Raw genomic sequence first — 424543 nt, 5'->3', positions numbered from 1 at the left:
TTTTAGCGTTAGTTACTGACCCGTCAGCTATTTTAGTAGTAGTTACTGCACCATCTTTAATTTTATCTGTGGTGATTGCATCAGCACCAACTTTAGCGTTAGTTACCGCACCATCAGTTAATTTAGCTGTAGAGATACCACCATCAGCAACCTTCAGTTTTGAGTTTACCAGTGTTGCACCAGCTCCATCGGTTACTGCGATAGAACCATCTTCAGCGGTTAAATCTTTACCTGTTATATTAGTAGAAGATAAGGTTTGATATACAATCGTTCCGTCTGCCTGAACTACACCTACTTTATCTTTATCTGCAGGCTTTGCGATTAACTTATCAGCTGTAACTGTTTTATCAGCAATTTTATCTCCGGTTACGGCTTTATCTCCAAGATCAGCAGTTTTAACTTCGCCGTCTTTAATTTTATCTGTAGTGATTGCGTCAGCACCAACTTTAGCATTGGTCACTGCGCCGTCAGCAAGTTTAGCAGTAGCTACTGCACCATTTTTAATATCGATACTTACATCTTTTAATAGGGAAGTTGTTCCGTTTACAGAGATGGTTAAATCATTTGATGATAAGGCCTTTCCGGTAGAAATTGCCGACGCATCAACTGAAAGTGCCCCTGTTCCGTCTACCGCCAAACCAGCGCCTGGCTTAACTGCACCGGTTGTCGTTGCCGTAGCATTATTTACATTTACTTGGTAATCGGTAACATTTCCTGTTGTTGTGCCGTTAGCGGTGGTATTGCTACCATTAGACAATGTCGTGGTTTTCTGTGTAGCGACAACTGCAGTTGAAATATCCAGTGGTGTACTAGCTACGCCATTAATAGTACTGATCAGTTTATTGCCGGCATCTAAACTCGTTACATTGGTATTGATTATGTTTACTGCAGCGCCGGTTGTACCATTTACTGTCGTAGCAATGGTGTTTCCTGTTGAAGCATTACTAACTGAAGTTGCAGCTGATTTATCAACCCACTCTGTAGCTGTTCCAGCAGCATTGGTCACCAACATCTGGTTTGCTGTGCCTGTGGTGATCTGGTTAGTGGTTACTTTACCTCCAATATTAGATAAGGTTAGGTTTGCTTCATTAACATCGACCGAGAAGGCTTTTAACACAGCTGCTGTTGGGGTTCCTCCTAACGTTACTTTATTGCTGCCTGCGGTTACATTCTCACCCGTAATCGATCCAATTGGGATAGCATTGGAATAAGTTACAGCACCTGTTGCATCAGCAATGGCCAAACGACCTGCTGTTCCTGTTCCCGCATCTAGTTTTGCTGCAGTAATGTTTTTATCTGCAACATCAGCAGTTTTAACTTCACCGTCTTTAATTTTATCTGTAGTGATTGCATCAGCACCAACTTTAGCGTTAGTTACTGCACCCTCAGCAAGTTTAGCAGTAGAGATACCACCATCAGAAACCTTCAGTTTTGCATGTACAAGAGTTGCACCGGCTCCATCGGTTACTGCGATTGAACCATCTTCTGCAGTTAAATCTTTGCCAGATATGTTGGAGGAAGACAAAATCTGATAAACAATTGTTCCATCAGCCTGTACAACACCAACCTTTCCTTTATCAGTAGGGTTTGCGACAAGTTTGTCGGCACTAATGGCCTTAACTGCAACCTGATCACCCGTAACCGCGCTTTTGGCTATTTTATCCGTAGTAACAGACTCATTAGCTAACTTAATAGAAGTAATGGCACCATTCTTAACCTCAACTTTATAATTAGTATTATTCAGAACAGCGTTTGAAGTTACTTCAGTTGTTTCACTATTGGATAGTGAAGTTGTTAACTGATTTTTAGTGACCAGTTTAGCTATATCAATCGTATTAACAATTTTATTTTCATCTGAGTATGTTAAGGTATTCTTAACTACGTCGTAAACTAAACTGGTAACTGTTTCTTCTTTATCAATTAAATTTTTAATTGTGGTGTAAAGTGCCCCTTCGTTAACGATGTTGGTATTCACATCACCTATTACATTTACATTTACCTTATCATTTTTTTCATTGGTGTAGGTATATGTACCATCTGTATTTTTAATCAGGGTTGTTACCGTTTCTCCTCCCTTTACTATTTGTGAAAGATTGATTACCTGAGTTGTGCCGCTCTTATCTATATAAGTCAGAGTTGTACCATCGAACAGTACATTTCCGGCGGTATTTCTCACGATGTTTTCGATGATTTGTTTTACAGATGATGTATTTGCAATGGTTTGAAAATTGTTAATTACATCTGCAGGAACATTGATAGTTGTTTTGGCACCGTCCTCTGCAGTATAAACATAGGTTCCGTTTTCTTGTTTAACTAGCGATGTTAAGGTTTCATTTTTCTTTACCACATCACGGAGATCAACCAGCACAGAAGCGTTGCTTGAGGGATCAACAAAACTTAAAGTATAATTTGTAGGGTTATAAGATAGGTTTGTTGCCTGACCCTGACGGGCGAGTATCCATTTGGTTCCATCGTTGTAATAGATTCCAGGTATTACATCTGATACAGTTTGGGTATTGTAAACCATCATACCTGCAATATGTGCAGACAGTGGTGAGGCATCCCTGGAATCCTTAAGTGCTACTCTCGAGAACAGTAATCCTTTGTTTGTGCTTTCTAACTCAAGAATGGCGTCCTTATTGGGCAAATTACCATAAGTAACTGTGCCATCTTTCATTTTTTGTTGAGCCAGGGCTCCGAAAACACTTAATACAAGAACGAAACTGAGAGATAGTTGTTTTTTCATTTAAATTGTGATATAATGAGCATCAATTTCCAGTAGTTGAATACCCTTAAAGAATCGTCTGTTAAGTTTTTCTAAACCGCATTTGGTTTGAAGAGAACCTACACATCAAATAACAAGCTTATATCGAATCAGTTAACAACCACAGGTTAGAGAACGTTTCGGGTTCAGCGTTTTTAGATAGACGACTTCTTTAAGCTAAGCTCACTTCCTGATTCTAGAAAAAATTTCGAATCCGGGGACAAAAATGATACTTAAAGCTTTAAATACTGTATTATCAATACTACAAAGTAACTAAAAAACAACCTTACAATTTGTCATTGTAATTCAACTAAAGGTATATGAGTGAGATTATTTGATAATAATCAACAACATTTCTTTAACAAGTAGTATTAATAATACAAAATTAGGTCAAAAAAATAAATTTTGCCAAAACAATAGAGCCCTTTTTTTGTTGAGTTGAACTTACATACCCAAAAGGTATGATTCAAATTTATAGTTTAGCCCTGACGCGACTGAGAGTTTCGAGCCGAACGGCTAAGAATGATGCAATGTATTTGAGAGACACTCTGTTGATCAAATCGGGGAATGAAGCGAGAAATCGTTTGTATCTTTTCTCTGCCGATGAAATGCGGCATAAATATGCCCTTTCTTCAGCAGATCTATAGTATAGTTCCATCATTTTACGACCAACGATATTTGCTTCAGGGAAGTTTTCATACAAGTATTCTGAAAGCACATGTGGAATTGCAATTAAATCTACATCTTCAAGTGCCTGAAGGTATTCTTCTGAATCACCATCGATCCATAAATTGCGGATGGTTCCTACAACCTCATTCTCCTTTGCGATCCAGGTGGTAATTTCGGTTTTACCATCTTTAATAAACCCCCTAACTATTCCTTTGACAATTAGGAACAGATACTTGTTATGATCTACGGGTGATACCAGAAATTTACTTTTTTTATAACTGATTGGAAAGGTATGCTGATTAATTCGCTGTTCGATTTCATCGTTTAGGGGATGAAAGTTTTTAAATACAGCTATTAGTGGCGAGGAATTATTGTATTTCCTCCACCTGTCTTCATCAGGTAAATTAACTGCAATCATGTAGGTTTAGCTAAGCGATAGACACAAATTACATCAAATGTAAAATCAGTATGTAATGATAGGAAGTTTAAAAGAAAAAAAGAAGGTTTTTTATGTTATTTTCCAGCGCTGAAACAACATTATAAAACTTTCTCTACACCCAGACCAAACAATGCAAAATCATATTTAACAGGATCCAACTCATCAAATTGTTTAAGCTGTGTAGTTAATTCCACAGCGGTTAACCAATCGGTCTGCTTTCGGGTAATCAAACCGAGTAATCTGCCTACCCGATCAACGTGAACATCGCAAGGACACACCAGGTCCTTTGGTTGAATCTTATTCCAGAGGCCAAAATCCACCCCATGGTCATCTTTCCTTACCATCCATCGTAAAAACATATTCAGACGTTTGCAGGTTGATTTTTGCATGGGAGAAGAGATGTGTTTTCTGGTGCGATGAGGAAAATCTTCAAGCGAGAAAAAATAGCTTCTAAAATGATTTAATGCATCTTCAATACTAAACGCGCCATTTAATGGGATGAATGCCTGCTCAAATGTGTCAAAGTTGCTGTAGTGCATTTTGAAAAATGAGACAAAATAAAGAAGATCAGTGTCGTTAAATGTTCGGTGTTTGAAATGGAGAAGGCGTTTTAACTCGCCATCTGTATGATTCAACACAAAATCGTAAGGCGCATTATCCATACGATTTAATAACTCCTTACATTTATTGATGATTGTTTTACGCTGTCCCCAGGCGAGTACCGCAGCAAAAAATGCAGAAATTTCGATATCCTGTTTTTGCTGAAAAAGATGAGGAATGCAAACCGGATCATTTGCAATGAAATCTGGAGTATTGTATTGTTCTACCTTTCTATCAAGAAAATTCCTGAGTTCGAGAAATTCCATCTTGCTTGTAAATAAAATAAAAATAGCAGCTATTGCTGCTATTTAAAGTTGTTAAAATTGGTCAGGCAATTTGTAATTTACCTGACCGTTCTCATTATGAAAGTGCTTGTTCCAGATCCTCCAAAAGATCATCAATATCCTCTACGCCAACACTTAATCGAAGTAAGTTATCCGTAACACCTACTTTCTCTCTTTCTTCCTTTGGAATAGATCCATGAGTCATCGTTGCCGGATGGTTGATTAATGATTCCACCCCTCCCAACGACTCTGCCAGGGTGAATACTTTGAAGTTAGATGATATTCTGAAAGTTTCGGCAAGATCTGCACCCTTCAACGTAATGGAAATCATGCCTCCAAAGCCCCGCATTTGTTTCTTGGCAATGTCATGGTTCGGATGGTCTTCAAAACCAGGCCAGTAAATTTTGTCTACTTTAGGATGGGTTTTTAGGTAATGCGCGATGCGCTCTCCGTTTTCGCAGTGTGCCTTCATGCGCAAGTGCAGCGTTTTAATCCCTCTTAGCACGAGAAATGAATCCTGAGGACCCGGTGTAGCGCCACATGCATTATAGATAAACCAAAGTTCTTTATACAATTGCTCATCATTAGTGATCAGTGCACCCATCACCACATCAGAGTGCCCGCCAATATATTTCGTTACTGAGTGCATCACAATGTCAGCACCTAAGTCTATGGGGTTTTGCAAGTAAGGGGAGGCAAATGTATTGTCAACTGTTAGAATGAGGCCTTTTTCTTTGGTAATTTTAGCTACACCTTCAATGTCAATGATCTGCATGGTTGGATTGGTAGGTGTTTCGATCCACACCAACTTTGTTTTTTCATTGATATAGGGTAACATGTTTTCTGGCTTAGATAGATCCAGAAAATGGAATTTGATACCGTATTTCGTGAAAATTTTGGTAAAGATGCGATAGGAACCTCCGTAAAGATCATTGCCGGTGATTACCTCATCTCCCGGTTGAAGAAGTTTTAAAACGGCATCTGTAGCCCCCATTCCACTTGAAAAAGCTAAACCATAGCTGGCATTTTCTAATGCGGCCAAACAATCTTCAAGTGCTTTGCGCGTTGGATTCGTTCCCCTTGAATATTCATATCCCTTGTTATCGCCAGGAGATTTTTGCCAGTATGTGGAAGTTTGATATATGGGTGTCATCACCGCACCCGTTGTTGGATCGGGTTCCTGACCAGCATGTATTGCTTTTGTTGCGAATTTCATTTATTTATATTTTGAGGTGAGACGGGAGATAAGACCGGAGATAAATCCCAAATCCATTATCTCCGATCTTAAATCTGATTAATATGCCCTTGCGAACAATACCCTTTGTGTAGATGGTTTACCTGAATAAATACATACTCCATCTTCCAGTTTATTGTCTAAAGGAATACAACGAATTGTTGCTTTGGTTTCCTCTTTGATTTTCTGTTCTGTTTCTGAGGTTCCATCCCAGTGTGCTGAAATAAAGCCAGCCTTATCATCAAGTAAATCTTTAAACTCCTGATAAGTATTTGCCTCAGTGATGTGTTCGTCTCTGAAAGCCAATGCCTTATTGAACATGCTGGTCTGGATATCTTCCAACAATTTAACAATATAAATATCAAGGCCCTCCTGAGGCACAGTTTGCTTTACTTTTGTATCTCTGCGGGCAATCTCAACAGTTTTATTTTCCAGATCTCGTCCACCAATTGCAATACGAACCGGAACACCTTTTAGTTCGTAGTCGGCAAACTTAAAACCAGGACGTTGTGTATCGCGATCATCGTACTTAACCGAAATACCCATACCACGTAGGCGCATAGTCAGCTCATTTACGTAAGCAGAAATTCTTGCTAAATCTTCATCTCCCTTGTATATAGGAACGATGACTACCTGAATCGGAGCAAGTTTCGGAGGAATGATCAGACCTGAATCATCACTGTGTGCCATAATCAGTGCCCCCATTAAGCGTGTTGAAACACCCCATGAGGTTGCCCAAACATGGTCTAGCTTTCCATCTTTACCAGTAAATTTAACATCGAATGCTTTAGCAAAATTCTGACCCAAAAAGTGTGAAGTACCTGCCTGGAGTGCTTTACCATCCTGCATTAATGCTTCAATGCAATATGTATCAATTGCACCGGCGAACCTTTCGTTTGGAGACTTTCTCCCCCGGATCACGGGAACTGCCAACCAGTTTTCTGTAAAATCGGCATAGATATGAAGCATGCGTTCAGTTTCCTCAATTGCTTCGTCGGCAGTTGCATGTGCTGTATGACCTTCCTGCCATAAGAATTCAGCAGTGCGCAAGAATAACCGGGTACGCATTTCCCATCGCACCACGTTCGCCCACTGATTAATCAGGATAGGTAAATCACGATAGGACTGAATCCAACCCTTATAGGTATTCCAAATGATAGTTTCAGAAGTTGGGCGTACAATAAGTTCCTCTTCCAGCTTTGCGGTTTCATCAACGATAATATTTCCATTCCCGTCATTTTTTAGACGATAATGTGTAACAACGGCACACTCCGTTGCAAAACCCTCAACGTGAGAAGCTTCCTTGGAAAAAAATGACTTTGGAATGAATAAAGGAAAATAAGCATTTTGATGTCCGGTATCCTTAAACATTTTATCCAAAATTGCCTGCATTTTTTCCCATATAGCATAACCATTCGGCTTGATCACCATGCAGCCACGTACTGCAGAATGCTCAGCGAGGTCAGCTTTCAAAACAATATCGTTATACCATTGAGAATAATCGGCGTCTCTACTTGTAATTTCTTTGCTCATGTTATGTATTTGGAACGTAATTTGTGTGTTAAAAAGTGTAAAATTAGCGCACAAATTTATAAATTTATGCCTAACAAATGCCATTAACATTGACTAGCTGTAAAATTTATATGATTTTATTCACTTAACACATAGTTAGTAATACCTTTGATTTGTTTATTTATCAGTGAACACACACAACTAAATATAAACACAATGAAACCAATTAAATTTTTACCCGTATTCATGATTGCTGCCGCTGGGTTGGTAGCATCATGTTCTACATCAAAATTGGCTAGCAATAAGCCGGTTGATGATGTGTACAACTCTGTTGCAAAGGCACAAGAAGTTGAACGATATATTCCAACTCAAAATCAGGCTCAGGCCCAAACACAGCAGGGTCAGAATGATTACTATGATGAATACTATGGAACAAGTAATCCTTACTATGACATGGATTATTCATCAAGGATTAATCGTTTTTACAATGGTTACAGTTTCCAGGGCTACTATGATCCTTATTTCGACAACTATTACTATGGCAACAGCTATGGTGCAACCAACTATCTTGGATACGGAATAGGATGGGGTAACGGTTACGGACTAGGTGGCTGGGGTGGTAGTTACTATGGTAGCATTTGGAATAATCCATTCTACTATGGTAATTCTGGCTTTGGATGGAACAGCGGCTTATATGGCTGGAACTCATGGGGTCCTTATTCCTACTACGATCGTTTCGGTTGGGGTGGCGGCTGGTATGGCGGCGGCTGGGGTGTAGGTGGTGGTTACTACGGAGGTGGAGTTGCTACCAACCGCGGTAATTACAGACCAAGGCCCGGAAGCAATGACACCGGCGTTCCTAGAACATCTGTGGCAGGTACAAATCCAAATTATGGACGCCCAAGCAGATCTGGATATACCGGAAATGGCAATGGATCTATCAGTTCAACTAACCCTAATGGTAGTGGCAGACCAACAAGAAGTTATCAGCCACAAAACAATGGAAATACCTATACACCTAGTGAACGTCCGACACAAATGAGTCGTCCGACCAGAACGGAGAGTGCTCCAAGTTACTCGCCTCCAGCAAGCAGTGGATCAGGCTCTGGTTCAAGCGGCGGCGGTGGTGGCGGTGGCAGCAGACCATCAAGAGCAGGTAGAGGTTAATAAGCGAAACACATAACATGAAAAAATATATACTGGCTTCCATAGTAGCTACAGTAGCTACTATAGGAACATCATACGCTCAAAGTTACGCGCCCGATGCTTTCCGTTTTTCACAAACCAACTATGGTAGTTCAGCCCGTTTTAAAGGAATGGGTGGTGCACAAATTGGCGTAGGTGGCGATATGGGTTCTATCAACGCTAACCCTGCTGGATTGGGTTTGTTTACTAAATCTGAGTTTAGCTTAACCCCTGAATTCAATTCTGTTTCAAACAACAGTTCATTTCTTGGAACAGACACCAAGGCAATTAAGAACCAGATCAACCTGAATAACATTGGGGTTGTATTTTACAACCCTGCCTATAAAGTTAAAGGAAGCGATGTAAACAAGGGATTGGTAAGTACCGTTTTTGGTTTGAGCTACACCCGTAACAACGACTTTTTAAATAACATCAACTATGGTGGTGTAAATACCAATAGTTCAATCAGAGATGCATATGCTGAACAGGCAAATGCCTTTGGCATTGAAAATACAGTTGCTGGTGATGCCTATGACAGTTATTTAATCAACAGAAATGCTACTAATTTTCCTAACGGTTTCTCTGCAGAACCTTATACCGGTACAAGCTTTAATCAAAACTGGAATGAAGCGCGACTTGGTTCGACATCTGAATTCAACGTTGCGGGTGCCCTGAACTTTGGCAATAAGGTTTACATTGGCGCTACCGCTAGTTTTGTAAACGTTAGATATATCAGCGACGCTACATTTACTGAAAGTGGTTTGGTTAACACTTTCGATCCTGCTGACGGATATGCAGGTAATGAAAATTATAACCTTACACATTTCAGAAACCAGGAAACGAAAGGCGGCGGATTTAACCTGAAACTGGGAATGATCTTCAGACCGGTAAGCGAGTTTAGAATTGGTTTGAATTTTCAAACTCCGACGTGGATGAATATACAGGATAATACAAGCGAAACTGTAAACAGTCAATTATCTGGCTATTCTTCAAACAACCCAAGCAGAAATTACACCTTTACCTATAATCTGCGTACGCCTTTAAAAGCATCAGCGGGTTTAAGTTACGTTATTGCAGGAACTGCGTTAATCTCAGCAGATGTTGATTACATTGATTATGCTTCGATGCGATTCTCGTCAGACAATGGTTCAGATCCGGCAACAATCAATAGTTCGAACACCTTTATCAAAAATTCTTACAAAGAAGCTGTAAACTATCGTGTAGGCGCTGAAATTAAAGTGAGCCCTGAAGTGAGTGTTAGAGGTGGTTATGGTGTAAATGGAAACGGAGTTAAAGGTGGCGATAATTCCTTTTATCAGGGCCAATACTTTACAGGTGGTATTGGTTATCGTGTTGATAATTATTACTTCGACTTGGCTTATCAGAATTACAAAACCAACTTCAGTTCTGCTCCATATGAACTTAACGATTATTCTGAGCCTGTTGCTGACGTTAATAGCAAAAGAAATAATGTATTCCTAACCTTCGGTGTTAGGTTCTAATGGCGAAAATATAAAAGTGTAATATCTTTCTATTGCCCCCAAAAAGCTAACTGCTTATTGGGGGCATTTTTATCTGTGCTGAACTGTAATTATCTTTTCCCCGTAAATCAAACCATTATCTGTAACCCCCTGTACAACGATCCTGAATTTTCCGGTCAGATCTCCGGTATTGAATTTGATTATAGTCGGCTTATCCGCGGTTAATGGTAATTGATAATTCCAGTATACTGTTGCAAAATTTATCGGTTCATTTTTGTTGGCGATATCTGAAATATAAAAATCCTTTGGGAGTTTGACCCCAGTCAAAACATAGACATTCGGTTTTGATTCATAACCTGTGCATCCTACATACCGTATACTTCCTCCCCTACCTCCATTACCATATGTCTGTCCTTTCACTGGCGGACGGTTTCCAGAATCTCCAGGATGATTAGGGCAATTTAAAATATTGTATGTACATACATAATCGCCGCATTCATTGGCATGCTGATGAAAAAGGCTCTCATCTCTATTTGCGGTAATGATAACCTCCTTCAATCTGATACCACCGGTAAATAACTGAGATTCACTTCTATCATTTATTGAGATCATCTTCGAGCCTGCGTTTTCGTAACCTTGCGAACTAACGTTTGTCTCAATCTGACTTAGAGGATCCTTAAGAATGAGGTCATAAGCTGAGGAACTCTTCTCCTGCACGTTTAGCCACACCTTCCCCCTATCGTTTATAAGTAAATACTCAACTGGTATTGTAAATCGACCAGTGCTATCTGTTTTGACTGTATTCACATTATTTGCTGCAAGTGTGAAAAGGCTGACCGGCGCTTTCAGACCCTTCTTCCCTTTTTTCACCTGGCCGGTTACTTCCAGACTTGAAATGGAAGCATGATACTTTTGTTTTTCTGCTGGCCACTTATAGCGATTCCATCCTTTGATCATCAACAGCTCATTCAACAATTCCCGATCAGAAAACCTTGTTCCTGACATACCATTGGGAAGTATACCTAATTCTTTTTCCAGTAAGCAGTAATCAACAATATTTCTTTCGTTTGCAAGTGTTAACCGATTTGCATGAACACATGCAACTGAAACAAAACCGCTTTCCCATGGACGTTGAGACTGCAAATTGAGTCGTACCAGAACACTGTCACGGGTTGAATAAGTTTCTTTATCGCTTGCCACGCTGAGGTTATTCAAATGGTCATAATGTACGAAAATTATTTTCTCTGTTAATGGACGGTATAAACTATCCAGAACGGTTACGCTGTTAAGTCCAGCGGGTACTGAATCCAGTTCGAACCTGACTGGCTGTAGCATATTTGCCCTTAGATTCAAATCTGATTGAAGAAATATACTGGAATAGTTATGTAATAGCAGGTGGACTTTTGTATTGAAATTGCTTTTTAAATGAATGCGCAAAATATTATTACAGATATTTTCAGTAGCAGATATTGTGATGCCTGTTTTAAGGATCTCTGGCAAGGATATAGTTTTACCCGGACCATCAGCACTTAAAATCTTAACATAGTATTTTGAATTTAGATTAGGCTGAATATTGAAAAAGCCAAAACCAAGCGAATTGGTAGCAATAGTATCCAATACTTCATTATCACGGTATAATAATGCTTTTGCTTTGACTGAAGTACCATCAAATCCTTTAATTTCAAAACCGACTTTACTGGCTAATCCATTTACGAGATACCCCCCTTCAGGATAAAACTTAACCTGATAGGATTGTTGACCGCTATAAGGCAACTCATATTTAACATGACGGATATCGTTTCCCTTTTTAACAGTTATTGCGAGTAAATTGTTATCTGCCGTGATTTCGTCAGATGGGTAATCAATCATATACTCCCCAATCACACTGCTTTTAGCAATACCTTTTTTCAATATCTTGATCGTTCCAATGCTATAGCGAATCTCAGCGTCCTCCACAAATCGGTTATCACTTGTAAGCACTTTTAATAAAGCCGTTCCAGTGTTATTGTTCCCATTATTTCTTTTAAAAACAGAGACCTTTGCCGTTAGCGTATTCACTATCGTAGACTTTACTGTAATGGGTTGAATAAATTCTGCATCAGATTTATTATTGATCATTAGATTGGTATTCACTACAAAACGATAATTGCCACCTGGTAATGAGTCGGGTAGCATGAAATTACCGAAGCAAAGTCCTTTTTCAATGAGAAACTTATCCTGCATAATTACAGTGCTATCCTGGTTATTAACCAATAATATATACAGTGTGTGGTAATTAACTAAATCTGTTTTGCCTTTTAGTAAATACCCGGTAAACCAAACCTGATCATTATTGGTGTAAACATTCTTATCAAAATGAACGAATAAGGTTGATTGGGCATGATGTTTCCCATAATTTTGCAGGTTATCGGCTATGCTATCTAGCTTTTGGCCATACCCCTTTAAAGCGCTGGAAAGCACTGCAAATAAAATAACGAAACGAAAAAGCTGAGTTAACATCTCAATCTTCCGTTTAAAATCAATAAAGATTAAATTCTTGAAATCATATTATGCCTGACAGTGAACCACCCGGGCGTCCCATCTGGTCTACTTTTTTCTCAACATCAGCATCACGAATCAGTTCCGGGGCATGATGAGGTTTTCTCCTGGCATCGATTATCAAAGAACCTTTACATCCCCAGTGTTTGTTTATGGTAAAATCATTTACACCATAAATATCGGCAGCGGGATTGCTTCGGGTAAATGCAATCCAAACCAGATTATCAATATTTGAAGCAGTGAATTCCGCGTCGTCTGCTAAAATGAGTAAAGGAAATCCACTAAGATCCTGATCAATAAGGGAAATATTCAACCGTGCAATTTCAACAGCCGTTTTTTCGGCACTGACAAATTTATCACATTCCAGTATCATCACGCCCGCAATCGCAACTTCTGCTTTATAACAGCCGTCTCCCAACTTTAGGTTCTCGGGAAGGGTTTCCCACAATTCACGTTTTTTTTCACCGGCCGCTGCAATCACAACTTTCGATCCACTATTTAATCCATCTCCACTATAATCCAGTGTATCAATTGTGGTATTGGTGTAGAAATGTATATCTCTGGTTAAGTCGATACGCTCCAGTATATGAGAAATAAAGGCCTGAACATGATGGGTACTTAGTGTTTCATTATCTTCTTTCGCTGCAATGAAAACATATTTGGCTAAACTAAGTTGATTTTTCCCTAAGATATGATTAGCAATAGTCAATATTTCCTGTGGTCTTCTTTCTGTTAAATAAGGAGTATACCGTTCACTTCCTATGGCAAAAAGCAAGGGATGAACCCCGGCTGCATCAACAGCATGAACCTCTTTTAAGCCATGAATTTCCTGAGGAATGGCAGAACCAGTAATTTCATGGATAAGCGCGCCAAAGCTGGTGTCTTCCTGAGGAGGACGCCCGACTACGGTGAATGACCAGATGGCATCTTTTTTATGATACACATTGTGTACCTTCATTAAGGGAAAAGGGTGTGTTAAACTGTAATAGCCTAAGTGGTCACCAAATGGTCCTTCAGGTTTATTTTCATTTGGATAAACGGTTCCTGTAATGATGAAATCGGCATCTGCAGAAATGCAAAAACCTTCCTCATCATAAAAATACCTGAATCTTCTGTCGCCCAATGCACCGGCGAAAGTCATTTCAGATAATCCTTCAGGTAACGGCATAACCGCTGCCAGGGGGTGTGATGGAGGGCCGCCCACGAAAATACTCACCTTTAATGGCAAGCCAAGTTGGTTCGCTTTGGATTGGTGTACACCTATACCGCGATGAATCTGATAGTGTAATCCTATTTCTTTATCCGGAATATAATCGTTACCACTCAATTGGATACGGTACATACCTAAATTGGCATTGAGTACGCCTTTTTTTTCTACATCCTCCGTGTATACCTGCGGCATGGTGACAAACGGTCCACCATCCATTGGCCAATTTACGATTTGTGGTAGCTGACTGATACTTGTTTTTAGAAAGTTATGCCTTGCTGACGGCGTTTTTAACGGTAGGGCTGACAATGCCGACATTGCTGAACCTGCATATTTGAAAGGGCTTTTAAGGGCTTTCATCGGATCGTTTCGTAACGAAACCAATTGTTGCACTTTTGGCAAAGTATCTCTGAATATGAATTTAGATCTTTCTAGCGTTCCGAATAAATTTGACACTGCAGGAAAGGGGCTTCCTTTTATATTTTCAAAAAATATTGCAGGCCCCTGCTTTTCATAAACCCTTAAGTGGATGGCTGCCATTTCCAGGTAAGGGTCTACCTCTTCTTTAATACGAATTAAATGACCATGCTTTTCGAGGTCTGCAACACAGTCTGCCAAACTTTTATATGCCATGCACCAAAGATAGTTAATTACTTATGCTATAAAACAAAAAGCCCCGGATAAACAGATTTTAATATTCATCTATTCATCCGGGGCAGAGAATTTGTTTTCAACTTGCTATTTCTTACCTGCAAATGAGCGTAACATCCAGGTTGTTTTTTCTTTGAACTGCATGAATTTGTTTACCATGTCATTCGTGCCTTCGTCACCCGCCTGATCAGCAGCTTCCATCACTTCTCGTTCAATCTCAATTAGTTTGGACATATCATCGAGTAAAGCCTCTACCATATCCAGATCTTTCATTCCTATGGTATCGATTTCTTTAATTTGTGATTCACTGATGTAATCTGCAAAACGGCTATGCGGCGGCTTACCTAAAGTTAGCACACGCTCGGCAATTTCATCGATAGTAACCTGGGCATTTGTATATAATTCCTCGAATTTAATATGAAGGGTGAAAAAGTTCTGGCCTTTGATATTCCAATGACACCCTCTCAACTTCTGATAATGAATGTGATAATTAGCTAAGTAATCATTTAAAAGATCAACCACTGGTTTAACTTCTTTTTCGTTTAAGCTTATCTCTTTAGCGTCCATTTTTTTATTTATTTACATTGTTTTTAATGAGACAGTAACAAATTACAATGGCAAAAGTTTTAATGTATTTTTTAGTTTAAACAATACCATTATTATTCGGTCGTTTATATTTCAACATCAAAACAAACACCAATTTACAAATGATTAGAAATGAATAAAATATAGGTTGACAGAATATAATCGTGTCCGTATCCGGCATATCTTGTTCATCCCACATACCGCTTCATTTATAATATTATTCGTATAATTGCTTTCTTTGACTTAGAATTTACATAAAAATAAATGCACAAAATATATTTATCTGCTGTAGTTTTATTTGCTTTAAACATTGCAAATGCAAAGGCTAACTCAGCAAGAGACTCTATCGGCGTAGAAAACAATAATGGCAAAAAGCTTATCGTTCATCAGATTGTAGCAAAAGACACTTATTATTCGATAGGAAGAAGATACAATGTCGCTCCCAAAGACATTATGATCTATAATGATAACAAGTATCTTCAAATTGGCGTAGTGATTAAAGTACCTACAAATATTCCCTTTGGATCATCACCTTCTGTAGTTCAAACTCCGTCAAATGCAGAAGGGGGAATTATTGAGCATACGGTTAAAGCAAAAGAAAACCTGAATATGCTCGCAGAGAAATACAGCACAACCGTGAGCGAAATCAAAAGATTGAATAATTTATCGTCAAACAATCTCAGCATCGGTCAGATTTTAAAAATCTCTTCCAAAACTGCCGGACAATCCGTTCAACAAAGCGAAAATACGCCAAACAAAGAAATTGCGGCACAGCCTAAACAGGAAAATACGACTACCGATCAAACCATGATCGAGCATACGGTTGCACCAAGGGAGTTTTTGGGTAAAATTGCAGAGAAATATGGGACTACGATTGAAGAGGTCAAAAAAGCAAATAATTTGTCTGGTAACAATCTTAGAATCGGACAGAAGCTGAGGATTCCTGCCACAAAAAATGTTGACAAAAATAAAATTGTAAGTGTTGCTGAGCAACCTCAACCAGAATCAACAAAGACAGCTGATGTTGCAGGAAGCCATACAGTATTGCGAAACGAAACGATTTTCACCATCGCCAAGCAGTACGGGGTTACTGCATATCAACTCAGAAAACTGAATGATTTGCCTGATAATAATCTGAATATCGGCCAGGTGATAAAAGTTCCGGGAGGAATAGTAACCGAAGTTCAGGTACCGAAAGAAAAACAGGGAGAACAGGCCAAACAAATCCCTTCAACCACCTCCACCTCCAAAGAAGAAAGTTTTATTTATACGGTTGCTGACGGAGAGAACATTTTCAGCATTGCAAAAAAATACAACCTTACCGCTTATCAAATCCGGATTGCCAATAAAATGGACGACAATATTTTGAAAGTTGGCCAGAAACTTATTATTCCTAGTCCGCCCCAGCCTAAATCCGTAAATGACTTATCGAAAGAAGCCCAGGAAAATGAACCTGATAGTACTGTGATAAAAGATCCGAAACTGCGTCGCGACCCTAGTGTTTACGGTTTGAGTCAGATTGAGGAAAAAGGAACAGCAATCTGGATTGCTGATGCAGATTTGGATGGAACAAAAATGTTGGTTTTACACCGTACTGCGCCAGTTGGGCGCGTAATTAAGATTACCAATCCAATGACTAACAAAACGACTTTTGCAAAAGTTGTTGGTAAATTTACCGAGAATGAATCAACAAAAGATGTTATCATTGTAATGACTAAAGCCGTAGCCGACTCTTTGGGAGCTTTAGATAAGCGTTTTTTCTGCAATTTAACATATAGTGCTGCTCAATGAGTTCAAATAAAAAGCCTTTTATAATTGGTATTGCCGGGGGTAGTGGATCAGGTAAAACATTTTTCTTAAACTGCTTTCTACATCATTTTAAACAGGATGAAGTTACATTAGTTTCTCAGGATGATTATTATATCCCTGCGGGTGAAATGACCCAGGAAGAGAATAAACTTTACAACTTTGATCTTCCATCAACCATTGATAGTGAGCAGTTTTTAAGAGATATCAAACAGTTGATAAATGGTGAGGTCGTGTATAAGAAGGAATACAATTTTAATAACCCATTGGCGGTTGTCAAAATTCTTGAAATTAAATCAGCCCCTATTATTATTGTTGAAGGACTTTTTATTCTTCATTTTAATGAAATAGCTAACCTGCTTGACCATACCATATTTGTTGATTCGGATGAACAGGTAGCTCTCGATCGCCGGATTAAACGGGATGGCTTAGAAAGGGGCTACCCAGAAGAGGATGTGCTATACAAATGGCACAACCATGTTGTTCCGGCATATAAGGAATATCTTCTACCCTATCGGGAGCAATGCCACAAAGTAGTGATGAACAATACCAACGAGCCGGATGAAATTATTGCTATTACGGAAGACATTTCCAATAATCTGCGAAATAGTATTCTGATCGATATTTAAAACTTATTTTAAAAGTCAGGCTTAACCAGTCTGACTTTTTTATTTCAGTTCAGTTTCATTTCAGGGATTTCTCTTTCAATAAACAAACGGCCCGCAGTCGATTGCATAATAAAATCTATACTTACACCTGGTGCCCTTTCCAAAAGCTTGAACCCGCCTTCAGGCAACACATCTAAAACGGCAAGTTCGGTCACTATTTTTTTAATGCACCTCACACCAGTCAACGGTAGCGTACATTTCGGAAGTAGTTTACTTTCCCCAGCTTTATTTACATGCTGCATAGCTACAATAATATTCTTTGCAGAAGCGACCAGATCCATCGCTCCGCCCATTCCCTTGACCATTTTACCCGGAATTTTCCAGTTGGCGATATCACCAGTTTCAGAAACCTCCATTGCACCTAAAATGGTAAGATCTACCTTTTGGGCCCTGATCATTCCAAAACTCATGGCCGAATCAAATGTCGAGGAACCAGGTAAAGTGGTAATGGTTTGTTTACCTGCGTTAATTAAATCCGGATCCTCTTGTCCATCAAATGGAAAAGGCCCCATACCTAATAAGCCATTTTCAGATTGCAACACAATATTAATATCATAAGGAATATAGTTGGCCACCAGTGTTGGAATACCTATCCCCAGGTTAACATAGTATCCATCTTTTATTTCTTTTGCAATGCGTTGGGCTATTTCTTCTTTTGATAATGGCATATTAGATGAGTGGTTGATTGATTTACAAAATGATAAAACTAAAGAATTACCTTGTGGCCTGGTTAATGTTTCTAACTGTTCTTTGCTCAATTCGTTTTTCATAATCTTTCCCCTGAAAAATCCGGTGAACATAAATTCCAGGTGTGTGAATATGGTCGGGGTCGAGTTGCCCTGCATCTAAAAGCTCTTCAACTTCTGCAATGGTAATCTTCCCAGCCATTGCCATTAGTGGATTAAAATTTCTGCTTGTGGATCTAAATATCAGGTTACCTGCTGTATCTCCCTTCCACGCCTTTACTATCGCAAAATCGGCATCAAAGGCATACTCCATTAGATAATCTTTACCGTTAAAGTTTCTGATTTCCTTACCTTCTGCAACGTCAGTTCCTACCCCGGCCGGAGTAAAGATAGCAGGCATACCGTAGCCGGCCGCCAAGCATCGTGTAGCTAGCGTTCCCTGCGGAATTAAATCAACTTCAAGTTCTCCACTTAACAACTGCCGCTCAAACTCAGCATTCTCACCAACATACGAGGAGATCATCTTTTTAACCAAACGCTTTTTAAGCATCAATCCAATTCCGAAATCATCAACACCGGCATTGTTAGATATGCAAGTTAGTGATTTTACGCCTTTGGCTACCAGGGCGGTTATAGAGTTTTCAGGAATACCACATAAACCGAAGCCGCCTAAGAGGATGGTAGCACCGTCAAAAATGTCATTAGTGGCTTCCTCAGCACCAGATACAACTTTATTGATCATTTTTATGAACTTTGGTTAGAACTCTAAAGTAATAAATCTGAATCAATTTGCGTTATAAAAACAATCCAATTTTGTTTAGATTAAGTTTAAATTGGAAATAACAATAACATCTACTAACTTTGTACTGCAATGATTTACGATAGAGACGACAAAACATTTATTATTCCAACCGACCCTGAATTCCAAAAAGGAATGGGATTCATTTTAAGTTGTACCGCAGAACATAAGAAATGCTGTGAGAAATTTAAGAAAGGTAAACGCTGCAAAAAATGCCCGGGAGATAAGAAAAAGTAATTTATATATTTAGTAATTGTGGTCGGTTAAGAGATTAGCCGACCACAATTGTTTAATTTAATATTCTTAATTTAAATAAACATAGGTAATTCCGTCTCCACCCCTGTCTGCGTGTTCATCTTCCATTCTGTCCACCTGGCTATATTTCCTCAGGTACTCTCTGATCATCTTCCTTAAAATCCCATCACCTTTACCATGAATAATTTTAATGGATGGAAAGCCGAGCATGATTGCTTTGTCCAGGTATTTTTCAACTTCGAATAAGGCATCTTCCGTACGTTTTCCCCGTAGGTCAAGCTCCGCCCTGAAACCTGAAACTGCATCATTCATGCGCCCTGCAAAAGAACCTGCACTACTCTGGATGACCTTTTTGGCTTCTTTGTTACTAATTCTCTGTACCCGGGTTTTCTTAACCGTTGAACGTAAATCGCCAATCGCCAATATCAGTTCGTTACGGTTGATTTCCAATACCTGGCCAGTAGTTTCACTATCAGTAAATTTTACCCAGTCGCCCACTTCAACTTCACCACCAACCACCACCTGAACCGGTTTAGGACGTTCTTTTGGAACTGTATTATTAACCAGTTCACGCTGAAGATTTTGACGCAGGACTTTGGTAACCAACTTATCCGCCTGCTTTTCTTTAATTTCAGCAATTGTATTTTCAACCAGCTTGTTGGCATTTTTTATAATATTCTGCGCCTCTTGCTTTGCTTCTTTAATCAGCACTTTACGATTTTCTTCTAAAAATGCTTTTAGCTTTTCGTTTTCGGCAACCAGGTTTTTAGCCTTATTTTGCTGATTGGCTAAACTTACTTTGGCATCATAAACGTTTTTCTTTTCCCGTTCAAGATCAACCAACATCGTATCTACCCTGTTTTGATTGGAGCCAGTTTTTTCCTTTGCCAATGCGATAACCTCTTTTGGAAGTCCGATATTTTGAGCAATTTCAAAAGCATAGGAACTGCCTGGCTTGCCCATTTCCAATATATAAAGCGGTTTCATTCTCGCATTATCAAAGAGCATAGACGCATTTTCAAGGCCCGGGGTATTCCCTGCAAAAAGCTTTAGATTAGAATAGTGAGTGGTAATTACACCGCGTACCTTTTTATTATTTAATACCTCAAGTACGGCCTCGGCCATAGGTCCACCAAATTGCGGATCAGTACCCGTACCGAACTCGTCAATTAAAACCATTGTTTTCGGTGAGGCATGCTCCACGAAATACCTCATTTTTTTCAAGTGAGCGCTGTAGGTACTTAAATCACTTTCAATTGACTGATCGTCACCAATATCGGCAAATATATTTTCAAAAATTCCGACCTCACTATTTGCGTCAACCGGGATAAGTAGCCCGGTTTGTAACATAATCTGAAGCAGGCCTACCGTTTTCATACAAACAGATTTACCTCCGGCATTTGGGCCGGAAACTAACACAACACGGGTTTCAGCATCTATATGAATATTTAGCGGCGTTACCGTCTTCTTTTCGCTGGCAAAAGAAATGGACAAAAGCGGATGTCGGGCATTAATTAATTTTGTTTTCGGCTCTTTCAGCAATCCGGGCATTTCAGCTTCAATATCCAAAGCAAATAAAGCCTTCGCCCTTACAAAATCAAGCTTTGTCAAGAAGCCGTGATACGAAAGCAAAAGCGGAGAATATGGACGTAAATCATCGGTCAGGGCAATGAATATCTTGATAATTTCCCTGCGTCTATCAAATTCTAAATCGCGGAGCTTATTATTAAGTGTAAACACTTCTTCTGGTTCAATATATACCGTTTGGCCCGTTGCTGATTCATCATGTACAAAGCCTTTCAATTTACGTTTGTTTTCTGCCAGAACAGGGATACACATTCTGCCGTCGCGAATTGTTAAGCTGCCATCAGCTACCCAATTGTTGGCAATGGCTTGCTTGTATATGGAGTCCATCCGCTTGCGCACATCCTGCTCCGCCCTTGATATCGCAGAAGTAATCTCCTGCAGTTCTTTAGAAGCATTGGGTTTAATTTTTCCTTTTGGATCGATAACAGTCTCAATCTTCCTTAAAATACTTTTTTCGATCGGCAGATGCTCAAAAAGTGCTTCAAGAGTGGGATAAACTTCAGCTCGTTCCTCAAAAAATCGTAAAACAGAGAAAACGGTCTGTAAAGAGGTATAAACCTGGAACCATTCATCCTCCAGCAGGTACGTTCCTTCCACCCTTATTTTATCTACCAGGGATTTGATATCAAAAAAAGAATTGATCTGCAAAGGCTCATAGTTTTGCAAAATACTTTTAAACTCGTTTGTCTGTCGTAAAAATTTTTCAATCTGATCAAAACGGGTCATCACCTGCATCCTTTCCACCATGGCCTGCCCCATAGGGCTGAGACAATGTTTGCTGATCAGTTGCCTGATTTCAACAAATCCTAAACGTTCTAAGCAATTATCGGGATATAACATATTATCGTACTTGTGCCGGAACCATCGGAAGTTCGGTCGTCTTTTTTAAATTGATTAACGAGTCTGCCTGCTTCTTTTTCTTCGCAATCTGCCCCAGGGCTTTTACTTTTGATAGAGAATCCGGCTTCATCTTTTTTCTGATCTCCAACGAGTCAGCCTTAAATTTTTTGGCTATTTTAGTAGAGTCAGTTTTAAATTGTTTTCTTTTAATCATCGCATCTGCAATCTCCATAGCCTTTTTTTGCTTTGATAGTGAAGATTGTATTTTTTTATACACCGCTTCAAGCTCTGCCGGGTGATTGTTGTACCAGATCAAACTGGTATGGTATTCAGCAGAATCAGTGGAAAACTTCTTATATATTCCCTTATAATATCCTGAGGCTACTTTTTTTGCAGAGTCTGGGACGTAAATGGTAGAGAGATACCCATCAACTACATGTACATCAAACAGAATCTTTTCCATTCTATCTGGCTGGATAATATTAGCAGGCACTCCAGGCTTGCAACTGAGCCAGAATATACCACTCATCAATACCCATATTAGTTTCTTCATTGTTAATTAATCATTATTATTGCCCAAATTGCGGCAAGGTTATTAATTTTACCAAAAATAGTTATAAATGAGCATAGCTGATAATCTTAAAAAATATAAAAGTGAAGTAGAATCTGATGGGGTAAAGCTAATTGCAGTATCCAAAACTCAAGCAGCCGAACTGATGCAGGAAGCTTACGATGCGGGACAACGGGCATTTGGGGAGAACCATGTACAGGAAATGGTTGATAAGCAGGCACAACTCCCGAATGACGTCGAGTGGCACATGATTGGTCATTTGCAATCAAATAAAGTTAAATATATTGCTCCCTTTGTCAACCTTATCCATGGAGTCGACAGCCTGAAATTATTACAGGAAATCAACAAACAAGCATTAAAAAACAAGCGTGTTATTGACTGCCTCTTGCAAGTATATATTGCCGATGAAGATACCAAATTTGGATTGGGCTATGACGAAGTCATTGAGCTGCTGAGGTCAGAAGAGTACCAGGAGCTCAAAAATATTCGCATTGTTGGTTTAATGGCTATTGCAACCAATACTAAAAACGAGAAACAGATAACAATTGAGTTTAACGAATTAAAAGTATTTTTTGATGGACTCAAAGCCAGCTTTTTTAAAGACATCGAAACCTTCTCTGAAATATCTACTGGTATGAGTGCTGATTACAAAATTGCTATAGAAGAAGGAAGTACAATGGTAAGAATAGGCTCAAGTATTTTTGGAAAAAGAGCAATCAAACATTTTAAAAACATCTCTGCAAATTAAATGAATTTAAATATCAGAATTGCCGTAAAAGAAGATTGCCTCCGAATACTGGAACTCATTAATGAACTGGCAATATACGAAAATGCTCCTGATGAAGTAACGGTTGAGCTTAATCATTTTATTGATGCTGGTTTTGGCTCAAATCCAGTATGGAAAGCATTCGTTGCTGAAGTAGATGGTCTTGTGGTTGGATTTGCATTGTTCTATACCCGTTATTCCACGTGGAAAGGCAGCAGGTTATACCTTGAGGATTTTATTGTTACCGAAGATATGCGAGGAAAAGGAATAGGCAAAGTTCTTTTCGAGAAAGTTATTGAAGAATCTAAAAACGGAAACTATAATGGTATGGTGTGGCAGGTGTTAGACTGGAACGAACCTGCAATCAATTTTTACAATAAATACAATGCAAGCCTGGAAAGTGGATGGTTAAATGCTGCACTTTCAACTGAGCAGGTAAAAACTTTTTAGTGTATGGACATATTTAAGTTTGGAGGAGCATCAGTTAAAGATGCAGCTGGGGTAAGAAATATAGCTAACATCATAAGAAACTACAAAAAGGGAGGCTTACTTATTGTAATTTCTGCAATGGGCAAAATTACAAATCGGCTGGAAGACCTTAACTATGCATTTTTATCACAAAGTGAGGATACACACAGTATATTAGAAGAAATCAAACGTTTCCATTTTAGTTTAATTGAAGAACTTTTTGAAGGAAAGCAAAACGTGGTTTTAGACGATGTAGCAAACACCTTTGTTGAAATTGAATGGCTGATCGAGGACGAAGCAGATGAAAATGCTGACTACATTTACGATCAGATCGTATCCATTGGCGAAGTGGTTTCTACAAAAATTATTGCAGCCTGGCTCAACGAAACAGGTAATAAAGCACTATGGGTAGATGCCAGAAATTATATTCAAACCGATAATACCTATAAGGAAGGTAAGGTGGACTGGGTGAAAACCAATCAGATGATTCAAAAAGATCTTTTGCCTCTTCTAACTGATCAAATTGTCGTAACTCAAGGCTTCATTGGTGGTACCAGTGAAAATTACACCACAACTTTGGGTAGAGAGGGGTCGGATTATTCGGCCGCTATTTTTGCGTCTTGCCTTGATGCTGCTGCATTAACAATATGGAAAGACGTTCCCGGAGTTCTAAATGCTGATCCTAAGTGGTTCGATGAAACAGAAAAAATTGCCCAGCTATCCTACCATGATGCCATTGAGCTCACCTATTATGGGGCAACTGTCATTCATCCAAAAACCATTAAACCACTTCAAAATAAAGGAATTCCGCTGTTTGTAAGATCGTTTATCGAGCCAAAAGGTTCGGGCACAGCGATCACAAAAGACAGCAATCCGTTGCCAGTACCGTCGTTTATTTTTAAAGTAAACCAGGCGCTTATATCTATTTTTCCAAAAGATTATTCATTTATCATCGAAGAAAATCTGAGTAACATATTCGAACTATTCCACAAACATAAAATCAAAATTAACACCATGTTGAACTCTGCAATAAGTTTTTCAGTGAGTGTTGATGACCATGCGGGACAAATTGAAAAATTAATTAACGATTTATCAACTCAGTTTACCGTAAAGTACAATAAGGGACTTGAATTAGTAACGATTCGCTATTATAACCAGCAAACCATCGATCGGGTAACCATCGACAAAGATATATTGCTAGAAGTGAAGAGCAGGCATACTTGCCAGATGGTAATGAAAAATAGATCTCTGCTGTAGAAATGAATACGAAGATATTAGATGAAGCAGTTCAAAAGTACCTGCATACAAACCAAAATGCAGATCCAAATGACGTTGCCTTAGCTAAAAGTCCGTTTAAGGACATCACTGCAGCTGAACTGGCCGGCCAGATACAGGCCAGAAAAAAAGCCGAAAAAAAGCTACCAACATGGTTTAATACAAAGGGAATGTATTTCCCCTCTCCACTATCCATTGAACAAACTTCATCTGAAATTACAGCAGCATATAAAGCCAAATTAGCGATGGGCGCATCACTTATCGATGTAACTGGTGGTTTTGGAGTGGATGCGTATTATTTCTCGAAAAAAGTAGCTCAAGTTGTGCATTGCGAGATTGATACTTCATTATCAGAAATTGCAGAATATAACGGCCTATTACTGGATACTCGAAATCTTGACTTTAAAAATACGGATGGTATTGGGTATATTAGATCCGGCACAGCTGTTTATGACACCATCTATGTTGATCCTGCAAGGCGCGCAGAAAAGGGCAAGGTATTTATGCTGAAAGACTGTACTCCTGATATTGTAGACAGCTTGAGCGAGCTGCTTACCAAAACAAGCAGAATAATCATTAAAACAGCTCCTTTACTGGATCTTTCTGCTGGATTATCAGAATTGAAGCATGTCAGCCAGATTCATATCTTGAGTATTAAAAACGAATGTAAAGAGCTTTTATGGATCATTGATAATGGCTATTCAGGAGAAGTGGAAATTATTGTCACAACCTTGAATGAAATTGAAAAGTGCCTTGTTATCAATAAGTCCAATCAAAATAGTAAGATAAAATATGTCGATGACATATTGCCTGGAGAATATCTATATGAACCCGATGCTGCCCTTTTAAAGTCTGGGGCCTTCAATTTTATTGGCCAGCACTATGAGCTTCTAAAACTGCATCCACAAACGCAGTTATATGTTTCTAAAAATATAAACGAAAGTTTCCCTGGACGTATTTTTCTGGTTGACGAGGTGCTAACAACTACTGAACTAAAGAAGAGGAAAAATATCGAAGGCAACGTAATTGTGAGAAACTATCCCGCGAAAGCAGAAGAATTGGTTAAAAAATATAAGATTAAGTCGTCCGATTTGCAGTTTCTGATTTTCACGAAAATATTGAATGGGAATAACATTGTTTTAATCGGATCAATAAAACAGCATTATTAATGATAAAGGCTCTTTTGTAAAGAAGAGCCTTTATATTATTATACGTAGGTAATGAACGTTTAAACTTTTTTAACGTTTACGGCTTGCAAGCCTTTTCTGCCCTCAGCCACTTCAAACTCCACATTATCGTTTTCCTGCAAACTGTCTATCCCACCTAAAACATCTTTAAAATGAACAAACAAATCCTTGTTGTCTTCCTGAACAATAAATCCAAAGCCTTTTTGTATATTAAACCACTTTACTTTACCGGTTGCCATAAAAAAAATTAAAAAAGATATAAAATAATAAATTTTTAACGCTTTGATCAGCACTTAATTAAACCATTTTATTATTTAAATAAATTAAACAATCTAAATGACGCTAATATTGAAACAAAACTAACCAAATATAATAATTTGATTTTTCATTCCTAAATATCTACCTTAATTTCACAAAAAAGTTGCGATTAGAACGGAATTATTTGTTAGGTTGAGGTGTTGTTCTTAAATATGGTCTAATAACTTGGTGACCTTTTGGAAATCTGGCAGGAATATCTTCCGTTTTTATGCTATTCACCACAATAACGTCCTTTCCATCTTCCCAATCAGCCGGCGTAGCTACACTATAATTAGCCGTAAGCTGAAGTGAGTCAATAACCCTCAGTACCTCATTAAAATTTCTTCCGGTCGATGCAGGATAGGTAATGATCAGTTTAACCTTCTTGTCGGGACTGATGATAAAAAGCGACCTCACTGTTAAAGTTTCTGAAGCGTTCGGGTGAATCATATCATACAAATTTGCTACAGTACGTTCCGGATCAGCTATAATGGGGAACTCCACTGAAGTATTCTGAGTTTCATTAATATCGCTAATCCAGCCTTTATGTGATTCCGCAGAATCAACACTAAGCGCAAGAACTTTCACATTTCTTTTCGCAAACTCATCCTTCAAAGCAGCAGTACGTCCAAGCTCTGTGGTACAAACGGGTGTATAATCTGCAGGATGGGAAAACAAAACGCCCCAACTATCACCCAGATAGTCGTAAAAATCAATTTCACCTATTGAAGTAGTTGCCTGGAAGTTTGGTGCAACATCGCCTAGTCTGATACTCATAATAACATATTTTTAAAGTTGATTAGAGCAAATCTAAACAATACTACAGTAAATACATAGACATTATATCGATTAATACAATGAGATTATAATTCTATAAAAAAACCCTGCAGAAAGAATTCTACAGGGTCTCAAGAATATTAATTTATTTGGGAAATTAATTATACGCCTTGATCATAAATACATAATCTTGTATTTTTTCGATCTGTTTCGTACGCTTTAAACCAGAAAGCGTACTTCTTTTATTTGCTGATAGTTTGTTTTTGCCAAGTGAATCCTGAGGAATTGCCCTCATCGCTTCAAGGATATACTTTGATTTTACTGCAAAAGCTGCCCCCTCAGTTTGATCTGGTTTACTGCTGATGATACCGATCAAATTTCCGCTATCATCCAAAACGGGCCCTCCGCTATTGCCCGGATTAACCGAAATTGCCACCTGGTATTGAGTAGTATCTCCTACAAACCCATTTTTTGAACTTACATAGCCTTCACCCAAAACGGCGTCATCTTTAGGATAACCTAAAGTATAGACCATTTCTCCAATACTACTAGTGCTCTTTCTAATGGTGTAAGGGATAGAAGATAAGTTAGAGAAATTCTTATCGCTGATTTTTAATATTGCGATATCGTTTTGCGGATCTGTATACACCGACTTCACTTTAAAAGATTCACCTTTACTGTTTTGTACATAAAGTGAATCTGCTCCATTAATCACATGAAGATTGGTTAGTATATATCCATTGGTGGATACAGCAAATCCCGTCCCCCCTACACTGTTCTGTACCGCAGGTTTACCCGCAGCGGCAGACGTACTGTTTATCTTACGAATCAGACTGTTCTGGGTCTTAATGGCTTTGTTAACCTGAGTGCTCAACAAAATAAGTTGTTCTTTTTGGCGTGTATTGTGCTGGATAGAATAAACTGAGACAAGAGATAGCACCAGGAAAGAAGCCGCAACCGCAATGGCCGACTTATGCCTACGCCAAAGCTGTACCACCTTTGATGGGTGAGGTTTAAATGCATCCGCCAAAGTTTCTACATCGATCTCCGCATGGATGCTGTTTAACTGTTCTTCTAAACGCACTTGAGCTGCAAAGGCTTCCATAGACTCCAAAAAGAATTTATGTGAAACAACCTTATGATCAACGGCAGCATCATTCGCACGCAAAGCATCAAAAGCTGCTGTTTCCTGAGCATTCAACCTGCCCAAAAGGTAATCTTCAATAATTGCATCTAACTCTAAATCGTTTCTCATTTCACTTCTTATGGTTGAAAAAATATTTTCTTTAAACGTTGCAGACATTTATATTTCTGTGTTTTGGCATTGTCTGTATTGGTATAGCCAAACTTTTCACATATCTCTTGCATCGACAAGTTATGTATATAAAAATCCTGAATAATGGTTTTACAAGGCTCACCGAGGTGTTCCAGGGCTGATTGCATTTTAATAAAGGCAGCATCCTTGTCCTCATGTTGTTCAACATCTTCTTCAACTGCAAACACTTCCTCATAATCAGTAATGCTGCCAGCCTTTTTACTGTTCTGACTCAGCTTCTTCAACCAGGTGCGCCTGCAAACGGAATAGATATACGTTTTTAGTTTACTACTCAACTCAAAATCGCCACTCTTAATTTTATTGTACAAAACAATAATAGCTTCCTGATATACATCTTTTGCATCGTCTTCATCTCCATTATTATTGAGAATAAACTGCAAAGCCATCGGATAATATGCCTTATATAACTTATTAAGTATGTCTTCCGAGTTATTTAGAATACCTAAAATAACTTCTCTATCTGTTGGAACTGAACTCTTTAAACTGTTATTCACTAGTTAATACATTTTTCGATAAATAGTAACCCAATATTAGATAAAAAAATATTTACAGCTACTATGTTTGGTTAATACATTCCCGGGCCGTTCGGTAACCCAAGTTTGCTAATAAAAAATATTTTCACTTTTTGTAAAATTATCGGGTTACCTTTTTACCTTTGCGGCATTAACAAGAAAATTAATTACTTAAAAAATTCAAGAAAATGAAAAATGCATTCAAATTAGGCTTTTTAGCTTTAGCTTTATCTTTATCAGTTGTTGCTTGTAACTCAGAGAAAAAAGCTGAAGGTGCTGATACTACATTAACTGATTCTTCAACTATCGTTACTGATACTACTGCTGTTGATACTACAGTTAAAGATTCTACAGTTAAAGATACTACTGTAAAAGCGACTACAACTACTACAGAAGAAGTTAAACACTAGTCTAACTTTACTTATAAAGAATGGCCTTGATTTAATTATCAAGGCCATTTTTATTTATTTTATTTTTTTTTCGTTCTGCAGGGTTACCTTTTCACTTTTCCGGTATTAACAATAAATTAATTAATTACTTAAAAGAACTTCAAAATGAAAAATGCATTCAAATTAGGCTTTTTAGCTTTAGCTTTATCTCTATCAGTTGTTGCTTGTAACTCAGAAAAAAAAGCTGATGGCGCTGATACTACTTTAACTGATTCTTCAACTATCGTTACTGATACAACTGCTGTTGACACTACAGTTAAAGATTCTACAGTTAAAGATACTACTGTAAAAGCTACAACAACTACTACAGAAGAAGTTAAACACTAGTCTGACTTCACACATAAAAAATGGCCTTGATTTAATTATCAAGGCCATTTTTATTTATTTATTTTTTTTGTCCTGCAGGGTTACCTTTTAAGGTTTCCCGTATTAACAATAAATTAATTAATTACTTAAAGAAATCTCAAAATGAAAAATGCATTCAAATTAGGCTTTTTAGCTTTAGCTTTATCTCTATCAGTTGTTGCTTGTAACTCAGAAAAAAAAGCTGACGGCGCTGATACTACATTAACTGATTCTTCAGCTATTGTAACTGATACAACTGCTACAGATACTACTGTAAAAGACTCTACTGTTAAAGATACTACAGTTGCTGTAACTACAGAGAAAACTGAAGTTAAACACTAGTTTAACTTTAATATAAAAAAAGGGCTTTAGGTTTTACCTAAAGCCCTTTTTTTATGTTGAAATTTACTTAAATCTTGATAAAACCGTCAGTAACAGGAAGCTCCCATATTATTGACCTCGCTTAAACCTTTAAAACATAAATAAATCAAAATAACTGCCCATTTCATATATACAACCAATCCACTAATTCTATTTTTCACACAAAAAAGCTGATGGCGCATATTCTGCTACAACCGACAGCACTGTTATTGATACCACTGTAAAAGACACTAAAGTTGTAGATACAATGAAAGATTCTACGACAATTGATACAGCCACGAAAATGTAATCTTTTCAGCAATCGCAGAAAGGCTTTGGACAAAATCCAAAGCCTTTTTGTTTTTATACATCCGAAATGGATTATTAACCGATCAATTATAGTAAATTTGCGGCAAAATTATAAACCGCATAATGAATTTAACATCGCTGCAAGCAATCTCGCCTATTGATGGTCGTTACAGAAAGACAACCGAAAACCTGTCTGCCTATTTTTCGGAAGAAGCTTTAATTAAATACCGTGTTTTTGTAGAAATAGAGTACTTCATTGCCTTGTGCGAAATTAATTTAAATGGCTTAGAAAACTTCGATAAAAGCCTGTATGCCAATCTACGTGAAATTCATGAGAAATTTTCTGAAGCAGATGCATTGGAAATTAAAGAAACAGAAAAAGTAACCAATCACGATGTCAAAGCAGTGGAGTATTTTATCAAATCCAAATTTGATTCGTTGGCATTAGATAACTACAAAGAGTTCATTCATTTCGGCTTGACTTCACAAGATATCAACAATACAGCCATTCCATATTCTGTGAAGTTGGCATTGAATGAAACTTACCTCCCTGCTATTCAATCACTAATTGAAAAAATAAAGGAATTAGCTGTTGAGTGGGCACACATTCCAATGCTTGCACATACTCACGGACAACCGGCCTCTCCTACTAAACTCGGAAAAGAATTTCTGGTTTTCGCCGATCGTCTGACCATACAGCTTGAATCTTTGAAATTAATTCCTAACAGCGCAAAATTCGGGGGGGCAACAGGAAACTTTAACGCGCACCATATTGCCTACCCTGAAGTAAATTGGGTTGATTTTTCAAATCAGTTTGTAAATGAAACCTTAGGCTTAACCAGAGCACAACATACTACTCAAATCGAGCATTACGATCAATTTGCGGCACAGTGCGACGCATTGAAAAGAATTAATAACATTATCATTGATTTAGATCGGGACATCTGGACCTACATTTCAAAAAATTATTTTAAACAAAAAATTAAAGCTGGAGAAATCGGCTCATCAGCTATGCCACATAAGGTAAATCCAATTGACTTCGAAAATGCAGAGGGAAATGCAGGTATTGCGAATGCATTATTTGAATTTTTTGCCGCAAAGCTGCCCATCTCAAGATTGCAAAGGGATTTAACTGACTCAACGGTACTAAGAAATATTGGCGTTCCATTTGGTCACACTTTAATTGCAATTAATGCTACATTGAGAGGGCTTAACAAAATTCTACTTAATGAAGCTGCTTTAAACGCCGATTTAGAAGATAACTGGGCGGTGGTTGCCGAAGCTATTCAGACCGTATTGCGTAGACAAAACTTTCCAAATCCTTACGAAGCTTTGAAAGAGCTAACCAGAACAAATACTAAAATAAACGCAGCAAGTATTGCTGCATTTATCGAAGGTTTGGCTGTAACTGACGATGTAAAAAAGCAATTGAGAACGATTACCCCATTTAATTATACAGGAATCTTTTAAGCCCATTAAATTGACGCTAAACAGACAGCGTTAAAAAAGATAATTGATGACTAATTCTTAATTTTGTTTATTCAAATTGATTAAGACATGACGATTAACGTATATACAGAACAAACGCCGAATCCAGCTACCATGAAATTCATGGTGAACAAGCTGTTGATTAATGGAAGTGAGGATTTTGCAACTAAAGAAAGTGCTGAGCAATCTCCTTTCGCGAAAGAGTTATTCAAGTTCAACTTTGTTTCTGGTGTATTTTTCGCCAGCAATTTTGTAACCATCACCAAAACAGATGATGCAGACTGGTCAGATATCGAAGCGATTCTGAAAGAGTTCGTAAAGGGAGCAGTTGAATCTGAATTAAAAATCAAAGAAGCGACTGCTGAGGAAGCACCAGCTTTTGAAGGTTCTGAAACTGAAATTAAAATTCAGCAGATTCTTCACGATTATGTTCGGCCGGCTGTAGAGCAAGACGGTGGTGCGATTACCTATAAATCTTTTGATGAAGGCGTGGTAACAGTAGAATTACGCGGTTCATGCAGTGGGTGCCCTTCATCAACCATTACCTTGAAATCAGGTATTCAGAATCTGTTGCAGAGAATGGTTCCAGAAGTTACGGAGGTTGTTTCTGAGGCACTTTAATATCGCGCATTTTTCATAGTACATATCAGAATGGCCTGCTTAATGAGCAGGCCATTCCTCGTTTATATCTATTATATAATGAGCTATTTCTCCGGGATAGATTGGCGGTGGATGTTAACTAGATAAAATATCTTTTAATAGCTTCGAGCATCTCAGCGGTTAGTTTTCCATTGGTTGCCAATATCTCCCTTTTAACGAAATAATCATTACCTCCGGAAAAATCGAACACCTCACCTCCTGCCTGCTGCACGATGAAACACCCTGCAGCAAAATCCCACTGTTGGAGATTATACTCGAAGAATGCGTCAAAACGACCACAAGCGGTGTAAACAAGATCAATAGCAGCAGCACCAATACGTCGAACGCCATGACTTTTCTGCATCATCTCTTCAAGTAACTTTAAATACTGAGCTTGCTTATCGAACTGGTAATATGGAAATCCTGTTGCCAGAAGGCTCGATTTTATATCCGGGTTATTTGATACCTTGATTTCTTTCTTATTTAAATAGGCTAGTCCATCCTTGTAAGCATAAAACATTTCACCACGGTTCAATTCGCAAACCACGCCAATAACCGGTAGGCCATCTTCATAAAGCGCTACACTGATGCCATAAGCCGGAATACCATGTATAAAATTGGTAGTTCCATCCAGCGGATCAATAATCCAGGTGTAGGTTTTACCTGCCCGGTTAATTGTTTTCTCCTCAGTAATAAAGCCTGCATCAGGGATCAATTTTTCCAGGTTCTGAACTAGCTTTCGCTCTGCCGTTTTATCAACGTAAGAAACCATGTCATTTAAACCTTTGTATTCAATTTTATTGACGTCAAACTGCATAGACTCTTTACGGATGAAATTCCCGGTGAGTCGTACAATTGAGATCACTTTATTGCATAGTAATTCGTAATTCATAGCCGTTTAACAAATCCCCGGATGGGTTGTTGTCATTTTAATGAAATTATTGTGCGAAATTATTTTTATTTCTTAAAGCATAAGCACTTAATGCAATGCCTCCCACAACCAGAAAAGTAGATATCATTTCTGCCTGTGTGAAGGATAAACCAAGTACGTGGTATTTAGAATTTACTCTGATTAACTCGATACAGAAACGTTCAATACCATTTAAAATCATATAAATCCCAAACATCAGTCCCGGTGCTTTAATCTTGTCACGTATACTCCATAAGAATGCGAAAAGGATAAAGCATATGATTACTTCATAAATTGGAGTGGGATAAACTCCCTGAGCCAGTTCATTGCAGAACTTACCGGTACACCCAGCAATCGGAATTCCTTCGCCCACTACGTTATTTGGATATTGATACGACCATAACCAGTCAGGTAGCCACGAAAAAGGTTTTGGATTTGCGTTCACAATACCCCAGTCGCCATCCCCTGCCAGGTGACAACCAATTCTGCCGACTGCATATGCGAGCATCATTCCCGGTCCACCCACATCGAGCATGTGTAAGGGTTTAATCCCATTGCGTTTAGCTATAATCAGCACAGCAGCACCACCGCAGATTAACCCACCATAAAATGTTAATCCACTAAAAGACAACAGGCGCTCTATGGGATGCTGAACAAAATCATCCCAATATTCCAGGTTATCGAAAAACTTAGCACCCAAAAAACCCCAAACTGCTGCCCACACAATAAGGTTACTCATAATCTGGTACGGATGTACTGTAACCTCTTTTTCTTTTGGTTTATCTAGTTTATGTTTATCTTTCTCTTTATAATCCCAATAGGCAAAAAGTCCCGCAAAGAACAATCCTCCGAAAATATTCCCTTTTGCTGACATTAGAATAGCTTGCGCATCATTCACAAACATGGAATAATTTAACAAGGCATAAACCAGTTTATAACCGATGATAAACCCAAAAAGTCCATTCATGATCAGATCAGAAGTGGTTGCTTTTTGTCCTACTATAACGATCCTTTTAAATGGATGTAAAACGCCAAGACTTTCCTTACGCTTTAATTCCTTAGTAAAAGCCCAATAACCTGCAACAAAAGCAAGGGCAACAAAAACACCGAAAGTATTAAATGGCAAAGGCAGATTGATGCCCAGTAGGTATTCTAAAAAATGAGATACGGTAGGAAACATAATAATAATTTGCAACGAAGATAGGAAAGAAAGGTTAAAGTTTTGGTACCACAAACTGATAATTGCTACCAGATCATAACCTTCCTGATACTAACGATTAATGATGTGCATAAACCGTTTCAAGCTCTGCAACTTCAACTTCGCCATCTGCAGTCATTTCGAATAGCTTAACTGCTTTTAATTCATTAACCATTAAAGGATCATATTTGGCGCGAACCTTAACATAGTTTTTAGTAAAACCGTGCATGTAGCCCATTTTATGGTCAGCTTCAAATAATACCTCACCTTCTGTACCAATCTGCGATTGGTAAAATGCCCTTCGTTTCTTGTCAGAGAGAATATGCAGCATTTTACTACGTTCGTTGCGTTCGCTACCAGGCACAACGCCTTTCATTTCAGCAGCTACTGTTAACTCCCTTTCAGAATAAGTAAAAACATGCAGATATGAAATATCAAGCTCATTTAAAAACTGATAGGTATCAAGAAAATCCTCTTTGGTTTCACCAGGAAAACCAACGATTACATCAACACCTATACAGCAGTGTGGCATCACTTCCTTGATTCTTGCCACCCGTTCCACATACAAATCTGTACGGTAACGGCGGCGCATCAATCCTAATATCCTATCAGAACCCGATTGTAATGGGATATGAAAATGCGGGACAAATCGCTTTGAAGTGGAAACAAATTCAATGATCTCATTACTTAACAAGTTAGGCTCAATCGACGAAATACGAATTCTTTCAATACCTTCAACTTCATCCAGCGCTTTAACCAGATCAAAAAATTTATCCTCTCGCTGACCATTGCGAATACCAAAATCGCCAAGGTTTACTCCGGTTAATACGATTTCTTTAACACCACTCTCAGCTATCGATTTCGCACGATTAACCACATTTTCGATGGTATCGCTCCTGCTGGCGCCCCGGGCAAGCGGAATCGTGCAATAGGTACAAGGGTAATCACAACCATCCTGAACCTTTAAGAAAGTTCTGGTTCTATCGCCAATTGAATAAGAGGCAATGAAGTTGTGATTCACTTTTTCGATATTTTGCTGATGAACTACTGTTTTTGGATTTTTGGTCAGGTCGGTAATGTATTCAACAATTCTGAATTTTTCAGCTGCTCCCAAAACCATGTCCACACCTTCAATTTCGGCAATTTCCTGTGGTTTAAGTTGAGCATAGCAGCCCACAATGGTCACAAAGGCATTCGGGGAATATTTCAATGCCTCCTTAACAACCTTGCGGCACTTTCTATCTGCATGATCGGTAACAGAGCAGGTATTAATCACATACACATCGGCTTTATCCTGAAATTCTACTACGGCATAACCTGCGTCGGTAAATAAACGACCAATGGTAGAAGTTTCTGAAAAGTTTAACTTACAACCTAATGTATAAAATGCGACCTTTTTCATCTAGCGTGCAAAGATAGGAAATTAGATTTGAGTATTAAGACGCAGGATTCTACATTAGAGGTAAATTACAGTGAAATAACATTTCATTTAACGAAACCCTGACTATTGAATCCTATTTATCATTCCAACGATAACTTTCCTGCTCAAAGCCAGCCAAATCCAGTACACGGTTTACAACGGTACCTGCAACTTCTTCGATAGTTTTTGGTAAGCTGTAAAAAGAGGGATTTGCAGGACAAATGATTCCCCCGGCTTCCGTTACCATTTTCATATTGTTAATATGGATTAAACTAAAAGGGGTATCACGAACAACAGCAATCAGTTTTCTACGTTCCTTCAAAATTACATCAGCAGCTCTCGAAATCAAATCATTAGAGATTCCATGCGCTATCCTTCCAAGCGTCCCCATAGAACATGGAATAATAATCATCGTGTCGTACTTTGCAGAACCGGAAGCGAAAGGTGCATTGAAATCGTTTTTGCTATAAAAAGTAAAGTCATTGTAATCGTTAAAACGCTTGTTGCCCAGCTCAAATTCCCAGACTTCTTTGGCATTATCGCTCATTACTATACCAACTGAAGTAATCTGATCTTTCAAATCATTCAAATGATCAAATAAAACTTTTGCATAAATAGCCCCACTCGCACCAGTTACCGCAACAATTACTTTCTTTTTATTCATTATACAAAAGTAGCTAATCTAGGTCATAAAAAAAGGGCCAGAACATTGTTCTGACCCTACATCTACCTATGAAAAACATACCCTCGAAAGGGTAAGAACAAATATATATATTTTTTTAAAAAAAGATAATTGTGAAACGTTAAATAGTACTAATGATTACGATATTTTTTAAAATAAATACAAAATACTGAATATCAATAGATTAATTTAATAAAAAAAGACTTACGGAACATAAGTTCACAATTAAAATGATAAATACCCGAATGTAACGACATTCGTTTGTATAATAAATTAGCTATTTTTAAGAAGTAAAACAGACAATAATACCATCCTTTGCATGTAAATATTATGTAAGCAGTCCTATGACCGGCGAATACAGCCAAATTTATTGACTCAAAATGAAACAATGAAAATCCATTTCAGGAACAATAAAACAAAAATCAATCAACAATCTGAAAATAAACAGCGTAGATTTAAATTATAAATCAGCCGGTTTTATCCGCCGCAATGCCAGTCAACTTCGACCTGATTCTACTTAAGGTTTCCAGTCTCATACAAAGAAAAGAAGCAATGTGTTTTAGCGGTACCCTGTTCACTAATTCAGGATAAGATCTGGTAAATCGGAGATACCTTTTTTCAGCAGATTGCAGTCTGGAGATATATGCCCTTTCGCAGGCAGCCAGGTAGTGTATCTGCGTCATCTTCCTGCCTACATAATTTGCGATATCAAAATTTAAATAGAGCTGGCGCGACATACTATGCGGAACGGCAATGGCAATCACATCTTCAATGGCTTGTACGTATTCTTCAGTATCTATATCCTCTTCCCACAAATTGCGTATGTTACCAACAAGTTCATATTCGGACGCAATCCATGTGGTTATTTCCTTGTTTTCTTCTTTCATATATCCACGCGCAACCCCCTTAAGCAGAAGAAAAATATACTTATTACGATGCAACGGTGATGAAATAAATTTGTTCTTCTTATAAACTACGGGGAAAGTCTGGTTGTTGATAATAAATTCAATCTCTGGCGTTAAATCATGAAAATTCCTGAATACAGTGATCAATGGGGAAAATCCATTAAAATCAGCCCACTTATCTTTAGCAACTTTTCTTTCAGGATTCATACTTTTAATGTCCTCATTAATGGAAAAACAGATGAGAGTAATGAGGCAAATTTAAACTATAAGAGGGGATTTATTTTATTTTTATTAAACAATTTTGATTGAGTGAGTGAAGCCAAACAATTTAATAACAAAAAAGGTAGACCAAAATGGCCTACCTTTTATTCATATCCTGGTGCTACACTTTTACTTCTGCGCCCCTTCAGGTGCCTTACCAATTAAATCCATAAACTGATCTAATTTGGGTGTAATAATAATCTGGGTACGTCTGTTCTTCGCCTTACCAGCCGGTGTAGCGTTATCGGCTATCGGGTTATATTCTCCTCTACCGCCTGCAGTTAACCGTTTCGGATCAACTGCATATTTGGTTTGCAGAACTTGCACCACTGATGATGCACGCAATGCGCTTAAATCCCAATTATTTCGAATGTTAGGCTGCGTTATGGGAACATTGTCAGTGTTTCCTTCAATTAAAACATCATAAGTATTATAGTCCTTAATAATTTTTGCTATTTTATTCAGGGTCTCACCTGCCTTATCCGATACCTCGAAGCTTCCGGATTTGTAAAGCATGTTATCAGCCAGTGAAATGTAAACTACACCTTTTAACACCTGTACATCAACATCACTTAACTCTTCCCTGCTTAAAGAACGGGTAAGATTATTTGTCAACACCATGTTAAGTGAATCGCTTTTGTTTTTAGCGTTAACAAGCTGTTTAATATACTTATTTGAACTGTTAATCTCATCCACCAGTTTCGAGATGTTTACATTACCCTGATTACTGGAATTCAAACATTTATTCAGGGCATCCTGTAAGGCTGCTACATTGGCTTTTTCAGAAGAAATTTGTTCCTCTAAACTTTTTACCCTACTGGTTGAGCCCGATAGTTCTCTCTGGCTATCCTGATATTTATTACTTAGCTCCTGATTCCTTTCTCTCAGTTTAGCATAGGTATCTTGAAGTTCTGCGTATTTCTTGTTGCTTACACAACCCGAAATCAGAACTCCCGCTAACAACATCATGGGGATTGATCTGTAAAATTTCATAATCTTCTATTTTTTAAGATTATACCATAACAATTTCCTTGCCGCAATGTTTGCATACGCTACCCCCGCTTGCTAAAGCGAGTTAATTTTTAATGAATCGAAAGATGCCAATGCCTTATAAGTCCTTAACCCGATACATCCTGAGTGGTATTCGCCATCAGTTACCGAAGCCACAGAGCCAGCCATGTTATCTAAAAACACCTCGATTTTGGTTCCTTTAGCTACCACTTTAATCCGGTGATTGGTATTTAGCTTTATCGGATATTTCGCTGTTGCCAACGGAACCCATTTTTGATTAACAGCTTTACCTATTTGAATTTGACCGCTATTTGCATTCAAGCCAACATAATAGCCCTCATAAGCATCTGCCCCAATCGCGGGGTACGAAACCCTGAACATCAATCCAGCATCACCCTCTGTCGTAATTCTGATATCCGCCTCATAACTAAAATCTTTAAAATTAGTATTGTTAGCAACGTATTTTGATCCGTTCATGCCATACCCGCCCGAACCCGCGTTAGAAGCGCATTGTATTGTTCCATCTTTATAAAACCAACCTCCACCATAAAAAACCCAGTTATCAGGCATTCCCCTGTCGAAATTTTCAACAAGATTACCTGTTATTTTTTTTGGTTGACCAATGGTTGGAAAAAGACTCAAACGAATATTTTCTGAGCCATAAGGCACCAAAGTAACTTCTTCAGTTTTCTCGTTGGAGAAAACAGGACTAACAGGTACATCAAACGCAACGAGTTTATTTGGAGCCAAACTCCAGGAAGATATTTTTTTTGCCTGTGCCTTCAGCTTAACGGGCGAAGATTCAGCAATAAATGGATTTGCTGGCATAGCCCCCTTTTTTACCTGGATCGAATGCGCGAGATCATTTTTATCGAAAGTAAGCCCGTAGTTCCATGCCGATTTTGGATAGATTTCATAATCTGCAAAACCGGCTAATGCATGTGTTTTGGTAACCCTATTCTCGGCCATAATTTCCAATGCATACACTAAAGGTCCGCGCTCAATGCTAACAGAATTGTTAACCTGATTCTTCGTAGCAATGTGCATAGGGAAATTTAACACAAGTTGATCACCGTCTTTCCATTGGCGCTTAATTTTCAACAGTTTACCCTGTTTAACGCCTTTTACTGCTGCTCCGTTAATTTTTATCAAAGGAAGGTTACACCAGCTCGGGATTCTTAAAATCAAAGGAAATACAGCCGCACCTGTTATTGAAAATTTTAACCTGATCTGTTCTTCAAAAGGATAATTTGTGTCTTCCGCAATTTTGACTTTTTTAGCATTTTCAACGAAGGTTTCGATCTCCATAGGGCCGTAAGTAATTAAAGCCAAACCTTTATCAGGGGTAGCAGCAACAGCATTTTTAACGAAGTAAGGCCAACCCATATGCATATTATATCGGCAGCAACCATAGCCTGAATACGGACTTGAAACAATACCAGAGCTATAGTCCTGATTAAATCCCAGTTCTCCATGCGCACTCATGACCTGGTTAGGGAGTGTGTAGTAAGAGTGATTTTTAAAATCACTGCTAAATTGAGCGGGAAGTGCATTGAAGGCCACCTTTTCCAACTGATCGCCAATACTGGAGTCGTGGATAACCCTTGCTGCAGTTTCCAGACTTTGCATCCACTCCACTACAGTACAGGTCTCGACACCTGCCGTAGAGTTTCTGCCCGCAAGAAACTCAGTACCCGAACCTAAACCCTGAGGCTGTCCATGGTCGTTCATGATGTGCTCAATTCCTTTTGAAAACGCATCCATATTGTCTTTCGTTTCGTTTAGTTGAGCATAAATTACCGGATACTTGAGTGCCTGCGCCACATTTACCATATGTTTTGGCTGAAAGTCATCTCCAAAGAAATAAAATTGGTTGTTGCTGTAGATATCAATCCATGGATAAGCCTGTTGATTCAATTTTTCCACTAGCTTAAGTAAGTTTGGGTCGCCGGTCTTATTGTACAACCATAATGCAATTTCCATATTATCACCAGCCCTTGATTTGCCCCATTCCTTAAGTGGATCAGCATCCAGATTGGCAAGTTCATAATTAAAATAGCGGGTTAAAAAAGGGATTACCCTCTTATCTGCTGTGGCCTCAAAATAGCTTTGAAGTGCATACATCATGGGCATCCTTGGCCACCAGTCTTTCATTTTTTCTGGTCCGAATAAACCGCTTTGCTGTTGGCTGTTCAGTGTCCATTCAATATACTTTTGCGCTTTTGCCTTTAGGCTTGCATCATCAAGTGTGTAAGCCAGGGCAACTAAACCTTTTACGTAGTAAGGCACCCGCTCCCATCCATTGCCTTTGCCACCTAACCAATCTGTATTTTTACCCAGGTTATCATCTTCCGGATAAAGCGCTTCGGCAACCCCAGTAGCACCATCGCGTTGTTGTTCCAGTTGTTTCAATAACCAGCCCTTAGCCTTAATACTTCCTATTGGTAACTGAACATAAACATCCTGTTTCAAGGGGAGCCTGTTGAATTCGTTTAACTTTGATTGACCTTTTACCTCCAATACAGCCAAAAATATGATGGTAACGCAAAGCGATTTAAGAATTATGCTCATATAAGAAAACCCGGTTAGATATTTTTACTAAACTAACAATTCCATTTGAATTAATAAAACGTTTTAGCTTTCCTTCCGTTTAAAATAATCAAGTCTAGTACAGACTATGCCATCAACTCTTCAAATATTTTCTTTTGATAATAGCACATTTGGTCCACACCATTACGATCAAATTTCAGTAATAACTTCGCAATTGTAAAAAGAAGTTAAAAGCAATATATTTTTCTCAATTATTTTGACTGAGCGCAGCAATTTGCTTATTTTGCACCATTATAAACTGTCTGAATGCAAATACTTCAAATGGCGTTCATGTTGGTTTGTCCTAAAAACGCAAAGTTAAATGGTAAAGATTTTTATTGGCGGTCTGGCTGAGAATATTCAGGAAATGGATATTGCAATTTTTGTTAGTCTTCATGGAAAAATAGAAACGATTAAGGTAGTACGTGATCGCGCTACAAAAAAGTGTAAAGGATATGCATTCATTGAGCTTTTAAGTTTGGATGATGCTAAAAATATCATTTCTATGCTAGATGGCGAAACTTTTAAGGGCAATGTAATCACTGTTAAACTTTGCGCCGAAGAAGCTCCGAAAAAAGCTTTCAAACCAAAACCAACCGGACAAAGTACAGGTTTCAAAAGCAAAAGACCAAGGGTACAACGCTAGTTACCACTCAATTCGTTTACTTGAGCTCTTCTTCATTTAGAACTAATTCCTTTTAGTAAATATTTTCAATTTAGTCTAATCGATTTCCGCAGTTAATGCTGTGTAGTTTACCTCGGTCCGTCGCAAAACCCACACTGCACTCTCCGCTTTCCATCGTCAAATAACCGATTATGAAAAAGGGATAAAGCCTGAATGACTTTACCCCTAAATAATCATTTATTTTGCAAATACCTCTTACCAGTAAACGCTGTAAAGTGCTACGATTAAACCTAACACAAGCAATGCACCCACTGCAAATGCACTCGAGGTTTTAAACATCTTAACATCAATTTCAAGTCCTTTAGCTTCTGCTTTCGTTTTATCTGAGAAACTGCTAATGATGATCATCCCTAAGATACAGAATACGAACACGATACCCATTCTATCTAAAAACGGTATCTCATACACACCGGAAGCAGTTTTCACACTGAATCCGATTCCCGAAAGCCACGACAAATCGGTAAGACCTGGTAGGACCTTCAGCACAATCGACAATAAGAATCCACCAATGGTTGCAAATAATGCTGCCGCAGATGTTGTTCTCTTCCAGAAGAACCCTAAAATAAACATGGCAAAAATACCTGGAGAAACGAAACCAGTATATTCCTGAATGTACTGGAAACCGCCTTTTTTGTCGATACCCAGATGTGGTGCAATTAATACACCTAAAATCATGGCTACAACAATAGATACTTTCCCGGTGTTAACCAGATTCTTCTCAGTAGCATCAACTTTAAGCACTTTTTTATAGATATCTAAAGTAAAAATGGTAGCAATACTATTTGCCTTACCAGCTAAAGATGCCACAACAGCAGCGGTTAAGGCTGCAAATGACAATCCTTTTAATCCGGCAGGAAGTAAATTCAGCAGTACCGGGTAGGCCCGATCCGGATTTACCGCACCATCCTGAAGCATCTCCGTTTGGAAGGCGCCATCTTTATATAACACGTAAGCCGCGATACCAGGCAAAACAACAATAATTGGCATTAATAATTTCAATAACGCAGCAAACAATAAGCCTCCACGGGCAGTCTCTAAGTTAGCACCTAAAGCACGCTGAGTGATATACTGGTTACAGCCGAAATAGTTCAAATTAACAATCCACATACCCCCGATCAATACACTTAAACCAGGTAAGTCGATATAGTTTTCATTGTCTGGCTTAAATATCATGTGGAAATGCTCGGAAGCTTTAGTCGTCATTAGGCTATACCCTTCCAAAATCCCCGAAGTGCCATAATGTGTTGACACTAAATTAAGAGCTAAATAAGTAGTAGCAAGGCCACCAAGGATTAAAAAGAAAACCTGTATAACGTCAGTATAACCAATTACCTTCATACCGCCCAGGGTAATAATGATAGCAAAAACGGCAATGGCATACATACAGAATTCCAGATTGAAACCTGAGATACTACTTACTGCCAAAGCACCTAAATAAAGGATTGAGGTTAAATTTACCACTACATAAAGTAATAGCCAAAACACCGCCATAATCATGGCTACAGTACCATTATAACGTTCGTGGAGGAACTGTGGCATGGTTGCAATTTTATTCTTCAGGTAAACCGGCATAAAAAATACGGCTACTACAAGCAAGGTTACCGCACCCATCCATTCATATGATGCAATGGCAAGTCCCATTTTAAAACCCGAGCCGCTCATGCCGATAAACTGCTCAGCAGATATGTTCGATGCGATAAGTGACGCCCCGATAGCCCACCATGTTAAAGATCCTTCAGCTAAAAAATAATCTTTAGAACCTGTAGATTCTGATTTCTTTTTGTTGTAGATGTAAAGTCCGTAAGCGCCCACAATGATGAAATACACTGCAAAAACAATGTAATCCTTAGTGTCCAAGATGTTTTCTTTCATTTTATTTATTTGGTTATTTTAATTTATTTCTAGCTAATTACACTGGTTCCCTGATCTGTTGTTACCACATATGCTGCAAGGCTGAGACCGAATCTCTCTTCGTATCTCGAGCTGAGGTTTTCAATCAAATCATCAATCTTTTCATCCTTAACGATGTTAATGGTACAGCCTCCAAAACCGCCACCCATCATTCTGGCCCCCAAAACATAATCAAGCTCTTTTACTGAATCAACAAGAAAATCGAGCTCGGCACAGCTCACTTCGTAATCAACACTCAATCCGTGATGAGTTTGATACATCAGCTGACCAAGGCCATCAAGGTTGCCATTCTTAAGTTGTTCTGCAGCGGTAAGCAAGCGTTCAATCTCTTCAATCACGAAACGGCACTTATTGTAAACATCCAGGTCTTTGGGTTTCACATATTGTTCCAGCATCGCTAAATCAACATCGCGCAGGCTGTTTACACTTGTGTAAGCTTCTTTTACCCATGCCACCCCTTGCTCGCATGAGGCTCTTCTTTTATTGTAAGCCGAATCGGCTAAAGAGTGCTTAACGTTGGTGTTCAGCAATACCAGCTTATATCCATCCAGTTTTAAAGGAATATAAATGTACTTCATCGAACGGCAATCAAGCATAACCGCATGGTCTTTCTTTCCAAACACCGAAGCAAACTGATCCATAATTCCGCAGTTTACTCCTGCAAAGGTATGCTCAGCCTTTTGCCCGATGAGGGCAATATCCATTTTCGGAATCTCTAGATTAAACAATTGATCAAGCGCATAACCTGTTGCACACTCCACTGCGGCCGAAGAGGATAATCCGGCGCCCAGTGGCACATCTCCGTCAATATAGAAGTTAAATCCCCCAAGAATATATCCTCTCTTCTGGATTTCATCGGCAACGCCAAGGATGTAATTTGCCCAATCGTTATCCGATTTTTTAAGATCTTTAACTGAAGAAACATCAAGTTGCTGGTAGCCTTCAGAGAACAGATGAACTTCATGATCATCCCGCTTAGAAATCCCTACATAAATGGCCTTATCAATGGCTGCAGGCATTACAAAACCCTCATTGTAATCGGTGTGTTCTCCGATAATGTTAATTCTGCCAGGAGAACGTACTATTAATGGATCGGCATTAAAAATGCCTTTAAATATAGATTTAAGGTTTTCCAAATTCATATTTGAAATATTTAGTTTTCAGCTTTGCTGGTTTTATAATGAACTGTTGACATTTCTCTTAGTCGGTTTGCAGCAAATTCAGGTGTAATATCACGCTGAGGGTTTGCCAGCATCTCATAACCCACCATAAATTTCTTCACACTTGCCGAGCGTAAAAGTGGTGGATAGAAATGCATATGCCAGTGCCATTCAGGGTAGTCGCCATTATTTACGGGCGCCTGATGCATACCTGCTGAATAAGGAAATGAGGTTTCGAATAAATTGTCGTACTTAGTAGTCACCACTTTGATGGTTTCGGCCAACGCTCTCTTTTCAGTACTGGTAAAAAGTTTAATGCTATTGATATGGCGTTTACTGATGACCATCACCTCATATGGCCAAACAGCCCAAAATGGAACAAGTGCAACAAAATGATCGTTCTCAAATACAATCCGCTCAGCCTTTTTAAGCTCCAGTTTCAAATAATCGCCTAACAAGCTTCTGCGGTGAACAGCAAAATGGGTTTTCTGACGACCAGTTTCCTTCACAATTTCCAAAGGAATATCACTCTGCGACCAGATTTGACCATGCGGATGCGGATTGCTGCAACCCATAATCTCACCCTTGTTCTCAAAAATCTGAATATATTTAATCCACTCCTGTTCTGCTAGCTTATTGAATTCATTCTGCCACACTTCAACAACCGCCGTAATCCCGTCAATACTCATTTCAGGTAAGGTTAGGTTGTGCTTAGGACTGAAACTGATCACCCTGCATATACCTTTCTGGTTGTTGGCAACCAAAAGATTATCTTCATTTAGTCCACCATCAGGCGTATCAGATAACAATGCGGCGAAATCGTTGTTAAAAACAAAACTTTCCTTATAATCGGGATTGGTATCCCCATCAGCCCTGCCATTTCCCGGACATAAGTAGCACTTTAGGTCATACTCCGGACGGTTGTCTGGTGTTAAATCCTCAACTTTTCCTTGCCAGGGCCTTTTAGTGCGGTGTGGTGAAACCAAAACCCATTCGCCTGTTAAAATATTTAAACGGGTATGCGGATTGTTGTCTAATTCAAATGTAGAATTCATATTGTGTTTGTGCTGTCAGGATTTAGCCTCTTTTTTGGTTAAAATATCTATGGCGCAAATTATAAAATTATTATTAATTGTCAAGCAGACATTTAATAATAATTTTTATATTCGTAAAAAAATGAACATCTTAAAGCTTTCAAAATAGTATTGTTAAATGAAAGAGTATTCTAAGCAGCCACATTACCTTGTTGCTGTAGATTGCATTGTATTTGGATTTGATGGCGAACACCTCAAAATTCTATTGGTAAAAAGGGGGCTTGAACCTGAAATAAACAAATGGAGTTTAATGGGCGGATTTCTTGGTCCAGATGAAACTCCGGACGATGCGGCCAACAGGGTACTTAAAAAAACCACAGGTTTGGAAGGTGTTTATCTGGAACAGCTCCAGGTTTACGGAGCGCCAGACCGGGATCCAATCGAACGTACACTTTCAGTGGGTTACTTCGCACTGATTGATATTCATAAATATGAAGCGCAGCTGAACAATGACCATAAAGCGGAATGGTTTCTGATCAACGATCGTCCTAAACTAATTTTCGATCACGAACAGATGGTTTCCGATGCCCGTAAAAAACTCAGATACAAAGCCGCTCAACACCCTATCCTATTCGAAATGCTTCCCAAAAAGTTTACTATTCCACAGCTTCACATCCTGTTTGAAGAAGTAAACGATACCAAAATAGACACCCGAAATTTCAGTCGCAAAATTACCTCTACAGGCTTGCTCATCAAATTAGATGAAAAAGATAAGACAGGGTCAAAAAAAGGGGCTTACTATTTTAAACTTGATAAAAAGAAATATGCAGCAAATGCCCAGGCATATTTAAGCTTAATTCCAAACGCAAAAACTTAAAAAAGTGTTTCCTAATAACACTCACACTATTTAGAATCGATCTAAAATAAGACTCACCCCTGACAATAATGTAATAAATTTAGTTTTATAACAACTATCTTCGTCGTTGTTGGTTAATATCACTTACTATCAAATCATGACGAAGAACATCTTTATAGCATCAGCAGAACCCTATACCGGAAAATCGGTTATTGCATTTGGAATGATCAATATGCTCCTGGCTAAAACCCAGAAGGTTGGTTATTTCAAACCTATTATTGCACAGGAGGATCCAAATCAAAAGGATGAGCACGTTCAGGCTATGCTCGATTACTTCTCACTTCCCGTACCTTATGAAGATGCATTTGCCTTTACCCGTCAGGATATGCTACACCAGTCAGAAGATAGTGGCACCATTATTAATACCATCATCAGCAAATACAAAAAGCTGGAAGACAACTATGATTTCACTGTTATCGAGGGAAGCGACTTTTTAGGTGAAGGCAGCGCCTTTGAGTTTGAATCAAACGCATTAATGGCCAAAAACCTGGGGGCACCTGTTTTAATTGTGGTATCTGGAAAGAATAAAACTGCCAGCCAGCTGTTTAAATCTGCTATTAATATTTACCGTAATTTCTTACTTAGAGATGTGCAGGTATTGGGTGTAGTAGCCAACATGGTTAACCCTGAAGAAGCGGAAAGAATTAAACAAGCACTCACCAACCAGCTACCGCCAGAATTGCTAATTGCGGTGATTCCCATCGAAAGTGGACTTCAAAGTCCGACAATGAAAGAAATCGCTACCGCACTGGATGCCAACATTCTTTTTGGCGCGGATTTGCTAGATAACCAGGTAGATAATTTTGTTACCGGCGCCATGATGTTGCCAAACTTTTTAAGGCACATTAAAGATAATCTCCTTATTGTAACCCCGGGCGATCGTGGCGATATTATTATCGGATCACTCCAGGCTAATCTATCAGCCAATTATCCAAAAATTGCCGGGATTGTACTCACTGCAGGAAGTTTACCGGATGAACCCATGATTAAACTGATTGAAGGTCTGCAAACCATCATCCCGATTATCTCCGTGCAGAAGGGTACATTTGAAACTACTACAACCATTGGTAGTATTCATTCGAAAATCACCATTGATAATAAAAAGAAGATTGAGCTGGCCATAGATATTTTCGAAAGGCATGTCGACCTTAAAGCGCTCGATGATAAAATAATTACCTTCAGTTATCAGGGCATTACTCCACATATGTTCCAATATCAGCTGGTTAAATGGGCTAAGCGGGAGAAAAAACATATTGTTTTACCCGAAGGAAACGACGATCGCATTTTAAAAGCAACAGAAAAATTAATTGCTCAGGACATTGTAGACATAACCCTATTGGGTGATCCGGTCGAAATTGGCAACTCGATCAAAAGACTTGGCTTGAGTCTCGATATAAACGCCATTCAGATCCATCAGCCTACCCATTCGCCACACTATGATCAATATGTTGAAACGCTATACGAATTGCGCAAAGCAAAAAATGTAAACATGGAAATGGCCACAGATATGATGACCGATGTTTCATATTTCGGTACCATGATGGTTTACAAAGGGGATGCCGACGGAATGGTTTCCGGAGCAGTGCACACAACTCAACATACCATCAGGCCGGCCCTCCAATTTGTAAAAACCAAGCCAGGTGTATCAGTTGTATCATCGATCTTTTTTATGTGCCTTCCCGAACGGGTAGCCATATTCGGCGACTGCGCTGTAAATCCGAATCCAACAGCCCCGCAACTCGCAGAAATTGCCATTTCATCTGCAGAAAGTAGTGCCCGGTTCGGAATAGAGCCCCGGATTGCCATGCTCTCCTACTCTTCAGGAACATCTGGTGAAGGTGAGGATGTAGAAAGGGTTCGCGAAGCCACAGCAATTGTGCGCGAGCGTTTCCCGGATTTAAAAATTGAAGGCCCTATACAATACGATGCGGCTGTAGATCCCGCAATTGGCCGTCAGAAACTACCTGATTCTGAAGTTGCCGGACGCGCCAGTGTTTTAATATTTCCCGATCTGAATACCGGAAATAACACCTACAAGGCCGTTCAAAGGGAAACAGGGGCATTAGCCATTGGCCCTATGCTACAAGGATTAAACAAACCCATCAACGATTTAAGCCGCGGCTGTACAGTCGACGATATATTTAACACGGTTGTCATTACAGCCATTCAATGTCAGGAAATCTAATCAATGAATATTTTAGTTATCAACTCTGGAAGTAGTTCCCTCAAATATCAGCTCTTCAACATGCCCAACCAATCACCGGTTTGTAGCGGATTGGTAGAACGGATTGGCATTGACGGTTCCTATATCAAACACACCGTATTCAACGAAGGTGAAAAGTCAGCAAGCGAAAAGTCAGGCTTTATTAGCGATCATAACGATGCCCTTAGCCAGGTGTTATTCATGCTCATCGAGGGGGATCAGTCGGTAATTAGTAGTTCAGATGATATTGCTGCCGTAGGTCACCGCGTTGTGCATGGTGGTGAACAATTTTCAGGACCTACCTTAATTACAGCAGAGGTTAAGTCACTAATCAGAAAATTATTTTCCCTTGCACCATTGCATAATCCTGTAAATTTAACCTGTATTGAAGTAGCTGAACAAACTTTTCCAAAAGCTAAACAGATAGCTGTTTTTGATACTGCTTTTCACCAGACCATTCCGGTTGAAGCCTTCAGATATGCTATCCCTGAGAAATATTATAAGGAAGATGGGATTCGTGTTTATGGCTTTCATGGTACCAGCCATAAGTATGTTAGTGAACAAGCTATCAATTGGCTGGATAAAAAAGAGGGTAAAATCATCAGTATTCATTTAGGAAACGGATGCAGTATAACAGCAATCAGAAACGGAAAATCAATTGACACCAGCATGGGTTTCGGCCCTTTAAGCGGACTGGTAATGGGCACCAGATCGGGCGACATCGATCCTTCGGCAATATTTCACCTGATTGAACATGCCGGATATAGCCATGCACAGTTGAGTGCATTGTTTAACAAACAGTCGGGATTACTCGGCGTTGGGGGTTCAAGCGACATGCGCGACATCAGGAAGCTAGCTGCTGAAGGTAATGAAGAAGCCATTTTGGCTTTAGCACTTTACGCCTACCGAATTAAGAAATTTATTGGTACCTATACGGCTATCCTTAACGGCGTAGATGCATTGATTTTTACTGCTGGTGTTGGCGAAAACGATAAAGCCATGCGCGAAGCCGCTTGTGGCAAATTGGATTATCTGGGGATTGAGCTTGACGTAGCAAAGAACAATAGCTACTCAGGCGGCATTTTGGATGTAAGTTCGGTGGGTTCAAAAGCAAGAATCCTGGTTGTTCCTACGAATGAAGAATATGAAATTGCTCACCAAAGCTATAACTTACTGACTAAATAAATAGTTTTAATTTTTGCCGCAGTCTCCCAAGATCTGTGAATCTGCGGCTACTTTTTTTGACATCTTCCAGGCTTTTGCAGGCATTCTTTACCTACCATCCAACAGAATCATGGATAGCACTCCATCTTCCGGTGGACATGGATTGGGGCCTTGCTCCAGAAAATAATTTACCACTTTTTCGATCATGGGTTGCTCAACATGAGGAATAGAATCGAATACAATATGTTCTTCCTTTCCACCAACCGATAAGGTAACGGTATTCCCGAATACGGAAAAACTGATTTTTCCTTGTGAGCCATAGATTTCGCAAACATCTTTTTGATCTGCAGCTGCCACAGTAAAACACCAGGTTCCATTGAATACCACACCATTTTTAAATTTAATTTGCCGGGTTACAAAATCATCCGCAGCAGATAAGCGAGCCTGATTGAGTTCCAATCCATTAAATGACTCGATTTCTCCAAAGAAATAATACATTAGGTCTAGCTGATGCGGTGCAAGATCATGAAAAAGTCCGCCACCTGAAATTGCAGGATTCGTTCGCCAGTCTTCATCGCTCTTGGCAATCAGTTCATTACTGATACTTTGGAACATTTCCAACTTAGCAAAACGGATATCGCCTATTACAGCTTCATCAATAAATTGTTTGATTTTTAAAAACATGGGTTGCGCCCGCCTGTAATGTGCGATGCTAAGCTTGACCCCGCTTTGATTCGCAGCTTCTGTCATTCGTTTTGCAGATTCTGCATCAAGCGTCATTGGCTTTTCTACATAAACCGGCTTTCCGGCCGCAAGCGCTTTTAATGTATATTCTTCATGACTTCCTGGAGGCGTTGCAATGTAAATGGCATTTACTTTAGTATCATTAATCAGATCATCTGCATTAATATACCATTTCGGCACACCATGACGTTTAGCATAATCTTCCGCCTTTGCAGCATCTCTCCGCATCACTGCCACTAAGGAAGAATTTTCTATTTTATTGAAAGCGGGACCACTTTTAACTTCGGTCACATCGCCACAACCAATAATGCCCCACTTTATTTCTTTCAAACTCATAAAGGCAAGTTAATAAATGAAAGCCGCAGATTCATTTCTACTGCAAATAAAATAGCCACTGAAACACAGAAACCACGAAAAACTAACAAGCTCCGTGTATTCTGTGCTTCCGTGGCTAACCTAATCTGTGGATCACCAGCGATCAATTTAGCTATGACCCGGTTTTACACATATCAATCATCATGGTAAGCTCATCAACGGCAGCTTCATTACTTCCATCAAAACCGGTTAATTTAAACCTTACATTTCCATTGGCATCAATAACAAATTTGGCTGGGATTCCGTTAACCTTATAACTGCTTACTACCTTATTTACTTTAGTTTGCGCATCTTTTAAATCCATCAACACTTCAAAATTATATTTCATGCTTTTGATATAATCTCCGGCATCTTTAACAGGGTCGGCTACTTTTTCCCACGTATGAATAAATAAAAACTTCACGTTATCATCTGCTTTGTATTTATCAACAGCCATCTGCATTGCCGGGAAAGAGGCTTTACATGGCCCACACCAGGTTGCCCAGAAATCCAGAATCACTGTTTTACCTTTGTAGTCGGCTAAAGAAACCTGTTTACCATTTAAATCTGTTAGCGTAAAACCTACTGCCGTTTCGTTAACCATGTCTTTAGTCAGTTTTTTGCTTAAAGCTTCGAGATAACTTTTACGGGTTGCAGCAGCGTACTCTTCGTATCCTTTATCACTTCCTTTAACTTTCACATAAAGCTTTTTAAAGTCATCGGCCATTGCCGGAGTAGCTTTTCCTGCCTTTACCACTTCTTCCAGTTTATCATAAGCTTCCTGATTTCTGTTCAATCCCATCAAAATCTGAGCATAGCGATAATTTAAAGGTGGGTTTAAACCCTGCGATTTAGCATAGGCCATTTCAGAATATTTTAATGCCTCATCATACTTTTTCCTTTCGAACAAAATATTAGCATAAGTACTCGTTAATCCCGGATAACCCGAAGCAGAGAACTTTGCCCAGTTTTCATTTCCCTTTTTGCCATCAATATAAGAAAAAGCATTATCCATTGCTTTCTTCGCATAGATCTCTGCATTCGCAAGATCACCATTTTTATAAAAAGCAGTAGTGATGCCAGAGTAGGCATTGCCTTTCCAAAAGTCTACTTCAAGCATATTTGCATATTCATTTGCCTTGACAACATTTTTTTCTGCGGCAAATTTACCGGCTACATTTGCTCTTACATAATCATATGCCAAACGATCATCAACTTTTACATTGGGATAATTAGCCGGTGGAAATTTTTTAATCCAGCCTTTGTAGGCAGATTCTGCTTCATTAGCTGTTTTTAGCAGGTAAAAATCTTTGGATGCTGCACTTCTGGCCTGTGTGCCTAAAGGAAAACGCGTCACTACATCATTATATAACTGCTCTGATCTTTTCTGATCTCCAATCCGATAGTAGTAATTTGCTGCCATTAATACGGTAGCTTCTGTTTTGCCATCAGATAATTCGGCAAGTTTACTTCTCAGCTGTATTTTATCGGCTGTATCTTTTGATAAAACTAGTTTATCGAGGTACTGTGCTGTAGTATCCGTAGTTTTTTTATCCTGTGCATTCACTGAAATCAATACAGCATTTGCCAGTAGATACAAGCCGGTGGTTCTTAAGAGTTTCATATTATTTTTCATTTAGTGTTGATTTAAAAACCCGCCATTCAATCATTACAGAACGGCGGGAAGAATATTTAATATCCCGGGTTTTGGGTAAGGTTAGCGTTTAGCAATATCTGGTCTGATGGGATTGGGAATAATTGGGCGCTCGATTTATACGTGGTCTTTAACGAACCCAAAACAGCATCTGCTAATCCCATTCTTTTTAAATCAAACCATCTGTGACTATATTCACCGAATAATTCCAATTTTCTTTCCTTAGCCACTGCGGTAAGTAATCCTGCGGTAGTAGATGCGGTTGTATTACCTAAACCAGCTCTGGCTCTGATGATGTTAATATCAGCCTGTGCACCTGTGATATTCGATTGTTGCGCTCTGGCCTCTGCCCTGATTAAATATTGCTCTGCTAAACGCAATAACACAGTATATTCATTACCTAAAGTGGACGCCGTAGCCGTTTGAACCTTGTATTTATTAATTCTGTAATATTTTACCACGTTATAAGTGGTAGAGTCAACCCAGGTTGTTTTACGATTGTCATTCATTTCAAAATCTTTTGTGAACGCACCAGACAAAACAAAGATTGGAGGCACAATGTTGTTCGCAGAACTCGTAGTACGGTATGATGTAAACCCTGATGCACCGTATAACGAAGATAATTGTAAAATGGTCTCACTACTGGTATTTATAAAAGCATTTGCAGTTGTAGCCATAGTATAAGTACCTGCGCCAATTACTTTTGTCGCTTCAGCTTCCGCATTTACATAATCTTTATTGTAAAGATATGCCCTTGCAAGAAGTGCAGTTGCTGCCCATTTATTTACCCTCACCCTAAGCGCAGCAGTTCCCACGTAAGCTGTTGGAAGCAGATTTTGTGCATCCTTCAAATCACTAATCACCTGAGCATAAACCTCAGCTACAGAAGCCCTGGGTTTAGTGGCGTTGTTTAGCTCAACCGGATCTGTGGTTAATGGAACTCCTCCGTACAAATTAACGAGGTTAAGAAACATAAATGCACGGAAGAACTTAGCTTCACCAGTAAGCTGATTTTTCACAGTAGCACTCACACCGCTTGTCTTATCCAATCCGTCAATAATGAGATTAGCATACCTGATCACCTGATAAGAATAACCCCAAATATAGTTTGATGATGTTCCGTTTGTGGTTGAAACAACATTTTGTGTGAATTGAACATAATCAGAAACTGCTGTTGTATTCTGCAACTCATCAGCCGATAATCCCGAAGCCCATGTTTCGTACTGAATAGAATTAAGGAATGAGTAATTAGAGTAAAGAGACAATGTTGCACTGGTTGCAGAGTTATCACTGGCAAAAGCATCATCTTTTGAAATTAAGTTAGTAGCCAGCTTTGCCTCAACATATTTCTTGCACGATGAGAGAGACAACAATACAAGTGACAGTGAAGCAGCTATGATGTATAAATTAAATTTAATTTTCATGATTTCTTAAGATTAAAGTGAGCAATTTATACCGAAAACAATTGTTCTGACCTGAGGTATAGCGGTATATTGTCCTGTTCCTAAACCAGAACCTGTACCCGGAACCGTCGTATCCGGATCATAAACATACTTTTGTTTCGCCCAGGTATAAATATTTTGTCCCTGTACATAGACACTAAGGTTTGATAATTTAATCTTGCTCACAATTTGCTTTGGAAGCGTATAGTTTAAGCTCACAGTCTTTAATTTCCAGTAAGAAGCATCACCCCAGTTTAAATCTGATGAAGTTAAGTTATTATATGACGCATCAGAAGAAGTTGATGCCGCAGGATACAATGCCACATCACCAACGGCCGACCAGCGGTTCAATATTGCAGTACTTTGATTTACATAATTAATACCGGCAGGGCTTGAGGTTAAAGTTGGGTTAAGCACACCATAACGATGATTGTATTGAAACATAAAATCAAGCGTTAATCCTTTATAGCTAAAACTATTATTGATGCCACCAAAATAAGGATGTCCATATTTTACAATATACCGGTCACCTGCAAAAGTAATGGTACCATCACCATTTATGTCCTGATAAGTGGGCAAGCCAGTTTGAGGATTTACCCCATTGTATTGGTATCTTTTTGTTATATCTACCGGCAAACCAATTACATAACTGCTGGCATAAGATGTATTCGCCAGATTATCAAATTTCAGCAACTTGTTGCGCAACATGGTCATGTTGATATTGGTCGACCATCTGAAGTCGCCTGATGCAACATTTACGGTATTCAACTCAAACTCGAAGCCTTTATTCTGAACAGTTGCATCAAGATTTGCATAATATCCTGAGGTTCCAATTTGCAGAGGAGTACTGATATAGTTCAACATATTAGAAGTCCTGTTGCGATAATAATCGGCCTTAAGTAAAATTCTGTCCTTAAGAAATCCCAATTCGATAGCAATGTCAAGCTTTTTAGTGCTTTCCCATTTCAAGTCCTGATTTTCAATATTTGAAGCAACATACGTTGAGTTGCCATCATAATTGCTGCTTGTTCCTGATGTCGTATAAAGCGAATAATATAGGTAATTTGGAATCTGATCATTACCTGTTACACCGTAACTGGCTCTTAATTTACCAAAACTTAAAAAGGTTAAATCTTTCATAAAGTTTTCTTCAGTAAATATCCATGAAGCTCCTAAAGCACCAAAATTCCCGAATTTGTTATTATTACCAAAGCGTGAAGAACCATCTCTTCTGAAAGTGCCGTCAACGATATACTTCCCTTTCCAGTTATAGTTTAAACGACCAAAAAATGCATTGTATTTGTAAATGGAATTGGAATTTAGATTTGTAGTAACAGCAGAGGCACCTAAAAGGGAATTAATCAGAGCTTCGTTACTATAACCTGTACCAGTTAATGAAATCCCCTCGGTATTGGTTTGCTGAAATGTAGTACCTATTAACGCTTCAAAACTTCCTTCCCCTATTTTTTTATTATAAAGCAACTGAGGTTCTATGATATAGTTCGTATTGCTATTATCTGTATATCTTAGCGAACTTACCTGTGAAGCTGCAGGATTCTGAGAGCTGGCAGGATTAATTTGCTGCTGCCTCAATCTCGTGGTACTGTAGCCTAAATTAGCTTTTACTGTCAATTCATTAATAATCTTATACGAAAGATTAACGTTAGAGATCAGGTTACTGGTTTGTGCATCAGTAGTTTTAGGGTAATAAGATAGCGGGCTGGTTGAAGTCCAGTTTACCGATCCGTTTGCATTGTATAATGGATAATTTGGCGCTAATGTATAAATGGTACTTAAATCTGTATTCGGCATCAGGTTTTTCATGTAGGCATAGTTAACCGAGCCGTCAATATTGAACTTACCATCTGCACTTTTGTGTCCTGCACTCAACCTGCTTGAAAATGTCGTGGCACCAAAATCGCCTCCATATACTGTACCCTGTTTGCGATAGGTTGATGAGAACATAAAAGAGTTTTGCGCATTGCCACCAGTTACTGAACCCGTAGCATTGGTCAGGTGTCCTGTATGGCCAATAAAATATTTTTGCCAATCGGTATAGGCATTTTGATCCCAAACTGTCAGATCCAGTGCATTCGTTGCTGTTGGTGTTACACCTGTTCTTGCAAAGGCAGCTTTTCTCATGGCTAAATACTGTTCTGTATTCATCATGGGAATGTAGTTCGAAACATTGGAAATACCACTGTTTACATTAAAATTGTAAGCAGTTTTACCTTTCCCTCCTTTTTTTGTGGTAATCAAAATCACTCCGTTAGATCCACGTGATCCATAAATTGCTGTGGCATCTGCATCTTTCAGAATATCAATGCGTTCAATATCTTCAGGTGCAATCATACTGAATGGACTAACACCTCCGTTCGCAGCCGAAACTCCGTAAGCATTCAAATTGTCAGTGGCGGGTTGCGCAGCATTAAAAAGAGTAAACGGCACACCATCAATCACATACAACGGAATAAAACCCGCTCCTGAAAGTGCCGTTGCTGAACCGCGGATATTGACCCTCACTCCCGCTCCGGGTAGACCGTTATCCTGGGTAATCTGAACTCCGGAAATTCTTCCTTGCATAGCCAGTAAAGGATTCTCTATTGTTTGTTTACCAATATCAGCCGAAGTAATCGAACTTACCGACCCCGTATTCAAACGTTTTGTAGTACTCCCATAACCAATTACCTGCACCTGATCCAAAGCTGCTGCCGAAGGGTTTAATTTAATATCAAGTAAACTCGCGGTTCCACTCTGTAATAAACCGCCGGTAATTTTTAGCTCTTTCGTTTCGTAACCGATGTACGAAATTACCAGGATATCATTTTCATTAAGCTCCAGTACAAAAGAACCTGTCGAACCTGTCAAGGCATATTTTTTGGTTCCCTTAACCAATACGGTGGCGCCAATAAGCGGATTGTTATTTTCATCTACAATACGCCCGTTGAAACGCGAAGAGCTAAAGAAGGCGCCTATTTTATCAATAAATGATGACTCTTCCTTCTTGATCAATACCGTTTTAGCTTCAATTTTATAGCTTAACGACTTGTTTTTCAAACAATAATCAATTACTTCGGCTAACGGAGTGTTGTTAAACTCAACATTGATTTTAGTCGCATCGTTAAGTGTTTGAGTAGTATATAAAATTCGGTATTCGGTTTGTTTTTCTATTTCTTTAAATACACGTTCAATGCTGACATTTTTAGCCGAAAAGGTTAGTTTTTGAGAGAAACTGGCAGCACTTACATGCACCATAAAGGCAATCATGATGGCAATGGTAAGTTTCATGGTCAATAGTAATTTGGGAGGAAGGCACAGTCGTGGCTTCCCTTGAAATAAAGGATTAAAATTCATACTTTCGTTTGTTTGGGTTAATGCGTAATGGATCTCAGAAATTTGTTTTCAAGGGTTAACTCAGCTTATGGCCATGGAAGTGCTGGTAACACTTTCGTGGCTTTTTTGCTTAAAAACCTGCTCATGTTACGCCGCGGCTGGTAGTTTTCTTTTCATGTTTTGGTTTTTAGTTAGTTGTTTATTTTTATTATTTATAAAGGGTGGTTAATCCCTTAGGCAGTGTTTTATTTTACGGTAATTACTTTATTGTTGATATAAAAACGGATGTTGCCTGTTTCTTCGAGCATGGTAAGTACCGAAGAAATGTTATCAAAGCGGGATACAGAGCCTGTAAACGAAGGAGTGTTATTTTCATTCAGCTCACTTACAAAACGTACACCATACCAGCGTGACAATTTGCGTAGAATACTTTCAAGCGGTTCATCTTTGAAACGGAATTCCCCGTTTTTCCAGTCGGTAGCCAGTGCCGGATCGATTTCACTAACCTTTAAAGCATTGTTTTTAAATACAGATTGCTGGTTAGGTGATAAAACCTCATGTTGCCCGCTTGCCGAAACCTGAACTGAACCTTCGAGCAAAGTTGTTTTGATATCAGCTTCATTAGCATAAGCATTGATATTAAAATGGGTTCCCAATACTTCAACTTCCTGTTTTGCAGTCTCGACCAAAAACGGATGGGTCTTATCTTTTGCCACCTCAAAATAGGCCTCCCCAGTTAAACTAACTATACGTTTTTGTTGCCCACCAAACTCGCCCGGAAACGTTAAGGAACTGGCTGCATTCAACCATACCTTTGTTCCGTCGGCTAGTACCACCTGATACTTTCCGCCAGCAGGGGTTTCAATGGTGTTCTTTTGGTTCCTTGTGTCAGCATCACGATCGAGAATGGTGAACACAACAACACCGTTTGCAGCCTTTTCTATTTTAATTCCGTTCAGCGTATCAAGCGTACCATTTCTTTCATCAAGATTGATTTTCTGTCCATTGGCCAATTTAAGAACCGCTGTGTTTTTACCTGGAGCAACATCATTTGCATATCGGCGGGAAGCGTCTTCGTTTCTCATTCTCCAGAAAACAATGGTACCTAACAGCACAATCGCTATAGCTGCTGCAATGGCTGAGATCATTCGAAACCTCGTCACCTTAAGGGAATTCGTGCCGCTTGCTTCCTTTTCTGAACTTAGGTTAATTTGAGCATCTATTTTTAGTTTTAATGCGATACCAAAAGCTAACTTATCTTCTTCAGACTTATTCCAGCCAGTTTGTTCAAGCTCTTGTTCCACCCAATCGTTAACGGCATCGGCTTCCTTCACGCTTGCCTGTCCGTCATTATAACGCTTTAAAAGTTCTTTAACTTGTTCGGTTTTCATAGGTATTTAGGCAAGCTAGAGGACGCCTTACAATACTATATTCCGAAAAGAGGACTTTGGTAGTAGATTTATTTTAGAAAAAAATAAAATTATTTTAAAAGATGCGCAAAAAGCACTAGCATTGCCCCTGATAGATTCAATTTCAACGATTTTGCAATCAGTTTAAGTGCATTATTAATCTGTTTCTTAACAGTTAATTCCGATATCCCAAGTTTTTGAGCAATTTCCTTATGAGAAAGCTGTTCATCACGGCTCAAAACATAAACTTGCCGCATCTTTCCAGGTAGTTTCGAAACCGCTGTATCAATATTTTTCTGAAGTTCTTTTACAGAAATATCATCTTCAGTTTGCGCTGTGGTGTTTTCAAAATGATATCCGAGGCGCTCCATAAAATTTTCCTTATGGATATTCTTTTCGATGTACTTTAATGAAAGATTACGAACTGATTTAATCAGATAGGCTCCAAGCGGCCCTTTAACTTCCAATGACTCCTTACGGTTCCAGATGGATACAAAAATCTCCTGTACAATATCAGCGGCTTCATCTTCTGATTTGGTGAGTTTGACAGCGTAATTCATCATCTTTTCCCAAAAGCGGTTATAGATTTCTGTAAAGGCTGTGTGCTCCCCGTTTTTTAAACGCAGTAGCAAGTCATTATCCGATAATTCGTTTACAGACGCCATACAATGAGACGAATATAAGGATTTGAACAGAGTTTAAACACTATTTCAATGTCAAAACAAAAAAATAACTACAAAATTAATAGACATTATTTCGGCAAGACATTTATTTGTGGACTTAAATCGGTTTAGTTAAAAAATCTTTATCCACGAACTCTATTACTATGTTACCCGGAGATCTCCCAAATGCCGCAGATTGGATTTTATGAAGAACTCTCATGGCAATAAATCTAAAAGATCAGCGAAATCTGCGCGATCTGCGAGAAATTATTGTATAACAAGACGTCGCAATTCTAATAGTATATGGTAAATCAATCCTTAATTATTGTGCCCACATTTACAAACTTATATGTAGGTAACATGCCTGATATTGATTTCACCTTATTAAACTGAATATCCTCGGCATTTGTCACATGCACTTTTGCATTTTCCGGTAGTATAATATTACTGAACGATACGTTATTTAACCGATGCGAAACATCTTCAAAACCATTGATATCAATTATTACGCCGTTCGGAACAGCGATTGACATATCAATATTCCTGAATACAAAGTTTTCGAAAGTTGGGATTTCTGTTGCCGGCTCGCCATCATTATTATAATTTACTGCAGAGAATATGGTGATTTTCATCAGCTCACAATCGGCAACAGTTACATTCCTAACGTAACCTCCCCTATCTTTAGTCCCTTTAATCTGCATACCATGAAGGAGTTTCCCGGCTTTACAGTCTTGCACCAATACATCACTTACCCCGCCCGACATTTCACTGCCAATAGATATTCCGTGCCCATTTTTGAAATCACAATCAGTTATACGAACATTTTTCGTTGGCTTTGCTATTAAGAATCCTTCGGGGTTCTTGCCAGATTTGATGGCAATGCAATCATCCCCCGTATCAAAAGTAGAATTAAAAATATAGGAATCAGTTGAAGAATCAGGGTCTATACCATCGCCATTTCTGATGTTTTTAGTAATGATATTTAAATTATAGCAACTTATGTCATCACTATAGATGTAATGGATAGTCCAGCATGGCGGTTCGGTAACGGTAAGTCCTGAAATACTTACATTTTTGGCGTTCATTAAACAGATTAAACGCCCTCTGCTTCTGATCCCATTGGCTTTAGTCATGGCCTCACCAAGCTTTCGTCCACCACCTACAATTTTACCTTTTCCGGTAATGGTTAAATTTCTGACATTGTAACTCCCGTCACGGTTAAGCGTTCCTGCATTTAATAAGCTGGCGTAAGTTTTCATTTCCCAGCCTTCAAATCGGTTCAAAATCATTGGCAGGTAGTCTTCCGGAACCTGCGTCCCTTTTAATACTCCCCCCTCCTCAATTTTTAATGTCATGTTACTCTTTAAATGTAAAGCGCCGGATAAAAACGTGCCTCTCGGAATGAATACTGTACCTCCCGCTGAACAGGCGTCAATGGCAGCCTGAATGGATTTCGTATTGATCCTTGTGCTGTCTGCCAATGCACCGTAACTTAAAATATTAAAGATTTTTCCTGATACCATTGTTTTAAATCGAATACTATTGCTTAAGTAACTTGCCCTTGCTTTCCCTTTTATCAACACTTTCGCAATGTACCATGTATTAGGTTTTAATTCGGTAATTGTAAAATTGGTTTTGCCACAATAACTAACTCTCTTATTGTTCACCACAATCTCGTAACCCAATGACTTAGCTTCATCCTGCTTTTCCCATATCAGCGTAACCGATCGTTCAGATAATGTACCTGGTGCGATCAACAAATTAAATTTACTGGTATCAAACGCGTTAACTACGGCTGGCGATAAAAAAAGAGTAAACAGGAAAAATGTAATCGCAAGGAGGTATTGAATTTTTGGCATAATATATCTGGTTATGAAAATGATTGGCTATCAATTCCAACAAATATAGTGTACTCTCAGAATAATCCATCCTGCTATGTACTGCCCTGTAAATTCTTATAGTAACGCTGCCGTTTATTGTAGAATAGTGCTTTCAACTAATGGAGTTATTTAATGTTAAAACACATTATGCTGACAAACATTCGGGCTACAATCCCGTTTTTTACATAGAATTTAACACAAAACAATATGTCATTATTAGAAAATAAAGTAGCGGTTGTTTCTGGCGCAGGTTCAGGAATTGGTCGCTCCATTGCCATCACTTATGCACAGGAAGGTGCTAGAGTAGTTGTGTCCGACATCAACGAAGAACATGCAAATGAAACCGTAAAATTGATACAGGAAAATGGAGGCGAAGCTTTCGCAGTAAAATCTGACGCCTCAAAAGCGGAAGAAAATAAGTCGCTGGTCGAAGCAGTAGTAGCCAAATATGGCCGCCTTGACATTGCCTGTAATAATGCTGGAATTGGCGGGCCTGCAAAACCAACAGGTGATTATGAACCTGAAGAATGGGATCGCGTGATTGCACTTAATTTAAATGGCGTTTTCTATGCCTGTAAATATCAGTTACAACAAATGGAGAAGAACGGTGGTGGTTCAATCATCAATATCGCTTCTATTCACGGACAAGTTGCTGCACCGAATAGTCCGGCTTATACCGCCTCAAAACATGCTGTAGTTGGACTTACTAAAAATATTGCCGCCGAATATGGGCAGAAAAACATCAGGTGTAATGCTGTAGGCCCGGGTTATATTGAAACACCACTACTGGGTGCAAACCTTAGTCAGGAAATGCAAGACGCAATCGCAGCTAAAAGTCCGATCAACAGATTGGGTAAAGTGCAGGAAATTGCAGATCTGGTTGCCTTTTTAAGCTCAGATAAATCAACATTTACTACAGGAAGTTATATCATTGCCGATGGCGGATATACTGCAATCTAGCATTAAAGATATAGAACATAAAAAAAGCGCGATGAATATTTATTGCGCTTTTTTTTATCTTCTTTCGAGAAAACCCAACTATTCAGTCCTTCACTCAATTAATAACTTTCCCATGCTTGATAATCATTGATAACTTTTTTAACCCGTTGATATCTTCCAAAGGATTCTGCTCGGTAACCAGCAGATCAGCTTTTTTACCAACTTTAATACTACCGATATTTTTATCCTGACCAATCGTTTCAGCCGAAATCAAGGTCGCTGCCTTCAATGCTTCGGCAGGTGTAAAATCGCAGTCGTTTACAAAATAATTCAGTTCTTCAATTAAAAAAGGATCTGGATTGGTAAGCACGGTAATTTTATCGGTGCCTGCAGAAATTTTAACGCCCATTTGATGAAGCTTTTTAACCAGTTCAAATATCCATTGTTCCTTAACTTCCGAAACGGTTAGTGTGGCATCGAGAATTACATTTCTACGTTTCATTTCCCCGGCCAGTTCCGATACGTCTATGCGGCTTCCAACACTGTCCTTATAGGCTTGGGGAACTTTTCTATAATTCATTTTCGGATCATTTATCAATGCCGACAACATACTGGCATGCGATATAACTTGAACACCTGCCCTCACCACTTCCAAAGGCCTTCCAGGATACATCATGGCATGTCCCCAAACCAGCAAGCCGTTTCTTTTTGCAGCAGCGGCTACCTCCTTCAAAAAAGTACCATCAAAAGAATGATACAACTTTACCCCTGTTGCACCGCACTCCTTAGCAGCTTTCATAGCACTGTCGAGGTTTGTTCCCGGCACTATCAGTTGTTCCCATGGATGGTAAGGTTCTTTTCGGATATGCTGATCGCGGTTGTAGTACCAATCGCCCGCCATAAAGGCAGCATAATAAATATCGGCACCTGTTTTGATATCGTGATTTACATCGGCCTGAACCTTCTGCATAATTGCCCCGTTCCCTGCGGCATCGCGGATGGTGGTAATTCCGTGTTTGAGCAGGTAATCAAGTACCTTATACGATCTTTCGATGGGTGATCCGCTGATATTGGTTACGTGTGCATGCGAATCAACCAGACCAGGCACCAGGTATTTGTACTGAATATCTATTACCTCTCCTTTGGTTCTATTTCCCTTATAAACAGATGCTATGCGGTCATTTTTAATTAAAACCGTCATATCACTTATCACCCTGCCTTTTTCTATATCTATAATATTGGCATGTTTTAAAGTAAGATATACATCCTGTTTTTCCTGAGCCATGTTTACAGATGGATTATAGATTGAGAGAATTACAGTTAAAATCAGGTAAACAACAATATTTACTATTTTCATATTTATGGTATTAATGGGATATTAATCAAAAAATGCAGGAGACATCCATCATCCTGCATTGTCATCACTAACTATTAACTAAAAAACCGTTTCTACCCGGTTGTTAATTTTAAATATTCTACTTTCCGAAAATGGCAGACAATTGCTTTCCCAATGCATCACCGCGTAAATTTCTTGCGATAATCTTTCCCGAAGGGTCAACTAAAAAGTTAGCAGGAAGGCTTTTTACACCATATATTTCTGCTGTTTTGCCATTTGTTGTTTTAGGATCAGTTAACTGAAGCCAAAGTAACTTATCCTGCTCAACAGCTTTTAACCAGTTTTCTTTCGAACTGTCCATAGATAAACCAACAATCGTAAAGCCTTTATCATTAAATTTTTGGTAGGCTTTGATCAGGTTAGGGTTTTCCAGGCGGCATGGTCCGCACCAGCTTGCCCAAAAATCAATTAAAACATATTTGCCCCTGAAATTGGTCAATGAATAGAATTTGCCGTTTTGATCTGCCAAAGAAAACTCAGGAGCAATAGCCCCGTGGGAGGTATTACCCAATGCGTCTACAAAGGTTTTAATACGCCTTCCATAATCATTTCTCTGAATAGCCGGACTTAACAATTTATACAGTATATCTGCCTTGTTTCTATCCGGATAGGTGACGTAAGTATCATAAATGGCAATTGCTGACAGAACACTTCCTGGGTTTCTATTGACAAAGTCGGTTACAACACTATCTTTTAAAATCTTCATTGCAGCACCAAAGCTGGTACGCCTTTTTTTATCGATTACTTCGTCTCCCGTTAGTAGCGGTCGCTTGCCAATATTTAATCTCAGCGCTTGCCGATATTGGGCATACAATTCAGATTCCTTACCACCGATAACTTCCAAATCGTAAAACTTAGTGATCTGCCCTCTGAATTTGATAAGTGTAGGCTCTAAAATAAAAATTTTGATTTGTTGATTAACGCTATTCGATAGAGTACAAAGTGTTGATTCGACGACAGCCACTTTCTTTGTGAAAATATCAGACCTGGCTTGTACAGAGTCCTTATAAAGAATATTATTGATTTCATAAGAAAAAATAACATATCCACTGCCTAGATCTTCTATGTTCCCTATAGTATGCGCAAATTGTTGCGCATACACAGAAGAACATATCATCATTACTAATATTTGGAAAGTGATTTTTTTACTATTTTTCAGCATGATATATGGTTGTTAAGTCTTAGTAATTTAAACCCGGGATCGGCGATTCGTTTACTATTTTATCCAACATCTGCTTTAAGTACTGATAGTGGATTTTAGTATCATAATCACTGGTTTTTGATATTCCATTAGTAATGTCCTTACGCAGGTCTTTAAGATGCGCAAAAGCCAGCGACTTCACATTAGAATACAATAAAACATCTGTAGGTGTTACAGAAGCCAGAATATTATCTGTAGAGCCCTGCAATGCGAAGCGTTTATTGTACATGGTAATGATACTGCCTACATACATTTTCTGTAAAGCGCGGCGATATTCGTCTGTAGCTTTACCGCTGATTAGTTCGCTAAAAATACCCGCCTTAAGATCTTTTAACCACTCTCGCGGAGAATAGGCGCCCTTACCATAATCGCGTTGGTTAATCATCATTCTATACAAGCGGGTTTGTGAAGTTACCGATGCCACTACTCCCTGCTGTACTATCTGAACATCGTTGAAAGAAAAACCAGGATCTATTTTGTTCAGGATATCTTTATTGAGCAACCATTTTGGTGTAGTAAATACCTGCTCGTTATAGAACTTAATGGTTTCTTTCTGACGGGCAAGACTTACCGGCTGATAAACAGCACCGGGCTGGTCGTATGTTTTCTCGGTAACCATTACACCGCCAAGATTTTTAAGCACATGGAAAACATAGCGGCTATACTGACCAACTGCTTCTTTGTACATCTCCTTAAGGTCCGAATAATCTTCTCCATCTTCCCTGGTCCAGTTAATCAGTTGTGGAACTATTCTTTTCAGGTTCTTAATTCCATACAGACCGGCTTTGATGTTATCATCGCTTAAATCTTCGGATTGAGAACGCGGATCCTGATCTCTACCTTCCCCACCAAACCAAAGCCTTTTATTGGAAGCCAGACTATCTATGGTAATTTTGTTTAATATTTTCTTGTCATCTGCAGCATTTGCAGTTCCAAAAATCGGCTTGTAACCCCACTGAATTGCCCATTTGTCGTAATCGTTAATACGAGGAAAAATCCCGGCTTCGCTGATATGGTCTTCAGGCTGCGCTACGTAATTGAAACGGGCATAATCCATGATAGACGGCGTATGTCCATGAGCTTCTACCCATTTTTTATCTCTCAGTTTTTCAACCGGAACGGTACTGCTTGCGCCCATGTTATGACGTAGGCCTAAGGTATGACCAATTTCGTGAGAGGAAACAAAACGGATCAACTGGCCCATTAATTCATCATCGAATTTATTTTTGCGTGCCCTTGGATCGATGGCTCCTGCCTGGATCATGTACCAGCGGTGTACCAGGTTCATTACGTTATGGTACCATCCGATGTGGCTTTCAATGATTTCTCCGGTACGCGGATCGGCTATATTTGGCCCGTATGCATTTTGCTGAGGTGAAGCAAAGTAACGGATCACCGAGAAGCGTGCATCATCCAGGCTCATGGTGGTGTCTGCTTCCGGCCATTCTTTAGCAACAATGGCGTTTTTAAAACCTGCCTGTTCAAATGCTTTTTGCCAGTCGTTTACACCTGCAATTAAATAAGGTCTCCATTTTTTTGGGGTAGCCGGATCGATATAATAAACTATTTGTTTTTTAGGCTCTACCAGTTCGCCTTTTTTAAATTTTTCAATATCCTCCTCTTTAGGCTCTAACCTCCATCGGTGGATAAAGGCTTCCTGTTCTACCTTCTGCTGGTCGTCTTTATACCTGATATTGGCACTGGCAAAGAAACCTACCCGGGCATCGTACATTCTCTTGCGCATGGGTATTTCGGGAAGCATTACAAATGAGGTATTCATTCCCAAGGTAATGGCACCTGCCTCGCTTGTAGCTGGCAAACGTCCCGCAAATGAAGTGTAGGTCCTGATGGTTTTAACCTCTGTGTTAATGGGAAAACTTTTTACACTTTCAATGTAAGAACGGTCTGCCACCTGTGCGGCCAGATTGTAAGCTTTTTTATTTTCAGCGTCAAAAGACAATAACGGGGTTTCACTTAAAAGAAAGTCTGTTACATCAATAACAACAGATGAGGAATCTTTTCCCTTCGCTTTAATTGGGAAAGCCGCCATAATCGGGTTCATATTTGAGCTGGCCACGGCTTTTGAGATCATATCTGTAGAATCGGCTACACTTACCGTTGCCGATACTTTAAGGAATAGTTTATTTGACGGACCTAATTCCCAGTAAATTACCCTGGAGCTTACCTCTTCGCCACCGTAATTACCTGCTCCCGGAGTTGATTTACTCAACCTGTTTACAGCTAAAATTTCTTTATTAAGCAACTTATTGGGGATTTCAAAGAAATATTTATCCGCAATTTTATGAACGGTAAACAGTCCTTTCTGTGTTACCGCTTTTGAAGTAATTACTTCTGCATAAGGTTTTATCGGATTTTTAAGCGAATCGGCTTTAGGCTTGGGTGCAACAGCTGTTGCCACGGGTGCTTTCTTTTTCTTTTTTAGAATACTACACGATTGGGCGGTTGCACCAAGCATGCCGATGGCTAAGGCCAGGTAAAAATACCTGACCTTAAATTGGTTTCTTGTGTTCATTTGTGTGTTTAGTAACCTGGGTTTTGTGTTAAATTGTAATTGGCATCTATAGCTGCCTGTGGAATAGGTAAAAGTTTGGATTTAGGTGTATAGCTACTTTTCAAAGCACCAAGAACGGCATCGGCCTGGCCCGTACGTTTTAGATTGTTCCAGCGAAATGCCTGCTCTGTAAAAAATTCTTTGCGGTTTTCCAATGCAATATCATTAATCAGTGTAGCCGCATCTGTTGCTGTTGTTAAGGTTGCTCCTGCCCTGTTTTGAATGGCATTCAAATCGCTTAAAGCACCGGTCAAATTAGTACCAGTTCTTGCTCTCGCTTCTGCCCTGATCAGGTATTGTTCGGCTAAACGCATTACAATCTGATATTCAGTTATACCCGCGGCTACTGCCAACGTCTGAGTACGGTATTTGTATTTAAACGGATAAGTATATGTTTCACCGGAAAATGTTGTGCTAGCCATCCAGCTTATACGGCGCTGATCTGTAGTTAAAAATAACTGAATCAATCGTGGGTCTATTCTGTAATTATAAGTACTTAGAGTAGCTAATGTTGATGGAACGAAAGTTAAAGCTTCATTTGTGTACTGGTTCGTAGCCGCTACCGGTGGCGGTGTTTGCCAGATACTTTCGGCGCTGTTTTTAATAAATAAACCTGCTGCAATACCGGCTTTTGGTATTAAACTATACTGTGATGAAGCGATTACTTCTGATGCATTTGATTCTGCAGCAGCATAATTATTCGTAAACATATAAACCCGGGCCAAAAGTGCTGCTGCAGTAAATTTATTAACACCTATCCTGTCGCCCGATGTTGCCGAATAATCACTAAGTAAATTTGCCTTTGCATCGGTTAAATCGGCTATGATCTGATTATAAATATTTGCAGTAGTTTCTCTTGCCTGAAAAGCGGTGATGTTTGGGTCGGTTACTAAAACCAGGGGCACATCTCCAAATTCATTTACCAGGTTAAAATAACAGTAAGCCCTTACAAACTTAGCTTCTGCAGTATATTGCTTTTTAATGGCATCAGATGTCCCTGAAGTACCTTGCAGACCTAAAATAATGGAATTTGCACGGTAAATAACGGTATACCATTCTGAAAAAATTGTCGGATGTATGGTACTTACATTAGAATAGGTATTGTTGTTAAATTCCTGCACACCTGCGTTCGTTCCCAGATAAAGTAGATCGTCTGCCTGTAAAGAACTGTAAAGACTTAAACTTGCATTTTGCGTTGAAGTTTGTGAAAGCGTGCTGAACAATGCCGAACGGGCACTGGTCGCCAATTTATCAGATGCAAAAACCAGATCAGTAGTTACCTGGTTTACAGGAGGATCGATTTCAATAAGTTTTTCACATCCTGTATTAACCATTGCGGCTAAAGCCATCATTGTGGCCATTATTTTATATATCGATTTTGACATGATGTTTCAGATTAAAAAGTGAATTGTAAACCTCCGGTTATAGTACGCAATGGCGGTGTTACCACACTCTGCGATTCAGGATCGAAACCTTTGTAGCCGGTAATGGTGAACAGGTTTTGTGCCTGTACATAAACACGTAGCTGTGTACCTGTATCTTTCGACAGCCATTTAGCAGGAAGTGAGTAAGATATGTTTACGTTTTTCAACCGGATAAAAGAGGCATCAACAACCGAAGCATCAGAACCTGCATAGTAAGAATAAGCCAGGTAAGCTGCAGAACCTGCTGCACCACGTGTTCCTGCCGACACCAGATAGTCCTGAGATCCAAGTGCCAGATAGTCGTTTACTATACTTAATGCAGCATTGCTAAAGTATCCCGGAGGATAGAATGATGAAGTAAGTAAACTTCTGCCCTGCTGCTTAACAAACTGGAAGGTAAAATCTAATGTAAGCTTTTTGTAGGAAAGGCTATTGGTAATACCTCCGAAAAATTTAGGATAAGATGTGCCTGCAAAATAACGGTCGCCACGGCCTGTTGCAGCAAAACCTGTAGTAGGACTGTTAACTCCGCCAACGCCGTTAAAATCGGTAAACATTGGTAAATTAGTTGCCGGATTTATACCTGCATACTGGTAAACATAATATGAGCTGATCGGATTACCAACGATATAAGTTGTGTAGTAAGAAGATTTTTCAATGTCGGGAAACGAAAGTAATTTATTGCGGTTCGCACTGATATTGAAAGATGTAATCCAGTTAAAATCCTTGTTTTTGATGTTCGTACTTGTTAAGGTAATTTCCCATCCTGAGTTTTGTACCGTTGCAGGCAGATTACTCTGATAACCAGAAAATCCGGTTTGTGTACTTACAGTCTGATTAATTAACTGATTACTTGTTCTGTTACGGTAATATAATCCACTGATCGACAAACGGTCTTTAAAGAAAGCTAACTCTAAACCAACATCCAGTTTTTTAGTTTCTTCCCATTTATAATCAGGATTAGCCAGACGTGATGGATTTAAGCCTGTAGATCCGGCATAATTATAAGTTGATGCAGTATAAGAGTCAAAATATCCGTAGTCGCCAATATCATCACTACCCACAATACCGTAACTGCCACGGACTTTACCAAAGCTAAACCAGCTGAATTTATTTTTTAAGAAGTCTTCCTCAGAGAAAATCCAGGCGCCACCGACCGATCCAAAGTTTCCGAATTTGTTATTAGGACCAAATCTCGATGATCCGTCTCTTCTGTAATTTACATTCAGAATGTACTTATCCATTAAATTATAATTCACACGTCCAAACAGTGAAGTGTATTTATAATCTATAGAGCTACTTGTTGTACTTACAGTAGTTGCTGCTGTAGAGGTTCTTAAAAAATCATCTGACGAGAATCCTGATGCAGAAGTACTATATGGCATTTTTGATTGCTTAAACTGATAAGAACCACCTGCAAGTGCATTTAATGTACCTTTCCAGATTTTACGGGTGTACGTTAACTGCGGTTCCAGTATATAGTTATTGGTATAATTATACACATAGCTGGCAGTGCCCGATGTTGGTGTAAAATTTGGATTAAGTGAAGTTAGTGGCCTGATGGCTATCTGAGTCATATCAGTTTTACTATATCCCAAACTGGTTTTAAAATCCAGTCCTTTTGCAATATTGTATTTTAACAACAAATTAGTCAACAGGTTAGAGGTACGGTTATCATTGGTTTGGTTTAAATATGCCAATGGATTACTAATCCCCCCATCCCAGTTAAAACTTCCATCTGCCTTGTATAAAGGGAAGTTTGGAGGTAGTGCGTAAGCCCAGCTAGCTAAATCTGTTGTTGAAATATTGTTCTTATCTGTAGAATACATTGCAGATAAGGATAAACTGAAACGCTGATCAAGTGAACTGTGGTTCAGGTTGAATTTACCACCTCCTCTCTGATATCCCTGATCGCCAGGATACACATTACCTTCCTTATGGTATGTTCCGCTCAGGTAAAAATTAGTACGGTTATCTCCACCAGATAAACTTGCATTGACATCATGTGTTTTAGCAGTATTTCCAAGCATATACCTCTGAAAATCGGTATACCCGTTCTGGTCCCAAACCAATAGATCAGGAGCTGTGGTTACACTTGGAGTTGCCGGATTGGTGGTATTGTTTGCAAAGGCTTTTCTTCTCAAGGCAAGATATTGCTCAGTTCCCACAGTTTCTACAAAATGTGTAACTTCTGAAACTCCTGATGAAGCATTTACGTTAAATTTTGTTGCTCCAGCCTTTCCTTTTTTGGTTGTAATTAAAATTACACCATTGGCTCCTCTTGATCCGTAAATAGCAGTAGCATCGGCATCCTTTAACACTTCGATACTTTCGATATCAGAGGGATTAATTGTGTTCATCGGACTGGTATTTCCTTCTGCAGATGGCAAGGCAGATGTTGAAGTTGCAGTTGATATAAAAGAAGCTGTATTAATAGGTTCGGAAAGAAAAGGTACACCATCAATAATATACAGAGGACGATTTGCTTTTACACCATTTAATCCGATTGCATTTGCACCTCTAACCTGAATGTTAATACCTGCACCTGGTAAACCATTGGTTTGTGTTATGGTAACACCTGCAAGACGTCCTTGCAGCGCCTGTAAAACATTGGTAACCGGCTGATCAGCTATTTCGTCTGCACTGATTCCAACCTGCGAACCTGTATTAAGGCGACGTGTGGTTGTACCATAACCAATCACCATAATTTCATCCAGTTTTGCAGGATCTAAAACCATTTTTACAGTTAAGGTTTGTGTAGCAGTTACTTCTATAGTTTTATAACCAACATATGATAGAACAAGAGTGGGATTTTCATCAGTGGCAGCAATGTAAAACTTACCGCTGTTTCCCGATATTGTTGTTCTGTTTGTGCCTTTTACCTTAATCACCACACCAGGTAAGGGCGTGCCGGTTTCATCAAGCACAGTACCGTTAACAGTGATATTATCAAAATAACCGGTAACCTTATCCAGAAAGGTTTTTTCCTGAATAATTACGGTTTTATCTTTAATTGTATAGGTAAGAGATTGATTATCCAGACAGCGTTTCAGTGCTTCGCTCAGTTCTGTATTGGTGATATTGATATTTACGGGTACCGATTTAGAAATTAAATCCTGATCGTAAATAAAATCGTATCCTGTCTGGATCCTTATTGTTTTGAATATGTCAGTTAAATTTGCATTTTTTTGATTAATTGTAACCCTTTGCGCAAGCGTTGTTGCACTTACCTGCATCATTGCAGCCAATAACAGGAACGTAGTTACACGCATAATCAGCAGAATTTTTTGGATATGGACAGACGCCCCACCCAGTTTGTTTGGGTAAAATTTGTACATTTGTTTGGTTTTAAAGTTTATTAGTCAGTCGATTGATTTTGAGCTCTAAAAATCCTAAGCCGGAGGTGTTCCACCACTTCTGGCTTTCTTTTTAGAACCACGTTTTATTTTTATCTGGTTACCGTGATCCTCCTTCCTTCAATATTAAAATGAACTTTTCCAGTTTGCTCCATTACTCCTAAAATAGACGAAATATTCTTGGAGCGTGAAATCCATCCCCCCAGGTTGAGTTTCTGAGGCGCATCATCACTATATACAATTTCCACATCATACCAGCGAGCTATCTTACGCATAATGCTCCTGAAATCATTATTCTCTAAAATGAAATCACCATTTTTCCAGTCGATAAAATTCTGTGCATTCACACTCAATACTTTTATGTCCGATCCATTTCCCCGTGCCTGTTGATTAGGTTGAAGTAAAACATCATTATTAACCTTCACGCTACCTTCAAGTAAAGTGGTTTTGGTTGTACGCTCATCGCTGTAAGCATTTACATTGAAATGAGTACCCAGCACCTCAACTTTCTGATTTTGAGTCTCAACAACAAATGGAATTCTTTTTCCATCAACGGAAATCTTACTCACTTCGAAATAAGCTTCACCCTTAAGCTTTACCCTCCGTTCAACCTCAAATGAAGTCGTAAAGGTTACCGACGAAGAAGCATTAAGCCAAACTTTGGTTCCATCTGGTAAATTAACCTGATACTGCCCCCCGGCAGGCGTTTGAATGGTATTATATTCAGGCTTCTCAACTTGTTCAATCTGTTGAGGCATATTATATACAACTTGGCCGTCGGCAGTTTTCGATATTTTAACTCCTGTTTGATCGGCAAGATATCCGGTTCCGGTTTTATCCAGATCAATGCGTTTACCGTTTGCGAGTATCAAAACGGCTTTATCCCTGCCTGCTTTAATATCTTTGGCTGCAGGCAGATTCGTTAGATAAGATTTTGGATGACTTTGGTTATAAACCAAAACAGCTATCAGCGAAACAATAAGCAACGCGGCGGCGGCATATATCAATGGCATCAAGCCTGTCAACTTTTTCGGTGGCTGTGTAGCGTTGGCAACAACATGCCAAATCTGATCGGTTTGGGCATCGAGAAAACCGTCATCGTAAACAGAAAAGGATTTTTTGTTCAGGTTGATATAGGCAGACTCCAGCCAGGCCTGCTCCTCAGCATTGGCTGTACCTGAAATATACCGGTCTAAAATTTCACTGAATTGCTGTTCGTCCATTTAGTTGATTACGGAATGTTATATGTAATACAACTGTGAAATACAGATTGGGGATAGAGAATTAAAATTTATTTTACGTTAAGGTAATGTACAACCACTAAGATTAAGCCAATCCTCGTTTTTAATATCCTAAGTGCCTTTTTCATTTGATCAGCTGCCGTAGATTCTGTAATTCCTAAACGGGCTGCTACCTCTTTATTAGAAAGGTTCTCCATCCTTCTCAGCTCAAAAACTGCTCTCATACGTGGAGGCAAGCTGGCAATTTCAGCTTCTATCATGGCGGCAAACTGCTTCTCACGAATCAAAGTATCAGTGTAAACACCACTGTCAGCGTTAGCCTGTGAAAATTGATCTGCATAAGCACTAACCAGATTGTTATGTTTAATCAGATTAAAAATACCATTTCTCAAAGCCACAAATAAATATCCGGAAAGATTGTTGTCCATTTGGATGGACTCACGCTTCGTCCAGATTTTGATAAACATTTCTTGAACAACATCCCTGGCATCGCTTTCATTTCTCAGTTTATTAAAGGCATTGGAATACAACAGGGCACTGTATCGTCTAAAAATCTCAGTAAATGCCAGATGATCATCATTCTTTAGATGATACAACAACTCATTGTCAGTTAAACTAGAATATGAGATGCCATTATTGGTCATTTCAGCTTTAAATGTTTTTTTAGTTAGGGACAGGGAGATGCGCAACCAAAAATAGTATTATTTCTCACAAACATGCAACCAATTGTAACAGAAAATATACTTAAACCTGTAAATAACCAAAAAATCCAACATCATTCGCCCCAGCTCAAACTTCAAATCACAACTAGTGTCCCCCCTTTACCTCCGTTTGCTCGATTCCCTTGAGATGTTTACTACAATAAATACCAAAATAAAGAATAAATAAATAGCACAATAATGGCAGCACAAATGAATGATGGACTCCGATCTGATCTGCTACCGCCCCCTGAATAAGTGGCATTACTGCTCCGCCTAAAATCGCCATAACCAATAATGAAGACCCCTGACTGGTATAAGCACCTAGTTTTGCAATCGATAGCGTATAAATATTAGAAAACATGATAGAGTTAAATATTCCTATACCAAGGATGCTGTACATCGCAAAATCCCCTTTATTGATCATTGCCGAGATTAGTAAAAGTACATTGATGGTTGAAAAAATAGCAAGCGTTCTGGCCGGTGCCGATTTACCGACAAGAAAACCTAAAAAATTTAAGGCTATGAATATCAGAAAGAAACTCATCTGGGCAAATGTTAGATCTACAATCCCGTAAATGACAGCAAAAACAAGGATAGAAGTTCCAAGCATATACACCATCTTTTTCGATTGGCTTAAACCATGATTCAGAGAGATTGACCCTACGAAGCGACCAATCATGGCTCCTCCCCAATAAAGAGATAAATAATTCTTACTCACGGCCTCTTCTAAACCGGTAATTTCTGTTAAGTGTAAAAAGCTGATGATAAAACTGCCAACAGCAACCTCTGCACCCACATAACAAAAAAGCGCAATGATCCCACGCTTAAGATGTGGGAACTTCAATACGCCAAGGCCTTTGGTTTGCTCCGCTTCATCCGGTTTAAAAGAAGGTAACTTGACATAAAAAATCAATAATCCCACCAGCAATAAAATACCTGCAAACATCAAATAGGGAATGCGCGTTGCAGAAGCACTAAAACTTCCGTCAGCTTCCGAGAAAAACTCAAAGATTAAATGACCACCTAAAATCGGCGCTATGGTGGTTCCGAAAGCGTTAAATGCCTGCGTAAGGTTCAACCTGCTCGAAGCGCTATCCTCTGGCCCCAATAACGAAACGTACGCATTCGCAGTAATCTGAAGTACAGTAAATCCAAGTCCTAATACAAACAATGCACCCAGAAATAATGGATATACCGAATAGGTAGCTGCCGGAAAAAATAATACGCAGCCTATCGCAGCCAGCACGATTCCAAAAAGGATACCCTTTTTGTAACCCACTTTGTTAATAGGATCACCTTTAAAATAAGAAATTAAAAAGTAAATCGACGACCCGATGAAATATGCACCAAAAAAGCAAAACTGTACCAGCATAGATTCAAAAAAGCTTAATTTAAAAAGCTGCTTCAAATATGGAATAAGGATATCGTTCATGCAGGTGATGAAACCCCACATAAAAAACAAAAGGGTAATGGTAATTAAGGGAACGGCGTAATTTGATCTGGTCTGGCTTTCTGCAGTTTTGTTATTCATCGTATGTTAGAAGAATGATGTTAAAAAATTAAACCGCCATCAATAATGGCGGTTCATTGGTCTATTTATTTTTAAGTTCATTAACAGGACTTGTTAATGCAAATGCTTTATGAACTTTCTCAACAGCTAATTCCTTTGGCAATGAGAACTCAGCCGTTTGTTTCACATTTAGTGATGACGATCCTACCGATATTTTATAGATACCCGCTTCGGCAACCCATGCACTTTGGCTTTCCATAAACGAAGCTAAGTCTTTAGGCGACAACGCCAGCTGTAAAGTTTCCGATTGTCCTGACTTTAATAACTTGGTTTTTGCAAAGGCTTTTAGTTCCGCAACTGGCTTATCAATATTTTGGTGAGGCGCTGAGAGGTAAAGTTGGACAATCTCCTTACCCGTTGCTTTCCCGGTGTTTTTTATGGTAACCGTAGCAATTAAATTTCCGTTGAAAGTTTTATCGCTTAGTTTTACATCACTATATTCAAAACTGGTGTAAGATAAACCGTAGCCAAATTCGAACGAAGGTTTAACCTTGAAAGTGTTAAAATAACGATAGCCAACATATATACCCTCTTCGTAAGTTACATTCTCCGGGTTGTCTAACGGTGTACCTAACCAGTTTTTAGCTGATGGTGTATCTTCGTATTTAACAGGAAAAGTCATGGTTAACTTACCAGACGGGGTCACCTTGCCCGAGAAAATATCACTAACTGAATTTCCGCCCTCCTGGCCCGGCTGCCATGACAAAAGAATGGCGTCAACTTTGTCTTTCCAGCTGGCAGTTTCAATTACACCGCCAATATTTAATATTACCACAACTTTTTTGCCTTTGGCATGAAAAGCTTCCGCTACGTTGTTAATTAACAAAATTTCATCATTAGCAAGGTTAAAATCATTATTAACAGATCTGTCCCCTCCTTCACCTGAGTTTCTACCTAAAGTAATAATGGCTAATGAGTTGGTTTCAGCTTTTTTATTGATCAAATCTTTACTCAAATCCAGTTCAGGCAACCTTTCGGGTAAAGCCAGGATACCACGTTTTTTACGGCTTTCCAATTCAGCAGCTTTTTCCTTTGCCGCGAATGGGGTATACATGTCCTTTAAGTCACTATCCAGTTTATAAACAGATTTTTCAAGCCCTTCAATTAAAGAAACAGTATAAGATTCATTTACATCTCCACTACCTGTTCCACCGGCTATAAAATCGTAAGAAGTTACGCCAAAAACAGCAATCGGTTGCGCTTTCAAGGTGTAAGGTAAAACTGAATCATTATTTTTCAACAGCACCATGCCTTCTGCCGCAGCATTTCTCGTTACTTCAGCATTCTTCTTAAGGTCAGGCTTATTGCTGTACTTGTATTTTTGCATGGTGGGCGAGTTGAATACCAATGCTAAAATACGCTTCAAATTTACATCTACGGCTGTTTTCGATAGTTTGCCATTCTTAAGGTTTTCAAGTATGGCCGTTTTCTGAGCAGGCAGTCCGGGCATAAGGAGGTCGTTTCCGGCTTCCAGTTGCGCAACAACATTACTCGTTCCGCCCTTCAGTGAATTGAAGCCTGCATAGCCTCCAAACCAATCTGTCATCACAATCCCCTTAAATCCCCACTCATCCCGAAGAATATCAGTCAGTAAATCATGTCTTGCTGAAGTATAGGTTCCATTAATTAAGTTGTAGGATGACATCACCGTCCATGGATTTGACTCCTTCACAGTGATCTCAAAACCCTTCAGGTAAAGCTCACGCATGGTCCTTTCAGTGATGTGTTCGTTTATGGAAAGACGATTGGTTTCCTGGTTATTCGCAGCAAAATGCTTGATCGAAGTCCCTACCCCATTCGCCTGAATTCCGTTAACCATCGCAGCAGCGATCTTTCCCGCCACAAGTGGATCTTCAGAATAATACTCGAAATTACGGCCATTCAATGGGTTACGGTGAATGTTTAGCGCAGGTGCTAACAATACATCCACACCATATTCTTTTACCTCATTCCCCATTGCTTCTCCCACACTTTGAATGAGCTCAGGATTCCACGTAGAGGCCAAGGCCGTTCCCACTGGAAATGCGGTACAGTAATAGGTGTTTTTATCGTTATCCCGGATAGGTTTAATTCGCAAACCGGCAGGGCCATCAGCTACAATAATTTCCGGAATACCCAAACGTTTAATTTCGTAGGTACCACCAGCAGCGCCAGGAACACGGCCTTCTATTGCGCCAACTACCGGTGTTAAGCCGTCAAAACCAGGCATTCCTGTACCCATCAGCATTGATGCTTTTTCATCATCGGTCATTTTACTGATCAAATCATCTATCCGCTCGCCCAATGGTAATCTGTAATCCTCGTATTTATCCAACTTCCCGTTCTTGTTTAAATCTGCAAATGTGAAACCATTAATGGTAAGCGTAGCAACAGTATTTTTGTTTTTATCGCCGGCATTTTTCCACGAGATATTTGACAATACCATTGCCCCCAACAGCGAAAGCTTGAGCACCCTTTTTACGTCGTTCTTTTTCATGATTTATATATTATTATTATTCAATGTGATTGAAGTTTCAAGCTTCCTAACGAAGTCATCAGAATGGGTTAAATAATTCATCTACCTAAATTAAAAAATACGTTCTGAAGTGCTCATCATTAAACAAATAGTTAAGTATCTGATAATCTTAAATGCTAATAGTGCAATACAAACCTGATGAGAACTAAAGATTGGTCAGAAAAAATCTAAAGATTTTATTATTGCTTCATTAAGAAGCAATATTAGTTTGTTTAATCTGGAAAAACAAATTATTAATTTAGATCCCCTAAAAAATGTTACCTTAAGCTGATGATTAATAGAGAAATTCAGAAAGCAAGCGCCGATCTATGGGCAAAATCTTTACCTCACTTATCGATTGATAGCGTGGTATTTGGATTCATAAATAACACCTTGAATGTGTTAATTCTAAGAATGAGTGGCGACGATCAATGGATTCTCCCAGGTGGGTATATCAACAAAAACGAATCAATAGACGACGCAGCACAAAGGATATTATTCGAGCGAAGTGGCGCCGAAAAAATCTTTCTGAATAATTTTGGTGTCTTTGGCAACCTTAACCGTTCCGAAGATTATTTCGCAGATTATCCTGATGATTTATGGCATAAGCAAAGGTTTATCACCATTGGCTACTATGCCTTGGTAGATCATACCAAAGTTACGCCAGTTACCGATAGCTATTCCGACCGTTGTGAATGGATGCCCGTTTACAAATTGCCTAAAATGGTGATGGATCACGAACATATCATCGGAAAAGCATTGGAGTCGCTCAGAGAGCATATTAGCTACAAGCCTATTGGCTATAACCTGCTGCCAGAAACGTTTACCATGCCGGAGTTGCAGGCACTTTACGAAACGATATTGGGTCAGAAACTCAACCGCGGCAACTTCTACAGAAAAATACTTCGTTACAACATCCTTATTAAACTGGATGAACTACGGAAAGGCGGCGCACATAAAGCACCCAACCTGTATAAGTTCGATGAGGAAAACTATCAAAAAGCTTTAAATACCAATATATGGTAAGGTAAACTTTTCAAATGGAATGTTTTTTCTTAAACTTTCCCACAATGTGAAAGTATTATGGATATGTTAAGCAATAAACGGTTCTACACATATTTCAAAATGCTCATGCTGCTAAGCATAGGCATTGTATCTTCCCTACAGGTGAAAGCATCAAAAGCTCCTCCTCTACCTTCGTATACAATCATGCATTGGAAGGTAAACGATACCATCAGAGAGGCTTTGGTATACATCCCGGCGACAGCGAAAACGAAACCTACACCAGTCATCTTCGCGTTTCATGGCCATGGCGGAACAATGGAAAACATGGCAAATACAAGGCAATTTGAGAAATTATGACCCGAGGCCATTATTGTTTGCCCGCAAGGCCTTAACACCCCCGGCCAAATTACAGATCCAAAGGGCGCAAGAGCCGGATGGCAAAAAGCACCGGGCGATATGAACGACAGAGACCTGAAGTTTTTCGACAGCATGCTTACCAAATTCGAAACCGACTACAAAGTCGATAAAAAACGCATCTATGCAACCGGGCACTCAAACGGGGGTAGTTTCACTTACATTCTTTGGGCGGTAAGGGGCAATGTCTTTGCAGCATTTGCACCATCGTCCGCAGCCGCCCTGAAACTTATCGGCCAACTCAAACCAAAACCCGCCCTGCACATTATCGGCGATACTGACCCACTGGTAAAACCAGCCTGGCAGAAACTAATGTACAACAATGTAATGAGGATCAACAATTGCAGCAAAACCGGAGAGGCTTATGCAAAATATGCTACGCTTTATCCATCAACATCAGGAACACCATTTGTGCTATACGAGCATCCCGGAGGGCATGTTTACCCCCAGGAAGCAAATGAGGTTGTGATCCGGTTTTTCAAGAGCTGTACGCAAAAGTAGTATATTAATCAGGGCACTTATTTATCCGGCACAATCTTTTGCGACCGGTAAAGATGATCAGTAGCCTGCAAAATTTTACCTTTCAACTTAGGATTATAATCAGGATACTTCTTCAGAAAATCAGTTACAATCTGATAGGCCTCTTTTGATTGATAGCTACTGAAAATTGCGCCAAGCCACGATTGAGGAAAAAATATATCCCCTGTATTTTTGATTTCCTCGAGAATCTCCAGACTCTTTGGCAAATATTTTATAGAAGTCGACTGTCTTAATGGATGGTTTAGATAAGTTAATGCACTGCCTACCCATGCCTCTTTCTGCCTGTTTTTCCGTTCAGATAAACTCGCAAAAAAAGAATCCCGCTCTTTTACGTCAGTTGATAGCGCCGGCATTAAAAAACTTATCCTGTTTTTTCGCTCCTGATTGGTAATCCTGTCACGCTGTATCTTCAAATAACTCGAAACGGTATCACTCTTAAGAGCAAGAGTGAAGGCTATGCCGGTAAAATCATCTTCTGTCAACTTAATTCCTGTCGGCCCCTTTTGGGTTTTCCATATCTCATCAAGCTTCATCCCTCCATCTTTACTCATATAAACGCTCTGATAAGTTCCAAACAAAGCTTTCTTATTGTTCGAAAGCGGTGTAGATTGCATGGTCTCCCACAAAACGCTTTCCAGTTCTGGCGATTTCTCCAACCGCTGAACAGGCTTGAGGAACGACCAGTAAATACCCGAAATATAACCACCCAAAAGCCTGAGATTCATTTCGTCTTTTTCCTGTTTTATATTTTCGGCAAAAAGTTCAAGCAATTCAGCAGGCTTCACGTTACGTCCAGCCAGCATGTTTTCATAAGCATTGATGTAAGCAGAAGCACGCTCCAATGGGTTTTTTAAATCCGAAAACCGCTTAGCACTGTTTGGATCCAGTGGAAATAAACCATAGCCCATCGCATCACTGTTAAATAAGATGTACAAAGGCTTGCCCAGCCCCTTCGCTTCTTTTACCTCAACCTCAGGATGGTTCATGTTAATGGCAATTTGTTTTTTGCCATCAGGGTAAAATAACGTTATGCTAAAAACCTGTGGCCATACCGCATTTGCTCCAACCTCCGCGTGCTGCATAACTTTTAACTGATCAATCTGATTGTTCTTAAAACTGATACCGTAATCAAATACAGGTCTTCCTGCTGTGTTTACCCATACCCTATTCCATGCTTCAAGGTTTTCACTCGTATACATGCCCAGAATTTTAATCAGGTCATTCCATGTGGCATTGCGGTAAGCATATTTTTTAAGGTAAGTCCTGATACCCTGCTGAAACTTGTCTTTTCCCATTAAAAGCTCTAACTGACGCATCATGATAGGCGCTTTGTGATAGATAATGTTGCCATACATCGATCCTGCGTCCTGAAGGTTATCCAGCTGCTGCCTGATTGGATTTGCACCCAGCGTGCGGTCTACACCATAAGCTGCCGGATAATGATCCTGCAAAAACTTCAAATCAAAGGTCGCCTTTCCCATCAGTTTCTCCGTCACCTTGTCTGCCATGAAATTTGCAAAAACTTCTTTCATCCAAACATCGTTAAACCACTTCATAGTCACCAGATCGCCAAACCACATGTGGGCAGTTTCATGAGAGATCAGATTTGACCGGCTAATGAACTGATCCTTGGTCGCGCCCTCATCCAAAAATAAACTGGAAGCTTTATACTGTACTTCTCCAGGATGCTCCATCCCTCCAAACTGAAAATCAGGAACGGCAACGAAACCTATTTTTTGAAAAGGAAATGGAATCGCAGTCCAGTTTTCCAGAAAACTGATGGCATCAGAATGAGCTTTAAAAATAGAGTCAACACTTAATTTAATCTTCAAACTATCAGTTTCCCGGTGAAGAAAGGCATAATTGTACTTTTTAATATTCTTTTCCAGTGCGGTATATTTCCCTGCAGTAAATGAGAATAAATAGGTTGGCAAAATGTCCGTTTGTAAAAAATCATATCTTGTATTGCCGCTTCCGCTGCTGCTGCTTTTTAGCCTTCCGTTTGCCAGGGCCTTCCATCCTTCAGGAACGGTTAGGCTTAAATTAAATCTGGCTTTAAGATTAGGCTGATCGAAACAAGGAAAAGTATTCCTCGCATGATCTGGAACAAACAAGGCATACAGATATTCATTATTGCGGTTTAGGGATTCGTTCCCCGCAATGAAACTAATCTCAATTTCATTTTTTCCTTTTACAAGATATTTCGCAGCAATAATCAAATGCTCATTAACAAGTTGAACAGTCACCTGTTCATCATTCACCTTCAACATCTTAACATGTGTAGATGGCTGTTTGAAATCAATTTGCAAATCCTCCACATGATCTTTTAAAATGAAACTAAGCTGCTCTTCTCCGGATATGGCTGCATTCAGCTGTGGAGGGATAGTGAAATGAAGTTCATATCGGACATTGCTGATCAGCTCGCTCCTCCTCAACGCCAGTTGTTCCGACACGCCCGGTTTTATTTCAAGGCTTTTTTGAGCTGTACTGTCGAATGGAATGGAAAATAGTAATACTAGAGAAAAGGCAAAAAACTTAAACATGGTTACGAATTTACAGTTAACAGTTGGGCAATGGCTCCATAGCCCATCCAGATCATTGTGACAACAACAGCTGCACCGGTTATTGTCAGCCATAAAGGCTGCTTGTAGTTAGAAATTATTTTAGTACGGTAGGCACTAATGAGCATCACTCCTAATGCAATAGGTAAAATTAGCCCATTAATGGCGCCGACAGCAAGTAAGGTTTTAACCGGTTTACCTACAATCAGAAATATGATACACGAGCTGATGATAAAAACAATAATGATGACTTTGTGATATTTTAATATAAAAGGGTGGAAACTCTTAATGAAAGAAATTGAAGTATAAGCCGAACCAACCACTGAAGATATTCCTGCAGCCCATATAACCACACCAAAAACTTTATAACCAAACTGTCCGCTTGCCAGCTGGAATACCGATGCTGCCGGGTTCGCCGGATCTAATTTAGCGCCGGTAGAAATTACCCCTAAGGCAGCGATAAACAACAACAAACGCATTAATGAGGCTAGCCCAATAGCACTTAATGCCCCCTTGTTTACAGCTGAGAGGTTTTCTATCCCCGTTTGCCGGGCGTCTAATAAGCGATGAGCCCCTGAAAACGTAATGTAGCCTCCTACAGTACCACCAACAATGGTGAGCACCGCCCCAAAGCTGAACTGCGTAGGGTTCACTGAACGTATTGCTGCTTCAGACAGCGGTGGATTGCTGATATAGGCAATGAAAAGTGCCAGACAAATTTTAATCAAACCCATAGTCTTAGCAAACACGTCCATAGCCTTTCCCGCCTCTTTGTACACAAAAATTCCAACCGCCATTATAGCACTGATCACAGCACCTTGTTGTACACTTATCCCAAACAGCACGTTTAAGCCCAATCCTGCACCGGCAATATTACCAATATTAAAAGCAAGGCCTCCCAGGAAAACCAGAAAAGAAAGAAAATAACCCAGACCCGGAAAGACTTTATTCGCAATTTCCTGTGCAGGCTGATCCGCAACCGCAATAATCCGCCAGATGTTCAATTGTGCAATAGCATCCAGAACAATAGATAGTAAGATTACAAATGCAAAGCTGGCACCCAGCTGTTCGGTAAATACGGCTGTCTGGGTCAAAAACCCTGGTCCAATAGCCGAAGAAGCCATTAAAAAGGCGGCACCTAAAAGCACATTCCAGTTATATTTCTTTTTCATGAATGCGGCGCTTTTATGATGATGTTTTCCGCCTGTAAACTTGCCGATATTTCCCTGGCAAAATCAACTGCATGAAGCCCATCCCCATGCAAACAGATTGTTTCCGCCAAAAGGGAAATAGTTTTACCACTGGTAGTGTCCACCTGCCGCTCATTAACCATTTGCAAAACCTGACCCATGGCTAAATGATCATCTTTTATCACGGAATTTGGTTCCGACCTCGGTGTAAGTGAACCATCATCCTGATAGGTGCGGTCGGCAAAAACCTCAGATGCTGTTTTAAGCCCGGCGTTCCTTGCAGCATTGATCAGCTCACTACCTGCAAGCCCATAAACAATTAAATGCTCATCAAAATCTTTTACCGCACTGGCGATGGCCTCAGCCAAAGCATATTCTCTGACAGCCATGTTGTACAGGGCCCCGTGCGGTTTTACATGGTTAAGTCTGGCTCCAGCTGCTTTTACGAAAGCATATAACGCGCCAATTTGATATAAGGTAATCTGGTAAACTTCCCGCGGAGAACATTTAATTTCCCTGCGACCAAAACCCTGTAAATCCGGAAAACCCGGATGTGCACCAATAGCCACCTTTCTGGCTATTGCCAGTTTGATGGTTTCCTCCATTACATGGGCGTCGCCCGCATGAAAACCACAGGCAATATTGGCAGAAGAGATATAATCCATCAGCAAGCTGTCATTCGGCATCGGATAATTGCCAAAAGCCTCCCCCAGATCGCAGTTTAGATCAACAGTTTTTATCATTCAATCATAAATCTATAGGCAATTGTAGTATCGAGCTGCTTAAGATGCATTTCGCGTTCAAGATACAGCTCTTCTGCTTCATCGCTACTAATTTCTTTAAAAAAAATCTCTTTATTCGGCCTCATTTGTGCGCAAGCTACCAAATCAACCGAGGCTACCTGGGCAATTCGTGGATAACCACCGGTTGTTTGCGCATCAGCCATTAGTAAAACAAGATTTCCGTTTCCGGTAACCTGAATTGTACCCATAGTAACAGCAGTCGATAACAGCTCATCAGTCTTTCTTCTACTCATTAATGGACCATTAATAGGTATCCCCATACGGTTCCCCTGAGCATTTACCACAAAAGGTTTAGTAAGCAGGCTTATAATCGAAATTGCATCAAACCATAAAAACTCCTGTGCGGGCACTACCCTGACCTCATTTTTGAGATTAAAACGGGAATCCGAAATGCTCCATTTAGGAAAATTAATTTCACTGCTTTTTAAATGCTCTAAAATAGATTTAGACAATAAACTCATACCAGCCTCATTGATAAGCGAATCATTGGCTTCTAATGCTCGCCCCTCAAAACCGCCGAAGCCGCCAGAGAGATAGGTGCTTCTACTCCCCATGATCTCCGTTACCTTCCATCCCCCGGCTACGGCCAGGTAAGATCTCGAACCCTGCAGATTTTCCTTCAGTGTTATACTTGTACCCGCAGGTATGAAAAGAGGACGATTACAGGGTAAATCAACATCATTAACAGTAAATATGGCACCATATCCACTATAGGCAATAAGCAAGTCACACTCAACAAAAAATGAAGCTCCACCGTAATTAAATTCGATTAAGGCTGAACCATCCGGATTGCCAACTGCCTTATTGGCCAGCCGGGCTGAAAGTTGATCCATAGCACCTGAAGTAGGTACCGCCTGACCGCGAAACCTGGGCCGGCCCAAATCCTGTACCGTTGTTAAAACGCCCGCCCTAATGATCCTGATCGCCATCTTTAAGATTACTCAATTCATAATATCGCTGCTCATCAATAGCCTTAAACCGCACCTCATCACCAGCCTCTAAAAATGAAGGCCGCATTCGGTTGATATCGAATAAATGAATGGGTGTTCGCCCTAAAATCTGCCATCCACCCGGAATACTTAGCGGGTAAATGCCGGTTTGCTTTCCGGCAATTCCAACTGAACCTGCATGTACTGACTGTCTGGGTTGCGCCTTTCTTGGAGTAGCCAGCCGCTCGTCCATCCCCCCCATATAAGCAAATCCCGGAACAAAGCCAATCATATAAACTTTATAAACTGCACTGCTGTGCAAATGAATAACCTCCTCCTCCGATAACCGGTTAAAAAATGCTATTTCCTGTAAATCGGGACCGAAAATCCCCCCGTAGCAGGTAGGGATTTCTATCCGTTTTTGCCTCAAAGAATAGTGTTTCTTGCTATTCGCATTCAAGAGACGCAGATAAGCACAAACCTTTTCAAAACAAGTAGTTCCAGGAAATGCCGATTGCATCACTTCCATAGGTGAATAAAAAACACTAAGCGTGGTATAGGAAACAACTGTCGTCCTAAACCCTGTAAAAGGATTGTCGGTAAGCAGTGCATTAAATTCACTAATTCGTTTAAAGGTTACTTCATTAATCTCTTGACCAAAAACCACGCTTACTGCCTCCTCGCTCAAAAAATAGATCAGAATATCAGAATTTATAGCCGACTGTAATGAAATCATCAGGCTAAATATAATTATTATTAAAATATCGGAGCAATTATCTTCAAAAGAATCAATTTCCTGCAATAATTAACCAATTTTGGCAATATTTATTAACTGTCCCTCAACTATCCCACCACATATAGCACGCGCTAAAGATATTGCTTGCCCATCCACTACCCCTAAGCAGACCAGAAATATTGCCATCTACAGCCAACAATACCGAATTTCTTCTTACTGAATTAACATAACTCTGTCTTCTAATACCAATAAAGTAATTAAATTTGGCCTGATCGAATACATTTTATCCTCACTTTAAATCAAACACATGAAACAAGGATTGTTAATAGATATGGACGGAGTGATCTATAGCGGCGAAGCGATGATAACGGGTGCCGATAAATTTATAAAAAAACTGATCGACGAAGCTATACCTTTTGCATTTATGACCAATAACAGCCAACGCACCAGTCTGGAAGTGGTTCGCAAACTCAAAGGAATGGGCATTAAGGTAGAAGAAAGCCATGTGTATACCAGTGCAATGGCCACAGCCAAATTCCTGTCTGATCAAAGCCCCAATGGAACCGCATACGTACTGGGAGAAGGCGGCCTCCTGAGTAGTTTACATGCCCACGGAATTACCTTAGTCAATACCGATCCCGAATTTGTGGTACTTGGTGAAGGCAGAAACTTTACCCTCGAAATGGTTCAGCGCGCTGTAGATATGATCCTGGCTGGCGCAAAGTTCATCACCACAAACAGAGACCCATCTCCTAAGAAACCTGGATGGAATAATTTGGGCATAGCAGCAACCACAGCAATGATCGAAGAAGCTACAGGTCGTAAAGCATTTGTAACGGGTAAACCCAGCCCGGTGATGATGCGCTCGGCAAGGAAATTCCTCGGGCTAGAAACCAGTGAAACAACGGTAATCGGCGACACCATGGAGACTGATATACAGGGAGGTGTACAAATGGGATACAAAACCATCCTGGTATTATCAGGAATAGCAACCAAAGATACACTCGGTCATTATGCCTTCAAACCCGATATGATAGCCAGTTCAGTCGACGAAATCAAATTCCCCTTGGCCTGGTGGTAAAATACACTATATAGAAAAGATCAGGCGGGCGGATGTGGCGTAAACTATGGTTTTCATCCTTCGCCTGCCTTAAAAAGAATGAAATTGGTCGGGACGAGAAGATTCGAACTTCCGACCTCCAGCACCCCATGCTGGCGCGATACCTGGCTACGCTACGTCCCGATGAATCATTACAAATTCAACGCGAAGATAAAAACACGTCCGAAAAAATCAAATTTAAAGATGAAATTTATATAAATCATCCATTGGCGATTTAGAGATTTTTCCGCATGTCATACCGAATTCCCGGGCAACCTCTTCCAATACTTCATGAAAAACAAAAGCTATTGAACCTACACAGTTGATTCTAAACCGCCTATAATTAGGATAGCGGGAAATGATATTCACAAAAAAATCTGAGAAGCCGCTTTTAACGATATCATAAATGCAGGCATGTCCAATATACTTACTTAAAAACACCGTAAAACTTGCCGAAAATCTGTTTGGTAATTTCTGGGCATAAAACAAATCAAGCACATCATCAGGCATAATCTGATATTCCTGAAAAAACAAATCCATCACCTCCTGTGAAAGCGCATAGCGGGCATACAGTACAAGCAATCGCTTGCCAAGATAGGCGCCACTGCCCTCATCCCCCATTAAAAAACCAAGCGAATTTACCTGATGGGAAATCTTACCATCCTCAATCAAACAACTGTTCATTCCGGTACCCAATATACAAACCAGACCCGATCCATTCCCAACAAGCGACCTTGCCGCAGCCATCATATCCGAATCAACCTCAACCGACGAATTTAGAAACAACGATGAAAGGGCATTCGCCAATACCTGTTTCTTATCCCCGTCACATCCTGCACCATAAAAGAAAATCTGCTTTACCTCATCAAAAACAATACCTGTACCCATCCCCTGTTTTATCGCGTTTACAATGTAGGTTTCATCCATATAATAAGGGTTTAGACCCTCGGTTGCAAATACCTCGTTGTTTCCGCCTGGATACGTAATACTCCATGTTGTTTTTGTAGAACCGCTATCAGCAATGATTAACATATTATTTTTTGGGCTAAAGATCTAACCTGAATGATTTAAAAATTACACAATCATACCAAATAATTTTAATATCATTGTAATACTTTTTAATTTATTTTAATAAGTAATCAGATATCACTCATTCTGGTTACAATTCCTTCATCATTTTTATAAAAAGATATATCTTTGATTAATCACCCGCCCTCAGCATAAATGAAAAACAAAAAGCCCAAATACTCGGCAATACACCTGGATGTTATAAAAGAACTATTTTATATCAAATCAGCTACATCTGCAGAACTTTCATTGCGACTGGATAAAAGTATCCCCTCAATAAACAAAGTGATAGCTGATTTAATTGAAGATGGATATGTCGCCGAGAAGGGTCTTGCACCATCTAGCGGGGGAAGAAGGCCACTGATGTATGCATTGGTAGAAAACAAGAGCTATATTATTGTAATTGCAATGGATCAGCTTTCCACCAGAATCGGACTGGTTGACCTGCAAAATAATGAGGCATACACAGCTGTTTCGCTTGAAATTGATCTGATACATGATGATGAAGCATTAGCAAAACTCATCTCGGCCATTGAAAATTACATTAGCGATTCCAAAATCGCTAAATCCAAAATAATGGGCATCGGTATTGGTATGCCGGGCTTTGTCGACGCAAAGAAAGGCATAAATTTCACATACCTGAAACCTCAGGAAAAAAGCCTCGCAAACTACCTATCCGAAGAAATCGGTATTCCAACTTTTATTGACAACGACTCCAGTCTGGTGGCCTTAGCGGAACATAAATTAGGTAACGCTGCACAACAAAAAGAAGTGATGGTAATCAATCTTGGTTGGGGAATCGGACTGGGAATGATCGTGAAAGGAGAATTATACAGAGGATATAATGGTTTCGCAGGTGAATTCAGCCACATCCCAATCACCGAAAAGGAAATCCTTTGCAGCTGTGGCAAGCAAGGTTGCCTCGAAGCAGTAGCAAGTCTTTTGGCCGTTACGAACAAAGCAATCAGCGGACTGGAAGCCGGCAAACTGAGTAGCCTCCGCAACCCTAAGCACTACCACTCGAAGATCGACATGAGCAATGCCATCCTTGCCAAAGCTAACCAGGGCGATCAGTTTTCCATTAAACTCATATCTGAATCGGCTTATGATATCGGCAGAGCGCTCTCTATCCTCATCCATATCATGAACCCCCAAACCATCATATTAAGCGGGAGAATGGTACGGGCAGGAAGAATCATGTTGGCCCCCATTCAGCAGGCACTCAACAAATATTGCATCCCACGCCTGTTTGCCGGCACAGAAATTAAATTAAGCAACCTTGGCTTCGATGCTGAACTTATCGGAGCCTCAATTCTGGTAATTGAAAATCTGGAACACCTTATTTAGTATCATCATATAGAATTAGCATGATAAGGATTCACCATCAAAAGGTCGAGCGAAGGCAATAACATTTAATTTATTTTAATAAAGTAGCTAAACTTATTAAAATGTTTTATTAAGTTTGACATAAATTAATTCATATATGTCAAGGTTAAACTTTTTAGAAGAAACTCGTTTCGAAAAAATACCGGTTAATGTCTTCGCTACTCAGGCTGACGCTTCGGTACATATTGCAAAAAGAATAGCAACCCTCATCTGGAAAAAAGAGAAAAACGGACTTAAAACCGTTTTGGGATTGGCTACTGGTGCTTCTCCGATTTTAATTTACAAAGAGTTGGTTCGCCTGCATAAAGAAGAGGGATTGAGTTTTAAAAATGTAATCACCTTTAACCTTGATGAATATTATCCAATGAATCCGGATAGCCTGCAAAGCTATGTAAAGTTCATGGACATGAATCTGTTTAACCACATTGATATTCTTCGCGAAAACATTAACGTTCCCGACGGAACATTAAGTGAAGATGAAATACAGGCCTACTGCATAGCATATGAAAAAAAGATTGCCGAAAATGGTGGATTGGATTTCCAGCTTTTGGGAATAGGCAGAACAGGTCATATCGGCTTCAACGAGCCAGGCTCTGCTCCGAACTCCGGCACAAGACTGGTAACCTTAAACGACCTGACCAAAAGGGATGCTTCCAAAGATTTCGGTTCTAAACAAAATGTACCTACAAAAGCCATTACCATGGGCGTAGGAACAATTTTCAATGCCAAAGAAATTGTCTTGGTAGCATGGAACGAGAAAAAAGCCGATATCTTAAAAGCAGCAGTTGAAGGAGAGATCTCATCCGATGTACCTGCAACTTACCTTCAGCTTTCCAATAACGTAGAATTCATTATCGATCAGGACGCTGCTTCGCAACTCACCAGATTTGATAAACCCTGGTTGGTTAAAGATTGCGACTGGAACCCGCAATTGATTAAAAAAGCAGTAATCTGGCTGGCAGAGCACCTGCAAAAACCGGTATTAAAATTAACCGAAGACGATTACAACAACAATGGCATGGCACAGCTGGCTACAGAAAAAGGCCCTGTTTACAACATCAATATCTCGATATTTAACCAGTTACAGCATGCTATTACCGGCTGGCCGGGTGGCAAACCAAATGCCGATGATAGTCAGCGACCTGAAAGAGCAAAACCTGAAATCAAAAACAGCATTGTTTTCTCCCCGCACCCTGATGATGATGTAATTTCCATGGGTGGAACTTTTATACGCCTTGCCGAGCAGGGACATAACGTCCATGTAGCCTACCAGACTTCCGGCAACACAGCCATATGGGATGATGACGTGTTACGCTACCTGGAATTCTATATAGACCTTACTAAAAGTCAGGGAACAGATGCAACAACACTGGAAAAAGCTTACACTGAAACCCGTGAGTTTTTTGCCAATAAAGCACCAAACCAGGCTGATACCAAAGAAATTCAAAACATCAAAGGCCTGATCAGAAAAGGTGAGGCTGTTGCCGGAGCCAGATTCTCTGGTGTAAAAGACGAAAATATTCATTTTCAAAACCTTCCTTTCTACGATCGCGCGAAATACGATAAAAATGTTTCATATGAGGATGATATCATCGAAACGATGGAACTCCTTAAAAACGTAAAACCACATCAGGTATTTGCTGCAGGAGATTTTGCAGATCCTCATGGAACACATAAAATCTGTTTCAATATCATTCACGAAGCTTTAAAACGACTCAAAGCTACCGAAGATTGGGTAGCTGATTGTTGGCTATGGCTATACAGGGGAGCTTGGCACGAATTCGAAATACACGAAATTGAAATGGCTGTTCCACTTTCACCTCAGGAAGTAATACGGAAAAGACACGCCATCTTTAAACACCAGTCGCAAAAAGATATTCCGGTATTCCCCGGCGATGATGCCCGTGAATTCTGGGTTCGCGCAGAAGAACGTACCAGTGAAACAGCATTCAGATACAATAAGCTGGGTTTAGCTGAATATGAAGCAATTGAAGCTTTCGTACGGTTTAAATATTAGTTCCCGAGTCTGGGAAAATACAACGAAACTGTCTTGTTATTATCGTTGGCGATGTAGCAGACAGCCCAATGTTTGAGCGCATTAGGGTTATAGGCCGTCCGGGGGGACGGCCTTTTTTGTTAGCCAGATCCAAAAACTGAATGCACTAAAATGAAGTCTCATTCAATGCAGGCGTTCCACTGGCATTGATCTGTCGGGTTGATATTTTATCACCCTCTCCCACTTCTACAATCCGGAATCCCTTGTAAGCCGTTCCCCAGTTACCCCCAATGTGCGAATCAAAAAAGTGCGGTAATTTATCGGTATAAAAAACCGCATCTAAGCTATGGTCATGACCATGAAATACAGCCTTAACATTCGGGTAACTGTGCAGTAGCGAAACCGTATCCGGCGCATCAACAAAAGGATGCTGTGGCACCCAGATGTGGGGCGGAATATGCAATACAACAAATACAGTTTTTAAGTCCCTGAACTTGTCGAGCTCTGTCTTAATGAAATGGTTATCGGGGCTCAAATAAGCGCCCTTAATATTTGAAGTATTCGCCATAACGAAACCAATACCATTCTTTTCAAAGGCATAATTATCCTCATAACCAAATACCGACATCCAGTGTGCAGTATCTGCATGATCATGATTACCAGGAAGTGCATAAAATGGCACTTTCAATTTATCGTAATAATTGTGCTTTACCTCCTTCAAAAGTTCAGGTCGATCGTGTACCAGATCGCCATTGATAATCACCAGATCAAAAGGAGTTTTCTCGTGTGCCTGATTGAGCCACCCAATCATATTTTCATGATCCTTCTTATATTCCGTCCCGGGCTGTCCGTAATGCCCGTCAGAGGCAATAGCAAACCTTAACTTCACAGGCGCATTTACAGCTGCCTGATCCAGAATGAATGCATCAGCAGAGGTGCTGATCCCAGCTACTAACAAACTGGATACCGTTCCTTTTATGAAATTTCTTCTTGAAGATGACATGAGCAATAAATTACTGACAGAAATGAATAACCAGAACTTGTTCCGGTAAAATACAAATTTAAATCACAAATCTGTTCTAAATGCCCTTCGGTCAAAAACTTAACACAGATTTAATATGATCAAATATTTTGGCCGTAGAAATTCAAATATGATTTGTAAAATAGGATATTGACTAAACCTCATTAATATTTCCCATCCAAAAATGTTGAGTTTTTCCAACCTGCGATCCAATAATCAGCAACTGCTGTAAATAAATCATCTTTTGTTTTCAGTTTCAGTTGTTCCAGCGCATTAGCTACATCACTAAGCAGCCAGCCTCCACCGTCTAAGGTCAGCCAGGCTTCTTTAAGTTGATCATTGTTGACGTAGTTTTGAAACAGATCCATTCCAGATTGCTTACCTGTCAACCATGGCGCTCTTTCCTCAAGCTGATCTAACAATTCTATTGGGGCTATCTCTTTAAACGCTGCATTTTCCAGGTGCTTTTTTGTGTTCAAAATAAAAAGTGATGAAGGAAAGTCTCCCCGGTAACCATCAATAGTTTTCAAATATTTGAATGGTCTGTTACCCTTGAAATAAACAAGATGATCGAACTCTTCAGGATCATCACCATAATCAACCACAAATTCATCAATAGCTTTGTATTCTTCGAGATTATTAAGCTTACAAAATTCAATAATTTCATCTGTTAACTCGTCTTTGGTAATGATCATTCTCAATGCAATTAGCGTAAGAAACTGATCGGCATTTCGGGCTATTTCTGAAAGAAAACCTGATTCCAGAAAATATTCAACATAAGTATTTTCCCTGTCACAGAAAAAATGGTTAACGATCCCTTTATATGAAGCCCCATGTCCTAAAAAAAGTGGAATTAAACATGGCGGATGCGGATACCAATATTCTGAAACAGAATTCAGATCATCGATATAATCGGGTAAGGAAACTTCCTTTTTTATTAATTTAATGATCCGGTTATCGACATTCAATTTTCCCAAGAAATGCTTCAGATTTAAATCCTCAACCATATAATTTTAATTTCAATTGTCTGATCAGAAAATTGAGAATATTTATTATTCCTTATTTGTTCAATATTTCTTTTAACCAGGCTGGCGTGGCTTCAGCCTCACGCGGAAATTCTTCATTGTCGATCACAAATTCATCATCTTCGGGTTCCATTTCAAAATTTGGTCGGTTATCATAATCATATTTAATTTCGAAATCTCCGCTCTCAGTTACAATCATCTCAACATTATACCAAGCACCTTTGCCAGGACTAAGCTTATACATTTCGTTCCTTAACTGAATCAGCAGGTTATCCACTTCTTTTTCTTCCGGAGCATTTTCGTAGTTGGCATCAAAAGATTTCCCTATTTTTTCTTCCACATAGTAGGTTACGGTTAACTCAACATAAGTCGATAAAATAGAAGCCTCTAATAAAATCTTGCTCCAGTCGTCAACCGGAACATTGTCAAACACAGTTTGTCAAATTTCTTCGATTAAATGATTAGCCATTCCCATTATAATATGCGTATTGTAAACAATTTATAATAACTCTTATGTTCATTACCTTTCCATACCAATTTTAGTCCATTCATCTATAACAGGCCAGATTTCGATATTCAGTTTAGGTGCTTTGGTATGCCACCAAATGAATCCTGATTTTTTATTCTCAGCGGATAAATCCAGCGAGGCATAATCCCCCATTCCATTATCAAATAATCCTATACAATCTTCCAGTTTGAAAGGAAGACCTCTCAAGTCTATTTCCTCAAGAATCCCCCAGTCTTCGTCACCCAGAATAATGGTATCTTCAATTCTTAACAGCCCGTTGGCTTTTGAAGCATAGTATACCCATCCATTATGCAATTGGTCATATATTTCTCTAAAGCTTTGGGGTAATCGTTCGAAGTAGGCAGGTACGGATTTTGTATTGCTATTATAGCCGATGTAATAAACCTCCGAACCCTTAATATTTTTTATGCTGTAGAGCAACGCAATCTGACCATTTTCCCTCATGAGTTCAACCCCAACCAGATTATTTTGAAGATAACTAATGGTAGATTGAAATTGGTAAGGAAACTTTTCCCACTGAGACAAAACCGTTCCTATCCTGGATGAAACATCTTGATTCTTAAGTGCATCAATCCAGTATTCTGGCAATAATTTAATTTCCTCTTCAGTTAGCGAGTCAAATGCTATTAACTCTACTTTCGAGTTATATTTTTTCAGATATTCTATTTTGCTCATTGTTTTACGACGATAGTAATTTGTTATCCATTATTTAAACTTAGAAAATCATCAATTTGTTTTTGTAACTGACCTTCTAATATTTGTTCTCTCCTGATCATTTCCGCTCTAAATGAAGGTTCAACATCAATCCCCCTGCTGATATGCTGGGTCCATTCAGAAAAGGTTTTCGGCCCTTTTGAAGTATTCGCAGAAGGACTTAAGCCAACGAAATTATCAGGATTATTCAACACTTCTAATTTTTGAGATAAAGTCAACTGATCAAATCCTTCCATTCTGGTAATTCTATCCATTGGAACGATATGATCGGCATGCAACCTCTTTGTAATCTCCAGTCCCGGTAATACGGGGTCAGGCATTGGTAGTTGTATACCTTCATTCACCATATCGCGGATTTCTTGTGTAGGAGTTTGATCCCGCAGTTCACTATACAAATCATCTGATATTCTCCTGTCTCCTAATCTTGCCTCATAAGCCTCCCCTTCACCCTCTTTCTTAGCACTTTCTTCCCGAGCCGTATTGGCATCTTTCACCGTTTCCTCATCAGCCTTTTGCTGCTCACCATCTTTTGGCTGCTCACCATCCCTCGCTGTTTCCCCATCCCGTACAGGCTCACCGTTATTTCCTTTCAGTTCTTCGGGGGCCTTATGCACCGGCGACAATAACAACGCCATCCCCGCAACATCCTGCCAGCTTGCATTGCCACTTAAAATGTTCGAACCCGAGTGGTACATCCCCTCTTCCATTCCAAAAACACCACGTCCTGCAGCACCCCAACCCGATTCGCCTGTATTTCCGTAATGTGCCAAACCAGCCTGTGTAGCAGTTACCCCACGTAAACCAACTGCTGTGGTCGCAGTAGTAACTACAGTAGTGGTGCTGGCTCCTGCACCCGCATAACCAAAGGTAGCACCAATATTGCGAATTACATTCATCGGCGCGCTCCGGGCAAATTGCCAGGCCGCCTGACCAACACCCCGCATACCACCACTGGCAAATGCGCCCGCTCCACCACTCAATGCGGCACCGCCCATTCCAATAGCAGCTCCGGCCATCATTCCCTCCATTAAACCACTGATGTAGTTCGATGCACCAAGTGCAATAGCCTGACTCCAGTTCTTAATTTCAGGCGCAAACGTAACTACTCCTCCAACAGGACAGGTCATCGTTTGGTTACCCGTGATGGTTTCAACACCCTGAATAATATAATTGTTTTTGCTACCTACCCACTTCCGGGCCTTGGCTGCCAGCTGACCGCAAAGCATGGTGCCAATTACGGCTCCCCAGGCAGCTCCTGCCAATCCTGCCAAAGCACCCAACGCAATCAATGCCGCCCCACCTGTAGCCACCGTCATTGCAGCAATAACAACAACAGCCGCAGCAATAATAGCCATAATCAGCATCATTCGAGTACAGCCGAAATCTATCCAGCTACTGGTCGCCGTATCTTTAACGGTGATGAATTTTTCACCCGACTGTTTCTTTGTCGATTTCTGTATCGATTGAAATTGTGCAGGAACGGCACCACAACTACATTTCCAGAAATCTTTCTCTGTGATGATCTTGTTGCCCATTGTTAACTTTTTTCTAAAACCTGTTTACGTTTGATAAAACCCAACCTTACCCTGTTTCCCACCTCAATGCTTTTTATACCCAACGTTGTAATACTGAATCGATCTCCGGTATATAGTGCTTCTTTATTTTGAAAAGAGAAAAAATACGATCTGGAACGGTGTTTTCCTTCCAGATCCTCAGCCAAAGTGCCAAACCTCAAAACCGACTTACCAATGCGCCAGGTCTTTACCCACGTTTTTTCAGCCTTGCAATTTGATTTTTCAATTTCCATACCCTTCAATTTTATCGCTCCACTTAAAAAAAACTGAACTTGCTTTTTGAACTTTCTGTCTCTGTAGATACCGGTTGCGGCACATCACTAGCATTTACCCTGTGATCGCTGTTTAAAGTGTAGGCTAACTTATTATATAACCTTGTTTCATCAGCAACCTCAGTTTTCGAAACACTTGCCTCTTGTAAACGCCCTGTAACCGGATCGATCACCCTTTGTTCGTGTTGATTGAGTTCCGGTTTCAGGTTCGATAGCTCAATTTTTCCTTCGAATTGCCCATAAGCCGATTTGATAAAATCCTTATTTATAGCATTTGCAGGAAGAACAATAGTATCTACTTGTACCAAACCGTCACCACTTCCGGTAGCAACTGGTGTTATTTTTGTTTCTAAGGTCCAATCTAGTGATGTGGTATTAAAAATATTTGTCCCCTTTACCGTAGCTTTCATCAGCGTGTCACGGTTAAAAACCTGGCCAAAATAAAGTCTTAAAAATTCGTTGACCTGAACAGCAATTTTGATCTTCTCCGGGTTATTAAAAATCTCGTCATTGAGGATAATGGCATCCTTCAGGGCATCATTGCCGAAAATATATTTCTCCATCTCTGCCTTCGTTTGTTTCCACTTGGAAAGCAGGAGGCCGATATTCAAAACTTCTAAAACTTCTCCACCTGCACTAAGCAACAGGTGCAATTCGCTGTACATCCTTCCAAAAATCTGGCTCACCTGAGCTACTTCGGTCACCAAAGGGCTGTTGGCTTCAAGTACCACATTATCCAGCTGGATGAGCCGCACTTCCAGCTGATCAGAACTGGCCTGCAATACGCTAAAATCATAACGTAGCTGCACCTTCGAATGGATATGAACGTCAACACCTTTTACCTCCGATTCGATTATAATCGTGTACTGATCGTTAAATGGGCTTTTAACCCTTATTTTTGAGTCATCTAGCATATCATTAGTTTATAAATACATCGCCTCCATCTATTTTTGTATTTCCACCTGTAACATGATTGGTACCGGTAATGGTGTTATTTGAACCAGTTATCACATTAGTTGTAGAGGTTATTTTCATATCCTGGGTGTTCACATTAGTTGCCGTTCCGTTGATATCAATCTTACTTGATTTGGCACCACCCTTCTGCGCAATCTCTATCTTATCCGCGTGGATCGTGATCTGATCTTTCTCTAGAGTGATGGAAGACGAGCCATTCGTAAGCACCACAGTCTGACTGGAGGTAACCGTAACTTTATTCTGTCCGTCAACAATAATGTGGTTTCCGCCGGTCTTATCTTTAATCGTGATACCGCCACCATCATTCAATTGAACGGTATGCCCGCTTTTAGAAGTTAAGCTCTTACTGTTGTTACTTGCACTGCCACCACTTCCGCTTTTACCATGAAATACCGATCCCATAACAATGGGTCGTGCCACGTTTCCTTCTTCAAAGGTAACAGCCACCTGATCCCCAATTTCAGGGATAAAAACAAAACCACGGTTTTTACTCACTTTGTCCGAGCTTCCTGCATCAGGTGTAATTACCCTCAACCATTCCGTCACATCATTCGTTTGACATTCCCATTTAAATTTAACCTTTATACGTCCCTGTTCCTGTGGATCATTATTATCCACCACATCGGCTAATTGCATATCAGGGTACGGAGTATCGTAATTCTTCACCAGCAAACGCTCAGTTGTAGAAACCAGCCCTTCAAATGTATTGTGATATTTCCCAGTACCATCTATGTGATGGTAAATACTGGTAATCAAAAACTTCCCTAAACTCTCTGTACTAAATGAAAGTTCCTTACGCAAACTCATTGATACCTCGGCAATAGCGCCAATTGCCAGCTGTGCATTATCACCACTCGCATTCACTTTCAATAACTCACTGATATTAGCCTTCTCCTCATTTTCTACATAAGTTTTAATATCCGAACTACTGTCTACCCTGATCAGCGAGGGTTGGTTAAAGGTTTTACTGTAAATAGAGTTCGAAGCCTGAATGGCATGTGCCAGATCCGGATGCCCGTCTGCCTTGCCTGTGCTTTCGCTCGATAACATCTCATCCTGTTTGGGATTATACGAGAACCGTTTGTTTTTAATCGGAGCAACTTCCATCGCATATTGAAGGTTGTGCACATCCCGTCCATAAAAAAGAGAAATAGATTGCTGCTCATCTGGCTTACCAAAATTAAGCTGCTCCCCATCGTAGTAAAACCATTCATGATATTCACCCGATAAGCGGTTCAAAAAATCGAAGTCACTCTCCCTGTATTGAATAAGATAATCGATCGGAGCCGTCCGGCTGGCGTTTGCAACAATTTTAAGGTCGTTCGCCGGCGTATCGCTGGTAGCCAGTTTTACAATATCATTTAAACTTTTTGCCAGATAAGACCCCAGATCCGGACCCCGGTCTATTAATATTGTCGGACTATAACCACTCACAATAATCACTCCGTGGTAGCCATGGCTCTGTGCCAGTTCCACTTTCGTAACCAAACCAGCAAAATTCTGTAGTTGTTCCCCGGCATGCCCAAAAGAAGCCGTCAGCGTTTTGCCAACAAATCCACGGCTGTCATCCAATGATATCAAACCAGGAGCGCCCATCTGGTCATGGTTAAACCGCAACTCAAAATAATGATGGGCATTAAACTGTTGCTGTAAAGAAAAAGAAGCAAAGTGTGTAATCGCTTTACCCTCTATATTGATTTCTGTTATAAGCTTTTTTTCCATGATAATTTATTTTACCGGCCATTTCGCATAATATGCTACCACTTTATACTTTCCATTCACCCTGCCAAACACAAAAGCAAAATAATTCTCGGCCTGAGTATTGCTTTCCGCATATTGCACATACAGTTCATAAAGTTTACTGCCACTATCGGTAAGTTTCTTAACCGATAAATAATACGGATCATCAGTTTTATTATCTATCTCAGATAAGTTGTCATCCTTTGTGCCCGGCAATAGCCGCAACACATCACGGTGATAAATGGAACTTTTGTAAGTATTAAAATCCTGTAAACTAATCGGATCAGAAATGTTACCGGTGCCTCCGTCAGGCAATTGCTGCTGGCCGGTGTAAAAAGGAAAGTGCATGCATTGCGCCACCGCACCAATGTTTTTAACCGCTAACTCCTTCTTAAATAACCTGAGGGCAGCATAAAAGTCCTTTTCATCATTAACTTTCGACTGTGCAACCTTGGAGACAGCGTGTATTGGCGTACTGCTTTTTTTACCCGGCTGTTCACATCCCGATGCGAAAATCGGCAGCATGTATAAAAAATATATGATCGCTTTTTTTTTCATGAAGGAATATTGATTAATGTCTGGCAATTCCAATCAATGCCCGCTCTTCCATTCTTTTCAGGATAACTGCCGAGCCCAGTTGTTTTGAAACGGCTTCGGCATCAAACTTTCCGTCCGCTACATATTTTCCTTTGGTATAGTGGTTAGAATAGCTCCATAAATAAGGCGAATTAATACTATGGAACTTGAAATACCCGAAACCATTATAGGCTTCCAGCTTTCTCAAAATTGTAGGCAGGTTCCAGTTCTGTATCTGATCAAACCGCATAAACTTCAACGCATCAACCGCGCTCTCTTCAAAAGTAAAAGGCGGCTCATGCCCTACCTTCGGTCGGTTCGCAGGAACCCTTACCGTATAATTTGTCAAAGGATCACCATTGTGAAGGTGTTTTTTAAACGAGAAACTACACTCCAGATAGTGTGCACAGGCTATAAAGTACCAGGGGATATTTGAAGACCCCGAAGCAAAGTTTACAAGGGCAGTATCAAACGGATTTTTAAATTGAAATGGATTCTTAGGAATTCCCATCGAGAGCAAATCACTCTCCTCAGGCGATTTCAGACTAAAAAAATCACGTTGTGCACCTTCCAATTGAGGTGTAAATGAAAAGAAATTTACAGGTGGATTCAGATTCACCTTACCAGCAACAGCATCCGAAATTTTAGTGTAGATACTCTTATTGGCTACAACGTTATCATCAATTACCTTGTCTATATCGCCAATTTTAGTTGCATCAATAACGCAATCTTCAAAAAGCTTAATATATTCCAGGTCAGTAGGCTGTGATGGTTTTACCACAGGTCCTGCTTTCGATTTTACCGCTGGTTTGACATTTTTTTTCTTTCTCATAGGCTTGAGCGTAAATGAAAATCAAATCAACCGAAACAATTTACCAGAATGAAACGGAATCAAAAATGCATTTGAAGGGGCCCTTAGATAACAGGCGCCTTCAAATGTTTTTACTAATGATTATGCTTTTGGCCAGTCATTCTCATGCTCGGCGTTACCCAGCTTTAGCTTTCTGGCCGAAACCACAAAACTTAAGGTCATCGGCGTATTGTCATTAACCGCAATGCCTTCATTATATTGGATGATGTAGCCGTCTTCAAACGACAACTCTTTCATCTTCGCATCCTCTTCTCCTTTTTTAAAGATGATATTGCCTGATAGTGGCTTGTATTGGTTGTTCACCATCGATTCGATTACCGAAGTATCCTCAGTCGACTCGATTTCGATATTAATGGTTCCACCATAAACACCAGACGACGGACGGCCTTTTGCGTCAACATCTCTGCTTAAAGAAAAGCTGCACTGTAATACATCAAATTCTTTTGATCCTAAATTTAAACGGGTTTTAAATGCCATGATAAGTTTTTTTTAGTAATTGAAAGATAATAATTTTTGGACTTGAAGCTTATTAAGCTTTAGGCCAGTCGTTCAGATGCTCTGCATTACCAAGCTTAAGCTTGCGCGCAGAAATCTGAAATTTCAACGTCATCGGATGATCTCCCACAATGTTTATCCCTTCGGAATATTTAACAATGTAGCCATCCTCGAAGTTTACTTCTTTCATTTTGGCATCTTCCTCTGTCTTTTTGATCAGAAGAGTTCCCGTAATAGGTTTGTATTGGTTGTTTACCATTGCTTCGATAATTGAGGTGTCCTCTGTCGATTCGATCTCAATATCAATGGTTCCGCCATAGACTCCGGAAGAAGGTCTTCCCTTAGCATCTACATCGCGATTTAACGCATAGGCACAATGAAGCACATCGTACTCCTTGCCTGAAAAATTTAAGCTAGCTTTGAAAGCCATAGTTTTAAAATTTAAAGGTTAAAATAAAAATTGATTTAGCACAGCATCCGCCGGCATCAAAACACGTCCAAAGATCAGGCCAAACACCGACATATCACACTCATTATGAGCGACTAGTAACGGCAGTCATTAGTTTAATAAACGAAAAACCGCCATCAAATGCTTCTCACATTATGTTTCTGGTAATCTGGAGAAGGATTAATTTAATTCAGAAAAGTATTCCACAAATGTGAATACCAAACAGCTGATTAGAAACAGTGTAGCATTTCGCTACAGGGTGTGTATTTTTTATCCATACCTATCATACGATCACGATCTTAATAATAATAAAGATAGCTACCGCCTGAATAGTGCAACATAGTGAACAATCTCTTCCACCGATTTATCATAGCCCCCAATATAAACTTTGATAACTTTGCCGCGATAAATAAAATAGAGCTGAAATCAGTTCGTCCTCCAGGTATCCTCTGTCTGTTCTTTCCAAAATTGCTCTATTACAGGGTAATTCGCATAAAGAAGTATACCATATGTGATCTCCCTATTAGTGAACAGATAAATGATTTTTAACTTGATATGTAGCCTTTCTGCACCCCCAGAAAACTTGTAAACTAAGGTAAAAAAAAGCAAAATTAAATGACAGACAAAGAACCACCAACACATCAGGTTTCAAACCAAGAGCCATAGAGATCAAATAAATAATTAAACCAATCGGAATAATCAATGCCATAGTATATAAACCCTTGAACAAATTGTTCTTAGCATTTGCCGCTGCTTCACTCGTACTGTAATAAAGATCTAAAAAATTAAGTAGCAGGAAAAAAAGTGATATGAGTAATAAATAAGTATGATCTAAAATATACTGGTTTGTATCCATAACGTCAGCCAGTATATCATGAATAGCATTTTTAAACAGCAAGTATGGAATACCGAAAACAGCAAGCAAGACGCCAATGTATACGATCCGGAAAAATGTTTTTTTATCGAATTCTTTCGATTGCTCTGCTAAATAACTCCTCATAATCACGCCTCGAAAACGGGATGGCCTGAAGGCGAACAAAACAGCGACCAGACAATAGTATTCAATTTGAAATATCGTCAACTGAAAACCGTCATTTGTAGAGGCAATTGCATACGCACTCGATGACTTTAGAAAAAAAGAAGATATAAGGGAAATGATTATGTATGCCCGGAATGCTAAAGAATAATAAAATACGACCTGTAAAATATTTTTAATTCTCATTCCTCGATGATTACCTGATTAATGTGAGCTTTGCTCCCGGACTTTTTCTGTGAAAAAGAGCCATCTCCAAAACCGCATTTTTTTGATCTTCTGAAGAATAGAACAAAAAGCCGCATGGCTTCGATGGCAAGGATAATCCTACTACCTTTCCTGATCCGTGGAAAGATAAGTGATAATCCTGATAGGGTATCTTCATCAATAGGCCGGGTAAAGTTGGAATAAGCCGGCTCTGCCTTTTCTCATCCAATGGCCCCTTAAAGTAGAATGAATTAAATACTTCTTCCTGCCGTTCATGGCATAATGCAAGGTAACGGCTTAAGTCCCTGTTTCTAAATATGTCCAGCAGCTCATCATATATTAATCCAACCTCCTTGATTATTCTCTCTTTGTCTTCTTCTATCAATGGCACCGAAGATTGCCAACCCAATTGATGATATGGAACTGAAGCATCGAAATTACCGGCATAAACGTAAGTCTGACTCGGAGATTTAGTGGAAAAATCAACCTCCGGCATTTCTACCAGCAATGTTCTGGGCTTATCATTTACAAATGCATCACGAACATAAACCTTCAGTGATAAACTGGCACTCTTATGAATGTAATCATCGCCTTCGTAGGGTTTGCTTGTAATTGTGAATGATTGCCTTCCTGACGAAAGAATATTTGGATTTACAGGCCAGTCCACCGCCACCCCTCCCTGCTCATCACTCTTAAAGCAGGGCATATCATTAACAGTGAGTTCCACACGGCAATTTCTCGACCTGACTTCAATTTCGTATAAAGGATGCTGATAACTATGATACATAATTTACTCTTTACAGGATTTATCTAAACACAACTGGATAGGATTCGAAAAACGGGATATATCAAACTTACTATCAGCCCTTTTCTTTTCAGTAATCAACAGATAATAGAGATAGCCCTCACCTTCCATCTTATCTGAATAGGCTAGAGAAATGTATTTTTTCGGTGTATCCCACTGGTAATTATGAAGCGCATTTTTGATCTTAAGTTTTACTTCATATTTTCCATATTTCTGGTTAATCTTCGATAAAATATCCATAGGTTTCGCACTAACCAGGCTCAGCTTTACCGCAGCAAATTTCCCGGTCTGATCCGAAATAAACTGGCTTTTAACATCATTAAACTGTTCATCAATGAAATAAACTTTTAAACCCGGATTGTTTTTACTGTTTAAAAAATATTGGTGACCTACAATACCACCAGCTGACGAATTGCCTTTCTCACTCCGTTTAAAAGACCCTGTCGACTTTGAAAATAATGTGTCCAAATTCTCAGCAAACGTTACAGCATCCAAATTAAAGTTTCCAAATTTCGAACCCAGGTATTTTGGATTTTTTTTGATTTGAGCATCGCAGCCCGACAGGAAAAACAATGCAATAAAAGTGAATAATATACTATTTTTCATTTAATTCGATTTTACCAGATTTATAAAGCGTTTTATCGTCAAATAGTTTCATCTTGTTAGAATAACTTGGGTTATAGGTAACTTTTGATAGCAAAAGTTCATAACAGGTTATGGTAATGCTTGCTGGATTCCACACCACTGACGATTCTTTGTATTGTTTACCAGTATTCAGGTTATACCCTACTTCCTCAGTAAAAGTAAAGGTGGTGCTGGCAGCTCCCTCTACTTTCCATTTTTCCATTTCAGTAGTTTCTGTAACCCCTCCCCTGGTTACAGTCGGAATCATAATCACATCGTTACTCTTACAGCCTGCCTTTATAGTGATGGCTACTTCATACTCAACCTTTTGCTGTCCCTTATTCCTGAAACCGTCAATTTTATTATAAGATAAACTTAAATTTACCTTCACAGCTTGCGCAACTTCGAATGTGATGTAAATGTCCGAATCCGACAAATACTCAATAACACTGATAATTGCACGCACAATGGCACCTACATATGGGATCTTTCCGATCAACGGTACAAGGTCAACCGAAATAGTTAATCCGATTAGCGGGTCTGCCCTCAATCCGCCAGTATAGATTGGTACAATACTTTTGGTACTGGCTGCACCAAATTTCCAGCCTAAAGCAAAACCAAGATTCGGCGGATCTATAGCAAAATCAATTTCAATCACCCTTTTGCTCACCGCAGCGCTCTGTCCAACACCGCCCTGTGGATTTAATACCTGCAATCCTTCATGCACCATATCAAATGCATATACAGCAGTATCGATAGTCTTTTTTACGTTTTCAAGCCCCAGGGTATGTTCATTGCCATTTTCTACACATTTCCCCTTCAATGACCACCCCAGATTTGAAGTTTGAGTCGCTTCAACGTGCAAATCATCTTTCAGGTATTTAAAGTCGTATCCCCGGTGATGCCCCTCCATCCGTTCCCTTTCATATCTGATCTTGCCACTATAACCTCTTCCAACTGTAACCATAAACGCAATTTCCCATTCAACATCTGGGAATACCCTCACTTTAACCAGTTGGTTAGGATAACGACAGGTACTCACGGGAAGAAAATAACTTTGTGAAACCTGTTCGTTCAAAATAAAGTAATTGAATACCCAAAGTGAATTTAAAGCACTGTTATTTTGAGTTGAAACCTTACTCTGCAGGTTTTCCAGCACTGTTTTATTATAAACATACCGCAACATCAAAATCGCTTCATCATCCCCATTAAATTTATAATCGCGATTTAACTGCCAATCCTGGATTTCACTCACATCATTGGATAAACCCTTTGCAGTATCCGGCTGAACATCCTGATCATCTTTCTGACTAATATCAGGTTGTGTAATGTACACCCCACCGTTTAACCTCAATGCGGGTTGAACTTTATCCACTTGAAATAGATTCTTTTGATCCGCATGTTTTTGTCCGGCCTCCAACAGTAAACCATTACATAACACTCCTTTTGTAGTAAGCTTACCAACTTTAATACTAATTTCTTTCCTGGCATCCCCCGCAATAATATCGAAGGTCTGTGCAGTCCGGTCAATAACCTTATCTGCGGCGTCCTCATCAAATATAATCAATTCGGTATCGTCACTCTTTACCGTAATCGTCGAATACCCACAAGGATCAAATTCTTTATGGGTGTACCTGATATCACCAATAAACTGAAGCTGATTAGCTTTTTGGGCCTCCATGCGCTTCAGATATTGATCCATTAACTCCGAAGAAACGATAAACCTGCTCGACTCAGATGGTTTGTTATCAAGATCCCTTAATTGAAGTAATGACGGATCGTACTGCACCAGATCCATTGTAGGCTCCGCTGCAAAATTCTTCGTCTTAACCAGTGTCTGCCCGTTTTTATCTTTCCGGTAAACTTCTACAACAAGACTAAATTCTTTCTCCCGGTTCTCTCCCTTTTTCCAGGCAATGTCAATTGGAAAACTCCCGCTCATCCGCACATTAAAGTCATCACCCCCGCCAGTTCGGGGAATATCAAAAACTTTGATTTTTTCCCATACATTATGCGCTTCAAAATCTTTCGTTTCATGTAAACCAGCCCCTGTCGGCTTCTCTAAAAGATACATCTTTACGCTATAGTCTTTACCCTTCTCTAAATTATAACCGTGAAAGGCAATCTGGTAAGGTATGGTCTCTCCATATCGTCGTATCCGTTCACTTTCAGTAAAGTAAGCATATAAAATATTGGATTTGGTAACAGGTACAATGTAGAAATAAAAACCTGAGCCAGGCTCAAAACTGAAGACTTCGACTCTTTGCTTAAAACCGAAATAAAAATGATCTCCGGCCGGTGCAAACCTGATGCTGCTGCCGGTTTTGTATTTCGTACCCAACCCCCACTTATTCACCGGCGCAGTACCACCCGACAGGTTACCCCAAAGTGAGTTATCATTACTTTTCTGTACGGCAGAAAAAAAACCATTGTATATAAATGCCCATCTTGCGCCATCAACAGTAGCTTTTTTATTTTTACTACTATCATCGATACAGCTTTCATCAACATAAAATTCATTAAGCTCATCGGCATTCAACTGATATTCTCCACCCTCAGCTACAGTGTAGATCGTGCCGTTTGTCGTTTTCCAATAACACTTTTTTATTCCTCTCGCCATGTTACTTATTCGGCATTTAAAAATTCGTAAAACGATTGTTTATTCAGCTCCTTCATATTAACCAAAGGATTGATCTGCGACTGCTGATCCTCATCCGCATTATCTACATTTTGTTGTGAGGGCTGCCCCTTTTGTCCTGTTTTCGTGATCAAAATACATGGCGATCCGCTGATCGAACATACCCCTTTGCTATCTTCAACCAAAACCTGCCCGCTGTTAATCAGCACCATATCTTTATACTGCTCCTTCCATTCTGTGAGCGCCGGAACACAAGGATTATAACCGCCCCCATTTGGCTGCAGCTTACACTGCCCAAAAGTATTTTTCTCAAAGGTCATCCCGATATCAACGTGCGAGGCAATTAGTTTCTGCCCGCCATCCATATCGTTTACATAGTGCTTCTCCTGGGTCAGCACCTTCAATTTGTCAGGAGCCGTACCATATTTACACTGGCAGGTGGCTCCCTGAACAACTATTTCTTTCTGCGACATACCTTTTCTAGCTTAATTGTCAACTCATTAATCTTGCCCAAAAACCTTTTTTCTTTACCTCCCCCAACATCTCCTCGTCTTTCTCCTGCAAAAGCTGTCCATTCACGGGTTCTTGCATGGTTTCCATCTCATAAGCAGAGAAGAAAATCCGCTTCTCGCTTTCCCTGCCATTAAGCAGGCTCCAGTTTACCGTGGCATGCTTAAGCAAACCGCCGGCCTGGTCTAAATCCCACTGGGCCTCTAAAAGCATTTCATTAGCCACCTTCGCGCGCAGTTGAAAACGTAAATCCTCAGTCAGCATTTCCGTCGAACGGAAACCCACATGGTAGGTTCCATAATCGGTATATACTGGATCGATCCATTGCCGGCCTTCAAATACCAGATTCCGGTAAGCAACAGCAGGAAAACTAAATCTCATCTCCCGATCCAGGCCCGATCCGTATTTAAAATATTGTGGATGAAAAAACACACTCCAGAACATGTCTAACCGAAGCGCATATTCAAGCTCCACGCGGTTAGCCAGCTTTTGATCCATCTTTTTCAAATACAATTCTGTAATGTCACCCTCGAATTTATCGCTGATTCTTTCCTTAGTCTTCATCCACCGGTTTAAAATATCCGGATGGTTTACAATCCCCCTGAAAATCTCATTCTCTCTATTCACATCAACCTTCACCGGAAAAATAGCCCCCATTGCAAGGCTGGCCAGCTGCTCACTTACCAGGTCAGGCTCGTGCCTGTCAATGTATAATTCCACTTTATCAAAACACAATTGCCAGGTTTTGTGCTCGTTCTTAAACTGTTCTACACTCAACTCAATCTGATAATCAATCCGCTTAGATACCGCCTCACTACCCGATTCATAATACCTGACCGTAACCCCGTACCGCTTTCGGGACCGGGGCTTCGGTGAGAAATTTATCGCGTTCCCATCAATTAATGAAACCTTTAATGTAGCTGAAGTATTCAATTGATCAATCGTCTTATCCATCTCCTCAATTTAGTAAATCACACGTTTGCCGTCCGAATTTGGGTCCATGCCTATCCCCTCGCGCCTGGCCGACCAGTGCAAATATTTATTTCTCAGCACGCGTAAGTCTTCCTGCTTCTTCCGCTCCTGTTGATATTCGGCCAGGTTTTTTTCCGGTATCCTGGCACCGGCATATTTTTGATCCAGCTGAGCCAAAGATTTAAAACGATAAGGCGCTCCATTCCCCATCACATAGTCTTTTAAATAGCCCTTAACCCTAACCAGCAACGGATCATCAGAAATAATATATTTACTGTCTGTTAGTGCCTGCAGGTTAATTGGGGCACTATTATTTTTCCCATACTCCCCCATAAAATGTAGCGGGATATAACTATATTCTTTTTTGATAAAACGGGTGCCTTTTAGTGCCCAATACGCAAAACCTCCGGTAATTTCCAGTTCACTCTCTTTATACCAGGCCTGGTCTATTAAGTTTTTTTTAAAGGGATCAAGGTTAAACTTACTGGTCCAGGAGGTTTCCAGCTCTTCCTTTACTTCCTTACCAGTATCGTAACTTCCGCCAACATCGCTGTGCACACCGGGAAACGATTTCTCCTTACCTGTGTTTACCCGCGTAAGAGAGAAATTCTGCCTGTGCTCGTCTTCAGCGATAAAATGTACCACAGCCTGAGCCCTTCCAATCGCATTTAAATGCAGTTCCTCAACATCGTTGAAATTAGGCATCGGACTGATATATTTTGAATAAGATGATACCGTATCAAAAACCCCCAGAAACCGCACTTTGATCTGGTTAGCAGTAATTTTATATCCCGCTTGGCTCAGCGTCAATCCCAGATGACCGCAAGCTGGTAAAACATCCAGACCCGTTGGTTTTCCATCCGAATCGAATTTCGATATCGTCCCAGATCTCGGTTCAACAATAATACTGGCTCTGTATTCAGATTTCCCTATTTCGTACACAAAATTGCGGGCTGCAGCTGCACCCCTGCTAAAACCAAAAACGTCCAAAGTAATACTGCGGAGTTTCTTGGTTGCATTCGCTTTCAGAATCTTCACAATCTTTTCATTCACAATTTTTTCGCACCCAATGCGCACCTTACCCCTGATACCAGTATCACCCGAACCAAAAGCATAGCCAATGGTACTGTCTTCCTTTCGGTCTTCTGTACCAATACCTTCAATATAAAGGCTTTTGCTCTTATCATACTGATCCCACAAACGGGCTACGTTCGACCAGTCGTTCCAGTAACTGCTTTCATCATCATCCTTTCCGTATTTATTAAACGCAGCACTGTTTTTCTGGCGCTCTTCAGTATTTGTTTTACTGTTTTTAGTGCCATCAAAAAATATCCCCAGATTAATATCCAGATACTCAACAGTATTGTTTTTAGGGGTGTAGGCACCAAGTTGAACACTAGTCATATCAATCCAGATTTTTATTGATCCTAACCTTATTACTGTTCAATTTTACCTCCCGTTTAGCATTCTTTAATAAAAGCTGTGCATCCGTTGCGGTTTCATTCAACCTGATCACCAAATCTATCGGAGACTCATCACCCAAAGCCTCAAAAGCGCCGCTAATCTCCTTTTCATCAATCGGCTTAATCTCCACGCCGTTCCTTTGGCCTGCCTTATCCATCCAGTTTACAGATATATACTTTGGCAATGCACGTTTCGAATAGCTATTAAGCGCATCACCAAAAAGATTCTCTTCTTCCCCATTCAACAGGTTATAATAAACTAAAGAAACTTTCTCCCCTTCAGGAACTAAGACATTTACCTTCCACTCATATTTCTTTCTATAGCGCTCATAAACATCCATATCAGGCATGCCGTATTGGGCTACTTTCGCTTTGATTTCCGGTTTCATCACCATATCATTCCCCAACGTTTTTGCAATAAAATCCGGCCTGAACATGTATTTGGCATTATCATAGGCCTGTTCGGCAGTAATGGTGGTATCATGGGCCTGAAATGCACCAACCTCTGTCTGAAAACCCGCACCACTCAACCATACAACCACCTTCCCTTTCGGCGCTAAACCAACTTTAACCAGTTTGTAAGTTTCCTTCTGCTTCGTCCGGTCATCAATAAAACCCTGCGCAAATAAGGTCGCAATGCGGCTCTTGTCAAGCTTCCATTTGCCCGTATAAAATTTCTTTTCCATAAGTGATAACCAGGTAAAAGCCAGCGAGTCTGGTGCCTCCATTTGTTTTTCGGTTACCGACATAATACCTCCGTCATTTCCCCAACCCGTATTCTGTGTACCCCATATCGCATCGAAACCATAAGTAAAATCCTGTGCAATGATCGCGCCTTTATAAACCTCCATAGGATATTCTTCTGGTGCCGAAACAGTACCGGTCCACTCAAATTTTTCTTCCATTTTTTGTCCTTTACAACTTGTAATTGCCAGCAATACCAGCACTAGCAAGGCATACCTGTTTTGCTTAAAAATCATGATTTATTCCCGCTGGATACTATTTTTTTGTTGCTCGCCAGGGCGAGATTCCCCGATGTGGCCTCTACGTTCATTACCTGACTGATTTTCTCCAGCTTGACTCCAACACGCAACTCATAGTGCTGTGTAACTGCTATCGTAATATTTTTTGCCTGTCTGATGATCGCCATTTAGAATAGATTAGATTTTTCCGCACTGTTCAGTTCAACGATCTTTCCACTTTGCATGGTCATATTTTCTTTGGCACTAAACAGGCTGATTTCCGATGCAATCTCATTCGAAGTGTCCGATATCCTGTTAAAATCCTTGGTTACCAGCTCCGTCCGGTTGTTTGATGTTTCCGAAACATTACCAACCGCACTCAGCGAATAGTTATTTCCGGCAGTCGTGGCAATATCTTTACCCGCATTTGTCGACTGGTTTTGCCCCACCTGTATATCCATATTCTCCTGAACGTTGATCTGCATATTCTTACAGTTCAAACTCATATTCTCAAGCGCAGTGATCGTAATGTTATTGCCTTTCGTATCAATATGAATCACATTATTATGGATATCGGTAATTTTAATTCCTTGCGTATTGGCATTATCGTCAAACTCAATCAAATGTCCGCTCCGGGTAGTCAGGCTTTTTAAATGATTTTGTATCTGCGGTGCACTGTCCACATTACTGCGGTTATAAATACTTCCCATCACTATCGGGCGGGCAATATTCCCCTCCTCAAAAGCCACCATCACCTGGTCACCGATTTCAGGAATGGCAAAAAATCCACGGTTAGACCCACGCTCGCCTGTTCCGGCGTTCGGACTAACAACCCTCAGCCACTCCGTAGTATCATTCGTTAAACATTCCCATTTCAGCTTCACCTTGATTCGGCCAAGACCCTCCGGATCGTGATTGTCCACTACCCCCGCAATCTGCATATCTGCATAGGGCTTCCGGTAATTTTTTACCGTAATCCGCTCCGTGCTCGATACCAGACCTTCAAAAGTATTGTAATATTTACCTATCCCATCTACGTGATGATGGATACCCGTAATCAGAAACTTACCCAAACTTTCCGTAACAAAAGCCAGCTCTTTCCTTACACTCATCGTAATTTCCGCAATACTACCTATACTCAACTCCGCATTGTCTCCCTTAGCCGTGATCTTTAAAAGTCCCGAAATATTAGCCTTTTCCTCATTCTCCACATGGCTTTTTATATCCTCGCTATTATCAACACGGATCATTGTCGGCTGATTATACATTTTACTGTACATGCTATTCGATGCTTTTACCGCATGTGCCAAATCAGGGTGCCCGTCAGTTTTTCCGCTACTCTCACTTTGCAACACCTCGTCGGCTTTTGGATTGTAGGCAAAACGCTTATTTTTAATCGGCGCAACCTCCATCGCATACTGCAGATTCTGTACATCCCTGCCATAAAACAAGGCCACTTCTTTTTGCTCATCGGGCTTACCGAAATGCAACTGCTTTCCGTCGTAAAAAAACCATTCGTGGTATTCGCCCGAAAGCCTGTTCAGAAACTCAAAGTCACTCTCTTTATATTGAATGATGTAGTCGATATGCGATTTACGCGTGGCATTAGCAACAATCTTCAAATCGTTTGCAGGAGTATCCCGGGTAGCCAGCTTCACAATTTCATTTAAATCCTTATCCAGGTACGATCCCAGGTCTTCACCGCGATCAATCAATATAGTCGGGCTGTATCCGCTAACAATTAAAACGCCGTGGTAACCGTGGGTTTGCGACAATTCTACTTTAGTGACCAACCCCGAAAATCGCTGTAAACCTTCCTGACTAAAGCCGAAAGATGCGGTAAGGGTTTTCCCTACAAAATCCCGGCTGTCATCCAGATTAATCAGTCCGGGTGCCCCCATTTGATCATGGTTGAAACGCAGCTCAAAATAATGATGATGATTGAATTGTTGTTGTAATGTGAAGGAAGCAAAATGCGTAATTGCCTTATCTTCTATATTGATTTCTGTAAATAGTTTCTTTTCCATAGTATTCGATCCATTACGCCACAAACCCCCAAATGAAATACTTGCAAACATTAGATAGAAGTCCATTGTACAATGAACCACATTTGAGATATAGATACTGGTTAGGAAACCAGATGGGTGTCAGCAATGGAATGGTGAGATGATTTTGCATAGGTAGAGCATTTAAATATTTCAGTTTGCCGAAATTCCGGACCGGATGAAAACAGCCGGGAGCGCGTTTAAAAAATTAAAACTAATCAGAATGATGAGTAAAAATCTGTATAAAACAAAGCGACCAGTTTAACCGGTCGCTTTAAAATATTTTATTTGCCGGTTACGCTTTTGGCCAGTCATTCTCATGCTCGGCGTTACCCAGCTTCAGCTTTCTGGCCGAAACCACAAAACTTAAGGTCATCGGCGTATTGTCGTTAACCGCAATGCCCTCATTATATTGGATGATGTAGCCGTCTTCAAACGACAGCTCTTTCATCTTCGCATCCTCTTCTCCTTTTTTAAAGATGATATTGCCTGATAGTGGCTTGTATTGGTTGTTCACCATCGACTCAATCACTGAAGTATCTTCAGTCGACTCGATTTCGATATTAATGGTTCCACCATAAACACCAGACGACGGACGGCCTTTTGCGTCAACATCTCTGCTTAAAGAAAAGCTGCACTGTAATACATCAAATTCTTTTGATCCTAAATTTAAACGGGTTTTAAATGCCATGATAAGTTTTTTTTAATAATTGAAAGATAATAATTTTTGGACTTGAAGCTTATTAAGCTTTAGGCCAGTCGTTCAGATGCTCTGCATTACCAAGCTTAAGCTTGCGCGCAGAAATCTGAAATTTCAACGTCATCGGATGATCTCCCACAATGTTTATCCCTTCGGAATATTTAACAATGTAGCCATCCTCGAAGCTTACTTCTTTCATTTTGGCATCTTCCTCTGTCTTCTTGATCAGAAGGGTTCCCGTAATAGGTTTGTATTGGTTGTTTACCATTGCTTCGATAATTGAGGTGTCCTCTGTCGATTCGATCTCAATATCAATGGTTCCGCCATAGACTCCGGAAGAAGGTCTTCCCTTAGCATCTACATCGCGATTTAACGCATAGGCACAATGAAGCACATCGTACTCCTTGCCTGAAAAATTTAATCTAGCTTTGAAAGCCATAGTTTTAAAATTTAAAGGTTAAATAAAATTGAATATTTGCAGCCTCCGCCGCCATCCAATATTAACCAAAGATCAGGCCAAAAACACGCGATAGAATTTTCGCTAAATGGTTATATGTAGACGTTTTCAACTTTGAACAGACAAGAACAAGTCAGAATTGGGCTACAGTAGAAAGTCTGATAGAAATACAGGCTCCAGGAGATAGGTAAAAAAGAAATGTATTTTTTCTAATACAATCGCAAAATGATAAGTGATGTAGAAAAAGGCAACAACCTGTAGCTTTTTTCTACACTTCCGTATTTAAAAATCTTCATTAAATCAGTTGACTGCCAAACTTCTCCATTTTGACCAGCCATTTCTGACTATAATGGTTATCCAGTGAATGTAAAGCGCCGATCGTATTCGTCAAAACCGGACTCATTCGGCATTTTTCCAGTACCGGCTTCTTAATTGATAAATAAGTGGTTTTTTTATTCGCTTTCCATTCCTTAAAAGTAGCTTCATCCAGGATAGAAACAATGCGCGCTGAACGGCCACTGAAATTATTATTGATGTTTTGATGTGAGCTGAAAATCTGGTCAGGCATAAACAAACGATCGAAAAAACCTTTGATTTTTGCAGGAATATGATCTACATACACAGGGCAAAACAATACCACATGCTGACTCTGCCTGATGGCTTGAAGCGATTTCTGCAAATCTGGTTCCAGCTCAGCAATCTGCCGGTTGTTAAATAATTTGTTAGGATTGAAAATGAGATCTATTATGGCCAGTTCTTTTACTGTTGCACCTGCACTTTCAGCACCTTTCTTATAGGCATTAATCAGGAAATTTGTAGACTCGGTTTTTTCGATATCCCCGTTTAGGATAAGTACTTGCTTCATTTTTTGGATTAATCTGATCTGGCCGATGCGTTACAAAATTATAAAGAATTTGTTAACTCCAATAGATATGCCAATAAAAAACCCAGCTTTTTGGGCTGGGTTCTTTATATTTCAGATTAAATTCAGCTTATTGCTGGTCGTATGCGGTATTCCAGGTGGTACTTTCATCCTCACCTTTGTGGCCATCTAGTTTCACCACAAAACTCTTTGCAGGGAAGTATGGCGTAATGTGAATATCCAGATGAATCCTGTCTTTTTGTTGTTCATCACGCTCGAAACGCATAATCTTAAACCTTTCAATCAATCGGTCAGCACCCTGAATACCATCCAGAAACTTCACAATCTGGCCACGCAAATCCTGTTCGGTTTTCGATGTCCAGTTCTCAAATGCCCGTCTGTTAAGAAAATCGAATAAAACTTTCGTAATGTAGTCAAATACCCTCACCACTGAATACGTTTGTAGCCCGATATTGTCGCCGTTAAACAAAGTTTTTGCAGAAAAAGCCATCACCTTACCATATTCGTTTACCATAGGCACTAAACCAACGCGTTCCAGATGGGAGATCTCGCTTTTTTTCAAATCGAATTTTACCCCGTCAACTTCGTTCATTGCACCATGTTTCTTACCTGCTGTAACCTGCGACATTAATGTATAATACATCTTCCCGGCAAGTGCCGCCGATCCCGGAACCGTCAAATCATCTTCCTCTCCAACTTCTGCTACTTTACCCCTGCCCACTAACCAGTTACAGGTCATAATCACGTTCGAACGGAAGGCATCGCCCCCGGTCAGATTAGCAGCAGTAAATAAATCAAGAACATCATCCGGCTGATCCAGATCCGCAAAGTCAGTTACCAGCATGGCCTTGTTGTTGTGCGCAATTTTACCCCAGCGCTCTACCACTTTATTTGATCCCATATACCCCGGAACAACCACTAGAGAGTAATTTTTACGCAAATCAAGGCGGTCGTAATTCTGTTTCAGTTCATCATCAACATATTCAATGAAACGTGGATTATCCAGATCTTTGATCTGATCCATCGAAGCATTCAGCAACACCACATTCTTAAGTTTATCTGACTCGGTATTTTTATAAAACAAATGCACAGAACGGTAAGCCTGTTCCAGTTCTCTTGTCGTTTCAAGAGCAGTACCAATGTTTTTATTTAAATTTTCTTCCGCAGCAGCTAATTTTCCCGTGCTCTTTTCAACCATGTCAGCTACAGAGTTCGACGATTCCAGAACATCAATCCACAATTGAAGCTTCTTCTGCAATTCTGCCCGTTCTTTTTTCTTTTCATCACCCGTTAAAAAAATCTGCTTCCTGGCCTTACGTTCAGGGTTTAAATTCTGAAGCCCGTCTACGGTAGCTTCTAATAAATCGAAACCTCCCACCCTGGCCAGTTGTTCCAGGTTATCTTTTAATGGTGTTTTTTCTATGGTTCTCGTCTCAGCTGACCGGTATGCAGCCTGATCGTTATTTTGTTCGGTTTGTAATTCCTGAGGATTTGACATAACTAAAGTTTTAGATCGTTAACTATTTATTTTGCTCCAATTCGTCTACAAAATTCTTTAAGGCACTAATGAATGCAGTTTTTGTTTCCTCATCATCCAGTGTGGCCTTCAATGTTTTGTTCGACTTGAGTTGCTTAATTACATTAAGCGACATTTCACGTTCAATGTTTACGTCGCTTAGGTAACTGCTTTGATTGATAATATTTTTCACGCCAAAGTCGCCCAACTCATGAAAGTTCAGCGTCTCACCCACAGTAGAGCCATCTTGCTTTTCAAAGGCTACCTTTACACTCGGCTTATAATGATCAAATACTTCCTTCACGGTTTTCAATCCTTCAACTTTTTCTGGCTTTATAGGTTCATTATCGGTTAGTTTCTGTACAAAAAGCGTTTTGTTGTGGGCAATTTCAGCAAAGGCTTCCGACGTGTCCACCTTGCGCTCATTACCGCCAATTTCATAATTAAACATAGTATGTAGATTTTAGGGTTAATGGTTTTGTAAGTTATATGTACTTAACGTTTTAATTCAAATTTTGTTCCAATGCAACAGTCGCTGGCTCAACTATTTCCCATTCCAGCTTTTCCTCCTCAGGATGCTTGCTCACTTTAATGACCGAACCTTTCTTCAATTCACCTGAAATGATGTATTTCGAAATCGGCCGGCGCAGTAAATTCCTGATCACTGCCGATAACTGCCGCGCGCCATATTTAGGCGTAAAGCCATCCAGTGCAATCATTTTTTTGGCATCTTCAGCAATCTCGAAAGAGATGCCCTGTTTAGCCAGCGATTCAATCAGGCTCTTCAGTTGAATTTCGAAAATCCGCACCACATTACTTTCATTGATTGGCGCAAATGGTACAATTTCCGAAATACGGGCCAGAAACTCCGGACGGAAATGTCCGGCCATCACCTCCATCAGCTCGTTGGAAACAGGTACGTGACCCTGTGCAATCTGCTCTGCAATCCATTCACTGCCGATATTCGAAGTAAAAAGAATTAGTGAATTGCTGAAATCGCCTTCTTTACCTAAACGGTCATGCATGTGGCCTTCATCCAGAATCTGTAAAAAGGTATCAAACACCGAAGGGTGGGCTTTTTCAATCTCATCGAAAAGCAAAACAGAGTAAGGTTGCTGGCGGATTTTATTCACCAGTAAACCACCCTCCTCGTAGCCAACATAGCCCGGAGGCGCACCGTATAATAAGGCAGCACTATGCTCTTCTTTAAATTCCGACATATCAAACCGGATCATGGCTTTTTCATCGTTAAACAAAAACTCCGCAATAGATTTTGCAAGCTCAGTCTTACCGGTACCCGTTGGGCCCAGCAGAAAAAATGAACCAATAGGCTGGCCCTTTTTGTTTAAACCACTCCTCGATTCCAGAATTGCGTCAGAAACAGCTTTTAAAGCCTGATCCTGACCGACAACTCTTTTCTTTAAATACTGCTCCATATTCAGCAGCTTTTCTTTTTCGCCAGCCTGTAGTTTCCCCATCGGAATTCCGGTTTTGTACGACACAATCGAAGCAATGTCCTGTTTCGTGATCCTGTCGCGTTTATCGGCCGCATAAATTTTCAAATCATCTAAACTATGTTGCAGGTATCCTTCAAATTCTTCGGCAGTTTCAAAGGCATCGGTTTGGGTCTCATCCGTCAGTCGGCCCAATAAAACCGGACTAAGTTTATTCTGAAGCAAACTGTAAAGCCATTTATAGTCGGCAAACTTTGCAGCCTCATCCAAATTCTCGCCGGCCCGCAATGTTTCAAGTTCCGAAGTCAAACCCTCAATAGCACGGTCCGATGTATCATTCATCATCTTCATCGCAGCCATCGTCCGGTCCAGTAAATCGAATGCAGAATCAGGCAGCCTCCGGTCTTTCATATAGCGTTTAGCCAACCGTACGCATTCCGATAAGGCATCCCGGTCAATACTCAACACATGGTGCTCCTCATATTTTACAGTCAGTTTCTCCAGCATTTTGATGGTACTTTCTTCATTGGGTTCATTTACCTGTAAAACTTCAAACCTCCGGCTAAAAGCCTGCTCAGGTTCAATAATCTTCCTGTACTCATCAATCGTTGTTGCACCAATAACCGTTATTTCTCCTCTGGCAAGTTCCGGCTTCAGCAAATTACCAATACCCGCACCCACCGGGCCTTTACTGTCGAGTAGTGTATGTATCTCATCGATAAATAATACGGCTTTAGAAAATTGCTTAATCTCTTTGATAATGTTTTTTAAACGGTCCTCAATTTCACCTTTGTAAGATGCACCCGCAATGAGCGAACCTAAATCAAGTTCAAAAAGTTGCACGTGTTTTAAACTTTCAGGAACATTACCCTCTACTAAATCAAGTGCAAAGCCATCTACCAACGCTGTTTTTCCTACACCCGCGTCGCCGGTTAAAATCACATTCGGTTTGGTTCTCCGGCACAAAATCTCCATCATCATCCGCGTTTCTTTATCTCTTCCGATAATCGCGTCTGTTTTTCCGTCCCTCACCTGCTGCAACCGGTCAATACAAAATTTATAAAGGGCATTGCCCGTGGTTTTGGAATCCTTTACCACTCCCCCCTTTTCAGGCGATACGGCACGGCTGATCTCTTCGTCTTTAACATATAAATCCAGAATCTCTCTTTCCTTAATCGGAAACGACTTCAACTGATCGGCCTTAAAGCCCACACCAGCTTTACACAGTGCGGTTAAAACACAAACAGGGGTAACCAGGTCTAATCCAAGTTTAATCCGCACATTGTCGGCCTCTTCAAAAATCACAGCAATCTCCGGCCCGCCAATAACCTGTTCATTTACATTGGCCGTTTTCTCCAGTTCATCAATCCGAACTTCAGCCCATTCGCTGATGTATTCTTCATCCTTTCCAATCGAGCTTAAGAACGACCTCAATCCCACATCCTTATGCATCAGTCCCTTCAGCAGATGGGCAGCAGTGAAACGCTCATTCCGGTACTCCTTCGCCAGCGACTGTGCAATATGCAATGCCGTTTTAACCGACTCGCTTAAATTTGTAATGGCCATAGCTATTTGGTGTTCGGCGTTAAAGCCGGGTTAAAATTGTTTTCGGTAATGTAGTAATAGGTTTTTCCGTTCGATAAAAACTGCTGCTCCACCTGGGTGGCATGCTTTATTTGTTGCACCGACTGGCTCAATAACTTAATGTAAGCTTCAAATTGTGGCAAAGGCATTTTTGAGCTGTTTTTCAAATCCCCAACCGTATATTGGTTCAACATTTCGTTTGATACCGGTAAACCGGTTACCAGCTTAAGGTAGGCCGCAAGTGTCATGGATTTAACCGTACCAGATGAAACTTTCATGCCCAGAAGCTGCTTCGGAAGCTGCGTGTAGTTCTTCACCAGCTTGCTCCTGAAAGAAGACAGATCCTGCTGAAGATTCTCACCCAGCATGACCGAGAAAATATCTGTAATCTGCTTGTATTCCATATCATTTAATACAATGGCATACTGCAGCGAACCACGGTTGTTTTTCACCGCATCGCCCGAAAAATTGCCTGCACTAAAATATTTAAACGCATTATGCGGCATATGATCCGCAACTTCCGCACCAACGGGCTGATTCAACATACCCTCCACATCAGCCGATAGGTTCTTACGTGCAATACCGGTTAAACGGAAGGCACTGTCCAGTGAGCTGATCTGCGTATAAATATCCATATTCGTTTGCTTCACAAATCGCCTTAAAGCGATACCCATACTCTGATTTGAGTTTACCGATCCTTTAGTCGGGAAAACGACCCCGCCCTGAATCAGACTATTGGTAGGGTAATCAAGGTAATAGGAAATAGAATCCTGCAAACTCGTATTGTAGGGTTGAAACGTTTTCAGACCTTCTCCTTTAACCATAATACTTTTCCGGTAATCGGCTGCCCGGATCGCCGATTCTGAAACCAACTTACGCGACTGGATGACAAAATTGTTGAACGATTGATTAAAATCACTGTAAACCTGCAAAGCCAGTATTCTTGCGTCTGCCACGGCTACCTGCTCGCTCAGCTCATTAATCAGGTAATTGTTGGTGCCGCCCGAGTCACCGGTGCTGCCTACAAGAATAATCAGGTTGGTTTCATTCTTTTTATTTTTAAATAAGTTTAACCCTGCTTTAACCGCGGAGAATACCGGCTGATCGGTGATCTCACCGTTGCACCTGTCTGTATTTTTTGCCTGGTTAATCAGAAACGACATCAGTTCACGGTAATCGTTCTGGATGTTGTTTACAAAAATACCCGGAACCGAACAACCACCATTTCCCCTGTAAACCACACCACCATAACTTACCTTGGTACCATGGCCGAAATCATTCAATATATTTTCAAACGAAGAAATGGTATTGGTCATGCCCGAAAAATACTTTGTCATCGCACTCCCCCCGTCAACTACAAATACCACATTAACCTTATTCTTGTTTTTTCTTAAGTTAAGGTAATCCTGAAACGTTAATGATGAACCGTTGATCGTTAAAAGCCGATTATCCTTTTTATTATAAACATCATTTGCCAAACCAACAGAATAAGTACCGTCCTGATCGGCTAAAACCGGAACACTCCTCAATATCAGGTTCTCAGGCTGCAATAACGGATCAACCACAAACTTTCCGGCTCCGCTCAACCCGCTTTTAATCGCGGTCGATGCTGAATCGTCTACATCATAATTCCCAGGTTTGTTTGAGGTGATGTACAAACGGTCTCCCCAGCTGTGCACTGCCTCAGCCGATACCCATCCATAAATGCTCCTCAAAGCACTGTCGGCAACCAGCTGATCAGATGAACCAATCAGATACTTTTTACCGTCCTCACTCTTTTTATAGATATAGGCAATTTCATGCAAACGAACCTTGGTCCTCCGGTCTTTCAGTTCAGGTGTATTGTAAACCAGAATAGAATCGGTCGTATCATAATAAAACTTAGCCTCACTCAATGGTGTTTTACCATTGATGATACCAATTGCTTTCTCGGCATAACCATTTTTTTGGTTCGAAAAAGAACGTTGCCAAAGCAACAACTTCGATTTAGGAATCCATCCGTAACTAATCGCACTTTTTTTGTCATTAATCTTTCTTCCCCTGATCATCCCTGCTTTGTACTTAATTAGCTTCAGGTAGCCATTATCTTCTTTCGAAACATAAAATGGCTCCATAAAATTCAGCTTTTTCATAATTAAACTTCCACCGGGTGCAGTCGTGGTGTAGTTATCATCGCGATCAGAAAATACAATCCAGGGCAAACTGCTGCCGCTGGTACTTTCATTTACATTAATCGTTTCCGAAGGTTTTTCATATGATTTAGGCATGTACTTCACTTTCTTTCCGAAAGCAGCAGGCGATTGTGCCTGCACCGTAAACACAGCTAAAAGAAGTATCGAGAGTGCATAATATTTTTTCATAGTCAATACAATGATATTTGAGGTGAGGTGTAGAGTTAGGGTTAGTTTCTGGCCTGAATGTCTGCCGAATTAGTGGCTGGTGTGGGTTGTGCGGTAGCAGAGTGTTGCTTAATGCTTACCAGACTGGCACAAGACGAGTTAGGCTTGATGGTGAGCTGCGCCTCATCAACGGCAATCTCTCCACCGAAGGTTAAGCCCATACAATAAGAGTAAATATCAGTCTGTTTTTTCTTTCCGTTCATCTCCACATTTACCGTTACTTTTTCATTGCCACACATGTATTTGTTAACCAGGTAATAATAATTGTAATTGAAATCAGCACCGTTGGCAATAGCCTGTAACCGTGCCCGGATATCGTCGATGGTTTTGCGCTCGCCATCACCAGGCGCCACCAGATCCTGAACGATTTCAGAATTCGGATCGGTAATCAGAATGGTGTGGTAAATAGGTCTCGCACTTTTATCTGATCTTAAGCGTACCACATACTTCCCAGGTGCCCGGTAGGTATAAAGTGCCGTTTTACCTTTCACATCCACCCTTCCAGTTTCACCAAACGACCACTCGAAATTCTTACCCTCGCCATCCCCTTCCAGCCTTACTTCCTCGTTCACCACACCCGCTGTTGGGCCGCTGATCGTAAGTACACTATCCACAATGCTCCGTATGGTGTCGCGCACATTTACAGGAAACTGTTCTCTTAACTCGCCGTCAACAGTAAGCCGCACAATATATGAGCCGGGTTTTGCATAGTGATAAGAACCATTTTGCGTATTCGATTTCTCCCCGTTCCCAAATTCCCACTGCCATTTCGCAGCCTTTGGTGTATTATCGGTATATACTAAATCTTCATTTAAATAAATTTCGTCTTTTAAAATTCTTGCTTCAATTGATCTCTTTTCAAACAGAGAACTCTTAAAAAGGAAAATCAGGCCACTGAGCAGTAGTACAGCAAGAAGAATGTACAAAATCACGTAGCCCTGCGAATTCGAGTTGACCTGTTTGGTGTTTGTGTCAGACATATTAGCGTTTTTATAGGTTGATGTTTATTTTTTATTTTTGGGTAGATATGGTTTGCTGTAGTTGTCGCCGGGAGATCACACAATCATCAAGACTTCTTTTTAGCCCTTCAACATCTCTTAAATTGCCTTTCAATTCCTGTTTATCATAAAACAGAATGTCGTAAAGCTGAGAGGTCTGAATAAACGTTTTGTATCTCGAATCGGCCGCCCTCCTCTCATAAGCCGCCTTAATTGAATTAAGCTGATTCTGGATATCACTACGCAGAAAAACGGCCTGCACATTAGGATCAAAACGGATAATCTGCTTGTATGAAGAGTCAATTGCGGGCATGGTCTCTTTAACCATATCTTCAAAAGCCTGATTTTCACTGATTTTTACTTCAAGCTCCTGCTTCGATATCTCATAGCGCGACTTTGAAGTGTAGAATATGCCGAAACTCAACAGCCCGACGGCAATCACAAAAAGTGCACAGAAAAACAAAAACTGCTCTCTTCTCTCTTTTAAACTTAATTTTATCATGTTCGTAAATTAACGGCCAAAGCGGCCACTGCGAATTCGGGTAACGGCAGTACGGTTTGCTTTTAAACAGTGATCGAGCTGATCACGGTAACTTTCAATGCTGAAGCGGCTGTCTGACAGGGAATCCTGAAGACCTGCCATAGCACCCACATTATTATTGAGCTTATCATACAGGTCAAAACTGATACTGGAATACGGTTTTTTAGCGATCAGGTCTTTAATCCGGTAATTGGCATTCTGAATTTCGCCCAGCAAAATACCCTGTTTGCTCAATTCATCTGCATTGTAATTCCGGTATTTGGAAAGCTCTTTAAAACGTAACAGAATCAGATCAAAATTGGTATTGATTTCTTTCCGGAGCGAAGAAAGTTGCTCCGTTTCTTTTACTTTCTGCTCCAGCAAAACATACTCCTTATCTGATGCAGCAAAAAAAAGATAAATACAGCATAAAGAAAATGCCGTTAAAAAAGTAAAACTGAGAATGAAGCGCCAGTAAGAGCTTCGGATTTCGAGTGCATTAATAGGTCTCATAGAGAGTGGATATTAATTTATTACATTGTTGTAAAAGTAATCCGACGTCTCCCTTCGCTAAACCCCTCACTGAAATTTCGGATTAATTTTTGATCTATAACAAAATCAGGTTTTCGTTGTTTTAAACTAAAACGTTTTTTATTGTTAATGATTAATTTTACTTTTAACAAACACTAAGCCAAATTCCCAATGTCTGAAAATTTTTATGCTAAGCCTTTTCGTTTTAACAAACTTTTCCTCGATGCTGATCTTCAGACTACTGACCTCGGAAAGTCTATTTCGAACCACCTGGAGCTGATTATCTTTACTCGTTACGGAGAAAACCGTTATAACCACAATTTCGGTTGTGAGATATGGGATCTTGATTTCGAACTCATCGTGAGCGAAAGTATATGGGAAGAAAAATTCCGTAAATCTTTACAGAAGTCCATCAGTGAATACGAAACCCGCATTTACCAGATCGAGGTAGAGGTGCGGATTACCGAAGTCGAAAATGTATATCCCCTTCGTAAAATTACTGAGATCAAGAAAAAGGTGGATATTAGTGTCCGTGGTCTGATAAAGGCTACAGGAGAAAAATATTTTTTCAATATCGCACTTTTTTTAAGCCCACTCTCTACTTAATAAATTATCGCCCAAAATATTATACACATGAAACCAGGTTTTTATTCATCAAAGGAAGAAATCAGAAACAGAATCTTAAAAAATGCCGAAAATTTCTGGAACATCAAAGACAGTAACGACTTCGATCCCCTCATCAAACTGATCATCGACGCCTTAAGCAACGAACTTTTCAATGTAACCAATGATGTAAGGAACCTCGAAAACAGAATCTTTGATAAAATCAGCAGGATTCTCGCACCGGATCACCTCACCTCTGCCCTCCCTGCCCATGCTATTATCCAGGCCAGCCCGCTCGAAAATGAAGAACTCATTTCCCTGCATACGCAATTCTCCTTTAAAAAGAACATTCAAAGCCAGGAAGATGATAAAACGAAAAACAAAAAAACCGACATCTTCTTCAGTCCGCTCCATCAGGTAAAATTATTGAAAGGAGCCGTGAAATACGTAGCCACCGGCAGCCTCATCCATAAAATAGAACAAAATCAAAGAACACCCCTTGCAGGCAACTTTGCCAGCGCTACCCTCGAAAAAAACACGGTATACATCGGACTAAACGGCATCAAAGACTGGATGGAACTGGATAAATTAAATTTCTTTTTCGACTGGAAAAACTACGCAGTTCCCGACAATACCTATGATCTGCTCGCACTCGGAAAGTGGTTCTATCAGGATAATCCGGTCAGCGCCCACACAGAGCGTTTTATGGATGATCATTCTGCATCTAAAGTCAATGCGCCTTTCCACCATAAGCAATTACTGAATCTCATAAAAGCCGATGTACTCCATTTCTACAGCAACAGATTCATTACCCTGGCAGATTTAAATGACGTGGTGTCAACCGGCTCAGAAAAATGGCCTGCAGATTTTAATCAGGTCTTTCAGCCCGCAACATTACAGCAGCTGGAAAATGTACTCTGGTTAAAACTGGTGCTGCCCGCATCCATTACACAGGAAATGTTGAATGAACTGCATATCACCATCAACGCCTTCCCCGTAGTAAATAAAAAACTCCACCAGATTAAACACCGCCTCAAAACCATGAACAACGTCATTCCAATTAAAACGGAAGACCTGGAGCATATGCTGGCCGTGGAAAGCTTGAGAGATAATAAAGGAAAAAGTTATAATGAAATCCCTTATACCAACGAAAATGAAAAAGGAGATGGCTCTTTTTCTATACGATATGGAGGTACCGAACGTTTCGATACACGGAATGCCAAAGAATTGATGGATTATCTATTTGAACTCCTCCGCGACGAGAAGGCCGCTTTCTCTGCTTACGGACCAGATTTCTTAAGCACTACACTTAAAAACCTGGAACAGAATATCGCACTCATTGAGCAGAAAAGCCGTTCTGCGCTTCGCGCTGTGAAAGAGTTACCAAGCTACATCATCCTCAAACCTTTAGACGATGCCGATATCGTATTTCTTGATATCTGGGTTACACAGGCGGAAGAAGCCAATAAAATCAACGCCGGGAACAAACTTGCAGCTTATAACAATCCGAAACTAAATGCAGAAAGCATACAATTTCTTACCCAAACCAAAGGCGGCCGCTCAAAACTTACAGCAACCAACAGGGTGCAGGCCTATAAATATGGATTAACAACGGCCGACAGATTAATTACCCGCGCGGATATCATTAGCTTTTGCAAGTACGAACTCGCTGATAAAATTGTAGGGGTAACCCTGGCAAAAGGCTTAATACTCGATAATAAGCCCAATTCAGGCTTTATCAAAACCACCGATATCATCATCGAACCAGCCCCCTTTTCAGGCTTATCCACCGAAAGCTGGAATGAGCTGTTAGACCTCACACTGTCGAAAATAAAATTAAGAAGTACAATGAACATCCATTTCAGAATGATGCTGAAAACGCCCGGGTATAGCTTTGCCTGATGTACATCAGGCAATAACTTCGTTAGAGAAATACGGTGAATCCCAGATAGGCATTTTCACCGTCTTCACTTAAAGTTGTTTCCTGAAAATCGGGGTCGGTGAGTAAATCTACCTGCACCTCGGTTTCAAGGGGAACCAGATAACTTAAAGCCATATCCATAATCTCCCGGTTCTTTTTTCCAGGCATAAACCCAACCAGTTCGCCAGGTAAAGCAGGACCTATACTGATGTTCAGCAAATCATAATCAGGCATAAAATCATTGCCAATAATGGTATCAATCCCCAAATCACTTTTACCAAGCTCCATTTGCATATCATCAGCTACAGGTTCCGGTTTAACGTGACTGGAAATATCCGAAATCTGAATCGGGATATTAAAAAGTGCAGTCAGCACCTGAGAAACAAAAGGAATATCGTTCCTTCGGGTTTGTATTTCCGGAAGCAAATGCATCCAGATAATACTCTGCTCTTTATTAAGCAAACTAAACTCATCCCAGCTGTTTTCAAAAATCAGATTAAGGTGCGGATAGGTGGTTTTCTTATCCAGTTTATTCTCGTATAATTCAGCAATCAATCGGGCATGGTTCAGTTCGGCATCAAAAGGACTGAAAAATAAACGCGCTTCTTTTTCTTCTTCCCTCCGCTCCTTAATGTCTTTAATCATCCCCTCCTCATCCATCCCCGAAGAACCTCGCGGCGGACGATGAAACAGCCCTTCGGGCAACATATCATAAAGTCCTTCCCTGTTTACCGCTATGCGCACCCGGTCTTGCCGCCTGCGTTCACTGTAATACTGCTCCGTCTCTGCAATGTCTTTCGAAAAGGCCCGTTTATCGCCCCCAATGGGTAAAATTTCCAGCGCATCCGGATGGACTACCTCTCTTTCTATCAGGTCGGCAGCATGTACCACTGCTTTGTAATCGGTAAAAAGTTCGTTATTTACAATCTTTGCCTTTTTCATTTAAACATTCAGCTAGCTTCTTTGTTATTCGTTAAATTTATATTATCACTAAGACTAAGGATTAGAATCATTTCTTAAAGATACTATATTTGCAATACATCTTTACCTAATTTAACAATGGACGTTCAATCATTTTTTATACGTTATCTCTTATTTCCTTTAATTTTTTTAGTATCCGCAGCGGTACTTTCCATCATCAATAAGAAGAATCAGTTTCTCAATAACAAAAAACTGATCGTAAGTGTTCTGCTCACAGGCATCATTTTAGCATTGCCCGGCTTTTTAGGTTTCCTCAATTTTAATTTTATGCCCTGGGGATACATCATTTGCTGCATTTACTATGTTTTAACAGGTATTTTAATGGTTTACCTGCTCTCTAAATTTTATGCTGCACCACTCCTCGATCGCAAAGTATTTATTTTCTTTGCCGCATTTATCTCCGCATTATTAGCCGTATACCTGTATCAGCTTGCTTTCAACTGGCTCAGCGATGTCAATTTTGGCTGGTGGGGCGCAGGCAGTATCTCCTGGTTTTTCGTACCCCTCATTTTCTGGTGGGCCTATGTAGCCCTGCTCAATATCCCTTCAGAAATTTACAAAATCTGGAAGTATCCTGACGTTCCGCTGGATATCAATATGGATCACATCGATTTCAATAAACTCCTCGTTCTTGAACTGGAACTGTATAAAAAAAGCAGCGATCCTGAACCCCTTAAGGTGAAGGTAAAAGCACCGGCAAACATGAACTTCGGCGTTTGGTTCCATAAGTTTATCGACGATTACAACCTCAAGTTCGCCAAAAACCCTGTCGAATTCCGGGACGATCACCAGGATGGGTACCGCTGGATCTTTTTTGTGAAGACTTCTTTTTTCAAACGTAACCTCTTTATCGATCCCGATCTTGATATCGCTCAGAACGGCATCTCAGAGAAAATGACCATCTACGCCAAACGGGTATCTGAAAACGTTAACGTCGCTCACGAGACCGGAGAAAGTGCTATCTTTATTTAATCTCACCTATAAAAAACATTTACTATGATTAAGCCTTTGAGATATAAGCCGATTAACTGGATAAATGGAATGAAACTCTCCAGCGGGCATTTTACCAGGAGCGACCTCTACCTCCAGGATTTTGTGCGCGATGCGGCATCTCTGCACCTCAATAACAGTAATTACGGTTTTCTACCCCCTTTTGCGGGATACAACAGCTCCCATGAAATCGAGATTACAGAGAAAGCAACAAATCACATCGAAATCAGGGTTAAATATTGTAATGCCGTAACCCCTGAAGGTTGCCACATTGATATCCTCCAGAGCGATGCCATCGACAACCTGGTGCACAATCATTATTTCGGACAGTCTGAACCCCGCAATTATGTAATCCTCCTCGTCGTGAATCCCTTCAACCGGGTGCCCGCAGGAATTCCTGATCCTGAAGAAAGCCCCCTGAGATATCCCGAACTGGCAAAAGCTTATAGCATTGTGGTATTACCTGAAAGTGAAATCGCCAGTCAGTTACCCGACAACTACTTCCTTACCATAGGTCAGGTATACCATGAAAATGGCCGCCTGACCATCAACAGATCATATATTGCACCTAGTGCAACCATCACCAGTCACCCAGCTTTAATCCGATATTATGAAACGTTCAGTGTTTTGCTGAATGATCTGCAACTGGCCTCTTTCAAAATTATCGACAAAACCGGAGGGAGAGACAACATCACTCCCCTGGGCAAAAATATCCGCCTCATCTCCGAAAAAGTGGTCGACTATATTGCCGCTATTTTTTACGATTACCGCAATGTGGCACACCGCGAATCACCATCCATGCTGGTAGGTTATTTCTCCAGCCTGGCGCACATCTTCTTCACCGCGATCAAATTAATCGATCCGCGCGAAAGGGAAGAACTATTAAAATATTTCTACGAATGGAAAGATGTTACCCCCGGTAATTTTGAAGAACTGCTTGCTAAAACCATAGAGCTGGTGTACGACCATAAACAAATCAACCAGTCTATGGTAACTGTAAATGAGTTTTTATCGGTTCTGGTAGCCCTATGGAATAAGTTGAGCGGACTGGAATACATCGGTCAGCGCAAAGAAAACATTGTAGTTGCCGAACAACAGGTTGTACACCAAGTACAGGCCCGCAAAACATGGACCTTATTGGATTAATCTCATTTCTTTAAAGCAATAAAATATAAAGCAAATGGCACAAAACGATAGTTAGCTATGCCAATATCGTTTTGTGCCTTCCCTGCCGCTACTTCCAAATTGACTTCACTGAAAACACTTCCAGCGCCTTAACCTCAATATTGGTCCCCCAGAAACGAAAGCCCTCTTTATTCTGATCGTCTGTTTTACGCTGCATTGAATATGAATAAGCACCACCATCAATAAATACCTCTATTGATGTTTTGTCAATATAGATGTCAGCAGATAGCTCCATGCTCGTCCGGTCTTCCGGAGAATAAAACATCCCTTTTACCAGATTAAAATTCATATCATAATCCAGTATCTTTTGCCCGTTTAGGCTAATACCTGCACTCGTCGCATGCGATAATTTAATTTTAGCTTTGATACGAAGTGTGCCTGCATCTGCAAAGGGTTTTAAATGGCTGTTTGCCTCATCAGCACTTAAAGCCGACCATTTATCCACCGGAGTAAACAGCTGTTCAGTCTCTTTAACAGGCTCACTGAATAGACGTACACCTTCTTTTGTTGTTTTCAGTTTCAGTTCTGTAGGCAACAGCATCATACCATTAAAAGGCATGCCCGGGTGATTCACCCTGCCCCAGCCAATCTGAATACGGCGCCCATCTGATTCAGGAATATTGGTAAAGGTTTGAGCAGCATAAATCGTTCCGGTAACATAGTAGTATTTCCCCGCTTCCGGTGTAAACTTCTTGCCGTCAAACGACCCGATCATATAATTATTCGATGCCCCGTACATCACCCATTCCGTTTTGCTTTTATCCCCATCAACAGGCAACTCAAACAAATCCGGACACTCCCAGAAACCGGTTGTGTGGCTTTGATACGTCCAGTCTTTTAGGTTATCCGAAGTATAGATCGAATGCCCGTCGCGCTCATTTAAAACCATCACCCAATGCTTACCCGGTTTATACCAGAATATTCTGGGGTCCCGAGTATCGACGCTGTTCCATTTTGCCTTCGAATCAATAACCGGATTCCTGCTGTACTTCGTCCACGTCCTGCCTTTATCCAGACTGTAAGCAATACACTGCGTCTGTTTATCAGCTGTATTCGCCGTGTAAGCGGCTACCATTGCCGGGGTTTTTCCTTTGTTGAAACCAGCAGTATTCTGATAATCAATTACCGTCGAACCCGAAAACATCGTACCCAAATCATCCGGAAACAAAGCGGTAGGCAACTCCTGCCAGTGAATCATATCTTTACTCACCGCATGTCCCCACGACATATTTTCCCACTCTCTTTCATAAGGGTTATGCTGATAAAAAAGGTGGTACTCTCCTTCATAAAAAATCATTCCGTTAGGGTCGTTGATCCAGCCCCGTTTGGTGGTAAAGTGAAACTGTGGACGGTTTTTCTCTTCATATAAAACATCCTGTCCATCAATTTCGTCAGCCTGATAGATTTTAGTCAAGCCACTTCCATCGCCCTCATAACTGATTTTAATCGTTTTCCCTTTCAAAGCACTTACATCACAAAAAACCCAGTATTCGGGAGAGCCATTCGCTAAGCGAATTACAAACGACCGCTCTTCTTTACCATTCACCTCAAAAGTCATCTTTTTTCTTTCCTGCTGCTGCGAAATAGGCAAATTCAGGTATTGTTTTGTCACCTTGATGGTAAGTTCTGCCGCATTTATCTGGTTACATATACCGAGAATCAATACAGTAACGAGGAGTTTGACAGTATAGGTTATGTTTTTCATATCAACTAAGTTATCTTTTTTACAACAAAAAATCAGGATGTAATCTCCTCTTTTTTTGCTACTTTAGCATTATATTCCTCCAAAGGTTCCATCAATATCCCTGATGATCACCTGCTTCAAAACACATCGATTACTCTACCTTTTCTCTACCTCAAGTCTACCCCCTGTCCACCTCCGGTCTACCCCAACCTCGAAACAACTGCAACACAACTCCGGGTCTACCTCGGGAATGCTCCACTACGAAGGCTTTTAGCACCGCCGGGGACTGCACAAGGTTACCCCCTGCTGCCTCCAAAATCGTCAGCACACACCAAAACGTGGCCACAACAACACCCGTAAAATTCCCGAAATTGACCTTAACTTGCCTGGGAGTTAATACAGTAGATGGCTGAAGAGCTCTCAAACCTTGCCCGAAAACGAAAGAGGCGCCCCCAATGACTTGGGTAGCGCCAGAGAACGTGACTATAATTAAGATTAGTGGAAGACAGCGATGTCGTTAAAAAATATCTTGCTGAAATCTGCTACCACACCATCGCCTCCATACCTGATTTTCTTAACCAAGGCACCGGTTGAGGCGTTGTAGATCAGCAGGTAATTAACGGTTGAGGCAGCCCCATAGCCCTGAATGCCATTGACCACGATATAATCCTTATTCCGGTCGTAACGGATAGCACCATAAATCATAAAAGGAGTGTCAGTAATGGTAATGAATGGCTGACTTAAAGACGATGCATTACCATCAACATATTTATAGATAGAAGTTCCTGAATGGTAGAAAACTGCATTCTCCTTAGTCGATGCGGTGAGCCTGGTAGGTGCATCAAGACCAAACGTACCTACAGCTACCGGCAATGCCACACCCGCAGTATCAAGATTGTTATCAATCGCTATCAAACGCGAGCCGGTAGATCCCCATAGTTTGCCATTTGGAGTCTGCGCAAATCCCCTTGTAATATTTGAAAAGCTTTTTGCAAGCGAGTAATTGCCCGCAGATACAATTTTAGCGCCGTTAGATTGTAAAAGATAAATATAATCACCCTTCTTCCACATGTCGCCGGTATTCACTGCACCAACCGCAGCTAATTTGTTCTGGATCGCCAGGGTGTTCAGATCTATCTGGTAAACGCCATCGTTCGCACTCACCAAACCCCTTGTGCCATCTACCTGAATGATGCTTCTCCAATTACTGGATTCCTGTACATATCTGGCCTCCTCCTTTAAAGTGTATTCATTTACCTTTACAATAGGCCCGTTCACTTTACACAGTAGGTAAATGCTGCCATTAATTATCGATGCAAACTGAAGGGTAGAAGTTTTAGCCGTGTTAGACAATATCTTTCCAGGATTTTCTTTTTCGTAAGCGCGTATGGAAAGGGTATCATCTCCATAGCGGTAAAAACTTACCGCACCCGAATTCTGAGCATAAGAGCCCTCGCCAATGACAAAAAAACCATTTTCGTATTTACGTGCAGCGCTATCTGAAACCGGTTCGGCTACGTTGTCCTTTTTACAAGAGTAGAGCAGCGAACTCACCAATACAGCACCGATTAATAGTTTTTTTGTGTTAAATTGTTTCATCTATTTATTATTTTATTTTAAAAGCTTCAGATCTGCAGCGCCACCAAACTCCGTTGATATTTCGCCAATATACCTCGACCGCTCATTGCTCAGGTCCGGATGAAAAGGGTTTCCATTATTGTTTTGCGCAGTGTATACCTTCACAAAGTCGACCGCATTTAAGGTTACCCTTTTCCCTGAAGCATCTACCGCCCAGTCGATATCAAATGTATTGTAACCCCTGCCCAACTTTTCCTGTAAAGCCAGGTATTCGCTGGAGCCATTATCAGTATAACCATATGCCAATGGTTTATTACTAATGATTGCCCCGGCCACTAAAGTGTTTTTCACCAGGGTACCCGTGAATGAGATGGTGCTGTTAGTTGCCCAGGACGGGAAATAATCCTGGCTGTGGAACTGGTTTCTCAATACCAGCCCCTCCTTACCCTGGTTATCTGTCCACCGGATATCATCACTCAGTGTAGCAGGCTTGTGGTAGGTAATGGAATAACCTTTAATTGTTGTCGAGGCATTATATTCACTCCCCGCAAGCTCATACCAGGTATCATCAGGTAAACCGTTTTTATTTTCATCCTTCATCACACAAACAATTCCGGGCTCAGAGAATTCCATACCCGAAGCAATCAAGGGATTGCCATAAATTCCCAGATCTGCCCCCGAACCATTTTCAACCGGATGATCAAAACCAAAAACAATAAAACCACCGTAAGCCCCAAGTGAAACCAGGCCGTTGCCCGCGCTACCGATCAGAATATCTGTTTTAACCAGGTCGTTGGTAAACTGTCCGGGAGCCTGTTTGAATTCGTAAATCTTATTGATGTAGGGAGATGAATGAACAACCGGATTCTCTTCCTCCTTTACCTCGCTCACCTCTTTTTTACAGGAAATAAGCAACATAGTGGACAGAATCAAAATTCCGGGAAAGTTGATTTTCATAGTATAAGTATTTACGGCAGCTGAAAAATACACACGCGTAAAGCAGGGCATCATTCAAATGCTCAATCTCATCGGCAAAAACAGCGACAAAACCTGGTTAAAAAATGATTATTAAATTCAAAGTCTCATTGTTAGTCCCAATCCCCGAGGACTACAAATCATAATGCAATTAGGCAGGTCTCCTGACTTACGTCCGATTTTCTGCCTTCCCATCATGATTTGAAACACGAAAGTGGCGAGAATAGAAAATCGTTATGACGCTTACAGTTGCGGGACAGTTGCGGAGTTTCACCGCATTCCCTTTTAATCCCGAACAAAGCCGGGAACCAAAAGCGTGGCAAAGGTAAAATTTAATCTTTAATACACAAACGTAAAATGCGCAGGAATATCTCCGGTAACAACCGACCATTTCTTCTTGCCATTGGGATCGAAACAATAAAGTGTACCCGGCGTAACATAATCCTTTGCATCGCTTACATACACATCTTTGGTGTTGGGATCAACAATAATCCCGTAAGGAATTTTTATCTGCGAATCAGTCCCATCAGTAATAAATTTTCTACTCATAACCGTTTCATCCTTAACGTTTATCATCGAATAGCTAATGGTATTTTTTTGTTGAATATAGCTCCACTCAGTGGCATAAATGTAAGCGGTATCATCGTCAATCCACAGATTACTGGCTGCAATGTCAAAAGTCTTTTTCACCTGATCTGTCCGGGTGTCGATCACATATAACCTCGAAGGAATGTGATAATAGTCGCCCCGCGAAGTCACATATAAATCGCCATAGCGGTCTGCTTTTAACCTGCTTAAATTAATGGCTACGTCAATCCTTTTGATTTCGGTAAAGCTGTTCAGGTCGATTACGGAAATAGTCCGCTCATAATTCGGCGGACTATAGCCACCTGAATTGGCGATATAAAGTTTTTCTCCAACGATCGCCATTTCCTCTGGCTGCCGCCCAACGTCCACTTTACGTTTAATTTCAAGCGTACCAGTATCAATCTCCGAAATGTTACCATCCGGCGCATTCGGATCGCCCACTTTACCCAGATAAGCACTCACGTAGGCTTTGCCTTTATTGAAAGTAATGTACCTGCAGTTGGTAATGTCAATCTGCTTAATTTTCTTAGCTGTTTTAGCATCCAGAATCTCCAGCTTATTGGAAACATTAACCACAACATATAGCTTCGATCCATACACGCCAATATCATTCCCCACATCACCCAGACCTTTTACAACTTCAGGATTGGCTTGTCCGTAAATGTTTCGCCGGTATACACCAGTGCGCAAATCAACATAATCAAGCGATGCCTTATTCATGTTCATATTGCCTTCGTTCAGCACGTATAAACCCTTCACTACACTGAGTGGAGTTGCAGGAAAAGCCGTTTCATTCTGCTCGGGGGTAACGCCTGGGTCCTTCCTGCATGCCCCCAGCAACGCAACAAAAAGGACACTTAACACCAATGTTATTTGGTTTTTGATCATATCGTAAAGCTTATTTTGAACCGGTAAAACCGGCGTGGCATAGGGAAGTTTGCAATCATTTCCCGATCCTGGTTAAAAATATTATTGACTTCCAGGTTCATTTTTACCGGCCTCCCCGATATCTTAATGCCGTAGCCCAATCCAGCATCGTGGGTATACCAGGGCTGCATATAATTGTAAACAGCGTTGTTCGCCGTACTCAGCTGATTGTACCGGTAACCTGAATAAATATAACTGTAATTGAATTCCAGCCTCTTCCAGTCCAAACTGCATACAAATGAGCCACTATGAACCGGAACATAAGGAATATTGAACGGATAAATTTCCCCATCGGTAACATCCCTCGCCTGCTGAAAGGTGTAGCTGATGGATGCATTGACAACAAGATTCTGTGCGATTCTCCAAACCGTTTGAATATTCGTCTCAACGCCCTTTACCGCCACTTTACCAATGTTATACATCGTCCAACGATACAGATTGGCACTCGGCACCGCCACAATCTTATCCTTAACTTCATTGTAATAGGCATCTGCTTGCAGAGCGAATGAAACCAGCGCTACATTTGCAGGTTTTAAAGTGTAGGTAAAACCCAGATTATACTGATCGGTAAACTCAGGCCTGAGCAGTGCGTTTCCAATAAAGGTATAATACAGGTCATTAAAAGTAGGAAGTCTGAAAATGTTCTTGTAAAATGCGCGGAACATCAGCTTTTTGCTCCCAAAGGGATGATAGGTTGCCATCAGTGTCGGACTAAATTCCTGTTTATCTCCGGCGCTGCTATACACCTTCACCCGGTCGAAAACAAATGTACCCAGCAACGATGCCTGAAAACTAAAATCATTCAGCTTGAATTCTGAAGCCAATGCAGCCAGCACGGTGTGCCTGGTGGGATATGTAAAACGATACAGGTTTGCATCCAAACCATTCCACTGATAATCGGCAGATAAAGAAACACCCCATCCTGGTGAAATGAAATACCGGCTGGCACCTGATAAATAGATCTCCTGCTGTCTGAATCTATTATCCTGGAATCCATCGAGTGTTACAAAATCAGGATCCAGATAACGAAGATAATCGTTGGCATACTTTGCATTGACCATCCAGGCATAAGTCTTGTTTTCATTGCTTTGAAAATGTCCCTGAATAAAAAAATTCCTGTCCCACTGCCGCTGATGATAATCGAACCTGTTCGCTACAATTGCTCCCGGCAATCCCCTTTCAGATGAATAAGCGTAAACCTTTGCCGACCAGCTTGAACTATCCTTTAACACTCCGGCAAACCCAAGCTCTGCCCTAAAAGCATTAATATCCGTGTTATTACGGCGGGCAGTGGTATCATAAACACCATTCGTATATCGAAACCGGTATTCACCATTGGCCTTCACCCACTCGGTGCTCAAGGAAAGTGCCGTATGGTTTGTTATTTTCTGATCGTATAAAACCGAAGGATTGATAAGGCCGAAGGATCCTCCTTTCAGACTCCATCTCACCTGACTCATTTCATCACCGGCTAACTGCGGCTGCCGGCTGCGCATGTAAATCGAACTTGCCGATGAGAACGCCTTTGCAGGCTGAAGGATCTCACTTTTTTGTCCGTTATACAGCGATACTTCTTCCATGTTATCCAAAGAAAACCTGCCCAGATCTACCTGCCCGTTCTGGGCATTCCCCATTTGAACGCCATCATAAAAAACAGTGGTATGGTTACTCCCCAGGCTCCGTACGTTCACGGTTTTCAAACCACCAACGCCCCCATAATCTTTCAGTTGAATCCCGCTGAAATAACGCAGGGCATCTGCAACAGAAAAACTATTTAACCGCTGTAGCGCTTCGCCACCAATCACCTGGGCCGGACTGGCAGAACTATTGACAATACCTGTTTTTTTGCCCTGAACCCTAACTTCCTTAAGGTGGTTGACTTTTGCTGAATCTGCCTGCTGCGCGTAAATGTGGGTACATAACAAACTAAGGCCGGTAATTAAACAGCATTTCATTAAAACAGAAAGCGGCATCTCAGCTTTATTTCGCCGTGAATTACATGCCGGTTCCTTTATCACTTGAGTAATCGGGCTCGTAACGATAGGATTTAAAATATAATTGAATAACAGATTCTGTATCTAAACCCCAATTCCCGAGGGCATAAATAACCAATACAAGTGGCAGGTCTTCTGACTTATCTCCCGGTATTTCCAGCCTTCCCGCGCTGAAGACAGCACAGTGGCAAACTGAATAGAAATCCGTTATGGAGCTTACAGCTGCGGGACAGTTCCGGATTTACACCGGATTCCCTTTTAATCCAAAACATCAGTTGAGGAACCAAAAGCACGACAAAGGTAAAAATATCTGGCTGCTTACTAAACAAAGCCCGGATTTTTGAGTAAAAAAAAACGCAGCCTGGTTAGGGCTGCGTTTCAAAAGAAAGCAGTTAGTCTTTATGCTAATTTAACGTTTACCGCGTTAATACCTTTTTTACCATCTTTTACTTCGAATGTTACTGAATCATTTTCTTTAATCTGATCCTTTAAGCCTGTAACATGAACGAAGATTTCGTTCTTACTTTCATCATCAATGATGAAACCAAAGCCTTTCGACTCGTTGAAAAATTTTACTGTACCTGATGCCATAATAATGTTTTAATGTTTACTGTATAGGTTTGATTAGGAATGCAAGATAGAAATTAGTCAGATTGTTTAAAAGAAAAAATAAATGATTTTTTTGTGGATATTTCTCAAAACCACTTTGGGGAATACGTCGTATATGAAAACTATTAGTGTAATGATGTCGGATATCTTAATAAATCATATGCAAAAATCTACTTTTCTTGATCCTTTGTTCAGTTTTTTCGAGAACCTACACCCGGTACCAGAAACCTTAAAACTGGATTATCTGTTGAATTGCAGCTTGATTAACATCAAAAAAAACAAATTTATCATATCCCCAATCGATCATAACGAGTCACTTTTCTTTATTATCTCTGGCTGTGTACGCGGTTTTGTAAAAGACCGGAATAAAGACATTACTACCCGTTTTGCATTCGAAGGCGAACTGATCGGCGCCATCCGCCACCCTGATGGCATTGAAATCCATTCTAAAGAATACCTTCAGGCATTGGAAGACTGCACCCTGATCCGTATTCCCTACAGCGTGATTGAACTGGCTTATAGTAAATATCCCGAAGCCCACATTGTTGGTCGGAAAATATTTTCATTACATTATTACATGGCATCCGAGCGCGCAATACTAGCCCGGATTCCCATGGCTGCCGATCGCTATGAAACCTTCTTAAAATCCGGAGCATGCCAGATGGACCGCGTACCTTTGCGATGCCTGGCCAGCTATCTGGGCATGAGAATGGAGACGCTTAGCCGCATCCGTGCAGCAGAACAGGTGAAATAGCACCACAAAACCTATCGCAGACAATCTCTGTCCATAAAGATGACCTTAGTGCTTTGCGTCAGCAGGAGCATTTGTGGTTGAGTCAGCAAACATTGGAGTGGTATCTGTAGCAGTGCTATCCAACTTCGAGGTATCAGGATATTGATAAGTGCTGTCGGCATTTTCCTGATCAGCTTTCTTTCCGCTGCAAGAAGATAAAAACAGAATGGCAGCGGCAAATAATGTAAAAAGAAAATTTTTCATGGTTTAGAGTTTTTATGTAAAATCATGATGAAGGCATATTTGTTTTAAAATTCTGGATATTCATCCGGTTTTGTCATTTTTAAAGCTTCTTTTTACACCCACAGGGTGTGAAATTTCAATAAACCAAATGGCCTAACAGCCTGTTTACGATATATAAACGGTAATTATCGTTTAACTATTGCCATAATTAGTGAGTTGTAGCTGATGTGCTTTTTTTAATGCAATCTTTTTACCATTTTTGAACTTCACTGAAATGAACCTAACGCCAACACCTCTTGCCGAACGCTGGATACCCTTTGGGGGACAGTCACCAATGATTCCCGTTTTCAAAGCTTTTCATCCGCTAAATGCTGAAATCGAAAAAGTAATTAACACGCAAACCTTCCCGGTAGAGTTTGCTAAAAATAAACATATTGCGTCGCCCCTTAAACGCAATAAATACATTTTTTTTATTCTCAAAGGCGCAGTACATGGCTTTATCAAAGCAGAAAGCAAGAAAATAACCACCTGGATCGCAGTTGAGCAGGAGCTTGCTGGAACGATTAGCAATTTATGGCACGGTGGCGAATCCGAAGAATACATCGAAACGATAGAGCCTGTTCTGGCAATTGCCATTCCACATGAGATGTCGCTATACTTATATGAACACTTTCCAATAGCCAATTATGTTGGCAGGAAAATGACTGAGCTTTATTATCAAGGTGCATCTGAAAGGGCTTTCATTGCCCGCTTACCAACGGCAAAGCTTCGGTATCATCGCTTCCTGGTAAGTTATGGCCATCTTTTAGAGCGTGTGCCTCTTAAATATATTGCTTCCTTTCTGGGAATGAGGCTCGAAACGCTCAGCAGAATCCGATCGGAAATGGTAACAAGTGGAAAAAGCGGCAAATCGGCCTTTCAACTAGCTACCTAACTGCAGTAAGCAATCTTTAATCCGCCTGCTCCATGAATGGCTTCAATAGAATCATAAGTTTTGTAACAGGCCTGTTCACCGAATTAACGCCGGCAGGCATCAGGCGAATTGGCAAATCTGAACATCAGCAGGTACTCCGGCTTTGGGAAAAATCGGTAAGGGCCAGTCACGACTTTCTTCATGAGCAGGACATCATCGACTACCGCGTCCTGATGGAAGATCAATACCTAAAAAAAACCAGGCTTTATGCTCTGGAAGAAAATGGAATGATGAAAGGCTTCATCGGACTATCCGGCGACCAGATCCGTTTGCTTTTCATTTCCCCGGATAGCATGAGGATGGGTTTTGGAAAAAAACTGCTCCACTTTGCGATCAAAGATAAACAAATCAAAGAGGTGGATGTAAACGGACAAAATACTGCCGCTTATCAATTTTATCACCGGGCTGGTTTCAGGATCGTTAAGAAATATCCTTTTGATGGTGCAGGGAAACCCTATCCGGTATGGAGCTTAAAATTAGTAGAAACCGTCGGCTAAATGCGCCTTGAATTCATAAATAACAAAACTTAAGGGGCTCATCAGTGTTATAATTTAAAACACCGTTATGATGAATCTTCTTAAAATCAGCTTAATAGCCATTACCGCATCAGCATTATCTTCTTCAGCAGAGGTAAATATTAAAACAGGCGATATCGCTTTGGTTCAACGGGGCAGCCAACAAAATAGTGATGCTGCGTTGTTAAACGACCTGAACGCACTTTGTATCAAACAACTGCGGGCATCAGCACTTGCCAGTCAGCAGGGCGGTACCAAAGCGGGTGATTGGGGAAGCCGGCTGTCTGTTACCTTAAGCAAATTCAATGATGAAATCAGGATACTGGCAAAAAACAAAAAAATTGTGCTGAGCAGTGCACTCCCTGAAGGTGGACAACGGCCTGATGGACGCGTGGACTCATCTCCCGAAAACCTTCGCGACACCTCAAGAATTAAGAATGGCGGTGGAGAAGCCGGATATGAAGGGACAAAAAAAGTAGAATCTGTAGGCGGTATTAACGATGCCGCAAGCAATGCGCTTATCGAAAGTTTGAAGAAACTGAAAGGCGGGGCTTTCGATAAAGCTTACCAAAACCTGTTAATCAGCGATCGTGAGACCGCACAAACACTGCTTACAAAAGCAGCTCAGTCATCCGACCGCGATATAAAAACATTCGCTGGCAGGTACCTTCAAAAGCTTAATTCTGCAAAGTTATAGTTTGTATTCAGCGCAAAGAATACCTTATCTTTGGAAAATAATGCCTGTCCCTATGCCTGAAATACCTTTCCTTGATGCCGCAAAGATCATTGAGGTTTTTGCTCAAACCAAAACTGCAACAGCTATTCACGTTGGAGAAGATGCGCACATTCAGTTTGCAAATGATACCATGCTGAACATCTGGGGAAAGGATAAAAGTGTGCTCGGAAAGTCTTTGGCAGACGCGCTTCCCGAACTCGTTGGACAGCCATTCATCGAAATGTTCAGGAAAGTGTGGTTGGAAGGTTTAACCATTTCCGGTTCAGATACCCCGGCAGAACTCAACATTGATGGTAAAAACCAGATTTTTTATTTCGATTTCGAATATCGGGCTATCCTAGATGACAATGGCAAAACCATTTGTATTCTGCACAGTGCTGTCGACATTACGGAGCGTTATTTAAAACAACATGCCATTGAGGAAGCCAGACAGAATGCCGCCTATCTGGCACGGGAGCAGGCGCATAGTGAAGAGCTCGCTGGCAAAAATATCGATCTGGCCGCTGCACTGGAAGAACTCAGGCTCGCCAATCAGGAGCTTGAAACCACAAAAATAAGTCTCCAGCAGCTTAACGAACGTTTAGATAGCAAGGTGCGGGAAAGAACAGAAACCATCGCATTTCTCAATCAGGAACTCGAAGCGTCCAATGAAGAAATCAGGGCATCCAATGAGGAACTGGCTGCCTCGAACGAGGAGATGTATAAATTCACCCAGGAAATCACGGGTGTATATGAAAAATTAAAAATCAGTCAGGATGATATTGAATTAGCCATCAGCGCTGCCGGACTCGGGACTTTCGATCTGGATCCGGTTACCGGAAAATTTGCCGGTAATGATACCTTAAAATCCTGGTTTGGCCTTCAGCCTGAAGATCTGATTGAACTCGAAAAGGCAACTGATGTAATCTCCCCAACAGATAGAGAGCGTGTAACAAATGCTATAGCGCAGGCACTCGATTTCAATTCCGGAGGAAATTACGAGGTGCTTTACGCCATCAGCAATCCCGAAAATCCAATTCCTAAAATCGTTAAAGCAAAGGGTAAAACGCTCTTTGACAAAAATAAACAGGCCATCCGCCTTAGCGGTGTTTTGCAGGATGTTACCGAACAGGTAACCAGCGAAGAGCGGATGCAATTACTCATCAGCAATCTCGAAGCCAGCGAACAAAGGTTCCGCAGGCTTATTGAACAGGCTCCGGTAGCCATTACGGTATTTAAGGGACCCGAATTGATTATTGAAAGTGCAAATGAACGAATGCTTGAAATCTGGGGTAAAACTTCAGCTGTCGAAGGAAAAAGATTTGATGAAGTCTTACCCGAAATCGCCGATCAGCCTTTTATCAATATCCTGCAGAAGGTACTGGAATCCGGAGAGCCTTATCATGGTGTAGAGAGCAAAGCCATTATTTTGAAAGACAATGTACCGCAGGAACGTTATTTTAATTTTGTATACCAACCTATCGAAGAGGAGAACGGCAATATAGAACGGGTATTGCAGGTGGTCACAGAAGTCACAGAACAAGTCAATTCACGTCAGGAAATACTGGAAGTGAACAACAGGCTTAAAATTGCCATGGATGCCGGTTCTCTTGGCTCTACAGAGGTAGATCTCGCTACCGGAACCATGGTTTGTAATGACGAGTTTAAACGTGCTTTTGGCCGCAACGTTGATCAGGACTTTGTATATGCAGAAATGTTTGAGGCCATGTTACCTCAATACAGAGACCGGATCAGGTAACTGGTTACGGTAGCCAAAGAAAATCACAGCATTTACCGCGCTGAGTATGAGATCGCCTGGCCAGATGGATCCATCCACTGGATTAGTGCACATGGAAGGGCAAGGTATGACAGTGATGGAATTCCGGTAAAAATGGTTGGCGTGATATCAGACATTACTGAACACAAAGCCGATGAGCAGCGCAAAAATGATTTTATCGGAATGGTAAGCCACGAGCTCAAAACGCCCTTAACTTCACTTACAGGTTATGTGCAACTGCTTCAGGTTCGCGCAAAAAAGAATGACGACGCTTTTGCATCTGGTGCCTTGGAGAAAGCAAACAACCAGCTGAAGAAGATGGCGAACATGATTAATAGCTTTTTAAATGTATCGAGGCTTGAATCTGGAAAAATACATATTCATAAACAGCACTTTAATCTTGCCGAACTGATTAGCGAGGTCGAAAGCGAGTTTACCGTAACAGCAAACAGCCATAACATCATGATTGCAAAATGCGAACAGTTAACGGTAGATGCGGATAGAGATAAAATTGGCCACGTACTGAACAACCTCATCAGTAATGCAGTAAAGTATTCTCCTCCTGGAAGCACTATTGATATTTCCTGTAGACAACACGACAACTTCGCCGTGGTATCAGTAGCTGATGAGGGCAGTGGCATCAGGCAAGAGGATAAGCATAAGCTCTTCGAGCGCTATTATCGCGTAGCCGATCAGCACCTTACCATTGCCGGCTTTGGTATCGGGCTATATCTGTGCGCAGAAATTGTGAGCAGACACCATGGTGAAATATGGGTAGACAGCGAATTGGGTAAAGGCTCTACCTTCCACTTCAGTTTACCATTAACATAAGGGTTTAGTCGATCCAGCTGTCGTATATTTCCTTTTGTAATGCATTTGGCTCCTCCAGTTTGCTGATTTTGAATGTTTTCTCTTTCCGCTTTTGTAAAACAAGGCTGATCAGCTTTTTTTCTCCTGCATTCTCCACCAGTAATTTCACCGTATCTCCCGCAGTGGACGATTCCAGGGTTTTGTACCACAGCTCGGGCGTTGCCGCAATTCCGTTAACCTCAAGGAGATTGCCCCCGCTTTTAATCCCCAGATACCAGGCAGGCGATTGATAATCAATTGAAGCAACCTTAATGAAGTCACCTTGCTTACGGATATTCAACCCCGCCCATGAATCGTATTGAACCGTACTCACTGTATCAATTTTTAGTCCTCCCATTGCAAAATATTTTGGATAATCAGGCGCTTTTACCGTTGAGGCATATTCGAATATTTCAGGCATTGGAATACCTGCCATTACCTCACATTCCTTTCTGAATTCCTTTTCTGTAAAACCCCGGTTCAGCTTTTTGTAGTATTTGTAGTAAAGCAAGCGCATCAAATCGTCAAGTGACTTTTTATTTTTAGTGGCATTTCGAATATTAAAATCAAGCATTATTCCCAGAATGGGTCCTTTATCATAGTAAGAAATGGTTTTGTTGAAGGTGTCATTCACCCTTCCGTTCGGACCATCGCTCCAGGTATTATAGCTGGCTTGTGTAGCAGATTGATACAGATGGCCCGGTTGATTCTCATAATTCTTAATATTCTGCTGCAGGTCCTGAAAAAAGTCTTCCGGAGTGATGATGCCTGCTCTCCTGGTAATCAGGTATTCATAATAAACGGTAAATCCTTCCGATACCCAAAGCATATTAGTATGGTTCTCTTTGGAGTAATCAAACGGACCCAGCTCTATAGGGCGTATTCGTTTTACATTATAATGGTGAAAATATTCGTGGGCAATAAAGTTGTATAGTTTTTTTCTGGCTGCTGTTGTATTAAATCCTTCCCCGCCACTAAAACTCAATGAAGATGAATTAAGGTGTTCTATACCCCCACCCCCGGCGCCTATGGATAAAAAGCTGTAGTGGGTATAGGGAATTTCACCGATAATGGCGCTGCCGGTTTCCACGATTTTTTTAAGATCATTCATGAAGCCCTGACGGTCAAATTCAGGGAGTTTGTAACCAATAAAATGATGGGGTTTGTCCGCTACCTCAAAGGAAGGCAGTACCTCAAGTTCACCCATTAAAAACGGACTGTCATACAACACATCAAAATTATCGGCCAAAAAGGTATGCCTTTTACCCGGAATGGTATCCAGACCTGTTGCCACCAGCGAATTCCATTTTCTGTAGGGTTTCATCTCCACACTAACCGGGTTTCTCAGTTCCTGATCCAGGTATAAAAACAAACCTCCGGGGGTAATGTAACCTCTTGATTCGTCGAGATATACATTCCCAACAAATGGAACAACAGCCTTTACATCATAGCTGATGTGTACAGGTTTTCCATTGTTCTCAACATGCCACACTTCCGGTGCAGTTTTTTCCCATTTCAGGTTTTTCCCACTCGCATCAGTTGCGCTAAAATTCTGAACTGCTCCGGCAAAATCAATCAGTTGGTAATAGCCGGGTGTCCATGTACACATTTTAAAATCCAGCGTTTTACCCGGACTTGTACTCATGAGAGATACATGATAGAGGTGTTCAGCTGCTTTTTCCATAGAAACTGAATACTGCATGTGAATCGCTTTCTGCTGCGCGCCGGCTACGGATATTGAAGAAAAAACAATGCTAAATAGAAGTAGTTTATGTAGAAGTTTCATAATAAAGCGTAGAAACCAAATATAATAATTTCCAGAGATGCCCCTTGATTTGTTCGCCTTAAAGTTTGAAGTGTAGTTAATAAAGTGCGCTGGCGGTGAATTCAAGGAGATTTTATAACAAAAAAGTGGGTTTAAAGGGGTTTTGAATGGGTTTTACCTGCTTTTACCCAAGCATGACCCAAGGAATGTCCAAGGAAAGTACAAGGAAAATTCAAGCGAGTTACCTGCGACGGTACTACGAATATACTGGACAGGCCGAACTGCGGCAATGCTAATTGGACTTCGTTTTATAAATTAAAGTATCTCTTCAAGCTCCCTTAAAACCTCGTGTTTGCTAAAATTGGCTATGGCTTTACCATAAACAGATTCAATATAGTTTTCAGAAGCACGACCTTTTCTAAAAAGTCGAATGCTTTGTATGAGGTCCTCTATCATTAGCCAATCCTGGTCTATCATCTCAGACTTTTGTTCCGGCGTCCCAAGCCTGGCCCAACCATCAATATCGCCTTTATAATACTTGTAAATTCTTATTTTCTCTTCTGTTATCATTACTAAATTATCCCACTCTGAATTAGTTGACTCCAATCCGGTTCATATCATTAAGTTCTTTGATTATTGCTGATTCTAATCTGTTATAATTGATCTGATAAAATCAAAACTAAACTTATCTTCGTTCTGATACCTGTTTGCCACTTCAGGCTTATCTTTTAGCAGTGCAAAAAGTGCTTCGTCCCGTTCTTTCCGGCTAAAGGAAATTCTACTGGTTTTGATAGCTATGATTTCCTGCCCCTGTTTTTTAACATACCAGGTTACACTTGACGAACTTCTTCCATCATATGAAACTGAGGTTTCTATCAACTCGTACAAGGTAATCTTACCTGAAATTACCCTATGTGCGAACAGGATATTTTTTTTATCCGGTAATTTTACAGCCTCACAATCTGTTGGGTATTTTCTGGTTTTTTCAACATGAAAAGATTTTATTTCATTAGTACTATACTTTACTTTCTCACTGCCGCCCTCCGGAATAAATTTGACCAAATAATCAAAATAATTTTTGACTTCTCCTTTGATGGTATCGTTTTGGAGCGTCACAACATATTCGGATTGGGCCTTAATGGTTTGAGCAAAGCAAAGGGATAAAATGAAGAATATGAGCGTCAATTTAAATGTTTTCATGATACTTATCTAGTTTATTTTATCATAATTCAGATAAGTTCACGAAGGATTGATCATATTGGAAATATAGCCAACATCCATTAAATTCCTTACAAATTAGAAATCCAATTCAAGAATAACAGGAATAAGATTCCCAAATTGTAAAAAAAATATAACATCATGTGCCAATTCGAAAAATGGGGGCGGATTCAACTATATCATAATAAAGGTTTTGTGTATTCCATCCTGGTTATTATTTCCGGAGGAGGATCTCGCCTCAGAACGCCTTATTAAAATTAAAAAGATTTTATGTAGACGGAACTACCTTAAAATAGTTCGCTCGATTGATCAAAGTGGACAGTGTATAACCTTCGTAAAACTCTTATCAATTCACAAGTTACATTATGTTTGTGAATATAATGTAGATAAGCTTTACCCATTGGAGTATTGATTTCAAATATATCACCAATTTTTATTCTTGTCATCTAATAATAGCTGATTGACTTCACCAAACTATAGCCCCATTCTAATTGGGTGGGGATTTCAATTAACAGAAAATACTAACTAAATAAATAAGATTAAAGTATTTAAACCAAACAGAAAAAGCAAGTACTCGAATATAATGCCAGATTTTGAAACAAGTACAATCTCGCTCGGCACTTGCTTATTGTAAATTATCTTCACCTTACTACCAGTTCTCAACATAGACGCTGAAAATCCATAATCAACTCTAACAATGAATTTAACCCCATCAAAAGTTGTGAAGGTAATATCTAGATAAAAAGAAATTTTATTGTGTTTTATAATTTTTTCTATAGAGTCAACAAAACCTTCTGTCTCTAAACCATATTTGATTAGTTCCCTACGTTTTGAAATTTTCAATATTCCTATCTACATGATACCGGAACTGAAAATTATACCAACAATAAATTGAATATTTCCCATTTTACTTTTTATTTGTCACGTCATAGAAATAACTCTTGACCAACTCTTTTACGCGATGTTTACCGTTGACGAAATTTCACCTCTTATTAAGCGGTTAATCTTTCATATTAATTGTATCCTTTGAACACTTTATACTTTTTATGATCTATACCATCATTCCTGTAAACCCTTAACAAGAGGCTATTAGGGGCCTTCAGTATAGAATCGCCCACATGAAGTTGCTCATCTATATTAAATGTTTCACTGTAAAAGAAGTTATTATAGCCAAATGAAATATCTTCGGTAATTTTTAACTTAAAACCAGTGGTATTCTTCTGATAGTAATAAATTTTGTATCTAGCTCTATCTCTTATTACTTTAATAATATGAGAATTAATTTCCCTCTCTAAAATCCGTTTGTTATAGGAATAGTTATCATACATAAAATAGATAAGAAAAAAGGCCAGTATTAGTAGTACTATTGGTATCATTACTTTTTTCATAACTTAATTTATTAAATGTTCTCTATTTCTGCAAGGCATCAGACTTGATAAATCTTCCAGTACCTGTAATTGAAACAAATTATAATGTTGCAGAAGCTTTTATATTAGCGCCAGCGGCACGTAATTCAAGTCCTGCTCCAACACCGGCTGTCAGTTATTTCCATCAGATTTTCATCCTGATCTATCTGCCATACATTACACACACCGCCTCCATCAAAGTCGGCAACAGCCGTTGCTTTTGCAGTGAAGGTATTGTTCGTTGTGGCAGTAACCTCAATTTTATAATTAGCCTTACCATCTTTTCCATCACTGTTCAACTGTCCCTAAATCTTGTTGTACTCAGAGAATTTGTCCCTAATTTCCTTGTAACCTTACCAACAGGAGTACCTGTAGATTTCATAAGGGATACATCAGCAAGTTCAGAATAGCCATTTCTATGTCAATAATTACCATTTTGGAAATGTTGCAAAGCTAGTAGTGTGCAAATTAGGGCTTGGTATTTTTCATTATTGTTTTGCGAGATACATTGAAATCCTTCATCACTTCGTCGCCTATGACCACATCAATATTCATGTCTCAGCACAAAATTATCAACGCAAAGTTAAAGAGATGTACAAATATCACAAACATGTGATATATTTGCTTTATGGTTTAGTGATCAAGTATAGTCTTCATCAAGTTTTTAAAAATTATTTATAAAATGATCAAAATTAAAATCCTACCATTAGAAGGAATCGAGATTGAAAACATTGGAAAACTTTACCTGGGACAGGCTAAACCGGACATTGAAAAATTACTAGGCACTCCTTCTGCCAATTCAAATTTACAACAACTTTTTTATGACCACTACGAACTCCGTATCGACCTTGATCATAATGAAAATGCGGAGTTCATAGAATTCATCTATGGCCCGTTTCAGGAAAGAACGGAGCTTTCCATTTACGGGATCAATCCATTTCAGATTGGAGCGGATAAACTTATTGAAATCCTTAAAGAAAAAAATAAGGGAAAAATAGACGACAGTGAAGCTGGATATAGTTATGCGTTTTTAAATATCTCCGTAGGAATCTGGCGGCAGTCGACAGAAAAAGGCATTGATGAAAGCATCGCAGAAATGAAAGCTAACCAAGAGTATGAGGAAAACAAAGATTGGCTCAATGAAGATCTAAATAAGGCAAAAAATTTCTGGACAATCGGGATTGGCGTAAAAAACTATTATGAATAACCTTTTAACAAAATTCGCAGTAATACTAATTGTTTTAATTAACGGTTACTCTGCTGTCGCACAAACAAAATACCAAAAGGACTTGATCGAATTTTGGTCTGACATCAATGATAACTATGCATACCTCGACCAACAAAGCATTGATTGGAAAAAAGTTAAAGCAATCTACGAACCACAGGCCGAAAAAATTTCAAATGACAATGAATTTATTCGGTTGCTTGAAAATATGTTGAATGAACTTTACAATGGCCATTCATCATTAGGCACAAATCTAAAAACATCCAACAGGTTAATTCCGTCGGGTTCGGATCTATATATTGAAAAATCAGGAAGCCAGTATATTGTAAAAGATTTAAGAAAAGGTTTTGGGGCAGATTTAGCTGGATTAAAGATAGGAATGGAAATCACCCTGTTCAATGGAAAACCTATTGATGAACAGCTAAAAAAATTCCTGCCAAAATTCACCGACCAATACAATCAAAAAATGTATCAATATGCCATTGATATGCTTTTTGCGGGAACGCCCGATACAAACAGGGAAATTGTTGCCATGGAAAATGGAAAGCCAACAACTTTCCATCCTGTCAGCTATGGGAATAGGAATGAACTTTCCTACAATAAAATACTCAATAACAGCACCGCTTACATCAAAATAAACAACTCCCTGGGAAACAACAATCTTATTGCAGCATTCGATCAGGCACTCGATAGTCTATTTCATTATAAAAATCTGGTTATCGATTTAACGGAAACCCCGAGTGGCGGAAATTCTACCGTCGCCAGAGCCATAATGGGAAGATTTACGGGCAAGCTTTTACCCTTCCAGGTTCATGAATTTGATGAAAAAGAATACCAGACCAAAAGACATTGGCAAGAATATGTAACGCCGCGCAAAAAAATCTACACGGGTAAAGTTTATGTTTTGGTGGGTCATTGGACAGGAAGTATGGGAGAGGGAATGGCGATTGGTTTTGACGGTATGGGAAGGGCAAAAATTATCGGGACAAAAATGGCAGGTCTGCTGGGTGCAATTTCGAACTTTCGGATGTCGGGAACTAAAATCGGGTTTCAATTTCCAACAGAAAGACTTTACCACATTAACGGAACACCAAGAGAAGATTTTCTGCCGAAAATTTTAACCCAAAATATTGAAGAAACGATGCAGAAAGCCCGTGAAATAAAATGAAGTAAACACCCAAATCAGAACAAGCAATTATTACCCAAAAAAATTTCAATTGAATCCAAAGACTGAAAATTAAAAGATAAAAATGACTAGAAAGCTAATTTCCCTGGCCATGATTACGCTGCTGATTAATGCCTGCGCCACCACAAAAAACTTTAAAAGCACGCAGACCGGTCAGGAATGGAAAGCCACTTACGGTAGCTTTAATGCCATAGAAAAACTAAAATTCGGTGCGCAGAAGGATGCTGTTTTGTATTTAAGTTCCCAAATCAATACTGATAAGGGAACACTGGATTTACTGCTGAATAATCAAAAGTTAACAGAAAAGCATCAAGTAAACCATTACCGGATAAATCTTAATAAAAAGGCGGTCATCAATCTAGCGGGCAAAAATGCAGCAGGTTCATTCAGCCTGAGTTACCCAATTTACAAGAAAAAAGATACCCGGATCATTTACAGAACGAATATCGAACTCTTAGCACTGAGCTATCTTCTGGCTAATTACGAAGACTTTACAGACTTTTCTGGCAAAGCACCCGTTTTTAAGGATTTATATGCGTTGACTTCAAAAATAGCCTCCGATTTCAAACCCTTTTTAAGCTCCAAAAACCTTGAGGTAATCAAAACCTATCTCGAAAGGGATTTCTATCTGCATTATTCCAATTTTATACTGAGCCTGGATGACTTTCCAAACGCGAAGGTGACTAGTGCTGCCGATATCACGCATTTCAAATCAAGAGAAGATGCAGAAAGATTTGTAATCGCCTTCAACGGTTTTTTCAAAGAAGTTCAGTTCCAGGATTTCCTGACCAGATATGCTCCATACTACAAAAAGATGACTGAAGAGGTTTCTATAAACCTGCCCAAAGAAAATTTCATTTCAGAAATGGAAAACTACTTTGGCAAAAGTGTATCTCAGTATGTCCTCTACCCAAGTTTAACGCTCCCCTTCAGCTCTGGTTTTGCAGTTGGAGATAGAAATACAATCGGAAATATCTTTGCAAGCTTTAACCAGCCCGAGGAAATAAACGATGTGGCAAAGCTCAAGTTAGGTTATAGCAATGCTTTGTCGCTCCGAACAATTTGCATCCATGAGTTCGGCCACTCATTCGTCAACCCAGCGATAGACAAAGCAGATGAAAAAACGGTTGAGGAAAAGGCTTTTCTTTTCGACCCCATCAAAGATAAAATGAGCCAGCAAGGTTATAATCAGTGGAAAATCTGCCTTTACGAACATTTTAACCGGGCCAATGAAGTGATTATAGCGAGGCACCTGGGCGATGAAGCCCAGGCAAATGTGATTTTAAAAGACAATATCGAAAACCGTTCGTTTATCTATCTACCACAAATCATTGAAAAACTGGAGTTTTGGTACAATAATGAATTCCTCGATAAAACTTATGAAGGAAAAGTGGAAGAAATCATCTCAGAATTAAAATGACTGCCTAAAAGGATTGATGTATTCAATTGGTATGACAGGGAATGAATGCAAAAGTAACTGGCTCATTAGGTAATTCATGATTACTGGCTTAATTTACCTTAACTTCCATAATTTTTAACATGGTTCAACTTCCTTAAGTTTCATCCCTAGAATCAATTCATTTATTAAAGCATCAACATTAGAGATGTATATACCAAACGGAGAATTATGTTGATAATGAACCTTATCTCATCTCTTCTAATCATTGTCAGCTCTATAAAATATTTTTGATTTAATTGCATAACCTCATAATCTTCAGAATTGGACTCACTTTTCCAAGTATGAAAATGTCTATTTGTATCATTAATAATTGATTTTGAAAGTTTAATAATAACTTCTCAAAGCTCTTTTTCAGGTAGACTAACTCATCTGAAAATTCTACTCTCAAATAGTGATTATAAATAGATCAGATCGATAAATTGTCTGAGCGCCTTTTTGATCTCTTCCTCACCCGAAGGATGCTGCAGGTCAATACCACAGAACGGATTTTCCTGCATCTTGGCATGTAGCGTTAAATAATATACACCACCCATCAATATCGCATACAAGGCCCTGAAGTTTTTGTCACTAGCGTGAAAATGCTCATCGAACACCGCGCTTAATACCTCATCACCAATGTTTTCACGCTTAAGGTCCAGCTCCTTTAATATGGGCAACTTTTCGCTAAGCCCCCAGGTAATGATCCAACGCATTTCTTTGTTATTGATCAGACTGTCAAACTGATTCTCCAGCACACTATAGGCAAGGGCTTTTCCGGAATCTGCCTTACACGCTTCTACGATGTCCCCAATATCTTCAGGATTAATCTTCCAGTAATCATTGTTGTTGAGATATTCCTTAACCATTCCCTCAAATCCACCGAAATAGTCATAGATCAATCTCCTATCCACTTTAGCCTCCTCTGCAACCCTGGTAATACTCAGTCCGGAAAAACCATCTTTTTTCAGGATTTTTCCAAGCGCAGTTATCAGGTTCGCTTTCGTACGCTCCTTGTTCCTAACAGGTCCATCAGTAACTTTTCTTGCCATTCAATTTAACTTTGGTGCAATTTGCGATTTTTCGGGGCATCATCAAAGTTTTGCTATATTGACCAGGTTGGATAAATCTGAATACAGTGACCCCTTCTCACCAGAAATAAAATTGTTGTAAAGATTTATTTGTGTGTATTTTAGTAAATTGGCGGAAAGGGGTCAAACGAGTTGGTTTGTGCACAAAGGCCAGATATGGGTAGAAAGCGAAATAGGAGAAGGATCCACGTTCCACTTCAGCCTTCCATTGTAATAAAAAAACAGGGGATCCGGGAAAGGTAAGAGCATCGGGATAAAGTGCCTTACCAGGCATCCGCAAGAGCAGACCTGAATATAGCAGGTCGAATTCCAGCATCTTTGGACCAGCCGCTGGAATTAGCACTGAAAAAATTTCAGCCTAAAAACTGAAAAAAAATCAGAAAAAGTGAAAAAATTTCATAAAAAGGCCTCCGAAAAGCCTTCAAAATATGCTGGCACAACGCTTGATAAATACAAACAGGGACAGACAAATAAAAGTGCCCAAAGATAAAATTAATTAATTTATAGTCCATTTATTATTAAAACATTAAAAGGAGAACACACTATGACATTGGTTAAATTCAGTCCAGAAAAGAAAAACAGCGCATTATTGCCAGGCTTTAATGACATTTTCGAATCCGTTCTAGGCGACACATTTTTCTCAGATCGCCGTACAGCCAGCGTTCCTGCAGTGAACATTTCAGAATCAGCCGAAGAGTATCAGATTGAGCTGGCTGCACCGGGCCTCAAAAAAGAAGATTTTAAGGTTTCTGTAGAAAGGGACATGCTCAATATTTCTGCGCAAAGATCTCAGGAGCACAACTCGGAAGGCAAGGTCTACAATAGACGCGAATACAGCTATGCAGCTTTCACCAGATCATTCACCTTGCCCGAAAGCGCAGATACAGACAGGATTCAGGCCAGCTACACCGACGGGGTATTAAAGCTCAGCCTTCCAAAAAAAGAAGAATCCAAAGCAGTATCAAGACAGATCGAGATCAGCTAAGCGCTAATAAAAAAAATGCCGCCTAGGGCGGCATTTTTTTTATCATCCAAATGAAAACTGAAAGGCAGGAAGCTCAAAAGATAAAACCTATGGATACCACATTTTCGATCGCGGTCACACTCAATCTGAAGAAAAAAAAACTACCCTACGGAAAATTCAGCCTTGGCAGGGAGAAAGCCTCGTCAATGGAAATATTCTCGATGCTAAAAGGCAAGAATGAGAACGGACATTCCTGTGCCATACAAATGGAGCTTTCTCAGGAAATTGCAGGTCTTCCTGTTCCAATAAGCATGATCTATTGCAGCCTTGAAGAACTAAAGGAAAATGTCGCGGTAATTTCCAGAGAGATTTTCCGAATAGCCCAGCTTGAAGAGGGAGATATCATCCCCCTTCAATAAGATTTAGATAGCGTAGACCAAACCTAAAATCAAATGTTCCAGACCAGTTAGAGAGAGGAAAAATGGAAAAAAAGAAAATATTCATCGTAGAGGATGATCTAATGCTCCTGGAAACCATCCAGGATATCCTGCGAGAGCACGGCTATGACTGCCAGGGTTGCTACCATCCCGGAAATTCGGTCCGGATGATCGAAGAATATCGACCTGACTTGGTGATATTGGACTACATGCTACCGGAATGGAACGGAGGGGAACTCTGTAGCGCTATACGAGCGATTGATGATTTTGAATACATTCCGATCATTATCACATCCGCCTATGCAAAAATCATACTCTCACTTTCCGAATACGGCTGTGATGCAATACTGGAAAAGCCCTTCGGAATATCCGATCTGATAGGGCTTATCAAATCATTGCTCGCTACAAAGAGGAGCGACAGCGGATTGCTACCCAAAATCAAAACGGTATTAAAAAGTGCATTGCCGGAAATTTAGGTAAACTAAACCAATTATGTTTTTTTAAGTCTTGCCTAATCCAAGATCCTCCCTATTTTACATAATTATATTTTTGGCATACACCAAAAAATTAAGATTCATTTGTTTGTCGCCTTTATGTATCAAAAATTCCCCGTTTTGTATAAACCTAAGCAGATTATCGGGACTAGATTTGTATTATAAAATTTAGAAGATGAAAACAATTTTAATAACAGGGGCATCACGGGGTTTTGGAAAGCTGTGGGCAAAATCATTTTTAGAGCGTGGGGACAGAGTAGCCGCGACGGCAAGGAAACTTTCGGATCTTGATGACCTTAAGAATGAGTTCCCGCACTCATTTACACCTATAGAGCTGGATGTCAATGATCGTAAAGCCGTTTTTGAAGCGGTAGCACTGTCCAAGGAGGCTTTGGGCAGTATTGATGTATTGATCAACAATGCCGGTTTTGTTTTGTTCTGTGCTATAGAGGAAGCCAGCGAAGCGGAAGCCAGGCAACAATTCAATACTAATGTATTTGGTCTGCTTTGGGTAACCCAGGCCACCCTACCCGTGATGAGAAATCAGGGCCACGGCCATATCGTACAGGTATCAAGTGCGTTGGGACTAACGGCAATTCCAAACCTGGGAATTTACAGCGCTTCAAAATTCGCCGTAGAAGGGTTGAGTGAATCACTTGCCACCGAGGTCGCGGGATTCGGCATCAAAGTGACTCTTTTGGAACCAAATGGCTTTGCTACGGACTGGGCAGGTGCTTCAGCGGTACAGAGTTCACCTCTTGAAATCTATGAACCGATGCGTGAAGCGATGAAAGAAAATTCAAAACCCAGCGATTATGGAGATCCCCTTGCCACACCTGCGGCAGTCCTGCAGCTTATCGACAGTGAAAATCCGCCTTTAAGGTTATTTTTGGGAAATGTGGCATTTCCATGGATCAAATCAGTTTATCAAAACCGACTGGAGACGTGGGATGCGTGGAAAGAGATTTCTGCCGCGGCACATGGTGGCTAACAAATCGTTTAGATTTATATTTTACTGACAAACCTACGGCTGATAAAGCGTAGGTTTGTTTAAATTGCAAGCGATGAAACATTACAAAACGATCAGTGAGTTCCATAAAAGCAATGGCTTTGCCCAACCCGAGAACCCTTTGATCAGCCTGGTCAAATGTGGCGGAAGTTGCTCGACGGATTACCATCAGTTTACTACGGACTTTTACATGATCGGATTTAAGAAGCTGAAATCGGGCACTTTTGGATATGGTAAGACCAAATATGATCACCAGAACGGCTCGATGTCTTTTACAAGGCCCAGACAGATAATCGCCTTTCAGAATCTGGTGTTCGAGGAAGATGATTTTCTAATTTTTTTCCATGAAGATCTTCTTTTGGCCCATGCCCTGTATCAAGATATCAAAAAGTATACTTTTTTTGATTATGAAGTCAATGAAGCCCTTCACCTCTCACCGAGCGAAGAAAAAATAATATGGGAACTGCACGATAAGATCAAATCGGAATACCTAAACAACCAGGACGAGTATAGTCGGGAGATTATGATAGGCCACATAGAATCCATACTCAGGTATGCGCAGCGCTATTATAAAAGGCAATTTATCAACCGCAGGGAGGCCAGCGGTAAAACATTGTCCAGATTCAATCAGATGCTGTCAACATACGTAGCGGGTGGCGAACTAGGAGGCTTACCGTCAGTTACTTTTATTGCTCAGCAGCTCAATACTTCTCCACATTATCTGAGTGATCTGTTGAAGCAGGAAACGGGAAAGACGGCCCTTGAACTGATACATATTTTTTTGATTTCGGAGGCCAAAAATCTGTTGAAAGGCTCCGCTCAAAACATATCAGAAACCGCTTACATGCTGGGTTTTGAGAACCTCTCCTATTTTTCAAGGCTGTTTAAGAAGCAAACAGGCTTGAGTCCCAAGCAATATCAGAACCTCAATTAAGAAAAGCGCAGTTTGTTTATTGCTCAATTTATCCGGGCAGGCATTGTTGGTTGTTATGTTTTATTTATAACTATATATTTAAATTAAAATATCTTTTAACATCCAGAGAAATATCGTTCAACTGTTGCCTCTTTTTTAAGTCATTTAATAAATCATCTTCAGTATTTATACTTTCCATTTTTTTTACAAGTGCTTGTATCAATATGTCTTTTAGCCCTTGTGATCGATCGACATCTCCAATATTACTATCGAGATCTAATAAAAACAATATTCTACTTCTTTCGTCAGAATTAAGAGAAGTAACTCTGTTATAAATATGCATCATTCCATTTAATGGAATTGTTTTTATAATATAACCGTAGTTTATATAATATTGATTCCCATACTGAGATTTTTGTAAGTTAATCATCTTCGCTAACTGAGCTTCATTTAAAACCCAATAATTACCTTTTTTATTAAATCCATTTGCTATAAAAACCTCATTTAACACACCTATTAAATCTTTTTTTCCCATAAAATTTTAGTAAAAATCCAAAACAGTTTTCCAAACTCCCCCAAATTACTTTTCAAAAGCCAACTTACATTTAGCCAACTGCTTGGCTTCTAACTGCATTTGCTTTGGGTTATGCGGTTTAAGCTCCTAAATTGTTTTTGTTACAAAGTCTACAAAATCAGGACATATTCCTTTTATTTTTGTAAATTCTTTAAAAGTATTTAGATTATCCGCAAGCCCTGCTTTATACGCTGCATGCATTTCCCGTCCAAGCTGCAAACTCGACTTTGTATATGTTTTAATATTAGAAGATGCTCCAGCAATTGGGCCTGCTGCCGTAAGCATAGTGCTAATCCCGACCTCCATCCTATCATCATATGTTGCAGGGCTTTGGTCAAGATGCCTAGCATCCTTATCCATTGAAAAAGCCTGCGTAAACTAAACGTATGGAGCATCTATCAAATCATAAGTAAATTTAACAGAAAAATCATTACTACTGGCAAACCTATCCGAAAAGTTAAATTGTTTTGCACTTATTTGATCTCGAGAATAAATTCCGAATCCATCAGGATCTACACGATTTAAAGGATCATTCCCCATACCTAAATAGGGTGAAGCATACTGCCCCATCGGATCGGTACTCAGCCATCTTCCAATCTGGGCATCGTACATCCTGAAATCAAAGTTATTCCAGCTGGTTTCTTTATCTACTTCTGCATGCTGCCCCTGATAACCATAGCGATAATCGTTATTTGCCAATGTTAATGGCGAACCAAAAGGATAATAATCAGAGCAATAGGAAACATTGGCCTGGCCATTCACATTTTTGTTCCGGTTAATAACAACCCTTATATTACCTAAATGATCACTTAATTCGTATTGATAATTATTGACTAAGCGGCTAAAGATACCTATACGACCTATAGCGTACACTGGTAAATCTTTTTAATCCAAACCAGTACCGTTATTATCATATACCGCCAATACGTTACCAGCTGCGTCATAAACATAATAGGTGTTATTGTTTTGCAGGTGATCTGTTTTAAGAATGCGCATATCGGATTTATCGTAAACAAAACTTGCACGAAGCTGTGTTTTGGCGGCATCGGCATAAATGGCTGCCACTTTTCCGCTTGCAGTGTAGTATATATAAAAACCCTGTCCATTTACGCTTTGCTTTGCAATCACTTGACCCAGATCGTCATAGCTGTAAATGGCATAATTATCCACACTACTTAGTTTGTTACTATTGGCCTGATAACGATAATTAAGGCTTAACTGATTACCTGAGTTATTATTCCGTTCTTAAGTCTGTATGTTCCCGTTCGCATCATAATTCAGCCCATGTTCTTTACTAATGTTTACATTTTCGGTAAAGCCATTATTCGAAATGTTTTCCACTCTTGTTTGAGAGAAATATTGAAATCCATCATCACTTCCCACTTAAAACTAAAAGTCGAAAACAAAAAAAGCAGCTCTTTTCAGAACTGCTTTTAAAACTCGGGGTGGCTGATGGGGCTCGAACCCACGACCCTCGGCACCACAAACCAATACTCTAACCAACTGAGCTACAGCCACCGTGTTTTTTAGTGTCACAAAAGTACGATTTTTACTATTCCCTCCAAATATTTTTTTCAAAGATTTGGTAACAATTTTTTAATATGCTAAAATTCAATAGTTTGAAATGAAAATATTTTTTCTGGTACGGAGATCCTAACCGATTTTAATGCCAAAAACATACCTTTATGGCGTTTATGATCGAAATTTATACAGACGGAGCAGCCAGTGGAAACCCCGGACCAGGTGGTTATGGCACCATTTTGAGGGCCGGACAACATTATAAGGAACTGAGTGGTGGTTTCAGAATGACCACGAATAACCGTATGGAGTTGCTGGCAGTAATTAAAGGTCTAGAAGCATTGAAAAGCCTCAACCAACAGGTTACTGTATTTTCAGACTCTAAATATGTAGTCGATGCCGTAGAAAAGAAATGGGTATTCGGATGGCAGACCAAAAACTTCAAGGATAAAAAGAACAAAGACCTTTGGATCCGCTTTTTACAGCTCTATAAACTTCATCAGGTAAAGTTTGTTTGGATCAAAGGACATAATGACCATCCCGAGAATGAAAGGTGCGACCGTTTAGCTGTTGCGGCATCGCAAAACAAAGCCGAACAAGCCATAGATACCGCTTTTGAAGCAGAGCGCAAATTGTTGTAAAAGATCAGCAACCTCAGTCATTTTATCGTATAATTCCAAATTGCAAATCAGGCCAGTTATAATTTTGTTGCTATTTTGCATGTGAATAAAACCCCAGGGTTAAACCAACATTATGGAGAGCACAATAGGCTTACTGGAAAAAATCAGACACCACGATAAGGTAGCTGTTGCACTAAATGAAAATTGTAAAATCTCCCTGCCCCAGGAGGTGATGGAAATTTTGTCCAAACCCCACAAGCTTTCCTTCTATTATTTCCAATACATTGACGAAGGAAAATCTACCTTTAAAACGGATTTAACTGAGTTTAGCGCAGGAGATGGCGACCTGGTTTTTGGTTTACCTAATCAGATCTTCACCAAGCTCCCCTACGATAAAAGCAATCAGCAATATGCCTTATCGTTCGATGAACATACCCTATCGCTCTTACCGGGATCTTATCCCTTCCTTGCCAACACCACAAATATCCATTCCATATCATTTGATGAGGCCTCACGACAACGCATAAGAAACCTGTTAAAAGGACTTTTCCAGCTTCTTCACAACCCGGGGAAGCAACAAAAAGTAGAGGTGATACTGGCACATCTTCATACCCTGATGGTTGAATTTAATCATGCCTATTTCGAGCAGAACCCGAAACAGGAAATAGAAACCAACTTTAAACTATCCAAATACCAGGAATTCAGGCTTAGGGTGGAAGATAATCTGAGCAATCATCAGGATATTAAGGCCATCGCAGAACAGCTGTCCCTCCATTCCAGTACGCTATACAGCATTATTAAAGAACATACCGGCCTTTCCCCAAAAGAATGGATCACTAACCGACTGATACTGGAAGCGCAGCGGAAACTGGAGTACTCTAACCCATCGGTTAAAGAACTGGCCTATGAACTTGGCTTTACCGATCCCGGATATTTCTCCCGCGTGTTCAGGCGCAATACAGGCAAAAGCATCACACGCTACCTCGCTGAACGAGATTCGTCCCGCAACTAAAGAGATTTGTCCTCACGCCCCCTTTTTACCAGTCATATCTTTGCTGTATAATTTTTATAGACATGAAAACAGCATTAATAACAGGAGCAAATAAAGGAATAGGCTTCGAAACAGCAAAAATACTGGCAAAAAATGGTTTTTTCGTTTACCTGGGATGCCGCACATTAGAAAACGGACAATCAGCCGAACAACGACTTAAAAGTGCAGGATTTCAAAATATTGAAGCGCTTTTAATTGATGTTACAGATGATCAATCAGTCAAGACAGCCCGTAAAACACTTGGAGACAAGACAGCAACTTTGGATGTGCTTATTAATAACGCCGGTATCTCCGGTCCTTTTGAGCAATCTGCACTAAGCTCGGAAATTTCAGCTTACCAAACAGTGTTCAATACAAATGTTTTTGGCGTAGTCAGGGTAACCGAGGCCTTTATCGACTTGATGCAAAAATCCCCTGAACCGAGAATTGTGAATGTGAGTACAGCCATGGCTTCGCTCACAATGGCTGCAGACATATTTGGAAACAATTTTCCAAAAAGATATGTGATCTACCAATCTTCCAAATCAGCACTCAATATGTACACCATCAATTTAGCTTATGAGCTTCGTGATACCAAATTCAAAGTGAACGCTGTATGTCCGGGATACACCCAAACCGACTTTACCAATCACCAGGGTACCAGCACACCTGAGCAGGCAGGTCAGCGAATCGCCAAATATGCACTTATAGACCAGGATGGGCCAACAGGTAAATATTTTAGCGAAGAGTACTTTCCTGAACCGGCAAACTGCCCCTGGTAAATTGCCGCTATTAATGGCACTTCATATATAAAAACTGTGATTGGAGCATTTGGCTAGGATAAAAGCACCCAAAATCGGGCTTGCAGGCATTACGCTGGCACTTTTATAGGCCTTTTATCCTAGCATGTTCCCATCTGGTTCCTTTCTTGTTCCTTGCAGTATCCCAGCTGTTACCTGCGACGGTGCCGGGAAACTACTGGCAAACCCCTGCTGCTACTGGCAACCAAAGATGATTCAGAGGGAAAAACGCCTGTTATCTGGCTTCAATTTTTATCGTTCCGGTTTTCAGGTTTTTCCCTTTCACATTTAATTCAATTGCTCCAGCCTTTTGATCAGCCTGCAAGGTTACCACCAGTTTACCACTAAACAACTTCATTGTGGGTTTAACAAAAGATTCTAACGATGTGGCATCGCCATTGCAAACCGCTTTAAAATGTCCAGCCCCATTAACTTCGAAATTTAAAGCGTCAGTTGCCGTCGGACACGGATTCCCATTTTGATCGGTAACTGAAACCGTTACGTAACACAGGTCTTTGCCATCTGCATTGATACGCACCCGGTCTGCAGATAATTTAATCTGATAAGGTTTTCCCGCAGTTACAACCTGTTCTTCTTTTACCGCTTTTCCGTTTTCATCCAATGCCACTACCTTTAATGTTCCCGGTTCGTATTTAACGTCCATCCACATCAGGCGGTACCGGTTCTGTGGCGAAGATTTATCTTTTTTTCGGATGCCCATACTTTTACCATTCAGAAAAAGTTCGGCACTGTCATAACTCGTATACACAAATACAGGTGTGGTTTGTCCTTCCCTGCCCTCCCAATTCCAGTGCGGCAAAAGGTGTAATGTAGGTTCTTTTTTGTTCCAGCGGCTTCTGTACAAATAATATCTGTCTTTCGGTAAACCGGCAAGATCAGAAATACCAAAATAAGAACTTCTGGAAGACCAGCTTTCATCATAAGGAGTAGGTTCTCCCAGATAATCAAAGCCTGTCCAAACGAACTCTCCGATTACCCAGGGTTTGTCGTCCTGCATCACAAAATCATCGTCGGGCAGGTTAGACCAGCTGCAATACTCCATATCATAGGAGGAGGACTGCAAATCAGGATACTGTTTATTAAAACCTTTCACAACCGGAAATTTATAAATCCCTCTTGAACTTACCGTTGACGCCGTTTCTGAGCCCAGAATAAATCCCTGAGGAAAAGCTTTATTCGCTTCTTCATATAAGTGTACACGATAGTTTAAACCCGGAATATCCAGTAAAGCACCAAAGCCCGATTGCATGGTCGCCTTCACCTGGTCCATGCCCACCGTTACCGGACGGGTTGGATCTTCGCGGTGGAAAATTTCCTGCAACCATTTAGCCCTTTTTACACCTTCAGCACCAAACTGATCGGGAACTTCGTTACCCGAACTCCACATCACAATACAGGGATGGTTTTTGGTTGCCTTTACCAGGTTTACGATGTCTTTTTCAGCATCGGTGTTGAAATATAAATGGTAGCCGTTTTCTACTTTCGCCTTTGCCCACTCATCAAAACTTTCGGCAAGAAACATAAAACCCATTTCATCACAAAGCTCCAGTTGTTCGGGCGAAGGCATATTGTGAGAGCTTCTGATGGCATCGCAACCCATTTCTTTGAGTATGGTGAGTTGTCTTCTCAATGCAGCAGTATTGATTGCCGTACCTAAAGGTCCGAGGTCGTGATGCAAGCAAACGCCTTTAAACTTTCTTACCTGTCCGTTAATGGTGAAACCTTTGGCCGCACTGTAGTTAATTTCCCGTACGCCGAACTTAGTTTTCACTACATCTTTAAGTTCGTTCCCCTCATAAACGCTCGATACTGCAGTGTATAAATAAGGCGTTTCAGGGCTCCAGAGATTCGGGTTGCTCAACTGAATGTTCTGATCAGCTTCATTTCCGAAAACCGATCTGGCCGTATCGATAGCTACCTGCTTTCCGGTTGCATCCAGTAGCTGCGTAACCAGGTGCAACCTGGCATCCGATAACTTTGTTTTGATGTTTACCTTCGCAAATTCTTTTTTTGCAACTGGTGTAGTGACGGTTATACCCCACTGATCAATACTTTTTTCATCCTTAATAATCAGGTGAACGTTGCGGTACAAACCTGCCCCGGGATACCACCTCGATGATTTAGCCTTGTTTTTTAGCTGTATAGCCAGTTGGTTCCCTTTTGCATTAATCTCTTTCGTAATATCTAAATAGAAATAGTTATAGCCATAATTCCACTCCCCTACCAGTTTTCCGTTCAGGTAAACCCGGGGTTCACTCATGGCGCCATCAATCTGCAATAGTACTTTCTGATTCGGTTTTATCACCGGCATATCCAGTTTCTTTCTGTACCAGCCTTCACCAACATAAGGAAGTGCTCCGGTCCTGCCGGTTTTTTCCGTTGGGTGGGTTTCCCCATTCTGGGTAATGGCCGTAACTTGTTTGTCGATCTCCTTATCAAAGGGGCCGCTAATGGCCCAGTCGTGAGGAACCGTTACATTTTCCCAGCGGCTATCGTTAAAGTCTGATTTAGATGCGCCGGGGAAAGCCCCTTTTGAAAACTTCCAGCCGGTTTCCAGCAAAATTTCTTTCCTTTGGGCAACGGCATTTACATAAGCACTACAGGCAACGACAAGTAAAAGGAACGTTTTTTTAAACTGATACATGAAGATAATTATTTGAGGTAAATGGATTCAACAACAATACTAAGTGGTAACTCACCTGAAGCATAGCCAAAGGTAAGCTCCAGTTTTTCGGCATTGCCTAACTTAAAAGGCGACTGGTTTGCGCCCTGGTAATAAAGCGGCTGAAAACCCGGATAAGGCCTGGGTAACAAAAGCTGATGGTCGGGCTTCAGCTGGTTTAATGGAACTTCTAATGACTGGAACTTATCTGAGGTCTGGATTTCAGCAGAGAAAAATTGCGCATCGCTGTCAATCAAACCAATCTTCACTTTTGTACCATCCGTGTTCGATTTTATTTTAACCACAAGGGTTTTAAAATGATCCAGTTCTGTTGCCCTTCCTGCCGTTTTATCGGCAAAAAAAGTTTGAAAACCCATCAATTGTCCGGCTTTGGGTTTATTCATTGCCAGCCCAAGATTTAATACGGTAGGGTTTTCGTCGGTGCTATAGTCTACCTTATTATTTTGCCAGTCGGCATTGTAAATATTGATTTGCTTCCCGTCATTTGCGGCATTAAAAATTTCCAGGTGTGCAGATGCCGCTGCAACATAAGATTGGTATTCCGGAGACTCCAGGCGGTCCCAGGCAGCTGGGTCACCCTTCACATTTCCTGGAAAACTGAGGTATCCACCACTGGCCTGACGGACGATAATCTGGTATTTAAGCAATCCATTCTTCACCAGCACAGCCGGTACTTCAGCGGAGTAATGGTAAGGTGTTTTGTTCTCCAAAGGAATCTTTTTCCAGCGACCCGCAGCATTTAACTGAACAAAAGCTGAATCACCCTTAGTCAAGCCAGCAATTTCGGCATCAATTACAAAAGCATGCTGTTCGGTCAAAGTACTGAAAGGCTGATGTTTCACCACAATGGTATTTACGGACGACTCAGGCGCCACAAACTCACCCAAACGAATATTTCCATAAACAGTTTGGGAATTTAATTTAGTGTTCAGCCCTCTTCTGGTAAGTAAATAAGTTCCAGGTGTAATGCTAAAATGCCGCCCCTCTGCATCAAACTTCATCGTATTACGGGCATTTAAACCATTGATCATAAACCCATTTCCCAGATCAGGTAAATTGATTTCCATTGGAACCTTAGCCCAGTTGATTAAGGTTACGGCTTTAGCGGGCGAAGCTTTTTCAAAAGGGTCTTTCACCTGAATAGCATCGGGCATCACTTCAAGGCGCCATACCCCATGTTCAATCTGGTCGAGAAAGTAAGCACCCCTCCCCTGGTAATTAACTACCGGCGAGCTTCCTACACCGGCTATATGCTGCAAGGTTTTTAACTGAACCGGAAGCGAAGGTGTGCTATTCGAATAGTATAATGCATTTGGACTATTCATTTCGCTCAATCCTTTTTTATAATCTATTCTAAAGGGCCCAAAGGCATTCGGGTTTTCGGCACCAGCCAGGCGCTGATTTTGGTGAAATACATTTGAGGCAATCAGCATGCTGATTGCTTTAGAAGGCGTATAGGCCAGGTTTAAATAATGGGTTTGATATTCGGTATTGGCATAAGCCGTGGCCATCGGATCGTAGGCAAACTGTGTAGCCCATTGAAAGCCTGCTGTTCTGAAACTTCGCGCTATAGCAGGATACATTACAGGAGCCATTACATCACCGGCATCGAATTCATAAACAACCTTAGCGCGACTGTTGAAAGCCGGAATCGTGTCGAATGGTATTTTATAAGAGGCTACATTGGGCAGATAGTTCCCCTGCAAGGTATGCCCGGCAACCAGCCCGGTTGGATACCATTGAAAACTATGCCCCTGAACGTTAGCCTTCACAATGGCATCAGCATACCATGGCGATTCACTGATATTGTAGAAGATGGGTTTAGTCCAGCCTGAACTTTTTATTGCAGCCACCATACGGTTTACATATTCTGTTGCCAGTGTTTTAGGGCCACTATGCTGAGGTTCATTATTGACCTCAGCGGCCAGAATATCTGTATCCTGCTGATAGGTTAAGCCGGTATAGGGATTTTTATGACTAAAAAACTGTTTGAGGTAATTCTCCTGCGCTTTAAAAGCAGCCTCATCTTTCAGTGCCCTTTGCTTACCATATACATTCGAAAAACTACCGGTAGCTTCATCTTTTTCCGGATAACCATTTCCCCAAAAAGCAATCGGCGTTACCAGTGTTTTGATGCGGCGTTTTTTTAATTCTGCAATCAGAAAATCAAACAGGCGTAAGTGCTCATTATTAAGCAGGTTACCATTTATATCAGTTATTTCCTGATCCCACACATGCACACGGAAAGCATCAAAGCCTAACCTCGAAAAGTGATAAACATCGTCTTGTATAGCCTGTTCTGCCGTTTTTCCGGTCTTCAGTATTGCCCGGTAACCATAAGCAAAAGGTGCGGTATAGTTTGTACCGAAAAATGCGGCTTCCTTATTGTCTTTTTCCCATCTGATTACGCCTTTTGCATCTACATAAATGCCTTGCCTGTTTTGTGCATTAACCGTAAGACACAAGCACGCAAAAAACAAAACCAGGGGAATTTTCTTCAATAAATCCATAAACGAATATAAGAGCCTTTAAGCTAAATCTTTTTTTTTATTCTAGGCGATATTAAGGTAAAAAACCATCCATGGCCACTGTCGGTTTACCCGAATCATCAAAAGCACCAAGCTTGTAACCGCTCCAGCTATTGTATGATTGTGGCTCCCAGTAGAAAACCCCTAAACCTTTATTATTCGGCAATGATTTATTTTTGGCGATCAGATCTTTGATAAACGCTTTGCAGGCCACCGCTTCTGATACCGGCATGCCCAGTTCGCAGATCATTACCTCTGAACCGTAACGGGATACCATATCTGTCATATTGGTTAAACATTGTGTGTTCTTCGCCGACCAGTCTGTAGCCGATGGATACATCGACATGCCAATCACATCCCATTTGGCACCATTATTTTTTAACCCATCGAAAATCCACCTGAATAAACTATTATCATAACCATTGGAAATATGCACCACTACTTTAGTGAAGGGATTTACTGCTTTCACACCATTATAACCTGATAGTACCAAGTCAGCAAAATTCTTCATATTTACCGAAGCCTTTCCTTCATTCCAAAGCATGCCGTTATTGGTTTCATTCCCTACCTGTACCCATTCAGGGACTATTTTATTGTTTTTTAAAACAGTCAATACTTCTACCGTATGGTTATAAACCGAGGTTTTTAATGTGGCAAAATCCTGGTTTGCCCAAGCCGCAGGTTTGTTCTGCTGCGCGGGATCGGCCCATGAATCGCTGTAGTGAAAATCAATTAACAGGCGCATATTGGCAGCCTGTGCCCTTTTAGCTTTCGCCAGTACATCAGCGGTATTGCAATAGCCCGATGCCGGATTTACCCAAACGCGCAAACGAATGGTATTGATCCCTTTATCTTTTAAAATACGGAGTAAGTCCTGCTGCTCTCCTGCAGCATTGTAGAATTTTTTTCCGTTTGCCTCCATTTCTGTTAGCCAGCTCACATCTGCACCCAGTGCATAAGTTCCAGCCGGATCCGGTAAAGGATAAATCTGTGTTTCGCCTTTAACTGATTTCTTACAGGCCGCCCCTGCAATCATAAGTAACAAAACAACTGCGAGCCATTTTGTGCGGTTTAATTTTATGTTCTTTAACATTGTTTCCTTATTTAACCGAATACGTATAATTTCCATCACCGGCACTTAAATCTAAAGTCACCGTGAATACTCCTGTTTTGGCTACTGGTATATTAATACCACCCCAGTTTGGTGCGCCGGCAAAAACCAAAGCACCTGATGCATCAACTTTATAACTGATATCGTAACCACCGTTAGCGGTAAATACAAAAGTTTTACCTGCAGTAAGTGCTACATTTGCAGCCACCCATTTCATGGTAGTTGCATTGTAAACCAATGGCGTTGCAGATGTACTCCAGCCGTTATCATCGCCCGAGATATAAAATTTAACCGGTGTATAGCTAATGGTCATGGCCGTTACATCTGCATTCACCTTCATATAGGCGGGTGCCGGCGTCAGGTATAAATTACCTCCGGTTAAACTCATAGTAGTGGCTGTTCCACCCCAGCCATAAACTTTTGTGGCATCAAGTGAAGATACCAGCTGAAAGGCATCACCTCCGTAACCATCGGCATTGGGTAGGTTCAAATACCCTTCGTATTTATTATTAAACTTAGCTGAAGTAAGTACAAATCCGTTCGATCTGATCGCTGGTGTTTTCCATGAGTTACCGCCTTTAGCGATTAATGCCGGATACTCGATGATTGCTTTATAAGGGTTAACACTTAATGTTAAGGTAGCAAAAACCGGCTTAATGGCAGATGCAACACCAGTATTCTGGTTAACCTCAGCTTTTAACCGGACTGCGAGGGTGCTTGCTGCACCTGTAGGTAACATCAGCTGGTTGGCCAGAAGGGAGTTGAAATCTGCACCAGTGTAAACTTTTGTCAGTGTTCCGGTCGGAAGTTTCACCGATACCGCATTTGCCCAGGCGTTTGCGCCAGTTGTATCTGCAGGCAAGTCAAATTCGAGCGAGTAGGTTGGCACCACGCTTGCCCCAAAATTTGCAGCATTGAAACTAAAGGTCACTACATTGCTGGCATCAGTAGCTGCCGATAAAACTACATTGGTAGCAGAGCTTTTAAAGGACAGCGAACCTGCAGCAGGAGGATTAATTACATTTGTATTGGCCTCTTTTTTACAGGCCTGAAAAAGGCCAATCAAAAGAAAGCTGTATATGATGGTGAGGAATATTTTTTTCATCGTTTTAATTTTATATTCATGAATGATGAAGCTGCCCTGGTCTTCATGTCCTGATGATGTGATCAGGGCAGCTTATCCTGCAAAAGATTAATAACCAGTATTCTGACGTAAGTTTGGATTAGCGGACAAATCTGTTGGTGGCAAGGGAAACAGATTGTATTTACTGTTTACAGCTGTTCCTCCTTTTACACCGCCTTTCCAGGCCCATAAATAAGCCGCTGTAGAAAATTTACCAAAGCGGATTAAATCAGTTCTGCGCGTAGCTTCATACCACAGTTCACGTCCACGCTCATCAAGAATAAAATCTGTTGTTAAGGCTGTTGCGTTGATGTTACCTGCCGTACTGCCATTATAAGCACGGGTACGTAACCTATTTACATAATCCAGGGCGGTGGCTAAACTACCGCCGGCACCTCCACGCAAAACGGCTTCTGCATAAGTGAGATAGGTTTCACCAAGGCGAAACAAAGGAAAATCGATATCAGAGAAATCCTTCGCTACATCCTGATGCGGAGCAGGCCCACCAGAACGGGTTTTGTTTCTAAATTTTGTACTTGAATAACCATCTGCTGATACATATAAATCATTTACCTCCAGGTTTTGTCCCGACATATAAAACTGTGCACGGGCGTCAGTTGCACCGGTTTTATCGGCGAACAGGTTTACAAACTGCTGCGTAATTCTTAACCCACCCCAGTTACCGCTTGAACCGGAAACATCAGCAGGTACACCTGCAGGCCCATGCATCAGATAGGTTGTACCTCCATAGTTCTGTGTGCTGGTACCATCGTAATTAATGGTGAATATATTCTCGTCTGTATTCAGATGATTATCAGCAATGGTTAACTCACGGTAATTGCCATGCAGGGTATAACCTGCAGCCGTAATTTTATTGCAGTAAGTAATTGCATCTGTGTACCTTGCTGTTCCGGTATACACTTCGGCATTTAAATAGATGCGTGAAAGTAAAGCCCAGGATGCCGCGCGGTCGGCCCGGCCATATTCGTTAGCCTTGGGTGCAGCCAAATCATTTTCAATAGCCTTCAGTTCTGATTCAACATAGCTGAACAAATCTTTCCTGGCAATTTGTTTTGGCAAATCCTTGCCTCCAATTTCAGTGGTTTCAGTTACCATAGGCGGGTTACCATAAATGTCCATCAGCACGGCATACTGATATGCCCTGATGAAACGGGCTTCAGCCCTGAAACGGCGCACCTGATCGGCATCAGCACCCACAATCCCTCTTTTACTTAAATTATCATCCGATGACTGATTGATAAAGTCGTTACAAAGCGTAATCTGAAAAAAGGATCGGTAATATAATCCGTTAATGATTGAATTGATTGAACCCCAGGTGAGTTCGTGCAAACCCTGGATACCTGCATCATTCTGCCACGACCAAACGGCCTCATCGGTGGTCAGCTCCTGTAAATTCCAGTATAAACGAAGAAAATCAGAGTTTCCTTCATCTTTAATTATTTCTGCAGGAATATCCGCCTGCCCTACAGAAGCGTTTCCGGTAAGTGCAAAAGCACCATAAACTTTTGCCAAGGCTTGTTTATAACCCGCCGCTGATGTGTAAACCTTATCGGCAGTGAGGTCATTGGTAGGTACCAGATCAAGTTTATTGCACGAGCTGTTTAAAACTGCGGCTGTGCAAAGCAGCATGAATAGTTGTAAAACACGTGGTTTCATATATTTATTGTTAAAGCTGTTCATCATCTTAAAAATTAACATTTAAGCCCAAAGAGAAAGTACGTGGACGTGGATAGATGTTGTTATCTACGCCTGATGCTACCTCAGGATCCAGTCCCTGATATTTGGTAATTACAAATACGTTTTGTACGCTCGCTGTGAGTTGCAGGTTGGCTTTAGTTTTCAAAATCTTGCCGAAAGCATAGCCCAGGTTAACATTATCCATCCTTAAGAATGAGGCATTCTGCACATAGTAATCACTCAGTAACTGCTGTGCTTTAAAGTTTGTAGTCAGGTAATTTGGTGAGGCATTTAGAATAACCGAGGTGCCCAGAATCTGATTCAGGTTACCGCTCTGACTATAATTGTTATTGTAAACATAGTTGCCCAGATTAGCCCTTAGCGTGAATGATAAATTCCATTTTTTATAGCTCAGGTTATTGCTGAAACCCAGAAATAATTTCGGATCGGCCTGTTTGCCTTTCTTGAAATCGTTTTCATTAATCACCCCGTCCCCATTCTGGTCTACATAAACCCCTTCAACCGGGTTTCCGTTCTGATCGTAAACTTGTTCGAACAGGTTAAAGGTACTTTTCGGACCGCCAACAGCATTTATGAAAGCATTTTGTCCGCCTATCCCACCGGCAATGGTTCCGCTTGGAAAACCAGCATAATTTGGATCATTCGGAAGTACCGTGAGGTTCGTGATTGTATTTTTATTATAAGTTGCATTAAAACTAAAATCCCAGTTGAAATCGTTTTCCCTCACCGGATTAAAACCTAAGGTCAGCTCTACCCCTTTGTTCTCCATATCACCAACATTTACAATGGCATTAGCTGCAAAGTTGGTACCTGCTGGCTGTGGGATCAGGTTGAGCAAATCGCTGGTTTTCTTTTTATAGAAGTCCACACTACCAGTAATGCGGTTATCCATCAATCCAAAGTCTAAACCAATATTCAGGGTTGCTGTTTCCTCCCATTTAATATTGGAGATATAGGCACTTGGTCGGTACATCTGATAAAAGGTATTTCCAAACTGATATTGTGCATTTAATGAACTTAAACCATAGGTAGACATATAGCTGTAGTTGCCAATGCCATCCTGCTGCCCGGTAATACCATAACTGGCACGCAATTTCATAGCAGATATGCTTTTAATATCTTTTAAAAAGGATTCGTTCTTTACCGTCCAGGCTAATGCTACCGATGGAAATACGCCATATTTAAAGGCCGGACCAAAACGTGATGAACCATCTCTCCGAATGGTTCCGGTAAGTAAGAAACGTTCGTCATAACTGTAATTCAACCTTCCGAAGTAAGATATTAACCTGTATTGCGGCTTATTGAAAGCAAAGGCCGGATCTGAATTGATCACCTTGTTTCCGTAAGCATCAAAGCTCGGGAAAAAATATTGTGTAGTTAAATAGTCATTATAAGAGTAACCTGCAGTTGCATCTACCCTGCTTTTGATTGATTTAAATTCTTTAACATAATTCAGGTAAAAATCGAGTACGGTATTTCTCCTGTTTTGTTTGTATTGATTACTAACGCCGTTGCTTAAGATAGATTCCGCAGCATTTGGATCTACGTAAACGGTACCCTTCCCTGATGCCACATCGTAAGCAGCATTCAGGTTGGCATGCAACTCAGGAAGGAAATGGAATTTATAATCCAGCTGGATATTTCCAATACTGCGCATCGGCTTTGCCCTGTCTTCACGTTGTTCCAGTAAACCTACGGGATTCCGGCCAACCAGATTCACCAATCCTGTTGGGGTGCTGGGATCGAGCCACTCCCAATAGCCGTTATAATCAGCACGGTTGGTATAAGTGGCCTGTGTGGGATCGAAACTCACTGCTCCGCCAATGGCCGAAGTATTTGCAAAACGTGTCTTTTGCATACTACCCTTCAAATTTACATCCAGCTTCAGGTGATTATCAAAGAACCTGGGATTAAATACAATGGCTGCAGAAGTTTTCTCCAGCTGATCGGTTCTTAACACGCCAGTCTGGTTTTGATAACCAACGGATAAACGATATGGCAGCTTTTTTATCCCCCCGCTGATGCTAATGTTATTATCGGTAGAAAAACCATCCTGATAAATCAGATCCTGCCAGTTGGTATTGAAAGTTCCAACCTGAGCCTTCTGTGCTGCTGTACCTTTTGCATTTACAATCGAACGGATCTCATCGGCGCTTAAAACATCAAGCTGTTTGGTTAAGGTGGAAACCGAGTTCACCGAATTGAAGCTTACTTTCAGTGCATCACCCAGACCTTTTTTGGTTGTGATGATAATTACACCATTGGCAGCTCTGGCACCATAAATTGCAGCTGCCGAAGCATCCTTCAATACAGTAAAAGTTTCAATATCATTTGGATTGATAAAACTTAGGGGATTTGATGCGCCGGATACGCCACCGTTTTCCAGCGGTACGCCGTCGATTACAAATAAAGGATCGTTACTCGCATTTAGCGATGAACCTCCGCGAATACGGATGGTACTACCGCTGCCCGGCTGTCCGCTATTGGATGTAATGGCCACCCCTGAAACTTTACCCGATAACATTTGTTCGGGCGTACTGATGCTTCCCTTCTGGAAATCTTTTACACTTACTACTGCTACAGAACCCGTCAGGTCTTGCTTTCTGGTTGTACCATACCCCACAACAACCACATCATTTAGTGTAGCAGCGTCTTCTGATAAGGTTACTGTAAGTGTTGTGGTGGTTGATACTGCAATTTCCTGTGTTTTAAAACCAATAGAAGAAAATTCCAGTACACCAGCCTTCGCCGGAACCCTGATGGTAAACTTACCGTTGGCATCCGTAGAAGTGGCAATTGTAGTACCCTTCAAACGAACACTCACACCCGGCATTCCCAGATTATCAGGAGCGGTTTTCACAATCCCGCTAATGGTAGCCTGCTGTGCAAATAGATATCCGTGGGTAAAAATCATGAGTAAAAGCATTAAAATCCGCTTGTTACTCCTGAGAAAAGATGTAAAAATGTGCATAGAAAATATGGTTAGAATTAGTAGCTACAAATCAAGTCTAATTCTCCATTTTCCATTTGTGCTATCGTTCTTTTATTTTGTGCTATCGAACATAATATGCGTTAACGCGATCGTTGAAAGCATTTTTCGCCTATTACTGAAATAAAACCTTAACTTTAACGTCCAGAAAAACCTGATGACTTCACTAACCAAAAACCTCTTATTTTTTTTGATTGTATTTTCTGCAGGACAAGCTTTTGCCCAGAATTTAAAGTTTAGCCACATCAGTGTGGAAGACGGTTTATCGAACAGTACCGTTGAATGCATCTTTCAGGATTACCGTGGATTTATGTGGTTTGGAACCCGGGATGGTTTAAACAAATATGACGGGAATCAGCTCACGGTTTTTAAAAACGATAAATCCAGAAATTCGCTAAGCGACAATTTCATCAGGTGCATCTCCGAAGATCAGCACCATAACCTCTGGGCAGGAACATCAGACGGGCTGAACAGGTTTAATGCCGAACAGAATAACTTTATTACTTATAAAACAAAAAGCAATAAAAATAGTGTCACCGCTATCCTGGAGATTGGGAAGATCATTTTTGTAAGCACCTACGGCGGCGGACTGAATATTGTTGATCAGCAAACACAAGGTCTTAAACCGTTTACATATCACACTGCCGGCCAGCTCAGCAAAAAAGATTTCATCAACGATCTGTTTAACGATGGACTTGGCAATATCTGGATGGCAACCGATCAGGGCATTCAAATCCTCAACCTGAAAACCAAAAGGGCTAAGGCAATTGCTGGTTTAGACAAATATGTTATCCGGAGTATCAAAAGATCGCCTGGCGGCGATTTTTGGTTTGCGACAGAAGAAAGCGGACTGATCCGTTATCAGTTAACTACAGGCAGCATTAAAATTTATCAGCATCAGGAAAAAAACAAGAACAGTATTGCCAGCGATCTGGTGAGAGCGATTGCTTTTGACCAACATCAGCGTTTATGGCTGGGCGGAATTAACGGTGGCCTGGATCTTTTCAATCCCGCTACAGAAACATTCCGGCATTACGAGAATGAGCCAGGCAATATTTCCAGCCTTTCGCAACGGACTGTATCTGCCTTATTTGCAGACCGGCAGGAAAATCTGTGGATTGGTACGCACCGTGGTGGTGTGAACCTCTACAGTCCAAAGGCAGAAAAATTCAGGCTTTTTCGGCAGGAACCGTATAAAAATAGTTTAAGCTATAACGACGTAAAAGCTTTCTGCGAAGATAAGCAGGGAAACATCTACATTGGTACAGATGGCGGAGGTCTTGATCTCTACCAGCCAGGCACAAATACTTTCAGGCATCACCGGTATAATCCTTTTGATCAGAAAAGTATTGGTGCCGATGCCGTACTTGATGTTACCCAAACCAGCAATGGCAACATCCTTGTAGGCACCTGGGCTGGTGGATTGAACCTCATGAACAGTGACGGGTCTTTTACCCGTTTTACCCACAACAGTAATCCGAATTCTATTTCTTCCGATTATGTGCAGAAAAGCTTTGAAGACAGCGAACATCAAATCTGGATAGGCACTTACTATGGTGGCTTAAATCTGTTCGATCCACAAACCAGGCAGTTCAGGCGCATCACTACCGGAAAAAACGGCGGCAAAATCATGGGAAACAATGTGGTGTCTATAGCCGAAGACCAGGATAAAAACATTTGGATAGGCACGGATGACGGAGGTTTGAACTGCTATAATCTGCGCACACAGCTAGTAACTCATTATTTTTTGGGTGGCAAACTACCCGATCTTAGGGTTATTTTTATCGACCGGAAAGGAACGGTGTGGGTTGGACAAACCGGATTGTACCGTTTGAATAAAGCCAGAAACAAGTTCGACCTCTATACCACAAAAGCGGGTTTGGGAACAGAATTTATCAAAGGAATTGCAGAAGACAGGCTGGGAAACTTCTGGATATCCACTTCAAAAGGATTAACGCAATTTAATCCCCAAAAGCAGACTTACAAAAAATACAATACCGGCGATGGCCTCCAGGGCCTAGAATTCGAGGCTAACGCTTACCTGCAAACCAGAAAAGGTGAAATCTTCTTCGGCGGCGTGAACGGATTTAATGCCTTCTTCCCCTCTGATATAGCAACCAATAAATTTGTCCCTCCGGTTTTCATCACCGAATTCCGGATTTTTAATCAGAAAATTATCCCCAATGCACCGGAAAGTGTTTTAGATCACGACATCAGCTTTACCGATGAGATTAAGCTCGACTACGATCAGGCATCAATTTCTTTCCGTTTTGCAGCGCTAAACTACGTATCGAGTGAAAATAACAACTATGCCTATAAACTAGAGGGTGAAGATAAGGACTGGATTAATATTGGAAACCTGACTCAGGCTTTCTATACCAACCTCGATCCCGGCACTTATACCTTTCGGGTGAAGGCATCAAATAACGACCATGTATGGAATGAAGCCGGCAAAACCATCAGGATTGTGATTGCTCCACCTTTCTGGTCCTCATGGTGGTTCAGACTTATTGCCATTTCACTTGCAGCCTACATTGCTTATGCTGCACTGAGCTTCAAGAGGCGATTAGAATTGAGAAAAATTGAGGAAGAGAAACGTGAGGAAATCCACCAGACGCAGTTACAGTTTTTCACTAATATTTCGCACGAATTCCGTACACCGCTTTCGTTAATCCTGGGACCGATAGAACGTCTGCTCAGGGAAGATACCAGCGAATCCTTTGTGAATTATTACAATACCATCCACCGGAATGCAAACCGTCTGCTTCGCTTAATTAACGAGTTGATGGACTTTAGAAAGGCCGCAACAGGTGCTCTCAAACTCAATGTGATTAACGGTAACCTCAATTTGTTTATCGATGAAGTGGCTGAAGAATTTTCGGAGATGGCCATGGAAAAACAGATCACCTTCGAGGTAGAAAAAGTTAGCATCCCTGCTGAGGTTTGGTTTGACAGGCAGGTTATCGAAAAGATTATCCTGAACCTGATCAACAATTCCATAAAATATACCCAAACAGGGGGAAAATTGAAACTTCAGATACTCCATTCATTAAATGGCATAGCGCCGGCCTTTGAGAATCAGCTGAGCATCAAAAGCAATTATGTTGGCCAGTCATACGTATACTTCAGGGTAATAGATAGCGGGATTGGCATATCAAAAGAATCGATCGGGCATTTGTTCGAACGTTACTACCGCATCACTGAAAGCCATTTGGGCTCAGGGGTTGGCTTAGCCTTTGTAAAAAGCCTGACACTGTTACATAAAGGTGTAATCCAGGTATCGAGCGAAAGAAATAAGGGTACGGAGATTATCATCGGTATTCCGGCAAATAAGGGAGATTATACCCTAGCCGAGCAATTTAATCCGAATCATGCGCCCGGAGGTACCCGTTTGGAAAGCATTACCTATCAACTGGAAAAAGCTTCGCAAACCGCATCTATTCCACAGACTGTAGAAAATGTAGATGTATCAATACTGATTGTAGATGATAACGAAGAACTCCGGACGTTTTTGACAGAGACATTGAATCCCTTTTACAGGATTATCGAAGCCAGCGATGGTGAAGCCGGATTGATTCAGGCACGGGCGGAAATGCCAAACCTCATCATCAGTGATGTAATGATGCCAGGCATGAACGGTACCGAGTTTTGCAGATTGCTCAAAGATGATATCAACACCAGTCATATCCCCTTTCTCATGCTTACGGCTAAAAACAGCATTGAAGCGGAAATTGAAGGGGCATCATCGGGTGCAGACCTTTATTTCACCAAACCCATCAACATAGACTTGTTACTCATTACGGTAAAAAACATTCTGGCGCAACGCGAGAAACTAAAAGACCATTACCTGAATAACAAGGAAACAGCACCTCAGGAACTTGTCCATTCAGAAAAAGATAAGGTTTTCATGTCGAAGCTACTCGCCATCATTGAAGAGCAGATGATTAATCCGGAAATGGACATTGATTACCTGTGCAGGGAAATCGGCATGAGCCGCACCAAGCTTTATCAGAAAATCAAAACCATTACCGGACAGTCGATAGGTGAATTTGTACGGTCGGCCAGGCTTAGAAAAGCCGTAGAAATTATGAAGACGGAAGATGTATTAATGACTGAGGTGATGTACCGCATCGGCATACAAACCCAGTCTTATTTCACAAAAGCCTTCAAGAAGGAATTCGGGCAAACGCCAACAGCGTACCTGCAGGCGATAAAGAAAAAAGTATCTTAGTCGTGAATAAGATTAGCTTCCACGGTAGCAATTTTACCATTTTCAAACACAAAATCAAAAGTCCCGCCTATTTCCTGTTCAGCGAAGCTCCCTTTAAATACAACTTCCAGGTGTGCAGTATTACCAGCGACGGTGAGATTCACCTGTCTGGTTTGGGTTTGATAGCCGATGAAATAGCTGTCAAAGTATGATTGGATTTGCTTTCGTCCACTGAAAACCCTGCCTACCGAGGGATCATCCAGAATGGCATCAGGTAAATAAAATTCAAGATACCTGTCGGTATCAAAAGAATTGCCCGCAGCAATCCACTCACTGATAAAATGTGTGATATTCATGTTAGATGTAATAAATAGTTCCTTTTAGCGGAACTTGGGTTAATTAAAAGAATGCCTGAATTCGAGCGGAGAAAGGTTGGTTTTATTTTTGAACAGTTTGTTGAACGACTGAGGGTATTCAAAACCGAGTTGATAGGCAATCTGGCTCACTGAAAGATTGGTTGTACTGAGAATTTCCTTGGCCCTGTCAATCAGTTTCTGGTGTATGTGTTGTTGTGCATTCATACCGGTGAGTTCCCTTAGCAGGTCGCTCAGGTAGTTGGGAGATACATTCAACTTTGCTGCCAGATCCTGTACCGTTGGCAATCCTTCCCCCAAAGTAGTTCCAAAATTGAAGTGTTCTTCCAACAGCAGGTCCATTTTTTCGAGCAGGGTATGGTGTTCCACTTTTCTAAATAAAAACTGGCGGTTATAAAAACGGTTGCTGTAGTTTAGCAATAGTTCAATCTGACTGATTATTACATCCTGACTGAAATGGTCCAGCCGCTGATTGAGCTCGTTTTCAATCTGCCTGAAAAGCGTAAAAATCATTTCCCGCTCCTCCGCCGTTAATTGAAGCGATTCATTGGTTCCATAGGAGAAGAAACCATATTTTTTGATGTTGGCAGCCAGCGAATAACCTTTTAGAAAGTCAGGATGAATCAATAAGGTCATACCCGAGCAATCAAGGGCACCGTCTGCCTCTGCAACGAGCTGGCGGGGTGAAAGAAAAGACAGTCCACCATTATTCAGATCATAGTGATCCTGTCCATATCTGATCCGTCCACTCGAAGGCTCTTTGTAGGAAATCTTATAGAAGTCCATCATAATGCCCCGGGTAAATTCCGTTACATCAACAGAGATATCCTTGTATTCATTCAGGCAAATGAGCGGATGCTTAGGTTCGGCCAGGCCCAGCGCACTATTCATGGCTGCGATGGAGTGAAATACTAAGGGGGTATGGATGGACTTTTTCATAAGGTGGTGCCACAAAGTTAAATAAATTTTGCTGTGGCTAAACCAATCCCACTGCTGGCGCCTGTAATGATGATTACTTTTCCTGAAATATTGTTCATTGTTTTATGTTTTTTGTATACCCCAAAGATGGGACAGTACAAAACATAAACTGTATCCAGACCCACGGAAGGTGTATCCATTTTGAGCGGGTGTGACTTATGTCACATTCGTCTGCAACATTTTTGAATGTGACCTACATCACCTGCTTTTCTTTTCTATAAGCCTCACTTTTGAACTGTCAACAAAACGAAGGCACCTCGCAGAGATTCATTGCTGTGTGTGCCCTCAAAACAACCGTATAAATTCAATATTAAAAGAAAAATAAAATGGAAAAAGAACTCATCGTAAAATGGAGAATCAAAGAGAGCGAAACTCCGGCAATTTTAAACCTGCTGGAAGAACTGGTTGAAAAAACCAGAAACGAGCCAGGTAATATTTCTTACCATATCTACCAGTCTGCAGAAAACAATAACGAACTCATCCTGCACGAGCGCTATGTAGATAGTGATGCTGTAGAGTTGCATAAAAGCTCAGATCACTATCAGCAAATTGTATTTCAAAAGATTATTCCACATCTGGAAGTCCGCGAGGTAAACATCTTAAAAAAACTTTTCTAACTCAAAATATCATGTCAAAAAGAATATTAATCATTGTTTCCAATGCAAAGTTAATTGGACCAAAAAACAGAAAAACAGGTGTATTTCTTGATGAAGTAGCCCACCCCTATGTAGCATTTGATGACGCCGGCTACCAGATCGACTTTGCCAGCATCACCGGTGCGGTACCAGCTCTTGATAATATGGAGGCAAAGGACGAAGAATCGAATGCCAGATTTCTGCAGGAAGGCGGCTGGGAAAAAATGCAGCACAACACCAGACTAGCTGATGTAGATGCCAGTATTTATGATGCGATTTTTGTTCCTGGTGGTTTAGCGCCGATGGTAGACATGCCCGAAGATGCGCTGTTGAAAAAAGTGATTGCAGAAACCTACGAAAGAGGCGCCGTAGTTGGCGCAGTATGTCACGGGCCGGTTTCATTATTAAATGTAACACTTAGCGATGGCACCTATCTGGTAAAGGACAAAAACATCACCTCTTTTACCGATGAAGAAGAAAATCACTATGCAAAAGAAGATGTTCCGTTCCTGCTGGAAAGTGCGCTTACTGAACAAGGTGGCAGGTTTCATGCGGCAAGCCCATGGTCGGATAACAGCATTGCAGATGGAAATCTGGTTACCGGTCAAAATCCGGCATCTGCACGTGGTACAGCGCTAAAGGTAATTGAAATTTTAGAAGCATAATATTAGTCACCAGATAAAAAGGCTGTATCACTAAATAAAAAATGATACAGCCTTTACCTGCAATCGGCAGCGTTTAATACAACCGGCTGAGTGTTTCCCTCGATACGCCAAGGTAGGCTGCAATCAGTTGTTTAGGGACAATATTATAAAGTTGCGGGTACATGGCCAGTAGCTCTTCATAACGGGTTTTGGCATCGTTATTCATGAACGATAACAATCTTTTCTGCGAGGCTACGTAACCTCTATTGGAACGCCATCGAAAGAAATATTCCAAAGGGTAAATTTCTTTGCACATCTTCTCCCTATCCTCACTGCTCAGGCATAATACCCGCGCATCAGTAACACAATCAAGGTTCACTGTTGCAGCCTCTCCATTATATAAAGCATTGTAATCCGAGGCCCACCATGTTTCCATCGCAAACTGCAGGATAAACATTTTCTGATCATCATTAATGTAAAAGGTCTTCAAACACCCATCCAGTACAAAATACTCACAATCCACCCTGTCGCCAACGTTGATAATTGTCTGGCCTTTTCTAAACGACAGTGGTTTAAAGTGTGAATAAAAGTAGTCAAACTCTACATCAGTAAGCTCAATGGTTTTGGTAAGGTGATTTTTCAAAATATCCTGTGAAGACATATAGTACGGGTTCTGATGGGCAAAGATAGCGAATTCAGGGGAGCCGTATCCAATTGCAATTTGACGAAAAAACTTAACAATAACTTAACAGGTTGTATCCGGAAAGTGAACTGATTTATGTGGTTATTTGATTGAGTCGCAATTCTTCTATTTAACGATTCCACATTTGATATGCATCCAGCTAATGTAGTGCTACCCTTTATCGGCGAAACCCACCTGAGTATTCCGCTTACCATCATTTTTTTAGTGTGCCTGCTGGCTGTAGTGGCCTTCGAATTTGTAAACGGCTTTCACGATACCGCTAATGCAGTAGCTACGGTGATCTACACCAAAGCCATGAAACCGGTTATTGCTATTCCCTGGTCGGGTTTCTGGAATTTCATTGGCGTTTTCACGGGAGGTATCGCTGTTGCGATGGGCATTCTGAAACTCGTACCACTTGATGCGCTAATGAACCTGCCGGTAGGTGTAGGGGCTAGCATGGTACTGGCTGTCTTGCTGGCCTCTATTGCATGGAACCTTGGAACCTGGTATCTGGGCATTCCCTGTTCCAGCTCCCATACCATGATCGGTGCCATGATCGGCGCCGGACTAGCTTTCACCTGGTATTATGGTGGCAATGGCGTGAATTGGGGTAAAGCGGAAGAAATTGGACTATCACTCATCCTTTCACCGATCATCGGATTCGGACTGGCTGTTTTACTGATGTATTTTTTAAAGCATATCATTAAATACCATGCGCTTTTTCACATCCCGCATGGCGAAAATGATCGTCCACCGCTGCTGATCAGAGGCTTATTAATCACCACCTGTACACTGGTGAGCTTTTTCCACGGCAGCAACGATGGGCAGAAGGGTGTTGGTCTTTTCATGCTCATCCTGATTGCTTTCCTGCCGGCCAGGTTTGCCGTAAATCACCACATTCAAGAGGATAAGGTTATGCGTGATTTGAACAGCACTGAACAGATTATCCAGAAAATAGCCGTTCTAAATCATGCTAAATCTGTCAATGTCGCCGCTTTCACTTCTAAGATAGAACAAACGAAAAAACATCTCCTGTTGAAGAGCGAGACAGATAAAGAAAACACCTATAAATTCAGAAAACAGATTGAAGCCGTAATAGCTGCAATCAAAATAGTTGAAGACGATAAAACACTTGTTATTTCTGCAGAAGATCACCGGAACCTCAGCAGCAATAAAGATGAGCTTTCGAAACTGGTAGATTTTTCCCCATTATGGGTAATCCTAACAATTTCCATTTCTCTTGGGCTCGGCACCATGATCGGTTGGAAACGAATTGTAGTTACCATTGGCGAGAAAATTGGCAATGAGCACCTGAATTATGCACAGGGGGCGACCTCTGAAATTGTAGCAGCCTCAACCATTGGCCTGAGTACAGCCTTCGGCTTACCTGTGAGTACTACCCACGTACTCTCAAGCGGCATTGCCGGTGCTATGGTGGCTTCGGGAGGAAAAGACAATCTAAACAATAATACTTTGAAAAATATTGGCCTCGCCTGGGTGCTTACGCTCCCTGTGTCCATCATTCTTGCTATCTTGTTATTTATGTTGTTCCATCTTTTTATCTAACCTGATTTTATAACAAACGAGCCATGAAACAAATACTTGTTGCCACCGACTTTTCGAAAAGTGCAGCCAATGCATTTGCCTATGCCCTTTCAATGGCCAGGGTATTGAGAATGGATGTTGCCGCTATCCATGCCATTCATCCGACAGAAGGCATCAATAACAGTACTTACAACGCCATTTTTATCGAATCATATTACCAGAATAAACGGAATGCGCTCGAAGCCTGGGCAAACCATATCCGTGAAGAACAAGAGCTCACAGAGATTAATATATCCACAAGCTGTGAGGTGGGTTTCCTGAGATCGGTGATACTTGAATATATGAAATCGAATCCGGTAGAATTGCTAATTATGGGTATAACAGGCGCCACAGGTATTGCCGGCATTGTTGGAAGTAATGCCAGTATGGTGGTTTCTAAAATGAGAATACCAACCCTAATTGTGCCGATAGAGAGTGTTTTTCCTTCCGAACCAGTAATTACACTTGCAACCGACTACGAAACCAGACTATCACACAAAGACGTGATTGCGCTCAACGAAATGCTCAAGGCTTCGGGCAGCAAAAGAATGCAGGTGCTTTATGTAGCAGAAAAATCTGACGAGCAACACATTCAAACCGGTGAGCACAGCATCCGGACACTCCTACCACACACCCAAATTGACTTCAATTATATCCGGCACAACAGTGCCCCTAACGGCATTATGGATTTTATTGAGCAGAACCATACCGACATTTTATGTCTGGTAAAACATCATCACAACATTATTTACAGGCTGTTTACCAGTAGTACAGTAAATAAGGTTTTAAACAAATCTGTCAAGGCCATCTTAGTGTTGCATGATTAGTATCAGCAAATCATTTAAAACGCGTGGAATATTTAATACTTTAAATGCGCTTCTATTTTAATGGAATAGTAAAAGTAAATACAGAACCTTCTCCTAATACACTTTCAGCCCATATTTTTCCACCATGAAGCTTAACGATTTCTGAAGATACATAAAGCCCTATTCCAAAACCGGAGATCAGGTTATTGTTATCTACGCGATAAAAGCGTTCAAATAATTTTGGAAGTTCTTCATTCCTGATACCGATTCCCTGATCCTTCACACTAACTTTTACCTCATCCTGATTAGAAATACACGAAACCTGAATCATCGAATCAGGTGCAGAGTATTTGACGGCATTCCCAATTAAATTTGCAATCACCTGCCCCAGTTTACCCTTGTCGGCATTAATCATGCGGCTTTCAACTGGCTCAAAAATAAACTTATGGGTGCTGTAAAGCATGGTTACTTCTTCCTGCGCATCCTTAATCAGATGGGCAATGTCGAAATCAGAACGGCTGACTTTAAGTTTAGCAGCTTCCAGTCTCGAAAAATCAAGGAAACCGTTGATCATATCAGTCATGCGTTTGGTTTGTTTTACCGACTGTGATATTGCCCGACGGCTAACCTGGTCCGTATTCTCCTGAGAACGCATATCAAGCAACTGCAGGTAGGCCGATAGTGAGGTTAACGGTGTTTTTAACTCATGGCTCACCATACCCATGAAATCATTTTTCCGGATATCCTCCATTTTTTGCTCTGTAATATCCATCACCACACCCGTAAAAGCTGAAAAAGCACCGGAGGGGTCGGCCTTGAGGTTGCCAATAGCCCGGAGCCAGCGTAATCTCTGATCATGTAAGCCTACAACGGTATAGGTAACGTCATAGTCGCCTTTATTATAAATGGCGTTTTCGAATTTTTGCGACACATAATCCCTGTATTCATCGGTAATTTGTGCGATAGCCTGCTCAATAGAAAGCGGTTCATCAGGATAATATCCAAGCAGCTCTTTTAAGCGCGCATCGGTTATAAATTCCCGGGTGACAGAGTGAATATACCAGGTTCCGAAATTCGCAGCATCAATAGCCAGGCGAAGAGCGTGTTTACTTTCCTCAATGGTATATTTTGCACCCAGAAGTGCTTCATTTGCAGCGGTGAGATCTTCGTTGGTTGCCAGAATCTGTTCATTGGATGAGGTGAGTTCCTCATTTATAGCAGCAAACTCTTCATTCATCGCCTGCAGTCTTTCTGCACCTTCCTTCAGCCGCTGCTCCCACTGGTCTCTTTCTGTAACATCCCTCGTGGTTCCGGATACGGCGATCACCTCTCCACTTTCATTAAATACAGGATTTAATATATAATCATAAAGCCTCCTGCCCAGGGTAGCATGCGGAAATGCAACTTCACCCCTTATACTAATACCTGTTTCCCTGATGCTGTCGATTTCACGCTCGTGCATTTCGGCATGCCAAGGCTCGTACCCATTTTCAATAAGTCCCTTTCCAATGGCCTCATCCCAGGTTTTTCCCCACATGTTGAGCAGGGCCGTATTGGCATACGTGAAGCGGTAGTTCAAATCAAAAACATACATTAAATCAGGGGTACCCGAAGTGATGGTTTCATAAGTGCGCTTTTGCTGCTCAAGAATTTCCCTTGATTGCGCAAGAGATTGTTCAGCTAATTTTCGTTCGGTAATATCCGACGCTAAACCAAACCACTCCGTAATCTCGCCTTCACTATCAAAAATGGGCACTGCACGGGAAAATGTCCAACCGATTCCTCCATCTGCACGGTTCACCCGATGCTCGAGCTGAAAAATACTTTTGTTTGCAATGGCGTATGCTATTGCAGCCTCTACCATCTCAAGGTCTTCATGGTAAACATTTCTGGTTTTCCATTCTGTTGTCGGCTTGTTTGCATACAGCAGAAAGCCCCTTCCATCCAGCTCATGCATGATGCTCCAGTCAGGATTCAGACTATACACGATGTCGGATGTCGCTTTTAGTAAAGCTTTAAAACGTTCATCGTTTGTAGAAGTTGAATGTGGCTTGCCAGATGGTTTACTCATAAGATCAATTCAGATATTATTTTTAAACGGAAAAGTAAGAAAAATATTGATGAGGAAGCCATTTTTCGAAGGATTAATCCGTCTCGACTTTAATAGAGCTATAACACACTAAATCAAAGCACCTTTCTGTCGCTGCGAGCGGTTCGTCAGATACTGCTGGGTTTTGATATTCTCCCACATAATCAGCTTGTCTTCAATTTTTGAGAATACCCTGATATCGCCATCCTGCGATATCACCAGGCCAAGACAATTCGGATGTTTCCAGCAATAGGCAATCATTGAGCGGTGCCTAGTGCCATAATGCTTTGGGTCATATGGTACAAGTGATTTTAGCGTAGCGGTAGCTGTTGAGGAAACATAGATTTTTTTGGGCATCCCTTTCGCACGCAGTACCGCGCCGAAGCCATTGGTAATCATATTGCGATCAAAAAGTACCACTCCATCCACACAGGTTTGCGAAGCAATAAAACTGATTGAACCTTTAATTTCATCTGCGGTTCCTTTCTTTTCGCTCAGAGCCTGCGACTCCCACTGGTAAAGTTTTCTGCTAATCGAACTTTTCCCCGACTGAAACTGGCCCTCAATGGTATTTTCTGAAACGAAGTTATCAATTGCCGATTTAGCATGGGCAATCATGGCAAGTGTAAGCCGCTCATAGCGAATCTGGTATTTAATATCCAGATCAGCACTATCATCCGCAATCAGGATGGCCCCACCGTGCTGATAATTCTGAATCTTCAGTAAAAGTCTGGAAAAGGTTTGGATCCATAGCCCATCCAGGTATTCTTCCCAGTCCTGATATTTTTCCTTAGGATGAAATTCATCCAGATATTGGTGTACAGCTACCTTCAAAAACTCCGCATTCCGTTTCAGCATCTTTGATATCGGCCCAATAGTTAAAACATCCAGATAGCGCTTTACCAGCACATTCTGCTTCAGGGTAGCCAGTAGTTCATAATCGAAAAATACGTGAAGTGTACCAATATCGCTCACCGCAACCTGAAAAAGGCCGGGTTGTTCAGAGTCGGTATCTGATTCATAATTAAGGAAATTCTGGTAGTGCATGGCCTGATCGATCATGCCCCAGATATACAGCCCCCCTTTTTCATTGTAATATACAGCCAGCGACGAGCTGGAAGGATCAGCAGCCTTCGAAAGCTTGGCGAGCGCTTTGGTATTCATTGCAATCGGCTTTTGAAAAGCCACACAGCTCCACCTTTCCGGAACAATAAAGCCCGGTGGTTTTGGATCAGGATTCTCCGGATCAATAAAAGTAACGGTTACTTTTATCAAATCACTTTCCTCCTTGCACATGCTCGAATAAAACAAACAATCAAACAGTGCCTCCAGAACACTCAGTTCAGGAACTGGCACCCTGCTTCTATTTAACCTCAGCTTATTTTGGACCAGTACAGCAAGGTCCTGTGGACGGGAATTTTCCAAATCGAATGAATTTAATGATAAACAACCAGCCAAAGCAAAGGTTTTGCTTTCGAAATAATTAAGTGATTACCAATTGTTACCTATCCCTTCCTCAATATTTATTTCAAAACCACCATTGTATTTACGTAGTCAACTACGTATATTTGAACATAAATTAATTGAGCGCATATGAACACTATGAATTTAACTGTTGCCCCTTTGCTGAATGAAGATTGCAAAACGATTATCGACCTGATCTTACCGATCCAACAAATTGAATTTAATGTGCCCATTACTATAGAAGGGCAGCCCGACCTGCTCGATATCGAATCGAACTACCACCAGGGAGGCGGTAATTTCTGGGGTGTAAAAATAAACGGCGAACTGGTGGGTACAATAGCCTTGCTCAACATCGGACACCAGGCAGGTGCGCTTCGCAAAATGTTTGTTAAAAAAGAATTCAGGGGTAAAGAATACAGCATTGCCCAGCTTTTGCTGGAAACGCTAGTGGCATTTTGTACTGAAAAAAATATCACAGACATTTACCTGGGTACAGTGGATATGCTCAAAGCAGCACACCGGTTTTACGAAAAAAACAGTTTTAATGAGATCGATGCAGCTGAGCTACCCAGCTATTTCCCAAGGATGATGGCGGATAATAAATTTTATCATTTACATTTGAGTGCTTAAAATAATTTCATGAATGTAATCGACGAATCAGGCCTGCTGGCGATTTCCACCAGGTTACAACGCCTGAGCGAACAGATTAGGAAGGATGGCTTTCTGATTTACAAAGCGAACGGGATCACCTTCGAGCCTAAGTGGTTCCCGGTAATTTATACACTGCACTTAAAACCGTTATTAGGCGTGGTAGAACTGGCTACAGAAATCGGTTATTCCCATCCCTCTACGATTACGTTGTTAAAAGAATTGGAAAAGGAAAAGCTAATCTCATCCAAAAAGGATAAAAATGATGAACGCAAACGATTGGTGCAATTGTCGGTTAAAGGGAAAAAACTGGTTGAACAGATGCAGCCCGTTTGGGGCATTATCACCTCTGCAATGACCGAACTCACAAACACACAAAACAACCTGATGAAAGCTATCGTTGAAGTGGAGCAACAATTAGCGGAAAAGAGTTTCTTTGAAAGGGCAAAGGGTCTGATGAAGTCCACCACTACTGCGCACTAACCAACTTTTGGTAAGGTAAACCAAAATGTAGTTCCATTACCCAACTCACTGTCGGCACCGATCTGCCCACCATGCCTGCGGATAATTTCTGCACTAATGTAAAGTCCTAATCCGAGCCCCTGCGAACTACGGGTCTTGTCTCCCGACTGCCAGAACCGGTCAAAGAGATGAAGTATTTTTTCAGGTGGTATACCTACACCCTGGTCGATTACAGAAACCCTCACCTCTTGCCCCAAATCCGCTACTTTCAACGTGATTTTTTCACTTTGTCCGGCATACTTGTAAGCATTATTGAGGAAATTAATGATTACCTGACAAATTCTTTTCTCATCGGCTTCGATGATGGCCTTTTCTGCCTCAACATTAAGTTTTATTCTCTGTTCAGCGGTAAGGTGTACATAACATTCCTCAAGGGTCTCGGCAAGATCAAAAGATGTTTTCTTAAGACTGAGGCCGCTTTCTGAATATTTCCCCGCTTCCAGAAGGTCGCCAACCATTCCATCCACCTTGTTCATACTCTTCAAAGAAGCATTTAATAGCTTCAATACGGCTTCATCCTTAATTCTGTCTCTCATCCGCTCCAGCATCTGCAGATTCCCTTTCAGTGCGGTGAGTGGCGTTTTAAGTTCATGACTGGCAACTGATAAGAATTCATCCTTACGAAGATCATAATTTTTCTTTTCGGTAATCAGCTGGGTAACCCCTACCATTCGGATCGCTGTGCCATTGGCATCGTATTTCGGACTACCATTAGCCTGAATCCAGTGAATACTGCCATCTGGGCGCTCGATCTGATATTGCGCATTATAAAGGGTGTTCTTTTCAATGGAATCTGCAACCTTCCTGCGCACCATTTCCCGGTACTCAGGCAAAATAGTCTCAAATAAATCTGAAAAATCGAAGCGCCTGTCAACCGGACGGCCGAAATTCAGTTTACATTGTTCACTGCATTCCATTCTTCCGCTACTCAGCTCAAGATCGTAAATCCCCAGATTGCCCGCCTCCAGTGCCAGTGACAGGGTGTGCTCATTCTCCTGAAGTCTCTCATTCATGGCATTAAGCTGCTCATTCACGGTACGGTACTCCTCATTCAGGGCGGCCACTTCTTCCATTGTCACCTGAAGCTCCTCATTGGTAGCCTGGTATTCTTCATTGATCGCCTGAAGGTCTTGATTGAGGATATTGATTTTGAGGCGCGCCTGCTCTTCCCCCCGGTGTTTTGCTTCCAGTTGTTTCTCAATCATTAAGCGCTCCGAAACATCGGTAGCAGAATTGATGATCGCTTTGGTATCTCGATCATCTCCCAAAACAGGATGATAAGCAAAATCAAATGGCGTTGGAGTCAAAACCCCATCAATATCGATGTTGGCTAAAACACCCTTGGCCTGATAGGTTTGGCCCGTTTGCCATACCTGATTAAGTATAGGAATAAATTCAGCAAATTCGGGTGCGGCATCAATCAGTTTCTGACCAACGATGCTAATATCTTTTCTCCATAACTTCAGCATGGCATCATTCACATAGCCAATGTGGAGTTCTGAAGATGTGTAAACCACAATTCCTTCTATCGAATGAAATAGTATTTTTAGAAGATCTTCAGCTGTTGAAGATGGATAGATTTTATCGTTATTCAAGCAATAATTATTTTTCGTAAAGATACCAAATTAAACAATCTTCAATAAAATATTCCATTCCTTACAGGCATAAAGACCATAAAGCTGATAGCGCCAAAGGAACTCAAGTTATACTGATTCACTTCAAACGGAAAAAAGCACACTCAACCCAGAAGATTTTAGAAACTTAAAAAGTATATTGAAACTAGTTAGCTGAAAGTGCCTCACTAACCCGCCCTAACAACTGATAGATATCAAAAGGTTTAGCAATGAAATCATCCGCTGTGCATTGGAGCTTCATCTGGTCGATCCGTTCATGCGCACTCATCATAATAATAGGAATATGCCCGGTCGTTTCACCAGCCCGCAGGAATTTACATACCTCAAGGCCGTTTCCGTCCGGAAGCCTGATATCAAGCAAATAAAGATCAGGTTCATTCACAATTTTACGGGCCATAAATGAAGAAACATCTGAAAAGGCATACACCTCATAATTCTCGCCTTCCAGCACCAGGGTAATCACTTCTCTTATATCGGCATCGTCTTCGAGAATACATATTTTTTTTGGCATGCTGATCTTAGTAAATCAATTTGGGTTGAGTGCATAACAACAACCTTAAGATATTGTTTAATTTTTTTAACAGATGATATAAATTTATCATTAAAATGAAGAATCTGCTCATCGCGACCTCAATAATCCCCCATCAATCGGAATATCAGCACCGGTAATGTAAGCTGCAAAATCTGAAGCCAGAAATGCAACCAGCTGACCATATTCTTCAGGTTTTCCAAATCGTTTCATCGGGATTGCATCGGCCCTTTGCCTGTACACTTCTTCAGTTGACAGACCTTTCGAATCAGCCTGATCGCCAATCATTTTCTCTATTCGTTGCGTATCAAAGTTTCCGGTCAAAATATTGTTTACAGTGATATTAAACTGTGCAAGTTCATTCGATAAAGTTTTAGCCCAGGCAGCGGTTGCACTTCTAATGGAATTGGATAATACCAGACTGGCAATAGGTTCCACAATTGAAGTGGAACTGATGTTAATAATCCTCCCGCTCTTTTGACTGACCATATGCGGAACAGCCAGCATAGTGGTTTCTACAACTGTTTTAAACAACAGATCGAATGCATTTTGATAAGATTCAACTTCTGCATCGGCAGCAGTCATTGATTGCGGACCATTGGTATTATTCACCAGAATATCAACCTCGTGTTCCGCAAAGAAATCATGTATAATGATTTTGTAGGCTGCATAATCAGAAAAATCTGCCACCAGATATCCATGCTGCTGCTGTGCATGATTTACAGGAAGCTTAGCAAGGACAATTTTCAGCATTTCTTCATTCCTGGCCATTAAAAAAACACTTGCGCCGCATTCGGCTAGCGAAACAGCGCTGGCAAATCCCAGGCCTTGTGAACTGGCACCAACCAGTGCTGTTTTACCTGTTAAATCTATTTTCATGATAGTTCTGATTTACTTCTTGTTTATTGCAATAACCCTTATAGCTTAACCAGTAACGCCAGCCTTTTTGAATAAATCTACATAGGCATTTATAGCAGTTTGGAGAAATTCCCTGGTTTTCCCCTCTTTCAGCTTCCCATCCTCATCAATAGATTCACCGATTTTTGCCAGGTAAACTTCAGGTTGCTGCATAATCGGCATATCTAAAAACACCAGACTTTGTCTTAAATGGTGATTGGCACCAAAAGCAGCAAGATTACCCGGCGAATTACTGAATATCGCTGCCGGCTTACCGCTCCAGATACTTTTTCCATAAGGACGAGAGCCGACATCAATAGCATTCTTCAATACGCCAGGTACCGATCTGTTATATTCCGGTGTGATGAAAATCACGCCATCAACAGTAGCCATCTTCTCCCTGAAGATCGTATAAGCTTCCGGCACATCGCCATCATCATCAAAATCCTGATTGTAAACAGGCAGATCGGCGATGTTAATTATCTCAAAATCGAAGCCCTCAGGGACCATTTCAACGACCGCTGCTGCGATTTTCTTTGAGAATGAAGCTTTATGCAAACTTCCTGCTATAATTCCAATTTTCTTACTCATATATTCCTTTTTTAATATGCCAATATACATCAATTCAGTGATGCTGAAATATTAAACCAGACAAGATGAACAATGTTTGCGGGCATTTTCCAATTTTTCAGTTAACCGCATCTGTAATTAATAAATTATTCAGCAACAAAAATTCCTTATAATTGTTAATACGGAAACTATGAGCAAAGTATTTACAATTACAGAAGGACTTGAGAATTTAGGAGCACTGCGTACCGGCGGACAAGGCTCTGTATATAAAGGAAAGCGTATTGGTGCAATTTACTCTGCCGTGAAGCTCATCCCTACACCCATTTACACGGAAGACCGCAACGATAAAAATTACCGGAATTTTGAAAATGAAGTATCAAAACTGCTCAAGGTAAATGAGAATCCGAGTCCCAATGTGGTGAAGATGCTGAGTTTCGGCATCACCGAGAGCGGGTCGTTCCCCTTTATCGAAATGGAATATATAGATGGTCCGGATCTTTGCGAACTGCTTCAGGAACCACATGAAAAGATCTTCACCATTCAGGAAACAATTAAGGTAGCCCATCAGCTGGCAGCAGCACTGGCACATTGCCATAACCTGGGTGTAAAACACGGGGACGTAAAGAGTAACAACGTTAAATACAATGTGCACACCGGCAACTATGTACTGCTCGATTTTGGTCTGGCTATACTGAGTGACGAGCAGCGCAGAAGCAGTATCAGGCATGCCGGTGCAGTTGAGTTTATGGCGCCCGAACAAAATGAAGGCAAAATGCTCCTGCAAAGTGACGTGTATAGCTACGGCATTATTTTATATGAATTACTGGGTGGCCAGGTACCCTTTCCACTCCCCGGCAACAGCGATACGGGGCGCAATAGTGTTATGATCGGGCATATGGAAAGTGAAGTACCCAACCTCCTCGATTTACGCAAAAACAACCTGCCAGCCAGCTGGAGCGAGGAACAGAAAAACCGGGAAATGCAAGTACCGGAGTGGTTGCTCACCCTGATCAGCAAATGCCTCCAGAAAGATCCGTTGATTAGATATGCAGACGGAATGGAGTTGCATGAGGCGGTGTTAAACGGAGGATTATCAGTACCGCCAGCTCCGGCAGCCACTGCAACTCCGGTAATTAACCCCGACCTGGAATTTCTTCGGACAGAAAACGAATCCCTTCGCCAGCAAATTGAAACGTTAGAGAAGACCGTTGCGCCCGAAGAAAGTGGTATACACCTATCGCATTTCGCATTTGCCTGCTTAATTATCGTGATTGTTGGCTTGATGGCTATTGTTGGCTATTCGCAATTCGGCAAAAAAGAAGAAATGCAGCAGGTGGAAAGTCCTGTAGATTCAATTCCGGAGGTTACCCCGGATACCTCTGATGCAGAGCGAATAAGACTGGCTAACGAACGCAGAGCAGCAGCGGCCGCAGCAACCAAACGCGTGGTAGATAGCGCCATTAAGGCCGAAATTAAAAAAGCGCAGCAGAAAGCTGCAGATAGTACAGAGGAAGTAAAACCAGACACATCGCTTAAACAATTACAGTTTTAGTGAAAATAATACAAGGCCGTTTTTGGCTTTTTAGGCATCGTAATTTATGGACACAAAATCAAATTTCTGGCAGCGCATTGGACTTCAGGATTGGTTTCTGACCGATGAAACCAAGCGCAAGATAGAAAAGCTACCCCAACTTACACCAGATACAATTTATAGCTTTATTGTCGATAAATTCCGCGACTCGATTAATGAAATGTCATTTGGCGACCGCGTAGTCTTTTATCACGAATTCATTATTACTTTTAATGCAGAAGATTACCAGGCCTTTACCGACAATAAACAAGGCCTTTTTGGTTTAATCGTACAGGAGTCGGTTAAAAAATTCTACGATATTCTGAAAGAACATCGTCAGGCAGGTAAAACGGTAGAGCCCTCAGGATCGAAATGGGTCTTCCGTCTGGTTTCCCATCCTGATTATGCCCGTGGCGACAAGGGCTTCATCGGAAAACTCCTTCCCGGAAACAACCATAAAGCCGAGAATCTTCGCGTCACTTTTATTCCCCGCCAAACCGGTATAGCCCAAACCTTCGATGTGAATAATGACATTTTAAAAGGCTTTACCTATTATAGCGATGGTTATATGGAAATTCCCTATGAGGCACAGCTGGAATATACAGAGGGAGCACCTAGTCCTGCAGAACAGCCTGTTATTGCCCGCCTGGAAACCATTATTCCTGACAAGCAATATTCAGGCAAGAAAATAGAGTTTCTGATAAAAACAACAGACACCATTGTTTCCGGGAATGAAGATGACCGGGATGACCCCAATATATTCAAAATTGATACTGAATGGGCCAATTCCCCACACCTGCATATCCGCTACAATAAAGCCGACGGCAATTTCTATCTGGCTTCTTTTGGCGAAGTCACTACGTTAAATGAGGTGCTGGTGCCACAAAGTGAAATCAATGCACCTCAATGGGTGCCATTGCCGCTCAATTCACGGATGCTGCTAAACGGCATTATTGGCCTAAACCTGTTTAAATCCTGAGTATATGTCGCAGTTATTATCGATAATTTTATTAACCCTCGTCACCGCGCTTCTGGTTGTACATTTCAAAGACATTAAAAATACCCGAAACTAATATGAATAAGTACTTTTTCGGAATTACAGATACTGGCAAAAGCAGAGACAACAATGAAGATAGCTTTGTTGCATCATCGCTTACTGATGATCAGCTGATTTTAGCTTCGGTGATTGATGGCGTTGGCGGCTATCATGGTGGCGAAGTGGCGGCTGCCATTGCTAAAGAAGAAATTTTAAAACAATTCAACGATCGTCCGGCAGATCCCATTGCAAAAATGATCAGCGCCTTCGCCAAAGCGAATGAGGTTATTGCTGCCCGTAAACAAGCAGAGAAAGAACTTTCGGAAATGGCTTGCGTAGCTACACTTGTGCTGGCAGATATTGAACATAATCAGTTTTACTACGCCCATGTTGGCGATACCAGATTGTATTTGCTGCGTGATGGTTCTTTAGTCAAGATCTCTAAAGACCATTCTTTTGTTGGTTTCCTGGAAGACTCCGGAAGACTGGATGAAACCGCAGCCATGGCGCATCCAAAACGTAACGAGATCAACAAGGCGATAGGTTTTAGTGACCAGATGACCAGCGATGAAAGTTACATCGAGACGGGGCAATCGCCTTTTCTTCCTGGCGATTTGTTATTGCTCTGCAGTGATGGACTTACCGATATGGTAAATAAACAGGACATCACTTCTCTGCTGCTTCAGGGAGATGACCTCGCTAAGAAGGCGGAAAACCTGGTAGCGATGGCCAATGAAAACGGAGGACGAGACAACATCACCGTGGTATTGGTGCAGAACAATAAAAAGCTTCAGCAAGCCGAGCCAACCAAACCACGCCCTGTGCAACAAAGCGCGGCAAATGCAGATTCAACTAAAACTGATTCTAACATTCAGCATGGGCACATTCCTTCAACCGCTTCAACACAACCAAAAAGAAATCACTGGTTCACTGTATTGATCCTTCTGTGCCTGGTTTTGCTCGGCACTACGATATTTTTGTTTTTGCTAACACAGCGCACAGCCGAACCGGCACCGGCAGTGGTTCAGCTACCAGAAAAAATCGTTAAAAACAGTCAGGAAAAATTATTGCAGGATGCATTTGATAATGCCGTAGGCGATACAGTCGTACTTTCCGACTCGATTTTCAAAAGTCCCGTATTGATTACTGATACTTTACGAATCCGCAAGGATACCTTATATGTTCTTGCCCGGGGCCTCGTATTGCAGGCGGACACCAGCTATAAGGGTGCAGCACTATCCATGCTTAGCCAGGCAAAGTTATTGGGTCTGGATAGCCTGCAGTTTAATGGCTTTGCTACTGCCGTTTCCATTTCGAACCAGGCATTGTTACTAAAAAATGTGCGCTTCACAGATTGCCTGTTACACGTAAAAAACAGCCTTAACTTTCCTGATCAGCAAATGGTAAGTGCCGGGTTCCCGAATATACTTTTATCAAACAGTGTATCCCCAAAAACCACAAACCCCAACAATGGAGCAAAATAAAGGGACTATTGCCGTGAGCCGTTCCCGGGAAAGAATATTTATCCTGGCCATAGGACTGGTACTTGCTTTGTTTTTTTATCAGCTTTACAGCGTTATTCAGACCAGGTTTGCAGAGGTGGCTCCACGTTTGAAAGCGGGCACCATGGTAAACCTGAATGCAGCAAACCCGGCCGCAAACATCAAAAGTTTGCTAAAAAAAGGGTATTATTTCGAAGACCCCAGGGATGTGGATCTGATTGAAAAAACAATCGCCAGTGCGACAGAAAGTAAGCAGGATCTTGATAACATTGGTGAGATAAATAAGCGCCGCTACTTTCTGCTGGCCGATGAAGCGTTCAGAAACGGCGGTCAGTCATTCAAGGCAAGGGTGCTGGCATCCCGGGCATTGCTCGGTTATACAGGTGATGATTCGCTAACCTTTGCCCGGGAACAACGAAACCCAGCACAGTATGCTGCGACAGTAAATGTGGGACTGGGAGCACATCGCATCAATGGAAAAATTAGAGAAAATGATCAGGCGGTTCAAGGCGTATTGGTTCGTCTGGAAATGGTGTTGCCACAAGACAGTATCTATAACGATGAACCCACTGAGGCGGTTGAAAACGTGGTGGAAAAAGCAAACGGCATTACTAAAGTTTTTACACCAGATAGTGCCGGCAAACGAAAACTGCAGCAACTAACGGCCTATGCCCGAACAAATGCCGATGGGGAATTCCATTTTGATGCGCTACCCGATAAAGCCTTTAAAATACTTCCATTAAAACCTGGCTTTCAGTATGGCGCCTCCAAAGGTGTGGAAAGCCTTACTGATGATGCTGATTTCTCTTTTGAGCAACGCCCGCATACCATAAAGCTTTTTTCTACCAGAGATTTCAATATCCTCAAAAAGGAAAAATCATTAATTATCCGAACGCCCGAAGAATTCAACAAATGGTTCTTCATCATCTGCGCCAGTCTGATTGGTGGATTTTTTCTCATTCACCTGGTTTTATCCTGGAAATTCAGCACCACCGACGAGGTCATATTACCGGCGGTCATGTTGCTCACCGGTATTTCTTTCCTCACCCTGCTAAGTTTGCAGGATCCCCTGCGCGATCGTTTTTTAGCCAAAGATTCACTTTTATATCTGCTCATGGGCTTTGGCAGTATCCTGCTCATGTTATGCGTCAAGTTGCGCCCGTTCAACACCGATACTGTAATTTACAGGCTGCTGTTTTTTAAAAATATTCGTTCTGCCGCCAACGGATGGCCCTGGGCTTTGGCTGCCATAGGATTATTGGCGCTTACTATTTTATTTGGAACCGGACCCGAGGGTAGTGGTGTAAAGGTTAACCTTTTTGGCTTCCAGCCAAGCGAGGTAGTTAAATACCTCATCATTTTCTTCCTGGCGGGATTCTTCGCCGTAAACGAAAAACTGATCAGTGAATACACCAGCTGGGACAAAAGGTGGTCATTCTTCTCCTTCGCGCTCCTGGCTATACTGCTCACCCTGATGTTCTTTCTGGTGCTCGGCGATCTGGGTCCGGCGATGGTGGTTTGTTTCACTTTTATTGTTTTATTCTCCTTCTCGCGAGGCGATTTTATGTTTATGGCCGGAGCGGTGGTGCTATACGTGCTGGCATCATGGATCTTTGATAACGTCTGGATCGCTACGGGAATAACCCTGGTTTTGGTTGGCATGTTGATGTTCTTCCAGCGCAGGCAGCTCAGCGAATCTGCCATCATGGTACTGGTCATTATGTCGGCCTTCTTAACCATCGACCAGATTCCATATCTCGATCGTGTGTTCCCCGGACCAGTACAACGCCTGGGCGACAGGAAAGCCATCTGGAATGATGCCTGGAACAACGAAGTTTATGGCGGCGACCAGGTAGCCAATGGTTTATGGGCCATGTCTACCGGCGGTGCAACAGGTCAGGGAATCGGAGAAGGCTTCGCGAAAACCATTCCGGAAGCCCATACTGATATGATTTTACCCTCCATAGGCGAAGAATTCGGACTCACCGGAATGTTGTGTATCTTTTTGCTTTTTCTGATATACCTGCACCGGTCGATCATCATTGGTCGCCGAACCGGATCTCCCTTTTTGTTTTATCTGAGTGCAGGAATCGGCGCTTCCACCTTTGTACAATTTTTATTGATTGCGGGTGGCTCAACCGGTGCACTACCTTTATCAGGGGTATCATTACCCTTTCAAAGTTATGGCGGGTCGTCGCTGGTACTCAACTTTCTGGCTGCCGGATTTTTAATGTCGGTTTCAAGGGTTAGAGGTACCGCACTACAAATGGAATACATAGCCAAACAACAGGATAGAAATCTTGTACCCGCATTAATAGCAGCCTGCCTGGGCATTATTTTATTGGGCATCAATGTAGCAGGCTATGTGCTTAACAACAAAAAGTGGGTAGTGCAGCCCGCACTGGTTGCCGATCGTAGCGGTGCGAGGATGTTCAGTTACAACCCAAGGATTGCCATACTGATGAACAGGTTGAAGGCTGGCAGCATTCACGACCGCAATGGCGTACTGCTGGCAACAAGCAATGCCGACAGTGTGAAAGCCCAGCATTTTAAACTTATCGGCGCAGGCATTCCCCACTACAACCTCGACTCTGCGGTTCATCAGCGTTTAGACCGTTTCTACCCCTTCGAAGAACAGTTATTCTTCTGGACAGGCGACGCGAATTCGGGGGTATTTAACGGAAGTATCAACGGATATTTCGCCGATTATGAACACGCAGCTGAACTTCGTGGTTTTCAACTGCCTGCTAAACGCTTTGAGGTACTTGCAAAACGATACACCGAGAACCGTTTTCTTGCCCGAGGTGTAAAAGAAATGACGGTAGTGAAAAAAGATTATGCAGCACTGTCGCCATTATTGCTTGCCGGGATCAGCAGCCAGGAAGTAGAAGCCTTTAGAAACAAAAACCGCGACATACAGCTTACGATAGATGCTGGATTACAAACAAAAATACAAAAGTCTATTGCCCGGGATACCTCACTAATGGATAACCGGGTTTCGGTAGTGATTATGGAAGCCAGCACCGGCGATGTACTCACTTCAGCAGTTTACCCCCTACCCCCTATCCATGATTGGGAAAGGTTAACCATGACCAATGCCGAGCAGAACCAGCTTGCCGGCTGGCTGACGACATCCGACCTGGGTTTTACCACCTTTACACAGCCTGGCTCAACAGCCAAACTCATCACCGCCATGGCATCGTTCAACAAGCTGGGTATGGCTGCTCCTGATAAAAAATATCAGGTGGAAGCCAGAGAACGTATCCGTACCAAAGGCATTGAACCTGATGAAACAGGCTGGATTAACCTCGAACGTGCCGTGGTAAAATCCAACAATGTGTATTTCATCAAACTGGCCAATCAGGAACAACTACAGGAAAACATGGGCGACCTGTACCTGAAAACAGGAATGTTTCTGCATGGAGCAGGAGGATATTATTACAATAAACCTGGTGAAAATGCCGTTCAGGAAGAAAAGTGGAAACAACTGTGGCGTAAAACAGAATTCAATACCAAACCAAAGTATGATCCTGCTAACATCCGTAGGACACGGGCTAAAGGAATATCAGGTATGTCATGGGGCCAGGGAGCGCTGATTGCCACACCGGCAGCAGTGGCACGGATGGCGGCCGGGATTGCCAACAACGGAGATATGATTGCCAGCAGGTTTGTGCTGAAGGTAAACGATCAGTCCCAGCCGCAAAAATATGGTACGAAATTAGTGAATGATCCAAGATATGCACAGCTATTAAAAGGCTACATGATTAAACAAAGTGAATATAAATCAGGTATCCTGGGCGTTAAGGTTGCAGGAAAAACAGGTACCCCTGAGCGGATATGGAAGAAAGCCCAGATTAATGATGGCTGGTATGTATTTTTCGCTCCCACCGCAAACGGCAAGGATAATGTTGTAGTCTGCGTACGTATAGAAGCCACGAAAGGCTCTTCAGATGCGGTAAAACTGGCGGGTAAACACGTAATACCATTCCTTAAAGAAGGTGGCTATATCAAAAACATCACACCATCTGACGAAGATTTAACTGCTACAGAAGCCCCTTAACCCTATTAACTCAAATGAAAATGATATTCGACCTATTTAAAATTAAAGGCGACAGCCAACCGGATGATGTTAAAGGAATCAGACATGAGTTACTTCAGTTTGTGAAACAGGAGCTACAGAAAGCCGAGGGTGGCGAGGGTGCAAACATTAAAGGACTCGCGCTTTATATCAACTGTTCATCGGCAGAGCGCCAGGTTTACGAAGCCGCTGTATATGCCGATGAACCTAAGCAGCTTAAAAATGAAATACAACGCATAAGCGATGACTACTCCCTGGATTTACCTGGGAATTGGTTGCTTACCATTCATTTCAATGAAACCATTCCCGATGAAGCCATAAGGATGTCGCAATTGCCGGTAGCACTTTTTGTGAAAACCAAAACCCATTTTGTTAAACTGCAGGCAACTGCCTACATCAAAGCACTTAGTGGCAAAACCTCCCGTCCAGGATATCTGATTAGTTCAGAGGGAGGTAAATATAATATCGGAAGAGATGAAAAAGCGCAGTCTGACGAAGGTTATTTCCGCACCAACCATATCGCATTTCCATCAGAAAGTGATGATGAACGGAATAAATACATCAGCCGCCAGCATGCCCACATTGAATGGAATAAGAATCTCGCTAAATTTGTAATCTATGCAGATGAGGGAGGAATACCACCACGAAATAAAGTAAAGCTCCGTTCAGCACTCACTGAGAAGATAGTGAAACTCCACGCCACACAAATAGGTCAGGAGCTTGAAGAAGGCGATCAGATCATCCTGGGGGAATCAGTTGTGCTGGAGTTTAGTTACGAAGTGCCAGATGCTACTCCCGAATCTTAATCCGAACTGGGCCTTTGATATGATCAACTTCGACAGGTATTCCCTTTTGTGTGATCACCACTTTACCCTGGCGATGCAATTCGATAGCCGTATCAAGAACAGCTTTCATTTGCTTACGCCAATCGTTGGGAAATAACATGCGGGCAATTTCCGACGGACAAGTACTTTTCTCAGGACCACGTTTTGCGGCAGTAGATAAGATTGTTGAGGAGATATCCATTTCTAGTTAGTAGGTGGGTGCTTTAATAATGATGTTGATGAAATCTCACCGTAATATTCAAACTTATCAGTATTTTAATTGTTTTACATTTTTTATGTATATTTGATTATGAGTAATACCAAAGATTTCGATCATATTATACACTCGGATAGTTCTGGAAAGCTTTACATCAAAAGTAATGATTTTTTCAGCCAGCCTAAAGTTAAACAGATGGTAAGTTCGATGATGGAATCAAACATCTTCAAAAAAATTACCAAGGAAAAAAATCTGAAGTAGTATGCCATTTAATCTCCTGCTTTTCCCCCTGGTAGGCGGTTATTACATTCTAATTCGTTTCGAACTCCTGCGCTATATTCAATATAGGCTTGAAAGTCAGCGCATTCTTTTAAATTCAGCTTTTGCAGGAATAATATTATTAGCTTGCTGTTTCGTACTGAGGGGTTTAGTCAACATCATATTACCTTCTGTGATCCAATACCTTGGAGAACATATGCCCATAAAGTCTCAATATTTCGGTACCACAAGTTTTTCATTAGTTGCAGCCGTTTTATTCACAGAGATCGCAAATCTTTTCGTCAACAGGAAAAATGCAATTAAACAATCCTTAAAAAAAGCTGGAAATGAACTCGAACTATTAATGAGTTCATCATTTTTTGATGCACATTTACTACAATTTACCATGGATAGTGGTAAGGTATACATTGGCTGGGTAAAAGAAATTCCTAAGCCATTTACCACCAATTATATTAGAATCACACCGGCCTTAAGTGGTTATCGAAATGAAAAAAAGGAATTGGTATTTACTACACAATACCTGAGCGTATATGCCTCCTATATCACAGATGGCTCTGTGTCAGATCAAAGCGAACTGATGACAGACCTTGTGCTCAAGGTCGACAAAATTAATACAGCATCTTTTTTTGATATGGAGATGTACAAGCGATTTAATCCTGAAGAAGAGGAAAACCCAACAGCGCATTAAATTTCATGATATCAAGCAATTTTATCTTGCCATTAATATCATATTTTACATCCCTAACTTCAAAAAATTCAGTAATACTGCCGTTGGAATAGCCAGACAGCTGGTTCTGCTATACCTGGCGATGGTTATACCCAGCAGATGTCCTTTACGGTCAAATAGCGGCCCTCCACATTCTTCAGGTTTAATCGCAATATCGTGAATAAATACCTTCTCAAAACCATCACGACGGACTGATTTGCCTCCTGCAAACTGCTCTGCCGGATGTTTGGATTGCGCTGATAAACGAGAAGCCAACAGGATTGGTTTGATGTAACTACCAGAATCATTTTTCCATTTAAGAACAACCTCATCACCGGGCCAGAAACTCATGAGAGCTGGTGCAAATTCATCCGCTTTCGTAATCGTCTTGCCATTAATACTCAGGAGTTCATCTCCGATTTTCAAACCTGCCTCACCCGCCGGACTATCTGGCTTGATCAGCGAAAACTGTGCAGGCTCGGAGTTGTACATTACCATTGCCCCAAGATAAGGCTGACTGCTTACCTTTGGCATACTTAAAAGGTTGCTGCTCACAATACCATCGCCCATTATTGCATAAATTAATTGACCAGGCCTTACCGCAGATGAATCGTCCATCAGACTTCCCACATCAATTCCACCAGGTATTGGATGCTGAACTTCAATCAGCACAAGATCATTTGCCTTATCCCTCGACAAAACTTTCAACTGGTTTTCCGGATAGCCTGTAAGTTTAGGATTTTCACCAAGCATGGAATTTTTGCTGATCAAAAACTGCCTCTTCGCCCCGCTAGCGCTGCTGGTAAATAAAGTAGCCTGAATATGCTGAGTTTGGTCGTTCAGCAAGCTGTTTAGTAAAAAAAACTGTTCTTTCAGTTTAGGTGCAGCGGCGGGCTGCCTCAACAAACCTTTGTTTAATGGTACCAAAGAACGGGAATTGCCGGTGATGGCATCCTCCTTTTCGGGAAAGGATGTATAAGTACGTGCTTCCGCTAATGCAGTCCAGTATTTGCGGTAAAGGTCTACCGGAATTTCAAAATTCTGATCTTCAGCAACATCTATTGCGCTATGGAGCCCAATCACCCGGCCAGATGCGTCAAACAGCGGGCCTCCGGAATCTCCGGGCTCCATCTTACAGGTCGACCTGATAAAACCGTATTGATTTTTTACTTCGGCCACTTTCCCAATCCTGATGGTCGGCAGGTTCTGGTTCAGACTTTCAGGGTAAGCAATACTAAGGCAAGGCTCATTCGGAACAAGCTTCCCCGAATACCCCATTTCTGCAAAGGGCCAAACACCTTTATCAGTTATTTTCATCAGCCCTACGTCGGGCATACCCGGCGTGGCCGGGTTATCAATCCTTCCTAACGCTAAAGCAATACATTCCCGACCGTCAGGAAAGAAAACTTTATAATTTGTTCCCGGAATGGTGGTATGTGCCGCAGTTAATATGTAGCCGTCAGCAGTGACCACTACCCCACTGAACTGGGCGCTCGTCCGCTGATTTTGGTGAAGGTCGAAACCCCACATCCTTACAGAGGCAGGATAAGCTTTTCCGATGGCCAGGTTAATGGCATCTTCGAAACGCTTAATCTTTTTTTGTTGTGCATCAGCACTGATATGGATCAGTAAGAAAACCATGCAGGCACAAAAGTTTTTATAATTGTTTTTCATTCGTTTGGGTAATAAATAACCCGGTACACCTTGAACAGGTAATACCGGGTATACAGGTAAATGGAGGGCATTAATCGTAAATCTTTAATTCGTTAGACGTGGCTGGTTAAAGATCTCAGCAAGTTTTTTATTAAGCGGTTCGCCTCTTAAGCCGTTACCGATAATCTTACCCTGAGCATCAAGCAGAAAGCTGGCAGGAACAGCACGTACACCATAAAGGCGGCCAACCTCATTATTCCAGCCTTTCAAATCTGACACATGTGTCCATGCCAGCCCGTCTTTTTCGATAGCTTCCAGCCAACGCTCTTTTACATTATCCAGTGAAACAGAAATGATTTCAAAGCCTTTGTCTTTATAAGTTTGATATTGCTTTACCAGGTTGGGGTTCTCAGCCCTGCATGGGCTGCACCAGCTGGCCCAGAATTCTACCAGCACTACTTTCCCTTTATAATCAGCTAAAGACACCGGTTTTCCTACTGCATTGTTTTGCGTAAATAATGGTGCTTGTTTACCTAAAGCGGTGGTGGTATTCGCTTCAATCCGCTGAGCAAGCTCTTTACCTGTATCGGTTTCTCTGAGTGCTTTTGGCAATGCATTAAAAAGTGGAGTTACTCTTGCTACATCAACTTTACTTCCGGCAGCCTCAGAAAGCGCTACGAGAGCAAAATAGGAATTTGGATGGTTCTTCGCGAAAAGAAACTGCTTCTCATTACGGTCCTGAATGTTCTTACGGAAACGTTGATCTACTGCCTTTGTATAAGCGGTATCTTTCTTTTGTGCTTCCGTTCCCCTGTTGAAATCAATATTCACCGCCTTGGTTAAAGCCATAATCGTTCCGCCAATTTCCTTATTATAAGCTTCCGATTCATCGTATACCTTCGAACCCTTGAAAACCGCATTTTGTAAGGAATCTTTGGAAATAATTGAAACTTGCTCTTTGCCGAAGTAAAAGTAAATTACATCACCAGTATACACTGCCTTTCCTTTACCCCCACCTGTATGGTCGAGTGCCATACGGGCATAGGCATTGCCTGAAACATAACCCGAGAACTTAAAACTGCCAGTAACCAGTGCTACAGAATCTTCATGTCCTACCCCATTGTCCATGTAATCAATATAGACCATAGCAGGCTTATCGAGTGTTCCGATTTTGCCGTTTAAACTGAAATTGGGCGCCTGTGCAAATGCACAAAAGGGCAGCAATATTGCCAATAAAATGATGTTGTAAGTTTTCATATGAATGTGTTATATCTTGTATTTTAATTTGGTGCTCATTGGTTGTTTTAAATTATTTTCTGATTATGATATCTACCGGGGATCCGGGAATGCCATTAATGGTCTGAGTAACGACGCCGTTTTTCCCTACGCTTACATCAAGTGTATACACTGATCCGGCGGTTCCAACTGTAAGGGTGTTGTCATCTGCACTGATTTTGAGCATAGAGACTTTTTTACCTCCAAAATCCGCATTGAGCGCCCGAAGATCTTCATTCAGTGGGTTATACCTATAAATCTTATCGTTCGAAGTGAAGTAAAATACATTAAGGCTGTTGCGCTGCCATTTCGTGTCGGCATTAATAAGTGATGCTCCTTTAAATAAGCGCTTGCTTTCGGCCTTTATTTTCCTGTTTACCGAGTCGAAAGTATAGGTAAAGCTTAATTCATAGATGTTTCCATCAGGAGATTTGAAATAGGCGTAATATGTACCCGCCTGGCCGGTCTGCATGAACAGCAAATCATCCATACCAACATTTTTGGGGTCAAATGCTTTTCCATCAGCATCTACCAGATAATCCATGCCCAGATAACTTCCGTCTCCTGCAAATGTGACAAAGCCTTTTGATTTGATATCGAAGGCAAAATAAAAGCCCGATGTACGCGTAAAGTATTTCGACAAAGTATAATCGCCCGCCTGATCATTGGCAAACTTCCCATAATCCGGTGCAAATGGGGCGGTCGACAAAACACCTACATATAAACGCCCATTGATTACACCAGTTGGTACTGTACCCATATAAGCTTCCAGCCGGCCCGTCGTAATCGTGGATGGAGGCGTAAAAAACTGGTCGTTGAAATACGACTTGCGCAATAAAGTGCTGGCCTCTAAAATCGGGCTCTTTTTATTCGGATCATTGCATAGCACCCAATACTGCTGATTCGTTATCGGCTGATAAGGCAGCGGATCATTAAAATACAGCTGAACCGGATGAGTTGGTAACTCATCACCATGAAACGATTTGTAAATATCGGCAATAACGGTTGTATTGTCGGGCTTTACAAATGAAAGTTTAGCGACACCATTATCATCACTTAACACCAACTTACCTAAACTAAACTGTGTGGTGCCCAATATCTTAAAGGGAATAACATATTTTAGCCCATTGCGTTTGTCGGTAATCGTCAATTTCGCATTTCGCAGTCCGGGAGCCAGATTGTATACAGTTTTAAGTGGGTATCCGGTATAAACAGCACTTCTCAGTTCCTCATTTACTTCTATGCTCCACTGATATTCAAGATCTGTCTGCGGGTTGGCATCAGCCAGGCTAATACCTGGTTTCAGGATCAGCGAATCGCCTAAAAGTGCGGCGAAAGTCGAATCCTTAAAAGCAGTCAGGGTAGGCTCTGAAGGCGGGTGATAATCGTAATTACCTAAATCCTTTTTGCAGGCCGTATATAAACCAACCATTATGGCCAGTACTAATATCAATTTAAATTTCATTTTTAGGTTGCCTTAATGATTGTTAAATAATAATCTGTTTTCCACTTTCATCAATAAAGAAATAGCCGTTAACCTGTGCAAAATATTTCAGGGTAAACCGTTTGTTGGGTGCGGCTTCGCTATAAAATTCATAATCGTCCGAACCGCTTTTTTTCACCAGGACATATCCTTTGGCGGGATTTCTGGCAATCCAGGTGCCGGGGTCTTTCAGAAAGATGCGGAAATTATCGATGTAATAAAGGCTCCTGGGTATTTCCATATAGGCATTAGGTTTAGACAGATCAACGAGGTCTACCGTTCCGGAACCTATCAGGAAAAGCTGATGCTTGATCCGGCCATAGTCGCCCAGCTGCCCCCAGTACATCCACCAGGCTGGTTTTTCCAACCGGTTGGAAAAGATATACTTCTTAGTGCGCAGCGCCAGCGGCATATCGCCTGCGAAGTCGCCACCGCTTACTGTTCTTAATCCGAGTGTAACCGATTTGTTGGCCAGTGATTCATCGGTGTTTTTTAGAATCAGCGGAATGCGTAACGTCGCTGAATCAGCAGGCAAAGTATAGCTGGCTTTTAAAGGCTCATAATGCGTTCGCTGTATTGCTGTAGTGAGCGAATCCACCACTGCCAGGTTAAACTGGCGGTTTCGCGAAACGCGTGGTCCGGTTACCACAATAGGAATCCATAGGGTATCCTGCGCAAGGCTTGGATTATAGGCAAATGAATAGCTGAGGGTAGTGGTATCCTGATTGCCGTCTTTATCCAGATAACGGAGGTACACATTATCTGTCGAGCTATAGGGCATCATGTCATTCTTTTTACAAGCCCACAACATCGTGCTCAATAGCAGGAAATAAATTATATTATTTTTCATTTTCTGGTTCATGTTTAATTTCTGTAAGATTGCTCATCAACGGGAAGTGGAAATACGAATATTTTATCGGATGCCGGATAGATCAAACCGGAGGTGGTGATCACACTTAGGTTCAGTCGCTTATGCATAAAGAAATTCTGGCTCTCACCATAAAATTCTTTGCGGTATTCGCCTTCCAGCAGCCCAATAAAATCAGTCCTGGAAACGGTTGAGGCAATGTTTGTGCCGATTCCTCTGTGCGTTCTCAACGTATTAAAATAATCAACAGCTGCAGAAGGATTAGTATCAAAACTAGCTTCTGCCGCAATGAGATACATCTCACTTAAGCGCAGTGCAGGTGCCATGAGCGGATGCAGATTTACTAAAGGGGTGGAATTCACAACATACTTTTGAAGAAAAAACCTGTCAGAACTATTCGCCGCTTTAACCAGTTTAAACCATTGTTTATAACGCCAGTCATCTGCCCCAACAGTGCCAAGATTATAAATGGAGTTAATCTGATCAGTTGTGGCAGTGTAATCCGGATTGGTATTGGAAAACAACCCGGTTAGCTGATCCTGCGACTTCGGAACAAACCACCCAAATAACAACTCATTATAGAAAATGCGGTCTCTTGCAGAAACATTGTCATTGAAGAAATCTTCCTTTACCGTCCAAGGGAACTTCAATGATTCAATCACTTCTCTGGCATTACTCAGGCTGTTCACCATATCTCCTTTATACAGATATACCCTTGCCAGTTCACCCGTTACGGCATAGTAATTAAGCCGGTGTCTTCTTTGCTGTAGAAAAAGTGAAGTATTTTTCAATTCCGTGCCCTTTTCCGAGTTGGCATATCCAACCACATAACTGGCTGCCAAAATCGGGTCTTTACCTTTGAGCAATGCTTTCGATTCATTTAAATCGGCAATAATTTTGTCCATCACCTCGCTAACCGTAGAAAAAGGCGTGGTTTTGGTGCCGACCGTAGTCACATAAGGAAGTGCCTTAAACGAAGGATTATTTTTATACGAAGTACCAAACATGCGCAGCAGATCGAAGTGCATATAAGCCCGGAGGGCAAGGGCCTCCCCTTTTATAATTTCGTAATTCTGACCTCTGAATACGCTTTTACGCTGATCTACCACTTCCAGAATCTGGTTCACATTGCCAATTTGTTTATAGGCATTGGTCCAGATCACGCTGATTTTACTTACGTAGCTGGGAAGCGTATAATCAAATGCAGCAATGCTCATGAAATCGGTATTCGTAAAGGTATAGTTCTGCGCCATGATATCGAGGTTGCTGAACGTCAGGTTTCCACCGTAAAGGTTTGCCCCGGCAAATCCCACATAGGCACCATTCAAAGCTTCCTTAAACCCATCTTCGGTTTCAAATAATTCTTCCTTTGAAACCTCAGATTCTGGCTGAATATCTAGAAATTTCTTACAGGATGACAAGGCAATGATACTGATTAGTATGAATAAGTATTTTTTCATGTTCGTAGAGTTAGAATGAGGCCAGTAAGGAAACCGTTAAACTTCTGGCAAAAGGATAGCTTGTTCCCCTTTCCATTAAAATGCTTGATGTCCGGAATATGTCATTCAGGGTTAAGGATGTACGCAGGTTCTGAAAACCATATTTTTTGATCATATCCCGTTTGAAATCGTATGAAAAGTAAATTGATCTCAATTCCAGTAAATTATCTTTTTCCACAAACCTTGATGATACATTTGTGATGGACAGGTCGGCAATATTTTTAAAAAAGGTCTGGTCGCCCGGCTTGATCCACCGCTGATTAAGCACCCTGCTATCTACATTGAAACGCGGATCGGCATTTTCAACCCGGTCTACCAGGGTTTGGTTATAACTATAGCCACCGAAGCGATAATAAAAGCTTAAGCTTAGCATGAAGCTTTTATAAGTAATGTTAGGATTGATATTCCCTTCTGCTTTTGGCGATCCATCTGCAATGGGCATAATATCTTTCACATCCCAGTTATAGGTCACCGAGCCATCTCTCTTCATGAAAATTTCTTTTCCGGTTTGAGGATCAATACCCAGAGAGCGTACGGCATAAATCATACTCATCGACTGCCCCTCGTTGTACCGTACCAGGGGTGTAGACTGGGCTTTTTTATCCGGATCAGTCTGGTACTCATCTATTTTCTGATTCAATGTTTTCAGTGAGTTAGAAAGGCTTACCAGCCTGTTTTCCTGATGCACAATGTTTGCTGTAATATTAATATTGAAATCGTTTGTCCTGAGAGCATTTGCAGTAAGGTACATTTCGTAACCTGTGTTGGATACATTGCCTAAATTTTCTTTATAAGTAGTGAAACCGGTTGAGGGTGCCAAATCGATATCAGTAATCAGACCCTTTGTTAGCTTATAATAATAACGGGGGGTAATCACCAGTCGGTCTTTAAAAAAGCCCAGGTCTATTCCTGCATCATAAGTAGTAGTTTTTTGCCACTGCAAATTGCTGTTACCATACCCCAGTACCTGGGCACCTAAACCGGTAGAGTACCAGTTATCTGGTTGATACTGATATAGGGATCTGGACAGGTATGCTGGAAACGAAACAGAACCTACAACACCCGCACTCCCTTTTAAGCGCAACTGGCTAATGAAAGGGAGGTTTTGCATAAAAGATTCTTTATGCATATTCCAGCCCAGGCCGGTTGACCAGAAAGGTGCAAAGCGTTTATTCGCACCAAAAGCCGATGAGCCCTCGTACCTGAAAGATGCATCCAGTAAATATTTATTTTTGAACGAGTAGTTACCGGAAAAGAAAGCTCCTGCCAAACGTTTTTCGGTAACATTCCCTCCAGGTGCTGAATTCTCTTTATAAATTCTGGCGAAACCGATATTTGTAAAACGGTCGTTCGAAAAGCCTTGCGCCTCAACCAGTTTATCGTCCGTTTTTGAAGTCACAACATTCGCACCGATGACCAGATTCAGATACTGATCGCCGATTTGTTTGTTGTAACCTAAAGTTGCCTTACTGTCGATCGCCAGGTAATCACTTTCGAGCAAGGTATACGATCCTTTATTATTCAGTTTATCCGTAGCATATTCATAAAAAGCATTACTCAGCGGCGAAAGGAATTTATCATTGCTGGTTTGACTTTTGTTGATGCTCACCTGACTTTTGAAGTTAAGACTCGGACTTAACTTCCAGTCTACCGAGAAAGCATCTATCAATTCAAATTGTGCCGTTTTATCAAAACTGGCGAGGGTTCCTTCAAACAGAGGATTAAAAATGTACCGGGGCTTATATTGCTCCGGGCCAGATTGATGCGTATCTACTTTCCACCGGGCGAGTTCCTGAACAATGTCTCCATTGGCATCTTTGATGGGATAATAGGGGTTCATCCTTACATAGGTAGAAAAATCACCATAAGGAGAGTTATGTCCAACCACCTGCGTTACCGTAACCTCATTTCTGAACAGCAGTTTAGACGTGGGATTGTACGTAAAATTCATCCCGCCACTATATCGGTTCCGGTCTGATTCGAGCATTACTCCGGGAGTTGTTTCATAACGTAGATCCAGCCCATATCTGAATTTCTGATCGCCACCCTGCACATAAATCGCATGTTTCTGGCGGTATGCATTGCGTAAAGCCTGCGATAGCCAATAAGTATCCACACCGCTGGCCACATTTTTTAAACGGTTGAAGTATTCGGCATCAAGCTGGTCGGACGAATATCCGGTGTTCTGCATGGAATCGTAAAGTCCCGCCAGTTTTTCATAGGCGAGCTTATCTCTGGCATTTAAAACGTGATAGTCGGTCAAATCAGGAGCATTCAAACTCATTTCATAATTGTACGATAGTTGAAGCTTGCCGGCCACAGGCGCCTTAGTCGTAATTACAATTACCCCGTTTGCTGCACGCGAGCCATAAACCGCAGTCGCAGCTGCATCTTTTAACAACGTTACCGATTCAATGCGATTAATATCTAGGTCTGTTACCTTTTGTAAGGTAACCTCAAAACCATCGAGCATAAATGCCGGCAGGTTATAGTTACTGGATAGATTATTACGATCCAAAATATTGTCAGTATCTTCAATGGTAGGTAATGCCGTAGCTCCCCTCACATTTATTTTAGGGAGTGCGTTAGGATCGGAACCAAACAAATTATTATCGAGTACCTTAAAGGATGGATCGAAAGTCTGAATACTTTTCAGCAGGTTTTGCGGATTGTTACGCTTCAGGTCATCGCCTTTAATGGTTATGGCATTACCGGTGTAAGTATCCTTTTTAATGGTTTGATACCCTGTAACCACCACATCATTCATCTGCGTAGATTTGGGTGATAGCTTAATATTGAGGTTCTTTGTACCGCTAACCTTCGTTTCAAACAGCTCATATCCAACATAGCTAAACACGAGCATAACACCCTCGTCCACGCTAATCCGAAATTCTCCTTTATCATTGGTGATGCCTAAACTGGCTCCGTTTTTAACATAGATATTTACTCCGGGAAGGCTTTCGCCGCTTAGCTTATCAGAGACCACACCTTTTATTTCAATCTTCAGGTTGTTTATACTTACCGGCATTATTTCTTTCTGACTGATGACAACGGTCTTATTCACGATATTGAAACTGAGGTTCTGATCGCGAAGCGCTGCGCTCAATGCCTCAACTAAAGAGGCTTTCTTAAGTTCAATATCAACGCTGGGCTTGCCCTGAAGCAGTTGCCCTTTATAGAAAAAAAAGTAACCGGTTTGCTTTTTTATCTCCTTAAACAGGCTTTTAAGGGGAACGGTTCTGCGGGAAAGCGTTACGGTTTGGGAAAAGCTGGCTGCCGACAAATGAAGCGCGCAGGCCAGTAATAAAATTGCAGTCAACTTCATGACCATTAATAGTTTAGTCTTTACCCTCCGCATTTCGCACACGGGGTTGTAAAGGGTAGTTAATTTCATACCTTTGTATCAAATGAGGTTAATAATAAGCAGCCGGGTCTAAAACAGGCTGCTTGTTCCGAATTCTGACCGGAAGCGTTGCCGCGCTTTCGGTTTTTGTTTTTAGGTGTGAAGCTAACGCTCTGGTAGTTTTTTCATCATAAAGTTCAGGTTATTGGTTGGTTGATTATTTAGTTAATTTACTGTAGTTAACGATGACTTAATTACCGGTAACGGTAAGTGTCTTTCCCGAAATATCAATATGAACGTGGTTCAGTTCTAATATTTTGAATACTTCAGAAAGGTTATTGTTTCTTGGAATTTCGCCGAAATACCGATCGTTTGATATCTTACCCTGATACACGACGTCTATATCATACCATCTTGAAATTTGCCTCATTACCGTTTTCAAATCATCATCATTAAATGAGAATACATCATTCTTCCATGCGGTCTCCTGCTCTACATCAACGTCGCGAATCGTGGTTAGCGCATTATTAGCCAATGTCAGCCTCGCCTGATCTCCAGGATTTAACCTCACTTCAGTCCCCGTATGGTTTACTTTCACCGATCCTTCGAGTAGGGTTGTTTTGGTTGAAGGTTCATCCCGGTAAGCATTAATATTAAAGTGAGTGCCCAATACTTCGACCGTCTGCTGTGCAGTTTTTACCCTAAACGGGCGTTTCTGATCTTTCGCTACTTCAAAATAAGCTTCACCATTGAGTTCTACCACTCGTTCATTACTGGCAAAAGCAGACGGATACTTCAGTGAAGTGGCAGCATTAAGCCAGATTTTGGTGCCATCAGGCAAACTGACCTGGTACTGACCACCCCGCGGGGTAGATATCGTATTTGAACCAGCAAGCCCCGATGCATCCTCCTGGATTTCGTATTCAAGCTGTCCGTTATGAGATTTACGGATAATGATACCATGCTGACTGGCAATTTCACCATTTTTTGCCTGATCCAGATCAACAACCCGGCCATTAGCAAGGGTAAGAATCGCTTTATTTCGGCCCGGCAGTACATCTTTCAATTGCGTTTTAGCCACAGGCGTAAGGGTATTGTTGATGCCAACAAAATAGATTAATCCTGCAGTAATACAAATCAGAATACTGGCGGCTACAGCAATGTGCTTTAAACGGATGATAAACCCGGGCTTTGGTGTCAGCTTTAAGCGTTGATAAACCTCTTCTTTACTTGCCTCAATTATCCCGTGATCAGGTGCTTTTCTTGCAAATGGCAAACGGAGATACCACTCTTCAACCATAGCCTGTTCTTGGGGCGTACAGTTACCGGAACGGTACTTTTCTAAAAGCTTTTTTGCATTATTTTCCATTTGTCAAGAAAGTTTGTTTGGCTGATTAATGTATATACGGCTAAGCCTGCATCATGGGGGTATCTGCAATTCAGTTTTTTTGTAAAAAAAATTGAATCCAGCGGAGCAGAAGAGCGAATAACTGGCGAAAACGGAACAAAGAGTGATTTAATGGTGAATTTTAAGCAAAAAAGCTAAATAAACAAATACACCTAAACGGGATTTTAGAATTCGGAGTGCTTTTTTCACCTGTGTTTTAACCGTAAGCTCTGAAAGGCCAAGTAAGGCGGCAATTTCTTTGTGAGATTTATTTTCTTTGCGACTTAATATAAATATTTCACGCATTTTGGGAGGCAAGGCATCTATTTCCTGTTCGATGAGGGCGGCCATTTGTTTTTCCCGTACACGGTAATCGGTGAGTATGTGATCCTGGTCCAGGAAATGCTGAAGTGAATCGACATATTTGGTTTCTACCTTTTGATGAGAGAATACATCCAGCACGCGGTTTCGGATCGATGTATACAGATAGGCAGATAAATTACCATCGGGTTCAACCTGGTTTCGTTTGAGCCACAGAGATTCAAATAATTGCTGCACCACATCCTTTGCTTCTTCATCGTCATTCAAACGCCTTGATGCATGGATAAACAGCAACCCATAAAAACGGTTGTAAATTTCGGTAAAAGCGTGTTCATCATTCTGTGTTAACAGAAAAGCCAATTCGTTATCAGAATATGAACGGTAAGCATGCATAAGGATATAACAAATATAGTCTAAATTGACCTGAATCCCATAGGAGCATCGGATGGAAAATACTACGCCGGGTTGTATTTACTGTTCAGTGCCAGAAAGCCGTAACTGCACAGTCCGATACCCATCAACAGGAATCCCAGATTACCATAGAAGCCTGGCCACACCGTTCCCTTGATCACCATTTCACCCAGCAAGGTAAATAATACACCAACCACCTGAATCGCTTCCACCGTTAAGAGCGCAATTTGATTTTTGCTAACCATCTGCATGGCTTTGAAAAATAATACGCTTCCTACCACTCCCGACAGTAGCACCGCCAGAAATGAAGTCTCCAGCTGCATTACCGATGGAAAGCCCGAGGTATAAAAACCATAAACGGCCAGACAAATCAATATCGGCAACGCACCGATTGTCATACCCAGAATTCTTTGAGTTGCATCGAGGGTTATATTTTCTTTTTCAAGCTTTAGCATCAGCTTCCGGTTACCTAAAGGCCATAGAAAAGCAGCTAGTATGGCCATCAAAATCCCACTAATAGCTAAACCCAGGTTTTCAAGGTGACTCAGTCTTTCCATTTGCATTACCAATAAACCAATCACCAGCAAAACCGAAAGAATAATCGCTTTTTTAGAGATGGTTGCCCGGTGATCATCATAAATGAACGGCGCAATCAATACCCCTGCTAAAACGGTGGTCATAAATCCCGCAGTAACCAACCATCCCGGAATCATTACAATTGCATAGGATAGCAGTGCATAATAAACGCCGAAGCCCAGATTGCCCCAAAGTAAAAAAGTTTTAGGCAGTTTCTTCATGGCCTTGATTAATCCCATGAACTTGCCCCTTGCGCACACCAGAATAAAAAGTACTGGTACCGAAAGCAGAAAACGTAAAGAAGCCGTCCACGCCCAATTGTTGCCACGATAGGAATTGAGGCTGTTAATGATCAGTCCGGATGATAAAAACATCGTACTCATCAGGGCTAAAATAAAGGCATATATAATTTTCTTTTTCGGCATGGCATCGGCTTGATTAAACATGAAATATTGAGTCGCAAAGATGCGCTGCCGGATAAGAAAAATACTTTTACGAACTCGCTACTTTAGTTGTATAATTGTGCGGAGGCAAATACCTGTTTTTGAAGGCAACCGGTGTTTCTGCCCGGTGTTTCTTAAAAAAGGTAGTCAGGTGCGGCTGATCGGTGAAGCCCAGATCGTAAGCTAACTGCTTCACAGAAATATTACTCCCCACCAGTGCGGCTTCAATTTCTGCCAGCAGCCGTTGGTTAATGATGTCCTGCACCGATACCCCCATGGTCCTGAAGGTAAGCTCGTTTAGTTTTCTCGGCGATTGCCCCAGTTCGGCTGCATAAAAGGAACTGGTTCGTTTCGATCTGAAGTTGGCTTCAATCAAAACTTTCAAACCACGCACAATCTCTGTATCGAGGCCTGATATCGAAAATTTATTTTGCGCCAGATATTTTTGCCCGGCGTGCAGCAGCAATATAGACAAGTAATTTTGCGCGATATCCATATTGATACCTGTCGAAAGTTCCTGCACCAACAAAGCGGCAATGTTGTTTAGCGTGATGATGAGCTGGTCGTCGAGATCAACATAAGGGATGTTATTGAAATTATCGAACAAACCATTCTGCTCCTGCTTGGGGTTCATTTTTAGAAATTCCCGGAAACACATCATATTGAAAAGCACCATCCAACCATCTTCAGGATACTGCGCTACCTGATGTACCTGGTTTTGATGCAGGAAGAAAAGCCTTCCGGGACGCATTTCAAAGGGACTGAAATCAATGCTATGCGCTCCACTCCCGCTCACTGTCCAGTAAAGCATGTAAAACTCATGCCTGTGGGGAAAATCAGATGAAGGATCATGAAAGCCGCTCATCTTCAAAATCTGGATCGGCGCAGCTTCAAGCATTGCCTGGAATGGAAGGGGTTGGGACATGCCTAAATAAAAGAAATTATTTTTAGGAAAGAAAGACATGATACTAAAATTATTTAAGATCGGATCCTTGAACCCGCTTATCAGACTCCTCTTCATTTACCCGCTGTAGGATTTTTGTGGATATTTTGGTGTATTTATGAACTTTATTTAATTATAATTGTATATAAATATACAGCCCTATATTTAGCCGGATCAAAATGATGTATAACCTTGTGAATGAACTACTGGCACTGGTAAAGCGTTATGAAACCAGTGGTTTAAACCCACAGGATAATCTTAATGCTTTCCATATGTGGCTTGACGGGCAGGCAAACGATCATTCAGCAACTAAACCGGGCGCACCCGAATGGATGGGTAAAGCCAGTGGACGATCGGCAGATAGTGTCATCAACACCTCGCTGGTGCACCTTTACCGTTATGCTAAAAATCATGCCCGTAGCGCAATAGCGGGAAGTAAGTTTTCCACTCCCGATGAATTTATTTACCTGATTAGTTTGCTTTCTGCAGGGAGTATGAGCAAATCGGCCCTCATTAAGCACAATATTCACGACAAGCCGGCGGGTACGTTAATCATCAAACGGCTGTTCGATAAAGGACTGATTGAACAGGAGCCTTCAAATATAGATAAGCGAAGTAGTGTGATCCGGATCAGCCACAAGGGAACTGAGGAACTGGAAAAAATCATGGATAAAATCCGTTTGGCATCCGCCAGTGTTACCGAACCACTTTCGCCCGATGAGAAAATTAAATTGATTACCTTACTTCAAAAACTGGAAAATTTCCATCATGAACAGGTTTTCGAAAAACATAAAATTTTAAACAGATAGCGTTTACGTTCGCTCGACAAAATGATCAATACAATTTGTCCATCATTATGAAAAATATTTTTGACAGGGTTTCTGCACAGTGCAGTGAGATAGTAACTAAAAATTATAGTACCAGCTTTTCTTTGGGTATACGTACGCTGGATAGAAACTACCGGGATCCCATTTATGCTATATATGGTTTTGTTCGCCTGGCGGATGAAATTGTAGATAGCTTTCATGATTATGATAAACCATCATTACTGGCGAAGTTCAGGAGAGATTGCATGGAGGCCATTGAATTCCGGATCAGCTTAAACCCAATATTAAATGCCTTCCAGCAGGTTGTGCACAAGTTCAATATCAAAATGGAGCTCATTAACCTGTTTCTGAAGAGTATGGAGATGGATCTCCAAAAAGAGGAATACACGCCTGAAAAATACGAACAGTATATTTTAGGCTCGGCACAGGTTGTAGGGTTAATGTGTCTGCATGTTTTCGTAAACGGTGATGAAACCAGCTACCAAAAATTGAAAGAACCAGCCATGAAACTGGGTGCCGCCTTTCAAAAAGTAAACTTTTTACGCGATTTGAAAGCGGATTACTTTTTACTGAACCGAAGTTACTTCCCAGGGGTTAACCTGTCGGCATTTTCGGAACAGGAGAAACTGATGATCCAGCAGCAGATCACGGAAGATTTCGATGCTTCTCTGAAAGGTATTCTCCAGTTACCCAAATCATCCAGAAAAGGCGTTTACCTGGCCTATGTTTATTACAGAGCGCTTTTTGAAAAGATTAAAAAGAAATCAGCCACCCAGATTATGGATCGCCGGATCAGGATTTCGAATATGCATAAATTTGCGCTAATGTGCGGATCGTGGGTGCAGGGGAAGTAAGCCTCTATTTAGCAGCAATCTTATTCTTTGGCTGCTTTCAAAATTTGAGTAATTAATGATTCAGATATGCGGAAGTTTGTTTGCTGAACCTTTGTCAAATATGGTTTGACAGCTGAAATAATACCATTTAACTTTGCGCTAAGTATAACACCAATAGTGCCTGTGATTTTAAGTTAGAGTTTTTTGGCAAATTTTCGTCCTTCTGCATCATCAATAATAAGTAAATCTGCTTGAATTTCTGAAGCTAGCGCCATTGCACTAGCCTCACCCATATCCACGGATTCTGCGTATTGATAAAGTAAATCACGATTTTTAACAGCCTTTACTTCTACAAAGTCGGCAACCGTTTTCGGTATTCAGCTGCGACTTCAGGTGTTGTTATCACTTGCTGGTATAAGTGCTGAAGTAAAGTCAGACCCCCAATTTATCCAGCGTAATGAAACAGCTGGCATCAGTAATTACAATTTTATCCAGACTGGGCATGGTTGTAAGTTTCGAGATCTTCAGCTGCACTCTCATCCAGGTAATGAACACCGTAGAGGATTAAAATTTCGGCAAAATCCCATTTTTCCATCTGACACATTTCAGCAGCTTCTCTTAATTTTAGTTTGCCTGCTTCATAGAGTTTGGCTGCAATAAGGCGTATAGTTTCATCATGCTCTTTCTCAAGTGCATCAGGAACACGTATTGTCATTGTAGTCATAACCTAAAGATAGACATTTTTAACATTGCAACCAAAATGAGAACCGTTAATAAACCAACTTATGGGTGGTAGATAAAATCAAAAATTGGTTTAAACCTGAAAGCCACGATTTTATTACGCCCCTACTTAAAATCCGGGACAGGCAATAAATATCCTCCAAATAGAATGTAAGCCCATAATAATGTCCAGAAGATATTGAAAATCTGGGCAACTACAAAAGTCAATGCCGGTTTACCCCCCTGCAGCTTTACAAGTGATGAAAATTTAGCTTCCATCCCTATAGAAATAAAGGCAATCGCAAACCAGATGGTTCGAAGGCCATTCAGTGTGGGCGCCACACTTTTTGCTGTTTCTACTGACAGTAAGAAAGAAAATGCGAGCGATGCGACAATGAAACCCAGAACGAATTTTGGGAAACGCTCCCAAACTACCTTTAACCCGGGGCGCTCCACTTTGATAGATGCTGCAAGCGCTCCGTTGTCCTTCGGTTTTTTATAGGCCCACCAGATCGCAATAAAAAAAGCCGCAACACCAATAAACACATTTTGCGAGAATTTGGCAATCACACCGGCCTTTACCGCTACCGGACCAACCAGATCTCCGGCCGCAGTAACTGTAGCGGTGGTATCTAAAGTCCCCCCTAACCAGGCCCCTCCGATCACTTCCGGAATATGAAAGTATTTAACCGCCCAGGGCAGTATAACCATCATTGGAATGGCCATAATCAGCACCAGCGTAGTCACATAAGATAACTTACGCTTGTCGCCGTTAATTACACCGGCAGCTACGATAGCAGCAGAAACCCCGCAAATGGAAACTGCCGAAGCCAGAATGATCCCGAACTCATCGTCGACTTTCAGTTTCCGGCTTAGCCAAAGCGAAAAGAACCATACTGCACTGACCACAATTACGGCCTGGATTACGCCCGGTAGGCCCGCTTTGATCAAATCTGCAGAAAGAATAGTTGTTCCCAGGATTACCAATCCGGTTTTGATGTAAAACTCTGACCGCACGGCTTCTTTCAGCCACGCTGGTAAGGAAATCAGGTTACCCAGCACAATACCAATAAGCAGGGCAAAAACCACGTATTCCAAACCATAGTAGGCTACATTTTTGTTTCCTCCAATGATGAAGGAAACAGTGGCCAACAGGTAAATCAACAGAAAACCTGCAGAAAAGCGTAACACATTTCCTCCTGAAAGAAATATCGCAAAGCCCGCCAGCACCAGAAAAATGACACCTGTTTCCAATATAAGGAGCAAATTTGCCTGTGAAAGGATTTTTTCGAAAAGATCGGTCTGGCTACGCCATTTGTAGGCAGGCAAGCTGATAGTGGTTCCGTTTTGGGTTAAATAAAGTACTACCCCGATAATGATAAAGCCAAGAATAACCGCCCACCAGTCTTCGGTAATGGACTGAAAAAAGGTTTTCTTATCTGGTACAATCCCCGAATCTGTAAGTGCCGCTGATTGGTCTATAGCAGTGTTCTCTGTTGACATGTGATTTGTTTTTATCTGATTTTAATATTAAAAATATCTTTCAAGGCAGCTTTAGCTGCATGGTACCCGCACATTCCATGCACGCCCCCACCCGGAGGCGTTGAGGACGAGCAGAGGTACAATCCTTTTTTGGAAGTTTTATAGGGCGATAAGCGCAATGCCGGACGGGTAAAGAGCTGACCGATATCCAGTATCCCGCCGTTGATGTCGCCACCAACATAATTGGGGTTATACGTTTCGAGTTGATTGGTATTAAAGGTATGGCGCCCGATAATTCTGTCCCTAAATCCTGGTGCAAAACGTTCTACCTGTGCCTCAATTGCGTTTGTCATATCCTGCGTTGAACCATTGGGAACATGGCAATAAGCCCAGCCTGTTTGCTTGCCCTCCGGAGCCCGTGACGCATCAAAAAGACTTTGCTGTGCCAGTAGCACAAAAGGTTTTTCAGACTGCCTTCCCCGGCTGGTTTGCCATTCACCTTGGGCAATTTCCTCAAAAGTATTACCCAGGTGTAAAGTGCCGGCCTGCCGGCATGCTTCGGCGGTAAATGGTATAGGTCCATCCAGTGCCCAGTCAATTTTGAATACACCCATTCCATACCTGTAGCGCTCCAGCTGCCATTTGTAAATCGAAGAAAATTCGTGTCCGGCAATTTTTAACAACTGCTTGGGGGTGATATCAAATAACACAACATGTGAACCAGGCAACTGGGCGAGCGAAGAAATATATGTTCCGGTTTCAATTTTACCGCCAATCGACTTAAAATAACCTGCCAGCGAATTGGCGATAGCAACCGACCCACCCTTTGGAATGGGCCAGCCCTGTAAATGACCTGTAGTCATTAATACCAGACCAATGGCTGTAGTACTCAGATTGTTTAATGGCTGAATGGAATGTGCTGCCATCCCGCCAAAAAGCCCGCGGGCATGTTTACCTTTAAACCGCTTAACGAAATGGCTGGCGCTGGTCAGTCCCTTTAATCCAAAACCTGCCATCTCCAGCGGATGCTCCGGGAAATGCAGGGTTCCAAGGGCATCTTTATCAATCAGTGGCCAGGTTTGGCTGAGTGATTGCATCAGTCTGGTGTATTCTGCAGCATCTACCCCGAGATACTCAGCTGTGGCGGCTATTGACTGATCAAGTACGGCCACACTTCCGTCGTCGAACGGATGTGCTGCAGAACGCGGCGGATGGATATACTGCAAACCATGTTCAGCAAGGGGCAGTGTTTTAAAAAAAGGAGATGCCAGCGCCATCGGATGAATAGCTGAGCACACATCATGCGTAAAACCAGGCAGGGTGAGTTCCCTGGAGGCAAGCCCACCACCGATATCATCTTTACCCTCAATAATCAGTACCGACAAGCCTTGCTGCTGCATTAAAATTGCCGCCGCCAGGCCATTCGGTCCCGATCCCACCACTACCGCATCATAATCACGCTTTTCGAGTTTCATCTGCTTTATTTTAAAGATTCGGGCTTAAATAATACCGAACCGTCTTGTTTAATTTGCCAGGCCGTAACCGGATTCATATGATAGCCACCAATATTTGGTCCCCTGGCCTCAATTAACTGTTTCAAAGTGGGCTGAAGGTATCCTGTTTCATCGGTCACCCGGCTCAGTATTTCCGTAGCCTCACCATTCCAGTTCCAGTCGAACCGGAAATAAGTATGGGCCTTGCTCAAAACCGGTTCCTGGAGCACGGCTTTCTGCCAGCTTTCTCCCTTATCGGTGCTTACCTCCACCTGGTCTACCTTCCCCCTGCCGCTCCACGCAATCCCACGGATCTGCACGTAACCCCTGGCAACTCTTGCCGGGTACGACGGATAAGTGATGATGGAACGAGCATCCAGCTCAAAGCTAAACATTCTTATTTTATCCTTTACCGGATATGTATATTTTGAAGTTTCCTCTCTGGTCATGTATGGTTCCTCAGAAAGTTTGAGTCTGCGCAGCCACTTGATATTCATATTTCCTTCAAATCCGGGGAGTAACAAACGCATGGGATAACCTTGCTCCGGCCGGATGGCCTCTCCATTTTGCGCGTATACAATCATCGCATCATCCCATGCTTTTGCAAGCGGTATGGTTCGGGTCATCACTGCTGCATCCGAACCCTCAGCCAGAAACCACTTCGCCTGCGGATCGATCCCGACTTCATTAAACAGCACCGACAACATTACCCCGGTCCACTCACTCTGACTGGTAAGTCCAAGGATATCCTGAGGGGTCATTTCTTCTTTTCCCGTCCTGAAATTTCCGGCACACTCAATAAAACAGGTCCGGGTAACCGATGGGAATTTTTTCAAATCAGCCAGCGTAAATTTCATTGCCGTACCAACCAGGCCATGTATCAGCAACTCGTGTTTTGCCGGATCAATTGTCGGAACACCGGCATGGTGGCGTTCAAAATGCAAATCGGCGGGCGTAATGGTACTGTGCAAATCCTGCAATGGTGTGCGTGAAGATATATCTGAAGGCTTCTTAACCGGTTTTTCAAAAGGCGATCGTTTTCCAAGGGTACCTGGCCCGGGGCCGGGTACTTTGGTTGGATCATCGGCAAGCCCGGCCCTTCGCGCTTTCGAATCTTCGAATGCCAGCAAGTCGCCCACCGGCAATACTGCAGCAGCGAGCACCCCCCCAAGTAAAGTCCTTCTGCTGATCTTCCCTGTTTGCTGTTTTATCTTTTCCTTTCCTGCCATTTACCTGATCTCCTTTCCGCCGGTTCTATTATCCATCACAAACATTTTTCTGGCAGGCATTACAATTTTAGGGAGGTTGACGGCATCCATCACCACCGTTTGCCCGATAATTTTGTTGGCATGCAACAGGTAAGCACTTAAAGCGTAAACCTCATCATTGCTCAGTGAGCCTGGAAGATTGTAAGGCATGGCCCGCCGGATGTAGTCGAAAAGCGTTGTGGCATATGGCCAATAGTTGCCGATGGTTTTTACCCTGCCGCTACTTAGGGAATCACCTACCAGTGCTCCGCCCAACAGCTTGACTCCCGGAGTTTCCTTGCCCCCGGCGCCATGGCATAGTGCACATTTTTTAACGAAAATGAGCCGTCCTGTTTTCACATCCCCCCTCCCTGCCGGCAAGCCCTTGCCGTCTGGCCTCACGTCGATATCCCAGGCAGCGATTTCAGCTTTTCCTGCTGTGCGGCCGAAGCCAAACTTTAGCATCCGCTTCAAACTATCCGCTGGCGTAGCATAGCGGAACTGCGCAACTGAACTTTCGTTGACGGCACAACACATCGCCAGCGATACAAAACAGAACATGATCATTACTTTTCTCATCGCTTAGTATTTCCCTGCGTTTAAACTGCTTTTCGGCAGCACATATTTTCTTTCATAGCGGTTTAACACCACATAAATAGAATCGCTGTTTTCATTTTTTCCATAAAGGATTATGCTCGAACCATCTGTAGTCTGATATTTTAACACCATCCGGTTTCTTTTCAAATCCCGTGGCTTTTCTGCAAATTCCCTGTCGCGCCGGGTAGACCATGCCCATCGATCGATCATTTTATTCTCATCACCAATGTGCTTCCAGGCGCTCTGGCTGATCCAGTTTACAGAAGAACTATCCTTATTCCCTGAAGTATCTGCCGTTTTTACATTTCGGAGCGCCATCACATTCTTATCCTGCAGGTATAATACCTTATCCAGCGTGTCAGCATAATAGTGGAAAGCCCTTTGTCCACCTGCAACCCCGCTGATTTCAAAAGTTCGCTGAATATCACGCATCGGGCTCCCCCCACCGTTAGAGGGGTCGACTAGTACAGGGCGGTTGACCCTAAAAGTCAGGGTACTCCAGTTTTCAAAAGTGGCTTCCTGCCATCGCGTCGAGTCGAGCGGGTTGTAGGGAATATCCACGCCATTAATTTTGAATACGCTTACACGGTAGTTTCCACGAAGATTCCTGACGCCGGCAGTGGCAGGTTGTTTATATGGATCATATTTAAAATTGATGATCTCGGTGTAAGTCATTACCCCAAAAAAGATAACAAAGGTAAGTACCTTCAATCCAATTCTGGTGTACTTCAATAGTGGTTTCCTGAAATCCGGGTAAATCCTAAAGGGAACCGTATACCTTTCTAAAATCAGCAGGTTATAAAGTTTAGGAAAATCGTCGGCTGCGAGGAAAAGCCCGAGTACAACGAAATAAAATGCATATACATGCACGCCACCATCGTAAGCATAATTTACAAAAGTGATATCTCCGAGTGCTGCAATCAGCAGTATGGCACCAAAGGTGGTGGTTTTCCGGAAGAAAAGCAGTGCACCCGCCAGAATCTCCACAACGCCTCCAAAAACCTGATACCATGGAACTATACCTACCGAAAGCCAGTAAATTTTCTGGGCAGTGAAATCTCCGAAATTGGTATTTAAAAGTCCCAGTGAGGGAAAAGGCATCTGCGTTGGAAACAGCTTGGTAAAACCAAAACCAATGATGCCGATTCCTGCACGGTAGCGCACTACAACCCTGATCCAGTAATATAGTATAGGGTAGGATTTTGATCTCCGATCAAATGCCGACCAGATCAGGGCACCAATTAATCCAATAAGCAAAGCTATTGCCCAATCAATATAGTCAATTAGAAATCCTCTTTTCGGTGGCATGCCCGTAGCAGTCTGGTTAGCAGATTTCTCTTTTTTCAATTCTGCAGGCTCACCCTTCTGACCGGTTTTCTTTTTCTTAGCCTCATGATCATTTGCTCCTGGAGCATCCGTAATATCACGGTTTCGTTTACCACTGAATAAGGAAACGAAAGCCGGCTGAAAACGTGCAATATCATAAAGATCGCGGTAATGCGGCCGCGTCCAGTCTAACGTGAAAAGATTTTTATACCAGTTGGATGAAAATGGAATGCACATGGCCAGCATAAAAATGAAAAGCACCCCGAAGCCAAAACGTTTTGGCCCTGACCATGGTCCCGAAGGAGCCAGCTTCACCTGGGTTGCTGTGGCTGTATTTTGTTGTATATCCTCAGACATATTATTTTTTTTTTGCGTTGTGGTTAAAGTTTCAGGGTTTTTCTTCGCCCAAGTTTAACCGGATATTTTTTATGGAGCCTGACTAACGTTACCGCTATTGAATCTCCGATTTCGTTTTGTCCGGATAAAATAATGGTTGCCGTATCTGGCCTGCTGAAATTAAAGCGTAGCCTTTCCTGCAGGTAATGACTATTTTTATTTTCAAGCAAAAGTTGATTTTTGAGGGTATCCACGGTATAATCGTAATAGTGCCGTCCGCCAGAACCTGCCAGTTCGTAGTTCCGGCTTTTATCATCCGAAAGAATTTGCTCATAATTGGCAGAATCGGTGATTACAGTACGCGGGGAACGGATACTGATCGTTGCCCACCTTTCGAAAACGACATTCTGCCAGCGCGAAGTATTTGACGGATCATATGGAATGACTTTTCCATTCAGCTTAAACTCAGTTACATTGTAAATACCGGCCGCCCTGGCCAGTCCCGCTTTCCGGGGAAACTGATAAGGATCTCGACGCAGGCCAAAATAGGTTTTCAGACCGTAGAAGAACACAAAGAAAATCAGGACAAATGCCTTTGCCACCAGGCGCAATGACTTCATTGCAGGCCTGAACGCCGGTTGATATAAATTCGGTTGAGTAGGAAGCTCCAGAGAAATGAGGCGATAAATTCGTTGTGCATCGAACCACAACACAAAAACCGCAAAGCTGATGAGGTAAGAAGCGTAAACATATTCCCCACCACCATAGCCCAGATTGGAGATGAACACGTTACCGGTAAAAATCAAAATGATGATGGCCCCGATAGAAGCGGTTTTACGGAAAAGCAGGAGTAAGCCCGCTACAATTTCCACGCCTCCTAAAAAAGATTCGTAACCCGGAACAATCCCCAGGCTCATGGAAAAAATTTTCCATTCAGAGAAATCTCCATAGGCCGTGTTCAGATTGCTGATTGACGGAAAGGGTGCCTGCATTGGAAAGAATTTCAGGAAACCATAACCAATAATTCCGATAGCGAGCCTGTAGCGGACAATTGCCCTTAGCCAGTAATAAAGTTCATTATAGTTGTAGTTTTCTTTTTTCTGTTTCGACCATAAAAAAGCACCTGCAGCTGAAAATATGGCAAGGATGATCCAGTTTAAAAAACTATCTGCCCCCGGAATAAATTTCGCCGATAGCCGGCTGATGTTAAAAATATCTCCATAACGGATATGGAACCAGTTGAAACCAAAAACGATATGGAAAAAATCGACACTTAATGGAAGGGACTGAAGAATGAAGTAGATAAAAAAGAACCTGAAAAATCCCTTTTCAGTAACGGTCCATCCACTTTCGTTGCTTATACTATTGTTATTCATCGCCATTTTATCAAAAAAATATAAATGTCTGTTTATCGGTTTTTAGAGTTTGCCCGCAGCGGCAGTGGTTACCCGTTCCTCTTTAACCACCTGCCTTTTGGATAAATCATATTTTTGTCCGGCGCGCAGAAAAAAGAAGGGCCCGCTGGAAGCGGTAAAGTCCTCGCTTCCATTAACCACATGCTTGTTTTCGCTGCTGATGATGGTTTGATAATCATATATTGCGGCTACCGAACGTCCTAAAACCTGAAGGCTATCGCCTTGCACAAGCACCGCAGTGGCCTCATCAAGCCCGATCCCAATAAAGTCAGGTGCGCTTCGAATAAAATTCACCAGATCAAACTGGCGGTTACGAACGAGCAAATGCTGATCGATTGCCGAAGACTTAAGGAAGCCAAGTCCTTGTGTATGATCGCCCACCAAAAGCTGAGCACCCTTCGTGTCGCCACGCCACAGGAAAGAACCGAGAATAGATGCACCCGCCGAACTTCCGGCGATTACACCTCCCCTGTTCAACACATCAATAAATGCCTGATGGCTCAAGGTGTTGAGGTAAGAATCGGCAATCCGCCATTGCCTGCCCCCCTGGAAATAAACTGCTGTTGCTTTCTGGAGTGGTGCAATAAACTTTTCGCTGTTTGCCTCTTTCAGGTCATTGGTATGAAACAGGGTAACATTCCTGATCCCGGTCTGGCGCTTTACTTCCTCTACCCCTTTTTGATCGTATGCCGCAGAATCCCCGCCGGCAGTGGTCACCACCACTACAACCGCTTTTTCCTTTCCGCCGGCAAGCGCTGTAAATTTATCCCATATGTCGCGCTGACTGCCTACGTTACCTCCAATAATCAAAAGACATCCCTTTTCCGGACCATGCCGGGTAACGGATTGCTTCACCGTTATTGGAGAACGCTGCCCAAAAACAACTGGATTAATTGCCAGTACTGCGAATAGTAGTATAATTAATTTTTTCATGATTAATATCCGGGATTACGGTTCGAACCGGCAAGCTGCGGGTCAACCAGGGTTTCGTTATAAGGTATAGGGAACAGATACAGGTGTTTGTCGGGCAGGCCTAAAATCGTTTGTGCCCTGTCAGTCCGCACCAGATTAAACCAGCGGTCGGCTTCAAACGGAAACTCCACCTGGCGTTCTTTTTCAATGGCCAGCAGGATATCTGCCTGTGTAGCGGCCGTGCTGGCGGTAACAGCAGCCCTCGCCCTTACGGCATTCAAATCGCTGATGGCGCTGTTTGTACCTGTAAGGTTACCTTGATAGGCCCTGGCCTCTGCACGGATCAGGTAAAGTTCTGAAATGCGGATCACATAAGCCGGGTCGGTACCTAAAGGGGTACGGTAGTAAAGTTTTCCATACCATAAATTCCCAGGAGCGGCTGTTTGTGCAATCAACGCACTGCGATTGCCTCCTATGGCCGGGTTGTTCAATAAAGCAACCAATGCATCGTTAGGAGACCATTCTCTTCTGCCACCTAAAGCTGGTGGCAGCCACCAGTTGCTATGTCCGTTAGTATTGGAAGTGGTGTAGGCCAGCTCCAGAACCGATTCGCTCGTGGTAACGGCACTGTTGGCAAAAAAAGCACTATATGGCGTTACCAGGGCATAATTTGAATTATCGCCAATCACCGAAGTGGCAAATTGCTCTGCAAGTGCCCAATTTTTCTGGTACAGGTAAAATCTGGCTTTAAGTGCCTGAACGGTTTTTAAGCTTACCCGGTTTCTGTTTACCGCAACAGGAACAAGCCCTTCAGCTGCATTAAGGTCCTTCAATACTTGGGCATAAGTATCTGCGAGGCTACTGCGTGGAATATCTGAATTGTCTGTAGAAGAATTGGTGGGTTTTAGGATAAGTTGAACACCACCCCATCCTCTGGCCAGATCGAAATAGGCCAGGGCCCGCACAAAGTAAGCTTCACCCAGATACTGGTTTTTTAATGTGTTCGTTAACAAGGGATCGCCCACACCCGGAACTTTATCGATAATGTGATTGGCCTGTGATATCGTTTTATAAATCGCGGTCCATGCCGACTGCACATAGCCATTGGTGGCCGAAGTGAGGTGCTTGGTAATTTCATTAGGGTCAGATTGAGATCCGGACCACTGAATATCTCCTGCCGACAGATATGACAGTGCCGGGAAGTTGGAGCCGTAATAGCTGTTACTGGCCAGGAGGTTAAAAAGCCCGTTTGCCGCTGTTGATGCTGTGCCGGCATTGATAATGGCCTGCTCCTGGTCAACCTGTAATTGTGGCTGTGTTTCGAGGAATTTTTTGCAGGATGAAAGCAGCAGAACGGAAGCGAAGAGGTATATAATCTTTTTCATTTTGTAATTGCTTAGGAATTAAAAGGTGATATTTGCGCCCAACTGAAAAGTTCTCGGCATTGGAGGAGTGCCTAAATCGTAGCCCAGAACAGTGGCCGACGATGAAACATTGATCTCCGGATCCGGACCTTTATATTTTGTCCATAAAGCCAGGTTCGAGCCGCTGGCATAAACCCTTACCGCCGACATCCGGGCTTTTTTGATAAAAGCTTTGGGCAGGTTGTAGCCCAGTGTGATATTGCTTAAGCGGATGAAAGAACCATCATCGATATTTCTGCTGGTTGGACTTAACGTATAGTTCTGGCCATAGGCAGTAAGACGTGGCAGATCAGTTATGTCGCCAGGCTTCTGCCACCGGCTCAGCTGATAAATATCCATTGCCCTGTTGGCATCGCGGGTACCCCCACCTTCCAGAAAATAATTGTTGTTGTTATACACTTTATTTCCGTACACGAAATTGAAAAACACCGACAAATCGAATCCCTGATAGCTGAAGTTGTTGGTGATCCCGCCGCTAAACTTTGGCAACGCATTCCCTGCAGGCACCAGGTCGTTCGAATTGATCACGCCGTTTTTATCAGCATCTTCATAAACCGAATTACCGGTTTGCGGATCGACATAAAGCTGGTTATAAACAAAGAAAGTATACATCGACAAGCCTTGAACCATTCTCTGGGCAGCATAGGCAGCTACCACAGGTGTTGGCAGCTTTTCAATTTTATTAATGTTTCTGGAGATGTTGAAGTTGGTATTCCACTTTAGTTTACTGTCGATATTGGTGCTGCTGATGTTCAGCTCAAGCCCTTTGTTGCTCATTTCCCCGGCGTTCGTTAAGATTGAGGAGAAGCCTTTGCTGGATGCCAACGGAAGATTGAGCAAAAGATTACTGGTGTATTTTTCGTAAACATCTCCGCTAATGGTCAGGCGGTCTTTAAACAGGCTTAAATCAAGTCCAATATTCGTTTGACGCGTACTTTCCCATTTTAAGTCAGGATTAGCAAGCTGTGAAGGGGTAGTTCCGGGATTGTTAAGGTAGTTTGCACCGGCGCCCCAAAGGCCACGCGAAGCAAAATCATTAATGCCGTTCTGATTTCCCGTGATACCAATGCTTCCACGAAGTTTTAAGTCGCTAATAAAGGTTACATCTTTCAGGAAGTTTTCTCCTTTAACCCTCCAGGCCAAACCGCCCGATGGGAAATAGCCCCATTGATGGTTGGTACCGAAACGGGATGAGCCATCGCCACGAATACTAAACACCGCATAGTACTTGCCATTGTAGTTGTAGTTTAGCCGGGCAAAGAATGAAGAAAGCTTATATTTTGATTCCTGAGCGGAAGAGGTAGTAGTTGCGGCAGAAGCAATCTGCTGGAATGAATCGTTAGGGTAATTCGTTCCGGTGGCCAGTACCTGATTGGTTACCGAACCTTGCAGCGAGTTACCAATTAAAGCACCAACAGCATGCTTTCCAAACGTATGATTATAATTTAAAGTTTGCTCGTTTGTCCAGATGGTATTATTGCTTACACTGTTCGAACCCAGGTTTTTATTGGCAATGCCCAGGTTAGTGAGGCTGTTCCAGTACTGATATTCGTTATACTGGTTATAATCCACACTCCAGCTGGTTTTGAATGTCAGGTCTTTAAAAATCTTCACCTCGCCATATACATTGCTGATTAAGCGGTTACTGGTACTGTTCATATTGGTATTCGCCAGCAGAATGTCGAGGTTATCAAATCCTGCCCATTTTCCTGGTGTGCCGTCGGCATTTACCTCGGGCAGGTAAGTTGGTGTGTGCAGGGCCGACTGGAGAATACCGCCCTGAGGACCATCCCCTACCCGGGCATTGGTGCGGTAGGTTTGCGTAATGATATTGCTTGTACCAATGGTAATGCGGTCGCCGATTTTCTGATCCAGATTGATTTTAAAACTGCCACGGCGAAAGTCGTTCGTTTTGAGTGTTGCCTCCTGCTTATTGAGCCCCCCACCGATGTAATAAGTGGTTTTATCATTTCCACCTGATACCGATGCATCATAATTCTGCAGAAATCCGGTGCGGAAGGCTTTGCTTAAACGGTCGTATGTTTTTTGATCCTGAGGCAAGCCCCGGGGTGCTGGTGAAGCACCAGGGTTATCTGTCAATGCCCTGAAAGGCTGAAAGCGATAGGTGGTAACCGGTGCTGTACCGGTAGCGGCTGCCGCTGCAATGGCATCAGCATTCGAATTCCGGTAGAATTCATTGATCAGCTCTGCATGCTGAGGTCCTGTTACCAGCTCCCACAGCTTAGGATTTTTAGCGAAACCTACATAGGTATTCAGGCTTACTTTCGGTCCGGTGTTATATTTACCACGTTTGGTGGTAATCACAATTACGCCGTTTGCCGCCCGCGCACCATAAATTGCCGTGGCATCAGCATCTTTAAGTACCGTTACATTCTCAATGTCCTCCGGATTGATGTCGGATAGCGGATTATTGGCCTGTCCCTGGGTAGTAATGCGTTGAAGGGAACTGTTATTGACATAAACGCCGTCTATCACATAAAGCGGATCGTTACTGGCATTGATAGAAGTTGTTCCCCGGATTCGGATAAACATTCCGTCACCAGGAATACCGGTGGATGTACTTACTTGTAATCCGGGTGCCTTTCCCTGAAGCTGTTCCGCAAAAGTTGCGGTTGGTTTATTTCTCACTTCATCAACTGCGATGGTGGAGACAGAACCGGTTAATGATTTTCGGGTCTGCGTGCCATATCCAACCACCACCACGTCGTTTAACTGACTACTGGTTTCCCTAAGCATAATGGTTACCGGACTCTGGTTTACCACAATTTCTTTGGTTTGATAACCGATGTAGCTTAAAATTAAGGTATAGGGAAGCTTTTGTCCGGTAACAAACACAAACTTTCCATCTCCATCTGTGGATACTGAGTGCGTAACGCCTTTAATCCGTACCACCACAGCCGGAAGGGGTTGCCTGGTTAAAGAATCCTTAACAATCCCCTGGAGATTTGAATTGATAATTGGCGGCGGTTCTACCTGGGCAGATGCACTTGCGGTAATGAGCAGAAGAAGAAAAACAAGGCTCGACTGTATAAAATACTTTTTCTTATGGAGAAATATGTCCATATTTAACTGGGTTTTATGTTAATGATTCGGTTCATTGGCTGAAAACTGGAGGATATCAACGCGTGATTGGCGTTACAGAGTTGATATTCCTGAGCAACCGGCAAGGCTTCCTTGCCGGTTATTTTATGAGGTGTTTTAACACATATGTTTAAATTGAGATAGGACTGGTTGGAAAATATCTTGATTTGGAATTATGGCTACCTACAACAGGGAATCAATTTCGGGAAAGAGATAAGATGATTCAAGATCCTGTAATCAAATAACTTAAATGCTTTTAGCAGTGGTGGTAATGCTTTGTTCATGATGAAGCAAACATAGAAAATTAAATTTAATCTACCAAAACCATAGATTATATATTTATTTAATAAAATTTACCAGGACCCTTATCATAGAAATCCTTTATTCACGATGCCACATGTTTGCTCAGCAGATAACCGGCGAATAAACCTGAATAGATTCACCAAAACAATTTGCGGTTTTTTGTATTTATAGGGGTATGATAATGAAGAGATTCCCGAGTCCGGTTATAGCCGGACTATTTTTGATTGTACTTTCTGCGCTACTGTTCATGTTTGAAGGTTGTAAAAGAAGTCGTTCGGATATTGGTGCCCTGGTGGCAAAAGAAAGCGGAAATAAAGTTTTTAAAGAAATTGATGCGGAGGTTTTTGCAGAAAAGCTGAAAGCCGCTATCACAGCAGACAAAAGCTTACGCAATCCGGATTTCACCGCAGCGCTATATGCTGCCAAAGATTATGAACCGGTTTTAACCATGAAGTTCCTGGCTGACAGCAGCATCAAAAAAGCCGCACTCCGTATTGCCGGGGTATCGGCCCACGGCCTGCCCGTGGAAATGTTCAGACTGGAAAAACTAAATGGCTTCATTAGTAAAATCTACGATAAGGAATCAGTTAAAAATGTAGACGAAGCTTATGCTGCATTGGTGGGACTGGAAATCGCTGCAGCTTCAAGCCTTACGGATTATGCGAACGCCATGCAGTTTGGTATCATTTCTCCACGGCGCATTTATGCACAATATTATACCTCCACAAAAAGACCAGATTCAGTGAGCTTTACAAAAGTATTTGAAACCAAAGACCTGGACGCTTTTCTGGATAGCATACAACCAAAAGATAAAGCTTATTTATTGATGCAGGCTGCCTTAGCAGATAAGCAGACCGCTCCCGGTTTGTCGGCAGAAGAAACAGCGCGTATCCTCAAAGTAAACCTGGAACGCATGCGCTGGAAAAACAGACCCACGCAGGATAAATATGTATTTGTGAACATACCTGATTTTTCTCTTCAGGTGATCAACCAGAACCGTGTTGAGCTTGCGATGAAGGTTTGTGTAGGTGAAGGTCGTAATGATAACGCCGCTGTTGCCCTCACTGAATATGATGAAAATGACCTTAAAAAAGACAGGCCATTTAACCGGGAAACCCCACAGCTGAGCAGTGAAATCCACAGTGTTCAGGTAAACCCGGTTTGGAATATACCCGAAAGTATCGCTACAAATGAGATAAGCGTACAGGCTGCAAAAGACCGCTATTACCTCTCAAACAATAATATTGATGTGTTTTACAATGGAAAAAAAGTTGACGATCCGGAAACGATAGACTGGTCGGCTGCTGGAGTAGGAAAAACTTATACCTTCAAACAACGTCCGGGAGATGATAACTCCCTGGGTAAAATCAAGTTTCTTTTTGATAACCAGAGCAGTGTTTATCTGCACGATACTCCAGCGAAAGCCGCTTTTTCACTACCGGTTCGGGCGGTGAGCCACGGATGCGTGCGGGTTGAAAAACCACTCGAACTGGCGCAGGCATTATTTGGTAGTGGCAGCAAATTTGAAAAAATTAAAACAGAGATGGCTAGCAAAACACCAAAAGCAGAAAATCTCTCACTGGATAAAAAAGTACCTGTTTACCTGAGCTATCAAAACTGCTGGATGGATGCAGGAACAGGAAAGCTCAGGTTCGCAAGAGATATCTATGGCCTTGATGCGGTGCTTTTCACCTACCTCGGACGCCTTTAACAGGCTTAATCCACCATAGCTGAAGCATAAGTATAATCACTAACATGTTCAGGGAGGTTCGCATAAACTGCAGCCTCCTTTTCATTTAAATAGCTGGAGTGATATTGCTGATCAGATTTATTAATAAAAAGTACACTTCCCGATCCAAGTGTGTTAATGAGCTGATCAGAAAGCTCCGTTGACACTGCCGGGCAACCCTGACTACGACCCAGGCGGCCAAGCGCGGCAATGGTTCCTTCGCTCACATAGTCTGCACCGTGGATAACAATGGAGCGCAAACGTGCATTGTCGTTAAACCCCGGGTCCATACCTTCCAGCCGCAACGAGCGACCATGCTTACCTACATACTGTTCTCCGGTAAGGTAAAAACCAATACTGCTGCTAAATGAATCATTCTGATTGGAAAATTTTACAGCATTATCTTCCCCGCTGCGCTGCCCGTGGGCAACCCAGGTATTCAGCACAATACTATCTTTTTCCAGATCGATCACATATAAACGCTTTTTGGTGCTCAGCTGATCAAAGTCGGCAATAGTAAGCAATGAATTATGTGCAGCCTTCGCATCTTTACCCAGATTGTAATAACCCGTTAAGGCCCTTTCAAATACTGGAAACGCAAGTCCTGCCTGCTGAAGGCGTGCAGCATCGTACACATGCTTCGCGTAGCTTTCATATGCTTTTTCAAGCGGCATGGCTTTACTGTTAATTTTGTTTTCGTCTTTGCGACTGCTGCCTTTATAAGCAGTAAACAATAGTGAAGAAACTATAATAAATAAACCTGACAATCCTAAAACGTATTTTCTCATAAACGATTGATTTGATTAGGTAGGTTTTTTTCGATAGGCGATTAGTAATTTATTTGTTACAAATATACACAAAAGATATTTCCCTCACAAATCACGAGGCTAAAGATTGCATAAATGTGATGATTATGGGCCTGGATCCCTCATGTTTTAAATACTCATAGAAAGACTGAATAATGATCATACTCCGGGCAGACTTACCCACTGCTTACCCAGTGCTCACCCAGTGGTTACCCAGTGGTTACCCAGTCATGAACTGTATAAGGATTGGGTAAGATCTGTGTAATATTCTTATAAGTTTTGCATAAGTCACTCATTATGATTAACTTCAATAAAAAACAATATTATGGGAAAACTAAAAAATGGAATCCTAAATGGATTTTCGGGAAAAATCGGCCCGGTAGAGGGCTATCAAACTGGTGAGGAATACTACATCCGCGCAAAGCGCAGGCCGAGAACTAAGTTCACGCCGAAGGAATTGTTGAGCCAGGCTAAGTTCAAAATGGTTCGAACTTACCTTTCACCTTTCATTGACGTGCTGAGGGTTGGCTTCGCTGGTTATTATACCAAAACAGGTGGCTTCAGAGGTGCAATCTCTTACACGATGAAAGAAGTAATTCAACAAAATGCAGATGGTTTTTTCATTGACCCGCAGTTGATAAAGATCAGTGGCGGTACACTTGCACCAGCAGTCAATCCGCAAGTGGAAATCGGAGCTGGTAAAGAAGTGAGGATCAGCTGGGACCAATCGAACACAGGATGGCAACACAGAGGCGATCAGCTGATGGTTTTAGTGTATGATGCAGTTTCAGGAGTTGTAGATAAAAGAATTTTCGACGGTGCTTACCGGCAGGCGGGAGAATTTAAGATGACACCTAAGGTAAAGTTGCGCAATAAAGAGGTGGATATTTACATTGGTTTTATGGCTGCCGATCGGAGTGCTCAATCTGACAGCCAGTATTTGGGGCGCTTTACGCTTTGACCATTAAATGGTGTGATGAACAGACTTAGTCTATTCCTCCTATGATGCCAAGATCTGCCAGCTTGGCATCTGCCCTTTCTAATCTGGAAAAGGGTCTGTCTGTGTATTCCAGCATCATTTGTTCGGCCAGTTCTACCATTTTTGTTGAGCCTACGAAGATGGGTACACGCTGGTGTACTTCGGTTGGATGAATATCGAGAATACGTTCGAAACCTGTGGAGGCCTTCCCTCCTGCCTGTTCAATGATGAATGCCATTGGATTGCACTCGTAAAGTAATCTGAGTTTGCCTTCCGGTGACCGGGCTGTTGTTGGATAAATGTAAATTCCGCCGTTGATCAGACTTCTGTGGATATCGCCAACCATTGAGCCGATATAACGGGAAGTATAAGGACGGTTAGTTGCTTCATCTTCCACCTGGCAGTACTTGATGTATTTTTTAACGCCTTCAGGAAAGTGTACATAATTGCCCTCGTTGATTGAGTAGGTGGCGCCTGTTTCAGGTATGGTCATTTCCGGATGAGATAAACAGAATTCGCCTATGGAAGGATCGAGGGTAAAACCGTTAACGCCTTTGCCTGTGGTGTAAACCAGCATGGTTGAAGATCCATAGATGATGTAACCCGCTGCAACCTGTTCGGTGCCTTTCTGCAGCACATCGGAAATACTTGCCCTGCCTTCCAGTGATTTTCGCCTGTAGATAGAAAACACAGTGCCCACGGCCACATTAACATCTGTATTGGATGAACCGTCCATCGGATCGATACATACAATATATTTGGCGTTCTGTGAAACCGGCGATTCAATATGAATAATTTCTTCTTCTTCTTCTGAGGCGATAATGCAGCATTCTCCTCCACTGGTAAGAGCGGCAATGAATTGCTGATCGGCATAAACATCCAGTTTTTTCTGTTTTTCACCCTGAACATTGGTGGTTCCGATGTGGCCGAGTATGTCGACCAATCCTGCCTTATTAATCTCCCGGTTTACGATTTTGGCGGCAATCGCAATGTCGCGGAGAAGCCTGGAAAGTTCTCCCTTTGCATAAGGGAAATCTGCTTGTTTTTCTATGATAAATTGTCCTAGTGTTTTAACGCCACAAACCATACTTAGTGTAATTTTTACATTATCTACCCGATAACTCTATTACTTCTAAGGTATGAATATTTTCGTCAGTTATACAAAAACGGATCAACGTTCTTACTTTATGCCAGCCGTGTTTTCCGGCTGCGCCCGGGTTTATATGCAGGCATTTAATTTTCTCATCGTACATTACCTTGAGGATGTGGGAATGTCCGGCAATGAATAATTTTGGTGGCTTAGTGTATATTTCCGGCTTAACAAAACTAGAATAACGTCCCGGGTATCCGCCAATATGCGTCATCCACACATCTACAGCCTCACAGCTAAATCGATTTTGTTCTGGAAAGTCACTTCTGATGTCCGCAGTATCAATGTTTCCGAACACCCCACGCAGGGGCTTAAAGGCTGCCAGGGGTTCCGCAACATCTGGACCGAAATCACCTGCATGCCATATCTCATCCACAGCATCAAAATGCTTAAACACCGCTTCATCGAGGTATCCATGAGTATCTGATATTAATCCTATTTTTTTCATTTTTATATTGGAAGGTAGCGGATTTTGCTGAAAACTGCTCCGGATTTTTTGTTTAAATGCTCCGTTAATAAACGGCATATCTGAAGTTCGCCATTTTTATTTTTATCATTTCATTGTTATACTGCTCAGACAATATTGTACAATCTTGACATGGATTGCAGATTGATTTTCCGTTAATAAGCAAGAAAAAAATCCCTCAATACCTCCTGATAAGCCAGGGTGTGTTGTCTTGGTCCATCGTAAATAAAAAAGTCAGTTTCTACTAATTCACTGGCTTTTCTGCCAAAACAGATGATTTGCCTGAATGCCGGTTTCGTTTCATCGGAACGGAGGTTTATCCTACTGGTGAGAAATATGTCATAGTCAATCGCGATGGCGGCTACTTCAGCAGCCTGTTTCACCGGCAACACCAACCAGAATAAACCATCATCTGCCAGAAGGTTACTAATTTTATAAACCAGTGCGGCAAAGAAAAGCGAATCAGTATGCCGCGCAATTTCCTTACGCTTTTCCTCACTTTTCATATCATTTACGAAAAACGGAGGGTTGGAAACAATTAAGTCAAATTCTCCGGCATCGTCATAGGCTTCAATAGCTATGTGATTGCAATTCAGGCGCCCAGCAAAAGAGGAATTCATGAAGTTTTGCGCCGCGGTTTCGCTGGCCTGCTGATCGATTTCTACGGCTTCGACAAAGGCACCTGGGAAGCGTTGTGCCAGCATAAGTGCGATTACCCCGGTACCGGTTCCGATATCAAGTATCCTACGAGGCATGGCATGTGCGGCCATGGCGCCCAGAAGCACGCCGTCGGTATTGATTTTCATGGCGCAACCCGACTGATTAATCTCAAATTGTTTAAACTTAAAGCTGCTCATGTGCTGCTGACTTTAGAGGGGGTAAGTGAGATATGAGACGTGGGCTATTTGAAACTGACGACCGGATTTGACTAAGCTTCATATAACTCTAAAGGTAATCCATCCGGATCGGCGAAAAAAGTAAATCTTTTACCAGTAAACTCATCTACCCGGATGGCTTCAGTAATAATACCATGACCATTCAATCTTGAGATTTCTTCTTCAATGTCGGCCACTTCGAAGGCTAAATGGCGCAATCCCTGTGCCTCAGGCCGCGAAGGGCGTGCCGGCGGGTTTTCGAAGGAAAAAAGCTCAATCTGATAAATGCCATTTACTGCAAGATCTAACTTCCAGGATTTCCGCTCTGCCCGGTAAGCCTCAGAAACGACTGTAAAGCCTAATTTATTGACATAAAAATCTTTCGATATTTCATAGCTGGAACAGATGATGGCAAGGTGATGAATTCGAAGGAACATAGTTTTATCGGGTTTTGAATAAATGAAGGATCGAATCGATTAAGGATTGAATGAATGTGTGAATGATTGAATGAGTGAATTATGAAGCAAAGTTGCAGAAAAAAGCCTAAATTTGCGCTTTCAAAAAAAAAGCATGATTCATTTCTTCCTTAGTCAATCGCAGGCGGTTTTTGTAGTTCAAACAGACAAAACGCTTTCTCCAGATGATATTACTAAACTTGAATGGTTATTTGGCGGTGCCAAAATCTCGCAGGAAACAGCTTTAAGTGGCTTTTTCGTTGGACCAAGAGCGGCCATGATTACACCATGGAGTACCAATGCCGTGGAGATTACACAAAACATGGACATGCAGGGGCTGATCAGAATTGAAGAATTTAAAGCAGTAGCCGAAGATTTTTCTGATTACGACCCAATGCTTTCACAAAAATATGACAAACTTGATCAGAAAGTGTTCAGCATCAATATAAAACCTGAACCCATTCTTGAAATCAGCGATATTGCAGCATTTAATCAACAGGAAGGTTTATCATTAAGCGATGAAGAAGTTGAATATCTGGATTCACTTGCAAAACGATTAGAAAGACCTTTAACCGATTCGGAAGTTTTTGGCTTTTCGCAGGTAAACTCTGAGCATTGCCGCCATAAAATTTTTAACGGCAAATTTGTGATTGATGGCGTTGAACAACCTACATCGTTGTTTAAACTGATCCGCAAAACATCTGAAGAAAACCCCAATGATATTGTATCGGCCTATAAAGACAATGTAGCTTTTATCAAAGGCCCGAAAGTGGAGCAATTTGCACCGAAGCGTGCTGATGTTCCGGAATACTATGCCATAAGTGAATTTGATTCGGTCATTTCCATCAAAGCAGAAACCCATAACTTCCCGACTACTGTTGAGCCTTTTAATGGGGCAGCAACTGGTTCAGGCGGTGAAATCAGGGACCGTTTAGCGGGCGGACAAGGTTCTTTGCCATTGGCAGGAACTGCAGTTTACATGACTGCCCTTTCCCGTCTGGAAGACAATCGTGAGTGGGAAAAAGGCGTTGAAGAACGCGAGTGGTTATATCAGACACCAATGGATATCCTGATCAAAGCATCTAACGGCGCAACGGATTTTGGAAATAAATTCGGTCAGCCTTTAATTACCGGCTCGGTGTTAACATTTGAGCATGAAGAGCAATCGCGTAAGTTAGGCTACGATAAAGTAATTATGCTTGCCGGCGGTATCGGTTACGGTAAAGCGAGTCAGGCACAAAAACAAAAACCACAGGAAGGCGATAATATCGTTATCCTGGGCGGAGAAAACTATAGAATCGGAATGGGTGGAGCAGCAGTTTCATCCGCAGATACGGGTCAGCATGGTTCGGGTATTGAATTAAATGCGATTCAGCGTTCTAATCCGGAAATGCAGAAACGCGCGGCAAATGCTGTTCGTGGGATGGTGGAAAGCGAAGAAAACTTTATTGTTTCCATCCACGATCACGGTGCGGGTGGTCACCTGAACTGTTTATCGGAGCTGGTAGAAGAAACCGGTGGATTAATCAATCTGGATAAACTTCCGGTAGGCGACCCTACCCTTTCGGCAAAAGAAATTATCGGAAACGAATCTCAGGAAAGGATGGGATTGGTGATCGGAAATGAACATATCGAAACCTTACAAAAAATTGCAGACCGCGAGCGTTCACCAATGTATACGGTTGGTAAGGTAACCGGTGATCATCGTTTTACTTTCAAATCGGAAACAACTGGCGTTAAACCAATGGATTTAGAGCTGAAAGACATGTTCGGCAGTTCTCCGAAAATTGTGATGGAAGACCATACAGTTGACCGAGGTTATGAAGCGGTTGCTTATGATTCAGCACAATTGAATACCTATTTAGAGCAGGTATTGCAATTGGAAGCGGTGGCATCTAAAGACTGGTTAACCAACAAGGTTGACCGTTGCGTAGGTGGCCGGGTTGCAAAGCAACAAACTGCAGGTCCTTTACAGTTGCCTTTGAACAACTGTGGTGTAATGGCTTTAGATTTTCAGGGTAAAGAAGGTATTGCCACTTCAGTAGGTCATTCGCCGCTTTCGGCTTTAATTGATCCTGCTGCCGGTAGTCGTAATGCCATTGCTGAATCATTATCTAATATTGTATGGGCACCGTTAAAAGACGGCTTGAAAAGTGTTTCGCTTTCAGCCAACTGGATGTGGGCCTGTAAAAACGAAGGCGAAGATGCCCGTTTATATGCAGCGGTTAAAGCCTGCTCGGATTTCGCCATTGACTTGGGAATCAACATCCCAACGGGAAAAGATTCACTGTCGATGAAACAGAAGTATAAAGATGGCGATGTCATTGCGCCGGGAACCGTAATTATTTCTGCTGCCGGTAACTGTAACGATATTACAAAAGTGGTGGAGCCGGTATTACAAAAAGACGGTGGTTCCATTTATTATATCAACCTATCTCATGATACTTATAAATTAGGAGGATCATCATTTGCCCAGATTTTAAATAAAATCGGTACTGAGACTCCTGATGTTAAAGATGCTGCCAAATTATCTAAAGCATTCAATGCCATACAGCAATTAATTAAGGATGGAAAAATTGATGCAGGACATGATGTTGGTAGCGGTGGTTTGATTACTACCCTGTTGGAAATGTGTTTTGCAGACCGTGATTTAGGTGCAGCCATTGATTTAACATCCTTGGCAGAGCAGGATATCATTAAATTATTATTCGCGGAGAACATTGCAATTGTTTTCCAGGCTGATGATGCTATAGCGGATGCATTAAGCCAGGCTGGTGTCGACTTCCATAAAATCGGTACAGTTACGAGTGAAGCTAAGCTGAGTGTTAAAAGTGGAACGACCGACCTGAGTTTTGACATTGATCACCTGCGTGATATCTGGTTTAAAACTTCTTACTTGTTAGACAGCAGACAAACTGGAAATGGTTTGGCTAAAGAACGTTACGACAACTATAAAAATCAGGTTTTAAAATATAATTTCCCTAATCAGTTTGATGGAAAGAAACCGGTTATAGATGCTTCAAAACCAAGACCTAAAGCGGCGATTATCCGTGAAAAAGGAAGTAACTCTGAACGTGAATTGGCGAATGCCATGTACCTAGCTGGTTTTGATGTAAAAGATGTACACATGACCGATTTAATTACCGGCAGGGAAACACTTGAAGATATCCAGTTTATCGGAGCAGTCGGCGGTTTTTCTAACTCTGACGTATTGGGATCGGCAAAGGGATGGGCCGGTGCCTTCCTTTATAATGATAAAGCCAGGGTTGCACTGGAGAAATTCTTTGCACGCGAAGATACTCTATCAGTAGGTATCTGTAATGGCTGCCAGTTATTTGTTGAGCTTGGCCTGATTAACAAAAACCATGACGCTAAACCGAAGATGTTACACAACAAGAGTGGTAAGCACGAAAGTATATTTACCTCGTTAACCTTACAGGAAAACAATTCGGTGATGTTGTCGACTTTAGCTGGTAGCACACTGGGTGTTTGGGTATCACATGGTGAAGGAAGATTTTCTTTACCTTATGCCGAAGACCAGTATAAGATTGTAGCTAAATACGGTTACGAAGGTTATCCTGCCAGTCCGAATGGTTCTGATTACAACACTGCTATGATGTGTGATGAAAGCGGTCGTCACCTGGTGATGATGCCACACATTGAGCGTTCATTATTCCAGTGGCACTGGGCAAACTATCCGGCAGGCCGTAAAGATGAGGTTTCGCCATGGATGGAAGCTTTTGTGAATGCGAGGAAATGGATTGAAAAGAAATAAAATGTAGTTTTCGTCATTGCGAGGCACAAAGCAATCTATAGAATCATCTAATCTGATCCTTCGAAAAAGACTGCTTCGTGCCTCGCAATGACGATTATTTTTATTGATTACATCATCTGAAAGTTAATCGCCATATTATACCTTACGCGTACAGCGGTTCCTTTATTTCTACCTGGTTTCCAGAGTGGTGATTTCTTAATTACTTTCATGGCTTCTTCATCACAGCCGAAACCGATTCCCCTGATTACGGATACATCAGTAATTGAACCATCCCGTTCCACTACGAAGCTTACGAATACTTTTCCCTGAATATTTTCTTCCTGGGCACGTGACGGGTAACGTAAATTGCGTTCCATGTATTTCGACCATGCTTTTGCACCGCCCGCAAATTCAGGATACTCATCAACGCCTTCCAACCCTACAGGTTCGTTTGATCCCGTGCCTTCTCCATCTTTTGCCGTTCCGTTTCCATCGCCGGTTCCTGTGCTTGTGGTTACTACAGCCGCAGGGCTGATGATACCCTCCTGAGTTTTATCACTGATTACCGCATTTTCGATTTCTGTTACAGTTGGAGGATCAGGTAAATCAACCTTATTTACCACGACAATATTCTGAGAAAGTGCAACAGTTTTTACTTTCACAGGCTCAGCTTTTGCAGGTTCAGCTTTCTTTTCAGGTTCTGTTTTAGGCTTCATCTGATGGATCACATTATCCAGTGTTACCAGTTTCGCCTTATCCTCTACTATAATCTCTTTAGGAACCAGTTTGCTGTAGATGAGCGGACTGCAGAAGAGCAGCAGGAAAAGTGCTGAAGCAATAAAAAGTGCTCTTGTTGTGATCGCAGAAGATTTGGATCTTAACTCATAAGCACCATAGTTTTTGTTGCGGTTAGCAAATACAAGATCGAGCCACTCGGTTTTGTACAGATTGAATGAAGAGTTGAACATAGTTTTAGTTTTTTATACCATGATGCAACAAAATCGGCGATTCCATAAAACGATTAAAAAATGCATTTTCTTTACAAAAAATGAAAAAAGCTACTTAAAAAACATTTTTTTATTTCACTTTCTGTAAAATTGATATAAAAAATACGATTGTTTTACAAAAATTAATAAAATATGCTATTTTTGACAAAAAACAAAATAGATTAATGAAAAGCTTAAGAACCATCGCATTAAAAGAGGCTCAAAACAGAATTTCACCTGAAGTTAAATCTCCTTCATCGAAAATTTCTGACTTTTTCGGCGCTAATGTATTTGATAAGAAAAAAATGAGAGATTTCTTATCTAAAGACGTATATGAAAAATTAATCTCATCTATTAACCAAGGTGAGCTGATTAATTCTGACGACGCGAACCAAATTGCTACAGCTATGAAAGCATGGGCAATGAGCGCTGGCGCCACTCACTATACGCACTGGTTCCAGCCTTTAACAGGCACTACAGCTGAAAAACATGATTCGTTTTTTGAGCCAAGTGGCGACGGTGCTATCGAAAAATTCGCAGGAAGTGCTTTAGTTCAGCAGGAGCCTGATGCATCGAGTTTCCCGAATGGTGGAATTCGTAACACTTTCGAAGCACGTGGTTATACCGCATGGGATCCATCATCTCCAGCATTCATTATGGAAAGCAAAGCAGGAAAAACACTTTGTATCCCAACTGTATTCGTTTCATACACTGGTGAGGCATTAGATTACAAAGCTCCATTGTTAAAAGCATTAGCTGCACTTGATAAAGCTGCTGTTGATGTTTGCCAGTATTTTGATAAAAGCATCACTAAAGTAAATGCTTCTTTAGGTATTGAGCAGGAATATTTCTTAGTTGATGAGTCATTATTCAATGCCCGCCCGGATTTATTATTAACCGGCCGTGCATTATTCGGACACATGTCTGCTAAAGGTCAGCAATTAGAAGATCATTATTTCGGTTCTATTCCTGAGCGTGTTTTCACGTACATGGTAGACTTCGAAAACGAAGCTCTGAAATTGGGTATTCCTTTGAAGACCCGTCACAATGAGGTTGCACCATCTCAGTTTGAGTGTGCTCCGATTTATGAAGAAATCAACTTAGCTATCGACCACAACCAATTGTTGATGGACTTGATGGAAAAAGTTGCCCGCCGTCACCATTTCCGTGTTTTATTACATGAAAAACCATATGCAGGTATCAACGGTTCAGGTAAACACAACAACTGGTCGTTAATTACTGACACTGGTAAAAACTTACTTGCTCCAGGTAAAACACCTAAAAATAACTTAATGTTCCTTGCTTTCTTTGTGAACACAATTAAAGCGGTTAGCGAGCATGCAGACTTATTACGTGCAAGTATTGCATCGGTAAGCAACGATCACCGTTTAGGTGCTAACGAGGCGCCACCAGCAATTATCTCGATCTTTTTAGGTTCACAACTGAACGATGTATTAGATGAGATTGAGCACTCACGTATCAGTAAAAAAATTAAAGAAGATAACGCACTATGGTTAGGTATCCCTAAAATCCCTCAGATTTTATTGGATAACACCGACCGTAACCGTACCTCTCCTTTCGCCTTCACAGGTAATAAATTTGAGTTAAGAGCCGTTGGTTCTTCTGCTAACTCTTCAGCACCAATGACCATTTTAAATGCGATTATGGCTGAGCAATTAACTAAATTTAAAGTTGAGGTTGATAAACTGATCAAAAAAGGTGATAAAAAAGATATCGCTTTATTAACAGTAATTAAAAAATACATCAAAGAATCTAAAGCGATCCGTTTCGAAGGAAATGGTTATAGCCAGGAGTGGGAAGATGAAGCTGCAGTACGTGGTTTATCAAACATCAAAACTACACCGAAAGCTTTAGACGCTTACTTAACAGATAAATCTGCTGAGTTATTTGCAACAACCGGTATCTATAGCGCACGCGAGATTCATGCCCGTCATGAAATCATGCTGGAGAACTTCTACAAAAAACTTCAGATCGAAGCACGTGTAATGGGTGAAGTGGCTAACACAGCAATTATCCCTGCTGCTATCGCTTACCAGAACTCATTAATTGCTAATGTTAAAGGTTTAAAAGAAATCGGTGTAGACAGCAAAGCTTCTTTAGAGATTGTTAAAAAGCTATCTGAGCATTTAGATATCGTTAAAACCAATATCGATGCGATGCTTGAAGAGCGTAAAGTAACCAACAAAATCGAGGATACCCGTGAGAAAGCAATTGCTTATGACGAGAAAGTTAAATCTTACTTCGATACCATTCGTTACCATGCTGATAAACTGGAGCAAATTGTTGATGACAGTGTTTGGCCTTTACCAAAATTCAGAGAATTGTTATTCATGAAATAAAAAACCATCAGGTTTTAAGCTTTAAGAGGCGTAAGGTGAAAACTTTACGCCTCTTTTTTTGGGTGCAGAAAACTTCTGATTTCTCCCTTCTGACTCCCGACTTTTTCCATTATCTTTGCGGCAACATGAGTGATAACAGGTACAATCAACGCGGCGTTTCTGCCTCAAAAGAAGATGTGCACAATGCCATCAAAAACATCGATAAGGGTATTTTCCCGAAAGCATTCTGCAAGATCATTCCCGACATTTTAGGCAACGACGAGAGCTACTGCAATATCATGCATGCCGATGGTGCAGGCACGAAGTCATCACTGGCTTATGTTTACTGGAAACAGACCGGAGATTTATCGGTTTGGAAAGGCATTGCACAAGATGCCATCATCATGAACATTGATGACCTGATCTGCGTGGGTGCAACCGATAATATCCTGTTATCATCTACTATCGGCCGTAACAAAAACCTGATTCCAGGTGAGGTGATTGCCGAGGTAATTAATGGTACTGAAGAAATCTTAGCCGACTTACGCGAACAGGGAATTACTATTTACTCAACAGGGGGCGAAACTGCTGATGTAGGTGACCTGGTAAGAACCATCATTGTGGATTCTACGGTTACGTGCCGCCTGAAGCGTGAAGAAGTGATTAGTAACGATAATATTAAATCTGGCGACGTGATTGTTGCTTTGGCATCATATGGTCAGGCCACCTACGAAACTGAATATAACGGCGGTATGGGTTCGAATGGTTTAACTTCGGCCCGTCATGATGTTTTTGAAAAATCGGTGGCCGAAACTTATCCTGAAAGTTTCGATCCGGCGGTTCCGTTCGACCTGGTATTTTCTGGTCGGAAACAACTAACAGAGGAAATTGAGATTGAAGGTTTCGGTAAAACTACAGTAGGGAAACTGGTACTCTCTCCTACCCGTACGTATGCACCGGTGATTAAAAAGATACTGGAAAGCTACCGCAGCCAGATCAACGGTATTGTTCACTGCAGTGGCGGCGCGCAAACCAAAGTGCTTCACTTTGTTAATGATGATATCCATGTGATTAAAAACAACCTTTTCCCTGTTCCGCCGCTGTTTAAGCTGATTCAGGAGCAATCTGGTACAGAATGGAAGGAAATGTATAAAGTATTCAATATGGGTCACCGTATGGAGTTGTATGTGCCGCAGGAGATTGCTGATAATATCATTGCCATTTCTAAAAGCTTCAACATCGATGCGCAGGTTATCGGGCATGTGGAAAGCGGAACGCAAAAGCAGGTGACTATAGAAAGTGATAAAGGTACATTTGTGTATAATTAGATCGAAAGAAATATAAATGTGAAGGTCCTGAACTTGTGTTCAGGACCTTTTTTTGTGTAAAATTTAGCGCACAATCCAACAGCGTACCATGTGACTGCCTATCTTCGGGGCATGAAGAAAATAACAACAGCAATGTCCCTAATTTGCATTGCACTCTTGTTTGGTTCGTGGGGCTTTTTCGGACATAAAACCGTGGCCACCATAGCAGAACAACACCTCAGCATAAAAGCAAAAGAGGCTGTAAAATTACTTTTGGAAAATGAAAGTATGATAGATGTGGCTTCATGGGCCGACGAAGTTCGCAACCAACCGGCTTATAAGAATACTGCTAACTGGCATTTCGTGAATCTTCCACCAGGATTAAACAAGCGAAAGTTCCGGGATAGTATTACCACCTTAAAAACCGATAATTTATTGAGTGCACTAGAGCTGAATGAACATATCATTCAGGACCCTAATGCTACAAAAGCACAAAAGGTAGTGGCGCTCAAGTTTATCATACACCTGGTGGGTGATGCTCATCAACCCATGCATGTGAGCAGAGCAGAAGACAAAGGAGGTAATACCATACAGGTGCAGTTTGACGGAAAGGGAACGAATTTACACAGCCTTTGGGACAGCCGCCTGCTCGATCATCAGGGATTAAGCATAGCAGAGTTGTCGTCGAAAGATCAGATTGGCCGGGCAAAAATCAGAAGATGGCAAAGAGCCGCACCGGTTGATTGGCTGTATGAAAGTTATCGGATCAGTAGTAAGCTATATGAGGAGATTGAGGCCAACAACAAACTCGGAGAAGATTATTATCAATCTCACATTGATATTGCAAATAAACGCATTGAAATGGGCGGCATTCGTTTGGCTGGTGTTTTGAATGAGCTTTTTGAAAATGGTGTAGTTTATAAATAGATCGAAAAAAGTTATCGGATTGACAAAAGCTTCGCAGGTATGCGAAGCTTTTTTTGCGATGTTCTGTTAAACTTATTTGACGTGTACAAAAAAGCCCCAACCGATGGTTGGGGCTTAATATATAGGAATTAAAAGCTTACAGAGCAGCTCTCAACCCAAATTCTGACAGTGCAAATGTGTATTCAGCAAGTGTTACATTCGCTGCATCCTGAGCTACAATAATGATACTTGTACCTCTTGACTGAGAAGAAGCGCCGTTGCTAACTGTGAAAAGGCCTTTGCCAATTGAACTTAAAGGGAATGTATAGGTAAGTCCCCAAACAGTGTTAGCTGAGTTACCGTAAGCGCCAATTGAAGTTACAACAGGTGCACCAGCAACCGGTGAAGCGGTAGCTGCCAACGATACGTTTGTAGCAGTGTAAAGTTGAGTCCTTACAGAACTACTTACAGCAGTTGCGCTGGTTTGTGTGTTGGTAAGATAGAAAACGGTTAGCTTAGGAATTACTTTAGAAGGAAAAAGTTTTTCTCCAACAATGTAATTTAATGTTACTACACTTGTTCCAACAGTACCTGTAGCGGAAATTGGATTACCTTTTGCTAATTCAATGGTTGTACCACCGGTACCTGAAACTTCTTTTTCAGCATTAGGGTCCTTTTTGCAAGCGCTCATTGATAATACAATAACGCTAGCTGTGACCATAATTTTTGATAATATATTTTTCATTTTAATCAATTTAAAAATTTACAGCCTTAGTTAAAATTATAACGTACACCAAACTGCATGTAATAGGTTGATGAGATGGTTTGTGAAGTACCATATGAATCTCTAACGATATCACCTTGCGTATTGGCTAACCTGAATGTAGGTTTGGTTGTGGTGCTGATTGATGAAACGTTCTGAGGAACAAGAATCGCTGAGTTGTTAGCGAAGTTGACGTTGCCCCATTTACGATTCAACAAGTTACCTACGTTGAAAATATCTACTGTAAACTGGAATGAATTTTTAGATTTTCCGTAGTTTCTGAAAACTTCCTGAGTTAATCTGAAGTCAAACTGATTTCTCCATGGCAATAATGCACCGTTACGCTCAGCATACTGACCTTTACGTTTGCTTAGGTAAGGATCATTATTGATGTAATTCATGAAGATATCACTTTGCTCCTGTGCACTATAAGCTCTTGCATAACCTGTTGTACCTGAAGGTATGTTTGTGAAAGTAATTTCGGAAGCATCACGCGGAATGTAAATCAAATCATTTGTTTGTCCATCGCGGTTGAAATCTGCACTATAGTAGTAAGAGAATCGTCCTTGTTGCTGACCTTGATAGAATAATGAGAATGATGTAGCCAAATTCTTGATATATTCTTTTCTGTAAGAAATGCTGGCAATAAAGCGGTCAGGTACTAAATTCTGAGAATAACTTAATGTTGGATTATTCGAATTAGTTGAAGTGTATGGAATAGACCATAAGTTTAATAACTGGTCACCACTACCATCACCGAAGTTACGTTGATCAGAACGGGTGTAAGCAATCATTGCAGATAAACCACCCTGGAATTGTTTTGTCAACTGAGCTGTTGCTTGCCAGTTATAACCACCTTTAGCATTTGTCATCTGAATAACGTTCAACGCAGAAGTACCAGTTGTGCTTGGAATACCTGCACTTGTGATATTTACAACCTGTCTTGAAGTTACAGAGCTTCCGTAAAACGGTCTTGTATCAGGATATCCAGCTATAGTTAAAGCAGTTGGTTCTTGTAAGTTTACGTTTTTAGCAACGGCAACATTCAGGTCCTTACCATAGATACCTTCTAAAGTAGCGACTACGCCACCAGGTAATTTAAAGTCTACAGCTAAACTTGACTTCCATGTTTGAGGGAATTTCAAATCAGGAGCCATAGCGCTGATTGTTCCAGGGATACTTGTTCCTGCAGCTGGAGCAGCAGTAGTTAAGTTTGGAGCAATGCTTGGATTAAATAATGGTGTTGAAGCACCAGAATAAACCTGAGTATATTGAAGTAAACCAGCGTCACCCGATTGAGAAACGATCCATACAAAAGGAACACGGCCAGTGAAAATACCTGAACCACCGCGAACTTGTACTGAACGGTCGCCCATTACATCCCAGTTGAAACCAAAACGAGGAGAATATGTTAATTTATTTTCTGGTAAAACACCTGTATCGATTTTTTGACCGTTGGCAAAAGTTTGAGCAGCTACTAATGGATGTGTTCTAATTTCTGAAACATTAGGATATGTTGCCTGTTCAAAACGGATACCTGCAGTTACTTTCAAACGATCCGAAATAGTAAACTCATCCTGTAAATAAGCAGAGTATTGAGCAAACTTAAAGCTTGGGAAAGCTTGCGATCCATCGGCAGTTAAAGGGTAAGTTACTGAATACTGTAATGGTCTTGCATTGTTATAAAAATCAGCATAAGAAGCAAAAGTATAGAAACCAGTACCAAAGCGTTGGAAACCATTTTTAGTTGTACTGAATTCAGCTTGCACACCTAAAGTAATGTTATGTTTACCTAGGGCCAAACTTAAATCATCACTGTAGGTATATCCTTTAACATCTCTTAAGTTACCGTAAGTAAACGGTTCGTAACCGAAAGTAGTTAATACGCTACCAGCAGATGTTCCCGATTGGGTATTGTTTAAGATATCAACCAAAGGAAAAGGAGAACTATCAGAAGTTCTTGGATCGTTTTGGTGAGAATAAGTAGCACGCAATACGTTGGTAACTTTACTACCGAAGTTGGAGTTTAACTCAGCAACTGCAGAATACAAGTTAGCCGCCTGATAATAGTTGGAGTTTGAAAAATTTAAACCAGCATTGGTATTGCTACCAGACCTATTGTTTCCGTAACCTAAATTACCAGTTACACCCGAACCAGTAACTGAAGTACTTGCTGAACTTGGTGAGGTACTTTCTACCTGATTATAACGCACACTGAAACGGTGATTGCTTGTAATGTTCCAGTCTAAACGGGCAAACATTTTTTCATTATCACTGATGTTTGAATATCCCTGGTATACACCCGGGTCATAACCATATTTAGAGATTAAGTATGATTTCAATTGATCTAAATCCGATGCAGTAGCTGGTGCAACAGTTGAGACACCACTGTTATACGGTAGTGCAGCCGTTGCAGCAATTCTGTTATTTCCAGGCTCGATAGTATGTTTTTTCTCGTAGTTAACAAAAAAGAATAATTTGTCTTTTACAATCGGACCACCTAAGCTAAAGCCATAGTTTTTCTCATCTAACTTCTGTAAAGTTGGTATCCTGTAAGTTTCACCAATTCTTTTCCCCTGTTGTTCTTCACCACGCATGGTATAGAAAGCGTTACCAGAAAAAGTGTTAGAACCCGACCGGGTTACAGCGGTAACAGAACCACCGGTAAAGCCAGACTGGCGAACATCATAAGGCGTTACATTGATGGAGATTTGCTCTAACGCGTCGATTGAAATTGGAGATCCTCCCGCGGGAATATTCTGACCAATTCCGAACTGGTTGTTAAAATTAGCTCCATCAACAGTGAAGTTGTTAGAACGGTAATTACCACCACCGATAGCAGTACCATTTGCCTGAGGTGTTAAACGGGTTAAATCGTTGACACTACGGGTAATGGTTGGTAAAGACTGGATTTGTTGTCTGGTAACTACAGTATTAGCACCGCTCTTGTTAGAGTTCATGATCGCGTTGTTACTCTGACCAACAACTTTTACCTCGGCAAGTGTAGAACTGTTATCTACTAAAGTTACGTTTTCCAAATAAGGCTCACCTAATTTCAAATAAACTTCAGTTTGTTTTTCTGGTCTGTAACCTACGAAGCTTATTTCGATGGTATAAGGACCACCGACACGCATACCACCAATTGTAAAACGTCCATCATTGTTAGTAGATACGGAGTAAACAGTTCCGGTAGGTGTGTGTGTTGCCTTAACACTGGCACCCGGTAATGCGCCTTTGGCGTCTCTAATTGTACCAGTCATTGATGAAGTGGTTACCTGTGCGTTTGCACCAAAGGTAAGACCTACTAAAGCAACAATAACGAGTACAAATCTTAAAAGTAAAGATTTCTTCATACTTTTTTTTTTAATTGTTTTTTTGTCGTTGTTTGATAATGATCGTTAGTGATTAATTACCACAAGCTGACGGTGTTTATGACCGATTCAAATTGCGCACAAATGTAATTAATAAAATTTAACAGATTTTAACATTTGCACGAAAATATTCAACAATTAACACTAACTTAACATTGGATTTCCGCCTTGTAACTCTTTATATATCAACAAAACAATGTTTTTATTAGTAAAAAAATCTATAAACTGAGATTTAGGTATAAAATCGGTTTACAAAATCCCCTTTTTATAAAATTTTTGAAATTAACGCCGATAGTCAGAAACTACGTTTAGGACGCGGACAAGAGAAATGACTTGTGAATAACTTTAATGAATTTCCATTTATGATTCATTAACAAACATTTTTTTTTAGTTTTGGGGATTGTAAGAAACTGATGTTTCTACATTGTAATGCTGATGTGTTTCATAGAAGCGAGGGTAATCTTTCCGGAGAGCCTCCTCCTGCCCAGGAGATTACTTAAATACAAAACAATTAAAAGAAATCTCTTTATATAGATATGAACTACGACGTTATTGTTTTAGGCAGCGGCCCAGGTGGTTATGTAGCTGCAATCAGAGCTTCACAATTGGGAATGAAAGTTGCCATTGTAGAGCGCGAATCATTAGGTGGTATTTGTTTAAACTGGGGTTGTATCCCAACTAAAGCGCTTTTAAAAAGCGCTCAGGTTTTTGAATATATTAACCATGCTGCTGATTACGGAATTACTACTTCGGGAGCCACTGCAGATTTTGCAGCTGTGGTAAAACGCAGTCGCGGTGTTGCCGACGGAATGAGTAAGGGCGTTCAATTTTTAATGAAGAAAAATAAGATTGACGTAGTAATGGGTACTGGTAAAGTGAAACCAGGAAACAAACTAGAAGTTAAGGGTGCTGATGGTTCTCAAAAAGAATTAACAGCGAAAAATATTATTATCGCAACAGGTGCGCGCTCGAGAGAGTTACCTAACCTGAAACAAGACGGTAAAAAAATCATTGGCTACCGTCAGGCAATGGTGCTTCCTGAGTTACCAAAAAGTATGGTAGTGGTAGGATCGGGTGCTATCGGCGTGGAGTTTGCTTATTTTTATGCCACGATGGGAACTAAGGTGACGATCGTAGAATTTATGGAGAATGTTGTTCCGGTTGAGGATGAAGATGTTTCCAAACAATTATTGCGCAGCCTGAAGAAAACCGGTATCGATGTAATGACTTCAGCATCTGTTGAAGCGGTTGACACGAGCGGTGCAGGTTGCAAAGTTTCGGTAAAAACAGCATCAGGTATGCAAACGATCGAAGCTGACATCGTCCTTTCTGCTGCTGGTATTGTGGCCAATATCGAAAACATCGGTTTGGAAGAAACAGGTATCAAAACGGAGAAAGGCAAAATTGTTACGGATGAATTTTATAATACTTCAGTAAAAGGTTATTATGCCATTGGTGATGTGGTTGGCGGACAAGCTTTAGCACACGTTGCTTCTGCGGAAGGTATTATCTGCGTAGAGAAAATTGCTGGTCAGCATGCTGAGCCATTAGATTATAACAACATCCCGGGATGTACTTACTGTACACCAGAGATTGCTTCTGTTGGTTACACTGAAAAAGCAGCTAAAGCAGCTGGTTATGAATTAAAAATTGGCAAGTTTCCATTCTCCGCATCTGGTAAAGCGAGTGCTGCCGGTGCAAAAGATGGTTTCATTAAATTAATTTTTGACGCGAAGTATGGCGAATTACTTGGTGCACACATGATTGGTGCGAATGTTACCGAGATGATTGCTGAAATTGTGGTTGCCCGTAAACTGGAAACTACCGGTCATGAGATGATTAAATCAGTACACCCTCACCCAACCATGAGTGAAGCGATTATGGAAGCTGCTGCTGACGCATACGGTGAAGTGATCCACTTATAGTCGGAATTCCTTTCGGAAATCTGATTCGTATAAATTAAAAAAGAAAACCCTTTAGATAAACTGAAGGGTTTTCTTATTTTTAATGCTTTCAGACTTGATGCCAGCTAATTGATATTAAACACCTGATACTGTATTGCCAATACCTGAATAACTGACCCTAAATACCTGTAAATGAAACTTCACACTATAAATACCGGATTATTCAAACTTGATGGTGGCGCTATGTTTGGTGTTGTACCAAAAGCCATCTGGCAACGTACGAACCCAGCCGACGCGAACAATCTTTGTACCTGGGCAATGCGGTGTCTGCTCATTGAGGATGGTGACCGTTTAACTTTAGTGGATACGGGTATCGGCAACAAGCAGGACGAAAAGTTTTTCAGTCATTATGATTTACATGGTGATGATTCGATGGAGAAATCACTGGCAGCACTGGGTTTTGGCAAAACCGATATTACAGATGTTTTTTTAACACACCTGCATTTCGACCATGTAGGTGGGGCAGTGATCCGTGAAGGGTCACAACTCACACCAACGTTTAAAAACGCGATATACTGGAGCAATGAGAAACACTGGCAATGGGCCACGGTACCCAATGCAAGGGAAAAGGCTTCATTCTTAAAAGAAAATATATTACCGATTCAGGAAAGCGGACAATTACAGTTTATTGACGAAACTGATGATATTGAGTGGCAAAAAGATATTCAAATTGGCTTTGCCTATGGGCATACAGATGCCATGATGCTTCCGAAAATCAGTTACAAAGGCCGCACTATTGTTTACATGGCGGATCTACTACCATCAGTAGGACACCTGCCCCTGCCTTATGTAATGGCATATGATATGTTTCCGTTAAAAACATTGACAGAAAAACAAGCCTTCCTCGAGGAGGCTGCCGACAACAATTATATCTTATATCTGGAGCACGATCCGGTGAATGAGTGTTGTACGGTTCAGCGGACTGAAAAAGGAATTAGGGTAGCAGAGATTTTCCGCCTGGCAGAGCTGGGGTAACCGAAACAGCAAGGCCATAAATTTATTTTCACTTTTATTTGTATTTAATCTAAATAATGTGAATTTTTGTGTCCGATGGAAAAAGCTTGTATTGATATCAATCAACTCGTTAACGTGTTCTCTAATAATCATGGTTCTGTTTATCAATCTGATAAGCTAAACTGTTTTTATATCGATTTCGGAGGTAAGTTTGCCCGTTTCAATTGCCTTTCTCTTCAAAAACTTAAGAAGACTGTTGAAAAAATTGATATCGAAGATCTTTTACTAAATACTAAAAGAGCAGATTTCGAATTAGTTACTTTCAATGGGTGTGAGCACATCTATCTGCTTAGTGCGCTTGAAATTATCGCATTAAAGGATCTTTTGCATGGCACTTTTACCATGTTTGAATTAAACCACCTGGTGAACGATTGCCTGTACAGACTGGTTTACTAAACAAACCAGCTTATTTAAGACAAGGGAAACCGAGACAAAAATCTTTCTCTTTGTATCAAACCTTACCCCCATCTTACTGCTAATCAAATAGAATCCGTATAGCGTTATATCATTTGTTTCACATGCGATTGTCGCTATTTAAAATCATTACAAATAACTTATTATCAGCAATTTAGACTAATTTCATATTGCAAATAAATTCTACAAATGAACAAATTCGGTTTACATTTGTATTGTTATTAAAGCACAGAATTATGAAAGATCTAATGCGTATCAAATGTTTAATATCACAGGATATTGAAACACTTTTAAATCAGCAAATTAAAAAAGAGGCTCACTCTTCATCACTATATTTAGCAATGGCATCATGGTGTAACCAAAACGGTTATGACTATTCGGCCGATTATTTCACCAAGCAATCTGACGAGGAGAGAATGCATCAGCTTAAATTATTCAAATATGTTTTGGATATGGGCGGTAATGCAATTTCTCCGGAAGTAACTGGTATCAAAACAGAATTCGGTGGATTCAGAGAAGTTTTCGAAGATGCACTTGAAGCTGAAATTGCCATTACTCAAAGCTTTAAAAATTTAGCATCAAGATGCCATAAAGAACAGGATTTCGTAACGATGGAATTTTTAAACTGGTTCTTGAAAGAGCAACGTGAAGAAGAGTACAAAGCGCGCAGAGCACTCGAATTATTCGAAGTGATCGGTGAAGAAGGTACTGGAAGATGGGAAATTGACAAGCATGTTAATGACATCACCTATTCTGAAGACTAGAATAACAACTAACAAAACATATATGGAAAAGCTGTTTCGAAAGAAATGGCTTTTTTTTGTTTTGAAATGAATCTATGTTAAAAAAGAAAGCTCCTATGTTTTACATAGAAGCTTCTCTTAGTTTAGGTTGTTTGGTTTATGTTGATTATGAATAAGTCTTGTAAGCTTTATAAAAAAAGCGCCGTTACCAGCGCTTTTTTTAAACCAAATATATAATAATTAACGAGCATTACAAAAGTACACATATTATTTAAATACGCAAGTGTTTTTCATAAATAAATTAAATAATTTTAATAAAAACGTAAATAATTACAAAAACAAGCTTATTAAAACCCTAAAAACATCTTGTAAATTGGATTATTATATATTTTTTAAAATAAAACTTGTATTTTTTGATATCAAAATCATACTTTAAGCAAATATTTAAGTCTTATGGTAGAAAATTTTATAAGAAATTACTTAAATCACCCCAATACTTATGATGAAATGTTTTTGAATAGTAACAACTATCGAAATCATTATTCAAACTTCATTAACAACTTCTCAAAGGAATCGCTCGAAAATCTGAACAAAAAAGAAGAACTGGCAAAAAAGTTATTCATGAGCCAGGGAATTACCTTTACCGTGTATGACAGCGGAGAAGGAATTGAGAAAATATTCCCTTTTGATATCATCCCCCGTATCATCACCTCAACGGAATGGTCGTTTATCGAAAAAGGCATCAAGCAACGGTTGCGGGCATTGAACCTTTTTTTGAAAGACGTTTACAGCAATCAGTTTATTATCAAAGATCAGATCGTTCCAATTAATGTAATCTATTCCTGTCCGCATTTTTTACGGGAAATGCACAATGTTAACGTACTTCACGACATCTATATCCATATTGCCGGTATAGACCTGATCAGAGATCACGACGGAACCTTCTATGTACTAGAAGATAACCTGCGCACGCCATCAGGCGTGAGTTATATGCTGGAAAACAGAGAAATCACTAAAAGACTTTTTCCTGATCTGATTCCGCAATGCGGGGTAAGAAGTGTAACAGAGTACCCGGCCATATTGTATAAGAACCTAATGGCGCTTTCGCCAAGAGCGGTTTCGAATCCTACAATTGTATTGTTGAGCCCGGGGATGTATAATTCTGCTTATTACGAACACACCACACTGGCCAGACTAATGGGCGTAGAACTGGTAGAAGGCCGGGATCTGGTGGTTAAAAATCAGAAAGTTTTTATGAAGACCACGACTGGCCTGCAGCAGGTTGATGTGATTTACCGCCGTGTAGACGACGATTACCTGGATCCTTTGGTATTTAATCCGAACAGTGTACTAGGCGTTGCCGGTTTAATGGGGGCCTATCGTAAAGGAAATGTGGCCATCGTAAATGCAGTAGGAAATGGGGTCGCCGATGATAAGGCCGTGTATACCTATGTTCCGGATATGATCAGGTATTACCTGAATGAGGAACCGCTGTTAAAAAATGTACCGACCTACCAGTTGAGCAATCAGGACGAGTTAAATTATGTTTTTGAGAACATTAATAAGATGGTGATCAAAAAAACAAACGGCAGTGGTGGTTATGGCATGCTCATGGGGCATTCGGCTACCGAACAGGAAACTGAAGAGTATAAACTGGAAATCCTGAAAGACCCCAGAAACTTTATCGCACAGCCAACCATCAGTTTGTCTTCTGCTCCCTGCTTCATCAATGGTAAACTGGCGCCGCGGAGGATAGATTTGCGCCCTTTTGCACTTAACGGACCGGATGGAATATCTATTGTTCCAGGCGGGTTGACAAGAGTGGCCCTGAAAGAGGGATCTCTGGTAGTGAACAGCTCACAAGGCGGAGGCAGCAAAGATACCTGGGTTTTAACTTCTTAAAATAATAATATGTTAAGTAGAGTAGCATCAAGCTTATACTGGTTAAGCAGATATGTGGAGCGCAGCGATGGCATGTTACGCATGTTGAAAATCAATTACGCCTCATCGCAGGACACCATACAGGAGTTTACCTGGAAACCGATTATCAGGATTTTCTCCTCTGATGATGAGCCCGAATTGTTAAACATTCAGCACGACAGCCGGGCCGTAATTGAATATTTGCTTTTAAATAAGGATAACCCGAATTCCATTTTAAACATCGTTACCCTGGCGAGGGAAAATGCCCGCAGCGTACAGGAACATATCCCAAAAGATTTATGGCAATGCCTGAATGAATATTACCATACGGTTAAGGACGAAAAACTGCTGTGGTATGTTCAAAAAGATGACCCCATTACCGCATTGGATATCCTGATTAAACAGGTAATGTTGTACCACGGAACGGCAGATAGCGCAATGGAACGCGGAGAAAGCAGAAGCTTCATGAAAATAGGCAAGCACCTTGAACGCAGTATACAGTCGATTGATATCCTGGATATCAAATTCAGGTTTATTACGGATAATCCTGATTTACTTACGGATATTGCTTACTGGAAACACCTGCTGCTTTCCATTGGAGGCTACGAGCTGTACCTAAAGACTTACCGCCAGGGATTTGATGCCAAGAACATCATTGAGCTGGTGATGCTGAACAACGATTTCCCCAGATCTGCACTGTACTCCATGAACAATATCGACAGGTATTTTAGCCGGTTAAAAAGTGAAAGTAATATAGAACATTATAACAATCTGTTGTTCAAAATCGGCAGGTTAAAAAGTATGATCACTTATAGCTCCGTGAATACCATGGAAGAGGAACAATTGCATCATTATCTAACAGAAATCAGATCTGAACTTTACGGCATCGGTAATTTATTAAACGAATATTATTTCGCAAATTCATAACCAGAGCCGATATCAACAAAAGCCAAACCATATGCCAGTATTCAAAATCAAACATATCACCAATTACAAATACGAATCGCCGGTTCGGGACAGCGCGAACCAGATAATTTTATTCCCGATAAAGGATGATTTCCAAAAAGTGGTGAAACATGACCTGAATATTTCCGGAAGCCCGGAAATTGAGCTGTTTATCGACTATTATGGGAATGAAGTGGGCACATTTACACAAAATGAACCCCATACCCAGCTTAAAATATTTTCAAAAGTAAGTGTGGAGACCTTTCCGAAACCCTTACCGCAAGATGATATGTTCAGCAGTGAGCAATGGAACAGTCTGGAATATCTAAAATATGAAGTTCCCTATATAGATTACCTACGCCAGGAACCTTTTGATGGCATTATCCAGCTTAAGGAAACTGCCTTAAGTATCAAAAACGGTGAAGATACTCCTTTTCAAACGGCTATAAAATATTGTGCCCACGTTTTCAGCAGCTATGAGTACATTAAGGGAATTACGGCAGTAGATACTACTATCGACGAGATTTTGAAGCTGAAAGCCGGCGTTTGTCAGGATTTTGCGCATGTACTTACTGCGATGCTGAGGCTAACCGGTATTCCTGCCCGTTATGTGAGTGGATACATTTGTCCGAACAGGGATGGCATGCGGGGTGAAGGGGCCACCCATGCCTGGGCTGAGGCGTACTTACCGGAATATGGCTGGCTGGGCCTCGACCCTACCAATAACTGCATTGCTAACGAAAACCACGTTCGCCTTGCGGTTGGAAGAAACTTTACAGACTGCTCCCCGGTTAAAGGCGTTTACAAAGGTGGTTTCGAACACATTATGGAAGTAAATGTCTCTGTTGGTTATAATGATGAAGATCTTGACAGCGACATTTATTTTCAGCCGAAAGAAGTGAACTATACCAAGCCATCGGGTTTAACAAGCACCGCGAGAGCCCAGAACAGTTACCAGCAATATATGGAAGCCATGCAGCAGCAACAACAGCAACAACAATAAGCGCTATTTAGGGAGGAATTTTCATACTGAAGGTACACCTGCAAAAAACTGAAATTTGGCGCTCATAAACTGAGCACTCGTAGCGTTTTTTTTCTAAATTTGCGGCTTATTATAAATAACAATATGATTAAGAGACAGCAAATTAAAGATTTATTAAAATCGACAGCATTTGACACCGAGGTAACGGTTATGGGATGGGTTAAGACCTTCCGTAATAATCAGTTTATTGCATTGAATGACGGATCTTGCATGAGCAATATCCAGGTTGTGGTTGATTTTAATAATTTACCTGAGGAGCTGTTAAAACGAATCACTACCGGAGCATCTATTTCTGCGACGGGTAAACTTATTGAGTCATTGGGAAAAGGTCAGACTGTGGAGGTTAAAGCGACCAGTCTGGAGATTTTAGGGGACAGTGATCCGGAGAAATTCCCTTTACAACCTAAAAAACACAGCCTGGAGTTTTTGCGTGAGATAGCTCACCTTCGTTTCCGCACCAATACTTTCAACGCGGTTTTTAAAGTTCGCCACGCGCTGGCTTTTGCCATTCATCAGTTTTACAACGAAAGAGGCTTCGTTTATATGCATACCCCGGTAATTACCGCAAGTGATGCTGAGGGTGCAGGTGAAATGTTTAAAGTCACCACTCTGGATTTTGACAACACGCCCCGGACTGAGGATGGGAAGGTTGATTTTTCACAAGACTTTTTTGCACGTGCCACGAATCTGACTGTTTCAGGTCAGCTGGAAGGCGAGCTTGCAGCAATGGCTTTCGGAAAGATTTATACTTTCGGACCGACATTCAGGGCTGAAAACTCTAATACAACCCGACACCTGGCAGAGTTCTGGATGATTGAACCAGAATTTGCTTTCGCAGACCTGGAAGATAATATGCAGCTTGCGGAAGATATGATGAAGTATGTAATCAAATTTGCTTTAGATAACTGCAAGGAAGAACTGGAGTTTTTAAATGCCCGTTTGGCTGAAGAAGATAAGCAAAAGCCGCAAAACGAGCGCAGTGAATTTGGCTTACTGGAGAAACTGGATTTCTGTTTGTCGAATGATTTTGAGCGTTTGACTTATACTGAGGCCATCAGGATTTTAAAATCATCAAAACCAAACCAGAAAAAACAATTTAAATACTTAATCGATGAGTGGGGTGCAGATCTGCAAAGTGAGCATGAGCGTTATCTTGTTGAAAAACACTTTAAAAAACCGGTAATCTTGACGGATTATCCTGCAGATATCAAATCATTCTACATGCGCCAGAATGAACCAGACGCGGAAGGCAGACAAACTGTAGCGGCTATGGATATCTTATTCCCCGGTATTGGCGAAATGATCGGCGGATCGCAAAGGGAAGAACGTTTAGAGCGTTTAACCAAGCGTATGGAAGATATGAATATTCCTCAGGACGAACTTTGGTGGTATTTAGACACACGCCGCTTCGGTACAGCACCACATGCCGGATTTGGATTAGGTTTCGAGCGTCTGGTACTTTTCGTTACCGGAATGACCAATATCAGGGATGTAATTGCGTTTCCGCGCTTCCCGAAGAACGCAGAGTTTTAAAAAAAAAGAGAGCCATTTGAAAATCAAATGGCTCTTCTCTGTTAATGACAGGTAGGTTGTGAAATGAATGTGAGTAAAATAAAGAGGAGCAAAACCTGAGTCTCACTCCCCTACCTTAAACTAAACATCAATTATCTCTATAGATAGATTTTTTTTAACTTAATTTCTTGACTTTAATGAACAGGTTGGCAATCTTTTTAACATCAGAACCTGTTAAGAATTCGTCGAAACTTTCAGCAGCCTGAGATTGAGTAGTAGCAGTACCATTGATACCTGTAATCTGAATCCCTGCCTGAGTAGTATTTTGTTCACCTGCATAAACAGCATCAACAGCTGTTACACCAGTATCATTACCAGTAGACGTATAAGCAATCCATGGTTTTAATGCACTTGCGCCCGTAACATTAGCAGCAACCATCTGGCGGATGTGGGAAGCATGACGAGCCTCTACAGAGTGAATTTGTAGTGCTGTAGTTAATACGGCATTACCTTTCAAAATTGGCGCCTGACCTTTATATGCCCTTACACCTGTATCTTCAAAAGCCAATGCTACTTTTAAAAACGTCTGATAGTTGGTATCAACATCTCCAAAGCCACCGCCAGCTGTGAAATCAAAGTCACTGTAAACATAACCATCAGCACCAGTAATTTGTAAAGCTCCTTTTAACAAGTCAACGTGTGCACGTTCGTGATCACGGATGGTTGTAATGGCCGCTCTTGGTGCACCTGTAGGAATATAGGTAGCAGTTGCTACAGACAGTGCGTGGTTATAGTAATTGTATTCCAGATATTCTAACGCCAAAGCAAAATTTAACACATCAGTTACGGTACTTGGGTTGGTTTGTCCGTAAGCTTTGTTAAACATAGATCCCATGGCAAGTGGTAAAGCAGCAAGGGAGATTTTTTTACCGATATTGTAAAAGTCTCTCATTGCTTTACGGCGAGGGTTTAATCTTTCATAGATCTCACCATCAACTTTTTCTATTTCGTCTAATATATTTAGGATATTCATGATTGTAGATTTTAAAGATTAAAGGTTAATTACGTTAATTTTCGTTTTGATGTATTTTCCGGCAATACCCAAAACCCTGTCAGGAGTTAAAGCGCCATCCAAACCACTCGCATTTACGGCACCCAGGGTAGTCATGCTCGCTAAATCTGCAAAAGATCCGTTCGAAATAATATCTCTTACATAAGCAGCGTGACGTGCTTCAACTGAAACGATCTTTCCTGCTAATACCAGATAATCTGTACTCTTAATTCTAACTCCTGCCCCATTGTAAGCTGCAACGCCCAAATCTTCAAAAGCCATTGCGGCACCTAAAACACTTGTTGCACTGGTAAAATCGATAGAAGAAAAATCTACTTCTAAACTTCCGATAGCAGCTGTGCTTAACGCATTTTTAAAGAATTCGCGGTGAGCAATTTCATGAAACTGTATATCCTGGAAATAAGCTTTTTGAGCGGTAGTAAAAGTTGATGGTGGAGCAGAAGCTACTTTTACATAGAATGCAGCCTCAAGCTGTTCTAATGCATAGGCATAGTTTAAAACCCCGAAATCATCTTTAAAATCTAAAGTAGCGCCAGTTGAGATATCGCCAAAGTTGCGGTCTTTTCTACATCCTGCTGCTACCAGGGCGAGAGCTGCTGCACTTGCACCTGCATATTGCAGAAACGATCTCCTGCCAACTGCACTGTTTAACAAACTTTCATCAAGTTTATTTTTGGTTTCTAGTTCATTGTTTTTCATAATGAGAATTTTTAGGTATTTTGATTTCGTTTGATGATACATACGTGACAATTTTAATACTGGATTTTTGGATTCGCATTTTTTTTTGTGGGGCTATTTTAATACATTCACCAACACAACACCATGAACACATTAAAAGCCATTATTGTTGACGATGAGGAGTTTGCCAGATCTTCACTATTTTTTCTTCTGCAGCAGAACTGTCCGGATGTAGAAATTACCGGAATTGCACGGTCTGTACAGGAGGCGAAAGAAATCTTATTCAACCACTCTATCGACCTGATTTTCTTAGACATAGCTATGCCTGGCGGTAACGGTTTCGACTTAATTCCTGATGCACAAAAACACAAAGCAGCAGTCATTTTTACAACGGCTTATGACCAGTATGCACTGAAAGCAATCAAGGCAAATGCGCTGGATTATTTATTGAAACCGATTGATATTGATGAACTGAAAATAGCGGTTGAAAAAGTCACCCAACACCTGAGATTATTTCATAATCAGAACGAAAATGATGAGCGGATAAGCAATCTGGCCAGTAGTTTGAGTGCTAAATCAGAGATCAGAAAGCTGACGCTGCCTTACGGACAGGGCTTTAAAATGATTGATGTTGATGAAATTATTTACATTGAGGCAGACAGCAATTACTCTGTTGTACACCTGATTAATCAGGAGAAGATAACAGTTTCAAAAGTGCTGAGGGAATTTGAGGAGTTACTTCCGAACGATCAGTTCGCACGGATTCACAAGTCAAGCATTATAAATCTCAACCATCTGAAAGAATACAATTCAAAAAACGGACTCCAGGTTTTCTTAAAGAACGGCGAGAGCATTAATATTTCCCGAAGGCGCGCAAGCGATTTTTTTGAAAAAATAAAGTCATTTACCAAAGTGAGCAGTGATCATTAAAAAAATAAAAATCGGTACTGAAGGCAATCGGATCTCAACACGCATTGCGGCGCTTATATTTGCATTTTCACTCACTGCCGCTATTTTTTTTAGCTATTCGTCTGCCTTTGCTCAAACCACCTACCTTCCACACTATACATCGAAAAACGGACTTGCGAGCAATAATTGTTATTATATTCTGCAAGATGCCAAAGGTTTTATATGGATATCTACGGATAATGGACTGAGCCGTTTTGACGGCACAAATTTTCAAAATTTCACGATTGAGGACGGCCTGCCTGATACACAGATTTTACGAATGGCTGAAGACAAAAACGGGCGTATCTGGTCTTTTGCCTTAAACGGACAGTTGAGCTATTTGCAGGATGGGAAATTCTACAATCAGGATAACGATGCGCTCTTAAAAAAACTGAGCTTAAATACAGTCATTGTATCTTTCATTATCGACAAAAAAGGAAGGATCTGGTTGGGCACCAATTCAAATCTGATTGTATGCTGGGATGGAAAAATGATCAAAAAGTATATTTCCCCTAACCATGAAGATAAGTTTACCAATGCCTTTATCCACGAAGATGAACAGGGAAATATATATGCCTTCAGTGACCAGAGCGTTCAGAAATTTAACGGCAAAACTTTTAACGTCATCAAATCAGATGTTCAGCCCATTTCATATCTGGCGGCCAATACACAGCCTAACCATTCGCTATCCTATATTGACCAAAAAGGTTTTAAGTTATTTAAAAACGGGAAGATAGCGTCAATGATTTCTATTCCACAGAACCTGATCAAAAACATGTCTGGTTACTTTTACTATAACCAAAGTTCGGGTGAAGTTTGGCTGGCAAATGCGAACGGCGCCTTTGCGTTAGATAAAAGCGGAAAAACTGTTCAATATCTTCAGGACATATCCGTAAATCAGGTTGTTAAAGACAATAACCAAAACATGTGGTTCGCTACTAACATAGGGATATTCATGCTTCCGAATGTTAATAACAGACTATCGATCATCGACGCGGAATCTGGTTTAAGCAGTAACGTGATCAAGAGTATAACCAAAGATGGCAAAAACAGACTATGGCTTGGAACGGACGACGCTGTTATTGATATCTTAAACATCAGCAATTATCAGGTAGAGGAATATGGGCTGGATGATTTCAAAAAATACAAAACGATTAAACAGATTAATTTTGATAAGAAAAATCAATCGGTTTACTTTTCATCGGATTATGGGATGGGGGTTTTCAAAAATATCTACCAATCGACGACTGATGTCAGCTATTTAAAAGAATCAAATGACCTGATGTTTGTGATCAAACATTTTAGCCTTGATGATAATAACAGCCATCTGGCACTCGCCTTATCATCGGGTGTGGTATTTTTATCTGACAGGATTAATAATTTTGAATTTAATTCGTTCAAATACAAGGAGAAAGAAGATTTTTTCAAAGACCGGTCATACCATGTGTTTTACGACAGATCGGGCAGTTTATGGTTTTCAAATGTGAGTGGTTTATCTCAGTTTATTGCCGGAAAACTCATCAAACATTTTGAAAAACATCCGCTTCTTACCAAGCGGATTAACGATATCCAGCAACTGGCAGACGGGACTTTGATTCTTGCAACTGACGGTTACGGATTAATTTTTTACAAAGGTGATCAGATTGTTAAACAAGTAACGCAGAAAGATGGCCTTACCAACAATATCTGCACAAAAATCTTTGTGAAAAACGATGAGATATGGGTGCTTACCAACAAAGGGGTAAATAAAATTGCTGACTATCCCAATAATATAAGTGTTGCGAATTTTGATTATGGCAAAGATTTGCTGGGCGATGATATTAATAACCTGTTTATTGACGACAGCACAGCTTATTTTGCCACAAATAAGGGATTGATACTATTTAAATACAACAATATCAATATCAGTAAGAATCTGCCGAAAGTATATGTTACGTCGATCATTAAGGATAATGAGCGACTACCCGTAAATAAAGGTAATTTCACTTTCGAAACTGGTAACAACACCATACTGTTTACTTTTAGTGCCGTTGATTTTACTACCGGCGACATTACCTATCGTTACCGGTTGAATGAGCGTTCGGCCTGGGTGGAAACCAGAACCCGCAGGCTTGACTTTTCTTCGCTACAATCCGGAGATTATGTTTTTGAAGTATGCGCGAAGAGCCAGAATGGAAACTGGGGGCCCTCAGCCAAAATCACTTTCACTATTAAAAAACATTTCTGGCAAAGCTTGTGGTTTCTATCCATGTTAATTTTGTTGGTTGCTTACATTTTCTATAAAGTTGCCGTAAACATTACCCGTAAGCAGAAAGATAAAGAGCAGGAGCAGCTACTGGTTAAAAATAAGGTGTTAATGTTGGAGCAACAGGCATTGCAGGCCATGATGAACCCTCATTTTGTGTTCAACGTAATGAATTCGATTCAGCATTATATCAATACGCAAAATACAGCTTCTGCTAACCGGGTATTGACAGGCTTCGCAAGATTGATCAGGAAGAATCTGGAGATCTGTACAAAAAGCTATATTTCACTGGAGGAAGAGATAGAATACCTGAACCTGTATTTAAAGCTGGAGAAAAACCGTTTTGGCGAAAAACTGCAATATACTTTTGACATTGAGGAAGATATCGACAGGGAAGAAACCTTTATTCCATCCATGTTGCTGCAGCCTTATGTTGAAAATGCGATATGGCATGGCATTATGCCCAAAGAGACAGGCGGTAACATTTTAATCAGGATAAGGCTCAAGAATGAACATTACCTAAACATCGAAATTATCGACGATGGTATTGGGATAGAGAATTCATTGCAAAATAAAAAAGAAAAACACATCAGCAAAGGGATGCAACTTACAAAAGAGCGTTTGAATCTTTTAGGACAGATTGGAGCAAAACCTATACACCTCAATGTGAGGCAGAATGATGAAAATGGCACAACGGTATCGATATCTATCCCGCTGAAATAGCTTTTTTACCGTTTACTCAATTATTGATACCACTTACTAAATAGAAGTTACACTGCGCCCTGTTTAGCCTTAAACTTGTGTTAGAAATAAACGATAGTGTTTATCAAAACGTTCTTATAGAATTGATATAGATATTTAATAACCTAACCTAAAACTATATCTTAATTCAGGTTTCATTTGTGTGTTGAAAGCGGTCTTGTTTTTTAAAGCGAGACCGCTTTTTTTATGTCAAAAATTTTAATTTTGTGTATGCCACAGCCCAATCTTACGCAACATATTGAAGCATTGATCTTCTCATCTGTTCAAAGTATTAGTGTCCAGGAAATTATTTTAGCCCTAAATGCCGTATTTGATGAAGAACACATTGAAACACAGATTTTTGAAAGTTTAGATGCGATAAAAGAAAAGTACAGTGCTGTTCATTTTGCGATAGAACTGGTGAATTTGAACAAAGGCTATCAGTTTTTGACCAAGAAAGAATACCATGAAACAGTTAATCAGTTGCAGCTGCACCGCTCAAAGAAAAAGCTAAGTCAGGCCGCTATGGAAACACTGGCTATAATTGCTTACCGACAGCCCATCACGAAACTGGAAATAGAGCAAATCAGAGGGGTAAATTCAGATTATTCCGTTCAGCGTTTACTGGAAAAAGAGCTGATTAGTATTGACGGAAAAGCGGAAACGCCAGGCCGTCCGATTTTATATAGCACCAGTACCCTTTTCATGGATTACTTTAGTTTAAACCACTTAAACCAGCTTCCGCAGCTAAAGGATATTGCCAGAGAAGAGAATACAGTAGGCGAAAATATGGAGTAGAATATTTTAATTTATTTGGTCTCAACCTGTTATTAAAAAAAGTTTTTTTGTATTTTTAAACTATAAAAGCAATTTTTATTTTTGTGTTATGAAAGCGCCAAAGAAACTCCCTACTAAGCCGACTACCAAAAAACAGGTAGATGAAGATGATGATCTTGAAGATGACGATGTTCAAACTACGAAAACGAAATCTCAGGATGAAGACGAAGATGATTTTGATATGCCATTAGATGACCTTGACAATTTCGATAATTTTGATGATGACGATGACGATTACTAGTCGATAAAAAACTATATATTTGGAAAAGCATCCTACCTTTTGGCAGGATGCTTTTTACTTTAAAACGTGCCCATGCAAATTATATCGGTAAGCAACACTTCGCTAGAGAAAGATTTCTTAAAAGTTCCAAAAATCCTTTATAAAAATGATAAAAACTGGATTTGCCCGCTAGACAGTGAGGTAGAAAATGTTTTCAACCCCGATAAGAACAACTTTTTTAACCATGGTAAATGTACACGATGGGTTTTAAAGGATAACGCTGGAAACCTGATCGGCAGGGTGGCTGCTTTTATCAATGAGAAAAAAGCGTTTAATTACGAACAGCCTACCGGAGGTATTGGTTTTTTTGAATGCATAGACGATGAAAAGGCTGCCTTTCTTCTGTTTGATAGCGCAAAAGAATGGCTGATTGAAAACGGCATGAAAGCGATGGATGGTCCGATTAATTTCGGGGAAAACGATTCATTCTGGGGATTGCTGGTAGAGGGCTTTACCCCTCCGTCATTCGGAATGAATTATAACTTCCCCTACTATCAAAAGTTCTTTGATGCTTATGGGTTTATTACCGAATATGAACAGCTGACCAATCACATTAATTTAACCATTCCATTTCCGGAGCGCTTTACGAAAATTGCGAACTGGGTAAGGAATAAACCTGGCTATACCTTCGAGTACTTCAGCAAAGCAAATTCAGAAAAATACATCAACGATTTGATGGAAATCTACAACGATGGATGGCAGGATTTTGAAAACTTTGTTCCGATAAAGAAAGAAACCTTACAGGAAAGTTTTAAAAGTATGGAACCCATTATGGATGAGCATTTGATTCAATTTGCTTATTTTAACGGGGAACCAGCTTCTTTTGTGGTTTTGATACCGGATGCTAACCAGATGATTAAAGGTTTTGATGGTAAACTAGGGTTGATTGAAAAACTAAAGTTTGCTTACAGAAGGTGGGTTGGCGTTACGCGCATGCGGGCAATTGTGATGGGAACTAAGCCTAAATTTCAAAAACACGGATTGGAATCTGTTTTGTTTATCAGACTTGGCGAGTATGTACTCCCTAAAAACCAATACAAGGAACTGGAGTTGAGTTGGGTAGGCGATTTTAACGAACAGATGATTGCGATACACAAGGCTACGGGTGCTACTTTCGGAAAAAAGCATTTGACGATGAGAAAGGTGTTTTAGAATAAGGGGCGCTGTGTGACCACAGCGCCCTCATGCAAATTATTTCTTAAACGCGGCCCGTGCTTCAATCATCATACAGCCACTTGCCTGAGCAGTGAGCTGTACTTCGGCTAATGGCTTTTCATTCCATGACGGGCCGAACAGAAATGTTGTAGGATATGCGCCTTTCGTCCAGGCAATCTGAGCATTGTTATTAAAAAATGTCTCGAACTTTGTCCTGTAAGCATCAGTGAGATCACCTTGCTGAAGCAGAATGAGAAAATAACGCATAAAGATACCCTTAAACAACGCATTATCTCCGTCACCTTCGTTCCTCAGAATGTTATTACTGGTATCAATACATTTAGTAAGGGTATAATTCGCTATTTTTTGTGCATCATTCAGATAGGCTTTATCACCTGTAACCTTATACAGCTCCACGGCAGATGCCATAAAAGTTCCCTGGTTGTAAGTTAAAGCAACCGTACTGATGGCATTGGTATTGCCATTGATATTATCGTAGACTGCACCTGTTGCCCTCTCGAACAAAGTGTTTTTCTGCCATTCATAAATTTTTAATGCCCATTGTTTATAGGTTTCTTCCTTTGTCAGATTGAACAGCCTGATGGCGAGCAAACTGGCAGGACCATTTGAACAGGCGTTTTTACTATATAACTGGGTTTTCATCCAGGCTATTCCTCCCGCGGCATAGGTCTCATTCCATCCGGCAGCAATATCCGTCCAGAGGGTCTTAACAGCAGTTAAATATTTTTCCTCTTTGGTTACCTGATACAACCTGAGCATGGTAAGTGCATTCCACTCCATATCATCATAAAAGGTATTGAAATAAGTACCGCCATTCTTTACCTTGATGCCGGCGAACCATTTATCAAAGTATGATTTGTAAGTCTCATTTCCGGTTCTGATGTATGCGTCGATTACTACATCCATTGCATGTGCATTGGGCCAGTACTGAAACCCTTTATCAGATCCATTACTGCCGTAGTTGAAGTAGCCGTCATTATTCCAGAACTGTGAGATCAATGCATTTGTACTGCTATTGGCTGCTACTGTCCAATCTACTGCTTGTGGCTCACCATACCGGTACTCATCTTCTATTTTACTGCAGCCTGCCATAAAAACGGCAACGGCCAAACATATTAATAACTTTTTCATCGTTTTCAATTTAAGGCGGCACACGGTTATAGCATATGCCGCATCGATACTAGTTTACAACAATTGTATGGGTGTAGGCGGCATCACCTTTTAATACTAAAGAAATGCTGGATGATTTACCATCTACTTTATCTGCGAATTTCCATTTATCATCCCACTGGGTAACGTTTGCGAGCAGTTTCACAAAATAATATGATGGTGCAGAAGCATCATTCGGGGCAGAATCGGTTCCGTTAAGTGTACCGAATTGTTTTACCACATCGCTACCCCCAACAGCGGTAACAATCTGAAATTTGTAGCGTTGATCTTTGCCCCAGCTTTCCGTTTTAAAATTGACTATACCAGTGCCTGTCCACACACCCTTACCCTGATAAGGCATATTTAGCGTAATTGCATTACTTGGGGAGAACCATAGTCCGACGCTTTTAATTTCTGTATATGAAAGGGTTGCGGTAGTGAAATCGAGGTTAATGCGATAGACAGCTGTTTTTGAAGGCGTAATTGTTCCGGTTTGTGCAGCTTCGCGAAGCGTTGCGTTATCAGTAGAATAGAACACGCGTGGTGTACCGGTTTTACGATCAACGAAGTAATAGGTTTTACCGGCCTCCAGTTTGGTGTAGATCTCAAATTCACCGGGTGCGTTCAGTTTAAACGGTAAGGCAGCAGAAAGTGTGCTACCTCCTTCTGACCCCTCACCGGTAATGAACACTTCATCCGGAATATCTACGAAGCCATTTAAGCTGGTTACGCTAATGGTTCTTCGCTCATTGGCCATGACCGTTTTGATACCACGCGAGGAGGCAACAGTCCAGATCAGATTTCCTGTTCCACCCGGCTGGATTCCTGCCAGCGAAGCAATTTTATTCATAATTTTATGGGTAACTGTAGCGCCGTTCGAGTAGCCATTATTATCTGAGGTAGTACGATAGATCGGTTTGCTGAAATCACCACCTGCTTTGTCGAAAATAACTTCATACAATGCGGCACCACTATCTTCTACTTTTACAGCTTCCCAGTTGAAATAGAGAGAAGCAGAAGCCGACGATAGTAGCTTGACCGTTTTATTATTAATGGGTTCATAAAGTGCGTTTACTGCACTTACGTTGGCGTCTTTGTAGATCATATCATCAGATTTACAAGCGGCGAAAATGGTCAGTATAAAAAGGAAAATTCCGATTTTAAAGTTCGTTTTCATATTAGTCTTTTTTAAAGTCGTTAAAAATTAGTTTGCGTACCCTGGGTTATTGGGCTGGAGGTTACGATTTAAATCCATCTGTGAACGTGGAACAGACCATAAATAATCCCTTGATTCGTCAAATTTCCGATTATCCAGACGAATGTCTTCTGTATTATTATTGAGAAATCTGGCACCGTAAACATAGCCATTGAGGTATTGTGTGCCTGCTTTCCAGCGTACAATATCAAAATATCTGAGGCCTTCCAAAGCAAATTCACTACGGCGTTCATTGCGGATGAGGCTGCGCATATCAGCTGTGGATAGTGTAGATGGATAATCCAGCGCAGTAGCAGCGGTGAAGCCTGCGCGGTTCCGTATGGCCCGTATGGTTTGGTTCCATACTGTGGCATCAAGCTGACCCATTTCGAATTTTGCTTCAGCATACATTAACAGGATATCTGCGTAGCGGTACATGATGATATTTAACCCTGATGCGAAAGTCGCCGTAGCTGTTTGGTCATAGTATTTTTTCACATAATAACCTGTTGGGGTGGAATTCGAACTCGCGCTAACATAGTTGTCGGCACGTTCAGTGCTGTTACTTCCTGTACCCGGCCGGATATAAATTGTAGATTCAGTTCCGTTAAAGTTTGTCCATTTTCCTGCGTGAAAAACTACCGTAGCTGCCAGCCTTGGGTCGCGGTTAACATAAGGATTGCCGGCATTGTATGACGGATCTTTATCTATTGCTAGGCCATTTGTGGTTAGATAGTTGTTAACAAGACCCTGAACCGGCGCGTAGGCATTTAGGCGGGCACCCACCGACAGCGGGGCGGCGTCATACAACTTCGACCAGGTTTTAACCGCAGGAACATAACCATAATCCAGAATTACTTCTGAGTTATACTCATTAGCTGCAGTAAATAATCCTGTATAACTAGAGAACAAATTATAAGTCCCGAATTCTGCACCATTGGTGATTAGTTTCTGACAGTATTCTGCAGTTTTAGCCCAGTTACTTTCATAAAGATAGGCCCTTGCCTGAAAAGCACAGGCTGCTCCTTTGGTAATACGACCGTTATCGGCAGCTGATAGGTTTTCTTTTTTCGGTAAAAGCGGAATAATTTCATCCAGTTCCTGGTGGATAAAGCTCATAATAGTCGCTTTAGGGGTTCTACCTACTGTACCGGATTCATCCAGCGTAACATCCTTGGTAAAAAAAGGTACTGCACCAAAAAAATTGACCAGTCTGAAATAGATAGATGCCCTAATGAAGCGGATTTCAGCTTTTCTTTTATTCTTTAGTACCGGGTCCATACCTGGAACCAGATCAATATTGGCGAGGTATACATGGCAGCTCTTAAGTCCTTCGTAACCCCACTTCCATTCGCTGCTGAAAAGATCAAGGCTCGGATCGGCGATGCCGTTTCTGATGGATCGCTGCGCAGTATTGGTTCGTCCTTCAAAAATATTGTCGCTCAACGCCTCATCATTCCACATTTTGTCGGCAGAAAACATCTGGTTATAAGCCATATTAACCATTTGTTCAGAGTTCTCTACAGATTGCCAGAAATTTGCGTCTGTAAATTTGTTCGTAGGTATAGTATCCAGCTTATTGCAGGCACCAAATACCATCAGGAATAAAATACCGGCAAATAGCGGAGTGGTAAGTTTTCTTTTGTTTTTCATATTCTCTCCTGTTAAAGTTCTATGTTGAAGCCTAAACCATAATATTTTAATGTCGGATAGTTTCTTGCACTATTGGCAGAACCCGACATATTTGAATCAAATTCTGAAGATTCAGGATCGATCCAGGAATTTGCGCTAAACGTAAGCAGGTTCTGCGCATTGGCAAACACCCTTAATTTTTGCATACCTATTTTTTGAGAAATATTTTTGGGTATAGTATAACCCAGTTGAATATTTTTTAACCTGATGTAACTACCTTCAAAAAGATAGAGATCGGATCCCATCTGATAGTTATTTTTTGTAGGTGTAGCCCCTGCAGGCGTTAAGCGAGGTTGAGTGGCATCGGTATTGGTTGGTGTCCAGTAGTTCAGCTGGTGCTGATAAATGACGTAAGAATAGTTTTCATGGAAGGGCTCAATTAATTCGCCACGAACAACCATATCGCGTTTACCTACACCCTGCCAAAGCATCCCGAAATCAAATCCTTTATAATTGAGGTTATAGTTGAACCCAAAGGTGAACCTTGGAAAAGCGTTACCTAATACAAAACGGTCTTTAGAATCGATTACACCGTCGCCATTTCTGTCTGTATACCTCACATCTCCGGGTTTCAGATCAGACGCACTCATGCCTACGGGTAATGCTGCAGTTTCGAGTTCTTCCATGCTCTGGAATAAGCCACTGATTTTATAGCCATAATAAGAATTGAATGGGAGGCCAACACGTGTAATTTTACTGATGTTGTCGGCAGTGGTGATTTGCTCATCGCCAACGAATTTCAGGACTTTGTTTCTTGAATCGCCGATATTCCCGCTGAAGTTGTGATTGAAGCTTCCTGTTTTAACCTGGTACTCAACTGTGAGCTCCCAGCCCTGATTTCTCATTTGACCCGCATTATACTTTCCTAATGTTGTGCCGAATACGGAGGGAATTGTGGGGCTTATTAGGATATCTTTTGTGGTTTTACTGAAATAATCAAATGACACCGTTAAAGCTTTATTGAAAAAATTAGCATCTACACCAATATTGAGTGTGTGGGTTACTTCCCAAAGTAAATTCGGGGTTCCGAAAGTAAAACCGGCACCCGTAACACCCACATTATTAAATCCATAGGAATTGGTGTAAGGTGTATAGGAAGTGAGGAACTGATAAGAGTCGATATCCTGATTACCGAGCAGTCCATAGGAAGCCCTTAGTTTCAGGTCGCCTACTTTTTCTTTATATCTGGCTAAAAAAACTTCATCTGAAAGCGACCATCCCACTGATCCGGAGGGGAAAAAGCCCCATCTGATCGCTTTTTCAAACTTGGAAGAACCATCATAGCGGAAATTAAATTCTGCAGTATAGCGGTCGGCATAGGCATAACCTGCCCGCCCGAATAATGAATTAATGCTATTTTCGGTTGTTGCCCCCAAAGATCCGTAACTGGTTGGATCAATCTCTGTACCTGTTGTGGGAGTCCCCAGGATGGGATCGGTAAATTTATACTTGATCTCATTTGCACGCCTTGTATAGGATTCATTACTCGCACCAAACAATCCGGTAATGCTATGTTTTCCTAGTGTTTTTGAATAATCCAGTAGAAGCTGATAATTCAGTAAGGAAACCTGTTGATTATAATCCTCCGTGTTTCTGGTAGAATTCATGAATACCAAAGGCGCTGTTGCAGTCTCAGATGAATATAGTGGAATTTGTTTTCTTCTGGTAAAGCGATGATCATTGATCACGTCGGCTCCGAACACCCCTCTAAACTTCAGGCCGTCAAATAGTCTGGCTTCAACGTTAAGATTAGCATTGAAATAGTTGTTATCAGAATTGATATATCCTCCATCCCTCAATTCAGCCAGGGGGTTCTGGTCGGTTAATACATCATTGACAAGGTATTTACCATTTGGGGCAACCATTTTATAATAGTAGTATGTTGGTATACGTGATGAATTCACAATGGCATTGCTTGCAGTACTTGCATTTGAATTGTTACGGGTGTAGGTTAATATGGAGCTGAATTTAAAGCGCTTGTACTCGGCTGTGATGTTTGAGCGCAAATTGTAACGCTTGATGCCATAATTGCCCTCGTAATTGCTTCCCTGATCATAAAATCCGCCGGAAAAAAGGTAAGTGGTATTTGCGCCGCCGCCTGATACATTGACATTATAATTTTGCTGGGTAGCTGTTTTAAGGATCTGGTTAAAATACCAGTCTTCCTCCCCTTCATGGGCATACAAATCCTGGATCTGCGTGGGACTAAATTGCGGGGCCATTCCTACGTTGGTAAGCGATAAATTCTTTAATGTGGCGTTCTGGTAGCCGGTAACAGGGGTAAATAAAATTTTAGGATCCTGTAGACCAATCTGCCCATCTAACCTGATTACCGGACCCTGGTTTTTCATCCCCTTTTTGGTGGTAATTAATAACACACCGTTGGCAGATCTTGAACCATAAATTGCCGATGCACCTGCATCTTTGAGGATAGACACTGTTTCGATGTCTGCCGGGTTTAGTTTATTTAAGCTGCTGCCATCACTGATGAGTCCATCGATTACGATAAGTGGCGTATTGCTATTCATGGTGCTTACACCACGAATGTTAAGGTTTGTAGTATTTCCGTTCGGATCCATGCTACGCTGCTGAATACTTAAACTTGGGGCTGCACCCTGCAGGGCCTGGGTGAGGTTGGCCGTAGGGCGATTAGCAAGCTGTGAAGCCCTTACCTGATCAACCGCTCCAGCGATCTTTTTTCTGGTTGTTGTTCCATAGCCCACAACAATCACATCCTCCATGGTATTAATGGCGGCTTTGATCACAATCCTTATTTTACCGGCGGTTACTACTTTTTCAAGAGTTTCAAATCCAACCGCCGTGAATTGCAGAATAGCCTGCTCATCAGGCACCTGTACTGTGAATTCACCATTGTTATTGGTTTGACCAACCAGAGCACCACCTTTTAGTTTAATGCTTACTCCAGGTACCGGTAAACCCGATTCATCAACAACCTGCCCGGTAACGGGCATCGCCTTCGTTTGTTCTGGCTTTAACCGTTCAATAATCACAATGTTATCCTGGATACTGCATTTTAAAGATTTATTGCTGAAAACAACATCCAAAACCTCTCTTAGTGGTTTGTTGGTCATGTTCAACGTTTCACTCTGATAAGCTGATAATTCGTCGGGCTCATAGAGAAACTCGTATCCAGTTTGTTTGATTAGCAACTGAAGAATTTGGGTAATGCTTGCCTTTTTGATGTTTAAGCTCACATTTTGCGCATAAGTTGGCTTTGCACTAACTTCTACCACAGTTAGAATCATCATCATCACCACTAGTTTAGTGAGGACATGCGGTGAAAACTTAGCCAACAATTTCCGGCTATATTTAAGCAAGTAATTTATATTCATATATTATTGGAAGATTTAAGCGATAATTATTTATTAAATCGTGTTAAGCGAATTATTTGCAGGGCTTCCCTGAATAATGCTATAGGCAGCAAACCTATTCCGAATTGAAATATTGACTCATAGTGATCAGTTATAGTTGGTTAGTAATAATTAGCTAAAACGTTTTATTTTATAGTGCCAAAGACAATGGGGCTATTTTTTGGAAGTAATCTCGAAAACATTTCCATGAACCTGAATGCTGAAACCTTTAAGTTTACCCATATAGGTGAGAATTTGCAGGAGGCTTCTTTTGTTAGAAAATTTACCGGCAATGGTGGATTTCTCCAGCTTCTGATCAAGGATGATTCTGGCCCCATACCACCGGGAAAGTGTTACCATCACGTCTTTCAATGGATGATTAAATATGAAATATCCCGACTTCCAGGCAATTGCATTTTCAATATCAGCTTTTGATTTTACTATTGTATGATTGGGAATGTTGCTGAGTGCCTCTTCACCGGGGATAAGTTTGACTGAGCTGTTCGCATAGGCTACATTCACGCTCCCCTCTAACAGGGTAGTTCTCACATCGTTTTCTTCCGGTAGTGACATGATGTTGAATTCGGTACCGGTTACCTCTACTGAACTTTGCTTGGTTTTGACAATGAATGGCCGGGTCTTATCTTTGCTTACTTCGAAGTAGGCCTCACCAGTAAGGTAAACGACTCTTTGAGCATCTTGAAATGCTACCGGATATTTCACAGAAGATACCGCATTTAGCCAAACCTTTGTACCATCTGATAATGTGATCTTAAATTGTTTGCCGGCAGGGACATCTATCTGATTATATGATTCTTGTGCAGGTTTTACGGAAAGAGCCTGATAATCTAAATCACCATTCTCTTTGCTTTTAACCGTTGCACCAATTTCTTGTACAGCGGTAGCAAGAACACCATTTTTTAAATTAATCTGGCTTCCATTCGCAAGGGTAAGTACAATTTCCTTACTTTTTTGATGCTGCTTTTCTACAAGTTGTGGAAATTTGTTTTGATGGGTTAGTCGAACTGAAAATAAAAAATAAGCAAGTGTTATACCTGAAATCAATATCACCGCGGCTGCATATTTTAAGAAAAAAGGATTTAGGATACGTGAACGTTTATGATTACCAAGGTTTTTTAAAATTCTGGATTGCAGATGTTGTTCCAGTGATAAACGCTTTTCATCGGATAGCTGACTGGTGAAATCCTGAGATTGCTCAAAGGCGTTATAATAAGCATGAAGGAAATCTATTTCCTTTTTACCCGCCTGACCATTCAAATACTTTTGCAATATCTGGTCGAAATCGGCCTTTTCCAGTTTCATAATCTATTTGGTTATATACTATAGATACATCAACTGAAATTTTGCCCGTGAAAGCGAATGAAAAGATAATAAATACATGCTAAGACATTGATTTACAGCGATAATAATTTTACTTTAAAAAACAATAAATAATCACATTGATCGCTAAGAGGCTGGAGCGCAGCTTGAAATTAATTTTTCCAATTTGATTACGGACCGTTTTCGGTGATAAATTAAGGCGTTCGGCGATTTCATCAGGCGAAAAGTCCTGTGCATATTTTAAATCGTAGATCATTTGCTGTTGTTCGGTTAAATCGAGTATCAATGCGGCGTAGGAATGGGTAAGTTCTTTGAAAAGCAATTCAGCATCTGAGCTTTGGGAACAGCGTCTGTCGAGTTCATTTATCACATCTTCGATTGGGACAAACCTGGATTGCTGTTGAAGTACACGAAATACACGATTGCGCACTGATACATACAAATAGCCTTTAAAATTCGAAATAAGGGTTGTTTTAGGAATATTCCACAGTTGTATAAAGACGTCATGCGTAATATCCTCCGCTAACGCAGTGTCCCTTACGCGTTTGTAACTACTATCAAATACGTACGACCAATACTTTTTGTACAAAATGTTGAAAGCAGATTGATCACCCTTTTTAAGTTTGATCAATAAATCTACATCATTGTCCAGGTCAATAGGAGCAGACATTTAAATATTTGGTTAGTTTTTTAATCCAAATATAAATGAAAAATCTTTTGTTTAGGCGATATGAGCTGGATATTAGAAAATTTTGTGGAACTGCCTGCTGACTATATCCCAAGTTTATCGTAAAGATCAATTACCTTTTTACGCAGCTTATGGATTTCTTCTTCTTTTTGTTCGAGCTTTTGCTTTAGGGATATGATATCTTCATTATTTGTGGAGTGGACGGGCTTACCTGAAATCAGGGTAATGACATCTACATCGAAAACCTTTGCAATCTGATAGAGCCGCGAAAGGTTCAGATCAGTTTGCCCTGTTTCGATCTTGCAAAAAGCAGGGGTAGAAATATTGAGTAGTTTTGCGGCACCTGCCTGACTTAACCCAAGCCCTACCCTGCACTCCTTAATATGGTTTCCTATGCTTTTCATTCTGCTTATAGATTGATATATGAGACTTGAGATATAAGTTGAAAAATGTCCAATCCGGCTGGCGTATTCTCAGGTCCCCAATCTCGTTTCTCAAGTCTAGTATCTTATACCCACTATCTTCCTACCTGGATAATTCAGCGGCCAGTTCCGGTAGATCAAAACCTGCATAATTGCCGGAGCTCATCATCAAAAGATTGGTATCTTTATAATTTAAGCTAAGCAGGTATACTTTCAGATCAGCAGCACTATTAAAAAACTTCAGTTTTGGATTTGCGAAGGCCTTTTGCACATCTTCTTCTGAAAAGGGTTTCATCTGTTTTTGTTCAAAACTCTTTAAATCAATAAACACAATGGCCTCGTCGGCTTTATCCATTGCGCCGCTATATTCCTTTAAAAAATCTTTATTTAAACTGCTGAAAGTGTGCAATTCGATGCAGGCAACCAATTTACGGGTAGTGAACTGAGTTTTGACTGCATCTATCGTTGCTTTAAGCTTGGAAGGAGAGTGAGCGAAGTCTTTATAAACATTTGTCGACTCATCGGCAGATATCACTTCCAGGCGTTTTGCTGCACCTGTAAATGTAGATATAGCCAGATCAAACTGTCCCTGACTAATTTCAAGCTGCTCACATACCAGTTTTGCCGCATTCAGGTTCATCAGGTTATGATCACCAAAAATTTTAAGAGGCGTTTTTTCTGGTAATAAATAAGTGATTCCATTTTCAATTTCATGATCCGGAATGGCGTAACCAATTTTATTAATCTTTGCATTTGATTGCTCAACAATGGTATTTAAATCCATGTCTGCTTTGCAATAAATCAGCGTTCCGTTTTCTTCAATGGTATCTATAAATTTATCAAACTGCGCGGTATAGTCGGCATAGGTTGGAAAAACATTAATGTGATCCCATGCAATACCACTGATAACAGCCACATTTGCCTTATACAGGTGAAATTTGGGCCTTCTGTCAATTGGTGATGACAGATACTCATCCCCTTCAATAATTATTACAGGTGCTTCTTCTGTAACTTTGACCATGGTTTCGAAACCGGCAAGCTGTGCCCCTACCAGATAATCGAAATCGCGGTTATAGTGGTTGAGCACATGCAAAATCATGCTGGTAATGGTAGTTTTACCGTGACTTCCGCCAATGACTACGCGAATTTTATTTTTACTTTGCTCGTAAATATATTCAGGATAAGAATATATCTTAATCCCCTGTTCCTGTGCTTTTAGTAATTCGGGGTTATCAATTCTGGCATGCATCCCTAAAATAACCGCATCAAGATCTGTAGTGATGCGGCTTTCATCCCAGCCCATTTCTGCAGGCAGTAACCCATATTTATCCAGGCGTGATTTTGCAGGCTCAAAAATGACATCATCTGAACCAGTGATTTGATACCCCTTTTTATGAAGTGCAATGGCCAGGTTGTGCATAGCACTTCCACCAATTGCAATAAAATGTATACGCATGATGCTGTTATTTTTATATACTATCCTTCTGCCCTTTTCTCAAACTGAGCGGCAACCCAATCGCCGTTTTGCTTATGATCAATATATTTAATGCCATATTTTGCACATTCAGCAGTGATCATGCTTAAATCAGGCTCTAAATAAAATCCGCTAAAAAATATTCTACCGTCGTTTTTTAATACTTCGGCGTAACGTTGAATCTGATCGAGCAAAATGTTTCTGTTGATATTGGCAAAAATCACATCATATTCTTCGTCAGGAATCACTTCCTTACTTCCACATATGGCTTTAAGGTTACTGATGTGGTTAAGTGCCGCATTTTCTATTGTGCTCTCATAACATATATCATCATAATCAATTGCGACTAAACTTTTTGCACCAAGTTTACCTGCCAGAATAGCCAGAATAGCTGTTCCGCAACCCATATCCAGCACTTCTTTATCTTTAAGATCGGCTGACAGGATATACTGCATCATCATGGTGGTAGTTTGGTGATGTCCGGTCCCAAATGACATTTTGGGGTCAATTACAATCTCGTATGGATAAGAAGGCTGGGGCTCATGAAAAGTTGCCCTAACATAGCAAACATCATCAATGATGAGTGGGCTAAAATTCTTTTCCCACTCTGCATTCCAGTTTTCATCTGCTACATCTTCCAGGCTGTATTCAGCTGAAAAATCATCAGCATAAGTATCTAAAAGGTCTTGCAGGGTGGTTTCTGAAAAGTTATCTTTAATGACAAAGGCAGTAAATCCTCCCTCACTATCCTCGAAAGTATCGAAGCCTAATTCTGCAAGATCGCTAATGAGCAAATCCTGTTGATAGTCTTCGATATTTTCGAATGTAAATATTGCTTTTGTGTACTGCATTTAGCTGTTGAATGCTTTAATAATATCTGTAAAGTCACGTGATTTTAATGATGCGCCACCAATTAAACCACCATCGATATCTTTTTGTGAAAACAGGCTTGCTGCATTACCAGGGTTACAGCTTCCGCCATAAAGAATAGATGTATCATCTGCAACATTAAAGCCATAGTTTGCTTCAATTTCGGAACGGATAAAGGCATGGATATCCTGAGCTTGCTCTGGTGTTGCGGTTAAACCTGTACCTATGGCCCAAACCGGCTCATAAGCGATCACTACTTTTCTAAAATCTTCTTCGGTAAGACTGAACAAACCTTCAACCAGTTGTTTTTTAATTACTTCATAATAACTTCCGTTATTACGTTCATCTAAAGTTTCACCGATACAAAAGATAGGCTTTAAATCATTTGTCAGGGCTATTTTGGTTTTTGCTACCAAAAGTTCATTGCTTTCAGCCTGATATTGTCTGCGTTCCGAGTGACCTAAAATCACATATTCAACACCTACTGACTTCACCATTTTGGCAGAAATTTCGCCTGTGTAAGCACCACTCTCTTTATCATGAATATTCTGAGCACCGATTTTTACATCGCTACCACCTAATTTCGCTAAACTGTTTAAATGAATAAACGGAGCGCAAATTACAGCAAGCTGATCGCCTTTGCGTTCATCTTTTACCATGTTTACGATTTCACTGAATAACGAAACACCTTCGTTATAATCTAAATTCATTTTCCAGTTTCCGGCTACAATTTTTTTTCTCATTATATTATTGATTAATGATCTCGAAAAGATCGTGGTTATATTAAAACTGTCTGTGAGCTGTTGTTAACTCATAAACATTAGTCAAAATTTCTTTTTCGGTTTGATCGAAAGCTATATTTTTTCTGGCGAAGACTTTTTCTGTAGTTTCGAACATCTTATCCAGTTTGTAGTTTTCGAATCCATTGGCCCCGCCCCAGCTAAAGTCGGGAATATGAGTTGGGGGCAAGCCTCCACCGAAAACATTCGCACTTACGCCAACAATGCTTCCCGTATTAAACATGGTATTGATACCCGATTTCGAATGATCGGCCATAATTAAACCGCAAAACTGCAAATTCGTATTCCGCATGTTTTTGCTTTCATAATCATATAGCTTCACTTCAGCATAGTTATTCTTCAGGTTAGAGTTATTGGTATCAGCACCAATATTACACCATTCGCCCAATACTGAATTGCCCAGGTACCCGTCGTGACCTTTGGCTGAGTTACCCCAGATTACGGAGTTATTGATTTCCCCTCCTGCACGGCTATTGGGGCCAATTGTTGTACCGGAATAGATTTTGGCGCCCATTTTTATTGACGAATTGTCGCAAAGTGCGAAAGATCCGCGGATCAGACTTCCCTCCCAGATTTCTGCGTTTTTACCAACGTAGATGGGGCCATAGCCACTATTTAATACACTGCATTCTGCTTTTGCACCTTCTTCAAAAAAAATATCTTCACCCAGTAACTGGTTTGTGTTGCTGATTTTAGCTGATGTGCGCCCTTTGGTTAACAGTTCAAAATCTTTTCTTATTTCGGCTGGATTATTGGCGAAGATATGTTCAGGATAAACAACTTTGATAAGTGGGAGCTCATAATTGATGGGTTTCAATTGTTGCAGCGCCTGTTCATAGTTTAATCCATCTATACAATTAAAAGCAATAACCACATTGCCTGACAAAATCAATTCACCATCCTTAAGTGCTGAAATAACATTCAGTAAATCCTGATCAGGACAAACAGACCCGTTGATAAACAGCTTTACATTTTTCTTAGCCGGATATTTTACCGAGAGATATTGTTGTGTACTAAAGCCGAAATCTGCATCTAAATATTTAGCCCATTTTTCTGCGATAGTTAAAATACCTATACGTAAATCGGCTACAGGCCTTGTAAAAGTTAAGGGGCGAAGAGATGCCCAGGAAGAATCATCAAAAAGATTGATTGTCATAAGCAGCAAAAATAAAAAAAGTCCCGATGCTTTTGGCAAAGGGACTTTAAAAAATGCTTTTTAGTGCTAAAATTATTTCTTAGCGTAACGGTTTTTGAATTTATCGATACGTCCTGCTGTATCAACCAATTTCATTTTACCAGTATAGAAAGGGTGTGAAGTGTGAGAAATCTCTAATTTGTAAAGAGGATACTCATTACCATCTTCCCATTTAATTGTTTCTTTAGTATCTACGCAAGATTTTGTTAAGAAAGCATATTCGTTAGACATGTCTTTGAAAACAACTGGTCTGTAGCTTGATGGGTGCAAATCTTTTTTCATTTGAATATTATTTTTAGTTATTTGTGTGAAAGCATCAAGAACATTTTTGCAATTTGCTGGCAACAACGCTTATGACAGTTTCTATTAGTCTTTTCTTACCTCTATTTTAGAGGATGCAAATATCCTAATTTTATTTTTGATTTACAAACCTATTTTATATTTTTTCTGGAACCACAAACGGATACAACATATCATCTGAATCAATATCCTCAAATCCATTTAATTTCCTGACAAAGTTCGATCAGCACACCATTGGTATCTTTTGGGTGTACGAAGCATACCATTTTATTATCTGCACCTTTTTTTGGGGCTTCATTCAGCAGGGTGAAACCATTAGCTTTAAGTCGTTCCATTTCAGCGAGAATATCATCTACAGCAAAAGCAATGTGGTGCACCCCTTCACCTCTTTTATGGAGGAAGTTAGCGATTGTACTCTCAGTAGACGTTGCTTCCAAAAGCTCAATCTTGTTTTCACCTGTTTTTAAAAAAGCAGTGTTTACATGCTCGGAAGCCACTATTTCAGTTTTGTAGCATGACGTGTTCAGTAAAAGTTCGTAGAGTGGAACAGACTTACTCAGGCTGTTCACCGCAATTCCAATATGCTCTATCTTGTTCATGATTTTAAAACGGTTGGTTGAATGTAAAAATGCGGCTTTTCTCTATAAGCTCATAGCTATTAATTATAATTGTTCAAAAAGTTTTTTCGTATCTTTGTAGTCATAATTAACAGAATAGAGATGAAACAGCCGATATATTTAGATAATAACGCAACAACACCTTTAGATCCGCGTGTGTTGGAAGCGATGCTACCTTACTTTACTGAGAAATTTGGAAATGCCGCAAGTCGTAACCATGCTTTTGGTTGGGTTGCAGAAGAGGGCGTAGATTATGCTCGTGAACAGGTGGCCAAATTAATCGGCTGTACTGAAAAAGAAGTGATTTTCACATCAGGTGCTACTGAGGCTGATAACTTAGCCATTAAAGGTGTATTTGAGATGTACAAAGAAAAAGGTAACCACATCATTACTGCAGTTACTGAACATAAGGCTGTGTTGGATACTTGTAAACACCTTGAGAAAAATGGTGCAAGGGTAACTTATCTGGCCGTTAAGGAAGATGGATTAGTTGACCTGGCTGAGCTTGAAGCTGCAATGACTCCTGAAACCATTTTAGTTTCCATTATGTACGGAAATAACGAAATTGGTGTTATTCAGCCGGTAAAGGAAATCTCTGCAATTGCGCACAAATATGGTGCTTTATTTATGACAGATGCTACGCAGGCTGTTGGTAAAATCCCTGTTGATGTTAATGCAGATGGTATTGATTTAATGGCTTTCTCTGCACACAAAATGTACGGCCCGAAAGGTGTTGGTGCGCTTTATGTACGCAGAAAAAACCCAAGGGTTAAAGTAACTTCTCAAATGGATGGCGGTGGCCACGAGCGTGGAATGCGTTCTGGTACTTTAAACGTTCCAGGTATTGTGGGTTTAGGTAAAGCTTGCGAACTTTGCCGTTTAGAAATGGAAAGTGAAGCGATTCGTTTATCTGCCTTACGCGACCGTTTAGAATCTACATTGAATCAAATGGAAGAAAGTTATGTAAATGGTAATGTTGAACACCGCTTACCACACGTAGCTAACATCTCTTTCAAATATGTTGAGGGTGAGGGTTTAATGATGGCCATGAGTGATTTAGCCGTATCATCTGGTTCAGCTTGTACGTCAGCTTCTTTAGAGCCCTCTTATGTGTTGAAAAGCTTAGGTCTATCAGATGATCTAGCACATTCTTCGATTCGTTACGGCCTAGGACGTTTTACAACTGAAGAAGATATTGATCATGCAATTGAAATTACTCAAAAAGCAGTTAATCACTTAAGAGAACTTTCTCCACTTTGGGAAATGTTTAAAGAAGGAATTGACTTGAGTAAAATTGAGTGGGCAGAACACTAAGAAGGTCGAAGGCTGGAAGGTTTAAGGTTTAAAATAAACGCCTTAGGCTAACCGCTAAACAAATAAAAACATAAATCATCTTCTACGGAAGATTTAAGAAATAGAAATCATGGCATATTCAGAAAAAGTAATTGACCATTACAATAACCCACGTAACGTAGGTACATTAAACAAGGACAGTAAATTTGTAGGTACAGGATTAGTTGGTGCACCAGAGTGTGGTGACGTAATGCGTTTACAAATTGAAGTAAGTGAAGACAATGTAATCACAGATGCTAAATTCAAAACATTTGGCTGTGGTTCGGCAATTGCTTCTTCTTCTTTAGCTACAGAGTGGTTAAAGGGAAAAACTATTGATGAGGCATTATCAATCGACAATATGGATATCGTGGAAGAACTGGCTTTACCTCCGGTAAAAATTCACTGTTCTGTGTTAGCAGAAGATGCGATTAAATCTGCCATTAACGATTACCGTGTTAAAAATGGTTTAGAAGCTATCGTATTGGAAAAATCACATCACTAATCAGACATAAGATAATAGACTTGAGGTATGAATGCAATTTTGCCAATCTCAAATCTAGTATCTAATATCTCAAATTTTGAAAAAATGATTACAATAACAGATAAAGCAAAAGAAAAGATCGATAACCTGATGCAGGATTCTGAAATGGGTGCCGATTACTTTTTACGGGTTTCTGTAAAAGGTGGAGGATGCTCAGGTTTGTCTTATAATCTGGATTTCGACAATGAAGAAAAAGTTGGCGATCAGTTTTTTGAAGACAGGGGAATTAAAATTGCTTTGGATATGAAATCGTTTCTATACTTAGCAGGAACTGAACTTGATTTTACAGATGGTTTGAATGGTAAAGGTTTTAACTTTGTGAACCCTAATGCCAGCCGTACATGTGGCTGTGGCGAAAGTTTCTCGGTTTAGTACAACCTTATCTATATTGAAGAGGGCCCCGATATTTTCGGGGCCCTTTTGCATTTTTAAACCAAAAAGCATTATAATTGTTAAAATAATGAACACCAAATAAAGAGCAATGCCATTAATTAACGAGTTTTCTACAGTGCCTACCCTCCTGAGAAATGTGATCAAGAACATCCACAAGCCAGAGGACACCTTTTTAATTCACAAGCAAGGTACTGAATGGGCTGAAATTTCTTACGAGGATACACTTAAAAGGGCTGACGCTGTTTCTGCTTATTTTCTGGAGAGGGGAATTAAGAAAGGAGATCGTTTAGGTTTGATGATCGAAAATTCTCCTGAATACGTTTATTACGATCAGGGTATACAGCAGATTGGTGCAATTAATGTTTCTATCTACCCTACCCTGTCAGAGCAGGAAGTTGCCTATATTATCAACGATTCAGGTATTAAATCAATTCTGGTTGGTAACAATTTTCTCTACCGCAAGGTGCTTAAGGTTGCTGCAAACTGCAAAGACCTGAAATATATTATCCCAACCTTTAAAGATTTTGAAAAAGTAACTGTCCCCGCAGACGTTAATGTGGACGTGATTGCTTTTTCAGATATACTGGCACTTAAACACCAGATTACCGCAGCCGAAAAGGCGGAAATAAAGCAATGCAGAAGTATGGTCTTGCCGGAAGATGTTTCATCCTTAATCTATACATCAGGAACAACCGGAACGCCTAAAGGTGTGATGCTTACGCACCATAATTTTGTTAAAAACGTTGAGGTTTGCTTACAGCAGATTCCTGTTATTGATCAAACCGAAACATTCCTGTCGTTTCTGCCATTATCTCACGTATTCGAACGTACGGCGACTTACCATGTTTGCTGTGCTCAGGGTTGTAAAATTGCCTTCGCACAGAGCTTAGAACTATTGGCAAAAAACATGGGTGAAGTTCGTCCAACGGTAATGAGTTGCGTGCCGAGGTTGTTGGAACGCATTCACGATAAAGCCATCAAATCAGGAACTGCAGCTGGTGGCACAAAAGCAAAAATATTTACCTGGGCATTAGAAACAGGCAATAAGTATCGGGTGGCAAAAGAAGCCGGACAAAATCCTGGCCTGATGCTGTCGGCAAAAAAAGCGCTCGCCGAAAAACTGGTTTTCAGTAAGATTAAAGAAAAAACCGGCGGAAGACTAAAATTTATGATTTCGGGAGGAGCCGCTTTACCTAAAAACGTAGGCGAATTTTTTGGCGACCTTGGCATTAAAATTTTAGAAGGCTTTGGTTTAACGGAAACTTCACCGGTAATGTCGGTAACAGAATATCACCGACAGGTTTATGGAACCGTTGGCCGTGTTATTCCAGGTATTGAGGTTGGAATTCAGGACGTCGACTCTAAAAAAATCATCAATATTCAAACGCACCATACTTTCGATGAATCTTTCGAATGTGCAGAGGGTGAAGTTATTGTACGTGGGCATTGCGTTATGAAAGGCTATTTTAACAAGCCAGCAGAAACGGCAGAGGCAATTGACCGCGATAGGTGGTTTCATACCGGTGATATAGGACGTTTCTACAAAGGAAATCTGCAAATCACAGATCGTTTGAAAAACATGATTGTTAACGCTTATGGGAAAAATGTTTATCCTACTCCTGTCGAAAACATTTATCTGAAAAGTCCGAAAATTGATCAGTTGTTTTTAATCGGGGATAAACGGGAATTCATCACGGCGATCATTATCCCTAACAGGGAAACACTGGAAGAAACCTTTAATTTAAAGCCATCATTCTTTGAAGAAACAGAACCCTTTATACAGGATAAGGAAATTATAGAATGGATAGAGCAGGACATTAAAAAGATTTCAAATGAATTAGCCAAATTCGAAAGGATCAAAAATTTCAAAATTAAACGGAATCCGTTCAATATCGATGAGGGTGAGATTACACCAACGATGAAGATAAAGCGCAGAATAGTGGAAAAGAAATATGCCGGTGCCATTAATGACATGTACGAGGAAGGTGTTGAGGCCGATTCTTAGGCTAACCACAAATTTGAAAAGTAAAACACTTTTAAACAAAAAATTGAATTTCTAATGCTTTAAGACTGCTTCATTCCCCGCAATGACGAATGAATTCATTACTTTTGCAAAAAATACCCGAAATGAGTATAGGATTATCAGAACAAGAAATATTGCGACGTGAGTCGCTAAAACAGTTGCGCCAGTTAGGCATAGAACCTTACCCGGCAGAGGCATACGATATTAATGTAACCGCTGCCGATATTCTGGCTAATTACGAAAAAGATAAAACAGCTTATAAAACCGTTAGTCTGGCGGGCCGTATCATGGGCCGTAATATCATGGGTGCGGCATCTTTTGCAGAGCTACAGGATTCTACGGGCCGCATCCAGGTCTATCTAAAAAGAGATGAGCTTTGCCCTGGCGATGATAAAACCTTATATAACACCGTATTTAAAAAGTTGTTAGATATTGGCGATTTTATTGGTGTTAAAGGATATGTATTTACGACTCAAACAGGTGAAATATCTATCCATGTTACAGAATTTAAAGTTCTAGCGAAATCATTACGTCCGCTTCCTGTTGTAAAGCGTGACGATGAAGGAAACGTTTATGATGGGTTTACCAATCCTGAATTGCGCTACCGTATGCGGTATGTGGATCTGACAGTCAATCCAGACTACAAACAGATTTTCATCAAGCGCAGCAAGGTAATCAACAGCATGCGAAATTATTTCGACAACCAGGGATGGATGGAAGTGGAAACACCGATTTTACAGCCCATTCATGGTGGTGCTGCTGCACGCCCATTTGCCACTCACCACAATACTTTGGATATGCCACTTTATTTGCGTATCGCAAATGAATTATATTTAAAGCGTTTAATTGTTGCAGGTTTCGACGGCGTTTATGAATTCGGTAAGATGTTCCGTAATGAAGGAATGGACCGCACACATAATCCGGAATATACTTCTATGGAAATTTATGTTGCCTATAAAGATTATATCTGGATGATGGCAATGGTTGAAGAATGTTTGGAAAAAGTGGCCATAGCCACGAACGGTTCTGCAGTAGTAAAAGTTGGTGAGCATGCTATAAACTTCGAAGGACCTTATGAGAAGTTAAGTATGTACGAATCCATCCAGAAATATACTGGCATTGATGTTTCGGCAATGACTGAAGAACAGCTTCTTGAAACTTGCAAGAAACTGGGCATAGAAACAGATTCTACAATGGGTCGCGGGAAACTTGTAGACGAAATTTTCAGTGAGAAAGTGGAAGCGAATCTGATTCAGCCTACCTTCATTACAGATTATCCGATAGAAATGACTCCGTTGGCAAAAAAACATCGTTCAGCAGATGGATTAGTGGAACGTTTCGAGATTTTTGTGAACGGTAAAGAAATTGGTAATGCATATTCAGAGCTGAACGATCCGATTGATCAGAAAGAGCGGTTCGAAGACCAGTTAAAGCTGGCAGATCGTGGCGATGCGGAAGCGATGGCAATGGATGAAGATTTCGTTCGTGCTTTAGAGTACGGTATGCCTCCTACATCTGGTCTGGGTTTCGGTATCGACCGTATTGTGATGTTAATGACGAACCAGAGTACGATTCAGGAAGTATTATTCTTCCCGCAGATGCGTCCGGAGAAAAAGAAAATTGAACTGACTCCTGAAGAAACAGAACTTTATTCGCTGGTAAAAGAAGGTGAAGAATATCTTCTGGCTGACATTAAAGCCTTATTAACGGAATGGAGCAATAAAAAATGGGATACTACTTTGAAAGGCTTAACAGGTAAGGGAATATTAAAAGTATCAAAAACCGATGAGGGATTGTTCTTATCTCACAAATAGTTGATAAAGCATGATTAAAGGTTAACAGACCGCTGGTAAATCGGCTCATGTTTTAACATAAACATAACAAAAACTTAAAAGGCTTGCTAACAAATAATTAGCAAGCTTTTTTTACTTTTACAACAATCGATAATCATTTAAAGATTGTACTATGAATATTTCAAGCCTGGAAATAAACGAAAGAGAATACTGCATCAAATTGAGTAAAGATGCATTTGATTTAACGCTGGTTCGTCAGCTGATCAAAAGAATTCAAGCGGAAGCATTATTTTTCTCGAGAAATCCGGTAGAGGATGATGACATCCTCAGTAAAAGATCTCAAAGAGAAGAGCTTGAAGGATTTGATTATTTAGGAGATAAATAGACTGCTGGTGATCAGCAGCCGATTTATGTTAAAACGAACCTGATTTAAATCCATCAGTTAATCAATTTCTAAACTTCCCTCTACCGAATCGTCCATTGTTTTTCCGGTAACTACTGATGCAGCCATTTTTAAGAACGCTACAGCAGTACCGTGTTTGGTATCCCAGTAATACCCTTCAGACGGGATTACTTTAATCAATGTGATATTTGGATCGTCTTTGCCACCCTGAAACCAGGTCTTGATCAATGGACTCCATAATTCATCTATTTTGGCCTGATCCCTGGTGATTTCGGAAATCCCATAAATGTTTACAAAACCTGAGTGAGCCCCTGCCTGGAAAAGCAAATGAGTAAATGGATCAGCAGAAATTTCTTCGTTTTTATGGCTGTCTTTTAAGCTCATAAACCAGATATTTCCTTCATCATCCACCTGTTGAATGGCCATAGGCCTTACCGACAATGGAACCCCTGTTTTAATATTTGTACAGAAGAAGCAGCTCTCTGCTTTTTCTGCAAGATCTCTTAGTTTTTCAACAGCCTCTTTGCCGCCTAAATCTTTGATATTGCCTTCTTCCTGAGTATTATTAGTACTGCCTTCTTGTGATGTTGCCATAGGTATGATTATTTTATTCCTATATAGTACATCTATAAAATCCTTTTGGTTTTAGATTTATGATATATAATTCATAACTTCTGAAAATCGATGATACAAAAAAAGCCATCTCAATTAAGAAATGGCTTCAGAGAAAATATCTATAAAATTACCTGTAACGAACTTGCTGCTGCTTGTCCATCATGCCCATCTGATCTTTCATTTGTTTGATTTGATCAGCCAATAACTTGTTTTTATCTGCCTTTTTCGCTTCAGCCAGATACATGGTAGCCTCACGCTTGTTGCGCTTCGCCATGGCTATACCTGCTAGGCTAAGTTTCGCCAAAGCAACATTGTGGTCCATCTGCATACCTAAAGCAAGTGATTTTTTGAAATACTTTTCACTTTGAAGTGGTGCTGTTCTGCTTTCTATTAAACCGATCAACAAGTTATAATAACCGTGTTGAACTTTTATAAGTTGTTTTTCGTAATCAGTTATACGATTTAAAAACTGTTTCGCTTTTGGCATATTATCCTTTCTCAAGTACCACTGAGCTATAAGCATGTTCTCATTGAAGAAATAGGTAACCAATACAATTAGTCCTAACAATATAGCAACAATGCCCCATGGCCAAAAGCCGAAAATAAATAAAGCTACTGCGCCACCCAGTAAAGCAAACCCCGCAATTAATCTGATAATATTTGGCATAAATTTTATTGTAATTATTTTTTTTTGCAAATATCGTTTTTAAATGGCACAAATTAGATTTTAAAACAATAATTTCATTAAAAAATTAAAAGAACTCAGATTTAGTTAAATGACGATGAAATACCTATTTTCGATAACACTAACGATACTCGCAATGAATGTTTCTGCCCAGGAAATTAATAAAAAAATACACGACGAAGCAAAAGGTAAGGATATTCTGATCAATAAATGCACCAGAGAAGGCGTCAGTTCATTCCCTGAATTCAAGGAAATGTTTGAGCCACTCTATGCGGCTTATACTCCAGATGCCGCTACATTGATCGAATTAAAGAAACTCGTGAAAGATGAGAAAATTACAATCGTATTTGGTACATGGTGTGGAGACAGTAAAGTAAACGTCCCTAACTTTTATAAAATTCTGGATGACCTTCACTTCAAAGAAAAAAACGTGAGTTTAATTGCTGTAGATGGTCACAAAAAAGCTGAAAACGGCATTATTGATGGCTTGGATATCACCCGTGTACCTACTTTTATTGTATTCGACAAGAAAGGAAAAGAGCTCGGCAGAATTACCGAAGGGCCTAAAACTACACTTGAAGGAGACCTGTTAGCCATTTTCAAAACAAAATCTTAAAACTTTTATCTCAAGTAAGGGTTCTATTTTATTATATCATTCCTTCTTTTACATCAAAATTATATGCCTGCAAGTTTAGAGCCGGGATGGCTAGCCATTTTAGATAGTGAATTTGAAAAAGATTATATGAAAAGCCTGAAAGCTTTTCTGCAAAAAGAAAAAGAAACCGGAGCAACTGTCTATCCAAAGGGTTCAGATATTTTTAACGCATTAAACACAACGCCATTTGACCAGGTAAAGGTGGTAATATTAGGACAGGATCCTTATCATGGCGCCGGCCAGGCACATGGTTTATCTTTCTCGGTGCAGCGCGGTATTGCAGTGCCACCATCATTAAAAAACATATATAAGGAGCTTGAGTCGGATATCGAAGGCTTTAAAACGCCTGGTCACGGAAATTTAACACACTGGGCAGAACAGGGTGTTCTCCTACTGAATGCCACATTGACGGTACGGGTATCTGAGGCTGCCTCCCATCAAAACCGTGGCTGGGAGGTTTTCACAGATGAGATAATTAAAGCATTGTCGCAAAAACGGGAGCACATCGTCTTTTTATTATGGGGTAAATACGCACAGCAAAAAGCAGCGTTAATTGATGAGAAAAAGCATTATATACTCACCGCCCCCCACCCCTCTCCTTTTTCTGCGCATACAGGTTTTTTGGGATCCCGTCATTTTTCAAAAACAAATCAACTGCTTATTCAAAATAATTTAACACCGATAGATTGGAATTTGCCTGTATAGTGATATGAATGCGTATTTTGTCAGTGGATTAGGTGCTAACGACGGAACGCATTTCATGATTTATCAGAATGCTGTGGACATTTCGAAAATCATCGACGTATTGTTGCTAGGAAAAGAGACTGGCACGTCCTGAAAAAGAATCAGGACACGCACTGAAGACTAGCGCATTTACCGATAGATGCGTGAATCTGAATTAATACTCCAAAGGCACTATTGGCTCTTTCTTGGTAGTAGACATGATCATCATTGTTTGGAATGTTTTAACAACAGAAATCTTACTGATTTTCTCCATAATTAAACGCTCATACGATTTAATATCTTTTACATAAACTTTTAAAAGAAAATCTGCCTGACCGGTTACGTGATGACACTCCGTGATTTCCTTTATTTGATTCACCTCATCTAAAAAAATTTGTATGGTGTTGTTTTTATGAAAATCTAATTGAATCTGAATAAAGGTTTTAATACCTAATCCAAGTTTTTCCTCGTCAACAAGGGCATGATAGCTTTTGATATAACCCGCCATTTCGAGCTTACGAACCCGCTCCAAAGTAGGTGCCGGTGATAAACCAATTTCCTGTGAGAGTAGCAGGTTGGTGATTCTACCATTTTCCTGTAAGATTCTTAAAATTTTAAAATCAATTTTATCTAATTCTGATGCCATATAAATTCAAAGGAGTTGAGAACACAAACATAACCAAATTATATTCTAAATATTAACAAAATTTATCTAATATATTTTAATATTATTTTTTTAGATTTACCTAAAAATAATATTAGAGCAACATAAATGCAAAGCTTTACTGAAGAGAACTACTTAAAGATTATTTATCATTTATCTGAATCGAACAATACTGTTCAAACGAATGCGATAGCTGAACAAATCCAGACCAAACCGGCATCTGTTACTGACATGATTAAAAAACTCGCGGATAAAGGTTTTGTAGATTACATCAAATATCAGGGGGTGACTTTAACCGATAGGGGCAGAAATGCAGCAATCGATATTGTAAGGAAACACCGGTTATGGGAAGTATTTTTAGTAGATAAATTAAATTTTAAATGGGATGAGGTTCATGAAGTTGCTGAAGAATTAGAACATATCAAATCGGAAGCTTTGATTGAACGTTTGGATGAATTTTTGGGTTTTCCAAAATCTGACCCCCATGGCGACCCTATTCCTGATAAAAACGGTCGGTTTGCAAAAACACAGTTTATCAAGCTAATTGATCTCAAAATCGGCGACGGTGGAACAATAACAGGTGTAAGCCAGCACAGTTCAGCGTTTTTAAAGCATTTGGAAAAACTGGGCTTAACCTTAGGGAAACAAATTCAGATTACTGATGTTACCGATTTTGACGGTTCTATGGAGATATTGGTGGCAAATAAACAAATTAACATTAGCAGAGAAGTTGCAAAACATATTTTAATCAGTACTAATGGCAAAAACTGAATCTTTAAGTGAAGTACATCAAAGCGTAGATACGAATAAAAGAAAAGGTTGGCGTAGAATTCTGGCATTTATTGGTCCTGCTTACCTAATCAGTGTAGGATATATGGATCCGGGGAACTGGGCGACAGATTTAGCCGGCGGGAGTAAATTTGGCTATCAGTTAATATGGGTGTTACTCATGTCGAACCTGATTGCTTTGTTACTCCAATCTTTAAGCGCCAGGCTTGGCATCGTAAGAGGTCTAGATCTTGCGCAGGCTTCCAAGCACGCTTATCCGCGTTGGGCCAATATCCCATTGTTTGGCCTAGCGCAAACGGCGATTATTGCATGCGACCTGGCCGAAATCATTGGAATGGCAATTGGTCTGCAGCTGTTGTTCGGACTTCCACTTATCTGGGGAATTTCGATTACGATATTCGACACTATCCTGCTACTCTTTCTGTTAAACAAGGGAATGCGCGCGATGGAAGGTTTTATTGTTTCAATGGTTTTCATTGTAGGTATTTCCTTTCTTGTGGAAATGTTTATAGTTGAACCCTCACTAAAGGAAATTGCAAAAGGTTTCGAACCTTCATTTTTGGGTGGCGATGCGCTTTATATCGCTATTGGGATTATCGGTGCAACGGTAATGCCGCACAACTTATACCTGCACTCCTCTCTGGTACAAACCAGGAAAATAGAACGCTCGAACAAGGGCATCAAAGAGGCTTTAAAATTCAACCTGATTGATACAACTGTTGCATTGAACCTGGCTTTTTTTGTGAATGCCGCCATTCTGATTCTCGCTGCAGCTGCTTTTTACACAAATGGTTTGCACGAAGTAGCCGAGATTCAGGACGCCCATAAGCTACTCTCCAACATATTTGGAAATGTAGCACCAGCTCTTTTTGCAATTGCACTTATTGCCGCGGGACAAAGTTCTACTGTTACAGGTACGTTGGCTGGCCAGATTATTATGGAAGGGCATATCAACCTGCGTATTCAACCCTGGTTACGCCGGTTAATTACCCGATTGCTGGCAATTATTCCTGCTTTTTTTACCATTTTGCATTATGGCGATGATGCTTTGGGAGGATTGCTGGTTTTAAGTCAGGTTATTTTGAGCTTACAGTTAGGTTTTGCGATCATCCCACTTATTCACTTCACATCAGACAAAAAACTGATGAAGGATTTTGCCATTAAAACATGGGTAAAGGTTTTGGCATGGGGAAGTGCTTTAGCTATTATTTCCTTAAATGTGAAGCTTGTAATTGAAGAGATCGGGGGATGGATGCAAGGAGCAAATAACTGGTGGATTTACGTTTTTGTAGTACCTGCACTGGTTGGAATTGTGTTCCTTCTTTTGTACGTTTTCTTACATCCGCTTATTGAAAAGAAAAACCGTGAAAGGCAAATGGTGCCCCATGGAAATGCACTGGAGATAGGAAAAATTGAAAAAATAAGCTATCAAAGAATTGGTATTGCGGTCGATTTTTCCAAAAATGATGTCAATACCATCAGGCATGCATTGATTCAGGGGGGCAAAGATGCCCATTATTACCTAATCCATGTTGTGGAAACCGCTGCTGCAAGATACCATGGAAAGAACACGATGGATCATGAAACACAAAGTGATGCTGACAATCTTGAAAAATACAGAACAAATCTGGAGGACCTTGGTTACGATTCAACCCCATTTATTGGTTTTGGCAGTACGGCCAAGGCCATAGCTGATATCAGCAACAAGAACGAGATTGAACTATTGGTGATGGGTGCTCACGGCCACAAGGGACTAAAAGACCTGATCTTCGGAACGACGGTGGATTCTGTCCGCCATAAAGTAAACATCCCGGTATTGATTATCAGATAGCTTATTTTTTATTAATAGTTTTAATCATCTTTTTGATTCCACCATCGCCGGCGTTATAAGCCAGTAATTTTGCTGCCGGAGAATAGAGATACATTGCAGGATACATTTTGGGTAAAAAAGCAGGAATAAACATTTGCTTTTTATCCTGAAGCACGGTTACATTCGGTTTTGTATTTAGTCCCTTTGCATAAGAATTAAAAAACTGAGGTATGATATAGGCATCATCAAGCGTGATCATGTAAATATTTACGTTCTTAAACTGCGTATAATTTTCATTCAACAATTTAGCTTCCCGTTGGCAATGTTCGCAAGTGCAGTCAAAGAGAATAAAAAGATTGGGTTTACTTTGTGTTAAGTCTTTATTGGAAAACGGCTTTCCATCCAGTTTAAAGAAAGTAAACTGAGGCAGCAACGTTGGCTGTTGGGCCCTGGCATGAATGCATAGCCCAAGGAATAATGCGAGGATCAGGTATCTGAATTTCATTTTTGTAGACTTAAAGTTCAAACTTAATTATAATTCGCAACGAAAACATACATCATTTGACCTTTTACAAACTCATGAGTTTTCTTTTTGTTGTTTTGTAAGGGAACGAAATAAAAGATAATCAAAATTATCACATCAATTTTTAAGATATTTGCAACCCGGCTTTTGAGCTGATTATAAATTATAAAATTCAAATTTTGAAAAACGATATCAACATAAAGAATAAAAGAGCTTATTTCGACTACAATTTACTAGATAAGTACGTAGCCGGCATTGCTCTTTTAGGAACAGAAATAAAAGCGATTAGACAAGGTAAGGCCAATATGACTGATGCCTTTTGTATGTTTATTGGCGGAAATCTATATGTCCGCAACCTTCACGTTTCAGAATATTCGCATAGCTCTTTTTATCACCACGATATTAAGCGTGATAGGGCATTGCTTCTTCAAAAGAAAGAGATCAGGAAACTAAAACTCAAAGGAGAGGAAAAGGGGTATACTATTGTTCCTTTGCGCATTTTTATAAATGAACGTGGCTTTGCTAAAATGGAAATTGCACTTGCTCAGGGTAAAAAGGAATTCGACAAACGCGATAGTATTAAAGACAGAGATACCAAACGTGAGCTGGATCGGGCAATGAAAAGATAATGGTTCACAACGAAGTTTAGTGATTACTGACCATTAAATAACTTCAAAACATTACCAGGCCTGATCGCCGACAAGTGGCACAAACCTGAAGGTATCTAAAACAATTTTTTCAAAATCAGTTTCGCTTACACGAATCACAGTGACCATTTTCTGGGTCTTCTCATCTCCTACCGGAATGACAAGAATACCGCCGACTTTTAATTGCTTCAGTAAAATTTCCGGAACAAGTGGTGCACCGGCTGTAACAATTATTTTATCGTAAGGAGCGTGTTTTGCAATGCCCTTTGAACCGTCACCACAATAAAACGTAGGACGATATCCCATACCAGGAAGCACCTGAATGGTTCTGTTATAAATATTTTCCTGCCTTTCAATGGTAAATACTTGAGCACCAAGCTCCATTAAGATGCAGGTTTGATATCCAGATCCTGTACCTATTTCTAAAACTTTATCATCTTTTTTAATATGGAGCAATTCGCTTTGGTAGGCTACAGTATAAGGCTGTGAAATGGTTTGTCCATCGCCAATAGGGAAAGCAATGTCCTTATAAGCCTGATTCCAGAAAGTTTCGTCAAAAAAGAAATGACGTGGAACTTTGCCAATTGCCTTAAGTACATTTTCATCCTCAATTCCACGAGACTTCAGTAATTCAACCAACTTCTTTCTCGCACCACGTTCCCGGTAATTATCAACAAATTTATAAGCCATGAAGTCTCAAAATTAGCTTTTTTAAACTGTGATACAAGGGTGGCGTCTCAATTATTGAGTGATTAAATAACGATTAGCTGAATTTGAGAACGATAGATTATCCACACGGCTACTTTGCGAATCAGTGAACGACGGTTAATAAGGATCAACGTCAATTTGTGTAAAAATACCCTTGAATTCTTTAGTGGCATTAAACTCTGTTAGGGTTTCACGCAAAGCGTCTTTTACCTTTTGTATAGCTGTATGCCTGTCTGCCTTAATAATAATTTGTTTGATGTACAGGTTTCGCACCCTGCTTACAAGTGGTTGCTCAGGTCCGAGCACACGCTTCCCAAATTTTGCCTTTAAAATATTAGCCAGTGTAAGTGCTGCATGATCCAGCACATGCGAATCTTTATGCTTGATGTAAAGAAAGATCATTCTGGAAAAAGGAGGATATAAGAAACGTTCCCTTTCAGCAATCTCATCGTTGTACATACCTACATAGTCATTGTTCACTACCTGTTTAATAATCCTGTTATCCGCGTCGTATGTCTGAATACAAACATTACCCTGATCAGCTCTCCTACCAGCCCTTCCAGCCACCTGCGCAAGCAATTGAAAACTTCTTTCGTAGGCCCTAAAGTCGGGATATCCTAGAAGCGTATCTGCATTAATTACGCCGATTAAATTCAGATTATCAAAATCCAGACCTTTAGCTACCATTTGTGTTCCAATCAAAATATCTGTTTTTTTATCCTGGAAGTCATTCAGTATCTGTTGCAAACCATTTTTCGTTCTGGTACTGTCCATATCCAAACGTGCAATATTCACATCAGGGTAAAGCAATTTTAGTTCTTCTTCAATCCGTTCGGTTCCGAAGCCCTTTTGTTCAACGTGTACAGATCCACAGGCCGGGCAAATATTAACACTGCTTTGGTGGAAACCACAATAGTGGCAATGGAGCTTTCCGCTACTTTTATGATAGGTTAAACTCACATCGCAATTGACACATTTCGGCGTGTAGCCGCAAGTTGCACAGATTAGGATGGTGGCATAGCCCCTCCTGTTTTGAAAAAGAACAATCTGCTCCTTTTTAGACAGCGCAAGATCAATGTCCTTGATGAGCACACTGGAGAAATAAGAAACCATAGATTTCTTTTTAGTTTCTTCGGATATACTCACCACCTGCTGATTGGGCAACTGAACACCCCCGAATCGCTCCTTCATCTCTACCAGACCATATTTGCCTTGTAACGCATTATAGTAACTTTCCAATGAAGGCGTTGCCGAGCCAAGTATTACTTTAGCCTGGTGAAGGTGAGCCAAATAGATCGATGCATCCCGGGCCTGGTAGCGCGGCGCAGGATCATATTGTTTATATGATGGTTCATGTTCCTCATCCACAACAATCAACTTCAAATGCTGAAATGGGAGAAAGACAGCTGAACGGGCACCTAAAATCACTTTAAAAGCCCCTGTTCTTACCTTATTCCAAATTTCTACACGTTCACTATTGTTAAATTTAGAGTGATAAACCCCAATGGTATTTCCGAAATATCGTTTTATACGCTCCACAATCTGTGTGGTTAAAGCAATTTCGGGCAGCAAAAACAAAACCTGTCCGTCAGTATTTTGAATAATTTCTTCAATCAGTTTGATGTAAACCTGCGTTTTGCCAGAGGCAGTAACGCCATGGAGCAGTACCACATCTTTTTCTCCAAAAGCTTGATTAATTTGATTCAGTGCAGTTTCCTGACCTGCATTCAGCTGAAAACTGGAATGAAATTCATCACCATTGAAAGCCAAACGGCTTACAGGGCGTTTCATCACCATAAAAATATCTTTGTCTGTTAAAGCTTTTAATGCTCCTGCGCCGCAGTTACTTTCTTCTAATAAGGTTTCTTTAGCAATTGGAAGGTTAGTTTTTTGCAGCTTTAAATAAGCTAATAAGGCATCCAGCTGTTTAGGTGCACGTTCTAAAACGGCAAACAACTGTTTTAAATTATCCTGGTCGTTGTAAAAATCATTTAAAACAATGAATGATTTGAGAAGGGGTTTATATTTCTGAACAACTTCTTCTGCCACCAGAATCAATTCTTTATCCAACAATCCATTAATAAGGGGATATATCGTTTTTTGACCTAAAAGCTTGGAAACGTCATTCACCGTAAGTTTCTGCTGTTTTTTTAAGGCACTAATAATCACTTCCTCTTTTTCACTCAATGCAATTTCATCACTAAAATCCTCACGGAGAACCAATATAGTTTCACTGGCCAGTTTTAAACTTGCTGGCAAGGCGGCCGACATAACATCCCCCTCATTGCACATGTAATAACCAGTCATCCAACTCCAGAATTTGAGTTGTGCAGGCGTAATCACCGGCTCAGCATCTATTACATCAATGATGTACTTAGCCTCATAAGCATGGGGTGGCTGCGTGGAAATGGCCCTGATCAGTGCAGTATAAATTTTGTGTTTACCAAATTGTACAACAACTCTTTTGCCGATTTCTACCTGGTCGTTCAGATCGAAAGGAACACGATAGGTATAGTTTTTCGCCAGAGATAAAGGCAAAATAACTTCAACAAAAAGTGTTTCTCTTTCTGTAAAAATGTCGATCCCGAAATTGTCCATTATTTATCTTTAAATGCTGCAAAAAACAACATTACCCATCCCAGTACAAAAAGTAAGCCTCCAATTGGTGTTACCGGTCCAATTAAATTTACAAAATCCAGTTTTAAAATGCTCCGGGTAGCCAGCAAATAAAGCGAACCCGAAAACAAAATAACCCCGAAGGTAAAACAGAAATAAGCGATATTAATCAGCTTATTACGGTAACGTGCAAAGGTAGAGAGGTACAATAGCGCAAAGGTATGGTAAAACTGATAGTCAACTCCTTTTTGCCAGATTTCAAGCGCAGGGCCATCAATCAGTGCTTTTAAGCCATGTGCTCCGAAAGCACCAAGTAAAACAGCAACAAATCCAAAAAAAGAAGCAGTAAGTATTATTCGTTTATTCATATCTGTTTGCGCCCAAGGCAAACGCTAAATTAATAAATTGGCAAAGAACTTCTCACTAATCAATGTAATAAATTAAATTTGTTGCATAGCAAATGAAAAAGATCATTATTTTAGTAATCGCTTTATTTTTAGGAATTGCCTTTATGGCGTATTACTATTTTTCTAAATTAAACATTGAAAACAACGCCAAAGACCTGGCTTTACAATCGGCTACCAATAATGCAGCGCTGGTGTTTTCATTCAAAAACGATAAAAGTTTCTACGAAATCATAGGGAGCCAACATATCCTGCAACAAGTACTTGGTACTGAAAAAACGATGTACTTAAATATACTAAAAGAAAGTATTGTGAATGATGTTACTTTAAACAGGTTCATTCAGGATCAACCTGTGTATGTAAGTATTCTACCAGACTCAAATAAAACGCTTAACTATTTATTAACGGCGCAGATCAGATCTGATTTTAAAATTGAAAAGCTCTACGACTATTTGAAACTTGTCCGTAAAATATCCAAAAAGGAAGGAGATCTATATGTACTTAAATTAAATGATAGTTTGGATGTGTACCTTGGAATTCAGGGAGAGGTGATTACTTTATCAACATCCAGAAACCTGGTCGAAGATGCAGCGGTAAGACTCATAGAGAACCCCTTCACGGCATACATTAAAGAAAATAGTCAAATCAGCACAAATGCACTGTTAACACTTTACATCAATTTGAACAAAGCACCTTTACTGCTTAAAAATATTATCGCAGGAAACCTTAACGGAGAGTTGTCTGTGTTCGATAAACAGAACAGTTTTGCATCTCTAAATTACAATTTCAGTAAAGAAAAGCTTCTTTTTAATGGAAGCAATCAAATTGAGGACAGAAACAACTATCTCACTTTATTCGAAAACACACCAGCGCAAGCTACGAGTATTCAGAATATTCTACCAGAAAACACGGCTAATTTTACCCTTTATGCCTTTGATAATTATCAGACTTGGTTAAAAAAACTAATCAGTATTCAATCGCAAAACCGCGACACTAAAAAAGTACAGGCTACTATACAGAAAATAAAAAATGAATACCGGATTGATCTGAATGCGGTTTTTCCTGCCTACACTAAAAATCAATTCATACTTTTTCAGCTGAGCACAACCGAAAAACTCGGAGCCATTGCCTTGACCAATGGTGAAAAAGTTAAACAACTGTTACTGGATGCCAGCGCTGACTATAGTGAGGATGTGAAGTTATTTAAAGCATCTGACATGTTATTTAGCTATTTCGGAGAACCATTTAAAAAATTCGGCAGACCCTATTATACCGTTATCGATAATTATTTAATTGTTGCAAACAATGCAAGCACTGTACAGGTATTTTTAAATGATTACAAGAATAACAGGCTGCTTATTCAAACACCATCTTACCTCGATGCCATGAATCAGATTACAAGCACATCTAACGTGTTCTATTACATTAATACGAAGAATTCGGCAAACTTATTCAGGAATAGCATTAACCTGCCATTTTATCGCCATTTAAAAGCTGATAGCGGGTTAAAAAGCTTCGATACGTTTTGTTATCAAATGAGTGCAGACCGAAATAAATTTGCAACTAACCTGCTATTAAACAAATATTTAAAACCACAAATACCAGATTCGTTAAGCAACCGTTAATAAGAAAACAAGCCAGAAAACTAATTTAGATGAAGAAACTTTTACTTATGTTGCTGGCTGTGGCCGGCTTTCAATATGCGAACGCCCAACAATATGCACTTTTTGGCAGCAAAACAATGTTCGATGCCTTCGAAAACCCCTCACAAAAATCTTTCACTCTGGATTCGTCGAGGAAATTCTCCTCAAACTTCTTTTTACCCTACTTTGGCACAAATGCGCTTAATAAAGGAACATCCAAATACGCACTACGAAGACTTACACAGGAAGGGATTTATGATACCAGGTCACTACCTCTTGGTACCGGTGAATACAACCATTTTTATCAAAACAGCAATATCTATGTAGCTGCTTTCAGGTTGTTTAAATCGTATAAATACCAGAAGGAACTGGGCTTTGCCTGGCAAATCAGATCAGATTCTCAGATAGATTATACCAATGAAAGCCTGGCAATATTCGATTCATACAAAAGGTTTAATGAGGGACAGGAGTACAACGATATTTTTAATTCAAAAGGATACGAGCAAACCTACCACCAGTTCAGTATTACTTACCGGGAAAACTGGAATAAAAGACTCGCTTTTGGTGTTAAAGCAAGTCTATTGAGCGGTATTTTATATAACAAGTTAAATGTAACCGATTCTTACCTTTATGTCGACCCAGAGTCTGAATCTTTACTGATTGGTTTAGCGGGAACGTATTCAGCCAATTTCAGTGATACTAAAGAAATAGATAAAAAAACATTCTTTCCAACCTTTAAAAATCCGGGGATATCACTTTCCTTCGGTACAAATTACACCACTAAGAAGGGTTTGTTTTTGATGGCGAACATCAAAGACCTGGGTTTTATCTGGTGGAGAAGCAATACGCAACGAACCACAATAAACCAGTTCAAACCAATAAACGATCTTGAATTTGCGGATACCGACCAACAGATTACCGATTTATTTTTGCTGAATCAGACTCCACAGAAATTCCTTGCGCCTACAAATGCAAAAATCGATGTGTATGCATCAAGAAGGTATGGGTTCTATAAGCCTGCTTTTGTAGCTTCGAAAAATCTGTTTTATAAAGGGGGTGACATTGCATTTGTGAACGAATTTATCGCCAACAATTTCTCGGGTAGCATAACACCTCTATACAACCTGAACGACGTTTTTATGGTGGGCTTACAAGCCAAGTATCAGACCCCAAATTTTGAGCTTTTCTTAGGTACCGACGACCTGGTGGCCACAAGCTTTCAAACTATAGGTACTATTAAAAGTGATGCTACAGTAGGTTCCGGACCTAACGGAGCATCGTTTTATATGGGTGTAGGTATCAAATTTGGTAATACAGTTAATCATCCTCAGTTCAGCGATATCATGCCAGGTATCAATGATAAAAACGAGGGAAGCTTTTTCAGAAATCTTTTCGGAATTTTTAAAAGAAAGTAATCAGACTTTACTTTTGGGCTGGGTAACTACAAAGTCCTTTAAATAAAAAGGCTCAAAGTAGGCCACATCCTCAAAACTCCCGCTTTGGTAGGCTTTGTCTGCCAAAGCACACATATATTTGGAGGAGTTAAAATTACCGGCGTTGAAGGCGGCATTTTCAGAAACCAGTGTTTCTGCACATTTCGCAGCACCATCGCCAATAAAGGTAACCTGATGCTGAGATAATGTATCGCTGAAGCTGCTTTCATCTATGATTTTTGCCGACGTAGGCTCCAGAATATCAAGATTGCTATCGAAAATACTGGTATATACTTCCATTCGGCGTGCATCAATCATGGGGCAGATCAAACCCGAATAGCCTGGGTATTCAGCCACAAAGCCTGCTGCCATCATACGTAGGGTCTCAATGGCAATTAAAGGTTTTTCCAGGGCATAGCACAGGCCTTTTGCCGTAGAAACACCAATCCTCAATCCTGTGTACGACCCCGGCCCTTTGCTTACTGCAACAGCATCAAGGTCAGCATAAGTTAAAGCCGCCGATTGCATAACCTCTTCAATAAATAAAGTGAGGTTGCTTGCGTGTAAATTCTGCCCGTTTTGCTCCTTAACAGAAACTATTTTCCCATTGATTGATAAAGCAACAGAACAAACCTGCGTAGCTGTTTCTATTAGAAGTATGTTAGCCATGCCGCAAATATAAGGTAAAAGGTGGAAGGTTAAAAGCTAAGGGTGCATTAAGGAACCCGTAATGATTTGTAATCAGGGCACAGGATCGTGCCCATGCTTGCCCCAGGGATGACAGCGGCCTATGCGTTTCAACGCCATCCAGCCACCCTTAAACGGGCCATACTTCCGGATGGCTTCTATGCCATACTGCGAACAGGTTGGTGTAAATCTGCAGTTGGCACCCAACATCGGTGAAATGGCATATTGATAAACTCTTATCAGGCCCAGGAATAACCATCCAAATACTTTATTGATGATGCTCATCAGGATGAATGAGTGTTTTAAAACGTTTGAACGTAGCGATCAGTTTCTTTTGCATAAACGCAAACTCGTATTTGCTTTTACCTACAAACTGAATGGAAAAGAGTAATAAACCTTTATCTAGAGGCAACTGATTATAGAATTCTTCCTGCTTATTCAGGCGGTAAGCCTCGCGGATGCGGCGTTTAAGTAAATTACGATCTACTGCCCGCTTATACCTTTTTTTAGGAACGTTAATCACTACCTGAGCTTTAACCTCAGCAGGCGATTCGATAAAAAGATAAGAAATACGAAAGGGATATAATAAAAAAGAAGAACCGTTCTTAAACAGCAGATCTAAATGTTTTCTGCTGCATAACCGTTCTTCTTTATTGAATGTGTACATATATTCTTGATTGATAATTGCAGATTTGATCTGCAGCTTCCGGGAGTCCGGAAAAGCAATCAAAAATTATGCTTTATGCTTGCGTTCGTCAGAAACTGTTAATCTTTTTCTTCCTTTAGCACGACGTGATGCTAATACTCGTCTGCCGTTAGCTGTTGCCATTCTTTCGCGGAAGCCGTGTTTGTTTCTTCTCTTTCTTTGCGAAGGTTGGTATGTTCTTTTCATGACTGTATATTATCTTATTATAATTTCAAAATTAAGAGGTGCAAATATAAAGCGATTTCTCTACAATTGCAAGTCTGATTAATTTTATTTTTTAATTAAAATCAAATGTAGTAATTCTTTTTAAATTCAGCCTGACCTTTCTATCTCCAACCAAAAAAAACTGAATAAAACGAATCTCCAATGGCTATGAAGTTACATAAAGCGATCTTACAACCCTAATGCAGCTTTCAATTTTACGTAACCCGTTTTACTCACAGGCAGCCAGATATCAGATTTGAGCAGCACCACATAACTATCTTTTTCTTTAAGCTCGATTTTGGTAACTTGGGCTAAATTGATGATATACGAACGGTGGATACGGATAAACTGACTCGGATCTAAAGTCTGTTCAAAATAACTCATCGTCTTATTTTTAAAAAATGCGCCATCAGTTGTACTCAGCTTTACGTAGTCATCATCAGCTTCAAGGTAGTTAATATCTCCTGTTGGAATAATTTTGATTACGCCATCTTTTTTTACCACTACCCTGTTATTTTGCGCAGGGCTCAACGCCGCTGCATCTAAAACTGCCTCCGTATTTTCCGTCTGACTGAGTCGTGAAGGTAATTTTTTCATCGCCGCATCGAAACGCCCTTTATCAATTGGTTTCAACAAATAATCAACCGCATTAACTTCAAAGGCCTTTATCGCGTATTCATCAAAAGCAGTTGTAAAAATTACAGCAGGTTTATCCTCTACAAGTTCCAGCATTTCGAAGCCACTTATTTTTGGCATCTGAATATCCAGAAAAATCAGATCTGGTTTATGGGCTGAAATTGCTTTCAATCCTTCAAATCCATCGCAACATTCGGCAACAACTTCAATTTCAGGATGATCCGTAAGATAAAACTTAACAATATCTCTGGCTAAAGGTTCATCATCAATTAGAATCGTTCTGATCATTTTTCTGAGGGATTTTTAAGGTGGTAATATATAAATTATTTGCCTCAATTTCCGTTTGCAATAAATGTGGATTGGCAAACAGCAAATATAATCTTCTTTTAATAGCGCTCAATCCAAATCCTGTACCGCCTGCAGCTTTCATTTCAGGATCAAATGGATTCTGAACACGTAACTCGAGAATATTACGGTCTACAGTAACATCAACTTTAATAGTAATCCCTGCAGATGTATTATACAATCCAAATTTAATCGCATTCTCAACAATTGGTTGAAGCAATGTTCCCGGTAAACATAAGTTCAGTGTGTCTTCCGCTACGTTTACCTCAATATTTAACCTGTGACTAAATCTCACCTTCTCAATATCCAGGTATAGCTGAATGTATTCCATTTCTTCCTCAACAGACACCCATAATTCATCATCGCGTTTCAGGGTTCCGCGAAGAAATGAAGCCAGCTTGGTAATCATGACTCCCGCCTCTTTGGGATTTACCATGGTAAGGGCGAATACGGAATTTAAGCTATTGAACAAAAAGTGAGGTTGAAGTTGATGACGAAGTTTATTGAGCTCGGCTTCCTTAGCCAGGGTTTTGGCGGCAGATAACCTTTCATGCGTTTCAGATTGTTCTTCCAGCCGATACCAAAGAATATTGGCCAATGCACACCAGCCTAAACACATAAATGATATTAAGCCACGAAATGCAAAAGAGAAGTTATAGAAATCAATATATTCTTTGAAATCAGAAAACACATATATAACAGAGTACTTGGCTGCATAAACAATTACAAAAGTTAAAGCCAGGGTAATAATCAGCACATATAGGATACGTTCGTTTTTGGGCTGATAATATCCAAGCATATTGCTTATTGCAATGCAGGCCATCACCAGCAAAAAGTTACTTACAAAGCTGTCGGCAAAGGAAATTAACCAAGAAAAGTTAACTACATAATGCAACCCGACAGTACACAACACAAACCATGCAATGGCTATGATAAGGGCTGTTTTTTGTATTCTGGGTACGGAAAGAGGTCTAGTTGTCAAAGCGTGTTTAGTTAATGGTAATTTACTGAATAAGCCGGGCAAAATAAATTCTGCCCGGAATTTTGGTCAAATACTTTAAAAACTTTTAATTTCAATTCCACCGAACAGCACTGTACCATCCAGATACAATGTTTTTTGCATCTGATCTATCGGTAGCATATGCCCGCGCTTATCTTCCACACTTCCAAAAATTGCAGTAACATTCGATTTTATCGCCCAGGTTGGCGGAACAATCAGTTTAATACCACCAAAAACTGCAGTTACATCCAGCGAGGCCCGTTCATTAAAGTCAGCCTGCGTCATGATGATGTCTGCACCGCCAAAAACCGCAGAAATATCGCCTCCTTTAAAATCTTTAGAGTAAACGGTCTGATTTGATCCACCAAATACTGCAGTAACATCAATGATATCATGTCCCGTTGGTTGCTGACCTCCTTCACTATAACCTGTATCTGCACCCGGGTTAATACCGAAGTCGGATTTCAGGTTCTCTTTAAAACTTTTTTTACTTCTGAGTGAATCTTTTGGACGGATGATCAAAAACCCACCGAGGATAACCAAACCAAAACCTAATGCATATTTAGACACATCGATATCAAAGCCCATATTATCAATGGTATTGTACGAGCCAATTAAAACTAATATCAGCCAGCCGACACCTTTAAAATGTCGCTTAACACCCAAAAACAAGCCTAAAGCAATTAAAAATGTCCAGAAACTGAATACCCAGTTTGGAATATCCAGTCCCATATTATCAAGCAGTAAGGCAAGCCCAATGATTACGATAACCAAACCACTTAACACCCGACCGGAACTTTTAGCCGAAGGTTGCCTGTTTATATTTAGATTTTCCATTTGTTATAATATTTAATACCCAAAAGTATTGATAAGAGATTACAACTGCCACAGGCTTCCTCTAAAGATTTGAAGAATAACGGTGAGTAACAGCATTTCATCGGTGAAAAATATTTACCTATTTTGAGAGCATGAAATATTTGTTAATAGTAATAGGATTAAGCCTGCCGTGCCTGTGTTTTGCACAGGATATGAATACACAATTTAAAATTTACAGCATTAAAAAGCAAAAAGTGGTTTCCCTAAGTGAAATCATAGCCGACATGAGCAAAAGAGATGTATTATTTTTTGGCGAAGAACATAACGATTCAGTAGGACATTATCTGGAAGCAGAAATATTCAAGCTATTAAACCAAAAGTATCCGAATCAAATTGCTTTAAGCCTCGAAATGTTTCATACAGATATTCAGCCGGTGATAGATGAGTACCTTGCTGACGCTATTTCTGAAAAGAATTTTATTAAAGAAGGCAGAGCCTGGTCAAACTATAGTGATTACAAAGCCCTAATTGAATATGCCAAATCGAGCAAACTGGCTGTTATTGGGGCTAATGCTGCCGCAAGGTATAGTAATGCGGTAACGAAAGGTGGATTAGGTGCTCTCCAGTCATTTCCAAAATCATCCCTCGCATTTTTGCCTCCAGTTCCTATTGATACAGCATCCGGGAGATATTATGAAAAATTTACAGATTTACTCGGCGGGCACAGTATGGGAACAATGAAAGTGTACCAAACTCAAAACTTCTGGGATGCCACCATGGCATGGTCAATCAGCAAATTCCTGAAAAATAATAAATCGGCTAAAGTGTTTCAGATCAATGGTCGCTTTCACAGCGATGAAAAGTTAGGAACGGTGGCGCAGTTAGTACGCTATGCACCTAAAGCCAGCATGCTGAACATATCAGCTTTTCCAGATGATGGCTTTGAAAATCCAGACTGGAGTAAATTTAGCAACCTCGGAGATTACGTGATTATCACAAACCCGAAAGTAAAAAGAAGCTATTAAGTTGATATCAAATAAAAAATCCGCCTTTCGGGCGGATTTTTTATTATGCTTTTGCTTTTAGCAAATCTCTTATTTCTGTTAGCAATACTTCTTCTTTAGTTGGTGCCGGAGGTGCGGCAGGTGCAGCGACCTCTTTTTTCTTGAGGTTATTTGCGGCTTTTATAATGATAAATAATACCAGTGCTACAATAATGAAGGAGATTACCTGAGATAGGAAGTTCCCGTATTTGATTGCGGTTCCCGGAATAGTCAGTTTACTCAAATCTTCCAATCCTGCAGCCTTTAAAGCGGGACCTAATACAGCCGGAGTGATAATATCTTCTACCAGCGAACTTACAATCTTACTAAAAGCAGCACCAATAATTACACCGACAGCTAAATCCAGTACATTACCTTTAACTGCAAAATCTCTAAATTCTTTTACAAACCCCATAAATTAAATTTTTAGTATTTTTATTTTCAAATTAGCAAACATAATGCCCATGCAAATGTTTAAGGGATGATTTTAAAACCAAACATAACAAAAGCATTTGATTAATTCCCAAAATATCTGAAATGATTTGTTTATTTTTGCTCCAATTCTATTACTACATATGCTAAAGCAACATTTACAACAAAAGTTATTACAAAAGTTATCACCCCAACAAATTCAGTTTATTAAGTTGTTGCAGGTGCCAACCGTTGCTTTAGATACCCGCGTTAAAGAAGAACTAGAAGAAAATCCAGCACTTGAAGATCCAAGTTTAATGACTCAGGATGAGCCGAAAGGCGAGTACGATGATTTGAACGACACCTCTGAAAATTTCGAAAACTCGTCCGAAGAAAGTGGCATGGATGAGTTTAATGTTGATGACTATCTGCAAGATGATAGCGCTAACGACTACAGCACCAACTACAATAACGGCGACGATGATGAGGAGAAAAAAGAAACACCTATTGCGATAGAAAGTACCTTTTTTGAAAGCCTGCAGGAGCAACTGGACCTGGTACCGTTATCTGATCAGGATTTTATTATTGGAAAACAGATTATAGGCAGTTTAGATGATGATGGCTACTTGCGCCGCCCCTTAAGCTCAATGATCGATGACCTGGCATTTTCACAGAATGTAATGGTGGAGGAAGAAGATGTATTGGAAATGCTGAAACTGATTCAAAGCTTCGACCCTCCGGGAATTGGCGCCAGGGATTTAAAAGAATGCCTGCTTATCCAGCTTAAAAGGAAAGATGCAAGCAACCCGATCATCGTTAAGGCCATGAACGTTGTGGAGAATTACCTGGACGAATTTACACGCAAGCATTACGATAAACTGGAAAAGAGTCTGGGACTTGATAGCGAGGAGCTGAAAGAAGTGGTGAATGAGATTTTGCGTCTAAATCCTAAACCAGGTGATGCCAACCAGGTGACAACAAAGCAAATGCAGATCATCCCTGATTTTCACATCAGTAATAATGATGGCATATTAATTCTGACACTCAACTCAAAAAACGCACCTGAGCTTAAAGTAAGCCGCTCCTACCAGGAAATGTTCGAGCATTATGATAAGGCTGCTTCAAAAGATAAAAAGCTTAAGGAAGCCGTTCAGTTTGTAAAACAAAAACTCGATTCAGCAAAGTGGTTTATCGATGCCATCAAGCAAAGGCAGCAAACCTTGCTGAAAACAATGAATGCCATCATGCATTATCAGTATGAATACTTCTTAACGGCAGACGAGCGTAAAATGCGTCCTATGATTTTGAAAGATATTGCTGATAAAATCGATATGGATATCTCGACTGTATCAAGGGTAGCCAATTCAAAATACGTTCAAACCGAATTCGGCACATTTTTGCTTAAATCCTTTTTCTCTGAAGCTATTCAAACCGAAAACGGAGAAGAAGTTTCTAATAAAGAAGTGAAAAAAATTCTTGAAGATTGTATTGGTAATGAAGACAAACGCAAACCGCTTGCCGATGAAAAGTTAACTGAAATCCTGAAAGACAGAGGTTATAACATCGCCCGCAGAACCGTTGCAAAGTATCGCGAGCAAATGAATATCCCGGTTGCCCGCCTGAGAAAAGAACTGTAATTTACACCCTACTTCAAAACTGCCGGAAAAGCGATTCGTGTTAAAAGTCATGCATTCGTCTGCTGCAAGCCAAAACCGCTTTACCAGATTTTAATGTAAGACGGAACTTTGTAAATATTGTTCAACATCAGTCCAAGTACAATTTCATGGCTGCCATTGCTGACCTGATTCAGATCTGAAGTTGTAAAATCGTATGAGTAAGTCAGATTAACAATTTTGCCGATATTGAATCCTGCCATCGCGGCAAATGAATCGTCTTTCCGGTAACTTCCACCCAGCCAGAAACGATCTCTGAAAGCAATCTTCATATTTAAATCAAATGAAACCGGACTCGGTTCAACGTATTTGATCATTACCGAGGGAATGGCTGCAATTTCATCGTCGAAGAAAAACTTATACCCTGCAGTAGCAAAGTAATGCGGAACCTCTTTCCCAACATTGTATGATTCATCGCCGGTAAAGCTCAGGGTTTGTGGCAAAATCTGCTGAACAGATAAACCTGCAAACAATCGTGCCCCATATAACCATAAACCGATACTGAGGTCAGGTTTAACCTGATTTATTAACGCTCTGTTCAGTGCCGGATCATAAGGTGTATCAAAAGTTAAGGCAGCAACATCCAATGAAATACTGGAAATACCGGCGGCAACGCCTGCAGATAAATTAAAGTTATTATTAAGCTGTAAATGGTAGGCATAGGTGACGTTTGCATCTACCCGTTTTATTGGCCCTGTTTTATCTAATACAGCAGTTACGCCCATACCATGATGAGAAGGCGACGAAGTATAATTTTGCGTGTAATTTCGGTCCATTGGATTTCCTGTTTGTTCCGGAAAAGAAGTCAGTGCATTACTCCAAAGCTGATTATCGCCTAGTGCCCAATGCGCTGATACAAATGATGTTTGTGGAGCATCATTAATACCTGCCCATTGCTTCCGGTAACCTGCCTTAAAATCCATATAATTTTCTATTCCAGATAAGGCAGGATTGAGCAGATACTGGTTAAATATATACTGTGTATACTGGGGTTTCTGCTGTGAAAACCCTTTAAATGAAAGAGAGAGTGCTAAAATAAGAATGAGCTTTTTCAAAATTTTATCTGATAATTGTTAATGGTCCTGTCACTGTTTTGCGGCCGTTGCGCGGATTGATGATATAATAATATACACCTACGGGCAATGGTTGATTCTGGTAATTTCCGTCGAATGGAGTCTGATATCCGCTACTGGAAAACACTTTGTTTCCGTTACGATTGAAGATCTCTACCGTAGCAAGCGGGTACGATTCTAAATATTTGATCAGCCATACATCATTCACTCCATCCCCATTAGGCGTAAATGCATTTGGCGGGTTTATACTTTGCAATACTTTAACCAGAACGGATGAGGTTGCCGTACAGCCATCGGGCTGTGTAGTTACAGTAAGGGTGTACTCAGTATCTTTTTCTGGTGCTGCAACAGGGTTTAGTACATCCGCACGGTTAAGCCCCAGTGCCGGAGACCAGCTGTAACTTAAGTTTTTCCCTTCTGCTGTGGCAGGAATGGGAAGCTGACCACCAGCCAGAATGTAAATGGTTTCCCCCACATCAGCTACAGGCGACTCATAAACCTCAATAGTTTTAGTCACTGAATTTTCGCAACTATTATCAGCCTTAAAGGTATAGGTAATCATATGACTTCCAGGCCCGGCAACTTTCGGATTATATAAACCATCTTCAGCCATTCCTTTCCCATCACTCGTGTAAATCCCTTTCCCAATTATTCCTGAAGTTTCGTTGGCATAGCTAAACATCACAGTGCCATCATTTTCACAAACTGAAGCCATATCATTAAATGAAATCTGAGGCACAGGCTTCAAGGTAATTTCCTGTATAGACTCTTTTGTACAAACCGAATTGTCTCCAGTATAACCCACAATTCTAATCGAATGTTTCTGAACCTGATTTCCTCCGAAAGCATCATAAGTCAAATGAATTTCATCAGTATTATTGGGGTACATTACCGTTTTAGTAATCGTGTTGACTCCTGTTGCATTGTAATCTTTGTAAATCTCGAGTTTTACAACTTTCCCTACCAGCGCAGTAAAACCGCTCCTGATCACAACATCATTATTACTGCATAAATTATCAATATTTAGCACCGTAAATTCAGCTTTATCTACCCGCCCGTTAACCGTAAAAGATTTAGAACTGGTATTTTCACATCCGTTAGAGTTAATGATGGTGAGTTTGACTTCATAAGGACCAGGATTTACATACTGATGCTTACCATCTCTCTCGGTTGATGTATTTGCTCCACTCGACGGGTCGCCGAAATCCCATTTATAAGTAAAGGTTCCTGCGCCATCTAAAGCATCTACCGAGGTATTTACAAACGTGGTTAAGCCATCACTCGAACATACGTCGGGCAAAGTAAAATCTGCCGATGGAATTGCCGTAATGTCAATCCTTTTTTCAAATGTTGTACCACTGCAGCCAGCGCTGCTGGTGGTGTATAGCTTTACTGTATATGTACCCGTTTTGGTAAATACATGGGTAAATGGCTTACTGTCTGTTCTAGGTTCAGGATTTGTTCCATCGTTGAAATCCCATTTCCAGAAAGATACTGATGATGTATTAACAGCATTATCTACGGTAGACTGATCAGTAAAAGCAACCGGTACATTGACACAGCCTACAGCAGGGGCATCAAACTTGCTTTGAGAGACCGGGTAAACTTCCACTTTCTTTTCTATCACATCTGACCAGCATCCCCCCGAATTGGATACAGATAATTTAATTATATGAGATCCAATCGTTTTAAATGTGTAGTTAGGACTTTCTGTCTCAATAACTTCATCATCAAATTGCCACTTCCATTTCGTCAAGGGCGCGTTGGCACTGGCGTTTACGATTACTGGTGTTACGGAATTGCCCAGGCATACCCGTTCCGACACATTAAAATTGCCATCAGGCTTTTCATAAATAATAAAACCACTGCTAATCGTTTCCATGTTACCACAATTATTAGCATTCTTATAGGTAACCTGTACACTAAAATTATATTCACCTGCTTTGTTTAGATCTATCTCATCAGGAAAATTGTAAGTGTAAAATTGAAGGCCGTCTTTGGTAGTGGGAATTGCAACCGGATTCGTTTGCTTAATAGTATTAGCCCCATCTAAATTCCAAATCAGTTCATTAGCCTCACCCGTAAGATTGATCTTAACTTTAAATCCTTCCCCAGCGCATCCCGATGTTATGGTATTCTCTGCAAGATCAGTTGCCTGAAAAGTATAACTCTGAACGTTTGCACCTGCAAGATATGCATATGACTCAACAACACCGTATCCATAAGCAATGGCTGAAAACCCGCCACTCGCAGTAAGTCTGTGCTGAGCCTGTAAACCTGTTACATCTATTACGGCATAACTATAATCGGAGTTAGCAATCGCATTAAACGATGAAGTGTAAGCAGTACCATCTAATTTAAATGATGCAACTTCTGCAGTTTTGATCACCACATTAATAAAGTATTTATTGATGTTGGTTTTTGTACCAAGAAAGCTCTTTATGTCAGAGAACACTGTAATATCATTAAGCGTTTGCTCAACTGGGTTTAACACCGTTATTTCCGGATCACCGGGGAAAGGTGCATTTGCATTGGCCCCTGTGTTACTTGGATTACAAGTCTGGGAAGTTTGATAATGAGCAAGGGCAATTGAACGATCACTGGATATTACATTGGGTGTTGTTGAATAAAAACTGATGATCGAACCCTTTTTATATGGATTAGATAAAGTGGTTCCATTTGCAGATGTGGTACTCCCATTTACAGTTACAGTAGTATTATCCTCAGCAACAATTATTCTAAATGCATCAGTATTTCCATGTAACGTATTATAAAATGGTGAAGTAACAAAGTTTTTTCCCCATGCAGATACAGGAAACAACTGTTGATATAGATTATCTCCACCTGATGGAGTTCGCGAGTTACCAGATTCACAAAACGCAACCCAACTATTTCCTGAAAACACAGCAATCGGTTTGCAGTCTCCCTCAGAACTGATATAAGTTCCCGAGAGATCATCAACAGCCTGATACTGATAAATCTGGCCTTTGTTTAGGGTGATGCTGAAAAGTACCCCTGCTGCATGTCCTCCGGTCCTGGAAGTCTGTTTCGGAATTATGTTGATTACCGTATTATCTACAGTCGCCAAAATACTAAACTCCGAGTAAATATTTGCTCCTTTATTTCCAAGGTTTTCATGAGAGAACACATAATATTCTTTACCTAGGGTAGTCGTTGGAATCACCATTGTTCCACCAGTCCTGTTATTGTTATAGATGATGCAATACAGAGATATCTGCAGATCAGTCTCAACATGAACGGCCATATTCGATTCTACAACCTCAGAACTTTCGATATAAACATTAATTGAATTTGGATCAATAACAATAGGTGCTGAGCTATTGGCATTTATTGTTCCCGAAGCAACTACTGTATTGCCGACAGATATCTTGTAATTTGTTTTGTAATCTGCAGATAAAATTAGATTCATCCTCGAACTTTTACCATCAACATGTGCAGAATAAGGCAGATAAAAATCTTTTCCCTTGTTGGAGGTTGCTTGCCCGAAAACGGTAACCGGCAACAGAAATAATAGATAAACACCAACCAATAGCCAAAGCTTATACATTATTTTACTAGTTAATTTGGCTTATGAAAGACATTTTATTCTAAATAGATATGCAATATACCATTTAAACAATAGAACAAAAAAGACAATAATGGAAATTTAACACTTTTTATATTGTGCAAAGAAAGAAACTCAAGATCATGAAAAGATCTTAATCCATCAATTGGTACAGAAATACGTGAGAATATGCTACAGACAATAAAACTTTAAAGTCAGTTATAGAAATGATCTTAAATAAAATATAAAATGATTAGTCCTGATTAGACTGATCACCACTACCGAATCGCTCAGAAAAATCTTTAGCATTTTCGTCAGCTGTCTCATCATTATGCGATTTGGGTTCCAGGTTTTCATCTAAACGATCATTCCATTCATTAAGCCCTTTAGAAGCCTTATCCTGATGCTGTATATTCACATTTGGTCTTGATTGATCTTTAGCGTGGTTTTCCATGAATTTAAACTTTAATTTAGAACAACTCCACCGAAAGAAAGTTTTGACGCCAAAAATAATGTGCAGGTATTATTTATTCAAAGGCTCTTCCTTTGCGTCTTTAAACTCCTTAACACTTTTCCCAATCCCACGCATTAATTCAGGAAGTTTTTTACCGCCAAATATTAATAGTATTACAGCGCCAATTAAAATGATTTCTATAGCCGACATATCTTTGTTTTTAATACAATATACGATAAAAGTATCGGCAATGTTTTTTTAAAAGCAAACATTTTAAAAACATTGCCGTCTGAAACAAAAAACCTGCCGGTTCCAGTTGGTGTTCTAAGCCAGCATTGCTCTTAAGGTTCGCGTTTTAATTTTAGGTAACGAACCATGTCGAATGTATTCCGCAAAACCTTTAAGCTGCTTAATACACTTAATCGCTTCATATCCCTCGTAGTTCGTTCTGATTTTATTTAATAATAAGGTATCTGTTTTAAACATGTCGCTCTCCTTTAGTAATCCTTTATTCAAAAACTTTTTTATCAGTTCAGCCATCTTTCCATTGGCATATAGGTGCAACGGAAGCTTAAACACCTCATTGTTTAATTTTTCAAATACCTCGTTAATCCAGGCCACCTGCTGATCATCGTTAATGGCAATTTTACCGTTGTTCATCACAACAGAAGAGAGAAAGCTGCGTGCGCTTTGACGCGAAATAATTCCGCCGTGTATACTGTCACGTAAAGTGTAGTCCAAACGATCCGCGCACAACAAGGGCATTGGCTGTTCAAGAATGTTAAAAGTTCCAAAAATGATTTCTTTTACATCATAACCATATTTCAACAGCACATCAGGGATTTCGGAACGATAAATAACCTCCGCAAAAACCTGCTCATGATAATCCTCATCAACATTATCGAAAACATAGTCACCCACATGAGAAAACGCAGTGTGCGAAATATCATGCAGCAAGCCGGCAATTTGCTCCAGTTCCGACCCGCCAAGTTTTTTAATCAGCATAGTCACCCCTATCGCATGTTCCTGCCGCGAATGGCAGATATCAGGATTAACCAGAAAAATTGCACCGCTTTGATGTACACCTGCTAAACGTTTAAGGGCATCTGTATTTAAAAGATCTGCAAACACTTGCGGAAAATCCATTTTACCATATAAAAAATCATTTAGCTGTATCATTGCTCGAACTTTTATCATTTAAATTACAATTCAAATTTACTAAATTTTTTAGCTTTTAAGAAAACAAGATATCAACATACATGTATGGCAGACTAATTTTATTAGCCACTCACTTAACTTTCATTTTTTTTGAAAATGATTATTACAATTACATGATTAACAATTATCTACCCAATAAAACAAGCTATTCACTAAAGCGTTATCATTGTAAAAAAGTAACTATGGCAACCGCTCAACAAATTAGAAATGGATATATTGATTATGTTTTAACAAACAATGAAAAACCGAAATCGGTTTATTCATTTGCTAAAAAGCTTAAAATTACCGAAGCTGATTTTTATCAGTTTTTCTCCTCTTTTGAAAGTATTGAGAAAACGGTTTGGTTTGAGCTAACTTTTGAAACCATCAGTAAAATTAAAGAGCAAGAGATTTGGCAGCAATATACATCCAGAGAAAAGATACTTTCTTTTTTTTACAGCTATCTTGAAAACCTGAAGCGCGAAAGAAGTTTTGTGATATACAGCCTGAAGAATTTTAAGGGCAAGTTCTCCACTCCGGATGTTCTTGCCGGCGTAAAGCCCATTTTCGAAAATTTCGCACAAGAAATTATTGAGGAAGGTTTAGATAGCGGCGAACTTGCTGAACGCAGGTTTTTAAGTAAGCGATATAAAGATGCGCTTTGGATTCAGTTTGCTTTCATAATTAATTTCTGGATAAATGATGACAGTGATGGATTTGAAAAAAGTGATGAAGCAATCGAAAAAGGAATCAATGTAACCTTTGATCTTTTTCAACATTCTCCAATCGACAACCTGATCGATTATGGAAAATTTTTATCGCGCAATGGAAAGTTTAAGGAAAAGATGGGATTGTAATTTTAGATGAAAGCACAAGAGAGTATTCCAACCACAAAAGTAGAACGTTCGGCAAAATTTGTTAAAACCGGTTTTCAAATAGGCGGCAATTATATTAAGCACTATTCAAAAAAGCTATTTAATCCAGATATGGATCGGGCTCAGTTAAATGAGGATAATGCTACCGATATTTATAAATCGCTAAGCGAACTAAAAGGAAGTGCCTTAAAAATTGCACAGATGCTGAGTATGGATAAAAATATCCTTCCCAAATCATACGTGGATAAATTTACCCAATCGCAATACAACGCACCACCCCTATCCGGGCCGCTAATTGTAAGAACATTTACCAAGAACTTCGGCAAAACACCTGAACAGATTTTTGATACTTTTAATTTGGTATCCAGCAATGCTGCATCCATCGGACAGGTACACCAGGCTTCACTAAATGGCCAAAAACTTGCCATTAAAATTCAATACCCTGGCGTTGGCGATAGTATTTCATCCGATCTTAAGCTGGTAAAGCCTTTTGCATTCCGTTTGTTGGGCATGTCTGAAAGAGAACTCAACATCTATATCAAAGAAGTTGAAGAACGTTTACTGGAAGAAACTGATTATGAATTAGAAGTTAAAAGGTCGATTCAATTTTCTGAGGACTGTAAAAACCTCGATCACGTGGTATTTCCAAAATACTATCCTGAATTATCTGGCAAGCGAATTATCACCATGGATTGGATGGAGGGTTTGCATCTTAAAGAATTTTTAAAAACCAATCCGTCACAGGAGTTAAGGAATAAAATCGGTCAGGCACTGTGGGATTTCTATAATTTCCAGCAACATGAACTGAGGGCAGTCCATGCAGACCCACACCCCGGAAATTTCATGATTACACCTGATCAAAACCTCGGCGTAATTGATTTCGGATGTATCAAAGAAATGCCAAATGATTTTTACTATCCGTTCTTTTCATTTATATCCACAGATGTGATTAATGATAAAAATAAGACTATTGACGCTTTCAGAAAGCTGGATATGATTCACGCAGACGATACAGATGAACAGGTCGAATTTTATTATAAATCGTACAAGGAAATGATCAGCCTTTTTGCAAAACCCTATATCAACAAGATATTTGATTTCAGCAAACCCGAATTTTTTGAACAGTTATATGCCTACGGAGAAAAAATATCTAAAATGCCTGAATTTAAGCAGGCGCGTGGTGTTAAACATTTTATTTATGTTAACCGGACTAATTTCGGCTTGTATCAAATTTTAAACGAACTTAAGGCCACTGTAAATACAGATACATACGAGCCTACACTAAACCGTTAGTCAGGCATTTTTCTTGACTACTTCAACCATATGCTCAATGTCGAATGGCTTCTCAATAAAGTCATCGGCATTGCAATCTTCTGCCTGTTGTGCAATATTGTTTGATGTAGAAGTTAGAACTGCTGATACATCCTCTGTCTCGGGGTCGGACTTGAGCTCTTTGATTACTTCAGATCCTGTTTTATCACCTTTGATGTGATCATCCACTATAACTAAGTCGGGATCTATTTCGTCAATGTTTTCGATAGGCTCGGTCGTTAATGACGGGGTAACTTCGAATCCTTCCTCTTCCAATACTTGATCCATTATATCTAGGATATCTTTATTATCCTGAACAAGCACAACCTTTTTCTTCATAAAAAACTAAGGAATATTATTCTTTAAATATAGTAAAAAGAATGTTTTTTAAATATCCTATTCACAAAACATTTGTGGCTTCATTTTCTTCTATCCTAATTCCATGCCCCCTACTCATCACCTTCACGGAAGTTCAGTATTTCTTCAGAATTGGTTGGTTACTTTGTACCTTAATCCCTGATCATAATGACCAATGTATTCAAGGGCCGCTATGCTATACTAACCGGCTTCATTATTTACTTTCTGTTATTTTCTTTCATCGTCCGCACCATACTATTTATAGCCTCGGTACAACATGCCGATTTTAGTATTTCAGATGTACTGCGTTTTTATGGGGTGGGCTTGTTTTTCGATCTGGGAACAGCAATCATTATTAGTTCACCTTACACGCTTTACCTGCTGGTTTTACCCGAAAGTGTATACAGGCGGAAGTGGAACGTCATATTAACCAGGATTATACTTTCTTTATTCATCTTAATTACACTCTTCTCTTTTTTTGCCGAGTTAACTTTCTGGCAGGAATTCCAGAGCAGGTTTAATTTTATTGCTGTTGATTATTTAATCTATACCTATGAAGTAATCAATAATATTAATGAGTCTTATCCCCTTCCAATTTTATCGGGACTTATCGTACTCATTTCCACTGGTGTAATGTTCCTGTTCTTTCGTTTTAATGCATTTAAAAATAGTTTCGGGAGCAAAACAACTATAAAAGTGCGGCTTTATATTTCTTCAGCTCTGCTTTGTACAGCATTACTTTTTTCATTCTTCATTAAAAACAGCAACGCAGAATGTGGTAATAACAGATACGCAAACGAGCTAAGCAAAGCGGGGATTTATTCCTTTTTTGCCGCTTTCAAAAACAATGAACTAAATTATAATGAATTTTATAAGCTCATTGATAAAAAACAGGCGCTTTCAATTGTCCGCAATCAGCTGGCCCACTCTGATGTAACATTTGAAAAAGGAAATACCATTTTACGAAAGGTAGCAGGGACAGATTCGGCCTATAAGCCAAATGTAATTATGATTACGGTAGAAAGCTTAAGTGCCGACTTTCTGGCGCACTATGGCAATAAGCTCAATCTTACACCTAAACTCGATCAGCTGGCCGATCGAAGTGTATTCTTCAGCAATATGTACGCTACTGGTACCCGAACCGTGCGGGGTATGGAAGCCCTTACACTTGCCATTCCTCCAACTCCTGGCAGTAGCATCGTGAGAAGAATGGATAATGAGAATTTATATACTGTTGGCCATGTTTTCAATGAACAGGGCTACACCAATACATTTTTTTACGGTGGAGACGGATATTTTGACAATATGAACCATTTCTTCGGAAACAATGGTTACAACATTGTAGATCGTGGACGTAAATTGCTTAATGAGACTTACGAAGGTACAAGAACAATCATACCTGATGAAGAAGTGACCTTTGAAAATGCCTGGGGCATTTGTGATGAGGATATATTTAATGTGGTGATAAATGATGCAGATGAGAAATACAGACACAAAACTTTGTTTAATAATTTTGTGATGACTACCTCCAACCACAGGCCTTTTACTTTCCCTGTACATAAAATAAGTCTGCCATCCGGAACACGTGAAGCGGCAGTTCGTTACACAGATTATGCTATCGGCAAGTTCATAGACAATGCAAGTAGAAAGCCTTGGTTTAAAAATACAGTTATCATAATTGTTGCCGATCATTGCGCCAGTAGTGCCGGAAAAAACGAAATCGACGTTGCGAAATATCAGATCCCATGCATGATCCTCAACCTGCCACATCAACCGGTAATGAATATTAGTAAAATGACTTCCCAGGTTGACCTCTTTCCTACCCTATGGCATTTACTTGGCTGGAATTATACAAGTGAGTTCTTCGGACAAAATGTACTATCCGAACATTACCAGCCGCGGGCATTTATTGGTACCTATCAACGACTCGGTTATTTGAAGTCCGATAGTCTGGTTCTTTTAAGTCCACAGCGGAAGGCAGATACTTATTTATACAATAAAGTGACTAATGAGCAAAAAGCGGCGAAACTTTCGTCCGGTATAATCGATGAAGGAATTGCATACTATCAAACAGCTTTCGACCTGTTTAAGGATGGAAAGATGAGCATTAAGAAATAATCAATCCCAAATAAAAACCCTGTTGAATGGAAACTCAACAGGGCAATGAGATGATCAGAATTTAACCAAGCATCTTAGCAATTTCTTTTTCTATCGACTTCAATTCTTTAGGTTTCAGCTTTTTGGTGATGTCTTTATTATTTTCGGGATATTTCACACCAACACGTAAAGCCTTTAATCCGGAAACCCCCTGCAGCTCATCAAGTTCAAGCTGTTCAAGATCATCGTTCAAATAACCCTGAACCTGCATGTATTTAATGTACTCCATGTATTCCTTCGCTTCATCCGGATTAAAATAAACCATGGCAATTTTATGAGGCTGAGTCAGGCGCTCCTCTGTTCCCTTCACCAACACTTTATCAATACGCTTTTTTACCACTTCATAGCGAATGTTATAAGCACCTTCCACATCAAATCGACGTTCATCATTTCTAAAACTGATGTCAATTGCGTTCGAGTGGATAAAAATAAGCTGCGTGGTTTCCAACGGGCGAGGCATCTCTCCGATTAAACTTTTTGATAAACGGGAAATTTCTACCATTGAAGTGAGTTGCCACAACCTGATGTTTTTCAGATAAAGCAAATCAAAAGGCTTATGTGGCGCAATCTCCTGTCCAATGTAAATGTCGTACTCTACACCATCTGTTCTGAACTTGGCAAAATAACAAGGATAACTTGCCTGTAAGTTAGCCTGTGATTTTTCCAGATACTGACTTACTTCAGTATTTATCAACTGCATAGATACCTCAAGCTGCCTGCGGTTTGCATACGCAGCACCGGTTTCAGGTACAATTACTTCAAAATATCCTTCCACAATTTTGGCCGTTTCAGGATAGTTCCCCTTTATGATGGAAAGAAAAGGATAAACCTCTACTTCCAGAAACTCATTTAACTGACTTTCCTCATTCGAAGAGGCAAGGTTTCCAATGCGCTTAATCCAATCCTTACAGTTAAATAGCAGTTTATCAGTTAGCTCAAGTGTTACAGATTTGCGGATGGCCTTTAAAGCAGTCATCAAACTGTTCAACAATACGTTCAAATCATCTTTTAAAGCTCTGTTCCGCTCCGTAGTTGAGTTCCGGATATCAATAGCACCGAATAAAGGGTACATGTGCTTAAAAGTAACTGTTTCAATTTCTTTCACCTTACTGTGACTGTTCTGCTGCTGAAGGAAGTGCCATACCGCTTCATTAAACTTCCATTGAACCGATGGTTGCAGCGCAGTAAATTTATCCATCAACACCTCATCCATTTTAGCATCAAACTCTTCTATGCTGTACTGAAACATCTGACCAATCAGCGGCATCGCAGGACGTAAGCGTGAAAGCAATTTATCATCTACCAAAACTTCGTGGTTCGAGTAAACCTCCAGCACACCCGCCAGTTGCGTATTGTAATAAACTGGCAGTACTGAATAAGAACAAACTCCTGCGGCTTTCAATACCCGCAAGAAAGGATCTTTCTCAATCTGATCGTCATTGATGGCGCTGACAAAAATGGCCCTCGGATTTTCCTTATATTTGTCAACCAAAGAATAAAACACTTCTTCTTCAAGGTTAGATGCCTTTGCCGAGTTAATTAACATACTTTGCGAAAACTCCTTGTTATCAAAAACAAGCTTATTATTAACCGTTAAAAAAGGCATTAATCCAAATTCGAGATTTCCGTCTCCGCTCAAACTTTTTAGCGCCTGTATCACATGAGTATAGGCTTCTGTTTGGTAATTATGATTAACCAGCGCATCCCTGATGCCGTCAATAGCATGGTGCAAGGTTACATCGGTTATCGAAATGATACTAAAACCTTCGAAATGGAAGTTCTGCAGAGGCAGATTAGTGATCAGATATTCCAGTTCATTGTTGTCCTGAAAATATTGACTTAACTCTTCAAAGTTAATTTCGGGCAATTTTCCCTTATGCTGAATATCAACAAATTTGGTGTCCGTTTGAATATTGTAGTACTGAGTTAACTTGGTTTTCTCGTTTATATGGCCGTAAATAATCTCATTCCGCAAAACGGAAGTGAAATTATAAAAGCGATCAAGAATAATATTATAAATAAATTTAAGCTGCTTTTTCTCTACGGGTTCTCCGTCTTTATTCACCTTATTTTTAGGATCATGATCTTTAAAAAACTGGTAAAAAGCATTTGTACTGAAAAAAATCTGATCTGGAATAGGGGTACTGAGTGCCCAGAACAAATCTTCCTCATCGTCCATTAAAGGGGTGAGAATAGTAAAAATTAGCTCTAATGTATCTTTGTATTTAGCTAAGTCCTCCGCACTGATGTTGTTCAACAACACATCATCCTTTTCAATTTTTTGAAGCAAAAATCTGTAAAATTCTGATTTTACAGATTTTTCTGTTTTAAGCCTGTCTTTAAGGTACCGCACAAGTGGGCGAAAAGACAGCGAAGATTCTACCTGGCAACCTATACATTCGTTTTTATGTATTTTTATTACATCGGTATTCATTGTATATGTTTTGCTATAGTGTAAATGTTATAGTTAATCATTTGTTAATCTGCAACAAAGATAAACAGATAGTCAACCAACAACGGTCTTCCTAACGTAATACTTGGATAAAGCACCTACTACAACGTTACACAAATTTAGTACCTAAAATTTAACGATACGTACGGATACCATCCATCGGTGGAGTGTCCCATCACAAATCGCACAACTGTGAGTGATGCGGGCGCGAAATAAACCCCTCCACCAAGCCCGTGATGCCATGTTTGTGAGGCTTCGTCTCTTTTCCATACCCTCCCTACATCATAAAAACCCATTAAACCAACTTGTCCTGGTAAAACATAACTCACCAGGTCACCAAGTTTAGCCCTTAACTCCAGATTGTTATAAAAAACGTGCTCACCTGCAAATCTGAACTGGCGGTACCCAAGCAGGTTACCCTGTCCTCCTAAAAATAATGACTGATAGAAAGCGGGCTTACCCACCGTTACGCCCCCACCAAAACGGTCAGCCAGAATGAAGTTCTTTCTTCCGTCCAGATTTTTATATAACGAAATACTAGCCGTCAACTGACCAAATGAGTTGGAATATTTATTTACCCCCTTATAACCTAGTAATTTGAAATCCACGTAGCTTCCAAGTGTAGGAAGCAAATCGTTGTCACGGGTATTGTTGGTAAAGTTAACAATTGCACCGGCAAACATCTTTTCGTTTCGTACCGTCAAGCTATCTGATGAATGAAGTGCGCCGGCATTTAAGATGAACCGGCCATCATTATCCTCGCGGTTGAATTTATAATATTGATAAGACGGTCCGATCGAAAAGGTAGATTTAGGCCTTCTCCACCTCACAGCCGCATCAACCTGGTAAAGGTTAAAGCGGGCACGATAGTAACGGATTTCATCGCCATGCTCATCAAACTGCGTATCATTGCCCAGGCCGAAAAAGTTTTGCGTATTATTAGGCGCATAGGCATCACCTTTAACCACAATATCAGCCTTACCCAAAGCCTTTAACCACTCCCCTTTATAATTGAAACGGAATGCCCGTGTAGAAAAGGAATGTAGGAATGATAGCGTTTGAGAATTTCCCCAGGGCTGTTTCCTGAAACCCGGATTAGTCTGGTTATAGATCAGTCCCAGTAAAATACCGTCGTCATTATTGTAACCAGCATTAATCAAATAGGAATTCCTACGGTACATATCCTTAGGAATGTAACTAAAATTGGAGGTGTCGTTTGAAATCACTTTTCTCACCTTATCCTTATCTTCTCCCTGGTAGGTTGCTTTTGTAGTTCTGCCGTAAAGTCTTACAAAACCATTGCTTTTGGCAAAGTCATAGTATTTATCCCCCTTGCCGCCGATGATGCGAATTTTAATACCAGAATTTTTGTTATCCAATATCAGGCTATCGTTACCATTGTGCATGTAAATCCGAAGCTCACGCGTCACCTTCGGATCAAATTTTCTGTCGAACAACTCGTCTTTAATATTGCCTTCCTTCGAAATTTTATTGATCTTCACCCTCAAACCATTATTCTTAGCGTCAGTAATTTTAATGAGCTCATTTTTATTGGTCAGTTCAATATCAACTATACGATTAAAGAAATGATAGTATTCATTCATCATCTTAGGTAAATCAGCTATACGCTCCCTGAGTGTCGACAACAAGGCGTCGTGATGCAACGAATAACCTGGCTCCGGAAGTTTATGCAATGCCTTCTCAAAAACCTCATCGTTGTAATTGGCACAGAAGTCCTTAACAATCTGATCAAATTCTTCCTCATCAATATTAGCGGTCCACCGACTGCTCAACTCTCTTCCCTCCCACAAAAACCAGTTAATGTTTTTTATAGGCCTCTCATACCCCTGCATCATAGGCAATAGTGATGAAGATTGTGTATAACGCTGCAGAAAACCATCAGAACGATAGAAGACCTGATCACGATCTCTCGGAACCGGTGTATATTTCGAGCCATCTTTAGTCTTGGTTTCTTTCCAGCGCCATTGATCCTCATGCCTGTCCCAGTCACCTAGCAATACATCCAAAGCCCTGGCACGTACCCAGGCCGGACCATCCAGTTTGTTGTCATTATCATCCGTGAGCTTCTTATCCATTTTTGGTGAGCTATCCGATTCGCCTGCGGGCTCGCGTTCTTCAAAGAGACAAAGTGTATTGGCAAAGGCGGGCTCGAATTCACCTAAACCATCATCTGGTGATACCCAGCCAATGATCGGGTTAGTGTGAGGGATCTTCGCTGCTTTAGCCAGTTCCGGCACAACCAGTGCGGAGAAAGGATGTTGGGCAGACATATTGTCTTTAATAATATCCTTAGCAAAAGTATTTCTCAATGCTTCTGGCAACAGCACTTCCGGATATTTTTCAATACTCCTCAAAACATATTCTTTTCCGTTTTTATCTTCCAACCGCAATGAGCGCGATTGATTACCACCCCCTCGCTGAGTAGCTTTTAAACCGCCCATCATTTCTGAAATACGCAATACAGGCACTTTGGTTTTCGCAGCCCATTCTTTGCGGTAGTTCTCTCCGAAAACATACCGGTGAAAACGTCCTACGCTATCATATTCAGGCTTTACACGCACAGTAATACTGTCTGCCGTGATTGGTTTATCCCGGTTCCTCACTTTAGCGGGGATAGACTCAAATTTCTTGATATAACTGTACACCTTTTTCACACTGCTATCCGAATAGACATAATATTCGTAGCGCATGTCGTTGTTCATCAACTGATCAGCAACTACATAACCCTGTTGCATTTCATGGAATAAGGAAGTTTTTCCTTCTTTATTGGGTGATACTTTTGAACCTGAACCACTGATGATCTGTAATTGTTTGCCCTTTATCAGTTGTAAACCATGTTCGTGTCCGGCAACATAAGTTACATTAGGATAATCACCGAAAACACCGGTTATCGATTTAATCATATCCTTATATGCCGGATGGTTTAAATCTTCCGGGCTCAACAAAGTTGATCTCAACATGGGGTAAACTGAGCCCAAAACTGGTAACGGGATATATAAATTTTTTTTTAATGAGGTTAAAGGAAAAAGATGGTTCCTCAGATTAAAATAACCACCATGCGGCCCGTAACTTTGAAAAGGATGATGAGAAGCCAGCAATATCACCTTATCTTTATTTTGTTCCAGCAATTGCTCCAAACGCACTACTACTTCATCTTTGGTGCGGCAATCACATTCCCCGGCAGGGTTTGCTTTATTGTAGGGGAATAACCACCATTCGCTGTCGTAGGCAATGATCGTCAGCTTATCTGTAAGTTTAATAGCTACAGGATCCGGACAACCTCTATCAGGAATAAGTTTCAGCAAGGGATCATTTTGTGCTTTCAAATAATCATCCTGAGCTTTTATTTTCGCCAAACCCTTTGGCCCCGACTTATCCCAGTCGTGGTTGCCGGGAATAAAATAAACCGGCGCACCCATTTTGCGCATCGGCTCAAACTGCGATCTTAGAATCTTTTTTGTTTCTTCTTCCTCCATACTGCCTGGCAAGCCCATCCCCGTGGGATATATGTTGTCGCCGAGATATAGCACCGTAGTTTTTTTAGGGATAATCTGCCTGGCTGCATTTTTTAAATCCAGCATTTGTGCAGGATTCATTTCTCCGGCATCTCCAAAAAGAATAACACGATATTTTACATCATCCTGTGCCAAAACAGTAAACCGAGTAAATAACAAGATAATAAACAGGGTAAATTTTTTAATCATATTCAGGCCTTTGTATAAAGATAAGTATTTTAAACCTATTACTTTTTCAGTTTAAATAACAGGATATTTCCGGCAGCCAGTGTACCACCTTCATTAGAGATGTAGAGGTTATTGTCTTTATCAAAAGCAATGCCCTCGGGTTGATTGAAAAAGCTTCTTTTAAGGGGATAGGCACTTTTAATTTTAAATTCAGCATCCGTCACCAGCAGTAACTTATTGATTGATGATAAAATATACCATTCGCCGGTAGCTGGGTTTTTAGCTAAAGCCGATGGACGGAACTTAATTTTACTGTCGCCGGCTACTTCTGCAATCTCTTTAAATGGCAAACTATAAGTCTTATCGGATGTAAATTTACCAGCATTAAACTTGAATGAAAATACATCAGTTTGATTTGCTTTACCTTTCTTTACTTCCTTGGTCAGCACGAAAATCTTCCCAGCTTTCTCATCAGCGGCCAAGCCTTCGTATTCCGCTTTCGGCACCAAATCTTTTGTTTTTACCACGTTTTTAGCTTCTGCTCCGTTTATACCCGAAATCGGAAAGGTGTGAAGCTCGCCATTACTTTTCAAGACAATTACGTAATCATTAATGATAGTTACGTCCTCGTAATCACCTTTACCGCCAAATTTTGTAAACTTCGACTCTTTATCACTTAAGCCCAGATGAAACAAATCACCGTCTTCATCCTGAATGGCAAATACCTCCTTCGAGTCGCCTTTATGAAAAACGATACCCGAAATCTCAAACAGGTTTTGAGGCATGTTGTACTTAACCGGATCGTCAAGATCGTAAGGAAACGCCGTTGGAGCGGAAGCAGTGACTGATTTTTCTGTAGAAGATTGTTCTTCATGTTTTTCGTTCACGCAGGATGCTGCGACAAAAACCAATGCCGACAAGGCAAATGCGGTAGCTATTCTGTTTTTATTTTTTTTCATAGATGATTAAGCTTTTAAATATTCGTAAATGGCCTGTTGCGAAGCCACTTTTTTCTCGTTATTCTTTACAGGAACATTGTTCATTTCTGCATCAATAGTGACAGCCTGCACGTTATCTTGTTTCTGGATATTGATGATGTCTAAAATCTCCTGCATAATTTTCTGGTCCTTAATCGGAAAACAAACTTCTATCCTTCTGTAAATATTTCTGTTCATCCAATCTGCCGAACCCAGAAAAACGTCAGGATTTCCCTGATTATGAAATACAAAAACCCGACCATGTTCCAGGTACCGGTCTACAATTCTGATGATCTTAATATTTTCGCTCATGCCTGGCACACCTGCTACTAACCGGCAAATACTCCGCACAATCAGTTCTATCTTAACACCAGCCTGCGAAGCTTCATAAAGTTTACTGATCAAAACCTTCTCTTCAAGGTTATTCATTTTGATGGTTATCGCTGCTTCTTTTCCCAGCTTCGCCTGTTCAATCTCCCTGTCAATTAATTGTAGAAAGCGATCTTGCAGATTAAACTGTGCTACCAAAAGGTGTTTAAACTCAATGAAGTGACCAGGACCAGGTTTAATCCGCTTGGCCAGGAAAATGAAAAGCAACTCCACTTCCCTCAACATCTCCTTATCGGCTGTCATCAATATGTGATCGGTGTAAAATGCGGCAGTGCTTTCATTGAAATTGCCTGTAGCAAAAAGCCCCGCATAATGCATTCTTCCTTCCAGTTTACGTTTCACCAGGGCAACCTTGGCATGCACTTTCAATGCGGTAACACTATAAATAATGTTTACGCCCGAAGCTTTCATCTTCTTGGCCCATTTGATGTTGTTTTCTTCATCAAACCGCGCTTTCAGCTCAACCAGAACTGTAACCTTTTTTCCGTTCTTTGCAGCGCTCATTAAGGCATTTACAATCTTCGAATCGCTTGCTACACGATATAGGGTAACATAGATTTCTTCTACCGTGTGATCTATTGCTGCTTCAGCGAAAAACCGGAGGATGCTATCATAGCTTTGATAAGGCGTGTGAACAACAATGTCCTGTTTGTATATTGCTTCGTTCAGCGTACCATCGATGAAGCTTGTATTACAGATTTTTGCCCACGAGGGTTGTGATAGCTGATCGGATTTCACCGGAAAAGACATCAAATCTTTAAGGTTGTGATATTGTCCGCCCTCTATACTATTGGCTTTCTTCAGGTTGAAAACCTTTTTCACTAATGCCATCACATCATCCGGAATGTTTGGCTGATGTAAAAAACGGGTAGCCAGTCCCAAATCACGTTTCAAAAGTTGCTTTTCCAGTTGTTCAGATAAACTGCCCGAATATTCATCCTTCAAATCAATCTCTGCATCCCGTGTAATTTTGAAACTGTAACAACCCGTCACCTCTTGTCCCGGGAAAATCCGGTCGAGATGGTACCGGATAATATCGTCCACAAAAACCACAAATGTTTCTCCATCCTGATCTACCCTGTAAAACCGGGGCAGTTCATCTGAGGGGATGTTCAGCACAACCGTTTTACTTTCACCATTAGTCCGGAGCGAAACAATGAAATAAAGCTTGTTATTTGACGGAAAAAAACTGGTTTGTTCGGTTAAAATCACCGGCTGCAAAAAAGCCAGCACCTGACTCAGAAAATACTGCGTTACAGTTTTTTGAATCGCTTCCGGATAAGCTGCACCATAAATCAGATGAATATGGTGGTTTTTAAGGTCAGGGATAATATCCTGCGTTAATGCCTTTCCATAGCGTTGTTGCTGAGCTGAAATTAAATCATTTGCCGATTTTAAAAGATCGTCCTGAATTTTGATATCATTATCTTCCCTGTTGCTTAATTTTTCAAAAGCCAGCAAAACAGGCATTCTCACCCGGTAAAATTCATCCAGGTTTGAAGAGAAGATGGATAAAAACTTGATTCGTTCCAGCAGCGGCACTGCATTCCGCTCCGCCTCCATCAATATCCTTTCGTTAAACTTTAACCAGCTTAAATCCCTGTTGAAGTACGTTGTTGCAACCATTGATATCTTAAAGTTTTCCGTAAGCGGCATAGGCAATTACAAAGGCAAAAACCGCAGCAATCAAACCCCACATAAATATATTATAGGCCAGGCGAATAAGTTTGTATTTACGACCTAATACAACCCCTTGTGAGTATACATCGGTAATGAGCGTTCCGTAAAGGAAATCTGTATCATTCATTACCTTGATCATACCTTCAGTATAGCTTGGTAAACTCATTTTATAAAAATTCCCAAAAAACAGCAGGTTAACCTTTTTATTATCCATATCCTCTTTCGTAAATTCCCCTTTAGGAATAGAAGGGCGGGTAGAAAGTATCGACACGACTACACAGGTTAAACTTACTATGAGCAGAATGAAGGTGGGTATAATCAAGTTACCATGATCTTCCAGACGGCGGAGCAATAAACTCACAATCAGGGAAAGCATAATAGAGTTTACCGTAATTAAAATGTGTGCCTTATTATCGGCCATATCACTCAAACGCTGATTATTTGCAGAAGTTATTCTGAACATGGTTTCAATTCCTTTATCCGGTCTGCCGTTTTTCTCTTTTTTATTCTTTTTGCCCTGCACTACTGCCGGAGCAAAGTTTTTGGGTTCTTCCTGTTCAACCGAAATTTCTTCCTGAACGGTGAGCTTACTTTTCAGCTTGCTGATGTTGTCCTGCTTCTGATCGTTGAGCAACAAAATGGCATAGTCGGTATGGTAATGATGGGTTTCCATAAATTGAATATCCCTTCTACGCCATTCCTGTTTATTAATGTCTTTTTTATAGAGTAGCTCAGCCTCTTTATGCATCAGTTTACCTTTTTTACGAAAATCAGCTAAACCAAGGTGGAAAAGATCTGCATCGCAAAGAATTTTGTCGATTTGATTTTTAGGCGACTGCGGAATCTTGGTAGTTAAAATCGATTGCTTAACCTGGTTACGTATTTCCTGGTCAATCTGATGTTCAGCTAAAAACCCGTCTGCCAGTTCGGCACCCTTCTGTTCATGATTAACCAAATCTTCAAAATAACCTGTATCATGAAAATAAGCGGCTACTGTTACGGTAAAAAAATCCTTTTCATTCAGCTGATAATGATTGGCGATTTGCCGGGCAGCTGCAACAACCTCATTGGTATGCTCCAAATTATGATAAACCAGCCGCGGATCATGGTGCGTATGGAAATAATCTGTTACATAATTCTCCGCATCTTCCTGCAATTGTTTATAGTTCATAAGGTCGTTTTGATGGTGTTAAAGTTCTAAACTGAAGAAAATACATTTCCTTAAAATAACTTTTAGCTAAAATTGTTTTCCTTTTTTATGGTTTCTAAAAATACGCTAATTTTCAGTAAAACCTGATGAATTAATCAAATGATCAGTAAAGCCACTCTTTTCAAAAATAAGTAACTGAAAAGCAAAACATTCGGTTATGAAAGTCTTAAAATAGAAGGCAATAAAAAACCCCTAATTTGAAATTAAGGGCTATCATTATTTTTTGATTAAAGAAACCTATGTTGACCGGACGCTGCTTACATTACATAGAACTTATTGTAGCAGCGATAGCACTTATAACGTTTAATATTTATAAATGGCAATATCGACTTAAATAGAAAACCTCTGGGTATTCTGTAAGTTTCAAAATTTTTACATTTTGGGCATACAGGGGAAGATTTTACAACGGTAGATTTTTCTGTTGTAGTCATGATTAAGGAATAATAAGGATATGATAGTTGTTTGTATATCAAAAATATAAAATTATTATTTTAAAACACGCAAACAGAACTACAAATCTCTCTATTTCAACTACTTTTTAACTTATTTAAGCGAAAAACTGCTTTCAGAAAAATTTTGGAGGCAAAAACGACCTTTATCACCAAAAGGTGTCTAATAAATTAGTAATTTATCCGGAAATATGTTTCACCAGGTAAATGATAAAATTTTTGAGTCGTGTTTTTCCGATCAGATAGTTAAAAGATAGAATTCCCACTACTGCGCAGGTTATACCCGCTAAAACATCGAGAACATAATGATGACTGGTATACACTGCCGAAAACCAGATCCCAAGCATTACAGTTACGAAAAACACATTGATTGTACCGGATTTATTTTTGAGGCCATAGTAACAAACAATTACCGGGTAAGAGGAATGCAGGGATGGCATGGCTGCAAATACATTCGAACCCTTACTGTAAATACCCTGGAACAGGCTGATATTAAAATATTGGTCGAAGCGTGCTAAGCCAGCGGTATTGCCTGGAGTGTGCGCAATAAAATCAAAGCCATGCTCCTGTACATACCATGGCGGTGCAGCAGGAAAAAGATAGTATATCACAAACCCAATCAGGTTCACCCAAACGAAGGTAAGTGAGAACTTCACAAACTGGTCTCTGTTTTTAAAGAAGAGATAAGTGGCAAAAGCCAGTGGAACCGGCACCCACATCAGGTAGAAAAATCCTGTCAACACATCCAGGAAAACAAGGTGATGCAATTTCAAGTATTCATTAGGCGTAAGCACCATGCCTCCACCATTGATGCCAAACAGGCTTTTTTCTGTTTCATACAAACCCCTGATACGTACCTCATTGAACAGGTAATTGGGAAAGGCTTTCATGTAGTCGAACAATATCCAGTATACGATAAATATCGAAAAGCCTAAAATAAACCTGCGGGTATTTTCTGAAATAAAAAAAAGGGAACTGAAAATGAAGATTAAAACCAGCTGATCAACCTTAAAGCCAACGAGAACAACCGACAGCAACAAATAAGCCACTGCGATCAGCGCAACGGTGCAGACATTTCTGAACGAATAAAAACGGTTCTTAATCAAACTGACTTCCCGCACGTTATTTCTTTTCAAAGTTCGACCTGAATATATGATCCCAGAAAGTCCAGCTTACACCATAGCCTTTGGTCGAATCTGAATAATGATGTAACATGTGATGTTGCTTCAGCTTTTTCCAGAAGCCGCTTTTAAAATTGGCATGATGAAGGGCATAATGCACCATATCATAAAACAGGTAACCAATCATAAAGCCCGAAAAAAATGGATTCAGACCCGCTGCAGGCAATAGCCATTTAAACAGGAAATAGAAACCCAACGCCATCGGAATACTTGCCGAAGGCGGCATCACCAGCCGTTTCGCATCATTGGGATAATCGTGGTGTACACCATGAAAGATAAAGTGGATCCTTTTGCCAAATTCTACTTTTGGCTCATAATGGAATACATAACGGTGTAAAACATATTCGGTAATGGTCCAGATTCCAAGACCAACTAAAAACCAGCCCAGAAAATTGATTAAAGGTACTTCTAACTGGAACAAGGATTGCCAGGCCAAAAATACGATTACCGGAACATAAACGATAAGGGGTACGTAAAAACGTACTTTCGATAAACTTTCCAAAAAATCATTCTTAAACATCCTGATAGATGCTGAAGAATTAGAAACGAAATTCTTTTTCATGGATTTAAAGACATTAAATTTTGATACGCTCGGTTAAAGATTTTGTGGGCTCTACAGCATCATGCCCTTTTATTTCAACATATTTCACATTTGGAAGCCAGAATGAGCCCCCTTCAATTCTTAAAAAAATGCGGTCCAGCTGCATCTTTTTGTTGTTAATAGTTGCGTAAACATGGTATTTTTTATCCGTAGTCGATTTGTACAGGTACATGGGTAGTTTTTTGTGTGATGTAAATCTTAATTCAAACTGACCGTTTCCCAGGTTTTTGGTGAGAATGCCGTAGGCAAACTTCCGCTGAATATAACTTAGCTCTTTCTTTTCCCCGTTATCACCATAACGCATCCAGAAAACATTTACCGGTTGATCTTTCACAACCTCACCGTTCTTATCTATGTTGAGCTGACAGATGATGGTATTCGTGTTTGGATCACGCTGTACGTAAAACAGCTGGTTATTGATGCCTTTTGGTGTAGGGAATGTCAAAGGCGAAGGATCATCCTGTGCATGGGCATTACTTACAAAGCCTAATCCCGAAGCCAGCAGCATTCCAATAAGCACTGCCGCCTTAATTCCTCCATTTCTTTCTTTGCGTTCCATCGCTTCAAGTCCTCTTTTTGCATCCTGCAAACGATTAACTGCAGTGATATTGGTCATTACCGCCATCAGGGTAATTGGCATGGTGAATATCGACATGGTTTCAAACACATGAAAAGAAACCCCGGGAATAAAAATTTTGTAATCCCCCCCCAGAAAATGTCCGGCAACCCCGCAAGCGATGGCAAAAACACCAATCGTTACAACCCGTTCAGGGCGCTGCATCAGCCCTCCTTTACACTCTACTCCCAGGCCTTCTGCCCTTGCGCGGGTATAACTCACCATCATCGAGCCAATCATCGCAATAAAAGCAAACAGTGAGCTAAGGAAATAATGATGAGAAACCAGGTAATAACAAATCCCCAGGAACATAATCATTTCGCTGTATCGGTCTAAAACAGAATCGTACATGGCCCCGAATTTTGAACTCATGTTTCCCAAACGGGCTACCTGCCCGTCGAGCATATCAAATAAACCGGCAAAAAGCACCAGTGCTCCCCCCCATCCAATGTATGACATATCGCCCCGATTGGATTTCTCTGCTCCCATAACAAAGATGATGGCTACGCCAATATTAAGCAGTAAGCCAATGGTGGTAACCATATTCGGCGTGAGCCCCAGTTTAATTAATCCTTTAACAAAGGGATTGATAACTGTATATATGCCTTGTTGCAGGCGATCTCTCATTTTCATTTTCTTCAATTTAAAAGTCAAATTTAACCCGCGCCCTTATGCCCCATTCAGAAACATCAGGATGATCAAGATAATTGAATCTTTTCACCAAATCAATTCTTAACAGCTTAAATATATTTCCTACGCCTACACTTCCCTCCATGTAAGGTTTACTTCCCAATGAGTTGGTGCGTTGCAAACCATTTTCAAATGTTGGGAACTGGTACACGCCCGTGCTCAGCGCTGGATTGTTCTCATCCCTCAATCCGCCATAAAGGGCTTTAAATGATAGTACCTCTCTCAGCTTCAGTTTTTTGATTAATGGTAATTTATTAAAAATGAAGCCATTAAAATTGTGATCAATGTTTACACTTACGTAATGGTCACTTACAAACTCCAGGAAGTTCATAAGGTTATATGAATTAAGCTGATAAGCATAGGTTTGGTTCGCCCGGTGTATGGCCAGCAACGGAAACGGAACCTTTCCGGCTATATACGATCCCTCTACTGAGAAATCGCTGTAGCCAAGTTGCGAAAGATAAAAACGCTTATCAATACTGCCCATCAGATTATGATAATTGTATTCGCCCCCCAATACGCCTTTTAACCCGGCGGTATAGCGTAAATTAAACACCGGGTAACGGTCGGCAATAGGCACCCTGTAAATTTTTCCCTGGTAAAACTTCTCATTTGGTGCATACCTTAACTGCAATGAAATTTCGCTTGTGGTCAGGCGATCAATCTGGCGGTTGTTTGCGTCAAGGTATTTTAAGCCACCAGCAGGAGTCTGACTCCATTTCTTCAATCCCAGGCTGTAAGAAAAGTGGTTCTCAAATTCCTTTACATAATCAAAACGATAGAAATCGTTGTAAAGCAGCATGTCGTTTACTCCTCTTTTAAACGATAGCAGAAAATTATCTTCCTGTACAAACTGAAGCTCCTGGCCGGGAATTTTAGTATCCCGCTGAAAACTGGCTCTCAGGTAGTTTTGCGGAAATTCATAGATAGACTTGTTGTTCAGGGAATAAGTTGCCGATAAGAAGTATTTCCATTTCTCATCTTTTATTCCATAAGCTACATAGTTTTCAAAATAATAACGCTTGCTTAATTCAGGGGTAGTCCTTCCCCCAATCCGCAGCCTTAAACCTTCCACATTATTAAAACTGTAGAAAGTATTTACCGGCCCGATCTCATAAGGCCCCAGATTTTGATAACCTGCAAATAGCAGGGTTACAATTTTCATGGTTCGTTTAAAGGAAGGCAGATTTTGCAGTGTATCGATATTACCATAAATCTTAAGCTGATTTTTAGAAATAGTATCCAGCCTGTTCTGCTCCCAAAACTGATCGCTCTTTTTATCTGCACCAGCCACTACAACCGTACTTTTCCCGGTGAAAACAGTATCAGGCAATTTAGCATCGAATTCATAATTTTTAAAGGTCACCGTTCTGTCGCCGGTAAAGCCAATACCTTTGGTTTTACCAACACCGAAATTGGCAATCAGGTTGCTTTTCGATAAACTGTACTTGCCGCTGCTGTTCGGCTCAAAATTGAGATTGATCTTTAAAGCACGTACAAAGTTAAGATTGATGTTTTTGTTGACCCCAAAAGATGCTCTTGTTACCGCGTAGTGCTTGTCGTTGGTAACATAAATTTTCCCTTCAAACAGCATATCGGTTGTATTCCGGGGTGTAAACGACAGCTCTATTACCTCTGGCTTCTGGGTTTTAATGGTATCGGTAATAAAGAATTTGTAAAATGCAGGAGCACCATCCGATATGGGACTGAGAAACTCGTTGCTCACTACAGAAATGTTGTTTTTATAGATATCAATATCCTGATACATGCGCTCAAGATAAGTTTTCATACCCTTGTTGTCGATGTAACGGCCATCAAAGTTTACCTGCTTCTCGCCTAAAATCACCGTCTTGCTTTTTTCCGGTGATTTGCTCAGGTACAGATCAGATAATCTTTCCTGAATATAAACGGGTAACAGATTTTTACCGCCAACGAGTGTAGAATCCTGTTCCTGAAACAAAAACTGGTAATTCCGGAACATTTTCTTTTTTTTGAATTTATCAGAAAGGTTGCTTACGGAGAAGAGCATTTTCTCATATTTTTTGAAAGCGACGGTGTTATAGCTGGTAATCCGGTTTTCATCTTTATGGGCAATCACCTGCCTGATCAGTTCTACTGCGGGGTTGTCTTTGTTGCGGTACCGTACTTTCTTACCTCCAATAACCACTACTTCATCAAGTGATTTTGAATCTGAAGCCAAAAAAACATTGATCTCCTGTGTAGCAGAAGGTATTACCGATCTGTTCACACTAAGGTAGCCTACATAATTAAAACTCAATGCCTGCTGCGCTGAAGGAGAAACAATGGTGTATTTTCCGTTAATATCTGTTTGGGTAGCAATCCTGGTGTCTTTAAAGAAAACAGTAACATTTGGTAAGGTTTCTTTAGTAGTGGCATCACACACAGTTCCCGATACTACGGTTCGCTGCGCAACAGCATTAAACTGCAGCATTAAGCAGCATAACACAGATAAAAAGAATAAACTGATGGCTTTCATTTAGCTTGTAAAAATAAACTGCCTTTGCATGATGTAATTGTAACTTAAGCCAGTTATTACCGATATAATTATTTTGGAGAGTACGTAATTGAGATTGAAAAAATGGGTAAGGAGGTACACACCTGCTGTAACAATGACAAGGTTGCCTACCCATACCAGGATGTAACGGGCAATTTGCCTTTTCATATTTAGCGTCTGGCTTTCGAACACCCACTTTCGGTTTACATAAAAGTTAACCACACCACCGCTTACAGTTCCCAAAACACTTGCCAACACATACCATAGGCCGAGAAAATTACGGGCAACTACGGTAATAGAAAAGTCGACGGCTGAGGCAGTCAAAGAAGATCCCTGTGCCTTTATATAAGTGAGCAGAGCCATTTACAGCAGATTGAATAGCAATATAAACTGAAGAATCAGGTTGGCATAAATACCTGCCAGCACATCATCAGCCATCACGCCCCACCCTCCCGGTAAAGCTTCAAGCTTTCGAATGTAAAGGGGCTTCAAAATATCAAAAAACCTAAAAAGTATAAGTGCGATAAGAATGTAAGGCCATTTCAAAGGGATATATAAAAGTGCAATACACATCCCAACAACCTCATCTATTACCACTCTTTGATGATCTTTCCCCCAGATTTCTTCCACCACGTTTCCACTGTATATGCCTAATACCAGCAAAAACATGGTGGCTAGAAATGGCCATAAATATGGATTGGTATAATCGGTCTGGAAAAGCCACCAAAAAAAGCAGGTAGCAACAGCCGCAACTGTGCCTGCACCTTTTCCAATGTAGCCAATTCCCAGACCGGTTGATATGATTTTATGAAAGAACACTATGCCGTTTCGATCACTTCTTCTTCATAATCCTGACCTAAATGGGTAATCAGGTCTTCACCCATAATGTAGCGTAAGGTATTCTGAAGTTTCATTAATTGTTTAAAAATATCATTCTCAGCAGGTACACCAGGAATAGTTTGTGGTGATTTCAAATAGAATGATAACCATTCCTGTACGCCCGCCATGTTTGCTCTTTTAGCCAAATCAATAAATAAAGCCAAATCCAGTACAATAGGCGCAGCTAAAATTGAATCGCGGCAAAGGAAATTAATTTTGATCTGCATTTTATAGCCTAACCAGCCGAAAATGTCGATATTATCCCAGCTCTCTTTATTGTCACCGTGAGGAGGATAATAGTTAATTCTGATTTTGTGGTACATATCACCATATAAATCAGGGTTAAGCTCAGGTTTGAAGATGTCTTCCAGTACACCCAATTTCGAAACTTCTTTCGTTTTAAAATTGTCCGGATCATCTAAAACCAAACCATCACGGTTTCCTAAAATATTATCTGAGAACCAACCATTAACACCTAATGAACGCGCAGCAAGGCCTGGAGCAAGAATGGTTTTCATTAATGTCTGACCTGTTTTAAAATCTTTACCGGCAATCGGTGTGTTGGTTTCTCTCGCCAGTTCAATTAATGCAGGAATATCTACAGTTAAGTTCGGGGCACCATTGGCGAAAGGAATACCCAATTTCAATGCAGCATAAGCATAAATCATACTTGGTGCAATGCGGGCATCATTATCTTTTAATCCCTGCTCAAAAGCAGCTAATGATTCGTGAACCTCTGAAGCTTCGAAATAAATCTCGGTAGAACCACACCAAACCAAAACGATACGGTCACAGTTATTGTCAGCCTTGAAGTTTTTAATGTCTTCCATTACCGCTAAAGCCAGATCATAACGGTTATCGATATCTTTAATGTGCGTACCATCAAGGTTCTTCACATAATTTCTGTCGAAGGCCGCTTTCATAGGTTTAATCGCCTGCAACTCCTCTTTCACATCACGCAATAAATTGGCATCAAGCACTCTCGCATTCATCGCAGCCTCATACACATTGTCTTCATAAACGTCCCAGCCACCAAATACTAAGTCCTCAAGATTGGCCAAAGGCACAAAATCCTTAATCTTAGGTTCTTTTTTTTCTGTTCTTTTACCAATACGGATCGTGCCCATTTGTGTAAGCGAGCCGATAGGTTTAGAAAGGCCTTTTTTTACCGCAGCCACTCCAGAAATCATTGTCGTAGCTACCGCACCAAGCCCTGGCATTAATATTCCAAGCTTTCCATTAGCTGATTTTACTTGTTCTGTCATTTCTATTTTTATTAAATTCTTATAACCAGTTATTGTTCTGATACCAATCTATCGTTTCACTTAAACCTTGCTCAAGCTGGTATCGGGGCTTAAAACCAAGGTCTTTTTTTATATTTTCAATGTTACAAGCCCAGTTTACGCCTGTGAGTTCATTAATTTTATCAATATTGAGTGTAGGAACTTTATCGAAAAGTTTAAATCCTTTTTCCAGCGACCAGGCAAGTCCTTTTAACACACCGATCGGAAACTTTACTTTCAGGGTTTTTTTAAGGAGCAAAGCTTTGGTGTAATCCGCCAGGGAAGAACGACCGTATACTTCACCGTCTGAGACGTTGTACGCTTTACCCTTTACATCTGACTGGAGGGCACTAACCATAATTTCTGCCAGATCCTTCACATAAACAAAGCTTAGCTGCTGTTCCCTTTTACCCAGGTAAACTTCAATTCCTCTTTTTATAGCTTTCAGCACAATCAGAATTTCCCTTTCCCGCGGACCATAAACAGCTGTAGGTCGAAACACAATCAACGGCAACATCGGAATATTACTCAGGTATGATTCAGCGAGTAATTTACTTTTTCCATAGTAAGTAACCGGGTTAGAAACACCACTATCCTCCAGAAGACTAGCCGAGCTGTTTAATGGCCCTAATGCCGCCAGACTACTTACAAACACAAACTTTTCAATCCGGTGTGCGGCCGATGTTGCGGCTATCGCCAGGTTTCTGCTGTAAGAAGCATTAAACCGATTATATTCTGCCAGGCTTTCTGCTTTTGTTACTCCCGCAGCGTGGATGATGTAATCATAACGGTACTCACTGATATGCGCAGTTAAAGCATAGATCGACTCAAAATCCAGTTCAACGAAATTGATGGCATAATGCTGCAGATGATCAACCTTGCTGGATTGACGCACATTTGCAAACACCTCCATATCAGCAGCAAGAGCTGCCTCAATGATATGAAAACCTACAAATCCTGTTGCACCTGTAATGAGTACTCGCTTTTTCATATTGCTTTTTCCAGAATTCTGTATTTCCGATACAGTTGTCCACCTATATCTTCGATGGGTTTATTGATCATGTCGTTATGATCCAGTGTCCAGCTGGCCTCGGCATATTTCATATTCCGGGCTTTAAAGTGTTTGATAATTCTTCCGTACAAACAGGCTTCAATACCCATTTTACGGTAACCATCTACTACACCAAGTAACAATATACGAATTCCATCGATCTTCTTTTTGTTCATTAAGAGTTTGAAGAGACCAGTTGGCAGTAAACGCCCACGCTTTATTTTAATTAAAATCTGATTGATATCAGGAATTGCCAATGCAAAACCAACAATCTTACCATGCTGTTCGGCCAGAATGCAAAACTCCGGATCCAGCACCATTTTGAGGTCTTTTGCCGTATAATCGAATTCTTTATCCGTCATCGGTACAAAACCCAGGTTTCTATCCCATGCTTTATTGTACACTTCCCGTATTGCGGCACTTTCTGCTGCAAAGTTTTTCAGGTTAATGGTTCTCAGGGTAATGTCATTACGTTTAAGGCGTCCCTCAATGCCCTCCATTAACCTAACCGATCGTTCACTGTAATTCCCGGCAGTGTAGCGGTAGGCACGCAGATCCACATTTTTTGTGAATCCCAGATGCTCTAACAGGTTCAGATAGTATGGCGCATTATATGGCATCATTGCTACCGGCGGTCCGTCAAAACCTTCAATTAATAAACCACATACCTCGTTTGTAGAAAAATTGGCAGGACCTAAAACTTTGGTCAGGCCTTTTTCCTTCAACCAGGCTTCAGCTGCCTGGAATAATTTTGTCGCTACTTCCTTATCGTTAATACAATCGAAAAAGCCAAAAAAACCGTCAGTAACTTCGTAAGTTTTGTTGTGGTTGGTGTTATTAATTGCAGCAATTCTGCCAACAATTTCCTTATCACGATAGGCTAAAAAAAGTTGTATCTGCGAATGTTCGTAAAACGGATGCTTGCCGGGGCTTAACAAATCCCGCTGAGCGATAAACAGCTCAGGAACATAATTGACATCCTTTGCATATAATGCATGAGGGAAATCGATAAAAGCTTTTAAGCCTTTCTTATCGGAAACTTTTACAACATCTATCATGATTGTACGCCTAACAGGTCGGCGTTAACGGCTTTAAATGCAAATTTTAATTTTTCTATGGCAATATCAATCTGCTCGAAGCTATGTGTCGCCATCAGCGAAAATCTGATCAGCGATGCATCAGAAGGAACAGCAGGAGACACAACAGGATTTACAAAAACACCTTCCTGCTGCAAAATATTGGTTACCATAAAGGTTTTATCGTTGTCTCTAATGTAAACCGGAATAATCGGACTATTGCTTTCACCGATATCAAAACCAGCCTCAATAAGTTGTTTTTTAGCATGATTCGTATTTGCCCACAACTTATCGATACGCTCAGGTTCAGATTCAATAATATCCAAAGCTGCAATTACACTGGCAACCGCCGATGGAGGCATACTTGCACTGAACATCAGTGAGCGGGCGCGGTGTTTAATAAATTCAATGGTATCGGCACTTCCTGCAATAAATCCGCCAAGCGAAGCCAGTGATTTACTAAAGGTACCCATAATCAGATCCACCTCGTCATTCAGATTAAAATGAGAAGCCGTACCAGAACCATTGAAGCCGATCACCCCTAAACTATGGGCATCATCCATCATAATATTTGCACCATACTCACGGGCAATTTCAGTCATTTCGGTCAGGTTTACCAAATCCCCTTCCATGCTGAATATCCCGTCAGAAACAATAAGCTTTGCGGCATCTTCAGGAAGGCGGCTTAACTTTTTACGCAGGTCGTCCATATCATTATGGGCGTACTTAATGGTACGTGCAAATGCCAAACGGCTACCGTCGATAATGGAAGCATGGTCATATTCATCAAGCAACAGGTAATCGTTACGATCAAGTAAACAGGATATTACCCCCAGGTTTACCTGGAAACCAGTACTGAACAATACCGCAGCTTCTTTACCCACGTAATCAGCAAGGCGCTTTTCCAGTTCCAGGTGGATATCTAGTGTTCCATTTAAAAATCTTGATCCTGCACAACCCGTCCCATATTTTTCTATTGCTTCCTGCGCAGCTTTTTTTATTTTTGGATGATTGGTGAGGCCCAAATAGGAATTTGATCCAAACATCAACACTTTTTGGCCATTGATGATTACCTCTGTATCTTGTGCAGATTCAATCGACCTGAAATAAGGATACAAACCCCGCTCCTTAATCAGTACTGCATCTTTAAAAGATGCGATTCTATCTTGTAATTTTTTACGCATGCTGAACGTTATTGTTCTTCAGTTTAAAAGGTGTTTATCAATTCCTGTTACCCTAAGGAAAATAGCATCACTTGTAAAAAAACCAGACACCTTATTCCGGTCATCTAAACCAAGTGATTTGATAACACAATTTTAACGTAGATTTGAAGGCAAAAAAAGGTTCATATGTAGTATATATTGGTCAAAATGTAGGATTGGTAAAATGTGACATTTAAATGAATTGACCAATTGACATTCTGACTTTTTTTAAAAAAAAGTAAAAAGGTTAAATACAGCTCATTAAGTCAAAAAAAGGATATAATACACTGATTTTTAACTCCATATTGAAAATTTCATTTTTAATCACAACAGCGCAATCTAATCAGAATTTAGTCATTTTAAAAAAAATTTCTTGTAAATCTGATCTCAGATATTAGATTTGCCAACGTTGTTTTTCACAAAAAACAGCAACCTAAACATCCCCATTCAATGATATGCCAAATGTTGCACCAAAAGAAGCTATTTGTTAAGAAATTATAAAGACGAACAGATGAATCTACTGCAACACTCCCTTTATAAAATGCCAAGACAAGAAAGTTCCTGCGAAGAGATCCTATCTTTGAACAATGGCCTGTTAACCAAAATTTTTACCAGCAGCCACCCCCATCCTACTTTTAGAAACCCTATACGTACCGTTGGTTATGCCTTACTTCTGGTGACTAAAGGAAAGCTGAGTATTAACGTTAATTTTGCCTCACAAACATTAAACCCACGCGAACTGCTGTTGATTGCACCAAATTCTGCTTACGAGATTGTAGACAATAGAAGTGCCTCTATGATCTGTATTTTCTTTGACAAGAACTACCTGCTAAATCAGGGTGTTTTTTTCAACTATGGAGAAATGTATAAAATGTCGCATGATAATCCTTCGTTTAAACTCACCTTAACCAAAGAGGATTATACCTTCATTTATTACGATATGCTGGGCCTGCATAAAAAAATGAATGCCCCCCAAAGTATTCCTCAGATGGAGAATATCACGCACAATAGTTTTCTGAAAATCATGTACGATGTCTTCCTGGTTTACAACCGGAAAAGACAGTATAGCCCGGTAGTACATGACAGCAAGGCCGATCTGACCAATAGATTTCTCAATCTGGTATCTGAAAACTTTAAAAGCGAGCGCCAGGTCACCTACTATGCCAATGCCTTACGCATTACCGCAAGGCACCTCTCTCAGGTGGTTAAACAGGTAACAAACAGAACGGCCAGTGTAGTGATTGATGAAATGGTGATCAAAGAAGCCAAGTTATTGCTTACCAGCCATCAGATGAATATTTCTGAGGTGGCCATGGAACTGAGTTTCTGCAACTCCTCTTTTTTTGGAAAGTACTTCAAAAAGCATACAGGCTTCAGCCCTTCATCGTACAAACTATCGAACAAATTCGCGGTATAAGAAAGCCAAGGAAGCACAGCACTAAGTCATAAGTGATGTTAAGACTTTCCAAGTACCCTTTACTTCCGTGGCAAAAAAGCGAATTCAGTGTGTATAAGTTACTCCTCCCCGCTGTTTTTCATCTTCATTAGTATCGCATATGCATTTTTGATTACAATCTGTCCAGGCATCTTTTTAGAGCTAACCTGTGTATAACCATCCATAGTTATACCAGCTTCAACCGGTACCAATCTAAACTTTCTGCTACCCAAATCTTCAAATAAATAATATGTATTTTCCCATTTCACTACAGCGTCTTCAGGCACAGCCTCTACCGAACGGTTTGATACTGAAATTGAAGCATTCAGGAAGGTACCGGGCAGCAACCTGCTATCCGCATTTTCGATATCGCAATGCACACTCATCGTACGGTCTCCATCAATATTCGGCGTAATTAGATGAATTTTCGCAGTGTATTTCTTATCCGGGTTTGCAGTGCTGGTACAAATGATCTCCTGACCAACCTTAAGGCTAGCGGCATCTCGTTCAAAGACATTAAGGCTGGCATGTAAATCACCCGGACTGATCAGTTCAAAAAGAATGTCGGTAGGATTTACAAATTTACCTGCATTAACATTCACCTTGGTTACCGAGCCGCTTATGGGCGCATAAACATTAATTGTTCTGGTAATTTTATCTTCAGTTAAGGTTATTGGATTAATTCCAATAAGCCTTAATTTCTCCGCCAGAGATTTTACCAGCACTTTTTGGTTATTAAACTCTCCTTCTGCCTGCTGAAAAACCTTATCACTGGTTGCCTTAGTTTCGTTTAGTCCTTTTTGACGGGTATAATCGGCAGCAGAAAATTTCAGCTTATTTTTAGCAGTCAGGTAGTCCTGCTGTAGCTGAATATATTGCTGATCTTCTACAGTTACAAGTACACTGCCTTTTTTCACTTGCATACCCGGAAGAATAATCATTCTTTTAATATAACCGCCCATAGGCACACTTACAGAATATGCGTGTTCAGGTGGCACATCGACAACACCATTTACATTTATGGCGTCGTGCATGCTTTTCTTCCCCACCCTACCAACTAATATCCCTGCATTCTTCATTTGCGCGGCACTTAGTTGTACTTCATTTGCGTTGATCATCAACGTTGTATCGGTTAAAACCTGGTCTTTACTTTTGTCCGGATTGCCACATGCCGCAAGCATTGCCAGCACCATTAATCCCACATTTACTATATTTTTCATTATGTATTATTATCTCTTGCTGTTAATCTTTCTATTTCAAACGCAGTATCATTAAGTTGTTGCACTTTATCAAAGTAATCTGCTTTAAGCTGGATCGCCTGGTTAACGAGAATCACCCAGTCCAGATAAGCAATTTCACCTGCATTCAGTTTTGCCGATGCTGCGTTGATAATATCCGCTGCATTTTTAAGGTTAATTTTCTGAAAAGATTTAATGATCTTATCCAGTTGCAGATAACGATCAATGGCAATCTCAATGTCACTGTGCACACGCTTACGCATCAAATCTACTTCTGCCTGCTTCTGCTGAACAGCAATTTTTAAAGCTTTTATCTTTGATTGCTGCGCTCCGAAAAAAAGTGGAATCCCCAATCCGATGCTAAACGATGAAAACCGGTTATGCCGATCAAAATATTGTTCAGCACCCATGCTGTTAGTTTGCCAACCAACAATACTGGAATTATTGTAACCAAAGCTGATTGATGGCAGTAGCTTGCTCCCCTCCAAGGCCTGCTCCTTTTTTGCTAACTCCAGTTGTGTTTCGCTCAATCTAACTAAGGGACTATTATTCCCACCGCCTTTTTCTATCAAGCTTAGCGGATATATCAAGTCGCGGTCTGCCGGAACTGGATTATGGTTGCTATTCAATAAAAATTTAAACCTTTTCAAATATTGGTTGTAATCTGAAATCAGTAATTCCAGCTGGTTGCTGATCTGCTGTTTTTGATTCTCGGCAGTTCGCCATTCCAGCACGTCCACGTCGCCCGATTTAAATCTTTGATAAGACTTTTCAGCAAACGCGCCATAAACACTATCTGCCCAAAGCAATAGCCTGCGTTTTGCTGCAATCGTTACGATAGAGAAATAAACATTTTTAACTTCGGCTTTTAAATCCAGGGCCCTGGCATTCAGCTGCGCGGAACTCACCCCAACACTTGCCTGATGCACCGCCGATTGTCTACTGTAAACCGTAGGAAACTCAAGATTCTGGACCAACGAGAATTTGTTATCATTGGCGAGACTATTAAATTTTCCATAATCAAAAGCAAACGCCGTTTTTGGAACATCGAAGGTATTTCGGGTTAATTGCTTATAATAATCGATTTCAGTACTGGCTATTTTTAAAGAAATATTATTTTTTGACGCCGTATCCAAAGCGGCTTTAAGTGTTATTTCCTGAGCATTTGCTTGCAAGACACCGACTGACATTATAGCAAATAGTATCATAGCAGTGGCTTTTGGCTTGAAGTAACCAAAGCCACGTTCAAACAAAATATACAACATGGGTAAAACAAACAAGGTTAATAAAGTTGATACCAATAAGCCTCCAATCACCACCGTTGCTAATGGTTTTTGAACAGCACCGCCTGCGCCTGTACTGATGGCCATAGGAATAAACCCTAAAGAAGGAACCAGGGCTGTCATCAATACAGCTCTTAACTTTGATTTTGTAGCATGAATTACAATGCGCTTAACATCTGTCCAGCCCTCTTTTTTCAAGCGGTTAAATTCAGTCACCAGCAAAATACCATTTAATACAGCCACTCCAAACAAGGCAATAAAACCTACACCAGCCGATATACTGAAAGGCAAGTCCCTTATCCATAAGGCAAATATACCCCCCGTTGCCGACAATGGAATAGCGGTATAAATCAATAAACCTTGTTTTACAGAGCTGAAAGCGAAATAAAGCAGCAGAAAAATCAACAAAAGAGCGATAGGCACCACAATTGCCAACCTGGACTTTGCAGCAGTCATGTTTTCAAAAGATCCACCATAAGATATGGTATAACCTTTAGACAGCTTAAGCTTCGCAGCAACTTTTTGTTGTAGTTCTTCTACTATTGACTGCACGTCACGGTCTTTAACATTAAAGCCAATAATGATTCTTCTTTTTGTGTTTTCACGCTGAATCTGGTTCACACCTTCAACCTCTTCTACATTGGCCACCATATTCAGTGGAATCTGATTCCCGGCTTTGGTAAGCAACATTAACTGCTCTACATCATGTATATTTTTCCTTGCTGCTTCATTTAGTCGCACCACCATATCAAAACGTTTTTCTCCTTCATATACCTGGCCGGCAATCTGGCCGGCAAAAGCAGTGTTCACTACTCTGTTTACATCATTAACATTCACGCCGTACTTTGCCATTCCATCACGGTTATATCTGATCACCACCTGTGGCATTCCGGTTACCTGCTCTTCATATATATCAATTGCACCTTTTACAGTGGAAATGATATTGCTGAGGCTTTTAGCATACGCAGCAAGCGAATCGAGGTCTTCCCCAAATATTTTGCATACAATATCTTGCCTGGCACCGGTCATCAGCTCATTAAAACGCATTTGAACCGGAAACTGAAAGCCAACAGTAATACCGGGAATAACTTCCACAGCTTTGGTCATTTTAGCACTTAACTCCGGGAATGATTTTGCTGAGGTCCATTCTTTTTTAGATTTGAGAATAACCATCATATCCCCAGCCTCGAAAGGCATCGGATCGGTAGGTACTTCCGCACTACCAATTTTCGTAACTATTTTAATCACTTCCGGAAACTGATCTATTAAAATTTTTGAAGCTTTCTGTGTAGTTTCAATGGTATTGTTCAGGTTACTTCCTGTCAATAAACGAGTTTCCACGGCGAAATCACCCTCTTCCAGTTGGGGAATAAATTCACCTCCCAGACCACCCATAATGAATACCGAAATGGCAAAGAGAGAAACCGTAACGGCAAGGATGGTTTTCGGAAACCGGAGTCCCGACGAGAGAATGGGCTGGTAGCGACGTTCCAGCCACGCCATTAACCGGTCGGTAATGTTTCTCTTATGGCTTATTTTTTTGTTTAAACACAGCGCCGACATCATCGGGACATGGGTTACCGATAAAATAAAAGCCCCAAGAATTGCGAAAGCAATTGTCCATGCCATTGGTTTAAACATCTTGCCTTCAATTCCCTCCAGAGATAGAATCGGCAGGTATACGATCAGAATGATGATCTGACTAAATACCGCTGACTTGATCATGGAACCGGTAGATTTTTCTACTTCTACATCCATTTGATTCTGATTGATCTGACCTATGGCACGAAAGTGTTTACTGTGTGAAAACCGATGCAAAATGGCTTCCACCACGATGACAGACCCGTCCACAATGAGTCCGAAATCAATAGCACCCAAAGACATCAGATTGCCCCCAACACCAAACTTATTCATCAGAATAACTGCAAAAAGCATGGAAAGTGGAATAACTGAAGAGACAATTAACCCCGCCCTGATATTTCCAAGAAAAAACACCAACACGAATATTACAATCAGTGCACCTTCCATTAAATTGGTTTCTACAGTACTGATTGCGTTGTCAACCATCTTTGTTCTATCCAAAAAAGGCTCTACTACTATCCCTTCAGGCACCATTTTCTGAATCTCGGCGATTTTTTCTTTTACTCTTTTAACCACTACAGATGAATTCTCGCCTTTCAACATCATCACCACAGCACCCGCAACCTCTCCAGATGCATTATAGGTCATAGCGCCGTAACGAATAGCAGAACCAAACTGTACTTTAGCTACTTGCCCCATCAAAACAGGCATTCCGTTATTCAGGGTTTTCACCACAATTTTTTCAATATCAGCAAGGCTGGTGGTTAGGCCCTCGCTCCTGATGTACAGCACTGTGGGTCCTTTTTCAATATAAGCGCCGCCGGTATTTTCATTGTTTTTTTCAAGGGCGTCAAAAATTTCAGCAATTGTAAGTCCGTAGGCTTTTAATTGATCCTGACGTACGGCAACCTCGTATTGTTTAAGTCGCCCACCAAAACTGGATACTTCAGCTACACCAGGGGTGCCTAAAAGCTGACGACGTACAATCCAGTCTTGAATAGTGCGTAGCGACTGTGCATCATATTTACCTTCATAGCCCTTTTTAGCGCGCACAACGTATTGGTAAATTTCTCCAAGTCCTGTTGAAACCGGAGCCATTGCAGGGGATCCTATTCCTGCCGGAATTTCCTGCTGAACCTGCTGTAAACGTTCGGCAATCTGCTGCCTTGCCCAGTAAACATCCGTTTCTTCATCAAAAACGATGGTAACCAGGGAAAGCCCAAAGCGTGAAAAGCTTCTGATCTGTTTCAGACCAGAAATACTACTACAGGCCTGTTCAATGGGAAAAGTAATTAAACGTTCAATATCCGGAGCACCAAGAGAAGGCGAAACTGTGATCACCTGAACCTGATTATCAGTAATATCAGGCAGCGCATCAATGGGTAATTTTGTTGCTTCGTAGCTCCCCCATCCAACAAGGGAAAGTACAAACAAGGCAATAATCAGCTTATTCCGAACGGAGAAGCCGATGATCTTATTTAGCATAATAAATTAATTAAAATGGATCGACATATCATCAAGCACTGTGAATCAGACACTTGAAACAAATAAATAGGTAGATATTACGCCGAACCCATTGGCGGCCGGAATAAACTGCCAGTAATTGGATTGGTATGCATTTTTGTCCAAGCTATAGCGCAATCGGTTAAAAGATTAACACACGTAGCTTTTAATAATGTAAATTTTTCTGCCGGAACGCAGATAGAGATTACGTGATGCCCATCGACTTTTTTAAAGGGAAGTTTCATATCTTCCTCCTCATCATCGTCATCAAGGTCTTCTCCCAGATAATGCATCTCCAGAAAGTCCAGGAAACTGATATGTGAATTGATCTGTTGATGCTGACAGAAATGTGAGACAAGCTGCGGCAATTTTAAAACCTCTCTGACCGAAGTATTAAAAATGATGACAGGGAATAGGAAAATAATAACAACTCTGTTCACGGCGCAAATATAGCGAGCATGGCAATCAAAACAAATCAGACGAGCTGAATCTAACTGTAACTTTCCTGTAATTTTAGCATTCTATTACTCCATTCCCATTTATGCTTCATTTTTCTGAAATTTCATGAAGAAATTATGAATTAATTTAAAATCTTCGTAAAGCATTTGCACACATGTAACAAAGCTGTTATATTCGAATTATCAAACAAACTAACTAAGCGTCCCATGAAACTTCAGAACCAAAGTTCATTTTTATCGCCACTATTTAACTATCTGGAGAAATTCCACCCCATTAGCGAAAGTTATAAAAAAGCATTCGATGGGCAGGCATTCACTATGAATGTTCGAAAAAACAAATATTTACTTTCGCCTATTGATAACAATGAGTGCCTTTATTTTGTCTGCAGCGGCATCATGAGGGGATTTATCAAACAAGGAGGAAAGGAAATCACCACCTGGTTCAGCTTTGGTAATGAGTTGATCGGAGCCATCAGGCATCCTGATGGTGTTTCCACCTATTCGCCTGAGTTTTTGCAGGCCCTGGAAGATTGCGAAGTGATCTGTATCCCCTATACGCTGATTGACAAGCTGTATGCTGAGTTCCCTGAAGCCAGTGTAATTTCCAGACAGATTCTTGCCTTGCAATATCATACTGCATCTCAAAGGGCATTATTGGCCAGACTCCCATCAGGAATTGACCGCTACCGGCACTTCTTAAATGATAAAAACATGGATATCGAAAAATTACCGCTCCGCTGCGTAGCCAGCTATCTCGGCATGAGACAGGAAACCTTATCCCGGATCAGAAACAGAGAAGGACAACAGCTAAATCTGAGGATGCGGAAGGCAATTTAATTATTGATTTTACATCTCGATCATTATCCCTATTTTTGCGGCAAATTGATCATACGCATGCAAGAAAATGATTTTGTGTCCATCTGGCTGGAAGAAACCGGAAACCCTGCTATTGAAGAAATCAATAGATTGAACCAGCAACTCGCCGAAACAACAGCGGCATCAATTAAAGAAAATCAGCTCAATGAAAACGACCTGGCGGTTGCTTTGGATATTAACCCTGATGAGATCAAAAGATGGCTTAATGGTCGTCATGTTTTCAGCTTCAAAGTGCTGGAAAGCATTTCCAGACAGGTAAAACCCGCCTAGCACGGCTAAGCTGCAATTATACGGCGTGCGGAACAATATGCATTAACAGTTGTTAACAGGATATGAAGATCCTGCTTACTGGTGCCACTGGCTATATTGGAAAACGGCTGCTTCCTGTTTTACTGGAAATGGGCCATCACGTTACCTGCGTGGTACGAGACAAGGAGCGTTTAGATGTCAAAGCTTTCAAAGCCGAGATGGTTGATGTTGTGGAGGCCGATTTGATGAAGCCTGAGACGCTGAGCCATGTACCAAAAGACATCGAAGCTGCCTATTACCTGGTACATTCAATGAGCAAAAAAGGAAACTTCAGCGACACTGAATTGCAGTCTGCACGCAATTTTATAAAATTTATAGATACCACAAAGGCTGCACAGCTCATTTACCTGTCTGGAATCATCAACGAAAAAGAGCTAAGCAAGCATCTGGAAAGCAGGAAAGCGGTTGAAAATACTTTAAAAGAAGGCAAAACCCCTTTAACCGTTTTACGTGCCGGAATTATCATTGGCTCTGGCAGTGCATCTTTCGAAATCATCCGCGATCTGGTCGAGAAACTTCCGGTAATGGTAGCGCCAAAATGGCTTAAAACCCGGTGTCAGCCTGTGGCGATCCGGAATGTAATCGAGTTTCTAACAGGCGTACTGAATAAAGAAGAAACTTACCATAAGCACTTTGACATCTACGGTCCCGATTTGCTTAATTACAAAGAAATGCTGGAGCAGTTTGCAGAAGTGAGAAAGCTCCGCAGAAAAATCATTATCGTTCCGGTTTTCTCCCCAAAACTCTCTTCCTACTGGCTTTATTTTGTTACCTCCACCTCCTACCCCCTGGCCAGGAACCTGGTAGAGAGTATGAAGATAGATGTTATTCCGGAAAAGAACGATTTGCATGAGCTACTTAACATCGAGCTCATCCCTTATAAAGAAGCCATTTCCATGGCCTTCGAAAAAATTGAACAAAACCTGGTACTTTCCAGCTGGAACGATTCGGGGAACAACCGTATTTTTTAAAAGCGGCTTTCTGAACATATTGCCGTACCAGCCTTTGGGGTGTTAAGCGACAAGCAAAAAATGCGGGCTAAAGATCCGGAGCAGGCACTGAACCGGATTTTCTCTATCGGTGGAAGAAACGGATGGTACTACGGAAACTGGCTGTGGGAATTCAGGGGCTTTCTGGATAAGCTTTTCGGAGGAGTAGGACTTAAACGTGGGAGAAAAAACGCAGCCGTTGTTTCTCCAGGTGATGCGCTCGATTTCTGGCGCGTAATTCTTTCTTCAAAGGAACAGAAGCGGCTACTGCTGTATGCAGAAATGAAACTCCCGGGAGAAGCCTGGTTAGAGTTTCGGATAGATGAGAAGGGCTTTGTACACCAAACAGCCACGTTCCGTCCCCTTGGACTGGCGGGGCGGCTTTATTGGATAGCGATGCTTCCTTTTCATTATTTCATTTTCAGGGGTATGCTTTCAAAAATTGTAAAGTCGCCGAATAAACCAAATTAAATTTAATTTAGCACTGACGCATTTATTTGTATGACTCGTACCATCACCTTAAAAGCAGTAATCTATTTCATCTTCTCTATTTTTTTTACCAAGGTTACAATCGCTACAGAAACACCGGTATCCAGATTAACCACAAAGATCAGCCTTACCCAGGGGCAGCTACAAGGGACCAGATCCGAACACAATGTACTCGCGTACAAAGGTATACCCTATGCCGCGGCGCCGGTTGGGAATTTGAGATGGAGAGCGCCACAACCCGCGCCGAAGTGGGACGGGGTCAGGTCAGCGGATAAATTTGGTGCCCGCCCGATCCAGGATTCAAATCTGCTTTACGAATTCAGATCGGAAGAGGTAAGTGAAGACTGCCTTTTTCTCAACGTGTGGACTTCAGCATCCTCAAATCAGGAGCGAAAACCAGTATACATTTATATCCATGGCGGTTCTTTCATACATGGCGATGGATCCCAGGTGGCTTACGATGGAACCAGCATGGCGAAACAAGGAATTGTTTACGTGTCCATTAATTACCGTCTTGGCGTTTTTGGCTTTATGTCGCACCCTGAACTGAGTAAGGAATCCACCTATGGAGGATCGGGAAATTACGGTCTTATGGATCAACTGGCTGCGATAAAATGGGTAAGAGAAAACATAGCGGCCTTTGGCGGAGATCCGAACAGAATTACCATCGGAGGCGAATCTGTTGGCGCCCAGTCGGTAAGTGCACTGATGGCTACCCCGCTTTCTAAAGGATTATTTTCAGGTGCGATTGCCGAAAGTGGCTCGCTGCTCGATTCAAAAGCGCTGGTTATTCCGCTTAAAAAGTCTGAGGCCATGGGAACGGAAATTTCTCTCCAGGCTAAATCACCTTCTATAGCAGACCTTCGCGCCATGAGCCCCATTAAACTATTAAAGCTTGTTGAAAAAGGAAACCCACGGCGCTTTAAACCAACAATTGATGGTTATTTTCTTGTCGAACGTCCGGAGGAAACTTTCAGAAAAGGAAACCAGGCTAAAATTCCGCTATTGATGGGCTGGAATGCTCAGGAAGTACCTGCCCTTGCCCTCTATCGTCTTCGTAAAATGAATGATAAAAACTATAAAACAGCACTGAGAAAATTCTATGGCGATCACGCAGATGAAGTGCTAGCCCTGTACCCGTCAGGAAACAAAGCTGAATTGAAAAAATCATCAGGTGAAATGATGAGTGACCGGCTGATCAATTACAGCAGCTTTAAACTGGCGGAGCTCCATTCATCAAACCCAAAAGTGTCGGTTTACCGTTACCTTTTTGCCCATCCCCATCCCGGACTTAATCCTCGAACCATTCGTGAGGGCAGTTTTCTGCAAGTACTGATTAAAAAATTAATCAACGGCGCGATATCCGGAACATCTTTTCATGCTTCCGAAATTGAATATGCCCTGGGTAATCTGGATGTCCAGGACAATTATGCATGGCAGAAAGCCGACTACCGGGTATCTGAACAAATGCAGGGTTATTTTGTGAATTTCATCAAAAACGGAAATCCCAACAGCTCTGTCACTGAAGCAGCAAACGAGGTTGAATGGCCTCGCTATCGTGCTGAAGAAGGCAGAAAGTTTATTAAGATACAGGAAGCCAGCATAATTGAAACCGAGCAGCAAACCAAACGGTACGAATTACTGGAACGCCTGGGTAAAGAAGAATAATGATTTATTGATCTTCATTTTCACCCATATCATGATCGTTACCATCGTGTAACACTATTTTTTCGCAAATAACTTTTTCACATAGTCAATCATCGAAGTATTGGGTTTACCAGGGTTTTCTGGTCCGATTAAATAACCATAAGGTTTTAATTCGGGGTAGCTGTCGCAAATAATCTTGGCCATACCAAGTAAGGGAACAGCCAAAATCATTCCGGCTATCCCCCAAACCAGTTCGCCGAGCACAATAGCCATAATGGTAAACAATGGATTGATATTTACTTGTTCACCAACTACTACCGGCTCCAGAATATACGTTTGAATAAACTGTACCAAAAAATAGGTGATCAGTACGCCCACGATCATTTTTGCATCGCCACCCTGCGCTACAACTGCAAGTACTGTTAAACCAGTACCCGTTAAATTTCCCACAAATGGAATAATCTCCAGCAACCCACAAAGCACGGCGAAGAAAATTGCACTCTCTACACCTACAATGCTGAAACCAATGCCATACATTACCCACAACATTCCGATCATTGCTCCAAGCCCACTCAGGTATTTTTGCGAAACCTTACCCGCCTGATGGATCACCAGTGAGGTATCTTCATTTTCTTTCCGGGGCACCAGTTTGAGGATAAAGTTTTTAATGTGACGCCTCATGGAGAGAAACAGAAACATGTATACCAGAACCAATATGGTATTCACTAAAATCCCTACCATCCCCATAGCAAACGAAAGAATCATACTGCTGGATTTACCTTTCGTATTTTGGTCTATTACCTTCTGTTGGGTATCTTTCTTTATTCCAACAGCCTCGTTAATCCACTGTTTCAGCGACTCCAGCATCCTGACAAGCCGCTGTTCCATCGCGTCCAGATTATCGGCAAAACTCCCCAGCTGTATCGAAAGCAAGCCAATGATCAGGGCAACCACCAGCACGAAAAGAAAAATACAGATCAAGGAAGAAACATTTCTACTCAAACCTTTCCGCTCAAAGTAGCTGCACAATCTAATAAAAACCATTGAGAGTACCGCAGCCAGGATAACGGGAATTAAAAAAGGTGATGCAAAATAAAGCCCGCCAAATGACAAGACAAAGAGCAACAGGGTATTCACAGATTGTGTAAGTTTTACCATATGATTAGGTAACACGCCTGGATGCCGAATGTTTAATCCTGGAGGAGATTTTTAGGTAGTTATTAATGGTTTATCCGATAGAACAATAATTAATTAAACCCTAATTCCTTTCATTATAAACCCCAAACTCTGCTATTGCCGGTGCTTCTTTGAAATCAGACAGCTTTACCCTGATTTTCTCGCACCAGATCCTTTCAAATCTAAAAATACTTACCTTTTTCTCCCCGGCTGCCTGCGCTTTAAGTGGCAACCATTTTCCATTGGCGAAATATTCAAGACCGTATTTAGCGCCCGACGCGTTGCCCGCAGTGATGACAACCATATTGCAAGGCAGGGCTTTTTCAAACTTCACTTCATACCAGGGGGCTTTTACCTCCGGATTCGAAGACCAACTGGACCTGAAACTATCATCATTGGCAAAATCCATTAAGTTCATGTCATCGCTCCAGCTGCTATTGCTCACAACATGCTTTGCAATATTGCTTGAGATGATAGGCGCCGAAAATGGTGGCAACTTTGACGGATGAGCAGACCGCTTATAAAGCTTTCCCATTTCTTTAAGTGCGGCAAGTGCATTATCATCAATTAAACCATTTTTATTTGGCGCAACATTTAAGATGAAATTACAATAAACACCATTATATGGGATAATGAACTTGTTCACCAGCTCATTTACATTTTTAACCGGAGTAGTCGGAAACGATGTTTTCCAGAACCAGTTTTGCTGTAAGGGCAAACAAGCCAATGCGGGCAGTTTGTTGCTCTCTTTAGAGATAAACTGACCTGCTCCCTGTTCATAAGATTTGATATCAGTATAAAAGAGTGCCTCAGTCGGATATTTTGCTGCGTTCAAATCCATTACCAGGCAATTTGGTTGCAAAGATTTAATGAGGTAATAAATATCTTCAAATGGAACATCATCATACGAAATTCTTGACCATGGTGCATCCCACCCATCGATAATTAAAGCGGTAATTTCACCATAGTTGGTCAGTAATTCTGTAATCTGATCTTTAATCAGCTTGATATGTGCAGGAGTAATCTGGTTTGGGCGGATGCCATTGTGCGTATCCAGAATGGAGTAATATAACATCACTTTCAATCCGTTTTTACGAAACGCATCAGCATATTCTTTCACTACATCGCGTTTCAGCGGTGTATTCATTACATTATAGCTGGTGGTTTTGGTATTCCAGATGGGAAAGCCGCTATGGTGTTTGGTAGTTAGACAACCGTAAGTCATATTGGCCGACTTTGCTGCTTTTGCCCACTGATCCGCATCCAGCTTTGGCGATTCAAACAAGGATAGCGCTGCTTCGGGATTAGACCAGTCCTGATCCATAAACGTTGGCATTCCGTAGTGGATAAACATCCCAAAACCAAGATTCACAAAATCCTGCTGCAAATCTGTTAAGTTTTTTTTACCTGCTGTTTGTTGTGCAGAAACCTGTTCAATGAAGATCAAGCCTGTAAGAACAAGGAGCGTTAGTGCTAATTTTCTAATTTTCATATTGATTTAGTTGGTGTGGTGTAAAGGCTTAATTTAATTTTTATGATACTCAAAAATACTGCACCCCGTTCAATCATTTATCTAACGGAAACCTAACAAAAGCCTAACAGAAGCTTAACAGGATGAGATTTTGGAATAATAGCGCTATTTTTAGGGGTAAATATGAAAGATCGCCTATATAAATCCGTCGTATTGATAAGCTTTCTCATATTGCTTTTTGTTCAGCTGAGATTAACTTATAATACCTATGTACTTCGCGACAGGGATTACCAGATTAAAGACAAAACCTTAATAAACGATGAATATGGCCGCAGCATTCCTGATGATAAGCTTTATCAGGGCGGCGGAAAGATCATAGACAGCATCTTATCCCGAAATATGGCTGGGCTAAAAGCAGCGTATGATGGCAATGGTAAAAACTTTAAAGCGCTGGCGGCAAAGGTAGCCGATACCTTACTCCTTCACCTGAAGGCGAAAAGTTCAATGGATAGTATTTTCAAATCTATTGTCAAAAGGAATGGCTTGGATGCACACCTGCAGTATCTGCTCACCTTCGAATCCTTTGAGATTAACTTCAATAAAAACAAGGGAAACGTCTTCCTTTTTAACCACAAAAGCAATAATGAAACGCTGCTTCCGTCAGCTCATCCCTTTGGTGTAATTATCGATGGAAACCTCAGCTTCCCGAATTTGCAAAACCGGGTAACCAACCTTTCGGTTAGCGGAACATTAATGTACGATTACCGCATTACATTCAATTTGTTTGTTGATGCCCCAGGCAGACCATTAAGAGTTGCGATGCAAATGTTGCCCACTTTCCTCCTGGTAGCCTTGTGCATTGCAATCATAGTAGCCATCAATTATTACACCTACATTAACTGGATGCGGCAAAAGAAAGAAACCGAGGTGAAATCTGACTTCCTTAACAGCATTAAACATGAATTCAATACGCCGGTTACCACCATATTAGTGGCCAGTAAAAGTCTGCATGAAGACGAAGTGTTAAATGACCGCAACCGTGTAAAAGCATTGGTAAATATTGTAGAGCGCCAGGCCCTGCGTTTGCATTCACACATTAATCAGATGCTGGAGATCTCAGAAATTAGCAATAAAATTAATCTGGAGGAAACTGACCTGAACTATACTGTTCTTGCCATTATAAATGATTTTAAAATTAAGGTTCCTGAACCACATTCCATTACTTTTGATCCGCATCACAGCGAAATTTTATTAATGATTGATCCTTTTATGTTTACCACCATGCTGCAAAACATGCTCGACAATTCATTTAAACACAATCAAAATGCGGTTAAAAACACATTTATCTTCCTCAGCGAAGATAGTGATGATTTCGTTTTGCACATTAAAGATAACGGGAGAGGGATTGCAGCGGCCAACATATCTAAACTTTTTGATAAATTTTTTCGGGAAGAAAGGGATAAAACCGTACCTGGATTGGGTTTGGGCTTGTACTACGTTAAGCAATCTGTAGATTTACATGGCTGGCGTATCGACGTAAAGTCGGATATTGGTACCGGAACCGAGTTTATGGTCTACATCCCCAAGGGTTCTGTTATCATTAATTCAAACTGAAATCAACATGAAATACGATATCGTCATCATCGAAGATGAAGTAGATTTGGGCAATGTAGTTTCAGAATACCTGAAGTTGAGGGGATTCACTGTGCGCTGGTTTCAATCAGCAGCCGATACACTGGACTACTACCGACTGCATCAACTTGATAATAAGCTGGTGATCATTGATATCCAACTCCCTGACATGAATGGTTTTGACCTAAGTACCGAAATTGTAAAGCTAAATCCAAACCAGGCTTTTTTCTTTTTAACTGCGCATAATGAAAAGCATGACCGGATGCGGGGACTAAAAATTGGCGCCATTGATTATATCTCTAAACCATTTGAAATTGAGGAACTGGTGCTCCGCATCGGGAACATTATAAATAAATTCCCTAACACACCTATGGCTTCAAAAGCTATGGAGAGCGTTGTTACAATCGGCGACATCAGCTATCAGAAAGATCAGCTGTTTGTGCTTTTACCCGATGGCAAAGAAAGATCGTTAACTGTGCGAGAAGCTGAGGTGCTCGATCATCTGTCTGCCAACATCAACCAGGTAGTGAAGAAAAAAGACCTGTTGATTGCATTATGGGGCAACGACGATTATTTTAATGGCAAAAGCCTGGAAGTGTTCATCTCCAGGTTAAGGCGACTTTTCAAAGCTTCCGGTCAGGTAAGCATCGAAAATGTTTATGGTCTGGGCTATATCCTGAAGGTGAAGTGAGTCTTAAATACGAAACAGGCACCTCTTTTAGTTAGAAAGTTATTTTCCTGTACGCCAGTCAGGTGATTTATCAGCTGACTACAAAATGCTATCGTAAACCGGGTTTAAACAGTGGCTAAGGGCTATTGCGCTTCAAAAAGTGGGTTTAAAGGCATTTAAAATGGGTATTATTTGGTTTTAGCCAAATAAGAACCAAGTGAAACCCCTATTATAACCAAGTAAGAATCCTGTTAATTATCCCTCGAGGTTATTTATCAGTACCCGATCCGCCGAGACAAAATTGTCGTTTCATTAAGAAAAAATCACAATCTACATGGCAACAAAAACCTTAAATGTATTAAAAATCAGAATAGTCAGCAGGGTATAGAAATAAGGTAATGTTTTTAGAAACATTATGCTGATACTTTGGTAAGCCGCTGATCTTTTTATACTCCGGTCCAAAAGCCGCCCAGTGCTTTTCTCTATCGGCCTTATTGTTGAAAGTAGTGAGATACATGAGGTTAGGCATTTTGCTGCCAGAAATGACCTGTCCGTAAAAAACCGCATTAAAGTCCAGCTTCGAAAAGATCTCGACTTCATAATCATTAAACATCCCAATTTTATTGACTGAAAGATTTTCGGTAGCAGCTTCGTAACTTCTCAATTCATAAACCCGTTCGTTTTTAGGTGTAGTCAGTTTTGGGAGCGAATATTCCGGCATCGCAGACAAAGCTTTCAATAGAATAGATTCAATACGCGTATACGGTGCATCATTATACGAAACGTTTAAATAGGATTTTCCGCTTTCAGCATATTGTTTATCCTGGCTTATCTTCATATCGATTTTATCTAAATCGGTTAATTTTTTAAAGGGGATAAAAACATAAATAAGCTTTTCTGAAGTATCCTGAACTATCGGTTTAAAAACCCCGATATCTTTTACACCTGCCCTGTGCAAAGCCGGCAAGTAAGCAGTTTTTAAATACGCATCAATCGTATTTTCTTGTGCAGTAGTTTTTAAATGATATACTTTAATTTGATAATAAAATACCGCTTTGGCAGCAAAAATATTAGCCGATAAAGCAATTATAGCAATTGCGAAAACAAGTGTTTTAGTAAGGATGGATTTCACGGTATATTTGATTTAATTTAAAAAAAACTTACACCCCTTGCTTACAAGACCATGTTTACTCAAATTTAGTATTATCCTGGCCAAATTCATTTGTTGAAGTGATATTTTTCGTTAGTATTTGTTTGCACCTGCCCGGCAAAAGAGTTCGATTAATTAAACGAGTGTCTGAACTCCAGGGGTGAAACTTTTGTTTTCGTTTTGAAAAGTTTGCTAAATGATTGTGAATGTTCAAAGCCCAGTGCATAGGCAATTTCGGAGACGGAAAGATGGGTTGTTGATAATTTTTCTTTAGCTTTTTCTATAATCGTGTTCTGAATATACTGCTGTGTATTGAGCCCTGTCAACGAGCTCAGCATGTCGCTAAGATAGCGTTGCGATATATTTAATGCCGTACTGATATATTTCACAGAGGGCAAACCATTTTTGAGGCTGTTTTCTTCTTCAAAATAATGGTTTAAAAGCAGGTCAAGAGAAGTTACAATATCATGATTGATTGCTTTCCTCGTGATAAATTGCCTGTTGTAAAAACGATTACTGTAATTCAATAGCAATTCTATTTGAGACACCAGAACATCCTGGCTGAAACTGTCAATATTATTGCCCAATTCTGTGGCTATGGTATCAAATAAGTGAGCAATAGTTTCCTTTTCCCTAGCTGATAAGAATAAGGCTTCTGAAACATCATAAGAGAAAAAGCCATATTGACTGATTGTTTTTCCTAAGGGATAATTCCTGATAAAGTCAGGGTGAAAATAAAGAGCGATCCCTTCATAGCTTTCTGAGTGTACTGGTGGAAAAACGATTTGTTTAGGTTTTAAAAATGCCAAGCCACCCTCTTCGAAATCATAGTGGCCTTGTCCGTATTTTATTTGCCCCGTAAAGGTGGGTTTAAAGGAAATTTTATAAAAATCAAGACTTACTTTTTCCCCTTTTGGAAACATTTCAATCGAAACATTATTGTAATCAATTAAAGCAACCAATGGGTGCAATGGTGCTGGAAGTCCTAAAGCACGCACCAGTTGCGATATGCTACTGATTTGATTGATTTTAGATTGTTGCTGCATTTTCGTTTACGAAATTAATCAATTCTGTTTGGACGGACGAATAACGATGTCGCCGATTTCAACATCGTCGGGTTGGCTTAACGCATATAGTACAGCATTGGAAATTGCAACGGGATCTATGGCTATCTGGCCCATCCCATTTTGAATAACTGTTTTCATTTCTTCGTTTTTGATGTTATTCGCAAAATCGGTTTTCACAAAGCCGGGTGAAATGCCTGTAACTAAATCAGTTTTATACTTTACATCAGTTTGAACAAAGGTGGCTTCACCACCTTTGCTTTTAATCTGTTCAACAAGTTGTTGCAAATGTTCTGTTCATCTTGCCCCTAAAACCACCTTCGCACCGTATTTTGCTAATTCTATGGCTATAGCTTTGCCCATTCCACTGCTCGCACCTGTAATGGCCACTACTTTTCCTTTGATATTCTGCATTACTGTTAATTTTATTTGTCAATTTGTTTTTCTAAAACTTCAGGATAGCGGTCTCCTACGAGTGTTATTGCATCTACTGCTGTGTTAATTTTCAAGAGTTCAGCGGCTGTTAATACCACATTCACACTCTCAATATTTTCCTCTAAACGATGTAATTTAGTTGTTCCTGGTATGGGTGCTATCCACGGTTTTTGCGCTAAAAGCCAGGCCAATGCCAATTGTCCGGTTGCAACATTTTTTTGCCCGGCAATCTCAGAAAGTGCGTCCACCAAAATCAGGTTGGCCTTTATGTTTTCTTCGCTAAAACGAGGAATGACATTTCTGCGGTCAACATCTGCTAATTTTGAATCTATGGTACCGGTGAGGAAACCTTTACCCAAAGGGCTAAACGGAACGAAGCCAATTCCAAGCTCTTCTAATGTTGGGATAATTTCGTTCTCAGGTTCACGCCAAAACAAGGAGTATTCACTTTGTAATGCAGATACTGGCAGGATAGAATGTGCCTTACGAATAGTTTTGGCACTTGCTTCCGATAAACCGAAATATTTCACTTTCCCCTCTTGAATCAGGTCTTTTACCGTCCCTGCAACGTCTTCTATTGGAACATTGGGGTCAACTCTATGCTGGTAAAGCAGGTCAATGTAATCTGTCTTCAATCTTTTTAAAGATGCTTCGGTTACTGCCCTTATTGTTTCAGGTCGGCTGTCTAATCCTGTTGTTGGTCTGGCGTTTTTACAACCAAATTTTGTAGCAATCACAACGTCTTTTCTGTAAGGCTGTAACCCTTCGCCAACCAGTTCCTCATTGGTATAAGGCCCATAAGCTTCCGCGGTATCAAAAAATGTAATACCCCGTTCAACTGCATTACGCAGTAGAGTAATGGCATCTTCTTTATCAAGACCTTTGCCATCCAGAAAGTTTAAACCCATACACCCGAAGCCTAATGCGGAAACTTCCAATCCGCTATTCCCTAATTTTCTTTTTTGCATAATTTTATTCTTTAAAATTTTTATCTAAAGGCCGGCTTAGATATCATGAACAAATCTCAGAATAGTTGCCTGGTGAAATGTATCTGAATTGGTAATTGTTGTATTCAGATTTTCAAATTTGGTTGAACACTATTTTGTTTACACGGTGACTGGGTAAGCAAGGTTACAAACAAAAATGAATGCTGAATTGGCTAGGAAAGCGAACACTTAACTAAAAATATTTAGTATTGTTTGCTTTTAACAAATCTGTCAATTAAATTTAAAATATCAATTGCTGAAAGGTTAATATGAAGCACCGGGTGCTCCCAAACCCCTTATTACCTGGCAATGATATCCCAAATCATCTCTTTTTAATTAAGGTCAATAACTGATCTGCGCCTGTGTTTGTACAGATCGGAGTTGATTGTTGTTATTGAATTATTAATGGCCTAACGCTTAACGAGGATTGAATTTATAAACATCGGTAGGATTGATGATAAGAGACCTTGTGGATAAACAATTTACACTTTAAATCTTTTAATTATGAGTAAAGAAACTCCGTATGAACCTGAGCACCACATCACTGTCGGATATGCTGAAGACGATAGCTGGGAATTGAAAAGCACTGTAAAAACACTTACAGAAAACGGATTTGTTGTTGACTTTGCCGTTAACAATGGTGAGCAATTGGTTCATGCTGCGCGTAAAGCCAAACTAAGACCAGACATATACCTTACCGATTTGAATATGCCTGAAAGGGATGGCATTACAGCCGCAGCCATCATTTTGAGTGAGTGGCCAGACAGCAAGGTGATCTTAATGACCAATGAGTCTGGTTCACGTTATGTTAGCCTGGCGCGGGCCGCGGGTGTAGCGGCATATATTCCTAAATTAATTACCACAGAAGAATTTTGCAAAGTCATCAGAGATGTTTATCGTCGTGGTAAAACAAATATCGGGGAGATTAGATAATTTTCTGGCCCGTTGTTTTCGGAGATCTAATATTTTATTTATAAACTTTATCCCGCTAAATTGGTTCATAAATATACTAATTATCTAAATCAGTATTTATGAGATTTGAGAACAAAAATATACTTATTGTGGGTGCAAGTTCTGGCATCGGGCTGGACCTGGTTCATACATTGAATGCAGAGGGTGCGAATATTCTTGCAGCCTGTAGAAGCCGCTCACCCCTCTGGCCTGAATCGGTGAAATATCTGGAAATGGATGTACTGGATTCTACATCAGCTTTATCCTCATTCATGCCTGAAGAACTTTATGGACTGGTTTACTGTGTCGGAAATATCAACCTGAAGCCATTTGGCAGAATTTCGGAGAGTGATTTTATCGATGATTTCAAACTCAATGTGGTTGGTGCCGCTTCATCTATACAGCAATCGCTAAAATCGTTGAAGAATTCTTCTTCAGCATCTATTGTACTCATCAGTTCTGTTGCCGCAAGAACCGGGATGGCTTTCCATTCTAGCATTGCGGCATCGAAAGCGGCGATTGAGGGATTGGCACTTTCACTTGCTGCAGAATTAAGTAGCCTTCAAATCCGGGTTAATGTTGTGGCGCCGTCTTTGACTGATACACCGCTTGCTTCAAAACTTCTGAATACGCCTGAAAAAATGGAAGCTGCAGCAAAAAGACATCCTTTGGGGAAATATGGTGCAGCAAAAGACATCAGTGCTGCCATTGCATTTTTACTGTCTGCTGAAAGCAACTGGATAACCGGACAAATTATACCTGTAGATGGTGGCCTTGGCAACTTGAAAACAACATTTTAGCAATAATGAAATTTTATTAACCTCTATTATGCGCAAACGATATCATACATTAAGGCTAATTTTAGGCGACCAGCTCAACATGCAGCATTCTTGGTTTGCCAAACCTGCAACCGATACCCTTTATGTATTAATGGAGGTGAGAACAGAAACCGACTATGCCTGGCATCATATCCAAAAGCTTTGCGCTTTTTTTGCGGCAATGGAAGATTTTGCGGCAAAACTGAATGATGAAGGATTTGAAACGCTTTACCTCAAGCTTGACGATGCTGAAAACAGACAAAGTTTTTCAGATAACTTAAAATACCTGGTAAAGAAATTTGGCATTGAAGAATTTCATTATCAGTTGCCTGATGAGTACCGCCTAGACAATGAACTACAGCATTTTTGTAATACTTTGGGGATAGATCATCAAGCTTTCGATACAGAGCACTTCTATACCAGCCGAGCCGAGGTTGCCGCATTATTTTCTGGGAAAAAAGAATTGCTGATGGAAACCTTCTACCGGAACATGCGTAAAAAACATCATATCTTACTCGATGATGGTGATGACCCACATGGTGGTAAATGGAATTTTGATGCGGAAAACCGAAAAAAACTTCCTAAGAACCACAAACCAAATCCCCCGCTTTTGTTTGACAATGACGTTAGGCCCCAGTTGACCAGAATCACCCGGGCAAAGATTGTGACTATTGGCAAAGTTGATGCTCAATATTTAGGCTGGCCGATAAACCGGGATCAATCACTAAGGCTTTTGAAATATTTTTGCGAAAACGGCCTGCAACTTTTTGGAACTTTTCAGGATGCGATGCACACCGAAGAATGGTCGCTTTACCATTCCCGACTGTCATTTAGCATGAATACCAAACTGCTTTCACCCATAGAAGTGGTGAATACTGCAATTGAATATTGGAGGAAAAACAAAAAATCGATATCGTTCAATCAAATTGAAGGATTTATCAGGCAGATTCTTGGTTGGCGCGAATATATGAGGGGAATATACTGGATGAAGATGCCGGAATTCGAATCTATGAATTTCTTCAATCATACAAGAAAACTGCCAAAATGGTACTGGAGCGGTGAAACACATATGAACTGCCTAAAGCATGCGATCAATCAATCACTCGAATTTGGGTACGCCCACCACATTCAGCGGTTGATGATTACGGGAAATTTCGCTTTAATTGCGGGCATTCATCCCGACGAGGTAGATTTCTGGTACCTTGGCATTTATATCGATGCCATACAGTGGGTCGAAATTACCAACACAAGGGGAATGAGCCAGTTTGCAGACGGCGGAATTATAGGATCAAAACCTTACACGGCCTCAGCTAACTACATTCACAAAATGAGCAACTATTGCGAAACCTGTCAATACGACCGCAGCGATAAAAAGGGAGAAAATTCATGCCCTTTTAATAGCTTATATTGGGATTTTCATGACAGGCACAGAAGTAAGCTTGAGCATAACCCCAGGCTTGCAATGGTTTACCGGGTATGGGACAAGATGGATTTAAAAGTTAAAGAAGCTGTTTTGAAGAGAGCAGATTCTTGTCTTAAGAACATTGAACTGTTATAAAATTTCATCAAACATTGCCGGCAATAGTTTTCACATTGATGTTCCGGCTTTAATAACAATCTTAAAACTCTTTAGCCAGATTAACCTAACAAGCTATAAAATCGATCAAGTGTTGAGTGAGAAGGATATCAATTACTCCGGCAAATTGCTACTTCAAAGGAAATGATTGACCAATTGTGGTTCGTTGTTTTGATAAGATTCAATTTCCGTTTTTAGTTTATACAGATCGCGGTTAAACAGTTTTTTTAGGGTTTGGTTCAACATGGTTTAATCCTTTAAGGGAGTATTGTTGTTTAATATTACTTAAATTTTCAATTGTCTGTAAAACAGTTTTTTTCACATAAAAAAACCCTTCAGTATACTGAAGGGTTTGTGGGCCCACCTGGGCTCGAACCAGGGACCAAAAGATTATGAGTCTTCTACTCTAACCGACTGAGCTATAGGCCCGGAAAAAACTTGCGTTTTTTGCGAGTGCAATGTTACAAATTTGAATTCAATTTTCGAAAATGTTTTTTGCTAATTTTAATAAAAAATATTATTCTACCTCATTTTCAACGCACTACACCCCAGGTTTTATTCGGCTTGGCACCCATCTCCAATTCCAGTTTGCCCCCATTCATCAGTTGCTCATGCGTAAACCAGGGCGTATTCAATACCTTTCCATCAAACTTAGCACTTTGAATATATTTATTGACTACCGAACAGTGGTGTGCAACCAGCTCAAACTTTTTACCATTGGGCAAATCAATCGTTACCTGCTCAAAAACCGGACTACCGATGGTATATTGTGGAATTCCGGGGGTTACCGGATAGAAGCCCATAGAAGAGAACACCACAAAGGCGGTCATCCCTCCCCCATCTTCATCGCCCGGTATGCCGAAAATGTTGTCTTTAAACCAGGTATCCAATAAAAAACGGATGCGTTTCTGGGTTTTCCACGGAGAAGCAGTGAAATTATAAAGATAAGGAATGTGGAAACTGGGTTCATTACCCATCGAATATTGCCCTACCAAACCTGTGGCATCAGGAAGTTTAGCCCAGAAAGCGTATTTTGCCCTGCCCAATGGCTCGCGGAAAAGCTGATCGAGTTTATTTTCAAATTGCTGACTGCCGCCAAACAGTCCCTGCAGGCCTTTAATATCATGCTGCACCTGCCATAGATAAGTCCAGCCATTATTTTCATCATAGTAATCGCGGGCACCCATGCCGCCACCAAACACCGGATCGATACTGATCCACTTACCATACTGATCTTTAGGCATGAACATCTGTCTGCTGGCATCCCAGAGGTTTCTGTAATTCTGGCCGCGTTTATGGAAACGCTGGTAATCATCCCGTTTGCCTAAATTACGGGCAAATTCCCCCAGTGCCCAGTCGTCGAAACTGTTGCCAAGCGTAACCGCTACAGCCTGGCGCTTCTCCCACGAGTGTACAGCCGTATCGGTTTCCTTTTCATCAGGCTTCAATGCAGGTATGTAACCATTTTTATAGTAAAATTGCTCCAAGGCCCCACCCCTACCATTTTTCCACGGCATCATGGTCGCCTCATCGGCATTCTTCTTCATGCCTTCGTAAGCTTTCTGTACATCGTAGTTCTTCAAACCTTTGTTGTAGGCATCTAAAAATACGATCGTAGAATGGAAGCCATTCATGCAGGGATTATCACCGAACAACACCGGAAAGGTAGGTACCCAGCCACTTTGATCGTACATGGAAACATAGGAGTTCAGCATATCTTCTTCCTGCGTCGGGTTGAGGATCGTTCTGAGGGGGTGGTGGGCCAGATAAGTATCCCAGGTCCAGTCATCCACATAAAAAGGCCTTGTGGTTTGATGAATCTGGTTATCATACCCGCTGTAATACTTTCCGTCTTCAGTAATATCTACCATCCTTTCGTAGGTACGGTATAATGCCGTATAGAAGGAACGTTTCTGAGCCTTAGTCCCGCCAATGGTTTTGATCTGATTAATTACCTTAGACCAGGCTTCTTCGCCATGCTTCACCAGCGTTTCGAAAGTTTGGTTTCTGAATTCCCGGTCGAAATTTTTACGGGCCTGATCGGCACTAATATACGATATTGCATACCTGAACTGAATCTTTGTAGCCGATTTAGACGGGAAGCTTATATAAGCTTTAACATTTTTAGTACGATCACTCTTCACAACAGTATCCGCATTGAGCTGATCATTTTTAATTACCCCAACACTTCCTCCCTCACTGAATACCCCGTAGAGGTATACTTTAACCTTGTCGTGGTAAGTTTCCAAACCAGTAATTTCGTTTTTTGAAATAAAGCGATACTCACTTTCGCCATTGTTATACATACCCAGCAAAATAGATTTGGGTGCATCTGCCGGAAATTCAAACCGGTAAAAGCCAGTTTTCTGATTGGGTACAAACTCGACCTTTATGTCCTGATCAATGAGAAATGTAGAGTAGTACCAGGGACGCAGCACTTCCAGTTCATGATCATACGTTGCACGTTTGCTCCACGAATTGATATCAGGCTTTTCAGCAATGGGCATCATGGAAAACACTTCGCCCAATCGATGCGATACAACATTGAGCGGAAAACCGGAGAGCTGATCATCCATATAATCATTCCGCATCGGGAACATCCTGATCATTTGATTAGGCAATTGAACAGTTGGCCTTGTGGGCTCGAGTAGCTGCCCCACATTACCAATTCTGGGATCAACATACTTAAGATTGCCCGTACCAGAATAATCCTGAGCGATGGAGTAGAAAGCGGTAACGGAAAAGAGCAGGGCCAGACTGAATATGTTTTTGATCATGTGGGCTGTTGTAGGATTAATCGATTTAGTAATATGAATTAAAGCCTTAAAAGTAAAATTTTGAGCTGGATATTTGCATAACATTTTGGTTAAGTTGAATGAAAACTGACGGGATAATGTGGATAAAACAAATTAATATGGGCACATTAACAGGGCTCAAATGGTTATTTTTGCATTAATATGAATAGCCCTGATTCGGAACACCAATTACTTTTTGATTTCTTAGCCAATACCAATCAACCCATTTTTCTGACCGGGAAAGCGGGTACTGGAAAAACAACTCTGCTTCGCAAAATAAGGGAAACCACTATAAAGAACTTTGCTGTAGTTGCGCCTACTGCTGTAGCGGCAATAAATGCCGGCGGCGTTACGCTTCATTCATTTTTTCAGATTCCTTTCGGTCCGCTGGTGCCCAATGCCGATGAGCAGGATGGCAACCAAATGAGGTATTCCGATGAAAAGCAACGCCTGCTCAGGTGCCTGGAGCTACTCGTTATTGATGAGATCAGTATGGTGCGGGTTGACATCATCGACTTTATCGATCGTACACTTAGACGGGTCAAAGGCTCGAACAGGGCATTTGGTGGTGTACAGGTATTGATGATCGGCGACTTATATCAGTTGTCGCCAATATTTCATGACGCATGGCACATTCTGGGCGCGCATTATAACAGTCCGTACTTTTTCGACAGCCTGATTTTTCGATCCATGCCTGTGGTAACTTTTACCCTTGAAAAAGTTTACCGTCAGTCGGACCCGGTTTTCCTGAACATTTTAAACGGCATGCGCGAAAACAACCTGAGCGCCGATTTGCTGAATGCCTTGAACCAGCGCTACGATCCATCACTGGACCAGGAATGGAAAGACGATTACATCACACTAACCACACATAATCAACTGGTTTCGGAGATTAATCAGAATTGCCTGGAGAAACTGGAAGGTGAAACTTTTGAGTTCGATGCACAGATAAGCGGAGATTTCCCTAAAGACGCATACCCTACCGATGAAAAACTGAAACTTAAAAAAGGGGCGCAGGTAATCTTCATTAAAAATGATTCATCGGGCAAAAAACAATATTACAATGGCAAGGCCGCGAGGATTACCGGCATCAGTGCCGACACTATTAAAGTAGCTTTTATTGCAGATGGTCATGAAATTGAAGTGGAACGTGAAATCTGGCAAAATGTAAAATACAGCCTGAGTAGTCAGGAAAACAAAATAGACGAAACCAGTACAGGTTCGTTTTCACAATACCCCTTTAAACTGGCCTGGGCCATTACCGTGCACAAGAGTCAGGGACTAACCTTTGATAAGGCCATTGTAGATGTAAGCGGAGCCTTTACCCATGGGCAGGCTTATGTGGCGCTAAGCCGCTGCCGAAGTCTGGAAGGACTGATTTTAAAATCGCCGGTAAAGAATGAAAACATCCTGACCGATGAAAAAGTAACCCGCTTTACCTCGGCCTCTCATCAACAGAAACCAGATCGTGTTTTACTGGAAAAATATAGTCAGGAATATGCCTGGGGCCTTATTCAGGAGTTACTCGATTTTTCATTGCTTGCAAAAGACTGGGCGAAGCTGGGCCGTTCCAAACTGATCGATAAAGATGAAAAACAGGCTTTTGTAACCTTGTTTGATGAAGCAAATCCGATTCTGGAGAATGAGGTGGTTAAAATTTCCCATAAATTCCTTGCTCAGGAGTTTGCCAAGGTATCAACAGCGAGCAACCCGGCAGATGAAAATGCTTTTATGGAACGTTTGCAAAAGGCTTCAGCTTATTTTGTCCCAAAACTGGAACATGCCATAACGCTGCTCAATAAGATAGTTGCAATTAAATTTTACAGCGACACCCATTCAGAAAAATTGCTGAATAAACTTAACGACTGCCTGGATGTGTTGAATGTTAAACTGGCGCTCTTCAAGATTTCATGGATACCTTTTTCCGTTAATGATTACATCAGCACTTTCCACGCGACAAGTAATAAAAAACCTGCCGAAAGCAGTGTACCCAAACCTGTATTTAAACCAAAAGAAATTTCCAATCCGCAGGTGTATAAAAACCTGACAGAATGGAGAAAAACTGTAGCGGTGCAACGCGGCGTTCAGGATTATGCAGTACTATCTGACCTCGCCTTGCTGGCCATTGCCGAGCGCCTGCCCAGAACCGCCGATCAGCTTGCCGCGATTAAAAGCGTGGGCTTTGGCAATGCTAAAGAATTAGGACAAGCCATCACCAAAATTGTAAATGCACACCTGGGTACCAGCGAGTTATTTTAAGGCTGTTTAGGGGTGAAGCGCTTCCATAATGAAGAACACATTTAAAACAATATAAACCGCCAGTAATACGAAGGCAAAGACGCGATCGAAGCGGGCTGCCTTTTCGGCCTTTTCACGCTTGATCATTTTTAGTGAATAGGCAGTAGAAATGATAATGATCAGTATGAAACTGAGAGTAAGGCCATGAAGTGTATCTACCAGTGTAAAAGTGGTGGATTCGGGTAGAGAACCATCAATGATGTATTTGTTTCCGATTACGGCGAACAGCGCACCAACGCTTAATCCGAAACGTGAATCAATGCTGTCGGCATGGATATAAAAGCACATGTAGGCGATAAGGAAAGCAACGTACATGCCCAGAAACATTTTCCAGAATAAGCCTATGGCATCTCTGCTGATGCCTATTTTGACTTTATAGCTGCTGTATTGTGTTTGCGGGATTTTAATAGCTGGATCTCCAAAGGCCGTTTCGTAAATCTTGATGCCTGACGTGGTTTTTAAACTGTCAATATTCCATCCCCTTAAAGTAAAACGAGGATCAAATTGCTTACCTAATGTATCGGGAACAAAAATAAGCGATTTGGAATCAAATTGTGAGTTTTCAAGAGAAAGCCGCAGCATCTGGTGATCAAAAGGAAAATTATCAATTGCCCATGAATCTTTCATAACACACTGCAATTTCATGAGCAGATAAACCTCATTACCTGAGGTATCAATGGTGGAGAAAGATTTATCGACCGTTTTAGCCTGGGGAATCTCCAGATTCTCAATAAAATTGAAATCTTTATTTTTATATTTAAGCCACAGCCAGAAATTAACGGTATATTCTTTATCCTTAAAATTGATATCATGAATACTGGTGACATAGATTCCGGTTTTAACCGTATCAGCGTGATTTTGTGCGGCTGAGTGATCTGCTGACAACAGCATCTGGATCAACACGATAACGGGCAGGAATAAATATTTTCTCAATTCGGAACAGGCTGGCTTTTTGTATAAAGATAACAACTTAACGTTTTAATAAATAATAAGTTTTAGAAAATTAATTTTGCTTTAAACGCTTTTTTTAATACTTTCGCAACCCCCATTTTTAAGCGGTAACCTCCCAACACATGAGTAATTTTTTATACGGAATCGACTTTGGTACAACCAACTCAGCACTTTCAATTTATGATGAAGAAAAGAAGGAAATTGTAGATACCATATCGATCCCTTCGCTGATTTATTTTACCGAAAGCAAAAGTTTTGTGGATGGGGAAAGTCACATTGTGGGAGAAAAAGCCATTGAAGCGTATTTAAACGACAAGATGAAGGGCCGTTTCATCAAATCAATTAAGCAAATTCTATCCCGCAGCACTTTTACCGAAACACGGATTCATAACAAACGCTACACTGCAGCCGATCTGGTTACGTTGATTTTGACAGACTTGAAGCGCAAAGCCGACGAGATTACGGGTGTCGACTGTACAAAAGCGGTAATTGGGCGCCCGGTTTTTTTTGACGACGACAATACACAAAAAGATACTTTAGCACAAAGCCGGCTAAAGAAAGCTGCAGAAAATACCGGCTTTACCGATGTACGTTTTCAATTTGAGCCTATCGGTGCAGCTTTTGCCTATGAGCAAACCATTACTAAAAAAGAGCGCGTACTGGTAGCAGATTTAGGTGGGGGAACAACAGATTTCACTTATTTGATTCTTGACCCGGCGAAGGTTGGTAGCAAAGACCGTAAAAATGATATGATTGCTTCGGGAGGTATTTACATTGGCGGAGACAGTCTGGACTCGGCTTTTATGTGGGAAAAGGGAACGCCATATTTCGGAAAAAACACGACCTATGAAGCTACAAAAGGTAAAGTATTAACCGTTCCGAAATCATTGTTTGCCAATATTTGTACCTGGGATAAAATGAACTTTTTTAATGGCTTGAAAATTCAGAGGGAAATTGACGATTATTATTACTACTCGGGTAACGATCCAAAGTTCAAAAACTTAATCACACTAATCGAAAATAATCTGGGCTATTCGCTCTTCCGGTCTATTGAAAAAACGAAAATAGAACTATCGGATCAACCTGTATCGAACTTCAACTATGCCAACATGGGCATAGAAATTGATGAGGATATCAGTTTGGCGCAGTACAACAGCATTATTGAAAAGGATATTAATAAGATTGAAAACTACCTTGACCATTTCATGGAAACCTACAAGGTTAAGCCGGATGATATTGATTGTTTGTTTTTAACCGGAGGAACCTCAATGGTAGCTGCCATTCAGGAACTGTTCAAATCAAAATTTCCGCATATTCCATTAAACTCGGGTGACAACTTTAAGAGTGTGGCTAAAGGACTGGCCTACAGCGGATATCTGTTTGAGGACTAAACTAACCCCCTTTTTGGCTAGTTTATACTTTTTATTCAACACTTTTTACTCAATAATCGTTACTCCCTGGCAATGTTAACCCAGATGAGTAAACTGATTAACGGTGATACCGCGATGCCTTTTAAAAGTAGAACAAAAGTTGGCTGCACTATCAAATCCTAAAGAAGAAGCAATCTCATCAATGCTGTTCTCGCTGTGGAGAAGAAGTTCTTCCGCCTCCCTCATCACGCGTTCTTTAATCAATATTGAAAAGCTTTTCCCCAGTACCTTGTGGAGAAAGGAATTTAGTTTCTTCGGACTGACGCCCATGCCTTCCGCGTAAAAACCGATAGACCTTTCGCTCTTAAAAAATTGTTCGAGAATGGCTCGAAAACGAAGTACCTGGTCGAGCTCATCGAGTGTCCATGCTGCCATGTAACCATCTAAGCCAGCAGTAAAGCCAAGAAAAAGAGAAATATATTGCATTAAAAAAGAAAGATCCTTTTTTGCCTTAATATCCTTTTTCAGTTGCTCGATTAAGCTATAGGTTTGTTTGGATTCCTTGCCTAAATCACGAAATGATAAATTGAGAAATAAATTTTTAGCAAGGGGATCGAGGTGCTGAAGCAGAAATTCTGAATACAGCAAACTACTGAAATTAAGCCAGTAGCCTGTTGCAATGCGGCCTTCAAGACGTACTAATCCCTCTTCGGGTATGAAAAAAATCCTTCCGTCCTTAAGCTCATAATCCCCCGAGTTCATACAAAGAAAGCCTTCTCCTTCCTTTACAATCAGCACCCGCATAGGAAATACGGCTTGCAAGGCCCGATCTCTTTTGAAACTCCCGCTTACCGGCTCCAACTGTATCATTAGACAAACTATTTTGATTCAATACTATATCCGTTCACAATCGAAAAAATACCATAAGGAATCCCGATTATTTTAAACAAAATACTGAATCCATAAAAAAACCTCCAAAATTAACAAATTGGAGGCTATTTCTATAAAGATTTAATGTGATTACGAGGAAAGCAATTTTACCTGAACAGCTTCAACTCCCTGCTTTGTAAATTCGATATCGAACTGGACAATACTATTGGGATGAATTTCATCAAGTACGCCATGTGCAAAGACATTTAATTCTCTTCCACCATCGGAAGGTGTGATGTGTCCGTGACCCGACTGCGGATCGTAAGACTTAACCGTGCCTAGTCTCATTATGCACGGGTCAATTTTACATTAACGGCATTCGGACCCTTTTTGCCTTGTACAATTTCAAAAGATACATGATCATTTTGATTAATCTTATCAACGAGCCCGGTAACATGAACAAATACTTCTTCACCGTCACTTGATGTAATGAATCCAAATCCCTTAGATTCATTGTAAAACTTAACTACACCCTGCATTAACTTATTTTTTGATGGATAAACATAAAAAATATTCAAAAAGTTTTTCAAACAAATAGATTTCTTCCTGAAATTAATAGATATAGCCCAAATATTAAAACCTATATCGCCATTCATTGTTCAATTAATACTAACCTATCCCCCATTATGAAAAAGCTAACTAAAAGAAGTAGTACCCAGGATCTGGAAAGTGTGAAAGCTGGTGATAAAATTGCTGATGACACCGGAAAAAAAGGAGAAGTTTCAAACATAGAAGTATTGGAAAGAAAAACTGAAAAACAATATTATTACAAGCTAAAAGGTGACGGTACCATCCTGGTGATAAAATAAATCCTGTTCATAAACTCATGATGAATGAGTAGATTTAAACTAATAAATCGTTTCAAGCAACCATGAAAAGGATCAAAAGATATATTGCTGCTTTAACCGGGCTTGCAGCTGTATTTCTATGCAGCTTTTATCCCCCAAATGAACATCCTGAAGACAAGGGCGTTTATATCCAGTACCCGAAAAACACTGAAATTGAAGTTGATGATATTACAGATTTTGAAGGATTCGAAAAGAAAAACATCTTCGGGGGAAATAAGCTGATCATGACGAAAGAGACGGCCTGGATTGCACTGAAAAACATTGACCTGAATCGTATTGGAACTGTTGGCTTTGCATATGCCAATCTGGAAAACGGAGTTGACGGAAATGTCGAAATCAGACTTGACGGGCTGAGGGGATTGGTTATAGGTAAGTCGACATTCAGAGAAGGTATTCCTGTTAAATTCATCAGAGATGATAAGCGCCACGTCCTTTACTTCATTTTTAAAGTAAAAGCGGATGTAGACAGAAGCCGGATCATCCTCAAATCCCTAAGCATTTTGCATATTAAATAAAAAATTTCAGGTACCGTTTAGGAATTGTTTATTTTATCAGGTAAATGATGCATGAAGATTGTTCTCCAATAATATCTTTGCATCAAATTTCAGGTTATGCAAAACATTAAGAACATCATTTTTGATTACGGTAACGTAATTTTCGATATAGATTTCAAAATTACACAGGCGGCATTTGAAAAGCTGGGGATAACAGATATAGACAATTTCTTTGCTCATAAAGGGCACAATCAGCTTTTCGATGATTTTGAAACCGGCACGATATCTCCTGCAGAATTTAGGGAAGGCATTCGCCAGGCTGCCAATAAACCCAAATTGACTGATGCGCAGATTGACGATGCATGGAACAGTTTGCTGATTGGCACCATACAGGAAAACCATGAATTGCTGCTGAAAGTAAAAGACAAATACCGTACTTTTTTGCTGAGCAACAATAACGAAATACACTATAACTGGATCATAAATTATCTAAAAACGACTTTCGATATAAACAATTACGATGATTACTTTGAAAAGGCTTACTTTTCTCAGCAAATGAAGCTCCGGAAACCCAACACCAATATCTTTGAGCAGGTATTAAAAGAGAATAACCTGGATCCTGCTGAAACGTTGTTTATTGATGATAGTCCGCAACACATTGAGGGGGCAAAAAAAGTAGGATTAAATACCCTGCTAATGACGGAAAAGCCTGCCAAGCTGGAAGCGCTTTTAAAAGCTAACGGGATTTTAGATTAATGCCTGTCAGCAGATGAAGTAGAATGACAATATTTTTTTGCCGCAGATTGACAGAATCGGATTGATTAATTCTTGAACTGTCTATCTGCGGCAATCACAAAGAAATTAGAGTTTTCTTCGTTTTAACTCCCGCTCGATCAGCCCAAATTCACGACCAGTTTGGCCGGCAACTGAAGTATTTTCCTGTGCCCTTCGGAACAGATAGGGCATTACAGCTTTGATCGGTCCGTATGGAACATATTTGGCAACATTATAAGTGGCATCGGCAAGGTTGAAGCTCAGGTTATCGCTCATCCCCAGTAATTGTGCAAAATAAACATGGGGATGGTTATGGGCTATTTTTTTCTCATCTAAAAGATAGGTAAGCAAACGACTGCTGTCTTCATTGTGTGTACCGCAAACGATAGCAATCTCTTCAATATGATCTACACAGTAGCGCAGTGATTCATTGTAATCGCGGTCTGAAGCTTCCTTATCCGGTTGGATTGGTGAAGGATACCCCATGTCGGCAGCACGTTTACGCTCCTTTTCCATGTAAGCTCCCCGAACCATTTTAACGCCTAAGATAAATCCTGCAGCTTTGGCAATCAGGTGATCGGCTTTCATATCAGCCAATTTATCATGGCGATACATTTGATAAGTATTATAAACAATGATACGTTCCCTGTTAAATTTACGCATCATCTCAACAGCTAGCTCATCAATAGTATCCTGTATCCAGGTTTCCTCGGCATCGATCATAACCGGCACCCCTTTTTCAAATGCTGTTCTGCAAATCATCTCGCAACGCAGTTTCACTTTTCCGTACTCTGCCTGCTCACCGGCATTAAGGGCTTGTTTGGCATCCAGCTTTTCCAATAAGGCAAAGCGGCCTATGCCCGTAATCTTAAAAACAGTGATCGGAATATTGACATCGCCATCGGCACGAAGAATGGTGCGAATGATTTCCTGGCAGGTTTCATCAAAAACGGCTTCTTCTTCTTCCCCCTCAACGGAATAATCCAATATGGTGCCTACCCCACCCTTTGCCAGCTGGGCAATGGCCTTATCGCACTCCCTAATGGTTTCACCACCGCAAAACTGCTGAAAGATGGTCGCTTTAATGGCCCCTTGAATGGGTAGGCCAATGTTCAAAAAGAAATTGGTAACCGGAGGCCCAACTTTAGTCAAGAAATTGCTTCCGATCATTTTAAAAAGCCAGTAGGCTTTTTTCAGTTCAGCATTACTTTTCTGGCGGAATGCCACTTCCGTATTATCGAAGTTAGGTTGTTTATTGGAGGATAAATCCATCATTTATGTTTTAATAAGTCAGCAGGATGCAAAATTATAAAAAGCATTGGTTGTAGAAATTAAAAACAACTAAATAATCGTATTTTTGCGGCAATAATGATACAATTCAAATTAGAAGGCGAGTTTATTCCATTAATTCAGCTGTTAAAGGCAACAGGCCTGGTTGGTACAGGTGGCGATGCCCAGGCTGCTGTAATGGATGGCGCGGTAAAATGCAATGGCGAAGTAGAGTTTCGTAAACGCTATAAAGTTAGAGTTGGCGACATCATCACCTTTGAACAAGATAAAATCGAAGTAATATAATGCAAACCTTAACGAGCGCAGGCCATTCGCTTTATTTCGAAAGCAATTTAGATGCCTTAAAGAACCTGTTAGACAGTAACAAATACAGTAAAGTATTTATCCTTGCTGATGAACACACGAGCGAAATATGCTTACCGGTATTCCAGTCGTTAATGGATGATTTTTCGGATTTTGATTTAATTGAAACCTCGGCCGGAGAAGAAAACAAAAATATCGATTTCTGTATAGGTATCTGGAAAACACTTCTTGATTTTGAAGCCGATCGTAAAAGCCTGATGATTAACCTTGGCGGTGGTGTAGTTACTGATATGGGTGGATTCATTGCATCAACATATAAGCGTGGTATTGACTTCGTTAACGTGCCTACCACTTTACTTTCGCAGGTAGATGCCTCAGTAGGGGGTAAAACAGGCATAGATATCGACAACGTGAAAAATATGGTGGGTACTTTTACCTTGCCTCAGATGGTGTTTATTGAAACTAAATTCCTCGAAACTTTGCCTGACCGCGAATTATTATCGGGTTTTGCGGAAATGATTAAGCATGGTTTGATTTATGATAAGCCTTATTATGAGCAACTAAAAACCACCAGTTACTTAACGCCTTCAGCCGAAAACATTTACCGTTCTGTTGAAATTAAAAATGAAGTGGTGACGATTGATCCGCATGAAAAAAATCTGCGTAAGATTTTAAATTTCGGACATACCATCGGACATGCTGTTGAGGGCTATTCGCTGGCAAACGACGAAAACCCGCTGACTCATGGGGAGGCTATTGCCATAGGCTTTATTTGTGAAGCAGCATTATCCATTAAAAACAGTACGCTTACAAAAGAAGAACTGAAGGATATCAGCGAGTATATTTTATCGTTATATCCAAAATATCATATTGAAAAAGAAAGCTTCGACGCCCTTTTGGAGTTGATGAAAAGCGATAAGAAGAACGAAGATGGAAATATTCTATTTTCTTTATTAGAATCGACGGGTAAATGCACGTTCAACTGCCGTGTAAGTACTGCAGATATTTTAAGCAGTTTAGATTATTATAACAGTTTATAGGTTACAATCAGCACACTTTCAAGGCTGAAAGTGATGATGATCTCCACCTTAAACCATAAATTAAGTATAGATGAAATTTACTGGAAGTGATATCTCTGTAGTAGGGTTGTTTGGCTTTGTAATCGTTTTAACTCTGGTTGAAATGTATTTCAGCTACATGCACGACAGGAAGCTCTACACCAAACGCGATACCTGGACAAACATTTATTTAATGACGGCGGCCATCGTGATCAATCTGGCAACCAAAACGGGTACCTTCTTTCTATTAAGTTACTGCTATGAGTTCAGATTATTCCAGATCCAGAATATCTGGATTTACTGGCTGGTGTTGATTTTAGCGCAAGACTTTTTATACTGGTTTTTACACACGGTTGGACATTATGTACGCTTCTTCTGGGCAGCACACGTTACGCACCACTCCTCAGAACATTTCAACCTGACCACAGGTTTCCGTTCTACCGTGTTTGAGCCATTGTATCGTGTATTTTTCTACCTGCCACTGGCATTTATGGGTTTCACTGCAGTTGATATCCTTTTCGCCTATCTCGTTACGCAGATTTACGGTAACCTGGTGCATACACAGTACAATATTAAATTTCCAAAATGGTACGAATATATATTCGTAACGCCATCACACCACCGCGTTCACCATGCCAGCAATGTTCGGTACCTGGATAAGAACATGGGTATGGTGCTGATTTTGTGGGACAGGTGGTTTGGAACCTTCCAGGCTGAACTTCCCGAAGATGAGGTAAAATATGGCTTAACTACACAGCCGAAGGATACGGGGCCAATGAACATCATCTTCCATGAATTTATCGCGCTGAGTGCAGATGTTAAAAAAGCCCCAAGATTTATTGATAAAGTAAAATACATTTTCAACCCCCCGGGTTGGAGCCATGATGGCAGCACTAAAATTGCTAAAGTGATGCAGCAGGAACTGCGGCAAGCTGAAGTTCTTAAAAAAGAAGATAATATTACCAATATACACGAGCAAAAAAGAGAACTAAGCTCAGCCGGATAGAAAAAAAGTTCTGCAAAAGCAGATCTTTTTTTTGCCCTATGCTGGAGCATCTAATGAACGATGATGGCAGTTTTCTGCTCAGTATCGGTTAAACCATCAATCCCGCTCCATTTCAGCCTGCTTCTCATATGATTAATCAAATAAATAACGGTTAAAAATACACTTGTTTAATTACGAATATTTCGTAGATTTACGATAAATAAATAGTTATTTAACTTTAAATCTTATGAAACGTATTTCAATTACTACTATCGGACTACTGGGGTTCTTCACATCATTTGCTCAGCAACCGGACCAGGCACTCGCAAGGGTGAGGTACACTTTTACACATGTTCAGGACACTTCGCAGCGAGACAAACCCCATATTGAAAATATGCTGCTCGTTACTGGTAAAAATGCTTCGGTTTATACCAGTTACGACAAGCTCAATCAGGCTATAAAAGCGAAGGCACAGATTTTGGAGCAATTAAAAAATCAGGCGGGCAGCTCAAACATGAAAATTGAAATTAAGAGCGAGATGAAATCTCCCATTACAGCAGCGGACCTGTTCTTTTATGCAAATGAACACAAAATGTTTAGCAAGGAAAAACTGCTAAATAACTACCTGATTGAGGAGCCTGCCTCCCAGATCGACTGGAAAATTTTGAAAGATACCATGACCCTTTCGGGTATCCCCTGCCAGAAAGCAACTGCGGATTTCAAAGGAAGAAAATGGATAGCTTGGTATGCTACAGAAATCCCTTTCCAAAGTGGCCCTTGGAAGCTGAATGGATTACCCGGTTTAATTATAGAGGCCTGCGACGAAAAGAGAGAAGTAAAATTTGAATTCGCAGGTCTGGAAAATGTTAAGGCAACCGACAGGGAGCAGGCAGATGAGGGTGATCAGAAATTTACTACTGCAAACGGCTCTGTAGGCACGATTAAAATTGCAGGAATTGAAACCAGTACAAGCTATTTAGGCGATGAAATAAAACTTCCTAAAGATGCTGTTAAAACGACAAAAAAGGAGCTCGACAAGCTGAAAGCTGCCAGAGATCAGGATCCCCAGGGGTTTATGCAGGCACAAATGGCCGCAAATGGGATTCAGGGTACATTTAAGAGCAGTATCCCTACAACGCCTGCCAAAAAAAATCCTTTGATTAAAAAAGAAATTAACAATCCGATTGAATTATCAGATAAAAAATGATGAAGCTCCTCTCAGCAATACTGTTATTTGTTATTGGAACCTCGAATTTATTTGCCCAAAAACCAATCAGGGGAACAATTAAAGACATTAATGGCAAAGGCATAGAATCAGTGAATGTTAACCTGAAAGATGTGGAAGGGAACATCATTATCTTTACTAGGACAAACAAAAATGGCGAGTATCAGCTCGCCATTAAAAACGATCAGGTTACGGGTTATAAAATCGAAGCTTCGAGTATAGGTTATCAGAAACAGTCCATGCCTGTCACCAATATCGATAAAGCATATGAACTGATTTTAGCCAACAGCGAAACGAACCTGGAGACCGTTACTGTTAAAAATAGTCCATCACTTAAGGTAAATGGCGATACGCTAAACTACCGCACTTCGGATTTCGCAGACAAACAGGATCGCAGCATCGGTGATGTCATCAAAAAGATGCCAGGGGTTGAAATTAGTGAGAACGGTAAAATCAGCTATAACGGAAAGGCAATCTCCAATCTATACGTTGATGGCGATAACCTGCTTGATGATAAATACAATATCGCAACGAAAAGCATTCCCCATGGTGCAGTAGATAAAGTACAGGTGATTCAGAACGATCAGCCAATTAAAATGATGCGGAAGAACAACATGAGTGATGACGTGGCTCTGAATCTCGTAATTAAAGATGATGCCAGGATAAAAATTATGGGCGATGCGACGGCAGGCGTAGGTTCACCCGATCGCTTTGACGAAAATTTGACTGCAATGCTTTTTAACAAGAAGCTTAAATTCATCAATAATATAAAAGCCAATAATACGGGTAACGATCCGGGTATTGACTTAACCTCGCATAATTTAGCTGATTATACCAGCCGCATCGATAACAGCAAACCAGCGGCACTATTATCAACTGGAGCTGCAGGTGTACCTTCACTTCCGCAGAGCAGGTATTTATTTAACAAAGCAGCACTGGTAAATTTGAATAATCTCTACAAATTTAACCATGATGTGCAACTCAGGGCAAATTTATCCTATCTATATGATGACCGAAGTCAGCAATACAACAAGCTTTCTCAGACTTTTCTTGCCGGTCAAACCGTCACCTATTCCGAATTTCAGCATAATAATATTTATCCCCAAAAATTAAGGGCACAGTTGAATTTGAATAAAAATGCAGATAACGATTACTTTAATAATACACTGTTGCTGGCTTATAGCCCATTAAAAACGGTTTCGAATTTTTCCATTAATCATGTAGCCGGGATACAAACATTACGGCAGGAAGGCTTTGATATCTCAAATGAACTGAATTACCGCAAAAAACTGAAATCGTCGCAAGTCGTTAACCTGTATTCGTATCTGAACAGAAGTACGCAGCCTGAATCTCTTGATATTACTCCGGGGTTAAATGCAGATATTTTAAATAACGGAAATCCTTACCTTGGTCTAAAGCAGTATATCAGATTACCATCATGGTACACGAATAACTATGCTTCGCTGGCTTTTGTAAATGGAAGGTTCACACAAACCTATAAATTGGGATTCAATATCCAGCAGCAGAATTTAGACACAGAGCTTTTCCGCATTCAAAATGACCAACGTACAGAATTGGTTTCTGAAAATGCCTTAAACCGCCTTAAATGGTTCAAAAACAGGACTTATGGGAGTGCCATCTATGAGTTTGCAGATGAAAAAATAAGAGCAGGATTAAGTTTACCTGTTAGCTACAACCGCATCGCCTATCACGACCATGTTAATCAGCTAACCGAAAATCTTCATAAGTTTTTTGTGAATCCCTCATTCACCGTCAAGTACCAAACAGGCATTGAAAATGATGTTACTGCAAATTACTTTTATAAAGATGACCTTGGCGGCCTGGATGATATTTACCGGGGAACTGTTCTCATAAACTATAGATCATTATTTGCCAACAATGCACCCGTGCCGGAAACAAAAACCCATAGCATTGGCGGAGCCTTTAATTTTAGAAAGGCCATGCAGATGTTATTTTTTAACGCCTCGGCAAATTATAGCGATACAAAACTCAACACTATTTCATCCTTCACATTTACTGATAATATCCAGCAGCGCATTGTACTTCCATTACCAAACCACATCAGAAATTTTTCGGTAAGTGCCAATGCAAGTAAATACCTTTTTATTTTAAAAACCACCGCTAACGCAGGAGTGAGCTTTTCTGAGAGCAGATATAATCAACTACAAAATGGAGAACTGATACCTTTTAACTCCAATACGATAGCCTATAAAGCTGGTTTTGAAGCCAAGGTAGCAAGTTTTATGAATTGGTCCTACAACACCAACTACTCCATTTCTAATAATAAAGCTGAAGTGGCAGAAGCCATAAAAACAAACTTCCGGCAGTTGCGACAGCAATCTTCACTGTCCGTTACGCTGATGGGTAACGTTTATCTTAACTTCTCTGCAGAACACCTTTTTACCCACCAGTCGAGCCAACCCAACCTGAACTATTTATTTGCTGATGCGAATGTAAAATACAAGCTGACCAAACTCAAATCTGATCTCGAATTTGCGGTAACGAACCTGGGAAACATCAAACAATACGATGCTACTTATCTTTCAGCAAATTCGCTTACAACAGGTACATACCTGATTCCGGGAAGAGTAGCGATGCTTAAAGCAACATTCAATTTCTAATTTGATGATGGGTATTACTTCATAATGACGATCAAAATCGTCATTATGAAGTTTATAGCTAAGCGGAATGACCTTAAGGCTTTGTATTGATGTAAACTGAACTGGTAGAGTTCTTTCGCAATGTAATATCGGCAATCTGATTCACATCAAAAGCTTTTATATCCTCTTTTTCCACCTTTCTGCCGTTAACAAAGAAATCCATTTCACCATTTGAACCGCTGATAGCGATGTTTCCTGCAGCATGGCCGGGAATTTTATTTATGGTTTTGATAAAGATCATTTTCGTTACAGGCCTCTTCAATTTATCAGGAGAGACTGAATCTTTTTGATCATTTGGAACCATGGTCATCAGCGTCGGATCAAGCCTCAGTGTATCTTTAAAAGTAAACTGATACATGTTTACTTTAGACTCCGTGTTCATTTTAACTTTAATGGCCCGCCCTACCAGTTTCTGCATCTCACCGGCAATAGCCTGTTGGCTGGTATCAGCCGTGTCAAAGCTGGTATTGAAAACTAAACTTATTTTTTTCGTTGAATCGGTATGCTGAGCAGGAGAATGTAGACTGCTTTTCCTAACCTCGTTTTTTGATGATGCTTGTAATCTAACAACAGTCTTTTTTGCCACTTCTGGTAAATCCTGTTTCACCATAACAGTAATTGGTTGCAGGGTTTGCTTTGCATCTTTTTTATCGATTGTGAAAGCCAACGTTAGACCTATCAAAACAGCAAGTGCAAATAGATAACGGGTTAAATTCATTTTTGATGAACGTTTTGAATTCATCATTATGATTCGCTTCCTGAGATCTGAAAGGTTAAAATTGTTGACAATGGTTACCGGTTGGCGTAAGGTGCCAACCCCAAGCAGGCTGTATTGGTACGATCTTTTATCCACTCCGTTTTTTAGTATTTTCGCATCAGTTATAAACTCAATGTTTTCCCTCACAGCCTTTTTCATCAGCCACACTCCCGGATTGAACCAATAAAGTACCAGACTTATTTCTGAAAGGATGATATCAATGGTGTGCCATTCTCTAACATGTACTTTCTCGTGCGCCAGTATATGTTGCAATTCATCTGCGGCATGTAACTCAGGATTGATATAAATAGTTTGCCAGAAAGAGAAGGGACTTACCTGATCTTTGAAAACACGTACCCGATGATTATCTAAAAAGCCTGGCTTCGATTTCCGGTGTACGCTGTACAGGGAGAGAAACTGAATGGCAAGTCTGACCGCCATGACCAACACACCTGTATAAAACACCAGTTCGATGAGCTGCCACATTAGCGAAACCGGAGACAAATGAACCAGATTGCTTACATGGTGATTTAATTCTGGAACGAATTCCGGAATTCCTTTTTGCCCGTTCAGCAGTGCCGTGAGATTAATAAAAGGATAACAAGTAGAAAAAAGTATACCGAATAAAAGAAACATCCGGTTCATGACGTAGAAAGTCAGCTTCCTTAAAATCAGGTAATAGGCAGCTGCAAAAAGTAGCAGTACCAGATTAATCTTGAACAGAACGACAAACAAATGTGGCATAATTCCTATTTTTCAGGGTTTTCAATCAGGTTAATGATCTCCTTTAGTTCTTCTGCACTGATCTTTTTATCCTTCGCGAAGAACGCTACCAGGTCTTTATAGGAGCTTTTAAAATAATTATCTACAAAACCACTCATAAAGCGTTTTTTATAGTCGGCTTCTTTTACTTTTGCGCCGTAGCGGTTGGCATTGGCAAATCGCTCGCCAACCAGATAACCTTTACGTTCGAGGTTTTTGACGGTTGATGCTAGCGTAGTATAAGGTGGCTTTGGCTCGGGCATGGCATCCATAAAATCTTTGATAAACCCTTTACCAACCTGCCAAATGGCCAGCATTGCTTCTTCTTCCTGTATCGTTAGTTTTTCCATTATTACGAATATATCGTAAATATACGAAAACATCCTAAACTAAGAAGACTTTAACATTTCACGGATAAAGTGACAAATGTTAAAGCCTTTAAATGGATTTTGAAAATTAAATCCTGTTTATAACCTTATTTAAGAGGTGCTGAGCGCCTTTCGGCAAGGGTTAGTGTTTCCTGAACTACTTTCCTCATTTCAACAGCAGCATCCAGCAGCTTCGGGTTGCCCTCAAAATCGCCATAAATAACTACATGTTTCGACTTTTTCTTGTAATTGAAAGTAATATCGTAACGGGGAACCATTTTAGACTTTTCACTTTTCTTTCCAACGGTGTCTGGAAAGTTCCAAAGTCCTATTTCATTGGCTTTACGGTGCATATACAAAATATCATCAGCCTTTAAAAAAACCTTCTTTCTGATCACAGAATCTTTGTTGGTCACATACTGATATTCGCCCGTAGCTGAGTTGTAGGTATTTTCCAAAGTATCTTTTAATCCGTATCTGAACTGCATTGATACAAAATCGTCTTTACGGAAAGGCGCATTCTGAATGATGGGCTTGTAATAAATGTAACAGTAAATAATCATCGGAACGATGATGGTAATGGCTAAGAATATTTTTTTTCCTCTACTTGACACGGGTTACTAATTGTTGAATGAGTAAATTATTGAATACATAGCTGATGAACTACATGAATAAATCAATGGTGCAAAGCTGATAAAATTTGTTGACGTTCGAAACATACTAAAATCATATAATGATGTCATTCACCTGCTCAGCACTCCAGACTAAGCGTCTTTAAGTTCTCCCTCCCATTTGCTTACTACGGCAGTTGCAATACTATTTCCTACCACATTGGTAGCCGAGCGGCCCATATCCAATAACGGATCGATACCAATAAGCAAGGCCAGGCCAGCTTCAGGTATATTGAAACTTGCTATGGTACCGGCAATAACTACCAGGGAAGCCCTTGGTACTCCGGCAATACCTTTACTGGTTAACATCAATATTAATAGCATGGAGATTTGTTGTTCAAAACCCAGGTGGATGCCATATGCCTGTGCAATAAATAAGGAAGCAAAGGTCATATACATCATAGATCCATCCAGGTTAAATGAGTAACCTAATGGTAGCACGAAGCTTACGATTTTATCTTTGCAGCCAAAACGCTCCAGAAGCATCATGGTTTTTGGGTAGGCCGCTTCACTGCTGGCCGTACTGAAAGCCAGAATAGCGGGTTCCTTCATGTCGTTTACCAAACGGAACACGCGTTTTTTTAAGATTAAGAAACCTAAGAAAATCAATACAGACCATAAAATGGCGAGGCCGAAATAAAACTCACCGATAAAAATCGCATAGGTATTGAGTACATTTAAACCCTGTTTGGCCACAATGGCAGTCATGGCGCCAAAAACAGCAAGCGGGGCGAAATTCATTACATAACCGGTCATCTTTAAAATCACGTGTGCAATGGCATCAAATGCTTTGATCACTATCTGTCCCAAATCACCTATCGCAGCAGTAGCTACACCGAAGAACAGTGAGAATACTACAATCTGCAGGATTTCGTTAGTGGCCATAGATTCAGCTATACTTTTAGGAAATACGTGTGCAATGAAATCCTTAACGCTCATTGCCGCCTTCTGAATACCAGTGTTCACCAATTGGTCAGGAAGCGTCAGTTTCATGTGCCTGCCTGGTTCGAAGAGATTAACCAGAATTAATCCCAGTACAAGCGACATTAACGACATGGCCATAAACCAGCCTAATGTTTTACCCCCTATCCGGCCTACAGCTTTAATATCTCCAACTTTTGCAACACCCACTACAAGGGTGGTAAAAACAAGTGGTGCAACGATCATCTTGATTAAACGGAGAAAAATATCGCTCAACAGCGTGAAGTATTCAAGCTTCTTCTCACGAATATCCTCATTCTCTTTTTTGATTTTAGCATTGACTTTTCGCTCAGCCTTGAGTTGGGAGTACATCGCGGAGGTGGTATCGGTGGTTTTGGCAATATTTACCTCGATGCTTTTAACTTTAGCATCCGCATTAAGAATATTTTGGTTATAAACATCAATAGAATTAACATTTAGAATGTAGCCCAATGCAATACCAGCAATCAGCGCTATAAAGATAAAAAGCGTGAGTTTGTTTTTCTTCATGAATAAAAATAGTTTGTGGCTCCGTTAATTTGGTAAAACTACAATATTTAGGCGGGGTAAGCAATTTTGATCTTCATCTCATCAAAAAAAATATGTTAATTTCGCCTCTTCCTGTAACAATGGGAAACCTCTTCTATCTAAAAAAAACGACAACCACCTAAATGGAGCAAAAAGACAAGTTATTTAAGCAGATTTTTGATTCTAATTCCAAAAAGATTTTTCACCTGTGTTATGGGTACACTGGCGACGCGGATGCTGCCAATGACCTTTTACAGGAAACCTTTTTAAAAGTTTGGCAAAACCTGGATAAGTTTAGAAACAAATCTTTAATCTCTACCTGGATTTATAGAATTGCCGTGAACACCTGTTTAACATACTTACGCTCGGAGAAAAGGCAGGCAAAAGACGAGTTGACAGACAACATTATCGAAAACAAGATAGAAGAGTTCTCCGAGAAAAATGAGCAGGTTGCTTTGCTTTACAAATGCATTTCAAAGCTGGAGGAGAATGACCGTTTGATTATTACTATGGTTCTCGACGAACTTCCCTACCATGAAATTGCTGATATTTCAGGAATTAGCGAGGGCAACCTCAGAGTAAAAATTCACCGTATTAAACAAAAATTAACAGAACTATACAACCAATATGCAAGCGTTTGATCAATTACAGGAACTGTGGCAAAAGCACGAGGTAGACGTTAAAGTTTCTGCTGATGAAATGCTGCAACAGGCTAAGAAAGAAGTGAATGGTTTAAGGTTCAAATCTGCCTTAAACTTATTGGGTATGCTCATATCCTTCATTGCTATTGCAGCATTGTGGGCATTTTATCACTTTGATTCATGGACTACCCATGTGGGCATCAGTATTACATTGATTGCCATTGGGGTTTATACCCTGATTCTTTACCGTGATCACAGGTTAATTTCTAAAAATGATTACACCGTTCATCCCAATGAATACCTGAATAACTTAAAAACCTACCAGCTCAATCGCTACAGGCTTTACAATTCCTTATACTGGTTTTATACCGTAGCGCTTTCGCTTGGGCTCATTTTCTACTTTATTGAAATATTAGCTTACTTCAATCTGATTCAAAAAGTAATTGCTGTCGGGCTTACCTTTCTGTGGATTCTATTCTGCTCAACGATTTTAAGAAAAGCAGTAATCAAAAGAGAAAAGGAACGAATTGCATTGCTTATTGAGAAGTTTGAACGGCTTAGCGATCAAATTTCCACTCCTGAGTAATTTAGGCACGGTTTTTTCATTAGCATTTCTACATATTGAAACCTTATGCTGATGAAAAAGCTGACTGCACTTTTATTTTTTTGTTTGATCATTCCACTAACGTTTGGTTTTAAACAGGATACCCCTGGTCCCGTTCAATTAGACTGGCAAACCCATTTCAAGGGAAAAGCAGATGCCCGTTCTCCTTTCTTCGCACTTACCTCCATGACCTGGCAATACAGCTACGAATCTACCGTATACCGAAACAGGGTGGTCATTAAATTAAAAAACGAAGTGAGTGTAGATAAAGGAAGGTCGTGGGTAAAGTGGGATAAAATCAAAGATCCACAGGTAAGCGCTGATCTGTTGCACCATGAGCAGGGACATGCCGATATTCAGAATATCTTATTTATGGAGGCAGAACGCGTGCTTAAAAACCGCACCTATTCTGTAAATAATTACAAAGCTCAGATTTCTCAGCTTGCTAATGAAATCAGCAATTATTTCGACACGATGCAGCGCAACTATGATGATGAAACCGAGCACGGGAGTAATCATAAAATGCAGGCGCGCTGGGATCAGATTATTATGGATAAAACTGAAGAATCAAGGGCGGCCAGCCTTGCCGATTCAGCAAAATAATTTTGGGACAAAAATGATTGCCCCAACAATGATTGCCAGAAAAGCCATCAGTAAAACGGCCGCGGCAGCCAGATCTTTAACCACTTTGATTTTTGGATGATGTTCTGCATAGACCACATCGGCCAGCCTTTCAATAGAGGAATTGAATATTTCAGCAGCAATAACCAATGTAATGACCAGAAGGATCGCAATCCATTCCAGTGCGGAGATGTGGAGATACCAGGACAAGCCTATCGACACTGCCGCAGCAAAGAGGTGTACCCGTCCGTTATGATCATTTTTAACAAAATACCAAAAGCCCGCAAAAGCGTATTTAAAACTTTTAATTCTATCGGCAATTGAGAACTTCTGGTTTTTATGGTTCATGTTTCTTTAGTTTTTCCCGCTTTCATTTTTCAGCTCACTGGCAGAAAATCTGTTTCCACTTAATTTGTATTGGTACGTTCTGGTGATATTTTTAGTGGAATCTGCCGGATCCTTTACCGAAAACGACCGGAACAGATCGCCGTTTTTAATAAAAAATTTATCGTTACCCCTATATCCCTTTTTCTGGTTTGAACTGAGTGACGGAAATCCAATTTTATTAAAGCCCCCTCCTGCATATTCAAATACATTAAGGTCGGCCATGGTTTTATTACGGAGTAGCTGAATATACAACTCCGGGTTCCCGTCATTATCGAGATCCATATTCCATGCATCACTGATTATGCCTTTGCGATCTACAGCGACAGACTTATAAGTATTTTTCAGTGAGTCTGACAAGAGGATCTGATATCCGCCAATAGAATCTACCCCTTTGCCCCAGCTCACAATCTCGAAATTTTGTCCGGGTTTTACTTCAATATCTTTATAAAACTTAAAAGGGTTCTTTTGTACCACCGGTGGTGCGATCAGCACTTCTGCCGGCTTATCTTCGCTACACGCAAAACAAAACAGCATCCCCGCCATAAGCATGAGATGCTGTAATTTATTTTTTGGAATGATCATTTTGTTTGGGAGTAATAGTTTGTCCCAAATTAATGATTTTAACTATTCAAAGCAATTTATTTTACTTCTTCGCTTCAGGTTTAACATCAGGTGCGCCATTGTCCAGAATGGTCTCTGTAGTTACACTTCTTCTTCCGCTTGGTGCAATCACAATCGTTTTCAGCACTCTTTTTTCACCTTTTGGTACGGTAACTTTAAATGGTGAAGTATAGAGAAATGCATTTTCTGAAGGTCGTGAAGCATCCAGAGAATAATATATCTTTGCGCCTTTAACCGGTACTTTTAAATCGATGGTAAATTCTCCGCCTGTTAATGTTTTATCACTTTGTCCGATTGGTGTTGGCACCCAAAGGTTGATATTCATTTTATCCAAACGGGCCAGATGTACAGGTAAACGTTCTTCAGAGAAATTTTTCAAATCTTTACGTTCTACCGGACTCCAGGCAATTTCAGCAAGGGCAAGTATACGCGGAAAAGCATGATTTTCTGCTTTTTCCGGAGTCTTGATGTACTCTGTCCACATATTTGCCTGTACACCTTTGATAAACTTGCGCTGATCGGCTGTTAGCACCTGAGGTACCGGATCATAGGCATATATTTTCTGGTAAGGTGCATAGCCCCCTATGGTGACAGGTTCATCAGGAGAATTGGATTGTTTGTGATCGATATATAAACCCATGGAACCTGGCGTCATAATTACATCGTGATTTTGCTGTGCAGCAGCAATACCCCCTGCTTCACCCCTCCAGCTCATTACCGTAGCATTTGGCGCTAAACCACCCTCTAAAATTTCATCCCATCCGATAATGGAGCGTCCTTTCCCATTTACATGTTTTTCAATGGTTTGGATAAAATAGCTTTGTAGTTCATGCTCATCTTTCAATCCTTTTTCTTTCATTAAAGCCTGGCAGAAAGGTGATTCTTTCCAATAGGTTTTAGGGGCTTCATCACCACCGATATGGATATATTTTGAAGGAAAAATAGCGATTACTTCATCCAGAATATTGTTTAACATGGTAAAGGTATTTTCAGATGGCACGAAGATGTCATCAAATACACCCCAGGTTTGCTGAACTTGCTTGCCTTTTCTGCTGCCTGCCCATGGGGTTTTATCGCTAACAAAAGTATCTCGATCAGGAAAACAACTCAATTCAGGGTAGGCTGCGATGGCTGCCGATGCATGGCCCGGAAGTTCAATTTCAGGGATAACAGCAATATAACGGTCTGCAGCATATTTAACGATATCTTTAGCTTGCTCCTGTGTATAAAAACCTTTCACCTCAGTCAAATAATTTCCATTACCTGGATAATTGCCAATAATTGACCCATTTCTTGATGAACCAACAGTGGTTAGCTTTGGATATTTTTTTATTTCCAGTCGCCATCCCTGATCATCGGTTAAGTGCCAGTGAAAGGTATTGATTTTATAGTAGGCCAGCTGATCGATATATTTCTTGATAAAGGAGATCGGGAAGAAATGGCGGCAAACATCCAGCATAGTTCCACGATATCCGAAACGGGGATAATCGTTTATGGTTACTGCCGGGATAGTAATTTTATCTGATACTTTATCAGGCATCATTTGCATGGCTGATTGAACACCATAAAAAAGCCCTGCACCCTTGCCGGTAATCACAAACTGGTTTGCGGTAACTTTTATGGTGTAACCTTCTGCGGGCAATTTGTCAGCGCCAACTGAAGTCAAAACAATACTTTTCTGATTAGGCTCACTTACCTTCGCTTCTCTCAGTGCAAAACCTGCCTTTGTAACGATGAAGGCATTTAATAAATCGGCCATTTTGGTACCATCAATACTTTGATTGATTAAAACTGTTGTTTTATCTAATGTAAAGTTTCCGCTTGCCCGGGTGATGGATACTGGTGCCGGAATAATCCCCAGATTGGGATCGCCCTGCGCAAAAGCACTGGTACTGATTAACACTCCAATAAAAATCGATAATGCTTTGTTCATGATTGGTTTTGTTATTAGGTTTTGTTTCAAACAACCAAGATATAGATTATGTGAAGATATTAAAGAGCACATTTTTGTTACAAAACAAGGTTAAGGCTTGTTGCCAGCGTTTAAATGTACTCTAAAGAGATTAAACCAGGAAAAGAAGTGGTCGGTAAGGATGTTATGATGAAAAGATCGTACAATGGAGAATAAAAAAAGAGAAACCGTTTTTGATTTCTCTTTCTAAATTTTTATGATTGATGATTAGGCCTCTACAGGATGTTCTTTAGCGGCCAGATATCTTTCGGCGTCTAATGCAGCCATACAACCCGAACCAGCTGCAGTTACCGCCTGACGGTAATACATGTCCTGAACATCGCCGCATGCAAATACGCCTTCTATGTTGGTTAAGCTTGAACCTGGTTTAGTTAAAAGATAACCCGTTTCATCCATATCCAGCTGACCCTGGAAAATGTCGGTATTTGGTTTGTGACCAATGGCTACGAAGAAACCTTCTACCGGAATTTCGGATGTGATATTGGTTTTGTTGTCGAATACCTTAACGGCAGTTACATTTTTTCCATTACCCAGAATTTCCTGTGTTTCCGTATTATAGTGGACAACGATATTTGGTGTAGCCAATACGCGGCTTACCATGGCTTTTGAAGCCCTGAATTCGTCGCGGCGAACCAATAAATGAACGGTTTTACAAAGTTTTGCCAGGTACGTGGCCTCTTCGGCGGCAGTATCACCAGCCCCTACAATGGCAACGTCCTGTCCTTTGAAGAAAAACCCATCGCATACTGCGCAGGCAGAGACACCAAATCCATTGTACTGCTGCTCACTCGGTAAACCCAACCATTTTGCAGTTGCTCCTGTAGCGATAATTACGGTATCAGCAGTAATGGTTTTAATTTCATCAACCACAACTTTATGCGGTGCAGAAGAGAAATCTACTGAACTTACGTAACCGAAGCGGATATCAGTTCCGAAACGCTCGGCCTGCTTACGGAAATCTTCCATCATCTCAGGGCCCATAATTCCCTGGGGATAACCCGGGAAATTTTCTACGTCAGTAGTTTGCGTTAACTGGCCGCCAGCCTGCATTCCGGTGTACATGATTGGTTTTAAATCAGCCCTTGCTGCATAAATAGCAGCGGTATATCCTGCAGGACCAGATCCTATGATTAAACACTGTACGTGTTCGTTTTCTTGTGACATTATATTGTGTGTTTGAAATTCATTAATTATGGCCCAAATTTAGTTGATTAAACAATTGTTAACAAGAGTACATTGTCAACATAGTTTACTTATTAACAAGTGAGGCTACGGTAGAACAAGCTAGGTTTGTATAATTCCTACATTGAACTTTCTGGTAACCGGAGATTGATTTGCGGCTTCAATTCCTATGGAGATTACTTTACGGGTTTCCAAAGGATCGATGATGCCGTCGACCCAAAGCCTGGAAGCGGCATAGTATGGGGTAGTCTGGCTGTTGTATTTATCCGTTATTTCTTTTAATAGCTCTGCCTCTTTCTCTGACGAAATCTCCTCTCCCTTCGACTTCAACGAAGCTTCCTGTATTTGCAGCAAAGTTTTAGCAGCCTGTGCACCACCCATTACGGCGATTTTTGCAGTTGGCCAGGCATAGATTAACCGCGGGTCGTAAGCTTTACCGCACATAGCATAGTTGCCAGCTCCGTAAGAATTACCCATTATGATGGTAAATTTTGGCACCACAGAATTGGCCACGGCATTCACCATTTTAGCGCCGTCTTTAATGATTCCGCCATGCTCAGAGCGACTTCCTACCATAAAACCGGTTACGTCCTGAAGAAATACCAGTGGAATTTTCTTCTGGTTACAGTTCATGATAAAACGGGCAGCCTTATCGGCGCTATCAGAATAGATGACACCACCAAACTGCATTTCCCCTTTTTTAGATTTTACCACCGTTCGCTGATTGGCTACAATTCCTACAGCCCAGCCATCTATACGCCCCAAGCCGCAAACAATGCTTTGTCCGTAACCCTGCTTATATTCCTCAAATTCAGAATTATCCACCAGGCGGTAAATCACTTCCATTACGTCGTAAGGTTTATCTCTGCTATCGGGTATAATGCCATAGAGCTCTTCTTCACTGTGTTTGGGTTTTTGCGGTTTAATTCTATCGAATCCGGCATTTTGCGGAGATCCGAGCATGCTCATGATATTGCGGATGCTATCGAGACATGCCTGATCGTTGGGATGCTTATAATCGGTGACCCCTGATATTTCGCAGTGGGTAGTCGCTCCTCCTAATGTTTCGTTATCTACATCTTCGCCAATGGCAGACTTAACCAGATAAGAGCCGGCGAGAAACACAGAGCCTGTTTTATCCACAATCATGGCTTCATCACTCATGATGGGTAAGTAGGCGCCTCCAGCAACACAGGCCCCCATGATAGCCGAGATCTGAACAATCCCTTCAGCAGACATGATGGCATTATTGCGAAACATTCTTCCAAAGTGTTCTTTATCGGGAAAAATCTCATCCTGCAGGGGCAGGTAAACACCGGCACTATCCACCAGATAGATGACAGGTAACCGGTTTTCCATCGCTATTTCCTGCGCACGAAGATTCTTTTTGGCCGTCATAGGAAACCAGGCACCTGCTTTAACAGTAGCATCATTTGCAATAATCATACACTGCCGGCCACTTACATATCCGATACCACAAACCACGCCAGCAGAGGGACACCCACCCTGTTCCGCATACATTCCGTCGGCAGTCAAAGCGCCTACCTCCAGAAAATTTGAATCCTTATCGATAAGGTAAGCAATCCGTTCGCGGGCCAGTAGTTTGCCTTTTTCCTTCTGCTTAGCGGCATTTTTTTCGCCACCGCCCTGGTAAATCTTTTTCAGCTTAGTTTTTAACTCGTAAACCAATTGCTTATTGACGTCTTCGTTTTTATTGAATTCGATATTCATAATTTAGTCTGGTTAGGTATTTCAAGTTAAGGATTTTATTCCTGGCCTCTGCTAAAAAAAATCTTCCTGCGCCGCTTTTGAGAATAGCTGTGGAGCAAAATTCACTAAATATAATTCTTTTTTAGCCCGGGTTACCGCGGTATAAAGCCATCGGAGAAAGTCGAGGTCAATCATCTCTTCGGTGAGGTAACCCTGGTCAGTAAAAACGGCATCCCATTGACCACCCTGCGCTTTATGGCAGGTTACTGCATAGGCAAACTTAATCTGCAAGGCATTAAAGAACGGGTCTTGTTTTATAGCCAGCATCCTTTCGCGCTTATTGGATATATGTTCATAGTCCTGGTTAAGTCCATCGAAAAGTTTTTTATTCTGGTCATAGGGCAGATTGGCCGATTCGAGGTTAAGGGTATCGAGCATTACCTTACAGCTGATTTGTCCTGCCGCCGGAAAGTCCAGAAACTCGAGGGTGGCATCGGCAAAGCGAAAACCATAGCGTTCTTCTTCGCTGCGAACCCGGATCACCTTTGCCATATCGCCGTTGGCAATGAATGCGGTTTCTTCATTTTCGGGCAACCAAAAATAGTTATTTCTTACCACCATAATCTGATCACCCCCGGTAAGTTCTTCTTCCCGATACAGCAACCTGGATCTGATCTGCTGATTGTAAATATTGGCTGATTTATTGGAGCGGCAAACCACCAGGGTATTTTCAATACCGAACTTCCTATAGGCATATTCCAGCCCCTCTACCAGCCTGGCACCGGCCATATTGTAAATATCAGTGTAGTTTTTGGTGAGGAATTTGGGTAAAGGATGTTCAGGATTTCTGATAATCTGATTCCTTAACATGGTGGCATTGGCCAGAATTCCTGATTTCTTTTCCTGGCGGACAACTTCCTTTAACTCCACCGAGGTGATGCTTAGGGAGAACTTATCTTTCAGGTATTGCTCATTAAGTGCCGGACTATCGAGGCTGCCTACCGGAGGCAACTGGGCCGTGTCGCCTACAAAGAGCAGCAAACAATTTTTGGTATTGTACACAAACTCCAGGAGATCCATTAATATTGAAGATCCTGTTTCATTGTATTCGTCGGAAATCATTGAAGCTTCATCAATGATGAAGAGCGTATTTTCTGATAAGTTTGGAGCGAGCTGAAACTGCATTTCGGGCGAGGCAGCAGATCTTTTTCTGTAAATCCGCTTATGAATGGTTAAACCCTTTCGGTTGGCATACTGGCTCATCACTTTTGCTGCGCGACCTGTTGGTGCCAGCAATTCGCTTCGTAAATTAAACTTCGGTAATACCTTTACCAGGGCCGCTACCGAGGTTGTTTTACCGGTACCTGCATAACCTTTCAATACAAAACAGCGGTGCTCATCATCTTCCTGCAGAAACTTCGACATCCGCTCGCAAAAAAGCAACTGCTCTTTTGTAGGTTTATGTTCGTAAGCTTGTGCAATAAGTTGACTTTTATCTGTGTACATCTGTTTATTTAATTGTGTTAACTGGTTAAACAGTGAATTGTTCCCGAAACCAATTATTTTTTTCAAGAAGGTAAATGGTATTGCCAGGCATTTTCAATGTACGGCAGAGGGTAATCTGGAAGAAACTTTTAATTCTGTTTATAATAGTAAGGTTTCAATACGGTGAGCCATTACCATCTTCTGTTGTTTGCTCCAGCTGAAAATGGTAAAGTGCCCATCCTGCGAGGCCACTAAACCGATTGCCTGAGGCTGATCATTTACAAACTGTGCTACTGAGAAATGTCTGGTACCTCCAAGCTGGCCCGGGTAGAGAACTTTATCTTCACCACCTACAATAGGTTCGGAGAAGGCGATTTGTTCTACGGTTGGTTTACCTTTTGCGCGGCCGATTTTAGCACCAAATGCTATCAGTTCAAAATCCTCATTGATGATGGTTGCCCCATCAACAGCTGTCAATCCAGCAAGGTGTTCAACTTCACGGCGCAAGGCACCTTGTGAAAAAATCTCTGTTTGGTTACCACTTTGTTTGGCAAGGTTGGCCAGTCCGCAAAAAGGGGGTTCCACCAGATACTGAATGGGGTGAATGATGGAATCTTCCCATTTAACATCGCCTTTTGGAACGATCAGCAGTGCCCCGCCTCGTCCGTGGCTGCGCATCGATACCGAGAACTGAATCAATATGTTGATCGGGTCGTTCCAGCTGGCCAGAACCGTTAAATCCAGGAGTGCCTTTAAAATAGGCGGGCAATCCCGGTTGGTGCAGGAGGTATCATCAACAATCCTGATCTGTTCGCCCTTTAGCACGGCTACGTTGGTATATTTTCCAATACCGTAGATCCTTCTGTGTTTAATTACAATGAGTCCGGGTTCAGATACGTCGACAACGAAACAGAAATTCGGGATATTTAAAGTGGTTCCCCAGATGTAGAGCTCTCCATCTTCTTCCCAAACGCCGAGGTGTATTCCGGATCGCTCCACCCCGGGAGCAATTTTGGTAAGCGTATTTGCATTGAGCGGCAAAGGCCTGGCAAATTTTAACGGCTTTGAAGTCTGTGAGGGTGGTAGAAATGCAACAGAAATGCGGGGTGAGTGCCCTTCTTCCTTTCGTAGACTACTCCAGAAAGCAACATCAATGAGCGCCTCTATCGTTTTTTTATCAGGTTGATGGGCCAGATCTACCTCACCCTGTATTGCTGCATTGGCATGTAATCTGATAAAATGTTGCTCAATTTTGGCTGAAACAGTGTTTGCGGCTTTGTAGGTAGGCTTGTAACTCATGTTTCGAATTTAAGCGGATTATTTTAATTTTCAGTTAAGCAAAAGGTTTGATTTTGGTAAAAATCTCCTTTTTACCAGGGTTTGTTTCTTTTGTTTATTTTGAGTGGCGGTTAATTCTTAAAAAACGCTATTTTTGCTTCAATGAGTAAAAACAGCCTTTTATTAGTCGATCCGGATTTTAAAGCTGATGCAACAGATAACTGCCATTTATTACTAAAAATAACAAATGACAGCTTTTCTTATGCAGTGGTTGACAACGATTCAGAACAGATTAATTTAATATTCGATAAGCAAGGCTGTACTAATCTTGAACAGGAGTTAACAATTGCTTTCGAAACTGATCAGTTTTTATCCGGAAAATACCGTACCGTAAAAGCAGCGGTGCATACCTCAAACTTTATCTTTATACCTGATGAGTGGTTTGATGCAGAGAAACTTTCGTTGTATTCCACTTTCCTGGGTACGGGAAAACAACTGCATACCCGACCCCATGCTGAGCTGGGCTTCCACACAATTTATTCTCTAAATGAAAGGATAGAAAACAAGCTTCCTAAAAACACTTTGATTTACCCGCAATCGTCACCTTTACTGGCATTTTACAAACACATTTCGGGAGATGGTTTACTGATCGATTTTACGGCCAATTCATTCAATGTACTATTGATAAAAGGCGGAAAAATACATTTCCAGAACCACTACGAATCAGAAAGTCCTGAGGAGTTTAATTACTTTTTATTACTGATTATTGAGCAGTTGGGATTATCGGAAACTATGGCTGTATACCTTCAGGGCATTATCAATGAGGATGATGAATATTATAATACCTTATTGAAATACTTTAACAACCTCTATTTCTTTTTACCTGCGGGAAAGAAAAACAGCGAACTATTGGCTGACATGCCCAAACATTATTTTAGCGGACTACTGGCTTTGGATTTATGCGAATAATTGGAGGTAAACTAAAAGGCATCCGTTTCCAACCGCCTGCAAATCTGCCTGTGCGCCCTACAACGGATATGGCCAAAGAGGCGCTCTTCAATATTTTAAATAACCGTTTTGATTTCGAAGCATGTACAGTTCTTGATTTATTTTGTGGAACGGGAAACCTGACATTCGAATTTGCTTCCCGGAATGCGGAAAAGATTATGGCCGTTGATCTGGATTATGGTTGCGTAAACTGGGTAAAAACCACTGCACAGAAACACGGCTTTGACCAGATAGAAGTTCGCAAAGGGGATGTTTTTAAATTGCTCAAGCAGATGACTGGGGCTTATGACCTGATTTTTGCAGATCCGCCTTATAACATGCCAAACATTCCCCAGATTCCACTGATGGTGAAAGAGCAGGGTTTGTTGAAACCTGATGGACTGCTGGTTGTGGAACACCAGAGCAATATGAAACTAAACAGCCAGCCTGGCTACACTGAAACCCGTAAATACGGCAATTCGTCGTTTAGTTTTTTTGAATCTGTTTAATTTTAAATTCTAGCGAAATAACCCAGTATCATTAATCCCAGGTTAAGAAATCTACTAATCTGTGGCATCTCCCAGAGATTTATTTATATTTGAAATACAACTAATAACTGATGAAAATAGCGCTATTTCCAGGTTCTTTTGATCCGATTACCATTGCTCACGTAAATATTCTACAGCGGGCTACTCCCCTTTTTGATAAGATTGTAATTGGTATTGGTTTGAATAGTTCAAAGCAAAACTTCCTGACCGCAGAACAGCGTCTGCAAATTCTGGAAACCGTTTTTAAAGGTTATAAGAATATTGAGGTACAAACTTATGAGGGGCTGACTGTCGATTTTTGCAGAAAGATTAACGCTACCTATATGGTGAGGGGTATCCGCTCGGCCGCTGATTTTGAATATGAGCGGGCAATTGCTCAGATCAATCAGACGATGATGCCGGAAGTGGAAACCATATTGCTTTTAAGCAAACCTGAATATTCGGCAATCAGCTCCACTATCGTTCGGGATATTTTAAGAAACCATGGTGACGTGAGTCCTTTTGTACCGCAGGAAGCCTTGAATTTTTTATAAACCGGTTTTTGCATCTGTGCAGCTACCGGTTCCTTTATTCTGTTTCAGCTATAATATGCCTCCGGCCCTTAACACATCCATAATAGATGGAAAAGTATTCTTTACCACGGGACCAATGTGATTTTTATCCAGCCATACGGCCTGATCAATTCCCTCTTCCTTTTGAGGCACCAGTTTTGGTTCTCCCTTAACCTTCATTTTATACCAGTTCGTTTTCTTGATGACCATTTTGGATCCTATGGGATAGACATGATAGGTTTTACAGAGTTTCTCCTCACGTTTGGCCACTTTAATACCACATTCTTCTTCAACTTCCCTAACGGCAGTTTCTTTCATATTTTCGCCCTCTTCGAGTTTGCCTTTGGGTAAATCCCACTTTTTATTTCTGAAAATAAAGAGGTAATTCCCATTTACACTCTCCACCAGGCCACCTGCAGCCTTGATTATCTCACAGTTCTTTTTGAGCTTTCTAAAGGTTTCCTGTGGATTTTTAGTTAGAAATATGTAGCTTTTTTTAGACCCGTTTTTCAATTTTTTGTAAAATGTCTGCAAATCAAAATCCTGAAATTCAAGCTGTTGAATTTTTTCTTTTTGTTCAGGCAAAACATCTGATATAAAGAGGGTGTTATCGTTGATATAAATTCTGTATTTTTGGGCCATGTATAATAAAAGTGATATTGAATTAAAGGTAGCGGAATTTTTATTACAAATAAAGGCAATTAAATTACAACCTAATAATCCTTTTACATGGGCATCTGGTTGGAAGTCTCCAATTTATTGCGATAACCGCATTACTCTTTCCCATCCTCAGGTTAGAACATACATTCGTCAGAAACTTGCACAAGCCATACAGGAAGAGTTTGGTTCTGTTGATGTAATCGCAGGAGTTGCTACAGCAGGAATCCCTCAGGGCGTTTTAGTGGCACAGGAATTAGGCCTACCTTTTATTTATGTAAGATCAAAAGCTAAAGAGCATGGCACTGGCAGCTTAATTGAAGGTGAAGTGGTTGAAGGGCAACGCGTAGTTGTAATTGAAGACCTTATCTCTACCGGAAAGAGCAGTTTACAAGCAGTAGATGCACTAAGGTCAGCGGGTTTATCAGTAGCTGGTTTAGCGGCAATTTTCACCTATGGCTTCGAAAAAGCAGATGAGAACTTTTCTGCTGCGAAATGCCGTTATTTAACTTTATCAAATTATGGTGCTTTAATTGACTATGCTGCTGAGCACAGCATCATCGCTAAAAGCGACATGGAATTATTAGGCAAATGGCGCTTAAACCCATCAGAGTGGGGTCAGGTAACCAGTTCTGAATCATAAGCCTTACTTTTTAAATCAACCCAACACATATAATGACAATTATTGAGAGCGCTGTAGAAATTAATAAACCCGTTGCTGAGGTTTATGCTTTCTTATCAAATATGAACAACCATCAGCAACTGATGCCTGAAAACATCTATAACTGGGAATCTACAGAAGATGATGCACGTTTCACCATTCAAAACATGGCAAAGCTGGCGATCAAAATCTCCAACCGCGTTGAAAACCGGGAATTAACAGCGATCCCATCTGAAAAAGCCCCTTTTGATGTTGAATTAAAATGGATGCTTAGCGATAACGGCAATGGCACAACGACAGCAAAACATATTATTTCAGCTGATTTAAACATGATGATGAAAATGCTGGCTTCCGGACCACTGCAAAAACTGGTTGATCACCAGACAGAGAAACTAAAAGAAATTCTGGGGTAGGAAAAGCGCAACCGATAAGTTATTTTACCGGTTAGTTGAAATTCCATATAAAGCATCAGCCCGTAAACGGCCGATGCTTTTTTATGCGTAAAAATTCCATTGATACTTATTTAGCCGCGTTTTATTTTAATACCTTAGTTTCTGATAACCGTTAAACTATGAGTTTTAATTTGATCCGGATTCTAACACTCCTATTCACCATCTTTACCATTTCAAACGTATATGCGCAGTCGTTAAACGCACTAAAAACAGAATACCTTGTTGAGCCTCTGGGGCTGGACACGCCCAATCCGCGTTTTACCTGGCAAATGAATGATGCAAACACAGGTGCCAGGCAAACCGCTTACCGCATTCTTGTTGATACAGATTCTAGCCAACTGGTTAAAGAAAAATCTGCCGTATGGAACTCAGGCTGGTCTAAGTCAGATGCTAACCTTGCCACTTTTTCGGGTCAGCCACTAAAACCTTTTACCAAATACTACTGGCGTATAGATGTACTCAATGGAAACAAAAAGACATTTGGTAAAATCGCCAGCTTCGAAACGGGGATGATGAATATGGCCAACTGGCAGGGGGCATGGATCTCGGACAATGAAAATATCAAACTCAAACCTGCTCCCTACTTCAGGAATACATTTAATACGGCTAAGAAAGTTAAATCGGCAAGGGCGTACATTGCTGCTGCAGGACTATATGAGCTTTCCATCAATGGAAGTAAGATTGGCAACCACCGTATGGATCCTATGTATACCCGTTTCGACAGACGCACCTTATATGTGACTTATGATGTAACCAACGCAATCCAACAGGGAAAAAATGCCATTGGCGTCTTGCTGGGAAATGGTTGGTATAATCATCAGTCTACCGCAGTCTGGTATTTCGACAAGGCACCGTGGCGTAACCGCCCTACCTTCTGCTTAGATCTTAAGATAACTTACGAAGACGGGACGATGGAGACCATCAAATCGGGTAAGGACTGGAAAACGGCATTAAGTCCGATAGTATTTAACAGTATTTATACTGCTGAACATTATGATGCCAGAATGGAAAAGCCGGGTTGGAATACAGCCGATTTTGATGACAAAGACTGGAAGGATGTAATGTTCCGTTCCGCCCCATCCAAAAACATTGTAGCGCAGGCATTACACCCTATACGTAATGTTGAAGAGATTGGAACTAAAACATTAAAAAAAATAAACGATACTACTTACCTGTTCGATTTAGGACGCAATATCTCAGGGGTGAGTAAAATCAGTATTGGTGGTCCGAATGGCACTATCGTTCGTTTAAAACATGGGGAGCGTTTATATGCAAACGGCAGGCTTGATATTTCAAATATTGATGCTCATTATCGTCCTACGGATAATACCGATCCCTTTCAAACCGATATCCTGATATTAAACGGAAAAGGCCGGCAAAGTTTTATTCCGCATTTTAACTATAAAGGATTTCAGTATGTGGAAGTAACAACCTCTGTTCCGCTTGAATTGAAAAAAGAAGACCTGATTGGCTATTTTACGCATAGCGATGTTCCACTAACAGGTGACGTAAAATCATCGGATCCGGTGATCAACAAAATTTATTACGCCACCAACAATTCATACTTATCGAATCTTTTCGGCTACCCTACCGACTGCCCGCAGCGGGAGAAAAATGGCTGGACGGGCGATGCGCAGATTGCTATAGAAACCGGGTTATATGGTTTTGATGGTATTACAATATACGAGAAATGGCTTGCCGATCATCGTGATGAACAACAGCCTAATGGTGTCCTTCCCTCCATTATTCCTACGGATGGCTGGGGCTACGAATGGGGCAATGGTCCGGACTGGACCAGTACAATAGCCATTATTCCATGGAACGTTTATTTGTTTTATGGCGACAAGAAACTGCTGGCAGATTGCTATGACAACATCAGAAAATACGTTAACCACATTGATGAAACCTATCCAAGTGGCTTAACAACATGGGGACTGGGCGACTGGATACCTGTAAAATCTAAATCTCCTGTAGAACTGACCTCAACTTGCTATTACTATGCGGATGTAGTCATTCTGGCCAAGGCTGCTAGAATTCTGAATAAGGATGAAGATTATAGAAAGTACACCGAGCTGGCAAAAAAAATAAAAGATGCCTTTAATGGTAAATACTTAAACAAGGAGAAGGGCATTTATGGCTCGGGGATCCAGACGGAGATGAGTGTTCCGTTATATTGGAAAATTGTACCTCAGGAATCTGTTGCGCTGGTTGCCGAAAACCTTGCAAAACGGGTGGAAGCAGATGGCTTTCATCTGGATGTAGGTTTGCTGGGTACCAAAGCGATTTTAAATGCGCTTAGCGAAAATGGTTACAGCAACTGGGCTTACAAAGTTGCCGCTCAAAAAACCTACCCAAGCTGGGGTTGGTGGATGGAAAATGGTGCCACTACTTTGTACGAAAACTGGCCTATTGATGCAAAATCAGATATCTCGATGAACCATATCATGTTTGGAGAGATCGGCGCGTGGTTGTATAAGTCGCCCGGTGGAATCAAGCCTGATGAAAAACAACCCGGCTTTAAACATGTGCTGCTCAATCCACACATCGTTGAAGGACTAGATGCTTTCGAAGCCAGCCATATTGGTCCATATGGAAAAATTATCAGTTCGTGGAAAAGGGTTAAAGGCGGCATCAGGTATGATATTGTCATTCCGCCGAATAGTACTGCAAGTATGGAGTTAGATCTTATCCGGGACATGGAAATAAAAGTAAACGGGAAAACCAGCACAAATAAAATAGAACTTGCGGCAGGAAAATATGTAATTGAGCATATAGCGGAATAGCAGCTGTAGTAAGCCTCGCAGATGATGAGCAGTGTGGGGCTTATTAAAAACAACGACATATTTGCAGCCCAAAGTACTATAAATCAGTAATTTAGTCATTAAACATTCATTAACACAGACAAAATTTCCGATCGAAAAATCAAAACATCTGTGGCATTGGTTTTGATTAAATCGGATATATGAACTTCAACAATTTTACAATAAAAGCCCAGGAAGCAATTCAACAGGCTTCTGAAATAGCCCAGGGCAACCAGCAACAGGCTATTGAAACAGCACACCTTTTAAAAGGACTGCTTACTGTTGATGAAAACGTGGTTTCGTATGTATTAAAGAAATTAAACGTTAATCTGAATTCGTTAAATCAAACCTTAGACGCAGAGATTGCCAGATTCCCAAAAGTAAGTGGAAGTAATGTCTATCTGTCATCAAATACCAATAGTGTTTTACAAAAAGCGCAGACCTTTTTAAAGGAATTTAAGGATGAGTTTGTATCTGTTGAACACTTATTACTGGGCATCCTTGCTACTAATGACAGCACCTCTAAACTGTTGAAAGCACAAGGTGTAAATGAGAAAGACCTTAAAAAAGCGATTACGGAATTGCGTGGTGATAGCCGTGTAACTGATCAGAATGCTGAAGCGACCTACCAGGCGTTGAGCAAATATGCCCGGAACCTGAATGAATATGCAGAGAGCGGAAAGTTAGATCCTGTGATCGGCCGTGATGAGGAAATCAGGCGTGTGATACAGATTCTGTCGCGCAGGACAAAAAATAACCCTATTTTGATTGGTGAGCCAGGTGTTGGTAAAACGGCCATTGCGGAAGGTATTGCTTTCAGAATCATCAAAGGGGATGTGCCTGAAAACTTAAAAAGCAAAACCGTTTTCTCACTGGATATGGGTGCCTTAATTGCCGGAGCAAAATACAAGGGTGAATTTGAAGAGCGCTTGAAAGCGGTGGTGAAAGAGGTAACGCAAAGTGATGGTGATATTGTATTGTTTATTGATGAGATACATACTTTAGTTGGTGCCGGTGGTGGTGAAGGCGCGATGGATGCGGCAAACATTTTAAAACCAGCATTGGCACGTGGCGAACTGAGAGCCATTGGTGCAACTACTCTTGATGAGTATCAAAAATACCTGGAGAAAGATAAAGCGCTGGAACGTCGTTTCCAAAAAGTGATGGTGGAAGAGCCGGATACTCAAGATGCTATTTCCATTCTTCGTGGTTTAAAAGAGCGCTATGAAACGCACCATAAAGTTAGGATTAAAGACGAGGCCATTATAGCGGCGGTTGAGATGAGCCAAAGGTACATTGCGGATCGTTTTCTACCTGACAAGGCAATTGACTTAATGGACGAAGCTGCATCAAAGCTACGCATGGAAATGGATAGTGTACCCGAGCACGTCGATGCATTAGACAGGGAGATTATGCGCATGGAAATTGAACGTGAAGCTATAAAACGCGAGAAAGATGACAAGAAAGTAAAAGAACTATCAGAAGAGATTGCGAATTTATCTGCTGAGCGTGATGAGTTTAAAGCGAAGTGGCAGGGAGAAAAAGACCTTGTAGATGCTGTGAATAACCAACTGGAAGCTATTGAGCACTACAAGCTGGAGGCAGAGCAGGCAGAGCGCGCAGGAGACTATGGCAAAGTTGCCGAAATCCGTTATGGTAAAATAAAAGAAGCGCAGGATCAGGTTTCCAAATTGAAAGCAGATCTGGAGAGTCAGCAAACGGATAGCCGCATGCTGAAAGAAGAAGTTACTGCCGATGATATTGCTGGCGTTGTAGGCAGGTGGACGGGAATACCCGTTACCAAGCTGATTGCCAGTGAACGGGAGAAATTATTGAACCTGGAAGCTGAATTACATCAAAGGGTAGCTGGACAAGATGAGGCCATTGAGGCTATTTCTGATGCGATACGCCGCTCGCGTGCAGGATTACAGGATAAGCGGAAGCCAATCGGATCATTTATTTTTCTGGGCACTACAGGTGTGGGTAAAACAGAGCTGGCAAAGGCCCTGGCAGAATTTCTGTTCAATGATGAAAATGCTTTAACGCGTATTGATATGAGTGAATATCAGGAGCGTCATGCCGTTTCACGTTTGATTGGAGCGCCTCCGGGATATGTTGGTTACGATGAAGGTGGACAATTAACTGAAGCAGTGAGACGTAAACCCTATTCGGTGGTGCTGCTTGATGAAATTGAAAAAGCCCACCCTGATGTTTTCAATATTCTGTTACAGGTATTGGATGACGGCCGCCTGACTGATAACAAAGGCAGGACGGTAAACTTCAAGAACACGATCATCATCATGACGTCGAACATTGGTGCGCACCTGATTCAGGATAACTTCAAGGATTTAAGCGATGAAAACCGCGATGAGGTTATTGCAAAAACCAAAAATGAATTGTTTGAAGTGCTTAAACAAACTATTCGTCCGGAGTTTTTAAACCGTATAGATGAGTTGATTATGTTTACGCCGTTAAACCGCAGCGAAATCAGAGACATTGTGGCTTTACAATTTAAACAAGTACAGCAAACGCTTGCAGAAATGGGTATCGAAATGGATGCCAGTGAGGAAGCTTTAGACTGGCTGGCGCAATTGGGTTATGATCCGCAGTTTGGGGCCAGACCATTGAAAAGGGTGATCCAGAAGAGAATTCTGAATGAATTATCGAAAGAGATTCTTGCTGGCAAAGTAGATAAAGAAAGTAAAATTAAACTGGATATGTTCGATCACAATTTTGTGTTCTTAAATCAAAAACAAGGTTAGGCCTGGCTTATCCGATAAGAAATCCCGCAGATGATCATCTACGGGATTTTTTTTTATTTCTTCTTTGTTTCGATATTAGGCAGGAAGCCGGTAAGTAGTCCGATCAGGGGTAGAAAAGCACAGATGCTGAACACATAATTTATTCCTTTTGCATCGGCAAGTTTGCCGAGCAGTGCCGATCCTATTCCACCCATTCCAAAAGCGAAACCGAAAAACAATCCAGCTACCAGGCCAACCTTACCAGGAATAAGCTCCTGTGCATAGACCAGAATAGCTGAAAAAGCAGAGGCGAGAATCATCCCGATTGGCACGATTAGAACGCCAATCCAGAACAGGCTGGCATGTGGCAGTAGCAATGCGAAAGGTGCTGTACCGAGAATTGAGGCCCAGATCACATATTTCCTGCCAATCTTATCCCCTATTGGCCCGCCCAATAAGGTTCCGGCGGCAACAGAGAATAAAAATACGAAAAGGTAAACCTGAGAAGTTTGAACAGATACGTGAAACTTATTGATCAGGTAAAAAGTAAAGTAGCTGGTTAAACTCGCCATATAAAAGTATTTGGAGAAAATCAGCAACAGCAATATACCTACGGAGAATATCACTTTACTACGTGAGAACTGGTTCACTACGGTTTGGACTTTAACCTTTTTCGCTCTTGCTAAAATAAAATCCTTGTACCAGTTCCCGACAAAAGTTAAGATGACGATGGCCAATAGTGCAATAAATGAAAACCACACCACGCTAAACTGACCATATGGAACAATAATCCAGGCGGCCAGAAGCGGACCTAATGAACTTCCGGCGTTGCCACCCAATTGGAAAACAGATTGGGCAAGGCCTCTCTTCCCTCCTGATGCCGCATGTGCCATTCGGGAGGCTTCCGGATGAAAAACAGATGATCCTATTCCAATTAGTGCCACGGACATCAGGATGGTATAAAAATTTTGCGACTGCGACAGGGTAATTAATCCGGTTAGTGTAAAGCCCATCCCTATTGCAAGTGAATAAGGCTGAGGTTTTTTATCGGTATAGAGCCCTACGAAAGGTTGCAGCAGTGAAGCTGCCATTTGAAAGGTTAAGGTGATTAAACCGATTTGTGAGAAAGTTAAATGGTAGCTGGTTTTGATGATTGGGTAGATAGCCGGAATAAGTGACTGAATGGTATCATTCAATAAATGAGAAAAGCTCAGTGCAAATAAGATAGGAAATACTGTTTTCTCAATTAAAGCCTGGGTAGAAGTATTTTCGGTCATAAGGTGATTTTAATGTTCTCAAATGTAATGATTAAATGTTTTTTCAATCCGCAACATGTCCTTGCAATTTTAAAAGATTTTTAGCAGACAGTGTTATGCAGGCGGAACGAGGTTGTAAAGCACTACCAGTGCGATGTACTATGTTCCGCGGAAATGATAAGGGCAAAAGGTGGCTGAAAGGTGGAGAAAAGGCGGGATGGAACGATGATGAGGAAATTGATTTATTCCTGAAAGATGTCAAAACTACCGGAATAATCCTGACAATAATACAAAAAAAAGCGGCTTGTCAGTCTGGCACAATTCAAAAATTAATCAACCGATTGATTTTTAGTCACCATAAAATAATATTAATTTAACGCTAGATTTATATCTGTTTATTAATGAACAGGTTGTCTAAAATCTGATTTTTTGATGACGCTGGCAGTGTTTTTCGGCATAACAGTTGACTTTAATCCAAATATAGTCAGAAATTAAAAAAGTAAAAATGACTATAAATTTTAACACATATAATTAATAAAACGATGAAAAAATTATTATTATCATTGGTAGCAGTAGCAGGATTATTCTACAGTGCAAACGCACAAACTGAAAAAGGGAAAATCATTTTAGGTGGTAACGTTGGTTTCAGTTCTTCAAAAGTTGAAGGTGCTGCGAAGTCGGACATTGACTTCAGCGTTGTACCCAGCATTGGATATTTTGTAGGTAACAATTTCGCAATTGGTACTGGTGTAGGTTATACTTATTCTAAAACGGTTAGCGGTGGTGCATTAAACAGAAACCAGGTTGGCGCTTTTCAGGTATCTCCTTTCGGACGTTACTACGTAGGTTTATCAGACCAGTTTAAATTTTTCGGACAATTATCAGTTCCTATGGCATTTGGAACAGCTAAAACTGTGGATGCAAATGGTGAAACCGGTGCAAAATATGCATCTACAACTTCAATTGGTGTAAATGTATCTCCAGGTTTTGCTTTCTTCCCAACTAAGAGAATTGGTATTGAAGTTTCGGTAAATGGTTTAGGTTATGCTAACAATCAGATTAAAGAAGAAGCTACAGGTGCTAAAACTACCAGCAACTCATTCGGTTTAGAAGCTGATACGTTCGCGCCAAAATTAGGTGTGCAATTCCACTTTTAATCTTTGATTAAATAAGAAGCCGCATCCTCGCAGAGCTGATACGTTCGCGCCAAAATTAGGTGTGCAATTCCACTTTTAATCTTTGATTAAATAAGAAAGCCGCAGCCTCGCAGATGATTTAATCTGCGGGCCTGCGGCTTTTGTATATTCATTACTATTTCTTCTCCCTGATGGCCTTAAATTCTGAGCCATCTTTCCATTTAGGATAGCTATCTTCATTGCTTAAGCGATAACCCATATCAAAGAGCATTCTCACATCTTCCACAATACCGCTTAAATCCCATGTTTCCGGATCGAAATTATCCTGTGGTGAATGATATCTGGATTTGGTAAAATCGGCTACCTGTTTTAAGCCCCAGTCCCGGCCATTTTTCATGTTATCAACTCCGGATCCTGTGAATAAGGATGGTACTCCGAACTTAGCCAGGTTAAAATGGTCGGAACGGTAATATAAGCCTGATGAGGGCACAGGATCAGGAACGATCACCCTTCCCTGCTTTTTGGCAGATGTGGCAGCATAATCTTCCAGTTCCGATTGTCCGAAGCCATACACTACAATATCCTTGGTTTTACCGGCTATTCCCATCATATCCATATTAATGTTGGCAACGGTTTTAGCCAAAGGCAATGATGGGTTTTTAGCATAAAATTCTGATCCGAGTAAGCCTTGCTCCTCACCGGTGTAAGAGATGAAGAGAATTGTTCTTTCAGGTTTCTGTGGTAACTTTTTAAATGCAGATGCAATCTCAAACAGCGAGGCCACTCCTGTAGCATTATCTACTGCACCATTGTAAATGGAATCGCCCAGAATTTTCTCGCCTGTTCCAAGGTGATCCCAATGCGCTGAGTAAATAATGGCTTGATCTTTATGTTTATTACCTGTAATTTTAGCGATAACATTATAGCTCACCGATTTCCTGGGTTTGTTTTCAATTCTCAGCGAGGTTGTGAGACCTAGGTTTACAGGCTTGAATCCTTTCTTATTAGCCGCTGCCATTAAACTTTCGTCTTGTCCTGCAAGCTTGAAAAGGGCTTTAGCTTTTTCTAAACTAATCCAGCCTTCAACCACAGTGCGGTTCATTCCATTATCTTCAGATTGCAGGGTTAGCTTGGATTTTGACCAGCCGCTCCTTACCACACTCCAGGGGTATGCAGCAGGAGCTGTATCATGAATAATCAAAATCCCGGCGGCACCTTGCCTGGATGCCTCCTCGAATTTATACGTCCACCGGCCATAGTAGGTCATGTTCTTGCCTTTAAACAAAGTTGAATCGGCAAATCCGGGATCATTTATCATTACCACAACTGTTTTACCTTTTACATCCAAATCCTTATAGTCGTTCCAGCCGTATTCGGGCGCGACGATACCAAAGCCTGCAAATACCAGTGGGGAGTTTTTAATACTTACCTGATCCTGTATTCTCCTGGAACCTGCAACAAAATCGGTCAGATAGTTCAGGATTAAGTTTCCAGATTTCCCGGTGATGATTAACTTATCCTGTGGAACGGATTTGATTTCGACCATGGGCACTTCCTGAAAATAGCTTTCACCATTTCCAGGCTCAAGGCCAAGTTCGTTGAATGACTTTTTAAGATAACTGATTGTTTTAGTTTCTCCAATGGTGAAAGGTTTCCTACCCTGAAGACTATCAGCAGCAATAACAGACAAATATTGAGTAAGGCTTGAGTCGTTTATGGCTTTAATGGCCAACGAATCTGGTCCATCGGAATTGCTTTGAGCAGATTGCTTGCATGATGAAAAGCAAAAAGTAACCGCTGCCAGATAAAGAATGGGTTTAGTCATTAGAAATAAGTTTAAGAGGGTAATTTAGAGAATTTAATTTTGCCACGGAAACCCGGATTACACATTATGCTTTTCTGAACCGCCGTGGCAAATTACATCAACTACTGTTTTCCGTTTTGTTCAATCTCCCTATCCATCTCTACCACGTCTACATCGCCGGGCTCAGAAAAATCGCCAATCAGGTATTTGTTAAAGTGATCGGCAAGTTTCCAGAATGCATATTCGGTCATATCGCCAAAGCCATGCCGCTGCCCGGGGATGATCAGGAAGTCAAAACGTTTACCAGCTTTCATTAAAGCGTTGGCTACACGGATTGAGTTTGCCGGGTGAACATTGTTATCCACATCGCCGTGCATCAGTAATAGATGACCTTTCAGGTTTTTAGCTAAGTCTGGATTTTTATCGATGCTATATTTAAAAGAAGTATCGCCTTTTAGAGAAACCACCTCTTTAACTCCATGATGTTTCTCACTCCACCAGCGATTGTAAATACTATTGTCATGATTTCCGGCATTTGAAACTGCGGCTTTGAAGAAATCAGGATAAACCAACATGGCCGCGGTAGACATGAAACCACCACCAGAGTGACCGGTTATGCCGACTTTAGACTCATCGATATAGGAATACTTTGAAGCCAGTTGCTCTATTGCCGTTTTTTTATCAGCCAAACCATAATCCCGAAGGTTTCCGTAACCATAGGTATGGTACCATTTTGAGCGCGATGGATTTCCGCCGCGGTTACCTACGGTAATCACAATATAGCCGAATTGTGCTAAACGCTCCGTACGATCCATACTTTTACTGAACGCCTTGTTTACCGCTTCAGTTTGCGGACCTGGATAAACGTACTCAATGATCGGGTACTTCTTGTTCGGATCGAAGTCGAATGGCTTGTACATCACACCGTATAAATCGGTAATACCATCATCAGCCTTCACTTTAAAGGGTTCAGGAAACTTATAGCCTGCGGAAACCAGCAAGGATAAATCTGTCGTTTCCAGATCCATTACTTTTTTGCCGGCTTTATCGTATAGTGTTGATTTTGGTGCGGTATTAACCCTTGAATAGTTATCTACAAACCAAGTATTGTTATCATTCATACTTGAGGCGTGATCGAAATCTCCTGAATTTAACAATTTCATATTCGAACCATCGAAGTTGATGCTGTAGAGGTGCAGGTAATATGGATCTTCTTTCGCCTCTCTCCCATTAGCGGTAAAGTAAAGCACCCGGTTTTTTTCATCTACATTTACAATACTTTCGCAATGGAAAGCACCTTTTGTAATTTGATTTTTAAGTTTACCATTTCCATCGAAAAGGTAAAAATGTGCCCAGCCGTCGCGTTCGCTCCAATGGATGAGTTCCTTGCCATCATTTACCAAACCCGGGCGATTTACTTCGACATAAGTATTAAAACGCTCCTCGATGAGCGGCGTTACTTTTCCTGTTGCAATATCAACCGTACCAATATCTATGCGTTTTAAGTCGCGGCTGGTACGGGAGAAATAGAAGCGGCTGTCGTTACCTAACCAAACTGATGGCCGGAATTCATTATCACGGTCTTTTGCCAGCGATGGTTTGCTCCACACACCAACACTTTGATCCTTAAAAGCAGCTATAGTTAGTTTTTTATAGGTTTTAGCGGGAAAATCGAAAAGCAATACCTCATCCTGTGGTGCTTCGGCTTCTCCCGGCATCTGATATTTATAGGTTTCTAAAGTTGGACGGCCCGGCGTTACGCTATTGATTACCCATAAATCTTTCACCTTACGCGAATCGGTGCGGTCTAATACAAAATATTTGGAATTTGGCGACCAGAGTACGTAAGCTCCACGACGTTTTTTATTATTCTTTTCGTTTTCTACATTGTTCTCTCCGTCACCATCACTGCCGTAAGAATAAAACTTCACACCATCTTTTGTAAGCTGATGTTCCACAATGGTACTGTCATCTTCGTTTTTAACAGCCTTTTTATAATTTTCCTTATCCATCCAGTAAAGATTATAGTTCCGGGAGAAAATAATGGCCGATGAATCTGGCGCTACTGATCCCCATGCAGGCTTAGGTTTGGGTTTACTGAAATTCGGAATTTCCGTAAGTTTTGCTGAGGCAAGTTCATACTTAAACGAGTAAATCTTCTTCTGCATGGAGTCGGCCGCTTTTTTGTCTTTACGGTCTTTTTTCAACTCATCAATCGTGCTTTTCACTTCGAAAGTCACACTTTTCTCATCTAGTGAGAATTTAAGATTCTCCAGTGGCAAGTGTTCTGCATCAAAGGGATCGCGTACAATCAGGGTAATATCAGATGCTATTCTGGCATTATCAAAAATCTGTTTCTTGCTTTTCGTAGCCGGATCTACCAGATACCAGAACTTTCCTTTCGGTGTTTCGAAGGTATACCAGAACCGGTTAGACAGCTTTAACCAATGCGGGTCGACGGAGGTTGAATACACCATTTTTTTTAATTTATTTGGAGAGAACCTCGATGCCAGCTGGTAGTTTGCTTTAGGTTGAAGTTGAATATTCTCAGTAATGGTAAATGTTTTAGTTTGAGCAGCAAGGGTTAAGGACAGAAACTGCCCGCAGAAAAGGAGTTTGTAAAATTTATTCATCTAGGTTTGTTTGAGTTGCTAAATTATTTAATTATAGCCTATTAATATTAGCCTGCTTTGTAATAATACGGATAGTTTGGTCACCATACAGCAGGGGAAATAGTTATCAACACCAGTTTATTTGACGTTGAATATTTGGCATAATTTATAGTTTTGTAAACATATTTACTTAGAATGAAATACAAATTATTAACCATTATAGCGGCTGGAAGCATTTTATTGGCCAGTTGCCAGTCTAAATCACAAACAGAGACTTCAAGTTCAAAAGATTCTACCCAAAAGGCAAGTGCGGATACGGAAAATAAAATGCCGGCTGCAGATGTTTCAAAAATAAAAGTGGCAGATGCTAAAACCATCCTGGCCCGCAAACAGGTTCCGATTTTATGTTACCACCAGGTAAGAAACTGGAAGCCTACAGATGGAAAAGTGGGAAAGGATTACATTGTAGAGATTCAGAATTTCAAGGATCAGATGAAAATGTTGTCGGACAGTGGATATCATACCATTTTACCTGATCAATTGTATGCCTATCTGAATACAGGTGCTGCATTGCCAAGTAAACCCATCATGCTTACTTTTGATGATACTGATGAAGATCAGTTTACGATTGTAAGGCCAACGCTGGATAAACTGGGATATAAAGCTGTTTATTTTATCATGACGGTATCAATTGGCAGGAAGGGAAAATTTGTGGATTATATGAGTAAAGAGCAGATTAAGCAGCTTTCTGATGAAGGAAACGTTATTGGTTCACATACCTACGACCACAAAAATTTCAAAAAATATGCTGGTAAAGACTGGGAAGAGCAGCTAGACAAACCCACAAAAAAGCTGGAAGAAATTACAGGTAAGACCATGACCGAGTTTGCTTATCCTTTTGGTTTATGGAACGCGGAAGGTATTCCTGAATTGAAGAAACGTGGATTCAGAATGGCTTATCAGCTATCGACCAAACGTGATGAGAAAGATCCGTTGTTCACTATCCGCAGGATAATTGCCAGTGGTTACTGGAGTCCTAAAACATTAAGCAACAGCATAAAAAACAGTTTTTAAAATTAAAGTATTATGAAACCGCTGTCTTATTGAAGATAGCGGTTTTCTTTTATCTGATATCACCACACACCCTCTCATGAAAAGATTTTCGTTACTGGCCATAGTTATTCCGGCCCTGATCGCATCCTGCACAGCTGATTCGAAAAAACAAGTTTCACAAGCTAAAACTGACTTCACTAAAATCGAGGTTGCAGACACAGCAAATCAAAAAGCCGCAGATAACAAGACTATCCTGTCCCGGAGAGAAGTGCCTGTATTATGCTATCATCAAATCAGAAACAATATTGCCAGCGACAGTAAGCGGGCACATGATGATATCATTGCGCCGGACAAATTCAGAGAACATATTAAGATGCTGGCCGACAGCGGCTATCACACCATACAGCCCGATCAGCTTTACAATTACCTGGTATATGGTTCAAAACTCCCTGAGAAACCAATCATCATCAGTTTTGATGATACCGACGAAGATCAGTTTACTGTTGGCAATACAACCTTAAAAAAATATAGTTTCAAAGGTGTTTATTTTATCATGACTGTGTCTATCGGTAGAAAAGGCAGAATCAGTTACATGACCAAAGCGCAAATTAAGCAATTAGCTGATGAGGGTAATACCATCGCCAGCCATACTTACGACCATAAAAACTTTGCGCAGTTTACTGAGGAGGACTGGAAGACACAAATTGACGAACCCACCAGAAAACTTGAAGAAATAACCGGTAAGAAAATTGAATACTTCGCGTATCCCTATGGTGTTTACAAATCGTCGACTTTACATAAACTTAAAGAACATGGCTTCAAGGCAGCTTTCATTTTGTCGACTGCCAGAGATGAACAATATCCCCTTCTCACCATCAGAAGAATTATAGATCCGGGTAGATACACGGCTAAAAACCTATATTACAGCATCAATAAAAGCTTTAATAAAACAAAATCATAGCTTCGTATGTAGGTTTAAGATGAGGTCATCTATTATATTATGAAAAAATACATCTTACCAGCACTGTTGGGATTATCGATATTAACTGCCTGTAACCGTAGCAAAGAGCAGCAGCCAAGTAGTACAGATGCGGATAGTACCACAACTGTACGTAAAGAACTTGAAGAAAACTTTTATAAGCGGCTGGAGGGAACGATTGCAGGAAAAACGGTTGTCATGAATCTGCAGAAAATTGACGGCGATTACGATGGGGATTATTATTACGATGGCTACTGGCTGAATTTATCTACCGATACTATTATCGGTAAAGACAGTGTTGTATTGTTTGAAAACAGTTATTATGATTACTACTTTGACAAAGCGGCAAAGCAACCGCGCTTGTCGCTGAAATGGACGGGCAATGGTTTTAGCGGAAGCTGGACAAGTGGGGATCGATCAAAAACCTTTCCGGTTAGTCTTACCGAAAAGTACCCTGAAGGAAGTTACGAATTTAAAGCAGGCATAGTTGAAGATTCTGTAAAGGCCTTTGATGGCCAGGCTAAATCGCCCGTTGCAACCATCAGCTTTGAATATGTTAAACCGGTTAAGAGCGGTGAGCAGGAAAAATGGCTCGACAACCAGTTAAAACGAATTTCGGGTATCAGATTAGGTAAGGTAGATAGAGAACCGGGGTTTAAAAATATTGCTGAAGCTTATTTTAGCGATTACAAAAAGGAAATTGCAGAACAGCAGAAAAATGGTCCGGACCGGGGATTTATGCAGTGGATGAATTATACCAATAACAGTCAGCAATCGCTGGCTTACAACGATCACGGTTACGTGGTGATTGATTTCCTGGCCGATAGTTATACTGGTGGCGCACATGGCAACTACAGCAGTACGATGTATTGTCTGGACGTCCGGAATAAAAAGCAGATGATTCTGAGCGACGTGGTCAAAATCGATTCAACTACCTTGCAGGGCTTATTGGAAAAAAACCTCAGAAAACAATATAACATTAAGGCCGGAGACGAACTAAGCACCGTTTTGTTTGATAACTTTCTTAAACCTAATGGTAATTTCTACTTCAATAGCAAAGGCCTGGCCTTTATGTATAACCCCTATGAAGTGGCGAGTTATGCACAAGGCCAGATTGTGGTATTCATTCCGTTTAATGAATTGAAAAGTTACGTCGTACCTGCTTTTGCAGAAAGAATCGGGTTGAAGTAAGCCGATGTTATTTCACGATGACTTCCGAAACCTCGATTAGTTCAGGACCACCTTCGACCGGATAACCTGAAACCTTCGTACCTTTCAACGAAACTTGTTTATCCAGATAGGTATCTAAATTTAAGGAGCTGCTTTTTAAAGCGTAGGGTTTCCCTCCCGAGTTGATGGTATGCGTACCATATTGGTAGGTGGTAATACCCATTTTCTGTAGGTTTCCGGTTAAGGAAACGACATCAGAGCCACTGGTGTTTTGCATTGAGCTGCAGCCAGAAAGGGCAGCTACAAATAAGGTTAAAACGAGTATTTTTTTCATGATGTAGTTAATTATTTACTTATAAACAAGGAACATCAGAAAGCTAATAAAGTTCTTTTTGGAATTCAAAAAAATACTGCACGGCCTTCACTAGTCGGCTCCCATACCAGCTAAACATTTCTCCATCTACCATCATTATTCTGGTATCAGGAAGTGCAGCCTGGATTTCCTCGATATGTTTTTCTTTAAACGGATACGGCTCTGATGAAAGCAAGATGAGATCACAATTTGCGACTTTCAGCTGTTCGATTGTAATTTCGGGATAGCGATCCTGCCTGATGACGTTAGTCATTCCGTTTGTTACCAACACATCATTGATGAAGGTATTGTAGCCTGCTGCCATAAATGGGTTTCGCCAGATAAGATAGGCCACCCTTTTGTTAATATTGTGCTGCAGTGCCAACGTTTTCAAATCGTTAAAACCTGCTGATATGAGGTGATTAAGGTAAGCGGCTTCGGGTTCCCTATCTACCAGTCCTCCTATCTGACTAATGGTTTTCATGGCATCCTCTACTGTAAAAATATCACTCATCCATACCGGAAAATCCCTGGCAAGCTCTTCGATATCACTTTGTGCATTTTCTTCCTTATTCCCGATGATGAGGTCGGGCTTCATTGCGCGGATTAGATCGATATTGAGTTTTTTAGTCCCTCCCACTTTTGTTCTTCCGGCAAACTTTTCAATGGGATGAATGCAGAACTTCGTCAGCCCGATGATTTCCTTATCCAGCCCTAATTCAAAAAGCAGTTCAGTTTGCGAAGGAACTACCGAAATAATCCTTTGAGGGGGGAAGTTGATGTTAATTCCATTTCCTAACTGATCGGTAAAGGACTTTTGCATGGCGCAAATATAGGGGTTTTCGCTGTTGCACTGATTACCTGATTTTACTGCGCCCCGCCGATTATAGCAACGGGGCAGCAGAAAGTCCTATTTAATCAAAAAAGAAGTGCTATCGTGTTAATGGAGCAATAAGTTTTCACGAAATTAATGCGGTACCGCAACATCTTCTTTGATTACGCCATCAGCAATATGCAGAATGCGATTGCCATATGTGGCATTTTTCTCTGAATGCGTAACCTGAATAACGGTGATGCCATCTTCCTGGTTCAGTTTTTTAAATAGAGTCATAATCTCTTCAGCCTGAACGGACTGTAAATTTCCGGTGGGTTCATCGGCCAGAATTACTGTAGGTTGTGCTGCCAAGGCCCTGGCAATGCCTACCAATTGCTGTTGGCCGCCTGAGAGCTGATTAGGAAAAAGATCTTTCTTCGCTACAATATTGAAACGATCCAACAAATCGGCAATCCTGCTGGCCCTCTCGGAACCCGGTACTTTTTTATACAACAACGGGGCTTCGATATTCTCGTAAACCGTCATTTCGTCTATCAGATGATAAGCCTGAAACACGAAACCGATGTGATTGCGATAAAGTTCTATTCTTCTACGCTCACCAAGGC

At 40.7% G+C, this 424543-nt stretch carries 361 protein-coding genes, 3 tRNA genes and 2 riboswitches (1 of these 366 only partly in view); of the genes, 133 read left to right on the top strand and 231 right to left on the bottom strand.

The genetic code is table 11. From position 1 onward, the window contains the following. From R2Q80_RS04940 to proS, 5 genes are all read right to left on the bottom strand, one after another. The coding region (locus R2Q80_RS04940; RefSeq protein ID WP_316798521.1) for a hypothetical protein at positions 1-2746 on the bottom strand (2746 nt) is incomplete at its 3' end. A gap of 490 nt (positions 2747-3236) precedes the next feature. Then, positions 3237-3851 (bottom strand): Crp/Fnr family transcriptional regulator, encoded by a 615-nt coding sequence (locus R2Q80_RS04935; RefSeq protein ID WP_316798520.1) that lies wholly within the window; start codon positions 3849-3851, stop codon positions 3237-3239. A 119-nt stretch (positions 3852-3970) separates the two neighbouring features. Beyond that, positions 3971-4738 carry a TIGR02757 family protein gene (locus tag R2Q80_RS04930; protein ID WP_316798519.1) on the bottom strand — a complete coding sequence of 256 codons (768 nt, stop codon included), beginning with the start codon at positions 4736-4738 and terminating at the stop codon, positions 3971-3973. A gap of 94 nt (positions 4739-4832) precedes the next feature. Then, positions 4833-5972: a cystathionine gamma-synthase gene (locus R2Q80_RS04925; RefSeq protein ID WP_316798518.1), complete on the bottom strand. Its 1140-nt coding sequence runs from the start codon at positions 5970-5972 to the stop codon at positions 4833-4835. A 78-nt stretch (positions 5973-6050) separates the two neighbouring features. Beyond that, positions 6051-7523 (bottom strand): proline--tRNA ligase, encoded by a 1473-nt coding sequence (gene proS / locus R2Q80_RS04920; protein ID WP_316798517.1) that lies wholly within the window; start codon positions 7521-7523, stop codon positions 6051-6053. A gap of 195 nt (positions 7524-7718) precedes the next feature. Here proS and R2Q80_RS04915 point away from each other — a divergent pair, with 195 nt between their 5' ends. Both R2Q80_RS04915 and R2Q80_RS04910 read left to right on the top strand, forming a co-directional pair. Then, a complete protein-coding gene (locus R2Q80_RS04915) occupies positions 7719-8669 on the top strand; it encodes a hypothetical protein (protein ID WP_316798516.1) in 951 nt (316 codons plus the stop codon). A gap of 17 nt (positions 8670-8686) precedes the next feature. Then, positions 8687-10189, top strand: a complete 1503-nt coding sequence (locus tag R2Q80_RS04910; protein WP_316798515.1) for a hypothetical protein — start codon at positions 8687-8689, stop codon at positions 10187-10189. Positions 10190-10258: 69 nt separating this feature from the next. Here R2Q80_RS04910 and R2Q80_RS04905 read toward each other — a convergent pair whose 3' ends face one another. The 3 genes from R2Q80_RS04905 to R2Q80_RS04895 form a co-directional block, all read right to left on the bottom strand. Next, complete coding sequence (locus R2Q80_RS04905; RefSeq protein WP_316798514.1) at positions 10259-12667, bottom strand: hypothetical protein; 2409 nt, start codon at positions 12665-12667, stop codon at positions 10259-10261. A gap of 43 nt (positions 12668-12710) precedes the next feature. Next, the gene (locus R2Q80_RS04900; protein ID WP_316798513.1) at positions 12711-14546 is read right to left on the bottom strand and encodes a UbiD family decarboxylase; all 1836 of its coding nucleotides are present in this window, start codon (positions 14544-14546) and stop codon (positions 12711-12713) included. 105 nt (positions 14547-14651) lie between these two features. Beyond that, positions 14652-15131: a DNA starvation/stationary phase protection protein gene (locus R2Q80_RS04895; protein WP_316798512.1), complete on the bottom strand. Its 480-nt coding sequence runs from the start codon at positions 15129-15131 to the stop codon at positions 14652-14654. 282 nt (positions 15132-15413) lie between these two features. Between R2Q80_RS04895 and R2Q80_RS04890 the strand changes: the two genes are divergently transcribed. Then, positions 15414-16940, top strand: coding sequence for a LysM peptidoglycan-binding domain-containing protein (locus R2Q80_RS04890; RefSeq protein ID WP_316798511.1), 1527 nt, complete (start codon positions 15414-15416; stop codon positions 16938-16940). Next, a complete protein-coding gene (locus R2Q80_RS04885; protein ID WP_316798510.1) occupies positions 16937-17584 on the top strand; it encodes a uridine kinase in 648 nt (215 codons plus the stop codon). The genes R2Q80_RS04890 and R2Q80_RS04885 overlap by 4 nt, the downstream gene beginning before the upstream one ends. 44 nt (positions 17585-17628) lie before the next feature. On the opposite strand, the gene R2Q80_RS04880 is transcribed toward R2Q80_RS04885, so the two are convergent. From R2Q80_RS04880 to R2Q80_RS04865, 4 genes are all read right to left on the bottom strand, one after another. Next, positions 17629-18291 carry a CoA transferase subunit B gene (locus R2Q80_RS04880; RefSeq protein ID WP_316798509.1) on the bottom strand — a complete coding sequence of 221 codons (663 nt, stop codon included), beginning with the start codon at positions 18289-18291 and terminating at the stop codon, positions 17629-17631. Between the two features lie 46 nt (positions 18292-18337). Continuing rightward, on the bottom strand, positions 18338-19051 hold the full coding sequence (locus tag R2Q80_RS04875; RefSeq protein ID WP_316798508.1) for a CoA transferase subunit A: 714 nt from the start codon (positions 19049-19051) through the stop codon (positions 18338-18340). 360 nt (positions 19052-19411) lie between these two features. Continuing rightward, a complete protein-coding gene (locus R2Q80_RS04870; RefSeq protein WP_316798507.1) occupies positions 19412-21790 on the bottom strand; it encodes an endonuclease MutS2 in 2379 nt (792 codons plus the stop codon). A 1-nt stretch (position 21791) separates the two neighbouring features. Continuing rightward, on the bottom strand, positions 21792-22343 hold the full coding sequence (locus tag R2Q80_RS04865; protein ID WP_316798506.1) for a DUF4296 domain-containing protein: 552 nt from the start codon (positions 22341-22343) through the stop codon (positions 21792-21794). A 67-nt stretch (positions 22344-22410) separates the two neighbouring features. Between R2Q80_RS04865 and R2Q80_RS04860 the strand changes: the two genes are divergently transcribed. The 4 genes from R2Q80_RS04860 to R2Q80_RS04845 are packed head-to-tail and all read left to right on the top strand — an operon-like array spanning position 22411 to position 26039. Continuing rightward, the gene (locus R2Q80_RS04860) at positions 22411-23109 is read left to right on the top strand and encodes a YggS family pyridoxal phosphate-dependent enzyme (RefSeq protein ID WP_316798505.1); all 699 of its coding nucleotides are present in this window, start codon (positions 22411-22413) and stop codon (positions 23107-23109) included. Beyond that, positions 23110-23577: a GNAT family N-acetyltransferase gene (locus R2Q80_RS04855; RefSeq protein WP_316798504.1), complete on the top strand. Its 468-nt coding sequence runs from the start codon at positions 23110-23112 to the stop codon at positions 23575-23577. Between the two features lie 3 nt (positions 23578-23580). Continuing rightward, the gene (locus tag R2Q80_RS04850; protein ID WP_316798503.1) at positions 23581-24852 is read left to right on the top strand and encodes an aspartate kinase; all 1272 of its coding nucleotides are present in this window, start codon (positions 23581-23583) and stop codon (positions 24850-24852) included. 2 nt (positions 24853-24854) lie between these two features. Beyond that, complete coding sequence (locus tag R2Q80_RS04845; RefSeq protein WP_316798502.1) at positions 24855-26039, top strand: THUMP-like domain-containing protein; 1185 nt, start codon at positions 24855-24857, stop codon at positions 26037-26039. A gap of 59 nt (positions 26040-26098) precedes the next feature. Here the strand turns inward: R2Q80_RS04845 and R2Q80_RS04840 are convergent, their stop codons facing one another. The 4 genes from R2Q80_RS04840 to R2Q80_RS04825 form a co-directional block, all read right to left on the bottom strand. Further along, positions 26099-26296, bottom strand: coding sequence for a cold-shock protein (locus tag R2Q80_RS04840; RefSeq protein ID WP_316798501.1), 198 nt, complete (start codon positions 26294-26296; stop codon positions 26099-26101). Positions 26297-26495: 199 nt separating this feature from the next. After that, positions 26496-27131: a peroxiredoxin gene (locus R2Q80_RS04835; protein ID WP_316798500.1), complete on the bottom strand. Its 636-nt coding sequence runs from the start codon at positions 27129-27131 to the stop codon at positions 26496-26498. Positions 27132-27288: 157 nt separating this feature from the next. After that, on the bottom strand, positions 27289-28386 hold the full coding sequence (locus R2Q80_RS04830; RefSeq protein WP_316798499.1) for a trypsin-like peptidase domain-containing protein: 1098 nt from the start codon (positions 28384-28386) through the stop codon (positions 27289-27291). Positions 28387-28394: 8 nt separating this feature from the next. Beyond that, entirely contained in the window at positions 28395-28961 is a 567-nt protein-coding gene (locus tag R2Q80_RS04825; RefSeq protein WP_316798498.1) for a sigma-70 family RNA polymerase sigma factor, read from the bottom strand. Between the two features lie 206 nt (positions 28962-29167). Here R2Q80_RS04825 and R2Q80_RS04820 point away from each other — a divergent pair, with 206 nt between their 5' ends. The 5 genes from R2Q80_RS04820 (at position 29168) to R2Q80_RS04800 (ending at position 32551) form a co-directional block, all read left to right on the top strand. Beyond that, the gene (locus R2Q80_RS04820) at positions 29168-29389 is read left to right on the top strand and encodes a hypothetical protein (RefSeq protein ID WP_047801316.1); all 222 of its coding nucleotides are present in this window, start codon (positions 29168-29170) and stop codon (positions 29387-29389) included. Between the two features lie 144 nt (positions 29390-29533). Continuing rightward, complete coding sequence (locus R2Q80_RS04815) at positions 29534-29755, top strand: hypothetical protein (protein WP_047801270.1); 222 nt, start codon at positions 29534-29536, stop codon at positions 29753-29755. Positions 29756-29896: 141 nt separating this feature from the next. Next, a complete protein-coding gene (locus R2Q80_RS04810; RefSeq protein WP_047801271.1) occupies positions 29897-30115 on the top strand; it encodes a hypothetical protein in 219 nt (72 codons plus the stop codon). Positions 30116-30565: 450 nt separating this feature from the next. Then, positions 30566-31912: an adenylosuccinate lyase gene (gene purB / locus R2Q80_RS04805; RefSeq protein ID WP_316798497.1), complete on the top strand. Its 1347-nt coding sequence runs from the start codon at positions 30566-30568 to the stop codon at positions 31910-31912. Positions 31913-31999: 87 nt separating this feature from the next. Continuing rightward, complete coding sequence (locus R2Q80_RS04800; RefSeq protein WP_316798496.1) at positions 32000-32551, top strand: NifU family protein; 552 nt, start codon at positions 32000-32002, stop codon at positions 32549-32551. A 118-nt stretch (positions 32552-32669) separates the two neighbouring features. Here the strand turns inward: R2Q80_RS04800 and R2Q80_RS04795 are convergent, their stop codons facing one another. From R2Q80_RS04795 to R2Q80_RS04765, 7 genes are all read right to left on the bottom strand, one after another. Continuing rightward, a complete protein-coding gene (locus R2Q80_RS04795) occupies positions 32670-33461 on the bottom strand; it encodes an inositol monophosphatase family protein (RefSeq protein WP_316798495.1) in 792 nt (263 codons plus the stop codon). Between the two features lie 46 nt (positions 33462-33507). After that, complete coding sequence (locus tag R2Q80_RS04790; protein WP_316798494.1) at positions 33508-34659, bottom strand: prolipoprotein diacylglyceryl transferase; 1152 nt, start codon at positions 34657-34659, stop codon at positions 33508-33510. A 97-nt stretch (positions 34660-34756) separates the two neighbouring features. Continuing rightward, positions 34757-36079 (bottom strand): tRNA (N(6)-L-threonylcarbamoyladenosine(37)-C(2))-methylthiotransferase MtaB, encoded by a 1323-nt coding sequence (gene mtaB, locus R2Q80_RS04785; protein ID WP_316798493.1) that lies wholly within the window; start codon positions 36077-36079, stop codon positions 34757-34759. A 112-nt stretch (positions 36080-36191) separates the two neighbouring features. After that, complete coding sequence (locus tag R2Q80_RS04780; RefSeq protein ID WP_316798492.1) at positions 36192-36761, bottom strand: UbiX family flavin prenyltransferase; 570 nt, start codon at positions 36759-36761, stop codon at positions 36192-36194. Positions 36762-37246: 485 nt separating this feature from the next. Then, positions 37247-37891 (bottom strand): Crp/Fnr family transcriptional regulator, encoded by a 645-nt coding sequence (locus tag R2Q80_RS04775; protein WP_316798491.1) that lies wholly within the window; start codon positions 37889-37891, stop codon positions 37247-37249. A gap of 183 nt (positions 37892-38074) precedes the next feature. Next, entirely contained in the window at positions 38075-38938 is an 864-nt protein-coding gene (locus R2Q80_RS04770; protein WP_316798490.1) for an OmpA family protein, read from the bottom strand. A 72-nt stretch (positions 38939-39010) separates the two neighbouring features. Next, positions 39011-41527 (bottom strand): beta-L-arabinofuranosidase domain-containing protein, encoded by a 2517-nt coding sequence (locus tag R2Q80_RS04765; protein ID WP_316798489.1) that lies wholly within the window; start codon positions 41525-41527, stop codon positions 39011-39013. A 340-nt stretch (positions 41528-41867) separates the two neighbouring features. Here R2Q80_RS04765 and R2Q80_RS04760 point away from each other — a divergent pair, with 340 nt between their 5' ends. Then, entirely contained in the window at positions 41868-42191 is a 324-nt protein-coding gene (locus R2Q80_RS04760) for an RNA-binding protein (protein WP_316798488.1), read from the top strand. Positions 42192-42425: 234 nt separating this feature from the next. On the opposite strand, the gene R2Q80_RS04755 is transcribed toward R2Q80_RS04760, so the two are convergent. From R2Q80_RS04755 to R2Q80_RS04745, 3 genes are read right to left on the bottom strand one after another with little or no spacing between them, the layout of a single operon-like run. Continuing rightward, positions 42426-44102: a sodium/sugar symporter gene (locus R2Q80_RS04755; protein WP_316798487.1), complete on the bottom strand. Its 1677-nt coding sequence runs from the start codon at positions 44100-44102 to the stop codon at positions 42426-42428. A gap of 29 nt (positions 44103-44131) precedes the next feature. After that, positions 44132-45283, bottom strand: a complete 1152-nt coding sequence (locus tag R2Q80_RS04750; protein ID WP_316798486.1) for a galactokinase — start codon at positions 45281-45283, stop codon at positions 44132-44134. An 11-nt stretch (positions 45284-45294) separates the two neighbouring features. After that, on the bottom strand, positions 45295-46356 hold the full coding sequence (locus R2Q80_RS04745; RefSeq protein WP_316798485.1) for a UDP-glucose--hexose-1-phosphate uridylyltransferase: 1062 nt from the start codon (positions 46354-46356) through the stop codon (positions 45295-45297). A 157-nt stretch (positions 46357-46513) separates the two neighbouring features. On the opposite strand from R2Q80_RS04745, the gene R2Q80_RS04740 reads away from it, so the two are divergent. The 3 genes from R2Q80_RS04740 (at position 46514) to R2Q80_RS04730 (ending at position 50639) form a co-directional block, all read left to right on the top strand. After that, a complete protein-coding gene (locus tag R2Q80_RS04740) occupies positions 46514-47212 on the top strand; it encodes an NUDIX hydrolase (protein WP_047801285.1) in 699 nt (232 codons plus the stop codon). 136 nt (positions 47213-47348) lie between these two features. Next, positions 47349-49436 carry a phosphate acetyltransferase gene (gene pta, locus R2Q80_RS04735; protein WP_316798484.1) on the top strand — a complete coding sequence of 696 codons (2088 nt, stop codon included), beginning with the start codon at positions 47349-47351 and terminating at the stop codon, positions 49434-49436. A gap of 3 nt (positions 49437-49439) precedes the next feature. Continuing rightward, positions 49440-50639, top strand: a complete 1200-nt coding sequence (locus tag R2Q80_RS04730) for an acetate kinase (RefSeq protein ID WP_316798483.1) — start codon at positions 49440-49442, stop codon at positions 50637-50639. 87 nt (positions 50640-50726) lie between these two features. On the opposite strand, the gene R2Q80_RS04725 is transcribed toward R2Q80_RS04730, so the two are convergent. The 7 genes from R2Q80_RS04725 to R2Q80_RS04695 form a co-directional block, all read right to left on the bottom strand. Then, positions 50727-51698: a Gfo/Idh/MocA family oxidoreductase gene (locus R2Q80_RS04725; protein WP_316798482.1), complete on the bottom strand. Its 972-nt coding sequence runs from the start codon at positions 51696-51698 to the stop codon at positions 50727-50729. A 151-nt stretch (positions 51699-51849) separates the two neighbouring features. Next, complete coding sequence (locus tag R2Q80_RS04720; RefSeq protein WP_316798481.1) at positions 51850-53340, bottom strand: TlpA disulfide reductase family protein; 1491 nt, start codon at positions 53338-53340, stop codon at positions 51850-51852. Positions 53341-53408: 68 nt separating this feature from the next. Beyond that, positions 53409-54794 carry a RagB/SusD family nutrient uptake outer membrane protein gene (locus R2Q80_RS04715; protein WP_316798480.1) on the bottom strand — a complete coding sequence of 462 codons (1386 nt, stop codon included), beginning with the start codon at positions 54792-54794 and terminating at the stop codon, positions 53409-53411. A gap of 12 nt (positions 54795-54806) precedes the next feature. After that, complete coding sequence (locus tag R2Q80_RS04710) at positions 54807-58100, bottom strand: SusC/RagA family TonB-linked outer membrane protein (protein ID WP_316798479.1); 3294 nt, start codon at positions 58098-58100, stop codon at positions 54807-54809. A 290-nt stretch (positions 58101-58390) separates the two neighbouring features. Next, the gene (locus tag R2Q80_RS04705; RefSeq protein WP_316798478.1) at positions 58391-59536 is read right to left on the bottom strand and encodes a FecR family protein; all 1146 of its coding nucleotides are present in this window, start codon (positions 59534-59536) and stop codon (positions 58391-58393) included. A gap of 89 nt (positions 59537-59625) precedes the next feature. Beyond that, positions 59626-60219 carry an RNA polymerase sigma-70 factor gene (locus R2Q80_RS04700; protein WP_316798477.1) on the bottom strand — a complete coding sequence of 198 codons (594 nt, stop codon included), beginning with the start codon at positions 60217-60219 and terminating at the stop codon, positions 59626-59628. Between the two features lie 308 nt (positions 60220-60527). Next, positions 60528-62075 (bottom strand): glycosyl hydrolase family 28 protein, encoded by a 1548-nt coding sequence (locus R2Q80_RS04695; RefSeq protein ID WP_316798476.1) that lies wholly within the window; start codon positions 62073-62075, stop codon positions 60528-60530. Between the two features lie 228 nt (positions 62076-62303). On the opposite strand from R2Q80_RS04695, the gene R2Q80_RS04690 reads away from it, so the two are divergent. Continuing rightward, positions 62304-63056 carry a glucose 1-dehydrogenase gene (locus R2Q80_RS04690; protein WP_316798475.1) on the top strand — a complete coding sequence of 251 codons (753 nt, stop codon included), beginning with the start codon at positions 62304-62306 and terminating at the stop codon, positions 63054-63056. Positions 63057-63150: 94 nt separating this feature from the next. Here the strand turns inward: R2Q80_RS04690 and R2Q80_RS04685 are convergent, their stop codons facing one another. The 9 genes from R2Q80_RS04685 to R2Q80_RS04645 form a co-directional block, all read right to left on the bottom strand. Next, positions 63151-64392 (bottom strand): amidohydrolase family protein, encoded by a 1242-nt coding sequence (locus R2Q80_RS04685; protein WP_316798474.1) that lies wholly within the window; start codon positions 64390-64392, stop codon positions 63151-63153. A gap of 118 nt (positions 64393-64510) precedes the next feature. Continuing rightward, positions 64511-65551 (bottom strand): TlpA disulfide reductase family protein, encoded by a 1041-nt coding sequence (locus R2Q80_RS04680; protein WP_316798473.1) that lies wholly within the window; start codon positions 65549-65551, stop codon positions 64511-64513. Positions 65552-65612: 61 nt separating this feature from the next. Continuing rightward, positions 65613-68165, bottom strand: a complete 2553-nt coding sequence (locus R2Q80_RS04675) for a zinc-dependent metalloprotease (RefSeq protein WP_316798472.1) — start codon at positions 68163-68165, stop codon at positions 65613-65615. 8 nt (positions 68166-68173) lie between these two features. Then, complete coding sequence (locus tag R2Q80_RS04670) at positions 68174-69589, bottom strand: RagB/SusD family nutrient uptake outer membrane protein (RefSeq protein ID WP_316798471.1); 1416 nt, start codon at positions 69587-69589, stop codon at positions 68174-68176. Between the two features lie 11 nt (positions 69590-69600). Continuing rightward, positions 69601-72966: a TonB-dependent receptor gene (locus tag R2Q80_RS04665; protein ID WP_316798470.1), complete on the bottom strand. Its 3366-nt coding sequence runs from the start codon at positions 72964-72966 to the stop codon at positions 69601-69603. A 110-nt stretch (positions 72967-73076) separates the two neighbouring features. Continuing rightward, positions 73077-74207: a FecR family protein gene (locus R2Q80_RS04660; protein ID WP_316798469.1), complete on the bottom strand. Its 1131-nt coding sequence runs from the start codon at positions 74205-74207 to the stop codon at positions 73077-73079. Positions 74208-74275: 68 nt separating this feature from the next. Next, positions 74276-74869, bottom strand: coding sequence for an RNA polymerase sigma-70 factor (locus R2Q80_RS04655; protein WP_316798468.1), 594 nt, complete (start codon positions 74867-74869; stop codon positions 74276-74278). A 163-nt stretch (positions 74870-75032) separates the two neighbouring features. Next, positions 75033-76457 (bottom strand): sugar MFS transporter, encoded by a 1425-nt coding sequence (locus R2Q80_RS04650; RefSeq protein ID WP_316798467.1) that lies wholly within the window; start codon positions 76455-76457, stop codon positions 75033-75035. Between the two features lie 61 nt (positions 76458-76518). Continuing rightward, the gene (locus R2Q80_RS04645) at positions 76519-78972 is read right to left on the bottom strand and encodes a glycoside hydrolase family 3 N-terminal domain-containing protein (RefSeq protein WP_316798466.1); all 2454 of its coding nucleotides are present in this window, start codon (positions 78970-78972) and stop codon (positions 76519-76521) included. Positions 78973-79281: 309 nt separating this feature from the next. Here R2Q80_RS04645 and R2Q80_RS04640 point away from each other — a divergent pair, with 309 nt between their 5' ends. The 3 genes from R2Q80_RS04640 to R2Q80_RS04630 all read left to right on the top strand — a co-directional run bounded on the left by R2Q80_RS04640 (position 79282) and on the right by R2Q80_RS04630 (position 80910). Continuing rightward, positions 79282-80016, top strand: coding sequence for an NUDIX hydrolase (locus R2Q80_RS04640; RefSeq protein ID WP_316798465.1), 735 nt, complete (start codon positions 79282-79284; stop codon positions 80014-80016). Between the two features lie 183 nt (positions 80017-80199). Beyond that, on the top strand, positions 80200-80352 hold the full coding sequence (locus tag R2Q80_RS04635; protein WP_316798464.1) for a hypothetical protein: 153 nt from the start codon (positions 80200-80202) through the stop codon (positions 80350-80352). A 99-nt stretch (positions 80353-80451) separates the two neighbouring features. Further along, on the top strand, positions 80452-80910 hold the full coding sequence (locus R2Q80_RS04630) for a hypothetical protein (RefSeq protein WP_316798463.1): 459 nt from the start codon (positions 80452-80454) through the stop codon (positions 80908-80910). Between the two features lie 17 nt (positions 80911-80927). Here R2Q80_RS04630 and R2Q80_RS04625 read toward each other — a convergent pair whose 3' ends face one another. Genes R2Q80_RS04625 through pxpB form a run of 5 tightly spaced genes read right to left on the bottom strand, consistent with a single transcriptional unit; the run spans position 80928 to position 87168 of the window. After that, a complete protein-coding gene (locus R2Q80_RS04625) occupies positions 80928-83492 on the bottom strand; it encodes a M1 family aminopeptidase (RefSeq protein WP_316798462.1) in 2565 nt (854 codons plus the stop codon). Between the two features lie 2 nt (positions 83493-83494). Further along, a complete protein-coding gene (locus R2Q80_RS04620) occupies positions 83495-84682 on the bottom strand; it encodes an NRAMP family divalent metal transporter (protein ID WP_316798461.1) in 1188 nt (395 codons plus the stop codon). Next, complete coding sequence (locus R2Q80_RS04615; RefSeq protein WP_316798460.1) at positions 84679-85443, bottom strand: 5-oxoprolinase subunit PxpA; 765 nt, start codon at positions 85441-85443, stop codon at positions 84679-84681. The genes R2Q80_RS04620 and R2Q80_RS04615 overlap by 4 nt, the downstream gene beginning before the upstream one ends. Further along, the gene (locus tag R2Q80_RS04610) at positions 85440-86432 is read right to left on the bottom strand and encodes a biotin-dependent carboxyltransferase family protein (RefSeq protein WP_316798459.1); all 993 of its coding nucleotides are present in this window, start codon (positions 86430-86432) and stop codon (positions 85440-85442) included. The genes R2Q80_RS04615 and R2Q80_RS04610 overlap by 4 nt, the downstream gene beginning before the upstream one ends. Next, the gene (gene pxpB / locus R2Q80_RS04605; RefSeq protein ID WP_316798458.1) at positions 86413-87168 is read right to left on the bottom strand and encodes a 5-oxoprolinase subunit PxpB; all 756 of its coding nucleotides are present in this window, start codon (positions 87166-87168) and stop codon (positions 86413-86415) included. The genes R2Q80_RS04610 and pxpB overlap by 20 nt, the downstream gene beginning before the upstream one ends. 307 nt (positions 87169-87475) lie before the next feature. On the opposite strand from pxpB, the gene R2Q80_RS04600 reads away from it, so the two are divergent. Further along, positions 87476-88249, top strand: a complete 774-nt coding sequence (locus R2Q80_RS04600; protein ID WP_316798457.1) for an HAD-IIA family hydrolase — start codon at positions 87476-87478, stop codon at positions 88247-88249. 85 nt (positions 88250-88334) lie between these two features. Here R2Q80_RS04600 and R2Q80_RS04595 read toward each other — a convergent pair. Continuing rightward, positions 88335-88411 (bottom strand) — tRNA-Pro (locus R2Q80_RS04595). A gap of 54 nt (positions 88412-88465) precedes the next feature. Next, a complete protein-coding gene (locus R2Q80_RS04590) occupies positions 88466-89299 on the bottom strand; it encodes an N-acetylglucosamine kinase (RefSeq protein ID WP_316798456.1) in 834 nt (277 codons plus the stop codon). Positions 89300-89491: 192 nt separating this feature from the next. Between R2Q80_RS04590 and R2Q80_RS04585 the strand changes: the two genes are divergently transcribed. Continuing rightward, positions 89492-90682 (top strand): ROK family protein, encoded by a 1191-nt coding sequence (locus R2Q80_RS04585; RefSeq protein ID WP_316798455.1) that lies wholly within the window; start codon positions 89492-89494, stop codon positions 90680-90682. Positions 90683-90818: 136 nt separating this feature from the next. Continuing rightward, on the top strand, positions 90819-92738 hold the full coding sequence (gene nagB, locus R2Q80_RS04580; RefSeq protein WP_316798454.1) for a glucosamine-6-phosphate deaminase: 1920 nt from the start codon (positions 90819-90821) through the stop codon (positions 92736-92738). Between the two features lie 145 nt (positions 92739-92883). Here nagB and R2Q80_RS04575 read toward each other — a convergent pair whose 3' ends face one another. The 32 genes from R2Q80_RS04575 to R2Q80_RS04420 form a co-directional block, all read right to left on the bottom strand. Beyond that, positions 92884-93720, bottom strand: coding sequence for a metallophosphoesterase (locus R2Q80_RS04575; RefSeq protein ID WP_316798453.1), 837 nt, complete (start codon positions 93718-93720; stop codon positions 92884-92886). 182 nt (positions 93721-93902) lie between these two features. Beyond that, on the bottom strand, positions 93903-94745 hold the full coding sequence (locus tag R2Q80_RS04570; protein ID WP_316798452.1) for a hypothetical protein: 843 nt from the start codon (positions 94743-94745) through the stop codon (positions 93903-93905). A 52-nt stretch (positions 94746-94797) separates the two neighbouring features. Next, the gene (locus tag R2Q80_RS04565) at positions 94798-95196 is read right to left on the bottom strand and encodes an immunity protein YezG family protein (protein ID WP_316798451.1); all 399 of its coding nucleotides are present in this window, start codon (positions 95194-95196) and stop codon (positions 94798-94800) included. Between the two features lie 87 nt (positions 95197-95283). Next, positions 95284-95967, bottom strand: a complete 684-nt coding sequence (locus tag R2Q80_RS04560; protein ID WP_316798450.1) for a hypothetical protein — start codon at positions 95965-95967, stop codon at positions 95284-95286. A gap of 23 nt (positions 95968-95990) precedes the next feature. Next, positions 95991-97541, bottom strand: a complete 1551-nt coding sequence (locus R2Q80_RS04555; protein WP_316798449.1) for a hypothetical protein — start codon at positions 97539-97541, stop codon at positions 95991-95993. Between the two features lie 2 nt (positions 97542-97543). Further along, positions 97544-97813, bottom strand: a complete 270-nt coding sequence (locus R2Q80_RS04550) for a hypothetical protein (protein WP_316798448.1) — start codon at positions 97811-97813, stop codon at positions 97544-97546. Positions 97814-97836: 23 nt separating this feature from the next. Further along, complete coding sequence (locus R2Q80_RS04545; RefSeq protein ID WP_316798447.1) at positions 97837-98766, bottom strand: hypothetical protein; 930 nt, start codon at positions 98764-98766, stop codon at positions 97837-97839. Between the two features lie 4 nt (positions 98767-98770). Then, positions 98771-100549, bottom strand: coding sequence for a type VI secretion system Vgr family protein (locus R2Q80_RS04540; protein ID WP_316798446.1), 1779 nt, complete (start codon positions 100547-100549; stop codon positions 98771-98773). Between the two features lie 6 nt (positions 100550-100555). Beyond that, the gene (locus tag R2Q80_RS04535; protein WP_316798445.1) at positions 100556-101125 is read right to left on the bottom strand and encodes a hypothetical protein; all 570 of its coding nucleotides are present in this window, start codon (positions 101123-101125) and stop codon (positions 100556-100558) included. A gap of 13 nt (positions 101126-101138) precedes the next feature. Beyond that, a complete protein-coding gene (locus R2Q80_RS04530; protein WP_053058531.1) occupies positions 101139-101975 on the bottom strand; it encodes a hypothetical protein in 837 nt (278 codons plus the stop codon). 120 nt (positions 101976-102095) lie between these two features. Beyond that, the gene (tssD, locus tag R2Q80_RS04525) at positions 102096-102491 is read right to left on the bottom strand and encodes a type VI secretion system tube protein TssD (protein WP_047797262.1); all 396 of its coding nucleotides are present in this window, start codon (positions 102489-102491) and stop codon (positions 102096-102098) included. Between the two features lie 52 nt (positions 102492-102543). Next, complete coding sequence (gene tssD, locus R2Q80_RS04520; RefSeq protein ID WP_316798444.1) at positions 102544-102939, bottom strand: type VI secretion system tube protein TssD; 396 nt, start codon at positions 102937-102939, stop codon at positions 102544-102546. Positions 102940-103480: 541 nt separating this feature from the next. Further along, a complete protein-coding gene (locus R2Q80_RS04515) occupies positions 103481-104179 on the bottom strand; it encodes a hypothetical protein (RefSeq protein WP_316798443.1) in 699 nt (232 codons plus the stop codon). 10 nt (positions 104180-104189) lie between these two features. After that, positions 104190-104984 carry a hypothetical protein gene (locus R2Q80_RS04510; protein ID WP_316798442.1) on the bottom strand — a complete coding sequence of 265 codons (795 nt, stop codon included), beginning with the start codon at positions 104982-104984 and terminating at the stop codon, positions 104190-104192. Between the two features lie 3 nt (positions 104985-104987). Beyond that, the gene (locus tag R2Q80_RS04505) at positions 104988-105608 is read right to left on the bottom strand and encodes a hypothetical protein (RefSeq protein ID WP_316798441.1); all 621 of its coding nucleotides are present in this window, start codon (positions 105606-105608) and stop codon (positions 104988-104990) included. After that, positions 105598-108246: a hypothetical protein gene (locus tag R2Q80_RS04500; RefSeq protein WP_316798440.1), complete on the bottom strand. Its 2649-nt coding sequence runs from the start codon at positions 108244-108246 to the stop codon at positions 105598-105600. The genes R2Q80_RS04505 and R2Q80_RS04500 overlap by 11 nt, the downstream gene beginning before the upstream one ends. 5 nt (positions 108247-108251) lie before the next feature. After that, on the bottom strand, positions 108252-108737 hold the full coding sequence (locus tag R2Q80_RS04495; protein WP_316798439.1) for a DUF4280 domain-containing protein: 486 nt from the start codon (positions 108735-108737) through the stop codon (positions 108252-108254). A gap of 19 nt (positions 108738-108756) precedes the next feature. Next, the gene (locus R2Q80_RS04490) at positions 108757-109728 is read right to left on the bottom strand and encodes a hypothetical protein (protein ID WP_316798438.1); all 972 of its coding nucleotides are present in this window, start codon (positions 109726-109728) and stop codon (positions 108757-108759) included. 9 nt (positions 109729-109737) lie between these two features. Next, entirely contained in the window at positions 109738-111150 is a 1413-nt protein-coding gene (locus R2Q80_RS04485; RefSeq protein WP_316798437.1) for a DUF2235 domain-containing protein, read from the bottom strand. 1 nt (position 111151) lies between these two features. Beyond that, on the bottom strand, positions 111152-112189 hold the full coding sequence (locus R2Q80_RS04480) for a DUF2931 family protein (RefSeq protein ID WP_316798436.1): 1038 nt from the start codon (positions 112187-112189) through the stop codon (positions 111152-111154). Further along, a complete protein-coding gene (locus R2Q80_RS04475) occupies positions 112186-112359 on the bottom strand; it encodes a hypothetical protein (protein WP_316798435.1) in 174 nt (57 codons plus the stop codon). The genes R2Q80_RS04480 and R2Q80_RS04475 overlap by 4 nt, the downstream gene beginning before the upstream one ends. Next, complete coding sequence (locus R2Q80_RS04470; protein ID WP_316798434.1) at positions 112360-114198, bottom strand: type VI secretion system Vgr family protein; 1839 nt, start codon at positions 114196-114198, stop codon at positions 112360-112362. A 313-nt stretch (positions 114199-114511) separates the two neighbouring features. After that, the gene (gene tssD, locus R2Q80_RS04465; RefSeq protein ID WP_047797262.1) at positions 114512-114907 is read right to left on the bottom strand and encodes a type VI secretion system tube protein TssD; all 396 of its coding nucleotides are present in this window, start codon (positions 114905-114907) and stop codon (positions 114512-114514) included. Positions 114908-114959: 52 nt separating this feature from the next. Further along, complete coding sequence (gene tssD / locus R2Q80_RS04460; protein ID WP_316798433.1) at positions 114960-115355, bottom strand: type VI secretion system tube protein TssD; 396 nt, start codon at positions 115353-115355, stop codon at positions 114960-114962. Positions 115356-115668: 313 nt separating this feature from the next. Then, positions 115669-116238 carry an NAD(P)H-dependent oxidoreductase gene (locus R2Q80_RS04455; RefSeq protein WP_316798432.1) on the bottom strand — a complete coding sequence of 190 codons (570 nt, stop codon included), beginning with the start codon at positions 116236-116238 and terminating at the stop codon, positions 115669-115671. A gap of 127 nt (positions 116239-116365) precedes the next feature. Further along, a complete protein-coding gene (locus R2Q80_RS04450; protein WP_316798431.1) occupies positions 116366-117754 on the bottom strand; it encodes a DUF5458 family protein in 1389 nt (462 codons plus the stop codon). Between the two features lie 22 nt (positions 117755-117776). Beyond that, on the bottom strand, positions 117777-118223 hold the full coding sequence (locus R2Q80_RS04445; protein WP_316798430.1) for a hypothetical protein: 447 nt from the start codon (positions 118221-118223) through the stop codon (positions 117777-117779). A 52-nt stretch (positions 118224-118275) separates the two neighbouring features. After that, positions 118276-120792, bottom strand: a complete 2517-nt coding sequence (locus R2Q80_RS04440) for an ATP-dependent Clp protease ATP-binding subunit (protein WP_316798429.1) — start codon at positions 120790-120792, stop codon at positions 118276-118278. A gap of 2 nt (positions 120793-120794) precedes the next feature. Further along, positions 120795-123170: a type VI secretion system protein TssR domain-containing protein gene (gene tssR, locus R2Q80_RS04435; RefSeq protein ID WP_316798428.1), complete on the bottom strand. Its 2376-nt coding sequence runs from the start codon at positions 123168-123170 to the stop codon at positions 120795-120797. A 41-nt stretch (positions 123171-123211) separates the two neighbouring features. After that, the gene (locus tag R2Q80_RS04430; protein ID WP_316798427.1) at positions 123212-124189 is read right to left on the bottom strand and encodes a PKD domain-containing protein; all 978 of its coding nucleotides are present in this window, start codon (positions 124187-124189) and stop codon (positions 123212-123214) included. A gap of 31 nt (positions 124190-124220) precedes the next feature. Next, complete coding sequence (locus R2Q80_RS04425) at positions 124221-124709, bottom strand: type VI secretion system transmembrane protein TssO (RefSeq protein ID WP_316798426.1); 489 nt, start codon at positions 124707-124709, stop codon at positions 124221-124223. A 9-nt stretch (positions 124710-124718) separates the two neighbouring features. Beyond that, positions 124719-125240 (bottom strand): hypothetical protein, encoded by a 522-nt coding sequence (locus R2Q80_RS04420; protein ID WP_316798425.1) that lies wholly within the window; start codon positions 125238-125240, stop codon positions 124719-124721. A gap of 189 nt (positions 125241-125429) precedes the next feature. Between R2Q80_RS04420 and R2Q80_RS04415 the strand changes: the two genes are divergently transcribed. Both R2Q80_RS04415 and R2Q80_RS04410 read left to right on the top strand, forming a co-directional pair. Then, positions 125430-125864: a GPW/gp25 family protein gene (locus tag R2Q80_RS04415; protein WP_316798424.1), complete on the top strand. Its 435-nt coding sequence runs from the start codon at positions 125430-125432 to the stop codon at positions 125862-125864. Positions 125865-125891: 27 nt separating this feature from the next. After that, positions 125892-127763 carry a hypothetical protein gene (locus tag R2Q80_RS04410; protein ID WP_316798423.1) on the top strand — a complete coding sequence of 624 codons (1872 nt, stop codon included), beginning with the start codon at positions 125892-125894 and terminating at the stop codon, positions 127761-127763. A 22-nt stretch (positions 127764-127785) separates the two neighbouring features. Here R2Q80_RS04410 and R2Q80_RS04405 read toward each other — a convergent pair whose 3' ends face one another. After that, positions 127786-128724 carry a type VI secretion system baseplate subunit TssG gene (locus tag R2Q80_RS04405; RefSeq protein ID WP_316798422.1) on the bottom strand — a complete coding sequence of 313 codons (939 nt, stop codon included), beginning with the start codon at positions 128722-128724 and terminating at the stop codon, positions 127786-127788. Between the two features lie 117 nt (positions 128725-128841). On the opposite strand from R2Q80_RS04405, the gene R2Q80_RS04400 reads away from it, so the two are divergent. Next, positions 128842-129735, top strand: coding sequence for a TssN family type VI secretion system protein (locus R2Q80_RS04400; RefSeq protein ID WP_316798421.1), 894 nt, complete (start codon positions 128842-128844; stop codon positions 129733-129735). A gap of 24 nt (positions 129736-129759) precedes the next feature. Continuing rightward, positions 129760-130899: a hypothetical protein gene (locus R2Q80_RS04395; protein WP_316798420.1), complete on the top strand. Its 1140-nt coding sequence runs from the start codon at positions 129760-129762 to the stop codon at positions 130897-130899. Between the two features lie 88 nt (positions 130900-130987). On the opposite strand, the gene R2Q80_RS04390 is transcribed toward R2Q80_RS04395, so the two are convergent. The 6 genes from R2Q80_RS04390 to R2Q80_RS04365 form a co-directional block, all read right to left on the bottom strand. Next, positions 130988-132643 carry a 2,6-beta-D-fructofuranosidase gene (locus tag R2Q80_RS04390; RefSeq protein WP_316798419.1) on the bottom strand — a complete coding sequence of 552 codons (1656 nt, stop codon included), beginning with the start codon at positions 132641-132643 and terminating at the stop codon, positions 130988-130990. Between the two features lie 474 nt (positions 132644-133117). Further along, the gene (locus tag R2Q80_RS04385) at positions 133118-134221 is read right to left on the bottom strand and encodes a DUF5074 domain-containing protein (RefSeq protein ID WP_316798418.1); all 1104 of its coding nucleotides are present in this window, start codon (positions 134219-134221) and stop codon (positions 133118-133120) included. 12 nt (positions 134222-134233) lie between these two features. Then, positions 134234-135157: a PKD domain-containing protein gene (locus R2Q80_RS04380; RefSeq protein WP_316798417.1), complete on the bottom strand. Its 924-nt coding sequence runs from the start codon at positions 135155-135157 to the stop codon at positions 134234-134236. A gap of 154 nt (positions 135158-135311) precedes the next feature. Beyond that, positions 135312-135503: riboswitch (cobalamin riboswitch) on the bottom strand. Positions 135504-135514: 11 nt separating this feature from the next. Further along, positions 135515-136651, bottom strand: coding sequence for a YncE family protein (locus tag R2Q80_RS04375; RefSeq protein ID WP_316798416.1), 1137 nt, complete (start codon positions 136649-136651; stop codon positions 135515-135517). Continuing rightward, positions 136648-138645, bottom strand: coding sequence for a TonB-dependent receptor plug domain-containing protein (locus tag R2Q80_RS04370; RefSeq protein WP_316798415.1), 1998 nt, complete (start codon positions 138643-138645; stop codon positions 136648-136650). Before R2Q80_RS04370 ends, R2Q80_RS04375 begins: the two co-directional genes overlap by 4 nt. A gap of 146 nt (positions 138646-138791) precedes the next feature. After that, positions 138792-138987, bottom strand: a riboswitch (cobalamin riboswitch). A gap of 96 nt (positions 138988-139083) precedes the next feature. After that, positions 139084-139275, bottom strand: a complete 192-nt coding sequence (locus R2Q80_RS04365; protein ID WP_316798414.1) for a cold shock domain-containing protein — start codon at positions 139273-139275, stop codon at positions 139084-139086. A gap of 178 nt (positions 139276-139453) precedes the next feature. On the opposite strand from R2Q80_RS04365, the gene R2Q80_RS04360 reads away from it, so the two are divergent. Next, positions 139454-140047: a Crp/Fnr family transcriptional regulator gene (locus R2Q80_RS04360; protein WP_316798413.1), complete on the top strand. Its 594-nt coding sequence runs from the start codon at positions 139454-139456 to the stop codon at positions 140045-140047. Positions 140048-140092: 45 nt separating this feature from the next. On the opposite strand, the gene R2Q80_RS04355 is transcribed toward R2Q80_RS04360, so the two are convergent. Next, entirely contained in the window at positions 140093-140290 is a 198-nt protein-coding gene (locus tag R2Q80_RS04355) for a hypothetical protein (RefSeq protein WP_316798412.1), read from the bottom strand. Positions 140291-140543: 253 nt separating this feature from the next. Between R2Q80_RS04355 and R2Q80_RS04350 the strand changes: the two genes are divergently transcribed. The 5 genes from R2Q80_RS04350 to R2Q80_RS04330 all read left to right on the top strand — a co-directional run bounded on the left by R2Q80_RS04350 (position 140544) and on the right by R2Q80_RS04330 (position 145080). After that, positions 140544-141203, top strand: a complete 660-nt coding sequence (locus R2Q80_RS04350; RefSeq protein WP_316798411.1) for a Crp/Fnr family transcriptional regulator — start codon at positions 140544-140546, stop codon at positions 141201-141203. Positions 141204-141235: 32 nt separating this feature from the next. After that, entirely contained in the window at positions 141236-141739 is a 504-nt protein-coding gene (locus R2Q80_RS04345) for a GNAT family N-acetyltransferase (RefSeq protein ID WP_316798410.1), read from the top strand. A 67-nt stretch (positions 141740-141806) separates the two neighbouring features. Next, complete coding sequence (locus R2Q80_RS04340) at positions 141807-142454, top strand: DUF4142 domain-containing protein (protein WP_316798409.1); 648 nt, start codon at positions 141807-141809, stop codon at positions 142452-142454. A 52-nt stretch (positions 142455-142506) separates the two neighbouring features. Beyond that, positions 142507-144231, top strand: coding sequence for a PAS domain-containing protein (locus R2Q80_RS04335; RefSeq protein WP_316798408.1), 1725 nt, complete (start codon positions 142507-142509; stop codon positions 144229-144231). Further along, the gene (locus R2Q80_RS04330; protein ID WP_316798530.1) at positions 144232-145080 is read left to right on the top strand and encodes a PAS domain-containing sensor histidine kinase; all 849 of its coding nucleotides are present in this window, start codon (positions 144232-144234) and stop codon (positions 145078-145080) included. It begins immediately after the preceding gene. Positions 145081-145084: 4 nt separating this feature from the next. Here the strand turns inward: R2Q80_RS04330 and R2Q80_RS04325 are convergent, their stop codons facing one another. The 4 genes from R2Q80_RS04325 to R2Q80_RS04310 form a co-directional block, all read right to left on the bottom strand. After that, on the bottom strand, positions 145085-146884 hold the full coding sequence (locus R2Q80_RS04325; RefSeq protein ID WP_316798407.1) for a hypothetical protein: 1800 nt from the start codon (positions 146882-146884) through the stop codon (positions 145085-145087). Between the two features lie 294 nt (positions 146885-147178). After that, entirely contained in the window at positions 147179-147433 is a 255-nt protein-coding gene (locus R2Q80_RS04320; protein WP_316798406.1) for a hypothetical protein, read from the bottom strand. A gap of 75 nt (positions 147434-147508) precedes the next feature. Beyond that, on the bottom strand, positions 147509-148063 hold the full coding sequence (locus R2Q80_RS04315; RefSeq protein ID WP_316798405.1) for a hypothetical protein: 555 nt from the start codon (positions 148061-148063) through the stop codon (positions 147509-147511). Between the two features lie 1531 nt (positions 148064-149594). After that, positions 149595-149786 carry a hypothetical protein gene (locus R2Q80_RS04310; protein ID WP_316798404.1) on the bottom strand — a complete coding sequence of 64 codons (192 nt, stop codon included), beginning with the start codon at positions 149784-149786 and terminating at the stop codon, positions 149595-149597. Between the two features lie 383 nt (positions 149787-150169). Here R2Q80_RS04310 and R2Q80_RS04305 point away from each other — a divergent pair, with 383 nt between their 5' ends. The 3 genes from R2Q80_RS04305 (at position 150170) to R2Q80_RS04295 (ending at position 153318) form a co-directional block, all read left to right on the top strand. Further along, complete coding sequence (locus tag R2Q80_RS04305; RefSeq protein ID WP_316798403.1) at positions 150170-150694, top strand: hypothetical protein; 525 nt, start codon at positions 150170-150172, stop codon at positions 150692-150694. Then, complete coding sequence (locus tag R2Q80_RS04300; protein WP_316798402.1) at positions 150687-151880, top strand: S41 family peptidase; 1194 nt, start codon at positions 150687-150689, stop codon at positions 151878-151880. Before R2Q80_RS04305 ends, R2Q80_RS04300 begins: the two co-directional genes overlap by 8 nt. 82 nt (positions 151881-151962) lie before the next feature. After that, positions 151963-153318 (top strand): DUF4932 domain-containing protein, encoded by a 1356-nt coding sequence (locus R2Q80_RS04295; protein ID WP_316798401.1) that lies wholly within the window; start codon positions 151963-151965, stop codon positions 153316-153318. Between the two features lie 434 nt (positions 153319-153752). Here R2Q80_RS04295 and R2Q80_RS04290 read toward each other — a convergent pair whose 3' ends face one another. Beyond that, positions 153753-154385 (bottom strand): TetR/AcrR family transcriptional regulator, encoded by a 633-nt coding sequence (locus R2Q80_RS04290; protein ID WP_316798400.1) that lies wholly within the window; start codon positions 154383-154385, stop codon positions 153753-153755. 583 nt (positions 154386-154968) lie between these two features. Between R2Q80_RS04290 and R2Q80_RS04285 the strand changes: the two genes are divergently transcribed. The 5 genes from R2Q80_RS04285 to R2Q80_RS04265 all read left to right on the top strand — a co-directional run bounded on the left by R2Q80_RS04285 (position 154969) and on the right by R2Q80_RS04265 (position 158262). Next, positions 154969-155409 carry an Hsp20/alpha crystallin family protein gene (locus R2Q80_RS04285; protein ID WP_316798399.1) on the top strand — a complete coding sequence of 147 codons (441 nt, stop codon included), beginning with the start codon at positions 154969-154971 and terminating at the stop codon, positions 155407-155409. Positions 155410-155459: 50 nt separating this feature from the next. Continuing rightward, positions 155460-155807 carry a hypothetical protein gene (locus tag R2Q80_RS04280; RefSeq protein ID WP_316798398.1) on the top strand — a complete coding sequence of 116 codons (348 nt, stop codon included), beginning with the start codon at positions 155460-155462 and terminating at the stop codon, positions 155805-155807. Between the two features lie 62 nt (positions 155808-155869). Next, entirely contained in the window at positions 155870-156301 is a 432-nt protein-coding gene (locus tag R2Q80_RS04275) for a response regulator (protein WP_316798397.1), read from the top strand. A gap of 193 nt (positions 156302-156494) precedes the next feature. Then, positions 156495-157310 (top strand): SDR family NAD(P)-dependent oxidoreductase, encoded by an 816-nt coding sequence (locus R2Q80_RS04270; RefSeq protein ID WP_316798396.1) that lies wholly within the window; start codon positions 156495-156497, stop codon positions 157308-157310. A 73-nt stretch (positions 157311-157383) separates the two neighbouring features. Beyond that, entirely contained in the window at positions 157384-158262 is an 879-nt protein-coding gene (locus tag R2Q80_RS04265; protein WP_316798395.1) for a helix-turn-helix transcriptional regulator, read from the top strand. A 70-nt stretch (positions 158263-158332) separates the two neighbouring features. Here the strand turns inward: R2Q80_RS04265 and R2Q80_RS04260 are convergent, their stop codons facing one another. The 5 genes from R2Q80_RS04260 to R2Q80_RS04240 form a co-directional block, all read right to left on the bottom strand. Next, complete coding sequence (locus R2Q80_RS04260) at positions 158333-158776, bottom strand: DUF4304 domain-containing protein (RefSeq protein WP_316798394.1); 444 nt, start codon at positions 158774-158776, stop codon at positions 158333-158335. A gap of 126 nt (positions 158777-158902) precedes the next feature. Continuing rightward, the gene (locus R2Q80_RS04255; protein WP_316798393.1) at positions 158903-159175 is read right to left on the bottom strand and encodes a hypothetical protein; all 273 of its coding nucleotides are present in this window, start codon (positions 159173-159175) and stop codon (positions 158903-158905) included. Between the two features lie 18 nt (positions 159176-159193). Continuing rightward, positions 159194-159688 (bottom strand): RHS repeat-associated core domain-containing protein, encoded by a 495-nt coding sequence (locus R2Q80_RS04250; protein ID WP_316798392.1) that lies wholly within the window; start codon positions 159686-159688, stop codon positions 159194-159196. A gap of 12 nt (positions 159689-159700) precedes the next feature. Beyond that, positions 159701-159985: a hypothetical protein gene (locus R2Q80_RS04245; protein ID WP_316798391.1), complete on the bottom strand. Its 285-nt coding sequence runs from the start codon at positions 159983-159985 to the stop codon at positions 159701-159703. Positions 159986-160259: 274 nt separating this feature from the next. Further along, a tRNA-His gene (locus R2Q80_RS04240) sits at positions 160260-160333 on the bottom strand. 176 nt (positions 160334-160509) lie between these two features. Here R2Q80_RS04240 and rnhA point away from each other — a divergent pair. The 3 genes from rnhA to R2Q80_RS04225 all read left to right on the top strand — a co-directional run bounded on the left by rnhA (position 160510) and on the right by R2Q80_RS04225 (position 162765). After that, positions 160510-160974 carry a ribonuclease HI gene (gene rnhA / locus R2Q80_RS04235; RefSeq protein ID WP_047797283.1) on the top strand — a complete coding sequence of 155 codons (465 nt, stop codon included), beginning with the start codon at positions 160510-160512 and terminating at the stop codon, positions 160972-160974. Between the two features lie 112 nt (positions 160975-161086). Beyond that, a complete protein-coding gene (locus R2Q80_RS04230) occupies positions 161087-161965 on the top strand; it encodes an AraC family transcriptional regulator (protein WP_316798390.1) in 879 nt (292 codons plus the stop codon). A gap of 62 nt (positions 161966-162027) precedes the next feature. Next, a complete protein-coding gene (locus R2Q80_RS04225) occupies positions 162028-162765 on the top strand; it encodes an SDR family oxidoreductase (RefSeq protein ID WP_316798389.1) in 738 nt (245 codons plus the stop codon). Between the two features lie 253 nt (positions 162766-163018). Here R2Q80_RS04225 and R2Q80_RS04220 read toward each other — a convergent pair whose 3' ends face one another. The 6 genes from R2Q80_RS04220 to R2Q80_RS04195 form a co-directional block, all read right to left on the bottom strand. Further along, the gene (locus R2Q80_RS04220) at positions 163019-165448 is read right to left on the bottom strand and encodes a DUF4982 domain-containing protein (RefSeq protein WP_316798388.1); all 2430 of its coding nucleotides are present in this window, start codon (positions 165446-165448) and stop codon (positions 163019-163021) included. Positions 165449-165456: 8 nt separating this feature from the next. Then, positions 165457-167997 carry a membrane or secreted protein gene (locus R2Q80_RS04215; protein WP_316798387.1) on the bottom strand — a complete coding sequence of 847 codons (2541 nt, stop codon included), beginning with the start codon at positions 167995-167997 and terminating at the stop codon, positions 165457-165459. A 52-nt stretch (positions 167998-168049) separates the two neighbouring features. After that, positions 168050-169108: an arabinogalactan endo-beta-1,4-galactanase gene (locus tag R2Q80_RS04210; protein WP_316798386.1), complete on the bottom strand. Its 1059-nt coding sequence runs from the start codon at positions 169106-169108 to the stop codon at positions 168050-168052. A gap of 7 nt (positions 169109-169115) precedes the next feature. Beyond that, positions 169116-170231: a SusE domain-containing protein gene (locus R2Q80_RS04205; RefSeq protein WP_316798385.1), complete on the bottom strand. Its 1116-nt coding sequence runs from the start codon at positions 170229-170231 to the stop codon at positions 169116-169118. An 87-nt stretch (positions 170232-170318) separates the two neighbouring features. Continuing rightward, positions 170319-171953 (bottom strand): RagB/SusD family nutrient uptake outer membrane protein, encoded by a 1635-nt coding sequence (locus tag R2Q80_RS04200; protein ID WP_316798384.1) that lies wholly within the window; start codon positions 171951-171953, stop codon positions 170319-170321. 1 nt (position 171954) lies between these two features. Next, positions 171955-174939 (bottom strand): TonB-dependent receptor, encoded by a 2985-nt coding sequence (locus R2Q80_RS04195; protein ID WP_316798383.1) that lies wholly within the window; start codon positions 174937-174939, stop codon positions 171955-171957. A gap of 175 nt (positions 174940-175114) precedes the next feature. On the opposite strand from R2Q80_RS04195, the gene R2Q80_RS04190 reads away from it, so the two are divergent. Beyond that, positions 175115-179188, top strand: coding sequence for a two-component regulator propeller domain-containing protein (locus R2Q80_RS04190; RefSeq protein ID WP_316798382.1), 4074 nt, complete (start codon positions 175115-175117; stop codon positions 179186-179188). Here the strand turns inward: R2Q80_RS04190 and R2Q80_RS04185 are convergent. Genes R2Q80_RS04185 through R2Q80_RS04175 form a run of 3 tightly spaced genes read right to left on the bottom strand, consistent with a single transcriptional unit; the run spans position 179185 to position 180659 of the window. Further along, entirely contained in the window at positions 179185-179523 is a 339-nt protein-coding gene (locus R2Q80_RS04185; RefSeq protein ID WP_316798381.1) for a YybH family protein, read from the bottom strand. The two genes, R2Q80_RS04190 and R2Q80_RS04185, sit on opposite strands and share 4 nt — an antisense overlap. A 39-nt stretch (positions 179524-179562) precedes the next feature. Next, complete coding sequence (locus R2Q80_RS04180; protein WP_316798380.1) at positions 179563-180480, bottom strand: AraC family transcriptional regulator; 918 nt, start codon at positions 180478-180480, stop codon at positions 179563-179565. A gap of 17 nt (positions 180481-180497) precedes the next feature. Next, positions 180498-180659, bottom strand: a complete 162-nt coding sequence (locus R2Q80_RS04175; protein ID WP_316798379.1) for a hypothetical protein — start codon at positions 180657-180659, stop codon at positions 180498-180500. A 186-nt stretch (positions 180660-180845) separates the two neighbouring features. Here R2Q80_RS04175 and R2Q80_RS04170 point away from each other — a divergent pair, with 186 nt between their 5' ends. Beyond that, a complete protein-coding gene (locus tag R2Q80_RS04170) occupies positions 180846-181136 on the top strand; it encodes a putative quinol monooxygenase (protein ID WP_047797292.1) in 291 nt (96 codons plus the stop codon). Positions 181137-181147: 11 nt separating this feature from the next. After that, on the top strand, positions 181148-181819 hold the full coding sequence (locus R2Q80_RS04165; protein WP_316798378.1) for a type 1 glutamine amidotransferase domain-containing protein: 672 nt from the start codon (positions 181148-181150) through the stop codon (positions 181817-181819). Positions 181820-181892: 73 nt separating this feature from the next. Here R2Q80_RS04165 and R2Q80_RS04160 read toward each other — a convergent pair whose 3' ends face one another. Continuing rightward, entirely contained in the window at positions 181893-182459 is a 567-nt protein-coding gene (locus tag R2Q80_RS04160) for a Crp/Fnr family transcriptional regulator (RefSeq protein WP_316798377.1), read from the bottom strand. Positions 182460-182630: 171 nt separating this feature from the next. Here R2Q80_RS04160 and R2Q80_RS04155 point away from each other — a divergent pair, with 171 nt between their 5' ends. Together R2Q80_RS04155 and R2Q80_RS04150 are read left to right on the top strand one after the other, a co-directional pair. Further along, a complete protein-coding gene (locus tag R2Q80_RS04155) occupies positions 182631-184049 on the top strand; it encodes an inorganic phosphate transporter (RefSeq protein ID WP_316798376.1) in 1419 nt (472 codons plus the stop codon). A 23-nt stretch (positions 184050-184072) separates the two neighbouring features. Then, entirely contained in the window at positions 184073-184894 is an 822-nt protein-coding gene (locus R2Q80_RS04150; protein WP_316798375.1) for a universal stress protein, read from the top strand. Positions 184895-184946: 52 nt separating this feature from the next. Here the strand turns inward: R2Q80_RS04150 and R2Q80_RS04145 are convergent, their stop codons facing one another. Together R2Q80_RS04145 and R2Q80_RS04140 are read right to left on the bottom strand one after the other, a co-directional pair. Further along, positions 184947-186944 (bottom strand): ATP-binding protein, encoded by a 1998-nt coding sequence (locus tag R2Q80_RS04145; RefSeq protein WP_316798374.1) that lies wholly within the window; start codon positions 186942-186944, stop codon positions 184947-184949. Between the two features lie 108 nt (positions 186945-187052). Continuing rightward, positions 187053-188387 carry a putative sensor domain DACNV-containing protein gene (locus tag R2Q80_RS04140; protein WP_316798373.1) on the bottom strand — a complete coding sequence of 445 codons (1335 nt, stop codon included), beginning with the start codon at positions 188385-188387 and terminating at the stop codon, positions 187053-187055. Positions 188388-188555: 168 nt separating this feature from the next. Here R2Q80_RS04140 and R2Q80_RS04135 point away from each other — a divergent pair, with 168 nt between their 5' ends. Together R2Q80_RS04135 and R2Q80_RS04130 are read left to right on the top strand one after the other, a co-directional pair. After that, positions 188556-189056: a GNAT family N-acetyltransferase gene (locus tag R2Q80_RS04135; RefSeq protein ID WP_316798372.1), complete on the top strand. Its 501-nt coding sequence runs from the start codon at positions 188556-188558 to the stop codon at positions 189054-189056. A gap of 9 nt (positions 189057-189065) precedes the next feature. Then, on the top strand, positions 189066-189557 hold the full coding sequence (locus R2Q80_RS04130; protein ID WP_316798371.1) for a MarR family transcriptional regulator: 492 nt from the start codon (positions 189066-189068) through the stop codon (positions 189555-189557). On the opposite strand, the gene R2Q80_RS04125 is transcribed toward R2Q80_RS04130, so the two are convergent. The 4 genes from R2Q80_RS04125 to R2Q80_RS04110 form a co-directional block, all read right to left on the bottom strand. After that, positions 189554-191191, bottom strand: coding sequence for an ATP-binding protein (locus R2Q80_RS04125; RefSeq protein ID WP_316798370.1), 1638 nt, complete (start codon positions 191189-191191; stop codon positions 189554-189556). The two genes, R2Q80_RS04130 and R2Q80_RS04125, sit on opposite strands and share 4 nt — an antisense overlap. A gap of 184 nt (positions 191192-191375) precedes the next feature. Continuing rightward, positions 191376-191741, bottom strand: coding sequence for a response regulator transcription factor (locus R2Q80_RS04120; RefSeq protein WP_316798369.1), 366 nt, complete (start codon positions 191739-191741; stop codon positions 191376-191378). A gap of 108 nt (positions 191742-191849) precedes the next feature. After that, entirely contained in the window at positions 191850-192638 is a 789-nt protein-coding gene (locus tag R2Q80_RS04115) for an SDR family oxidoreductase (protein WP_316798368.1), read from the bottom strand. Between the two features lie 45 nt (positions 192639-192683). Then, complete coding sequence (locus R2Q80_RS04110; protein ID WP_316798367.1) at positions 192684-193247, bottom strand: NAD(P)H-dependent oxidoreductase; 564 nt, start codon at positions 193245-193247, stop codon at positions 192684-192686. A 169-nt stretch (positions 193248-193416) separates the two neighbouring features. Between R2Q80_RS04110 and R2Q80_RS04105 the strand changes: the two genes are divergently transcribed. From R2Q80_RS04105 to R2Q80_RS04085, 5 genes are all read left to right on the top strand, one after another. Beyond that, entirely contained in the window at positions 193417-194778 is a 1362-nt protein-coding gene (locus R2Q80_RS04105) for a serine/threonine-protein kinase (protein ID WP_316798366.1), read from the top strand. 46 nt (positions 194779-194824) lie between these two features. After that, entirely contained in the window at positions 194825-195775 is a 951-nt protein-coding gene (locus R2Q80_RS04100) for a hypothetical protein (RefSeq protein WP_316798365.1), read from the top strand. A 95-nt stretch (positions 195776-195870) separates the two neighbouring features. Further along, the gene (locus R2Q80_RS04095) at positions 195871-197316 is read left to right on the top strand and encodes a PP2C family protein-serine/threonine phosphatase (protein ID WP_316798364.1); all 1446 of its coding nucleotides are present in this window, start codon (positions 195871-195873) and stop codon (positions 197314-197316) included. After that, the gene (locus R2Q80_RS04090; protein ID WP_316798363.1) at positions 197303-201394 is read left to right on the top strand and encodes an FtsW/RodA/SpoVE family cell cycle protein; all 4092 of its coding nucleotides are present in this window, start codon (positions 197303-197305) and stop codon (positions 201392-201394) included. The genes R2Q80_RS04095 and R2Q80_RS04090 overlap by 14 nt, the downstream gene beginning before the upstream one ends. 20 nt (positions 201395-201414) lie before the next feature. Beyond that, positions 201415-202218: an FHA domain-containing protein gene (locus tag R2Q80_RS04085; RefSeq protein WP_316798362.1), complete on the top strand. Its 804-nt coding sequence runs from the start codon at positions 201415-201417 to the stop codon at positions 202216-202218. Here R2Q80_RS04085 and R2Q80_RS04080 read toward each other — a convergent pair. Beyond that, positions 202202-202438: a DUF3253 domain-containing protein gene (locus R2Q80_RS04080; protein ID WP_316798361.1), complete on the bottom strand. Its 237-nt coding sequence runs from the start codon at positions 202436-202438 to the stop codon at positions 202202-202204. The genes R2Q80_RS04085 and R2Q80_RS04080 overlap by 17 nt on opposite strands. A gap of 277 nt (positions 202439-202715) precedes the next feature. Here R2Q80_RS04080 and R2Q80_RS04075 point away from each other — a divergent pair, with 277 nt between their 5' ends. Next, positions 202716-203420 (top strand): hypothetical protein, encoded by a 705-nt coding sequence (locus R2Q80_RS04075; protein WP_316798360.1) that lies wholly within the window; start codon positions 202716-202718, stop codon positions 203418-203420. Between the two features lie 45 nt (positions 203421-203465). On the opposite strand, the gene R2Q80_RS04070 is transcribed toward R2Q80_RS04075, so the two are convergent. The 10 genes from R2Q80_RS04070 to R2Q80_RS04025 form a co-directional block, all read right to left on the bottom strand. Beyond that, positions 203466-205112, bottom strand: coding sequence for a trypsin-like peptidase domain-containing protein (locus tag R2Q80_RS04070; RefSeq protein ID WP_316798359.1), 1647 nt, complete (start codon positions 205110-205112; stop codon positions 203466-203468). Positions 205113-205196: 84 nt separating this feature from the next. Next, on the bottom strand, positions 205197-206348 hold the full coding sequence (locus R2Q80_RS04065) for a TlpA disulfide reductase family protein (RefSeq protein WP_316798358.1): 1152 nt from the start codon (positions 206346-206348) through the stop codon (positions 205197-205199). A 52-nt stretch (positions 206349-206400) separates the two neighbouring features. Further along, entirely contained in the window at positions 206401-207831 is a 1431-nt protein-coding gene (locus R2Q80_RS04060; RefSeq protein WP_316798357.1) for a PKD-like family lipoprotein, read from the bottom strand. 22 nt (positions 207832-207853) lie between these two features. Then, the gene (locus R2Q80_RS04055) at positions 207854-208699 is read right to left on the bottom strand and encodes a DUF4843 domain-containing protein (protein WP_316798356.1); all 846 of its coding nucleotides are present in this window, start codon (positions 208697-208699) and stop codon (positions 207854-207856) included. A 14-nt stretch (positions 208700-208713) separates the two neighbouring features. Beyond that, a complete protein-coding gene (locus R2Q80_RS04050) occupies positions 208714-210177 on the bottom strand; it encodes a RagB/SusD family nutrient uptake outer membrane protein (protein ID WP_316798355.1) in 1464 nt (487 codons plus the stop codon). A gap of 10 nt (positions 210178-210187) precedes the next feature. After that, positions 210188-213541: a SusC/RagA family TonB-linked outer membrane protein gene (locus R2Q80_RS04045; RefSeq protein WP_316798354.1), complete on the bottom strand. Its 3354-nt coding sequence runs from the start codon at positions 213539-213541 to the stop codon at positions 210188-210190. A 268-nt stretch (positions 213542-213809) separates the two neighbouring features. Further along, positions 213810-214928 (bottom strand): FecR family protein, encoded by a 1119-nt coding sequence (locus R2Q80_RS04040; RefSeq protein WP_316798353.1) that lies wholly within the window; start codon positions 214926-214928, stop codon positions 213810-213812. A 147-nt stretch (positions 214929-215075) separates the two neighbouring features. Beyond that, positions 215076-215660 (bottom strand): RNA polymerase sigma factor, encoded by a 585-nt coding sequence (locus R2Q80_RS04035; protein ID WP_047797318.1) that lies wholly within the window; start codon positions 215658-215660, stop codon positions 215076-215078. Between the two features lie 62 nt (positions 215661-215722). After that, on the bottom strand, positions 215723-216679 hold the full coding sequence (locus R2Q80_RS04030; protein WP_316798352.1) for a multidrug resistance efflux transporter family protein: 957 nt from the start codon (positions 216677-216679) through the stop codon (positions 215723-215725). A gap of 67 nt (positions 216680-216746) precedes the next feature. Next, positions 216747-217622: an AraC family transcriptional regulator gene (locus R2Q80_RS04025; RefSeq protein WP_316798351.1), complete on the bottom strand. Its 876-nt coding sequence runs from the start codon at positions 217620-217622 to the stop codon at positions 216747-216749. A gap of 197 nt (positions 217623-217819) precedes the next feature. On the opposite strand from R2Q80_RS04025, the gene R2Q80_RS04020 reads away from it, so the two are divergent. Beyond that, positions 217820-218449, top strand: coding sequence for a MarR family winged helix-turn-helix transcriptional regulator (locus R2Q80_RS04020; RefSeq protein ID WP_316798350.1), 630 nt, complete (start codon positions 217820-217822; stop codon positions 218447-218449). A gap of 47 nt (positions 218450-218496) precedes the next feature. Continuing rightward, positions 218497-219321 (top strand): phytoene/squalene synthase family protein, encoded by an 825-nt coding sequence (locus tag R2Q80_RS04015; protein WP_316798349.1) that lies wholly within the window; start codon positions 218497-218499, stop codon positions 219319-219321. Positions 219322-219341: 20 nt separating this feature from the next. On the opposite strand, the gene R2Q80_RS21905 is transcribed toward R2Q80_RS04015, so the two are convergent. The 11 genes from R2Q80_RS21905 to R2Q80_RS03965 all read right to left on the bottom strand — a co-directional run bounded on the left by R2Q80_RS21905 (position 219342) and on the right by R2Q80_RS03965 (position 233336). Further along, on the bottom strand, positions 219342-219476 hold the full coding sequence (locus R2Q80_RS21905) for a DUF3368 domain-containing protein (RefSeq protein ID WP_410478726.1): 135 nt from the start codon (positions 219474-219476) through the stop codon (positions 219342-219344). 311 nt (positions 219477-219787) lie between these two features. Beyond that, a complete protein-coding gene (locus tag R2Q80_RS04010; protein WP_316798348.1) occupies positions 219788-220024 on the bottom strand; it encodes a UPF0175 family protein in 237 nt (78 codons plus the stop codon). Between the two features lie 122 nt (positions 220025-220146). Beyond that, positions 220147-221523 (bottom strand): YeiH family protein, encoded by a 1377-nt coding sequence (locus tag R2Q80_RS04005; RefSeq protein WP_316798347.1) that lies wholly within the window; start codon positions 221521-221523, stop codon positions 220147-220149. Positions 221524-221534: 11 nt separating this feature from the next. Beyond that, positions 221535-222977: an NAD(P)/FAD-dependent oxidoreductase gene (locus R2Q80_RS04000; RefSeq protein ID WP_316798346.1), complete on the bottom strand. Its 1443-nt coding sequence runs from the start codon at positions 222975-222977 to the stop codon at positions 221535-221537. Between the two features lie 5 nt (positions 222978-222982). Beyond that, entirely contained in the window at positions 222983-224224 is a 1242-nt protein-coding gene (gene soxC, locus R2Q80_RS03995) for a sulfite dehydrogenase (RefSeq protein ID WP_316798345.1), read from the bottom strand. Further along, positions 224225-224821 (bottom strand): cytochrome c, encoded by a 597-nt coding sequence (locus tag R2Q80_RS03990; protein WP_316798344.1) that lies wholly within the window; start codon positions 224819-224821, stop codon positions 224225-224227. It abuts the gene before it with no gap. 3 nt (positions 224822-224824) lie between these two features. Beyond that, complete coding sequence (locus R2Q80_RS03985) at positions 224825-226522, bottom strand: hypothetical protein (RefSeq protein ID WP_316798343.1); 1698 nt, start codon at positions 226520-226522, stop codon at positions 224825-224827. Between the two features lie 23 nt (positions 226523-226545). Continuing rightward, positions 226546-227877, bottom strand: coding sequence for a DoxX family protein (locus R2Q80_RS03980; RefSeq protein WP_316798342.1), 1332 nt, complete (start codon positions 227875-227877; stop codon positions 226546-226548). A gap of 42 nt (positions 227878-227919) precedes the next feature. Continuing rightward, entirely contained in the window at positions 227920-228849 is a 930-nt protein-coding gene (locus R2Q80_RS03975) for a cyanophycinase (protein WP_316798341.1), read from the bottom strand. A gap of 2 nt (positions 228850-228851) precedes the next feature. Further along, complete coding sequence (locus tag R2Q80_RS03970; protein WP_316798340.1) at positions 228852-230213, bottom strand: RagB/SusD family nutrient uptake outer membrane protein; 1362 nt, start codon at positions 230211-230213, stop codon at positions 228852-228854. Between the two features lie 18 nt (positions 230214-230231). After that, on the bottom strand, positions 230232-233336 hold the full coding sequence (locus R2Q80_RS03965; RefSeq protein WP_316798339.1) for a TonB-dependent receptor: 3105 nt from the start codon (positions 233334-233336) through the stop codon (positions 230232-230234). Between the two features lie 502 nt (positions 233337-233838). Between R2Q80_RS03965 and R2Q80_RS03960 the strand changes: the two genes are divergently transcribed. After that, positions 233839-235368 (top strand): L,D-transpeptidase family protein, encoded by a 1530-nt coding sequence (locus R2Q80_RS03960; protein WP_316798338.1) that lies wholly within the window; start codon positions 233839-233841, stop codon positions 235366-235368. Positions 235369-235373: 5 nt separating this feature from the next. Here R2Q80_RS03960 and R2Q80_RS03955 read toward each other — a convergent pair whose 3' ends face one another. After that, entirely contained in the window at positions 235374-236174 is an 801-nt protein-coding gene (locus tag R2Q80_RS03955) for a murein L,D-transpeptidase catalytic domain family protein (RefSeq protein WP_316798337.1), read from the bottom strand. 343 nt (positions 236175-236517) lie between these two features. Between R2Q80_RS03955 and R2Q80_RS03950 the strand changes: the two genes are divergently transcribed. Next, positions 236518-237153 carry a DUF6266 family protein gene (locus R2Q80_RS03950; RefSeq protein WP_316798336.1) on the top strand — a complete coding sequence of 212 codons (636 nt, stop codon included), beginning with the start codon at positions 236518-236520 and terminating at the stop codon, positions 237151-237153. A 25-nt stretch (positions 237154-237178) separates the two neighbouring features. Here R2Q80_RS03950 and fbp read toward each other — a convergent pair whose 3' ends face one another. The 4 genes from fbp to R2Q80_RS03930 form a co-directional block, all read right to left on the bottom strand. Then, complete coding sequence (gene fbp / locus R2Q80_RS03945) at positions 237179-238258, bottom strand: class 1 fructose-bisphosphatase (protein ID WP_316798335.1); 1080 nt, start codon at positions 238256-238258, stop codon at positions 237179-237181. Positions 238259-238277: 19 nt separating this feature from the next. Beyond that, the gene (locus R2Q80_RS03940) at positions 238278-238769 is read right to left on the bottom strand and encodes a metallophosphoesterase family protein (RefSeq protein ID WP_316798334.1); all 492 of its coding nucleotides are present in this window, start codon (positions 238767-238769) and stop codon (positions 238278-238280) included. Positions 238770-238942: 173 nt separating this feature from the next. Continuing rightward, complete coding sequence (locus R2Q80_RS03935) at positions 238943-239644, bottom strand: tRNA1(Val) (adenine(37)-N6)-methyltransferase (RefSeq protein WP_316798333.1); 702 nt, start codon at positions 239642-239644, stop codon at positions 238943-238945. A gap of 71 nt (positions 239645-239715) precedes the next feature. Beyond that, positions 239716-240099, bottom strand: a complete 384-nt coding sequence (locus tag R2Q80_RS03930) for a VOC family protein (RefSeq protein WP_316798332.1) — start codon at positions 240097-240099, stop codon at positions 239716-239718. A gap of 133 nt (positions 240100-240232) precedes the next feature. Here R2Q80_RS03930 and purL point away from each other — a divergent pair, with 133 nt between their 5' ends. Then, entirely contained in the window at positions 240233-243892 is a 3660-nt protein-coding gene (gene purL, locus R2Q80_RS03925; RefSeq protein ID WP_316798331.1) for a phosphoribosylformylglycinamidine synthase, read from the top strand. 107 nt (positions 243893-243999) lie between these two features. Here the strand turns inward: purL and R2Q80_RS03920 are convergent, their stop codons facing one another. Beyond that, positions 244000-244839 (bottom strand): TonB family protein, encoded by an 840-nt coding sequence (locus tag R2Q80_RS03920; RefSeq protein ID WP_316798330.1) that lies wholly within the window; start codon positions 244837-244839, stop codon positions 244000-244002. A 203-nt stretch (positions 244840-245042) separates the two neighbouring features. On the opposite strand from R2Q80_RS03920, the gene R2Q80_RS03915 reads away from it, so the two are divergent. The 3 genes from R2Q80_RS03915 to R2Q80_RS03905 all read left to right on the top strand — a co-directional run bounded on the left by R2Q80_RS03915 (position 245043) and on the right by R2Q80_RS03905 (position 249430). Further along, positions 245043-247217 (top strand): glutamine synthetase III, encoded by a 2175-nt coding sequence (locus R2Q80_RS03915; RefSeq protein WP_316798329.1) that lies wholly within the window; start codon positions 245043-245045, stop codon positions 247215-247217. 125 nt (positions 247218-247342) lie between these two features. Continuing rightward, positions 247343-248524 carry an AIR synthase related protein gene (locus R2Q80_RS03910; protein WP_316798529.1) on the top strand — a complete coding sequence of 394 codons (1182 nt, stop codon included), beginning with the start codon at positions 247343-247345 and terminating at the stop codon, positions 248522-248524. Positions 248525-248635: 111 nt separating this feature from the next. Continuing rightward, positions 248636-249430, top strand: coding sequence for a S1/P1 nuclease (locus R2Q80_RS03905; RefSeq protein ID WP_316798328.1), 795 nt, complete (start codon positions 248636-248638; stop codon positions 249428-249430). A gap of 136 nt (positions 249431-249566) precedes the next feature. Here R2Q80_RS03905 and R2Q80_RS03900 read toward each other — a convergent pair whose 3' ends face one another. Together R2Q80_RS03900 and R2Q80_RS03895 are read right to left on the bottom strand one after the other, a co-directional pair. Next, the gene (locus tag R2Q80_RS03900; RefSeq protein WP_316798327.1) at positions 249567-250154 is read right to left on the bottom strand and encodes a hypothetical protein; all 588 of its coding nucleotides are present in this window, start codon (positions 250152-250154) and stop codon (positions 249567-249569) included. Between the two features lie 26 nt (positions 250155-250180). Further along, positions 250181-253525, bottom strand: a complete 3345-nt coding sequence (locus tag R2Q80_RS03895) for a TonB-dependent receptor (RefSeq protein ID WP_316798326.1) — start codon at positions 253523-253525, stop codon at positions 250181-250183. Positions 253526-254079: 554 nt separating this feature from the next. Between R2Q80_RS03895 and lpdA the strand changes: the two genes are divergently transcribed. From lpdA to asnS, 8 genes are all read left to right on the top strand, one after another. Next, the gene (lpdA, locus tag R2Q80_RS03890; protein ID WP_047797342.1) at positions 254080-255468 is read left to right on the top strand and encodes a dihydrolipoyl dehydrogenase; all 1389 of its coding nucleotides are present in this window, start codon (positions 254080-254082) and stop codon (positions 255466-255468) included. Between the two features lie 171 nt (positions 255469-255639). After that, positions 255640-256482, top strand: a complete 843-nt coding sequence (locus tag R2Q80_RS03885; RefSeq protein WP_316798325.1) for an MBL fold metallo-hydrolase — start codon at positions 255640-255642, stop codon at positions 256480-256482. 75 nt (positions 256483-256557) lie between these two features. Continuing rightward, on the top strand, positions 256558-256917 hold the full coding sequence (locus tag R2Q80_RS03880) for a hypothetical protein (protein WP_316798324.1): 360 nt from the start codon (positions 256558-256560) through the stop codon (positions 256915-256917). 254 nt (positions 256918-257171) lie between these two features. Beyond that, complete coding sequence (locus tag R2Q80_RS03875) at positions 257172-257699, top strand: ferritin (protein WP_047797345.1); 528 nt, start codon at positions 257172-257174, stop codon at positions 257697-257699. 432 nt (positions 257700-258131) lie between these two features. Continuing rightward, the gene (locus tag R2Q80_RS03870; protein ID WP_316798323.1) at positions 258132-259580 is read left to right on the top strand and encodes a circularly permuted type 2 ATP-grasp protein; all 1449 of its coding nucleotides are present in this window, start codon (positions 258132-258134) and stop codon (positions 259578-259580) included. A 9-nt stretch (positions 259581-259589) separates the two neighbouring features. After that, a complete protein-coding gene (locus tag R2Q80_RS03865; RefSeq protein WP_316798322.1) occupies positions 259590-260525 on the top strand; it encodes an alpha-E domain-containing protein in 936 nt (311 codons plus the stop codon). Positions 260526-260556: 31 nt separating this feature from the next. Continuing rightward, complete coding sequence (locus tag R2Q80_RS03860; RefSeq protein WP_316798321.1) at positions 260557-261546, top strand: transglutaminase family protein; 990 nt, start codon at positions 260557-260559, stop codon at positions 261544-261546. 123 nt (positions 261547-261669) lie between these two features. Continuing rightward, positions 261670-263118 carry an asparagine--tRNA ligase gene (asnS, locus tag R2Q80_RS03855; protein WP_316798320.1) on the top strand — a complete coding sequence of 483 codons (1449 nt, stop codon included), beginning with the start codon at positions 261670-261672 and terminating at the stop codon, positions 263116-263118. A gap of 154 nt (positions 263119-263272) precedes the next feature. Here asnS and R2Q80_RS03850 read toward each other — a convergent pair whose 3' ends face one another. Then, a complete protein-coding gene (locus tag R2Q80_RS03850) occupies positions 263273-264130 on the bottom strand; it encodes a ferritin-like domain-containing protein (protein ID WP_316798319.1) in 858 nt (285 codons plus the stop codon). A gap of 18 nt (positions 264131-264148) precedes the next feature. Next, positions 264149-264868, bottom strand: a complete 720-nt coding sequence (locus R2Q80_RS03845; protein ID WP_316798318.1) for a ferritin-like domain-containing protein — start codon at positions 264866-264868, stop codon at positions 264149-264151. Positions 264869-264991: 123 nt separating this feature from the next. On the opposite strand from R2Q80_RS03845, the gene R2Q80_RS03840 reads away from it, so the two are divergent. From R2Q80_RS03840 to R2Q80_RS03820, 5 genes are all read left to right on the top strand, one after another. Next, positions 264992-265777, top strand: coding sequence for a LytTR family DNA-binding domain-containing protein (locus R2Q80_RS03840; protein WP_316798317.1), 786 nt, complete (start codon positions 264992-264994; stop codon positions 265775-265777). Further along, positions 265767-268763: a two-component regulator propeller domain-containing protein gene (locus R2Q80_RS03835; protein WP_316798316.1), complete on the top strand. Its 2997-nt coding sequence runs from the start codon at positions 265767-265769 to the stop codon at positions 268761-268763. The genes R2Q80_RS03840 and R2Q80_RS03835 overlap by 11 nt, the downstream gene beginning before the upstream one ends. Positions 268764-269012: 249 nt before the next feature. Further along, entirely contained in the window at positions 269013-269579 is a 567-nt protein-coding gene (gene scpB, locus R2Q80_RS03830; protein ID WP_316798315.1) for an SMC-Scp complex subunit ScpB, read from the top strand. An 88-nt stretch (positions 269580-269667) separates the two neighbouring features. Next, positions 269668-269859 (top strand): hypothetical protein, encoded by a 192-nt coding sequence (locus R2Q80_RS03825; RefSeq protein WP_047797352.1) that lies wholly within the window; start codon positions 269668-269670, stop codon positions 269857-269859. A gap of 72 nt (positions 269860-269931) precedes the next feature. Continuing rightward, positions 269932-271050 (top strand): GNAT family N-acetyltransferase, encoded by a 1119-nt coding sequence (locus R2Q80_RS03820; protein ID WP_316798314.1) that lies wholly within the window; start codon positions 269932-269934, stop codon positions 271048-271050. Between the two features lie 39 nt (positions 271051-271089). Here the strand turns inward: R2Q80_RS03820 and R2Q80_RS03815 are convergent, their stop codons facing one another. From R2Q80_RS03815 to mce, 13 genes are all read right to left on the bottom strand, one after another. Next, positions 271090-272205, bottom strand: a complete 1116-nt coding sequence (locus R2Q80_RS03815) for a glycoside hydrolase family 76 protein (RefSeq protein ID WP_316798313.1) — start codon at positions 272203-272205, stop codon at positions 271090-271092. A gap of 49 nt (positions 272206-272254) precedes the next feature. Beyond that, positions 272255-273400, bottom strand: coding sequence for a SusE domain-containing protein (locus R2Q80_RS03810; RefSeq protein ID WP_316798312.1), 1146 nt, complete (start codon positions 273398-273400; stop codon positions 272255-272257). Between the two features lie 27 nt (positions 273401-273427). Continuing rightward, positions 273428-275071: a RagB/SusD family nutrient uptake outer membrane protein gene (locus R2Q80_RS03805; protein ID WP_316798311.1), complete on the bottom strand. Its 1644-nt coding sequence runs from the start codon at positions 275069-275071 to the stop codon at positions 273428-273430. 11 nt (positions 275072-275082) lie between these two features. Next, positions 275083-278463: a TonB-dependent receptor gene (locus R2Q80_RS03800; protein WP_316798310.1), complete on the bottom strand. Its 3381-nt coding sequence runs from the start codon at positions 278461-278463 to the stop codon at positions 275083-275085. A 192-nt stretch (positions 278464-278655) separates the two neighbouring features. Beyond that, entirely contained in the window at positions 278656-279804 is a 1149-nt protein-coding gene (locus R2Q80_RS03795; RefSeq protein WP_316798309.1) for a FecR family protein, read from the bottom strand. Between the two features lie 109 nt (positions 279805-279913). Further along, positions 279914-280492, bottom strand: a complete 579-nt coding sequence (locus R2Q80_RS03790; RefSeq protein WP_316798308.1) for an RNA polymerase sigma factor — start codon at positions 280490-280492, stop codon at positions 279914-279916. A gap of 101 nt (positions 280493-280593) precedes the next feature. Next, positions 280594-280914 (bottom strand): helix-turn-helix transcriptional regulator, encoded by a 321-nt coding sequence (locus R2Q80_RS03785; RefSeq protein ID WP_316798307.1) that lies wholly within the window; start codon positions 280912-280914, stop codon positions 280594-280596. Positions 280915-281035: 121 nt separating this feature from the next. Continuing rightward, on the bottom strand, positions 281036-282388 hold the full coding sequence (locus tag R2Q80_RS03780) for a UDP-N-acetylmuramate--L-alanine ligase (RefSeq protein ID WP_316798306.1): 1353 nt from the start codon (positions 282386-282388) through the stop codon (positions 281036-281038). A 20-nt stretch (positions 282389-282408) separates the two neighbouring features. Further along, positions 282409-283257, bottom strand: coding sequence for a 50S ribosomal protein L11 methyltransferase (gene prmA, locus R2Q80_RS03775; protein ID WP_316798305.1), 849 nt, complete (start codon positions 283255-283257; stop codon positions 282409-282411). After that, positions 283258-284019 (bottom strand): triose-phosphate isomerase, encoded by a 762-nt coding sequence (gene tpiA / locus R2Q80_RS03770; RefSeq protein WP_316798304.1) that lies wholly within the window; start codon positions 284017-284019, stop codon positions 283258-283260. A 40-nt stretch (positions 284020-284059) separates the two neighbouring features. Continuing rightward, on the bottom strand, positions 284060-285232 hold the full coding sequence (locus tag R2Q80_RS03765; protein ID WP_316798303.1) for a GlmU family protein: 1173 nt from the start codon (positions 285230-285232) through the stop codon (positions 284060-284062). 72 nt (positions 285233-285304) lie between these two features. Next, entirely contained in the window at positions 285305-285553 is a 249-nt protein-coding gene (locus R2Q80_RS03760) for a type B 50S ribosomal protein L31 (protein ID WP_010601831.1), read from the bottom strand. 209 nt (positions 285554-285762) lie between these two features. Continuing rightward, positions 285763-286170, bottom strand: a complete 408-nt coding sequence (gene mce, locus R2Q80_RS03755; protein ID WP_316798302.1) for a methylmalonyl-CoA epimerase — start codon at positions 286168-286170, stop codon at positions 285763-285765. A 120-nt stretch (positions 286171-286290) separates the two neighbouring features. Between mce and R2Q80_RS03750 the strand changes: the two genes are divergently transcribed. The 6 genes from R2Q80_RS03750 to R2Q80_RS03725 all read left to right on the top strand — a co-directional run bounded on the left by R2Q80_RS03750 (position 286291) and on the right by R2Q80_RS03725 (position 292658). Further along, the gene (locus tag R2Q80_RS03750; RefSeq protein WP_316798301.1) at positions 286291-287502 is read left to right on the top strand and encodes an IscS subfamily cysteine desulfurase; all 1212 of its coding nucleotides are present in this window, start codon (positions 286291-286293) and stop codon (positions 287500-287502) included. Positions 287503-287611: 109 nt separating this feature from the next. Then, positions 287612-288025, top strand: a complete 414-nt coding sequence (iscU, locus tag R2Q80_RS03745) for a Fe-S cluster assembly scaffold IscU (protein WP_010602054.1) — start codon at positions 287612-287614, stop codon at positions 288023-288025. An 84-nt stretch (positions 288026-288109) separates the two neighbouring features. Continuing rightward, complete coding sequence (locus tag R2Q80_RS03740) at positions 288110-288436, top strand: iron-sulfur cluster assembly accessory protein (protein WP_316798300.1); 327 nt, start codon at positions 288110-288112, stop codon at positions 288434-288436. Positions 288437-288545: 109 nt separating this feature from the next. Next, entirely contained in the window at positions 288546-290462 is a 1917-nt protein-coding gene (locus tag R2Q80_RS03735; RefSeq protein WP_316798299.1) for a long-chain fatty acid--CoA ligase, read from the top strand. Between the two features lie 122 nt (positions 290463-290584). Continuing rightward, the gene (lysS, locus tag R2Q80_RS03730) at positions 290585-292294 is read left to right on the top strand and encodes a lysine--tRNA ligase (RefSeq protein WP_316798298.1); all 1710 of its coding nucleotides are present in this window, start codon (positions 290585-290587) and stop codon (positions 292292-292294) included. Between the two features lie 151 nt (positions 292295-292445). Next, entirely contained in the window at positions 292446-292658 is a 213-nt protein-coding gene (locus R2Q80_RS03725) for a hypothetical protein (protein WP_316798297.1), read from the top strand. 57 nt (positions 292659-292715) lie between these two features. On the opposite strand, the gene R2Q80_RS03720 is transcribed toward R2Q80_RS03725, so the two are convergent. Then, positions 292716-293270: a pyridoxamine 5'-phosphate oxidase family protein gene (locus R2Q80_RS03720; RefSeq protein ID WP_316798296.1), complete on the bottom strand. Its 555-nt coding sequence runs from the start codon at positions 293268-293270 to the stop codon at positions 292716-292718. Positions 293271-293418: 148 nt separating this feature from the next. Beyond that, on the bottom strand, positions 293419-293958 hold the full coding sequence (locus R2Q80_RS03715) for a DUF2892 domain-containing protein (RefSeq protein WP_316798295.1): 540 nt from the start codon (positions 293956-293958) through the stop codon (positions 293419-293421). A gap of 115 nt (positions 293959-294073) precedes the next feature. Here R2Q80_RS03715 and R2Q80_RS03710 point away from each other — a divergent pair, with 115 nt between their 5' ends. Continuing rightward, the gene (locus tag R2Q80_RS03710) at positions 294074-294592 is read left to right on the top strand and encodes a thioredoxin family protein (protein WP_316798294.1); all 519 of its coding nucleotides are present in this window, start codon (positions 294074-294076) and stop codon (positions 294590-294592) included. 63 nt (positions 294593-294655) lie between these two features. After that, on the top strand, positions 294656-295336 hold the full coding sequence (ung, locus tag R2Q80_RS03705) for a uracil-DNA glycosylase (protein WP_316798293.1): 681 nt from the start codon (positions 294656-294658) through the stop codon (positions 295334-295336). A 193-nt stretch (positions 295337-295529) separates the two neighbouring features. On the opposite strand, the gene R2Q80_RS03700 is transcribed toward ung, so the two are convergent. Then, entirely contained in the window at positions 295530-296000 is a 471-nt protein-coding gene (locus R2Q80_RS03700; RefSeq protein WP_010602066.1) for an Lrp/AsnC family transcriptional regulator, read from the bottom strand. A 126-nt stretch (positions 296001-296126) separates the two neighbouring features. Here R2Q80_RS03700 and R2Q80_RS03695 point away from each other — a divergent pair, with 126 nt between their 5' ends. Continuing rightward, positions 296127-296789, top strand: a complete 663-nt coding sequence (locus R2Q80_RS03695) for a metal-dependent transcriptional regulator (protein WP_316798292.1) — start codon at positions 296127-296129, stop codon at positions 296787-296789. After that, on the top strand, positions 296776-298638 hold the full coding sequence (locus tag R2Q80_RS03690) for an Nramp family divalent metal transporter (RefSeq protein ID WP_316798291.1): 1863 nt from the start codon (positions 296776-296778) through the stop codon (positions 298636-298638). The genes R2Q80_RS03695 and R2Q80_RS03690 overlap by 14 nt, the downstream gene beginning before the upstream one ends. Before the next feature lies 1 nt (position 298639). Here the strand turns inward: R2Q80_RS03690 and R2Q80_RS03685 are convergent, their stop codons facing one another. Beyond that, positions 298640-299122, bottom strand: coding sequence for a TlpA family protein disulfide reductase (locus tag R2Q80_RS03685; RefSeq protein ID WP_316798290.1), 483 nt, complete (start codon positions 299120-299122; stop codon positions 298640-298642). 197 nt (positions 299123-299319) lie between these two features. On the opposite strand from R2Q80_RS03685, the gene smpB reads away from it, so the two are divergent. Continuing rightward, positions 299320-299769 carry an SsrA-binding protein gene (gene smpB / locus R2Q80_RS03680; RefSeq protein WP_055905348.1) on the top strand — a complete coding sequence of 150 codons (450 nt, stop codon included), beginning with the start codon at positions 299320-299322 and terminating at the stop codon, positions 299767-299769. Positions 299770-299820: 51 nt separating this feature from the next. Here the strand turns inward: smpB and R2Q80_RS03675 are convergent, their stop codons facing one another. From R2Q80_RS03675 to R2Q80_RS03665, 3 genes are all read right to left on the bottom strand, one after another. Further along, positions 299821-300477 carry a protein-L-isoaspartate(D-aspartate) O-methyltransferase gene (locus R2Q80_RS03675; RefSeq protein ID WP_316798289.1) on the bottom strand — a complete coding sequence of 219 codons (657 nt, stop codon included), beginning with the start codon at positions 300475-300477 and terminating at the stop codon, positions 299821-299823. A gap of 135 nt (positions 300478-300612) precedes the next feature. Next, the gene (gene priA / locus R2Q80_RS03670; protein WP_316798288.1) at positions 300613-303093 is read right to left on the bottom strand and encodes a primosomal protein N'; all 2481 of its coding nucleotides are present in this window, start codon (positions 303091-303093) and stop codon (positions 300613-300615) included. Further along, positions 303093-303479: a DUF423 domain-containing protein gene (locus tag R2Q80_RS03665; RefSeq protein ID WP_316798287.1), complete on the bottom strand. Its 387-nt coding sequence runs from the start codon at positions 303477-303479 to the stop codon at positions 303093-303095. Before R2Q80_RS03665 ends, priA begins: the two co-directional genes overlap by 1 nt. 92 nt (positions 303480-303571) lie before the next feature. Between R2Q80_RS03665 and R2Q80_RS03660 the strand changes: the two genes are divergently transcribed. Both R2Q80_RS03660 and R2Q80_RS03655 read left to right on the top strand, forming a co-directional pair. Further along, the gene (locus tag R2Q80_RS03660) at positions 303572-305140 is read left to right on the top strand and encodes a hypothetical protein (protein WP_316798286.1); all 1569 of its coding nucleotides are present in this window, start codon (positions 303572-303574) and stop codon (positions 305138-305140) included. Positions 305141-305169: 29 nt separating this feature from the next. Further along, the gene (locus R2Q80_RS03655; RefSeq protein WP_316798285.1) at positions 305170-306573 is read left to right on the top strand and encodes a DUF5723 family protein; all 1404 of its coding nucleotides are present in this window, start codon (positions 305170-305172) and stop codon (positions 306571-306573) included. Here R2Q80_RS03655 and tsaB read toward each other — a convergent pair whose 3' ends face one another. The 7 genes from tsaB to R2Q80_RS03620 all read right to left on the bottom strand — a co-directional run bounded on the left by tsaB (position 306574) and on the right by R2Q80_RS03620 (position 311006). Continuing rightward, complete coding sequence (tsaB, locus tag R2Q80_RS03650) at positions 306574-307260, bottom strand: tRNA (adenosine(37)-N6)-threonylcarbamoyltransferase complex dimerization subunit type 1 TsaB (RefSeq protein ID WP_316798284.1); 687 nt, start codon at positions 307258-307260, stop codon at positions 306574-306576. A gap of 72 nt (positions 307261-307332) precedes the next feature. Further along, the gene (gene yidD / locus R2Q80_RS03645) at positions 307333-307563 is read right to left on the bottom strand and encodes a membrane protein insertion efficiency factor YidD (RefSeq protein ID WP_316798283.1); all 231 of its coding nucleotides are present in this window, start codon (positions 307561-307563) and stop codon (positions 307333-307335) included. Beyond that, entirely contained in the window at positions 307547-307945 is a 399-nt protein-coding gene (locus tag R2Q80_RS03640; RefSeq protein WP_316798282.1) for a ribonuclease P protein component, read from the bottom strand. Before R2Q80_RS03640 ends, yidD begins: the two co-directional genes overlap by 17 nt. Before the next feature lie 66 nt (positions 307946-308011). Beyond that, the gene (gene rpmH / locus R2Q80_RS03635) at positions 308012-308170 is read right to left on the bottom strand and encodes a 50S ribosomal protein L34 (protein WP_010601723.1); all 159 of its coding nucleotides are present in this window, start codon (positions 308168-308170) and stop codon (positions 308012-308014) included. 207 nt (positions 308171-308377) lie between these two features. After that, positions 308378-309112 (bottom strand): LytR/AlgR family response regulator transcription factor, encoded by a 735-nt coding sequence (locus R2Q80_RS03630; RefSeq protein WP_316798281.1) that lies wholly within the window; start codon positions 309110-309112, stop codon positions 308378-308380. Beyond that, a complete protein-coding gene (locus R2Q80_RS03625) occupies positions 309090-310151 on the bottom strand; it encodes a sensor histidine kinase (RefSeq protein WP_316798280.1) in 1062 nt (353 codons plus the stop codon). The genes R2Q80_RS03630 and R2Q80_RS03625 overlap by 23 nt, the downstream gene beginning before the upstream one ends. A gap of 75 nt (positions 310152-310226) precedes the next feature. Then, positions 310227-311006, bottom strand: coding sequence for a LiaF transmembrane domain-containing protein (locus R2Q80_RS03620; RefSeq protein WP_316798279.1), 780 nt, complete (start codon positions 311004-311006; stop codon positions 310227-310229). Positions 311007-311197: 191 nt separating this feature from the next. On the opposite strand from R2Q80_RS03620, the gene R2Q80_RS03615 reads away from it, so the two are divergent. Then, complete coding sequence (locus R2Q80_RS03615) at positions 311198-312010, top strand: ChaN family lipoprotein (RefSeq protein ID WP_316798278.1); 813 nt, start codon at positions 311198-311200, stop codon at positions 312008-312010. A 43-nt stretch (positions 312011-312053) separates the two neighbouring features. On the opposite strand, the gene mscL is transcribed toward R2Q80_RS03615, so the two are convergent. Beyond that, positions 312054-312443: a large-conductance mechanosensitive channel protein MscL gene (mscL, locus tag R2Q80_RS03610; RefSeq protein WP_316798277.1), complete on the bottom strand. Its 390-nt coding sequence runs from the start codon at positions 312441-312443 to the stop codon at positions 312054-312056. A 160-nt stretch (positions 312444-312603) separates the two neighbouring features. On the opposite strand from mscL, the gene rpoN reads away from it, so the two are divergent. Continuing rightward, positions 312604-314076 (top strand): RNA polymerase factor sigma-54, encoded by a 1473-nt coding sequence (gene rpoN / locus R2Q80_RS03605; RefSeq protein WP_316798276.1) that lies wholly within the window; start codon positions 312604-312606, stop codon positions 314074-314076. 80 nt (positions 314077-314156) lie between these two features. Here the strand turns inward: rpoN and R2Q80_RS03600 are convergent, their stop codons facing one another. The 5 genes from R2Q80_RS03600 to R2Q80_RS03580 all read right to left on the bottom strand — a co-directional run bounded on the left by R2Q80_RS03600 (position 314157) and on the right by R2Q80_RS03580 (position 320383). After that, entirely contained in the window at positions 314157-315167 is a 1011-nt protein-coding gene (locus R2Q80_RS03600) for a type IX secretion system membrane protein PorP/SprF (protein ID WP_316798275.1), read from the bottom strand. Positions 315168-315171: 4 nt separating this feature from the next. Then, positions 315172-318753, bottom strand: coding sequence for a PKD domain-containing protein (locus tag R2Q80_RS03595; protein WP_316798274.1), 3582 nt, complete (start codon positions 318751-318753; stop codon positions 315172-315174). A 250-nt stretch (positions 318754-319003) separates the two neighbouring features. Next, positions 319004-319204 carry a hypothetical protein gene (locus R2Q80_RS03590; RefSeq protein ID WP_316798273.1) on the bottom strand — a complete coding sequence of 67 codons (201 nt, stop codon included), beginning with the start codon at positions 319202-319204 and terminating at the stop codon, positions 319004-319006. A 69-nt stretch (positions 319205-319273) separates the two neighbouring features. Then, positions 319274-319414 (bottom strand): twin-arginine translocase TatA/TatE family subunit, encoded by a 141-nt coding sequence (gene tatA / locus R2Q80_RS03585; RefSeq protein ID WP_316798272.1) that lies wholly within the window; start codon positions 319412-319414, stop codon positions 319274-319276. Positions 319415-319528: 114 nt separating this feature from the next. Then, entirely contained in the window at positions 319529-320383 is an 855-nt protein-coding gene (locus R2Q80_RS03580; protein ID WP_316798271.1) for an HD domain-containing protein, read from the bottom strand. Between the two features lie 221 nt (positions 320384-320604). On the opposite strand from R2Q80_RS03580, the gene R2Q80_RS03575 reads away from it, so the two are divergent. Further along, positions 320605-321258 carry a TetR/AcrR family transcriptional regulator gene (locus tag R2Q80_RS03575; RefSeq protein WP_316798270.1) on the top strand — a complete coding sequence of 218 codons (654 nt, stop codon included), beginning with the start codon at positions 320605-320607 and terminating at the stop codon, positions 321256-321258. A gap of 6 nt (positions 321259-321264) precedes the next feature. After that, a complete protein-coding gene (locus R2Q80_RS03570; RefSeq protein ID WP_316798269.1) occupies positions 321265-322569 on the top strand; it encodes an AarF/ABC1/UbiB kinase family protein in 1305 nt (434 codons plus the stop codon). Here R2Q80_RS03570 and R2Q80_RS03565 read toward each other — a convergent pair whose 3' ends face one another. Continuing rightward, positions 322570-322926 (bottom strand): two-component system response regulator, encoded by a 357-nt coding sequence (locus tag R2Q80_RS03565; RefSeq protein WP_316798268.1) that lies wholly within the window; start codon positions 322924-322926, stop codon positions 322570-322572. A gap of 186 nt (positions 322927-323112) precedes the next feature. Between R2Q80_RS03565 and R2Q80_RS03560 the strand changes: the two genes are divergently transcribed. Continuing rightward, entirely contained in the window at positions 323113-325062 is a 1950-nt protein-coding gene (locus R2Q80_RS03560) for an LTA synthase family protein (RefSeq protein ID WP_316798267.1), read from the top strand. Positions 325063-325123: 61 nt separating this feature from the next. Here R2Q80_RS03560 and R2Q80_RS03555 read toward each other — a convergent pair whose 3' ends face one another. The 15 genes from R2Q80_RS03555 to spt form a co-directional block, all read right to left on the bottom strand. Beyond that, positions 325124-327535 carry a GAF domain-containing protein gene (locus tag R2Q80_RS03555; RefSeq protein WP_316798266.1) on the bottom strand — a complete coding sequence of 804 codons (2412 nt, stop codon included), beginning with the start codon at positions 327533-327535 and terminating at the stop codon, positions 325124-325126. A 137-nt stretch (positions 327536-327672) separates the two neighbouring features. Next, positions 327673-331278: a BamA/TamA family outer membrane protein gene (locus R2Q80_RS03550; RefSeq protein WP_316798265.1), complete on the bottom strand. Its 3606-nt coding sequence runs from the start codon at positions 331276-331278 to the stop codon at positions 327673-327675. A 38-nt stretch (positions 331279-331316) separates the two neighbouring features. Beyond that, entirely contained in the window at positions 331317-332216 is a 900-nt protein-coding gene (locus R2Q80_RS03545) for an SdiA-regulated domain-containing protein (protein ID WP_316798264.1), read from the bottom strand. A 6-nt stretch (positions 332217-332222) separates the two neighbouring features. After that, a complete protein-coding gene (gene ppk1, locus R2Q80_RS03540) occupies positions 332223-334250 on the bottom strand; it encodes a polyphosphate kinase 1 (RefSeq protein WP_316798263.1) in 2028 nt (675 codons plus the stop codon). A gap of 7 nt (positions 334251-334257) precedes the next feature. Next, positions 334258-335475: a Pycsar system effector family protein gene (locus R2Q80_RS03535; RefSeq protein WP_316798262.1), complete on the bottom strand. Its 1218-nt coding sequence runs from the start codon at positions 335473-335475 to the stop codon at positions 334258-334260. Between the two features lie 667 nt (positions 335476-336142). Then, complete coding sequence (locus R2Q80_RS03530) at positions 336143-337099, bottom strand: phosphatase PAP2 family protein (protein ID WP_316798261.1); 957 nt, start codon at positions 337097-337099, stop codon at positions 336143-336145. Beyond that, a complete protein-coding gene (locus R2Q80_RS03525) occupies positions 337086-337706 on the bottom strand; it encodes a sterol desaturase family protein (protein WP_316798260.1) in 621 nt (206 codons plus the stop codon). The genes R2Q80_RS03530 and R2Q80_RS03525 overlap by 14 nt, the downstream gene beginning before the upstream one ends. 13 nt (positions 337707-337719) lie before the next feature. Continuing rightward, positions 337720-338994: a DUF4833 domain-containing protein gene (locus R2Q80_RS03520; protein WP_316798259.1), complete on the bottom strand. Its 1275-nt coding sequence runs from the start codon at positions 338992-338994 to the stop codon at positions 337720-337722. 10 nt (positions 338995-339004) lie between these two features. After that, positions 339005-341548, bottom strand: a complete 2544-nt coding sequence (locus R2Q80_RS03515; RefSeq protein WP_316798258.1) for a DUF5686 and carboxypeptidase-like regulatory domain-containing protein — start codon at positions 341546-341548, stop codon at positions 339005-339007. Next, complete coding sequence (locus R2Q80_RS03510) at positions 341549-341929, bottom strand: GtrA family protein (protein ID WP_316798257.1); 381 nt, start codon at positions 341927-341929, stop codon at positions 341549-341551. Further along, entirely contained in the window at positions 341930-342385 is a 456-nt protein-coding gene (locus R2Q80_RS03505) for a phosphatidylglycerophosphatase A (protein ID WP_316798256.1), read from the bottom strand. Beyond that, positions 342385-343710, bottom strand: coding sequence for an inositol-3-phosphate synthase (locus R2Q80_RS03500; RefSeq protein WP_316798255.1), 1326 nt, complete (start codon positions 343708-343710; stop codon positions 342385-342387). Before R2Q80_RS03500 ends, R2Q80_RS03505 begins: the two co-directional genes overlap by 1 nt. Before the next feature lie 19 nt (positions 343711-343729). Beyond that, on the bottom strand, positions 343730-344719 hold the full coding sequence (locus R2Q80_RS03495; protein ID WP_316798254.1) for an NAD(P)-dependent oxidoreductase: 990 nt from the start codon (positions 344717-344719) through the stop codon (positions 343730-343732). After that, positions 344716-345837 (bottom strand): hypothetical protein, encoded by a 1122-nt coding sequence (locus R2Q80_RS03490; RefSeq protein WP_316798253.1) that lies wholly within the window; start codon positions 345835-345837, stop codon positions 344716-344718. Before R2Q80_RS03490 ends, R2Q80_RS03495 begins: the two co-directional genes overlap by 4 nt. After that, a complete protein-coding gene (spt, locus tag R2Q80_RS03485; protein WP_316798252.1) occupies positions 345834-347039 on the bottom strand; it encodes a serine palmitoyltransferase in 1206 nt (401 codons plus the stop codon). Before spt ends, R2Q80_RS03490 begins: the two co-directional genes overlap by 4 nt. 559 nt (positions 347040-347598) lie before the next feature. Here spt and R2Q80_RS03480 point away from each other — a divergent pair. Next, positions 347599-348474 carry a helix-turn-helix domain-containing protein gene (locus tag R2Q80_RS03480; protein ID WP_316798251.1) on the top strand — a complete coding sequence of 292 codons (876 nt, stop codon included), beginning with the start codon at positions 347599-347601 and terminating at the stop codon, positions 348472-348474. Between the two features lie 98 nt (positions 348475-348572). Here the strand turns inward: R2Q80_RS03480 and R2Q80_RS03475 are convergent, their stop codons facing one another. The 3 genes from R2Q80_RS03475 to R2Q80_RS03465 form a co-directional block, all read right to left on the bottom strand. Then, on the bottom strand, positions 348573-349712 hold the full coding sequence (locus R2Q80_RS03475; protein WP_316798250.1) for an efflux RND transporter periplasmic adaptor subunit: 1140 nt from the start codon (positions 349710-349712) through the stop codon (positions 348573-348575). After that, entirely contained in the window at positions 349712-354079 is a 4368-nt protein-coding gene (locus R2Q80_RS03470) for a CusA/CzcA family heavy metal efflux RND transporter (RefSeq protein ID WP_316798249.1), read from the bottom strand. Before R2Q80_RS03470 ends, R2Q80_RS03475 begins: the two co-directional genes overlap by 1 nt. Before the next feature lie 77 nt (positions 354080-354156). Next, positions 354157-354537 (bottom strand): hypothetical protein, encoded by a 381-nt coding sequence (locus R2Q80_RS03465; protein WP_316798248.1) that lies wholly within the window; start codon positions 354535-354537, stop codon positions 354157-354159. 225 nt (positions 354538-354762) lie between these two features. Between R2Q80_RS03465 and R2Q80_RS03460 the strand changes: the two genes are divergently transcribed. From R2Q80_RS03460 to R2Q80_RS03440, 5 genes are all read left to right on the top strand, one after another. Then, positions 354763-355392, top strand: coding sequence for a Crp/Fnr family transcriptional regulator (locus tag R2Q80_RS03460; protein WP_316798247.1), 630 nt, complete (start codon positions 354763-354765; stop codon positions 355390-355392). Positions 355393-355449: 57 nt separating this feature from the next. Then, positions 355450-355701, top strand: coding sequence for a hypothetical protein (locus tag R2Q80_RS03455; RefSeq protein ID WP_316798246.1), 252 nt, complete (start codon positions 355450-355452; stop codon positions 355699-355701). A gap of 62 nt (positions 355702-355763) precedes the next feature. Beyond that, positions 355764-356711, top strand: coding sequence for an NAD(P)H-binding protein (locus tag R2Q80_RS03450; protein WP_316798245.1), 948 nt, complete (start codon positions 355764-355766; stop codon positions 356709-356711). A 39-nt stretch (positions 356712-356750) separates the two neighbouring features. Continuing rightward, positions 356751-357200: a DUF2867 domain-containing protein gene (locus R2Q80_RS03445; protein WP_316798244.1), complete on the top strand. Its 450-nt coding sequence runs from the start codon at positions 356751-356753 to the stop codon at positions 357198-357200. Positions 357201-357230: 30 nt separating this feature from the next. Further along, entirely contained in the window at positions 357231-358886 is a 1656-nt protein-coding gene (locus R2Q80_RS03440; RefSeq protein WP_316798243.1) for a carboxylesterase/lipase family protein, read from the top strand. 54 nt (positions 358887-358940) lie between these two features. On the opposite strand, the gene R2Q80_RS03435 is transcribed toward R2Q80_RS03440, so the two are convergent. Both R2Q80_RS03435 and R2Q80_RS03430 read right to left on the bottom strand, forming a co-directional pair. Beyond that, a complete protein-coding gene (locus R2Q80_RS03435; RefSeq protein ID WP_316798242.1) occupies positions 358941-360023 on the bottom strand; it encodes an AI-2E family transporter in 1083 nt (360 codons plus the stop codon). Between the two features lie 100 nt (positions 360024-360123). After that, positions 360124-361533 (bottom strand): alpha-L-fucosidase, encoded by a 1410-nt coding sequence (locus tag R2Q80_RS03430; protein WP_316798241.1) that lies wholly within the window; start codon positions 361531-361533, stop codon positions 360124-360126. Between the two features lie 162 nt (positions 361534-361695). Here R2Q80_RS03430 and R2Q80_RS03425 point away from each other — a divergent pair, with 162 nt between their 5' ends. Further along, on the top strand, positions 361696-363126 hold the full coding sequence (locus R2Q80_RS03425; RefSeq protein ID WP_316798240.1) for a HAMP domain-containing sensor histidine kinase: 1431 nt from the start codon (positions 361696-361698) through the stop codon (positions 363124-363126). Positions 363127-363133: 7 nt separating this feature from the next. After that, positions 363134-363835, top strand: coding sequence for a response regulator transcription factor (locus R2Q80_RS03420; protein ID WP_316798239.1), 702 nt, complete (start codon positions 363134-363136; stop codon positions 363833-363835). A gap of 337 nt (positions 363836-364172) precedes the next feature. Here R2Q80_RS03420 and R2Q80_RS03415 read toward each other — a convergent pair whose 3' ends face one another. From R2Q80_RS03415 to R2Q80_RS03395, 5 genes are all read right to left on the bottom strand, one after another. Continuing rightward, positions 364173-364946: an NIPSNAP family protein gene (locus tag R2Q80_RS03415; RefSeq protein ID WP_316798238.1), complete on the bottom strand. Its 774-nt coding sequence runs from the start codon at positions 364944-364946 to the stop codon at positions 364173-364175. Between the two features lie 149 nt (positions 364947-365095). Continuing rightward, positions 365096-366010: a helix-turn-helix transcriptional regulator gene (locus R2Q80_RS03410; RefSeq protein WP_316798237.1), complete on the bottom strand. Its 915-nt coding sequence runs from the start codon at positions 366008-366010 to the stop codon at positions 365096-365098. A gap of 18 nt (positions 366011-366028) precedes the next feature. Beyond that, a complete protein-coding gene (locus tag R2Q80_RS03405; RefSeq protein ID WP_316798236.1) occupies positions 366029-366316 on the bottom strand; it encodes a hypothetical protein in 288 nt (95 codons plus the stop codon). A gap of 9 nt (positions 366317-366325) precedes the next feature. Further along, on the bottom strand, positions 366326-366442 hold the full coding sequence (locus R2Q80_RS03400; protein WP_316798235.1) for an SDR family NAD(P)-dependent oxidoreductase: 117 nt from the start codon (positions 366440-366442) through the stop codon (positions 366326-366328). Between the two features lie 11 nt (positions 366443-366453). Then, a complete protein-coding gene (locus R2Q80_RS03395; RefSeq protein WP_316798234.1) occupies positions 366454-367431 on the bottom strand; it encodes an aldo/keto reductase in 978 nt (325 codons plus the stop codon). A gap of 522 nt (positions 367432-367953) precedes the next feature. On the opposite strand from R2Q80_RS03395, the gene R2Q80_RS03390 reads away from it, so the two are divergent. The 3 genes from R2Q80_RS03390 (at position 367954) to R2Q80_RS03380 (ending at position 370776) form a co-directional block, all read left to right on the top strand. Continuing rightward, entirely contained in the window at positions 367954-368382 is a 429-nt protein-coding gene (locus R2Q80_RS03390; RefSeq protein WP_316798233.1) for a response regulator transcription factor, read from the top strand. 98 nt (positions 368383-368480) lie between these two features. Continuing rightward, positions 368481-369200 carry an SDR family NAD(P)-dependent oxidoreductase gene (locus R2Q80_RS03385; RefSeq protein WP_316798232.1) on the top strand — a complete coding sequence of 240 codons (720 nt, stop codon included), beginning with the start codon at positions 368481-368483 and terminating at the stop codon, positions 369198-369200. A gap of 28 nt (positions 369201-369228) precedes the next feature. Next, positions 369229-370776 carry a cryptochrome/photolyase family protein gene (locus tag R2Q80_RS03380; RefSeq protein WP_316798231.1) on the top strand — a complete coding sequence of 516 codons (1548 nt, stop codon included), beginning with the start codon at positions 369229-369231 and terminating at the stop codon, positions 370774-370776. A gap of 373 nt (positions 370777-371149) precedes the next feature. Here R2Q80_RS03380 and R2Q80_RS03375 read toward each other — a convergent pair. Further along, positions 371150-371223: transfer RNA gene (locus R2Q80_RS03375), tRNA-Ile, on the bottom strand. A 104-nt stretch (positions 371224-371327) separates the two neighbouring features. After that, positions 371328-373571 (bottom strand): GH92 family glycosyl hydrolase, encoded by a 2244-nt coding sequence (locus R2Q80_RS03370; protein WP_316798230.1) that lies wholly within the window; start codon positions 373569-373571, stop codon positions 371328-371330. Positions 373572-373751: 180 nt separating this feature from the next. Here R2Q80_RS03370 and R2Q80_RS03365 point away from each other — a divergent pair, with 180 nt between their 5' ends. Then, positions 373752-375848, top strand: coding sequence for an HRDC domain-containing protein (locus R2Q80_RS03365; RefSeq protein WP_316798229.1), 2097 nt, complete (start codon positions 373752-373754; stop codon positions 375846-375848). Positions 375849-375854: 6 nt separating this feature from the next. Here the strand turns inward: R2Q80_RS03365 and R2Q80_RS03360 are convergent, their stop codons facing one another. Continuing rightward, complete coding sequence (locus R2Q80_RS03360; RefSeq protein WP_316798228.1) at positions 375855-376820, bottom strand: hypothetical protein; 966 nt, start codon at positions 376818-376820, stop codon at positions 375855-375857. A gap of 140 nt (positions 376821-376960) precedes the next feature. On the opposite strand from R2Q80_RS03360, the gene R2Q80_RS03355 reads away from it, so the two are divergent. Then, on the top strand, positions 376961-378229 hold the full coding sequence (locus R2Q80_RS03355) for an Hsp70 family protein (protein ID WP_316798227.1): 1269 nt from the start codon (positions 376961-376963) through the stop codon (positions 378227-378229). A gap of 75 nt (positions 378230-378304) precedes the next feature. Here R2Q80_RS03355 and R2Q80_RS03350 read toward each other — a convergent pair whose 3' ends face one another. From R2Q80_RS03350 to R2Q80_RS03340, 3 genes are all read right to left on the bottom strand, one after another. After that, the gene (locus R2Q80_RS03350) at positions 378305-379078 is read right to left on the bottom strand and encodes an AraC family transcriptional regulator (protein ID WP_316798226.1); all 774 of its coding nucleotides are present in this window, start codon (positions 379076-379078) and stop codon (positions 378305-378307) included. Positions 379079-379228: 150 nt separating this feature from the next. Continuing rightward, a complete protein-coding gene (locus tag R2Q80_RS03345; protein WP_047797429.1) occupies positions 379229-379426 on the bottom strand; it encodes a cold-shock protein in 198 nt (65 codons plus the stop codon). After that, the gene (locus R2Q80_RS03340) at positions 379426-379617 is read right to left on the bottom strand and encodes a cold shock domain-containing protein (protein WP_316798528.1); all 192 of its coding nucleotides are present in this window, start codon (positions 379615-379617) and stop codon (positions 379426-379428) included. Before R2Q80_RS03340 ends, R2Q80_RS03345 begins: the two co-directional genes overlap by 1 nt. A 147-nt stretch (positions 379618-379764) precedes the next feature. On the opposite strand from R2Q80_RS03340, the gene R2Q80_RS03335 reads away from it, so the two are divergent. The 3 genes from R2Q80_RS03335 to R2Q80_RS03325 all read left to right on the top strand — a co-directional run bounded on the left by R2Q80_RS03335 (position 379765) and on the right by R2Q80_RS03325 (position 381236). Further along, entirely contained in the window at positions 379765-379947 is a 183-nt protein-coding gene (locus R2Q80_RS03335; RefSeq protein WP_316798225.1) for a hypothetical protein, read from the top strand. Between the two features lie 62 nt (positions 379948-380009). Further along, entirely contained in the window at positions 380010-380501 is a 492-nt protein-coding gene (locus tag R2Q80_RS03330) for a hypothetical protein (protein ID WP_316798224.1), read from the top strand. 96 nt (positions 380502-380597) lie between these two features. Then, a complete protein-coding gene (locus tag R2Q80_RS03325; RefSeq protein WP_316798223.1) occupies positions 380598-381236 on the top strand; it encodes an HAD family phosphatase in 639 nt (212 codons plus the stop codon). A gap of 105 nt (positions 381237-381341) precedes the next feature. On the opposite strand, the gene R2Q80_RS03320 is transcribed toward R2Q80_RS03325, so the two are convergent. Beyond that, positions 381342-382529, bottom strand: a complete 1188-nt coding sequence (locus R2Q80_RS03320) for a proline dehydrogenase family protein (RefSeq protein ID WP_316798222.1) — start codon at positions 382527-382529, stop codon at positions 381342-381344. Positions 382530-382622: 93 nt separating this feature from the next. Here R2Q80_RS03320 and R2Q80_RS03315 point away from each other — a divergent pair, with 93 nt between their 5' ends. From R2Q80_RS03315 to R2Q80_RS03295, 5 genes are all read left to right on the top strand, one after another. Then, positions 382623-382829: an RNA-binding S4 domain-containing protein gene (locus R2Q80_RS03315; RefSeq protein WP_047797435.1), complete on the top strand. Its 207-nt coding sequence runs from the start codon at positions 382623-382625 to the stop codon at positions 382827-382829. Continuing rightward, entirely contained in the window at positions 382829-383887 is a 1059-nt protein-coding gene (gene aroB / locus R2Q80_RS03310) for a 3-dehydroquinate synthase (protein WP_316798221.1), read from the top strand. The genes R2Q80_RS03315 and aroB overlap by 1 nt, the downstream gene beginning before the upstream one ends. A gap of 70 nt (positions 383888-383957) precedes the next feature. Further along, the gene (locus R2Q80_RS03305) at positions 383958-384911 is read left to right on the top strand and encodes a sterol desaturase family protein (RefSeq protein WP_316798220.1); all 954 of its coding nucleotides are present in this window, start codon (positions 383958-383960) and stop codon (positions 384909-384911) included. Between the two features lie 226 nt (positions 384912-385137). Continuing rightward, a complete protein-coding gene (locus R2Q80_RS03300) occupies positions 385138-386097 on the top strand; it encodes a GLPGLI family protein (protein WP_316798219.1) in 960 nt (319 codons plus the stop codon). Continuing rightward, positions 386094-388757 carry a carboxypeptidase-like regulatory domain-containing protein gene (locus R2Q80_RS03295; RefSeq protein ID WP_316798218.1) on the top strand — a complete coding sequence of 888 codons (2664 nt, stop codon included), beginning with the start codon at positions 386094-386096 and terminating at the stop codon, positions 388755-388757. The genes R2Q80_RS03300 and R2Q80_RS03295 overlap by 4 nt, the downstream gene beginning before the upstream one ends. 73 nt (positions 388758-388830) lie before the next feature. Here R2Q80_RS03295 and R2Q80_RS03290 read toward each other — a convergent pair whose 3' ends face one another. The 4 genes from R2Q80_RS03290 to R2Q80_RS03275 all read right to left on the bottom strand — a co-directional run bounded on the left by R2Q80_RS03290 (position 388831) and on the right by R2Q80_RS03275 (position 392824). After that, positions 388831-390297, bottom strand: coding sequence for a M56 family metallopeptidase (locus R2Q80_RS03290; protein ID WP_316798217.1), 1467 nt, complete (start codon positions 390295-390297; stop codon positions 388831-388833). Between the two features lie 5 nt (positions 390298-390302). Then, positions 390303-390665 (bottom strand): BlaI/MecI/CopY family transcriptional regulator, encoded by a 363-nt coding sequence (locus R2Q80_RS03285; RefSeq protein WP_316798216.1) that lies wholly within the window; start codon positions 390663-390665, stop codon positions 390303-390305. Positions 390666-390790: 125 nt separating this feature from the next. Beyond that, a complete protein-coding gene (locus R2Q80_RS03280; RefSeq protein ID WP_316798215.1) occupies positions 390791-391297 on the bottom strand; it encodes a hypothetical protein in 507 nt (168 codons plus the stop codon). A gap of 150 nt (positions 391298-391447) precedes the next feature. Then, complete coding sequence (locus R2Q80_RS03275) at positions 391448-392824, bottom strand: dicarboxylate/amino acid:cation symporter (protein WP_316798214.1); 1377 nt, start codon at positions 392822-392824, stop codon at positions 391448-391450. 161 nt (positions 392825-392985) lie between these two features. Between R2Q80_RS03275 and R2Q80_RS03270 the strand changes: the two genes are divergently transcribed. From R2Q80_RS03270 to R2Q80_RS03260, 3 genes are read left to right on the top strand one after another with little or no spacing between them, the layout of a single operon-like run. Then, entirely contained in the window at positions 392986-393483 is a 498-nt protein-coding gene (locus R2Q80_RS03270; RefSeq protein WP_047797443.1) for an RNA polymerase sigma factor, read from the top strand. Then, positions 393470-394069, top strand: coding sequence for a hypothetical protein (locus R2Q80_RS03265; RefSeq protein WP_316798213.1), 600 nt, complete (start codon positions 393470-393472; stop codon positions 394067-394069). Before R2Q80_RS03270 ends, R2Q80_RS03265 begins: the two co-directional genes overlap by 14 nt. A gap of 51 nt (positions 394070-394120) precedes the next feature. Continuing rightward, the gene (locus tag R2Q80_RS03260; protein WP_316798212.1) at positions 394121-394690 is read left to right on the top strand and encodes a DUF922 domain-containing protein; all 570 of its coding nucleotides are present in this window, start codon (positions 394121-394123) and stop codon (positions 394688-394690) included. On the opposite strand, the gene R2Q80_RS03255 is transcribed toward R2Q80_RS03260, so the two are convergent. The 7 genes from R2Q80_RS03255 to R2Q80_RS03225 all read right to left on the bottom strand — a co-directional run bounded on the left by R2Q80_RS03255 (position 394679) and on the right by R2Q80_RS03225 (position 403364). Then, a complete protein-coding gene (locus R2Q80_RS03255) occupies positions 394679-395056 on the bottom strand; it encodes a diacylglycerol kinase family protein (RefSeq protein ID WP_316798211.1) in 378 nt (125 codons plus the stop codon). The two genes, R2Q80_RS03260 and R2Q80_RS03255, sit on opposite strands and share 12 nt — an antisense overlap. 6 nt (positions 395057-395062) lie before the next feature. Beyond that, positions 395063-395677, bottom strand: a complete 615-nt coding sequence (locus tag R2Q80_RS03250) for a hypothetical protein (protein WP_316798210.1) — start codon at positions 395675-395677, stop codon at positions 395063-395065. Positions 395678-395738: 61 nt separating this feature from the next. After that, positions 395739-397649 (bottom strand): beta-N-acetylhexosaminidase, encoded by a 1911-nt coding sequence (locus R2Q80_RS03245; RefSeq protein WP_316798209.1) that lies wholly within the window; start codon positions 397647-397649, stop codon positions 395739-395741. Positions 397650-397895: 246 nt separating this feature from the next. Further along, complete coding sequence (gene trxB, locus R2Q80_RS03240) at positions 397896-398852, bottom strand: thioredoxin-disulfide reductase (RefSeq protein ID WP_316798208.1); 957 nt, start codon at positions 398850-398852, stop codon at positions 397896-397898. Between the two features lie 120 nt (positions 398853-398972). Next, positions 398973-400601: an acyl-CoA carboxylase subunit beta gene (locus R2Q80_RS03235; protein WP_316798207.1), complete on the bottom strand. Its 1629-nt coding sequence runs from the start codon at positions 400599-400601 to the stop codon at positions 398973-398975. Positions 400602-400652: 51 nt separating this feature from the next. After that, entirely contained in the window at positions 400653-402086 is a 1434-nt protein-coding gene (locus R2Q80_RS03230) for an ATP-dependent RecD-like DNA helicase (protein ID WP_316798206.1), read from the bottom strand. A 138-nt stretch (positions 402087-402224) separates the two neighbouring features. After that, the gene (locus R2Q80_RS03225; protein WP_316798205.1) at positions 402225-403364 is read right to left on the bottom strand and encodes a putative sensor domain DACNV-containing protein; all 1140 of its coding nucleotides are present in this window, start codon (positions 403362-403364) and stop codon (positions 402225-402227) included. 141 nt (positions 403365-403505) lie between these two features. On the opposite strand from R2Q80_RS03225, the gene R2Q80_RS03220 reads away from it, so the two are divergent. The 3 genes from R2Q80_RS03220 (at position 403506) to coaD (ending at position 405411) form a co-directional block, all read left to right on the top strand. Further along, complete coding sequence (locus tag R2Q80_RS03220; RefSeq protein ID WP_316798204.1) at positions 403506-404312, top strand: DUF3822 family protein; 807 nt, start codon at positions 403506-403508, stop codon at positions 404310-404312. Then, on the top strand, positions 404303-404839 hold the full coding sequence (locus R2Q80_RS03215) for an RsmD family RNA methyltransferase (protein WP_316798203.1): 537 nt from the start codon (positions 404303-404305) through the stop codon (positions 404837-404839). The genes R2Q80_RS03220 and R2Q80_RS03215 overlap by 10 nt, the downstream gene beginning before the upstream one ends. 110 nt (positions 404840-404949) lie before the next feature. Beyond that, positions 404950-405411, top strand: coding sequence for a pantetheine-phosphate adenylyltransferase (gene coaD / locus R2Q80_RS03210; protein WP_316798202.1), 462 nt, complete (start codon positions 404950-404952; stop codon positions 405409-405411). Between the two features lie 48 nt (positions 405412-405459). On the opposite strand, the gene R2Q80_RS03205 is transcribed toward coaD, so the two are convergent. Beyond that, positions 405460-406071, bottom strand: a complete 612-nt coding sequence (locus R2Q80_RS03205; RefSeq protein WP_316798201.1) for an NUDIX hydrolase — start codon at positions 406069-406071, stop codon at positions 405460-405462. Between R2Q80_RS03205 and pyrE the strand changes: the two genes are divergently transcribed. The 4 genes from pyrE to clpB all read left to right on the top strand — a co-directional run bounded on the left by pyrE (position 406070) and on the right by clpB (position 412762). After that, positions 406070-406729, top strand: coding sequence for an orotate phosphoribosyltransferase (pyrE, locus tag R2Q80_RS03200; RefSeq protein WP_316798200.1), 660 nt, complete (start codon positions 406070-406072; stop codon positions 406727-406729). The two genes, R2Q80_RS03205 and pyrE, sit on opposite strands and share 2 nt — an antisense overlap. 32 nt (positions 406730-406761) lie before the next feature. Further along, positions 406762-407160, top strand: coding sequence for an SRPBCC family protein (locus R2Q80_RS03195; protein ID WP_316798199.1), 399 nt, complete (start codon positions 406762-406764; stop codon positions 407158-407160). 158 nt (positions 407161-407318) lie between these two features. Then, positions 407319-409982: an alpha-L-rhamnosidase gene (locus tag R2Q80_RS03190; RefSeq protein ID WP_316798198.1), complete on the top strand. Its 2664-nt coding sequence runs from the start codon at positions 407319-407321 to the stop codon at positions 409980-409982. 179 nt (positions 409983-410161) lie between these two features. Further along, entirely contained in the window at positions 410162-412762 is a 2601-nt protein-coding gene (clpB, locus tag R2Q80_RS03185; RefSeq protein ID WP_316798197.1) for an ATP-dependent chaperone ClpB, read from the top strand. Positions 412763-412815: 53 nt separating this feature from the next. On the opposite strand, the gene R2Q80_RS03180 is transcribed toward clpB, so the two are convergent. Further along, positions 412816-414018, bottom strand: a complete 1203-nt coding sequence (locus tag R2Q80_RS03180) for an MFS transporter (protein WP_316798196.1) — start codon at positions 414016-414018, stop codon at positions 412816-412818. Between the two features lie 35 nt (positions 414019-414053). On the opposite strand from R2Q80_RS03180, the gene R2Q80_RS03175 reads away from it, so the two are divergent. Then, positions 414054-414374, top strand: a complete 321-nt coding sequence (locus tag R2Q80_RS03175) for a hypothetical protein (protein ID WP_316798195.1) — start codon at positions 414054-414056, stop codon at positions 414372-414374. Between the two features lie 165 nt (positions 414375-414539). After that, on the top strand, positions 414540-415154 hold the full coding sequence (locus R2Q80_RS03170; RefSeq protein ID WP_316798194.1) for an outer membrane beta-barrel protein: 615 nt from the start codon (positions 414540-414542) through the stop codon (positions 415152-415154). Positions 415155-415308: 154 nt separating this feature from the next. Here the strand turns inward: R2Q80_RS03170 and R2Q80_RS03165 are convergent, their stop codons facing one another. Beyond that, positions 415309-416958, bottom strand: a complete 1650-nt coding sequence (locus R2Q80_RS03165; RefSeq protein WP_316798193.1) for a M28 family metallopeptidase — start codon at positions 416956-416958, stop codon at positions 415309-415311. A gap of 101 nt (positions 416959-417059) precedes the next feature. Then, a complete protein-coding gene (locus tag R2Q80_RS03160; protein WP_316798192.1) occupies positions 417060-419570 on the bottom strand; it encodes a S9 family peptidase in 2511 nt (836 codons plus the stop codon). A 174-nt stretch (positions 419571-419744) separates the two neighbouring features. Between R2Q80_RS03160 and R2Q80_RS03155 the strand changes: the two genes are divergently transcribed. The 3 genes from R2Q80_RS03155 (at position 419745) to R2Q80_RS03145 (ending at position 422772) form a co-directional block, all read left to right on the top strand. Continuing rightward, on the top strand, positions 419745-420623 hold the full coding sequence (locus R2Q80_RS03155; RefSeq protein ID WP_316798191.1) for a polysaccharide deacetylase family protein: 879 nt from the start codon (positions 419745-419747) through the stop codon (positions 420621-420623). Between the two features lie 76 nt (positions 420624-420699). Continuing rightward, positions 420700-421563 (top strand): polysaccharide deacetylase family protein, encoded by an 864-nt coding sequence (locus R2Q80_RS03150; protein WP_316798190.1) that lies wholly within the window; start codon positions 420700-420702, stop codon positions 421561-421563. A 39-nt stretch (positions 421564-421602) separates the two neighbouring features. Next, positions 421603-422772, top strand: a complete 1170-nt coding sequence (locus R2Q80_RS03145; protein WP_316798189.1) for a DUF3298 domain-containing protein — start codon at positions 421603-421605, stop codon at positions 422770-422772. Positions 422773-422779: 7 nt separating this feature from the next. On the opposite strand, the gene R2Q80_RS03140 is transcribed toward R2Q80_RS03145, so the two are convergent. From R2Q80_RS03140 to R2Q80_RS03130, 3 genes are all read right to left on the bottom strand, one after another. After that, the gene (locus R2Q80_RS03140; protein ID WP_316798188.1) at positions 422780-423085 is read right to left on the bottom strand and encodes a lipoprotein; all 306 of its coding nucleotides are present in this window, start codon (positions 423083-423085) and stop codon (positions 422780-422782) included. A gap of 43 nt (positions 423086-423128) precedes the next feature. After that, positions 423129-423926 (bottom strand): helical backbone metal receptor, encoded by a 798-nt coding sequence (locus R2Q80_RS03135; protein ID WP_316798187.1) that lies wholly within the window; start codon positions 423924-423926, stop codon positions 423129-423131. A 144-nt stretch (positions 423927-424070) separates the two neighbouring features. Next, positions 424071-424543: the 3' portion of an ABC transporter ATP-binding protein gene (locus R2Q80_RS03130; protein WP_316798186.1), read on the bottom strand. 211 nt of this gene lie beyond the right edge of the window; only the last 473 of its 684 coding nucleotides appear in the window; the start codon falls outside the window, past its right edge; it ends in the stop codon at positions 424071-424073.

The sequence above is a fragment of the Pedobacter frigidisoli genome, from assembly GCF_032678525.1.
GTDB lineage: Bacteria > Bacteroidota > Bacteroidia > Sphingobacteriales > Sphingobacteriaceae > Pedobacter > Pedobacter frigidisoli_A.
This window is presented reverse-complemented; position numbering and strand designations above follow the sequence as displayed.

What these genes read in the sequence shown, in the direction of transcription:
- R2Q80_RS03215 (WP_316798203.1), top strand. Translation starts at nt 404,303, where the DNA reads ATGCGAATAATTGGAGGTAAACTAAAAGGCATCCGTTTCCAACCGCCT.
- R2Q80_RS04905 (WP_316798514.1), bottom strand. Translation starts at nt 12,667, where the DNA reads ATGTTAACTCAGCTTTTTCGTTTCGTTATTTTATTTGCAGTGCTTTCC.
- R2Q80_RS04315 (WP_316798405.1), bottom strand. Translation starts at nt 148,063, where the DNA reads ATGAAAACATTTAAATTGACGCTCATATTCTTCATTTTATCCCTTTGC.
- pyrE (WP_316798200.1), top strand. Translation starts at nt 406,070, where the DNA reads ATGTATAATAAAAGTGATATTGAATTAAAGGTAGCGGAATTTTTATTA.
- R2Q80_RS03225 (WP_316798205.1), bottom strand. Translation starts at nt 403,364, where the DNA reads ATGAGTTACAAGCCTACCTACAAAGCCGCAAACACTGTTTCAGCCAAA.
- R2Q80_RS03735 (WP_316798299.1), top strand. Translation starts at nt 288,546, where the DNA reads ATGCCATTAATTAACGAGTTTTCTACAGTGCCTACCCTCCTGAGAAAT.
- R2Q80_RS04815 (WP_047801270.1), top strand. Translation starts at nt 29,534, where the DNA reads ATGAAAAATGCATTCAAATTAGGCTTTTTAGCTTTAGCTTTATCTCTA.
- R2Q80_RS03675 (WP_316798289.1), bottom strand. Translation starts at nt 300,477, where the DNA reads ATGGCTTATAAATTTGTTGATAATTACCGGGAACGTGGTGCGAGAAAG.
- purB (WP_316798497.1), top strand. Translation starts at nt 30,566, where the DNA reads ATGAATTTAACATCGCTGCAAGCAATCTCGCCTATTGATGGTCGTTAC.
- R2Q80_RS04555 (WP_316798449.1), bottom strand. Translation starts at nt 97,541, where the DNA reads ATGGGCAACAAGATCATCACAGAGAAAGATTTCTGGAAATGTAGTTGT.
- R2Q80_RS03560 (WP_316798267.1), top strand. Translation starts at nt 323,113, where the DNA reads ATGACCAATGTATTCAAGGGCCGCTATGCTATACTAACCGGCTTCATT.
- R2Q80_RS04280 (WP_316798398.1), top strand. Translation starts at nt 155,460, where the DNA reads ATGAAAACTGAAAGGCAGGAAGCTCAAAAGATAAAACCTATGGATACC.
- R2Q80_RS04170 (WP_047797292.1), top strand. Translation starts at nt 180,846, where the DNA reads ATGGAAAAAGAACTCATCGTAAAATGGAGAATCAAAGAGAGCGAAACT.
- R2Q80_RS04285 (WP_316798399.1), top strand. Translation starts at nt 154,969, where the DNA reads ATGACATTGGTTAAATTCAGTCCAGAAAAGAAAAACAGCGCATTATTG.
- R2Q80_RS03545 (WP_316798264.1), bottom strand. Translation starts at nt 332,216, where the DNA reads ATGAAAAAAAATAAAAACAGAATAGCTACCGCATTTGCCTTGTCGGCA.
- R2Q80_RS03220 (WP_316798204.1), top strand. Translation starts at nt 403,506, where the DNA reads ATGAGTAAAAACAGCCTTTTATTAGTCGATCCGGATTTTAAAGCTGAT.
- R2Q80_RS03710 (WP_316798294.1), top strand. Translation starts at nt 294,074, where the DNA reads ATGAAATACCTATTTTCGATAACACTAACGATACTCGCAATGAATGTT.
- R2Q80_RS03630 (WP_316798281.1), bottom strand. Translation starts at nt 309,112, where the DNA reads ATGATCAGAACGATTCTAATTGATGATGAACCTTTAGCCAGAGATATT.
- R2Q80_RS03190 (WP_316798198.1), top strand. Translation starts at nt 407,319, where the DNA reads ATGAGTTTTAATTTGATCCGGATTCTAACACTCCTATTCACCATCTTT.
- R2Q80_RS04935 (WP_316798520.1), bottom strand. Translation starts at nt 3,851, where the DNA reads ATGATTGCAGTTAATTTACCTGATGAAGACAGGTGGAGGAAATACAAT.
- R2Q80_RS03265 (WP_316798213.1), top strand. Translation starts at nt 393,470, where the DNA reads ATGCAAGCGTTTGATCAATTACAGGAACTGTGGCAAAAGCACGAGGTA.
- R2Q80_RS04270 (WP_316798396.1), top strand. Translation starts at nt 156,495, where the DNA reads ATGAAAACAATTTTAATAACAGGGGCATCACGGGGTTTTGGAAAGCTG.
- R2Q80_RS04820 (WP_047801316.1), top strand. Translation starts at nt 29,168, where the DNA reads ATGAAAAATGCATTCAAATTAGGCTTTTTAGCTTTAGCTTTATCTTTA.
- R2Q80_RS04765 (WP_316798489.1), bottom strand. Translation starts at nt 41,527, where the DNA reads ATGAGCATAATTCTTAAATCGCTTTGCGTTACCATCATATTTTTGGCT.
- R2Q80_RS03295 (WP_316798218.1), top strand. Translation starts at nt 386,094, where the DNA reads ATGATGAAGCTCCTCTCAGCAATACTGTTATTTGTTATTGGAACCTCG.
- R2Q80_RS03395 (WP_316798234.1), bottom strand. Translation starts at nt 367,431, where the DNA reads ATGCAAAAAAGAAAATTAGGGAATAGCGGATTGGAAGTTTCCGCATTA.
- R2Q80_RS04275 (WP_316798397.1), top strand. Translation starts at nt 155,870, where the DNA reads ATGGAAAAAAAGAAAATATTCATCGTAGAGGATGATCTAATGCTCCTG.
- R2Q80_RS03930 (WP_316798332.1), bottom strand. Translation starts at nt 240,099, where the DNA reads ATGTTCCTTCGAATTCATCACCTTGCCATCATCTGTTCCAGCTATGAA.
- R2Q80_RS03425 (WP_316798240.1), top strand. Translation starts at nt 361,696, where the DNA reads ATGAAAGATCGCCTATATAAATCCGTCGTATTGATAAGCTTTCTCATA.
- clpB (WP_316798197.1), top strand. Translation starts at nt 410,162, where the DNA reads ATGAACTTCAACAATTTTACAATAAAAGCCCAGGAAGCAATTCAACAG.
- R2Q80_RS03595 (WP_316798274.1), bottom strand. Translation starts at nt 318,753, where the DNA reads ATGTATAAGCTTTGGCTATTGGTTGGTGTTTATCTATTATTTCTGTTG.
- R2Q80_RS04790 (WP_316798494.1), bottom strand. Translation starts at nt 34,659, where the DNA reads ATGTTTCCTACCGTATCTCATTTTTTAGAATACCTACTGGGCATCAAT.
- R2Q80_RS04630 (WP_316798463.1), top strand. Translation starts at nt 80,452, where the DNA reads ATGAACGACAGAGACCTGAAGTTTTTCGACAGCATGCTTACCAAATTC.
- R2Q80_RS04655 (WP_316798468.1), bottom strand. Translation starts at nt 74,869, where the DNA reads ATGACCAATAATGGCATCTCATATTCTAGTTTAACTGACAATGAGTTG.
- R2Q80_RS04670 (WP_316798471.1), bottom strand. Translation starts at nt 69,589, where the DNA reads ATGTCAAAATCGATATATAAAATAATGGCCACAATGATGGCTTTAGCC.
- R2Q80_RS04480 (WP_316798436.1), bottom strand. Translation starts at nt 112,189, where the DNA reads ATGATTTTTAAGCAAAACAGGTATGCCTTGCTAGTGCTGGTATTGCTG.
- lysS (WP_316798298.1), top strand. Translation starts at nt 290,585, where the DNA reads ATGAGTATAGGATTATCAGAACAAGAAATATTGCGACGTGAGTCGCTA.
- R2Q80_RS03470 (WP_316798249.1), bottom strand. Translation starts at nt 354,079, where the DNA reads ATGCTAAATAAGATCATCGGCTTCTCCGTTCGGAATAAGCTGATTATT.
- R2Q80_RS04645 (WP_316798466.1), bottom strand. Translation starts at nt 78,972, where the DNA reads ATGAAAAAGAACGACGTAAAAAGGGTGCTCAAGCTTTCGCTGTTGGGG.
- R2Q80_RS04130 (WP_316798371.1), top strand. Translation starts at nt 189,066, where the DNA reads ATGAATGTAATCGACGAATCAGGCCTGCTGGCGATTTCCACCAGGTTA.
- R2Q80_RS03305 (WP_316798220.1), top strand. Translation starts at nt 383,958, where the DNA reads ATGAAATTTACTGGAAGTGATATCTCTGTAGTAGGGTTGTTTGGCTTT.
- R2Q80_RS03385 (WP_316798232.1), top strand. Translation starts at nt 368,481, where the DNA reads ATGAGATTTGAGAACAAAAATATACTTATTGTGGGTGCAAGTTCTGGC.
- R2Q80_RS04470 (WP_316798434.1), bottom strand. Translation starts at nt 114,198, where the DNA reads ATGGAAAAGAAACTATTTACAGAAATCAATATAGAAGATAAGGCAATT.
- R2Q80_RS04075 (WP_316798360.1), top strand. Translation starts at nt 202,716, where the DNA reads ATGCCATTTAATCTCCTGCTTTTCCCCCTGGTAGGCGGTTATTACATT.
- R2Q80_RS03815 (WP_316798313.1), bottom strand. Translation starts at nt 272,205, where the DNA reads ATGAAAAAGTTATTAATATGTTTGGCCGTTGCCGTTTTTATGGCAGGC.
- R2Q80_RS03260 (WP_316798212.1), top strand. Translation starts at nt 394,121, where the DNA reads ATGAAAAAGCTGACTGCACTTTTATTTTTTTGTTTGATCATTCCACTA.
- R2Q80_RS04440 (WP_316798429.1), bottom strand. Translation starts at nt 120,792, where the DNA reads ATGGCCATTACAAATTTAAGCGAGTCGGTTAAAACGGCATTGCATATT.
- R2Q80_RS04850 (WP_316798503.1), top strand. Translation starts at nt 23,581, where the DNA reads ATGGACATATTTAAGTTTGGAGGAGCATCAGTTAAAGATGCAGCTGGG.
- R2Q80_RS03230 (WP_316798206.1), bottom strand. Translation starts at nt 402,086, where the DNA reads ATGTACACAGATAAAAGTCAACTTATTGCACAAGCTTACGAACATAAA.
- R2Q80_RS03550 (WP_316798265.1), bottom strand. Translation starts at nt 331,278, where the DNA reads ATGATTAAAAAATTTACCCTGTTTATTATCTTGTTATTTACTCGGTTT.
- R2Q80_RS04420 (WP_316798425.1), bottom strand. Translation starts at nt 125,240, where the DNA reads ATGAGACCTATTAATGCACTCGAAATCCGAAGCTCTTACTGGCGCTTC.
- R2Q80_RS04300 (WP_316798402.1), top strand. Translation starts at nt 150,687, where the DNA reads ATGAATAACCTTTTAACAAAATTCGCAGTAATACTAATTGTTTTAATT.
- R2Q80_RS04380 (WP_316798417.1), bottom strand. Translation starts at nt 135,157, where the DNA reads ATGAAAATCAACTTTCCCGGAATTTTGATTCTGTCCACTATGTTGCTT.
- R2Q80_RS04690 (WP_316798475.1), top strand. Translation starts at nt 62,304, where the DNA reads ATGTCATTATTAGAAAATAAAGTAGCGGTTGTTTCTGGCGCAGGTTCA.
- R2Q80_RS03325 (WP_316798223.1), top strand. Translation starts at nt 380,598, where the DNA reads ATGCAAAACATTAAGAACATCATTTTTGATTACGGTAACGTAATTTTC.
- R2Q80_RS03355 (WP_316798227.1), top strand. Translation starts at nt 376,961, where the DNA reads ATGAGTAATTTTTTATACGGAATCGACTTTGGTACAACCAACTCAGCA.
- R2Q80_RS03285 (WP_316798216.1), bottom strand. Translation starts at nt 390,665, where the DNA reads ATGGAAAAACTAACGATACAGGAAGAAGAAGCAATGCTGGCCATTTGG.
- tatA (WP_316798272.1), bottom strand. Translation starts at nt 319,414, where the DNA reads ATGTCGGCTATAGAAATCATTTTAATTGGCGCTGTAATACTATTAATA.
- R2Q80_RS03495 (WP_316798254.1), bottom strand. Translation starts at nt 344,719, where the DNA reads ATGAAAAAGCGAGTACTCATTACAGGTGCAACAGGATTTGTAGGTTTT.
- R2Q80_RS04600 (WP_316798457.1), top strand. Translation starts at nt 87,476, where the DNA reads ATGAAACAAGGATTGTTAATAGATATGGACGGAGTGATCTATAGCGGC.
- tssD (WP_316798444.1), bottom strand. Translation starts at nt 102,939, where the DNA reads ATGGCTTTCAAAGCTAGCTTAAATTTTTCAGGCAAGGAGTACGATGTG.
- R2Q80_RS04495 (WP_316798439.1), bottom strand. Translation starts at nt 108,737, where the DNA reads ATGTCGCAGAAAGAAATAGTTGTTCAGGGAGCCACCTGCCAGTGTAAA.
- R2Q80_RS03340 (WP_316798528.1), bottom strand. Translation starts at nt 379,617, where the DNA reads ATGCAGGGTGTAGTTAAGTTTTACAATGAATCTAAGGGATTTGGATTC.
- R2Q80_RS04770 (WP_316798490.1), bottom strand. Translation starts at nt 38,938, where the DNA reads ATGAAATTTTACAGATCAATCCCCATGATGTTGTTAGCGGGAGTTCTG.
- R2Q80_RS03275 (WP_316798214.1), bottom strand. Translation starts at nt 392,824, where the DNA reads ATGAAGAAAAACAAACTCACGCTTTTTATCTTTATAGCGCTGATTGCT.
- R2Q80_RS04760 (WP_316798488.1), top strand. Translation starts at nt 41,868, where the DNA reads ATGGTAAAGATTTTTATTGGCGGTCTGGCTGAGAATATTCAGGAAATG.
- R2Q80_RS04185 (WP_316798381.1), bottom strand. Translation starts at nt 179,523, where the DNA reads ATGAATATCACACATTTTATCAGTGAGTGGATTGCTGCGGGCAATTCT.
- R2Q80_RS03490 (WP_316798253.1), bottom strand. Translation starts at nt 345,837, where the DNA reads ATGATAGATGTTGTAAAAGTTTCCGATAAGAAAGGCTTAAAAGCTTTT.
- R2Q80_RS04830 (WP_316798499.1), bottom strand. Translation starts at nt 28,386, where the DNA reads ATGAGAAACGATTTAGAGTTAGATGCAATTATTGAAGATTACCTTTTG.
- nagB (WP_316798454.1), top strand. Translation starts at nt 90,819, where the DNA reads ATGTCAAGGTTAAACTTTTTAGAAGAAACTCGTTTCGAAAAAATACCG.
- R2Q80_RS04640 (WP_316798465.1), top strand. Translation starts at nt 79,282, where the DNA reads ATGATTAATAGAGAAATTCAGAAAGCAAGCGCCGATCTATGGGCAAAA.
- R2Q80_RS04165 (WP_316798378.1), top strand. Translation starts at nt 181,148, where the DNA reads ATGTCAAAAAGAATATTAATCATTGTTTCCAATGCAAAGTTAATTGGA.
- R2Q80_RS04880 (WP_316798509.1), bottom strand. Translation starts at nt 18,291, where the DNA reads ATGCCATTATCAAAAGAAGAAATAGCCCAACGCATTGCAAAAGAAATA.
- mscL (WP_316798277.1), bottom strand. Translation starts at nt 312,443, where the DNA reads ATGGGGTTTGTAAAAGAATTTAGAGATTTTGCAGTTAAAGGTAATGTA.
- prmA (WP_316798305.1), bottom strand. Translation starts at nt 283,257, where the DNA reads ATGCAGTACACAAAAGCAATATTTACATTCGAAAATATCGAAGACTAT.
- lpdA (WP_047797342.1), top strand. Translation starts at nt 254,080, where the DNA reads ATGAACTACGACGTTATTGTTTTAGGCAGCGGCCCAGGTGGTTATGTA.
- R2Q80_RS04010 (WP_316798348.1), bottom strand. Translation starts at nt 220,024, where the DNA reads ATGACTACAATGACAATACGTGTTCCTGATGCACTTGAGAAAGAGCAT.
- R2Q80_RS03795 (WP_316798309.1), bottom strand. Translation starts at nt 279,804, where the DNA reads ATGAAACTGGAAAAGGCCGATTTCGACCAGATATTGCAAAAGTATTTG.
- R2Q80_RS03250 (WP_316798210.1), bottom strand. Translation starts at nt 395,677, where the DNA reads ATGATCATTCCAAAAAATAAATTACAGCATCTCATGCTTATGGCGGGG.
- R2Q80_RS04035 (WP_047797318.1), bottom strand. Translation starts at nt 215,660, where the DNA reads ATGCATGCTTACCGTTCATATTCTGATAACGAATTGGCTTTTCTGTTA.
- R2Q80_RS03760 (WP_010601831.1), bottom strand. Translation starts at nt 285,553, where the DNA reads ATGAAAAAAGATTTGCACCCATCAAGCTACAGACCAGTTGTTTTCAAA.
- R2Q80_RS04005 (WP_316798347.1), bottom strand. Translation starts at nt 221,523, where the DNA reads ATGTCAACAGAGAACACTGCTATAGACCAATCAGCGGCACTTACAGAT.
- asnS (WP_316798320.1), top strand. Translation starts at nt 261,670, where the DNA reads ATGATTAAGAGACAGCAAATTAAAGATTTATTAAAATCGACAGCATTT.
- R2Q80_RS04615 (WP_316798460.1), bottom strand. Translation starts at nt 85,443, where the DNA reads ATGATAAAAACTGTTGATCTAAACTGCGATCTGGGGGAGGCTTTTGGC.
- R2Q80_RS04000 (WP_316798346.1), bottom strand. Translation starts at nt 222,977, where the DNA reads ATGAAACTCGAAAAGCGTGATTATGATGCGGTAGTGGTGGGATCGGGA.
- R2Q80_RS03690 (WP_316798291.1), top strand. Translation starts at nt 296,776, where the DNA reads ATGGCAAAAACTGAATCTTTAAGTGAAGTACATCAAAGCGTAGATACG.
- R2Q80_RS04195 (WP_316798383.1), bottom strand. Translation starts at nt 174,939, where the DNA reads ATGCACATTTTTACATCTTTTCTCAGGAGTAACAAGCGGATTTTAATG.
- R2Q80_RS04845 (WP_316798502.1), top strand. Translation starts at nt 24,855, where the DNA reads ATGAATACGAAGATATTAGATGAAGCAGTTCAAAAGTACCTGCATACA.
- R2Q80_RS04915 (WP_316798516.1), top strand. Translation starts at nt 7,719, where the DNA reads ATGAAACCAATTAAATTTTTACCCGTATTCATGATTGCTGCCGCTGGG.
- R2Q80_RS03555 (WP_316798266.1), bottom strand. Translation starts at nt 327,535, where the DNA reads ATGAATACCGATGTAATAAAAATACATAAAAACGAATGTATAGGTTGC.
- R2Q80_RS03810 (WP_316798312.1), bottom strand. Translation starts at nt 273,400, where the DNA reads ATGAAAACGAACTTTAAAATCGGAATTTTCCTTTTTATACTGACCATT.
- mtaB (WP_316798493.1), bottom strand. Translation starts at nt 36,079, where the DNA reads ATGAAAAAGGTCGCATTTTATACATTAGGTTGTAAGTTAAACTTTTCA.
- R2Q80_RS04685 (WP_316798474.1), bottom strand. Translation starts at nt 64,392, where the DNA reads ATGAAAATAGTAAATATTGTTGTTTACCTGATTTTAACTGTAATTCTC.
- R2Q80_RS04230 (WP_316798390.1), top strand. Translation starts at nt 161,087, where the DNA reads ATGGAGAGCACAATAGGCTTACTGGAAAAAATCAGACACCACGATAAG.
- coaD (WP_316798202.1), top strand. Translation starts at nt 404,950, where the DNA reads ATGAAAATAGCGCTATTTCCAGGTTCTTTTGATCCGATTACCATTGCT.
- R2Q80_RS03320 (WP_316798222.1), bottom strand. Translation starts at nt 382,529, where the DNA reads ATGATGGATTTATCCTCCAATAAACAACCTAACTTCGATAATACGGAA.
- R2Q80_RS04220 (WP_316798388.1), bottom strand. Translation starts at nt 165,448, where the DNA reads ATGTATCAGTTTAAAAAAACGTTCCTTTTACTTGTCGTTGCCTGTAGT.
- R2Q80_RS04560 (WP_316798450.1), bottom strand. Translation starts at nt 95,967, where the DNA reads ATGAGCAAAATAGAATATCTGAAAAAATATAACTCGAAAGTAGAGTTA.
- R2Q80_RS04725 (WP_316798482.1), bottom strand. Translation starts at nt 51,698, where the DNA reads ATGAGTTTGAAAGAAATAAAGTGGGGCATTATTGGTTGTGGCGATGTG.
- R2Q80_RS03885 (WP_316798325.1), top strand. Translation starts at nt 255,640, where the DNA reads ATGAAACTTCACACTATAAATACCGGATTATTCAAACTTGATGGTGGC.
- R2Q80_RS04190 (WP_316798382.1), top strand. Translation starts at nt 175,115, where the DNA reads ATGACTTCACTAACCAAAAACCTCTTATTTTTTTTGATTGTATTTTCT.
- R2Q80_RS03900 (WP_316798327.1), bottom strand. Translation starts at nt 250,154, where the DNA reads ATGAAAAATATATTATCAAAAATTATGGTCACAGCTAGCGTTATTGTA.
- R2Q80_RS04835 (WP_316798500.1), bottom strand. Translation starts at nt 27,131, where the DNA reads ATGAGTATCAGACTAGGCGATGTTGCACCAAACTTCCAGGCAACTACT.
- R2Q80_RS04025 (WP_316798351.1), bottom strand. Translation starts at nt 217,622, where the DNA reads ATGTCCCAACCCCTTCCATTCCAGGCAATGCTTGAAGCTGCGCCGATC.
- R2Q80_RS04225 (WP_316798389.1), top strand. Translation starts at nt 162,028, where the DNA reads ATGAAAACAGCATTAATAACAGGAGCAAATAAAGGAATAGGCTTCGAA.
- R2Q80_RS03255 (WP_316798211.1), bottom strand. Translation starts at nt 395,056, where the DNA reads ATGAACCATAAAAACCAGAAGTTCTCAATTGCCGATAGAATTAAAAGT.
- R2Q80_RS03410 (WP_316798237.1), bottom strand. Translation starts at nt 366,010, where the DNA reads ATGCAGCAACAATCTAAAATCAATCAAATCAGTAGCATATCGCAACTG.
- R2Q80_RS03620 (WP_316798279.1), bottom strand. Translation starts at nt 311,006, where the DNA reads ATGGAAAATCTAAATATAAACAGGCAACCTTCGGCTAAAAGTTCCGGT.
- tssR (WP_316798428.1), bottom strand. Translation starts at nt 123,170, where the DNA reads ATGAAAAAATATTATGCACTCTCGATACTTCTTTTAGCTGTGTTTACG.
- R2Q80_RS03990 (WP_316798344.1), bottom strand. Translation starts at nt 224,821, where the DNA reads ATGAGAAAAGTAATGATCATGTTCTGTTTTGTATCGCTGGCGATGTGT.
- R2Q80_RS03430 (WP_316798241.1), bottom strand. Translation starts at nt 361,533, where the DNA reads ATGAAAATTAGAAAATTAGCACTAACGCTCCTTGTTCTTACAGGCTTG.
- R2Q80_RS04200 (WP_316798384.1), bottom strand. Translation starts at nt 171,953, where the DNA reads ATGATGAACAGCTTTAACAATAAATATATGAAACCACGTGTTTTACAA.
- R2Q80_RS03565 (WP_316798268.1), bottom strand. Translation starts at nt 322,926, where the DNA reads ATGAAGAAAAAGGTTGTGCTTGTTCAGGATAATAAAGATATCCTAGAT.
- R2Q80_RS04070 (WP_316798359.1), bottom strand. Translation starts at nt 205,112, where the DNA reads ATGAAAAACAATTATAAAAACTTTTGTGCCTGCATGGTTTTCTTACTG.
- R2Q80_RS03980 (WP_316798342.1), bottom strand. Translation starts at nt 227,877, where the DNA reads ATGAATAACAATAGTATAAGCAACGAAAGTGGATGGACCGTTACTGAA.
- R2Q80_RS03315 (WP_047797435.1), top strand. Translation starts at nt 382,623, where the DNA reads ATGATACAATTCAAATTAGAAGGCGAGTTTATTCCATTAATTCAGCTG.
- R2Q80_RS03970 (WP_316798340.1), bottom strand. Translation starts at nt 230,213, where the DNA reads ATGAAAAAGATTATATACCTCTTCGCTTCCGTTCTGCTGCTTTCATCC.
- R2Q80_RS04265 (WP_316798395.1), top strand. Translation starts at nt 157,384, where the DNA reads ATGAAACATTACAAAACGATCAGTGAGTTCCATAAAAGCAATGGCTTT.
- R2Q80_RS04535 (WP_316798445.1), bottom strand. Translation starts at nt 101,125, where the DNA reads ATGAAAAAAAAAGCGATCATATATTTTTTATACATGCTGCCGATTTTC.
- R2Q80_RS04355 (WP_316798412.1), bottom strand. Translation starts at nt 140,290, where the DNA reads ATGAAAAATTTTCTTTTTACATTATTTGCCGCTGCCATTCTGTTTTTA.
- scpB (WP_316798315.1), top strand. Translation starts at nt 269,013, where the DNA reads ATGCCACAGCCCAATCTTACGCAACATATTGAAGCATTGATCTTCTCA.
- R2Q80_RS03985 (WP_316798343.1), bottom strand. Translation starts at nt 226,522, where the DNA reads ATGTCTGAGGATATACAACAAAATACAGCCACAGCAACCCAGGTGAAG.
- R2Q80_RS04055 (WP_316798356.1), bottom strand. Translation starts at nt 208,699, where the DNA reads ATGAAAAATAATATAATTTATTTCCTGCTATTGAGCACGATGTTGTGG.
- R2Q80_RS03950 (WP_316798336.1), top strand. Translation starts at nt 236,518, where the DNA reads ATGGGAAAACTAAAAAATGGAATCCTAAATGGATTTTCGGGAAAAATC.
- R2Q80_RS03685 (WP_316798290.1), bottom strand. Translation starts at nt 299,122, where the DNA reads ATGAAATTCAGATACCTGATCCTCGCATTATTCCTTGGGCTATGCATT.
- R2Q80_RS04575 (WP_316798453.1), bottom strand. Translation starts at nt 93,720, where the DNA reads ATGTCATCTTCAAGAAGAAATTTCATAAAAGGAACGGTATCCAGTTTG.
- tpiA (WP_316798304.1), bottom strand. Translation starts at nt 284,019, where the DNA reads ATGAGAAAAAAAATTGTAGCCGGAAACTGGAAAATGAATTTAGATTAT.
- R2Q80_RS03915 (WP_316798329.1), top strand. Translation starts at nt 245,043, where the DNA reads ATGAAAAGCTTAAGAACCATCGCATTAAAAGAGGCTCAAAACAGAATT.
- R2Q80_RS03825 (WP_047797352.1), top strand. Translation starts at nt 269,668, where the DNA reads ATGAAAGCGCCAAAGAAACTCCCTACTAAGCCGACTACCAAAAAACAG.
- R2Q80_RS04750 (WP_316798486.1), bottom strand. Translation starts at nt 45,283, where the DNA reads ATGAATTTGGAAAACCTTAAATCTATATTTAAAGGCATTTTTAATGCC.
- R2Q80_RS04040 (WP_316798353.1), bottom strand. Translation starts at nt 214,928, where the DNA reads ATGGAAAATAATGCAAAAAAGCTTTTAGAAAAGTACCGTTCCGGTAAC.
- R2Q80_RS04740 (WP_047801285.1), top strand. Translation starts at nt 46,514, where the DNA reads ATGAAAGAGTATTCTAAGCAGCCACATTACCTTGTTGCTGTAGATTGC.
- R2Q80_RS03665 (WP_316798287.1), bottom strand. Translation starts at nt 303,479, where the DNA reads ATGAATAAACGAATAATACTTACTGCTTCTTTTTTTGGATTTGTTGCT.
- R2Q80_RS03660 (WP_316798286.1), top strand. Translation starts at nt 303,572, where the DNA reads ATGAAAAAGATCATTATTTTAGTAATCGCTTTATTTTTAGGAATTGCC.
- spt (WP_316798252.1), bottom strand. Translation starts at nt 347,039, where the DNA reads ATGCGTAAAAAATTACAAGATAGAATCGCATCTTTTAAAGATGCAGTA.
- R2Q80_RS04360 (WP_316798413.1), top strand. Translation starts at nt 139,454, where the DNA reads ATGCAAAAATCTACTTTTCTTGATCCTTTGTTCAGTTTTTTCGAGAAC.
- R2Q80_RS04400 (WP_316798421.1), top strand. Translation starts at nt 128,842, where the DNA reads ATGGACGTTCAATCATTTTTTATACGTTATCTCTTATTTCCTTTAATT.
- R2Q80_RS04305 (WP_316798403.1), top strand. Translation starts at nt 150,170, where the DNA reads ATGATCAAAATTAAAATCCTACCATTAGAAGGAATCGAGATTGAAAAC.
- purL (WP_316798331.1), top strand. Translation starts at nt 240,233, where the DNA reads ATGATTCATTTCTTCCTTAGTCAATCGCAGGCGGTTTTTGTAGTTCAA.
- R2Q80_RS04680 (WP_316798473.1), bottom strand. Translation starts at nt 65,551, where the DNA reads ATGATGATATGTTCTTCTGTGTATGCGCAACAATTTGCGCATACTATA.
- R2Q80_RS03180 (WP_316798196.1), bottom strand. Translation starts at nt 414,018, where the DNA reads ATGACCGAAAATACTTCTACCCAGGCTTTAATTGAGAAAACAGTATTT.
- R2Q80_RS04365 (WP_316798414.1), bottom strand. Translation starts at nt 139,275, where the DNA reads ATGGCATCAGGTACAGTAAAATTTTTCAACGAGTCGAAAGGCTTTGGT.
- R2Q80_RS03640 (WP_316798282.1), bottom strand. Translation starts at nt 307,945, where the DNA reads ATGTACACATTCAATAAAGAAGAACGGTTATGCAGCAGAAAACATTTA.
- R2Q80_RS03750 (WP_316798301.1), top strand. Translation starts at nt 286,291, where the DNA reads ATGAAACAGCCGATATATTTAGATAATAACGCAACAACACCTTTAGAT.
- R2Q80_RS03785 (WP_316798307.1), bottom strand. Translation starts at nt 280,914, where the DNA reads ATGAAAAGCATAGGAAACCATATTAAGGAGTGCAGGGTAGGGCTTGGG.
- R2Q80_RS04650 (WP_316798467.1), bottom strand. Translation starts at nt 76,457, where the DNA reads ATGAATAACAAAACTGCAGAAAGCCAGACCAGATCAAATTACGCCGTT.
- aroB (WP_316798221.1), top strand. Translation starts at nt 382,829, where the DNA reads ATGCAAACCTTAACGAGCGCAGGCCATTCGCTTTATTTCGAAAGCAAT.
- R2Q80_RS04710 (WP_316798479.1), bottom strand. Translation starts at nt 58,100, where the DNA reads ATGAAACTTACCATTGCCATCATGATTGCCTTTATGGTGCATGTAAGT.
- tssD (WP_047797262.1), bottom strand. Translation starts at nt 102,491, where the DNA reads ATGGCATTTAAAACCCGTTTAAATTTAGGATCAAAAGAATTTGATGTA.
- R2Q80_RS04410 (WP_316798423.1), top strand. Translation starts at nt 125,892, where the DNA reads ATGAAACCAGGTTTTTATTCATCAAAGGAAGAAATCAGAAACAGAATC.
- R2Q80_RS04490 (WP_316798438.1), bottom strand. Translation starts at nt 109,728, where the DNA reads ATGGATAAGACGATTGATCAATTGAATACTTCAGCTACATTAAAGGTT.
- R2Q80_RS04155 (WP_316798376.1), top strand. Translation starts at nt 182,631, where the DNA reads ATGCATCCAGCTAATGTAGTGCTACCCTTTATCGGCGAAACCCACCTG.
- R2Q80_RS04715 (WP_316798480.1), bottom strand. Translation starts at nt 54,794, where the DNA reads ATGAAAATTAAATTTAATTTATACATCATAGCTGCTTCACTGTCACTT.
- R2Q80_RS03535 (WP_316798262.1), bottom strand. Translation starts at nt 335,475, where the DNA reads ATGAACTATAAACAATTGCAGGAAGATGCGGAGAATTATGTAACAGAT.
- R2Q80_RS03145 (WP_316798189.1), top strand. Translation starts at nt 421,603, where the DNA reads ATGAAAAAATACATCTTACCAGCACTGTTGGGATTATCGATATTAACT.
- R2Q80_RS04415 (WP_316798424.1), top strand. Translation starts at nt 125,430, where the DNA reads ATGTCTGAAAATTTTTATGCTAAGCCTTTTCGTTTTAACAAACTTTTC.
- R2Q80_RS04700 (WP_316798477.1), bottom strand. Translation starts at nt 60,219, where the DNA reads ATGGCGTCTGTAAACGAATTATCGGATAATGACTTGCTACTGCGTTTA.
- R2Q80_RS03150 (WP_316798190.1), top strand. Translation starts at nt 420,700, where the DNA reads ATGAAAAGATTTTCGTTACTGGCCATAGTTATTCCGGCCCTGATCGCA.
- R2Q80_RS03290 (WP_316798217.1), bottom strand. Translation starts at nt 390,297, where the DNA reads ATGCCACATTTGTTTGTCGTTCTGTTCAAGATTAATCTGGTACTGCTA.
- pta (WP_316798484.1), top strand. Translation starts at nt 47,349, where the DNA reads ATGACGAAGAACATCTTTATAGCATCAGCAGAACCCTATACCGGAAAA.
- R2Q80_RS03840 (WP_316798317.1), top strand. Translation starts at nt 264,992, where the DNA reads ATGAACACATTAAAAGCCATTATTGTTGACGATGAGGAGTTTGCCAGA.
- R2Q80_RS04210 (WP_316798386.1), bottom strand. Translation starts at nt 169,108, where the DNA reads ATGTTAAAGAACATAAAATTAAACCGCACAAAATGGCTCGCAGTTGTT.
- R2Q80_RS03935 (WP_316798333.1), bottom strand. Translation starts at nt 239,644, where the DNA reads ATGAGCAGCTTTAAGTTTAAACAATTTGAGATTAATCAGTCGGGTTGC.
- R2Q80_RS04890 (WP_316798511.1), top strand. Translation starts at nt 15,414, where the DNA reads ATGCACAAAATATATTTATCTGCTGTAGTTTTATTTGCTTTAAACATT.
- R2Q80_RS03860 (WP_316798321.1), top strand. Translation starts at nt 260,557, where the DNA reads ATGCCAGTATTCAAAATCAAACATATCACCAATTACAAATACGAATCG.
- R2Q80_RS04445 (WP_316798430.1), bottom strand. Translation starts at nt 118,223, where the DNA reads ATGTTTAATTATGAAATTGGCGGTAATGAGCGCAAGGTGGACACGTCG.
- trxB (WP_316798208.1), bottom strand. Translation starts at nt 398,852, where the DNA reads ATGTCACAAGAAAACGAACACGTACAGTGTTTAATCATAGGATCTGGT.
- R2Q80_RS03205 (WP_316798201.1), bottom strand. Translation starts at nt 406,071, where the DNA reads ATGGCCCAAAAATACAGAATTTATATCAACGATAACACCCTCTTTATA.
- R2Q80_RS03920 (WP_316798330.1), bottom strand. Translation starts at nt 244,839, where the DNA reads ATGTTCAACTCTTCATTCAATCTGTACAAAACCGAGTGGCTCGATCTT.
- R2Q80_RS04085 (WP_316798362.1), top strand. Translation starts at nt 201,415, where the DNA reads ATGATATTCGACCTATTTAAAATTAAAGGCGACAGCCAACCGGATGAT.
- R2Q80_RS03615 (WP_316798278.1), top strand. Translation starts at nt 311,198, where the DNA reads ATGAATACACAATTTAAAATTTACAGCATTAAAAAGCAAAAAGTGGTT.
- R2Q80_RS03575 (WP_316798270.1), top strand. Translation starts at nt 320,605, where the DNA reads ATGGCAACCGCTCAACAAATTAGAAATGGATATATTGATTATGTTTTA.
- R2Q80_RS04910 (WP_316798515.1), top strand. Translation starts at nt 8,687, where the DNA reads ATGAAAAAATATATACTGGCTTCCATAGTAGCTACAGTAGCTACTATA.
- R2Q80_RS04110 (WP_316798367.1), bottom strand. Translation starts at nt 193,247, where the DNA reads ATGAGTAAGAAAATTGGAATTATAGCAGGAAGTTTGCATAAAGCTTCA.
- R2Q80_RS04455 (WP_316798432.1), bottom strand. Translation starts at nt 116,238, where the DNA reads ATGAAGCAAGTACTTATCCTAAACGGGGATATCGAAAAAACCGAGTCT.
- R2Q80_RS04540 (WP_316798446.1), bottom strand. Translation starts at nt 100,549, where the DNA reads ATGGAAAAAAAGCTTATAACAGAAATCAATATAGAGGGTAAAGCGATT.
- R2Q80_RS03300 (WP_316798219.1), top strand. Translation starts at nt 385,138, where the DNA reads ATGAAACGTATTTCAATTACTACTATCGGACTACTGGGGTTCTTCACA.
- R2Q80_RS04205 (WP_316798385.1), bottom strand. Translation starts at nt 170,231, where the DNA reads ATGAAAAAAATATTCCTCACCATCATATACAGCTTTCTTTTGATTGGC.
- R2Q80_RS03440 (WP_316798243.1), top strand. Translation starts at nt 357,231, where the DNA reads ATGACTCGTACCATCACCTTAAAAGCAGTAATCTATTTCATCTTCTCT.
- R2Q80_RS03515 (WP_316798258.1), bottom strand. Translation starts at nt 341,548, where the DNA reads ATGAAAGCCATCAGTTTATTCTTTTTATCTGTGTTATGCTGCTTAATG.
- R2Q80_RS04335 (WP_316798408.1), top strand. Translation starts at nt 142,507, where the DNA reads ATGCCTGAAATACCTTTCCTTGATGCCGCAAAGATCATTGAGGTTTTT.
- R2Q80_RS03420 (WP_316798239.1), top strand. Translation starts at nt 363,134, where the DNA reads ATGAAATACGATATCGTCATCATCGAAGATGAAGTAGATTTGGGCAAT.
- R2Q80_RS03765 (WP_316798303.1), bottom strand. Translation starts at nt 285,232, where the DNA reads ATGACAATCAATCTTTTTGATGATTCTTCCTGGGCATCTCTTCGCCCC.
- R2Q80_RS04390 (WP_316798419.1), bottom strand. Translation starts at nt 132,643, where the DNA reads ATGAAAAACATAACCTATACTGTCAAACTCCTCGTTACTGTATTGATT.
- R2Q80_RS03720 (WP_316798296.1), bottom strand. Translation starts at nt 293,270, where the DNA reads ATGGCAACATCACAAGAAGGCAGTACTAATAATACTCAGGAAGAAGGC.
- R2Q80_RS03480 (WP_316798251.1), top strand. Translation starts at nt 347,599, where the DNA reads ATGCCAAGACAAGAAAGTTCCTGCGAAGAGATCCTATCTTTGAACAAT.
- R2Q80_RS03475 (WP_316798250.1), bottom strand. Translation starts at nt 349,712, where the DNA reads ATGAAAAATATAGTAAATGTGGGATTAATGGTGCTGGCAATGCTTGCG.
- tsaB (WP_316798284.1), bottom strand. Translation starts at nt 307,260, where the DNA reads ATGGCTAACATACTTCTAATAGAAACAGCTACGCAGGTTTGTTCTGTT.
- R2Q80_RS03175 (WP_316798195.1), top strand. Translation starts at nt 414,054, where the DNA reads ATGTTTTTTCAATCCGCAACATGTCCTTGCAATTTTAAAAGATTTTTA.
- R2Q80_RS04160 (WP_316798377.1), bottom strand. Translation starts at nt 182,459, where the DNA reads ATGTCTTCACAGGATATTTTGAAAAATCACCTTACCAAAACCATTGAG.
- R2Q80_RS04885 (WP_316798510.1), top strand. Translation starts at nt 16,937, where the DNA reads ATGAGTTCAAATAAAAAGCCTTTTATAATTGGTATTGCCGGGGGTAGT.
- R2Q80_RS03370 (WP_316798230.1), bottom strand. Translation starts at nt 373,571, where the DNA reads ATGATCAAAAACATATTCAGTCTGGCCCTGCTCTTTTCCGTTACCGCT.
- R2Q80_RS03160 (WP_316798192.1), bottom strand. Translation starts at nt 419,570, where the DNA reads ATGAATAAATTTTACAAACTCCTTTTCTGCGGGCAGTTTCTGTCCTTA.
- R2Q80_RS03800 (WP_316798310.1), bottom strand. Translation starts at nt 278,463, where the DNA reads ATGAATATAAATTACTTGCTTAAATATAGCCGGAAATTGTTGGCTAAG.
- R2Q80_RS04095 (WP_316798364.1), top strand. Translation starts at nt 195,871, where the DNA reads ATGAATAAGTACTTTTTCGGAATTACAGATACTGGCAAAAGCAGAGAC.
- R2Q80_RS04345 (WP_316798410.1), top strand. Translation starts at nt 141,236, where the DNA reads ATGAATGGCTTCAATAGAATCATAAGTTTTGTAACAGGCCTGTTCACC.
- R2Q80_RS04425 (WP_316798426.1), bottom strand. Translation starts at nt 124,709, where the DNA reads ATGATAAAATTAAGTTTAAAAGAGAGAAGAGAGCAGTTTTTGTTTTTC.
- R2Q80_RS04720 (WP_316798481.1), bottom strand. Translation starts at nt 53,340, where the DNA reads ATGAAACTCTTAAGAACCACCGGCTTGTATCTACTGGCAAATGCTGTA.
- proS (WP_316798517.1), bottom strand. Translation starts at nt 7,523, where the DNA reads ATGAGCAAAGAAATTACAAGTAGAGACGCCGATTATTCTCAATGGTAT.
- R2Q80_RS04385 (WP_316798418.1), bottom strand. Translation starts at nt 134,221, where the DNA reads ATGAAACAATTTAACACAAAAAAACTATTAATCGGTGCTGTATTGGTG.
- R2Q80_RS04895 (WP_316798512.1), bottom strand. Translation starts at nt 15,131, where the DNA reads ATGGACGCTAAAGAGATAAGCTTAAACGAAAAAGAAGTTAAACCAGTG.
- R2Q80_RS03865 (WP_316798322.1), top strand. Translation starts at nt 259,590, where the DNA reads ATGTTAAGTAGAGTAGCATCAAGCTTATACTGGTTAAGCAGATATGTG.
- R2Q80_RS04100 (WP_316798365.1), top strand. Translation starts at nt 194,825, where the DNA reads ATGGACACAAAATCAAATTTCTGGCAGCGCATTGGACTTCAGGATTGG.
- R2Q80_RS03875 (WP_047797345.1), top strand. Translation starts at nt 257,172, where the DNA reads ATGAAAGATCTAATGCGTATCAAATGTTTAATATCACAGGATATTGAA.
- R2Q80_RS04290 (WP_316798400.1), bottom strand. Translation starts at nt 154,385, where the DNA reads ATGGCAAGAAAAGTTACTGATGGACCTGTTAGGAACAAGGAGCGTACG.
- R2Q80_RS04570 (WP_316798452.1), bottom strand. Translation starts at nt 94,745, where the DNA reads ATGGTTGAGGATTTAAATCTGAAGCATTTCTTGGGAAAATTGAATGTC.
- R2Q80_RS03520 (WP_316798259.1), bottom strand. Translation starts at nt 338,994, where the DNA reads ATGAAAATGAGAGATCGCCTGCAACAAGGCATATATACAGTTATCAAT.
- R2Q80_RS03435 (WP_316798242.1), bottom strand. Translation starts at nt 360,023, where the DNA reads ATGGTAAAACTTACACAATCTGTGAATACCCTGTTGCTCTTTGTCTTG.
- R2Q80_RS03955 (WP_316798337.1), bottom strand. Translation starts at nt 236,174, where the DNA reads ATGAGAAAATACGTTTTAGGATTGTCAGGTTTATTTATTATAGTTTCT.
- R2Q80_RS04320 (WP_316798406.1), bottom strand. Translation starts at nt 147,433, where the DNA reads ATGATAACAGAAGAGAAAATAAGAATTTACAAGTATTATAAAGGCGAT.
- R2Q80_RS04745 (WP_316798485.1), bottom strand. Translation starts at nt 46,356, where the DNA reads ATGAATTCTACATTTGAATTAGACAACAATCCGCATACCCGTTTAAAT.
- rpmH (WP_010601723.1), bottom strand. Translation starts at nt 308,170, where the DNA reads ATGAAAAGAACATACCAACCTTCGCAAAGAAAGAGAAGAAACAAACAC.
- R2Q80_RS03380 (WP_316798231.1), top strand. Translation starts at nt 369,229, where the DNA reads ATGCGCAAACGATATCATACATTAAGGCTAATTTTAGGCGACCAGCTC.
- R2Q80_RS03695 (WP_316798292.1), top strand. Translation starts at nt 296,127, where the DNA reads ATGCAAAGCTTTACTGAAGAGAACTACTTAAAGATTATTTATCATTTA.
- R2Q80_RS03895 (WP_316798326.1), bottom strand. Translation starts at nt 253,525, where the DNA reads ATGAAGAAATCTTTACTTTTAAGATTTGTACTCGTTATTGTTGCTTTA.
- R2Q80_RS04675 (WP_316798472.1), bottom strand. Translation starts at nt 68,165, where the DNA reads ATGAACACAAGAAACCAATTTAAGGTCAGGTATTTTTACCTGGCCTTA.
- R2Q80_RS03350 (WP_316798226.1), bottom strand. Translation starts at nt 379,078, where the DNA reads ATGATACAGTTGGAGCCGGTAAGCGGGAGTTTCAAAAGAGATCGGGCC.
- R2Q80_RS04090 (WP_316798363.1), top strand. Translation starts at nt 197,303, where the DNA reads ATGGAGCAAAATAAAGGGACTATTGCCGTGAGCCGTTCCCGGGAAAGA.
- R2Q80_RS03905 (WP_316798328.1), top strand. Translation starts at nt 248,636, where the DNA reads ATGAAGAAAATAACAACAGCAATGTCCCTAATTTGCATTGCACTCTTG.
- R2Q80_RS04500 (WP_316798440.1), bottom strand. Translation starts at nt 108,246, where the DNA reads ATGGCGAGAGGAATAAAAAAGTGTTATTGGAAAACGACAAACGGCACG.
- R2Q80_RS04900 (WP_316798513.1), bottom strand. Translation starts at nt 14,546, where the DNA reads ATGGCATATAAAAGTTTGGCAGACTGTGTTGCAGACCTCGAAAAGCAT.
- iscU (WP_010602054.1), top strand. Translation starts at nt 287,612, where the DNA reads ATGGCATATTCAGAAAAAGTAATTGACCATTACAATAACCCACGTAAC.
- R2Q80_RS03235 (WP_316798207.1), bottom strand. Translation starts at nt 400,601, where the DNA reads ATGAATATCGAATTCAATAAAAACGAAGACGTCAATAAGCAATTGGTT.
- R2Q80_RS04505 (WP_316798441.1), bottom strand. Translation starts at nt 105,608, where the DNA reads ATGAAAAATAGTATATTATTCACTTTTATTGCATTGTTTTTCCTGTCG.
- soxC (WP_316798345.1), bottom strand. Translation starts at nt 224,224, where the DNA reads ATGGCAGGAAAGGAAAAGATAAAACAGCAAACAGGGAAGATCAGCAGA.
- R2Q80_RS04625 (WP_316798462.1), bottom strand. Translation starts at nt 83,492, where the DNA reads ATGTTTAAGTTTTTTGCCTTTTCTCTAGTATTACTATTTTCCATTCCA.
- R2Q80_RS04855 (WP_316798504.1), top strand. Translation starts at nt 23,110, where the DNA reads ATGAATTTAAATATCAGAATTGCCGTAAAAGAAGATTGCCTCCGAATA.
- R2Q80_RS04705 (WP_316798478.1), bottom strand. Translation starts at nt 59,536, where the DNA reads ATGAAAACCGAACAAGTTAAAGAACTTTTAAAGCGTTATAATGACGGA.
- R2Q80_RS04395 (WP_316798420.1), top strand. Translation starts at nt 129,760, where the DNA reads ATGATTAAGCCTTTGAGATATAAGCCGATTAACTGGATAAATGGAATG.
- R2Q80_RS03525 (WP_316798260.1), bottom strand. Translation starts at nt 337,706, where the DNA reads ATGAAAAAGAATTTCGTTTCTAATTCTTCAGCATCTATCAGGATGTTT.
- R2Q80_RS03805 (WP_316798311.1), bottom strand. Translation starts at nt 275,071, where the DNA reads ATGAAAAACAAAAGAAAACTTACCACTCCGCTATTTGCCGGTATTTTA.
- R2Q80_RS04695 (WP_316798476.1), bottom strand. Translation starts at nt 62,075, where the DNA reads ATGCCAAAAATTCAATACCTCCTTGCGATTACATTTTTCCTGTTTACT.
- rpoN (WP_316798276.1), top strand. Translation starts at nt 312,604, where the DNA reads ATGCTAAAGCAACATTTACAACAAAAGTTATTACAAAAGTTATCACCC.
- R2Q80_RS04450 (WP_316798431.1), bottom strand. Translation starts at nt 117,754, where the DNA reads ATGTCAAATCCTCAGGAATTACAAACCGAACAAAATAACGATCAGGCT.
- R2Q80_RS03975 (WP_316798341.1), bottom strand. Translation starts at nt 228,849, where the DNA reads ATGAAAAAATTAATTATACTACTATTCGCAGTACTGGCAATTAATCCA.
- R2Q80_RS04120 (WP_316798369.1), bottom strand. Translation starts at nt 191,741, where the DNA reads ATGCCAAAAAAAATATGTATTCTCGAAGACGATGCCGATATAAGAGAA.
- R2Q80_RS04105 (WP_316798366.1), top strand. Translation starts at nt 193,417, where the DNA reads ATGAGCAAAGTATTTACAATTACAGAAGGACTTGAGAATTTAGGAGCA.
- R2Q80_RS04475 (WP_316798435.1), bottom strand. Translation starts at nt 112,359, where the DNA reads ATGGCGATCATCAGACAGGCAAAAAATATTACGATAGCAGTTACACAG.
- pxpB (WP_316798458.1), bottom strand. Translation starts at nt 87,168, where the DNA reads ATGATTTCATTACAGTCGGCTATAAATTCTGATATTCTGATCTATTTT.
- R2Q80_RS04175 (WP_316798379.1), bottom strand. Translation starts at nt 180,659, where the DNA reads ATGGATACACCTTCCGTGGGTCTGGATACAGTTTATGTTTTGTACTGT.
- fbp (WP_316798335.1), bottom strand. Translation starts at nt 238,258, where the DNA reads ATGGTTTGTGGCGTTAAAACACTAGGACAATTTATCATAGAAAAACAA.
- R2Q80_RS03655 (WP_316798285.1), top strand. Translation starts at nt 305,170, where the DNA reads ATGAAGAAACTTTTACTTATGTTGCTGGCTGTGGCCGGCTTTCAATAT.
- R2Q80_RS03725 (WP_316798297.1), top strand. Translation starts at nt 292,446, where the DNA reads ATGAATATTTCAAGCCTGGAAATAAACGAAAGAGAATACTGCATCAAA.
- R2Q80_RS03195 (WP_316798199.1), top strand. Translation starts at nt 406,762, where the DNA reads ATGACAATTATTGAGAGCGCTGTAGAAATTAATAAACCCGTTGCTGAG.
- R2Q80_RS03135 (WP_316798187.1), bottom strand. Translation starts at nt 423,926, where the DNA reads ATGCAAAAGTCCTTTACCGATCAGTTAGGAAATGGAATTAACATCAAC.
- R2Q80_RS04610 (WP_316798459.1), bottom strand. Translation starts at nt 86,432, where the DNA reads ATGGCGATCAGGATCATTAGGGCGGGCGTTTTAACAACGGTACAGGAT.
- R2Q80_RS03570 (WP_316798269.1), top strand. Translation starts at nt 321,265, where the DNA reads ATGAAAGCACAAGAGAGTATTCCAACCACAAAAGTAGAACGTTCGGCA.
- R2Q80_RS03450 (WP_316798245.1), top strand. Translation starts at nt 355,764, where the DNA reads ATGAAGATCCTGCTTACTGGTGCCACTGGCTATATTGGAAAACGGCTG.
- R2Q80_RS04870 (WP_316798507.1), bottom strand. Translation starts at nt 21,790, where the DNA reads ATGTTATATCCCGATAATTGCTTAGAACGTTTAGGATTTGTTGAAATC.
- R2Q80_RS04865 (WP_316798506.1), bottom strand. Translation starts at nt 22,343, where the DNA reads ATGAAGAAACTAATATGGGTATTGATGAGTGGTATATTCTGGCTCAGT.
- R2Q80_RS04180 (WP_316798380.1), bottom strand. Translation starts at nt 180,480, where the DNA reads ATGAAAAAGTCCATCCATACCCCCTTAGTATTTCACTCCATCGCAGCC.
- priA (WP_316798288.1), bottom strand. Translation starts at nt 303,093, where the DNA reads ATGGACAATTTCGGGATCGACATTTTTACAGAAAGAGAAACACTTTTT.
- R2Q80_RS03460 (WP_316798247.1), top strand. Translation starts at nt 354,763, where the DNA reads ATGAAACTTCAGAACCAAAGTTCATTTTTATCGCCACTATTTAACTAT.
- R2Q80_RS04015 (WP_316798349.1), top strand. Translation starts at nt 218,497, where the DNA reads ATGAAAAATATTTTTGACAGGGTTTCTGCACAGTGCAGTGAGATAGTA.
- tssD (WP_316798433.1), bottom strand. Translation starts at nt 115,355, where the DNA reads ATGGCTTTCAAAGCTAGATTAAATTTTTCAGGCAAGGAGTACGATGTG.
- R2Q80_RS03715 (WP_316798295.1), bottom strand. Translation starts at nt 293,958, where the DNA reads ATGCCAAATATTATCAGATTAATTGCGGGGTTTGCTTTACTGGGTGGC.
- R2Q80_RS04660 (WP_316798469.1), bottom strand. Translation starts at nt 74,207, where the DNA reads ATGGACGAACAGCAATTCAGTGAAATTTTAGACCGGTATATTTCAGGT.
- tssD (WP_047797262.1), bottom strand. Translation starts at nt 114,907, where the DNA reads ATGGCATTTAAAACCCGTTTAAATTTAGGATCAAAAGAATTTGATGTA.
- R2Q80_RS04080 (WP_316798361.1), bottom strand. Translation starts at nt 202,438, where the DNA reads ATGGATATCTCCTCAACAATCTTATCTACTGCCGCAAAACGTGGTCCT.
- R2Q80_RS03740 (WP_316798300.1), top strand. Translation starts at nt 288,110, where the DNA reads ATGATTACAATAACAGATAAAGCAAAAGAAAAGATCGATAACCTGATG.
- R2Q80_RS04755 (WP_316798487.1), bottom strand. Translation starts at nt 44,102, where the DNA reads ATGAAAGAAAACATCTTGGACACTAAGGATTACATTGTTTTTGCAGTG.
- R2Q80_RS04295 (WP_316798401.1), top strand. Translation starts at nt 151,963, where the DNA reads ATGACTAGAAAGCTAATTTCCCTGGCCATGATTACGCTGCTGATTAAT.
- R2Q80_RS03170 (WP_316798194.1), top strand. Translation starts at nt 414,540, where the DNA reads ATGAAAAAATTATTATTATCATTGGTAGCAGTAGCAGGATTATTCTAC.
- R2Q80_RS04430 (WP_316798427.1), bottom strand. Translation starts at nt 124,189, where the DNA reads ATGTCTGACACAAACACCAAACAGGTCAACTCGAATTCGCAGGGCTAC.
- R2Q80_RS03590 (WP_316798273.1), bottom strand. Translation starts at nt 319,204, where the DNA reads ATGGAAAACCACGCTAAAGATCAATCAAGACCAAATGTGAATATACAG.
- R2Q80_RS04020 (WP_316798350.1), top strand. Translation starts at nt 217,820, where the DNA reads ATGATGTATAACCTTGTGAATGAACTACTGGCACTGGTAAAGCGTTAT.
- R2Q80_RS04150 (WP_316798375.1), top strand. Translation starts at nt 184,073, where the DNA reads ATGAAACAAATACTTGTTGCCACCGACTTTTCGAAAAGTGCAGCCAAT.
- R2Q80_RS03365 (WP_316798229.1), top strand. Translation starts at nt 373,752, where the DNA reads ATGAATAGCCCTGATTCGGAACACCAATTACTTTTTGATTTCTTAGCC.
- ung (WP_316798293.1), top strand. Translation starts at nt 294,656, where the DNA reads ATGCCTGCAAGTTTAGAGCCGGGATGGCTAGCCATTTTAGATAGTGAA.
- R2Q80_RS04925 (WP_316798518.1), bottom strand. Translation starts at nt 5,972, where the DNA reads ATGAAATTCGCAACAAAAGCAATACATGCTGGTCAGGAACCCGATCCA.
- R2Q80_RS04060 (WP_316798357.1), bottom strand. Translation starts at nt 207,831, where the DNA reads ATGAAATTTAAATTGATATTAGTACTGGCCATAATGGTTGGTTTATAT.
- R2Q80_RS03335 (WP_316798225.1), top strand. Translation starts at nt 379,765, where the DNA reads ATGAAAAAGCTAACTAAAAGAAGTAGTACCCAGGATCTGGAAAGTGTG.
- R2Q80_RS04620 (WP_316798461.1), bottom strand. Translation starts at nt 84,682, where the DNA reads ATGAAAAAGAAATATAACTGGAATGTGCTTTTAGGTGCCGCCTTTTTA.
- R2Q80_RS03155 (WP_316798191.1), top strand. Translation starts at nt 419,745, where the DNA reads ATGAAATACAAATTATTAACCATTATAGCGGCTGGAAGCATTTTATTG.
- R2Q80_RS03965 (WP_316798339.1), bottom strand. Translation starts at nt 233,336, where the DNA reads ATGGACATATTTCTCCATAAGAAAAAGTATTTTATACAGTCGAGCCTT.
- R2Q80_RS04375 (WP_316798416.1), bottom strand. Translation starts at nt 136,651, where the DNA reads ATGATCAAAAACCAAATAACATTGGTGTTAAGTGTCCTTTTTGTTGCG.
- R2Q80_RS03500 (WP_316798255.1), bottom strand. Translation starts at nt 343,710, where the DNA reads ATGACAGAACAAGTAAAATCAGCTAATGGAAAGCTTGGAATATTAATG.
- R2Q80_RS03870 (WP_316798323.1), top strand. Translation starts at nt 258,132, where the DNA reads ATGGTAGAAAATTTTATAAGAAATTACTTAAATCACCCCAATACTTAT.
- yidD (WP_316798283.1), bottom strand. Translation starts at nt 307,563, where the DNA reads ATGAGCATCATCAATAAAGTATTTGGATGGTTATTCCTGGGCCTGATA.
- R2Q80_RS04810 (WP_047801271.1), top strand. Translation starts at nt 29,897, where the DNA reads ATGAAAAATGCATTCAAATTAGGCTTTTTAGCTTTAGCTTTATCTCTA.
- R2Q80_RS04405 (WP_316798422.1), bottom strand. Translation starts at nt 128,724, where the DNA reads ATGAAAAAGGCAAAGATTGTAAATAACGAACTTTTTACCGATTACAAA.
- R2Q80_RS04255 (WP_316798393.1), bottom strand. Translation starts at nt 159,175, where the DNA reads ATGGATAAGGATGCTAGGCATCTTGACCAAAGCCCTGCAACATATGAT.
- R2Q80_RS04135 (WP_316798372.1), top strand. Translation starts at nt 188,556, where the DNA reads ATGAACACTATGAATTTAACTGTTGCCCCTTTGCTGAATGAAGATTGC.
- R2Q80_RS03245 (WP_316798209.1), bottom strand. Translation starts at nt 397,649, where the DNA reads ATGAACAAAGCATTATCGATTTTTATTGGAGTGTTAATCAGTACCAGT.
- R2Q80_RS04860 (WP_316798505.1), top strand. Translation starts at nt 22,411, where the DNA reads ATGAGCATAGCTGATAATCTTAAAAAATATAAAAGTGAAGTAGAATCT.
- R2Q80_RS04510 (WP_316798442.1), bottom strand. Translation starts at nt 104,984, where the DNA reads ATGTATCATAGTTATCAGCATCCTTTATACGAAATTGAAGTCAGGTCG.
- R2Q80_RS04485 (WP_316798437.1), bottom strand. Translation starts at nt 111,150, where the DNA reads ATGACTAGTGTTCAACTTGGTGCCTACACCCCTAAAAACAATACTGTT.
- ppk1 (WP_316798263.1), bottom strand. Translation starts at nt 334,250, where the DNA reads ATGGTTGCAACAACGTACTTCAACAGGGATTTAAGCTGGTTAAAGTTT.
- R2Q80_RS04065 (WP_316798358.1), bottom strand. Translation starts at nt 206,348, where the DNA reads ATGAAAACTTACAACATCATTTTATTGGCAATATTGCTGCCCTTTTGT.
- R2Q80_RS04340 (WP_316798409.1), top strand. Translation starts at nt 141,807, where the DNA reads ATGATGAATCTTCTTAAAATCAGCTTAATAGCCATTACCGCATCAGCA.
- R2Q80_RS03345 (WP_047797429.1), bottom strand. Translation starts at nt 379,426, where the DNA reads ATGAGACTAGGCACGGTTAAGTCTTACGATCCGCAGTCGGGTCACGGA.
- R2Q80_RS03390 (WP_316798233.1), top strand. Translation starts at nt 367,954, where the DNA reads ATGAGTAAAGAAACTCCGTATGAACCTGAGCACCACATCACTGTCGGA.
- R2Q80_RS04530 (WP_053058531.1), bottom strand. Translation starts at nt 101,975, where the DNA reads ATGAGAAAGAAAAAAAATGTCAAACCAGCGGTAAAATCGAAAGCAGGA.
- R2Q80_RS03880 (WP_316798324.1), top strand. Translation starts at nt 256,558, where the DNA reads ATGGAAAAAGCTTGTATTGATATCAATCAACTCGTTAACGTGTTCTCT.
- R2Q80_RS03580 (WP_316798271.1), bottom strand. Translation starts at nt 320,383, where the DNA reads ATGATACAGCTAAATGATTTTTTATATGGTAAAATGGATTTTCCGCAA.
- R2Q80_RS04115 (WP_316798368.1), bottom strand. Translation starts at nt 192,638, where the DNA reads ATGAAAATAGATTTAACAGGTAAAACAGCACTGGTTGGTGCCAGTTCA.
- R2Q80_RS03820 (WP_316798314.1), top strand. Translation starts at nt 269,932, where the DNA reads ATGCAAATTATATCGGTAAGCAACACTTCGCTAGAGAAAGATTTCTTA.
- R2Q80_RS04370 (WP_316798415.1), bottom strand. Translation starts at nt 138,645, where the DNA reads ATGAAATGCTGTTTAATTACCGGCCTTAGTTTGTTATGTACCCACATT.
- R2Q80_RS04045 (WP_316798354.1), bottom strand. Translation starts at nt 213,541, where the DNA reads ATGAAGTTGACTGCAATTTTATTACTGGCCTGCGCGCTTCATTTGTCG.
- R2Q80_RS04800 (WP_316798496.1), top strand. Translation starts at nt 32,000, where the DNA reads ATGACGATTAACGTATATACAGAACAAACGCCGAATCCAGCTACCATG.
- R2Q80_RS04795 (WP_316798495.1), bottom strand. Translation starts at nt 33,461, where the DNA reads ATGAATTACGAATTACTATGCAATAAAGTGATCTCAATTGTACGACTC.
- R2Q80_RS04030 (WP_316798352.1), bottom strand. Translation starts at nt 216,679, where the DNA reads ATGCCGAAAAAGAAAATTATATATGCCTTTATTTTAGCCCTGATGAGT.
- R2Q80_RS04930 (WP_316798519.1), bottom strand. Translation starts at nt 4,738, where the DNA reads ATGGAATTTCTCGAACTCAGGAATTTTCTTGATAGAAAGGTAGAACAA.
- R2Q80_RS04545 (WP_316798447.1), bottom strand. Translation starts at nt 98,766, where the DNA reads ATGCTAGATGACTCAAAAATAAGGGTTAAAAGCCCATTTAACGATCAG.
- R2Q80_RS03940 (WP_316798334.1), bottom strand. Translation starts at nt 238,769, where the DNA reads ATGAAAAAAATAGGATTAATATCAGATACTCATGGATACCTCGATGAA.
- R2Q80_RS04840 (WP_316798501.1), bottom strand. Translation starts at nt 26,296, where the DNA reads ATGGCAACCGGTAAAGTAAAGTGGTTTAATATACAAAAAGGCTTTGGA.
- R2Q80_RS04050 (WP_316798355.1), bottom strand. Translation starts at nt 210,177, where the DNA reads ATGAAAAAATACTTATTCATACTAATCAGTATCATTGCCTTGTCATCC.
- R2Q80_RS03330 (WP_316798224.1), top strand. Translation starts at nt 380,010, where the DNA reads ATGAAAAGGATCAAAAGATATATTGCTGCTTTAACCGGGCTTGCAGCT.
- R2Q80_RS03700 (WP_010602066.1), bottom strand. Translation starts at nt 296,000, where the DNA reads ATGGCATCAGAATTAGATAAAATTGATTTTAAAATTTTAAGAATCTTA.
- R2Q80_RS03455 (WP_316798246.1), top strand. Translation starts at nt 355,450, where the DNA reads ATGCAAGAAAATGATTTTGTGTCCATCTGGCTGGAAGAAACCGGAAAC.
- mce (WP_316798302.1), bottom strand. Translation starts at nt 286,170, where the DNA reads ATGAACAAGATAGAGCATATTGGAATTGCGGTGAACAGCCTGAGTAAG.
- R2Q80_RS03845 (WP_316798318.1), bottom strand. Translation starts at nt 264,868, where the DNA reads ATGAAAAACAATGAACTAGAAACCAAAAATAAACTTGATGAAAGTTTG.
- R2Q80_RS04875 (WP_316798508.1), bottom strand. Translation starts at nt 19,051, where the DNA reads ATGATCAATAAAGTTGTATCTGGTGCTGAGGAAGCCACTAATGACATT.
- R2Q80_RS04260 (WP_316798394.1), bottom strand. Translation starts at nt 158,776, where the DNA reads ATGGGAAAAAAAGATTTAATAGGTGTGTTAAATGAGGTTTTTATAGCA.
- R2Q80_RS04590 (WP_316798456.1), bottom strand. Translation starts at nt 89,299, where the DNA reads ATGTTAATCATTGCTGATAGCGGTTCTACAAAAACAACATGGAGTATT.
- R2Q80_RS03850 (WP_316798319.1), bottom strand. Translation starts at nt 264,130, where the DNA reads ATGAATATCCTAAATATATTAGACGAAATAGAAAAAGTTGATGGTGAG.
- R2Q80_RS04515 (WP_316798443.1), bottom strand. Translation starts at nt 104,179, where the DNA reads ATGAGAATTAAAAATATTTTACAGGTCGTATTTTATTATTCTTTAGCA.
- R2Q80_RS04730 (WP_316798483.1), top strand. Translation starts at nt 49,440, where the DNA reads ATGAATATTTTAGTTATCAACTCTGGAAGTAGTTCCCTCAAATATCAG.
- R2Q80_RS04665 (WP_316798470.1), bottom strand. Translation starts at nt 72,966, where the DNA reads ATGTACAAATTTTACCCAAACAAACTGGGTGGGGCGTCTGTCCATATC.
- R2Q80_RS04325 (WP_316798407.1), bottom strand. Translation starts at nt 146,884, where the DNA reads ATGAAACTTCTACATAAACTACTTCTATTTAGCATTGTTTTTTCTTCA.
- R2Q80_RS03790 (WP_316798308.1), bottom strand. Translation starts at nt 280,492, where the DNA reads ATGTCTGCTCCTATTGACCTGGACAATGATGTAGATTTATTGATCAAA.
- R2Q80_RS03780 (WP_316798306.1), bottom strand. Translation starts at nt 282,388, where the DNA reads ATGCGTATACATTTTATTGCAATTGGTGGAAGTGCTATGCACAACCTG.
- R2Q80_RS04350 (WP_316798411.1), top strand. Translation starts at nt 140,544, where the DNA reads ATGAACCTAACGCCAACACCTCTTGCCGAACGCTGGATACCCTTTGGG.
- R2Q80_RS04215 (WP_316798387.1), bottom strand. Translation starts at nt 167,997, where the DNA reads ATGGATTTATTGAAGAAAATTCCCCTGGTTTTGTTTTTTGCGTGCTTG.
- R2Q80_RS03910 (WP_316798529.1), top strand. Translation starts at nt 247,343, where the DNA reads ATGAGTGATAACAGGTACAATCAACGCGGCGTTTCTGCCTCAAAAGAA.
- R2Q80_RS04145 (WP_316798374.1), bottom strand. Translation starts at nt 186,944, where the DNA reads ATGAGTAAACCATCTGGCAAGCCACATTCAACTTCTACAAACGATGAA.
- R2Q80_RS03510 (WP_316798257.1), bottom strand. Translation starts at nt 341,929, where the DNA reads ATGGCTCTGCTCACTTATATAAAGGCACAGGGATCTTCTTTGACTGCC.
- R2Q80_RS04550 (WP_316798448.1), bottom strand. Translation starts at nt 97,813, where the DNA reads ATGGAAATTGAAAAATCAAATTGCAAGGCTGAAAAAACGTGGGTAAAG.
- R2Q80_RS03165 (WP_316798193.1), bottom strand. Translation starts at nt 416,958, where the DNA reads ATGACTAAACCCATTCTTTATCTGGCAGCGGTTACTTTTTGCTTTTCA.
- R2Q80_RS04775 (WP_316798491.1), bottom strand. Translation starts at nt 37,891, where the DNA reads ATGAATCCTGAAAGAAAAGTTGCTAAAGATAAGTGGGCTGATTTTAAT.
- R2Q80_RS03140 (WP_316798188.1), bottom strand. Translation starts at nt 423,085, where the DNA reads ATGAAAAAAATACTCGTTTTAACCTTATTTGTAGCTGCCCTTTCTGGC.
- rnhA (WP_047797283.1), top strand. Translation starts at nt 160,510, where the DNA reads ATGATCGAAATTTATACAGACGGAGCAGCCAGTGGAAACCCCGGACCA.
- R2Q80_RS04635 (WP_316798464.1), top strand. Translation starts at nt 80,200, where the DNA reads ATGCATTGGAAGGTAAACGATACCATCAGAGAGGCTTTGGTATACATC.
- R2Q80_RS03270 (WP_047797443.1), top strand. Translation starts at nt 392,986, where the DNA reads ATGGAGCAAAAAGACAAGTTATTTAAGCAGATTTTTGATTCTAATTCC.
- R2Q80_RS03960 (WP_316798338.1), top strand. Translation starts at nt 233,839, where the DNA reads ATGAAGAGATTCCCGAGTCCGGTTATAGCCGGACTATTTTTGATTGTA.
- R2Q80_RS03400 (WP_316798235.1), bottom strand. Translation starts at nt 366,442, where the DNA reads ATGCAGAATATCAAAGGAAAAGTAGTGGCCATTACAGGTGCGAGCAGT.
- R2Q80_RS04585 (WP_316798455.1), top strand. Translation starts at nt 89,492, where the DNA reads ATGAAAAACAAAAAGCCCAAATACTCGGCAATACACCTGGATGTTATA.
- R2Q80_RS04780 (WP_316798492.1), bottom strand. Translation starts at nt 36,761, where the DNA reads ATGAATAAAAAGAAAGTAATTGTTGCGGTAACTGGTGCGAGTGGGGCT.